The 442,683-nt window shown below is 72.2% G+C and carries 354 protein-coding genes and 12 pseudogenes (1 of these 366 running past the window's edge); 183 read left to right on the plus strand and 183 right to left on the minus strand.

Features of this window, described 5'->3' with window-relative positions; translation table 11 throughout:
• A protein-coding gene (locus OG823_RS32370; RefSeq protein ID WP_371483808.1) for a PRC-barrel domain-containing protein crosses the window boundary here: on the minus strand, nucleotides 1-217 show its 5' portion. 140 nt of this gene lie to the left of the window's left edge; the window shows 217 of its 357 coding nt (coding positions 1-217); its start codon is at nucleotides 215-217; the stop codon falls past the left edge of the window.
• Between the two features lie 304 nt (nucleotides 218-521).
• Between OG823_RS32370 and OG823_RS32375 the strand changes: the two genes are divergently transcribed.
• Nucleotides 522-1,208, plus strand: a complete 687-nt coding sequence (locus OG823_RS32375; RefSeq protein ID WP_371483809.1) for a pyridoxamine 5'-phosphate oxidase family protein — start codon at nucleotides 522-524, stop codon at nucleotides 1,206-1,208.
• A gap of 300 nt (nucleotides 1,209-1,508) precedes the next feature.
• Here OG823_RS32375 and OG823_RS32380 read toward each other — a convergent pair whose 3' ends face one another.
• Entirely contained in the window at nucleotides 1,509-2,672 is a 1,164-nt protein-coding gene (locus OG823_RS32380) for a lactonase family protein (RefSeq protein WP_371483810.1), read from the minus strand.
• Nucleotides 2,673-3,205: 533 nt separating this feature from the next.
• Nucleotides 3,206-4,477, minus strand: coding sequence for an FAD-binding protein (locus tag OG823_RS32385; RefSeq protein ID WP_371483812.1), 1,272 nt, complete (start codon nucleotides 4,475-4,477; stop codon nucleotides 3,206-3,208).
• 277 nt (nucleotides 4,478-4,754) lie between these two features.
• Between OG823_RS32385 and OG823_RS32390 the strand changes: the two genes are divergently transcribed.
• Nucleotides 4,755-5,075 carry a hypothetical protein gene (locus OG823_RS32390; RefSeq protein WP_371483813.1) on the plus strand — a complete coding sequence of 107 codons (321 nt, stop codon included), beginning with the start codon at nucleotides 4,755-4,757 and terminating at the stop codon, nucleotides 5,073-5,075.
• Nucleotides 5,076-5,214: 139 nt separating this feature from the next.
• Here OG823_RS32390 and OG823_RS32395 read toward each other — a convergent pair whose 3' ends face one another.
• Nucleotides 5,215-6,870, minus strand: a complete 1,656-nt coding sequence (locus OG823_RS32395) for a BBE domain-containing protein (RefSeq protein ID WP_371483814.1) — start codon at nucleotides 6,868-6,870, stop codon at nucleotides 5,215-5,217.
• Between the two features lie 254 nt (nucleotides 6,871-7,124).
• Here OG823_RS32395 and OG823_RS32400 point away from each other — a divergent pair, with 254 nt between their 5' ends.
• Together OG823_RS32400 and OG823_RS32405 are read left to right on the plus strand one after the other, a co-directional pair.
• On the plus strand, nucleotides 7,125-7,688 hold the full coding sequence (locus tag OG823_RS32400) for a hypothetical protein (RefSeq protein WP_371483815.1): 564 nt from the start codon (nucleotides 7,125-7,127) through the stop codon (nucleotides 7,686-7,688).
• Nucleotides 7,689-7,858: 170 nt separating this feature from the next.
• Nucleotides 7,859-8,320 (plus strand): DUF5990 family protein, encoded by a 462-nt coding sequence (locus tag OG823_RS32405; protein WP_371483816.1) that lies wholly within the window; start codon nucleotides 7,859-7,861, stop codon nucleotides 8,318-8,320.
• Nucleotides 8,321-8,380: 60 nt separating this feature from the next.
• Here OG823_RS32405 and OG823_RS32410 read toward each other — a convergent pair whose 3' ends face one another.
• Both OG823_RS32410 and OG823_RS32415 read right to left on the minus strand, forming a co-directional pair.
• Nucleotides 8,381-9,223 carry an AAA family ATPase gene (locus OG823_RS32410; RefSeq protein WP_371483817.1) on the minus strand — a complete coding sequence of 281 codons (843 nt, stop codon included), beginning with the start codon at nucleotides 9,221-9,223 and terminating at the stop codon, nucleotides 8,381-8,383.
• 302 nt (nucleotides 9,224-9,525) lie between these two features.
• Nucleotides 9,526-10,965, minus strand: a complete 1,440-nt coding sequence (locus tag OG823_RS32415) for a glycosyltransferase (RefSeq protein WP_371483819.1) — start codon at nucleotides 10,963-10,965, stop codon at nucleotides 9,526-9,528.
• A gap of 416 nt (nucleotides 10,966-11,381) precedes the next feature.
• On the opposite strand from OG823_RS32415, the gene OG823_RS32420 reads away from it, so the two are divergent.
• Together OG823_RS32420 and OG823_RS32425 are read left to right on the plus strand one after the other, a co-directional pair.
• A complete protein-coding gene (locus OG823_RS32420; protein WP_371483821.1) occupies nucleotides 11,382-13,571 on the plus strand; it encodes a glycosyltransferase in 2,190 nt (729 codons plus the stop codon).
• 192 nt (nucleotides 13,572-13,763) lie between these two features.
• Nucleotides 13,764-14,336, plus strand: a complete 573-nt coding sequence (locus tag OG823_RS32425) for an RNA polymerase sigma factor (protein WP_371483822.1) — start codon at nucleotides 13,764-13,766, stop codon at nucleotides 14,334-14,336.
• A gap of 112 nt (nucleotides 14,337-14,448) precedes the next feature.
• Here OG823_RS32425 and OG823_RS32430 read toward each other — a convergent pair whose 3' ends face one another.
• From OG823_RS32430 to OG823_RS32445, 4 genes are all read right to left on the minus strand, one after another.
• Complete coding sequence (locus OG823_RS32430; RefSeq protein ID WP_371483824.1) at nucleotides 14,449-15,606, minus strand: hypothetical protein; 1,158 nt, start codon at nucleotides 15,604-15,606, stop codon at nucleotides 14,449-14,451.
• Between the two features lie 14 nt (nucleotides 15,607-15,620).
• Nucleotides 15,621-16,223: a hypothetical protein gene (locus OG823_RS32435; RefSeq protein ID WP_371483825.1), complete on the minus strand. Its 603-nt coding sequence runs from the start codon at nucleotides 16,221-16,223 to the stop codon at nucleotides 15,621-15,623.
• A 688-nt stretch (nucleotides 16,224-16,911) separates the two neighbouring features.
• Nucleotides 16,912-17,769 carry an oxygenase MpaB family protein gene (locus OG823_RS32440; RefSeq protein ID WP_371483826.1) on the minus strand — a complete coding sequence of 286 codons (858 nt, stop codon included), beginning with the start codon at nucleotides 17,767-17,769 and terminating at the stop codon, nucleotides 16,912-16,914.
• 191 nt (nucleotides 17,770-17,960) lie between these two features.
• Nucleotides 17,961-18,392, minus strand: coding sequence for an SRPBCC family protein (locus OG823_RS32445; RefSeq protein ID WP_371483828.1), 432 nt, complete (start codon nucleotides 18,390-18,392; stop codon nucleotides 17,961-17,963).
• 201 nt (nucleotides 18,393-18,593) lie between these two features.
• Here OG823_RS32445 and OG823_RS32450 point away from each other — a divergent pair, with 201 nt between their 5' ends.
• Nucleotides 18,594-19,298: an SDR family NAD(P)-dependent oxidoreductase gene (locus OG823_RS32450; protein ID WP_371483829.1), complete on the plus strand. Its 705-nt coding sequence runs from the start codon at nucleotides 18,594-18,596 to the stop codon at nucleotides 19,296-19,298.
• Between the two features lie 141 nt (nucleotides 19,299-19,439).
• The gene (locus tag OG823_RS32455) at nucleotides 19,440-20,705 is read left to right on the plus strand and encodes an NAD(P)/FAD-dependent oxidoreductase (protein ID WP_371483831.1); all 1,266 of its coding nucleotides are present in this window, start codon (nucleotides 19,440-19,442) and stop codon (nucleotides 20,703-20,705) included.
• Nucleotides 20,706-20,841: 136 nt separating this feature from the next.
• On the opposite strand, the gene OG823_RS32460 is transcribed toward OG823_RS32455, so the two are convergent.
• Complete coding sequence (locus tag OG823_RS32460; RefSeq protein WP_371483833.1) at nucleotides 20,842-21,381, minus strand: DUF4383 domain-containing protein; 540 nt, start codon at nucleotides 21,379-21,381, stop codon at nucleotides 20,842-20,844.
• Nucleotides 21,382-21,900: 519 nt separating this feature from the next.
• On the opposite strand from OG823_RS32460, the gene OG823_RS32465 reads away from it, so the two are divergent.
• The 4 genes from OG823_RS32465 (at nucleotide 21,901) to OG823_RS32480 (ending at nucleotide 25,934) form a co-directional block, all read left to right on the plus strand.
• Nucleotides 21,901-22,257, plus strand: a complete 357-nt coding sequence (locus OG823_RS32465; protein ID WP_371483834.1) for a VOC family protein — start codon at nucleotides 21,901-21,903, stop codon at nucleotides 22,255-22,257.
• Between the two features lie 175 nt (nucleotides 22,258-22,432).
• Complete coding sequence (locus OG823_RS32470; RefSeq protein ID WP_371483835.1) at nucleotides 22,433-24,838, plus strand: ATP-binding cassette domain-containing protein; 2,406 nt, start codon at nucleotides 22,433-22,435, stop codon at nucleotides 24,836-24,838.
• A gap of 295 nt (nucleotides 24,839-25,133) precedes the next feature.
• Entirely contained in the window at nucleotides 25,134-25,484 is a 351-nt protein-coding gene (locus OG823_RS32475) for a helix-turn-helix transcriptional regulator (RefSeq protein WP_371484736.1), read from the plus strand.
• Nucleotides 25,485-25,517: 33 nt separating this feature from the next.
• Nucleotides 25,518-25,934, plus strand: coding sequence for a VOC family protein (locus OG823_RS32480; protein WP_371483836.1), 417 nt, complete (start codon nucleotides 25,518-25,520; stop codon nucleotides 25,932-25,934).
• Nucleotides 25,935-26,087: 153 nt separating this feature from the next.
• Here OG823_RS32480 and OG823_RS32485 read toward each other — a convergent pair whose 3' ends face one another.
• The gene (locus tag OG823_RS32485; protein ID WP_371483838.1) at nucleotides 26,088-27,245 is read right to left on the minus strand and encodes a MerR family transcriptional regulator; all 1,158 of its coding nucleotides are present in this window, start codon (nucleotides 27,243-27,245) and stop codon (nucleotides 26,088-26,090) included.
• 267 nt (nucleotides 27,246-27,512) lie between these two features.
• On the opposite strand from OG823_RS32485, the gene OG823_RS32490 reads away from it, so the two are divergent.
• The gene (locus OG823_RS32490) at nucleotides 27,513-28,736 is read left to right on the plus strand and encodes an aromatic acid exporter family protein (protein ID WP_371483839.1); all 1,224 of its coding nucleotides are present in this window, start codon (nucleotides 27,513-27,515) and stop codon (nucleotides 28,734-28,736) included.
• A gap of 106 nt (nucleotides 28,737-28,842) precedes the next feature.
• Here the strand turns inward: OG823_RS32490 and OG823_RS32495 are convergent, their stop codons facing one another.
• Nucleotides 28,843-29,475, minus strand: coding sequence for a TetR family transcriptional regulator (locus tag OG823_RS32495; protein ID WP_371483841.1), 633 nt, complete (start codon nucleotides 29,473-29,475; stop codon nucleotides 28,843-28,845).
• Nucleotides 29,472-30,950 carry an MFS transporter gene (locus OG823_RS32500; protein WP_371483842.1) on the minus strand — a complete coding sequence of 493 codons (1,479 nt, stop codon included), beginning with the start codon at nucleotides 30,948-30,950 and terminating at the stop codon, nucleotides 29,472-29,474. The genes OG823_RS32495 and OG823_RS32500 overlap by 4 nt, the downstream gene beginning before the upstream one ends.
• Before the next feature lie 687 nt (nucleotides 30,951-31,637).
• Here OG823_RS32500 and OG823_RS32505 point away from each other — a divergent pair.
• Entirely contained in the window at nucleotides 31,638-35,762 is a 4,125-nt protein-coding gene (locus OG823_RS32505; RefSeq protein WP_371483843.1) for a Pls/PosA family non-ribosomal peptide synthetase, read from the plus strand.
• 57 nt (nucleotides 35,763-35,819) lie between these two features.
• Nucleotides 35,820-37,169: a M1 family metallopeptidase gene (locus OG823_RS32510; protein ID WP_371483845.1), complete on the plus strand. Its 1,350-nt coding sequence runs from the start codon at nucleotides 35,820-35,822 to the stop codon at nucleotides 37,167-37,169.
• Nucleotides 37,170-37,205: 36 nt separating this feature from the next.
• Here OG823_RS32510 and OG823_RS32515 read toward each other — a convergent pair whose 3' ends face one another.
• A complete protein-coding gene (locus OG823_RS32515; protein ID WP_371483846.1) occupies nucleotides 37,206-39,290 on the minus strand; it encodes a bifunctional lysylphosphatidylglycerol flippase/synthetase MprF in 2,085 nt (694 codons plus the stop codon).
• A 207-nt stretch (nucleotides 39,291-39,497) separates the two neighbouring features.
• Complete coding sequence (locus OG823_RS32520; protein WP_371483848.1) at nucleotides 39,498-40,814, minus strand: PQQ-binding-like beta-propeller repeat protein; 1,317 nt, start codon at nucleotides 40,812-40,814, stop codon at nucleotides 39,498-39,500.
• Nucleotides 40,815-41,009: 195 nt separating this feature from the next.
• Here OG823_RS32520 and OG823_RS32525 point away from each other — a divergent pair, with 195 nt between their 5' ends.
• Nucleotides 41,010-41,519, plus strand: a complete 510-nt coding sequence (locus OG823_RS32525) for a DUF664 domain-containing protein (protein WP_371483849.1) — start codon at nucleotides 41,010-41,012, stop codon at nucleotides 41,517-41,519.
• Between the two features lie 198 nt (nucleotides 41,520-41,717).
• Nucleotides 41,718-43,139, plus strand: coding sequence for a pyridoxal-phosphate dependent enzyme (locus tag OG823_RS32530; RefSeq protein ID WP_371483851.1), 1,422 nt, complete (start codon nucleotides 41,718-41,720; stop codon nucleotides 43,137-43,139).
• A gap of 18 nt (nucleotides 43,140-43,157) precedes the next feature.
• On the opposite strand, the gene OG823_RS32535 is transcribed toward OG823_RS32530, so the two are convergent.
• A complete protein-coding gene (locus OG823_RS32535; protein WP_371483852.1) occupies nucleotides 43,158-43,682 on the minus strand; it encodes a MarR family winged helix-turn-helix transcriptional regulator in 525 nt (174 codons plus the stop codon).
• A gap of 118 nt (nucleotides 43,683-43,800) precedes the next feature.
• Here OG823_RS32535 and OG823_RS32540 point away from each other — a divergent pair, with 118 nt between their 5' ends.
• Nucleotides 43,801-44,211 carry an organic hydroperoxide resistance protein gene (locus tag OG823_RS32540; protein ID WP_371483854.1) on the plus strand — a complete coding sequence of 137 codons (411 nt, stop codon included), beginning with the start codon at nucleotides 43,801-43,803 and terminating at the stop codon, nucleotides 44,209-44,211.
• Nucleotides 44,212-44,306: 95 nt separating this feature from the next.
• Here OG823_RS32540 and OG823_RS32545 read toward each other — a convergent pair whose 3' ends face one another.
• Together OG823_RS32545 and OG823_RS32550 are read right to left on the minus strand one after the other, a co-directional pair.
• Entirely contained in the window at nucleotides 44,307-44,564 is a 258-nt protein-coding gene (locus OG823_RS32545) for a hypothetical protein (protein WP_371484764.1), read from the minus strand.
• Nucleotides 44,565-44,784: 220 nt separating this feature from the next.
• The gene (locus OG823_RS32550) at nucleotides 44,785-46,536 is read right to left on the minus strand and encodes a beta-galactosidase family protein (protein WP_371483856.1); all 1,752 of its coding nucleotides are present in this window, start codon (nucleotides 46,534-46,536) and stop codon (nucleotides 44,785-44,787) included.
• 857 nt (nucleotides 46,537-47,393) lie between these two features.
• Between OG823_RS32550 and galE the strand changes: the two genes are divergently transcribed.
• On the plus strand, nucleotides 47,394-48,386 hold the full coding sequence (gene galE, locus OG823_RS32555) for a UDP-glucose 4-epimerase GalE (RefSeq protein WP_371484737.1): 993 nt from the start codon (nucleotides 47,394-47,396) through the stop codon (nucleotides 48,384-48,386).
• A gap of 153 nt (nucleotides 48,387-48,539) precedes the next feature.
• On the opposite strand, the gene OG823_RS32560 is transcribed toward galE, so the two are convergent.
• Nucleotides 48,540-49,583, minus strand: a complete 1,044-nt coding sequence (locus tag OG823_RS32560) for a glycosyltransferase (protein ID WP_371483858.1) — start codon at nucleotides 49,581-49,583, stop codon at nucleotides 48,540-48,542.
• Nucleotides 49,584-50,125: 542 nt separating this feature from the next.
• Between OG823_RS32560 and OG823_RS32565 the strand changes: the two genes are divergently transcribed.
• Nucleotides 50,126-50,935, plus strand: coding sequence for a DeoR/GlpR family DNA-binding transcription regulator (locus tag OG823_RS32565; protein ID WP_371483860.1), 810 nt, complete (start codon nucleotides 50,126-50,128; stop codon nucleotides 50,933-50,935).
• 240 nt (nucleotides 50,936-51,175) lie between these two features.
• On the opposite strand, the gene OG823_RS32570 is transcribed toward OG823_RS32565, so the two are convergent.
• Complete coding sequence (locus OG823_RS32570) at nucleotides 51,176-51,811, minus strand: DedA family protein (protein WP_371483861.1); 636 nt, start codon at nucleotides 51,809-51,811, stop codon at nucleotides 51,176-51,178.
• A 387-nt stretch (nucleotides 51,812-52,198) separates the two neighbouring features.
• Here OG823_RS32570 and OG823_RS32575 point away from each other — a divergent pair, with 387 nt between their 5' ends.
• Nucleotides 52,199-52,645, plus strand: a complete 447-nt coding sequence (locus tag OG823_RS32575) for a nucleoside deaminase (protein WP_371483863.1) — start codon at nucleotides 52,199-52,201, stop codon at nucleotides 52,643-52,645.
• A 79-nt stretch (nucleotides 52,646-52,724) separates the two neighbouring features.
• Here OG823_RS32575 and OG823_RS32580 read toward each other — a convergent pair whose 3' ends face one another.
• Together OG823_RS32580 and OG823_RS32585 are read right to left on the minus strand one after the other, a co-directional pair.
• A complete protein-coding gene (locus OG823_RS32580) occupies nucleotides 52,725-53,120 on the minus strand; it encodes a nuclear transport factor 2 family protein (protein ID WP_371483864.1) in 396 nt (131 codons plus the stop codon).
• 214 nt (nucleotides 53,121-53,334) lie between these two features.
• On the minus strand, nucleotides 53,335-54,528 hold the full coding sequence (locus tag OG823_RS32585) for a DUF6777 domain-containing protein (RefSeq protein WP_371483866.1): 1,194 nt from the start codon (nucleotides 54,526-54,528) through the stop codon (nucleotides 53,335-53,337).
• A 587-nt stretch (nucleotides 54,529-55,115) separates the two neighbouring features.
• Between OG823_RS32585 and OG823_RS32590 the strand changes: the two genes are divergently transcribed.
• Complete coding sequence (locus OG823_RS32590) at nucleotides 55,116-56,705, plus strand: streptophobe family protein (protein WP_371483868.1); 1,590 nt, start codon at nucleotides 55,116-55,118, stop codon at nucleotides 56,703-56,705.
• Here the strand turns inward: OG823_RS32590 and OG823_RS32595 are convergent.
• The 5 genes from OG823_RS32595 to OG823_RS32615 form a co-directional block, all read right to left on the minus strand.
• Nucleotides 56,683-57,711 carry a serine/threonine-protein kinase gene (locus OG823_RS32595; RefSeq protein WP_371484738.1) on the minus strand — a complete coding sequence of 343 codons (1,029 nt, stop codon included), beginning with the start codon at nucleotides 57,709-57,711 and terminating at the stop codon, nucleotides 56,683-56,685. The genes OG823_RS32590 and OG823_RS32595 overlap by 23 nt on opposite strands.
• A 98-nt stretch (nucleotides 57,712-57,809) precedes the next feature.
• Nucleotides 57,810-58,436: a hypothetical protein gene (locus OG823_RS32600; RefSeq protein WP_371483870.1), complete on the minus strand. Its 627-nt coding sequence runs from the start codon at nucleotides 58,434-58,436 to the stop codon at nucleotides 57,810-57,812.
• Between the two features lie 56 nt (nucleotides 58,437-58,492).
• The gene (locus OG823_RS32605; RefSeq protein WP_371483872.1) at nucleotides 58,493-60,832 is read right to left on the minus strand and encodes an FHA domain-containing protein; all 2,340 of its coding nucleotides are present in this window, start codon (nucleotides 60,830-60,832) and stop codon (nucleotides 58,493-58,495) included.
• 95 nt (nucleotides 60,833-60,927) lie between these two features.
• Nucleotides 60,928-61,182, minus strand: coding sequence for a LapA family protein (locus OG823_RS32610; RefSeq protein ID WP_371483874.1), 255 nt, complete (start codon nucleotides 61,180-61,182; stop codon nucleotides 60,928-60,930).
• Nucleotides 61,183-61,235: 53 nt separating this feature from the next.
• Nucleotides 61,236-62,411: an alpha-hydroxy-acid oxidizing protein gene (locus OG823_RS32615; protein ID WP_371483876.1), complete on the minus strand. Its 1,176-nt coding sequence runs from the start codon at nucleotides 62,409-62,411 to the stop codon at nucleotides 61,236-61,238.
• Nucleotides 62,412-62,731: 320 nt separating this feature from the next.
• Between OG823_RS32615 and OG823_RS32620 the strand changes: the two genes are divergently transcribed.
• Nucleotides 62,732-63,280 (plus strand): DUF309 domain-containing protein, encoded by a 549-nt coding sequence (locus tag OG823_RS32620; protein WP_371483877.1) that lies wholly within the window; start codon nucleotides 62,732-62,734, stop codon nucleotides 63,278-63,280.
• Nucleotides 63,281-63,481: 201 nt separating this feature from the next.
• Here OG823_RS32620 and OG823_RS32625 read toward each other — a convergent pair whose 3' ends face one another.
• Both OG823_RS32625 and dhaM read right to left on the minus strand, forming a co-directional pair.
• The gene (locus OG823_RS32625) at nucleotides 63,482-63,814 is read right to left on the minus strand and encodes an HPr family phosphocarrier protein (RefSeq protein WP_371483878.1); all 333 of its coding nucleotides are present in this window, start codon (nucleotides 63,812-63,814) and stop codon (nucleotides 63,482-63,484) included.
• Complete coding sequence (gene dhaM, locus OG823_RS32630; RefSeq protein WP_371483879.1) at nucleotides 63,798-64,190, minus strand: dihydroxyacetone kinase phosphoryl donor subunit DhaM; 393 nt, start codon at nucleotides 64,188-64,190, stop codon at nucleotides 63,798-63,800. The genes OG823_RS32625 and dhaM overlap by 17 nt, the downstream gene beginning before the upstream one ends.
• Before the next feature lie 58 nt (nucleotides 64,191-64,248).
• Here dhaM and OG823_RS32635 point away from each other — a divergent pair, with 58 nt between their 5' ends.
• The 5 genes from OG823_RS32635 to OG823_RS32655 all read left to right on the plus strand — a co-directional run bounded on the left by OG823_RS32635 (nucleotide 64,249) and on the right by OG823_RS32655 (nucleotide 69,738).
• Nucleotides 64,249-65,028: an IclR family transcriptional regulator gene (locus tag OG823_RS32635; RefSeq protein WP_371483880.1), complete on the plus strand. Its 780-nt coding sequence runs from the start codon at nucleotides 64,249-64,251 to the stop codon at nucleotides 65,026-65,028.
• Between the two features lie 347 nt (nucleotides 65,029-65,375).
• The gene (locus OG823_RS32640; protein ID WP_371483881.1) at nucleotides 65,376-66,149 is read left to right on the plus strand and encodes an MIP/aquaporin family protein; all 774 of its coding nucleotides are present in this window, start codon (nucleotides 65,376-65,378) and stop codon (nucleotides 66,147-66,149) included.
• Between the two features lie 50 nt (nucleotides 66,150-66,199).
• Entirely contained in the window at nucleotides 66,200-67,144 is a 945-nt protein-coding gene (gene dhaK / locus OG823_RS32645) for a dihydroxyacetone kinase subunit DhaK (protein WP_371484739.1), read from the plus strand.
• A 279-nt stretch (nucleotides 67,145-67,423) separates the two neighbouring features.
• Nucleotides 67,424-68,050: a dihydroxyacetone kinase subunit DhaL gene (gene dhaL, locus OG823_RS32650; RefSeq protein ID WP_371483882.1), complete on the plus strand. Its 627-nt coding sequence runs from the start codon at nucleotides 67,424-67,426 to the stop codon at nucleotides 68,048-68,050.
• Nucleotides 68,047-69,738, plus strand: a complete 1,692-nt coding sequence (locus tag OG823_RS32655) for a putative PEP-binding protein (protein ID WP_371483883.1) — start codon at nucleotides 68,047-68,049, stop codon at nucleotides 69,736-69,738. Before dhaL ends, OG823_RS32655 begins: the two co-directional genes overlap by 4 nt.
• Before the next feature lie 141 nt (nucleotides 69,739-69,879).
• Here OG823_RS32655 and OG823_RS32660 read toward each other — a convergent pair whose 3' ends face one another.
• The gene (locus OG823_RS32660) at nucleotides 69,880-70,149 is read right to left on the minus strand and encodes a GlsB/YeaQ/YmgE family stress response membrane protein (protein ID WP_371483885.1); all 270 of its coding nucleotides are present in this window, start codon (nucleotides 70,147-70,149) and stop codon (nucleotides 69,880-69,882) included.
• A gap of 296 nt (nucleotides 70,150-70,445) precedes the next feature.
• Nucleotides 70,446-71,612, minus strand: a complete 1,167-nt coding sequence (locus tag OG823_RS32665; RefSeq protein ID WP_371483886.1) for an acyl-CoA dehydrogenase family protein — start codon at nucleotides 71,610-71,612, stop codon at nucleotides 70,446-70,448.
• Nucleotides 71,613-71,711: 99 nt separating this feature from the next.
• On the opposite strand from OG823_RS32665, the gene OG823_RS32670 reads away from it, so the two are divergent.
• The 9 genes from OG823_RS32670 (at nucleotide 71,712) to OG823_RS32710 (ending at nucleotide 91,040) form a co-directional block, all read left to right on the plus strand.
• A complete protein-coding gene (locus tag OG823_RS32670) occupies nucleotides 71,712-72,437 on the plus strand; it encodes a TetR family transcriptional regulator (protein WP_371483887.1) in 726 nt (241 codons plus the stop codon).
• Nucleotides 72,438-72,702: 265 nt separating this feature from the next.
• Entirely contained in the window at nucleotides 72,703-73,179 is a 477-nt protein-coding gene (locus OG823_RS32675) for a hypothetical protein (RefSeq protein WP_371483888.1), read from the plus strand.
• A gap of 424 nt (nucleotides 73,180-73,603) precedes the next feature.
• The gene (locus tag OG823_RS32680) at nucleotides 73,604-75,478 is read left to right on the plus strand and encodes a N,N-dimethylformamidase beta subunit family domain-containing protein (protein WP_371483889.1); all 1,875 of its coding nucleotides are present in this window, start codon (nucleotides 73,604-73,606) and stop codon (nucleotides 75,476-75,478) included.
• Nucleotides 75,459-76,943, plus strand: coding sequence for a condensation domain-containing protein (locus OG823_RS32685; protein WP_371483890.1), 1,485 nt, complete (start codon nucleotides 75,459-75,461; stop codon nucleotides 76,941-76,943). The genes OG823_RS32680 and OG823_RS32685 overlap by 20 nt, the downstream gene beginning before the upstream one ends.
• Before the next feature lie 97 nt (nucleotides 76,944-77,040).
• On the plus strand, nucleotides 77,041-78,564 hold the full coding sequence (locus OG823_RS32690; RefSeq protein WP_371483891.1) for a class I adenylate-forming enzyme family protein: 1,524 nt from the start codon (nucleotides 77,041-77,043) through the stop codon (nucleotides 78,562-78,564).
• A 279-nt stretch (nucleotides 78,565-78,843) separates the two neighbouring features.
• Nucleotides 78,844-81,933: an amino acid adenylation domain-containing protein gene (locus tag OG823_RS32695; protein WP_371483892.1), complete on the plus strand. Its 3,090-nt coding sequence runs from the start codon at nucleotides 78,844-78,846 to the stop codon at nucleotides 81,931-81,933.
• Nucleotides 81,930-82,268: an acyl carrier protein gene (locus OG823_RS32700; protein ID WP_371483893.1), complete on the plus strand. Its 339-nt coding sequence runs from the start codon at nucleotides 81,930-81,932 to the stop codon at nucleotides 82,266-82,268. Before OG823_RS32695 ends, OG823_RS32700 begins: the two co-directional genes overlap by 4 nt.
• Nucleotides 82,265-87,862 (plus strand): amino acid adenylation domain-containing protein, encoded by a 5,598-nt coding sequence (locus OG823_RS32705; RefSeq protein ID WP_371483894.1) that lies wholly within the window; start codon nucleotides 82,265-82,267, stop codon nucleotides 87,860-87,862. The genes OG823_RS32700 and OG823_RS32705 overlap by 4 nt, the downstream gene beginning before the upstream one ends.
• Complete coding sequence (locus OG823_RS32710) at nucleotides 87,849-91,040, plus strand: amino acid adenylation domain-containing protein (RefSeq protein ID WP_371483895.1); 3,192 nt, start codon at nucleotides 87,849-87,851, stop codon at nucleotides 91,038-91,040. The genes OG823_RS32705 and OG823_RS32710 overlap by 14 nt, the downstream gene beginning before the upstream one ends.
• 42 nt (nucleotides 91,041-91,082) lie before the next feature.
• Here the strand turns inward: OG823_RS32710 and OG823_RS32715 are convergent, their stop codons facing one another.
• Nucleotides 91,083-92,060, minus strand: coding sequence for a LysR family transcriptional regulator (locus tag OG823_RS32715; RefSeq protein WP_371483896.1), 978 nt, complete (start codon nucleotides 92,058-92,060; stop codon nucleotides 91,083-91,085).
• A gap of 220 nt (nucleotides 92,061-92,280) precedes the next feature.
• On the opposite strand from OG823_RS32715, the gene snpA reads away from it, so the two are divergent.
• Complete coding sequence (gene snpA, locus OG823_RS32720; RefSeq protein WP_371483897.1) at nucleotides 92,281-92,934, plus strand: snapalysin; 654 nt, start codon at nucleotides 92,281-92,283, stop codon at nucleotides 92,932-92,934.
• Between the two features lie 93 nt (nucleotides 92,935-93,027).
• Here the strand turns inward: snpA and OG823_RS32725 are convergent, their stop codons facing one another.
• The 7 genes from OG823_RS32725 to OG823_RS32755 all read right to left on the minus strand — a co-directional run bounded on the left by OG823_RS32725 (nucleotide 93,028) and on the right by OG823_RS32755 (nucleotide 100,590).
• Nucleotides 93,028-94,497: a PHB depolymerase family esterase gene (locus OG823_RS32725; protein ID WP_371483899.1), complete on the minus strand. Its 1,470-nt coding sequence runs from the start codon at nucleotides 94,495-94,497 to the stop codon at nucleotides 93,028-93,030.
• A gap of 335 nt (nucleotides 94,498-94,832) precedes the next feature.
• Nucleotides 94,833-95,756 carry an alpha/beta hydrolase gene (locus OG823_RS32730; protein WP_371483901.1) on the minus strand — a complete coding sequence of 308 codons (924 nt, stop codon included), beginning with the start codon at nucleotides 95,754-95,756 and terminating at the stop codon, nucleotides 94,833-94,835.
• Nucleotides 95,757-95,774: 18 nt separating this feature from the next.
• On the minus strand, nucleotides 95,775-96,908 hold the full coding sequence (locus OG823_RS32735; RefSeq protein WP_371483902.1) for a branched-chain amino acid ABC transporter permease: 1,134 nt from the start codon (nucleotides 96,906-96,908) through the stop codon (nucleotides 95,775-95,777).
• A complete protein-coding gene (locus OG823_RS32740; protein WP_371483904.1) occupies nucleotides 96,905-97,792 on the minus strand; it encodes a branched-chain amino acid ABC transporter permease in 888 nt (295 codons plus the stop codon). The genes OG823_RS32735 and OG823_RS32740 overlap by 4 nt, the downstream gene beginning before the upstream one ends.
• Nucleotides 97,792-98,544, minus strand: a complete 753-nt coding sequence (locus tag OG823_RS32745; RefSeq protein WP_371483906.1) for an ABC transporter ATP-binding protein — start codon at nucleotides 98,542-98,544, stop codon at nucleotides 97,792-97,794. Before OG823_RS32745 ends, OG823_RS32740 begins: the two co-directional genes overlap by 1 nt.
• Nucleotides 98,541-99,353: an ABC transporter ATP-binding protein gene (locus OG823_RS32750; protein WP_371483908.1), complete on the minus strand. Its 813-nt coding sequence runs from the start codon at nucleotides 99,351-99,353 to the stop codon at nucleotides 98,541-98,543. Before OG823_RS32750 ends, OG823_RS32745 begins: the two co-directional genes overlap by 4 nt.
• Nucleotides 99,354-99,357: 4 nt before the next feature.
• Nucleotides 99,358-100,590, minus strand: a complete 1,233-nt coding sequence (locus tag OG823_RS32755) for a substrate-binding domain-containing protein (protein ID WP_371483910.1) — start codon at nucleotides 100,588-100,590, stop codon at nucleotides 99,358-99,360.
• A 318-nt stretch (nucleotides 100,591-100,908) separates the two neighbouring features.
• On the opposite strand from OG823_RS32755, the gene OG823_RS32760 reads away from it, so the two are divergent.
• The 3 genes from OG823_RS32760 to OG823_RS32770 all read left to right on the plus strand — a co-directional run bounded on the left by OG823_RS32760 (nucleotide 100,909) and on the right by OG823_RS32770 (nucleotide 103,227).
• The gene (locus OG823_RS32760) at nucleotides 100,909-101,727 is read left to right on the plus strand and encodes a CoA transferase subunit A (protein ID WP_371483912.1); all 819 of its coding nucleotides are present in this window, start codon (nucleotides 100,909-100,911) and stop codon (nucleotides 101,725-101,727) included.
• A complete protein-coding gene (locus OG823_RS32765; RefSeq protein WP_371483914.1) occupies nucleotides 101,711-102,364 on the plus strand; it encodes a CoA transferase subunit B in 654 nt (217 codons plus the stop codon). Before OG823_RS32760 ends, OG823_RS32765 begins: the two co-directional genes overlap by 17 nt.
• Nucleotides 102,365-102,498: 134 nt before the next feature.
• Nucleotides 102,499-103,227 (plus strand): VIT family protein, encoded by a 729-nt coding sequence (locus OG823_RS32770; protein ID WP_371483915.1) that lies wholly within the window; start codon nucleotides 102,499-102,501, stop codon nucleotides 103,225-103,227.
• Nucleotides 103,228-103,342: 115 nt separating this feature from the next.
• Here OG823_RS32770 and OG823_RS32775 read toward each other — a convergent pair whose 3' ends face one another.
• The 4 genes from OG823_RS32775 to OG823_RS32790 all read right to left on the minus strand — a co-directional run bounded on the left by OG823_RS32775 (nucleotide 103,343) and on the right by OG823_RS32790 (nucleotide 109,787).
• Nucleotides 103,343-103,792: a DoxX family protein gene (locus OG823_RS32775; RefSeq protein ID WP_371483917.1), complete on the minus strand. Its 450-nt coding sequence runs from the start codon at nucleotides 103,790-103,792 to the stop codon at nucleotides 103,343-103,345.
• Between the two features lie 481 nt (nucleotides 103,793-104,273).
• Nucleotides 104,274-106,349, minus strand: a complete 2,076-nt coding sequence (locus OG823_RS32780; protein WP_371483918.1) for a galactosylceramidase — start codon at nucleotides 106,347-106,349, stop codon at nucleotides 104,274-104,276.
• Nucleotides 106,350-106,578: 229 nt separating this feature from the next.
• Nucleotides 106,579-108,267 carry a DUF885 domain-containing protein gene (locus OG823_RS32785; protein ID WP_371483919.1) on the minus strand — a complete coding sequence of 563 codons (1,689 nt, stop codon included), beginning with the start codon at nucleotides 108,265-108,267 and terminating at the stop codon, nucleotides 106,579-106,581.
• A 101-nt stretch (nucleotides 108,268-108,368) separates the two neighbouring features.
• Complete coding sequence (locus OG823_RS32790) at nucleotides 108,369-109,787, minus strand: amidohydrolase (RefSeq protein ID WP_371483921.1); 1,419 nt, start codon at nucleotides 109,785-109,787, stop codon at nucleotides 108,369-108,371.
• Between the two features lie 198 nt (nucleotides 109,788-109,985).
• Here OG823_RS32790 and OG823_RS32795 point away from each other — a divergent pair, with 198 nt between their 5' ends.
• A complete protein-coding gene (locus tag OG823_RS32795) occupies nucleotides 109,986-110,174 on the plus strand; it encodes a thiazolylpeptide-type bacteriocin (protein WP_371483923.1) in 189 nt (62 codons plus the stop codon).
• A 63-nt stretch (nucleotides 110,175-110,237) separates the two neighbouring features.
• Here the strand turns inward: OG823_RS32795 and OG823_RS32800 are convergent, their stop codons facing one another.
• The 10 genes from OG823_RS32800 to OG823_RS32845 are packed head-to-tail and all read right to left on the minus strand — an operon-like array spanning nucleotide 110,238 to nucleotide 126,354.
• Nucleotides 110,238-112,166 carry a TOMM precursor leader peptide-binding protein gene (locus tag OG823_RS32800; RefSeq protein WP_371483925.1) on the minus strand — a complete coding sequence of 643 codons (1,929 nt, stop codon included), beginning with the start codon at nucleotides 112,164-112,166 and terminating at the stop codon, nucleotides 110,238-110,240.
• Nucleotides 112,163-112,915, minus strand: coding sequence for an ABC transporter permease (locus OG823_RS32805; protein WP_371483926.1), 753 nt, complete (start codon nucleotides 112,913-112,915; stop codon nucleotides 112,163-112,165). Before OG823_RS32805 ends, OG823_RS32800 begins: the two co-directional genes overlap by 4 nt.
• Nucleotides 112,912-113,934 carry an ABC transporter ATP-binding protein gene (locus tag OG823_RS32810; RefSeq protein WP_371483927.1) on the minus strand — a complete coding sequence of 341 codons (1,023 nt, stop codon included), beginning with the start codon at nucleotides 113,932-113,934 and terminating at the stop codon, nucleotides 112,912-112,914. The genes OG823_RS32805 and OG823_RS32810 overlap by 4 nt, the downstream gene beginning before the upstream one ends.
• Before the next feature lie 44 nt (nucleotides 113,935-113,978).
• Entirely contained in the window at nucleotides 113,979-115,214 is a 1,236-nt protein-coding gene (locus OG823_RS32815) for a peptidase M50 (RefSeq protein WP_371483928.1), read from the minus strand.
• A complete protein-coding gene (locus OG823_RS32820) occupies nucleotides 115,211-116,281 on the minus strand; it encodes a lantibiotic dehydratase C-terminal domain-containing protein (RefSeq protein WP_371483929.1) in 1,071 nt (356 codons plus the stop codon). The genes OG823_RS32815 and OG823_RS32820 overlap by 4 nt, the downstream gene beginning before the upstream one ends.
• A complete protein-coding gene (locus OG823_RS32825) occupies nucleotides 116,274-119,111 on the minus strand; it encodes a lantibiotic dehydratase (protein ID WP_371483930.1) in 2,838 nt (945 codons plus the stop codon). The genes OG823_RS32820 and OG823_RS32825 overlap by 8 nt, the downstream gene beginning before the upstream one ends.
• A 34-nt stretch (nucleotides 119,112-119,145) precedes the next feature.
• A complete protein-coding gene (locus OG823_RS32830) occupies nucleotides 119,146-120,816 on the minus strand; it encodes a SagB family peptide dehydrogenase (RefSeq protein ID WP_371483932.1) in 1,671 nt (556 codons plus the stop codon).
• 48 nt (nucleotides 120,817-120,864) lie between these two features.
• On the minus strand, nucleotides 120,865-122,814 hold the full coding sequence (locus OG823_RS32835; protein ID WP_371484740.1) for a TOMM precursor leader peptide-binding protein: 1,950 nt from the start codon (nucleotides 122,812-122,814) through the stop codon (nucleotides 120,865-120,867).
• 1 nt (nucleotide 122,815) lies between these two features.
• On the minus strand, nucleotides 122,816-125,089 hold the full coding sequence (locus tag OG823_RS32840) for a TOMM precursor leader peptide-binding protein (RefSeq protein WP_371483934.1): 2,274 nt from the start codon (nucleotides 125,087-125,089) through the stop codon (nucleotides 122,816-122,818).
• A gap of 5 nt (nucleotides 125,090-125,094) precedes the next feature.
• Nucleotides 125,095-126,354, minus strand: coding sequence for a BTAD domain-containing putative transcriptional regulator (locus tag OG823_RS32845; protein ID WP_371483936.1), 1,260 nt, complete (start codon nucleotides 126,352-126,354; stop codon nucleotides 125,095-125,097).
• Nucleotides 126,355-126,764: 410 nt separating this feature from the next.
• On the opposite strand from OG823_RS32845, the gene OG823_RS32850 reads away from it, so the two are divergent.
• Entirely contained in the window at nucleotides 126,765-127,940 is a 1,176-nt protein-coding gene (locus OG823_RS32850) for an alpha/beta fold hydrolase (protein ID WP_371483937.1), read from the plus strand.
• Between the two features lie 856 nt (nucleotides 127,941-128,796).
• Here the strand turns inward: OG823_RS32850 and OG823_RS32855 are convergent.
• From OG823_RS32855 to OG823_RS32885, 7 genes are all read right to left on the minus strand, one after another.
• A complete protein-coding gene (locus OG823_RS32855; protein WP_371483939.1) occupies nucleotides 128,797-129,261 on the minus strand; it encodes a hypothetical protein in 465 nt (154 codons plus the stop codon).
• Nucleotides 129,262-129,545: 284 nt separating this feature from the next.
• The gene (locus OG823_RS32860; protein WP_371483941.1) at nucleotides 129,546-130,631 is read right to left on the minus strand and encodes a polysaccharide deacetylase family protein; all 1,086 of its coding nucleotides are present in this window, start codon (nucleotides 130,629-130,631) and stop codon (nucleotides 129,546-129,548) included.
• 290 nt (nucleotides 130,632-130,921) lie between these two features.
• Nucleotides 130,922-131,266: a hypothetical protein gene (locus OG823_RS32865; RefSeq protein WP_371483943.1), complete on the minus strand. Its 345-nt coding sequence runs from the start codon at nucleotides 131,264-131,266 to the stop codon at nucleotides 130,922-130,924.
• A 57-nt stretch (nucleotides 131,267-131,323) separates the two neighbouring features.
• A complete protein-coding gene (locus OG823_RS32870; protein ID WP_371483945.1) occupies nucleotides 131,324-131,698 on the minus strand; it encodes a hypothetical protein in 375 nt (124 codons plus the stop codon).
• Nucleotides 131,699-131,806: 108 nt separating this feature from the next.
• Nucleotides 131,807-132,121: a hypothetical protein gene (locus OG823_RS32875; protein ID WP_371483947.1), complete on the minus strand. Its 315-nt coding sequence runs from the start codon at nucleotides 132,119-132,121 to the stop codon at nucleotides 131,807-131,809.
• 155 nt (nucleotides 132,122-132,276) lie between these two features.
• Nucleotides 132,277-133,119, minus strand: coding sequence for a DUF1206 domain-containing protein (locus OG823_RS32880; RefSeq protein WP_371483949.1), 843 nt, complete (start codon nucleotides 133,117-133,119; stop codon nucleotides 132,277-132,279).
• A gap of 219 nt (nucleotides 133,120-133,338) precedes the next feature.
• Entirely contained in the window at nucleotides 133,339-134,343 is a 1,005-nt protein-coding gene (locus OG823_RS32885) for a YdcF family protein (protein WP_371483951.1), read from the minus strand.
• A gap of 351 nt (nucleotides 134,344-134,694) precedes the next feature.
• Between OG823_RS32885 and OG823_RS32890 the strand changes: the two genes are divergently transcribed.
• On the plus strand, nucleotides 134,695-135,756 hold the full coding sequence (locus OG823_RS32890) for a mechanosensitive ion channel family protein (protein WP_371483953.1): 1,062 nt from the start codon (nucleotides 134,695-134,697) through the stop codon (nucleotides 135,754-135,756).
• Between the two features lie 99 nt (nucleotides 135,757-135,855).
• On the opposite strand, the gene OG823_RS32895 is transcribed toward OG823_RS32890, so the two are convergent.
• Complete coding sequence (locus OG823_RS32895) at nucleotides 135,856-136,815, minus strand: alpha/beta hydrolase (RefSeq protein ID WP_371483955.1); 960 nt, start codon at nucleotides 136,813-136,815, stop codon at nucleotides 135,856-135,858.
• Nucleotides 136,816-136,938: 123 nt separating this feature from the next.
• Here OG823_RS32895 and OG823_RS32900 point away from each other — a divergent pair, with 123 nt between their 5' ends.
• The 8 genes from OG823_RS32900 to OG823_RS32935 all read left to right on the plus strand — a co-directional run bounded on the left by OG823_RS32900 (nucleotide 136,939) and on the right by OG823_RS32935 (nucleotide 143,829).
• Nucleotides 136,939-137,067 (plus strand): hypothetical protein, encoded by a 129-nt coding sequence (locus tag OG823_RS32900; RefSeq protein WP_371483957.1) that lies wholly within the window; start codon nucleotides 136,939-136,941, stop codon nucleotides 137,065-137,067.
• A gap of 65 nt (nucleotides 137,068-137,132) precedes the next feature.
• Nucleotides 137,133-137,927: a spermidine synthase gene (locus OG823_RS32905; protein WP_371484741.1), complete on the plus strand. Its 795-nt coding sequence runs from the start codon at nucleotides 137,133-137,135 to the stop codon at nucleotides 137,925-137,927.
• 198 nt (nucleotides 137,928-138,125) lie between these two features.
• Nucleotides 138,126-139,049, plus strand: coding sequence for a class I SAM-dependent methyltransferase (locus OG823_RS32910; RefSeq protein ID WP_371483959.1), 924 nt, complete (start codon nucleotides 138,126-138,128; stop codon nucleotides 139,047-139,049).
• 181 nt (nucleotides 139,050-139,230) lie between these two features.
• Nucleotides 139,231-139,953: a TetR/AcrR family transcriptional regulator gene (locus OG823_RS32915; RefSeq protein ID WP_371483961.1), complete on the plus strand. Its 723-nt coding sequence runs from the start codon at nucleotides 139,231-139,233 to the stop codon at nucleotides 139,951-139,953.
• 135 nt (nucleotides 139,954-140,088) lie between these two features.
• Nucleotides 140,089-141,237, plus strand: a complete 1,149-nt coding sequence (locus OG823_RS32920; protein ID WP_371483962.1) for an FAD-dependent oxidoreductase — start codon at nucleotides 140,089-140,091, stop codon at nucleotides 141,235-141,237.
• Nucleotides 141,238-141,504: 267 nt separating this feature from the next.
• Nucleotides 141,505-142,170 (plus strand): DedA family protein, encoded by a 666-nt coding sequence (locus tag OG823_RS32925; protein WP_371483963.1) that lies wholly within the window; start codon nucleotides 141,505-141,507, stop codon nucleotides 142,168-142,170.
• A gap of 70 nt (nucleotides 142,171-142,240) precedes the next feature.
• On the plus strand, nucleotides 142,241-142,909 hold the full coding sequence (locus OG823_RS32930; protein ID WP_371483964.1) for an O-methyltransferase: 669 nt from the start codon (nucleotides 142,241-142,243) through the stop codon (nucleotides 142,907-142,909).
• Nucleotides 142,910-142,929: 20 nt separating this feature from the next.
• Nucleotides 142,930-143,829, plus strand: a complete 900-nt coding sequence (locus OG823_RS32935; RefSeq protein WP_371483965.1) for a Gfo/Idh/MocA family protein — start codon at nucleotides 142,930-142,932, stop codon at nucleotides 143,827-143,829.
• 81 nt (nucleotides 143,830-143,910) lie between these two features.
• Here OG823_RS32935 and OG823_RS32940 read toward each other — a convergent pair whose 3' ends face one another.
• Entirely contained in the window at nucleotides 143,911-145,002 is a 1,092-nt protein-coding gene (locus tag OG823_RS32940) for a hypothetical protein (RefSeq protein ID WP_371483966.1), read from the minus strand.
• Between the two features lie 330 nt (nucleotides 145,003-145,332).
• Between OG823_RS32940 and OG823_RS32945 the strand changes: the two genes are divergently transcribed.
• The 4 genes from OG823_RS32945 to OG823_RS32960 are packed head-to-tail and all read left to right on the plus strand — an operon-like array spanning nucleotide 145,333 to nucleotide 149,945.
• Nucleotides 145,333-146,373, plus strand: coding sequence for a phosphotransferase family protein (locus OG823_RS32945; protein ID WP_371483968.1), 1,041 nt, complete (start codon nucleotides 145,333-145,335; stop codon nucleotides 146,371-146,373).
• A gap of 1 nt (nucleotide 146,374) precedes the next feature.
• A complete protein-coding gene (locus OG823_RS32950; protein WP_371483970.1) occupies nucleotides 146,375-147,598 on the plus strand; it encodes an acyl-CoA dehydrogenase family protein in 1,224 nt (407 codons plus the stop codon).
• Complete coding sequence (locus OG823_RS32955; RefSeq protein ID WP_371483971.1) at nucleotides 147,595-148,809, plus strand: acyl-CoA dehydrogenase family protein; 1,215 nt, start codon at nucleotides 147,595-147,597, stop codon at nucleotides 148,807-148,809. Before OG823_RS32950 ends, OG823_RS32955 begins: the two co-directional genes overlap by 4 nt.
• A complete protein-coding gene (locus OG823_RS32960) occupies nucleotides 148,806-149,945 on the plus strand; it encodes an acyl-CoA dehydrogenase family protein (protein ID WP_371483972.1) in 1,140 nt (379 codons plus the stop codon). The genes OG823_RS32955 and OG823_RS32960 overlap by 4 nt, the downstream gene beginning before the upstream one ends.
• A 136-nt stretch (nucleotides 149,946-150,081) precedes the next feature.
• Here the strand turns inward: OG823_RS32960 and OG823_RS32965 are convergent, their stop codons facing one another.
• Nucleotides 150,082-151,656 carry an APC family permease gene (locus OG823_RS32965; RefSeq protein ID WP_371483974.1) on the minus strand — a complete coding sequence of 525 codons (1,575 nt, stop codon included), beginning with the start codon at nucleotides 151,654-151,656 and terminating at the stop codon, nucleotides 150,082-150,084.
• A 343-nt stretch (nucleotides 151,657-151,999) separates the two neighbouring features.
• On the opposite strand from OG823_RS32965, the gene OG823_RS32970 reads away from it, so the two are divergent.
• The 3 genes from OG823_RS32970 to OG823_RS32980 all read left to right on the plus strand — a co-directional run bounded on the left by OG823_RS32970 (nucleotide 152,000) and on the right by OG823_RS32980 (nucleotide 155,322).
• Nucleotides 152,000-153,112 carry a sugar ABC transporter substrate-binding protein gene (locus OG823_RS32970; RefSeq protein ID WP_371483976.1) on the plus strand — a complete coding sequence of 371 codons (1,113 nt, stop codon included), beginning with the start codon at nucleotides 152,000-152,002 and terminating at the stop codon, nucleotides 153,110-153,112.
• 93 nt (nucleotides 153,113-153,205) lie between these two features.
• Nucleotides 153,206-153,985, plus strand: coding sequence for an ATP-binding cassette domain-containing protein (locus OG823_RS32975; RefSeq protein ID WP_371483978.1), 780 nt, complete (start codon nucleotides 153,206-153,208; stop codon nucleotides 153,983-153,985).
• Nucleotides 153,982-155,322 carry a sugar ABC transporter permease gene (locus OG823_RS32980; protein ID WP_371483979.1) on the plus strand — a complete coding sequence of 447 codons (1,341 nt, stop codon included), beginning with the start codon at nucleotides 153,982-153,984 and terminating at the stop codon, nucleotides 155,320-155,322. Before OG823_RS32975 ends, OG823_RS32980 begins: the two co-directional genes overlap by 4 nt.
• A gap of 96 nt (nucleotides 155,323-155,418) precedes the next feature.
• Here the strand turns inward: OG823_RS32980 and OG823_RS32985 are convergent, their stop codons facing one another.
• Genes OG823_RS32985 through OG823_RS32995 form a run of 3 tightly spaced genes read right to left on the minus strand, consistent with a single transcriptional unit; the run spans nucleotide 155,419 to nucleotide 158,035 of the window.
• Nucleotides 155,419-156,408 carry an NADPH:quinone oxidoreductase family protein gene (locus tag OG823_RS32985; protein ID WP_371483980.1) on the minus strand — a complete coding sequence of 330 codons (990 nt, stop codon included), beginning with the start codon at nucleotides 156,406-156,408 and terminating at the stop codon, nucleotides 155,419-155,421.
• A complete protein-coding gene (locus tag OG823_RS32990) occupies nucleotides 156,405-157,283 on the minus strand; it encodes an SDR family oxidoreductase (RefSeq protein WP_371483981.1) in 879 nt (292 codons plus the stop codon). The genes OG823_RS32985 and OG823_RS32990 overlap by 4 nt, the downstream gene beginning before the upstream one ends.
• The gene (locus OG823_RS32995; RefSeq protein WP_371483982.1) at nucleotides 157,280-158,035 is read right to left on the minus strand and encodes an SDR family oxidoreductase; all 756 of its coding nucleotides are present in this window, start codon (nucleotides 158,033-158,035) and stop codon (nucleotides 157,280-157,282) included. The genes OG823_RS32990 and OG823_RS32995 overlap by 4 nt, the downstream gene beginning before the upstream one ends.
• A gap of 178 nt (nucleotides 158,036-158,213) precedes the next feature.
• On the opposite strand from OG823_RS32995, the gene OG823_RS33000 reads away from it, so the two are divergent.
• Entirely contained in the window at nucleotides 158,214-158,843 is a 630-nt protein-coding gene (locus OG823_RS33000; protein ID WP_371483984.1) for a TetR/AcrR family transcriptional regulator, read from the plus strand.
• Nucleotides 158,844-158,950: 107 nt separating this feature from the next.
• On the opposite strand, the gene OG823_RS33005 is transcribed toward OG823_RS33000, so the two are convergent.
• On the minus strand, nucleotides 158,951-159,835 hold the full coding sequence (locus tag OG823_RS33005) for a lysozyme (protein ID WP_371483985.1): 885 nt from the start codon (nucleotides 159,833-159,835) through the stop codon (nucleotides 158,951-158,953).
• Nucleotides 159,836-160,114: 279 nt separating this feature from the next.
• Nucleotides 160,115-160,936 carry a lysozyme gene (locus OG823_RS33010; protein ID WP_371484742.1) on the minus strand — a complete coding sequence of 274 codons (822 nt, stop codon included), beginning with the start codon at nucleotides 160,934-160,936 and terminating at the stop codon, nucleotides 160,115-160,117.
• A 505-nt stretch (nucleotides 160,937-161,441) separates the two neighbouring features.
• Here OG823_RS33010 and OG823_RS33015 point away from each other — a divergent pair.
• Complete coding sequence (locus tag OG823_RS33015; RefSeq protein WP_371483988.1) at nucleotides 161,442-161,984, plus strand: GNAT family N-acetyltransferase; 543 nt, start codon at nucleotides 161,442-161,444, stop codon at nucleotides 161,982-161,984.
• A gap of 97 nt (nucleotides 161,985-162,081) precedes the next feature.
• On the opposite strand, the gene OG823_RS33020 is transcribed toward OG823_RS33015, so the two are convergent.
• Nucleotides 162,082-162,723: a hypothetical protein gene (locus OG823_RS33020; protein ID WP_371483990.1), complete on the minus strand. Its 642-nt coding sequence runs from the start codon at nucleotides 162,721-162,723 to the stop codon at nucleotides 162,082-162,084.
• A 301-nt stretch (nucleotides 162,724-163,024) separates the two neighbouring features.
• On the opposite strand from OG823_RS33020, the gene OG823_RS33025 reads away from it, so the two are divergent.
• Entirely contained in the window at nucleotides 163,025-163,402 is a 378-nt protein-coding gene (locus OG823_RS33025) for a YrdB family protein (protein ID WP_371483993.1), read from the plus strand.
• 472 nt (nucleotides 163,403-163,874) lie between these two features.
• Here the strand turns inward: OG823_RS33025 and OG823_RS33030 are convergent, their stop codons facing one another.
• The 3 genes from OG823_RS33030 to OG823_RS33040 all read right to left on the minus strand — a co-directional run bounded on the left by OG823_RS33030 (nucleotide 163,875) and on the right by OG823_RS33040 (nucleotide 167,887).
• Nucleotides 163,875-164,075 carry a hypothetical protein gene (locus OG823_RS33030; RefSeq protein WP_371483995.1) on the minus strand — a complete coding sequence of 67 codons (201 nt, stop codon included), beginning with the start codon at nucleotides 164,073-164,075 and terminating at the stop codon, nucleotides 163,875-163,877.
• Nucleotides 164,076-164,636: 561 nt separating this feature from the next.
• Nucleotides 164,637-166,250 (minus strand): MFS transporter, encoded by a 1,614-nt coding sequence (locus OG823_RS33035; RefSeq protein WP_371483997.1) that lies wholly within the window; start codon nucleotides 166,248-166,250, stop codon nucleotides 164,637-164,639.
• Between the two features lie 194 nt (nucleotides 166,251-166,444).
• Complete coding sequence (locus OG823_RS33040; RefSeq protein ID WP_371483999.1) at nucleotides 166,445-167,887, minus strand: cytochrome P450; 1,443 nt, start codon at nucleotides 167,885-167,887, stop codon at nucleotides 166,445-166,447.
• Between the two features lie 563 nt (nucleotides 167,888-168,450).
• On the opposite strand from OG823_RS33040, the gene OG823_RS33045 reads away from it, so the two are divergent.
• Nucleotides 168,451-168,735 (plus strand): hypothetical protein, encoded by a 285-nt coding sequence (locus OG823_RS33045; RefSeq protein ID WP_371484000.1) that lies wholly within the window; start codon nucleotides 168,451-168,453, stop codon nucleotides 168,733-168,735.
• 60 nt (nucleotides 168,736-168,795) lie between these two features.
• Here the strand turns inward: OG823_RS33045 and OG823_RS33050 are convergent, their stop codons facing one another.
• Complete coding sequence (locus tag OG823_RS33050) at nucleotides 168,796-169,656, minus strand: SDR family oxidoreductase (protein ID WP_371484001.1); 861 nt, start codon at nucleotides 169,654-169,656, stop codon at nucleotides 168,796-168,798.
• Nucleotides 169,657-170,028: 372 nt separating this feature from the next.
• Here OG823_RS33050 and OG823_RS33055 point away from each other — a divergent pair, with 372 nt between their 5' ends.
• Complete coding sequence (locus OG823_RS33055) at nucleotides 170,029-171,057, plus strand: LacI family DNA-binding transcriptional regulator (RefSeq protein ID WP_371484003.1); 1,029 nt, start codon at nucleotides 170,029-170,031, stop codon at nucleotides 171,055-171,057.
• Nucleotides 171,058-171,276: 219 nt separating this feature from the next.
• On the opposite strand, the gene OG823_RS33060 is transcribed toward OG823_RS33055, so the two are convergent.
• On the minus strand, nucleotides 171,277-172,734 hold the full coding sequence (locus tag OG823_RS33060) for an MFS transporter (RefSeq protein ID WP_371484005.1): 1,458 nt from the start codon (nucleotides 172,732-172,734) through the stop codon (nucleotides 171,277-171,279).
• A gap of 155 nt (nucleotides 172,735-172,889) precedes the next feature.
• Between OG823_RS33060 and OG823_RS33065 the strand changes: the two genes are divergently transcribed.
• Nucleotides 172,890-173,339 (plus strand): MarR family winged helix-turn-helix transcriptional regulator, encoded by a 450-nt coding sequence (locus OG823_RS33065; protein WP_371484006.1) that lies wholly within the window; start codon nucleotides 172,890-172,892, stop codon nucleotides 173,337-173,339.
• A 163-nt stretch (nucleotides 173,340-173,502) separates the two neighbouring features.
• Complete coding sequence (locus tag OG823_RS33070; RefSeq protein ID WP_371484007.1) at nucleotides 173,503-174,411, plus strand: aminoglycoside phosphotransferase family protein; 909 nt, start codon at nucleotides 173,503-173,505, stop codon at nucleotides 174,409-174,411.
• 665 nt (nucleotides 174,412-175,076) lie between these two features.
• On the opposite strand, the gene OG823_RS33075 is transcribed toward OG823_RS33070, so the two are convergent.
• Entirely contained in the window at nucleotides 175,077-175,301 is a 225-nt protein-coding gene (locus OG823_RS33075; protein WP_371484008.1) for a hypothetical protein, read from the minus strand.
• A 119-nt stretch (nucleotides 175,302-175,420) separates the two neighbouring features.
• Here OG823_RS33075 and OG823_RS33080 point away from each other — a divergent pair, with 119 nt between their 5' ends.
• Both OG823_RS33080 and OG823_RS33085 read left to right on the plus strand, forming a co-directional pair.
• The gene (locus tag OG823_RS33080; RefSeq protein WP_371484010.1) at nucleotides 175,421-175,834 is read left to right on the plus strand and encodes a hypothetical protein; all 414 of its coding nucleotides are present in this window, start codon (nucleotides 175,421-175,423) and stop codon (nucleotides 175,832-175,834) included.
• A 25-nt stretch (nucleotides 175,835-175,859) separates the two neighbouring features.
• On the plus strand, nucleotides 175,860-177,197 hold the full coding sequence (locus OG823_RS33085; RefSeq protein ID WP_371484011.1) for a toll/interleukin-1 receptor domain-containing protein: 1,338 nt from the start codon (nucleotides 175,860-175,862) through the stop codon (nucleotides 177,195-177,197).
• Between the two features lie 123 nt (nucleotides 177,198-177,320).
• On the opposite strand, the gene OG823_RS33090 is transcribed toward OG823_RS33085, so the two are convergent.
• The gene (locus OG823_RS33090; RefSeq protein ID WP_371484013.1) at nucleotides 177,321-177,584 is read right to left on the minus strand and encodes a hypothetical protein; all 264 of its coding nucleotides are present in this window, start codon (nucleotides 177,582-177,584) and stop codon (nucleotides 177,321-177,323) included.
• A 222-nt stretch (nucleotides 177,585-177,806) separates the two neighbouring features.
• Nucleotides 177,807-178,718, minus strand: coding sequence for an NAD(P)H-binding protein (locus OG823_RS33095; protein ID WP_371484015.1), 912 nt, complete (start codon nucleotides 178,716-178,718; stop codon nucleotides 177,807-177,809).
• 68 nt (nucleotides 178,719-178,786) lie between these two features.
• Here OG823_RS33095 and OG823_RS33100 point away from each other — a divergent pair, with 68 nt between their 5' ends.
• The gene (locus OG823_RS33100) at nucleotides 178,787-179,617 is read left to right on the plus strand and encodes a LysR family transcriptional regulator (protein WP_371484016.1); all 831 of its coding nucleotides are present in this window, start codon (nucleotides 178,787-178,789) and stop codon (nucleotides 179,615-179,617) included.
• A gap of 120 nt (nucleotides 179,618-179,737) precedes the next feature.
• Here OG823_RS33100 and OG823_RS33105 read toward each other — a convergent pair whose 3' ends face one another.
• A complete protein-coding gene (locus OG823_RS33105) occupies nucleotides 179,738-180,736 on the minus strand; it encodes a zinc-dependent alcohol dehydrogenase family protein (RefSeq protein WP_371484018.1) in 999 nt (332 codons plus the stop codon).
• Between the two features lie 501 nt (nucleotides 180,737-181,237).
• On the opposite strand from OG823_RS33105, the gene OG823_RS33110 reads away from it, so the two are divergent.
• Entirely contained in the window at nucleotides 181,238-183,124 is a 1,887-nt protein-coding gene (locus tag OG823_RS33110; protein ID WP_371484019.1) for an arabinofuranosidase catalytic domain-containing protein, read from the plus strand.
• Between the two features lie 109 nt (nucleotides 183,125-183,233).
• Here the strand turns inward: OG823_RS33110 and OG823_RS33115 are convergent, their stop codons facing one another.
• Nucleotides 183,234-183,557: a DUF2316 family protein gene (locus OG823_RS33115; RefSeq protein ID WP_371484021.1), complete on the minus strand. Its 324-nt coding sequence runs from the start codon at nucleotides 183,555-183,557 to the stop codon at nucleotides 183,234-183,236.
• Between the two features lie 124 nt (nucleotides 183,558-183,681).
• A complete protein-coding gene (locus OG823_RS33120) occupies nucleotides 183,682-184,617 on the minus strand; it encodes an aldo/keto reductase (RefSeq protein WP_371484022.1) in 936 nt (311 codons plus the stop codon).
• Nucleotides 184,618-184,949: 332 nt separating this feature from the next.
• Between OG823_RS33120 and OG823_RS33125 the strand changes: the two genes are divergently transcribed.
• The 4 genes from OG823_RS33125 (at nucleotide 184,950) to OG823_RS33140 (ending at nucleotide 188,492) form a co-directional block, all read left to right on the plus strand.
• Complete coding sequence (locus tag OG823_RS33125) at nucleotides 184,950-185,501, plus strand: TetR/AcrR family transcriptional regulator (RefSeq protein WP_371484743.1); 552 nt, start codon at nucleotides 184,950-184,952, stop codon at nucleotides 185,499-185,501.
• A 283-nt stretch (nucleotides 185,502-185,784) separates the two neighbouring features.
• Nucleotides 185,785-186,612, plus strand: a complete 828-nt coding sequence (locus OG823_RS33130) for an alpha/beta fold hydrolase (protein WP_371484024.1) — start codon at nucleotides 185,785-185,787, stop codon at nucleotides 186,610-186,612.
• Between the two features lie 172 nt (nucleotides 186,613-186,784).
• Nucleotides 186,785-187,624, plus strand: coding sequence for a hypothetical protein (locus OG823_RS33135; protein ID WP_371484026.1), 840 nt, complete (start codon nucleotides 186,785-186,787; stop codon nucleotides 187,622-187,624).
• Between the two features lie 181 nt (nucleotides 187,625-187,805).
• Complete coding sequence (locus OG823_RS33140) at nucleotides 187,806-188,492, plus strand: 1,4-alpha-glucan branching protein (RefSeq protein WP_371484027.1); 687 nt, start codon at nucleotides 187,806-187,808, stop codon at nucleotides 188,490-188,492.
• A 150-nt stretch (nucleotides 188,493-188,642) separates the two neighbouring features.
• Here the strand turns inward: OG823_RS33140 and OG823_RS33145 are convergent, their stop codons facing one another.
• The 3 genes from OG823_RS33145 to OG823_RS33155 all read right to left on the minus strand — a co-directional run bounded on the left by OG823_RS33145 (nucleotide 188,643) and on the right by OG823_RS33155 (nucleotide 191,472).
• Complete coding sequence (locus tag OG823_RS33145) at nucleotides 188,643-189,014, minus strand: fic family toxin-antitoxin system, toxin component (RefSeq protein ID WP_371484028.1); 372 nt, start codon at nucleotides 189,012-189,014, stop codon at nucleotides 188,643-188,645.
• Nucleotides 189,011-189,223: a hypothetical protein gene (locus tag OG823_RS33150; RefSeq protein WP_371484029.1), complete on the minus strand. Its 213-nt coding sequence runs from the start codon at nucleotides 189,221-189,223 to the stop codon at nucleotides 189,011-189,013. The genes OG823_RS33145 and OG823_RS33150 overlap by 4 nt, the downstream gene beginning before the upstream one ends.
• Nucleotides 189,224-189,462: 239 nt before the next feature.
• Nucleotides 189,463-191,472, minus strand: coding sequence for a ricin-type beta-trefoil lectin domain protein (locus tag OG823_RS33155; RefSeq protein ID WP_371484031.1), 2,010 nt, complete (start codon nucleotides 191,470-191,472; stop codon nucleotides 189,463-189,465).
• A 753-nt stretch (nucleotides 191,473-192,225) separates the two neighbouring features.
• Here OG823_RS33155 and OG823_RS33160 point away from each other — a divergent pair.
• A complete protein-coding gene (locus OG823_RS33160) occupies nucleotides 192,226-192,684 on the plus strand; it encodes a DoxX family protein (RefSeq protein WP_371484033.1) in 459 nt (152 codons plus the stop codon).
• Nucleotides 192,685-193,073: 389 nt separating this feature from the next.
• On the opposite strand, the gene OG823_RS33165 is transcribed toward OG823_RS33160, so the two are convergent.
• Nucleotides 193,074-193,400 carry a carboxymuconolactone decarboxylase family protein gene (locus tag OG823_RS33165; RefSeq protein ID WP_371484034.1) on the minus strand — a complete coding sequence of 109 codons (327 nt, stop codon included), beginning with the start codon at nucleotides 193,398-193,400 and terminating at the stop codon, nucleotides 193,074-193,076.
• A gap of 482 nt (nucleotides 193,401-193,882) precedes the next feature.
• Here OG823_RS33165 and OG823_RS33170 point away from each other — a divergent pair, with 482 nt between their 5' ends.
• The 6 genes from OG823_RS33170 to OG823_RS33195 all read left to right on the plus strand — a co-directional run bounded on the left by OG823_RS33170 (nucleotide 193,883) and on the right by OG823_RS33195 (nucleotide 201,059).
• A complete protein-coding gene (locus OG823_RS33170; RefSeq protein ID WP_371484035.1) occupies nucleotides 193,883-195,373 on the plus strand; it encodes an APC family permease in 1,491 nt (496 codons plus the stop codon).
• The gene (locus OG823_RS33175) at nucleotides 195,370-195,807 is read left to right on the plus strand and encodes a hypothetical protein (RefSeq protein WP_371484036.1); all 438 of its coding nucleotides are present in this window, start codon (nucleotides 195,370-195,372) and stop codon (nucleotides 195,805-195,807) included. The genes OG823_RS33170 and OG823_RS33175 overlap by 4 nt, the downstream gene beginning before the upstream one ends.
• Before the next feature lie 764 nt (nucleotides 195,808-196,571).
• The gene (locus OG823_RS33180) at nucleotides 196,572-197,684 is read left to right on the plus strand and encodes a PP2C family protein-serine/threonine phosphatase (protein ID WP_371484037.1); all 1,113 of its coding nucleotides are present in this window, start codon (nucleotides 196,572-196,574) and stop codon (nucleotides 197,682-197,684) included.
• 303 nt (nucleotides 197,685-197,987) lie between these two features.
• Entirely contained in the window at nucleotides 197,988-199,769 is a 1,782-nt protein-coding gene (locus OG823_RS33185; RefSeq protein ID WP_371484038.1) for a SulP family inorganic anion transporter, read from the plus strand.
• A 127-nt stretch (nucleotides 199,770-199,896) separates the two neighbouring features.
• Nucleotides 199,897-200,400 (plus strand): VOC family protein, encoded by a 504-nt coding sequence (locus tag OG823_RS33190; protein WP_371484039.1) that lies wholly within the window; start codon nucleotides 199,897-199,899, stop codon nucleotides 200,398-200,400.
• Nucleotides 200,401-200,705: 305 nt separating this feature from the next.
• A complete protein-coding gene (locus OG823_RS33195) occupies nucleotides 200,706-201,059 on the plus strand; it encodes a VOC family protein (protein WP_371484041.1) in 354 nt (117 codons plus the stop codon).
• A 238-nt stretch (nucleotides 201,060-201,297) separates the two neighbouring features.
• Here OG823_RS33195 and OG823_RS33200 read toward each other — a convergent pair whose 3' ends face one another.
• From OG823_RS33200 to OG823_RS33220, 5 genes are all read right to left on the minus strand, one after another.
• Nucleotides 201,298-202,083 carry an alpha/beta fold hydrolase gene (locus OG823_RS33200; protein ID WP_371484042.1) on the minus strand — a complete coding sequence of 262 codons (786 nt, stop codon included), beginning with the start codon at nucleotides 202,081-202,083 and terminating at the stop codon, nucleotides 201,298-201,300.
• Between the two features lie 184 nt (nucleotides 202,084-202,267).
• Nucleotides 202,268-204,826, minus strand: coding sequence for a carbohydrate binding domain-containing protein (locus tag OG823_RS33205; protein WP_371484044.1), 2,559 nt, complete (start codon nucleotides 204,824-204,826; stop codon nucleotides 202,268-202,270).
• 353 nt (nucleotides 204,827-205,179) lie between these two features.
• The gene (locus tag OG823_RS33210; RefSeq protein ID WP_371484045.1) at nucleotides 205,180-206,229 is read right to left on the minus strand and encodes a LacI family DNA-binding transcriptional regulator; all 1,050 of its coding nucleotides are present in this window, start codon (nucleotides 206,227-206,229) and stop codon (nucleotides 205,180-205,182) included.
• Nucleotides 206,226-208,808, minus strand: coding sequence for a glycoside hydrolase family 2 protein (locus tag OG823_RS33215; protein WP_371484046.1), 2,583 nt, complete (start codon nucleotides 208,806-208,808; stop codon nucleotides 206,226-206,228). The genes OG823_RS33210 and OG823_RS33215 overlap by 4 nt, the downstream gene beginning before the upstream one ends.
• A gap of 107 nt (nucleotides 208,809-208,915) precedes the next feature.
• A complete protein-coding gene (locus OG823_RS33220; protein WP_371484048.1) occupies nucleotides 208,916-210,226 on the minus strand; it encodes an ABC transporter substrate-binding protein in 1,311 nt (436 codons plus the stop codon).
• Nucleotides 210,227-210,891: 665 nt separating this feature from the next.
• On the opposite strand from OG823_RS33220, the gene OG823_RS33225 reads away from it, so the two are divergent.
• Entirely contained in the window at nucleotides 210,892-211,563 is a 672-nt protein-coding gene (locus tag OG823_RS33225; RefSeq protein ID WP_371484050.1) for an NADPH-dependent F420 reductase, read from the plus strand.
• 167 nt (nucleotides 211,564-211,730) lie between these two features.
• A complete protein-coding gene (locus OG823_RS33230) occupies nucleotides 211,731-211,901 on the plus strand; it encodes a hydrophobic protein (protein ID WP_371484051.1) in 171 nt (56 codons plus the stop codon).
• Between the two features lie 317 nt (nucleotides 211,902-212,218).
• Here OG823_RS33230 and OG823_RS33235 read toward each other — a convergent pair whose 3' ends face one another.
• Nucleotides 212,219-213,208 (minus strand): GlxA family transcriptional regulator, encoded by a 990-nt coding sequence (locus tag OG823_RS33235; RefSeq protein ID WP_371484053.1) that lies wholly within the window; start codon nucleotides 213,206-213,208, stop codon nucleotides 212,219-212,221.
• Nucleotides 213,209-213,279: 71 nt separating this feature from the next.
• On the opposite strand from OG823_RS33235, the gene OG823_RS33240 reads away from it, so the two are divergent.
• From OG823_RS33240 to OG823_RS33255, 4 genes are all read left to right on the plus strand, one after another.
• Complete coding sequence (locus OG823_RS33240; RefSeq protein ID WP_371484054.1) at nucleotides 213,280-214,734, plus strand: MFS transporter; 1,455 nt, start codon at nucleotides 213,280-213,282, stop codon at nucleotides 214,732-214,734.
• A 284-nt stretch (nucleotides 214,735-215,018) separates the two neighbouring features.
• Nucleotides 215,019-215,399, plus strand: a complete 381-nt coding sequence (locus OG823_RS33245) for an STAS domain-containing protein (protein WP_371484055.1) — start codon at nucleotides 215,019-215,021, stop codon at nucleotides 215,397-215,399.
• 222 nt (nucleotides 215,400-215,621) lie between these two features.
• Nucleotides 215,622-217,181, plus strand: coding sequence for a CHAD domain-containing protein (locus OG823_RS33250; RefSeq protein WP_371484056.1), 1,560 nt, complete (start codon nucleotides 215,622-215,624; stop codon nucleotides 217,179-217,181).
• A 207-nt stretch (nucleotides 217,182-217,388) separates the two neighbouring features.
• Nucleotides 217,389-217,952: a type 1 glutamine amidotransferase domain-containing protein gene (locus OG823_RS33255; RefSeq protein ID WP_371484744.1), complete on the plus strand. Its 564-nt coding sequence runs from the start codon at nucleotides 217,389-217,391 to the stop codon at nucleotides 217,950-217,952.
• Between the two features lie 143 nt (nucleotides 217,953-218,095).
• Here the strand turns inward: OG823_RS33255 and map are convergent, their stop codons facing one another.
• Entirely contained in the window at nucleotides 218,096-218,863 is a 768-nt protein-coding gene (gene map, locus OG823_RS33260; RefSeq protein ID WP_371484058.1) for a type I methionyl aminopeptidase, read from the minus strand.
• A 63-nt stretch (nucleotides 218,864-218,926) separates the two neighbouring features.
• Here map and OG823_RS33265 point away from each other — a divergent pair, with 63 nt between their 5' ends.
• A complete protein-coding gene (locus OG823_RS33265; RefSeq protein ID WP_371484059.1) occupies nucleotides 218,927-219,202 on the plus strand; it encodes a helix-turn-helix domain-containing protein in 276 nt (91 codons plus the stop codon).
• A gap of 18 nt (nucleotides 219,203-219,220) precedes the next feature.
• On the opposite strand, the gene OG823_RS33270 is transcribed toward OG823_RS33265, so the two are convergent.
• Nucleotides 219,221-219,400, minus strand: a complete 180-nt coding sequence (locus OG823_RS33270) for a hypothetical protein (protein WP_371484060.1) — start codon at nucleotides 219,398-219,400, stop codon at nucleotides 219,221-219,223.
• A gap of 365 nt (nucleotides 219,401-219,765) precedes the next feature.
• On the opposite strand from OG823_RS33270, the gene OG823_RS33275 reads away from it, so the two are divergent.
• Together OG823_RS33275 and OG823_RS33280 are read left to right on the plus strand one after the other, a co-directional pair.
• Nucleotides 219,766-220,524: a trans-aconitate 2-methyltransferase gene (locus OG823_RS33275; protein WP_371484062.1), complete on the plus strand. Its 759-nt coding sequence runs from the start codon at nucleotides 219,766-219,768 to the stop codon at nucleotides 220,522-220,524.
• Between the two features lie 255 nt (nucleotides 220,525-220,779).
• Nucleotides 220,780-221,994: a PP2C family protein-serine/threonine phosphatase gene (locus tag OG823_RS33280; RefSeq protein WP_371484064.1), complete on the plus strand. Its 1,215-nt coding sequence runs from the start codon at nucleotides 220,780-220,782 to the stop codon at nucleotides 221,992-221,994.
• Nucleotides 221,995-222,063: 69 nt separating this feature from the next.
• Here the strand turns inward: OG823_RS33280 and OG823_RS33285 are convergent, their stop codons facing one another.
• Complete coding sequence (locus OG823_RS33285) at nucleotides 222,064-222,780, minus strand: hypothetical protein (protein ID WP_371484065.1); 717 nt, start codon at nucleotides 222,778-222,780, stop codon at nucleotides 222,064-222,066.
• 300 nt (nucleotides 222,781-223,080) lie between these two features.
• On the minus strand, nucleotides 223,081-223,674 hold the full coding sequence (locus tag OG823_RS33290; RefSeq protein ID WP_371484066.1) for a hypothetical protein: 594 nt from the start codon (nucleotides 223,672-223,674) through the stop codon (nucleotides 223,081-223,083).
• A 253-nt stretch (nucleotides 223,675-223,927) separates the two neighbouring features.
• Between OG823_RS33290 and OG823_RS33295 the strand changes: the two genes are divergently transcribed.
• The 3 genes from OG823_RS33295 to OG823_RS33305 all read left to right on the plus strand — a co-directional run bounded on the left by OG823_RS33295 (nucleotide 223,928) and on the right by OG823_RS33305 (nucleotide 229,553).
• Nucleotides 223,928-225,004, plus strand: a complete 1,077-nt coding sequence (locus OG823_RS33295) for a helix-turn-helix transcriptional regulator (RefSeq protein ID WP_371484067.1) — start codon at nucleotides 223,928-223,930, stop codon at nucleotides 225,002-225,004.
• A 199-nt stretch (nucleotides 225,005-225,203) separates the two neighbouring features.
• On the plus strand, nucleotides 225,204-226,214 hold the full coding sequence (locus tag OG823_RS33300) for a DUF4190 domain-containing protein (RefSeq protein WP_371484068.1): 1,011 nt from the start codon (nucleotides 225,204-225,206) through the stop codon (nucleotides 226,212-226,214).
• Between the two features lie 522 nt (nucleotides 226,215-226,736).
• The gene (locus OG823_RS33305; protein ID WP_371484070.1) at nucleotides 226,737-229,553 is read left to right on the plus strand and encodes a PKD domain-containing protein; all 2,817 of its coding nucleotides are present in this window, start codon (nucleotides 226,737-226,739) and stop codon (nucleotides 229,551-229,553) included.
• Between the two features lie 291 nt (nucleotides 229,554-229,844).
• Here the strand turns inward: OG823_RS33305 and OG823_RS33310 are convergent, their stop codons facing one another.
• Nucleotides 229,845-230,750, minus strand: coding sequence for a hypothetical protein (locus OG823_RS33310; RefSeq protein WP_371484072.1), 906 nt, complete (start codon nucleotides 230,748-230,750; stop codon nucleotides 229,845-229,847).
• An 804-nt stretch (nucleotides 230,751-231,554) separates the two neighbouring features.
• Here OG823_RS33310 and OG823_RS33315 point away from each other — a divergent pair.
• The gene (locus tag OG823_RS33315) at nucleotides 231,555-232,514 is read left to right on the plus strand and encodes a hypothetical protein (RefSeq protein ID WP_371484074.1); all 960 of its coding nucleotides are present in this window, start codon (nucleotides 231,555-231,557) and stop codon (nucleotides 232,512-232,514) included.
• Nucleotides 232,515-233,087: 573 nt separating this feature from the next.
• On the opposite strand, the gene OG823_RS33320 is transcribed toward OG823_RS33315, so the two are convergent.
• The 3 genes from OG823_RS33320 to OG823_RS33330 form a co-directional block, all read right to left on the minus strand.
• Nucleotides 233,088-234,620, minus strand: coding sequence for a collagen-binding domain-containing protein (locus tag OG823_RS33320; protein WP_371484075.1), 1,533 nt, complete (start codon nucleotides 234,618-234,620; stop codon nucleotides 233,088-233,090).
• A gap of 581 nt (nucleotides 234,621-235,201) precedes the next feature.
• Nucleotides 235,202-236,266, minus strand: a complete 1,065-nt coding sequence (locus tag OG823_RS33325) for a DMT family transporter (protein WP_371484076.1) — start codon at nucleotides 236,264-236,266, stop codon at nucleotides 235,202-235,204.
• 398 nt (nucleotides 236,267-236,664) lie between these two features.
• Entirely contained in the window at nucleotides 236,665-237,201 is a 537-nt protein-coding gene (locus OG823_RS33330) for a hypothetical protein (protein WP_371484077.1), read from the minus strand.
• A gap of 319 nt (nucleotides 237,202-237,520) precedes the next feature.
• Between OG823_RS33330 and OG823_RS33335 the strand changes: the two genes are divergently transcribed.
• Complete coding sequence (locus OG823_RS33335) at nucleotides 237,521-238,435, plus strand: aminoglycoside phosphotransferase family protein (protein ID WP_371484078.1); 915 nt, start codon at nucleotides 237,521-237,523, stop codon at nucleotides 238,433-238,435.
• 332 nt (nucleotides 238,436-238,767) lie between these two features.
• Here OG823_RS33335 and OG823_RS33340 read toward each other — a convergent pair whose 3' ends face one another.
• From OG823_RS33340 to OG823_RS33360, 5 genes are all read right to left on the minus strand, one after another.
• Nucleotides 238,768-238,971, minus strand: a complete 204-nt coding sequence (locus OG823_RS33340) for a CsbD family protein (RefSeq protein ID WP_371484079.1) — start codon at nucleotides 238,969-238,971, stop codon at nucleotides 238,768-238,770.
• A 218-nt stretch (nucleotides 238,972-239,189) separates the two neighbouring features.
• Nucleotides 239,190-240,344 carry a lactonase family protein gene (locus OG823_RS33345; RefSeq protein ID WP_371484080.1) on the minus strand — a complete coding sequence of 385 codons (1,155 nt, stop codon included), beginning with the start codon at nucleotides 240,342-240,344 and terminating at the stop codon, nucleotides 239,190-239,192.
• 377 nt (nucleotides 240,345-240,721) lie between these two features.
• On the minus strand, nucleotides 240,722-241,144 hold the full coding sequence (locus tag OG823_RS33350; RefSeq protein ID WP_371484081.1) for a hypothetical protein: 423 nt from the start codon (nucleotides 241,142-241,144) through the stop codon (nucleotides 240,722-240,724).
• A gap of 174 nt (nucleotides 241,145-241,318) precedes the next feature.
• Nucleotides 241,319-243,772 carry a SpoIIE family protein phosphatase gene (locus tag OG823_RS33355; RefSeq protein WP_371484083.1) on the minus strand — a complete coding sequence of 818 codons (2,454 nt, stop codon included), beginning with the start codon at nucleotides 243,770-243,772 and terminating at the stop codon, nucleotides 241,319-241,321.
• A gap of 68 nt (nucleotides 243,773-243,840) precedes the next feature.
• A complete protein-coding gene (locus OG823_RS33360) occupies nucleotides 243,841-244,110 on the minus strand; it encodes a hypothetical protein (RefSeq protein WP_371484084.1) in 270 nt (89 codons plus the stop codon).
• A 331-nt stretch (nucleotides 244,111-244,441) separates the two neighbouring features.
• Here OG823_RS33360 and OG823_RS33365 point away from each other — a divergent pair, with 331 nt between their 5' ends.
• The 3 genes from OG823_RS33365 to dacB all read left to right on the plus strand — a co-directional run bounded on the left by OG823_RS33365 (nucleotide 244,442) and on the right by dacB (nucleotide 248,249).
• A complete protein-coding gene (locus OG823_RS33365; RefSeq protein WP_371484085.1) occupies nucleotides 244,442-245,533 on the plus strand; it encodes a vWA domain-containing protein in 1,092 nt (363 codons plus the stop codon).
• Nucleotides 245,534-245,892: 359 nt separating this feature from the next.
• Nucleotides 245,893-246,087, plus strand: coding sequence for a hypothetical protein (locus tag OG823_RS33370; protein ID WP_371484745.1), 195 nt, complete (start codon nucleotides 245,893-245,895; stop codon nucleotides 246,085-246,087).
• Nucleotides 246,088-246,647: 560 nt separating this feature from the next.
• Nucleotides 246,648-248,249: a D-alanyl-D-alanine carboxypeptidase/D-alanyl-D-alanine-endopeptidase gene (gene dacB / locus OG823_RS33375; RefSeq protein WP_371484086.1), complete on the plus strand. Its 1,602-nt coding sequence runs from the start codon at nucleotides 246,648-246,650 to the stop codon at nucleotides 248,247-248,249.
• A 304-nt stretch (nucleotides 248,250-248,553) separates the two neighbouring features.
• On the opposite strand, the gene OG823_RS33380 is transcribed toward dacB, so the two are convergent.
• Nucleotides 248,554-249,573: an aldo/keto reductase gene (locus OG823_RS33380; protein WP_371484088.1), complete on the minus strand. Its 1,020-nt coding sequence runs from the start codon at nucleotides 249,571-249,573 to the stop codon at nucleotides 248,554-248,556.
• A 255-nt stretch (nucleotides 249,574-249,828) separates the two neighbouring features.
• Here OG823_RS33380 and OG823_RS33385 point away from each other — a divergent pair, with 255 nt between their 5' ends.
• The 3 genes from OG823_RS33385 (at nucleotide 249,829) to OG823_RS33395 (ending at nucleotide 252,204) form a co-directional block, all read left to right on the plus strand.
• Nucleotides 249,829-250,422, plus strand: a complete 594-nt coding sequence (locus OG823_RS33385; RefSeq protein ID WP_371484090.1) for a TetR/AcrR family transcriptional regulator — start codon at nucleotides 249,829-249,831, stop codon at nucleotides 250,420-250,422.
• Between the two features lie 463 nt (nucleotides 250,423-250,885).
• Nucleotides 250,886-251,233: a PadR family transcriptional regulator gene (locus OG823_RS33390; RefSeq protein WP_371484091.1), complete on the plus strand. Its 348-nt coding sequence runs from the start codon at nucleotides 250,886-250,888 to the stop codon at nucleotides 251,231-251,233.
• Nucleotides 251,230-252,204: a hypothetical protein gene (locus OG823_RS33395; protein WP_371484093.1), complete on the plus strand. Its 975-nt coding sequence runs from the start codon at nucleotides 251,230-251,232 to the stop codon at nucleotides 252,202-252,204. Before OG823_RS33390 ends, OG823_RS33395 begins: the two co-directional genes overlap by 4 nt.
• Before the next feature lie 285 nt (nucleotides 252,205-252,489).
• Here OG823_RS33395 and OG823_RS33400 read toward each other — a convergent pair whose 3' ends face one another.
• Nucleotides 252,490-253,404 (minus strand): helix-turn-helix domain-containing protein, encoded by a 915-nt coding sequence (locus OG823_RS33400; RefSeq protein ID WP_371484095.1) that lies wholly within the window; start codon nucleotides 253,402-253,404, stop codon nucleotides 252,490-252,492.
• A gap of 284 nt (nucleotides 253,405-253,688) precedes the next feature.
• On the opposite strand from OG823_RS33400, the gene OG823_RS33405 reads away from it, so the two are divergent.
• The 3 genes from OG823_RS33405 to OG823_RS33415 all read left to right on the plus strand — a co-directional run bounded on the left by OG823_RS33405 (nucleotide 253,689) and on the right by OG823_RS33415 (nucleotide 256,149).
• Complete coding sequence (locus OG823_RS33405) at nucleotides 253,689-254,651, plus strand: SMP-30/gluconolactonase/LRE family protein (protein WP_371484097.1); 963 nt, start codon at nucleotides 253,689-253,691, stop codon at nucleotides 254,649-254,651.
• A gap of 60 nt (nucleotides 254,652-254,711) precedes the next feature.
• Nucleotides 254,712-255,257, plus strand: coding sequence for an SRPBCC family protein (locus tag OG823_RS33410; protein WP_371484099.1), 546 nt, complete (start codon nucleotides 254,712-254,714; stop codon nucleotides 255,255-255,257).
• A gap of 481 nt (nucleotides 255,258-255,738) precedes the next feature.
• Nucleotides 255,739-256,149, plus strand: a complete 411-nt coding sequence (locus OG823_RS33415; protein WP_371484100.1) for a VOC family protein — start codon at nucleotides 255,739-255,741, stop codon at nucleotides 256,147-256,149.
• 1,172 nt (nucleotides 256,150-257,321) lie between these two features.
• On the opposite strand, the gene OG823_RS33420 is transcribed toward OG823_RS33415, so the two are convergent.
• The gene (locus OG823_RS33420; RefSeq protein WP_371484101.1) at nucleotides 257,322-257,876 is read right to left on the minus strand and encodes a hypothetical protein; all 555 of its coding nucleotides are present in this window, start codon (nucleotides 257,874-257,876) and stop codon (nucleotides 257,322-257,324) included.
• 26 nt (nucleotides 257,877-257,902) lie between these two features.
• The gene (locus OG823_RS33425; RefSeq protein ID WP_371484103.1) at nucleotides 257,903-258,613 is read right to left on the minus strand and encodes a hypothetical protein; all 711 of its coding nucleotides are present in this window, start codon (nucleotides 258,611-258,613) and stop codon (nucleotides 257,903-257,905) included.
• 94 nt (nucleotides 258,614-258,707) lie between these two features.
• Between OG823_RS33425 and OG823_RS33430 the strand changes: the two genes are divergently transcribed.
• Nucleotides 258,708-259,682, plus strand: coding sequence for a GNAT family N-acetyltransferase (locus tag OG823_RS33430; RefSeq protein WP_371484104.1), 975 nt, complete (start codon nucleotides 258,708-258,710; stop codon nucleotides 259,680-259,682).
• A gap of 1,021 nt (nucleotides 259,683-260,703) precedes the next feature.
• Nucleotides 260,704-262,122, plus strand: a complete 1,419-nt coding sequence (gene rho, locus OG823_RS33435) for a transcription termination factor Rho (RefSeq protein WP_371484105.1) — start codon at nucleotides 260,704-260,706, stop codon at nucleotides 262,120-262,122.
• Nucleotides 262,123-262,252: 130 nt separating this feature from the next.
• Here rho and OG823_RS33440 read toward each other — a convergent pair.
• A pseudogene (locus tag OG823_RS33440) lies at nucleotides 262,253-262,362 on the minus strand (aminoglycoside phosphotransferase family protein); the annotation flags it as partial.
• Nucleotides 262,363-262,757: 395 nt separating this feature from the next.
• On the opposite strand from OG823_RS33440, the gene OG823_RS33445 reads away from it, so the two are divergent.
• The 4 genes from OG823_RS33445 (at nucleotide 262,758) to OG823_RS33460 (ending at nucleotide 267,786) form a co-directional block, all read left to right on the plus strand.
• Nucleotides 262,758-263,405: a dihydrofolate reductase family protein gene (locus OG823_RS33445; RefSeq protein ID WP_371484106.1), complete on the plus strand. Its 648-nt coding sequence runs from the start codon at nucleotides 262,758-262,760 to the stop codon at nucleotides 263,403-263,405.
• A 236-nt stretch (nucleotides 263,406-263,641) separates the two neighbouring features.
• Complete coding sequence (locus OG823_RS33450) at nucleotides 263,642-265,006, plus strand: glutamate decarboxylase (protein WP_371484107.1); 1,365 nt, start codon at nucleotides 263,642-263,644, stop codon at nucleotides 265,004-265,006.
• A gap of 340 nt (nucleotides 265,007-265,346) precedes the next feature.
• A complete protein-coding gene (locus OG823_RS33455) occupies nucleotides 265,347-267,170 on the plus strand; it encodes a glycoside hydrolase family 15 protein (protein WP_371484108.1) in 1,824 nt (607 codons plus the stop codon).
• 181 nt (nucleotides 267,171-267,351) lie between these two features.
• On the plus strand, nucleotides 267,352-267,786 hold the full coding sequence (locus OG823_RS33460; RefSeq protein WP_371484109.1) for a hypothetical protein: 435 nt from the start codon (nucleotides 267,352-267,354) through the stop codon (nucleotides 267,784-267,786).
• Nucleotides 267,787-267,837: 51 nt separating this feature from the next.
• Here OG823_RS33460 and OG823_RS33465 read toward each other — a convergent pair whose 3' ends face one another.
• A complete protein-coding gene (locus OG823_RS33465) occupies nucleotides 267,838-269,181 on the minus strand; it encodes a chloride channel protein (RefSeq protein WP_371484111.1) in 1,344 nt (447 codons plus the stop codon).
• Nucleotides 269,182-269,578: 397 nt separating this feature from the next.
• On the opposite strand from OG823_RS33465, the gene OG823_RS33470 reads away from it, so the two are divergent.
• Complete coding sequence (locus OG823_RS33470) at nucleotides 269,579-270,535, plus strand: cyclase family protein (RefSeq protein WP_371484112.1); 957 nt, start codon at nucleotides 269,579-269,581, stop codon at nucleotides 270,533-270,535.
• A 58-nt stretch (nucleotides 270,536-270,593) separates the two neighbouring features.
• Entirely contained in the window at nucleotides 270,594-272,174 is a 1,581-nt protein-coding gene (locus OG823_RS33475; protein WP_371484114.1) for a GMC oxidoreductase, read from the plus strand.
• A gap of 57 nt (nucleotides 272,175-272,231) precedes the next feature.
• Here the strand turns inward: OG823_RS33475 and OG823_RS33480 are convergent, their stop codons facing one another.
• The 4 genes and pseudogenes from OG823_RS33480 to OG823_RS33495 form a co-directional block, all read right to left on the minus strand.
• On the minus strand, nucleotides 272,232-273,251 hold the full coding sequence (locus OG823_RS33480) for a cytochrome d ubiquinol oxidase subunit II (RefSeq protein WP_371484115.1): 1,020 nt from the start codon (nucleotides 273,249-273,251) through the stop codon (nucleotides 272,232-272,234).
• Nucleotides 273,248-274,669 carry a cytochrome ubiquinol oxidase subunit I gene (locus tag OG823_RS33485; RefSeq protein WP_371484746.1) on the minus strand — a complete coding sequence of 474 codons (1,422 nt, stop codon included), beginning with the start codon at nucleotides 274,667-274,669 and terminating at the stop codon, nucleotides 273,248-273,250. Before OG823_RS33485 ends, OG823_RS33480 begins: the two co-directional genes overlap by 4 nt.
• Nucleotides 274,670-274,736: 67 nt before the next feature.
• Nucleotides 274,737-275,573, minus strand: coding sequence for an SDR family oxidoreductase (locus OG823_RS33490; protein ID WP_371484117.1), 837 nt, complete (start codon nucleotides 275,571-275,573; stop codon nucleotides 274,737-274,739).
• Nucleotides 275,574-275,728: 155 nt separating this feature from the next.
• Nucleotides 275,729-275,911: pseudogene (locus tag OG823_RS33495) on the minus strand (dihydrofolate reductase); the annotation flags it as partial.
• A gap of 335 nt (nucleotides 275,912-276,246) precedes the next feature.
• Between OG823_RS33495 and OG823_RS33500 the strand changes: the two are divergent.
• A complete protein-coding gene (locus OG823_RS33500) occupies nucleotides 276,247-276,651 on the plus strand; it encodes a gluconokinase (protein WP_371484119.1) in 405 nt (134 codons plus the stop codon).
• A gap of 32 nt (nucleotides 276,652-276,683) precedes the next feature.
• On the opposite strand, the gene OG823_RS33505 is transcribed toward OG823_RS33500, so the two are convergent.
• The 3 genes from OG823_RS33505 to OG823_RS33515 form a co-directional block, all read right to left on the minus strand.
• Nucleotides 276,684-277,997, minus strand: a complete 1,314-nt coding sequence (locus OG823_RS33505; protein WP_371484120.1) for a DUF2254 domain-containing protein — start codon at nucleotides 277,995-277,997, stop codon at nucleotides 276,684-276,686.
• On the minus strand, nucleotides 277,997-279,754 hold the full coding sequence (locus OG823_RS33510; protein WP_371484121.1) for a cation:proton antiporter: 1,758 nt from the start codon (nucleotides 279,752-279,754) through the stop codon (nucleotides 277,997-277,999). Before OG823_RS33510 ends, OG823_RS33505 begins: the two co-directional genes overlap by 1 nt.
• 239 nt (nucleotides 279,755-279,993) lie before the next feature.
• Nucleotides 279,994-280,947 (minus strand): LysR family transcriptional regulator, encoded by a 954-nt coding sequence (locus OG823_RS33515; protein ID WP_371484122.1) that lies wholly within the window; start codon nucleotides 280,945-280,947, stop codon nucleotides 279,994-279,996.
• 137 nt (nucleotides 280,948-281,084) lie between these two features.
• Between OG823_RS33515 and OG823_RS33520 the strand changes: the two genes are divergently transcribed.
• From OG823_RS33520 to OG823_RS33530, 3 genes are all read left to right on the plus strand, one after another.
• Complete coding sequence (locus OG823_RS33520) at nucleotides 281,085-281,903, plus strand: inositol monophosphatase (protein ID WP_371484123.1); 819 nt, start codon at nucleotides 281,085-281,087, stop codon at nucleotides 281,901-281,903.
• Nucleotides 281,904-281,944: 41 nt separating this feature from the next.
• Entirely contained in the window at nucleotides 281,945-282,541 is a 597-nt protein-coding gene (locus OG823_RS33525) for an NADPH-dependent F420 reductase (RefSeq protein ID WP_371484124.1), read from the plus strand.
• A gap of 276 nt (nucleotides 282,542-282,817) precedes the next feature.
• Complete coding sequence (locus OG823_RS33530) at nucleotides 282,818-283,288, plus strand: MSMEG_6728 family protein (protein ID WP_371484125.1); 471 nt, start codon at nucleotides 282,818-282,820, stop codon at nucleotides 283,286-283,288.
• A gap of 506 nt (nucleotides 283,289-283,794) precedes the next feature.
• Here the strand turns inward: OG823_RS33530 and OG823_RS33535 are convergent.
• Nucleotides 283,795-285,087, minus strand: coding sequence for a glycoside hydrolase family 6 protein (locus OG823_RS33535; protein WP_371484126.1), 1,293 nt, complete (start codon nucleotides 285,085-285,087; stop codon nucleotides 283,795-283,797).
• Between the two features lie 124 nt (nucleotides 285,088-285,211).
• Nucleotides 285,212-286,174 (minus strand): glycoside hydrolase family 6 protein, encoded by a 963-nt coding sequence (locus OG823_RS33540; RefSeq protein ID WP_371484127.1) that lies wholly within the window; start codon nucleotides 286,172-286,174, stop codon nucleotides 285,212-285,214.
• A gap of 394 nt (nucleotides 286,175-286,568) precedes the next feature.
• On the opposite strand from OG823_RS33540, the gene OG823_RS33545 reads away from it, so the two are divergent.
• The gene (locus OG823_RS33545) at nucleotides 286,569-287,603 is read left to right on the plus strand and encodes a LacI family DNA-binding transcriptional regulator (RefSeq protein WP_371484128.1); all 1,035 of its coding nucleotides are present in this window, start codon (nucleotides 286,569-286,571) and stop codon (nucleotides 287,601-287,603) included.
• A 364-nt stretch (nucleotides 287,604-287,967) separates the two neighbouring features.
• Here OG823_RS33545 and OG823_RS33550 read toward each other — a convergent pair whose 3' ends face one another.
• Complete coding sequence (locus OG823_RS33550) at nucleotides 287,968-288,708, minus strand: TetR/AcrR family transcriptional regulator (protein WP_371484130.1); 741 nt, start codon at nucleotides 288,706-288,708, stop codon at nucleotides 287,968-287,970.
• Nucleotides 288,709-288,865: 157 nt separating this feature from the next.
• Here OG823_RS33550 and OG823_RS33555 point away from each other — a divergent pair, with 157 nt between their 5' ends.
• Complete coding sequence (locus tag OG823_RS33555) at nucleotides 288,866-290,392, plus strand: FAD-dependent monooxygenase (RefSeq protein WP_371484132.1); 1,527 nt, start codon at nucleotides 288,866-288,868, stop codon at nucleotides 290,390-290,392.
• A 471-nt stretch (nucleotides 290,393-290,863) separates the two neighbouring features.
• On the opposite strand, the gene OG823_RS33560 is transcribed toward OG823_RS33555, so the two are convergent.
• The gene (locus OG823_RS33560) at nucleotides 290,864-291,259 is read right to left on the minus strand and encodes a transglycosylase SLT domain-containing protein (protein WP_371484133.1); all 396 of its coding nucleotides are present in this window, start codon (nucleotides 291,257-291,259) and stop codon (nucleotides 290,864-290,866) included.
• 916 nt (nucleotides 291,260-292,175) lie between these two features.
• Here OG823_RS33560 and OG823_RS33565 point away from each other — a divergent pair.
• A complete protein-coding gene (locus OG823_RS33565) occupies nucleotides 292,176-293,849 on the plus strand; it encodes an ISL3 family transposase (protein WP_371484134.1) in 1,674 nt (557 codons plus the stop codon).
• 184 nt (nucleotides 293,850-294,033) lie between these two features.
• Here the strand turns inward: OG823_RS33565 and OG823_RS33570 are convergent.
• From OG823_RS33570 to OG823_RS33600, 7 genes and pseudogenes are all read right to left on the minus strand, one after another.
• Nucleotides 294,034-295,191 (minus strand): annotated as a pseudogene (locus OG823_RS33570) (IS110 family transposase).
• Nucleotides 295,192-295,530: 339 nt separating this feature from the next.
• A complete protein-coding gene (locus tag OG823_RS33575) occupies nucleotides 295,531-296,796 on the minus strand; it encodes a cellulose-binding domain-containing protein (RefSeq protein ID WP_371484135.1) in 1,266 nt (421 codons plus the stop codon).
• A 68-nt stretch (nucleotides 296,797-296,864) separates the two neighbouring features.
• On the minus strand, nucleotides 296,865-298,010 hold the full coding sequence (locus OG823_RS33580) for a lytic polysaccharide monooxygenase (protein WP_371484136.1): 1,146 nt from the start codon (nucleotides 298,008-298,010) through the stop codon (nucleotides 296,865-296,867).
• A gap of 676 nt (nucleotides 298,011-298,686) precedes the next feature.
• Nucleotides 298,687-299,541: an NmrA family NAD(P)-binding protein gene (locus OG823_RS33585; protein ID WP_371484138.1), complete on the minus strand. Its 855-nt coding sequence runs from the start codon at nucleotides 299,539-299,541 to the stop codon at nucleotides 298,687-298,689.
• 170 nt (nucleotides 299,542-299,711) lie between these two features.
• Entirely contained in the window at nucleotides 299,712-300,185 is a 474-nt protein-coding gene (locus OG823_RS33590; protein ID WP_371484139.1) for a hypothetical protein, read from the minus strand.
• 142 nt (nucleotides 300,186-300,327) lie between these two features.
• Nucleotides 300,328-300,846 carry a MarR family winged helix-turn-helix transcriptional regulator gene (locus tag OG823_RS33595; protein WP_371484141.1) on the minus strand — a complete coding sequence of 173 codons (519 nt, stop codon included), beginning with the start codon at nucleotides 300,844-300,846 and terminating at the stop codon, nucleotides 300,328-300,330.
• A gap of 97 nt (nucleotides 300,847-300,943) precedes the next feature.
• Nucleotides 300,944-301,993: pseudogene (locus OG823_RS33600) on the minus strand (IS701 family transposase).
• Between the two features lie 290 nt (nucleotides 301,994-302,283).
• On the opposite strand from OG823_RS33600, the gene OG823_RS33605 reads away from it, so the two are divergent.
• The 3 genes and pseudogenes from OG823_RS33605 to OG823_RS33615 form a co-directional block, all read left to right on the plus strand.
• A complete protein-coding gene (locus tag OG823_RS33605) occupies nucleotides 302,284-302,709 on the plus strand; it encodes a MarR family winged helix-turn-helix transcriptional regulator (protein ID WP_371484143.1) in 426 nt (141 codons plus the stop codon).
• Between the two features lie 98 nt (nucleotides 302,710-302,807).
• Nucleotides 302,808-303,698 (plus strand): NmrA/HSCARG family protein, encoded by an 891-nt coding sequence (locus OG823_RS33610; protein WP_371484145.1) that lies wholly within the window; start codon nucleotides 302,808-302,810, stop codon nucleotides 303,696-303,698.
• A 487-nt stretch (nucleotides 303,699-304,185) separates the two neighbouring features.
• A pseudogene (locus tag OG823_RS33615) lies at nucleotides 304,186-304,392 on the plus strand (IS701 family transposase); the annotation flags it as partial.
• Nucleotides 304,393-304,951: 559 nt separating this feature from the next.
• Here the strand turns inward: OG823_RS33615 and OG823_RS33620 are convergent.
• Nucleotides 304,952-305,659 carry a hypothetical protein gene (locus tag OG823_RS33620; RefSeq protein ID WP_371484146.1) on the minus strand — a complete coding sequence of 236 codons (708 nt, stop codon included), beginning with the start codon at nucleotides 305,657-305,659 and terminating at the stop codon, nucleotides 304,952-304,954.
• 477 nt (nucleotides 305,660-306,136) lie between these two features.
• Nucleotides 306,137-306,544 carry a winged helix-turn-helix transcriptional regulator gene (locus tag OG823_RS33625; protein WP_371484147.1) on the minus strand — a complete coding sequence of 136 codons (408 nt, stop codon included), beginning with the start codon at nucleotides 306,542-306,544 and terminating at the stop codon, nucleotides 306,137-306,139.
• A gap of 98 nt (nucleotides 306,545-306,642) precedes the next feature.
• On the opposite strand from OG823_RS33625, the gene OG823_RS33630 reads away from it, so the two are divergent.
• The 7 genes from OG823_RS33630 (at nucleotide 306,643) to OG823_RS33660 (ending at nucleotide 316,321) form a co-directional block, all read left to right on the plus strand.
• Complete coding sequence (locus tag OG823_RS33630; protein WP_371484149.1) at nucleotides 306,643-307,515, plus strand: alpha/beta fold hydrolase; 873 nt, start codon at nucleotides 306,643-306,645, stop codon at nucleotides 307,513-307,515.
• A 448-nt stretch (nucleotides 307,516-307,963) separates the two neighbouring features.
• Nucleotides 307,964-308,761 (plus strand): maleylpyruvate isomerase family mycothiol-dependent enzyme, encoded by a 798-nt coding sequence (locus OG823_RS33635; RefSeq protein ID WP_371484150.1) that lies wholly within the window; start codon nucleotides 307,964-307,966, stop codon nucleotides 308,759-308,761.
• 1,103 nt (nucleotides 308,762-309,864) lie between these two features.
• A complete protein-coding gene (locus tag OG823_RS33640) occupies nucleotides 309,865-310,965 on the plus strand; it encodes a sugar ABC transporter substrate-binding protein (RefSeq protein ID WP_371484151.1) in 1,101 nt (366 codons plus the stop codon).
• Between the two features lie 79 nt (nucleotides 310,966-311,044).
• The gene (locus OG823_RS33645; RefSeq protein ID WP_371484152.1) at nucleotides 311,045-311,824 is read left to right on the plus strand and encodes an ATP-binding cassette domain-containing protein; all 780 of its coding nucleotides are present in this window, start codon (nucleotides 311,045-311,047) and stop codon (nucleotides 311,822-311,824) included.
• Entirely contained in the window at nucleotides 311,821-313,098 is a 1,278-nt protein-coding gene (locus tag OG823_RS33650) for a sugar ABC transporter permease (protein ID WP_371484153.1), read from the plus strand. The genes OG823_RS33645 and OG823_RS33650 overlap by 4 nt, the downstream gene beginning before the upstream one ends.
• A gap of 13 nt (nucleotides 313,099-313,111) precedes the next feature.
• On the plus strand, nucleotides 313,112-314,332 hold the full coding sequence (locus OG823_RS33655; protein WP_371484154.1) for an ROK family protein: 1,221 nt from the start codon (nucleotides 313,112-313,114) through the stop codon (nucleotides 314,330-314,332).
• 948 nt (nucleotides 314,333-315,280) lie between these two features.
• Nucleotides 315,281-316,321, plus strand: coding sequence for a glycoside hydrolase family 11 protein (locus tag OG823_RS33660; RefSeq protein ID WP_371484155.1), 1,041 nt, complete (start codon nucleotides 315,281-315,283; stop codon nucleotides 316,319-316,321).
• Nucleotides 316,322-316,548: 227 nt separating this feature from the next.
• Here OG823_RS33660 and OG823_RS33665 read toward each other — a convergent pair whose 3' ends face one another.
• The 4 genes from OG823_RS33665 to OG823_RS33680 form a co-directional block, all read right to left on the minus strand.
• Entirely contained in the window at nucleotides 316,549-319,446 is a 2,898-nt protein-coding gene (locus OG823_RS33665) for an MATE family efflux transporter (protein ID WP_371484157.1), read from the minus strand.
• Nucleotides 319,443-323,093: an SDR family NAD(P)-dependent oxidoreductase gene (locus OG823_RS33670; RefSeq protein ID WP_371484159.1), complete on the minus strand. Its 3,651-nt coding sequence runs from the start codon at nucleotides 323,091-323,093 to the stop codon at nucleotides 319,443-319,445. The genes OG823_RS33665 and OG823_RS33670 overlap by 4 nt, the downstream gene beginning before the upstream one ends.
• A gap of 31 nt (nucleotides 323,094-323,124) precedes the next feature.
• Nucleotides 323,125-323,970, minus strand: coding sequence for an ACP S-malonyltransferase (locus OG823_RS33675; RefSeq protein WP_371484160.1), 846 nt, complete (start codon nucleotides 323,968-323,970; stop codon nucleotides 323,125-323,127).
• A gap of 81 nt (nucleotides 323,971-324,051) precedes the next feature.
• Entirely contained in the window at nucleotides 324,052-325,026 is a 975-nt protein-coding gene (locus OG823_RS33680) for a hypothetical protein (RefSeq protein WP_371484162.1), read from the minus strand.
• Nucleotides 325,027-325,508: 482 nt separating this feature from the next.
• On the opposite strand from OG823_RS33680, the gene OG823_RS33685 reads away from it, so the two are divergent.
• From OG823_RS33685 to OG823_RS33700, 4 genes and pseudogenes are all read left to right on the plus strand, one after another.
• On the plus strand, nucleotides 325,509-326,537 hold the full coding sequence (locus tag OG823_RS33685; protein ID WP_371484163.1) for a hypothetical protein: 1,029 nt from the start codon (nucleotides 325,509-325,511) through the stop codon (nucleotides 326,535-326,537).
• A gap of 343 nt (nucleotides 326,538-326,880) precedes the next feature.
• Nucleotides 326,881-327,897: a LacI family DNA-binding transcriptional regulator gene (locus tag OG823_RS33690; protein WP_371484164.1), complete on the plus strand. Its 1,017-nt coding sequence runs from the start codon at nucleotides 326,881-326,883 to the stop codon at nucleotides 327,895-327,897.
• Between the two features lie 1,054 nt (nucleotides 327,898-328,951).
• Nucleotides 328,952-330,418: pseudogene (locus OG823_RS33695) on the plus strand (endo-1,4-beta-xylanase); the annotation flags it as partial.
• Nucleotides 330,419-330,714: 296 nt separating this feature from the next.
• Nucleotides 330,715-332,154, plus strand: coding sequence for a non-reducing end alpha-L-arabinofuranosidase family hydrolase (locus OG823_RS33700; RefSeq protein WP_371484166.1), 1,440 nt, complete (start codon nucleotides 330,715-330,717; stop codon nucleotides 332,152-332,154).
• Between the two features lie 415 nt (nucleotides 332,155-332,569).
• Here the strand turns inward: OG823_RS33700 and OG823_RS33705 are convergent, their stop codons facing one another.
• From OG823_RS33705 to OG823_RS33720, 4 genes and pseudogenes are all read right to left on the minus strand, one after another.
• Nucleotides 332,570-334,093, minus strand: coding sequence for a glycoside hydrolase family 43 protein (locus OG823_RS33705; RefSeq protein ID WP_371484167.1), 1,524 nt, complete (start codon nucleotides 334,091-334,093; stop codon nucleotides 332,570-332,572).
• Nucleotides 334,094-334,253: 160 nt separating this feature from the next.
• On the minus strand, nucleotides 334,254-335,753 hold the full coding sequence (locus OG823_RS33710) for an alpha-N-arabinofuranosidase (RefSeq protein ID WP_371484168.1): 1,500 nt from the start codon (nucleotides 335,751-335,753) through the stop codon (nucleotides 334,254-334,256).
• Between the two features lie 1,075 nt (nucleotides 335,754-336,828).
• Nucleotides 336,829-336,987: pseudogene (locus OG823_RS33715) on the minus strand (IS6 family transposase); the annotation flags it as partial.
• Between the two features lie 198 nt (nucleotides 336,988-337,185).
• On the minus strand, nucleotides 337,186-337,599 hold the full coding sequence (locus OG823_RS33720; protein ID WP_371484747.1) for a MarR family winged helix-turn-helix transcriptional regulator: 414 nt from the start codon (nucleotides 337,597-337,599) through the stop codon (nucleotides 337,186-337,188).
• 151 nt (nucleotides 337,600-337,750) lie between these two features.
• Between OG823_RS33720 and OG823_RS33725 the strand changes: the two genes are divergently transcribed.
• Nucleotides 337,751-338,782, plus strand: a complete 1,032-nt coding sequence (locus OG823_RS33725; RefSeq protein ID WP_371484170.1) for an aldo/keto reductase — start codon at nucleotides 337,751-337,753, stop codon at nucleotides 338,780-338,782.
• A 289-nt stretch (nucleotides 338,783-339,071) separates the two neighbouring features.
• Nucleotides 339,072-340,193: a Gfo/Idh/MocA family protein gene (locus OG823_RS33730; RefSeq protein WP_371484171.1), complete on the plus strand. Its 1,122-nt coding sequence runs from the start codon at nucleotides 339,072-339,074 to the stop codon at nucleotides 340,191-340,193.
• Nucleotides 340,194-340,706: 513 nt separating this feature from the next.
• On the opposite strand, the gene OG823_RS33735 is transcribed toward OG823_RS33730, so the two are convergent.
• Nucleotides 340,707-341,111: a hypothetical protein gene (locus OG823_RS33735; RefSeq protein ID WP_371484173.1), complete on the minus strand. Its 405-nt coding sequence runs from the start codon at nucleotides 341,109-341,111 to the stop codon at nucleotides 340,707-340,709.
• Nucleotides 341,112-341,830: 719 nt separating this feature from the next.
• Here OG823_RS33735 and OG823_RS33740 point away from each other — a divergent pair.
• The 12 genes and pseudogenes from OG823_RS33740 to OG823_RS33795 form a co-directional block, all read left to right on the plus strand.
• The gene (locus tag OG823_RS33740; protein WP_371484175.1) at nucleotides 341,831-342,331 is read left to right on the plus strand and encodes a BMP family ABC transporter substrate-binding protein; all 501 of its coding nucleotides are present in this window, start codon (nucleotides 341,831-341,833) and stop codon (nucleotides 342,329-342,331) included.
• Between the two features lie 167 nt (nucleotides 342,332-342,498).
• Nucleotides 342,499-343,170: a hypothetical protein gene (locus OG823_RS33745; protein ID WP_371484176.1), complete on the plus strand. Its 672-nt coding sequence runs from the start codon at nucleotides 342,499-342,501 to the stop codon at nucleotides 343,168-343,170.
• Nucleotides 343,171-344,093: 923 nt separating this feature from the next.
• Nucleotides 344,094-348,011, plus strand: a pseudogene (locus OG823_RS33750) (LamG-like jellyroll fold domain-containing protein); the annotation flags it as partial.
• Between the two features lie 478 nt (nucleotides 348,012-348,489).
• Nucleotides 348,490-349,059: pseudogene (locus OG823_RS33755) on the plus strand (LamG domain-containing protein); the annotation flags it as partial.
• A gap of 87 nt (nucleotides 349,060-349,146) precedes the next feature.
• On the plus strand, nucleotides 349,147-353,520 hold the full coding sequence (locus OG823_RS33760; RefSeq protein WP_371484748.1) for an RHS repeat-associated core domain-containing protein: 4,374 nt from the start codon (nucleotides 349,147-349,149) through the stop codon (nucleotides 353,518-353,520).
• A gap of 8 nt (nucleotides 353,521-353,528) precedes the next feature.
• Nucleotides 353,529-353,867: a hypothetical protein gene (locus OG823_RS33765; RefSeq protein WP_371484178.1), complete on the plus strand. Its 339-nt coding sequence runs from the start codon at nucleotides 353,529-353,531 to the stop codon at nucleotides 353,865-353,867.
• 392 nt (nucleotides 353,868-354,259) lie between these two features.
• A complete protein-coding gene (locus OG823_RS33770) occupies nucleotides 354,260-354,547 on the plus strand; it encodes a hypothetical protein (RefSeq protein WP_371484749.1) in 288 nt (95 codons plus the stop codon).
• Between the two features lie 791 nt (nucleotides 354,548-355,338).
• Nucleotides 355,339-355,506 carry a hypothetical protein gene (locus tag OG823_RS33775; protein WP_371484179.1) on the plus strand — a complete coding sequence of 56 codons (168 nt, stop codon included), beginning with the start codon at nucleotides 355,339-355,341 and terminating at the stop codon, nucleotides 355,504-355,506.
• Nucleotides 355,507-355,624: 118 nt separating this feature from the next.
• Entirely contained in the window at nucleotides 355,625-355,861 is a 237-nt protein-coding gene (locus OG823_RS33780) for a hypothetical protein (protein ID WP_371484180.1), read from the plus strand.
• Between the two features lie 234 nt (nucleotides 355,862-356,095).
• The gene (locus OG823_RS33785) at nucleotides 356,096-356,965 is read left to right on the plus strand and encodes an alpha/beta fold hydrolase (protein ID WP_371484182.1); all 870 of its coding nucleotides are present in this window, start codon (nucleotides 356,096-356,098) and stop codon (nucleotides 356,963-356,965) included.
• A 56-nt stretch (nucleotides 356,966-357,021) separates the two neighbouring features.
• Nucleotides 357,022-358,017, plus strand: coding sequence for a GlxA family transcriptional regulator (locus OG823_RS33790; RefSeq protein ID WP_371484183.1), 996 nt, complete (start codon nucleotides 357,022-357,024; stop codon nucleotides 358,015-358,017).
• A gap of 160 nt (nucleotides 358,018-358,177) precedes the next feature.
• Nucleotides 358,178-358,593 (plus strand): annotated as a pseudogene (locus tag OG823_RS33795) (IS6 family transposase); the annotation flags it as partial.
• 267 nt (nucleotides 358,594-358,860) lie between these two features.
• Here OG823_RS33795 and OG823_RS33800 read toward each other — a convergent pair.
• Nucleotides 358,861-359,451: a hypothetical protein gene (locus OG823_RS33800; protein WP_371484185.1), complete on the minus strand. Its 591-nt coding sequence runs from the start codon at nucleotides 359,449-359,451 to the stop codon at nucleotides 358,861-358,863.
• Between the two features lie 1,230 nt (nucleotides 359,452-360,681).
• Between OG823_RS33800 and OG823_RS33805 the strand changes: the two genes are divergently transcribed.
• From OG823_RS33805 to OG823_RS33820, 4 genes are all read left to right on the plus strand, one after another.
• The gene (locus OG823_RS33805; protein WP_371484186.1) at nucleotides 360,682-363,222 is read left to right on the plus strand and encodes a hypothetical protein; all 2,541 of its coding nucleotides are present in this window, start codon (nucleotides 360,682-360,684) and stop codon (nucleotides 363,220-363,222) included.
• 591 nt (nucleotides 363,223-363,813) lie between these two features.
• On the plus strand, nucleotides 363,814-364,491 hold the full coding sequence (locus OG823_RS33810; RefSeq protein WP_371484188.1) for a hypothetical protein: 678 nt from the start codon (nucleotides 363,814-363,816) through the stop codon (nucleotides 364,489-364,491).
• A gap of 191 nt (nucleotides 364,492-364,682) precedes the next feature.
• Nucleotides 364,683-365,225, plus strand: coding sequence for a DUF6368 family protein (locus tag OG823_RS33815; RefSeq protein ID WP_371484190.1), 543 nt, complete (start codon nucleotides 364,683-364,685; stop codon nucleotides 365,223-365,225).
• 191 nt (nucleotides 365,226-365,416) lie between these two features.
• Nucleotides 365,417-365,848: a hypothetical protein gene (locus OG823_RS33820; protein WP_371484192.1), complete on the plus strand. Its 432-nt coding sequence runs from the start codon at nucleotides 365,417-365,419 to the stop codon at nucleotides 365,846-365,848.
• Between the two features lie 425 nt (nucleotides 365,849-366,273).
• On the opposite strand, the gene OG823_RS33825 is transcribed toward OG823_RS33820, so the two are convergent.
• A complete protein-coding gene (locus tag OG823_RS33825; protein ID WP_371484194.1) occupies nucleotides 366,274-366,996 on the minus strand; it encodes an SDR family oxidoreductase in 723 nt (240 codons plus the stop codon).
• Between the two features lie 96 nt (nucleotides 366,997-367,092).
• Here OG823_RS33825 and OG823_RS33830 point away from each other — a divergent pair, with 96 nt between their 5' ends.
• Complete coding sequence (locus OG823_RS33830) at nucleotides 367,093-368,040, plus strand: AraC family transcriptional regulator (RefSeq protein WP_371484195.1); 948 nt, start codon at nucleotides 367,093-367,095, stop codon at nucleotides 368,038-368,040.
• A 45-nt stretch (nucleotides 368,041-368,085) separates the two neighbouring features.
• Here OG823_RS33830 and OG823_RS33835 read toward each other — a convergent pair whose 3' ends face one another.
• From OG823_RS33835 to OG823_RS33855, 5 genes and pseudogenes are all read right to left on the minus strand, one after another.
• Nucleotides 368,086-368,562 (minus strand): transposase family protein, encoded by a 477-nt coding sequence (locus OG823_RS33835; protein WP_371484196.1) that lies wholly within the window; start codon nucleotides 368,560-368,562, stop codon nucleotides 368,086-368,088.
• Nucleotides 368,531-369,652: an IS110 family transposase gene (locus tag OG823_RS33840; protein WP_371484750.1), complete on the minus strand. Its 1,122-nt coding sequence runs from the start codon at nucleotides 369,650-369,652 to the stop codon at nucleotides 368,531-368,533. The genes OG823_RS33835 and OG823_RS33840 overlap by 32 nt, the downstream gene beginning before the upstream one ends.
• A gap of 257 nt (nucleotides 369,653-369,909) precedes the next feature.
• Nucleotides 369,910-371,285 (minus strand): annotated as a pseudogene (locus OG823_RS33845) (IS1380 family transposase).
• A 195-nt stretch (nucleotides 371,286-371,480) separates the two neighbouring features.
• A complete protein-coding gene (locus tag OG823_RS33850) occupies nucleotides 371,481-371,960 on the minus strand; it encodes a hypothetical protein (protein ID WP_371484197.1) in 480 nt (159 codons plus the stop codon).
• A gap of 60 nt (nucleotides 371,961-372,020) precedes the next feature.
• A complete protein-coding gene (locus tag OG823_RS33855) occupies nucleotides 372,021-372,479 on the minus strand; it encodes a hypothetical protein (RefSeq protein ID WP_371484198.1) in 459 nt (152 codons plus the stop codon).
• A gap of 342 nt (nucleotides 372,480-372,821) precedes the next feature.
• On the opposite strand from OG823_RS33855, the gene OG823_RS33860 reads away from it, so the two are divergent.
• Nucleotides 372,822-373,157 carry a hypothetical protein gene (locus tag OG823_RS33860; protein ID WP_371484199.1) on the plus strand — a complete coding sequence of 112 codons (336 nt, stop codon included), beginning with the start codon at nucleotides 372,822-372,824 and terminating at the stop codon, nucleotides 373,155-373,157.
• Between the two features lie 102 nt (nucleotides 373,158-373,259).
• On the opposite strand, the gene OG823_RS33865 is transcribed toward OG823_RS33860, so the two are convergent.
• The 7 genes from OG823_RS33865 to OG823_RS33895 all read right to left on the minus strand — a co-directional run bounded on the left by OG823_RS33865 (nucleotide 373,260) and on the right by OG823_RS33895 (nucleotide 376,636).
• Nucleotides 373,260-373,415 carry a DUF6131 family protein gene (locus OG823_RS33865; RefSeq protein WP_371484200.1) on the minus strand — a complete coding sequence of 52 codons (156 nt, stop codon included), beginning with the start codon at nucleotides 373,413-373,415 and terminating at the stop codon, nucleotides 373,260-373,262.
• 274 nt (nucleotides 373,416-373,689) lie between these two features.
• A complete protein-coding gene (locus OG823_RS33870; RefSeq protein WP_371484202.1) occupies nucleotides 373,690-374,082 on the minus strand; it encodes a hypothetical protein in 393 nt (130 codons plus the stop codon).
• A gap of 119 nt (nucleotides 374,083-374,201) precedes the next feature.
• Nucleotides 374,202-374,804, minus strand: coding sequence for an alkaline shock response membrane anchor protein AmaP (locus OG823_RS33875; protein WP_371484204.1), 603 nt, complete (start codon nucleotides 374,802-374,804; stop codon nucleotides 374,202-374,204).
• A 56-nt stretch (nucleotides 374,805-374,860) separates the two neighbouring features.
• The gene (locus tag OG823_RS33880) at nucleotides 374,861-375,499 is read right to left on the minus strand and encodes a DUF6286 domain-containing protein (protein ID WP_371484206.1); all 639 of its coding nucleotides are present in this window, start codon (nucleotides 375,497-375,499) and stop codon (nucleotides 374,861-374,863) included.
• Between the two features lie 74 nt (nucleotides 375,500-375,573).
• The gene (locus tag OG823_RS33885) at nucleotides 375,574-375,912 is read right to left on the minus strand and encodes an Asp23/Gls24 family envelope stress response protein (RefSeq protein WP_371484207.1); all 339 of its coding nucleotides are present in this window, start codon (nucleotides 375,910-375,912) and stop codon (nucleotides 375,574-375,576) included.
• Complete coding sequence (locus OG823_RS33890; protein WP_371484209.1) at nucleotides 375,909-376,097, minus strand: hypothetical protein; 189 nt, start codon at nucleotides 376,095-376,097, stop codon at nucleotides 375,909-375,911. Before OG823_RS33890 ends, OG823_RS33885 begins: the two co-directional genes overlap by 4 nt.
• A gap of 68 nt (nucleotides 376,098-376,165) precedes the next feature.
• Nucleotides 376,166-376,636, minus strand: coding sequence for an Asp23/Gls24 family envelope stress response protein (locus OG823_RS33895; RefSeq protein ID WP_371484210.1), 471 nt, complete (start codon nucleotides 376,634-376,636; stop codon nucleotides 376,166-376,168).
• Nucleotides 376,637-376,802: 166 nt separating this feature from the next.
• Here OG823_RS33895 and OG823_RS33900 point away from each other — a divergent pair, with 166 nt between their 5' ends.
• The 4 genes from OG823_RS33900 (at nucleotide 376,803) to OG823_RS33915 (ending at nucleotide 379,011) form a co-directional block, all read left to right on the plus strand.
• The gene (locus OG823_RS33900) at nucleotides 376,803-377,492 is read left to right on the plus strand and encodes an RNA polymerase sigma factor (RefSeq protein WP_371484211.1); all 690 of its coding nucleotides are present in this window, start codon (nucleotides 376,803-376,805) and stop codon (nucleotides 377,490-377,492) included.
• Nucleotides 377,483-378,133, plus strand: coding sequence for a hypothetical protein (locus tag OG823_RS33905; protein ID WP_371484212.1), 651 nt, complete (start codon nucleotides 377,483-377,485; stop codon nucleotides 378,131-378,133). Before OG823_RS33900 ends, OG823_RS33905 begins: the two co-directional genes overlap by 10 nt.
• Nucleotides 378,130-378,498, plus strand: a complete 369-nt coding sequence (locus OG823_RS33910) for a hypothetical protein (RefSeq protein ID WP_371484214.1) — start codon at nucleotides 378,130-378,132, stop codon at nucleotides 378,496-378,498. The genes OG823_RS33905 and OG823_RS33910 overlap by 4 nt, the downstream gene beginning before the upstream one ends.
• A 168-nt stretch (nucleotides 378,499-378,666) precedes the next feature.
• The gene (locus tag OG823_RS33915) at nucleotides 378,667-379,011 is read left to right on the plus strand and encodes a hypothetical protein (RefSeq protein ID WP_371484216.1); all 345 of its coding nucleotides are present in this window, start codon (nucleotides 378,667-378,669) and stop codon (nucleotides 379,009-379,011) included.
• Nucleotides 379,012-379,051: 40 nt separating this feature from the next.
• Here the strand turns inward: OG823_RS33915 and OG823_RS33920 are convergent, their stop codons facing one another.
• Entirely contained in the window at nucleotides 379,052-379,321 is a 270-nt protein-coding gene (locus OG823_RS33920) for a hypothetical protein (protein ID WP_371484217.1), read from the minus strand.
• Nucleotides 379,322-379,449: 128 nt separating this feature from the next.
• A complete protein-coding gene (locus tag OG823_RS33925) occupies nucleotides 379,450-379,686 on the minus strand; it encodes a hypothetical protein (protein WP_371484219.1) in 237 nt (78 codons plus the stop codon).
• Nucleotides 379,687-380,698: 1,012 nt separating this feature from the next.
• Between OG823_RS33925 and OG823_RS33930 the strand changes: the two genes are divergently transcribed.
• Both OG823_RS33930 and OG823_RS33935 read left to right on the plus strand, forming a co-directional pair.
• Complete coding sequence (locus OG823_RS33930; RefSeq protein WP_371484221.1) at nucleotides 380,699-380,917, plus strand: hypothetical protein; 219 nt, start codon at nucleotides 380,699-380,701, stop codon at nucleotides 380,915-380,917.
• Nucleotides 380,918-381,156: 239 nt separating this feature from the next.
• Entirely contained in the window at nucleotides 381,157-381,291 is a 135-nt protein-coding gene (locus OG823_RS33935; RefSeq protein WP_371484223.1) for a hypothetical protein, read from the plus strand.
• Nucleotides 381,292-381,956: 665 nt separating this feature from the next.
• Here OG823_RS33935 and OG823_RS33940 read toward each other — a convergent pair.
• From OG823_RS33940 to OG823_RS33965, 6 genes are all read right to left on the minus strand, one after another.
• The gene (locus OG823_RS33940; RefSeq protein WP_371484225.1) at nucleotides 381,957-382,226 is read right to left on the minus strand and encodes a hypothetical protein; all 270 of its coding nucleotides are present in this window, start codon (nucleotides 382,224-382,226) and stop codon (nucleotides 381,957-381,959) included.
• A gap of 306 nt (nucleotides 382,227-382,532) precedes the next feature.
• Nucleotides 382,533-382,958 (minus strand): BrxA/BrxB family bacilliredoxin, encoded by a 426-nt coding sequence (locus tag OG823_RS33945; RefSeq protein ID WP_371484227.1) that lies wholly within the window; start codon nucleotides 382,956-382,958, stop codon nucleotides 382,533-382,535.
• A 296-nt stretch (nucleotides 382,959-383,254) separates the two neighbouring features.
• Nucleotides 383,255-383,752, minus strand: a complete 498-nt coding sequence (locus OG823_RS33950; protein WP_371484228.1) for a S8 family serine peptidase — start codon at nucleotides 383,750-383,752, stop codon at nucleotides 383,255-383,257.
• A 729-nt stretch (nucleotides 383,753-384,481) separates the two neighbouring features.
• Nucleotides 384,482-384,961 carry a ricin-type beta-trefoil lectin domain protein gene (locus tag OG823_RS33955; RefSeq protein ID WP_371484229.1) on the minus strand — a complete coding sequence of 160 codons (480 nt, stop codon included), beginning with the start codon at nucleotides 384,959-384,961 and terminating at the stop codon, nucleotides 384,482-384,484.
• Between the two features lie 834 nt (nucleotides 384,962-385,795).
• The gene (locus tag OG823_RS33960; RefSeq protein WP_371484231.1) at nucleotides 385,796-386,287 is read right to left on the minus strand and encodes a translationally-controlled tumor protein; all 492 of its coding nucleotides are present in this window, start codon (nucleotides 386,285-386,287) and stop codon (nucleotides 385,796-385,798) included.
• An 832-nt stretch (nucleotides 386,288-387,119) separates the two neighbouring features.
• Complete coding sequence (locus OG823_RS33965) at nucleotides 387,120-387,680, minus strand: SMI1/KNR4 family protein (RefSeq protein ID WP_371484233.1); 561 nt, start codon at nucleotides 387,678-387,680, stop codon at nucleotides 387,120-387,122.
• A 715-nt stretch (nucleotides 387,681-388,395) separates the two neighbouring features.
• Between OG823_RS33965 and OG823_RS33970 the strand changes: the two genes are divergently transcribed.
• Entirely contained in the window at nucleotides 388,396-389,718 is a 1,323-nt protein-coding gene (locus OG823_RS33970; RefSeq protein WP_371484235.1) for a M48 family metalloprotease, read from the plus strand.
• A 942-nt stretch (nucleotides 389,719-390,660) separates the two neighbouring features.
• On the opposite strand, the gene htpG is transcribed toward OG823_RS33970, so the two are convergent.
• The 5 genes from htpG to OG823_RS33995 form a co-directional block, all read right to left on the minus strand.
• Nucleotides 390,661-392,607, minus strand: a complete 1,947-nt coding sequence (gene htpG, locus OG823_RS33975) for a molecular chaperone HtpG (protein WP_371484236.1) — start codon at nucleotides 392,605-392,607, stop codon at nucleotides 390,661-390,663.
• A gap of 94 nt (nucleotides 392,608-392,701) precedes the next feature.
• Complete coding sequence (locus OG823_RS33980; protein ID WP_371484238.1) at nucleotides 392,702-393,163, minus strand: hypothetical protein; 462 nt, start codon at nucleotides 393,161-393,163, stop codon at nucleotides 392,702-392,704.
• 177 nt (nucleotides 393,164-393,340) lie between these two features.
• Nucleotides 393,341-394,027, minus strand: a complete 687-nt coding sequence (locus tag OG823_RS33985; RefSeq protein WP_371484239.1) for a type III effector protein — start codon at nucleotides 394,025-394,027, stop codon at nucleotides 393,341-393,343.
• A 933-nt stretch (nucleotides 394,028-394,960) separates the two neighbouring features.
• The gene (locus tag OG823_RS33990) at nucleotides 394,961-395,824 is read right to left on the minus strand and encodes a helix-turn-helix transcriptional regulator (protein WP_371484240.1); all 864 of its coding nucleotides are present in this window, start codon (nucleotides 395,822-395,824) and stop codon (nucleotides 394,961-394,963) included.
• Between the two features lie 10 nt (nucleotides 395,825-395,834).
• Entirely contained in the window at nucleotides 395,835-396,260 is a 426-nt protein-coding gene (locus OG823_RS33995; RefSeq protein WP_371484241.1) for a hypothetical protein, read from the minus strand.
• Nucleotides 396,261-396,418: 158 nt separating this feature from the next.
• Between OG823_RS33995 and OG823_RS34000 the strand changes: the two genes are divergently transcribed.
• Nucleotides 396,419-396,940 carry a hypothetical protein gene (locus OG823_RS34000; RefSeq protein WP_371484243.1) on the plus strand — a complete coding sequence of 174 codons (522 nt, stop codon included), beginning with the start codon at nucleotides 396,419-396,421 and terminating at the stop codon, nucleotides 396,938-396,940.
• 113 nt (nucleotides 396,941-397,053) lie between these two features.
• On the plus strand, nucleotides 397,054-397,938 hold the full coding sequence (locus OG823_RS34005) for an oxidoreductase (protein ID WP_371484245.1): 885 nt from the start codon (nucleotides 397,054-397,056) through the stop codon (nucleotides 397,936-397,938).
• 119 nt (nucleotides 397,939-398,057) lie between these two features.
• Here OG823_RS34005 and OG823_RS34010 read toward each other — a convergent pair whose 3' ends face one another.
• The 6 genes from OG823_RS34010 to OG823_RS34035 form a co-directional block, all read right to left on the minus strand.
• On the minus strand, nucleotides 398,058-398,264 hold the full coding sequence (locus tag OG823_RS34010; protein WP_371484247.1) for a hypothetical protein: 207 nt from the start codon (nucleotides 398,262-398,264) through the stop codon (nucleotides 398,058-398,060).
• Between the two features lie 480 nt (nucleotides 398,265-398,744).
• Nucleotides 398,745-399,725, minus strand: coding sequence for a TniQ family protein (locus OG823_RS34015; RefSeq protein WP_371476396.1), 981 nt, complete (start codon nucleotides 399,723-399,725; stop codon nucleotides 398,745-398,747).
• Between the two features lie 200 nt (nucleotides 399,726-399,925).
• The gene (locus tag OG823_RS34020) at nucleotides 399,926-401,119 is read right to left on the minus strand and encodes a TniB family NTP-binding protein (RefSeq protein ID WP_371476395.1); all 1,194 of its coding nucleotides are present in this window, start codon (nucleotides 401,117-401,119) and stop codon (nucleotides 399,926-399,928) included.
• Complete coding sequence (locus OG823_RS34025; RefSeq protein WP_371476393.1) at nucleotides 401,116-403,563, minus strand: transposase; 2,448 nt, start codon at nucleotides 403,561-403,563, stop codon at nucleotides 401,116-401,118. The genes OG823_RS34020 and OG823_RS34025 overlap by 4 nt, the downstream gene beginning before the upstream one ends.
• Nucleotides 403,560-404,360: a TnsA-like heteromeric transposase endonuclease subunit gene (locus OG823_RS34030; protein ID WP_371476392.1), complete on the minus strand. Its 801-nt coding sequence runs from the start codon at nucleotides 404,358-404,360 to the stop codon at nucleotides 403,560-403,562. Before OG823_RS34030 ends, OG823_RS34025 begins: the two co-directional genes overlap by 4 nt.
• Before the next feature lie 121 nt (nucleotides 404,361-404,481).
• On the minus strand, nucleotides 404,482-405,855 hold the full coding sequence (locus OG823_RS34035; RefSeq protein ID WP_371476390.1) for a DNA-binding protein: 1,374 nt from the start codon (nucleotides 405,853-405,855) through the stop codon (nucleotides 404,482-404,484).
• Nucleotides 405,856-406,069: 214 nt separating this feature from the next.
• On the opposite strand from OG823_RS34035, the gene OG823_RS34040 reads away from it, so the two are divergent.
• The 6 genes from OG823_RS34040 (at nucleotide 406,070) to OG823_RS34065 (ending at nucleotide 414,399) form a co-directional block, all read left to right on the plus strand.
• Nucleotides 406,070-408,583 (plus strand): helix-turn-helix transcriptional regulator, encoded by a 2,514-nt coding sequence (locus OG823_RS34040; RefSeq protein WP_371476389.1) that lies wholly within the window; start codon nucleotides 406,070-406,072, stop codon nucleotides 408,581-408,583.
• An 81-nt stretch (nucleotides 408,584-408,664) separates the two neighbouring features.
• On the plus strand, nucleotides 408,665-409,225 hold the full coding sequence (locus OG823_RS34045; protein WP_371476387.1) for an XRE family transcriptional regulator: 561 nt from the start codon (nucleotides 408,665-408,667) through the stop codon (nucleotides 409,223-409,225).
• A 124-nt stretch (nucleotides 409,226-409,349) separates the two neighbouring features.
• Entirely contained in the window at nucleotides 409,350-413,012 is a 3,663-nt protein-coding gene (locus tag OG823_RS34050) for a tetratricopeptide repeat protein (protein ID WP_371476385.1), read from the plus strand.
• 158 nt (nucleotides 413,013-413,170) lie between these two features.
• Entirely contained in the window at nucleotides 413,171-413,458 is a 288-nt protein-coding gene (locus OG823_RS34055; protein WP_371476383.1) for an RNA polymerase sigma factor, read from the plus strand.
• A gap of 5 nt (nucleotides 413,459-413,463) precedes the next feature.
• Nucleotides 413,464-414,177, plus strand: a complete 714-nt coding sequence (locus OG823_RS34060; protein ID WP_371476382.1) for a hypothetical protein — start codon at nucleotides 413,464-413,466, stop codon at nucleotides 414,175-414,177.
• A gap of 60 nt (nucleotides 414,178-414,237) precedes the next feature.
• Nucleotides 414,238-414,399 carry a hypothetical protein gene (locus tag OG823_RS34065; protein ID WP_371476380.1) on the plus strand — a complete coding sequence of 54 codons (162 nt, stop codon included), beginning with the start codon at nucleotides 414,238-414,240 and terminating at the stop codon, nucleotides 414,397-414,399.
• 433 nt (nucleotides 414,400-414,832) lie between these two features.
• Here the strand turns inward: OG823_RS34065 and OG823_RS34070 are convergent, their stop codons facing one another.
• A complete protein-coding gene (locus tag OG823_RS34070) occupies nucleotides 414,833-415,708 on the minus strand; it encodes a hypothetical protein (RefSeq protein ID WP_371476379.1) in 876 nt (291 codons plus the stop codon).
• Nucleotides 415,709-415,914: 206 nt separating this feature from the next.
• Nucleotides 415,915-416,649 carry a hypothetical protein gene (locus tag OG823_RS34075; RefSeq protein ID WP_371476377.1) on the minus strand — a complete coding sequence of 245 codons (735 nt, stop codon included), beginning with the start codon at nucleotides 416,647-416,649 and terminating at the stop codon, nucleotides 415,915-415,917.
• A 544-nt stretch (nucleotides 416,650-417,193) separates the two neighbouring features.
• Here OG823_RS34075 and OG823_RS34080 point away from each other — a divergent pair.
• Together OG823_RS34080 and OG823_RS34085 are read left to right on the plus strand one after the other, a co-directional pair.
• Nucleotides 417,194-418,084, plus strand: a complete 891-nt coding sequence (locus tag OG823_RS34080) for a PIN domain-containing protein (protein WP_371476375.1) — start codon at nucleotides 417,194-417,196, stop codon at nucleotides 418,082-418,084.
• Between the two features lie 784 nt (nucleotides 418,085-418,868).
• Nucleotides 418,869-420,566: a PAS domain S-box protein gene (locus OG823_RS34085; protein ID WP_371476373.1), complete on the plus strand. Its 1,698-nt coding sequence runs from the start codon at nucleotides 418,869-418,871 to the stop codon at nucleotides 420,564-420,566.
• Between the two features lie 47 nt (nucleotides 420,567-420,613).
• Here OG823_RS34085 and OG823_RS34090 read toward each other — a convergent pair whose 3' ends face one another.
• Nucleotides 420,614-421,441, minus strand: a complete 828-nt coding sequence (locus OG823_RS34090) for a hypothetical protein (protein WP_371476372.1) — start codon at nucleotides 421,439-421,441, stop codon at nucleotides 420,614-420,616.
• A gap of 84 nt (nucleotides 421,442-421,525) precedes the next feature.
• Complete coding sequence (locus OG823_RS34095; protein ID WP_371476371.1) at nucleotides 421,526-425,440, minus strand: HEAT repeat domain-containing protein; 3,915 nt, start codon at nucleotides 425,438-425,440, stop codon at nucleotides 421,526-421,528.
• Nucleotides 425,441-425,659: 219 nt separating this feature from the next.
• Between OG823_RS34095 and OG823_RS34100 the strand changes: the two genes are divergently transcribed.
• The gene (locus OG823_RS34100) at nucleotides 425,660-425,857 is read left to right on the plus strand and encodes a hypothetical protein (RefSeq protein ID WP_371476370.1); all 198 of its coding nucleotides are present in this window, start codon (nucleotides 425,660-425,662) and stop codon (nucleotides 425,855-425,857) included.
• An 89-nt stretch (nucleotides 425,858-425,946) separates the two neighbouring features.
• On the opposite strand, the gene OG823_RS34105 is transcribed toward OG823_RS34100, so the two are convergent.
• Nucleotides 425,947-426,357, minus strand: a complete 411-nt coding sequence (locus OG823_RS34105) for a helicase associated domain-containing protein (protein WP_371484251.1) — start codon at nucleotides 426,355-426,357, stop codon at nucleotides 425,947-425,949.
• A gap of 93 nt (nucleotides 426,358-426,450) precedes the next feature.
• Nucleotides 426,451-427,011: a helicase associated domain-containing protein gene (locus OG823_RS34110; protein ID WP_371476368.1), complete on the minus strand. Its 561-nt coding sequence runs from the start codon at nucleotides 427,009-427,011 to the stop codon at nucleotides 426,451-426,453.
• Between the two features lie 251 nt (nucleotides 427,012-427,262).
• Between OG823_RS34110 and OG823_RS34115 the strand changes: the two genes are divergently transcribed.
• From OG823_RS34115 to OG823_RS34145, 7 genes are all read left to right on the plus strand, one after another.
• A complete protein-coding gene (locus OG823_RS34115) occupies nucleotides 427,263-427,901 on the plus strand; it encodes an RNA polymerase sigma factor (RefSeq protein ID WP_371476367.1) in 639 nt (212 codons plus the stop codon).
• 151 nt (nucleotides 427,902-428,052) lie between these two features.
• Complete coding sequence (locus OG823_RS34120; protein WP_371476366.1) at nucleotides 428,053-428,304, plus strand: hypothetical protein; 252 nt, start codon at nucleotides 428,053-428,055, stop codon at nucleotides 428,302-428,304.
• 10 nt (nucleotides 428,305-428,314) lie between these two features.
• Nucleotides 428,315-428,527 carry a hypothetical protein gene (locus tag OG823_RS34125; protein ID WP_371476365.1) on the plus strand — a complete coding sequence of 71 codons (213 nt, stop codon included), beginning with the start codon at nucleotides 428,315-428,317 and terminating at the stop codon, nucleotides 428,525-428,527.
• 82 nt (nucleotides 428,528-428,609) lie between these two features.
• Entirely contained in the window at nucleotides 428,610-428,843 is a 234-nt protein-coding gene (locus OG823_RS34130) for a hypothetical protein (RefSeq protein ID WP_371476364.1), read from the plus strand.
• A gap of 763 nt (nucleotides 428,844-429,606) precedes the next feature.
• Nucleotides 429,607-430,839, plus strand: a complete 1,233-nt coding sequence (locus OG823_RS34135) for an IS110 family transposase (protein ID WP_371484250.1) — start codon at nucleotides 429,607-429,609, stop codon at nucleotides 430,837-430,839.
• A gap of 58 nt (nucleotides 430,840-430,897) precedes the next feature.
• Entirely contained in the window at nucleotides 430,898-431,530 is a 633-nt protein-coding gene (locus OG823_RS34140; RefSeq protein ID WP_371476363.1) for an SMI1/KNR4 family protein, read from the plus strand.
• 649 nt (nucleotides 431,531-432,179) lie between these two features.
• Nucleotides 432,180-433,028 carry a DUF4231 domain-containing protein gene (locus OG823_RS34145; protein ID WP_371476361.1) on the plus strand — a complete coding sequence of 283 codons (849 nt, stop codon included), beginning with the start codon at nucleotides 432,180-432,182 and terminating at the stop codon, nucleotides 433,026-433,028.
• Here the strand turns inward: OG823_RS34145 and OG823_RS34150 are convergent.
• A complete protein-coding gene (locus OG823_RS34150; RefSeq protein ID WP_371476360.1) occupies nucleotides 433,021-433,464 on the minus strand; it encodes a hypothetical protein in 444 nt (147 codons plus the stop codon). The two genes, OG823_RS34145 and OG823_RS34150, sit on opposite strands and share 8 nt — an antisense overlap.
• Before the next feature lie 11 nt (nucleotides 433,465-433,475).
• On the opposite strand from OG823_RS34150, the gene OG823_RS34155 reads away from it, so the two are divergent.
• Both OG823_RS34155 and OG823_RS34160 read left to right on the plus strand, forming a co-directional pair.
• Nucleotides 433,476-433,727, plus strand: a complete 252-nt coding sequence (locus OG823_RS34155; protein WP_371476358.1) for a hypothetical protein — start codon at nucleotides 433,476-433,478, stop codon at nucleotides 433,725-433,727.
• Nucleotides 433,728-434,322: 595 nt separating this feature from the next.
• Nucleotides 434,323-434,556 (plus strand): annotated as a pseudogene (locus tag OG823_RS34160) (STAS domain-containing protein); the annotation flags it as partial.
• Nucleotides 434,557-434,792: 236 nt separating this feature from the next.
• Here OG823_RS34160 and OG823_RS34165 read toward each other — a convergent pair.
• On the minus strand, nucleotides 434,793-435,122 hold the full coding sequence (locus OG823_RS34165; protein ID WP_371476357.1) for a hypothetical protein: 330 nt from the start codon (nucleotides 435,120-435,122) through the stop codon (nucleotides 434,793-434,795).
• Complete coding sequence (locus OG823_RS34170; RefSeq protein ID WP_371476355.1) at nucleotides 435,122-435,892, minus strand: RNA polymerase sigma factor; 771 nt, start codon at nucleotides 435,890-435,892, stop codon at nucleotides 435,122-435,124. The genes OG823_RS34165 and OG823_RS34170 overlap by 1 nt, the downstream gene beginning before the upstream one ends.
• Before the next feature lie 291 nt (nucleotides 435,893-436,183).
• Here OG823_RS34170 and OG823_RS34175 point away from each other — a divergent pair, with 291 nt between their 5' ends.
• Together OG823_RS34175 and OG823_RS34180 are read left to right on the plus strand one after the other, a co-directional pair.
• Entirely contained in the window at nucleotides 436,184-437,137 is a 954-nt protein-coding gene (locus OG823_RS34175) for a hypothetical protein (RefSeq protein WP_371476354.1), read from the plus strand.
• A 288-nt stretch (nucleotides 437,138-437,425) separates the two neighbouring features.
• Entirely contained in the window at nucleotides 437,426-438,427 is a 1,002-nt protein-coding gene (locus OG823_RS34180) for a DUF4238 domain-containing protein (protein WP_371476352.1), read from the plus strand.
• A 97-nt stretch (nucleotides 438,428-438,524) separates the two neighbouring features.
• On the opposite strand, the gene OG823_RS34185 is transcribed toward OG823_RS34180, so the two are convergent.
• Nucleotides 438,525-439,853 (minus strand): helix-turn-helix domain-containing protein, encoded by a 1,329-nt coding sequence (locus OG823_RS34185; protein ID WP_371476350.1) that lies wholly within the window; start codon nucleotides 439,851-439,853, stop codon nucleotides 438,525-438,527.
• Nucleotides 439,854-440,855: 1,002 nt separating this feature from the next.
• On the opposite strand from OG823_RS34185, the gene OG823_RS34190 reads away from it, so the two are divergent.
• Nucleotides 440,856-441,491, plus strand: coding sequence for a hypothetical protein (locus OG823_RS34190; RefSeq protein WP_371476349.1), 636 nt, complete (start codon nucleotides 440,856-440,858; stop codon nucleotides 441,489-441,491).
• 100 nt (nucleotides 441,492-441,591) lie between these two features.
• On the opposite strand, the gene OG823_RS34195 is transcribed toward OG823_RS34190, so the two are convergent.
• The coding region (locus OG823_RS34195; protein ID WP_371484248.1) for a helicase associated domain-containing protein at nucleotides 441,592-442,683 on the minus strand (1,092 nt) is incomplete at its 5' end.

The following is a 442,683-nucleotide window of genomic DNA, read 5'->3' on the forward strand; positions in this document are numbered from 1 at the left end:
CGTAGCCGACCTTCAGATAGCCGGGCCCGACGACCGCGTCCTCGATGGGGACGAAGACCAGGCGGTGGCGGGTGGGCAGGCCGATCTGGACCGTGGCCATGGCCGGCAGGTCGGTGACGGTGTCGACGTAGACGGCCTCCAACGTGCCGATCTTTCGCCCGCCGGTGTCGACGACGTCGTGGGTCCGCCACTCGCGGATATCGCCTACCTGGATCACCGTGACTCCCTTCACGCGGTTGGTCCCGCACTGCCGTCCGACCGGCGGCCCGCACTTCAGCTTGCCCCGGACAGGTCGCGCGCACCACCGGCGCGGCCGCTCCGAGCCGGGCGGCGGGGCCCAGCAGGTGCCGAAACCCCAGCCGGACGGCAGAGTCGAAAGAAGAGTCGAAAGGTGCCCGGTGTCAGCCGGGCGCACCCGGCGTCGCCGTTTCCCACGTGGAACCCGCCACCCCGGGGAACCCGCCCCACCCCGGGGAACCCGCCCCACCGCGGGGGACCCGACGAGAGGAGGCCGAGTCACCGTGCACGCATCCCCACCACCCGAGTCCGCCCGGCCGGCGCGGCAGCGGACCGATCCCGGCGTGGTCGCCGGGCGCGTCGCCGAGCGGCGGGCCCACCTCGGTCTGTCGGAGGCGGATCTGGCCGTACGGGCCGGTATGGCGCCGCCGTACCTGGAGCATCTGCTCGAAGCCGGTCCGGAGTTCGACCCGGGAGGCTACCTGCGGATCGCCGCAGCCCTGCGGACGACCTACCAGGACCTGCTCGAAGGGCGCAGCGACCTGCCGCCGGGGCAGAGCGGAGCGTCGCCGCGTCCCGTCCTGATCCATCTCAACGGTGCCGAGTGCTGGGACCTGCTCGGCAGTCACGGTGTCGGCCGGATCGCCCTTCCGGGCGAACCCGGGCCGGTGGTCCTCCCCGTCAACTACACGGTCGACGTGGAGACGGTCGTCTACCGGACGAACCCGCGTGGCGCCGCCGCGGTCGAGGCCGGTACCGGTCTCTCCTTCCAGGCCGACCGCATCGACGACCGCCTGAGCCAGGGGTGGAGCGTGCTCGTGGTCGGCACGGCCGAGCACATCGAGGACCCCGAGACCGTTCGGCTTCTCACCGAGGCGAAGGCCGCGGAGCCCTGGGCGGGCGGAAGCCGACCGCTGTGGATCCGGATCCGGCCGGAACGGGTCTCCGGCCGACGGATCGGAACCCTCTGAGGCCCGGTCCGTCCACCGCCCGGTCCGTCCACCGCCCGGTCCGTCCCACGCTCCGCGCCGACCCCCGGGCAGGGCGGTGCTCTCCCGTCCGGGGGGGGTGCCGTCCGGTCCGGGAAACGAGGGGAGGAAGGCCCCGGACCGCCGCAGGAGGGGGGTTCCGCGGCGGTTCCGGGCTGACGTGAATTCAACTCCTGTACCTGTCAGAGCGTCAAGATGGCGGAGAGCGCTTTCAATCGTCACCTCGTGAACACGGACCCGCTCGTCCACGCCCCGGATGCAGGATCCGAGGCCGCCTCCGTCTCAGAACGCGACGATGCCCTCGCCGCCGATCGCACCGGGTACGGTCTGCGAGCCGAGCACGGTGAGTGAGCCGGCATCGTCGACCCGGAACTCGTCGACGATGCCCTCGATCCCGGTCTGGACGTACAGGAACCGGCCGTCGGCGGAGGCCGCGCTGTCGACGGTGCCCGGGTGGGTGGGGGTGGTGCCGATCAGCACCGGCCGGCCCTGGCGGTCGAGCCGGAATCCGCTGAGGGTGGAGCTTCCGGCATTGGACGCGTACAGGAAGTCGCCCGTGGCCGTGACCCAGCAGGTGGCCGTCTGGCCGGTGGCCGCGGCGGTGGTCCGGGTGGCGGCGCCGTCCGCGCCGACCGTGAACGTCGCGAGTGCGTTCGGGCCGGCCTCGGTGACCTGGAGCCGCCGGTGGCCGCCCGTCACGAAGCCGAACGGCACGCCGCCGGGATCCGCGGTGACCACCGGTGCGCTCGCCGGGGCGCCCGAGGGGGCGATGCCGAACACCACCAGGCTGCTGCCGTTCGCCTTCGTGGTCACCACCAGCTGCGAGCCGTCGTCGGTGAACCCGACCTGCCCCGGCGTGTGGGTGAACTGCGGTGCGGCGTTCGGGTCCAGTCCCAGCCCGCGGTGCCAGTCCGCCATCCGGATCAGCCGGCCGTGGCCGAAGGCGTAGCCCTGGACGGAGGCGCCGTCCAGCGCGTTGAGGACGTAGACGAGGTCGTCGTGGACGGCGATGCTGACCGGGAACCGGCCACCGGATCCGATGACCTGGGACAGCTCCAGCCGGTCGCCGTCCACGGTGAAGACCGAGATGGTGTCGCTGCCGGCGTTGACGGCGAAGAGCCGCTGGTGCCGGGGATCGTACGTGAGCGACCCCTGCGAGGCGAGGTGGTCGGCGACCGATCCCTCCAGTACGCCGCCGAGCCCGCCGGTGTCGTAGCTTCCGTCCGGCGTCAGGGTGCCGTCCTCACCGCGCTGGTAGGCGGCGATCCGGTTTCCCGCCGGATTGTCGGTCTGCACGAAGACGGCGTGTCGGCCGCCGGTGCCCGACGGGTTGCCGTGGCCGTGGGTGTCCTCGGCCGCGAAGGAGGCCGGGGCGGCCGGGGCGAGGGCGGCGGTGGTGGCCAGGGCGGTCGCGACGGCGAGGCCGAGGCGGGTGGGAATGCGCACGGTGGATGCCTCCTGGGAGAACGGGGTTCGGTGCCGCGCCCGGATGGGCCCGCGTCCTTGGCCGAGGAGCGAGTTCGGAGGTGTCCGTCCGCCGGTTCCCGGCCGAACGCCGTGGCCGGACGTGTCCGGTCCGGCCGATCCGCGGGTCTGCCGAGTGCGGCCGAGCCGCCGTCGGCGGAGGGGTCCTTCGACGGTGTCGGGCCGGGTGGGCGGGGCATGGCGAAAGCACCGGCGTCACCGTGATCCGTCCGTGAGCGTCGCGTCGGGGCTCTCGACGGTGAAGGTATCGGACGATTCATCCGTTGTCCGGGAGGCGCCGCGCGGGGTGCCCGGGGCGTTCGCCCGCGCGCTTGTCCGGCGCCGGTCCGGCCCTGGACCGGCGGCCGGAGAGGGCCATCGCGTACGGCGCTCCCACGGGCGGTGTGTTCGGAGGTCGTACGGATGCCCCGGGACGGCGCCCGCCGTCCTCCCCGCCGGGAGCCACGGCGGGGAGGACGGCGGACGGGACGGTTCGGCGCGCGGCGGTGAGGCACTCAGCCCAGGTCGGGGAAGACCTCGCTCACGAAGGCGTTTCGCAGCTTCCCGGCCGGGTCGTGGTCCAGCATCAGCTGCCGGAAGTCGGCCGCGCGTTCGTACCGACCGGCCAGGGTGCCGGGGGCGAGGGTGGTCAGCTTTCCCCAGTGCGGGCGGGCGCCCAGCGGCACAAGGACCGCTTCGACGGCCTCGATGACGGGCAGTACGGCGGCGGCCTGCTCGATCCAGGTGAAGTGCAGGGCCACCGAGTCCTGCCGGTGGGCGGGGCTCAGCCAGAGGTCGTCCGCCGCGATCGTACGGATCTCCGCCGTCTGCAGCACGGGCGCGATCCGGTGCCCGAGCCGGCGCAGTGCCTCGAAGGCCTCGGCCGCGGCGGTGCGGGGCAGGATGAGCTCGGACTGCAGTTCGGCGCCGCTGCTGGGGGTGAAGTCCGGCCGGAAGTGCGGCAGCCGCTCGTGCCAGGGGCCGGGCACACCGAGCTGTTCGGTGCAGTGGGCCGGGGAGATGCCGGGGATCGGGTGCAGCGGCCGGTCGGCGCACCGCGCTCCCAGCCAGGTGCGGCCGAGGTGGCCCGGATCCTCCCGGTCGGTGCGCCTCTTGAGCCAGACCTGGTTGTCGTCCGACGCCCAGTCGGTGAAGACGCTCACACTGTAGGCCGCGCCGGAGATCTCCTCGAAGTTCTCGGTCAGCCGGTCCCCGGACAGGCCCGTGTAGACCCACTGCGCGACCTCGTAGGTCGGTTCGACGTCCAGCGTGACGTCCGTGACGATGCCCAGCGCACCGAGCGCCACGACGGCGCCGTCGAGCCGGTCCTGCGGATTCTCCCGCCGCAGTTCGGTCAGTCCGCCGTCCGGCCCGACCAGGCGCACGGCGGCCACCGCCGCCGCGAGGTTCTGCCGTCCGTTGCCCGAACCGTGGGTGGCCGTCGTGCAGGCTCCCGCCACCGAGATCTGCGGCAGTGACGCGAGATTGGCGAGGGCGTGCCCCCGGGCGTGCAGGTGCTCCGCGAGCTGGGCGTACCGCAGGCCCGCCGACACCGTGACGGTGGAGGACGCCGGGTCGACGTCGATCCGGCGCGGAAGGCCGTCCAGGCGGACCAGGTCGCCGTCGGTGTCGGCGATCCGGTTGAAGGAGTGGCCGGTGCCGAGCGCCCGGACGTGCTCCGCGTCTGCCACGATCCGCCGCAGCTCGTCCACCGAGGAGGGGCGGTGCTGCCGGGCGGCGCGGAAGGTGATGTTGCCGGCCCAGTTTCGGGGTGAGGTGGAGGCCATGACCTGTCTTCCTGTGCGGGTGCGGAACACCGGTAATTCTGTGCTGCGGGCGATGGTCGTGGCCAGCGGGTTCGGCCCGTGGTCCCGGTCGGTGCCCACCACCCGCCGCCCTGCTCGCGAGGCGCTCCCGTCGACGGAGGGAGGCGCCGGCCGCACCCCCGTGCGCAGGCACCCGGCCGACCGGTCCGAGGCCGTCCGGGGCATGGCCGGTTGTCAGTGCCGGAACCTAGAATGGGGACCATCAGCGAGTGCACATCACCGCACAGGGAGGTCGCCGATGTCCGACGCCGTACTCACCCCGAAGGCCCCGAGGAAACGCGCCGTGCAAGCCACCGCCGTCCCCGTCCGTCGTCCCCGCCGCACCGGTCCGCCGGCCGTACGGGCGCTGCCGGCCGGTCAGCCGCGCGCCTGGTACATCGACCACAACCGCCGCCTCAAGGCGATGCGGCTGGCGGTCGTCCTGCTCGACTCCGGCATCTACGGCCCGCAGCAGGCGAACAACCGTCGTATCCGCTCCCTGGCGTCCCGGATCGGGATCCACCGCCCGTCCGCCGCCACCTGCCGGATGGTCAGGTCCCTGCTGCACCCGGAGAACTGAGTCCGGTCCGTCCCCGCTCCACCGTTCTCGCACCTCGCTTTTCGCGCCTCTGTTCTCGCAGTTCTGTTCTCGTTCTGCCGTCTCCGTTCCGCCGACCCGTTCCGCCGTCGCAGCGTCCGACGGCGGAACGGGGAGGAGCTCAGCCCGGCAGGACGACCGACTGCTGGTGATGGAAGACGTTCTGCGGGTCCCAGATCCGCTTCGCCTGCTGAAGCCGGGCGTAGTTCTGCTTGTAGTAGAGCCGTGGGTACAGCGGCGCCGGGTCGGTGGCGATCCCGAGGTCCACGTCCGGGTAGTTGACGTACGCGCCGTCCGTACCGAGGTCGCGGGCCGCGTCGCTGATCTCCGGCACCCCACCGGTCTCCGCGTAGACGTCCTGGTAGAAGCCCCGGAGGAAGTCCAGATGGGCGTCGTCCTGGGCGGGCACCGTCCAGTACGTCTGGTACTGCAGCTTCATGAAGGAGTCCCGCTGCGGTACGGCCGTGGCACAGGGATCGACGGCGTTGACGCGACAGCCGTACGCGTCGATCTGGACCAGTGTCTGGGTCAGGTCCACCCCGGGCTCGTCCTTGGTCAGCCAGGTCCAGACGGCGTCGATGTTCCGGTCCGAGAACGGCTTGCGGTGGTACGCGGACTTGTACTTGCCGCGCTGGTTGGCCCCCGAGCCGTTGAGGGTCTGGGTCGCCTGGAGCCAGGGCATCCGGCGGCGACGGTCCGGGTAGGGCAGGAAGAGGCCGCCGGCCTCGGCGCTCTGGACGGTCGCGGGTGTGCCCAGGCCCGCCTCCATGGCGTCCAGGAACGCGTCCAGCGGGCCGGTGTCCTCACCGACCCACTGACTGAACAGGGCGATGTTGCCGTTGGTGTGGTGGGTGAGCTTGAGGATGCTGAACAGGCCCTGGTAGACCTGCTCGTCGGGGCCGCTGTGGGCGGCGAAGAACTCACCGAAGTTCTTCAGCAGGCGGGCGAAGTCGTCCGGCTTCTGCAGGATCGAGGCCCACGGCCAGGCGATGCTGCTCAGCCAGACCCGCGCCGGCGGCCGGGGCAGCGTCTCGGCGAAGTAGTACCGCAGGACGACGCCGAAGTTCCCGCCTCCGCCGCCGGTGTGGGCCCAGAACAGGTGCTCGGTGTCCGACCCGGCCGGATCCGAGCGGTGCGCACTGGTCACCTCGGTGCGGCCGTCCCTGACCGTGACCACGTCCACCTGCACCAGGTGGTCCACGGTCAGGCCGTCGCGCCGGTTGAGCACCCCGTAGCCGCCGCCGCAGATGTGGCCGCCCGCCCCGACCGAGTAGCAGGATCCGGCGGGCGGTGCCACGTCGTACTTGCGGAACAGCTCGGTGTACATGTCCCAGACGGTCGCGCCGGACTCCACGCAGTACGCGGTGCTGCCGTACTTGTCCCTGGTGCGGTACACGCCCTTCAGGAGGCTGAGATCCAGGATCGCGCCGCCGGTGTTCTCGACGAAGTCCTCGTAGCAGTGGCCGCCGCTGCGGACGGTGGGCCGCAGGCCCCGCCTCAGCGCCTCGCGGACGGCGGTGAGCGCAGCGGTGTCGCCGGTGACCAGCTGGATGTAGCTCGGCTCACTGGTCCAGCGCTGGTTGAACCCCTGGCTGAGCGTCTCGTAGCGCCCGTCACCGGGCAGGACCCGCAGATCCCCCGGATCGCGGGCGCCGGACGGCCCCTCGGCGTCGGTCGCGGCCCGGGCGGGGGTGGTGGGGAGGGTGCCGAGGGAGGCACCGGCGGCGACTGCGCCGGCGGCTCCCAGGAGCCCGCGTCGTGAAACCTCGTGAACCACGTCGACTCGCCTTCACCGGTGGAGAGATCGTGAACAGTAGGACAGGACGATCAACAGCTCGCAGCCTCGAAAGCTCATTCGCTGACGACCGTTCAATTCCTGTCACTTTATGGCGAATTGAGGCTATCGTCGGTCGCGCCGGGCATCGCCTCCGACACTCCGGGCGCCTCCGTGGCGCGACGGCAGGATGTCGCCTTGGTCACGATCGGGCGCCGCTGCCCCGCCCTCGTACGTGGGCGACCGAGGATGTCGGTATGAGACCTTTCAGGGGACCGGGCCCCGTCGCCGTCGCCGGCCTCGTGCTGCTCGTCGTGGGTGTGGCCGGTTGCGGAAGTGCCGTCACCGACCGGGCCGGCAACCGGACGGGCGTGACCCGGAGCCCGGCGCCGACCCCGGACGGAACCGAGTCGCCCGTGCCGTACTGCCCGGCGCCCGAGGCGGGCCCCGCGCCCTCGCCGTGCATCAGCTACAGCTGGGAGCAGCGGGTCGCGGAGAACAACGCGTACAAGCAGGAGATGCCGCTGTCCGACGCCGCCCGGGCGGAGGACCAGCCCCGGGTGCGGGCACTGGAGACCGCGCTGGAGACGTTGGTCGGCGGTCCCCTGGACGAGGCGGCGCTGAAGCGGGTGACCGCCGAGGCCACGGGTACCCAGCCCGGCTTCGTGCACGTCGACCTCGCACCGCAGCGCGACTACGCCCACGTCGTCGTCTCGGCGGGAGGCGGCTGCGTGAAGGGGACCATCGAGGGCGCGAAGGTCACCACCGAGGTCACCGGCTACATCGCCGACGGTGGCTGCGTCCCGGCCGTCGGCCACTGACCGGCGGGCCGGCGCGTACGTGCCGGCCCGTCCGGCCGCCCGCCCGTTCAGGTGCCCGTTGGCCCGGCCGTCCGTTCGTCGGCCTGCTCGCTGGGGCGGCGGCGGGCTGACACGCCACCGGTACCGACGATTCGCCGGACCTCCGACCGCCCATCGGGGACACTGAGGACGTGCAGATCCGGATCGAAGCCACCGACCTGCCGGGCCGCGACTGGACGGAGGCCCCCGGCCGCCCCGAGCACCGGGACGTACGGGTCGCCGTCCAGCGCCGCAACCACCCGGGGGACCTGCTGGACGCCCGGCCGGGCGACTCCCCGGCCGCCGCCTGGACCCTGCTCTGCGGGCCACCCCGGACGACGGCGACCGGGACGGACTTCACCGGCCCGTACATCCAGGGGTCTCCCGGTGGCCGGTTCGTCTACCTCTCCTGGTGCACACCGGACGCGGCGGGCGCGGTCACGGTGTTCCGGCGCGCGAAGCTGATGCTCGACGCCGTCGACCCGGCCACCGCCGAGGCCGCCGTGCGCTCCGGGCTGCTGGTCGCCCGCCTGCGCCTCACCGACGCCCGGGGCGGGCCGCTGTGCGCGGCCGTCCGGCCGCCGTTGATCGAGTGGTCCGCGCCGCCGTCCTGAACCGCCGGCCCTCGGCGCGGGGCCGCCCACCCCACCGCTCGCGCGGCCCGGGGCCCCCGCTCACGGCTCACGTGGCCCGGACGGCTCAGGCGGCCCGGAGTCGAACGCGGCGGCGGCGCGCTCGCGCGACACCCGGTCGAGCAGGGTCACCGAGGCCATCTCCGCCAGAACGGCGGGCAGGCGTGACGCCGCCGCTTCGGCTGCATCGGCCGTACCGGGCGCGCCTGTCGTACCGCTCGTACCGGGCGCGCCCGCCGTACCGGTCGTACCGGCCGTACCGGGCGCGACTGCCGCCACGGCGGCCGCCGCACCCGCCGTCGGCAGGGCGGCCAGCAACCTGTCGAGCCCGCGCCGGTGCCGGTCGAAGACGCGGCGCCGCGCCCACCGGCCGCGAGCCCGCTGGCCGGCCAGGGCCTGCTCCGCCCCGACGTCCAGCAGCACGAGGTGCACTTCACGTCCCTGCACGGCGCAACCACGGGCCAGCCACCGGCGCATCCACCGCCGGCTCCCGCAGTCGTGCACCAGCAGCGGCCCGCCCGCGCCGACCGCCGCCCGCAACCACCGGACGTGCTCCAGCCGCGCCCACGGCCGGTACACCGGGTAGGGCAACCAGTGCGGCATCAGGGCCTCGCACGCCAGGTGCACGGCGCGCGGATCGACCACCGGGACGTCCGCCGACCACCGGTGGAGCAGGGTGCTCTTGCCGCTGCCCGGCAGCCCGGAGACGATCACCACGGCGTCCGCCGGGTAGATCAGGAGCACCGGGGCGCCCCCGTGCGGTGCGGTCCACCCGCGCAGGTCCACCAGGCCGCGTGGCCGCAGTCCGGCGCGGGGTCGTCCCTCCCCGTCGTCCGGTACCGTCGTCCGCGCCGCCGGGCCGCCCGCCTCGTCCGTCGTACCCACCGCTGCTCCCCGCCCCGACCGAATGCCTCCCAGCCTCGCACGGGACGAACCCGCGGTTCACACCGGGAGGAGGGCGGATGGCCGGGAACCCACCAGGTGGCGGCGGTGCCGGTGGGCGCGGGCCCGGTCGACCCCGGCCCGGATCCGGCCCTCGTCGGGCATCGGCCTCCGACCGTCGGGACGGGTGCCCGATCGAGGACGGCGCGTGCACGTCGGGACGCGGGGGACGGCGGTCCACGCTGTTCCGTTCCGGTGGCCCCGGATGGGATGGGACGAGGGAGCGAGGGGAGTGGCAGCCCGGCTCAGTCGGGTGCGGTCGTCGCGCGGTCCATCACGGCGAGCAGGCGCTCCGCCGCCCACTCCGGACCGTGCGCCCGTACCTCGGCGGTCAGCCTGCTCAGCCCGGACGGTTCGGGCGGCCTGCTCAGCCCGGATGGTCCAGTCGGTTCGGTCGGTCCGGTCACCCCGAGGTCGGCCTCCGGCGGCCGCGCGAGCAGTGCGGCCACGGCGGCGCCGAGGGCCTGCGGCCGGAGGGTGTTTGGGTCCAGGCAGATTCCCGCACCGGCCAGTTCGGCGTCGTGCGCGACGGCGAACTGGTCACTGGAGAACGGCAGGAGCACGGCGGGAACCCCGGCTCGCAGGCACTCGGTGAAGGAGTTGTTCCCGCCGTGGTGCACCATCGCTCCGACATGGGGCAGCAGGGCCTGCTGCGGCACCGAAGCCGCGACCCGCACCCGGTCCGGGCCCGCTGCGCGGAGCGCCGGGGAGTCCCGCAGGGCGTCGACCCGGGCGCCCGCCGCCATGATCAGTGAGACGTCGCCCGCGTGCCGCAGAACGCCTTCGGCCACACCCCGCAGCACGTCGTCCCGTGCGGAGAGGAACGTGCCGAGCGCGACGAGCACGATCGGCCGCTCGCGGGCACCCAGTAGGCGCACCGCCTGCGCCCACTGCGGGTCCAGTCCGCCGTTCGGGCCGTCGGGCCGGGTGCAGTGCCCGGCGTAGAGCGCGGCCGGGCCGGCGGGTGGGGCCGGCAGCCACCTCAGCCTCGGGTAGTTGAAGACGACCGCGTGCGGCGAACAGAGCGCGAACGCCCTGCCCGGGACGGCCGCGCCGGGCGCGTGCTCGCCGACGAATCGGGTGAACAACCGGGTGAAGGCGAGGTCGTTGGCCTCGACGGTGGTGCGCAGTTCCGCGAGCCGGGCGGCCGACGGGCGCAGGGACTTCGGCCAGGCGTACGGCAGACCGAAGAACGCGTCGGGGGTGCTGGGCAGGTAGCTCGGATGGCCCGGGCAGAAGGTCGCGAACGGCAGGCCGAGACAGTGAAGGGCCAGCGTCACGGGGTAGCTCAGCTGGTCCACGAGGTACCAGTCGGGGCGCAGCCGGTCGTGCAGGTCGGCCAGGTCGGCCAGCACCCGCTCCGGATCGGCCAGCAGGTCGGCCCGGCGGTGCCGCGCCTGGGTGAGCAGGGCGGGCACGGCGCCCTCGCGGGTGGCGGCCAGGAACTCCGTCAGCCGGGCGGCCTCGGCGTGGTCCTGGACGGTGCGCTCGGCGATGCCGTGGTTGGCGTTGCGGGTCACGGTCAGCTCGGCGAAGCCCAGGCCCGCCTCGTGCGCCGGCCCGGCGAACGCCGGGGCGCACGCGAGATGCACCTCGGCGCCCGCCTCACGCAGGGCGGCGCCGAGCACGGTGAGCGGCTGCGCGTGCGAGCTGAACGGCGGGCTCACCACGACGACACGGGGCACGGGTCTCCTCCTCCTGGGCGCGGATCGAGCCTGCCGGGTCCGACCGGCGATGCCGGGCGGGACCGCTGCGCCGACCGGTCCGACCGGCCCGCTCCGGCTTCCTGACCTGTTCGGTGCGACCAGCGCTCCGGTTTGGTGCCGGACGACCGGGCCGGTCACCGGGCCGGGGCCCTTCGATCATGCCGCCGGATCGCGCGCCCGACCGGTGCAGTGCGCCCGACCGGTGCGGTGCGCCGGGCGGATCCGGCGCGCCCGGCCCACTTCGCGTGCCCGATCGAGTCCGCGCCGGATCGAATTCCCGCGGCGGATCGAATTCGCGCGGCGCCGACCGCATCCGTTCGTACGGGTGGCTCCGAAGGAGAAGTGGGCGCCGCGCATCCGTCGGCGCCCGCTCGACGACAGCCCGGAGGCTCGCCATGGAACCCGCCGTCGACCCGGGCGAAGCCGTCGACGACCGCCCGCCGTCGCCGCTCGCCGCCCGGTCAGGGGCGGAGGAGGACCCGCTGGTCCGGCTGCGGCAGACCTTCTGGTGCGGGCGGCCGGACCACCCGCGGCGCGATCGATCGGACCTCCCGGTGGACCCGGGCGGTGATCTGCTGACCCTGCTCGCCCGGGCCGAGTACGGCCCGGGCGGCCCCGGCCGGGCGGAGCTTCCGGCCGCCGACCGGTGGACGGCGGAGCTGCGGCGGGCCTGCCGGGAGGGGCGCCCACCGGCGCCGGCGCACCTGCTCGCGTGGCCGGCCCAGCCGGGCGCGGGCCGGGTGCCCGGGAGCGCCGAGCAGCAGACCGCCCTCGCCGAGGCCTGGGCGCTCGCCGTCGCGGGCCCGGGTCGCGGGCGCGGCACGGCGGCACTGCGAAGCCGTCTGCTGGCAGCCTCGCCCGCCGAGGCCGCGTTCCTGCTCGACCTGGCCGACGCGCACGGCCTGCGGCCACTGCGCCCGGCCGAGGCGGCGGTGTGGACGGCGGCCGGGCGGCCCGCCCGCCACGCGGCCTGGCGCTACCTGTCCGGCCTGCCCGGGGGTGAACGGCTGCTGCCCGCGCCCGGCCCGGCCGGGGTGGACCCGTACGAGCGGCTGCTGCTGGCCGCGGCCCGACGGCGGGCCGGGGCGGATGACGGCCCGGGATCCGCGTTCCGCACGGCGTTCCCGGTGCCGCGGGGAGCGGAGCGGCCCGGCCTGGTGGTCGCGCAGTCGATGCTGCTCGGCCGGCTGGACGCTCCGGGCCAGGGCCTGAGCGGCGGCCTGAGCGTGCTGCTCGGCGGCCTCGGCGACGCGCTCGCGTGCACGGACGGGGTGGCCCGGGTCCTGACCCTGGTGACGGCCGCCGGTCCCGAGCTCGCGACCGGCCTACCGCTGCTCGACCGCCGCACTCCGGACCACTGGGTGCTGCGGCTGCCCGTCGACGGGGACGAGCCGCCCGCGCCGCGGACCGTCGCAGCACACCGCGCCGCACTCGCCTGGTGGGCCGCACTGCTGCTGCGCGGGCTCGGGCGGCCGGTGGACGTGGTGCACGTCCGGTACGCCGACGACGGCTCGCTCGCCGTCGCCGAAGCGGCCGGGCGGATCGGCGCCCGGCTGGTGTTCACCGTCACGCCGGATCCGCACCGGACCGTCCGGGAGCGCTACGCCGGACTGGCGCCGCAACCGGATCCCGCGCTCGGACCGGCGCTCCGCGAGGACCTGCACCGGATCTTCGTCGCCGACCGCCTGGTCGAGCGGGCCGACACCGTGGTCGCCATCGCCGGTCGCGAGGGTGCGGCACCCGGGCTGGTCCGGCACTTCCCGCAGCTCGGGCCGGAACACCGCACCCGGCCGCCGGCCGCGCCGCCCGAGGGGATCGCGCCTCTGCGCCCCGAATCCGGTGACGGCCGCCGCCGTCGGGCCCTGCTCACCGGGCTCTTCGGCAGCGGGACGGGGCCGGGCGGCCCCGAGGTCCGGGAGGAGGGTCCGGTCCGCTGCCCGGACCGGTTGGACGGCGTCGACCGGGCGCTCCCGCTGATGCTCTGCGTGGGCCGGCTCCATCCCGTCAAGCAGCAGGACGTCCTGGTCGAGGCATGGCTGGAGGCAGGGTTGGACCGAAGCGGAACGCTGCTGCTGATCGGCGGCTCGGCGGAGAACCCGACCGCGGTGGAGCGTGAGATGCGGGCTCGGATCGAGAAACTCCTCGCCGGGCTCCCGCGGGCCCGGCGCCGAGTGGCGCTCCGGCCCGCGCTGGCCAACCGGGACGTCCGGCTGCTGGAGCACGCCCTGGCCGGGACGGCTCGGCCCGGCGGCGCCGTGTACGTGTGCCCGAGCGCCAAGGAGGAGTTCGGCATCGCGGTGCTGGAGGCGATGAGCGCGGGCCTTCCGGCGGCCGGTCCGCGGCGCGGCGGGGTGCCGCACTACCTGCGGCACGGCGAGAACGGTTTTCTGCTCGACACCACCTCGGCCGCGACTCTCGCGGCCGGTCTCCGGACCCTGTCGGCGGTGCCCCGGGAGGAGCTGGCGAGGCTCGCGGCGCGTGGCCGGGAGACCGTCCGCCGGGACTTCTCGGTCGCCGCCATGGCGACCGCCTTGGCCGCCGAGTACCGCGTTCGGGAGCCGTCCGTGCGGCCGGAGCGGGCCTGAGCGCCCGGAGCCACAGGAGCCATAGGAGCCGCAGGAGCGGCCGCAGCGGCCGGCGGACGAAGCGGTGCGCAATCGCTGCGAGTAGCCCTCCGGCGGTGACTCGGCCAGCGTGGCGGGTGGATCCCCGTGGCGGTCCCGGCACCGGCGTGCCGGCGCTCGCGCGCGGCCCCGACCCGTGAGAGGAGCACCGTCATGGCACCGGCGGCGACACCGCTGCTGTCCCTGGGGGTCAGGCCGGCCCGGGCCGCGGCGCCCTCGGCCGACGCCGAGTCGTTCCCCGACCTGCGGGCCTGCGAGCGCCTGGTCCGACAGGTCGCCCTGCGGTTGCTCGGGGACGCCGGCGAGGCCGAGGACGTCACCCAGCAGGTGCTTCTGGCCGTATGGCAGGGCCGGCACCGGTGGCGCGCCGACCGCGGCAGCACCGCGGCCTGGCTGAACGGCATCGCCCGGCACAAGGCGGCCGACGCCCTCGCGGCCAGGGCCCGGCGGCGCAGGCTGCTCGACCTGCTCGACGCGCGGGCCGTGCGGGCCGAGCGGCGCGACGAACCGGCCCTGGTCGTCGACCGGGTCCTGTTGGAGCGCGAACTGGCCGGACTCACCGCGCTCCAGGGCACGGTGATCCGACTCGTCTACTACGGCGACCTGACACACGATCAGGTGGCCGAGCGCACGGGGCTGCCGCTCGGCACCGTCAAGAGCCACCTCCGGCGCGGCCTGGAACAGCTCCGGCGGCGGATCGCCGAGCACCCCGCCGAGCGGGTGTGACGACCAGGGGTCGCCTGCTTCGTGTTGACCGGTGCACCGGACGGCTGCACGGCGCTGCGTGGCCGTGATGATGGCGTCGTGACGGGTCGTCCGGTGCGTGGGCCGCGTTCCGTCAGCCGGTGGTGTGCGGCGGGGTGTTGCCGCCCCCGGTCGGGCTGGGCGACGAGCTCGGCGCAGTGGTGGTCGCGCTCGCCGACGGGCTGGGCGACGCGACGGGGGCCGGGTCGAGCGAGACGGTCAGTCCGCAGGCAGTGCGCAGGTCCGTCGTCAGGTAGTTCTTGGCGGCGGTGGCCTGGGCCGCGGTGATCGTGGTGTCGCCGTTGTCGTAGGCGGCGAGGGTGGTCGCGTAGCTCGCGGCACTGCCGGTCGCCTTCGCCGCGACCTCCTGCAGCAGGCTGCCGAGTTCGGCCGTGGTCAGGACACTGCCGGCGGACTGGTCGAGCGGTGCGGCCAGCGAGCAGTAGGTGTCCTGCGGCGCGGTCGTTCCCACGACCGCGGCGCGGCGGGCCACCGGGTCCAGCGCGAAGTTCTGCTGGGCCAGCGGGTCGGGGGAGGTCCGGGTGAGCAGCGTGACCACGGAGGGGCCGCTCTGTCCGGCCACGTTGTCGAACACCGTGGCCGGGGCGGTGTCGGCGGACGCGTCGGCGCCGGAGTCGGCGTCGGTGGAGTTGGTGCCGGAGGCGGCGATCTGCTTGAGCGAGTCCGGGGTGACCAGGGTTCCCTCGTACTCGCCGTTTCCGACCGTGTTGTTGTCGTACGGCAGGCGCGCGCCGCCGCCGATGGGGGCCCAGTCGCCGTCGGCGAAGCGGGCGAGGGTGAGCAGGTAGGTGTGGCCGACCTCCAGCCGCGAGCCCTCGGTCGAGATCGGGGTCCGGACCGAGCCGGCGAAGGCCCAGCCGTCCACGGTGAGGGTCAGGCCGCTGGGCAGTGCGGGAGCCCCGCTGCGGTCCCAGAGGGTCTGTTGGACGGTCGCGGTGACCGTCCGGCTGACGTAGCCCTCCCCGGAGGCCTGCTCCTCGGCCGACGGTGTGTCGGCGGCCTCGGAGGTGACCGTCGCGATGACGGTGTGGTCACCGTAGGAGACCCAGTCCTGGGGGGTGTCGGAGGGGAGCCGCTCCTTGGCGTGGGCCAGGATGACCCGGGGGCCGGAGGCGGTGGAGGAGGCCGCGGGGGAGTGGTGGGAGCCCGGGCCGGCGCCGAGGGTCACGGCGACGGCCGTGCTCGCGGCGGTGACGGCGAGGGCGGCGGCGATGCGGCGGCGAGTGGTCATGTCCGTGGTCCCCATCAGTACGTCGCGTTGATTTCGGCCCTGTTGTTGGCACCGAGGTAGTAGGTGTCGATCTCGGTCATGCAGCCGACGATCGTGTTGTTCGGGCTCACCCGCGGGGAGGCGTCGTCGCCGTGGGTGAGGCCGACGGCGTGGCCGGTCTCGTGGCAGGCGTCGGACTTGTTGATGCCGTAGTCCTTGTTGAAGCGGATGTAGTGCTGGTCGCACTTGGTGCCGGTCACCGCGTCGTCGCACCAGGTCATGCCGATGTAGGCGTCCGACAGCGTGCCGGACTGGTAGATGATGTCGGTCTCCGACGAACCGGTGTAGACGCCCGAGGACTTGACGGAGACGGCCAGGTCGGTGGGGCTGTAGTACGAGCTGAGCGCCGACTTGACGGTGCTCTTCGCAGCGGCGCTGAGGGACCCCTGCATGTAGACCGTCAGGTCGGCATTGTCGGTCTGGCAGAAGTGGCCGTGGGAGAGGCTGCCGTCGTAGCAGGACGGGTGGTAGTTCCCGGTCGGGTACATGTTGTCGATGGACTGCGCCTGCGCCGCGATGGGCGCAAGCATGACAGCGGCCGCCGCGAAGGCGACCACTATCCGGTGCGAGCGAGGCAACGGACACTCCCTTGAGCGTGGATGAAGCTCCGCGGAGATTGAATGATCACCGCCAAGCAAAGCCTGGAGTACATCGAATGGGAGGTCAAGTCCCTTTTCTCGCACGACTTTTACCGATTCAGGGCAGGTTGGAAGGTATGGGCCTTTTCAGCCTCGGGCACGGTGACCCGCTCACCGGGCGCGTGCGGCGGATCCGGTGCGGAGGGACAGGCGACCACCGGGCTCCCCGGTGGAGGAGTGGAGGCGTCGGACACCTCGCCCGACCACCCGGGAGCCCGGTCCGTACTTTCTCGGTAGGGAGGCCGACGCAGGGCCGACGGCCGCCACGCCCCGGTAGTAGTGGAGGTTGGCGGCGGCGGCGCCCACGGCCGGACAGACCACGTTCAACCAGAACCCCGCGGACAACGCGCTCCACCGCACGTCCGGAAGGTCGGGTACGGCGAGCACGCCGAGAGCCACCGCGCCCGCGCAGATCGCGTACCGCATCGTGCACATCGGCCCCGTGCTGCTGCGCGAGGTCCTCGCCGACGCGGCCGGCCGCCGAATCGACGCCGTGCCGCCGTTCCCGCAGCCGGTACCCACCGATCGTGGATACCGCCACGGCCGGCACGCCGACCGAGGTCGTCCTCGGCGCCGAGCGGGTCGCCGAAGTCGTCCGCCGGTGACGGGGTCCAGCGGGACGGGCACGTCAGCCCGGCAGCACCGGCCACCGCTCCCGGGCCGCGACCAGGTGCGGCCCCTCGCGCCAGCCGCGCGGCAGCCTGAGCAGGACCGAGCGCAGCGCCCGCGCCTCCGCGGTGGCCGCCAGATCGGTCACGGACAGGCCCGGCAGCCCGTACATCCGGCGCGCCCAGGCGGGCAGCAGCGCGAAGGCGAGCCCGGCCACCCCGCACCAGGCCGGCCGCGCGGGTGTCGTCCATCGGGCCCAGGCCGGAAGCGGCGGGAGGAAGGCGAACCTGACCGCGTCCCGGGCGGCCGGGGTGACCAGCAGATCCGGGCGCACCCGGCGGAAGTAGGCCGCCAGCCCGGCCGACGTGTCAGGTACGGGGAAGTCCTCCGGGACACCGACCAGCCGGGCCACCGCGGCCTGTTCCCGGAGGTACGCGTCGGCCTCCGCATCCGACAGCCGCAGCCCGGAGCGCCGGGCCACCTCCAGGAACGAGTCGACCTCGCTGCAGTGCACCCACACCAGCAGTTCCGGGTCGTCGGCCCGGTACGCCCGGCCGGTCACCGGGTCGGTTCCGTGCACCCTGCCGTGCACCCGGCGGACCCGGTCCACCACCTGCCGGGCCTCCTCGCCCGTCCCGTACGTCACCGCGCCGATGAAGAAGGCCGTCCGGTACAGGCGCCCCCACGGGTCCTCGCGGAAGGCCGAGTGCTCGGCGACCCCGGCCATGGCCAGCGGGTGCAGGGCCTGGAGAAAGAGAGCCCGCAGGCCGGCCAGGGCCATCGCCGGGTCGCCGTGCACCCGCCAGGAGACCGACCGCGGGTCGAACAGGCCCCCGTCGGGGATCTCCGGCCGCCCGAATCCGGCGGGGTCGTCCATGACTGCCTCCCACGGTCGTGACGGCGCGAAGGCGCGCCGGGCCGGGGCCCGACCCCGGTCGCTCTCCAGCATCCCGCCGTCGGCTGCCGCACGGGGTGCGCAGCGCTCCCGCAGCGCTTGCTCGGTCGCCGTCTGCCGTCTGCCGTCTGCCGTCCGCCGTCCGTCGTCGAGCCGTCCGGTGGCTCCGGCGTTCAGCTCGCGCCGAGCACCGCGGGGAGGGTCCGCTCGACGCCGTCCGCGAGGCGCTCGAACTCGCCCTTCAGGAGGGGCGCGACCAGCCTGGCGACCCCCTTGAACCTCAGCCGGGCGTCGTACACGATCTCGGTGCGGTCGCCCCGGGCGCTCAGGGTGATGTCGTCGGTCGCCGTCACGGTGCGGTTCTCGCCGACGAAGGTCAGCCTGGCCGGCTCGTGGCGCACCAGGCGGTAGGAGAGCTCGGTGGTCCGTCCCCGGAACCGCGACACGTTGTGCCAGCGCGAGCCGACCCGGATCGGCCCCTCGTCCAGCCGGGTGCAGCTCTCGGTGCCGGGATCCCACTCCCGGGTGTTCCCGAAATCCGCGAGGTAGCCGAGCACCGCTTCCACCGGACGGTCCACCGTGAAGCTCCGCCGTACCGCGACCATGTCCGGCCGTCCTCTCGTCGTTCCACCACCACCGGGCGAGACCCGGCCCTACCAGGCCTTCGGCGCCGCCACCGCCCCGGATTGGTCCTGATCGGGCGGGTCACCCGATCAGGGTCCTCCGGACGGACCCCGCTCGACCCGGGGGTGCGTCCGCGCGCGTGGCTGCGGGCCACGACCTGCGGGAGCGGCTATCACTGAGCCATGGAGATCGCTGGACTGCGCCTGCTCGTGGTGGGCGCCACCGGAGTGATCGGCGGGGCGCTCACCGCGCTGGCCGCCGAGCGCGGCGCCCGGACGGCGGTGGCCGGTCGCGACCCCGCACGGCTGGCGGCCGTGGCGGCCGCCGTCGGCGCGGGCCCGGGACTGCGGTTCGACGCGTACGACCTGGACGGCTGCGCCGCCCTGGCGAGCCGTGCGGCGGCCGCCCTGGGCGGTCTCGACGCCGTGGTGACCGCCTTCGGCACGGTCGCCTTCGGCCGGGCCGAGGAGTGCTCCGACGCCGTGGACGAGCACCTGCTCACGGTGAACGCCCTCGCGCCCGTCGCCGTCCTGCGCGGCGCTCTCGCGGTACTGCCGCCCGGCGGCGCGCTGGCGGCCGTGACCGGAGCCGTGGTCAGCACGCCGACCGCCGGGATGGCCGGGTACGGAGCGTCCAAGGCCGCACTGGCGGCCTGGCTGGACGCCGTCCGGCTGGAGCAGCGACGGCACCGGATCACCGTGCTCGACGCGCGCCTTCCGCATCTGGACACCGGTTTCGCCGGCCGGGCGGTGGCGGGGCAGGCCCCGCGACTGCCCGCGGGGGCGGATCTCCCGGCCTACCTGGCCGCCCTGCTCGACGGCCTCCGCACGGGCGCTGCCCGGCTGGAGGCCGGCGCCCCCGGCGGCGGGCCGCTGCTCTCGCGGTGACCCGCGCGCCGCCGGTCTTCCAGCCGGCTTTCCCGCGGGTCTTCCCGCCGGCTTTCCCGCCGGTCTCCCCCCTCCTCGGCGACACGCGGGCTCCCCGGCGACACGCAGGCTTTCAGTACCCCTACAGGACAGGAGGGCCCGGTGCGGCCCCAGACAGACGTGGACGTCATCGTGGTCGGGGCCGGTCTCGCCGGCCTGGCCTGCGCACAGGATCTGACGGCGGAGGGCCTGCGGGTCCGGGTGCTGGAGGGCTCGGACGCGGTCGGTGGCCGGATGCGGACCGACCTGGTGCGGGGGTTCCGGCTCGACCGGGGGTTCCAGGTGTTCAACACCGCGTACCCCCAGGTACGGCGGCGGATCGACCTCCGGGCACTGCGGCTACGGCCGTTCACGCCGGGCTTCGTCCTGGCCGGGAAGCGCGGCCGGTTCCGCTTCGCCGACCCCACCCGCCGGCCGGACCTGGCGGCGGATCTGCTCCCCGGGCGGCTGGCTCCGGCCCGCGACATGATCGCCCTCGGCCTGCTGAGCGCACGTGACATGGTGCTGCCCGCCGCCGTACTGCGCCATGGCGCGGACGTCACGGCGGCCCGCGCGCTGGCGGCCGCCTTCTCCGCCGGGACGGTGGACTCGGTGCTGCGGCCGTTCCTGGCCGGAGTGTTCCTGGAGGACGACCTGGAGACGTCCAGCCGGATGTTCCACCTGGTCTGGCGCAGCATGCTGCGCGGGACGCTCTGCCTCCCGGCCGAGGGCATCGGGGCGGTGCCGGCCCAGTTGGCGGGGCGGCTGCCACCCGGCGCCGTGCGGTTGGAGACGCGGGTGGCGGACCTGACCGACGGGGGCGTCCGGCTGGCGGACGGAACGGAGCACGCCGCGCCGGTCGTCGTGGTCGCCACCGAGCCGGCCGAGGCGGGGCGCCTGCTGCCGGCCCTGGAGGTTCCGGCGACGCGGGCGGTGACCACGCTCTACCACGCGGCCCCGGCCAGTCCGCTGCGCGAGCCGACCCTGCTGGTGGACTCCGACCGGGTGCTGCTGAACAGCGTGGTGCTCTCGGAGGTCGTCCCGGGCTGCTCCGGTGACGGCCGGTCGCTGGTGTCGACCTCCGTCCTCGGGGCCGGGGCGGACGGCCCGGACGAGGCGGTGGTCCGGGGTCGGCTGGCCGAGTTGTACGAGACGGACACCGCCGACTGGGAGCACCTGGCCGACTACCGGATCCCTGCCGCGCTTCCCGCGATGCCGGCGCCGCACCCGCTCAGCCGGAGCACCAGGGCAGGCGTCGGCCGCTACGTCTGCGGCGACCACCGCGCCACCGGATCGGTCCAGGGGGCGCTGGCCTCGGGCGCCCGGGCAGCCCGTGAGGTGCTGACCGACTGGGACGCCAGGGTCCGGGCGGAAGCAGCCGCGCGGTAGCCGGGCCGGGCCGCCACGGTGGTCGTGGCGGCCCGGTCGGTCGGTCGTGGGTGGCGGTCGTGTCGGTCGGGTCGGTCGGGTGCGGGTGTGGATGCGGTCGGCTGCGGTCGAGTGCGGTCCCCTGCGGGCCGCCGGGTCAGAGGGAGGTCCGGCCGAGCCCCGTCCCGGCGGGCCGGGGCGTGATCGCCACCGGACGCCGCGCCTCGCTGGCGCCGGGCTGCGGGTGGCGGCGCTGCCAGTAGGGGTTGTCGTGCGGGAGCTTGCTGCTGACCCGGCCGTACATCCCGAAGGTCGCGATCACCAGGCCGGTCACGAAGCTGAAGACGACGTTCGACATGCCGAAGGCGAGGAAGTTGGCGCCGGAGTCCAGCAGCGCGAGGTTGACGAAGCCGCTGAGGACGAACAGGGTGCCGACCACGATGTTCACGGTCGAGGCCACGTTCCCGCCGATCACCGCGCCGGCGATCAGGACGACCGCGAAGACGATGGAGATCAGGCTCAGCAGTCCGTTGCTGGACAGCCCGGCGATCCGCTCGCCGTGGGTGCTGAAGTACGCGAGACCGTCGGTGAGGCCGAGACAGCCGAAGACCAGCAGGGCTGCGCCGCAGAGGCCCGCACCGACGCGGTAGACCCGGGCGAGCCGGTGGTCGACCGGGAGTTCGTCGCGAAAGTCCATGGCCGTGCTCCGTTCCGAAGGTCCGGCGGGCGTGTTCCCGCGCTCCGCCATCGTGTCCCGTGCCGTGCCGCGCCCCCACTCGCATCGCTCTCGCACCGTTCACCCGACTCGACCCGAGTCGACCCGAACGCGACCCGACCCGAACGCGACCCGACCCGAACGCGACCCGACCGACCCGCCGTCCACCGACAGGCTCTGCCGGTGGCGGTCCGGCCGACAGGTCTGCCTCCGGGTGCTCGCAGCCGTTCGGCTCGCCGCCGTCGGCTCGCCGCCGTCGGCTCGGTGCCGCCCGGACCGGTCAGGAATCGAGAAGCGCGGACCGGGGGCCGCCGCTAGCGTGAACGCCATGGACGAAGGCCGAAGCGGTCGGCGCCGAGATCGCCCTCCGGGCCTGTCGCGCCGTCGCCTTCCAGGCCCGCGTTCCGTCGTCGAACCGTCTTCGAACCGACGTCGAAGCGTCTCCGAACCGGACGATCACGCCCGGACGATCACGTCCGGACCACCACTTGAGGAGTGACCATGACCGACTCTGCCACCCAGGGAATCAAGACCGTCCTGCATCCCGTCTCCGACCTGGCGAAGGCCAAGGGGGTGTACGCCGCCCTGCTCGGCGTGGCGCCGCAGACCGACGAGTCCTACTACGTCGGTTTCGAGGCCGCCGGGCAGCAGATCGGGCTGGTACCGGCCGGCGGACCGCAGAGCCCGGCCGGGCCGGTGGCCTACTGGCACGTGCCGGACATCGAGGCGAAGCTGGCGGAGGTCGTCGCCGCGGGCGCCACCGTCCAGGAGCCCGCGCACGACGTGGGCGGCGGCCGCCTGGTGGCGACCGTGACGGACCTCGACGGCAACGTCCTCGGGCTGCTCCAGGACCAGTGAGCACCGCCCCGCCCGCGCGGCGGCCGGTCCGGCCCCGTGCCGCCGGCCGCCGGCCCTCGCTCGGCTGGGCCGGTGCAGAGGATCGGGAGGATCAGCGGGTCGAAGATGGTTGGATCGGGCCAGGCGATGCCGACGGAGACCGCGCACGCGGCTCCGTCCGACAGATGGAGACACGATGAGCAAGGCCCCGAGGACGGACACGCGGTCGCCTGCGCCGCACGTGGGTGACGGCCACGATCTGATCCGTGTGCACGGCGCCCGGGTGAACAACCTCAAGGACGTCAGCGTCGCGATTCCCAAGCGCCGCCTGACCGTGTTCACCGGTGTCTCCGGCTCGGGCAAGAGTTCGCTGGTGTTCAACACGATCGCCGCGGAGTCGCAGCGGCTGATCAACGAGACCTACAGCGCCTTCGTCCAGGGCTTCATGCCGGCGATGGCCCGGCCCGAGGTGGACGTCCTCGAAGGACTGACCACCGTGATCACCGTCGACCAGCAGCGGATGGGCGCCGACCCCCGTTCGACGGTCGGCACCGCCACCGACGCCAACGCGATGCTGCGCATCCTCTTCAGCCGGCTCGGCAAGCCGCACATCGGTCCGCCGGGCGCGTACGCCTTCAACGTCCCCTCGGTCCGGGCGAGCGGTGCGATCACCGTCGAGCGCGGCGCCAAGAAGGCGGTCAAGGCGACCTTCAGCCGCACCGGCGGCATGTGCACGCGCTGCGAGGGCCGGGGCGCCGTCTCCGACATCGACCTCACCCAGCTCTACGACGACTCCAAGTCGCTCGCCGAGGGTGCCTTCACCATCCCCGGCTGGAAGTCGGACAGCTTCTGGACGGTGCGGGTCTACGCGGAGTCGGGCCTCCTCGACCCGGACAAGCCGATCCGCGACTACAGCAAGAAGGAGATGCAGGACTTCCTGTACCGGGAGCCGACCAAGGTGAAGGTCGAGGGCGTCAACCTCACCTACGAGGGGCTGATCCCGAAGATCCAGAAGTCCTTCCTGTCCAAGGACAAGGAGGCGCTGCAGCCGCACATCCGGGCGTTCGTGGAGCGGGCGGTCACCTTCACCACCTGCCCGGAGTGCGAGGGCACCCGGCTCAGCGAGGGGGCCAGGGCGTCCAAGATCGGGCGGATCTCCATCGCGGACGCCTGCGCGATGGAGATCAGGGACCTCGCGGCCTGGGTCCGGGGCCTGGAGGAGCCGTCGGTGGCGCCGTTGCTCGCCTCGCTCCGGCAGAGCCTCGACTCCTTCGTGGAGATCGGCCTCGGCTACCTATCGCTGGACCGCGCCTCCGGCACCCTGTCGGGCGGCGAGGCGCAGCGGGTCAAGATGATCCGCCAGCTGGGATCGGCGCTCACCGACATCACCTACGTCTTCGACGAGCCCACCACGGGCCTGCACCCCCACGACATCCAGCGGATGAACGACCTGCTGCTGCAGCTGCGGGACAAGGGCAACACCGTGCTCGTCGTGGAGCACAAGCCGGAGACGATCGCGATCGCCGACCACGTCGTCGACCTCGGCCCCGGCGCCGGCACGGCCGGCGGCACCGTCTGCTTCGAGGGAACCGTCGAGGGACTGCGGGCCGGTGACACCGTCACCGGCCGGCACTTCGACGACCGGGCCAAGCTGAAGGAGACGGTACGCAGGCCCACCGGAACGCTGGAGATCCGCGGCGCGTCGACGCACAACCTGCGCGGCGTCGACGTCGACGTCCCGCTCGGGGTGCTCGTCGTGGTCACCGGCGTCGCCGGTTCCGGAAAGAGCTCGCTCGTACAGGGGTCGCTGGTCAGGGGCCCGGGGGTGGACGGCGCGGGGGTGGTGTCGGTCGACCAGAGCGCGATCCGCGGCTCGCGGCGCAGCAACCCGGCGACGTACACCGGACTGCTCGACCCGATCCGCAAGGCGTTCGCCAAGGCCAACGACGTGAAGCCGGCGCTGTTCAGCGCCAACTCCGAGGGCGCCTGCCCGACCTGCAACGGCGCCGGGGTCGTCTACACGGACCTGGCGATGATGGCCGGCGTCGCGACCGTCTGCGAGGAGTGCGAGGGCAAGCGCTTCGAGGCGTCGGTGCTGGAGTACCGCCTCGGCGGGCGCGACATCAGCGAGGTGCTCGCGATGTCGGTGGCCGAGGCCGAGGAGTTCTTCGGCACCGGAGAGGCGCACACGCCGGCGGCGCACCGCATCCTCCAACGGCTCGCCGACGTCGGGCTCGGCTACCTCACCATCGGCCAGCCGCTCACCACGCTGTCCGGCGGCGAGCGGCAGCGGCTCAAGCTGGCCACCCACCTGGCCGACAAGGGCGGTGTCTACGTCCTCGACGAGCCGACCACGGGCCTGCATCTCGCCGATGTCGAGCAGCTGCTCGGCCTGCTCGACCGGATCGTCGACTCCGGCAAGTCGGTCGTCGTCGTCGAGCACCACCAGGCGGTCATGGCGCACGCGGACTGGATCATCGACCTGGGCCCGGGCGCCGGCCACGACGGCGGCCGGATCGTCTTCGAGGGCACGCCCGGGGAGCTGGTCGGCCGCCGCTCCACGCTGACCGGCGAACACCTGGCGGCGTACGTCGGCGGCTGACCGGGCCCGAGCCCGGCGGACAGCAGGGGACGGCTTCGCGGGCCGCCGCGAGCCGCCCCCGGTGTCCGCCGCCGGCGGTCCCGTCCGTCTCGACCCGAGCCGTCCCGCCCGTCCGTGTCGACCCGTCCCGCTCGGCGGTGGCGGGGACGCGGCCGACGTGGGACGGGTGACGACAGGAGGAGCCGTGTTCCGCATCGTCGGCGCGCAGCGCGCGTCCCGGGAGCTGTGGGAAGCTGATCCGGTGAGACGGCAGAATCTTGACGACCTCGTCCGGCTGCGGCGGGCCCGCGACCGGATGGACCGCGAGTACGCGGAGCCACTCGACGTCCCGGCGCTGGCGCGGGACGCGCTGATGTCTCCGGGCCACTTCTCCCGCAGCTTCCGGGCCGCGTACGGCGACACCCCGTACAGCTATCTGATGACCCGCCGGATCGAGCGGGCCAAGGCGCTGCTGCGGCGGGGCGACCTCTCGGTGACCGAGGTCTGCTTCGCGGTCGGGTGCACCTCGCTCGGCTCGTTCAGTACGCGCTTCACCGAACTGGTCGGCGAGAGCCCCAGCTCCTACCGGGCCCGCGGCCACGAGGACGGCGCCGCCATCCCGGCCTGCATGGCCAAGATCCACACACGGCCCGTCAGGAAAGGGTGAGCGCGCGCTGCCGCTCGGCCGTAGCGTGGCTGCATGGACATCAGGCTCTCCCAGTGCTTCATCGCCGTCGACGACCACGACACGGCGATCGCCTTCTACCGAGACGTGCTCGGCCTGGAGGTACGCGACGACGTCGGATTCGAGGGGATGCGCTGGGTGACCGTCGGGTCGCCCTCGCAGCCGGACGTGAACATCGTCCTGGAGCCACCGGTCGCCGACCCGAACGCCTCGCCCGCCGACAAGCAGGCCATGGCGGAGCTGATGGCCAAGGGGCTGCTGCGGGGTGTCATCTTCGCCACGGACGACTGCGACGCCGCCTTCGAGCGGATCAGTGCCGCCGGCGCCGAGGTGTTGCAGGAGCCGATGGACCAGCCCTACGGCGTGCGCGACTGCGGGTTCCGCGACCCCTTCGGCAACCTGCTGCGCCTCACCCAGCCGCTCGCCGGGTGAGCGGCCGCCCGTCCGCCCGCAAGTGAGCCGCCGAGGCGCCCAGCCGAGCCGGGCGTCCCGGCACCGACCAGGACGGTCAGGCCGGTCAGGTGCCGACCAGGACGGCCAGGGCGTCCAGTGCCGACCGGACCGAGCAGGTGCCGACCAGGACGGTCAGGTGCCGAGCAGGCCGGTCAGGTGTTCCAGGGCGTCGGCGAGCCCGCGGGGGCGCAGGGTTCCGGCCGTCGTGGCGCCGCCGGCCCAGCCCGGCCCGGCCAGCAGCACCGCGGGGCGAGCGCGCGCCCCGTGCACGCCCCAGGCGGTGGCGGCCGCCTGCAGCGCGAGCCGGCGGTCCGCGGTGGCCGGGGCCTGGGACCAGAGCAGCACCGCCGAGGGTCCGGTCCGCCGGACGGCCGCGAGCAGGGCCTCGGCCGGCACCGCCGCACCGAACATCCGGAACGGCAGACCGCGTTCGGCGAGGCCGGCCGCCACCGCGTCCAGCGGCAGCGAGTGCAGCTCGGCCGGCATACCGGCCAGCAGGACGGGCGGGACCGGTCCGACCGGCGGGCAGTGGGCCGTGCGACGCAGGGTGGTCGAGACATGCCAGGAGAGCAGGTGCTCGACCTCCACGTACCGCTCGCCCTCACTGGCCCACTTGCGCCCGGCGGCCCGCAGCGCGGGCATCATCACCTCGTCCCAGGCCGTGATCAGCCCGAGCTCCCGGACCGCGTCCTGGAGGATCCGTTCGACGGCCCCGGCGTCCAGCCGGACGGCCGCCCGGGCCAGGCCACGGCACTCCGGGCGTACGGTGCCCAACGGGAGCGCCGCGCTGCCGCCCGATTCCCGTCCGCCCGGTTCCCGTCCGGTCGAGTCCTGTTCGCCGGGGGCGTGCCCGCTCGCCGGCCGCCCGGCTGATTCCTGCCCGGCCGGCCGCTCGCCCCCGGTGCCCTCGGCGAGTGCCGCGTCCGGCCCACCTTCACCCGGTGCCCGTGCCGCGCCGGCCGTCTCCGCCGCAGCCGTACCCGCCCTCGTGGACGTCGCGGACTCCGCCGTGGGCGTGGACCCGCGATCGGCCGCACCCAGCAGGGCCAGTCGGGCCGCCTCGGCGGGCGGCACGCCGCGCGCGGTGAGGCGGCACATCTCCGTCACCACCCGGACGTCCTGCGGGCGCCAGCGCCGGTGCCGACCGCTCTCGTGACCCACCGGTCCGATCCCGTAGCGGCGCTCCCAGGACCGGACGGTCGTGGGGGACACCCCGAGCAGCCGGGCGACGCCGCCGGTCGAGAGGCTCGCCTCCGCCAGCGCGGCCCGTGGGTCGGGGGGTCCGGTCACGGCACGACCCTACGACGTGGACCGGGCACCGCGCCCCCCGGCTCGCCCGGCCGCCACGGTGGCTCGCCCGGCGGCCCCTGCCGGTGCGGCCCCGGCCCGTCCGGGCACGCCCCGGCCCGTCCAGGCACGCCCCGGCCCGTCCGGCGCGGCCCCCTCGGCCCCTCGGCGCTGCTCGCCCGCGCCCGGTGCACGCCCCCTCTGCCGATCATCCGGGTTGGTGATCGGCAGAGGTACGTGTACCGGTGTCGAGCTGGGAAGAAGGGAGGCATGCCCCGTTCACGTGTTGCAGCGACCGAAGCGATGAAGCGTCGGCTCAGGGAGCCCACCGTCGTACTGACGGTGCGTGCGACGGTGGCGGCGACGCTCGCCTACGCCGTCGCCGTGCACCTGAGCAGCGAACCGGCTCCTCTCACCGCGCCGCTGACGGCCCTGCTGGTCGTCCAGGTCACCCTCTACTCGACCCTCACGACCAGCGTCCGCCGGGTCAACTCGGTGGTGGTCGGCGTGTTGATCGCGGTCGGCTTCAGCTCGGTGATGGGCCTGTCCTGGTGGAGTCTGGGCCTGATCATCCTGGCGTCCCTGACGATCGGCCACTTCGTGCGGGTCGACGAGTTCGTCAACGAGGTCGCGATCAGCGCCATGCTGGTCCTCGGGGTGACCAGGCTCGCCTCCCAGGCCTGGGACCGGGTGCTGGAAACCCTGATCGGGGCCGGGGTGGGCCTGCTGTTCAACCTGGTGTTCGCCCCGCCGGTCTGGGTGGACAGCGCGGGGGAGTCCATCGAGGACCTGGCCCGCCGGGCGCGCCGCCTGCTGCTGCACATCGCCGAGGAGCTGAGCGGCCCCGTCCCGGTCGAGCGCGCAGCCGCCCGCCTGCACGAGGCCCGCCGGCTGGACCAGGCCATCGCCGACGTGGACGCCGCCCTCCGCCAGGCCGAGGACAGCCTGCGTCTCAACCCGAGGATCAGCGAGGGCCTGCTCTCCCGGCTGGTGCTGCGGACCGGGCTGGACACCCTGGAGATCTGCGTGGTGGTCGTCCGGGTGCTCGCCCGTTCGCTCACCGATCTGGCCAAGCACCGTGACGACGGGCAGCCGCTCTTTCCACAGGACGTCTCGGTGGCCCTGGAGGAACTGCTCGCTCACATCGGCGGCGCCCTGGTGAGCTTCGCGGTGCTGGTGACGACGCAGGTCAGCAGCAACGCCGAGGAGGCGGAGGAGCGACTCGCGGCGGAACTCGCAGCGGCGCTGGCCAGCCGCGAGAACGTGGCCCAGATGCTGCTGCGCGGCGTCCAGGAGCACCCGGAGGCGTGGCAGCTCTACGGCTCCCTGCTGGCCGAGATCGACCGGATCCTGGACGAACTCGACCTGGAGCACCGCTCCCGGCGTCTGATGGAGGAGCTGGACCGTGCCTCGGTGGCGAACCGGGAACGGTTCACCAGGTTCAGCGGGCTGCGCCGGCTGGCCCGTGGCGAGCGCTTCCGGCGGGCCGCCTGAGCCGGGCCCGAGGGCCCGGCCCGCCAGGGCGGGGACCGGTGGCAGCGGAACGGCGGGCAGGTCTGGTGGCGGGCAGGCGTCGCGGGCAGTCGCACGCCGCCCCGGGTCAGCCCGCCGCCGGTCCCTCCGGCAGGCCCTGCAGTGCCGTCCCGAGGATGTCGCGGGTCAGTTCGAGGAGCTCGTCCGTGCCCACCGCCGCGAGCTCCTCGAAGGCGCCGCCGCTGCGTGCCAACACCACGCCCACGAACGCCGCCACCGCCAGTTCGGCCCGTAGCTGGGGGCGGTCCGCCCCGGCGGCGGCGAAGCGCTCGTACAGCGGCCCGACCAGCCGTCCGTGCAGCTGGGCCCTGGCGGCGTCCTGCACGGCCGGATCCTCGTTCGGCAGTACGGCGGCCCGGAAGACCGGACCGGGGCCGCGTCGGGCCAGCAACTTCAGCAGGCCGCGCAGACGCTCCGGGTCGAGCAGGTCCGCCGGGACACCGTCGCCCTGCTCGGCCGTCATCACCGCCAGGTAGAGCTGGGTCTTGCCGCCGAAGTAGCGGGCGATCAGCGCGGGGTCCACGCCGGCCCGCTCGCCGATCTCGCGGGTGGTGGTCCGGTCGAAGCCGCGCTCGGCGAACAGCTCGCCGGCGGCCTCCAGCAGCAGCTCCCGGCTGCGGGCCGCGTCCCGGCGTCGCGGCGGCGGCGCCGGGTCACCGGCTGCGGCCGACGAGCCGCCGGCCGGCGGACGAGCGCTCACCGGCCGGTCCGGTCGGCCCGGGGAGCTCCGGCGCCGGGCACGCTGCGCACGGGAACGTGCTCCTCGCCGGTCGCGGCGTCCGCGATGCTCTCGTCCACCAACAGCTCCTCGTCCACGTCCAGGGTGCTCCGCACGGCGGTGCGCCGCCTCGGCAGGACGATCGTAACCACCAGCGTGACCACCCACACCGCACAACCCAGCAGCGCGGCGGCGGTGTACCCGCTGTCGGAGGGCAGTCGCTGCCCGGCCGGGGTGTGGGCCTGCAGCACCGCGGCGCTGAGCGCGCTGCCGGTCGAGTAGCCGACGTAGCGCAGCACCTGGTTGAAGCTGATCGCGCTGCCGGTCTCGCTCTCCGGCACGGCACCGACGATCAGGCCGGGCATCACCGCGAAGGTGCAGCCGACACCGAGGCCGGCGACCGCCATCGCGAGGAACAGCTCCCAGAGGCTGCCCCGGGCGAACAGGAAGATCAGCATGGACACCATCGAGATGGCGCAGCCCACCGGCAGCACCGCCGCGGAGGAGGTCCGCCGGGCCAGTACCGGCACCACCCGGCTGGCCGCCACGCTGGCCACCGAGAACGGCAGCAGCACCAGGCCGGTGACCACGACGGAGGCGCCGAAGCCGTACCCGGTGCTGCTCGGCGTCTGCACGAAGCGGGTGACCATCGCCATCAGCAGGTACATCCCGACGCCGGCGATCAGCCCGGTCACGTTGGTGCTCAGCACCACCCGGTTGCGGACCAGTCGCAGGTCGACCAGCGGGTGGGCGGTGCGCAGCTGGTGGACGAACCACCAGACGAGCAGGACGACCGAGCCGACCGCCAGCCCGATCAACCTGGGCGAGCCCCAGCCCCAGGTGTCGCCCTCGCTGAGCACGAGCAGCAGGCCGGCGAGCACGACGCCCAGCAGGACGGCGCCGAGCACGTCCAGCGGCTGCGCCTTGCGGTGGCTGGTCGAGGGCAGGGCCAGGACGGCGGCCAGCAGGGCCAGGGCGCTGATCAGGGCGCCGAACCAGAACGCGGCGTGCACGCCCAGGGACTGGGTGATCAGACCGGTCAGCGGGTAGCCGAGACCGACCCCGGCCACCGTGGTGATCGACAGCATCGCGACGGTCGGACGCGAGCGCTCGGTCGGCAGGCTGTCGCGGGCGGTGGCGATGGTCAGCGGGGTCAGGCCCAGCCCGACTCCCTGGAGCGCCCGGCCCACCACCAGCAGCGGGAAGCCCAACGGCAGGGCCGCGAGCACACTGCCGAGCAGGACGACCGCGGTGGCACCGATGATCACCTGGCGCCGCCGGGGCCCGTCGCCGAGCCTGCCCATGGTGGGGGTCGCGACCGCGCCGACCAGCATGGTGATGGTCAGCGACCATTGCGCGTCCGAGAGCGAGACGTGGTTCACGGCGGCGATGGTCGGCACCAGGGGGGCGCCGAGGCTGCTGATGACGGCCACCACCATGCCGAGGTAGACGAGCACCGGAACGAGGATCCGCTCCTGTCGTGCCGCCCGTGCCGGCGACGGCGCTTCCGGCCCCGCCGCCCGCGTTGTCGAGATCCCCACGGGGGTACCCACCTTTGTCATCACATGATGTCTTCGTTCGATGTCTTCATATGATGACATGGCTCGGGTGGCCGCAGAAGAGGGCCTCATCGGAACCGGATGCCGGAGTCGGAGCCGGAGTGGAGCCGGATGCCGGGGCCGGATGCCGCGCGGAGGGCTTCTCGTCGGCGGACGAGGGATCCCTTGCCGACGGGATGGGCGGGCGCCGGCCGGCCACGGAGGGTCACGCCGTGACGGGCGTGGCGACCTCCGACCGGCCCTGGGGGCCCGTTCGGCCGCTCCGGGGAGTGACGCGCCGGTCGGGAATGTGGCGTGGGTCACAGTCGGAAATTGCCACTGACGGATCGTCAGAACGACTGACGGATCGTCACATCACCTGCGCAGTGGCCTCGATGTGTACTGATGGATCGTCAGATCCGATCGTCTGCCGATCAGTTGAGTCCGGCGTCGATCCACCGAACTGATCACGACCGGGGCTACTATCGGTGTGGTTGCCCGGTTCCGCTTCGGAACAGGGCGCCCGGCCGGGCTCACTCCGCAGTCCTCGACAGGCCTGGCACCGGCCCTCGGGCCGGGACGAGGAACGAGGAGCGAACCGCTTTCATGACGCAGAGCCTTACACCGCACAGCCCCACTCCGGAGAGTCTGGCACGCACGGCCCTCACGGTGTCGGAGCTCGTACCGGCGAGCCCCACGTCGTCGGCCGGGCCGACGACGGCCGCCCCGCTCGTCGACTCGCCACGTCCTGTCGCCGACCGGCCGCTCGCCGCCCCGCTCGTCGACTCGCCACGTCCCGTCGCCGACCCGCCGATCGCCGACCCGCCGCCGCCCGTGGTCGACCGGCCGCTCCCGGCCACGCCGCCGCCCGCCGACCCGACGCCGTCCCGGCAGCCGCCCGGCGCCCCGCGCGCGCTGTTCCCCGGCCGGGCCGCCCCCGAGCCGCGCACCCTGGTCGACATCCTGGACGCCACCGTCCGCACCCACCCGAACGAGGCCGCCCTCGACGACGGCCGCACCGCGCTGACCTACCGCGCGCTGGCCGCCGAGGTCGAGTCGCTGCGCCGTCGCCTGGCCGCGGCCGGGATCGGGATCGGGGACCGGGTGGGCGTCCGGGTCCCGTCCGGCACCAACGACCTGTACGTCTGCATCCTCGCGGTCCTCGCCGCCGGCGCCGCCTACGTCCCGGTGGACGCGGAGGACCCGGACGAGCGCGCGGCGCTGGTCTTCGGCGAGGCCGAGGTGGCCGCCGTCCTCGGCGCGGAGCGCTCGCTCACCCCCACCCCGGGCAACACGCCCTCGGTGCCGGGGCGCCCCGGCACCGGCGAGGACGCCTGGATCATCTTCACCTCCGGCTCCACCGGTAAGCCCAAGGGCGTCGCCGTCACCCACCGCAACGCCGCCGCCTTCGTGGACGCCGAAGCCGCGCTCTTCCTCCAGGAGGAGCCGATCGGCCCCGGCGACCGCGTGATGGCCGGCCTCTCGGTCGCCTTCGACGCCTCCTGCGAGGAGATGTGGCTCGCCTGGCGCCACGGCGCCTGCCTGGTCCCCGTGCCCCGCTCGCAGGTGCGCAGCGGCGCGGACCTCGGCCCGTGGCTGGCCGAGCAGGAGATCACCGTGGTCTCCACCGTGCCCACCCTGGCCGCCCTGTGGCCCGCCGAGGCACTGAACGAGGTCCGGCTGCTGATCTTCGGTGGTGAGGCCTGCCCGCCCGAGCTGGTGCAGCGGCTGGTCACCGAGGGCCGCGAGGTCTGGAACACCTACGGCCCCACCGAGGCCACCGTCGTCGCCTGCGCCTCGCTGATGACCGGCGAGGGCCCGGTCAGGATCGGCCTGCCGCTGGACGGCTGGGAGCTGGCCGTGGTGGACGAGGCCGGCGCGCCCGTCCCGATGGGCGCCACCGGGCAGCTCGTGATCGGCGGTGTCGGCCTGGCCCGCTACCTCGACGCCGGGAAGGACGCCGAGAAGTACGCGCCGCTGGCCTCGCTCGGTTGGGAGCGCGCCTACCGCAGCGGCGACCTCGTGCAGGCCGAGCCCGAGGGCCTGCTCTTCCTCGGCCGGGCCGACGAGCAGATCAAGCTCGGCGGCCGGCGGATCGAACTCGGCGAGGTGGACGCGGCGCTGCAGGCGCTGCCCGGCGTCGCCGGCGCGGCCGCCGCCGTCCGCACCGCCCGGGGCGGCAACCAGCTGCTGGTCGGCTACCTGGTCGTCCAGGACGGCTGGGACCACGCCGCCGCCGTCGAGCGGCTGCGCGCCGAGCTGCCCGCCGCCCTGGTGCCACTGCTCGCCCCGGTCGAGTCGCTGCCGACCCGCACCTCCGGCAAGGTCGACCGGGCCGCGCTGCCCTGGCCGCTGCCCGAGCTGGAGAACGCCGGCCCCACCGTGCAGCTCTACGGCACCGAGGCCTGGCTGGCCGAGCAGTGGAGCGAAATCCTCGGCGTGCCCGTCTCCGGCGCCCAGGACGACTTCTTCGCCATCGGCGGATCCAGTCTCGCCGCCGCCCGCCTCACCACCCTGCTGCGCACCCGCTACCCGGCCGCCGCCGTCCTGGACATCTACCAGCAGCCCGTGCTGCGCAAGCTCGCCCGCCACCTGGAGCGCTCCGCGCAGGGGGACGGCAGCACCCGGGTGGTGGCGCCCGTCCCGGCCAGGGCCAAGATCCTCCAGCTTCTCCTGCTGGTTCCGCTGTTCACGCTGGTCGGCCTGCGCTGGACGACCGCCCTGCTGGCGTTCGGCAACGTGCTGGCCCTGGTCGGCGGCTACCCGTGGGCACCGACCGCCTCCTGGTGGCTGGTCGGCGCCGGAGCGCTGCTGCTGTTCAGCCCGCCCGGCCGGCTGGCGATCGCGGCCGGCGGCGCCCGGCTGCTGCTGCGCGGCCTGCGCCCGGGCAGCTACCCGCGCGGCGGCGGCGTCCACCTGCGGCTCTGGACCGCCGAGCGGCTGGCCGAGCTGAGCGGGGCCACCGCACTGTCCGGCGCCTGGCTGGTCCGCTACGCCCGCGCCCTGGGAGCCAGGGTCGCCCCGGAGGCCGACCTGCACTCGCTGCCGCCGGTCACCGGCATGCTCAAGCTCGGCCGGGGCTGCGCGGTGGAGGCCGAGGTGGACCTCTGCGGCTACTGGCTGGACGGCGACCGGCTGGAGATCGGCCAGGTCAAGGTCGGCTCGAACGCGGTGGTCGGCACCCGCAGCACGCTCTTCCCCGGGGCCAGGGTCGGCAAGCGGGCCGAGGTGGCGCCCGGCTCCGGGGTCACCGGCCAGGTGCCGACCGGCCAGCGCTGGGCGGGCGCCCCCGCCGTGAAGCTCGGCAAGGCCGACCGGAACTGGCCCAAGGCGCGTCCGCCGCGCCGGGCCGGCTGGGCCGCGCTGTACGGCGTCAGCGGCCTGGGGCTCAGCCTGCTGCCGGTGGTGTCGGGGCTCGCGGCCCTGGCCGTCGTCAGTGCCTTCGTCGACCCCGGGGCCGGCCTCGGCGCCGCCCTGCGCGGTGCGCTGCTCGCCGTCGTCCCCGCCACCCTCGCCTTCGGCCTGACGTACGCGGTGCTGCTGGTGGCCGCCGTCCGGCTGCTCAGCCTCGGTCTGCACCCCGGCCACCACCCGCTGCACGGCCGGGTCGGCTGGCAGGCCTGGACGGTCAGCCAGTTGATGGACCTCGCCCGCGAGACGCTCTTCCCGCTGTACGCCGGCCTGATCACCCCGTTCTGGCTGCGCGCGCTGGGGATGAAGGTCGGCGTCGGCGCCGAGGTCTCCACCGTGCTGGCGCTGCCCAGTCTGACCACCGTCGGGGACGGCGCCTTCCTCGCCGACGACACCCTGATCGCCCCGTACGAACTGGGCGGCGGCTGGCTGCGGCTCGGCGAGGCCGAGATCGGCGAGCGGGCCTTCCTCGGCAACTCCGGCATGACCGCGCTGGGCCGCGCCGTCCCCGACCGGGGCCTGGTCGGCGTGCTGTCCGCCACCCCGAAGAAGGCCAAGAAGGGCAGCTCGTACCTCGGCATGCCGCCGATGCGGCTGCCGCGCTCGGCCGACGCCGGCGACCAGAGCCTCACCTACGATCCGCCGGCCCGGCTGCTCTGGGCCCGGGGCCTGGTCGAGGTCTGCCGGCTGCTGCCGGTGCTGGCCTCCGCCGCGCTCGGCGTGCTCACCCTGGCCGTGCTGGCCCGGCTCGCCGAGGGCTCGGTGACGCTCGCCGCGCTGCTGTCCGGGCTGGTGCTGCTCACCGCCGGTACCCTCGCCTGCCTGGTCTCCATCGCCGCGAAGTGGCTGCTGGTCGGCCGGTTCCGCGCGGTGGAGCACCCGCTGTGGAGCGGCTTCGTCTGGCGCAACGAGCTGGCCGACACCTTCACCGAGGTGCTGGCCGTGCCCTGGCTGATCGGCGCGGTGCCGGGCACGCCGGTGCTGAACCTCTGGCTGCGCGGCCTGGGCGCCACCATCGGCAGGGGCGTCTGGTGCGAGAGCTACTGGCTCCCCGAGGCGGACCTGGTCACTCTCGGTGACGCGGTGACGGTGAACCGGGGCTGCGTCGTGCAGACCCACCTCTTCCACGACCGGATCATGCGCATGGATACTGTGGTCCTCCACGAGGGCGCCACGCTCGGCCCTGGTGGGATCGTCCTGCCCGGCAGCACCGTCGGTGCCCGCAGCACGCTCGGCCCGGCCTCCCTGGTGATGCGGGCCGAATCCGTGCCGCCGGACACCCGCTGGCTGGGCAACCCGATCGAGGCCTGGCAGTCCTAGCCCGTCCTCCGCACACAGGCACGTGTACTTCGCAGATCGCAGGGAGCGTACGAACCGGTGAGTCCCAAGCAGCAGACGGTCCCCGGCGCGGACGCCTACTTCCCGGACCACGGCGACACCCGCTACCGGGTGCACCGCTACGAACTGGCCCTGGACTACCGGCCCGGCCCCAACCGCCTCGGCGGCACCGCGCGGCTCAGCGCGGTGGCGGGCGCCGAACCGCTGCGCGAGTTCGCCCTGGACCTCGCCGAGTTCCGGATCGGCCGCGTCCTGCTGGACGGGCGGGCGGCGCAGTACACGCACCGGGCCGGCAAACTGCGGGTGCGCCCCGCCAAGCCGCTCGCCGCCGGCGCCGCCTTCACCGTCGAGGTGCAGTACACCGGCAACCCCAAGCCGGTCCGCAGCCAGTGGGGCGGCCTCGGCTGGGAGGAGCTGACCGACGGCGCGCTGGTCGCCAGCCAGCCCGTCGGGGCGCCCTCCTGGTACCCGTGCAACGACCGCCCCGCCGACAAGGCGACCTACCTGGTGTCGATCACCACCCCCTCGCCCTACACGGTGGTGGTCGGCGGCCGGCTGCTCACCCGGACCACCCGCGCCAGCAGCACCACCTGGGTGTACGAGCAGGCCGCGCCCACCTCCAGCTACCTGGTGACCGTCTCGATCGGCCAGTACCAGGCGCTGCGGGTGACCGACCCCGACGAGGCCACCACCCCGCACCGCCCGGTGCCGCAGGCCGCCTACCTGCCCGTCCGGCTGCTGCCCGCGTTCACCGTGGACTTCGGCCGCCAGCCGCAGATGATGCACCTCTTCGAGGAGGTGTTCGGCCCCTACCCCTTCGGGGAGTACGCGGTGGTGGTCGCCGACGAGGAGCTCGACGTCCCGGTCGAGGCCCAGGGCGTCGCGACCTTCGGCACCAACCACGTGGACGGTATACGCGGCTCGGAGCGCCTGATCGCCCACGAGCTGGCCCACCAGTGGTTCGGCAACAGCGTCACCGTCGCCGACTGGCGGCACATCTGGCTCAACGAGGGCTTCGCCAAGTACGCGGAGTGGCTCTGGGCCGAACGCTCCGGCGGCCGCACCGCGGCCGAGCACGCGGCCGCCGCGTACGCGACGCTCACCCGGCTGCCGCAGGACATGCGCCTCGCCGACCCCGGCCGCAAGCTCATGTTCGACGACCGCCTGTACGAGCGCGGCGGCCTGACCGTGCACGCCCTGCGCTGCGCCCTCGGCGAGGACGCGTTCTTCCGGATGGTCAAGGACTGGACCGTGATCCACCGGCACGGGGTCGTCAGCACCGCCGACTTCGTCGCCCACGCCGGGCACTACGCGCCCGCCCCGCTGGACGGCCTCTTCGACGCCTGGCTGTGGCAGGGCGCGTTGCCGCCGCTGCCGGTCGCCCGCTGACCCGTCCGCGGCCGCGGGGGCCGTTCGCGCCCCCGGTCAGTGGCCGGACGACGGCACCACGAGCCTGGTGAAGTCCCGCAGGCCGGCCTGCGGCATGTAGGCCCGGGTCAGTGCCACGCCGATCCGGGGGAGGTCGGCCGGATCCCGGTAGATCAGGTGCATGGGCTCGTGGACGGGCTGGAACTTCGCCTTGAACGAGTGCAGGGAGCGGAAGCCGTAGTACGGCTCCAGGGCGGCGCCGAGCTGGTCCAGGAACCGCTCCAGGGTGCTGTCCGCCGTCGTCGCGCCGCGGGCCAGCGGCGCGCCCGACAGTGAGAGGAAGGTCGCGCCGTCGTCCCGGACGGCCAGGCAGGTGGACGCGATGAGGAACTCCACCACCGGCCGGAACGATCCCTGCTTGCGCCGGCGCATCACGTCGAGGGTCCACCCGGTGGGGGTGCCGCCCTCCCCGTAGACGGGCATCCAGGAGGTGACGCCGTGCACCTCGCCGCCGGAGTCGGTCGCCAGGCCCACCCGGACGTGCCGGTCGAGCGCCTCGTCGACCCCGCCGAGGGTGAAGCCCATCTCGGGCAGCCCCATGTCGCTCACCCACTCCTCGGAGATGGCGCGTACCTGCGACAGCACCTCGGAGGGCTCGTCGGCCAGCGTGGTCAGCCGGTACGCCATGCCTTCCTTCTTGGCCCGGTTGAGCGCGGTGCGCACGTCCTGCCAGGACTTGCCGCGGAACTCCAGCCCCTCCAGCGGGATGATCGTGTCCTCCGCCACCTGGACGTGCTGCCACCCCATCGCCCCGGCGTCCGTCGCGGTCCGCTCGGACGCCGAGAAGAGGCAGGGCACCAGACCGGAGGCGTCGCACATGCCGGCGAACTCCGTCAGCGCGGTCGCCCGGTCGGGCTCCCGTCCGACCGGGTCGCCCAGCGCGACCGCGACCCGCGCATGGGTGCGGTACGCCACGTAGGCCCGACCGTCGGCGGCCGCCAGGTAGGAGTTGTCCCGCCAGGTGGTCATCCAGGAGAGGTTGCTGCCGCCGTAGCGCCGCAGCAGGTCGCCGGCCTGCTCGCGGTCGAGGGCCCCGCCCGGGGCGGTCCGGCGCCGCCGCCGGCGCGAGGGGGTGCGGAAGGCGTCCCGCGCGGCGATCAGCAGCACCAGTTCCATGGTCCAGATGACCGCCTGCGGCATCAGCACCGGCAGCCCGGTGACCTCCACGTCGGCGTCGGAGACGAGCGAGATCACCAGCACCACGGCGACCAGCAGGCCCACCAGGACGTTCAGGACGGCGAAGGCGACGGTCCAGCGCCAGGCCACCCGGCTTCCCCGGCGCAGCCCGTTCACCAGCAACGCCATGACGGCCAGGCTCAGGATCAGGCCGACGGGCGAGTCCGCGAGTCCGTGGGTGTCGCCCAGCGGGCCGTAGCCCGGCGCGAGCCAGACCACGATCTGGGTCACCGCCAGGACCACCAGGCCGGTCACCGCGCCGAGCCGCCACTCGCGCCGGCTCGGCCTGCCGGTGCCGGCGGCCAGCTCGCCGGCCAGCCGCCGTCCGACGGCCAGGCCCAGTACCACCGCGAGGAAGTGCTCGACGTCGCTCAGCGTGCCCGAGTAGAGCAGCCAGATCACCGCGAAGGCGAGCAGCGCGGCCCGTAGCCGGCTGCGCCAGGGCGAGCGCAGGGCGGCGGACGCCGCCGCCCCGGCCGCCAGCGCTCCGGCCGAGAAACCGGTGTCCAGGTCGTGCGAGAGGTTGTACGCCCAGTCCCAGCCGGACTGCCGCAGTGCCAGCAGCAGGAGCGCGGCCCCCAGCGTGGCGGCCAGTTGCCCGGCGCAGCAGACCAGGGCGGCCCGCCCGGTGCCGAGGTGCCACTCCGTCCAGCCCACCAGCAGGACCAGCCCGAGGACGATCAGCGCGTACTGCCAGGGCTCGGCCGCGAAGAACGCGCCGGTGACGAACGTCCACAGGCGTCCGGAGGTGAGCGACGGCGTGCCGTAGGCGACCTGGGGATACCAGGACCTGTCCTGGGCCGCGCTCCACAGCGTGCCGGTGCCGAGCCCGACCAGCAGCACCGCGGCGACGACGCCGCAGGTGAAAGGCAGTCGGGCCGCCGTCGGCGCGGCCCGTGTGCGCATCGCGCGGATGGTCGGCCGTAATCCGCGGGGCTGTTCGCCCTCGCTCCCTGACGTCGGCTTCGACCGCGTGCCGTCGGCGCTCTTCATCGCTGTTGCCACCCGCCTCCGGCGCGCTCCCCGAGCCGGTCGGTCCGGCCCACGGGCCTCCCTCACCATCGTTGCCGCTGGCCCCGGGTTGCGCGAATCCTCGGCCGCGCCGGGAGCGGGTCAGTCGACCGGCAGGGCGTGCAGGACGCTGTCGTGCCCGGCGAACACCCGCACGCCGTCGGTGTCCAGCTGCCAGAACCCCGTCCCCGTCCCCGGGTCCGTCCCCGCGTCCGCGTCCCGGAGGATCCAGCGGATCGCGCCGGTGTCGGCGTCCAGGGCGCAGACCCCGCCCGCCCGGGGGCCCGGGACGACGAGGGTACGGCCGACCAGGACCGGCCGGGCCCGGTTGTCCAGCCGGAACGGCAGGGCGCGGGCCCACAGCAGGGCGCCGTCGGCGGGGGAGTGCCGGCTCACCAGCCCGTTGTCACGGGGTACGAAGAGCGCGCCGGCGGTGGCCAGCGGCCGGAGGCAGCGCCAGTCGTCACCGCGCTCGGGGGCGAGGGCCCAGCTGTCGGCGCCGTCCGTCAGCCGCAGGGCGCGCAGGCCGCCGCCCCGTGCGGCGGTGTAGACGTGCAGGGCGTCCGTCTCGATCCGGCCGAGCGCCAGGTCGGCGGGTACGAGCCACAGGGGCGTGCCGGTCGCGGCATCGAGCGCCAGCAGCTCGTCGCGCTCGCTGCGGGCCAGCAGCCGCCCGCCCGGGGCCGTCCGGACCTCCACGAGGCCGCCGCCGCTCTCGGTGCCCGGCCGTGACCAGAGCGGCGTTGCGGACTCGGCCGGGAGCGCGAAGAGCAGCGGATCCCGGGTGCCGTCGCCGAAGGTCCGGCCGAACAGCACCCCGCCCTCGTAGCAGTCGAGGACCGGCGCGTCGTCCGGCCCGCCGAGCTGTGGCGCGGGCGCGGTCCGCCGGTCCGCCGCGGCGTCCGACAGGTGGTGGGCGGTGAGATACCCGTCCGCGCTGTCGAAGATCCGGTCGGCGCAGACCAGCAGTCGCCCGGCGGCGGAGCGGGCCCGGGCGGGCGGCAGGTCGATCCGGCGGCGCTCCGCCCCGGTGGCCGGATCCAGCACCCGCACCTGGGACGCGGTGACGAACAGCGGCGCCACCGGGGCACCGCCCCGGTACGGGGCCTGGAGCGCCGGGCCCCGTACCGTCCACAGCGGCTTCGGCGCGGGGCCGCCCGGGGCCGGGCCCGTCGGCCGGCCGGGAGCCGTTTCGCCGGTCGCCGGGCGGCGGCCGGGGGCCAGGAGCCAGCAGGCGCCGCCGGCCAGCAGCACCGCGCCGCCGCGGAGCAGCCGGCGCCGGGCCGGCCCGCCCGGCCCCGGCGGGGGGCCGCCGTCGATCCGCTCGGTGGCGGCGGGGGAGGCCGCCGCCGGCTCGTCGAGACGGATGGCGCCGGCCCGGCCGGTCGTCCGGTCCTGCGGTGTCTCCGGCGGGCCCATGCCGACCACCCCCTCGTCCTCGCCCCGGTGATGCCGCGCGGAGGATAGCCCAGAGCCGGGGTCCGGCCGCCGGGGCGGCCAACGGGCGGACGTACTGACATGCACCGGCCCGTCGTCCGGGGCAGGGCCCCGGCGCCGGGCACAATCGGTCAGGCGGCCCGGCCGGGTGGCCGCCACGCTGCGGAAGGGTTCCCCATGAAGGCCACGGAGCTACTGCTGGACGGGTTCGGCCGGGTCAGGGAGGTCGTCCACGAGGCGGTCGACGGCCTGACGGCCGAGGAGCTGACGGCGCGTCCCGACGCCGGGGCCAACACCGTCGCCTGGCTGGTCTGGCACCTGACACGGATCCAGGACGACCACGTGGCCGAGGTCGCCGGCACCGAGCAGGTCTGGATCTCCCAGGGCTGGACCGACCGGTTCGCCCTCCCGTTCCCCGCCGGTGACACCGGCTACGGACACGACGCCGACGACGTGGCGGCCGTGGTCGTGGAGTCCGCGCGCCTGCTGACCGACTACCACGAAGCCGTCCACGCGCACACCGTCCACTATCTGGGGAAGCTCGCCGCCGCCGATCTCGACCGCGTGGTGGACGAACGCTGGACGCCGCCCGTCACGCTGGGCGCGCGGCTGGTCAGCGTACTGTCGGACGACCTCCAGCACGCGGGCCAGGCGGCCTTCGTCCGGGGGGTGCTGCGGCGCCGGTAGGCCCGCCGGCCCCGCCCCGGCGCCCCGCGCCGCCCCGCCACCCACGGCCGCAAGCCCCGGCCGCTGCCGACGGCCGGTGTGCGCGGTGGCCCGCCGGGGCAGGCATCCGGGAGGCGGGCCGCCCCGGTCCGTGCCGAATCCACCGTCGCACCGCCGTGCCGTTCGCCGGTGTGACGCTCCGCCGGGAGGAAAGCCGTCATGAGGGTCCACGAGTCGGTCGCGGACGCGATCGGGGGGACGCCGCTCTTCCGGCTCGCCCGCCTCGGCGCCGGCACGGCCGCCCGGGTGTACGCCAAGGCGGAGTTCCTGAACATCGGCGGGAGCGTGAAGGACCGCGCCGCGCTGGCGATGGTGCTGGCGGCCGAGCGGGACGGGCAGCTGCGGCCCGGTGGGACGATCATCGAGGCGACCTCGGGCAACACCGGGATCGGGCTCGCGGTCGTCGGCCGCGCGCGCGGCTACCGGGTGATCGCCGGAGTGTCGGACCGGGCCGCCGCGGAGAAGTCCGACATCCTGCGGGCCTACGGCGCGGAGGTGGTCCTGGCGCCGACGGCGGTGGCCAAGGAGCACCCCGAGCACCTCTTCAACGTGGTGCGGCGGCTGGTGGAGGAGATCCCCGGCGCCTGGCTGGCGGATCAGTACGACAATCCTGCCAATCCGGGGGCACACGTGGGAACCACCGGACCGGAGATCTGGGAGCAGACCGGGGGCCGGGTGACCCACTTCGTGGCGGGGATCGGCACCGGCGGCACCATCAGCGGAACCGGCCGCTTCCTCAAGGAGGTGTCCGGCGGCGCCGTCACGGTCGTCGGCGCCGACCCCGAGAGCTCGGTCTACGGCGGCGGCGACGGCAGCCCGTACTTCGTCGAGAGCATCGGCCACTTCGTCCATCCGCAGACGCTGGACGACAACTGGCCGAAGTCCTACCACCGCGAGGTGGTGGACCGGTTCGAGCGGATCCCGGACCGCGAGTCCCTGCTGACCACCCGTCGGCTGGCCCGTGAGGAGGGGCTGCTCGCCGGTCCCTCCTCCGGCACCGCGGTGGCGGCGGCCCTGCGGGTGGCGCGCGGCCTCGGACCGGAGGACGTCGTCGTGGTGCTGCTCCCCGACTCCGGGCGGTCCTATCTCTCCAAGGTGTTCAGCGACGACTGGATGCGCGGCTGGGGCTTCCTGGAGGAGCCGCGCACCCCGCAGGACACCGAGCCGACCGTGCGGTCCGTCCTGGAGCCCGCCGCGGACGCGGGCGGGTGGCCGGGGCGTCTGGTCGCCGTGGAGTCGGACGCCTCGCTGGCCGGCGCACTCGCCACCCTGCGGACGGCCCCCGGCGGCGTCGCCCCGGTGGTGCTGGCCCGCCCGGACCGGCCGTACGGGTTCAGCGGGGCCGAGGTGCTCGGGTCGCTGTCGCTGGCCGAGGTCGAGCGGGCGATCGCGGCGGGCCTGGCCCGGCCCGGTGATCCGGTCGACGGCCTGATCGGCGCGGCGCTGCCGACGGTGGGCGTCGGGCAGCCGCTCTCGGCCGCGCGCGAGGTGCTGGGCCGGGAGCACGACGCGGCGGTGGTGCTGCTCGACGGACGGGCGGTCGCGCTCGTCCACCGCGCGGAACTGGCGGAGTCCGGCTGACGGCCGAGGGCCGAGGGCTCAGGCGGTCGGCCCGGCGTCGAGCGGCCCGGCTTCGAGGGGCCCGGCTTCGAGGGGCCCGGAGTCCAGCGGGGCGGCGTCCAGCGCGGTGGTGACCCGGGCCAGCAGGGACTGCAGCGCGGTGGCCTCCGCCAGCGAGAGGTCACTGGCCTCGATGATCCGCTGCGGTACGCAGACGGCCCGCTCGCGCAGCGCCGTTCCGGCCCCGGTCAGGGCGACGGTGACCGAGCGCTCGTCCTCGGCGCTGCGCGACCGGCGGACGTGGCCGGCGGCTTCCAGGCGCTTGAGGAGGGGGGAGAGGGTGCCGGAGTCGAGCCGCAGGTGCTCGCCGATCTGCTTGACGGGCAGCTCCCCGTGCTCCCAGAGCACCAGCATCACGAGGTACTGCGGGTAGGTCAGCCCGAGGTCCTTGAGCAGCACGCGGTAGACGCCGCCGAAGGCGCGCGAGGCGGCGTGCAGGGAGAAGCAGATCTGGTGGTCGAGCTTGAGCAGCTCGCCGTCGGGCACCTGGGACAGCTCGGTCATGCGTCCAGGATAGCCCGGCCGCCCACGGTTCAGTTGTGCGCAACTGAATTGCGTGCTCTACTTGTGAGCGGAGCGCGAGCCGATACCCGGCCCGCCGATGTGAGAAGGGACCGGTCAGATGGACGCGCTGTACACCGCCGTCGCCACCGCCAACGGACGCGAGGGCCGCACGGTCAGCTCCGACGGCCGGCTGGACCTCGCACTGGCGATGCCGCCGGCGCTGGGGGGCAACGGCCAGGGCACCAACCCCGAGCAGCTCTTCGCCGCGGGCTACGCCGCCTGTTTCGCCTCCGCGCTCGGCGTGGTCGCCCGCCAGGCCCGGGCCGACGTCAGCGAGGTGTCGGTCACCGCCGAGGTCTCCCTCGGCAAGGACGACGGCGGCTTCGCCCTTTCCGTGGTGCTCCGCGTCGAGCTGCCGGACAGCCTCGCCGGCGAGAGCGGTGAGCTGCTGGTGAAGCAGGCCCACGAGGTCTGCCCCTACTCCAGGGCCACCCGCGGCAACATCCCGGTCGAGCTCGTCGTCGAGTAGCCGGCCCCCGCACGCGAACGGCGCAGGCACCCGGCCACGGAGCGGCCCGGGTGCCTGCGCCGTCCGTGCGTGGTCCCCCTGCGCCACACGTCCGTTCAGAGCACCTCGGCGCGGACCTCGCCGCCGGAGACCGCGAGGCGTGGCGAGGGCATCCGGAAGACCCGGCAATCGAGCGAGGCGATCCGCCGTACGACCGTGCAGGCCGTGTCCGAGGACGTCGCCGACCACCAGCGCGACCGGGCCCCGGGCGGCGGGATCACGTCGAATCGGTCGCCGCCCGCTCCCGCCTGCGCGGGCAGGTAGCGGTGCCGGGTTCGGGCGGTGGCGGGTCCGCCGGTCCGGCGGCGCCGCATCTGCGAATTGTCCAATTCCGAAGAATGCCCGAATATGGGCGCATATTCTTATCTATCCTGTTTTGTACCGCACCGGCAAGGAACTCTCCGGCGTCGGGCCGTGGTCGCCGCGGTCGGACGCCACCCGTCGTCCTCCCCCGGTGCGCGGGAACTCCCTTGGACGGCAAGGCCGGAGGGCCGCGGTACCGACGGTACCGCGGCCCTCCGGAGGCGGGGCCCGCTACTCCTCGGTGGGCCCCAGATCGGGGGTCTCGCGCAGCTCGACGGTGAGCGCTCGGTGGGCGGCGTGCAGTTCCAGCACGGTGATCTCGTTCGACCCCGGGCGCAGGACGGGGCCGGGCACGTACAGCGAGCGCTGGGGACCACGCGACCAGTGGCGGCCGAGGTGGAAGCCGTTGACCCAGACGTTCCCCTTCGTCCAGCCCGGGAGGTGGAGGAAGGTGTCGGCCGGCTCCTCGATCCGCACGCTCCCGCGGTGGAAGACCGGACCGACCGTCGCGCCGGCCGTCTCGGCGAAGGAGAGCCCGTCGAGCGAGACCAGCGGCAGCGGGCGGTTGCTCCAGCCGGTCAGCTCGACCCCGTCCAGCAGGACCCGGCCCAGCAGCCCCTTGCGGTCGTGGATGCCGGGGCCGTAGTTGACCCGGCCCTGGTTCTCCACCAGCAGGCTCAGCACCGCGCCGTCCTTCGGCGCGGTGAACGCGATCGCCCGCTCGTGGTTCTCCCGCTCCAGGACACCGACGGGCAGGCCGTCCACGAAGACCTGGGCCCGGTCGCGGACCCCGTCCAGCTCCAGCAGGACCGGCCCCGCGACCGGCAGCCGGGCCTCGTAGAGGATGAACCCGAAGTCCTGCCCGAGCTGCTCCATGGTGAGCGGCCGCTCGGACAGCACGGTGGCGGAGAGAGCCGCCAGGTTCTCGAACAGCGGTGCGCAGGCGGTCAGTCGGACGGTGCCGGCGCCGCTCGTCGGTGCCCGCGCGGGCACCGGTTCCGCCGGGACGGGGGCGTACTTGGCGATGACCTGACGGAACGCCTCGTACTTCTCGGTGGGGTCGCCGGCCTCGTCGAGCGGGGAGTCGTAGTCGTAGGAGCCGACGGTGGGCCGGTAGGTGTGCTTGTCGTTGGCGCCGTTGGTGAAGCCGAAGCTGGTGCCGCCGTGGAACATGTACAGGTTGACGGAGGCGCCGGTCGCCAGCAGGGTGTCGAGCTCCTCGGCGGCCTGGGCGGGATCGCGGACCACGTGGTGGCCGCCCCAGCGGTCGAACCAGCCGATCCAGAACTCGCTGCACATCAACGGGCCGGTGGGCCGGTGGGCGCGCAGGGTGGCGAGGCCCTGCTCGGAGCGGCTGCCGAAGTTGGCCGTGGCCAGGAAGCCGGGGAGGGAGCCGCGGGCCAGGTCGGCGGGCTGGTCGCAGGTGAAGAGCGGCACGTCCACGCCGCAGGCGCGCAGCAACCGCGCGAGATGGGCGAGGTGTGCGGTGTCGTCGTCGTACGCGCCGAACTCGTTCTCCACCTGGACGGCCAGGATCGGGCCGCCCCGGGTGGACAGGTGGCGGCGCAGCGGTGGCAGCAGTCGGCCGAAGAAGTCGTCCACCGCGGCGAGGTAGCGCGGATCCTGACTGCGCAGCAGGATGTCCGGGTCGGCGAGCAGCCACGAGGGCAGGCCGCCGCCCTCCCACTCCGCGCAGATGTACGGGCCGGGGCGCAGCAGGACGTGCAGCCCTTCGGCGGCGGCGAGGTCGAGGAAGGCCGGCAGGTCCAGCCCGCCGTCCATCCGGAACTCGTCGGGGCGCGGCTGGTGGAGGTTCCAGAGGACATAGGTCTCGACGGTGTTCAGGCCCATCGGGCGTGCCTTGCGCAGCCGGTCGGCCCAGAGTGCCGGATGTACGCGGAAGTAGTGCAGGCCGCCGGAGATGATCCGGAAGGGCTCGTCGTCGAGGCGGAAGCCCTCGTCGGTGATCTGCAGAACGGGCATGGTGGTGCTGCTCCTGGCTGGAGAGGGGAGATCCGCCCGTTCGACGTCGGCCTGCGTCGGACGTCTCAATGTTTCATCGAGCTTGAATCTGTTCGTTCATGGGTGATCTTCGGTGTCGAGCACGGATCCCGCCCGCAGAGCCCGTGCCGGTACCAGCGCCACCGGAGTGCACCGGTCGACATACGGAGGCCGTCGTGGCCGAGCGTTGGCGGGACCGCTGGGCGTCGCCGGTGCTCCCCGTGCTCGGCGCCGGCGGGGTGTGACGCCGGCCTTCGCCTGCCGTTCCCCACGGGACGGCTCTCCTGGGGGGTGGGGTTGGAGGCCCGGGGCCCGGGGTCCGGGGTGTCGGGGTGTCGGGGTGGGACCCGTGGTGTTCGCGGAGGCGCGTGCCGACCGTCGACCTGGTGGCGACAGAAACAGACGTATCCGCACAGATGTTGACGCGCCAATGCTCGCCATGCTGCACTGACATCGCCATGGCAGCGCAATCATGAGGCTTTCGTGGATTTTGGGGTGTTCGTCCCCCGATGGTCGTCGGCCCGGTCGCCCGGGATCGGTGGCCCGAAGCCCCCTACGCACGCGGCCGACGTCCTCCGCGGGGACGCGGCAACCCCGGCCGATCGGCGACCGGACCTCGATGCCCACCCGTGCGCTCCCCGGGCCGTCCTGGGTGAACCGGCGGACCGGCTGCCGGCCGGCGCCGTCCCGGACGACCTTCGGGGAGATCGACAGAAGGCGCCACGTTCGATCGGTAGGGGGTGCCAGGGCTGATGTCTGGGGCCAGTGAGTGTTGTATTATGAGTAATCGCGTTTAATATTGTGCGTTATGTCTCCGGACTGTGCCTGCGGGAGGTCGCATCGTGAGTAAGTACCTGGTCACCGGTGGTGCCGGTTATGTGGGCAGTGTGGTGAGTGCCCATCTGCTGGAGGCGGGCCACGAGGTGGTGGTTCTGGACGATCTTTCGACGGGTTTCCGTGCGGGTGTGCCGGCGGGTGCGGTGTTCGTGCAGGGGCGGATCCAGGATGCGGGGGAGGTGTTGGACGGGTCCTTCGACGGGGTGTTGCATTTCGCGGCGTCGTCGCAGGTGGGTGAGTCGGTGCAGGATCCGGAGAAGTACTGGCGCAACAACGTGGCGGGTTCGCTGGAGTTGGTCGCGGCGATGCGTGGGGCGGGTGTGCGCAGGTTGGTGTTCTCCTCGACGGCGGCGGTGTACGGGGAGCCGGAGGTGGTGCCGATCGGTGAGGGTGCGCGGACGTCGCCGACGAACACCTATGGTGCGACGAAGTTGGCGGTGGACCACCTGATCACGAGTGAGGCGGTGGCGCACGGTCTGGCGGCGGTGAGTCTTCGCTACTTCAACGTGGCGGGTGCGTATGCGTCGGTGTCGGGTGCGGTGTACGGGGAGCGGCATGATCCGGAGTCGCATCTGATTCCGTTGGTGTTCCAGGCGGCGTTGGGTCAGCGGGAGCACATCGCGGTGTACGGGGACGACTATCCGACGCCGGACGGTACGTGTGTGCGTGACTACATCCATGTGGCGGATCTGGCGCAGGCCCATCTGCTGGCGTTGGAGGTGGCGCGGGCGGGTGAGCACCTGATCTGCAATCTGGGCAACGGGAGTGGTTTCTCGGTTCGGGAGGTGATCGACGCGGTGCGGCGGGTGACGGGTCGGGAGATCCCGGTGGTGACGGCGGGGCGTCGGGCGGGGGATCCGGCGGTTCTGGTCGCGTCGGCGGAGCGGGCCCACCGGGAGCTGGGGTGGACTCCGCGTCGTCCCGATCTGGACGCGATCGTCTCCGACGCCTGGGAGTTCGCTCTGGCGCGTGCCGCGGCCACCGCCACCGCCTGACCCGGGGCACCACCGCCTGACCCGGGGCACCACCGCGCGTGATCCGCAAGCTCCGCACCACCCGTTCCGACCTCGCCGGCAGGGCCGGGCGCGGGGCGGACCCCAACTGACCGCGCCCCTGCGGCTCCTCCGCCGGTCGCGGCTCCGGCGCTCCTACCGCTCGGCACCCGTCGTTCCCGCACCCGCGGTCCGGCCCGGCTCCTCGGCACCCGGCGCTTCGTGCGCCTCCTCGGCGCGCAGTGCCGCGCGCAGCTCCCCCGTCCGGCCCGAGGCGAGGAGCCCCAGGTGCAGGCGGTCCCGCTCCGGGAGCCCGGCGAGCACCTCGGGGGCGACCCCGGCGAGGAATTCGCGGCCGAGCTCCAGGGCGGCGGACAGATCCCGCTCGCCGTGCCGGTGCAGCGCCGTCATGGCGACGCGCAGGTCGCCCAGGCACATGTCCCGCGCGTAGGCGCTCGTCAGGACGGGTGCGAGCCGCCGGACGATCTCGCCGGTCTCCACCGTCATCCGCATCCTGGCCTCCAGGTTGGCGGGCTCGTGCAGGCGCTGCGTGATGGAGGGTTCGCCGCGGTCGCGGACGCGCCAGAAGTAGACGACCTCGTCCAGCACGTCGACCGCCTCGGCCAGGATGTAGGCCGCGACCATCACCGGCGCGTCCTCGTACTGCGGCAGCGAGAAGGTGAAGGCGTGGCGGTCCCAGAAGGAGCGGCGGAACACCTTGTTCCAGACCATCCGGTCGATGATCAGGGCGTGGTCGCGCGTGATGTGGGTCCTCGTCCTCGGGACGGAGAACACGTCGGCGTAGCGCGGGTGGCGCACGACCCCGGCGGCGGTCAGTCTGCGGACGTCGCCGGCGGCGAAGTCGGAGCCCGAGCGCTCCAGACTGTCCACGAGCGAGCGGTAGGCGGTGACCGCGACCACGTCGTCCGCGTCGGCGAAGGCCAGGTACGCGCCACCGGCCACCGCGGCGCCGGTGTTGCGGGCCGGGCTCGGACCCTGCCGGGGCCGTACGAGCACCGAGAACCGGGCGTCCCGGTCGGCCCAGGCGTGGGCCAGCAGGAGACTGCCGTCCGTCGAGCCGTCGTCGACCAGGATGAACTCGGCGTCCTTGAGGTCCTGCCGGGCGAGCGAGGCCAGACAGTCGTCGAAGTACGGCGCCACGTTGTGGAAGGGCACGACCACACTGAGCACAGGAGGCATCGGGGAAGGTTCAGTCCTTCGGTCGGGGTGGAGGAACGCCGGTCTCGGTGGCCCGCCGGTCCGGGCGGCCGGTCCCGCCGGCGCGGCCGGTCCGGCACAGAGCGGTCACGGCGTCCGACGCCAGGTCAGCTCATCATGCGGGACGGAGGCGAGTCAACAGAATCAAACAAACAGCTGTCGATGGTTGTGCGCATGTGTGAATTCCTGGTAGGAATCAACCCTGCTCCCGCTGACGGACGGAGGCCGGACGGGTCGATCACCATGGCGGGAGGGCCGCCCCGCGCGGGGCGGCGACGAGCGCGTCCGGTACCGGGCGAACCCCCTCTGTTCGGCCGTCGACTTGGGCGATCCATCGATTCCGGCGCTCACCGCGCACGGTGCCCGACGGCAACCGCGCAGCCGGCCGCGCTCCCGACAGGGTCGCCCGCAGCGGATTTCGATGATCGACTTGTGACCAACCGGGTGTCCGTTTCTGGTCGATTCAGCGGTAGCCTGCGTGAAGGCGCGGGACATCGAGGCCCGCCGGGCCGTGAGGGGGTCTTGTGGCTGATCAAGTGATGCTGGCCCAGCAGCGCCAGGCGCTGATCCTGGAGTCGGTGCGCCGCCGTGGCGCGGTGCGGGTCGCCGAGCTGGTGGACCAGCTCGGGGTGTCGGACATGACCGTTCGCCGGGATCTGGACGTCCTGGCCCGTCAGGGCGCCGTGCAGAAGGTGCACGGCGGCGCGGTGGCGGTCGGCGGATCCAGCACGGACGAACCCGGCTTCGAGGCCAAGTCCTCACTCGAGGAAGCCGCCAAGGCCGCCATCGCGGACGCCGCCGCCGCGCTCGTGGAGCCCGGCAACGTGGTGGCCGTCTCGGCCGGGACCACGACCTTCGCGGTCGCCGCCAGGCTGCTGAAGGTGCCGCAACTCACCATCGTCACCAACTCGCTCGCCGTGGCGGACCTGGTCTGGGCGGCCGGCTGCCAGGCGGGGGCGAGCACCCCCGCGCTCCTGCTGACCGGCGGGTCGCCGACCCGCTCGGCCGCACTGGTCGGGACCCTGGCGGAACAGTCGATCCGCTCCCTCCACGTGGACCTGCTGATCCTCGGGGCGCACGGAGTGTCGGAGACGGCGGGCCTGACCACCCCCAACCTGGCCGAGGCGCAGACCAATCGCGCGATGATCGCCTCCGCCCGGCGAACCGTGGTGGTCGCGGACCACACCAAGTGGGGGGTCATCGGCCTGAGCAGCTTCGCGGAGCTCGGCGAGATCGACTGCTTCATCACCGACGACACCTTGCCGCCGGAGGCCCGCGGCGTGCTCTCCGAGGCGGTCGGCGAACTCCGCGTGGTCCCCACCACGCGGGGCTGACGCCTCCGGCGGTCGGCCGGGCCGGGGGCCGGGGGCCGGGGGCCGGGGGCCGGTGCCCGGCGCGCTCGCGCGGGTCCTGAGCTCGCGCGGGTCCCGAGCTCGCGCGGGCCCGGTGCTCGCGCGGGCCCGGTGCTCGCGCGGGCCCGGTGCTCGCGCGGGTCCGGTGCCCGTCGGGGCCGGGGCTTTCGGCGGCGGTACGGGTGGTCGGTGCTCCGGGTGGTGCGGGTGGCCGTCGAACCTTCACCCGGCGCGGGAGTTCCGGCGCCGGCCGAACAGCAACGGGAGGACGGAGAGCACCACGACCACCCCCACCAGCAGCCAGAGGTAGTGGTCGATCCCCGGGACGGCCGCCCCCAGCCAGTACCCGGCCAGCACCAGACTCTGCGACCAGAGCAGGCCACCGACGACCTGCCAGACGGTGAAGGTCCGGGTGGGCACGTCCAGCATGCCCGCCAGCGGGCTGAGAACCGTCCGGACCATGGGGATGAAACGGCCCAGCACGATCGTCTTGCGGTAGCCGTAGCGGCGCAGCAACTCCTCCCCTCGGGTCGCCGCCGCTTTCAGGCGGGCGCTGCGGCTGCGGGCCAGCGCCGTGCGACCCCCGTGCCGCCCCAGCAGGAAGCCGAGCTGGGCCCCGGCCACCGCCCCCACGGCGGCACAGACCATCACCTGCCAGAGCGACAGGTGGGGCCCGGGTCGGCCACCGGTGGCGCAGAGCACCCCGGCGGGGAGCAGCAGGGTGTCGCCGGGGAGGAAAAACCCCACGACCAGCAGCCCCGACTCGGCGAAGACGACCACCAGCACGGCCAGTGCGCCGAAGGCGCCGAGCAGTGAGGACCCGCTCGTCGGGTCGACGGCGAGCAGCGGCCCGGTCATCGGGGCCCGGCCGAAGCCGTCGGAGGCTCCGGGTGTCGTCCTGCCCGAGAAGTGGCCACGTCTTGAACCGTACTCGTGCGGCGGCTCCCGGACCCGCTCGTGGCCCGGACATCGTCCGTCCTGGGCCTTCCGCGCTCCGCCGTCGGATGCCCGGGGGTGCGTGCGGGTGCGTGCGGGTGCGTGCGGGGAGCCGGGGCACTGGGCGGAGCACGACGCACGGTGGGCGGAGCACGACGCTCCGCACCACCCGGCCGGCGCCGTCGATCACCCCGGCGGTGCCGACGGCGGCGGCCGGCCCGGCGGACGTGAGGGACGGGGCGCCTGCGCGCCGCGGGCGGTCCGTCCGGGCGGGTTGCGCCGGTCCTGCGGCCTCGGGAGAGTGGTGGGATGACGCAGAGTGAGAGCGAGATGCTGGCCGTGGCGTTGGCCGAAGCGCGCCTCGGCCTGGCGGAGGGCGGTATCCCGATCGGTGCCGCACTCTTCGGTCCGGCCGGCGAGTTGCTCGGCCGGGGCCGCAACCGCCGCGTGCAGGACGGCGATCCGTCGACGCACGCCGAGACGGCGGCCTTCCGGGCGGCGGGCCGACTGCGCGGCTACGGGCGCACCACCATGGTGACGACGCTCTCGCCCTGTTGGTACTGCAGCGGCCTGGTGCGGCAGTTCGGCATCGGCCGGGTCGTGGTGGGGGAGGCGCGGACCTTCCACGGCGGGCACGACTGGCTCGCCGCGAACGGCGTGGCCGTCTCCGTCCTGGACGACGCCGAGTGCGCCGCGCTCATGCGTGACTTCATCGCCGCCCGGCCCGAACTCTGGTACGAGGACATCGGCGAGTAGCCGCCCCCGGCCGAGCCGCGCCCTGCGCGGGCCGGTGCCGCAAGGCCGGGTGGCGGAGGGTTCGTTCCCGCGGAGCCGGTCAGGCCCAGAAGGCGTCGGCGGCGTCCAGATCCTCCAGGCACTCGTCCAGATCGGTGATCTTGTCCCCCACGATCCGGAACATGATGCCGCCCATCGCCTCCAGCGTCCGGCCCTCCCGCGCGGCGGTGGCACGGTGCACCGACATCACATGGCCCCGGCCGTCGGCGAACAGGTGTTGCAGCTCCACGCGGAACGAACCGGCCGAGCGGGCCCCGAGCTGCTGGTAGTAGCCGAGGACGGCTTCGATCCCCTTGTGGTCACCGGCCAGCGGGTGGCCGCCCGGAACATGGTGCGTGGCGTCCTTCGCGATGAGCGTGGAGAGCATCTCCATGTCCGCCCGGGAGAAGGCGTCGTATCCCCTGCGGACAAGCGCGGCATGCGGATGCTCGGCCATGAGGAATCATCCCTTTCGCAGTGGTTCGTCCAGGTCTCCAGCTTGTCACCGCCGCCGCCGCGGGACCAGGGGCGAGCGCCGCAGGCTCCGCGCCGACGCCGATCGCACCGCTTCGCGCCGCCGCTGCGCAGCACCGCGCCCGCGCTCCCCCGGGAGGGCGTCGGGGCGCCGTCGGGGCGGGGGAGCGCGGGCGCGGTGGCGGCCGGTACGGCGGTCAGGCCTCCGGCGGGGAGGCCGGGAGCGGCGGCGACGCCGACTGCGTGAGCGAGGTCGCCGAGGGGGAGGACAGCTCCGATTCGGAGGCCGCCGACGACGTGGGGCCACCGGATCCGGTGGCCGAGTTCGCCGCGGACGGTGAGGTGGTCGACGGTGCCGACGACTGGGCCGGCGGGGACGACGTGGGCTTCGAGGGCTCCGACGGAGCACCGGACGCGGTCGTCGGCCCGGCCGAGCCGGTGGACCCGGGCGAACCCGAGGCCGTCGGCGCCCCGGTCGACGAGGAGGAGGCCGACGCACCGGGCGAGCCGGAGCCGGACGGAGATCCCGACGAGGATGCGGAGGAGGAGGCCGACGCGGACGCGGACGCGGATCCCGAGGAGGAGGACGAACCCGCCGAGGGTGACGACACGACACCCGGCGTGAACGGGTTGGCGGGCGCCGGTACCGGCTTGTCGGCGGTGGTCGGATGCCCGGTCTCCCGCGCGAAGTACGTGCCGGTGCCGAGGTTCACCAGCACGAGCGCGGTGACGGGCGCGGGTGCGGGCGTCACCACGACCAGCGCCGACGGCTGGAAGGACGTCCAGGCTGTCCCGGTGTAGGTCACCGCGGTGGTGGCCAGCACCGGCGGCTGGAGCGGGTTGCCGCAGGCGCAGCGCACCCGGGGCACACCCTGGGAGTCCACCAGGACGGCGGTGCCTGCCTGAAGGACGGCCTGGTAGCCGACGGCCGTGCCGTTCTTGTAGCTGTTGTTGGTCACCCGGGTGTCCGCGCGCAGCACCACCGGGGTCAGGGACCGCTGGTACGAGGGGATGTTCGACTGGGCGATCCCCTGGACCGAGGCCCAGGCCCGGCCCTTGTCGCCGGTCGAGGTCGCTCCCACCAGCCGGTCGACGTCACAGCTGGGCCGTTGCATCGTCCCCGCGTAGAGGCCGGCCGTCGAACCGTGCACGCTGCGCACGGTCGCTCCGCCGGAGGAGGTGGTCGCCGTGCGGGTCGCGGTGGCCGCCGTCGTGGTCGTCTGTGCGGCGGTGGGCGGGTGTGAGCCCGCTGGCGCCGAGGCGGGGGAGGAGGCCGCAGGCTCCGTGGTGGCGACCGACTCGGTGAACGGCGCGTCGCCCGAGTCCGAGGGGCTCTGCAGCGCGACCTCCTTGGCCACCGGGGCGGTGTCGGAGCCGCTCTGGTGGGTCACGATCAGCAGACCGGCGACCAACGCCAGGACGGCGGTCGCGGCGATCGGTGCGACCCGCCGCCAGTTACGCCACCAGGGGGTGGGCGGCCCTCCGGCCGGGCCGCCCGACGGAGGGCCGGGCGGTGTCGGGGGCGGGCCCGAACCCGGGCCGGACCCGGCACCGGCCCCCGAACCGAATCCTGGTCCCGACCCGGGGCCGGAGCCGGGTCCTGAGCCGGCGCCGCTGCCCGGGGAGGAGCCCGGAGAGGAGCCCGAGAGAGGGCCCGAGGGTGGTCCGGACGGGGGGCCGGCGGGCGGTGGGGTACTCATCGGGTCTCCATTCCGGCGGCAGTCGGTGAGCGCGCTGCCGGCAGGCGAGTACGGTGCACTCCTTTCTGCACCCGATCATCACCGCTCGCAACAGCGGAACGACCCACCGTCACTCCTCTGGTCGACTGCGGCCGGTCGGCGGCACCCGGGCGCGGTGGCGGGTGACCTGGGTGAGGGTGGGGGCAGGCGTCCGGCCGGGCCCGTGAGGCCGTCCGCGAGGCCGTCCGAGGAGCACCACCCGATCTGCCGCCCGAGCACGCCGCACACCAGGAGCCCGAATGCCCGACCAGCCCACGGGTGACGCGGTGCCGCCGGCCGGACCGCCATCCGGCCGCCCGCCCGGCTCGCCCGGTCCCGCCGATCCGCCCGGTCCGCCCGGTCCCGCCGACCCACCGGGCTCGGCCCACCCACCGGGCCCGTCCGGTCCGTCCGGTCCGTCCGGTCCGTCCGGCCCGTCCGGCCCGTCCGGCCGGGCCGGAGCGGGCGCCCGGCCGGGCGCCCCCGGCCTCCTGCGCGGCTGGCTGGACGCCTTCGCGGCGGTGGCCGCCGCGCTCGTCGTGATGGCGGCCCTGGCGGCCCTCGGCCTCTGGCAGGCCCAGGCCGGATCGTTGCCGGCGGGCTCGTTCCCCTCGGTGCTCGCCGCGCTCCTGGTGCTCGCGGTCGGCGGTTCGGTGCATCTCGACGGCGGGGCCGGCGCCTTCGCGCAGGTGGACGCGGGCATCACGGTGATGCCGCTCTCGGTCGGCCTGGCCGGCGCCCTCGTCCTGGTCGAGGTGTTCCTGCGCCAGCTGCGCTTCCGGGCGGTGGCGACCGGAGGTGAGCTGCTCGGCCGGATCGCCCGGGTGGCGGTGCTGTGGCTGGCGGCGCTCGCCCTGATCGCCGCGGGCGCCCGGCACAGTTTCGCCGTTCCGCTCGGCAGCGACCTGCTGGGCACCATCGGCGGGGCCCTCGGGCTCCACCCCGAGGTGGGGTTCCACGCCGACTTCGCCACCACGCTGGGCCTGGGGCTGGTGTGGCTGCTGGTGGTGCTGGCGGCGGCCTTCGCCGTCTCCCGGCGAGCACCGCTGCCACCCGCGCTGCTGCCGTTCCAGCAGGCCGTCCGGCCGGTGGCGTTCGCGATGCTGCTGATTCTGCTCGCCTACGTGGTCATCGGCGTACCGGTCGGCCTGGTCACGGCGGTGACCGGCTCGAACGCGGGACAGACCCTGGCCGTCGTCCTGCTCGCGCTGCCCAACCTGGCCTGGCTCGCGTTCGGTCTGGGGCTCGGCGCCCGGTGGCACGGGCACCTCACCGGTGCGATCGGCCTGCCGATGCCCCCGGCGCTCGCCTCGGTGCTGAGGACCCCCGACGGCGCGGAGACCACCGTCAGCCTGGGAACGCTCTCCGCCCAGAACGGGCTGGTCCGGCTGCTGCCGGTGGTGGCCGGCGTCCTGCTCCTGCTCGCCGGCTTTCTGGCGGCCCGGCGCTCCCCGGCGGGCGTCCGGGTCTGGCGGCACGCCGTCCGGATGGCCCTCGCGCTGGCGGTCACCATGCTGCTGGTGGGGCTGCTCTCGCGGGTTTCCGCGAACTACGGCCTGTCGGTGCTCGGCGTCGAGCCGGGGCAGGGCGCCCTCGGCGACCTGCTCGGCAGCGTCCTCGGCGGTACCGGCGCGAGCCCGGCCGGTCTGGGCGGCGGATCCCTGGAGCTGCGCCCGGATCTCCCACTGGCGGTGATGCTGGGGGCGGGCTGGGGCTTCGTCGCGGGCGGGCTCGGTGCGCTGCTGGCGGCGCGCGTCCGGCGGCGCGGCGAGACGGCAGGCGGGGCGGCGGGCGGGGCACCGGGCGGGGCACCGGCTAGGCCGGGCGCTACCGGTCGGCCCCCGGGGTGACGACCGGGAGCGCCCAGGGCGGTGGTGCGGGCACGGCGGCCGGCTCCGGAATGCCCGGCGCCGCGAGGGAGGACACCACCCGTGCGCCGGCGGCGGGCGGTGCGGCCGCGGGCTCGGAGACCACCTGGGTCGGCGGCCCGACCGTGGGCAGCGGGCCCGGCGCGCGGTGGGCGCCGGCGGTGGCGTCGCGCAGGGCGGCGGTGAACAGCAGGCAACTCTCGTAGCGGTCCGCGGGGGCCTTGGCGAGCGCCCGGGCCAGCACGGCGTCCACGGCCGGCGTCAGGTCGGGCCGGCGCGAGGTCACGGTCGGCGGCGGCTCGTTGAGGTGGGCCCAGAGCAGCGCGAGGTCGTCCTCCCGGCGGAACGGCGGCGTGCCCGCCAGCATCTCGAAGACCACGCAGCCGAGCCCGTACTGGTCGCAGCGGCCGTCGACCGGCCGCCCGGAGATCTGCTCCGGGGCGGCGTAGTCGAGGGTGCCGACGATCTGCCCGACCGTGGTGAGGCCGCTGAGCGAGAGCGACTTCTTGGTGAGGCCGAAGTCCGCCAGGTAGAGGTGCTCCGGGTGCTCGCTGTCCGTCCCGGCCGCGACCAGGATGTTGCCGGGCTTGACGTCCCGGTGGACGAGGTCGTGCTCGTGCGCCGCGTCCAGCGCGGAGGCGATCTGGCCGGCGAGGCGCACGGTCTGGTCGGCCGGCAGCGGGGCGTCGTGGTTGATCAGGGCCCGGAGGTCGCGGCCGGGGACGAAGCGCATCGCGAGGTAGAGGATGCCGTCCGCCTCACCGGCCTCGAACACCGGGACGATGTGCGGGTGGTCGATCGCGGCGGCGGCCTGCGACTCGTGGATGAAGCGCCGCCGGAAGACCTCGTTGCGGGCCAGCTCGGGCGCCAGCAGTTTGACCGCGACGGTCCGCCCCAGCCGCAGGTCCTGGGCGCGGTAGACCACCGCCATACCGCCGCGTCCGGCCTCCTGCTCCAGCCGGTACCCGGCGATCCTGCGCCCGACCATCCCGGACGGCAGGCCGGTCGGCGGCTCCTGCCGGGCCTGGGACTGGGCCTGGGCCTGGGACTGGGGCTCCGGGTCCGGGGTCGGGGCCGGGCCCGGGCTCACGGTTCACCCGCCCGGGTGGGCTCGTAACCGGCCGGCCGGACAGCCCCGGGCGCGCGGCCGGGAGCGGGTGCCGGTGCCTCGGGCGTGGCCGGCGCGGCCGGGGGTGCGGACTCGGGCACGAGGTCGGGCACGGGGTCGACGGGGCGGTCGGTGGTGACGTACGTCTGGAGTTGCAGCCCGTCGCAGTAGCACCACCGGTCGTGCGCCGGGTCGAAGACCCAGAGTGCGTCGCCGTCGACGACCAGGCCCAGCCGCAGCCCCTGGCAGAGCCGGCGGAAGGTCTCCAGGTCGCTCCGGCCGGTGGCGAGGTCCTCCAGCAGTTCCCGGTGCCGGCCGAGCACCCGTTCGGCCTCGGCGAGCAGCGGACGGGGGTCGGCCGCGCGGCCGGGCGGCAGGCCGGCTGCCGGGGGGTCGTCCGGGAGGCTGATCAGCAGGCGTCCGTCCACCCACGCCGACCAGCCGTTGGAGCAGACGATCCGGCCCCAGTCGCCCTCCCGGTCCAGCAGCTGGACGGGGAGCAGCGGGTCCAGCCGGGCCGAGGGGTGCGACGGGTCCGGCGCCGTCCAGGTGGGCATGCCGTCCTGCGCGGCCACGTGGGTGGGCCGGAACGCGAAGTCGTTCATGTACCGGTCCTATCCAGCGGTGGGCCGGGCCGCCACTCGGGCGCCGGGCCGGCCCGCTACGCCCGCATGATCGCGGGCTCGTGCCGGCGGAGCAGCAGCGAGACGGCGATGCCCAGGGCCAGCGAGATCGCCAGCAGCATCCCCATGCAGAGCAGCCAGCCGGACTGGGTGTGGTGGAACAGCGGGTCGGCGGTGAGGGTGGTCGGCAGGATGTGGTGGAGGTCGATGGTCGCGGCCATCGCGCCGAGTCCCCAGCGGGAGGGCACCAGCCAGCCGAACTGCTCCAGGCCGGGGACCCCGTGCAGCTTGAGCATGGCCCCGCTGAAGACGATCTGGATCACCGACAGCAGCACCAGCATCGGCATGGTGGCCTCCTCCCGGCTGACCAGGGCGGAGATCAGCAGGCCGAGCATCATCGCGGTGAACGACAGCAGTGCGACCGCCAGCGTGATCTCGACCAGCGGAGGCAGGAACACCCCGCTGCCCTCGGCGACGTCGAGGTCGACGCCGACCAGACCGACCATGGTCAGGACGACGGCCTGGATCACCGTGATCAGGCCGAGCACCACCACCTTGGAGGCCAGATAGGCGGAGCGGGAGAGCCCCACCACCCGTTCTCGGCGGTAGATGGCCGTTTCCTTGATCACTTCACGGACCGCGTTGGCGGAGCCGGTGAGCACACCTCCGATGCAGAGGGTCAGCAGGCAGTTCAGCGCGTTGTCCGGGGTCAGCATCGTTCCCGCCATCGCCCGGCACATGGCTCCCACGATGAAGGGCAGCGCCACCATGATGACCAGGAACATCCGGTCGGCCCCGAGCACGGCGAAGTAGCGGCGCACCAGCGTGCTCAGCTGGGAGCCCCAGCTCTGCGGCTTGCTCGGCCCCGCGGTGCCCGGTAACGGCGCGGCCGGCGTGACGGGCCGTTCGACGCCGGGAGCCACGAAGCGGCCGTAGCGGGAGGACTCCCGGAACCGGCTCGCCCAGGCCCGCTCGTCGTCGTTCTCGAAGGCCTCGAAGGCCTGCGGCCATTCGGTGAAGCCGAAGAAGGCCAGCGCCTCGTCGGGCGGACCGAAGTACGCGGTGCGCCCGCCCGGTGCGAGCACCAGCAGGCGGTCGCAGACATCCAGGCTGAGGACGCTGTGGGTGACCACCACCACCGTGCGGCCGTCGTCGGCCAGGCCGCGCAGCATCTGCATCACCGACCGGTCCATACCCGGGTCCAGACCGGAGGTCGGCTCGTCGAGGAAGAGCAGCGAGGGCTTGGTGAGCAGCTCCAGTGCCACGCTGACCCGCTTGCGCTGGCCGCCGGAGAGGCTGGAGATGACCTGGTCGGCGCGCTTGTCCAGACCGAGTTCGTGGATCACCTCGGTGACCCGCGCCTCGCGTTCGGCCTTGGCGGTGTCTCCGGGGAAGCGCAGCTCGGCGGCGTAGCCCAGGGCCCGGCGCACGGTCAACTGGGTGTGCAGGATGTCGTCCTGCGGGACGAGGCCGATCCGGCGGCGCAGCTCGGCGTAGTCACGGTAGAGGTCGCGGCCGTCGTAGAGGACGGTGCCCTCGTCGGCCGGCCGAAGGCCGGTGAGGGCGTTGAGCAGGGTGGACTTGCCAGCGCCGCTGGGCCCGGCGACCGCGAGCAGGGTGCGCTCGCCGACCGGGAAACTGACGTCGTCCAGCAGGACCCGCTGGTCGTGGCCGACCCGGACGGTCAGCCCCTGGACGTTCAGCGAGATCTCGCCGGTGTCGGAGTACTGGACGAGTTCGCCGCCCTGGAGGCAGAACGCCGAGTGCCCGACGCCGATGATGTCCGCGGGGCCGACGGTGGCCGAGACGACCGCACGGCCGTTGAGGTACGTCCCGTTGTGGCTGGCCAGGTCGGCGATCTCGTACGCGCCGCCGGGCAGCGCGCGCAGTTCGGCGTGGTGGCGCGAGACCACCAGATCGTCGAGGACGATGTCGTTGTCGTCGGCGCGGCCGATCCGGATCGTCCGGGCCGGCAGCGGCCGGACGCTGGTCGGCTGCCGGAAGACGGCCGACTCCTGCGGCGCCACCAGGGAGGGGCGCTCCTGGGCGGCCGGCGCGGGCAGCCCGGTGAGGGTCGCGGTCGGCCCGTCCGTGGCGCTGCCGAAACGCAGCCGGCTGCCGGGGCCGACGCCCCACTGCTGGATCCGGTGGCCCTCGGCGAAGGTGCCGTTGGTGCTGTCGCTGTCCTCCACCAGCCAGTGCCCGTCGTCGGTGCGCAGGACGGCGTGGTGCCAGGAGACCCGCGGGTCGTCCAGGACGATCTCGCTGGTCGGATCCCGTCCCACGTGGTAGTCCCGGCTCGGGGCGATCAGCAGTGAACCGGTATCGGTGGACAGGACCAGAGGCGGCGCAGCGGGTGCGCCGACGCGCTCTCCCATACTCGGAGTCTAGGCCCACCTGCCGGTCCGGTGCCGCTCGGAGGGCGGGGCGCCGCTCGGTGTGCGGCGCCCCGGGGATCGGCCGCCCGGCGGCGTCAGCGTTTGGCGCGGCGCCGTGCGCCGAGCCAGCCGATGGCGACCCCGACGAGCAGGGTCACGCTCAGGACCAGCCAGAGCGGCAGGGTCACGGTCGGGACCCAGAGCCGGACCGAGACGTCGCCGGTGTTGGCCGCGATGAACCAGATCGCGGCGATCGCGAGGATCACCAGCCCGATCGTCCTGAACCGCACGGCTCGGCCCTTGACCGTGACGGTCGACGGAGAGTGCGGGGGAGTGGAGTTCTGTGCCATGGCCACCAGTATGGTGCTGTTTGTCCTGAATCGCGGCCGGTACCGATGGGCCCTCAGCCGATCCCGCCGGGCGCCCTGCGCAGCGCGGACGACAGGTCGGCGAGGGCCGGGTAGCCGTTGACCGCCATGATCAGATCGGCCTCGGCCAGCAGCGACCGCAGTACGTGCACCACGCCCGCGCTGCCGCCGAGCGCCAGCCCGTACGCGTACGGGCGCCCCACCCCGACCGCCGTGGCGCCGAGCGCCAGGGCCTTGAGGACGTCCGCCCCGCTGCGTACGCCGGAGTCGAACAGGACCGGCAGCCCGTCCGCGGCCGCCACGACGTCGGGGAGCAGGTCGAGTGCGGCGAGTCCGCCGTTGGCCTGCCGGCCGCCGTGGTTGGAGCAGTAGACGCCGTCGATTCCGGCGTCCCTGGCCCGGCGGACGTCCTCCGGGTGGCAGATCCCCTTGAGCAGCAGCGGCAGGGTGGTGAGCGAGCGAAGCCAGGGCAGGTCCGCCCAGCCGAGGGGGTTTCCGAACACGCCCGAGAAGTGCGCGACCGCGCCCTGGGGGTCGTCCTCGGGGCTCTTGGCGAGCCGGGAGCGGAAGACCGGGTCGGAGGTGTAGTTCGCCAGGCAGTGGCCGCGCAGCTGCGGGAAGTTGGCGGTGGCCAGGTCCCGTGGGCGCCAGCCGGTGGTCCAGGTGTCCAGGGTCACCACGACGGCGCGGAAGCCGGCCGCCTCGGCCCGCTCCACCAGGCTGGAGGCCAGCTCCCGGTCGGTCGGCGTGTAGAGCTGGAAGAAGCCCGGGGTGTCGCCGAACTCGGCCGCGACCTCCTCCATCGGATCCGCGCTGAGGGTGGAGGCGATCATCGGGACGCCGGTCCTGGCGGCGGCCCGGGCCGTCGCCAGATCACCGTGGCCGTCCTGGGCGCAGAGGCCGAGCACGCCGACCGGTGCCATGAACAGCGGAGAGGGCAGGCTGAGCCCGAACAGATCGACGGTCAGATCCCGCTGCCGGGCGCCGACCAGCATCCGGGGCACCAGGCCCCAGCGCTCGAACGCGCTCACGTTGGCCCGCTGGGTGTGCTCGTCCCCGGCCCCGCCCGCGACGTAGGACCACACCGACGGGGGCAGCGCCGCCTCGGCGCCCGCGGCCAGGCCGGCGAAGGTCATCGGGTGGTCGGGGAGGACGCCCTGCAGTCCGTCGAGGTAGATCTCGTACTGGTAGTCACCGAACTGCGGGGCCATGGCGGGGCCTTCCTGGTACGTGGCCGGGTGGTCGGGTCGCGCGGTGGTCGGGGCCGGCCGGTGGCTGGGTCGCGCGGTGGTTCGGGCCGGCGGCCGGCGCTTCGGACGGCTGGACGGCTGGACGCTGGACGGGTGGCGGACGGCGGCTCGGTCGGTGGCTCGGGTGAGGGCGGCGCCGTCGCGGTGGGCGCGGGCCGCCGAGGCGCCGTCCTCCCGCCGGGCACTCTCGCGGTGACCCCCGCACCATCCTGGTCCGCTTCGACGGGCGCCGCCATGCCCTGGGCGTCCGGTCGTGCGGAGGTCCGGTGGACAATCGGGGCATGACTGATTCGGTGCACGAGGGCGGGGACGGTCCGGACGCGCGGGGCGGGCGGGCCGACGGCCCGCCGTCAGCACGGCGCCGGGACCGCGACGGGCAGGGCCGGGCCCGTAACGCCCGCCCGCGCGACGGGTTGGGACGGCCGCTGCCGTACGGGGCGCCGGGCGTGACCAGGCAGGAGGAGGGGGTGGTCCGTTCGGCGCAGGAGACCCTCGCCGAGGCCCAGCGTCTCCTGGACGCGGGCCGGCCGTTCCACGCGCACGAGGTCTTCGAGGACCGCTGGAAGTCGGCGCCCGAACCGGAGCGGGAACTCTGGCGCGGGCTGGCCCAGTTCGCGGTCGGCCTCACCCATGCCGCGCGGGGGAACACGACCGGCTCACGGGCGCTGCTGTCGCGGGCGGCCGCCGCCCTCGCACCGTTCGCGCAGACGCCGCCCTACGGGATCGACGTCTCGGTGCTCGCGGAGTGGGCGGCGGAGCGGGCCGCTCGGCCGGACGGACCGGCGGCGCGCGCCGTACCCCGACTGCGGGGTGGGGCGACGGCGCTCTGACGGACGGCGCTCCGACGGGGCGGGCCGTCTCCCCGGGGCCCCGAACGCCTGCCCGGCGGCCTGCTCCGGTGGCCGCACCGCTCGGCCTCCAGGGGTACGCGGACGCCGCGGTGCGCCGGGTGGGCGCGCGGGTCACGCGTCCCGGCGGCGGTCGCCGCCGCCCGGGGCGGCGTCACCGGTGCGTTCTCGGGAGCGTTGCGGTCACTCGGCCTCGGCGAGCACCCGGGCCAGCGCCGTGACCGCCTCGGCCGCGTCCTCACCCTCGGCGCGGACGGTGACGCTGGTGCCCTTGGTGGCGCCCAGGCCCATCACGGCGAGGATGCCGGTGGGGCTGACCGACCTCCCCGCGTACTCCACCCGGACGCTGCTCCGGAAGGTGGCGGCGGCCCGGGCCAGCGCACCGGCCGGACGCGCGTGCAGGTTGGCCGGCAGCAGGACGGTCGCCTCGGCGACGCCGGGCGCCGGGGAGGCGGCGTGGCCGCCCGCGTCGGGAGCGGGCGAGGCTGCGGAGGCGGTCTCAGAACTTGCGGACATCGCGGGCCTCCTCGGCAGCGGTGACGACGGCCCGCAGGTCCGCCCCGAACGAGGCGGTCACCGCGGCTGCGACCGCGCCCTCGACGAAGGGGGCGTCGACGAGGACGACATCGGATCGGGGGTGGTCCTCCAGGACCGTACGGACTGTCAGCACCGAACTGCCGAGATCCGCCAGGACGAGTACGCCCGCGCCGCGGTCCGCCGCGCCGACCGCGCCCAGGACGAGGTCGTAACTGGTGCCGATCCGGCCGTCGTCGGTGCCGCCGGCGGCGATCACGGGGACGGCGTCGGACCCGATCTGGGCGAGGAGATCGCGCAGCCCGGCAGCCATTCCAGCGCTGTGGGACACGAGTACGATGCCGACAGTTTGACTCATGGGCCGAATGCTAGATTTTGGAACAGCGTTCCGCAATACCGAAAGCAGGTAAAGCGTCATGGTGCAGTCGGTCCATCGCGCGGTACGTGTTCTGCGGGAGCTCTCGACGGCCGGTCCCCGGCTCGGGGTGACCGACCTGGCCGAGCGGATCGGCATCGCCAAGCCGACCGCGCACGCCCTGCTGCGGACCCTGGAGGCCGAGGGGCTGGTGCGCCAGGACCGGGAGACCGGCAAGTACCTGCTCGGCCCCGGCCTGCTCCAGCTCGGCAACTCCTACCTGGACACCCAGGAGCTCCGGACCAGATCGGTGACCTGGGCCGACGCGCTCGCCACCGGCACCGGCGAGGCCGTCTGGGTGACGGTGCTCGCGGGCGACCACGTCCTGGTGATCCACCATGCCTTCCGGCCCGAGGGCGCGGTGCAGATCCTGGAGGTGGGCGCCAGCATCCCGTGGCACACCTGTGCACTGGGGAAGGCGGTGGTCGCGTTCCTGCCCTCCCCGCAGCGGGCCGCCCTGCTGGCGGGCGGGCTGGTCCGGCTGACCGGGCGTACGGTGACCGATCCGGCCGCGCTGGCCGGGCAGTTGGAGGACGTCCGGGGGATCGGTTACGCACTGGAGGAGCAGGAGGCGGCGCTCGGTGACGCGGGCGTCGCCTCGCCGGTCTTCGACCGCTCGGGGGAGGTGGTCGGGGCGATCGGCGTGGTGGGCCCGGTCGAGCGGGTGCTGGCGAGCGCGGCGGTGCGCCAGGCCCATGCGGTGGCCGTCCGTGAGGTCGCCCGGAACCTCTCCCGCGAACTCGGTGCGGCCCGTGGGGCGCCCTGGCAGGCCGGGGCCTGACGGACCGCGGGCCGACGGGGCAGGTACCGGTCGGCTGCCCCGGGGGCGGGACCCGCGGTCGGGCGAAGTGGCCGGGACCCGCGGTCGGGCGAAGTGGTCGGGTGAAGTGGTCGCAGTGAGTGGTCGGGGGCCGGCCGCGGGCGGTTGCCGGGCCGGTCGGCGCGGCGTGGCGGTTGCAGAGCGTACGTAACCCTTGACAGAGCAGGGACACGGGCTTAGGTTCCGAACACGTTTCAGGTATGACGAACAGTTTTCCCAACTGATCCATCGTCAACTCCCGCTCCCCTTCCGCCCCGTCCACGCCGAGGAGGTGAACGCACTGCGTCCCGGCGGCCGCAGGCGTACCCATGACAGAGAACTCCTACCTCCAGAAGCTGTTCGCCGAACTGCTCGGCACGGCAACCCTGGTGTTCATCGGGGTGGGATCCGTCCCTGCCACGCTGATCGTCGGTGGTGACGCACCGTTCACCATGGCCCAGTTGGGCATGATCTCGCTGGCCTTCGCGCTCGCCGTGGTCGCCCTCGTCTACTCGATAGGCCACATCTCGGGCTGCCAGATCAACCCGGCCGTCACTCTCGGGCTCGCCGCCACCGGCCGGATGCCCTGGCGAGACGTGCCCGGCTATCTGGCCGCGCAGGTGGCCGGCGCCGTCCTCGGCGCGTACGCGATCATCGCGGTGCTCGGGCACAAGGCGGTGGACGTCGGTCTCGGGGTCGCCGCCTTCGGTGCGCACGTCGGCTCCGGCCAGGGCTTCGCGGCCGAGGCGATCGGGACCTTCCTGCTGGTGTTCGTGGTCTTCGGCGCGATCGACGCGCGCGCACCGGGCGGCTTCGCCGGGATCGCCATCGGGTTCGCGGTGTTCGCCGTGATCATCCCGGTCGCCCCGGCCACCGGCGCGTCCATCAACCCGGCCCGCACCATCGGCCCGATGCTCGTCGCCGAACTGAGCGGCGGCACGGTGCACTGGGGACAGCTCCCGGTGTACCTGATCGCGGAGGTGGCCGGCGGAGTCCTGGCGGGCCTCGCCTACACCGTCCTCAACCGCCGACCGGCGAAGGCGTCCTCGCAGAACCCCGCCGCGACCGCGGCCGCCGCCGACCTCGAAGGAGCGCTGTCGTGAAGAAGTTCCTCAACACCCCGGAGTCCGTCCTCGCGGACGCCCTCGCCGGGATGGCGGCCGCGCACCCGCAGCTCGACGTGGACGTGTCCGCCAAGGTGATCCGCCGCGCCGCCGCGACCCGGGCCGGGAAGGTCGCGCTGCTGTCCGGCGGCGGCTCGGGCCACGAGCCCCTGCACGGGGGATTCGTCGGCACCGGGATGCTGGACGCCGCCTGTCCCGGCGAGATCTTCACCTCCCCGGTGCCGGACCAGATGGTCGCGGCCGCGGCAGCCGTCGACCAGGGTGCCGGCGTGGTGTTCGTGGTGAAGAACTACACCGGGGACGTGCTCAACTTCCGGATGGCCGCCGAACTGGCCGCCGACGAGGGCATCGAGGTGCGGACCGTCCTGGTCGACGACGACGTGGCCGTCCAGGACTCCACCTGGACGGCGGGCCGGCGCGGCACCGGGGCCACCGTGTTCGTCGAGAAGATCGCCGGCGCACTGGCCGAACAGGGCGCCGATCTGGCCGAGGTCGCCGAGGTCGGGCGTCGCGTCAACGAGCTGTCCCGCTCCTTCGCGGTCGCCCTCACCGCCTGCACCACCCCGGCCAACGGCAAGCCCGGCTTCGACCTCCCCGAGGACGAGATCGAGGTCGGCGTCGGCATCCACGGCGAGCCGGGCCGACGCCGGGAGAAGCTCGGTACCGCCCGCGAGATCGTGGCCGGAGCGCTGGAGGCGATCCTCGCCGAACCGGTGCTCACCGACACCGACCAGGTCATCATCATGGTCAACGGCCTCGGCGGGACCCCGTTGATCGAGCTGTACGTCCTGTTCAACGAGGTGGTCGCGCAGCTGGCCGACCGCGGCATCGCGGTCGCCCGCAACCTGGTCGGGAACTACGTCACCAGCCTGGACATGGCGGGCGCGTCCATCACGGTCTGCCGCGCGGACGCCCGGCTGCTCTCCCTCTGGGACGCACCCGTCAACACCCCCGCCCTGCGCTGGGGCATCTGAGACCGGGTGTGCCCGGCGGGCGCCCCACAGCCGGCCGGGCACATCCTTCCCGCCGAGTCCGCGCGTTCGCTCGACAGCTCGACAGCTCGACAGCTCGACAGCTCCACGGCTCCACGGCTCGTCCGTTCCGTGTCCGCTGGCCACGGTGGCCGCCTTGGCACTGTGCCTGCGGAACAGGGCCCACAGCGGAGAGACTTGCGGCGTCGGTGGCCCGCTCCACCGACGCCGGTGACGCCGATCCCCGCGTCGCCCCGCCGAACCACCATGAAGGAGAACCCGATGGACATCGCCCTCGCGAAGGACTGGATACAGGCCATCGCCGCCGCGATGGACACCCACAAGGACCGGCTCACCCAGCTGGATTCGGCGATCGGCGACGCCGACCACGGCGCCAACATGAACCGCGGCTTCTCGGCCGCACTCGCCGCGCAGGAGTCCTTCGAGGAGGACGAGGTCGGCCGGCTGCTGGTCAAGATCGGTACCACCCTGATCTCCAGCGTCGGCGGCGCCTCCGGCCCGCTGTACGGCACCGCGTTCCGCGCCGCCGGCCGGGCCCTGACCACCGCCGAGCCGGATCCCGCCGAGTTCCTCGCCGCGCTGCGCACCGGGCTCGACGCCGTCCAGTCCCTCGGCGCGGCCGCGCCCGGTGACAAGACCCTGGTGGACGCCTTCCTCCCCGCACTGGACGCCTTCGAGGACGCGCTGCGCACCGGTGGCGACCTCGCCGACGCCTGCGCCCGGGCCGCCCGCGCCGCCGAGGAGGGCGCGCGCGCGACCATCCCGCTGCAGGCCCGCAAGGGCCGCGCGTCCTACCTCGGCCCGCGCAGCATCGGCCACCAGGACCCGGGCGCCACCTCCACCGCGTTGATCTTCGGCGCCCTCGCCACGGCGGCGGCCGCCCGATGACACGTCAGTCCTTCACCGGCCGGGCCGCCGCCGCCGGGGTCGCGCTGGGCCTGCTGCACCGGCCGGATCGCCCGCCGACCGTCCCGCGGCCCCGCCGCCCCGGCACCGGACCGGCCGCCGAGGTGGAGGACGCCTTCGACGCGGTGGCCAAACACCTCGCGGTGCTCTCCGACTCGCTGCGCAGCGGCGGCAGGACCGAGCAGGCCGACATCATGGAGGTCAACAGCTACCTCGCCCAGGACCCGGACCTGCGTGCCTCGGCCGCCCGCCGGGTGGCCGAGGGCGCGGCGCCGGCCGTCGCCGTCCAGGACGCCGTCAGCCAGTACGCGGACCTGATCGGGGCGCTGGACGACCCGGCCCTCGCCGAGCGCGCCACCGACATCCGGCAGGTCGGCCGCCGGGCGCTCGCCTGGCTGCAAGGGGCCGATCTCGCGGCCCCCGCCGGGCCGCTCGTCCTGCTGGCCCACGAGATCGGCGCCGCCGACCTGCTCGAACCCGGCACCGAGGTGGTCGCCGCGGTCTCGGTCACCGGCGGCCCCAACTCGCACGCGGCCATCGTCGCCCGGTCGCTCGGCATCCCGCTGCTGCTCGGGCTCGACCCGGCCGTGCTGGAGCTGTCCGACGGCGCCGAGGCGGTGGTCGACGCGGCCGGCCCGCACATCACCGTCCACCCCGCCCCCGCCGAGCGGGCGCTCGCCCTCGCCGCGATGGACGCCGCCCGCAGCCGCCGGGTCGCCCTGGCGGCGGAGCGCCACCTGCCCTGCGAGACACTCGACCGGTACAGCGTGATCCTGCGCGCCAACATCGCCACCGCCGAGGACGCGGCTTCGGCGGTGCGGGCGGGGGCCGACGGCGTCGGCCTGATGCGTACCGAACTCCCCTTCCTGGAAGCGCGGTCCTGGCCCACCGAGGCCGAGCACGCGGCCGCTCTCACGCCCGCGCTGCGCCTGCTCGCCGGTCGGCCGGTCACCGTACGGACCCTCGACTTCGCGGACGACAAACTGCCGCCGTTCCTCACCGCGCGCGCCGACGGATCGGGCGTGGGGCGGATCGGGCGGGGGTTGCCGCTGATGCTGGCCAGGCCGGACGCCTTCGCGGCCCAGTTCCGCGCCGTGCTGATCGCGGGCGCCGGCACCGATCTGCGGATCATGATCCCGATGGTGGCCACCGTGCGGGAGCTGCGGGCCTGCCGGGAGCTCCTGCACGCGGCGGCGGAGGATCTCGGCGTCCCCGCTCCGCCGATCGGTGCCATGATCGAACTCCCGGAGGCGGTGGCGATCGCCGACGAGCTGGCCCGGGAGGCGGCGTTCCTCTCCATCGGCAGCAACGACCTGACCGGGCAGATCCTGCGCCTGGACCGCCGCGATCCGGCTGCCACCCCGGCGCTCACCGCGCACCCCGAGGTGCTGCGGGCCGTCGCGCAGGTCGTCGAGGCCGCGCACCGCCACCGCCGCCAGGTCTCGGTCTGCGGCGACGCCGCCGCGCACCCCCTGGTCATGCCGCTGCTGGTCGGTCTCGGCTGCGACATCCTCTCCGCCGCGCCGGCCGTCCTGGACGAGATCAGGGCACGGATCCGCCGCCTCGACTCCGAGACCTGCGCGATGGCGGCCCGTGAGGCCCTCGCCGCGGGGACGGTCGAGGAGGTCTGGCAGATCGTCGAGGAGCGCTGCTCCCCGTCACTGCCGTAGGCCCACGACCGCGCCTGCCGCACCGACCGCGCCGGCGGCGGAGCCGCAGGCGCGGTCGTACGGGCGCGTTCACGGTGGGGTGCCGGCCCACGCGCGGGCCGGCACCCCACCCGGGGGACGTGCGCGCCCCCGGTGGGACGGTCAGCGGGTCGCCTTTCGGCGTCCCCAGGCCGGGGCCACCAGGGCGACCAGCAGGACGGCGAACCCGATCTGGAGGATGTGACGCGTCCAGTCGATGCCCGAGGTGTGGGCCACGCCCAGCCAGCCGGCGACGGCGTTGCCGAGCAGGGCGCCGGCTGCGCCGAGCAGCATCGTCAACCACCACGGGATGGACTGGGGGCCACGCAGGATCAGCTTGGCGATGAGGCCGAGGATGAATCCGATCAACAGAATCCAGAGCAGTTGGAACACGATTGCCCTCCGGTCCGTCCGCCGCACCGCCGTGGGGTCCGCCGACCGGCGGACGCCGGTGCGCTGGCTTCCGCGCACGGCCGGTCGGCAACGACCGCGGCGGCACCGCCGGTCGGCGGCGTGATCACCAGCATCGCCCGTCCGGACGGATTCGGCACGTTCGCGCGGCGCCGCGCCCGGCAGGCCCCTCCTCGGTGCGGGCCCGCCGGGACCGTCCGTGCCAGGGCTCGCCCCGGCGGTTCACCTCCGACCACCCTGCTCGCTTCGTGGTGTGTCGGTGCCGGTGCCGGGTGGGTCTAGGGGAGGTTGCGGGCCATGACGATGCGCTGGATCTGGTTGGTGCCCTCGTAGATCTGGGTGATCTTGGCGTCGCGCATCATCCGCTCCAGGGGGTAGTCGCGGGTGTAGCCGTAGCCGCCGAGGAGCTGGACGGCGTCGGTGGCGATCTCCATCGCGGCGTCGGAGGCGAAGCACTTGGCGGCGGCGCCGAAGAAGGTGAGGGACTCCTCGCCGCCTCCGCCGGAGCTGCGCTGGGAGCGGGCGGCGGCGGCGTAGGTCAGCTGGCGTGCCGCCTCCAGCTTCATCGCCATGTCGGCGAGCATGAACTGCACGCCCTGGAACTCGCCGATCGGCTTGCCGAACTGCTTGCGCTCCTTGACGTAGCCGGCGGCGTAGTCCAGCGCGCCCTGGGCGATGCCCAGGGCCTGCGCGGCGATGGTCACCCGGGTGTGGTCGAGGGTCTTCATCGCGGTGGCGAAGCCGGTGCCCTCCTCGCCGATCATCCGGTCGGCGGGAATGCGGACGTTGTCGAAGTAGACCTCCCGGGTCGGGGAGCCCTTGATGCCGAGCTTCTTCTCCGGCGCGCCGAAGGACACGCCCTCGTCGCCCTTCTCCACCACGAACGCCGAGATGCCGCGCGAGCGCTTCTCCGGATCGGTGACGGCCATCACCGTGTAGAACTCGGAGACGCCGGCGTTGGTGATCCACCGCTTGACGCCGTTGAGGACCCAGAAGTCACCGTCGCGCACCGCACGGGTCTTCATCCCGGCGGCGTCCGAACCCGCGTCCGGCTCGGACAGGCAGTAGGAGAACATCCCCTCCCCACGGGCCAGCGCACCCAGGTACCTGCGCTTGAGCTCCTCCGAACCGGACAACTGCACCGGCAGCGAGCCGAGCTTGTTGACCGCCGGGATCAACGAGGACGACGCGCACACCCGCGCGACCTCCTCGATCACGATGACCGTCGCCAGCGCGTCCGCACCCGCACCGCCGTACTCCTCCGGCACGTGCACCGCGTGCAGGTCACTCCCCCGCAACGCCTCCAACGCCTCGTCCGGGAACCGGCCCTGCTCGTCCACGTCCGCCGCGAACGGCGCGATCTTCGCCTCGGCCAGCGAGCGCACCGCCTCCCGGAGCATCTCGTGCTCCTCGGTGGTCCGGAAGAGGTCGAAGTCCTGGTTCATCGCATGGCTCCTCAGAGAATGGCACTCAGTACCCTCGATTATGCACATTCAGTGCCGTTCGGCCCAGAAATCGCGGGTACTGAGTGCTACCGTCCCTGCATGAGCGAGGCGCAGAAGCAGCAGCAGGCCCCGGCGGTCGCCACCGCCCGGCCGACGATGAGGGACGCGTTGGTCGAGGCGGCCTTCCGGCTCTTCATGGAGCGCGGGTTCGAGCAGACCACCGTCGACGACATCGTCGCGCTGGCCGGGGTCGGGCGCCGCTCCTTCTTCCGGCACTTCCCCTCCAAGGAGGACGTGGTCTTCCCCGACCACGAGGGCAGCCTCGCGGCGATGACCGCGCAGCTGCGCGAGGCGGACGACGACGGAGACCCGGTGGAGCAGGCCTGCGCCGGCGCCCGGCTGGTGCTGCAGGCCTATGCCGCCAACCCCGCCTTCTCGGTGCAGCGCTACCTGCTCACCCGCAAGGTCCCGAACCTGCGCGCCTACGAGCTCTCGGTGGTCTGGCGCTACGAGCGGGCGATCGCGGACCACCTGCGGGCCCGCTACGCGGCCCGGGGCGACGGCGCCCTGCGCGCCGACGTGATCGCCGCCGCGGTGGTGGCCGCGCACAACCACGCGCTGCGGGTCTGGCTCCGCTCCGGCGGCGAGGGCGACGTGGAGGAGTCGGTCGACCGGGCGCTCGACTTCGTGATCGACACCTACAGCGAGCAGCGCCGCCCGGGGCCCGCGGAGGCGGCCGACGAGGAGGTGGTCGTCGTGATCGCCAAGCGCGGCGCGCCGATGTGGCGGGTGGTGCAGGGGGTGGAGTCGGCGCTGGAGGGGTGACGGACGGCGGCGCCGGGCGGGTGGCGGCGGCGTGGGTCCGGGCCCCCGACAGAAGAGGGAACTCAGTGCCTTTACGTATGGGCACTGAGTGCCATATGGTCGCCGGGAAGACGTCATGAGCGCGGGTCGGGCGGGCGGCTCCACCGAGGGCCGGCGGAGGCCGAGCGCGTCCGTGCAGGGAGCGAGGGCACGGACGGCGGGCCGGTGCAGGACCGGACCTCCCCGAGGCGCTCGATCCTGTTCTCCTCACCCCCAGGGAGCCACCATGGAACTCGTCATCGCCGCCCCCGAGAGCTCGGCGCCGGTCGGCGGCCCGGTCCTCACCGAGCCGCAGCCGTCCGCCGGCGTCGTCGAACTGCGGTACCGGCTCTGCCGGTGGTGCCACGCGGCGACCGTGCCGACCGGCCTGCTGTGCCGGGTCTGCGGCTCCGCCGACCTCGCCGAACAGCGCAGCAACGGCAACGGTAACGTGCAGCGACTTCTGCCGCCCGCCCAGCGCGGCCACCAGCGCCTGATGCCGTACGTCGTCACCCTCGACGAGGGTTTCGCCGTGCGGGCCGCGGTGGTGGGCGGACTGCCCGGAGCCGTCACGCCCGGCACCCGCGTCCAGCTGGCCACCGCGCCCGGCGCGGGCAGGATGCTCACCTTCAAGATCGCCACCGAGCAGGTCTACGTCCACCTCCGTACCCCCGACCCGGCGGCCGGGCGATTCGCGATGCGCTCGGACATGTGGGAGGTCTGAGCCGGGGCCCCGGTGCCCGGCCGGCCCGCCGGTCCGGCGCGGCGGACCGCGCCCGGGGGTAGCCCTCGCGGGGGCGTGGAGCCGGGCCGCTCCGGCCTCCGCCCGCCCTGCCGTCCGCCGCCTCGTCCACCCCCCGACCTGTGCGCCGGCCGCCCTCCCCGCCGCTCCTGCCGGTCGCAGCCGCCCGTCGGCGGGTGGCTCCGGAGCCTTGACGCGATCAATGGTCTATGCCAATCTCCGTGCAGGTCCGGAGCGCGGGACGGGATCCGGACCGGCGAGCCACGTCCTGACGAACCGTCAGTGGAAGGTCGCTCCACGGGGGAAGGATGGGCACGAGGTGACCCTGGCGGCTTTTGCGGCGGCGACGTCCTGTGCCCAGGGTGGCACGCTGAGATTCACGGTGACCGGGCAGGGGCCCGGACGGGTGAGCGTCGAGGACGCCGTGGACGGTCGTCCGGTCCACCAGGAGGACGTCACCCCCGGGTCGTGGGAGCTCGCGATCCCGAACCACTGGCGCAGCTCGCTCTACCGCGCGGTGTTCTCCCCGGGGGAGGGCGAGCGCGGTGAGGTCTGGTTCGTGGTCCGTCCGGGTGAGTCCGCGCCGCGTTCGGCGGTCCTGCTCTCCGTCCCGTTCGCCACCTGGCAGGCGTACAACCGCGCTGGTGTCCCCGGCGAGGGCCTGTACTGGACGGAGGATCCGGATCGCGCCACGCGGGTCAGCTTCGACCGGCCCGGGGGCGGCCCGCCCCCCGAGCGCTGGGAGGACGGCCTGATGCGCTGGCTCCGCGCGCACGGCCCGGATGTCGACTACTGCTCCAACCTGGATCTCCACCTGGATCCGCGGGTGCTCCTGCAGTACCGCTTGCTCGTCGTGAACGGCCATGACGAGTACTGGAGTTGGGAGATGCGCGACCGGGTGGAGGGGTTCGTGAGAGCGGGCGGCAACCTGGCCGTGTTCGGTGCCAACACCGCCTGGTGGCAGATGCGGCTGGAGGACGGCGGGCGGACCATGGTCTGCCATCGGGACGCCGCCACCGACCCGGTGACCCGGCTCGCGCCGGAGCGGGCCACCGTGGAGTGGTCCAGCGCCCCCGTGAACCGGCCGGAGAACGCGCTGACCGGCCTGAGCTTTCGCCAGGGGGCCGGCTGCTGGGGCCCGGGGATGTCCGAGATGTACCGCGAGTCGTACACCGCCGCGTTCGCCGGCCACTGGGTGTTCGAGGGCACCGGGCTCGCCGACGGCGACAGCTTCGCCCGGGGAGCGCTCGGCTACGAGACCGACGCCGCCGATCTGGACTTCGCCGAGGGCGTGCCGGCCGCCACCGGGCGCGACGGCACCCCCGCCTCGTTCGCCGTGCTGGCCACCGCCGATCTGCGGCACTGGGACGCGTACGGGCAGGGCGGCTGGGCGGTGATGGGCGTCTTCGACTCCGGCGCCGGTACGGTGTTCAACGCCGGTACGGTCAACTGGGGCGCCGCGCTGGCCGATCCGGTGGTCGAGCGGATCACCCGCAACGTGCTGGACAGACTCTCCGCCCCGCCCCGGGGGGACCGCTGGACGGTGCTCGGCAGCGCGCCCGGAGCCACCGCACTGGCGGGAGCCGGAGCCTGGCTGTTCGCGGCGCTGCCGGACGGGTCGCTCGGGGTCCGGGCCGCCGGCCCGCAGAACCTTCCCTTCCGGCCGGTCGGGCCCGCCGACGGCCTGCTCGCACTGGCGGCCCCCCGCGAGGCGGTGGTCGGCGGCCCGTTCGCGCTGTACGCGGCGGACCGGTCCGGACGGCTGCTGATCCGCCCGGCCCGCCCGGAGAAGGCCGACTGGACGCGGATCGACCGCTGCCCGCCCGGGACGTTCGCGCTCGCGCTCTGCGACGGGCGGCTCTTCGCCCTGGACGGGCGGGGCGCCCTGTGGACCGCGCCCCAGGGCGCCCCGGCGGACGGCGCCGCCCGCGACTGGACCGAGCTCCACGCACCGTCCGGGCTGCGGACCCTGACCGCCGTCAACGGCCGGCTCTACGCGTCGGACGCGCGGGGCGCACTGCTGCACCGTCGTCCGGACCGGTGGGACGGGTGGCACCGGCTCGGCCCGGCGGACGGCAGCGTGCTGCTGGCCGGACAGGCCGGACGGCTGGTGGGTCTCGGCGCGGACGGCCTGCTGCGCTCGCGCGGCGTACTGCCGGAGACGAGCACCGCCACGGAACGGGCCGGCAGTCCGGCCCGGAGCACGCTGACGGAACAGCTGAGTCGTCCGGCCGGGCCGGACGGAGTGAGGAGAGCGGGGCATGGCGCAGCCAGTGGCTGACGGACGGGTCCGCCGGGTGCCGGTGGAGTTCCACGCGGGGCGCCCGGACGGGGGGTCGGCGCCGGCGAGCGCCCCGCTGACCTGGGGCCAGCGGGCCATCTGGTCGGCGATCGAGCGGACCAGACCGGGGGACCGGTACTTCAACTTCTCCCGGACGCTGACGCTGCCGCGCCGCTACGACCTCGACCAGGTGCTGGCGGCGATCCGGTTCGTCCTGGAGCGCCACGAGTCGCTGCGGACCAGGCTGGTGGCAGGCGGGGGCGACCCGCGGTCGGCGGCCGGCGGGGCGCCGCGGGCGACGTCGGCCGGGGGTGAACCGCGACAGCTGGTGAGCCACGACGGGGTGGTCGAGGTCGAGGTGGTGGAGGTCCCGGCCGGCGACCGTGAGGCGGGGGCCCGGGTGGCCGACCGCCTGACGGCCCTGGGCTTCGACTACGAGCGGGAGTGGCCGGTGCGGATCGCCGTCCTGGTCCGCGACGGCGTCCCGGTCGAACTGGCGCTGGGATTCTGCCATCTGGCCGCCGACTACGAGGGCACCGGGTTCCTGCTGCGCGACCTGCGGGCCGCACTGGCCGGCCGTACCGCCGCCCTCCCGCCGGCCCCGACACCGTCGGAGCTGGCGCTCCACCAGGAGTCACCCGAAGGGCGCCGGTTCGCCGAGGCAGCCGCTGCCCACTGGGCCCGGTCGTACGCCGCGATCCCGGTCTCGATGTTCACCGAGCAGCTCTTCGCGCCGGCCGAACCACGCTACCAGCGGATGGAGTTGATCTCACCGGCGGTGGCGGCCGCGCTGCCGTCGGTGGCCGCGCGCCTGGCGGTCGGCAGTTCGACGGTGTTGCTGGCGGCGGCCGGCGTGGTGCTGCGCGCCCACACCGGGCACGACACCTGCGCGCTGCTGGCGATCGCCGGCAACCGGATCGCCCCAAGGACGCGCGAGATCGTCTCCACGATGTCCCTGGAGGCGCTGGTGGTGATGCCGTTCGCGGGAGTGACGGGCTTCGACGAGGCGGTCCGCGTCACCGGTCGGGCGGCGATGGCCGGCTACCGGTTCGGCCTGTACGACGAACGCGACCGGGACGACGTGGTGGCCGCCGAGAGCGCCCGGCGGGGGGAGCCGGTGCACCCGTACGCCTGCGTCAACGACCTGCGCGGTGCCGGGCAGGGCCGGGGTTCGGAACGTCCGGCGGAGGGCGTGCGGCCGGCGGAACTGCTGGACGCCGCCGAGCTGGTGGAGCTGTCGCCGCTGGAGCAGCTGAGCTGTCGCTTCTGCCTGCACTTCGCCGACGCCCCGGGTGGGCTGTCCGTCCGGCTGACCGCGGACACCGGCTTTCTGCCGCTGCCCGCGATGGCCGGATTCCTGCGGCAGGTGGAGCGGCTGGTGGTCGACGCGTACGAGGGCGACGTCGCACTGGACACCCTGGGTGAGGGTACCTGGGAACATCCTGGAAGATCCTTGACCCTCTGAGATGGTCTATGCCAATCTCTCACCAGGTCTGGACCAGTTGTCTCGCGTCGAGGTGACCGGGTCGGCCGGATGATCGACGGGGAGAGTGTCAAGTTCCATGCGCAGCAACAGATCCGACGAACCTGAAAGAGCCGCCGGTCGGCCGGTCGGCCGGACCGTGCACGAGCTGCTGGAGATCAGATCACAGCTCCAGCCGGAGCGGGTGGCGATCGCCACCGACGACGGCCGGGCCCTCACCTTCGCCGAGTGGCACACCGGCGCGCGGGTGCTGGCCGGCGCCCTGGTCCGCCGAGGCATCGGGCGCGGTGATCGGGTGGCGCTGCGCTTCGGGTTGCGGGACTGGCCGGAATTCGCGCGCTGCTACTGCGCGGTGACCATGGCGGGAGCGGTCGCGGTACCGGTCTCCGACCGCCGGCCCGCCGAGGCCCTCCGGTATCTGCTCGACCACTGCGGGGCGGCCGCTCTGCTGACGGCCCCGGGCGGCGACACCCCGGACGGCCCCTGGTGGACGGCCGGCCCCGAGGAGCTGGCGGCCGAAGGCGCCGGTGAGCAGGCCGAGTTGCCCGTGGTGCGCGCCGAGGATCCGGCCCAGCTGCTCTACACCTCCGGAACCACCGGCCGGCCCAAGGGGGTTCTGGCCACTCACGGGAACGTCACCCACGGCACCCGGCCCACCGCCCGGCATCGTCCGCTGGCCCACTCGGAGCAGTTCGTCCACTCCTTCGCGGTCGGTACCAACGCCGGGCAGACCATGCTGGTCAACGCGCTCGACGCGCACCCGGGAGCGCTGGTCCTGAGCCACTTCACCCCGGGCCGGTTCGCCCGGCTGATCGAACAGCGCTCGGTGGGCAGTGTGTTCGTGGTGCCGGCGATGGCCGCCGAACTGCTGCACGCCAAGGTCCAGACCCGCTTCGACCTCTCCTCGGTCCGCCTGCTCGGTTCGACGGCCGCCGCCCTGCCGCCCAGCGTGGCGACCGCGCTCACCGAGGCATTTCCCAACGCCACCGTGGTCAACTACTACACCTCCACCGAGGCCGCGCCCGCGCAGACCGCGATGATCTACGATCCGGGCCGCCCGACCGCCCTCGGCCGCGCCGCCCGCGGATCGGTCATGGTGGCCGGTCCCGACGGACAGCCACTGCCGGCCGGCGAGTCCGGTGACGTCCACCTCCGGTCGCCCGGCGCCCAGCGCTCCTACTACCGCGACGCGGAGGCCGGCGCCGCCGTCTTCCGCACCGGCTGGGTCCGGATGGGCGACGTCGGCTATCTCGACCCGGAGGGCTACCTGCACCTGGTCGACCGCGAGTCGGACGTCATCAAATCCGGCGCCCACAAGGTCTCCACGCTCCAGGTCGAGGCGGCCGCGCTGGAGCATCCGGCCGTCGCCGAGGTGGCCGTGGTCGGGCTCCCGCACCCGGTGCTCGGGATGAGTGTCGGCGCCGTCGTCGTCCCGGTCGAGGGCGTGCCCTTCGACCCCGCGGCCCTGCGCGCCTTTCTCGGGCAACGACTGGCCGCCCACGAGATCCCTGCCCGGATCGCCACCGCCGGGCGGCTGCCGCGCAACGAGGGCGGCAAGCCGCTAAAGGGCGCCGTCCGCGACCTGCTGACCGTCCGGGCCTGACCGACCGGCCGAGCCGTCGTCGCGGACGGCCCCGCCCGCTCCGGCCGCCCGCACCGTCCGTGCCCCGTCACCTTCCTCCGTACCGCCGTCACCGTTTCCGTACCCGCGTCACCGCCCGTGCCCCGTCACCGCCCGTACCGCCGCCACCGGCCTCCCGACCCGCTGCCGCGTTCGCACGCGACCGGGGGCCGGCCCGGCGCGTGCGCCGGGACGCCGGGGCCCGACGCGGCGCCGGGATCCCACGAAGCCCCCTCCCCCCGAGCCCGAAGTGAGCAGTCGATGCCCGACCAGATTCCGGAACGGACCGCCACCCCCGCCAGCCCGGCCCAACAGGGCGTCTGGCTGACCGAGCGGCTGGCCGCGGCCGGCGCGAGCTACCACATGCCGGTGCGGATCAGCTTCGAACGTGTCGACCCGGCCGCCCTGTGCGCGGCCTGCGACGCCCTGGCGGCCCGGCACCCCGCGCTCGCTTCGGTCTTCGCCGAGCAGGACGGCGAGCTCGTCCTCCTGCCGTGTACGGAGCCCCTCGCCCTCACCGAGGTCGACGCCCGGACGGCCGGGGCCGAGGCGCTGGCCGAGCTGATCGCCGAGGAGAGCGCCCGGCCGTTCTCGCTGGACACCGGACCGCTCGCCCGCTTCACGCTGTACCACGGTGCCGACGGCCGGGCCGAGTTGCTGGTGGTCGTCCATCACGCGGTCTTCGACGGGATGTCCAAGGACGTCCTGGTCGCCGACCTCGCGGCCGGCTACAACGCGTCGGCCGCCGGCCGCCCGCTGCCCGGCCCCCGTACCGGCCCCGGCCCGGCCGCGCCCGGCCCCGACGCACAGTCGCTGCGACAGGCCGCCGAGTGGTTCGGCCCGCGCTGGTCCGACCCGTCGCAGGTGGTGCTGCCCGGCGCGCCGCGCGCCCGGCGCGAGGCCGGTCCCGGCGAGCAGGTCACCCGGCGGATCGACCCCGCCGCCCTGGCCGCGGCCGCCGGCGCGGCCGGTGTGACCGGCTTCGAGTTCCTGCTCACCGCCGTCCACACGCTGCTGCGGCGGTACGGCAACACGGACACCCCGATCGGGCTCTCGATGTCCACCCGGACGCCCGAACTCGCCGGTGAGATCGGCTGCTTCGTCACCGAGCTGCCGCACCACGCACCCGAGCCGGCCGAGCGGACCGGCTTCGCCGCCCACGCCAGGGCCGTCCGCGAGAGCCTGCGCGCGCTGTACAGATTCCGGAGCGTGCCGTTCGGTACGGCCGTGGGCGGCCTGAGCCCCCGGGTGGGACTGACCCCCGTCACCCTCGGCTACCGCAGGCGGGCCGCCGAGCCGCGGTTCAACGGCACCGGTTCGCAGGTGGACTGGATGGTCTTCAACCGGAGTGCCCGCAGTACCCTGCACGTCCAGGTCGTCGACGCCGAGGACGGCTGCACGGTCGGCCTCCAGTACGACCCGGCGGTGATCGCCCCCGAGGCGGCCCGCCGGATCTCCGCCCACCTGGACACCCTGCTCGCCGCCGCGATCGCCGATCCGCACGCCGAGGTGGACGAGCTGCCCCTGCTGGACGCCGACGAGTACCGGCTGGTCACCGAGACCTGGAACGCCACCGCGAGCGACTACCCGTCCGAGCGCACCGTGCTCGACCTCGTCGACGCGCAGGCCGCCCTTGCTCCCGGCGCGGTGGCCGTCACGGCCGCCGACCGCAGCCTCAGCCACCGCGAGCTGCGGGACCGCTCCGCGGCGCTGGCCGCCCGGCTGGCCGCCCGGGGCATCGGCAGTGGCGATCTGGTCGCGCTGCACCTGAACCGGACGACCGACCTCGTGGTCGCCCTGCTGGCGGTCCTGCGCACCGGCGCGGGCTACCTCCCGCTCGACCCCGGCTACCCGCAGGACCGCCTGGCCTTCGTGCTGGCCGACTCCGGCGCCAAGCTGCTGCTGGCCGACGACGAGCCCGGCGCCGAGGTGGCCGCGGCCGCGCCCGCCGTCCTGCGGCTCGACGCCCCCGCCACCGGCCCCGCCGCCGCGTACGCGCCGGGCACCGCACCGGCGGCCCTACCGGCGCCCGAGGACCGTGCGTATGTGCTCTACACCTCCGGGTCCACCGGTCGGCCGAAGGGTGTGGAGGTCGGGCACCGGGCGCTGGTGAACCTGCTGAGTTCCTTCGCCGAGCGGTTCGGTTCGGGGCCGGGGGACGTGTGGCTGGGGCTGACCTCGCTGTCCTTCGACATCTCGGCGCTGGAGATCTTCCTGCCGCTGATCACCGGTGGTCGCCTGGTGCTGGCCCCGGAGGGCCTGGCCACCGACGGCCCCGGACTGCTCGACCTGATCCGCACCGAGAACGTCACGCACGTCCAGGCCACCCCCTCCGGCTGGCGGGTGCTGCTGGCCGCCGAACCGGGCGCCCTCGGCGTGGTCGCACTGGTCGGCGGCGAGGCCCTACCGCTGCCGCTCGCCCGTGAACTGCGCGGCTGCGTCGCCCGGTTGTCCAACGTGTACGGGCCGACCGAGACCACCGTCTGGTCCACCTGCGCCGAGATCCCCGCCGATCCGGCCGCCGTCACCATCGGGCGGCCGATCGCCAACACCCGGGCCTACGTGCTCGACGGGCTGCGCCGCCCGCTGCCGGTCGGCGTGCCCGGGGAGCTGTACCTGGGGGGCGACGGCGTGGCGGACGGCTATCTGGGCCGGCCCGAGTTGACCGCCGAGCGGTTCGTGCGGGATCCGTTCGGTCCGGCGGGGGGACGGTTGTACCGGACGGGGGACCTGGCGGCCTGGACGGCCGACGGTGAGCTGGACTTCCTGGGGCGGATCGACAACCAGGTGAAGATCCGCGGCCACCGGATCGAACTCGGCGAGATCGAGGCCCGGTTGCTGGAGCACCCGGCCGTCGCCGAGGCCGCCGTCGCGGTCGACCGGGACGCGGCGGGTGAGCCCCGCCTGGTCGGCTACCTGGTGACGGCACCGGGCACCACCGAGCCGGCCGGCCCGGAGCTGCGCGCCCACCTGCTGCGGAGCCTGCCGGGTGCCATGGTGCCCCAGGTGTACGTCCCGGTCGCGGCGATGCCGCTGACCCCGAACGGCAAGCTGGACCGCCGCGCCCTCCCCGAGCCCCCGCAGACCGCCGCGGATGACGCCGCCGAGGGCCCCGCCGACCGGAGCGGGGACCCGGTGATGGGCGCTCTGCGGGAGATCTGGTCCGAGGTGCTCGGCGTGTCCGACATCGACGACGACGAGGATCTCTTCGACCTCGGGGCGCACTCGCTGACGATCATCCAGATCAGTGCGCGTATCCGGAAGTCGTTCGACGTGGACCTCGACTTCGACGTGTTCTTCGACTTCCCGACCGTGGCCGGCATCGCCGCGGCCGTCAAGGAGCAGCTGTGACCGACCACGACACCGCCGGGCCGGCCGCCGCCGACCCGCGCACCACCATCGCCGAGCTGCGCGGTGCCCTCGCCGAGCTGTCCGCCGAGGCCTGCGACGGCGAGCTGTCCGCCGCCGAGCTGCTGGCCGTCGCCGACTCCCCGTTCTTCGCCGTCGGAGTCGGCTCACTGGCCCAACTGCGTTTGCTGGACGCGGTGGAGAGCCGCTACGGCGTCTTCTTCGACCTGGGCGGCCCGACCGGGTTCCCGGAGAGCCTGGACGCCCTCGTCCGGTACCTCGCCGGCGAACTCGGCCTCGACGAAACGTCCGTGACCACTGCGGGAGAGACCGTATGAGCGAGACCCGGGCCGGCGCCGCCGCCCTCTCCGACGCCAGGCGCGCCCTGCTGGCCCAGCGGTTGCGTGGCTCCGCCGCCCCGGCCCAGGTGGTCGGGCGCCGTCCGGCGGGTACGGTGCCGCCGTTGTCCAGCGGGCAGGAGCGGCTCTGGTTCATGGAGCAGTTCGCGCCCGGGAGTACGGCCTACGCGCTCGCGCCCGCGCGGCGGTTGCGCGGCCCGCTGGACCGCTCCGCACTGGACGCCGCGCTGAGCGCGCTGTACGCCCGGCACGAGTCGCTGCGGATGGCCTTCCCCACCACCGAGGACGGCACCGCAGAGGTCACGATCGCCGAACCCGGCCCGCTCACCGCCCGGTACACCGACCTGGCGGCCCTGCCGGACGCCGAGGAACGGGCCGCCGAGCTGATCGGAGCCGCGGTGGCCGTGCCGTTCGACCTCGGCGCCGGCCCGCTGATCCGCGCCCTGCTGGTGCGGATCGGCGTGGACGACCACGTGCTCGCCCTGGTGATGCACCACATCGTCTGCGACGGCTGGTCGGTGGACCTGCTCCAGCGCGAGCTGGACGCCCTGTACGCCGAGTACGCCGACGGGGTACCGGCCGGACTGGCCGAACCGCAGGTGCAGTTCGGCGACTACGCGCTGTGGCAGCGCACCCGCCTGGAGGACGGTTCGCTGACCGCCGGACGCGACTACTGGCGTCACGAGCTGGCGGGCGTACCGGCGCTGGAGCTGCCCACCGACCGGCCGCGTCCGCCCGTGCTGACCTTCGAGGGCGCCGCGCACTCCTTCCGCTGGGGCCGGGAGCTCGCCGAGCGGCTCACCGAGGTCTCCCGCACGTACGGCGCGTCCACCTACATGACCGTGATGGCGGCGTTCCAGGTGCTGTTGGCCCGGCACAGCGGTCAGTCGGACTTCGCGGTCGGCTCGCCGGTGGCGGGTCGTCTGCATCGTGAACTCGAAGGTGTCGTCGGTGCGTTCGTGAACATGCTGCCGGTGCGGGCCCGTCTCGATGACGATCCGTCGTTCGGGCGGCTGGTGAGCCGGGTGCGTGAGCACACCCTGGACGCCTACTCCCACCAGGAGGTGCCGTTCGAGCAGATCGTCGCCGACCTCGACATCGATCGCGACGTCAGCCGGTCCGCGGTGTTCCAGGCCACCTTCGCCTTCCAGAACTACGGCGAACGGGGCGTGGGTACCACCCCCGACACGCTGAACCCCGAGATCTTCGGATATCGCGGCACCACCTCCCACTTCGATCTCGCGCTCTATCTCAGCGAACAGGAGGACGGCCTGTCAGGGCTGTTCACCTACCGTACGGATCTGTTCGACGCGGCGACGGTGGAGCGGTTCGCGGAGCGTTTCGAGTTGTTGGTGGTGGCGGCGTTGGCGGATCCGGATGTGCCGGTGTCGCGGTTGCCGTTGTTGGGTGCGGGTGAGTTGGCGTGTGTGGTGGGGGAGTGGGCGGTGGGGCCGGAGTTGCCGGTGGGTGGGCCGGTGACGTTGACGGGGTTGATCGCGCGCAGTGTGGAGCGGTGTCCGGATGAGCCGGCGTTGGTGTTCGAGGATCGGGTGGTGAGTTACCGGGAGTTGGGTGCGGGGGCGGATCGGTTGGCGTTGCGGTTGCGTGCTCTGGGGGTGGGGCGTGATGACCGGGTGGCGGTGTGTCTGGAGCAGTCGCCGGAGTTGGCGGTGGCGTTGGTGGGGGTGTTGAGGGCGGGGGGTTGTTATCTGCCGTTGGATCCGGAGGCGCCGTCGTCGCGGTTGGACGCGTTGGTGGCGGATGCGGGTGCGGTGGTGTTGGTGACGGATTCGTTGTTGGGGGTGCGGTTCCCGGGGTTCGCGGGGGCGCGGGTGTTGGTGGACGTGGATGCGGAGGTGAATGCGGACGTTGGCGGTGACGTCGGTGTTGGTGTGGGTGGGGCGTTGGGGGAGGTGTCGGGGCCGGGGGATCTGGCGTATGTGATTTATACGTCGGGTTCGACGGGTGTGCCGAAGGGGGTGGCGGTTCAGCATCGGGAGGTGGTGAATTATCTGGTGGGGGTGGGTGAGCGGTTGGGGGTGGTGCCGGGGTCGAGTTTCGGGTTGTTGCAGTCGTTGTCGTTCGATTTCAGTATCACGATGTTGTATCTGGCGTTGGGTTCGGGTGGGCGGGTGCATCTGTTGCCGCGGCGGATTGCGGGGGTGGAGTTGGCGGAGCGGATTGAGGCGTTGGGTGTTGATTATCTGAAGATGACGCCGTCGCATTTGGCGGCGTTGGGTGCTGATGTTTCGGTGGAGCGGTTGTTGCCGCGTCGGGCGTTGGTGCTGGGTGGTGAGGCGAGTGCGTTCGGGTGGGCGCGGGAGTTGGCGGCGTCGGGTCGGTGTGCGGTGTTCAACCACTACGGGCCGACGGAGGCGACGGTGGGGGTGACGGTGTTCGAGGTGACGGCGCCGGGTCCGTCGTCCTCGGGTTCGTCCTCGGGTTCGCCGTCGGGTTCGCCGTCGGGTTCGTCGTCGGGTGTGGTGTCGGGTTCGTCGTCGGGTGTGGTGTCGGTGGGGAGTACGCCGATCGGGCGGCCGTTGGCGGGGGCGCGGTGTTATGTGCTGGATGGGCATCGTCGTCCGGTGCCGCCGGGTGTGGTGGGGGAGTTGTATGTGGGTGGGGAGCGGTTGGCGCGGGGGTATCTGGGGCGGGGGGATCTGACGGCGGAGCGGTTTGTGGAGGATCCGTTCGGGGGTGTGGGTGCGCGGTTGTATCGGACGGGGGATCTGGCTCGGTGGCGGGGGGATGGTGAGCTGGAGTTCCTGGGTCGGGGTGATCATCAGATCAAGGTGCGTGGGTATCGGGTGGAGCCGGGGGAGATCGAGGCGGCGTTGACGGCGTTGCCGGGGGTGTCCCAGGCGGTGGTGGTGGCGCGGGGTGAGGGTGTCAGGCAGATGTTGGTGGCGTATCTGGAGTGTCCGGGGGGTGGGGTCGGGGCGGCGGGGGAGCTGCGGGCGGCGTTGGTGAGGGTGTTGCCGGATTACATGGTTCCGGCGCGGTATGTGGTGCTGGAGCGGTTCCCGTTGCAGGCGCACGGCAAGGTGGACCGCAAGGCGCTGCCCGCTCCGGAGGAGGGGCCGGTGGCCGGTTACCAGCCGCCGGCCACTGCGGAGGAGGAGTTGATCGCCGCGATGTGGGCCGATCTGCTCGATCGTCCGCGGGTCGGTGCGTCGGACGACTTCTTCGAGCTCGGCGGGCATTCGTTGCTGGCCACCCAGGTGGTCGCGCGGATGCGTCGGGCGTATCCCGACCTCCCGACCCCGATCGGGGTGATGGATCTCTTCCAGCACTCCACCGTCCGGGCGCTCGCCGCGTTGGTGGCCTCGCCGGACGCCGACCGGGGACCGCGCAAGCTGCTGCACCGCCTCACCCCGCAGCGGGAGGTCACCGCGAGCATCGTCTGTGCGCCCTACGGCGGCGGCAGCGCGCTCATCTACAAGCCGCTCGCCGACGCCCTGCCCGAGGACTGGGCGCTGCACTCGATCGCCGTCCCCGGCCACGAACTCGGCGAGCAGGCGCGCCCGTTCGACGAGATCGCGGCCGACTGCGCGCAGGAGATCCTGGACGACGTGCAGGGCAAGGTGGTGCTCTACGGCCACTGCGGTCTGGGCGTCATGCTCACCGTCGAGATCGCCCGCCGGCTGGAGGCCGCCGGGCGCGAGGTCGAGGCCGTCCACCTCGGCGGCATCTTCCCGTTCGCCCGCCCGAAGGGCCGGGGCGCCGCGCTGGCCGAGCGCTGGTCACGGGTCGCGGAGCGGCTGCGCAGCGACCAGGGCATGGTCAACGCCCTGACGGCGGCCGGTATGGACGTCGACGAGGTGGATCCCGAACAGCTTCGCCTGATCGTCGCCAACCGGCGCTCCGGCACCCGCGAGGCCGAACGGTACTTCAGCGAGCTCTTCGACAGCGAGGGCGGCGACCTCCGAGCGCCCGTCTACTCGGTGGTCGGGGACCGCGACCCGGCGACCGAGTTCTACCAGGAGCGGTTCCGCGAGTGGCACCGGATCACCGGCACCACCGGCGTGGTCGTCCTCGACGAGGCCGGGCACTTCTACCTCAAGTACCGGGCCGAGGAGTTGGCCCGGATCCTCACCACCGTGCACCGCTCGGTCGCGGACGGCACCGAGGACCGCCACCGGCGCACCGAGGACTCCACCTGGTGGCTGGAGGACGTCTCCCGCTCGGCCGGAGCGGCGCGGCAGGAGGCGACCGGAGCCGTCCGCCCCAGCATGGGCAGGTTCCTCACCGTCGCCTCCGGCCAGCAGATCTCCATCATCGGCTCGGCCCTCACCGAGTTCGCCCTGCCGATCTGGATCCTCCTGCGCACCGGCTCCCTCGCACAGTTCGGTCTGATGGCCGCGTTCGGGCTGGTGCCCGGGATCCTGGTGGCGCCACTGGCCGGCGCCGTGGTCGACCGCGGCGACCGCCGCCGCATCATGCTCCTCAGCGACCTGGCCGCCGGAGCCACCCAGGCGCTCACCCTGGCTCTGGCCCTCACCGGCACACTCCAGGTCTGGCACGTCTACATCCTGATCTCCGTGCTCTCACTGGCACTGACCTTCCAGCGCTTCGCCTGGGGCTCCGCGGTTCCGCAGCTGGTGCCCAAGCGCTACCTCGGCCGGGCCAACGGGGTGGTCCAGATGGCCTTCGGCTTCGCCCAGTTCCTGGTGCCGCTGTTCGCCGTCAAGCTGCTGGACGTCGTGGGCCTCAGCGGCATTCTGGCCTTCGACGTGGCCAGCTACGTCTTCGCGGTGGCCGTGGTGGCGCTGGTCCGCTTTCCCGGGGCGATGGCGTGGAGGCGCCGCGAGTCGGTGGGCGCCGAGATCCGGGCCGGGTTCCGCAGCTCGCTCGGCAGCCGGCACTTCCGCGCGATGCTGGTCTTCTTCGCGGTGCTCAACATCTTCCTCTCCCCGCTGTTCCTGCTCACCACGCCGCTGGTGCTCTCCTTCGGCACGCTCTCGGCCACCGGCTGGGTCGCCACCGGCGGTGGCGCGGGCGCCGTTCTCGGCGGTGTCACCCTGCTGGTCTGGGGCGGTCCCCGTCGCCGGCGGCTGCGCGGGGTGATGCTGGCCACCCTGGGCCTGGCGGCGGCGGCCTCGGTCACCGGCCTGCACGCCTCCCTCCCGGTGGTCGCCCTCGGGGCCTTCGGCATGGCCTTCGGGCTCGCCCTGGTGAACGGCGTCTACGCGACCATCATCCAGACCAAGGTCCCGCAGCGCTTCCACGGCCGGGTGATCGCCGTCAACACCATGGTCGCCTGGTCGACCCTGCCGCTCGGCTTCGCGGTGGTCGCGCCGTTCGGACCGAAACTCCTCCAGCCGCTGATGGACGAGCACGGCGCGCTCGCCTCCACCCTCGGCCGGGTGATCGGCACCGGCGAGGGACGCGGCATCGGCCTGCTCTACCTGCTCTTCGGCCTCGCCATGGCCCTGCTCGCGCTGGTCTGCCTGCGCGTGCCGGTACTGGCCCGGTTCGACCGGGACGTCCCCGACGCGCCGTCGGACGACCTGGTCGGCCTGGAGACCCTGCAAGCCCGTACCAGCACCGAGGTGTCCCGTGACCAGCCCTGACGCGCCCGCCGAGGCGCCCGTCCGCAGGTATCCGCTGACGGCCGAGCAGCGCCGGCTCTGGTTCCTCCAGATGCTCCGGCCGCAGGACGCCGGCTACAACATGTACCTGGCCCAGCGCTGGCGCGGACCGCTCTCCCTGCCCGCGCTGACCGCCGCGCTCGGCCGGCTGACCGCCCGCCACGAGGTGCTGCGTACCCGCTTCACACCGGCCGAGGACGAACCGGTCCAGCTGGTCGGGCCGGCGGTCGGGCCGGTCGTGGAGCTCGTCGACCTGACGGGCGGGGCGGAGGTCACCGAGGAGCTGATCACCGAGGTGGCCGGTCGACGCGCCAACGCGCCGTTCGACCTGGCCACCGGCCCCCTGCTGCGACCCACCGTCTACCGGCTGGGCCCGGACGACCAGGTCTTCACCCTGGTCATGCACCACATCATCTCGGACGGCTGGTCCGCCAAGCTGATGTGGGAGGAACTGCTCACCTGCTACCGGGCCGAACTCGACGGCCGGGAGCCGGAACTCGCGGAAGTCCGGATCCAGTTCGGCGACTACGCGGTGGCCGAGCGGGAGCGGCTGGCCGGGCCGGACGGTCAGGCGGCGTTCGACCACTGGTCCGAGAAACTGGCGGGGCTCCCGCCGCTGCTGCTGCCCACCGACCGACCCCGGCCCGAACACCTTCCCCACGATGCCGAGTTCGAGGTGGTCCGGCTGGACCACGACCTGACCGCCGGGATCGAACGGCTCGCCCGCGAGCAGCGCTGCACCACCTTCATGGTGCTGCTCGCCGCGTATCAGGTCCTGCTGTCGCGCTGGTCGGGCCAGGACGACTTCGCGATCGGCACCCCGGTGGCCGGCCGCAACGAGGTCGAACACGAGAGCATGCTCGGGTACTTCAGCAAGACCGCGCTCGTGCGGGCCGATCTGAGCGGCGACCCGGACTTCCGGACGGTGCTGCGCCGGGTACGCTCCGCCACCATGGGTGCGCTCGGCCACCAGGACGTGCCGCTGGAGCGGCTGATGGCCGCCCTGGGGATCGCCCGGGAGCGCAACCGGCCCCCGGTGTTCCAGACCCTCTTCGTGCTGCAGACCCAGAACGAGCTGGGTTCCACGACTGCCCGGGCCCCCGAGGGGGTGGTACTGGAGCCCGTCGACGCCGGATTCGCCCAGGCCAAGTTCGACGTCCTGCTGGACGTCTGGCGGGACGGCGACGGCATGCTCGCCTCCTTCTGCTTCAACCGCGCACTCTTCGACCGGCCCACCGTCGAGGCGGTCGGCGGGCGGTTCCGCGACCTGCTCGCGCGGGTGGTCGCCGATCCGCTGCAACCGGTGCACGGGGAGGGGCTCCTCGCCCCCGGGGAGCGGGCGCGCCTGCTGTCCCTCGGCACCGGACCGGCGCTGCCCGAGCACCTGCCCACCGCACTGGAGCGGTTCACCGCCGCGGCGGCGGCCCGGCCGCACGCGGTGGCACTGGAGTTCGACGGCGACACTCTCACCTACGCCGAACTCGACCGGCGCTCCTCGCTGCTCGGTGAGCGGCTCGGCGAGCGGGCCGGCGAGGTGGTCGCGGTCCGCATCGAGCCGTCCTTCGAGATGGTCACGGCCCTGCTGGCGATCTGGAAGGCGGGCGCGGGCTACCTGCCGCTGGACGCCGCGCACCCGGTGGAGCGGCTTCGGCACATGCTCCGCGACAGCGCGGCGACGCTGCTGCTGACCACCGAGGCGGACGGCTCCCTGGAGATCCCGACCCTGCTGGTGCCGCGCGGCCGGCCGGCCGGCACGCCGACCGGGCCGTCCGCGGCCGTGACCCGTGACGCGCCGGCCTACCTGCTCTACACCTCCGGCTCCACCGGCGTGCCCAAGGGCGTGCTGGTGGACCACGCGGCGCTGGCGGCGCGGGTGCACTGGATGGCCGGCGACGGCTACCGGCTGCGACCGGAGGACCGGGTGGTGCAGTTCGCCTCGATCGGGTTCGACACCCACGCGGAGGAGCTCTGGCCCGCGCTGGGGGCGGGTGCGCGCTGCGTGCTGCTGCCCGGCGGCGGCCGGATGCTGCCGGACTTCCTGCGGACCGCCCGCGCCGAGGGGATCACCGTCCTCGACCTGCCGACCGCCTACTGGCACGAACTGGTCGACCTCGGCGACGAGGTGGTGTGGCCCGCCGCGCTGCGGCTGGTCGTGCTGGGCGGCTCCGAGGCACGGGCGCAGGCGGTGGCTGCCTGGCGGCGCCGCCACGGTGACCGGGTCCGCCTGGTGAACACCTACGGGCCCACCGAGGCCACCGTGATCGCCACCAGCTGCGATCTGGGGGCCGGGGACGAGGAGGGGCGGCCACCGCTGGGCCGTCCGCTGCCGGGTGTGCGGGCGTACGTCCTGGACGCCGCACGGCGCCTGCTCGACTCCGGTGCGGAGGGTGAACTCGCGCTCGGCGGGGCCGGGTTGGCGCAGGGGTACCGGGGCCGGCCGGAGTTGACGCAGGAGCGGTTCGTCCCGGATCCCTTCGCGGCCCCGGGGGAGCGGATGTACCTCACCGGCGACCGGGTCCGCCGGCGCACCGACGGGCAGCTGGAGTTCCTCGGCCGGACCGACGACCAGGTGAAGATCCGCGGGTACCGGATCGAACCGGCCGAGATCGAGGCCGCCCTGACCGGCCACCCGGCCGTCGCCCGGGCCGCGGTGGTGGTCGCGGAGGGCAGCCGGCTGCTCGCGTACGCGATCGCCCGGCCGGGTGCCACCACGGATCCGGTGGCGCTGCGCGACCACCTCACGGGCCTCCTGCCGCCCTACATGGTCCCGTCCGGCATCGCCCTGGTCGACGCGCTGCCGCTGACCCCCAACGGCAAGCTCGACCTGGCCGCGCTGCCGCGGATCGACCCGGCCGCCGCCGTGGCAAGGGAGTACCTGGCCCCCCGGTCGGACGCCGAGTCGCTGATCGCGGACATCTGGCAGGAGGTCCTCGGGATCGACAGGGCCGGCGTGCTCGACGACTTCTTCGACCTGGGCGGGGACTCCCTGCTGGTCACCAGGGTGGTGGCCCGGATCCGGGCCACCGTGGGGCTGGAGGTCCAGGTCCGCGACGCCTTCGACAGCCCCACCCTCGCAGCACTCGCCGAGCGGGTGGAGGAACTGCTGATCGCCGAGATCGAGCAGTTGAGCGACGGCGAGGTGCAGAGCCTGCTGGAGTGAGACGGGCGCCGCCGGTCGGCCGGGCGGGAGTCGTCCGCCCGCTCAGCCGGCCGCCGGCCCGACGAGGTGGGGCAGCGAGCGGTTGTGCTGGAGCAGCCACGCGAGGTAGGCCGGGGTGATCCGGGCGAGGTCGATGTAGGCGGCCCGCAGGTCGGTGTAGAGCGCGTCCAGGGCGGCGGGGTTCAGGGCGCGGGGACGCCAGGCGAGCAGGAGCCGCACCGCCAGCGGGTCGCCGTGCACGGGGCGTACCACCGTGCCGGGGCCGGGGGAGGAGGTGGGCTGGCACGGCCGGACGGCCTCGCCGGAGGCGACCAGTTCGGCGGCGGTCGTGTTGTCGCGGATCTGCAGCACCCGGGGATCGAGCCCGGCCTCGGTGAACACCCGGCGCATGGCCGCGTACTCGTGGTCCGCGGTCGGGTCGACCATCCAGGTGTCGCCCGCGAGGTCGGCGAGGTGCACCACGGGCAGCGCGGCCGCCGGATGTCCGGCGGAGAGGGCGACGAACTGCGGCTCGCGGGCGATCAGTACGCGGTGCTCGGCACCGTCCGGCACGGGCAGCGGGAAGCCCTCGCTCTCGTGGACCAGGGCGACGTCCAGCTGGTCGGCGGCGATCATGCGCAGCAGGGCGATGGCGGAGATGTCGATGTGGATCGTGGTGTCCGTCTCGGGGAGCCGCTCGTGCACCCGGCGCAGCCAGTCGGCGACGGCGCGGCTGCCGACGCTGCCGATCCGGAGCCGGCGGCGGTCCGCGCCGGCCGCCTCCCGCCGGGAGGCGGTGACCAGGGCGGCCAGCTCGGTGATGATGGGCCGGGCCCGGGAGAGCACCGAGTGACCGAGTGCGGTGGGGCGGCTGCCGGTCTGCTCACGAGTGAACAACGGCCCGCCGACGGCCAGTTCGATGCGGCGCAGCTGGGTGGTGAGGGACGGTTGGGTCATGCCGAGCCGCAGGGCGGCCTTCCGCACACTGCCTGTGTCCGCGATCGCGCACAGGACCCGGAGGTGTCTCACGTCGAGCTCCACCTGCGGAGCATAGCCAGAAGGCAATGAAATGCCAAGAACATGTCAAATCTTGCCCGGGTCGGCCGCCGCCGCCCCGGAGGATTGGGCCGGGCTATCGCCGGTTGGCATCATCCGCTCGGCCGTCCGGCTGAACGAAGCTCACTGCACCTGCAGTTGATCCGACGTTCCGGAGCGGTCGACCCCACGGTCCGCCCCGGGACCGCCGAACGGAGTCCCCCACATGAACCGTTCCCTGCTCACGCTGTCGCTCGCCGCCGGGCTCGCCCTGACCGGCGCCCTGGCCGCGGTGCCCGCGACCGCCGCGACGTCCGTCGCCGCGCCCGGGCAGCACTACACCGCCTCCGCGGGCGCCGGGACGGCCGCGGAGGCGGCCGGCAACAAGGCGTTCTACGAGGCCGTCATGAAGTCCGCGCGGGCCAAGCAGGCGGCCACGCCGTTCCTGCTGACCGTCACCGTCGTCTACGACGCCGGCAGCGCGCCGACGTTCCGCAACCAGATAGCGAGCGCCGCGCAGATCTGGAACAGCTCCGAGCGCAACGTCCAGCTCCGGTCCGGCACCAACGCCGACTTCCGGTACTACGAGGGCAACGACTCGCGCGGCTCGTACGCGAGCACGGACGGCCACGGCAGCGGCTACGTCTTCCTGGACTACGCGCAGAACCAGCAGTACAGCTCGCTGCGGGTGGTGGCGCACGAGACCGGCCACGTGCTCGGTCTGCCGGACCACTACTCGGGCCCGTGCAGCGAGTTGATGTCCGGCGGCGGACCGGGCACCTCCTGCACCAACCCGTACCCGAACGCGACCGAGAAGAGCCGGGTCGACTCGCTCTGGCGCAACGGCCTGGCCGCCGCGACGGCCGAATCGGCCCGCTGAGCCGCCCGTCCGCTCCCGGTCACCGTCCGTACGGCCGCGGCCCGGTCACCGTCCCGTCCGGACGGTGACCGGGCCGCGGCCTCGGGCGCGGGATCAGCAGCCGCCGTCGGCGATGACGTAGTAGCCGGGCGAGGTCTGCTTGAGGGTGTGGGTGACGAAGGTGTTCCACAGGCCCATGGTCTGCCCGGAGCCGTTGGCGTAGGCGGTGCCGCCGCTCTGGTGGGCCCGTCCGGCCGTCACCTGGGCGTAGTTGCTGGCGGTGTAGCACTGCGGGACGTACCCGGTGGTGGTGGCCGTGACGGCGGCCGAGGCGGCGCCGGCGCTCCCGGCGGAGTCGACCGCGACCACCGTGTAGCCGTACGCGGTGGCGGTGGCGAGCCCGCTGTCGGTGTAGCCGGTGGCGGTGGTCGAACCGGCCCTGCTGCCGTTGCGGTAGACGTCGTAGGAGGCCGCGCCGGTGACGGCGCTCCAGGAGAGCGAGACGGTGGTGTCCGTGGTGCCTGTGACGCCCAGGCCGGTCGGGGCGGGCAGGCCGGTGCCACCGCCGGTGCCGCCGCCGGCCGGTGCGTCCAGGCCCCAGAACCTCGCGGTGTAGTAGCTGGAGCAGATGGAGCTCAGGAAGTACGCCCCGGCGCTACCGCACTGGTCGGTGCCCGAGCCCGCGTTGACGGCGAGGCCGTGGCCCATGCCGGAGATCGAGTAGAGCTCGACGGCGGGCCTGCCGGCGCTGTCGTCGTAGACCGACAGGGTGGTGCCGCCGGTCAGGTTCTGGGTGCTGGAGGCGCTCTGGCCGATGCCCCAGACGTTGGTCCACTGGTCGCGCAGCTCGGTGCCGTTCACCGGGTAGACGGTGTAGTCGGCGCTGCCCTGCCAGATCGCGACCCGCGGCCACGGACCGGTGTAACCGGGGTTCGAGCTCCGGACCTTGTCGCCCCACTGGGCCGGGGTGAGGTTCTGGTTGTTCTGCTGGCAGCCGGAGGCGGCGGTCAGCGTGGTGGCGCACTGGGCGGGCAACCCGGAGTCGACCGCGCCGCCGGCGAAGACGTCCGGGTAGTCGGCGAGCAGGTTCGCGGTCATGCCACCGCCGGCGGAGAGGCCGGTGACGAAGACCCGGTGGGCGTCCGAACCGTAGCCGGCCTCCGCGGTGTTCACCATCTGGATCACCGAGGCGGCCTCGCCCTTGCCCCGGGTGTCCTTGCCGGCGTCGAACCAGCTGAAGCAGGAGGAGCTGTTGTTGGCGGAGTTGGTCTGGGGGAAGACCACGGCGAAGCCCCACAGGTCGGCGTACTTCTGCCAGCCCGAGTGCGTGAAGTAGTCGCTCGCGCTCTGCGTGCAGCCGTGCATCGCGACCACCAGCGGAGCCCCGGCGGGCAGGCCGGTCGGCGTGTAGGCGTACATCGCCAGGTTGCCGGGGTTCGAGCCGAAGCCCGTGACCTGCTGGAGGGTGGCTTCCGCCGCGGCCGGTGCGGTGGAGGCCGCGGTGCCGAGACCGGCGGCGGTCAGGCCGAGTGCCGCGGTCAGGGCGAGGCGTCCGAGGACTCTTCGGAGAGTGGAGAGGTGCACGGGAACTCCTTGGGCGGGGTGGGGGGGAGGGAGGCGGCGGTCGCGGTGCCCGCGGGGACCGCCTCGGCGGCGGGACACGGCGGTGGGGGCCGCCACGCGGTGGTGATGACGGGACGGTACGGCCGGGCGGATCCCGGCGGACATGTACCGGGGGCACACACCGGCTCCGGGGCGATGGGAGGAGACCCCATTGCCCGCCGAGCGCCCGGGCCGGAGGGTGGGCTCCCCCGCGCGCCCCCACCCGGCACGCCCCCGCCCGGCCCGCCGAGTGGGGGCGCGCCGGCACGGCGGCGGAGCGCCGTGGCCCGGCGCGCGCCGGGCCACGGGAGCCGTGCTCACACCGCGGAGGTGACCAGCCCCGCCGCGGCCAGCAGGTGCCGGGCGACCACGCGGGCGCCGTCGTCCCCGACCAGGATCGAGTAGTGGTTGCTGCCCTCCACCCGGTGGGCCCGGACGCGGCGTCGGTCGAGGCCGGCGGCGGTCAGCCGCGTCTCGTCGTAGAGGCCCTGCGGCTCGTCCATCAAGCCCCGCTCGGCCCAGAGGAGTTCGGTCGGAACGGGCAGCTCGTGGACGGCCCGCAGCACCGCCTCGGCGAACAGGCCGACGCCGTCCACCCGGACGGCGTCGAGCAGGCAGGAGGAGCGCATCGCGGGCTCCTCACCCACCAGGTCACGCTGGACGTAGTCGTCGACCCAGGGCGCCCAGGCGGGGCCGATCGCGGGGTGGGCGCGCCAGAAGTCGCGATAGGCGTCGCGGTCGGCGAAGGTCATCGAGAGGCGTTCCATGGCGGGGCCGATGACGGCGGTGATCAGCTCGTCGGGCGTCGCGGCGGCCGGGGCGGGAAAGCCCACGCCGCCGTCCACCAGCAGCAGGGAGGTGAACGGCCCCGGGTGGCGGACGGCGGTCAGCGCCGCCACGAAGGCGCCCATCGAGTGGCCGGTGAGCACCGCGTCGCGCAGCCCCAGCGCGTGCGCGAGGCTCGCCACGTCGTCGGCGTGGGCGGGGATGCCGTACGGCCCGGGCAGGCCGTTGCTGGCGGCCCGGCCGCGCAGGTCCGGGGCGATCAGGGTGACCCGGCCGGCCAGGTGGTGGGCCACCCGGGCCCAGGAGAGGGCGTTGGCGGTGATGCCGTGCAGGGCGAGCACCACGGGTGCGCCCGCCGCGGCGGCGGGCCATCGCAGGGCGGTCAGCCCGCCGCCGGGGACGGGAACACGCAGTTCCTCGTAGGCGGTGGCGGGATCGGCTTCGGCGGTCGTCATGGGAGGGTCTTCCTTCCGTCAGAGCTTGGCGGTCGATCGGCGGGGCGCGGTGGCGCGGCGCGAACGCTCCCGGGCGGCCCGCAGCCGCCCGGGCAGCCGGACCACGCCGCCCGGCAGCAGGTGGACCACCAGGACGAACAGTGTGCCGAGCAGGAAGAGCGGTTGCGAGAGGGGCACCCGCAGGACGGCGGGCAGCCCGGCCACCGCGTCCGAACCGGCCAGGTCGCCCAGGCGGTGGTCCGCCCAGGTGTACAGGACGCCGCCGACCAGCGGCCCCCAGCGCGTCCCGGAGCCGCCGAGCACCACCATCACCAGCAGCGAGAGGGTGAAGTCCGAGGTGGTGGTCTGCGGGGTGGCCCCGCCGGTGAGCAGCAGGTGGACGATGCCGCCGAGCGCCGCCAGCGCGCCGGCCAGCACGAACGCGACCAGCTTGAACCCGTACGGGCGAAGCCCCAGCACCTCCACCCGGCGCTCGTTCTCCCGGATGCCCTCCCAGACCCGGCCGGTCGGCGAGCGGACGGCCCAGTGGACGACGGCGAGGGTGAGCACCAGGTAGGCCAGCGCGATCCAGTACAGGTCGGCGGTGTGTCCGATCCCCACCAGCCAGGCCGGCAGCCGCTCGGCCGGGGCGGCGCGGCCCTCCTCGCCGCCGGTGAAGCCGCCGGGATCGCGTTCGACCAGGATCGAACCGGCCTGCGCGAACGCCAGTGTCACCATGGAGAAGCCGATACCGCTCATCCGCAGGCTGACCGAGCCGAGCAGGGCCGCCAGCAGGACGCCGACGAGCAGGCCGAGGACGGCGCAGAGCGCGAACGGCAGGCCGGCCTCCAGCATGATCGTGTTGGTGGCGTAGGCGCCGGTGGCGAAGTAGAGCGCGTGGCCGAAGGAGAGCAGCCCGGTGCGTCCGAGCAGCAGGTCGTAGCCGGTGGCGAGCGCCCCGAACAGCAGGCACAGGGCGAGCAGTTGGAGGCTCCCCGGACTACCCAGCGGGCCGTCCAGCAGGCCGGGCAGCGGCAGTGAGCTGTAGGGAGCCGTGACCAGCGCCGCCAGCAGGACGGCGGGCCACCAGCGGGCGTGGCGGCGAAGGGGCCCGGGGACGGCGGCCGGCGGTGCGGCCGCCGGGCGCGCCTCGGTGGATGCGGTGGTGGTCACGCGAGCCTCCCGGTGAGTCCGCGCGGCCGCAGGAGCAGCAGGGCGGCGAGCAGCACGACGACGGCGAGGTCGCCGAGCCCGGCGGTGGTGTAGTAGTTGGCGAACTGCTGGACGAGACCCACGCCGACCGAGGCCGCGGCGGCGCCGGTGACCGAGCCCATGCCGCCCATCACGACCACCACGAAGGCGAAGATGAGCAGCGAGGTGCCCTGGCCCGGGTCCACCGAGCCGAAGTACAGGCCGCCGAGCGCCCCGCCGAGCGCGGCGGCGGCGCCGCCGATGGCGAAGACCAGGGTGAAGGCCCTGCGCACGTCGATGCCGAGCGCGGTGACCATGGGCCGGTCCTCCACACCCGCCCGGACCACCAGCCCGTGCCGGGTGCGGCCGAGGAAGAGCCGCAGCGCGGCCAGCACCACCAGGGCGGCGGCGATCAGCACCAGCCGGTTGACCGGCACCTGGGCGCCGAGCAGTCCGAACGTCCCGCCCAGCGCGGCCGGTCCGGGAAAGGGCCGCGCGTCCGCGCCCCAGATCGCGGAGAGCAGCGCCGGGACGGCCAGGCCGACACCCACGGTGGCGAGCACCTGTTCGCGCGGGCGCTCGTAGAGCGGGCGGATGACGGCGAGTTCGAGCAGGACGGCGGCCAGCGTGCCGACGGCCGTACCGAAGGCGACCGCCAGCACGAAGCCGAACCCGCCGGGGCCGGCGCCCGGCAGGTGCCCGGAGGCAGCCCACCAGGTGCCGTACGCGCCGGTCGAGAGCAGCGCGCCGTGCGCGAAGTTGAGCACGTCCATCAGGCCGAAGATCAGGGACAGGCCGGAGGCGACCAGGAAGTACAGCGCTCCCAGCCCCAGCCCGGTGAGGGTGAGCAGGACGACGGTCGACATCAGCGTTCCCTGTCGCAGTGGGCGGGCGGGGCCGGGGCCGGATCGTGGCGGCCGACCCCGAGCAGCCGGCGGGTCGCCTCGGCGTCGGTCAGCAGTTCGTCGGCCGGGCCCTGGTGGGCGGTACGGCCGTCGGCGAGCACGACGCAGTGCTCGGCGAGGCGCCGGACCATGGCGAGGTTCTGCTCCACCAGCAGGACGGGCACCGCTTCGGCCGCCCGCTCCAGCACCCGGGCGACCTCGGTGACGACCCTGGGCGCCAGGCCCTTGGTGGGCTCGTCCGCGATGATCAGGCGGTTGCCGTTCAGCAGCGTGCGGGAGATCGCCACCATCTGCTGCTGCCCGCCGGAGAGGGTGCCGGCGGCCTGGCGAGCGCGCTGCTTCAGCTCCGGGAACAGCTCGTGCACCAGCGCGTACGCGGGCTCGCCCGCCCCCGGCCGTTCGGCCAGGCGCAGGTTCTCGGCGACGCTCAGCCCGGCGAACACACCCCGGTCCTCGGGGGCGTAGCCGATGCCCCGGCGGACCAGCGCGTGGGTCGCCAGCCGTACTGTCTCCTCGCCGCCGAACAGCACGCTGCCGGTACGCGGGACGAGGCCGAGGACGCCGCGCACGGTGGTGGTCTTGCCGGCGCCGTTGCGCCCGAGCAGGGCGGTCACGCCGGCTGCGGCGACGTCCAGGTCGACGCCGTGCAGGATGTGCCGTCCGCCGATGACGACCCGCAGATCCCTGATCCGCAGGAGTGCTCCCGCGGTCACAGTTCCTCCCCGAGGTAGGCCTGCTGGACGGTCGCGTCGGCCATCACCGCGTGCGGGGTGTCCAGCGCCAGCAGGGTGCCGTGGTGCATCACCGCGAGCCGGTCGGCCAGACCCAGCAGGACGTCCATGTGGTGTTCGACCATCAGGACGGTGCGGCCCTCGTCGCGGTGCAGCGAGCGGATCAGCGCGGTGAGCGCCGGCACCTCCTCGGCGCTCACACCGGCCATCGGCTCGTCCAGGAGCATCAGGCGCGGCTCGCCGACCAGCAGGACGGCGAGTTCGAGTTTGCGCTTCTCGCCGTGCGACAGCTCCTGCGCGGCGGCGTCGGCGCGATCCGCCAGTCCGGTGCGCTCCAGGACCTCGGCGACCCGGCCGGTGTGGGCGGCGGCCCGTCGCCAGATCCGGTACGAGCCGCCACCGGCGGCCTGCGCCGCCAGCCGGACGTGGTCGGCCACCGACATGGCGGGCCAGAGGCTGGAGGTCTGGAAGGTCCGGCCGAGGCCGCGCCGGGCACGGGCGTGCGGGGCCAGCCCGGTGATGTCCGCGCCGTCCAGCCGGACACTGCCCCGGGAGACCGGGTTGAGGCCGCTGATCAGGTTGAACAGGGAGGTCTTGCCGGCGCCGTTGGGACCGATGAAGGCGAGGAACTCGCCCTCGTGGACGTCGAAGGAGACGCCGTCGAGGATGGTGACGCCGCCGACGCCCCAGCCGAGTCCGCGCAGGCTGAGCACGGGCGTCGGGACGGGCGTCGGGACGGGTGGCGGGGCGGTCGCCGCCGCCGCGGGCCCGGCGGTGTTCGGGGAGTTCATCGCTTCAGCCCGCGATCGTCTTCAGCGGGGGAGTCGACGCCGACATCGGCAGCGCGTGCAGCAGCACCGGCCCGGCGCTCGCACCCTCGCCGGTCAGCTTGGCCGTGAACATCGGCTGGAGCAGCGCGTGGTCCTCGGCGCGGACCTGCTCCTCCCCCTTGGGGCCCTGGAAGCGCCAGTCCTCCAGCGCCTTGACCATCCTGGCGGTGTCGGTGGGGCTGCCGGCCTCGATGGCGTGGACGATCATCTGCGCGGCGGTGAAGCCGTCCGGGCTGAACAGGTCCGGCGTGCCGCCGGCCTTGGTGACGCCGTCCAGCATCGCGGTCTCGACCGGCGTGCTGCCCGCCGCCCCGGGGAAGTAGTGCGCCAGGAAGGAGATCTTGGCGGCGGCCGGGCCGAAGACCGGGTACGAGGCCGTGCCCGCGAGGCCGGTCACGACCTGGGTGGAGTCCAGCACGCCCTGCTGGTCGAGCGCCGTCCACAGGGCCGGCGCGGTGGCCCCGGCCCAGGCGACGAAGACCAGGTCGGCCCCGCCGGACCGCACCTGCTGCGCGAACGGAGTCAGGTCGGTGGCGCTGGGAGGAGCCAGCACGGAGCCGACCGTCGCACCCTGCGCCTCCAGCACCGACTTCACGGCGGCCACGTTGGCCTGCCCGAACGCCGAGTTCTGCGCCAGTACGGTGACCTTCTTGCCCTTGGCGTCGACCAGCATCGTCCCGGCCGTGAGGATGTCCTGGTAGGACTGCCGCCCGGAGCGGAACGTGTACTTGTTGATGCCGGTCAACGCGTCGGTGGCGGCCGCGCCGCTGATGAACAGCAGCTGGTTCTGCGCGGCCAGCGGTGCCACCTGGAGCGCCACGCCCGAGTCGGTGCTCCCGGCGAGGATCTTGTAGCCCTTGCCCGCGAGGTCCTTCGCTGCGGCGACGGCCTTCGCCGGATCCCCGGCGTCGTCCTGCTCGGCCACCTCGACCGCGTGCCCGGCCACCTTGCCGGTGCCCTTGGTGGCGTAGGCGAGCCCGGCGGTGAAGCCCTCCATGTACTGCTTGCCGTACGCGGCGAGCGGGCCGCTGCGCGAGTACACCAGGCCGACCTTGACCGGCGCGCCGTCCTTGGCGCCGGCGGCCTCGGAGCCGGCCGTGCCGGCGGCGGCGCAGCCCGTCAGGAGGGCGCCGGCGGTGATCAGGGTGAGCGCCTGGAGGGGTCTGCCGCTGACGAGGTGTGTGCTGCGCATACGCATGGTTCGGCTCCCGGGGGGTGTCGCGCCGTCCGCCGCCGCCCGGGGTCCGGGGCCCCTGTCGAAGGCCCCCGAGGGTTGACGCTCCGGGTGGCGGCGGAGTCCTGGTGGGTGGTTGGTGAGAGGTTAGGAGCGCGGTGCGGGCCCGGACATGTGGGCGGCAGCAACAGCGTCGGACCGGGCCGTGTGGGCGGCGCACATGGCCCGGCCCGGGCCCCGCCCGCGACAGTGAGGGAGCCTGAGCACCCCGCCCGGCGTGAACCCACCGCCGGCCCGGGGCAGCCGACAGGCCCTCACGCAACCAAGCTGGAAGGCACGGACATGGACAAGGTGACGACCCCGGCCCGGGCGGTGGCGGACATCCCCGACGGGGCGGTGGTGGCGGTCGGCGGCTTCGGCCTCTGCGGCATCCCCTCGACCCTGATCGGCGCGCTGGCCGAGGCCGGCGCGGGCGGACTACGGGTGGTCTCCAACAACTGCGGGGTCGACGACTGGGGGCTCGGCCTGCTGCTGCGGGCCGGCCGGATCGCCCGGATGACCTCCTCGTACGTCGGGGAGAACAAGGAGTTCGCCCGCCAGTACCTGAGCGGTGAGCTGGAGGTGGAGCTCACCCCGCAGGGCACCCTCGCCGAACGGCTGCGCGCGGGCGGCTCGGGCATCCCGGCGTTCTACACCCCGGCCGGCGTCGGCACCCAGGTCGAGGAGGGCGGGCTGCCCTGGCGCCACGGCGCCGACGGATCGGTGACCCTCGCCTCGCCGCCCAAGGAGGTCCGGGAGTTCGGCGGCCGCCGCTACCTGCTGGAGGAGGCCATCACCGCCGACTTCGCGCTGGTGCGGGCAGCGGTCGCCGACCGGCACGGGAACTGCGTCTTCCACGCCGCCGCCCGCAACTTCAACCCGCTGTGCGCGACGGCCGGGCGGATCACCCTGGTGGAGGCCGAACGGATCGTGGAGCCCGGCGAACTCCCGCCGGACGCCGTGCACCTGCCGGGCGTCCACGTCGACCGCGTCGTCGCCGCCGATCCGTCCGACAAGCGCGTCGAGCGCCGCACCGTCCGCCCCGGGAGCACCGCCCGCCCCGGGGCCACCGCCCGCCCGGCGTCCGCCCGTCAGGAGACCCGCCATGCCGCTCGACCGTGACCAGCTCGCCGCCCGCGCCGCCCGGGAACTGCGCGACGGACAGTACGTCAACCTGGGCATCGGCCTGCCCACCCTGATCCCCAACCACATCCCGCCCGGCGTGCACGTCGTGCTGCACTCCGAGAACGGCATCCTCGGGGTGGGCCCCTATCCGCCCGAGGGGGAGGAGCACCCCGATCTGATCAACGCCGGCAAGGAGACCGTCACCACCGCGCCCGGCGCCTCCTACTTCGACTCGGCCTTCTCCTTCGGCATGATCCGCTCCGGGCGGATCGACGTCTCGGTGCTCGGCGGGATGCAGGTCTCCGCCGGCGGGGACCTGGCCAACTGGATGGTCCCCGGGAAGATGGTCAAGGGCATGGGCGGCGCGATGGACCTGGTCCACGGCGCCCGCCGGCTGATCGTCGTGATGGAGCACACCGCGCGCGACGGCTCGCCCAAGATCGTGCCGGCGCTGACGCTCCCCGCCACCGGCCGGGGCGTGGTCCACCGCATCGTCACCGACCTCGCTGTCATCGACGTCACCCCCGAGGGCCTTCGGCTGGTCGAGATCGCCCCCGGCGGCACCGTGGACGAGGTCCGCTCCGCCACCGGAGCCGACCTGGACGTCTCCGCCTGCGCGGCCGCCCCGGTGTGACGTGACGCGGCCGGCCGGGCTGTGTCGGTGGTACCGCAACGGCCCGGCGGCCGCGACGATGGTCCCTGTCACCGCCCGTGGACACGTCCTGGCCCCGGAGGGCCCGGCCGGCCCGGCAGCGAGGGGAGCAGGGCATGGCACAGCCGGAGAACGACCTCGGGGCCGGGCAGCACGAACCGCACGGCGGCGCACTCGGCCCCCGGCTCAACTGGCTGCGGGCCGCGGTACTGGGCGCCAACGACGGCCTGGTCTCCACCGCCGGTCTGGTGATGGGCGTGGCCGGCGCGACGACATCGCGCAGCGCGCTGCTCACCGCCGGCCTCGCCGGACTGCTGGCCGGCTCGCTGTCGATGGCTGTGGGCGAGTACGTGTCGGTCAGCAGCCAGCGCGACTCCGAACGGGCCGCGCTGCGCCTCGAACAACGCGAGCTGGCCGAGGAGCCGGAGGCGGAACTCGCCGAGCTGGCCGGTCTCTACGAGGCGAAGGGCCTGCCGCCGGAGCTGGCCAGGGAGGTCGCCGAGCGGCTCACCGAGCACGATCCGCTGGCCGCCCACGCGGACGCGGAACTCAAGATCGACCCGGACGAGCTGACCAGCGCCTGGCAGGCCGCCTTCGCGAGCTTCGCCTCCTTCACGGTCGGCGCGCTTTTCCCGCTGCTGGCCGTGCTGCTGCTGCCGACCGACGCGCGCGCACCGGGCACCGCCGCCACCGTGCTGTGCGTGCTGCTGCTCACCGGCTTCCTGAGCGCGCGCCTGGGCGGCGCGCCGCCGGGGCGCGCGGTGCTGCGCAACGTCATCGGCGGCGGACTGGCGATGGCGGTGACCTACGGGGTGGGCGAGCTGCTGGGCGCCGCCGGGGTGTGAGGGGCCCGGCGGGCGGCGCGCGGAACCTCGCGCCGCCCCGGCGTACGTGCTGCGCGGCGCCTCCCACCGCGCTGCTCGCCGCGCCGCCCGCAGGCCGCCGCCGGACCGGGAGCGGTCAGGCCGCCCGGTTCGCCACCGCCGGGCGCCTTCTCGCGTCGGGGCGGCGCAGCAGCAGGTCCAGGGCCAGGCTCCCGGGGCCGGTCACCGCGATCGCCAGGAAGACCCAGCAGAACAGCACGGAGAGCTCGCCCCCGTTCTGGATGGGCCACAGGGCCTTCTCCTGGTGAACGCTGAAGTACGCGTAGGCCATCGAGCCGGAGCAGAGCAGCGCGGCGGGCCGGGTGCCCAGGCCGAGCAGCACCAGCAGGCCGCCGGCCAGCTGAATCAGGGCGGCCCACCAGCCGGGCCACTGACCGGTCGGAAGGGTGGCGCCGTGCGCGCCGCCCAGGACGCCGAACAGCGAGGCCGCGCCGTGGCAGGTGAACAGCAGGGCGGTGACGATCCGCAGCAGGGCCAGGGTGTGCGGCCTGGCGGGTTCGACGAACGCGCGGGGGTCGAATGACATGGTGGGGCTCCTCGGTCGGCGGCCGGCGCCGTCGGCGCGGCCGGGTGCGGGATCGGGCTCGCCAGGCGCCGGCCCCACTCCGGCACCGCTGAGGGAAAGGCACGCCCACTGCGCCGCACCGGGGCCGCACGATCCCGGTAACGCGGCCCGGCCTCCACGCCGCGCGGTTGACGGGCGCGCGACGTGCAGTGGCGACCTGCCGCCGTCCGTACGGTGCGGCGAGGACGGCCCGCACAGCCCGGATGACGTGGCGGTGACAATTCTGGCGCATCGTCAGAGGTCTTGTCATCACCGGAACATCGGCCGCGCTGGTTCCCCTCAGCATCTCCACGTCCTCCTGCCCTGCCCGGCTCCGCCCGGCGTCCTCCGACGGGTCCCCCACCTGCTCCGTCCGGCCCGGAACAGGCCGGCCCTGCTCCGTCCGGCCCGGAACAGGCCGGTGGGCCGGCCGGATCCCGGTCGGGAGCTGGTCGGGTGCTGGTCAGGCCCCGGCCACGGACAGGTTGTCGAACTGGGCGGGGTGGTACCCGTCGGTTCCCAGGCCGGCCCTCCCCGAGCCGTACGCCGTGTCGGTCGCGCCGCCGATCACCGCGTCGTCCAGCGTGGCGGTGATCTGCGGCCCCCGGAGGGTGAGGCCGATCCGGTGCCAGCCGGAGGTTCCGGGCGCCGCCGCGCGACCGGCCGCCAGCGTGCTGACGACGCCCTGGTCGGTGGTGCGCAGGATCGACCAGGCGCCGGTGTCGGCGATCCGCAGGCGGTAGCCGGCCTGGTTGCCCTGGGGACGCCCCTGCGGGCCCGCGCGGCCCAGCAGTTCGACCGCGCCGGCCTGCGGGAGCATCGCGTCCACCCGGACGGTGTAGTCCGTCCAGTCCCCGTCGCCGAGCAGTGCGAACGGTGTGCTGTCCTGCTGCCAGAGGATCGGTGTGCGGGGTGTGGCCTGCCGTACGCAGATCCCGCCGCGCCCGGCCGTGCAGGGGGCGGTCTCGAAGGACCCCTGCATGTCGGCCAGGTAGCGGGCCTCGCGCCCGGGGGCGTAGTCCTCGAAGTCGTCGGCGTAGGGCAGTGCGAGGCCGTGGCCGGCGGGGCCGACGGCCGTGCCCCTGGCCTCGGCGCTCTCGTTGGTGAGGGTGTAGGCGTAGCCGGGCCGCAGGGTGAGCGAGAAGGCGCCGCCGCCCGGGGCCGGATCGGCCTGCCGGATCATCCAGCGTCCGGCGTCCGGGGCGTTCAGGTCGCTCGCCCAGACCTGCACCGCCGTGGTGGACAGGCCGCCGCGCGGCCGCACGGAGAGGGTGCGGGCGGTGGAGGCGGTGGTGGTCTCGACGACGGTCGTCCAGTGCGCCGAGTCGGGGGAGCGCAGGGTGACGTAGCTCCCGGCGGTGCGGTCGCCGCCGAGGTAGCCGCAGGCGGAGTCGAGGTAGCGCCAGCCGGGCCGCGTGAACCGGGTGGTGTGGGCGGTGGCCCACAGGGCCCGTCCGACGGTGTAGGCGCCGGACCACGGCTGGTTCGCCAGCAGGAGGCCGACGGTGTCGTAGGGCAGCCCCTGGTAGGCGGCGGCGACCACGGGCCAGTTGATGTACGCGGTCATCCGGCCGTCGATGTAGTCCCGGTTGGTCGCCCGTACCAGGGAGGCGCCGTCCTGGAGGTCGTGCGAACCGTTCTCGCTGGCCCAGAGCGGCTTGCCGCCGGCCACGGCGGCCGGGGTGGAGGGGCAGCTGGTCTGGTCGGAGAGCCAGCCGCAGGGGTAGTGCGCCCCGATGACGTCGACCGCGTCGGCGAACGCGGGATCCTCGGCCATCGCGTCGGCGACGTCCCAGCCGTCGTCGGCGCCGACGACCCGGGTGGGCAGGCCCTCGGCGGCCAGGGCGGCGTGCAGCTCGCGGTACCAGGCGCGGTCGAAGCCGCGTTCGTTCCAGCCGCCGAGGTAGTCGATGGTCAGACCGTGGTCGTCACGGGCGTGCCGGATCCAGCGGAGGTAGTAGTCGATCATGTCGGAGGACCAGAAGCGGCCGCCGCCGATCCAGCCGGGGGCGCCCCAGGCGAGCGCGTACAGCCCGATCGCGGGGTTGCGGGCCCTGGCCTGCTCCATCAGCCACCACTCGTAGCCGCGGTCGTAGCCGGTGTCGTCCGGGGTGTGCTCGGCACTCGGCTCCGCGCCGTCGGTCGAGTTGGTGTCGCCCCCGACCTCGACCTTCAGGATCTGCAGGCTCGCGCCGTACCCCGGCTTGAAGAGGTAGTCCAGGATCTCGCTCCGCTGCGGTTCGGGGTAGTCGTACAGCAGGCGGGAGTTGCCGCCGCCGCCGCTGGCGGCGCCGATGCCGTCGTACGTCCGTCCGGCCGACGCCCCGTCGAGGACGACCTCGGTCACCGGGGCGGCAGCCGCTCCCGCCGCCTCCGGGGACACCGGCCGCTCTCCCCGCCCCTCTCCCGGTCCGGCCGTCGCGCGGGCCGGACCGGACGAGGCGACGGGGCCGAGCGTGCCGCCGAGGGCCAGCAGCAGGGCGAGGACCAGCGCATGCGGCCGGGTGGTCGGTCGGCGGTCCGCTGCCGAGCGGTTCATGAGGGCTCCAGGTGCGGGTGCGGCGGGGGTCGCCGCACGTGCCTGGACCCAGCGTCGGCACGGTCGTGTCCGTCCGCCACCGCAGCTCCGCCCGACGGCGGACCGCCCGCGACGGCGGACCGCCCGCGGGGTGGTGCGCCGTCGGGCGGAGCCGGACCGCTCTGCTCGCGGGGGCCGGCCGGGCCGGCGGGGCCACCCCGGTGGCGGCCGCCGGCCGCGACGAGGCCGGCTACAACGAGGCGAGGTTGTCCGCCAGGTCGTCCAGGCCGAGCGAGCCCTGGGAGAGCGCGGCCATGTGCCAGGCCTTGAGGTCGAACCCGGCGCCGTGCCGCCGGCGGGCGGCCTCGCGCCCCTGGAGCCAGGCGCGTTCGCCGAGCTTGTAGCCGATGGCCTGGCCGGGCCAGCCGAGGTAGCGGTCGATCTCGCTCGTGCGCACCTCGGGCGGGGAGCCGTTGAAGGCGGCCATGAACTCCGTCGCCAGCTCGGGTGTCCAGCGCTCGCCGGGGTGGAACCCGGAGTCGGCGGGGACGGCCAGGCGCAGGTGCATGCCGATGTCGATGATCACCCGGATGGTGCGCAGCATCTGTTCGTCCAGGAAGCCGAGCCGGTGCGCGGGTTCGGCGAAGAAGCCCAGGTCGTCCATCAGGCGCTCGGAGTACAGCGCCCAGCCCTCCAGGTTGGCGCTCACCTTGCCCAGGGTGACCTGGTAGCGGCTGAGCCGGTCGGCGCAGGCGACCCACTGGGCGAGCTGCAGGTGGTGGCCGGGGACACCCTCGTGGTACCAGGTGCTGACCAGCTGCCAGGTCGGGAAGGACTCCCGGCCCAGGGTGGGCAGGTGGGTGCGGCCGGGGCGGCTGAAGTCCAGGCTCGGCGCGGTGTAGTAGGCGGCGGCGGAGCTTCCCTCGGGCGCGAGCCGTGACTCCACCCGGCGGATCGGGCCGGCGATGTCGAAGTGCTTGCCGTCGAGGGCCTCGATCGCGTCGTCCATGAGCCGTTGGAGCCAGTCGCGGATCCCCTCCGCCCCCTTGACCGCGTGCCCTTCCTCCTCCAGGTGCCGCATCGCCCCGACGGGCGTGGCGCCGGGCAGCACGCGCCTGGCCTCCACCGCCATCTCGTCCCTGAGCCGGTGGAACTCGCCCCAGGCCCAGGCGTAGGCCTCGTCCACGTCGAGGTCGGCCCCGGTGCCGAACCGGACGGCGCGCAGGTAGCGCTCGCGGCCCACGGCGTCCGGGGTGCCGGCGGCGGCGGGGGCGTAGGTCTCCCGCAGCCAGTCGCGGAACCCGGCCACGGCGGCGGTGGCCCGCAGCGCGGCGGCGTCCAGTTCGGGGCGCAGGCGCTCCGGGCCGTCGGCGGCGAACCCGGTGAACCAGCCGGGCCGGCCGGTGGCCTCCCCCGTCCACGCGGTCAGCTGGTCGATCACCGCCGCGACCTGGCGCGGCGCCGAGAGCAGGCCCCGGGAGAGGCCCTCGCCGAGGGTGGCCCGGTAGCCGTCCAGCGCGCCGGGCACGTTGCGCAGCCGTCCGGCCACCGCCGCCCAGTCCTCGTCGCTCTCGGTGGCCATCAGGGTGAGGATGTCCCGCACCTGGTGGACGGGCCCCGCGATGTTGCGCAGCCGGCGGTGGTCGTCGCCCGCGTCGTACGCGGCGAGCGCGGCGGTGAGGCGTTCGCGCAGCAGCCGGGCACAGGCCCGGTCGGCCGGGTCCGCCCAGGCGGAGCCGGGTGCTTCGAGCGCGTCGAGAGCGGCGAGCGTGTCGCGGTCCAGGCCGGCGAGGGCCGCGGAGCCCTCGGGGGAGAGGTCGGGCTGCCGCTGGTCCTCCGGGTGCAGGCCCAGTCGGGTCGAGGTCATCGGATCGAGGGCCACGAGCCGGTCGACGTGGTCGTCCGCGATGCGGCGCGGGGTGATCGGGAGGTCTGCCATCCGGACATCCTGACGCATCGTCCGTGGACCCGTGGTGCCTTTTCCGGCGATCACCGCATGCCCATGCCAGGAAGGCCGCCCGTGACCGACCGCGCCGCCGCTCACCCGGCGGGCGCCGGTCCCGCCGGCCGGTCCAGCTGGGAGGTGGCCGCCGACACCAGCGCGGTGATGCCCGTACGCAGCGTCAGGCCGACGTGCGGACGGAACTCCGGGGAGTGGTTGGGAGGCAGCGCGGCCAGTTTCTCGGCCGCGCTCGCCCCGGGTGCGGCCGACCACTGCCGCGGGCCGACCACGCCCAGCATCCAGTAGGCCGTCCGGATCCCCGCCACCCCGTGCAGCGCCCGCCCGGCCTCGCCGAACAGCGGGAAGTCCTCGGTGGCCATGGCGGGCGGCCAGCCGGTCACCCGCTGCGCGCCGAAGGCGGCCCGGTGGGCGGCGGCCACCTCCGCCGTCAGCCCGGCGTCCGGCAGGTTGACCCCGGAGCGGGAGGTGATCCGGACGGTCGGCTCGCGCGGGCACCGGGAGGCGTCGGACTCCGCCCGGGCGATCCGGTGCACGGCGGCGACCACCCGCTCCAGCACGTGGTCGGCGAAGGCCCGGACGGTCACCCCCAGCGTCGCGCTGTCCGGCACGACGTTCGCCGAGCCGCCCGCCCGCAGTGAGCCGACGGTGAGCACCACCTGCTCGGCGGGGCTCGTCTCCTGCGGGACGACGCCCTGCAGGCGCAGCACCAGGGCGGCGGCGGCCAGCACCGGATCGACCGCCAGGTGCGGGGCGGAGGCGTGCCCGCCCCTCCCGTGGATCACCACCTCCAGGGTGACGCTGCCGGCCGTCACCGGACCCGTGCCGTGCGCCACCATGCCGGCCGGCAGCGGGGCGGTGTGCTGCGCGAGCACCACCGAGGGCGGCGCGCACCGCCGGTAGAGGCCGTCGGCCAGCATCGCCCGCGCGCCCCGCAGCGTCTCCTCCGCGGGCTGGCCGACCACCACCACGGTGCCCCGCCACTGCCCGGCCGCGCGCGCCAGGGCGCTCGCGGCCCCCGCCGCGCAGGCCAGGTGGACGTCATGGCCGCAGGCGTGCATGACCGGGACCACTGTTCCGTCCGCCGCTCTGGCCCGGGCCGTGCTGGCGTACGGCAGGCCGGTGCGCTCCTCGACCGGCAGGGCGTCGAGTTCGGCCCGCACCAGCACCACCGGGCCGGGGCCGTTCTCCAGCACGCCGACCACGCCGTGGCCGCCGATCCCGGCCTGGACTTGGTATCCGGCCGCGCCGAGCCGGGCCGCGAAGCGGGCCGCGGTGCGCTCCTCCTGGCCGGACAGCTCGGGGTTGCGGTGCAGGTCGAGGTAGAACTCGGCCGCGGCGGCGAGATCGGGGTCGGCCGTCCCGCTCGCGCCCGCCACCGGCGGGACGGCCGGCGGAGCGGTGCTTCCGGGTGTGGCGCTGGGCCCGGGTGCGGCGCTGGGCCCGCGTGCGGCGGTGGGCGGCCCGGGTGCGGCGGGTGTCGCGGGCGTGGCGGTCATCGGGGCTCCGTTCCGGCAGAGGAGGCTCGCCGACCTGCGGTGTCAGCGAGGTGACAGTGGACGGCAGGCAGGTCTGCCAGTGCGGGGGCGTACCAATGTCCCTGTGGCGGGGGGCGGTTCGGTGAACCGGGCCCCGTCGCCGTCGCCCGGTCCGGTCGCCAGTGGGCGGACCGTCCCCACCGTCCTGAAGGAGTTCCCATGGCTGCCAACGGCATCGCGGACACCAACCTCGCCTCCCTCGCGCAGGAGATCCTGAACCTGGAGTCGGAGACCTTCGAGATCAGCGACTACTCGGACGCCAGTGAGGTCATGCTCGGCTCGTCCACCAGCTGCTCCAGCACCAGCACCTGCTCCAGCACCACCAGCACCACCAGCTGCACCGCCTGACCTTCCGCCCGTCCCGTCAGCCCCCTCCCCGAGGGGGCTGACGGCGTTGGCGGGCAGCGCCGTTCAGGGGAACGGGTGCGGCACCCGGCGCAGTTCCGTCTCACCGAGGTCGGTGGAGCGCAGCCCGGCGCGCCGCTGCGCCGTCCGCAGCCGGGGCATCCCCAGGGCGCGCTGACGCGACCAGCCGAAGTCGATCGGCAGCAGTCCGGGGACGATGGTGCAGACCGTACTGAGGCCGAGCCGCCGCTGCTCCGGCGAGGTCTGGTCCACCACGATCACGTCGAAACCGGCCCCGGCCAGTTCGTCGCGGCAGAACAGGACGTCGTCCAGCAGATCCCGCGAGCGCGGCCGGGCCTTCGACCAGGTGGCGTAGACCTCCTCGAACGGCCGCAGCGCGGCCGGCTCCAGATAGCTCTCCGCGTACCGGGCCATCTGCGGGAGGCCGAACAGCGCGGCGTGGTCGGGCAGCCGCCGGACCAGCCCGAAGTCCTCCGCCATGGCGGCCAGTTCGGCCGGACGCTCGCGCACCTGGCCGGGCAGGTGCGGCAGGTAGGTGAGGATCTCCGAGACGGCCGACTCCACCGCCTGCTCCGGGCCGAAGGCCGCGCCGGCCGCGAAGGCCAGCGTCCCGGGAGCGCCGTCGCGGCGCACCGCCAGGCCGGTCACGACCGGGACGGCCAGATCGATCCGGTTGTCGAACACGTGCACGTCGTACCCCTGCAGGGCCGCCCGGTCGACCATGGCCCGCAGGTCGGCGCCGGGGCAGGAGGCGAGGTCGATCTCGGTCAGCGGGGCCCGGCCGTACCAGCCGAGCAGGAAGGAATCGCGCTCGATCAGCTCCAGCAGGCCGAACAGGATCGCCTCCTCCAGGCAGCTCCCGATCGCGCAGCCGTTGGAGCACTCGAAGACGAAGCTGTCCGAGGCCAGGCCCGCACTGTAGTAGCAGAGCCGCGCGGGAACGAGCACCGCCCGCTCGTCGCGCAGCGACCAGCCCCGCACCCAGGGGATCGGCCGGTCCGGATCGAAGGGGCTGAGCATCGGGTCGTCCCGGTAGGTCTGCGGTGCGTAGAGGCCGCACTCGCGCGGATCCAGCGCGCCCCCGGCCAGGTTCCGGTACGAGTCCAGCACCGGCTCGGCGATGTGCCGCCGGTGCGTGCCCGCGTACCGCTCCAGACCCTCCAGGAAGGCCAGATCCCGGCTGGCGCGGAACGAGTTGGCCTGCCCGCTCCAGGTCACGTCGGTGAGACCGGCGTAGCCGCGCATGAAGACGCTGCCCGCGACCGGCGCGGTGGTCGGCGAGCCGACGTCCGACCAGGTGCCGGCGCCGAGCACGCCGCAGACCGGGTTCGCCAGCGCGGCGGCGGGCAGCTCGTAGGAGGCGGCCGGGCGCAGCCGGTAGCCGTCCGGGCCGCTCTTGGCGCGGGAGCGCAGGGGCAGCACCGGGCCCTCGCCGGGCCGCTCGGCCGAGGCCGTCGCGCAGGCCGGGCAGAGCGGTTCGGCGAGCAGCGGCACGGTGTGCGCCTGGAGGGTCTCCAGATCCAGCCGGGTGACCCGGGGCAGCGCCGCCGCCGGGCGCTCCTCGTCCACGGCCAGCAGGTACAGCGCCCAGACCGCGTCCAGCGTGTGGTCGGGCAGCACCGGCCAGCCGGCGTCCAGCGCCGTGGTCTCCAGACCGGTCTCCAGCGCCTCGCGTTCGGTCCGGCTGCGCAGCCGCTGCCAGCGCATGGCCAGGCACGTCCCGCAGGCCGGTGCGGCGTCCGGCGCGCCGCCCCACGGGCCGATCAGGACGGCCTGCGCGCTGAGGTGGACGCCGGCGCCGGCCCGCTGCCGGGCCCGCCCGGGCGGCTCGGGCGCGCCGCCCAGCAGGTCGGCTCCGCCGAGGGCGGCGACCGCCGGAGCGGGCAGGCCGGCGGCGTCCGCACGGGCCGCGAGGGCGCTTTCGAGCGCGGCCCGGGCCGGCTCCAGCGGCGGGGCGGCGAGAGTGGTGGTCATGTCCGGTTGCTCCAACGGAAGGTCCGGGCGGCCAGCGCCCCGAACAGGGCGGCGAACACGGCGAGTCCGAGGCAGGCGATGGCGGGCCCGCCGACCCCGCCCCGACCGGCGAGGGCGTCGGTGATCCCGTCGACGAAGTAGCGCAGCGGCAGGGCCCGGGAGAGGGTGCGGAGCCAGCCGGGCATCAGGTCGATGGGGTAGAACGCCCCCGACAGGAAGGCCATCGGCACCATCACGCAGTTGGCGATCGCGGCCACCGCCTCCGGGGTGTTCGCCAGAGCGCCGACCACCAGCCCGATGGCGGCGAAGGCGGTGACGCCGAACAGCAGCACCGGCAGCGCCAGCGGCCAGGACGAGGAGAGGTGCAGGCCGAACACGGGCAGCAGGGCCACGCCGGTGAACAGCAGGGCCTGGACCAGGCCGGTGCCCAGCGCCACCGCGTAGCGCGAGGCGAGCACCGAGGGCAGCGGGGTGGGCGTACGCCAGACGAGCCGCAAGAGGTCGTCGCGGCGCCAGTGCATCAGGGTGAAGGCCACCCCGAACAGCGCCGCGTTGCCGATGCCCCAGGCGAGCACCCCGGGCGCGGTGTAGTCGATGAACGGCAGACCGCCGTCCACCGACTGCCCGCGGAAGATCAGGCCGAACACGACGAGGAACAGCAGCGGGAACGCGAAGGTGAAGAAGACCGAGGTGCGGTCCCGGACGTAGGCCAGGTAGGTGGCCCTGGTCATGGCGGTGTAGGCGCTCACGGGCGGTGCTCCACTCCGGGTGTCGGGCCGAGGTCTGCGGTGGCGGCGGAGCCGGGTGTGCCGGGGGCCGGTGTGCCGGAGCCGGGGGCGGCGGGGGCGGCGCTGCTCACGGCGCCGGTCAGGCTGAGGTAGGCGTCCTCCAGGGTGGCCGTGCGGGTCCGGATCGCGTCCATGCCGACCACCGACCCGAGCCCCACCAGTACCCGGTTGGCGACCCTGGTCTCGATCACCAGCTCCCCGCCCTCGACGGTGACCCGGTCGACGCCCTCGACGCCCCGGGCCCGCGCCACCGAGAGCCGGTCCGAGGGGACGAACAGCCGCGCCGGCGCGGCGAGCGACCTGACCAGGCCGGCGGGGGTGTCCAGGGCCAGCACCGAGCCGCGCGCCACGATGGCCACCCGGTCGCAGAGCGCCTCCGCCTCCTCCAGGTGATGGGTGGTGCACACGATCGTCCGCCCCTCGCCGCGCAGCGAGCGCAGCAGCTCCCAGAGCGAGCGCCGGGCCTGCGGATCCAGTGCCGCGGTCGGCTCGTCGAGGAAGATCAGGTCGGGCTGGTGGATCAGCGCGGTGGCCAGCGCCAGCCGCTGACGCTGCCCGCCGGACAGGTCGTCGACCCGGCTGCGCCCCTTGGCCGACAGGTCGACCAGCTCCAGCGCGCGCCCGGCCGCCGCGCGGTCCAGACCGTACAGCGCGGCGACCGTCCGCAGGTGCTCCAGCGCGGTCAACCGGGTGAAGAACGCCGAGGACTGGGTCTGGACGCCGAGCCGCCGCAGCAGCGCGGTGTTGCGCGGCCAGGGGCTCTCGCCGAGCACGGCCACCGTCCCGGTGTCGGGGCGGCGTAGCCCCACCACGATCTCCACCAGGGTGGTCTTGCCCGCGCCGTTGGGCCCGAGGATGCCGAAGAACTCGCCGCGTTCCACCGACAGCGACACCCCGTCGAGCGCCACCACCTCCCCGTACCGCTTGGTGACGCCGTCGAGCGCCACCGCCGGGCCGGTCGTCGTTCCAGCTGTGCTCATCCTGTGCTCTCCGTTGCTGGTCATGGGGCTGTACGGGGCGCCGGTCACGAGGCCCGGCCCCGATTCGTGCGGCGGACGGCCCGGGCGAGCAGGCCCAGCGCCCACAGCAGCAGCGCGGCGCCGGCCACCAGTGCGGGGGCGTAGCCGGCCGCCCCCGCGGCGCTCGCGGGCAGCAGCCGGCGGCAGAGCGGTCCGGTGAGGGCGAGCGCCGTACCCGCCAGCACGGCGCAGCCGAGCGCGTAGCCGCCGTACGCCAGCCGCAGCCGCACGGGGTAGGCCCCGAGCGCGCCCGCCGCCCCGCGCCGGACGGCGGACCGGACCACCAGGGCGGCGAAGGCCCGGCTGTCGGTGGCCAGTTGGACCGTCCCCAGGGCGTACCCGAGGATCTTGTAGCCGTCCAGCGGCGGCAGCGGCAGCAGGTTGGCGAGCGCCATGGCCGCGCCGAACAGCAGCAGGCCGCCGAGGAACGGCCTGGCCTGGGCCCGCTCGGGCAGCAGCGCCCAGGCGGGGTAGAACGGCAGCAGGAAGACCAGGTTCATCAGCACACCCGCGCCCGCCGTGGCGATCTGCTGGCGCCGACGGGCGAAGAACCGGACGTCCTCGACCTCGCAGTAGAGGTAGGTCATCATCAGCCGCCAGCGCAGCCCGATCTCCGTGGTCCGCCCGCCGAACGCCCGCCCCGCCAGGCCGTGCGCCACCTCGTGCAGCGCGAGACTGACCCAGAGCACCGCACCCACGGCGGCCAACGCGACCGGCTCGGCCATCAGTTCGGCGCTGTCGTGGACGAGCGCCCCCAGCCGCGCCGCGATCGCGCCGAGCAGCGCGAGGACCAGGGCCAGCAGGGGCACCAGGACACCGGGCCGGCGCGCGAAGCCGGTCGCCCGGTGCAGGCGCTCCAGCAGGGCCGGCGCGTCCGCGACCATCCGGACGCTGCCGCTCAGCAGGGTGGAGCGCGGCCCCGGCACCGGCACGGCCGCCGGGGCCGGCCCACTGTCGGCCAGCAGGCCCCGGCGGTACAGCAGTTGGAGCATCTGCTGCCACTGCTCGGGGCCGAGCCGGACCCGGAACCGCCGCGCGTACTGTTCGCCGATCTCCTCCAGCGAGCGGCTGCCGTCGAGCCGCTCGATGATGAACCGCTCCTTCGCACCGATCTCCAGGCGCCTGCCGCTCGCCGGGTCGAGCAGGAGGTGCAGGGTGGCGGTGCCGCGCACCAGGGCGCGGCTGGTCCGCACCCCGGGCCTGACCCGCGGTCTCAGCGCCGGCAGGTCGTGCCCGCTCACGGGGCCGCCACCGGTCGCGGTCCGCGCAGCGCCCGGGCGAGCACGTAGGAGAGGTACGCCTCGTCCCGGACGGTCACCGACAGCCGGTTGTTGGTCATGTGCAGATAGGGCGAGAGCAGCATCGGCAGCGACTGCGCGGGGTCGTCGACCGGCAGGTCGCGGGTGCCGTCCCAGGAGCGGAACACCAGGTCGCCGCGCCGGGTCAGATCGAGCACCCGCTCACGCAGTTCGAGACCGTGCTCGGCCCAGCCCCGCAGGACGCTGGGCAGCCGCTCCGGCGCGCCGTCGGCGAGCGCCTCCCGGATCACCCGGAAGCGCTGCGGCAGGCTGGCGTCCATGGTGCCGTACGCGCGGTCGTAGCCGTCCCGCGCGGTGTAGTTGGTGCCCTGGAAGGCACCGTTCCAGAAGTCGTGGTAACGGTCGAGGAAGTCCAGCAGCGCGTCCTCCTCGCGCAGGAAGCAGCCGGACATCGTCATCATCAGCTGGGCGGACAGCCCCAGCACGACGGTCCGCAGATGCACGTTCATCGTGCGCGCGGCCTCGATCACCAGATCGCTGGAGCGCTGGAAGTGCCACTCCGCCAGCGCCACCCCGGCCGGGCCGCCGTACTTGCCGTACTCGGGCTCGTACGGCTCCGCGCTGAAGGAGTTGTTCGGGCGCAGCCGCATCCGCCCCTCGGCGTCGAGCAGGCGCGCACGCTGCTCCTCGCGCTCCTCCCCGTGGTACTCCAGCTCGAAGAGCGTGTTGTAGAGCTCGGCGAGGAAGCCGCCCTTGACCTCGTAGAGCGCCGGGCGTTCCCGCAGGAAGCGGCCGATCGCCTGCTCGGCGCGCTCGCGCACCGTCGCGCTCGCCCCGGCGTGGGAGGGGCGCAGGCGCAGTCGTAGGTGCGGGCCCTCCAGCCAGTAGTTGATGAAGAAGTGGCCGGCCAGCAGGCCCTCCCGGGTGAGGGAGTCGACCAGTGGACGCACGCAGGTCAGCAGCAGCGGCCGGGGGCTGGCCGCGTAGAAGACGTGGAAGGCCAGCCAGTCGCCCGGGGCGGGGTGCGGCTGGGGGGCGGGGTCAGTCACGGCGCGGTTCTCCCTGCTGCTCGGGAGCGGCGGCGGCCGCTCGGGGGACGCTCTCCACGGCGAGTTCGGCGACGTGCCGGCCCTCCGGGGAGCGGACGTGCAGGGCGTCCTCGCCCGGCAGCATCTCCTCCAGGACCACCACGGCCGCCCGGCCCGCGAGCAGTCCGTCCAGGGCCATCAGCGACAGCGGGCTGTCGAAGTCCACGTACTGGGGCTTGGAGGCCCCGAACCAGCCGCCCACCTCGTCGGCCCGCGGCAGCGGACGGATCCGCGCGAACACCCGGTCGGGCAGGTCGTGCCGGCGCCGCCAGCGTTGCCACTGGAGGTAGCGCTCGGCGTCGTCCGCGCCCGGCCGCGGCACGGGCGTGGCCCCGGGCTCGACCGTCCAGGCGCGCCGGTGCAGGACGAGGCTGCCGTGGCGCAGCCGGGGCCGGTGGCTGACACCCCCGCTCGCCGGAGCGGCCGGCACCCCGCGCCAGACCTCCGGCGTCACCCGGGAGGTGGGGGAGAACAGCAGCAGCGTGCGGGGGATCTCGGGAAGCACCATCGGCACGAGGTAGCCGAGGTAGAGCGGCACCACCTCCCGGCCCAGCCGGCGTGAGCGCAGCAGCAGGCGGTCCTGCGCGATGTCGTGCTCCACGTAGAGGTCGTCCAGCTGGATCCGGGCCGCGTCCGCGGCGGTGCTGGTCTCGCCGGGGCAGACGATCTCGTGGTCGGTCAGCCGGCTGTGGAGGTTGAGGTTGGTGGTGGCGGCTCCGGCCGTGACCTCGGCGAACACCGCGCCGGGCGGGCAGAGTTCGCGCAGGGCCGCACGCAGTTCGGCCGGCAGGTCCGGGGCGGTGGCGCCCTCGCCCCGGTCCGGCGCGGTGGCGTCCACTCCGGCGGCGTCCTCGCCCCGGTCCACTTCGGTGGCGTCCACTCCGGCGGCGTCCTGGTCGGGCTCGAAGCAGTGCGTGAAGCGGGTGAAGGGGAAACAGAGGCCGCCGTAGGAGTTGTTCAGCACCACCAGCGGATCGCCGGCCCGTCTGGCCAGTTGCAGGAAGTGGCTGTACGGCTCGAATCCCCGCCCGAGCGGCGCCAGTTCGGCGGCGACGGCGGCCACCGCGGCCTCGTCGAGTTCGAGCTCGACGGCCGCGCCCGACCGCCCCTGCCAGAGCGTGTTCATCCGGCGGGCGAGCTCGGCCCGGGCCCGGTCCAGCGCGGTGATCTCCGGCATGCCCAGCCAGTTCTCCTCCACGGGGTGGGCGTTGTCCGCTCCGGCGGCCGGCTTCTGCGAGGTGAACTGGAGGTACTGGTTGAAGATGTCCTCGTGGAAGTCGTGCACCAGCTTCAGCAGATCCTCGCAGCGGCCGCCCCGGCCGTGGCGGACCAGGAAGAAGCCCTTCAGGGTCAGGCGCTGGGCCAGTGCCACGTCGAAGACGGGCAGGATCCGGGTCAGCGAGGCCAGCGGATCGGCCGCGACCCGGGCCCATTCGGCCGCGTCCGCCTCGGCGGGCGGTCCGGCGACGTCCTCGTAGAGCAGCGTCTGCGGCAACAGGGGCGCCTCGGCGCCCAGTTCGGCGTGCACGGCGAGCAGGTCCGCGCGCAGACCGGCCAGCAGGGCCCGCCGTCCAGCCGGCCCGGCCGCCGGGTAGCGGGCGATCCGGCCGGCGGGGCCGTCGAGCCGGTCGGCGATCCGCCCGGCCCAGGGGCGCTCCAGTCGGCGCAACGCGTCCTGGAAGGCGCGCAGCGGATCGCGGCTGTGCACATCGGTCGCCAGGCCCGGGAGCTGCAGGATGCCGAGGGCGAGCAGTGCGGTCAGGTAGTGGTCGGCCTCCGCCGCCGAGGCGCCGGTCGCCGTCCGCAGCTCGGCCGCGAGCTCGCCGTGCCGGATCGGCGGGCGGGTCCGCAGGATGTCCAGGACTCGCTCCAGGACACCGCTGAGGCGCAGGAAGAACAACCGGTCCTGGGCGGCGTCGAAGCTCACCGAGGCACTGTCGTCTCCGGCGGTCACCGAGCGCCGCACGAAGCGGACCCGCTCCTCGTCCAGGACCCAGCCGGAGGCGAGCGCGACCGGGAGGTCGCGGCGCCGCGCCGGGTCGGCGCCGATCAGCTCGGCGAGCCGGCTGAGGACGACCACGTTCAGCCGCGGGTGGCCGCTCGTCCCGCCGTCGAGCGCCAGCTCCTCCCCGGGGTCGGCCGAGGGCCGGAAGGTGCCGGGGGCGATCGTGGTCAGGGTGCTGAACGGACTGGTCTTGCACGCGGTGCGGTACAGGTACGCCAGCAGCGACCGCTCCATCTTGCGGCCGCGCTTGTCCGGGGCGGCCGAGGGAGCGGCGATGAAGCGGTCGAGCTTGCTCTCCAGGGTGGGCGAGGCGAGCAGCAGGCCGAGCCGTAACGGGTCCAGACCGGCCAGACGGCGCAACTCGGCCCTGCTGCCGGCGAGTTCCCGGGTGAAGATCGCGTCGCCGGCCACCTGGAGACCGGCGAGGCGCCGTCGGGCCTCCAGCCAGTGGGTGAGCAGCTCCCCGGTGGAGCCGCCCAGCTCTGCCGCGAGATCCAGCGCGGCGGCGGTGTCCCCGGGCAGCCGGTTGTTGAAGACCAGTCGGCGCAGCGCGAGCAGCTCCCGCCGCCGCGTGTCGGGGGCCGCGCCCACCAGCGCGCCCAGCGGCTCGCTCAGCCGGGCTCCGAGAGCCGTCAGCCGCTCCTCCTCGGCCAGCAGGTCGTCCGCCCAGCGGCGGGTGTCGGGAGCGCGCAGCGCCTGCACGCTCTCGATCGGCAGCCCGGCGGCCCTCAGCATGAAGCGGGGGCTGAGCACGCCCTCCGCGCGGTGGTCGGTCCGGTCGGTCATCCGTGTCTCCTCGCTCACCCCCGGCTCCGCCGGCTCAGGCGATCGGGTGGCTGAAGTCGGCCGGCTGGGGCCGCTCGTGGCCGATCATCATGATCAGCAGTGGTGTCTCGCCCGGCCCGTCGAGCCCCAGCTCCTCCGCGTAGGAGACGCAGTCGAAGCCGAGCGCCACGCCGCAGGCGAGGTCGAGTGCGGCGGCGGCCGTGTAGAGCGCCTGCGAGATCGAGCCGACCGTGGCGTTGACGAGCCGCAGACCACGGTCGCCGACGGCGTCCAGCACGGCCCGGGTGGGCGCCGCCACCGTGATCACGGCGCCCGCCTGTTCCAGGTTGTAGTTGGAGAGGAAGTAGTTGCGCTGCAGGAACTCGCCCTGCGGCCCGCCCTTGAGCAGCCGCAGCGCTCCCGCCGCGGCGTGGTAGGAGTACGCGCCGGCCGGCACTCCGACCACGTGGTTGACGAACGCGTAGAGCCTGGCCGGCGACGACCCGTCGGGACTGCGCAGGTCGGCGGCCAGATCCGCACCCGCCGCGGCCGCGGCCAGGGCGGCGGACAACTCCTCGGCGGCCATCGGCCTGGTGGCCGTGAAGCGGCCGAAACTGCTGCGCCGGCTCCGCAGCGCCTCCCGCACGCCCAGCGCGAGCGGCCGCGGCGCAGGCAGCGGGCGGGGCTCGCCGACCGCGGGCGGCGCCGCCGCCGTCAGCGCTCCGGCCAGCACGGCGCCGGCCGGCCTGGCGGTCGCGCCCTCCAGGGTCGCCGCGTGGATCCGCTCCACCGTGTCGAAGCCGATCACCCGCCGGGAGCGCTCCTGGTCCCCGAGCCGGACCCGCGCCCCGGCGGCGGAGGGCCGCGACCGAGCCCCGGCGGCGTCCGGCGGCCCCGGGGCTCCAGGGTGCGGCGACGGAGCGCCGGAGGCCGTGCGCCGGTCGGGGGAGCCGGAGGCCGCCGGGGCGCCCCAGCGCAGCGGGACCACCGCGAAGACGCCCTCCTCCCGCGCCGAGAGGCCCAGCAGGCGGCCGAGCCGGTCCTCGTCGAACCAGAACGCGGCGCCGACGTGCAGGCCCCTGGCGCGCGCCCAGATGCGCCAGGTCTGCAGCAGCGCGCCGATGTCCATCGTGACGACGTGGTAGGAGAAGCTGTTGTACTTGAAGGCGTTCTGCCAGAACTTCACGCCGAGCACCAGGAACTGGTCGGTGTCCGAGCCGTCCGTCGGATCGCCCAGCGCGGCGCGGACCTCGCCCGACACGTCGCCGGCCAGCAGCCGCTGCATCGAGTGGTGCGGCGTCGAGTAGTGGTAGACACCGGGGGTCAGCGGCCCGCTCGGGCCGGCCACCCAGTGCACGCCGATCGGGTAGAGCCCGCCGCCCGAGGCGGTGCCGCGCGACCAGTTGGCATGCGGGTACAGGGGCAGCGTGCCGAGGTCGGAGTTGGCCTGGACGGCGAGCCGGCGGCCGGTCAGGCCGTAGGAGTCCTGCAGCATCCCGCCCAGCAGCGGCAGCGTGAACGCTCCGTCGCCCACCTCGCCGAACAGCCCCTTCTGTACGGTGGCGGTCGCGAGGGCGGCGCTGTCGGGCAGCGGGAAGTGCTCCGCCCCCGGGTGGAACTTGCCCTTGCGCGGCCGGTCGGCCCAGTCGGGGACGAAGTCCGCCGGCTCCATGGGCACGCGGCCCCGCCGCATCACCGCGTCCGCGTACGCGTGGGCGTAGCTCATGGTCGGTCGGTCCTCTCGGGTCGGCAGCCGGAAGAAGCTGAGGAAACGTCAGGGAAACGGGTGCGGTGCGGGATTGAGGTCGTCGTCCCGGAGATCACGGTCGCGCAGGCCGGCCAGTCGGGCCGCGGTGCGCAGCCGGGGCATGGTCAGCGCGCGCTGGCGGCGGTGGCCGAAGTCGATCGGCAGCAGGCCCGGCACCAGCACACCGGCGGTGTGGAAACCGAGGTCGCGCTGCTCCGGCATGGTCTGGTCGACCACCACCACGTCGAAACCGGCGGCGGTGACCGCCCCGACGCAGGCGAGCAGGTCCTCCCGGAGGTCGGTGCCCGGCCGGATCGCGCCCGCGCCGCGCAGCGTGTCGAGCCCGACGGGCCCGGTGCGGCGCGGTGCCAGCAGGAAGTCCGCGTACGGGGCCATCTCGGGCAGGCCGTACAGCAGCGGGTGGTCGTGCAGCACCCGCACCCGGTCGAAGTCCTCGGCCATCGCCCGCAGCCGCCGCTCGTCGCGGGCCGTGCGCCGGCGCAGGTTGACCGCGTCGGTGGCGATCTCGCAGAGCCCGGCCCAGAGCGCGGCCTCGGGATCGAGGCTCGCCCCCGCGCCGAAGCAGAGCCGGCCCAGGCCGCCGTCGACCCGCTCCGCCACGGCGGTCACCACCGGGACGGGGAAGGAGACGCGGGTGTCGAAGAACCGGGCGCGGTAGCCGTACATCGCCAGGCGGTCGACCAGCGCGCGGATCTCGGGCCGCTCGGCGCGGGAGGCGTCGAGTTCGGGGAGCTCCAGCCTGCCGTACCAGGCCAGTAGGAAGGCATCGCGCTCGACGGCCTCCATCAGCCCGAAGTAGACCGCCTCCTCCAGGCAGCCGCCGGAGGCGCAGCCGTTGGAGCTCTCCTGGACGAACCGGTTCTCCAGCCCGCCCGGCGCGTGGTAGTAGCTGAGGATCTCCGGTACCAGGACGGGGCGGCGGTCGCGCAGCGAGTAGCCCCAGACCCAGGGCACCGGACGGTCGGGGGCGAACGGCCTGACGCCGGGCTCGGCCCGGTGGAACTCCTCGGAGTAGAGGCCGCAGACCCGCGGATCGACGGCCAGGTCGCCGAGTTCGTCGAGGCTGGCGACCACCGTGGTGCGCCGGCCCCGGGCCCGCATCCCGGCGAAGCGCTCCAGCCCCTCCAGCAGCCCGACCCGGGTGCTGGCCCGGTAGCTGCCGGTGTGCCCGCCCCAGAAGCACTCCCGCAGGTAGTCCCCCGAGCGCATGGTGAAGCAGCCGACCGTGGAGGAGGTGGAGGCCGAGACCAGGTCCGGGACCACCGAGGGGCCGAGCATCCCCGCGATCGGGTTGACGAAGGCCTGCAGCGGGAGCTCGTACGCGTCCACCCCGCGCAGCCGGAAGACGTCCGGCGCCGACTTCGGCCTGCTCGCCAGTTCGAGACGGGCGCCCTCGGCGGTGTCCTCGGGACGCCGGTCGCACACCGGGCACTCGGCGTCGGGCACCAACGGGAAGCTGCTGACGTGCAACGTCTCCAGATCGAGCAGGTCGACCCGCGGGAACCGCCCGGCGCCGTCGGCCGCTCCGTCCGGCAGGCCCGCGCGCTCCTGCCGGGCGGCGGCGAGCGCGGCCAGGGCGTCGGTGACGAACGGCACGGCCCACGGCGGCGCCCCGGCGGCGGCGGTGGCGCCGCCGAGCTCCAGTGCCTCCCGCAGCGGGCCCGAGCGGACGGCCTGCCAGCGCCGGGCCAGGCAGCGCGGGCAGGGTGATTCGCCCTGCCGCGCCGGACCGACCACCGCATGGTGTCCGTAGAGGTGGACCGGCACGGCGCGGTGGTCCTCCTCGGCCCCGGTGACGGCGAGTTCGTCCCGGGCCCCGAGGACGGAGACCCGCAGCACCGGTCCCGGCGGGTGGTGTTCCAGGGCCTGGGCCAGGCCGGCGGTCAGGGCTTCGCAGTGCTCGGCCCAGGGCCCCGTGAACCCGGTGAGGACGGACGGCGCCGGGCGGGGCGGCAGCTCAGTTCGCACGGGTCGCCGCCGGGACGGTGAGCAGCACTCGGGCCACCTCGATCCGGCCCGCCCGAAGGTCGGACGCACCGCCGGGAGCGAGCAGTGCGTCCCGTCCCAGCGCGCGGAGCCCTGCCAGCAGCCCGGGCCAGTGCGCGCCGGGCGCCGGGTCCAGCGGCGCACCGTCGCCGACCGGCAGGGCGCTCGGCTCCAGACCCCGGATCAGCGGGTCGCCCGGGTCGGCCGGCCGGCCGTCGGCGGCGTCCCGGCCGAGCTGCACCGGGCCGAGCAGGTCACGGACGGCCTCCAGCACGGCGTGCCGCAGCCGCAGCCCGCTGCCGACCGCCCAGACGGGCAGGCCGGTCCGGGGATCGGTGGCGCGGGCGAGCACCACCGGCGCCAGACCGTGCGAGCCGGCCCCGAGTTCGAGGAGTTCGAGGTCCAGACCGAGATTGGCCGCCGAGCGGGCGAGGAAGACGAGTTCGGCGTCGTCCGGGAGACCGGCGAGACCGGCGAGACCGGCGAGAGCGACCCGGGCGGCGGGGGCGCCGCGCAGCGCCTGCCGCAGCGCATCGTGGGCCAGGGCGGAGAGCAGCGCCCTGGCCGCGGCCGCGCCCGGGGAGTCACCCGCACCGGTACCGGCCGAGGTGGCCTCGAACATCCGGCCGTGGTTGTCGGCGCCGAAGGTGCGCAACGCGCCTGCCGGTACCAGGACTTCGGTGCCGTCCAGGAGTGAGGCGGCCCGGCCCCAGGCGGCGACGTCGGCGACGCCGGCTCCCGTACCGGCGCCGGTGGCCAGCGAGGCGGGGGCGACCAGCGGCCGCCGCTCCTGCGGCGAGCGCGCCTCGGCGGGGCCGACCAGCCCGGTGAGCGGGACGACGTGCTCGGCGTAGACCTCGGCGGCCCGGTACAGCGCCCGCAGGCGGGCCCCCGCGACGTGGTGCACGTCGAAGGCCGAGATCTCCCGTCGCGCTCCGGGGCCCAGCGCCAGGCCCACCGTGCCGACCTTGAGCGGCGTCTGGTTCCAGGTGTCGTCGGCGTAGGAGCTGAACACACCGGCGTTCGGGCGGACCAGCACGTCCCGGGTGTCGAGTTCGGCCAGCGCCGCCTGGGCGGCGGCCTCCTCGGCCGCGCCGTCCGCGGGCTGCCCGCCCTCCCCGGGCACCGTGAGGTCGGCGATCAGGTCGGGGAGCAGGCCGGCGCTCAGCACGGCCTCCGCGTCGCCGCAGCGCGGACAGCGCGGGTGCGGGAGCAGGGGTTCGGCGACGACGTCCAGCGAGTCGAGGTCCTGGACGATGATCCGGCCGTCGGTCTCGGGGGCGAGGGCCCCGGTGGTGAGCCGGAAGACCTCGTAGCCGAGCAGATTGCCGAGCATCGCGGCCAGCGGGCGGCCGATCCGGGGTGCGGCCGGCCCGGTCGGGGCGAGCGGGGCCAGCGAACTCCACAGCTCGGCGGCCGCGCCGGCCTCGGCGACGGCGCCCAGCCGCAGCGCCGCGCAGACCCAGCACCCGGTCGTCCCGGCCGACATCAGCGGGCCGATCACGGCGCGTTCGCCCAGCGTCCAGGCCGGGATCAGCCGCTTGCCGTCGGGTAGGCCGGCCTCCAGCAGCCGCACGGTCCGGCGGGAGCCGGCCGAGCCGCCGGTGACCAGCACCAGGTCGTACCCGTCGAGGTCGGCCCAGTCGGCGCCGGCCGGACCGCGGTCCTCCAGCCGGGTGACGGTCACCGGGCAGCCGGCCTCGCCGAGCGCCTTCACCTCCTGTTCGACCTCGTCGAAGCCGTTGCCGGGCCGGTCCACACCCGCGCTGACCCCGACCGAGGCGCAGCCGTTGCGCACCAGGGCGAGCACGCACCAGCGGGCGAGCAGGTCGTCGCCGAGCACGGCCACCCGGGTGTCCCGGAACGCCTGGAACCGGCGCTCCGCGTCGCCCGTGTAGTGGTCGACGTAACCGATCTGCGCGGCGAACCGGGCGGCGACCTCCGGTGCCACCACCCCGCTCGGCTCCGGCTCGGCGGCCCGGGCGAATCCGCGGCCGTACAGCGCCCGGACGAGCTCGACGACCATCCGGCGCTGGGTGTCGCCCAGCCCCTCGCAGATCTCGGCCACGCTGTGGCGGCCGTTGAGGTGGGGGACGATCAGTGAGGCGAAGCGGTACGCCTCCTTGGTGGTGAGGTTGAACCCGCCGTGGGCGTTGTGGAACAGCACACCGGTCGGGGTCCGGCTGAACAGCACGTCCCGGCGGATCCGTGGACGGGTGTCGGCTATCTCGTCGTACGCGGCCATGTACCTCACACCTCGGTCGGACGCAGGGGAGCGGCTGGTTGCCGCGGGGATTCGAGCAGTTCCGGGCAGCCCCGGCGGCGTTCCGCCGGGCGTTCCGCGCGGCGGTCGGGGCGGTGGTCGGCGCGGTGCTCCTGGCCGTGGTCGGCGCGAGGGTCCGGCTGGGGATCGGCGGCCCGGCCCGGGGGAGCGGGCGACCGGCTGCCGGCGGCGGCGCGGGTGAAGGTGCGGAGCAGGTCGTGCACCCGGTACCGGCCGTGCGGGGCCTCCTCCAGCAGCCCCGCCTGCACCAGCGTGGCCAGCACCAGCTCTCCGGTGGCCGGCCCCCCGGGGTCGCGGTGGGCGCCCTGGCCCTGCGGGGTGTCGTCGGTGACGGGATCCGCCGACCGCCCCGGGAGCTCGGCGAGCGTCGCCGCGCGGAGCGGCCCGGGGGAGAGCGGGCGGCCGGAGGGGACCACGGCGGCGCGGCGCGCCGTGGGCCCCGGGGCGCCCGGCCACGGCTCGCCGCGCAGGATGACGAGCTCCAGCCGCTGCAGGGCCGGGCCCGGGTCGACCCCGAGCTCCGCCAGCAGGTGGTCCTTGACGCGGCGGCACTCGGCGAGTGCCTCCCCGCGCCGCCCGGAGCGGTGCAGGGCCTCCACGAGCTGCTCGGAGAACCGCTCGTGCAGCGGATGCGCGTGGGCGACCGGCCGCAGGTCGGCCAGGGCCTCACGACATCGCCCGAGGGCGAGTTCGATGTCGAAGACGCGTTCGGTGCTGCGCAGCCACTCCTCGGTCAGGCCGGGGACGTCGTCCCGGTGCAGCGCGTCCGAGTGGACGTTGGTCAGCAGCGGGAGCTGCCACAGCGCCAGTGCGGAACGGAGCAGCGCCAGTTCGGTGCCCAGGTCGCCCGCCGCACCCGCCCGCCCGACCAGCGAACGGAACCGCAGCAGGTCGAGGGTCTGCGGATCGGCGGCCATCCGGTAGCCGCCGGGGACCGCCTCGATGGTGTTGCCGGCGATGCCGTACTTGCCGAAGAGCCTGCGCAGTCGCAGCACGCAGGTCTGCAGGGCCGCCTTCGCCGTCGCCGGCGTCTCCTCGCCCCAGATGACCCGCTGCAGCGACTCGACGGAGACCACGGTGTTCGGCCGGACCAGCAGGGCGGCCAGCAGGGCGGCCGGTTTTGACGGCTGGAGCACCGCGACCTCGTGACTGTCGGCGATGGCCAGCAGCCCGAGCACGGTGAACCGGGCCGGAGCCCGCTCCGCGATGATCTCGCTCTCGCCCACGTTCCCTCCCCCACGTTGCGTGTGCGCTGCAGAGAACCGCCTCGGCCAGGTGTCCGGGCCGGGGCGGCGGGCGGGTACGGCGGCACCGGTTTGAATGATCGGCGTCAACGTTCCCGGTGGCAGAACGTACGGGCTGACGGTTGCTCAAGTCAACAATCTGTCTAGGCATTTGAGCGAACGTTGAGCTAAGGATCGGGTGCCCCGGCCGGGGCCGTCGCCCGTGCTCCCGAGCGTGCGCGTCGACTGCGCCGGAGTGCGCCGGGGAGCTCCCTCGGAGCCGGAGAAGCGCCCCGTTCCGCGCCCCCGCCCGGGCCCTCGCCGGGCCTGCCGCCGGCCGGCGTGCGACCCGGGCCGTACCTGCGCAGGATGGGAGGGCGATCGGGTGTCCAGTACCGGGACGGAGGGTCGGGATGCGGCCGGACACGAGAACCGCCGGCGCGCTGCTGGCGCTGCTCAGCCGCGACCGGGCGGGACTGGCCGCCGCCCTGCCGCTCCTCGCGGCGGGCTGCTGGTGCGCCGCGGCGGGACCGGCGTGGGCGGTGCCGGTCGGCGTCGTGCTGATCGCCGCGGGGCTGCTGTTGGGCGCCGGATCCGTGCGCCACCAGCGGGTGGTGGCCCGGCTGACCGCGGCACATCCGCCGCCGGGCCGCCTGGTGGACGTCGGCGGGTACCGGCTGCACGTGCTGGCCGAGGGCGGCCGCGACGCGCCGGCGCGACGTCCCGCCGTGGTCTGGATGCCGGGCGGTCACGCGCCCGGCGTGGAGTTCCGGCACCTGCACGAGGCGGTACGCGGCGAGACCCGCTCGATCCTGGTGGACCGGGCCGGCAGCGGCTGGAGCGACATCGGGCCGTTCCCCCGTACGACGGCGCTGGAGGCCGAGGAGCTGGTCGCCGCCCTGGCCGGGGCGGCGGAGCCGGGGCCGTTCGTCCTGGTCGGGCACTCGCTCGGCGGGCTGCTGATGGCCAACGTGGCCAGGCGCCGGCCCGACCTGGTCGCCGCGCTGGTCCTGCTGGACCCGACGCCTCCCGATGTGATCGTCTACGGCCCGCCGAACCCGGCGCTGGACCGGTCCTTCCACCGGGACCTGCGCGACGCGCTGCGGCGGGTGTTCGGGCTGTACCGCGCACCGGGGGGCGACCAGGGCGACCCGGGCGCCCCGGCGGGGCAGGACGGCGAGCTGCGCGCCGGCATGTGCCGGGCGCGGTTCGGGTGTGCGGCCGCCTCGATCTTCCAGGAGCTGACCCCGGCCGGGATGGCGGCCGCCGGCTGGCGGACCGTCGTCTACGACGGTGACCTGGGCGACCTGCCTCTGATCCTGGTCACACCCGGTGACCTCACCGGGGGCGAGATGGTGCTGGACACGGCCGACGACCGGGTGACGGCGGAGCGGATGCGCCGCTTCTACCGGGGCACCCGGGAGCGGTTCCTGGCCGCCTCGACCGCCTCCCGCAGGATCCTCACGCCGGCCGGGACCAGCCACAACTTCCCGCACGAGGCGCCGGGCGCGGTGGCCGAGGCGGTGCTTGCGGTGGTGGCCGAGGCCGAGCGGAGAGCGGTCGAGAACCATCGCGGTGCTGCATCCTAGCGAACTCGTCGGATGGCCGTCGGATTGCAGACGAACAAATAAAGCAGATTCACTCGGCCAGGTGGGCCGAGCACTCCAACGAATGAAGGTCCCCGGCCTTCTTGGTTCAGGTGACAGAGAGTCAGTTGGTCTTCCTCTCGGTACCCGGTGGGTTTCCTGGGTCATAGGGCCTGGCGGTCCGGGGTTCCCCGGGTGCCGTGCCGCCGAAGGTCTTCGGGCAAGCCGTGGAACCTCCGCCGCCTCTCCTGTCCGAGGGGCGGTATCGGCGCGGTCCGGTATGGCCCGCTCTTCTGTCGGCCGACACCGTGCGTACACATGGCGAAGGCTGCGGAACTCCTCGAAGCCGCACTCCGGGAATCAGCAGGAATCACCGGGAATCACCATGGCCCGGGCCAATCCCGGCACCGGGCGAGTTCTCATTCCTCGTGACGCCACCGTGAATTCCCAGGAGACGGGCCGCGGTGTCCGGCGGGCCGTTTCGGCGGTCCTGGCGAGGGTCGCCGGAGCGTTGCGCGGCGATTCAACAGAAAGCCGGTCGGCCGGCAGGAGGAAGGTCGGCCCGGGCCGGCGTCCGACGCGGCCGTGGGGGATGGCGTCCACCTCACGCCGGAGAGGCCCCCCGTCCACCTGTCGATGCTCAACCTCAAACCCGCGCAGGCGCCACGCGCGGGAGCCCTGCGGGGGACCGTGCGAGGGACCGCCGTCCGGGCGCCGCCGGGGAAGGCGCCGGCCCGGGAACGACGCCGCCGGGGAAGGAGCCGGCCCGGGAACGATGGGGAGCGGCCGGGCCGGGGAGCGGCACGGCGGGGCCCACGGGATGTCACCGTGGGTCCCGCCGAGGCCGATGGACGTTGTGTCAGGCGGCGCAGAGCACGTCGGCGCCGGGGAGGTCCTGGATGGTGGACTCGGTCAGCGTCCCGCTCTCATATTCGTAGTACAGGTACGTGTAGAGGTCGATCCGGACGCCACAGGCCGAGTCGGCGGCTACCTGGTAGCTGAGCGTCACCGTGGTACTGGCCCCGGGCGCGACGGGCGCGGTGTAGCCGACGGTGTTGCTGCTGAGCGCGAAGCTCAGCCCCGGGACCTGAGTGGTCTGCCAGGTCGGCTGCACGGACTGGTAGATGAACTGCACGGGCGTGTCGTGCACGTTGGTGAAGGTCAGGCTGAGCGAGACGGTGCCGCCCGGCGTGACGGTCGAGGAACTCGCGCTGACGGAGAGCGCCGGGGAGTCCGCGTGGGCCGGCGGGGCGAGGAACACCAGGCCGAGGACGAGGGACAGGAGCGCGGACAGGCCGAAGCGCCGCAGAGTTGTAGTGGGCATGACTCCGGAGCCTAGGTCGCCCGTCGGCCGGCCGGGCCGGTCCTCCCGCCAGGAGCCGACAGATGACGGATCGTGGACTGACGGCCGTGTACGTATCGTTGGTCGGAAAATGCGCCTCGCCAGGTTTGGCGGGGCCCCTGCGCAGGTCGGAGTGAGTGTGCTGCCGGTGCCGGTGCCGGTGCCTGCACCGGCGACGCGTACGGGTGTCCGGGTCCGGCGACCGCCCGCAGGGGTGCGCCGGGTGCGGTCGCGTACGGCGGAGGTGTGCTCCCGGCCCGGGCGGGTCAGCCCGTCGGGAAGTCGAAGGTGTAGCCCTGCTGGACCAGCCACGGGAGCAGTTGGCCCAGGGCGGCCACACTCTGGGACCGGTCGCCGCCGCCGTCGTGCATCAGGATGACGCCGCCGGGCCGCAGCTCCTGCTGCGCCGTGGCGACGATGGCGGCGGCGCCCGGGCGGGACCAGTCCCTGGTGTCCACCGTCCAGCCGAGCGGGCGCATGCCGTCCTGGCGGGCGATGGCGCGGTTGTCGGGGCTGAAGTCGCCGCCGGGGGCGCGGAACCAGTCGACCCGGGTGCCCGGTCCGCCGGCCTTGACGATCATGTCCTTGGCGGTGTCTATCTCGAAGGTCTGACGATCGTGGGGCAGCGTCCGCATCGGCTGCGGGTGGTCCACCGTGTGGTCGCAGAGCCGGTGACCGGCCGCGACGATCCGCTTCACCAGGGCCGGGTGGGCGGTGGCCTGCGGGCCGATCTCGCAGAAGGTCGCCTTCGCGTGGTACTGCGCGAGCAGGTCGAGGATCTGCCCGGTCGCGGGACCGGGGCCGTCGTCGAAGGTGAGCGCCACGCTCCGGCCACCGTCGACGGTCCCGCGGACGATCGAGGAGCCGGCGGCGTCCGGAGCGGACGTCGCGGCTCCGGACACGGCCGCGGTCGTCGGCGCCGCCCCGGCGGGGAGGGCCGGCGTTCCGGGGCCGGCCGGTGTGCTCGCCACCGCGGCCGGCGCGGTGGGCCCTGGACCCGACGGCGCGACGGAGCCGCCGGCCGGGACGTCGGCGGAGCCGGTGCCCGCGCCGACGCCGCTGCTCGCGGCGCCGGCTGCGGTGCTCGGGCCGTTCGAGGCGCCCGCCGGACCGTTCGCCGTACCTGGCGTCGTCCCGGCGGCGCCGTCCGGGCTCGCGGCCGGGCTCGGGCTGCTGCTCGGCGCTGATCGCACGCTGTCACCGCCGACGGCCGCCCGCTCCTGCGAGACCGCTCCCCGCGAAGGGCCGCACGCGCAGGCCAGGGCCAGCGAGAGGACGGCCGCGGAGCCCGCGACGGCGCGCCGGACCACAGGGCGGCGGAACACCGGGCGGGTGGTGCCGTGGACGGGCATGGCAGCGGCCTCCTTGGCTGGGCGGCAGCCGCTCGGAGCGAGTCGGCCGCTCCTACGACCATGGTCGGACCCGGGAGATATCCGAAGCGTTCGCCGCCTCTTGAGAGAATCGTCACGGCCCCCTCGCGGCGGCCCCGGTGGGGGGCCGAGGGTGCACTCCGTGCACACCCCGTGGCCGTGGCCGGGCACCGGCCGCCCTGCCCATCCACCGGCGCTCCCGCGCCCGGCCGCCCGGGCCCGCCGGCTCCGGCCGGCCGGGCGCGGGAGCGCCGGCCACCGTGCGGCCCGGGTCAGTGCTGGTCCCGCTCGTGGCCCAGCGCGGCGCGCAGGCGGGCACGGGTGGCAGCCGCCGCCTCCCGGGTGACGGGGTCGTCACTGGCGACGGCGTCGTCCAGGAAAGCGTCGGCTGCCGCCAGCACGGCGGCCGGCAGCGTGACCTCGCGAAGTCCGAGCAGTTGGGTCGCGGCTCGCTGTCCCGAGCTGGCCGCCCGGTCCGGGTGGCGGTCCGGGTGGCGGTCCGGGTGGCGGTCCGGGTGGCGGGCCGGGGCCGTGGGGCCGGAGGAGCCCGCCCGGCCGTTGGTACTGGTCATCCGGTCGTTCTCCAGCGGTCGGCGGGGTTCATTGATCAGGGTCATGCCCGGTGAACCGTGGGCTGCCCCTGTCGGTTACGCGCTGACTGCGCCCTGCTGCTCTCAGGATGCCCGGCGGCCCCGCCCCGCAGGGTCCGGCGGGGCGGCGGCCGGAGTGATCGGCGCCGGACCATACCGGCGGGGCCGACCGCCGAGGGGCGTGTCGACGGCCGTGATCGCCGTGGCGGCCGTACCGGCCTCCGGGAGCGCGCCCAGGGGGTTCTCCGTCGGCTGCCCGGCCGCCAGGTGCGCGGTGTGGATCCAGCGGGCGAGGGCGTGCACGAAGTCCGGGCCGAGGGCGGCGGCCTGCTGGAGCTGGTCGAGGTCGCCCGGCCGGACCGGTACACCCGCTGCCGAGAGTGCGGTCAGCAGGGGATGCACCAGCGCCCGGTCGACGCGGGCCGCCGGCAGCCGGCCGGGATGCGCAGGGGTCGTCACCTGTTGCCCAACCGCGAGGCGCCCGCCCGGTCACGCCCGGCGAACCGGATTCCGCCGATGGGCCCAAACACCGACGGCCCCGGGCTCACCCGGGGCCGTCGGACGTCGCTAGCCCACATCGATGGCGGTCACGGTCGGCATCCCGACGGGTGCGTCCTCCTCGTCGTAGCCGGCCGCGTCCAGCGCCGACCGGGCGGCCGAGACCGCCGCGTCCTGGGCCGCCGTGCGGTCGTCGCCCTCCACCTCCAGGCGCAGGACGAAGGTCGAGGCGTCCTCGTCGACCGTGAGGACGTCGAGCTCCTCGGGCACGGAGCCCACCTCCTCGGGGTCGGCGCCCTGCAGGGCGGTCAGCAGGCGCGTCCTTGCGTCGGACTGCAGCGGACGCTTGAACGTTCCCGGGATGGTCAGCACGAATCTGCTCATACCTGCCGTGTAACCGCCGCCGGTACCGGCAAACCTCCCGGTCACCCGCTTGGGCCTGCAGCCGGGGCCGTGCCACCGGTCCGCCGGCCGCGCCGCCGTGAGCCGGTCGCCGAGCCGAGCCGATTCGACACGGCCCGGCGCGGCTCGGCTCGGCTCTAGAGCTTGCGCCAGCGCGCGGAGGCGAAGGAGAAGCACCCGAAGAGCACCAGGCCGACGGCCACCAGCACCAGGAGCCAGGGCCCGGCCGGGGTCCGCGCGAAGCTGCGCAGGGTGGCGTCCATGCCCTTGGCCTGGTGGGGGTCGAACCGTATCGCCGCCGTCACCAGGAACGCCCCGGCGCCGGTCAGCAGCACGCCGCGGGCGAGGTTGCCGCCCAGGCCGAGCGCGGTGACGACCTGGACCATCCTGCTGCTCATCCCGGCGGTCTCCAGTTTGCGAAGGAAGCGCCGCTGGAGAGCGCGGACCGCGATGCCGACCCCCACGCCGCTGATCGCCACGCCGACGACGGCGACCAGCACGCGGCCACCGGGCAGACCGAGCGCGGAGGCCGTCCAGTCCTGCGGATCGGCCTGTGAACCGGACCCGCTGCCGGCCGCGAAGGCGGCGGTGCCCCAGCAGACCGAGGCGTAGAAGACCGCGCGCGCCGCACTCAGGAGGCGGCTGCCCGTCTTGCGTTCACCGTTCTCACCGAACACCGCGAGCGAGGCCCGCCAGAGGGTCATGGCGGCGAAGCCGGCGGCCAGCGCCCAGAGCATGGCCCGGCCGAAGGGCTGGGCGGCCACCTGCTGCAGGGCGCCCTGCCGGTCGGCCGGTGCGCTCTCCGTGCCGAAGGCGATCCGGATCGCCAGGGCCCCGACGAGGACGTACACGACGCCGCGGGCGGTGAAGCCCGCGCGTCCCATCGCCCGCAGGGCGCCGCGCGGCGCCGGGGACGGGCCACCGGCCTTGTCCCGGCCGATCCGGCCTGCTGTCGCGTGCTGTGCGTGTGACGAGCTCAACTGTCCTCCCGGGCGCTGTGGACGCTCGGTTCACGTCCTCGGCACGCCGTCTGCCCGAGCGACCGGCGGTCACGCATCACCGGCCGTCAGGCATCGCCGGCGGTCGGGCATCACGGGGGGCGATCGTCGTCAGCGATCAGGCGTCGTCGGCGGTCGGCCGTCCGGGGAAGGCCGTCCGGGGAAGGCCGTCCGTGCCGCCCGCGCCCGGCGGGGCCGGGATCAGGCCGTCCAGCCGGCCGTCAGACCGAACACGACCAGAAGCGCGCCGATGGTGAGGTTGGTCGCCTTGTAGGAGACCAGGATCGCGGCGAACTCGCGCAGCGTCGCGCTCGGCCAGTAGTAGGCCGCGGTGGGAGCGCCCAGCACCTGTCCGGGCACACCGGCCCGACGGGCCGTCACGGCGGCCCGGAAGACGTGGAAGTTGTTGGTCACCACGACACACCGGTAGCCGGGCGTGTCGCGCTCCATCAGCTCCCGGCAGAACAGCAGGTTCTCGTCGGTGTTCCGCGACCGGTCCTCCTGCCGGACGTGTTCCGGCGGCACGCCGCGCTCCAGCAGGTACTCGGCCATCGCCTGCGACTCCGGAACCCTCTCGTCCGAGCCCTTGCCGCCGGAGGTGAGCAGCACCGGCGGCCGGCCCCGGGCGGCCTGGGCGCGGTGGAGGCCGAGGGCGCGGTCGAGCCGGCTCGCGAGAAGCGGGGGCACCCGGTGGCCGTCGACCAGCCCCGCCCCGAGCACCACGACGAAGTCGACGTCCCGGCGCACCCGCAGACGGCCGTAGACGAAGGCGTAGCCGAGGAAGCACAGGAGGAGGAAGGACACGTAGCCGGCCACCAGCAGGGTGGTGCCGGCGACGGCGCGCAGGGCGCGTGAGTCGAAGTGGACGGCCGCGAGCAGGAGGGCGACGAGTACGAAGATCGCCAGGCCCGCGGCGAGCGAGAGCAGGTTCGCCGGTTTCCGGCCCTCCTGACGGATCATCGTCACGCCGTTGGCGACCAGCAGGGCGGCGAACACCCCGATGCCGATCGCGGTGGCGACGGGCGCCACCGTCGTCACGACGTGGAGGAAGGCGTCCGGCAGCCGGTCGAGTTCCCCCAGCAGGCCGATGGCCAGGAACGCCACCGCCAGCCCGAGCAGGACGGCGTTGCTGAACCGGCGGCGTTCACGCCGTACCCCGAGGCCGAAGAGGACGAAGAACGCGGCGGCCAGGACGAAGGCGGGCATGCGCCCGATCCTACGTGGGTGATCGTCTCGCCCCCGGCCGCGCGAGGTCGCCCGGGCGTCCGGTGCCCCGGGGCGGGACGGCCGCTTCGGGTGTCCGGCCACCGGCGCCGGCCGGCCGCTTCGGGGCGACGATGACTGACGGCCCGGCCCGGGGGCAGACGCGGTCGGAGGCCGGAACAGGTCGGACCGGCCGTGTGTCAGGTCCGGGCGCGGGCGGGCGCTCCCGGCGCCGTTCGAGTGGACGCCGGACGCCGGCCCGCTCCGGACGGCCCGGAGCGGGCCGCCCGCGCCCGACCGGGAACCCCGGCGCCGGGAGCGCGCCCGGGCACCCGAGGGAAGGAGCACGTCATCGTGGGTCTCGGCAGCATCGTCCGCATGCTCGCCATCACCGCAGGGGCGGCCGGCGCCGCGTTCGTCCTCAACCGGGCGGCGGAGTCCGTGGCGCGCCGGTTGTCCGGCAGACGTCCCGGCAGTCCCGTTCTGGCGCTGCTGCGGACCTGCCGCCGGCCGCTGCAGCTGGCCATCGGCGCCACGCTGCTGCTGCTCGGCGAGCCGTGGGCGGCCCTTCCGCTGCGCATGCGCGGGGGAGTGCGGCACCTGCTGCTGCTCTGCACGATCTTCGGCGGTGCGTGGCTGGCGGCCCGGCTGGTGGCGCTGGTGATCGACACCAGCCTGCTGCTGTCGGCGCGCCGACAGGATCTCGGCCGGGCGCGCCGGGCGCGCACCCAGGCCGGGATGCTGCGCAGGATCTGCCAGGCGGCGATCGCGGTGATCGCGCTGGGCGCGATGCTGATGACGTTTCCGGCGGTCCGATCGCTCGGTACCAGCCTGCTGGCGTCGGCCGGTCTGGTCGGCGTGGTGGCGGGCGTGGCCGCCCAGAGCACCCTGGGCAACCTGTTCGCCGGCGTGCAGATGGCCTTCGGCGACATGGTCCGGATAGGGGACACGGTGGTGGTCGCCGGCGAGTGGGGGACGGTGGAGGAGATCACCCTCACCTACGTGGTGGTCGCGACCTGGGACCAACGGCGGATCGTGATGCCGGTCTCCTACTTCGCCGGCCGGCCGTTCGAGAACTGGTCGCGCAACGACACCAGGATCACCGGCACCGCCACGCTGCACGTCGACCACAGCACACCGGTGGAGGAACTGCGCCGGGAGTTCGACACGCTGCTCGCCAAGACGGAACTCTGGGACGGCGAGGGCAAGGCGCTCCAGGTCGTGGACACCACGCCCACCACGATGGTGGTGCGTGCCCTGATGACCGCGCGCGATGCCGGGGACGCCTTCGAGCTGCGCTGCCTCGTCCGTGAGCGGCTGATCGCCTACCTGCGCGAGGAACACCCCCAGGCGCTGCCCCGACTCGCCGTCACCCGGGCCCCGGGCGGTGAGACCCCGGAGTCGATGGCCTCGTGACCCGGGCCCGGGGCGGTGAACCCGACCCGCCGCCCGGGGCGGTGAACCCCGCCCGGCACCGGGGCGGTGAACCCCGCCGCCCCGGGCCCGGGCAGGGAGCTAGCCGACCGGCACCGTGACGTACGCGCCGAGCCAGCGGTCGAGTTCCGCGAAGACCTGGGTACGGGCGGTGTCCCCGGACAGGACGAGATCGTGCATGCCGCCCTCGATCCGGACGGTGGTGACGTGGCGCCCGAGGCGGGGGGCGAGCGCGGCGATGTCGTCGGCGCGCAGAATGGCGTCCGTGCGCAGCAGAGCCGGATCCCACGCGCTGGTGACGGTGGAGGCGGTGGAGGCCATCAGCAGGACCGGGCAGTCCACCCGCAGACCGCGGCGCACCTGGCGCTGGCCCCGCTGGACCGCGGCCAGCCACCCGGCGTACAGCGGGAACCCCTCGGCGGGCTTGAGGGTGAGGTCGAAGTCCCAGCTTCCCCGGTGGTCGCGGTGCAGGCTGTGCACGTAGTGCGGGTTCAGCGGCGCCGGAAGCTTGCGCAGGGCGGCGAGGCGTCCGAGTGCGTCGAGGGCGGGTGCGCCCAGAACGCGTACGGCGGCGCCGGCCGGCATCGAGAGGAAGGGGCTGTTGAGGAAGAGCCCGTCCACCAGGCCGTGTCCCGCCCGCCGTGACGCCCACAGCGCGGCCACCAGGCCGCCGGTGGAGTGGCCGTTCAGCAGCAGCTGCCGGTGGCCGTCCTCCTCGCGGATGATCCGGACGGCCTGGTCGATCTCCTCGTCGTAGGCGGCGAGGTCGCGGACGAAGTTCGGGGACTGGTGGGATCGCAGCGACCGGCCGTACTTGCGCAGGTCCAGCGCGTAGAAGGAGAAGCCGGCCCGGGTGAAGTGATCGGCGAGATGGGTCTGGAAGAAGTAGTCGGTGTAGCCGTGCAGATACAGCACGGCGCGTTGGGATCCGGGAACCGTGCGCCTGACCAGGGTCGCGCTGACCGCCCCCTCCTCGTCGGGTGTCAGGGGCAGCTCGGCCGCCTCGTACGGGGCACCCAGGATGTCTTCTCGGAACTCCATGTCTGGCACACCAATCTCCGCTCCGGCCTGCCGCCGCAGGCTCCACCGCCTCGGTCGCACCGACCTTACCGGTCGGTAGGCCGGGATGTGGGTGTGACGCCCCCGGGGCCCTATGCTGCCGTCATGCCGACCTACGCCCCCGCAGCGCCCCGCCGGGTGATCCCCCGCCCGTCCACCGGGCCGGTCGGGCCGCTCGCGGGGAACGTGCGGCCGGTCGGGCCGCTCGCGGGGAACGTACGGGTGACGGCGTGAGCGGGGAGGACCTCGACGGGCCGGTACCGGTCCAGCGCGAGGTCGAGCTCGGCCTCGCCAGGCTGATGCCGGACCTCGACCAGGACGGCGGCTGGCTGCTCACCCTCGACGGCACCCTGCAGTCCTACGTCGACCTCACCGACCCCACCCACCTGGAGTTCGAGTACACCCGTCGGCTCGGGCACCTGATCGACGCGCTCGCCCCGGCCGGGCAGTCGCTGGAGGCGCTTCACCTCGGGGGCGGCGCCCTCACCGTGCCCCGCTACCTGGCCGCCACCCGGCCCGGGTCGCGTCAGCGGGTGGCCGAGATCGACGGTCCGCTGCTGGCGCTGGTGGAGGAGCGACTGCCCTGGCGGGCCCCGGGCGTCGACATCACCGCCACGGTCGCGGACGCCCGCGAGGCGCTGGCCGCCGCACCGGCCGCCGCCGCGGACCTGGTGGTCGCGGACGTCTTCCACGGTTCGCGCACGCCCGCCCACCTGACCTCGGTCGAGTTCCTGCGGCACGCGGCCGCGGCACTGCGCCCCGGCGGCTGCTACGCCGCCAACCTCGCCGACGGGCCGCCGCTGGCCTTCGCCCGGGCCCAGGCCGCGACCCTGCGTGCGGTGTTCCCGCAGACCTGCCTGGTGGCCGAGCCCTCGGTGCTGCGCGGCCGCCGGTACGGGAACATCCTGCTGATCGGCTCGGACCGGCCGCTGCCCGTGCGGGAGCTCAGCCGACGGCTGGCCGGGGATCCCTTTCCGGCGCGGCTCTGCGAGGGCGAGGAGCTGACGAAGCTGGTCCGGCGCGCCGAACCGGTGACGGACGCCGGTGCCCAGCCCTCGCCGCCCCCGCCGGCCGGGGCGTTCAGCGTCGGCTGACGGACCTCGGACGTCCGAGGTCCGACGTCCGACGTTTGAGGTCGGAGGTCCGACGTCCGACGTTCGTCACCCCACGGCCTGACGCCCGACGAGCCTTCGGAGTCCCGGGCCCGGCCGACCCGGCGGGCCTGCCCGGAGGTCCCCGGGCCCGGTGCCAGAATCGGCAGGTCCAGCCACGACCTCCCGAGGAGCGCGACCATGACCGCCGACAGTCCGTCAGCGTCCCACCAGGCCCCGCCCGCGAACCAGCCGCCCGCGAACCGCCCGCCCGCGACCGGCGCGGCCCGGATCGGGGTCGAGCTGGAGGCGGTGCCCGAGACCGCCCTGTGGACCCTCTACCACCGCGCCGTCGAGGCCCGCCGCCCCGACACCGTGCTGCCGGACCCGAAGGCGGTCGAGCTGGTCGACCGGCTCGACCACCCCTTCGCCGAGCGCTTCGGGGGCGGTGGTGGTCTGCTGGCCCAACTCCAGGCCCTACGGGTGGCGAGCTTCGACCGTGAGGTGGCCGACTTCCTGGCCCGCCACCCGCGCGGCACCGTGGTCTGCCTCGGCGAGGGCCTGGAGACCCAGTACTGGCGGGTCGACAACGGCCGGGCCCACTGGCTCTCGGTGGACCTGCCCGAGTCGATCGCCCTGCGTGAGCGGCTGCTCCCCCCGGAGGCCCGGCAGCGGCTACTGGCCTGCTCGGTCACCGACCCCAGCTGGACGGCCGAGGTGGACCGCTCCCAGGGCGTCCTGATCACCGCGCAGGGCCTGCTGATGTACCTGCACCCGACGCAGGTGCGTGACCTGCTCGCCATCTGTGCGGAGAACTTCCCCGGCGCGACGATGGTCCTCGACGCGGTGCCGCGCTGGTTCAGCTCGCTCGCCCGGCGGGGCAAACTGCGCGACCACGGCTACCAGGCGCCGCCGATGCCCTTCGGCATGGACGCCGACGAACGGCACAAGCTGGCCGGCGCCCACCCGGCCATCGTCGAGGTCCGCGACGTCTATCCGGCCGGCGGTCGCGGCCTGCTGGGTGTGCTGCTCCCGGCCGGGGCCTGGCTGCCGGTGGTCTCGGCGAAGCGGCCCTCGGTGGTGGCGCTGCGCTTCGCGGACCGCAAGGAGTCCTCGACAGGCTGAGCCGCCCGGGACCGCTGCCGGACCGAGCCGCCCGGGACGTTCGCCGGGCCGCTGGCTCTGTACGTCCGCCGGGCCGGTGGCTCTGTACGTCCGCCGGGCCGCCGGGCGCCGCGAACACGTTTGCAACGAACGCGTTCGCTACGTACTTGTTCTTTACGAACATGTTCGTTACTGTCGAGGTATGACAGCACACGCCAACGCCCGGCCGAGTCGCCGGGAGCGGCCGGCCAAGCCGGCCCTGAGCCGGGCGGGCATCATCGCCACGGCGGTCGCCCTGATGCGCGCCGAAGGTCTGGAGAAGGTCACCATGCGCCGGCTGGCGCAGGAGCTGGACACCGGTCCGGCCTCGCTCTACGTCTACGTCCGCAACACCGCCGAGCTGCACGCGGCCGTCCTCGACGAGCTGCTCGGCTCGGTCGACCTCGGCGCGGCCGGGGGCGACGGTGACTGGGGGGACCGCCTGGCGGGGATCCTCACCTCCTACACGAAGGTGCTGTTCGAGCACCCGGCGCTGGCCCGGTCCGCCCTGGTGGCGCGGCCGTCCGGTGAGCGCTACCTGAACCTGGTGGAGGCCCTGCTGGCCCTGCTGGAGGAAGGCGGTGTACCGGGCCTGCGGGCCGCCTGGGCGCTGGACCTGCTGCTCCAGTACGCGACCGCCACCGCGGCCGAACAGGCCACCCGGCAGGGCGCGCCCGACGCCCAGGACGAGCAGGACGCACTCGTCGCGGCCCTGCGCGGTGCCTCCGGCGACACCCACCCGCACATCGCGGCGCTCGCCACCGAGCTGGTGTCCGGCTCCGGTGACGAGCGGCTCGCCTGGGGCTTTCGCGTCCTGATCAACGGAACGCTGCACACCCCCGGCCCCGGGCCCGACATCGCCTCCGCGCCGAAGCACCCGGCGTGACCCCACCGGATCATCCGCGCCGAAGCACCCGGCGTGACCCCACCGATCATCCGCGCCGAAGCACCCGGCGTGACCCCACCGATCATCCGCGCCGAAGCACCCGGCGTGACCCCACCGAACCGAGGAGTACCCGAGATGACCACACACCAGCCCATCACCATCGTCGGCGGCGGCCTCGGCGGCCTCGTCCTGGCCCGCGTGCTGCACCGTCACGGCATCGAGGCGGTCGTCCACGACCTCGACTCCTCGCCCGCAGCCAGGGGCCAGGGCGGCATGCTGGACATGCACGAGGAGTCCGGCCAGGCCGCGCTGCGGGCCGCAGGTCTCTTCGATCGCTTCCGGGAGATCGTCCACCCCGGCGGGGAGGCGATGCGGATCATGGGCAAGGACGCCGTCCTGCGGCACGAGGACGACGGCCGGGCCGGGCACCGCCCCGAGGTGAACCGGAGCGACCTGCGGCGCATCCTGCTGGACGGACTGCCCGAGAAGGCCGTCCGCTGGGGCACGAAGGTCGCCGGTGCCACCGCCCTGGGCGACGGCCGCCACCGGGTGGACCTGGCCGACGGCGGCACCTTCACCACCGACCTGCTGGTCGGAGCCGACGGTGCCTGGTCCAAGGTGCGCCCGCTGGTCTCCACTGCCACACCGGCTTACTGCGGCCTCTCCTTCGTCGAGTTCGACCTGGTCGACGCGGACCGCCGCCACCCGGACAGCGCCGCGCTGGTCGGCGGCGGCATGATGTTCGCGCTCGCCGAGGAGAAGGGCTTCCTGGCCCACCGGGAGACGGACGGACGCCTGCACGTCTACGCCGCCCTGCGCACCCCCGCGGACTGGGCAGGGCCCGGCGGGTTCGGCCCCGCCGACACCGCCGCGGTCAAGGCGGCGCTGCTGGAGCGGTTCGCGGGCTGGGACGACCGGTTGCTGGCACTCGTCCGGGACGCCGACGGCGTGCCGGTCGCACGGCCGATCCACGCCCTGCCGGTCGGGCACCGCTGGGACCGCACGCCGGGTGTGACGCTGCTCGGAGACTCGGCCCACCTGATGTCCCCGTTCGCCGGGGAGGGCGCGAACCTCGCGATGATCGACGGTGCCGACCTCGCGGCGGCGATCGTGGCCCACCCGGGCGACGTCGAAGGTGCGCTGGCCGCGTACGAGGAGCTTCTTTTCCCGCGCGCCGAGGCGGCTGCGGCCGAATCCGCGGCCAACCTCGATCTGCTGTTCCGTACCGACGCCCCGCAGGGCCTGCTCGACCTGATGGCGGGGCACCAGCGCCAGGCGATCTGACCGGCGCCGGGGCAGGGCCCGACCGGCCCGGCCCCGAGCCGCTCCGGGAGCGGGCAGCCGCGGGAGGCCCGGAGGGCGCTTCCCGGCCGGTCAAACCGGCACCAAGAGATCACCGAGGAGCCGGAAAGCCGGTGCCCGGTGTCCCGGCCCCCGGCCTCGCGTCCGGCGCGCCGGGCCGCGCGGGTTAGGCTGCCCTTTCGGGGACAGGCCCCGCCGCAATCGGATACGGCGAGATCGCCGTCTCGTTCTGCCACGGAGGTACCGGCCTTGCACATCGACGCCTGGATCGAGAGCGTCCCGCCGGGTTGGGTGTACGCCCTGGTCGCGCTGATCATCGGTCTGGAGAGCCTGGGCATCCCGCTGCCGGGCGAGATCGCCCTCGTCTCGGCGGCGCTGCTCGCCTCGCGCGGTGTGGTCAACCCCTGGTGGATCGCGGCCTGCGCCATCGGGGGCGCCATCCTCGGCGACTCGATCGGCTACTCGATCGGCCGCAAGGGCGGGAAGCCGTTGTTCGAGAAGCTCGGCCGGCGCTTCCCGAAGCACTTCGGCCCGGAGCACCTGGAGAGCGCCGAGCGCTCGTTCCGCCGGTGGGGCATGTGGGCGGTGTTCTTCGGCCGGTTCATCGCGCTGCTGCGGATCTTCGCCGGGCCGCTGGCGGGCGCGCTGCGGATGCCGTACTGGAAGTTCCTGATCGCGAACGTGGTCGGCGCGGTGGTCTGGGCCGGCGGCACCACGCTGCTGGTCTACCACGTCGGCAAGGTCGTCGAGCAGTGGCTGAAGGGCTTCTCCTGGGTGGGCCTGGTGCTCGCCGCGCTCGGTGGGGCGTTCTCCGCCTGGCTGCTCAAGCGCCGGGCCGCGAAGGCCCGTGCCGAGGCACCGGACACCGAGCCGCAGGAGCAGCCCGTGGCAGCCGCGGGGACCGTGGCGGACTGACGCTCCGCCAGCCCCGCCGGGTAGCATCGGCGGGGTATCCGGTCAGCGCGACGCCGTACGTGGAGGTCCTGTGAGCCAGCAGCAGTGGGACGCGGTCGACAGCTACTTCTCCGAGAAACTGGTCGGCGACGATCCGGTGCTGGCGGCCGCCCAGGCCGCCGCCGACGCGGCCGGTCTGCCACAGATCGCGGTCGCCCCCAACCAGGGCAAGCTGCTCCACCTGCTGGCCCTCACCCAGGGGGCCCGCCGGATCCTGGAGGTCGGCACCCTGGGCGGGTACAGCGCGATCTGGCTGGCCAGGGCGCTGCCCGCGGACGGCACGATGATCACGCTGGAGATCGACCCGGCGCACGCCGAGGTGGCCCGCGCCAACCTCCTGCGGGCAGGTCTGGACAAGGTGGTCGAGGTCCGGCTCGGCCGGGCCGCCGACTCCCTCGTGGAGCTGGAGCGGGCCGGCGTCGAGCCGTTCGACCTGGTCTTCATCGACGCCGACAAGGCCGGAAACCCGGACTACTTCGCGAGTGCGGTGCGGCTGACCGGGCCGGGCTCGCTGATCATCGTCGACAACGTGGTGCGCGGAGGCTCCGTCGTGGACGCCGACAGCACCGATCCGAGCGTGGTCGGCACCCGCCGCCTGCACGACGTGATCGCCGCCGAGCCGAAGGTCTCGGCGACCTCCGTCCAGACCGTCGGGACGAAGGGTTACGACGGATTCACACTGGCCCGCGTCCAGGGCTGAACCACCAGAGGAGCAAGACGTTGCGGATCGCACTGCTGGGCACCGGGCCATGGGCGGAGCGGGTGCACGCCCCCGTGCTCGCGGAACACCCCGGGATCGACTTCGCCGGGGTGTGGGGCCGGCGGCCCGAGGCCGCCGCCGCCCTGGCCGGGGCTCACGGGGTGCCCGCGTACGAGGACCTGGACCGGCTGTTCGCCGACGTGGACGCGGTCTCCATCGCGCTGCCCCCGGCCGTCCAGCCGGATCTGGCGGTGCGCGCCGCCGAGGCCGGGTGCCACCTCCTGCTGGACAAGCCGGTCGCGCTCACGGTGCCGGACGCCCGCCGGCTGGCGGAGGCGACGGCGCGCAACCACGTCGCCTCGGTGGTCTTCTTCACCGTCCGCTTCGGCGGCGAACAGGCGCTCTGGCTGGAGAAGCAGGCGGCGGTCGGCGGCTGGTTCACCGCCCGCTCCGACTGGCTCGGTTCGGTGTTCGCCCCGGGCAGCGAGAGCCCGTACGCGGCCTCGCCCTGGCGGCAGGAGAAGGGCGCGCTCTGGGACGTCGGCCCGCACGCCCTGTCCGTCCTGCTACCGGTGCTCGGGGACGCGCTGGAGGTGACGGCCGCCGCCGGGCCCAGGGACACCGTGCACCTGGTGCTCCGGCACACCGGTGGCGCGTCCAGCACACTCGCGCTCAGTCTGACGGCCCCGGTGGAGGCCGGCGGCACCAGCATGGAACTGCGTGGTACGGCGGGTGTGGCGCACCTGCCGGAGCGCGGGGAAGGTCCGGTCCGGGCCCTGCACGGCGCGCTGGACGCTCTGCGCGAGTCGGCGAGGACGGGCGAGTCGCACCCCTGCGACGCGGCCTTCGGACTGCGGGTGGTGGAGATCCTCGCGGGTGCCGAGCGCTCGCTCGCGGACGGCGGCCCGGCCGGGCTCTGACCCCACCGCCCTGTCGGCCGCGGCGGGCCAGGCGCGCATCGGCCCGGCCCTGCGCCGCCCGGCCCGCCGCGGCCGGGCCGGTCAGCGCTGCGCCTGCGGCCTGCGGTCGGCGGGCCGGCTCGGCGGGACGGTCGCGGCCGTGAAGTCGCGGGGACCGGTCCAGAGCGCCGGGACGGCGTCGCCGCGCCGGGCCAGCTCGTACCCGAGGGCCTCGTAGTTGATCCGCCAGCCGCGGAAGTGCGGCCAGGCCTCGGCGGCGGCCCGCTCGTGGGCGAAGCCCGCGGCGCCGAGCATGGCCAGCGCCGCGTCGAACTCGGTGAAGGTGAGCCGGATCTGACTGTCCGGATCGGGATCCGGGTCGAAGTCGATCCGCAGCGAGCGCGCGATGTCGCGCAGCGCCGTGAAGCCGGCCCGCAGCACCAGACGGGCCTCCGGTGGGGCGGAGCGCGGACTGACGGCCAGGTGCAGCGCGGCGGCGTCCATCACGGCGATCAGGCCCACCACCCAGTTGCGGTTCGGCTGGGGGGAGCGGAAGGAGAGCAGCACCGGGTAGTTGGAGTGGCTCTCGCCGATGTCGGCGGCCAGCCGCTCCCAGTCCCGGTACAGCTGCGGGAGGGCGGTCTCGGTGTCCACCAGCGACTGCCGGGCCAGCAGCTCGGGCCCCCAGGCCGGCTCCCCGGCCCGGGACTGCAGCAGCGTCACCTCGACCTCGCGACGGTTGTACGCGGCGTACAGGGTCGGCAGGTAGGCGATCTGCAGCGCGATCACCAGCGGGCCGCTGGCGGCGGCGAGGAAGTCCAGCGCCGACAGGTGCAGGCGGTCGCCGCTGGCGAAGCCGAGGGTGAAGAGGCTGGAGCCCGCCTCGCGGAACGACACCGTCCAGGCCAGCTGGGAGCTGCCGTGCATCAGCAGCGTGTAGGAGAGCAGCATGCTGCCGAGCCAGACCCCGAGCATGCCGACCAGCACCAGCGGCGCGAGCCAGGTCTGCGCCCGGTCCTGTGCGCGGTACGTTCCGAACGGCACCGCGCCCGCCCGCAGGGCCGCGCGCAGCACCGCCCAGAGCCGGTAGACCAGCGCCGAGTACAGGCCGCGCGGCACCACCAGGGTGCGCAGGATGCTGGCGACGGTGAGCAGCAGGAGCAGCAGGCCGGCCAGCGTGTAGATCAACCTCATGGCGACATTGTGCTGGTCCGTCCGCGCCCGCGCGGCGACGGCCCACGAACCGCGCGGGCGCGGGCGCCGTCCGGCGGTACGGCGCCCGCGTCCCCGCCCGCGCGGCGCACGGATCGGGGCGGGGGCGTTGACAGCGCGCCCTCTTCGGCTGAATGCTAAGCAAGCGCTTAGTCAGCGTGGATTCGCAGTGCCGGCGGGCACCCCGGTATCCGTACCCGCGCCGCCGTACCCGCGCCGCCGTACCCGAGCCGCCGCACGTGAACCGCCGCACCCGCACAGCCGTACCCGCGCCGCCGCACCGACCGCCGTATGGAAGCCTGGAGTGAGCCCATGTCCGACACCTCTGCCGACCCGCCGGGCCTGAACCTCGCGCGCCTGCGCGAGCACCTGGAGCGCGCCATGCCGGGCACTGTCCGGGGCCCGTTGCGTGCCGAGCGGATCGAGGGCGGCCGCTCGAACCTCACGTACGTCCTCTCCGACGACCACGCGCGCTGGGTGCTGCGCCGCCCCCCGCTCGGCCATGTGCTCGCCACCGCGCACGACATGGGGCGCGAGTACCGCGTGATGACGGCCCTGCGCTCCACGGCCGTGCCCGTCCCGCAGACCCTGCTGCTGGTCGAGGACGCCGAGGTGCTGGGGGCCGGCTGGTACCTGATGGAGTACGTGCCCGGAGTCGCGCACCGTGACGCCGCCGCGCTGACCGCGCTCGGGCCGGAGCGGGTCCGCGCCCTGGGCCTGAGCCTGGTGGACACGCTGGTCCGGCTGCACGCCATCGACCCGGCCGACGTCGGTCTGGCCGACTTCGGACGCCCGGACGGCTTCCTGGCCCGCCAGCTGCGCCGCTGGAGCACCCAGTTCGCCGCCTCCCGGAGCCGGGAGCTGGCCGGCATCGACGAGCTGCACACGCTGCTCACCGAGCGGCTCCCGCACTCCCCGGCGCCCACCGTGGTGCACGGCGACTACCGCCTCGACAACGTCCTGGTCGACAGTTCGCCCGACGGCGGGGACCGGATCGCCGCCGTGCTGGACTGGGAGATGTCCACGCTCGGGGATCCGCTCACCGACCTCGGCCTGCTCGTGATGTACACCGAGACGGCCGGTGCGGGCGGCGGGATCATCCCCGCCGCCACCACCGCGCCGGGCTACCCGGGCGCCCGCGAGCTCGCGGCCCGCTACGCCGAACGCTCCGGGCGGGACATCGCCACGCTCGGCTGGTACGTCGCCTTCGCCTCGTTCAAGCTGGCCGTGGTCGCCGAGGGGATCCACTACCGCTACCAGCAGGGAAAGACCCTGGGCGCAGGCTTCGAACGCGCCGGTGAGATGGGCCCGATCCTGGTCGACCACGGCCTCGCGGCCTTCAAGGAGCACTGACATGGACTTCTCGTACGACGCCCGCACCCTGGAACTGCGCGAGCGGCTGCTCGCCTTCATGGACGAGCACGTGTACCCCGCCGAAGCCGTCCTGGAGGCCCAGCTCGCCGATCCGGCGCGTGAACACTGGGAGATCCCCCCGGTGGTCGCGGAGCTCCAGGCCGAGGCACGCCGGCAGGGCCTGTGGAACCTCTTCCTGCCCGGCGAGGGCGGAGCCGGTCTGACCAACCTCCAGTACGCGCCGCTCGCCGAGATCACCGGCCGGAGCCCGCAGTTGGCACCCGCCGCGCTCAACTGCGCCGCGCCCGACACCGGGAACATGGAGCTGCTCGCCCAGTTCGCCGACGCCGACCAGCGCAAACGCTGGCTGGAGCCGCTGCTGAACGCGGACATCCGCTCGGCGTTCGCGATGACCGAGCCGGAGGTCGCCTCCTCCGACGCCGCCAACATCGCCACCCGGATCGAGCGCGACGGCGACCACTACGTGGTCAACGGCCGCAAGTGGTACATCACCGGCGCGATGAACCCGGCCTGCAAGATCTTCATCGTGATGGGCAAGACCGACCCGACCGCCGAGAAGCACCGGCAGCAGAGCATGATCCTGGTGCCGCGCGACACCCCGGGCGTCACCGTCCGGCGCGGCATGCGGGTCTTCGGCTACGACGACGCCGACCACGGCGGGCACGCCGAGATCCTCTTCGAGGACGTCCGCGTCCCGGCGGCCAACCTGATCGGCGAGGAGGGCTCCGGCTTCGCGATCGCCCAGGCCCGGCTCGGCCCCGGCCGGATCCACCACTGCATGCGCGCGATCGGCATCGCCGAGCGCGCCCTGGAGCTGATGTGCCGCCGGACGCTGGAGCGCGCCGCCTTCGGCCGCCCGCTGGCCGAGCAGGGCGTCGTGCAGGACTGGATCGCCGAGGCCCGGGTGCGGATCGAGCAGACCCGCCTGCTGGTGCTCAAGACCGCGTGGCTGATGGACACCGTGGGCAACCGGGGCGCGCACACCGAGATCCAGGCCATCAAGATCGCCACCCCGCTCACCGTCGAGTGGATCCTCGACAAGGCCGTCCAGGCGCACGGCGCGGCCGGGGTCAGCCAGGACACCCCGCTCGCCCAGCTCTGGGCCGGCAACCGCACGCTGCGGCTGGCGGACGGACCCGACGAGGTGCACAAGCGCTCGCTCGCCCGGCGCGAGCTGGCCCGGTACCGCGAGGTGGCCCGATGACCACCGCCGAGGAACTGCGCACCCGTACCGCGGATCTGCTGGCCGCCCACGATCCGGCGGCCACCGAGCCGCTGGAGTTCCTGCGGGCCCGCTTCGACGCCGGCCTCGCCTGGGTGCACTTCCCGCCCGGCCTCGGCGGCCTCGGCGCCCCACGCGCGCTGCAGGCCGTGGTGGACGCGGAGCTCGCGGCGGCGGGCGCACCCGACAACGACCCCCGCCGGATCGGCATCGGTCTCGGCATGGCCGCGCCGACCGTCCTGCGTTTCGGCACCGAGGAGCAGAAGCAGCGCTTCCTGCGCCCGCTCTGGACGGGCGAGGAGGTCTGGTGCCAGCTGTTCAGCGAGCCCGGAGCCGGCTCCGACCTGGCCGCGCTGGCCACCCGGGCCGTCCACGAGGCCGGCGACGCGGAGGGAGGCGGGGACGGGCCGGGCGGCCACTGGACCGTGGACGGGCAGAAGGTGTGGACCTCCAGTGCCCACCTGGCCCGCTGGGCCATCCTGCTCGCCCGCACCGACCCGGACGTCCCCAAGCACCAGGGCATCAGCTACTTCGTCTGCGACATGACCGACCCCGGCGTGGACGTGCGCCCACTGCGCCAGCTGACCGGCGAGGCCGAGTTCAACGAGGTCTTCCTGACGGGCGTACGGATCCCGGACGCGCACCGGCTCGGCGCGGTGGGCGAGGGCTGGAAGATCGCCCAGACCACCCTCAACAACGAACGGGTCGCGATCGGCGGCCATCGCACTCCCCGGGAGGGCGGCCTGATCGGGCTGCTCGCCGACGTCTGGCGCGAGCAGCCGGGTGCCCGGACCCACGAGCTGCACCAGCGGCTGCTGCAGGGCTGGACCGACGCCGAGGTGCTGCGGCTGACCGCCGAGCGGCTGCGCCAGCAGCTGGCGGTCGGCCAGCCCGGCCCCGAGGGCGCGGCCGCCAAGCTTGCCTTCGCCCGGCTCGCCCAACAACTGACCGGCTTGGAGGTGGAGTTGCTCGCCGAGGAGGGGCTCGGTTACGGCGACTGGACGATGTCCCGCCCGGAGCTGGTGGACTTCACCGGCCGCGACGCGGGCTATCGCTACCTGCGCGCCAAGGGCAACTCGATCGAGGGCGGCAGCTCCGAGATCCTGCGCAACATCATCGCCGAGCGCGTTCTCGGCCTGCCCGCCGAGTCGCGCTCGGACAAGGACGTGCCGTGGAAGGAGTCGGCCCGATGACCGAACTCGACCTGCTGTACTCGGAGGTGGAGGAGGACCTGCGCTCCGCCGTCCGGGCCGTGCTCGCCGACCGGTGTCCGCCGCAGGCCGTCCTCGCCCGCTGTGAAGGGCCGGAGCCCTACGACACGGGCCTGTGGCGGGTGCTGGCCGAGGAGGTCGGTGTCGCCGGGCTCCCGGTGCCCGAGGCACTCGGCGGGGCCGGGGCCTCCCTGCGGGAGAGCGCCGTGGTGCTGGAGGAGCTGGGCCGGGCCTGCGCGCCCACCGCCTTCCTCGGCAGCGCCGTCCTCGCCACCACCGTCCTGCTGGCCGCCGACGCCTCGGCGGAACTCACCGCCCTCGCCGCGGGGGAGCGCACCGCCACCCTGGTGGTGGCGCTCCCGACAGCGCCCGAAGCGCCCTTTCCCCTGGGCGTACGGGCCACCGGCACAGGGGAGTTGACCGGCACCGTGGCCTGGGTGGCGGACACGCCGGCGGTCGGACTGCTGATCGTCCCCGCCGACGGCCCGGCCGGCCCCGGCCTCTACGCGGTCGAGGCCGCCGAGGCGACGCTCACGCCGCGCGGTTCGCTGGATCTCACCCGGCCGCTCGCGGACGTCTGCCTCACGGGCGCCCCGGGCCGGCTGCTGATCGGTCCCGACCGCGCCGAGGCCGTGCTCCGCCAGGCACTGCTCACCGGCGCCGCCCTGCTCTGCTCCGAGCAGCTCGGCCTGGCCGAGTGGTGTCTGGCCACCACCGTGGCGTACCTGCGGGAGCGCCGGCAGTTCGGCCGGGTGGTCGGCTCCTTCCAGGCTCTCAAGCACCGCCTGGCCGATCTCTGGCTGGACATCGCCGGTGCCCGTGCGGCGGCCCGGGCCGCGGCCGACGCGCTGGCCTCGGGTGCGTCGGACGCCGCGATCCTGGTGGCCGTCGCCGCCTCGCACTGCTCGGACACCGCCGTCCGCGCGGCGGAGGAGGCCGTGCAACTGCACGGCGGGATCGGGATGACCTGGGAGCATCCCGTGCACCTCTACCTCAAGCGGGCCAAGGCCGATCAGCTGGCCCTCGGCACCCCCGGCCGCCACCGCGCGGCGCTGGCCGCGCTGGTCGACCTGCCCGCCCCGGGGGCGGTGGCGACGCCCCGGGTGCCGCACGTGTGAGGGCGGCGGGCCCCCGCCGGACGGCGGCGGGGGCGGTCGGCGCCCGGGGGCATCACCACCGGCCCCTTCCCCGCACGACGGCGTCGGGCCGGGAGGGTACCGGCCGGGGGGGCCGGGACGGCGGGGCCGGTGACGGTCAGGACGGTGGCGCGTCGGCCGGGTCGGCGGCGTGCACGGGGACGTCCGGGTGCCGGAACCAGGAGCCCTGCACGGCCCACTGGACGAGCATCAGCACGGCGCCGATCAGCAGCGCCCCGACACCGATCACGGTCACCCCGCCGGTCTGCCCGAACACCGGCAGGTCGATCGAGGTGCTGCCGTAGTCCGGCTGCGCGTAGACGTCGAAGGCCGCGTAACAGAAGAAGTACAGCAGCATCAGCCCGCCCAGCAGCGGGAAGAGGCCCTTGAAGACGAAGTCCTTGGCACTTCGGGTCAGCACTCTGCGGTAGTACCAGACGCAGGCGAAGCCGGTGAGACCGTAGTAGAACGCGATGCCCAGGCCGACCGAGGCGATCGAGTCGGCCAGCACGTTGTCACTGATCAGCGTCAGCAGGACGTAGAAGGCGATGGAGGCGATGCCCATACCGATCGTCGACCAGGTCGGCGTGCGGTGCTTGGCGTGCACCCGGGCGAACTGGCTGGGGATGGCCCGGTGCGCGGCCATCGAGAACGAGGTACGGGCCGTCGGCAGGATCGTGGTCTGGGTGGAGGCCGCGGAGGAGGTCAGCACCATGAAGATCAGCAGTTTGGTGAGGAACCAGCCCAGGCCCTGGTCGCCGAAGACCGCGCCGCCCAGACCGGACAGCACGTCACCCGCGTTGTCCGGGTTCCCCAGCCCGATGCCGTCCGCGCCGACACCGGCGAAGGCCTGCGCGGAGGTCGACACCAGCGCGTAGATCACCAGCAGCAGCACGGTGGAGATCACGGCGGCGCGCCCGGGCGTGCGGTGGCTGTCCGCGGTCTCCTCGTTCACCGAGACGGCGGTGTCCCAGCCCCAGTAGATGAAGACGGCGGCCAGGATGCCCGCCGTCAGGGCACTGGTGGTGGGGACGTTGAACGGGTTGAACCACGAGCCGGAGATCTTGATCGCGGTGGCCGGCGGGTGCGAGCCGTAGACCTTCACCAGAGCCGTGATCGAGAAGATCGCCAGCATCACGATCTCGACGCCGAGCAGCCAGCGCTGCAGTGCGGCGGAGATCTCGATGCCGACGTAGCAGATCGCGGTCATCACGATGATCCAGGCCACCCCGGCCAGGGTCGTCCAGGTGGTGTTGGAGGCCAGTGAGTCCAGCCCGAGCAGCTGGAACCCGTACACGCCGGCGATCTGGGCCAGATTGGCCATCACGATGATGTCGGCGACGATGATGCCCCAGCCGCCCATCCAGCCCGTCCGGGGGCCGAAGGCGCGGGCGGCCCAGGTGAAGGTGGTGCCGCAGTCGGGGTCGGAGGCGTTGAGCTCCTTGTAGGCGTACGCGATCAGCAGCATCGGCACGAAGCCGAGGATGGTGATGATCGGCGCCTGCAGGCCCACACCGGCCACGATGATTCCGAGTGTGGCGGCCAGGCTGTAGGCCGGTGCGGTGGAGGCAAGTCCGATCGCCACCGAGGACACGAGGCCGAGCGCACCGCCCTTGAGCCCCTTCTCGCCCGCACCGGAGCCGGTGACGAGCGGTGCTGCGGGCGGCCCGGGACGACCGGCTGGAGCGGACACTTGTCCCCACCTTCTTCTTCCTGCGTCGGGCGGAGTCCGTCCGGAGCGCCCTGGCGGCCGGCGACTCGCGCGACCGGGGCCGCGCCGTCCGTCGCCACTGCGTCCGGAGGCGGTCCGGTCGGGGCGTGGTGACCCCGGGCGGACCGGCGTCTCACATCTTCCCCCCGCGGACCGAACGCTGCCAGAGGGAGGCCGCCCCACGGGGCAACCGGGCGCCGCAGGCCCCGCACGTCACCCGGTCGGACCTGCTCGGCACGCATTCGGCCGTTCCGGATAGCAGGGTCGCTCCGGCGGTCGGAGACTCGGAGCCCGGGGGGTGTTCTCGACTCTGAGAGGCGTTCCAGTGAAGTCAGCTCCTTCCCGCATCGTCGTGGCCGCCACCGCGGTCACTCTCGCGTTCGCCCTCGCCTCGTGCGGAAGCGCGAAGCAGTCCACGGGATCGTCCTCGTCGGGCGGTGCCTCCGGCAGCGCCGGCGGGACGATCAAGATCGGGCTGCTCCTGCCCGAGACCAAGACCACCCGCTACGAGCAGTTCGACAAGCCGTTGATCGAGCAGAAGATCAAGGCCATCGCCCCGAACGCCCAGATCGACTACTACAACGCCAACCAGGACGCCACCACGCAGCAGACCCAGGTGGACACCGCGCTGACCAAGGGCAACCAGGTGCTGATCCTGGACGCGGTCGACGCCAAGTCGATCCAGTCCTCGGTGCAGAAGGCCCACGACGCGGGCGTCAAGGTGGTCGCGTACGACCGGCTGGCGCAGGGCCCGGTGGACGCCTACGTCTCCTTCGACAACCACAAGGTCGGCGAGCTGCAGGGCAAGGCCCTGGTCGACGCCGTCGGCGACAAGGCCTCGGCCGGCAAGATCATCATGATCAACGGCTCGCCGACCGACCCGAACGCCGCCGAGTTCAAGGCCGGCGCGCACAGCGCGATGGACGGCAAGCTCACCATCGGCAAGGAGTACGACACCCCGAACTGGGACCCGAACAACGCCAACCAGGAGGCCGCCGCCGCGATCACCGCGCTCGGCGCCCAGAACGTGGTCGGCGTCTACTCCGCCAACGACGGCATGGCGGCCGGTATCGCGACCGCACTCAAGGCCGCCAACCTCTCCGTCCCGCTGACCGGACAGGACGCCCAGCTCGACGCGGTGCAGCGGATCCTCGTCAACACCCAGACGATGTCGATCTACAAGCCGTACAAGCCGGAGGCCGAGGCGGCCGCGATCATGGCCGTCTCGCTCGCCCAGGGCAAGGGAGTGCCGAGCGCCTCCGCGACGGCGACGTCCACCAGCGGCAGCGGCCACACGGTGCCCTCGGTCCTGATCACCCCGGTCGTCCTGGTCAAGGACAACATCAAGAGCACCGTCGTCGCCGACGGCCTCTACACCGTCGCGCAGATCTGCACCCCGGACTACGCCGCGGCCTGCACGGCGGTCGGCCTGTCCTGACCGGCGCGCCCGGCCTGCGAGGGCCGGGCAGGAACCGCTCGCCGGTCGTGACGGTCGCCGCAATAGCCTCGGTGAACAAGGGAGTTGATAGTAGTGGCAGCTGAGCCCGTACTCGCGCTGCGCGGGGTCTCCAAACGGTTCGGCGCCGTGCAGGCGCTCACCGACGTCGAGCTGGAGGTGCGCCCGGGCGAGGTGGTCGCCCTGGTGGGGGACAACGGCGCGGGCAAGTCCACCCTGGTCAAGACGATCGCCGGGGTGAACCAGCCGGACGGCGGCGTCATCGAGTGGGAGGGCAGGCAGGTGGCCATCCACCGGCCGCAGGAGGCCCAGAGCCTCGGCATCGCGACCGTCTACCAGGACCTCGCCCTCTGCGACAACCTCGACGTGGTCGGCAACCTGTTCCTCGGCCGCGAGATGCGGCACTTCACCATCCTCGACGAGGTCGGCATGGAGAAGCGCTCCCGCGAGCTGCTGAGCACGCTGTCGATCCGCATCCCCAGCGTGCGGATCCCGATCGCCTCGCTCTCCGGTGGCCAGCGCCAGACCGTCGCGATCGCCCGTGCGCTGGTCGGCGACCCGAAGGTGGTCATCCTCGACGAGCCCACCGCGGCCCTCGGCGTCGAGCAGACCGCGCAGGTCCTCGACCTGGTCGAGCGGCTGCGCGACCGGGGGCTCGGCGTCATCCTGATCAGTCACAACATGGCCGACGTGATGGCCGTCGCGGACCGCGTCGCCGTGCTGCGCCTCGGCCGCAACAACGGCTTCTTCGACCGGCGCTACACCAACAAGGAAGAGATCATCTCCGCCATCACCGGCGCCACGGACAATGCCGTGACCCGCCGTCAGGCGCGCGGCACGGAGGGTCAAGAGTGAGCAGCGACAACACCCCCAACCCGGGCGACGACGGCGGTTTCCACCGCACTCCGCTGCCCGAGGACAACATGCCCAAGGGCGGGGTCAACGCGGACGTGCCGGTGGCGGCCGACGCGACCCCCGCGGTCGACCCCCGCCTGATCGTCCGGGAGGGGGGCGTGGCGGGCTACCTGGGCGAGTTCAGACGCCGGGTGGGCAGCGGCGAGCTCGGCTCGCTCCCCGTCGTACTGGCCCTGATCATCATCTGGGCCGTGTTCGGCAGTCTGAACAGCACGTTCCTCTCGGCGCAGAACCTCTCCAACCTCTCCCAGCAGATCGTCGGAACCGGCATGATCGCCATCGGCGTCGTGTTCGTCCTGCTGCTCGGCGAGATCGACCTCTCGGTCGGCTCGGTCAGCGGACTCTGCGCCGCCATCTTCGCGGTCATGAACGTCACCCACGGCGTCAACCAGTGGGTCGCCCTGCTGTCGGCCCTCGCGGGCGGCGCGATCGTCGGCCTGATCCAGGGCCTGTTCTTCGCCAAGGTGGGCGTGCCCGCGTTCGTCGTCACCCTGGCCGGCAACCTGGCCTGGAACGGCCTGATGCTGCAGATCCTCGGATCCTCCGGCACCGTGAACCTCTCCGGCAAGGACATCGTCTCCCGGCTCTACACCACGATCTACAGCCAGACGGCCGCGGCCTACGTGGTCGCGGTGGCCGGCGTCCTGCTCTTCCTGGCCTCCAACCTGATCGACGCCAGACGCCGAAAGGCGGCCGGTGTGCCGTTCCGTCCGCCGGCCGACATCGCGCTGCGCACGGTCGCGCTGGCCGTCGTCGGCTTCGTGGTGGCCTACACGCTCAACCAGTACAAGGGCCTGCCGCTGGCGCTGCTGATCTTCCTGATCTTCATCGTGGTGCTGGACTTCGTGCTGCGCCGGACCACCTACGGACGGCAGATCTTCGCGCTCGGCGGCAACATCGAGGGCGCCCGCCGAGCCGGTATCAACGTGTCGTGGATCCGGATCTCGGTCTTCATGATCTGCTCCACCATGGCGGCCGTCGGCGGTCTCTTCCTGGCGGCCCAGATCCAGTCGGCCAGCCAGACCTCCGGCGGCGGAAACCTGCTGATGAACTGCATCGCCGCCGCCGTGATCGGCGGTACCAGCCTGTTCGGCGGGCGCGGTTCGACCTGGTCCGCCCTGCTCGGTGCGCTGGTGATCGGCTCGATCCAGTCGGGCATGAACATCATGGGTGTCAGCAACGCCATCCAGTTCATGATCACCGGCGCGGTGCTGCTCGCCGCCGTCGTGGTCGACTCGCTCTCCCGCCGCACCCAGAAGGCGGCCGGCCGCGCCTGACCCCGCCGGGGACAGGCGTTCGCGACGGCCTCGCGGGACAGCCACTCGGGGCCGGCGGTGACCACCGCCGGCCCCGAGGCACGCCACCGGCCGGGCTCAGTCGCCGAGCACGACCACCCGGCCGGTGCTGCGGCCGTCCGCCACCAGCTGCACCCCGGCCGCGGCCTCGGCCAGCGGCAGCCGGGCGCTCACCAGGGGACGGACGACGCCCTGTTCGGCGAGCTTGCCCAGCTCCTCGTGGGCTGCCCGGACGGCCCCCGGGTCACGGGTGTTGTAGAGGCCCCAGTGCAGCCCGAGGATCGAGTAGTTCTTCACCAGCGCGTGGTTGAGCGCGGGGGCGGGGATCGTCCCGGCGGCGAAGCCGACCACCACGATCCGGCCCTCGAAGGCGATGCACTTGGTCGAACCCGTGTAGGCGTCACCGCCGACCGGGTCGAAGACGACGTCGGCGCCGCGCCCGCCGGTGGCCGCCTTGACCGCGGCGACGAAGTCCTCCGCCGTCCGGTCGACCACCAGATCGGCGCCCAGCTCGCGGGCCACCGCGGCCTTGTCGGCGCCGCCGACGACGCCGATCACCGTCGCACCGGCCGCCTTGCCGAGCTGGACGGCCGCGCTGCCCACCCCGCCGGCGGCCGCGTGCACCAGCAGCGTCTCGCCCGGCCGCAGGGCGGCCCGGCGGTGCAGGGCGAACCAGGCCGTCTGGTAACCGATGTGCAGGGCGGCCGCCTCGGCGTCGTCCAGCGCGTCCGGAGCGCGGAACGTCGCCGCGGCGTCCAGCAGGGCGTACTCGGCGAAGGCCCCGCCGGGCAGCACGGGGTTGCCGATCACCCGGTCGCCGCCCGAGTGGAGCCTCACGCCCTCGCCCAGCGCCTCGACCACACCGCAGAGTTCGACGCCGGGCGTGAACGGCAGCGGAGGGCGGACCTGGTAGTGGCCGCGCACCATCAGCGCGTCCGGGAAGTTCACCGAGGCGGCGCGGACCCGGACCAGCACCTGGCCCGGTCCCGGTTCGGGCCGCTCCAGCCCCTCGCGCAGCCGCATCACCTCGCGCGGCTCGCCCAGCTCCTCGACCTGCCAGGCCCTCATAGCGCCCCGCCCTTCTCCAGTCCGCGCTGCAGCTTGTTCATGCCGGCTATCCAGCGGTCCGGGTCGGTGGCCCGGACGGCGTAGTAGTCGGCGACCTCGGGGTGCGGAAGGATCAGGAACCGCTCCTCGCGCAGCCCGGTGAGCACCGCCTCGGCGACATCCTCGGCCTCGATGGCGGTCGGGGCGAGCAGCATCTCGCCCATCGCGCCGCTGGAGGTGAGCATGTCGGTGCGCACCCCCTGCGGGCAGACCGCGTGCACCCGCAGGCCGCGGTGCCGGTAGGTGGCCGAGAGCCACTCGGCGAAGGCGAGCGCGCCGTGCTTGGAGACGGCGTACGGGGCGGAGCCGAGGCTGGTGAGCAGCCCGGCCGCGGAGACGGTGGCGACGAAGCGCCCGCCGCCGCGCTCCAGCCAGCGCGGGAGCAGCAGGTCGGCGGCCCGGACGTGGGCCAGCACGTTGACCTCCCAGGCCAGCGCCCAGGCGGCGGCCGGCGCGTCGGAGCCGCCGGCCGGAGCCACCCCGGCGTTGGCGCACCAGACGTCGATCTCGCCCAGCGCGTCGCGGGCCCGCCCGACCAGCGCGGCCAGGCCCTCCACGCCCGCCGCGTCACCTGGCACCGCCGTACCGCCGCACTGCTCGGCGACGGCCTTCGCGGCGTCGGCGTCCAGGTCGTTGACCACCACACGGGCGCCCGCCTCGGCGAACGCGCGGGCCAGGGCCGCGCCGATGCCCCGGCCCGCGCCGGTGACGACGACGCCCTGTCCGGCTACACCCTGTCCGGCTACACCCTGTCCGGCGACGCCCTGTCCGAGGGGGGCCCGTCCTTCGGGGCCGGGGCCGGGGCCGGGGCGGTCGGCGCCGTCGCCGGGGCTCACAGGCCGCCGCCGAGGGTCACGCCGCCGTCGACCACCAGCGTCTGCCCGGTGATCCAGGCCGCGTCGGGGGAGAGCAGGAAGGCCACCGCGCCCGCGATGTCCTCCGGAACGCCGAGCCGGCCGAGCGGGTACGCGGCGGCGACCTTCTCCTCGCGGCCCTCGTACAGCGCCTCCGCGAACTTCGTCTTGACCACGGCGGGGGCGACGGCGTTGACCCGGATGCCGGGGCCGAGGTCGGCTGCCAGCTCCATGGTCAGCCGGATCAGCGCGGCCTTGCTCACGCCGTACATGCCGATTCCCTCGGACGCCCGGATGCCGGCGATCGAGGCGATGTTGACCACCGAGCCGCCGTGCTCGCCCATCCACGCGGCGTGCGCGCGGCGGGTCCAGGCCAGCGGGGCGAGGACGTTCACCGCGAGGATCTTCGCGGCGACGGCGTCGTCGGTGGTGAGCACCGGGCCGTAGGCCGGGTTGATGCCGGTGTTGTTGACCAGGTGGTCGAGCCGGCCGAACGCCTCGACGGTTCGGCTCACCGCCTCCTCCTGGTGGGCGGCGTCGTCCGCCTTGCCCGCCACCCCGATGGCGACCTCGGGGCCGCCCAGCTCCCGGACGGCGTCGGCCAGCGCGTCGGCGCCCCGGGCGGTGACGCAGACCTTGGCACCACGGGCGACGAGCTCCCGTGCGATGCCGAGTCCGATGCCGCGGCTGGCTCCGGTGACGACGGCCACCTGGCCCTTGAACGAGTGCACCACTGAGGGTCCTTTCGCGTCCGGCGGGCCGGGGGAGTACGGCGTCCGCCGGCTCGTGCGTTCGAGCAGACTGTGTGACTAAGCGCTTGCTTAGCATGCTGTCGGTGCGAGACGCTGTCAACAGCCCTGGTGACGTCCGGGCGCCCGGACGCCCGTACGACCCCTCTGCGAGGATGGCGCCATGACCAGCACGCCGATCGCCGACCTCTGGACCACGCTGCCCGGCGGTGCCAACGCCCGCCCCGAGGCCGCGTACCGGCTGCTGGAGGCCGCCGTGGAGGCGTTCGCCGAACGGGGTTTCCACGCCACCACGACCCGTGACATCGCCACCGCCGCCGGGATGAGCCCGGCCGCGCTCTACATCCACTATCCGTCCAAGGCGGCTCTGCTCGCCGAGATCAGCCGGGCCGGCCACGCCGCGGCCCTGGCCCGGGTCCGGATGGCCGCGGCCACCGAGGGCGATCCGGTCGTCCGGATGCGGCGGCTGGCCGAGGACTTCACCCGCTGGCACGCCCAGGCCAGTACGGTCGGCCGGGTGGTCAACTACGAGCTGCACGCTCTGCCGGCGGAGGACTACGCGGTGGTCGCGGGCCTGCGGCTGGACATCGAGCGGACGGTGAGCGAGGTCATCACCGAGGGGCTGGCGGCCGGGCTCTTCGAGGTCGCCGAGGTGAAGACGGCCGCGCGCGCCGTGACCTCCCTGGGGATCGACGTGTCGCGCTGGTACACCGAACGCAGCAGCGAGACGCCGCAGGAACTGGGCCGTCGCTACGGCGAGTTGGTACTGCGGATGCTGGGCGCGCGGATCTGAGCGCGACGGCGGCACGGCGGGGTCGGACACTCCTCCCGCCGTGCCGTCGTGCCGGGCCGTCCCGACCTCGTCGCCGGTGCGACGGCCGGCCGCGCCCGCAGGGCCGGTCAGCCCTTGGCGAGCGCCTGGAGGCGGTCGTAGGCGCCGTTGAAGTAGTTCTGGTCACCCGGCAGGGTGCCGGAGTCGGCGTACTGCCAGATGGTCTGGTAGCTCCAGCCCGCCGGCAGGGTGCCGACGGCACTCGCGTAGCGGGCTATCCAGAGCGGGTTGGTGGCGCCGAAGCCCGAGTTGTTGCCGGTGCAGGTGGTCCACCAGTCGGTGGTGGTGTAGATGGTCGGGTAACGGCCGGTCTTCGTGTGCACGGTGTTGCTGAAGTCCCGTATCCAGGCGACCATCGCCGACTGGCTCAGGCCGTAGCAGCTCGCGCCGTAGGGGTTGTACTCGATGTCCAGCGCGGGCGGCAGGGTCTTTCCGTCCGCCGACCAGCCGCCGCCGTGGCCGACGAACCAGTTCGCCTGGGCGGCGCCGCTCGACGAGTTCGGCAGTGCGAAGTGATAGGCGCCCCTGATCAGGCCGGCGCCGTAGGAGCCGTTGTACTGCTGGGAGAAGCTCGGGTTGGTGTACGTGGTGCCCTCGGTCGCCTTGACGTACGCGAACCTGGCGCCGTTCGCCGCGGCCGAGCTCCAGTTCACGCTGCCCTGGTAGCTGGAGACGTCCATTCCCTTGGTCTGGGTGGCCAGTGACTGGACGGTGGCCGTGGAGGATCTTCCTTCGTGGGCGGCCACGGTCGACCCCGCGAAGTCCAGCTCGGGGTGGAGGACGGGAGCGGGCCGGGCCGCCTGCGCCGGGGCGGCCGCACCGGCGAGCAGGGCGGTGGCCGCGAGGGCGGCGGCGGCCAGGCGCGACAGCCGGCGGACGGGGGTGGCAGTCGCGGCCGGGAGGGCCGTGGACGGGATGCTGACGGTGCGGGCGGAGCGGGAAGTGCTGTGCATGAACACTCCTCTGGTCCTGGGCATGGTCGTGTGCGGACCGCGCGGTTTTCGCGTGATCCGCACACGAGAGTAGCCATGTCCCCGCCAGGATGGCGGGGTATTGGTGAACCAGAGGGACCGATCGTCACTTCCGTTCGTGCCCAAGGGAGTTGTCCGAGACGGCGCGCGGTCTACGCGGGTGGTCTACGCGGGTGGTCTACGGGCGTAGGCCGTCGTCCCGTCCGCCACCCCGGCGGCCGCCCGCCGAAGCCCCGGCCCACCGGATCGCGGCGGCCCCGCTCACCCGTTGGCGATCGCCTGCACGCGGTCGTAGGCGCCGTTGAAGTAGTCCTGGTCACCCGGCAGGGAACCCGAGTCCGCGTACTGCCAGATGGTCTGGAAGCCCCAGCCCGCCGGCAGGGCTCCGACCGCGCTCGCGTAGCGGGCCACCCAGAGCGGGTTGGTGGCGCCGAAGCCGGAGTCGTTACCGGTGCAGCTGCTCCACCAGGCGGTGGTGGTGTAGATCATCGGGTAGCGGCCGGTCCGGCTGTGCACGGTGTCGCTGAACTCCCTGATCCAGCCGACCATCGCGGACTGGCTCAGGCCGTAGCAGCTCGCGCCGTAGGGGTTGTACTCGATGTCCAGCGCGGGTGGCAGGGTCAGCCCGTCCGGGGTCCAGCCGCCGCCGTGATCGACGAACCAGTTCGCCTGGGCCGCGCCGCCGGAGGTGTTCGGCAGGGCGAAATGGTACGCACCGCGGATCACTCCCGCCGCGAAGGATCCGCCGCTCTGCCCGTAGAAGTACGGGTTGGTGTAGGTGGTTCCCTCGGTGGCCTTGAGGTAGGCGAACCGGGCGCCGTTGGAGATCGCGGCGCCCCAGTCGACATTGCCCTGGAAGCCGGAGACGTCCATCCCCTGGGTCTGGGTGGCACGCGAGCGCGGGCCGGCCAGACCGTGCCGCCCCTCGTGGACGGCGACCGTCGAGCCCGCGTAGTCCAGCTCGGGGTGGAGCACGATCGGCAGCGGCCGGGTGTTCTGCGCGTACGCCGGGACGGCGGCGGCTCCGGTCAGCAGGGCGGAGGCCGTCAGCGCGGCGGCGGCCGGGCGGGCTAAGCGCCGCAGACCACCGGGACGGGTGCGGGCGGAACGGGTGCTGCCGGGCGAGGTGCGGACGGGCGAGGTGCGGACGGGAGAGGTGACGGCGGGCCGGTCGGCGGTGGGAGGGCCGGCGGCCTGGTGGGCGGCGTCCGGACGGGCTGTACGGGGTGGTCTGCTGGGCACGGGCAACTCCTCGGTACGGGGCGCGCGGGATCGGCGCGGCCGCTCGGAAGGGGCTGGACAGGTACCCGTCGGCGGTCGGCGGTACCCACCGACCCACCTGAACGGCTGGGATGTACGCCCGCCCGGCGCAGTGGCCCCCGGGGCGGCGACGGCCGCGGCGAGCGGGCGCGGCGGGGCGGGCCCGGCTGCGGCGACGGCTGCGGCGAAGGGGTCGGTCGGGCCGCTCGGCCGGGGGCGAACATCCAGGTCACAAGCCCTGCATCCGATGCGCGTCCGGGCCTGTGGCACCATGCCGGGAGGCCGGTGCCCGTGCCGGCCGCTGCGTACGACGAGAGGACCGAGCACCGTGGCGCCCGAGCAGTCCGAGGACCGAACCACCTTCCGCGCGGCCACCACGGCCGACGTGCCGGCCCTGGTCGAGCTGGTCGAGTCCGCCTACCGGGGCGAGGCCAGCCGGGCCGGATGGACCACCGAGGCCGATCTGCTCGACGGTCGGCGCACCGACGCGGACGGCGTGGCCGAGGTCATCGCCCGGACCGACGGCCTGCTGCTGGTGGCCGAACTGGCCGGTGAGATCCTCGCCTGCTGCCAACTGGAACACCGTGGCGATCGCGCGTACTTCGGGATGTTCTCGGTCCGCCCGGGCCGGCAGGGCGGCGGGATCGGCCGGACGGTGCTCGCGGAGGCCGAACGCCTCGCCCGGGAGGAGTGGGGCGTCGGGGCGCTGGAGATGACGGTGATCGAGCAGCGGACCGAGCTGATCGAGTGGTACGAGCGCCGCGGCTTCAGCCGGACCGGCATCTACTCGCCGTTCCCCTACGGTGACGAGCGCTTCGGCATCCCGCGCCGCCCCGACCTGCGCTTCGAGACGCTCACCAAGACGCTCTGAGCCGTCGGCCCGCCCGCGGAGCCCGCTCCCCCCGGCGCCGCCTCTGCCGTCCGTCCGCGGCGGCGCCGGTACGGCCCGTCCGTACTGCCGCCCGCGCTCAGCCCCCGTAGAGGCCGCGGCACAGCCCGGCCTGCGCCGAGCCGGCCGACCACCGGCCCAGCTGCTCCGCCTGTGCGCAGAGCGCGGCGGCCCCCGGCGCCGCGCCCCCTCCGGCGGGCGCCCGGCCGGGGGCCTGTCCGGCCGGGGGCACGGGTGCCGGGGCCGGTTTGGGGGCCGGCCTCCGCGGAGCGGGCCGGTGCTCCGTCCGCCCGGTGTCCTCGTCGGCGTCCTCGGCAGCCGGAGCGGCGGTGGGCGGTTCGGCCTCCGGCTCGGCGGTCGCGGCGGGTGCCGGCGGCGGAGCGGGAGCCGTCGGGGAGGCCGGCACTGACGTACTCAGCCAGGGCGGCGGCGGAACCGGGGGCAGGCCGGACGCGGCGGGCAGAGGCACCGGCCCGGGCGCGCTGCCCGCCGGGGCGCCGTCGCCGCCCGGTGCGCACATCGCCAGCACGGCGGCCGTCACGACCAGCACGCCGCCCCCGGAGAGCGCCGCCGCCCAGCGCCGCCGCCGGCCCGCCGCCCGTGGCGCGGCCGCGATCGCGGGCCCGGGGGCCTCGGTGGGCCACGGCTGGGGCCGCGCCCACCCGGCCCGCTGGTCCGTCGGGTCCTCCTGCTCGCGCCCGTCCTGCCACTGCTCGCTCATCGCCTCACCCTCCGTTCGGGCCACGCGGCCCGTCGCGGTGTCCAACGAGCGCGGAGCGCCCGGGACATGACCGGCAGCGGGGCGGCCGGGCCGGCGCGGGTCAGGACGACCGTGGCGGGGGATCCGGTCCGCCCCGCCGACGCGCCGTCACGGAGCGGAGACCGGACGTGCACGGCGCACAGGCCCTCGCCGTCGGCTGTTGCGTGGGAGGTGGCGCACTGTCACACTCCGCGTGGCGTGCCGCCGGTGCGCTTCGGCAGTCTTCTGCAGTCGTCTGCAGTCGGAGAACGGGGACAGCACCATGAGGATCGTCAGACCCGGGCCCGTGTCGGGCCGTACCTGGACGCCGGTCAGCGCGGTCAACGGAGGTCTGGCGTTCGCGCTGGAACTCGGGTTGCTGGCGGCGCTGTGCTACTGGGGAGCGCGGACCGGTGGCAGCACGGCCGTCAGGGTGCTGCTCGCGGTCGGTGCCCCGGCCGCCGCGGCGATCGTCTGGGGCCTCTTCCTCGCCGCCGGCGGTCCGAAGTTCCCGCTGCCGCTGGCGGCCGAGATCCTGCTGAAACTGGTGGTCCTCGGCACCGGGGCGCTCGCCCTGTACACAACCGGGCACCCGCTCCTCGGCCTGGCCTTCGGCGGGCTCGCGCTGCTCAGCGTCGTGGTGGAGTACACCGCCTTCTGATCCTCGGCGCCGTCCGGTTCTCCGCGCCTTTCGATCCTCGGCGCGCCTCGGGCGGCCGGAGAGCATCCGGAGGGCCGCCGGCTCGTCCGGCGGGCCGCGGCGGCCCCCGGGCGGTGGCGTCCGCCGTCCGAGCGGTGCTGCGCCGGCCGTGGGCCCCGATGCGGCCCCTCCCCGCCCGTCCCGGGGTCGGGAGAGGCCGCCCGCCCAGACCCTCTCACCCCCGGCCCCCCGGTGCCGAACGGCGACCGATCCGTGGACACCTGTCGGGCCCGGCACGGGAGGAACCTCGACGACCTGCCCGGACCGGAGGGTCGGGGAGCACCTCGGGCTCCGACGGCGCGGGGGCGATACGGGTCGCGGCCGGGCGCCCCGACCCCGGGGGCCGGGCGCCCCGACCCCGGGTGGCGCCCTGACCACGTGGGGGCGCGTGCGGTGAGCCGTGGGCGGGGGAGGGCGGCCCGGCCGAGTCTGCTCAGGGCAGCAGCTTCTCCATGGCGATGGTTCCCTCGGCGGCCAGCTTGCGCTCCGCCCAGGCGAGGGTCTCCGGGGTGAGGTCACGCCCCGAGGCCAGCACGAGGTCCTCGGCCGTGACCTCGCCCTCGGCGCCGGTGTGCAGAAGTGCGTCGGGCGTGATGCCCTCGTAGGGCGGATTCGAGCCGGACTGAGTGTTCATGGCGCCTCCAGGGTTGGCCGTCAGCGGCCGAGTGCGTCGGCGAGCTGGTAGTTGTACAGCGTGGAACGGTTCTCGATGTCCCGGGCCTGCGGGCTTTCGCGTCTGCGGTTCGTCGCGTCCGCGGTTCGCCGCGGAGCCCGTCCCGGGGCGGTGCCCGGTGGGGTGCTGCGGGTGTGCTGCCCACCGTGCCACCGGAGAGGACCTCGCGCGCGCGGAGCGACCGTCGGTGGTCCCGGACCGGCCGCGGCGGCCGACCCCGCTTCGCGCCGTCCTCGCCCGCGACTGCATCGGATCCCGTCTCTCGGGCTGCAGTCGTGTGGCAAGGCGACCTCCTCGTTCTGCTAGTACGACCCTAGGGGCGCCCCGGCCCGGGCGCAGCCCGGCCGCGCCCGGGCGGCGGTCGCCCACGGTCCCCACGGGCACGGCCGTACGCGGGTGGGCCGGCGCCGACGGGTGCGCGATCGGCTCCGCCGGCTGCCGTGAGCCGTTCGAGGGCCGCGCTGTCGTGAGCCGTCCGAGGGCCGCCGGTGGCGCGCCGAGGCGGATACCCGGGCGCCCCGGTCAGGAGGTCTTCGACCTCGGCTGCGTCGCCGGGATCCGCTGAGTGAAGAAGAGCGAGAGCAGGGCCACGAGGGCGAGGACGGCGAGAGCGGCCCGCAGTCCGTCGAGCCTGGCCTCGGCGTTGTCGTCGAGCACCGTCTGCGCCGTCTCCGGCGCGACCCCGTTGTCGGTGAGGGCGGATTCGAGCTGGGCGTCCGAGAGGAAGGGAACTCCGCCGGCGAGCTCGACGCTCGCCCGGCTCTTGACCTCGGTCGGGATCGCCGGATTCTGGTCGACGGCGGCCAGGAAGGACGTGCTCAGCGCGGCGATCAGAATCGAGCCGGCCAGCGCCGTCCCGATCGAGGCGCCCAGGTTGGTGACGGTGTTCTGGACCCCGCCGACCTCCGCGCTCTCCTCGTCCGGCACCGCCGACACGGTCACGGACCCCAGCTGGGAGGCGAGCGCTCCCATGCCGAGACCGATCAGCAGAAGCGGGACGGTGACGATCTCGGCGCCCGCGTCCGAGTCCAGGGCGGCCAGCAGGACGATCGCGCCGAGCAGCATCGAGAAGATGCCGAGGCGGACCACCCTGCGGGGTGAGACGTCCGGCCACAGCCGGGGGATCCCGATGGCCGCCGCGAGCAGGGTCAGGGAGAGCGGCAGGATCCGGGCACCCGTCGTGAGCGCCGACAGGCCCAGGGCCACCGACAGGTAGAGCGGGACGACGAAGAAGACGCCCATCTGGACGAGGTACTGGAAGAAGAACATCGTCAGACCGCCGGTGAGCTGACGGTTCCTGAGCAGAGCGGGAGCGACCAGCGGCGCCCTGCCCCGCCGGACCATGCGCTCCTCCCAGCGGAAGAAGAGCCAGATCAGCAACATGCCGGCCAGCATGAGCCAGACGACCAGGGAGATCCCCAGCCAGGACGGTGCACCCGGCTTGGGCTGGAACCACCCCCATGCCCCGGAGCGCAGCACCCCGAGCACGAAAACGCCGATACCCAGCGCGGAGAGGACGGCGCCGGCCACGTCGATGGGCTGGGCGGCTTCGGCGGGCGCGTCCGCCACCTTGCGCGCGAGGACGAGGATGACCAGCACCAGGACGACCTCGCCGGCGAAGACCCAGCGCCAGGAGAAGTACGTCGTGGCCAGACCACCGATGAGTGGCCCGAGCGCGATGGCCACGGCGCCGGCGGCGGTGACGAGACCGTAGGCGGCCGGCCGCTTCTCGACGCCGAAGTTGCTCGCCACCAGGGACACGATGGCGGGCAGGATGAGTGCGGCCCCGACCCCCTCCAGGAACGACCACCCGATCAGCAGCACCGTGAGGTTGGGGGAGAGCGCGGTGGTCAGGGAGCCGGCGCCGTAGATGACGCAACCGATCATGAACGCACGCCGTCGGCCGATGAGCGCGCCCGTCTTGCCGCCGACGATCATGAGCATCGCCATCACCAGGGTGTACGCCGTGATCGCGCCCTGTAGCCCGGTCACCGTCGTGCCGAGATCGTCGGCCACCGTCGCGATCGACACGTTCATGACCGAGCTGTCCAGGGTCATCAGGAACTGCCCCGAGGCCAGCGTCAGCAGGACGGTCCGGGCTGCCCCCGCCCGGCCCGTCGCGGCGTTGGCTGTCATGCGGCCACAGTGTCACGGCCCCGGCGAGATGCTCATCGGCTCGCCCGGGGGTTACGCCGGTCGGGTGGCGGACGCCCCGCCGCGCGGTCACGGGGGTGCGGCACGGGCGGGGCGGCAGCACCGACGAGTCCTCGCGGCGCCCGGCGCCTCGCTCACCGCCGGGTTCGCCGGTGTCCAGGCCGAGGCGCCGGCCGTCAGCGCCGGAAGCCCCCGGTCAGGATGCTCCACCAGCTGCGCCGCTGCGGGGGGACGGCGGCCGGCCTGGCGGGCTCGCCGGCCCCGACCGTCCGGACGGCGGGGGTCGCGGGCGCGGTCGCGCGGGTGGCTCCTTCGGTGACCGTCGGCGCCCCGTCCGGCGTGGCCCGCGGGGCGAAGTGCACCGGCAGCTCGACCAGGTGCCGGGAGATCCACGCGGAGGTCCAGGTCAGCTCCTCCTCCGCGATGGCCAGCTGGAGGTCGGGCAGGCGGGTCAGCAGGATGTCGATGCCGGTCTCCGCGATCGCCCGGCCGATGTCCTGGCCGGGGCACTCGTGCGGGCCACCGCCGAACGCGAGGTGGGAGCGGTTGCCGTAGAGCGGTTTCGACAGGTCGGGGCGGACCGCCGGGTCCACGTTGCCGGCCGCGAGGCCGAGCAGGAGCATGTCCCCGGCCTTGATCTGCCGCCCGCCGAGTTCGGTGTCGCCGGTCGCCCAGCGGCCCGCGACCAACGACATCGGCACGGAGTCCCAGAGCACCTGGTCCAGGGCGTCGGGCAGGGTCATGTGGCCGCCGGAGAGGTGGGCCCGGAACCGCCGGTCGGTGAGGACGAGCTTGAGGGTGTCCGCGATCAGGTTCACGGTGGTCTCGTTGGCCGCGAGCAGCACCACCCGCAGGTGCTCCAGCACCTCGTCGTCGGTGAGCCCCGCGCCGTGCTGCATCAGCCAGGACACCAGGTCGGCGCCGGGGGCCACCCGCTTGCGCTCCATCATCCGGCGCAGGGTCGCCACGACGTACTCGTTGCTCGCGACGGCCGTCTCGGTGCCCTTCATCAGGTCCCGGGCGGCGTCGACCAGCCGGGGCCCGTACTCCTCCGGCATGCCGACCACCTGGGTCATCACCAGCATCGGAAGGTGCTCGGCGAACTGGGACACCAGCTCGGCCCGGCCACCGGGCCCGAAGTCCTGGATCAGCTGGTCCGCGAAGCGGGTGACGTAGCGTCTGATGCCGCGCCGGTCGAAGCGGTTCAGGCTGTCGGTGACCGCACCCCGGAGCCGCTTGTGCTCCTCGCCGTCCGCGAACACGCAGAGCGGCTGCCAGGCGATCACCGGCATCAGCGGCGAGTCGGGGGTGACCAGGTTCTGTTGGAACGCCGTCCAGCGGCGGGAGTCCCGGGAGAACCGGGAGGGCGTGCGCATCGCGGTGAGGTTCGCCGAGTGGCCGAGGACCAGCCAGGCCGGCAGGTCGCCGTGCAGCAGGACGGGCGCCACCTCGCCGTGCTCGGCGCGCAGCGTCTCGTACAGGCCGCTCGGGTCGGCCTCGGCCTCCGGTCCGTAGAGCCGCCGGAGGCCACCGGGGCCGACTCCGCCGACGTGGTTCGCGTGGGCGGGGCAGCCGGGCGGCGGGCTGAGCGGGGCTTCGTCAGGGAACGCGGTGGTCAAGGTGTCTCCGGGGTCGTGATGCGGCGGCTGCCGTGGGAGGAAGGCGTCGTGGGTGGTCGGGCCGGGCGGTCGGTGCGGTCGGCGTGCGACGAACGGCAGCTCGGCGTCTGGACGGGGAGGGCACGGGCCCGAGCCGGGCCTCCCGGGCCGACCGGGGCCGGGTCGCCGGGCCACCGGGCCACCGGCGGCGGTCGGGCCGGGCTCTCGCTGCGCCGGCCCGGTGGTGCTGGCAGCAGCTTTGCCCCCTCCCGGGCCCGGCGCGCCACGGTCCGGGACCGGTTCGCTCGTGCGAGGGGTCTCTCCGGCATAACTCCGCGCGCCACGAAGCACCCGTGGTACGGCGGGAGGCACGTCACAGCGGCGGCGCACCCGGCGTGTACGCCGGGGCACGCCCGCGGGCACCGGCCTGCGGCGGCCCGGGCCTGCGGCGGCCCGGGCCCTCGGCGATTCGGGCCCTCGGCGATTCGGGTGGGTCGGGATCGTTCGAATGCCCACGTGACCGCCCGTCGCTCCCTACGCTGTGCACGACAGGAATCCGCAGGTCGACGGGAGAAGCGCAGCTGATGGGCATGAGTGGGGAGCTGGACATCCGCCGGGCCGGTCTGACGATCGCCGAGGCGGTGGAGGAACTGGACCGAGCCGGCCTGGGGCGTCTCGACGCGGCCGCCCTCGACGCCCAGTTCCAGGCCCGGGAGGCCCTTCTCGACCATGTCCGCGGCATCTGGGAGGCGCTCAAGGCCGACGGTGAGAACCCGGCGGCGCGCCCGGAGTACCAGCCGCTGGCGGCGCTCCTGGACATCCTCACCTCGTTGGGCGAGCACGCCGCGGTCACCGCCGCCGAACGGTGACGACCCCGGCGGCGGCCACGGCCGGCCCCCGGGTGCCCGGCCCGGCCGCCCGGCCGGGCGTCAGTAGGCCGAGCCGCCCCGGGCCAGGAGGTCGGCGAGGGAGGTCGCGGGGCGCCCGGTGAGGCGGGGGACGGCGTCGGTGACACCGTCGAGTTCGCCGGCGGCGATCGCGGTGTAGGTCGAGACCCACGCGTCGAGCTGCCAGTCGGGCGCGCCGTAGGACGAGCGGGACCGGTAGGCCTCCTCGACCGTCTCGGGCTCGTAGCCGACGGTACGGCCGGTGGCCCGGGTGAGGATGTCGGCCATGTCGGCGAGGCTGAGCGCCTGCGGTCCGGTGAGGTCGTAGCGGGCGCCCGCGTGTTCGTCGGCACGGGTGAGGACGGCGACCGCGGCGGCCGCGATGTCGTCCTGGGCGACCACCGCGGCGCGCCCGGTGCCGCCGGGGCCGCGGATCATCCCGTCGTCGCCGACGAGGGCGGGCATGAAGTCCGCGTAGAGGTTGTCCCGCAGGACGGTGTGGGCCAGACCGCTGGACCGGATGTGCTGTTCGGTGTGCCAGTGGTCGCGCGCCAGCGTGAAGGTCGCGTCGGGCGCGGCGCCGAAGAAGGAGATGTACACGAGGTGGACGACGCCGGCCTCGACAAGGGAGTCGATGAAGGCGCGGTGCTGCTGGAGGCGGTCCGGCGCTTCGGAGGCGGAGACCATCAGGACCCGGTCGATTCCGCGCAGCCCGTCCACGACGGCGTCGTGGTCGCCGTAGGCGCCGGCGACCACCGCGGCGCCGGGCAGCCGGGGCGCCCGCTCGGGGGTGCGGGCCAGCAGGGTCTGGGGGATGCCCGCGTCGGCGAGGAGGCGGGCGATCCGCCCGCCCAGGCGGCCGGAGGCTCCGGTGACGGCGTAGGTGGCGTCGGTGGGTGCCATCGGGTGGTCTCCTGTCTGGGGGGATCTCGGGACGACCGAGGATCTCGGGGAGGTCGGTGGGACCGCGGACGACCGGGGAGGTCGGCCCGCACGGGAGGTCGGGACGCGGGTCGGGGCGGGAGACGACCGGGTGTCAGGCGGGTGTGCGGTGTGCGGGCAGGTGGCCGTCCGGCCGGTCGGGGCGCCCCTGTCGATGCTTACCAGGCGGCCCCGGCGGCGGGTACGGGCGACGCGCCCGATCCGCCCACCGGGTGGCGTCCGGGGCCGGCTGCCGGCGGCCCGGACCGTTGCTCCGCGGCCGGCGCCCGCGCTGCGCATCCGGACCGGCGGCACCGTTGATTCCTCTCCCCCGCCTGGCCGTATGCTCCCAGCATGACGACCAGCAGACACGGCACCAGGCCCACCATGAAGGACGTGGCCGCCTCGGCGGGGGTCGGCCTGAAGACGGTTTCCCGCGTCGTCAACGGCGAGAGCGGTGTCACGCAGGCCATGGCCGAGCGGGTCCGGACGGCCATCGCCGAACTCGGCTTCCGCCGCAACGACAGCGCGCGCCTGCTGCGTACCGGCCACACGGCGAGCATCGCGCTGCTGCTGGAGGACATCGGCGACCCGTTCTCCTCCGCCCTGTCCCGCGCCGTCGAGGGCGTGGCGGCGGACGAGGGCTGCCTGCTGTTCACCGGCTCCAGTGCCGAGGACCCGGCGCGGGAACAGGAGCTGGCCCTGGCCTTCTGCGCCCGCCGCGTCGACGGCCTGCTGATCGTTCCGGCCGGCGCCGACCACGGCTACCTGCTGCCCGAGATCGCCTCCGGCACTCCTGTGGTGTTCCTCGACCGGCCCGCCCCCGGGATCGAGGCCGACGCGATCCTCAGCGAGAACGTCGGTGGCGCCCGCGAGGGTGTGGCCCACCTGATCCGGCACGGGCACCGCCGGATCGGCTTCGTCGGCGACCTGCCGCACATCTACACCAGCGCCGAGCGGTTGCGCGGCTATCGGGAGGCGATGGCCGCGGCGGATCTGCCGGTGGACGAGCGGTGGATCGCCACCGGTTCCACCGACCAGGCCCGCGTCGCGGACGCCGTCAGCCGCCTGACCGGCGGACCGGAGCCCGTCACCGCGTTGTTCACCGCGAACAACCGGGTCACGCTGGCGGCTCTGCACCATCTGGCCCGGCTCGGTGCCCGGCCCGCCCTGGTCGGGTTCGACGACCTGGAACTGGCCGACCTGCTCGACCCCGGTCTCACCGTCGTCGCCCAGGATCCGGCGGCCCTCGGCAGGACGGCGGCCAAGGTGCTGTTCGACCGGCTCAGCGGGGACACCGCCCCGGCGCACCGGATCGAGATTCCCACCCGCTTGATCATCCGGGGATCCGGCGAGAGCGCGCCGCCCCCCGCCGCCGGCTGACCTCGCCGCGGTGCTGCCGGTCGGGGGGAGGCGGGCGCTGCCGGGCGGCGGTCCGGGAGCTCGTCCGACGCGCGGCACCGGGCCACCGGACGGGGCCATTCCCCCGTCCGGTGACCCGGTGCGTCGGTGCGTCGCCACCCGCACCGGTGACCTGGTGCGCCTGCGGCGCGCGCGGGGAGTCGTCCCGGCGGCCCGGTGCCCGGAGGCGTCCTCGGGCGGTCAGCTCTCGACTACGGCCGCCTCACGTGCGGTGGCGGGCGCGACCGGCTCGTCGTCCGTCGCTTCGCTCTGCAGGGCGGGGATGACGGCCGCGACGGCCGCGGCGACCAGGGCCACGCCGAGCCCGATGAGCAGGCCGGTGCGGAAACCGCTCTCGGAGGCGAAGGTGTGGCCGCCCACGGTGGTGTTCATCTGGGACAGCACGGTGCCGATCACCGCGGCGCCGATGGACGTACCGAGGGCGCGCATCAGCGTGTTGAAGCCGTTGGCGGCCGCGGTCTCGGCCAGCGGGGTGGAGCTCATGATCAGCGCGGGCATCGCGCCGTAGGCGAGGCCCACACCGCTGTTGATCACCATGGTGACCAGCATGAGCCCCCAGGCCGAGCCGAGCAGTGCCTGCGACAGGCCGTAGCCGGCGGCGATCACCAGCACGCCGCTGATGAGGGTGACCTTCGGGCCGCGCGCGTTGGTGAGCTTCCCGCCGAGCGGGGAGACGATCATCATCATGATGCCGCCGGGCGCCAGCCAGAGGCCGGCGGCGAGCATCGACTGTCCCAACCCGTAGCCGGTGGCCTCGGGGAACTGCAGCAGCTGGGGAACGATCAGCATGCTGGCGTACATGCCGAAGCCGACGAAGACCGAGGCGATGTTGGTGAACAGGACCCGGGGGCGGGCGGTGGTGCGCAGGTCGACCAGCGGGTCCTTGGCGCGGAGCTCCCACAGGCCCCAGGCGGCCAGTACGACCACGGCGCCGGTGAACAGCCCGATGGTCGTCGCGGAGGCCCAGCCCCACTCGGCGCCCTTGGAGACCGCCAGCAGCAGGCTGACCAGGCCGACGCCGAGGCCGAGCGCACCGGCCAGGTCGAAGCGCTGGCCCCTGGCGCTGCCGGGCACGTCCGGGATCAGGAACCAGATCAGCGCGGAGACCGCCAGTGCCAGCACGGCGGAGCCCCAGAACAGCACCCGCCAGTCGGCGTACTGGGCGACCGCCGCGGCGATCGGCAGGCCGAGGCCGCCGCCGATGCCCATGGAGGCGCTGACCAGGGCGATCGACGAGCTGAGCTGCTCCCTCGGCACCACGTCACGCAGCAGGGCGATACCGAGCGGCACCATGCCCATGCCCATGCCCTGCAGACCCCGCCCGATGATCATCGGAACGACGGAGGAGGCGAGCGCGCAGACCACCGAACCGGCGGCCAGCGGCACCGAGCACACCAGCAGCATCCGGCGCTTGCCCAGCATGTCGCCCAGCCGCCCGGAGACCGGCACGCACACGGCCGAGACGAGCAGGGTCGCGGTGATGACCCAGGCGGCGTTCGAGGCCGTGGTGTTCAGAATCTGCGGCAGCTCCGCGATGAGCGGGGTGACCATGGTCTGCATGATCGCGGCCACCGTGCCGGCGAAGGCCAGGGTGGCGACGACACCGCCGGCGGCTGCTGATCGTGGTGAGGCGTCCATCGGAGAACTCCTGAGCTGTCTGTCGGACAAGGAGATGCAGCATACATGGTCTATGCATCATGCATACAGAATGTATGCCGCATAATGGCGTGAGAGGATCCGATGGAGCGGGCCGGCAGACGACCCGCGGACAGCGGGTCAGGAGGCACGCGGACATGGTCAGACCCACGCACGAGGTCGAGTACGAGCAGATGCTCCTCAGCCGCCACGGCCTTCAGGGCGGCGGCCGCCGCAAGGACAGCCTGCTGGAGCGAAGCGCCTACATCCTGCTCAGCCGCATCCGCGTCCAGGGACCGATGTCGATCGGCGAGCTCAGCGACGCCTTCGACCTGGACACCTCCACGCTGAACCGGCAGACCGGCGCCGCGATGCGGGCCGGGCTCGTGGAGCGCATCCCCGACCCCGAGGGCGGGATGGCCAGAAAGTTCCGGATCACCGCCGAGGGCGTCCGGATACTGGACGAGGAGCGGGCCGGCATGATCGACAGCCTCGACCGGGTGATGGCCGACTGGACGGACGAGGACATCGCCGTCTTCGCCTCCTGCCTCCGGCGCTTCAACGCCGACATCGAACGCCTGGGCGGCCGCCCCTGGCCGCGCCCCTGAGCGGTGCGGACGCCGTCCCGCCGGGCCCTTCCCGGTGGGCACGGGCGGCGCGGTCGCGACCCGGGCCGGTCGTCCGGTCGTGCGGCCGCCCGGCCGGCCCTGCGGGACGGAGACGCGCGAAAGTCCGTTGCCCGGGGCGGAACGGCCGGGCGAGGATCGGGAGATGATCCCGAATCCGCCCGACGGTCGCGCCGGTATCGACGCCGCCCTGGTGAAACGACTCGTCTCGGCCCAGTTCCCGCAGTGGAGCGAACTGCCCGTCACCCCGGTGGAGGTGGACGGCTGGGACAACCGCACCTACCGGCTCGGTGACGGGATGACGGCCCGTCTGCCCACCGCCGCCGGCTACGTTCCGGCGGTCGCCAAGGAGAACGACTGGCTTCCCCGGCTGGCCCCGGCCCTGCCGGTGGCGGTGCCGCGGATCCTGGGCCGGGGCGTCCCGGGCGAGGGGTACCCCTATCCCTGGTCCGTCCGCGGTTGGCTGCCGGGGGAGACGGCCGCGTCGGCCGGCATTCCCGACATGCCGCGGTTCGCCGCCTCGGTGGCCGGGTTCCTTCTCGCGCTCCAGCGCTGCGATGCCACCGGCGGCCCGCTCGCCGGCCCGCACAGCTGGTACCGGGGAGCGTCGCCGGCCCACTACGACGAGGAGACCAGGGACTGCCTGTCCGCGCTGGAAGGCCGCGTGGACACCGCCCGGGCCCGGGCGGTCTGGGAGGCCGCGCTCCGCGCGCCGTGGCGGGGTGCGCCGGTGTGGTTCCACGGCGACGTCGCGGTCGGCAACCTGCTGGTGCGGTCCGGGGAGTTGACGGCCGTGATCGACTTCGGCACCTCCGGCGTCGGAGACCCCGCCTGCGATCTGGTGATCGCGTGGGGGTTCTTCTCGGGCGCGGGCCGGGCGGCCTTCCGGGAGGCGGTCGGCCAGGACGACGCCACCTGGGCCCGGGCCCGGGGCTGGGCGCTGTGGAAGTCCCTGCTGGTGCTCAGCCGGGCTGTCGACTCGGATCCCGACCTGGCGGCCCTCAACCGGCACGTACTGGAGGAAGTACTCGCCGACCACGAGGAGTTCGGCTGACCGGCCACCCGGCCACCCGGTGGCCGTCGCGGCCGTCGGGTACACCGTGCGACCGGAGCACCGGCGGCGCAGCGGCGCCCCGGGCAGTCCGCCGCGGACCGGGCGGAAGGGATCGGTTCGCTACCCAACTACCCTGCCGTTCATGCATGCTGTGCAGTGATGCGGCGCGCGGGAGGCCGGTCGGGCGACAGGCTCGGACCGGGCGGCGCGGTGCGCGCGCAGGTGCGGTGAGACCTGGTGACGAGTGGGCGGGCCGGCGTGGGGGAGATGGCTGTGATGACAGGGCGGAACGCCGGTGGGGCGGCGGCCGCGGGGCCGGGCGGAGCCGGACGCAGACCGGTCGTGGCGGTGGTGGGAAGTGCACCGCGCGGCGCGGCCGGGCCGGGCGGCGAGGTGGACGGGGACGATCCGGCGGCCCGCGCCGCCGAGGAGATCGGAGCCGCACTCGCCTCGGCCGGCTGCGATCTGATGGTGTATTCGAGCTCGCCGCGGTTCCTGGAGCACCGGGTGGTCACCGGATTTCTCGCAGCGGCGCCGGTCCGGGCCGGATCCGTCCAGGTCCGGCCGCCGTTCGACGATCCCCATCTGGACTTCGCCGAGATGCTCCGCCACCGGGAGGCCTTCGACGTCCGGTACGAGCCGGGGGCCGACTGGGAGGTCACGTTCTACCGCTCGTTGAGCGAGATCCAGGGCGTGATCCTGATCGGCGGCGGCCGGACGACCCTGGTGACCGCCATGGTCGGGCTGGCCTTCGGGATCCCGCTGGCCCCGCCGGCCGCGTTCGGCGGGCATGCGCGCAAGGCCTGGGAGACCCTCGGCAGGGTCCGCAGCCAGGCGACCGAGGAGGAGATCTCCGCTCTCGGCGCCGGGTGGCAGCCGGGAGCCGGCACGGCGGTGGTGGAGATCCTGCTGAGCCAGCACCGGCGCCGACTCGCCCAGGAGCACCAAGCGCGAGCGCGACCGGCGGGCGGACGGCCGCTCGGCGAGGCTGCGCCTGCTGGTCGGCACGGTGCTGCTGCTGGCCGGACTGGCGACCGTCCCGCTGACCTACGCGGCCTCCGCGAGCGCACCGCTGAACATCACCGCACTGATCCTCGGCTCGCTGCTGGCCGCCACCTCCGGGGCCATCACCAGGACGTCGGTGGACAGCAACCTGGAGTGGGGCCGGGCGGCCGCCCTCGGTACGGCCGCCGGGGCGGTGGCGTTCCTCCTCTTCGTGTCGGCGCAGCTGGCGACGTCGCCGGACATCCTGGCCGGCCCGGGGGCCAGAAGGCTGCTGTTCTTCGTGCTGTCGGTCGGCTTCATCGCCGGCTTCACCTCGGACGCGGTGTACGCCCGCCTGCGCCAGCAGGACGCGCTGACCATGTCCGGGCTGCCGGCGGCGCCGCCGGCAGCGCCCGAGCGGGGGCCGGATGTCTCCTGACCCGTCGCCCGGCAGGCGGCCCACCGTGTTCCTGAGCCACCGGTACCGGTCGGTCGACGTCAACCTGTTCTTCTGGCGGATCATCAGCGACGTCCAGCAGGTCGCGTTCCGGGTCGACGAGGGGCGACTGTTCACCAGCGCGACCCGGTTGGAGCGGCTGATCAGGGACGCCGACGGCTTCGTCGGGGTCTATCCGCTGCCGGGTGATCCGCAGGAGCCCTGGGATCTCGCCGCGCTGCGGCACGAAGCGCGCTACTTCCTGTTGGAACTGGGCATCGCGGTGCGCGGCCGGGGCCCCGCCATCGTGTTCTGCGACCACCGCTACGGCCCGGTGCTGCGCTCCCCTCCGGACGTCATGGTGATCGAGTACGACCCGCAGGAGATCGCGGACGCGGAGGACTCGGCGCTCGTGGCCAGGGTGCGCCGGGCCTACCGGGCCTTCGTCGACCGGTTGCGGTCCACCATGGCGATCCGGCAGAGCGCCCGGGCGCACGACAGCCGGACGGTGGGGATGCTGATGCCGCCCGAGTGCAGGGCGGAGAGCGGTGCGGTGTTGGAGCGGGCCCTGAACGACGGGGCCTGGGAGCCGATCCCCCTGCCCTGGCCGCCCCGGCTGGATCTGGAGCTGATGACGCGGCTGCGGAGGCTGGACTGGGTGGTCATGGCGCTCGACCACCCGGCGGTGCAGGTCGCGGCCGGCTTCGTGCTGGGGCACGGCGTTCCCCTGCTTCCGTTCCGCCACGGCCTCGCCGCGGCGCAGTCGCAGTCGATGGAGGAGGGCCTGTTCGGCGTCTCGGAGGTCGGCCACCGAAAGGCGCTGCTCCGCTGGGAGACGCAGGACGGCCTGGAGCCGTTGTTCAGGACCCACCTGAAGGTGATCGGCCAGCCGCCGCGCTACGTCAGCGACGACCGCCAGGCGGTCGAGTACTTCGCGTCCGCCGGACTCCGCAAGGAGCAGGTGTTCCTGAGCTACGCACGCGAGGACAGCGCCGTGGCGGCCGAGTTCAGCGCCCTGCTGAACACGTCCTTCCAGAAGGTGTTCGACTACCGCACGAAGGGGGCGATCAGAGCCGGCGAGAACTGGATGACCGAGCTGTCCGACGGCCTCTCGGCGAGCGCCGTCGGTGTTCTGCTGCTGTCACCCGACTACTGGGAGAGCAAGTGGTGCCGGATGGAGGCCGACCGCCTCTACCGGGCGTCGGTGGAGGGCACCGCGCGGGTCGTTCCGGTGGCCCTGCAGCGGATGCGGATCCCTGAACCGTGGGACTCCGTCCAGTACCGGGCGCTCTACCAGACCACGGCGGCGGAGATCGTGGCGGAACTGGTCCGCGAGCTCGCGGGCCCGGAGCCGGGGCAGGACTGACGGCCGCACTCCGGAGGGGCCGGCCGCCGCCCGTCCCGGCCGCTCCGACCCCGGCCGCTCCGACCCCGGCTGCTCCGACCCCGGTGGGCACGCGTCCGGGTGTGCCCACCGGGGTCAGGGCGGTCAGCGGCCGACGGAGTCGTCGACGCGGACGGCGGTGGCTCTGCCGGGGGTGATGGCCCACCGGCCGTCGTGGCCCCTGGCGGAGGGGTGGTGGCGCCGGGTGATCCCTCCGGCGGTACGGCGCACCCAGGCGGTGTCGTCGTCACGGCTGCCGAGCGCGCCGGGGCCGGTCTCCCACGTCGTGCTCGGGCGGTGGCCGGTCACGTCGCGGACCGTGCCGGCGGCCGGCCCGCGAGAGGCGGCGGTCTTGTGCAGGGGACACATGCGGTGCTCCTGACGGATGTGCGGGGGAGCGGACGCGCACTGTCGCCCGTCCGCTCCTGGTCTGTCGCGAGCCTGCCGCAGGGCGCCAATCGATCACCAACGATCCGCCAACGCCGGGGGATCGAGGCGGAGCTCAGACCTCGCAGTACGGGTCGGCCCCCACCGCGTCCGTGCTTCGCAGCCGCCGCGTCCCTGCCGCGTCCGCGCGGGCTCTCCGCAGCGTCACCGCTCCGTCGTCCGGCCGAGCACCGCCGGTGCGAGCACCTCCTCGCACCACTGGCGGAAGCTCGTCGGGCTCGCGGTCTCCCGGGTACGCCGCACGCCCTCGTCCAGGCCCGCCTCCTTGGCCCGCATCATGTCGACCATGCCCTCCGCGAAGGCGTCGCCGCTGCCGTACCCGACCAGCGTCGCGCGGAGGTCGTCGAGCGACTGCCGCTGGTAACGCACGGGTGTGCCCAGCACCTCGGAGACGACGCGCGCCAGGTCGTCCGGCGAGAGGTCCTCCGGGCCGAGGACCGGCACGCTGCCGACGCCCGTCCAGGAGCGGTCGAGGAGCAGCCCGGCGGCCGCCGCGGCGATGTCCCGGGTGGCTGCCGTCGGCGCCTTCCGGTCGGCGGCGACGGTGTCGGTGAACACCCCCGCGTCGCGGATCGACGGCACCTGCCTCAGCAGGTTGTCCATGAAGGACGGGTTCGCGAGCGCCCGGTAGGCCACGCCCGTGCTCGCGACGAGGTCGTCCATGGCCAGAGAGGCGGTCACGAGCCCGGCGCGATCCGCGAGGGCCGTGCCCCGGCCGAGCGCCGAGACACCGACCACGTGCCCGACACCGTGGGTGGTGAACGCCCGGGCGGCGGCCCGGGTGAATCCGCGGTACGCGGATTCGAGGCTCGGTGCCCGCGGGTCGGGCGGCACGATCCACAGAACGGCGTTCGCGCCGGCGAACGCCTGGTCGACCACGTCGGCGTCGCGGTGGGAGCCGGCCACGACCTCGACCTGTTCGCGGACCGGGCCGGGGAGCCGATCCGGGTCGCGCACGATGACGCGGAGTTTCTGCCCGTGAGAGGGAGCGCCGTCGAGGAGGGCTCCGAGTACCTGGCTGCCGATGTCGCCCGTGGGCGTCGTGATGACGATCATGGGTCAAGCCTGCGGCGCTCCGGCGCGGGCGTCCAATACCTCTTGACGCCGATTGATACCCTGGGGGCATGGATCTCGACCTGCGCAAGCTGCGGTACTTCGCCGCGCTCGCCGAGCACCGGCACTTCGGCCGGGCCGCCGAGCAGCTCTACATCGCGCAGCCCGTCCTGAGCCGGCAGATCCGCGCGCTCGAACAGGAGTTGGGGTGCACGCTGCTGCTCCGCACGACCCGCAGCGTGCAGCTCACGCCCGCCGGCGAGTCGCTCCGGGAGGAGGCGCGCGCGGTCTTCGCCACCGTGGACGCGGCTGTCCGACGTGTCAACGAGGTGGCCCGGGGCGTCGAGAGACTCGTCGTGGCGTTCGCGCCGGGGTTGCACGTGTCGCCCGCGGTCCGCGCGTTCGCCGCCGTCCGGCCGGAGGTCGGCATCGAGCTGTTCCGCCTGAACTGGTGGGAGCAGGACGCGCCACTGAGGGACGGTCGGGCCGATCTCGGATACCTGCGTCGCCCGTTCGACGAGACCGGGCTGCGTGCCGTGCCGGTCGGCGCGGAGCCGAGGGTCGTCTGCCTGCCCACCACCCACCGGCTGGCCGGGCGCCGGGAGCTGGTCCTGGCGGATCTCGACGGTGAGCTCGTGCTGGACGCACAGTCGCGGCGGACCTCCTCCGTCGAGGAGAAGTTCGAACTCATCGCCGTGGGACACGGGATCGCCATGGTGCCCCTGAGCGTGGCGCTCTCGTACTCCCGCCCCGACCTCGTCCACCACACGCTGGCGGACGCCGAGCCGGTCGAGAGCTGCGTGGTCGTGGCGGAGGACTGCAGCGAGCCCCGGGTGCTCGACTTCCTGGCGGTGGCGTTGCGGACGCTGGGCGAGGTGCCCGACGTGGGTCGTGGAGAGTGACGGGCGGGCCGGTGGAGTGGACCGGTGGGGTGGACCGGTGGGGTGGACCGGTGGGGTGGACCGGTGGGGTGGCCGGACGTCCGGCCGGCCCACCGGCCCGGCGGCAGGTGAAGGGGACGCTCAGGCGTCCACGGTGACGACGATCTTGCCCACCTTGGTACCCGTGTCCATGTAGCGGTGCGCCTCGACGATCTCGTCCAGACCGAAGAGACGGTCCACCACGGGCCGCAGGGCGCCGCTGCGCAGCCCGGAGGAGACGAACGCCTCGGCCCGGCGCAGCCGGTGCGGATCGGTGGTCGTCTCGTGGACGGTGTAGGTGCGCATGTTCAGTGCGGGCATGCCGAGCTCGAACCCCGGGTAGGGCGTCACCTCGCCGCTCGCGGCTCCGTACACGAAGAGCGTGCCGCCGGGGGCGACCACCTTGCCCAGGCTCACCACGCCGGGGCCCGCGACGGCGTCGAAGACGAACTCGGCGCCCCGCCCCCGGGTCAGGTCGAGCACGCGTTCGACGAGATCCTCCTCGTCCGTGACGATCACGTCGGCCGCGCCCGCCCGGAGCAGCGCCTCCCGCTTGGCCGCGCTACGGGTGGTGGCGATGGGTACGGCCCCGACGCGGCGCGCGATCTGGATCGCGGCCAGGCCCACGCTGCTGGAGGCGGCGGTCAGCACGACCGTGTCCCCGGGGCGCATCCCGCCGGTCTCCACCAACGCGCCGTAGGCCGTCAGATACGGCATCCACACCGCCGCGCCCTCGATCGCGTCCAGCCCGTCGGGGCGGTGCAGCACGGCGCCGACCGGAACGATCGCGCTCTCGGCGTAGACGCCGTAGTCGTTCATCGAGAACGCGGGCACCACGCTGATCGGCCGGCCGACATCGAAGCCCCGTACCCCCGCGCCGACGGCCTCGACCACCCCGGAGGCCTCGGCGCCGAGCCGGGCGGGGAACTCCTTGACCGGTTCGATGTAGTTGCCGTCGCGGAACAGCGCCTCCGCGCGGTTGAGCCCGATCGCGTGCACCCGGATCAGCAGCTCCCCGGGGCCGGGGCCGCCGACCTCCACGTCCTCCAGCCGCAGCACCTCGGGCCCGCCGTGTTCATGGAACAGCACCGTCTTGGCCATCACACATCCCCCTACCGACCGGTGACGGCGACGCGAAGGGCGCATCGCCGTCGATCAGCCAAGCCAAAAGGACAGTGACTGTCAAACCGGGTGTTTCATCATATTTCTATGGGGTCAGATCCCGACTCCCGCGCGGACGCAGTGCACCGGGCGGTCGCGGAGAAGTTCATCGCCTTCCGGCCTCTGCCCGCTCGCAGGTGGCCTCCGCCCGCTCGCAGGTGGCTTCCGTCGGCCGCCGGCCGTCCACCCGATCGTCCGCCCGAGCGCTCCAGCCGGCCTGCCGCCGCGCGGTCCTGTCGGTCCGTCCGCTGAGTGGTCATCAGTCACTACTACAGAAACGCACAAATCTGGACCTCTCTACAAGGTTGTAAAGAAATAAAAGCAACAAATATTGACACCCTCGATGGCCGGGCGTAACTTCCGGTTCAGCTGCCTGGCCACACGAACTTGGCCGCTCTACAGGCAAGTTGTAGCTCCATACCACCACCAGAGGAGCACGTCATGCGCAAGAACTGGTACACCGTCGGGGGATCTGCCCCCGGCTTCGGCGCGGCGCGCCGGTACCGCAGGGCTCTGCTGTCCGCCGTGGCGACCTTCGGGCTCGTCCTGGGCGCCCTGATCGGGATGCCGGGCGTCTCGCAGGCCGCCGGCTCACTTCCGTGCGACATCTACGCCGGGGCCGGGACACCGTGCGTCGCCGCGCACAGCACGGTGCGCGCCGTCTTCTCCGCCTACAACGGGCCGCTCTACCAGGTCACCCGCGTCTCCGACGGCGCCACCTCGGACATCGGACTGCTGGCCCAGGGCGGTTACGCCAACGCCGGCCAGCAGGACACCTTCTGCGCCGGCACCACCTGTCGCATCAACAAGATCTACGACCAGACCTCCCGGCACAACGACCTCTACCCCGGGCCGGCGGGCACCGCCGGGATGGGCGCGGACCGGGGCGCGGACGCGAGTGAGCTCTCGGTGACGGCCGGCGGGCACAAGGTCTACGGCATCTGGATCTCCCCGGGGGTCGGCTACCGGTCCCACGGCGCGGCGTCCGGCGTCGCGGTGAACGGCCAGGCCGAGGGCGCGTACATGGTCGCCAGCGGCACCCACGTCGGCGCTGACTGCTGCTTCGACTACGGCAACGCGGAGAGCACGGCGGCCGACACCGGCAACGGCCACATGGACGCCGTGAGCATCGCGACCACGTGCTACTTCGCCCCGTGCACCGGCTCCGGCCCCTGGGTGGAGGCCGACCTGGAGAACGGCATGTTCCAGGGCAACAACGGCTCGAACACCGCGAACACGGGCAACAACAGCCCGTACGTCACCGCCGTCCTGAAGAACAACGGGCAGACCACCTACGCGCTGAAGGGCGGCAACTCGCAGACCGGCGCGCTGTCGACCTGGTGGAACGGCTCCCTGCCGACCCGGGGCGGCTACCTGCCGATGCACCAGGAGGGCGGCATCATCCTGGGCACCGGTGGTGACAACAGCAACTGGAACATGGGCACCTTCTTCGAGGGCGTGATGGTCTCCGGCTACCCGACCGACGCCGCCGAGAACGCCGTCCAGGCGAACATCGTCGCGGTGGGGTACTCCGGCCAGACGAACGTCCCCAACGGGCCCCAGGGCACGATCGGCGGACCGGGCGGCAAGTGCGCCGACGTCACGGCGAACGACACCGGTACCAACGGCTCGGCCGTGGTCCTCTGGGACTGCCAGTCCTACGCCGAGGACCAGCACTGGACGCACAACGCCGACGGGTCGTTGGGCACGATCGGCCGGTGCCTGGACATCGTCGGCAACGGGACGGCCAACGGCGCGCAGGTCGAGCTGTGGGACTGCAACGGCATCGGCGGGCAGAAGTGGGTGCAGCAGGCGGACGGCTCGCTGCGCAACCCGCAGTCCGGCCGCTGCCTCGACGCTCCCAACGGGGCGACCGGCAACGGCACCCGTCTGCAGATCTGGGACTGCAACGGCGCCGCCGCGCAGAAGTTCTCCGTGAACGGCGGCAGCCCGATCGGTGCGCCGGGCGCCAAGTGCGTGGATGTCGCCGCCGACGACAGCGGCGCCAACGCCTCGGCGGTCCAGCTGTGGGACTGCCAGTCCTACGCCCTGGACCAGCACTGGACGCACAACGCCGACACCTCGCTGAGCACGATCGGCCGGTGCCTGGACATCGTCGGCAACGGCACGGCCAACGGCGCGCAGGTCGAGCTGTGGGACTGCAACGGCATCGGCGGGCAGAAGTGGGTGCAGCAGGCGGACGGCTCGCTGCGCAACCCGCAGTCCGGCCGCTGCCTCGACGCTCCCAACGGGGCGACCGGCAACGGCACCCGCTTGCAGATCTGGGACTGCAACGGCACCGCCTCCCAGAAGTTCGCACTGAGCTGACACCGGGGGCTGGCGCGACGCACCGCCCACGAGGGCCCGGACACCGCGCGTGCGGTGTCCGGGCCCTCGCCGTGACGGAGGTCGGGCCGGGCACCGGCCCGACCGGGGATCAGCGGAGCGTACGGGAGCCGAAGTCGTGCCGCGGGGCCTCACGCAGCCGGAACCACCTACGGGCGAGCAACCGCGCCGGCTCGGTCAGCACGGTGGCGGGGGCGGGCGAACGACCGGCGTCCTGTGCGGCCCGGACGAGGTAGTCGTGCAGCTGCCACACGTCGACCGGATCGGCGCCGGGGGAGACGTCGAGGGTGAAGAGCAACCGCTGCGCCGTGAAGCCCAGATCGGCGGCGGCCTCCTGCGGCGTCAGCCCTGACAGGGCCAGGTCGGCCTTCAGCTCCCGGCTCGTTCGGCGGCGTTCGGTGTCGTTCAGCGTCACGGTGACCTCGTTCCGTGTCGGTGTTCCGCCGGCACCGTTCCGGCATTCCTGGGCGGTGGCGGTGGCGGTGGTTGCGGTTGCGGTTGCGTGGGGCCGGCGCCGGCGCCGGGATCCGGGTGCGGCCTCAGCCGATGGTCGCCCGACGAGTGGGTACGGCGTCGAGTGCGTCGAGCGTCGCGTCGTCGAGCGTGACCGTGCCCGCGGCGACGTTCGCCTCCAGGTGTTCGATGCTCGTCGTCCCGGGAATGAGGAGCGTGTTCGGAGCGTGTCGGAGCAGCCAGGCCAGGCCGACCTGGGCCGGCGTGCGGCCCAGCGCCTGTGCCGCGGCCCGGACCGCCGGCTCGTCGGTCACCTTCGGCAGCCCGGGGATCGCGCTGCCGAGCGGGAAGTACGGCACCCAGGCGATCTCCTCGGCGAGACAGAGCCGGAGCATGTCCTCGTCCTCGCGGGCCACGAGGCTGTAGGCGTTCTGCACACAGGCGATGCCAGCCGGGAGGGCGCGGCGCAGGCCGTCGAGAGTGACGCTGCTCAGGCCGATCGCGCCGATCTTGCCCTCGTCGCGCATCGCGATCATCACCGCGAGCTGGTCGTCGAAGTCCACGTCCTGGTCGCCGGAGGCCCGCAGTCCCGGGCCGGTGTCCAGCCGCCGCAGGTTCACGACCGGGACCTGGTCGAGGCCGAGGGCGCGGAGGTTGTCCTCGACGCCCGCCCGCAGCTGTTCGGGCCGCTGCGCGGGACGGAACGGGTGCGGGCCGCCGGGGTCGGGTTCGGCGCCGACCTTGCTCACGAGGAGGACGCCGTCCTCGGGGCGCAGCGCCTCGCGGAGGAGGTCGTTGACGAGGCCGGAGCCGTAGAACTGGGCCGTGTCGATGTGGTCGACACCCAGCTCGACCGCACGGCGGAGCAGCGCCACGGCCGCGCCGCGGTCGCCGTGCAGGCGGGCGAGCTGCATCGCGCCGTAGCCGACGCGGGAGACGGTGTGGGCACCGAGCAGGCCGGGGCCCCCGGCGCGGGGGGCGCCCGTGGCCGTGGCGTCGGGCGAGGGGTTTGCGGAGGGCATCACGACGCGCCTGCCTTATGAGAGAATGAGGAAAGCGGAGGAGCCTCCGCTAATTCGACTTTAGCACTACCGGAGGTACCTCCGCTTTGAGTCTTCCGGACCAGGCGCCCGCCGACGCTCCCGCCGACACGCCCGTGCGCGCCAGAACCACCGCCTCCGCCGACGCGGCCGTGCGCGCCAGAACCACCGCCTCCGCCGACGCGGCCGCTCCCGCCGGCCCGCCCGATTCCTCCGACGGGACCGCCTCCGCTGACGGCACCTCCGACGCGGCCGCTCCCGCCGGCGCACCGGCCGGCGCCGAGGTCGGGACGCCCGTGCGTGCCCCGCGCCCCATGCGGGCGGACGCGCGGCGCAACCGCGACCACCTCGTGGCCGTCGCCGCAGCCGCCTTCGCCGCGGCCGACGACTCCGTCCCGCTGGAGAACATCGCCCGCGAGGCCAAGGTCGGCATCGGCACGCTCTACCGTCACTTCCCGACCCGGGAGGCACTCGTCGAGGCCGTCTACGCCGCCGAGCTGGACGAGGTGACCACGAGCGCCGCCGGGCTGCTCCGGGAGTCCCCGCCCGAGGAGGCGCTCCGCGCCTGGCTGGACCGCTACGCGCGGTTCGCCGCGACGAAGCACGGGATGATCGACACCCTCCGCGCCGGCTGGGCCTCCGGGCGGATCACGCCACCCACCCGGGAGCGGATCACCGCCGAGATCGGGACGATCCTCGCGGCCGGAGCGCGAGCGGGCTCGCTGCGTGCTGACGTCGACCGCGAGGACGTCACGGCGATGCTGCTCGGAGTCGTCCTGTCGACGGCGACCGGCAGCAGCGCCGGGCAGACCGAACGACTGCTCGACCTCGTCGTCGACGCCCTGCTGCCCCGGACGGACGGGTAGCCCCGGCAGCTCGTCAGGCGCGGGACCCGCCGGGGGACGGTGACGGGCGCGGCCCAGGGCGTGGGACGGGCGCGGCGCGGCACGGGCGTCCGTCGCTCCCGAGATGCGGGTTCCGTCCGCGTACCGGTCAATGGGATCAGATGCCGCTGACGGCTGTGCGCGTCCACGGTGCGCCGCGCGCTCTCGCGTACGCGCGGCTCCCCGTGCGCCTCGTCCCCCGGCCCGGACGGGTCACGTGGGCGCGCGGTTCGTCCGGGCGGCCGGAGCTTCGAGGAGAGCCATCGTGCCCTACTGCACAACGCGTGACGGCGTGGAGATCTTCTACAAGGACTGGGGCAGCGGACGGCCCGTGGTGTTCATCCACGGGTGGCCGCTCAACGGTGACGCCTGGCAGGACCAGCTCAAGGCGGTGGCGGACGCCGGCTTCCGCGGGATCGCCCACGACCGGCGCGGTCACGGTCGCTCCACCCCGGTCTGGGACGGCTACGACTTCGACACCTTCGCCGACGACCTCGACGACCTGATCACCGGTCTCGACCTGCGCGACGTGACCCTGGTGGCGCACTCGATGGGCGGTGGCGAGCTCGCCCGCTACGTCGGGCGTCACGGCACCGGGCGGATCAGGTCCGCAGTCCTGCTGTCCGCGATCCCACCGCTGATGCTGCAGGGCCCGGACAATCCCGAGGGCGTTCCGCGGAGCGTGTTCGAGGACATCAAGGCCGGCATCCTCACGGAGCGCTCCCAGTTCTGGAAGGACACCGCGGTCGGGTTCTTCTCCGCCGACCGGGAGGGCAGCAGGGCCACCCAGGGAAACAAGGACGCCTTCTGGTACATGGCCATGGCCGAGACCCTCCAGGGCGGTGTCGCCTGTGTCGACGCCTTCGCGTTCACCGACTTCCACCAGGACCTGGCGAGGTTCGACATCCCGACCCTGATCGTCCACGGCGACGACGACCAGGTCGTGCCGATCGACGCGACCGGTCGCAAGTCCGCCCGGATCATCCCCGACGCCACACTCAAGGTCTACGAGGGCGGCTCCCACGGCATCGCCCTGGTTCCCGGGGACAAGGAGAGGTTCAACCAGGACCTGCTCGAATTCCTCAAGGGCTGATCCGGTGCACCACGGCCGATCGTCCGCCGAGGAGTCGACCGGCCGAAGCCGGACGGGCAGTGGCACACCCGCCGCCGGGCTTCGGCCGGCTCGGCCCGGGTTCACCCGCATGCCTTCCGATGACACGCCTACGGCCCCGCTCCTGCGCGGGCGGCGAGGCTAGGCTCGTCCCGTGGTTCCACCGGAGGAGCGCGCCGAGGGCGCCGGCCCGTTCACGACACGGCTCACCTGGCGCCTGGCCGAGGGCGGCTCGGCGATCTGGGAGTCGCGCAGGGCCCGTAAGCGCGGGGCGCTGCGGATCCGCACGGAGGCAGGGGCGGAGGGACCGTCACGCAGCGCGGCCGAGGTGGTGCTGCGTCGCCTGCGGGTCCTCAACGCGGTGGCCGCCGTCGCGTTCACCATCGGCGGCGCGCTGTTCGCGCTGGGCGCGGCCACCGCCGAGGTCGGGTCGGCTGGAGGGACCGCGATCGCGTCGATCTACTTCGCGGGCGGCCTGTTCTTCAACGCCGGCGGCTACGCCTCACTGCTCCAGTCGGTCAACGCTCCGCGCCGGTCCCGTGTGACGGACTCGCTGGTCACGGGAGGCTGGCGTTGGTGGAGCTACGAGCCGGGGCGGATCGACTGGCTGAGCACCTTCGTCCTGTTCGTGGGGACGCTCGTGTTCGGCGTCAACCTGGCGGACTCGTTCCTCACGGGACTCTCGGCCCAGCAGGTGGACCGGTTGATCTGGGCCCCCGACCTGGTCGGGTGCGTGCTGTTCCTGATCTCCGGTCATCTCGCCCTCGTCGAGGTCTGCCACGGCCGCCCGTGCTGGCGCTCGCGCGGGCTCGACTGGTGGATCGTCGCGGTCAACCAGCTCGGCTCGGTGCTCTTCCTGGTGTCGGCGCTGGCCGCCTTCACCCGTCCGGAGACCGGCAGTCTGGTCAACGTCGGCATCGCCAACTGGGGGACCTTCGCCGGCGCGGTGTGCTTCTCGGCCGGCGGCGTCCTGCAGTGGTTCGAACGGCCTTAGCGCCCGCACGGTCACCCGTCGCGCGCGGGCGGTCAGGTGCACCGCGGTCCGTCGCCGCACCGTGGGAGGAGAAGGTGCCCGCCCGCTCTCGCCGGCCGTTGACCGGTCTCGCCGGAGTCCGATCGAAGCCGCCCGATAGGTTGGGCCTGCTGATCACTGTCGAGGCGCAAGGAGTCATGGCATGGCTGTCGTCCACCGGACAACGATGAACCCCACGAAGGTGGAGCTGCTGTCGGTTTGGCTCCCGACCCAGCCCTGGTACCGGGGCGGCGCCCGGGCGGCCACGCTCGCCAAGGCGGGCGGATTCCGTCTCGACGATCCCGCGGGGCAGGTGGGGATCGAGTTCATGGTGGCCACGGACATGTCGGCAACCGACCGCGGGGTCAGCTACCTCCTGCCGCTCACCTACCGCGACGCGCCGCTCGACGATGCCGGACAAGCCCTCGTCGGTACCTCCGAACACGGGGTGCTCGGCCGGCGGTGGATCTACGACGGCGCCCACGATCCCGTGCTCGTCGCCCAACTCCTCGCCCTGATGACCGGCGAGGCCGAGCCCCAGGCCCAGAGCGAGAGCGACAGCGCCGACGCCTCGGTCGAGGGACACTTCGCCGGTGCCGCCCGGGTGGCCATGGCCGGCCTCGTCGCCGTGGCCAACAGCCCGCACGGCACCGACATCCTCATCGGCACCGGGCCCGCCCCCACCGCGGCGCGGTTGACCATCCACCTCAACCGCGTCCTGTGCCCCACCCTGGACGAACCGGCCGTACCGGCCCCGCGGCCGCTGGGGCACGTCAGCGCTCCCTGGCTGCTGCCGGACGGCACGTCCGCACGCGGCGTGTTCGCCGTCGCCGACAACGCACCCTCCTGATCCAGCCGCCCGGACGCCGCTCGGCGCCGACCGGGGAATCCCCCGGCCGGCCACACCCGGGGGCGTTCCCGCTCGCGGACACCACGGCGAGGATCGCCCGCTCCGGACGGCGAGGTTCGCCGGCTCCGGTTGTTCAGGCCGGCCAGGTCATCAGGCCAGCCAGGTCTTCAGGACGGCGATGACGTCGGCGGCGGTGGCGCCGGGGCGGCGCAGTTCGGCGGCGAGGGCGCCGACGCGGTCCTGGTCGAGTTCGGCGGGCACACCACTGGCCTGGAGGTAGCCGTGGGCGACGGCGACCGCGACGCGCAGGTTGGAGCGCTCCAGCCACGGCAGTCGGCCCAGGGTGTGGACGAGCGCGGCGGCCCGGGCCAGCGGGCCGTCGTAGACGTCCCGGCCGGCGACGACCGCGCGGTGGCGCTCGACGGCGGCGATCGCCACCCCGTAGTCCACCGGGGCCGGGTCGCCCTGGCCCGCCCGCTCGGCCACATCCAGGATCCAGGCCAGATCCACGTGCAGGATCACGCCGCGTCCTCGATCGCGTCCAGCAGGTCACCGTACACGTCCAGCACCTGCTGGGCGCCGGCCAGGAAGTCGGCTCTGACCTTGGCGTTGTCGTCGCGGATCAGTTGCGCGACATAGTCGTTGACCGGCACGCGGCGGGTCTCGGCCGCGTGCTTGGCCATCTCGGCGACGTTCTCGTCCATCCGCAGGTTCACCTGTGTCTTCGCCACAGGATCGAAGCTACCACCTGATAGCACCCCGGGGGAGTCCGGGCGGGCGGCGATGTCGTTCGCCGCTCGCCCGCTCGCCCGCTCGCCCGCTCGCCCGCTCGCCCGCTCGCCCGCCTGCCCGCTCGCCCGGGCGGGCCCGTCCGCGACTCCCGGACCGACGCGCGCGGAGTGCCCTCGGTGCCGGTCGACCGGCACCCGGTCGGCGGTGTGCCCCCCGGTGCCGGTCGGCCGTCATTCGGTCAGGGGATCGCCCAGTGCTGGTTGGACCCGATGTTGCAGGTCCACAGGTCGAGCCTGGTGCCGTTCGTGGCGGTGTAGTTGGGGTCGTCGAGGCACTTGCCGGAGGCCGGGTTCACCAGGGTGCCGTTGATGACGGTCCACTGCTGGTTGCCGCCGCCGTGGCACGTCCACAGCTGCACCAGGGCGCCGTCGGTCGTGGCGGCGCCGTTGACGTCGAGGCACGACCCGTTGGCCCGGACGGTCCCGTCCGACTGCCTGGTCCAGTTCTGGGCGGCGGTGTTGTTGCAGTCCCACAACTGGACGGCCGTGCCGTCGGCGGAGGCGTTGCCGTTGAGGTCGACGCACTTGCCGCTGTTCACGGCGGACAGGATGGTCCCGGTGCCCTGGACGGACTGGCCGCCGGTCAGGGTGATGTCCACGGTGTGCGTCCCGGTCAGGGTGGCGGGTATCGAGGTGCCGGCGGTGGCCGCGCCGTCGAGCTTGAAGGCGGTGACGGTGTTGCCGGACCCGTGCAGCGAGATGTTGAGCTTCGCGCCCCGGTAGGCGACGCCGGACAGGGTGGCGTCCCCCCAGCCTGCGGGCAGGGTCGGCTGGAAGGTGATGCCGCCGGAGGTGAACGTCATCCCGAACAGCCCGTCGTGGATCATCCGCAGGTAGGCGGTGGCGGACCAGGTCTGGTCCGGGGCGGCGCCCCAGTGGCCGCCGGTCTGCCAGCCGCCGTCCACCACGCCGGTCTGGGCGTTGTAGATCTCGGCGAACTGGTTGCTGGAGACGGCGAGTCCGGCCAGGGTCTGGACCTCGTTGGCGAAACGGGCCTGGTTGCCGGTGCGCGCGGCCGCGTCGGCCCAGTACCCCTGGATCATCGGCCAGACCACGTTGTTGTGGCGACCGGGCTTGGCGTCGCTGTAGCGGGGGTAGTTCGGGTAGGTGTCGGCGATGCCGTACGGCTGGATATGGGCGTTCTGCATGATCGACTGAGCCTGGCTGCTGCCGGCGATGCCGAACAGGACGGCGAACGAGAGGCCGGTGCCCTCCTCGGTCTGGTCCAGTTGGCCGGCCATGCTGTCGTTGCCGTGGACGAAGTAGCCGTACAGGCCCTTGCCCGGGATCCAGAAGTACTGGTTGATCTTGTTCTTCAGTGCGTCGGCCGCCGAGTTCAGCGTGGAGACCTCACCCGAGGGCTTACCGAGCGCAGCGGCCATCTGGGCCGCGCTGCGGTAGGCGGAGTAGTACAGCTCGTTGGTGCTCAGCGTCATCATCGTGCTGGTCGCTGAGTAGTCGCCGACGAAGCCGCCGTGGCTCTCGGTGCTGTCCGCCGGCGGGGCGGGGTAGCCGGCGATGCCGTCGTTGAAGAAGGACGGCCCCTGGAACAGCCCGTACGTCGCGTTGTAGGCCTGCCCCTTCCGCGAGTTGAGAGTGTTCGTCGCGACCTGGTAGGCGTTGGTCAGGAAGCTCTGGTCGCCGGTGACCAGGTAGTGGTTCCAGGCCCCGGTCATCCAGACGACCTGGTCCCACAGCTGGTTGTCCTGTTGGACGATCAGCTGCCCGTTCGACTGCTTGACCACGGCCGACCAGAGTGTGTTCGCGGCCGCCTTCGGCTCCACCAGGCTGGCCGCGTTCCACGAGTTGACGGCCGCGTCCCTGGTCCACGGCTGGTTGTAGCCGCCGCCCGCGCGGATGAACGTCTGCGGTGAACCGGTCATCAGGCCGGAGGAGTTGTACACCGCGGGGTCGTAGGTGACCGTGTTCGTGTCGAGCAGGTTGGCCAGGGCCTTGGTGTACGCCGCGCCGAGCTTCGCCTGGGTGGTGGAGTTGGCGAAGCTCAGGGCCGGCCGGTCCGCGCCGGCGGCCACCGCCGAACCGGTCGAGGGCAGCACACCGGACATGGCGGCGGCGGCCAGCGCCAGGGCGCTCAGCGCGGCCGTCCGCCTGGGTCGCCGCGCCCGGGCGACGGATGGTTCGGCGTCGCCGCCTCCCCGACCGCGTAGTGCGCGCCTGATGTCGATCATCGCCTGCCTCCAAGGGGGTTGGTCACGTGTGCCCCGGGCGCGGTCCGCCGGGAGCGGTTCGGTGCTCCCTCCCGGCCCGCCCGGCCCGGGAGGACAGCAGCGTCCACTGCCGGTCGGTGCCGTCGCCGCGGTCCACGGGTGCAGCGGCGTGCCGCCGGCGCCTCGGCCGTCGGCGGCGTCCGGGCACCTGCCGGATCGCGTTCGTCGTTGCGGCTCCCGAACTGAACGGACGGGCTGTCACCGAACCGGTGGGGGCTCGCACGGGGTAAGCAAAGATGAGCTTGGCAACGTTGTCAACGGAACGGACCGAATCGGCCGTCGGACTTCAGGACTTGTTACCTCGGACCGCTTCCCGAATCACCGTCGGCGACGTCCGGCCCGGATGATGAGGGCGAACAGGGTTGCTCGCAGCGGGGGTTGAGCACGGCCTCTGACCCCGTGCGGCGATGTCGTGAAGCCCGAACCACCCCGAACCCGCTGAAAACGAGACCCTGCGGCCTTCGCCATCTTCAGATCCCGACCGCGGCGCCGATTCCGATTCCGATCCGGTCCGCGATCCGGTCGCGGCCCGGCGCCCGGCAGTGCCCGCGGCCGGGGCCGCCGGGTCAGGTGCGGCGCCCGGCCGTGCATGCCTCACCCCGGCGCATCGGTGGCCTGTTGCGACGGCGTGAAGACTCGGTGTGCGGGGTTGCGTGAACCCTATAAGCCAGGCAAGCCTTACCTGACTGTCCGTGGCCCGTCAGGAGCGCGTCAATGCCACTCGTTCCCAGCGAAGCGGTCGCGACCGCACGGCCGTACGTCCTGGGCGCCTTCCGGGTCGTCATCGGCCTGCTGTTCGTATGCCACGGAGCCGCCTCACTGTTCGGCGTCCTCGGCGGAGCGAACGGCGGGGGCACCGTGGCCACACTGAGCTGGCCCGGCTGGTACGCCGCGGCCGTCCAACTGGTCGCCGGCGGACTGGTCCTGGTCGGACTGGGCACCAGGACGGCCGCGCTGCCGGCCTCCGGCTCGATGGCCTACGCGTACTTCTCGGTCCACCAGGAGCACGCCCTGTGGCCGCTGCAGAACGGCGGCGAGGCGTCGGTCCTGTACTGCTGGACCTTCCTGCTGATCGCGGTCACCGGCCCCGGCGGCCTGGCCCTGGACGGTCTGCGGGCCCGCCGCGGCCGGCCCGCGCCCGCCGGTGCCGAGCAACCGTCCGCCGCACTCTGAGCACGCCCGGCGGCAGGCCCGGCGCTACGTGGGGGGCCGTCCTCCGTCAGGGGCCCGCTCCCACCCCGCGCGCGGAACCCGGCAGCCCCCCGGGCCGCCCCAGCAGCTGCCGGTGCCAGGGCAGTTCGCGCCACCCGGTGGGGGAGCCGACAGGGCGCCGTGGCCGCCGGGCCCGCCTGATCGTCGACGCCGGCCGGCCCGGGCGCGGACCGCCGCCCGGCGGCTGCGCCGCTTCGCCCCGGAGGGGACGGGGCCGCCCGGCGCGGTGCTCACCGTTCTCCTCATCCGCGGCCCTTTCCCCGGGTCGCCCCCGGGGGCTCCGACGCCGGAGCCCGCCGGTTGTGGGGCGACCGGGGAAGGGCCGGGCCCGCACCCTCCGGGGGTGGCGACTACGCGGCGCCCCCGGCCTCCGCCGCGGCGACCGCGATGGTGATGCCCAGTGCCTCGGTGAGGTGGCCGGCCGCCGACATCACGCGGGCGGTCCCCACGATCGGTGCGACGGCGACCAGGAGGTCCTGGAGCTGCTCGCCGGTCACGCCCGACTGCATGGCCGGGTCGAGGTGGGCGAGGTAGGAGATCGTGGGTGCGTCCATGGCGACGAGCGCGGCGATCCTGGTGAGGATCATCATGTCCGGCGCCATGCCACATCGTTCGACCGAGTCGATCGTCATGGCGGCGAGGGTGTCGAGTACCGGGGTTTCGGACGTCGTTGTCATGATCGGCTGTCCTCCGAGTGAGGTGCGAACGACCGGCCGGGCGAGGCGAAGTCCGTTGGACGCCCGGGCCGCTTGCCTCCGAGACTAGGGTCCCGGTCCTGTTCCCGCATCGCGTGACGGCGGCGGCCCGGAGCCCGCCCCGAGCCTGACCGGAGCCCGCCCCGAGCCTGACCGGAGGCCCGACCGGAGCCTGACCGGAGGCCCGACCGGAGCCCGCCCCGAGGCCGACCGGAGCCCGCCCCGAGCCCGGACGCCGTCACCCCGGCGCCGGGCCTGCGAAACTGACGTCACCGAGGTCGGCCACCGCGCGATCCTTCGGCCACCGCGCGATCCGCAGCCGCCGGGCGGGTTCTCACGGCGGCGGTGAGGCGGCGCCCGGTGCGCTCGGATGGCCCAATCGGGTGTGCGACGGGTAGCGGTCTGTGATGAGCATGGGCTCGTGGCGTCCTCGTTCTGAGTCGCCTTCAGCGAGGAGGGACCAGATGAGTGCTGGAGATCTGCCGGCGGACGATGCCGGACGCCAGGGGAGAGCGAAGGCGGCGAGCGCGGTCCGCGCGGTGGCGGGGCCCCAGAAGATCAGCTGGTTGACGCTGGCGTTCATGACGACCAGCTCCGTGGCGAGCCTGCGGGCGTCGCCGACGATGGCCGTGTACGGCCTGGCCTGCGTCTTCCTCTACCTGGTGCCCGCCGTGGTGTTCCTGCTGCCCACCGCGCTGGTGTCGGCGGAGCTGGCCTCCGGATGGAGCGGCGGCGTCTACAACTGGGTCGCGCAGGGTCTGTCGAAGCCGGCGGCCTTCCTGGCCGTCTGGTGCCAGTTCGCCATGACGATCTTCTACTACCCCAGTCTGCTGGCCTTCGTGGCCAGCACGATCTCCTACGTGATCAACCCGGAGCTGGCCAGTAACGGCGTCTACACCGCGATCGTCATCGTGGTCCTCTACTGGACCGGCGTGTGGGTGTCCTCGCGCGGCACGAACGCCGTCGCGGGGCTGGCCTCCGGCGGGCTGATCATCGGAACGCTGATCCCCGGCGTGCTGCTGGTCCTCCTCGGGTTCGTCTTCCTCGGCCAGGGCAACGCATCCGCCGCCCCGATGAACTCCTCGCACATCTTCCCCGAGTGGACCGGCATCGCGAGCCTGGTGCTGATCGTGAACAACTTCCTGAGCTACTCCGGCATGGAGATGAACGCGGTTCACGTCAACAAGCTGCGCAACCCCGCCAAGGAGTTCCCGAGGTCGATGTTCCTGGCCATGGGCATGGTGCTGCTGATCTTCATCCTGCCGGCCCTGGCCATCAGCTGGGTCATCCCGGCGGACCAACTCAGCCTCACGGCGGGCGTCATGCAGGCCTTCGACGCCTTCTTCCAGTACTTCCACATCGGCTGGCTCGTCCCGATCGTCGCGTTCGCGCTGTGCGCCGCCTCGCTCGGCGGCATGCTCACCTGGCTGGCCGGACCCTCCAAGGGCCTGCTGCTGATCTCCCGCCAGGAGGGCTACCTGCCCCCGTACCTGCAGAAGCTCAACAAGCACGGCATCCAGCAGAACATCCTGGTCACCCAGGGCCTGCTCACCACGGTCATCGCCCTGCTGTACGCGCTGATCCCGAACGTCTCCAGCGTGTACTGGATCTTCTCGGTCATCACCACCCAGGTGTACCTGATCATGTACCTGCTGATGTTCCTGGCCGCCATCCAGCTGCGCCGCAAGCAGCCCGACCACCCGCGCGGCTACCGCGCCCCGCTGCTCACCACGCTGTGCGTGGTCGGCTTCGTCGCCTCGGCCCTGGCCATGGTGATCGGCTTCATCCCCTCCTCGCAGTTCGGCGGCGGGAGCGGCTGGGCCTACGTCGGTATCGTGGGCGGCGGCCTCGTGCTGCTCGGCGTGATCATCCCGTTCGGCTTCCTGAAGGCGCGCAAACCCAGCTGGCGGCAGCCCGACGCCGACGCCGCCGCGGTGGACGGAGGGCCGGCATGAGCGCCACCCGCATGTGGTCACAGCACCGATGGATCTACATCGGTGCGATCGTGGTACTGGTCGCCATGATGATCATCGGACTGTTCACGTACACCCAGCAGAAGGCCACCAACGAGGCCCACCGCAAGGCGGACCGACTGAACCAGGCCCTGGTCGCCAAGGGCTTCGCCTCGCGCAACACCGGCAACATCGCCGACACCCTGGGCACCGACGGCGGCGTGGTCTGCACCGACCCGAACTCGGCACTGAGGCGGGGCCTGTGGCTCGTCCAGATCGCCAACGGTGCGGGCGGCCCGGGGATGCGTCCGGTGATCGCGGACCAGCGGATCCTGGAGGCCGGCGCCGAGGTGGTCAAGGTCTACTGCCCGGAGAAGCTGGACGACTACCAGAAGAAGATCGGCAACCTGAAGACCTCGGACACCGTCAACAACTGACGGGCCGCCCCGGGGCGCGGGGCCGTCGGACGGGCGACAGCCGCCTGTCCGTCGGCCCCGCGCCCCGGCTTCGGCGTGTGCGCCCCGTTCGGGTACGGCGAGGGCCGGTACGGGTACGGATCAGCGGCCGGTGGACCACCCCGTGTCGCAGGAGACGGGATATCTCGGATAATCGGTACCTGTCCAGGAGCCTGCGGAGCCGCGTACTACCGGACAATCGGGGCTGCCGCACCGCCCGGTTGGAGTCGGTGGCGGCCTGCTCGGCCGGCCCGGGCTGCGTGTTCTCGGGTATGGGTCTCCCTTTCGGACGGCGTGCGGGGCGGAGGCGTGACCGTCCGGGCGTCACCGCCACTCTCCGCGCAGCACGGCGGCCGGAGGGCCGGGTGTACTCCATCGGGAGGACAGCGGGTGGATCCGGAGCACACCCGACCCCCGTCGTCGCCCGGTGGCGTCGCACGCGGCGCAGCCCGCGCCCGCTCGCGCGCCCGCTGCGCGACGGGGGCTCCCGGTGGTCGCCCGTCCACCGGGAGTCCACCCGGCGACCGGCTCTCCCGCACCCGGCCGGAGGTCCCGGCACGACGGGACCTCCGGCCGCCGTCCGGGCGGTGCGATTGGGTAAAGTGGAGGCAAAGACGAGAGCGCCGCCAGCACCGCCGTGATCCGGCCCTACGCCCGCCGCGCCCCACATCCGGGCTCGAACGACGCCACCACGGCGACGGGTCCGCTGGTTCGCGCCGGTGCTCCAGGTGCGGAAGGAGGACATCGTGAAGAGGCAGGACCGGCTCACGGGCAGCTTCTACCGGTGGCTGCCGGCCGCGGCGATGCTCGCGGTCGCCCTGACGGATCACGTGACCTGGCAGAACACCAGCCTGCTACCGCTTTTCGCGGTCGGCCCGGCCCTCGCCGCGGGCGCCGGGCCCAGGCGACGCGTCGCCTCCGCCACCGCCGCCGCCATCGTCCTGTGCGTGGTGACCGCCGCCTCCCACAGTCGGCTCGAGTCCACCCGCTTCGCGGTGGCGCTCACCGCCGTCGTCGTCGTCGCGATCGCCTCCTGGTACGTGGCGACGCTGCGACTGCGCACCGAGAAGGAACTCACGGACGTCAGAGCCGTCGCGGACACGGTGCAACAGGTGCTGCTCGGCCCGGTTCCCGCCCGGACGGGCAGCGGCAGACTCGCGGTGTCGTACACCTCGGCAGCCGAGGCGGCCCGGATCGGCGGAGACCTCTACGAGGCCGTGCCGCTCCCGGGGGGCTCGGTGCGGATCATCGTCGCCGACGTCCAGGGCAAGGGCCTCCCGGCCGTCCGCACCACCGCGGTGGTCCTCGCCGCCTTCCGGGAGGCCGCCCCCTACGCCGAGCGGTTGGACGAGGTGGGCCGGCGCATCGAGCGGGCCCTGGCCAGGCGCACCGAGAGCGACCGCTTCGTGACCGCCGTCCTGGCCGAGATCGCGGAGGACGGATCCGTCGACCTCCTCAACTACGGGCACCCCGCTCCACTGGTGCGCCGCGCCGACGGCCTGCTGGAATCCGTCGAGCCGCAGTGTCCGGGGCCGCCCCTGGGCCTCGGCAGCCTGACGGACGCCGGCCCGGGCCGGGACCTGATCACGCTGGCGCCCGGAGACCGGATCCTCTTCCACACCGACGGCCTGACCGAGGCACGCGACCCCTCCGGCGAGTTCTACCCGGTCCTGGCCCGCGCCGGTGCACCGCTGTCCGAGCCCGACCCGGACGAAGCCCTCGCTCGCCTTCGCGAGGACGTCGCCCGCCACACCCGGGCCCCGCTCACCGACGACTCCGCGTTCCTCCTGTTCCAGCACACCTCACCCCTCGGGGCCGCTCTGCCCCCGGCCGACCCGCACGCGGATCGCGCGACCTGACGCCGCGTCGTCGCCCGCTCCGCCGGTCACGCGTTCGGACGCGCCGGGCGTGCGTGCCGGGCTCCGCCGAGGCCGAATGGGTGGATGCGCGCGTTTCCGCGCGGCCGTCGGCCTGCGGGGAGGACTGCCGGAGATGACAGCGACTCCCCGTTCAGGAGCACGGCGCAGGCTTCGCAGCGGGGGCGACACCTCGGCGCGCGGTCCCGACGAGGGCGACACCTCGGCGCGCGGTCCCGGCGGGAGCGGCGCGAAGGCACCGCGGCCGGCCGAGCCGGTGATCGCCCCGGCCGTCGTGCGCCCCGCATGAGTCGGCGTGACGCCGAGGGCGGTGGCTCCGAGGGCCGTGACGCCGAGGGCCGTGCCTCCAGGGACGGCGCCTCCGAGAGTCGCGACGCCAGGGACGGCGACGACGGCGACGACGGCGCTCCGACGCTCGTCGGGCGGGCGCTGAAGCAGACCCGCCGCCTGGCTGCCCGGCTCGGCCGGCCGAAGCCCGCCGACGTCACCTCGGGGATGGTCACCGGCCTGTTCTCCATCCCCGAGGGCATGGCCTACGCGGCGATCGCCGGCTTCAACCCCGTCTCCGGCCTGTTCGCGGGTGTCGTTCCGCCGATCCTCGGCTCGCTCACCGCACCCACCGTGCTCATGGTGACCACGCTCACCAGCGCCATCGCCCTCACCGGGCAGAGCGTTCTCGCCGACGCGGGCCTGGACCCGCACGACCCGGGCAACATCGCCACGCTGACCGTGCTGGTCGGAGTGATCATGCTGCTCCTGGGCGTCCTGCGGCTGGGCGTCGTGCTCAGCTTCGTCTCCAACGCCGTCATGGTCGGCTTCTCCACCGGCATCGCGCTCCAGATCATCACCGGTGTCCTCCAGGACGCCACCGGCTACGAGCCTCGCGGTCACAACAAGCTCGCCCAGCTCGCGGACTGGCTGACCCACATCGGCAGTTGGCAGCTCACCCCGACGCTCGTCGCGACGGCCACCGTCGTCGTATGGGCGCTCGCCCGCCGGGTGAAGCGTCTGGAGCCGGTGGCGTTGCTGATCGCCATGGTCGTGATCAGCGTGTTCGTCGCCGTGGCCGGCAGCGACGTCGAACTGGTCCGCGACATCGCCGACATCCCCGCCGCGCTGCCACACTTCACCGCCCCTTCGTGGGCGGCCGCACCCCACCTGGCCGCCGGCGCCTGCTCGGTCGCCCTGGTGGCCCTCGCACAGGCGGCCGGCATCGCCCCCTCCGTGCCCAACCCCGACGGAAGCCGCTCCAGCGTCAACGGCGACTTCCTCTCCCAGGGCGCGGCCAACCTCGGCGGCGGACTCTTCCAGGCGCTGCCCAGCGGCGGCTCACTCTCCCGCACCGGCGTCTTCCTGGCCCTGGTCGTGCTTCTGCTGGGATCCCTCGCCGAGCGCATCCCGATGCCGGTGATCGGCGCCCTGATTCTCGTCGTCGGCGGGGAACTCGTCTGGGGAAAGCAGGCCGACATCCTTCTCGTGCTGCGTACCTCGAAGCTCTCCACCGCCGCGATGGCGGGCACGTTCCTCGCCACCACCCAGCTGCCACTCCAGCGGGCGATCGTGATCGGCGCGGTGCTCTCCCTTCTCCTCTACTGCGTCCAGGCCGCCCGCACCGCCCACTTCACCGCCCTGGTCCGCGACGACGCCGGCCGCTGGACGCCGGAGCCCGTCCCCGAACGGCTGGCGGCCGACCACGTCACCGTGCTGGAGTACGAGGGCACCAGCTTCTTCGCCGAGCTGCCCACCCTGCGAACCCGGCTGCCCGATCCCGTCGGTGCCCGCAACGCCGTACTCGTCCTGGTGGTGCGCACCGCGCCGGACATCCCCTCCTCCGCCATCCTCAAGGCCCTGCGCCACTACACCGACACCCTTCAGCGCGAAGGCGGACGGCTCGTCCTGGCTGGCGTCCATCCCGCCATCGCCGAGATGCTGGAACGGACCGGCCTCACCGAACGGCTCGGTCGGGACGCCCTGATCCTCGCCGAAGGTCCCGTCCTCGGCCCGCTCGACAGGGCACAGGCCGAGGCCGAACGGTGGATCGCCACAAGACGCCGGGGCGCCCCCTGAGACCACCGGGCAGCGCGGCGGAGCAGGCGGGCGGACGGGCTGCGGAGCGGGCGGACGCGTGGTCACCGTGCGTGCGTGGGTCCCGGCGCCTACTGTCGTCGGGAGAGCCGAAGAGCGGGAGGACAGCATGCCCGAACAGAAGATCACCACCTTCCTGTGGTTCGACCACCAGGCCGAGGAGGCGGCACGGTTCTACATCTCGTTGTTCCCGGACTCCCGGATCCTCTCGGTGCAGCGTTACGGCGAGGTGGGCCCCGGCGAGGCGGGCTCGGTGATGACGGTGGCGTTCGAACTCGCCGGCCAGCAGCACCTGGCGCTCAACGGCGGCCCGCTGTTCCCGTTCACCGAGGCGATCTCGCTCCAGGTCAACTGCGACGACCAGGCGGAGGTCGACCGGCTGTGGGCCGCTCTCACCGAGGGCGGCGGACAGGAGAGCGACTGCGGTTGGCTCAAGGACCGGTACGGGCTGTCCTGGCAGATCACCCCCCGACGGTTGATGGAACTGCTCGGCGACCCGGATCCGATCGGCGCTCAGCGGGTGATGCGGGCGATGCTGCAGATGAGGAAGATCGACATCCAGGCGCTGGAGGACGCCTACGCGGACGGCGGCGAGACCGCCCCGGCCTCGTAGGCGCGGATCACCGGCTGGAGCCGGGATCTCAGAGTCGGGAGGCCGTGCGTCGAACAGGAGCGGTCGGCGGAGCCGTGGGCCGGTGCCCCGGCCGTTCTCGACCGGGCCTTCAGCGGGCCGGGGGCCGGGTGGCCTCCGGCCCGTTGCGGGTGACCCGGGGGATGCTCGGACGTGTGGGTCGGCGGGGCCGCCACGGCGGCGATCGGCCTCTGCCTCGACCCGGTCGACCGGCTCCGCTCACCGGATTTCGCCGCGCTCGGGGCGAGGCGTGGGACGGGCGGGTCCGGCCCTGGCAGGATGGCGGCATGGAACGTGTGCTGGGAGTCGGCGGATACTTCGTGCGAGCCGCCGATCCGGTGGCTCTGGGCAGTTGGTATCGCGAGTGCCTCGGTCTGGACGCCGATGAGAACGGCCTGTGGCGTCAGGAAGCCGGGGTGACGGTGTTCGCGGCCTTCGAGGCCGACACCGAGTACTTCGGCTCCCGCGCCCAGCAGACGATGCTGAACTTCCGGGTCCGCGACCTGGAGGCGATGCTCGCGCAACTGCGCGCCGGCGGAGCGGACGTGGCCGAGGAGACCCAGGACATGGAGGGTGTCGGCCGATTCGGCTGGGTCACCGATCCGGAGGGCAATCGGATCGAGCTGTGGCAGCCCAGCTGACACGGCCTCACTCAGGCAGTGACGTGCTGTCCACCTGTGGTTCGAAGCAGCTCGCGGCGGCGTCCCGGCAGCGTTGCGGAGGCGGGATCGCGGTCCTCACCTCCCACGCCTCCCTCACCTCCCACGCCTCTTACGTCTCTTACGCCTCCCAGGACCTCGGGGTGGACACCGGCGGGTGGGTGGCCCGGAGTACACCTCCGTCCGCCGAGACATCCGGACGGTGGACGTCGACGAGCCGTCACGTCTCGTCGGACCGCGCGGGTGTGGTCTGTGCGGGCGTGCGCTTCGCCGGTGCGGTCCGGGCGGGCGCGGGCTTCGCCGGGGAGGCGGGCTTCGGGAGGATCCATCCCTCCAGCGAGGCGGTGAAGCCCTCCGGGTCGTCGCGATGGATGGTGTGACCCGCGCCGGGAACCACCCGGACGGTGTAACCGCGTGCGCGCAACAGGGCGGCGTCGGCCGAGCCGATCCGCCTGCTGGGGTCGGCGAGTTGGACGAGCGAGGCGCGGCCGGGCGCCGGCGGCAGGCCGGGGCATGCGAGCAGCGCGTCGGCGGAGCGCGGGTCCCACTTGGCGAGCGCGTCGAGTTCGTCATCGAGGTCCGCCTGCGTCCAGCGTGGGTGCAGCACGCGCAGGTCGGCGCGGCTGGCGTGCTTGGCGGCGCGTAGGGCGGGCAGATCACGCGGCAGGTCGACCCAGGCGGGGTCGCTGTAGACGGCGCGGGCGGGCGCCAGACGGTCGGCGGCGAGCAGCAGGGCCAGGGCGCCGAGGGAGTGCCCGAGTGCGAGGTCGGCGCCCCGGGGCAGGGTGTCCACGAGGTCCTGGGCGAGCTCTTCGGGACGGTGGCCCTGCCGCCCGGTGGCGGCGGGTGCGGCGCCGTGGCCCCGTAGGTCGACCGCGATCACCCGGTGGCCTCGGGCGGCCAGTTCGGGGCCGATCCGGCGCCACGTCCGGTGGTCGGCCATCAGGCCGTGGACCAGCAGGACCGTGTGGTGCCCGTGGCCCCAGGTTCGGACGGGAAGGATCATGGCGGTGGCTCCTGACGGCCGGGGTGGCACTCCGGTGGCGGGCGCTGCCGGCGGTGTCGGCGATGCCGGCGATGCGACGCCGGTCGGATCCCGGGTGGACGGGGTGGACGGGGCCGGTGGCCGGGAGCCGCGAGGGCGTCCGGCCACCGGCGGTGGAGGTGAGCGGGGAGGGGGAGGAGTCCGCCTAGCGGGCGGCGGTGATGCTGTCGATCCAGGCGGTGCCGGTGGCGGCCGTCCCGTTGAAGTAGAAGGACAACTGGCTGATCCGGCTGGTGTCGAGGGCGCCGGGGGAGGCCCAGCCCGGGTTCTTGAACGAGCTGAGCGGCAGCGTGATCCGGCCGCCGTCGGTGGCGGAGAGCGGGACGGTGGTCTCCCAGTAGACGCCGTTGGCGACGAACTGCACGGTCAGTGCCTGGTCGGCGCTGCCGTCGGAGCGCGCCCACAGGGTCAGGTGGTCGGCGCCGCCCCAGTCCTGTGCGGAGGGGAAGGAGCGGATGATGCCGGCGTAGCCGGGCGCGCCGTGGTCGTAGGCCGCGCGCAGGCTGTGCCCCGGGCCGTCGGCGTGGGCGGCGTCCAGGCTGGTGGTGACCGCTCCGCCGCCGGTGTTGCGGGGGTAGGCGGAGGTGAGGGCGGCGTCGGAGGCGTACCCCTCGAAGTCCTCGACGGTGAGGTCGGCGGTGGTGAAGGCGGCCGGCGCGCCGTCGGCGATGGTGGACCCGGCGCCGTTCACGGCGGTGACGCGGTAGTGGTAGTCGGTGTTCGGCTGGAGGTTGACCGGCGGGGTCCAGGTGGTGGTGCGCAGTCCGTCGGCCTGGATGACGGGGTCGCTCAGGTCGGCGTTCTTGGAGACGGTGAGGTCGTAGTAGGCGGCGTTCGGGGCGGCGGTCCAGCTGAACGCGGTGTGGGTGTCGATGGCGGTGGCGCCGCCGGTGGGGGTCTGCTGGAACGCACCGGGGGCGGCGGTGGCCGGGGAGGCGGTCGCCGCCGTCCAGGAGGCCCGGGTGAGCGGTGCCGGGTGCCGGTCGGCCTGCCAGCGCAGGCGCACGTGGGCGGCGCCCCGCAGATCGTCCAGGGCCAGCACGGTGTGGTCACCCTGGCGTTGGAGGGCCGGGGCGGCGTCGGTCCACGTACTGCCGTCGGCCGAGACCTGTACGGTCGGCAGGGTCGCCCGGTCGGTGGTGGCGAAGTCGGCACGGAAGCCGGCGAGGCCGGGACGGCTCCAGGTGATCTGGCCGGCCGCCCTCGGGGCCGGGGCCACCCGGACGTCGGCGCCGTCGGGGGTGACGGTCAGGCCGTCACTGTGGTCGGAGTTCAGGGCGAAGGTCTGCAACGGGTCGGCGACGGCGTCCTGCGCGGCGCCGGCGCCGAGGGCGGCGGAGGTGGCGATCGGGCGCCCGGCGCGGTCGAGGGCCACCACCCGGTACCAGGCCGAGCCGGCAGGGGTGGTGGTGTCGGTCCAGGGGGCGTCGTTGTCGGACAGCGTCGCCGGGCCGACCGGGCCGACCGGGCCGACCGGGCCGAAGGGGCCGTCGGGGCCCTGGGTGGAGCGCTCGACACGGTAGCCGTCCGCGCCGGCGGAGCCCCGCCAGGCGATCTGGTTGATACCGCTGTTCTTGGTGACCGCGGTGACCAGGGGAGGGGTGACGGGGACGGCGGGGCGGTTCGGGTCGCCGTCGACGGTCCGCGCGAACGCCGACTCGGCGAGCACGGTGGCGTGCATGGCCGCGGTGTCACCCGGGTAGTGCAGGGTGAATCCGTCGTCGTGCTGGACGTAGCCGTGGTCGTCGGCGTGGCCGAACAGCGACCAGGACAGGGCACCGGTGACGTTAGGGTCGTCGGCGAGGGCGAGCGCGTCGGCCGCGGTGACACTGGTGGTGCCGTGTTCGCCCGCGAGGTACACCTTGCCCCTGGCCGTCACGGTGCGGGCGTCCGCCGACTCGGTCGCGGCGCTGCTCGGGTAGTAGTGCACGTCGACGATGTCGACCTGGGACGAGCCGAGGGCGCTGGGGTCCACGCCCTGCTGGCGTCCCGCGGAGACGAGCTGACGGGGCGCGAGGCGGTGCAGGTGCGCGCCGATGTCGTCGGTCCAGGCGGGCGTCATGTCGTTGAGTTCGTTGCCCAGCGACCAGGACATGATGGTCGGGTCGTCCTTGTAGGCCAGCCCCGTGTAGGGGTTGACGTGGTTCAGGACGTGGCTGATGTAGTCCTTGTACGCGGCGATCGCCCGGGGGTCGGTGTAGAAGGCCTTCGGATCCGCGAGGCCGAGCCACTCGGTGATGTCCGTGTGGCCGCCGGAGTAGTAGGTCCACTGGTCGGTGAGCGGCACGACCAGGCGCAGACCGAGCGCGCGGGAGCGGGCGACGGCGTAGTCGATCGGGGCGAACGCCTGCTCGTTGTACCGGCCGAGGGCCGGTTGGATGCACTCGGCGCAGCCCAGCGATGTGCCCAGCGTGTGGGACCGGACCACGGTGGCGTTCATGGCACGGACGGTCCTGAGCGCGTCGTCGATGCGGAAGTACGTCGGGTGGGCGACACCGCCGACGTTCTCGTCGAGCCCGAGCCAGTAGAGGTTGGTGCCGCCGAAGCGGAAGGGCTTGCCCTGCAGGGTCAGATGGGCGCCGTCGCGGGTGACGAACGCGTCGGCGGCGGCCTGCGGCGGGCGGGCACCGGCCGGGGCGGCGGACAGGGCGACGGCGAGGCAGGCCGCGACGGCGGTGGCGGCGCGGCGGGCGGCTCTGGGCATGGAGTGCCTCTCGGGGAGCGGTGGCGGGGAGGGGCCCTCGGCGGCGGACACGGCCCGGGCGGGCACGCCGAGGGTGGGTGTGCCGAGGGTGGGTGTGCCGAGGGTGGGGTGGGGCTGACGGAGGTCACGGCCGGGGCAGGGCGCGCCGGGACTGGGCGCGCCCTCGGTCGGACGGAGACGGACGGAGACGGACGGAGTCGCACGGAGTCGCCGGGACCGGCGACCGGTGGGCCGTGGCCGGTCGGGGAGCGGAGCGGGCCGCGGTCCGGCAGCCACAGGTGCCTGGTCGACCGGCAGGTGGATGACCACGCGGACGACCAGGCGGACCGGTGGACCGGCGGACGCCGAGGGCGTCAGACGGCGGCGCGTCCGCTGCTGCCCCGGGGCACCAGGACGAGCCGGGGGGCCTGGCCCGATGCGGGGGTCTCGCGGTTGATGACGGCGAACAGGCGCCGGGCCGCCTCGGCACCGAAGCCGAAGACGTCGTGGCTCATCGCCGACAGGGTGGGATGGGTGAGCTGGCAGAGCTGGGAGTCGTCCCAGGCGACCAGGCTCAGGTCGGCCGGGACGGAGAGTCCCATCTCGCTGGCGACGGACAGGCCGGCGACGGCCATGATGTCGTTGTCGTAGATGATCGCCGTGGGCGGACGGGGGGAGGTCAGCAGGGTGCGGGTGGCGCGCGCGCCCTGTTCGCCGGAGTAGTCGGTGGGAATGGAGCGGGCCTCCTCCAGGCCGAGCTCGCGGGTGATCGCCTCCAGCGCGGCGGTGCGGATGATGGTGTGCCCGAGGGCGGCGTTGCCGCCGACCCGGCAGATCCGTCGGTGGCCGAGGAAGGCGAGATAGCGCACCGCCTCCTCCACCGCCGCCGCGTCGTCGGTCCACACGGAGGCGAACCGCCCGGTCAGATGCGGGTGCCCGACGGCGACGGCCGGCAGGCCGATCCGCTCCAGCGCGGGGATGCGCGGGTCGGCGTCCGTCAGGTCGACGATGATCGATCCGCTGATCCGGCGGCTCTGCCACCACTCGGTCTGGATCTCGATCTCCCGGTCGGTGTCGCGCACGAGGTGGAGGAGAAGGGAGCAGGACTGCTCCTCCAGCACGCTCTTCACACCGGAGATGAATTCCATGTAGTACGGTTCCAGGCCCAGTTGGCGGGCCGGTCGGGCGATGACCAGACCGATGGTGTCCGTCCGGCGGCCGTTGCCGGAGAGCGCCTTGGCCGCCTGGCTGGGCTGCCAGCCGAGTTCGGCGGCCGCGGCCAGGATCCGGGCCCGGGTGGCGTCCGAGACGCCCGGCCGGTTGTTGGCCGCCAGCGACACCGCCCCAATGGAGACTCCGGCGCGCGCCGCGACGTCCTTGATGGTGGCGCGGCGCGGCGCCGGACCACCGGGAGCGGTGGTCATGCGCGCCGGCCCCGGGAGCGCGGCGAGTTGACGCAGCGCAGCGCGGCGGTGAGGTCGGCCGTCGGCCCGGCGTCCGGCCAGTCCCGTACACGCAGGACGGTGCTCTCGCCCGGCAGCAGGGTGGTGAGGCCCTGGTCGGTGCGCGCGTCGGGGTGCAGGCGGTCGGCCTGGAGGAGGAGGTCGCGCAGCAGCGTGCGGGCGGTGACGGTGATGTCGGCTCCGCCTCGGCTCGGGGTGACGGTGATGTCCATGGCGCCTTCAGGATAGGCGAAGTCGGCGTCGCCGACGGCGAAGTGCCAGGCACGCAGACCGTCCGCCTCGGCCGTCCACAGCTCCTTGCCGGGATCGCCCGCGCCGGCGACCGCGGCGGGCACCTCGACCAGGGCGACCGCCCGGGCCTCGGCGTCGAACGCGAGCTCGGCGGCGGCGAGAACCGCGCCGTCGGCCGAGACCCGCCGGACGGTGAGACCACCGCGCCACCGCTGCGCACCCTGGTTGACGACCGCCAGGACGAGGCGTCCCTCGCGCTGCTGGAAGGTCAGCAGCCGGTCCGCGTAGAGGCGGCGCAGCTCGTGGTAGAGCGGCTTGGGGCGGGCGTCGCCGTCGATGGCGGCCCAGGAGGTGACGGGCCAGCAGTCGTTGAGCTGCCACAGCACCGTGCCGGCGCAGCGCGGCCAGTGCGAGCGCCAGTGCTCGACGCCGGTCGCGACGGCGCGGGCCTGGTTCACCTGGGTGAGGTAGTGCCACTCGTCGAAGTCGGCGGGGGCGGTGAAGTGGTGGGCGAGGCCGCGGTCCAGCTTGCCGTTGCCGTCCTCGGCCTTCTGGTGGTGCAGCATGCCGGGAGAGTCGGGGGCGAGGGCCTCGTCGGGGAGCGCCCGGAGCAGCGTGGCGTGGGTGGGCGGTGCCTGCCAGCCGAACTCGGCGACGAACCGGGGGACGCTGGAGAGGTAGTCGCCGTGGTCCTGGCGGTTCCACACCTCCCAGGAGTGCGAGGTTCCGTGGTCGGGGTGGTTGGGAGTGTGGTCCCAGGAGCCGGACCAGGGGCTGCCCGCCCAGTAGGGTCGGGTCGGGTCGGTCTGCGCGACGACGCGCGGCAGCAGCCCGAGGTAGTAGCCCTCGCCCCAGGAGTCACCGGCCAGGTCGGACTCCCAGCCCCACTCGGCGAAGCCCCAGAGGTTCTCGTTGTTGCCGTTCCACAGCACCAGGGAGGGGTGCGGCATGAGGCGGGCGACGTTCTCGCGGGCCTCGGCCTCGACCTCGCCGCGCAGCGGCTGCTCCTCGGGGTAGGCGGCGCAGGCGAACAGGAAGTCCTGCCAGACGAGCAGACCGAGCTCGTCGCACACGTCGTAGAAGGCGTGGTCCTCGTAGATGCCGCCGCCCCAGACCCGGACGAGGTCGACGTTGGCGTCGGCGGCCTGCTGGAGCCGCTCGCGGTAGCGGGCCGGGGTGACACGGGTGGGGAAGACGTCGTCGGGGATCCAGTTGACGCCGCGGGCGAAGATCCGGATCCCGTTGACGACGAGGGTGAACCCGCTGCCGTGCTCGTCGGCCGCGGTGTCCAACTCGACCGTACGGAAGCCGATCCGCCTGCTCCAGCTGTCCAGTTCGATCCCGTGCTCGTCGGTGAGCCGCAGCAGGCAGTCGTACAGCGGCTGGGCCCCGTAGCCACGCGGCCACCACACCTGTGCGTCCGGCACCCGCAGGGTGACCAGGGCGGAGTCCTCGCCCGCCGCGACGGTGACCTGGTGCCGGCTCCCGCCGATCTCGGCGGTGAGGGTCAGCTCGCGCAGTGCGCCGGCCGTCGTGCGCTCCAACGCGACCCGCAGTTCGACCTGACCGGTCGCCGGCGGCTCGGCCGGCTGCTGTTCGGCCGGCCGCTGCTCGGCCGTCTGCTGTTCGGTCCTCTCCGGGTCGGTCGTCTCCCGGTCGGTCGTCTTCCGGTCGGTCGTCTTCCGGACCGTGACGAGCGGGCGGACCTCGGCCAGCCGGGCGGTCGACCACTGCTCGATCCGGGCCTGGCGCCAGATGCCGGCGGTCACCAGGGTCGGCCCCCAGTCCCATCCGAAACCGCAGGCCATCTTGCGGATGTGGTTCGTCGGCTCCGGGTACGAGTTGGGTCGCTCACCCAGCAGAGCGCGGACGGCCTCGGCCTCGACGTAGGCCGAGGTGAACCGCACCGAGAGCGGCGTTCGGTCGGCGTCGAGCAGTTCGGTGACCTCGAAGCGGTAGCTGCGGTGCATGTTGCGGGTCGCCCCGAGCCGTCGGCCCCCGAGGGTGATCTCGGCGACCGTGTCGAGGCCCTCGAAGACCAGGTCGGCACGTTCGTACGCGCCGTCCCGCGCCGGTACCGCGGTGTCGTACGTCCAGTCGGCGCGCCCGACCCAGGCGACCTCCGTCTCGTTGAGCCCCAGGTAGGGGTCCGGGATCAGGCCGGCGGCCAGCAGGTCCGTGTGCACGCAGCCGGGCACCTGCGCGGGCACGGCCGTGTGCAGCAGGCTCGCCGGGGCCTGGGCGGGCGTGTGCCGGGACGGATCCAGCCGCAGCGTCCAGCCGTCGGTGAGCGGCGTGCGGACAGTCATGCGTTTCTCCTTGGTGCGGGTCGGGCCGGTGGGCCCGCGAGAGGGTCGGCGGTCGCTCGGTGAGCCGCCCGGCAAAAAGGGCGGCCGGGCAAGACCGGCGGCCGAGGTCAGCCGGCGGAGTTCAGCGCTTCGGACCACTTCTTGTCGAGGTCGGCGAAGAAGCTGTCCATGTCACCGCCGGCCGCGCCGCGCGCCACGTCGACCAGGTGCTGGCGGTAGTCCTGCGAGGTGATGCCGATCTCCGAAGCCTTGTCGATCTTGGCGACCTGCACGGCCGCGGCCTGGGCCTCGGGGATGAACTTGACGCCCTTGTCCTGGAACGGCTGCACGGTGGTGGGAAGCGCGGTGCCCTTGACGGAGGAGATCGAGCCCTCGGCGGCGGCATTGCCCGACTTGGTGATGAACCAGTTGAGCCAGGCGCTCGCGGCCTCCTTGTGCTGGGAGTGCACGTTCACGGCGTACTGGTAGTCGGGTCGCAGGACGGAGCAGAAGTGGCCGTCGACCTGTGCGGGAAAGGGCATGAACGCGATGTCGGCGGGATCCTGCCCGGCTGTCCTGGCCGCGGCCTGCATCTGCGACACCGCCCAGGAGCCGAGCCACATCGAGGCGACCTTGCCCGTACCGAGCAGGGCTTTGGAGTTCTCCCAGTTGGTGGTCGTGGGGTCCGGTTCGGAAAGCTTGTCGTGGACGACGGTGTAGAGGAGCTTGTCCGCGCTGTAGAGGTCCTTGCCGGCGGACCACGGCGCTGCGGTGGTCGCCAGCGCGTCGTGCGCGCCCGGGTCGCACGACGGCGAGCCCATGGCGTTGGTCCAGTTCGTCAGCGGCCAGCCGTCGTGGTAGTTCGTGTAGTACGGCGTGGCCCCGGTCCTGTCCTTGATCGCCTGGAGGTCGGCGACGAACTGCTCGGGTGTGGTCGGCCAGTCGGTGACACCGGCCTTCGCCCAGAGCGCCTTGTTGTACACGAAGCCGTTCGCCACGCCGAAGTTGGCGATGCCGTAGACCTTGTCGCCGACAGTGGCGTGGTCGGTGTAGTCGAACTTCGCGGAGAGGTCGGCGGCGGAGCCCAACGGGGCGAAGAAGGTCGGGTACTGGCCGACCGACAGCGAGTTGGGGATCAGCAGCACGTCGCCGTAGTTCTCGGTGGTCATGCGGATCTTGGTCTCGCCCTCGTAGTCGGTGAGGCCCTCGAAGCTCACCTTGACGTCGGGGTAGGTCTTGTTGAACTCGGCCGCGTACTTCTTCAGGGTCCCGTCGGAGACCAGGTCCGTGCGGTTGGTCAGCACCGTGATGTCGCCGGAGACCTTCGCCGGGTCGCCCGAGGCGATCGCGGCCGACCCTCCGCCGCCCCCACTGCTACCGCTACAGGCAGTGAGCACCGTCATCGTCGCTGCGGCGACGGCTAGCCATCCTCTTCGCATATCCGCTTGCTCCTTGTGCTGATCGGTCATTGATCACGAGAGCGGCTCCGCTCGGGCTCAGAACGAGCGGTGGCCGATGAGCGCTTAACCTAGACGTCATATAGAAGGCTTGTCCATAGACCGGTCAAGGTTGTTATTCAGGGGATGTTCAAGCTTTTGCGGCCTGATTTACTAAAACAAAACTAAAACGGAAGCCGGAGGGTGGATCCGTTCGTCCGGCTGTGAGGGGCCGCCGGATCCCGCTCGCCCGGTGGTTTCGCGCCGATGGCCGGCCGGCTCCCCCGACCGGGCCCGCCGAGACGAGTGGGCTGCAGTCCGCAGAATTGTCACTCTGCGTAGTTCGAGGCGAGGGCGGTTCCGACCGGTCGGTGCTCCCGGCGACCCCCGTTCCCCGGTGGCCCGCGCTGCGGGCGTGCCACCGCGAGCGGTGGCGCGGTGCGTCGGCCGGAGCTCTCGTGGTCTGTCGCGGATCGGCCGGGCCGGCGCGGACGGATGCGGAAAGGTGCGGACGAAGACGGAACGGGGCGGCGCGGTACGGCTGGGCCCCGCGCGGTGTGTCCCTCTTTCGGGTGGAATCCGTGGCCCCGGCGGCCCGGAGCGGAATGTCCTGCCGCCCGGCGGGGTTCGGGCCCACGAGGACAAGTTTCCGCACCCTTGGAGAGCTCATGAAGATCGGCATCATCGGCGCCGGCAACATCGGCGGCAACCTGACCCGTCGTCTCACCGCCCTGGGCCACGACGTGTCCGTGGCCAACTCCCGTGGCCCCGAGACCCTGAAGGCCCTCGCCGAGGAGACCGGCGCCACCCCCGTCGAGGCGGCCGAGGCGGCCAGGGGCGCGGCCGTCGTGGTGGTCACCGTCCCCCTGCTGAAGGTGCCCGACCTGCCCGCCGGCCTCCTCGACGGAGCCGCCGAGGGCTTCGCCGTGATCGACACCAACAACTACTACCCGCAGGAGCGCGACGGCCGGATCGCCGCCATCGAGGACGGCGGGCTGACCGAGAGCCGATGGGTCGAGGGGCACCTCGGCCACCCGGTGATCAAGGCCTTCAACGGCACCTACGCCCAGGACCTGCTGGACAAGGCCCTCCCCGCCGGCGACCCCGACCGGATCGCCCTTCCGGTGGCGGGCGACGAGGAGGTGGCGAAGAGGACCGTCCGCGCCCTCATCGACGAACTCGGCTTCGACTCGGTGGACGCGGGCGGCCTGGACGACTCCTGGCGCCAGCAGCCCGGCACCCCGGTCTACGGCCTGCGTGCCGGCGTCGAGGCGGTCACCAAGGCGCTGGCCGAGACCTCCCCGGAACGCCCCGAGGAATTCCGCGGCCAGAGCCGGTGATGGCGGGAGGCCGGCCCCGGGCGTGGGGCGGGGCCCCGCGCCCGGGCCCCACCTCGCTCACCCGCCGGTCACCGTCGGTCGGACGTCACGATGAGTGTCCGGTGCGATAGGAGTATCTGGTCCGGACCAGGGCAGTCGGTTGTTCGACACTGACTGTGGAGGTCGCAATGGTTCCCCTTCTTCTCGTCCTGCTGCTGGCGTTGCTCCTGTTCGGAGCTGGCTTCGCCGTGAAGATCCTCTGGTGGGTGGCCGTCGTCGTCCTGGTGGTCTGGCTGGTCGGCTTCCTCGCCCGTGGCACCCACTCCTCCGGCAGCCGCCACCGCTGGTACCGCTGGTAGGCGGCGGCGCCGGGGAGACACCCGAGTGGGGCTCGCGCGCGTGCGCGGGCCCCACTCGGGTGTGCTCGCTGAGGCCCGCAGCACCCCGGAACGCGGGCCCTCTGCCCCGGCGGCCGGGTGCGCTCGACACCTGGCCGTCATCCGCCGTGCCGACGGGGCCGTAGAGGAGCTCAACACCGGCGGTACCCTGCGAAGCCCGCTGCTGCTGCTGCCGCCCGCCCGCGACCGGCCGGCGGAGACCGGTGCGCCCGCCGGGACCGGGGCACGTGCTCGGCCGCCCCGAACTCGCGACACCGGTGGTGCCGCTCAGCGCCGGCCTACCCGGCCTCGGCCGAGCGGAAGGCGCGCCGGTAGGCGGCGGGCGTGGTGCGCAGGGCCTCGTGGAAGCGCCGGCGAAGGTTGACGGCGGAGGAGAGACCGACCCGGCGTGCGATCGTCTCCACGGGCAGGTCGGTCTCCTCCAACAGCGCCCGGGTGGCGGCGATCCGCCGGTCCAGCAGCCAGCGGCCGGGGCTGATGCCCAACTGCTCGGTGAAGCGCCGGGTCAGCGTGCGGGCCGAGACCTGGGAGCGGAGCGCCATCTCGGCGACGCTGACCGGTTGATCCAACCGCCCGGCCAACCACTCCAGCAGCGGGGCCAGCGAGTCGGCGACCGGGCCGGCGGTGGGCAGCTCGGCGTACTGCAGCTGGCAGCCCTCGCGGTGCGGCGGCATCACCATCTGCCGGGCGATCCGCATCGCGTACGCGGCGCCCTGATCGGCGCTCACCAGGTGGAGGCAGAGGTCCGCGCCGGCCGCCGATCCGGCGCTGGTGGCGACGTCGCCGTGGTCGACGTAGAGCACCGCGGGGTCGACCCGGACCAGTGGGAACCGGGCGGCCAGCTCGGTGGCGCGAGTCCAGTGGGTGGCGGCCCGCCGGCCGTCCAGCAGTCCGGCGGCGGCGAGCACGAAGGCACCCGAGCAGAGGCCGACGATCCGCGCGCCGCGTTCGTGGGCGCGGCGGACCGCCGCGACCACCGCCGGCGCCACCTCGCTGCCGGCCGGCTGCTGCCAGCCGGGGACCAGCACGGTCTCCGCGCGCTCCAACGCGTCCAGGCCCGCCGTGACCAGCACGTCGTAGCCGACCTGGGTGCGCACCGGACCGGGGAGCTCGGTGCAGACCTCGAACGCGTAGCGGGCCGGGACCGCCGGGCCGTGGTCGCCGAACACCTCGGTCGCGCAGGCCAGCAGGAAGGTCGACTGCGGGGGCTGCAAGAGGGCCACGACCCGGTGCGGCGCCGTGGCCGCAGGCAGCGAACGAAGCGTCATGGCGGGAAAGTACCCCATCGTGTCGTTCGGGACACTGGAGTGACCGATTGGTACAGACCACTATCTCTGCTGTGACCACCACGCGGCCGCAGAGCCAGACCCAGAGCCAGACCCAGAGTCCGCCCCCGTCCCCCTCCCCGCCCCCGCCCCCCTCCCCGACCCAGGCCCGGACCGGGAGGTGGATCCGGATCCGGACAGCGCGGGCCGACCCGCCGACCGCCAGGTCGCCCGCCCGGCCCCCGTTGTGGGACCGACGGTTCACGCTCTACTTCACCGCCCGTACGGTCTCGCTGGTCGGCGACGCGATGATGCCGGTGGCCGCGGCGCTCGCGGTCGGCGCGTTGTACGGGATCTCCGGGGTCGGCTTCGTCCTCGGCGTCTGGACCGGGACCTTCGTCGTCCTGGTCCTGTTCGGCGGGGTGTTCGCCGACCGGATCGGCGCGCGGCGGATGATGATCGGCGCGGACCTCGCCCGGGTGTTCACCCAGGGCGTGCTGGCCGCCGCCTTCTTCGCCGGGCCACCGCCGTTCTGGCTGCTGGTGACCATGGCGGCACTGGCCGGATCGGCCGCCGCGATGTTCCAGCCGGGGGTGAACGGGATGATCCCGTTGGTCGCCCGCGAGCCGCAGCGCGCCAACGCCACGCTCAAGGTGGCCGACGCGCTGGCCCAACTGCTCGGTCCGGCCCTGGCGGGGCTGCTGATCACGTTGACCGGCGCCGGCACCGTGTACGCGATCGACGGCGCCACCTTCCTGCTCAGCGCGTTGTGCCTGGCGTTCATCCGGATCACCCCGGCCGACGCGCCCACGGCCGCCCCCGCCGCCCCCGCCGCCGCCGCCGACGCCGACGGCGACCGCGCCGACCGCACCGGCGGTTCACTCCGTCGCGACCTGCGCCAGGGCTGGCAGGAGTTCCGTGCACGCACCTGGATGTGGGCGGTGATCCTGATCTGGATGGGCTACGGCGTGCTGCTCTTCGGCCCGCTGATACCGCTCAGCTCGGTGCTGGTCGGTGCCCGGCTCGGCCCGAACGCCTACGGCCTGGCGGTCTCCTTCCTCGGCGTCGGAACGGTGCTCGGCGGCCTGTTGGCGCTGCGCCTGCGCCCGGCCCGGCCGTTGGCCGCCGGCGCGGTGGCGATGGCGCTCTACACCGTGCTGCCGCTCTGCGTGGCACTGGGCGCCGGCCTGCCGGTGCTCCTGGCCGGCCACGTACTCGGCGGCGGTGCCTGGGCCTTCTGGTCGGTCATGTGGGCGACCAGCGTGCAGACCCACACCCCGCCCGCGGTGCTCAACCGCGTCACCGCCTACGAGCTGGCCGGTTCGGTGTCCGGGATCGCGCTCGGCCAGATGGTGGCGGGGCCGGCCACCGCGCTGGCCTCCCCAGACCGGCTGCTGCTGGTGTCGGCGGGGGCCTGCCTCGCGGGCTGCGTGGCACTGTTCGCGATCCCGGCGATTCGCACGCTGCGCCGCGCCGCTCCCACGGACGGCGCGACGCCGGGGGCACCGGGCGATCCGGACGGAGCGTGAGCGGCCCGGCGATCCCCGGGGATCTCCGTCCCCCGCTCGCCCCGGGACGCCGCAGCCGCTCCTGACGGGGCCGGACGGATCGGGCGGATCGGGGTGGGGCGAGGCGGGCGGATCGGCCAGGGCGGGCCGGGCGGGCCGGGCGGGCCGGGTGGGGGTGGCGGGTGGTCAGCGTCTGGCGCGAATGCGGACGCCGAGGGTACGGCGCTCTCCATGGGGGTGTGCTGAGCGCGGCCGCCCCCCTACGCTTGCGAGGTCACCCGCTCGGCAGGCAGGAAGGTTCGCTCATGACCGAACCCGCAGACCCGTCCTCCCCCCTCACCATCACCGCCCGCGAGAGCACACAGGGCCCCGTCGTCGCACCCGTCGGCGCGATCGACTTCGACAACGCCCCCCACCTGCGCATCGCGCTCCACGAAGTCCTCGACCGCATTCCCGCCCCACGGGTGGCTGTGCTGGACCTGTCCCAGGTCACCTTCTGCGACTCCAGCGCCCTCAACGCCATGCTCCTCGCCCACCGACAGGCCCAGCGAACCGGCACCCAGCTGCGCCTGGCCTCGCCGGGCGGGATCGTGGCGAGGATGCTGGAACTGACCGGTGCCGACCAGGTGTTCCCCGTCGACCGGCGACCCCCGCTCGACGCCGAACCGGACAGCAGGGTCGCCTGAGAGAGCGGCGTCACCGGGGCCGCCGTCGGTTTCTCGCCCGGGGCGGCGGGTGCAGGTGCCCGGGCGGTTCTCCCGACGTTGCCGGTTGCAGGTTGCTCTTCGCCGGTAGCTCTCCGCCGGTTGCTTGTCGCAGCCTGCTGCGCCGGTGCTTCCGCGACCGGCCGGCCGCAGTCCGACGCCGCGGACGCGATTGGTTCGCTCCTGCCCGGGTAGCCGCCGACCATGGGGACTGTTCACGAGGAAACCGAGCGCAAGTACGACGGCGTGCCCGGCCGCCCGTTGGTGGCGGCGGGACTTCCGGACGTCATCGACGTCGCGGCGGGGAAGGCGGAGAACCTGGACGCGGTCTACTACGACACCGCGGACCTGCGCCTCCTCCGGTCAGGACTCACCCTGCGTCGCCGTACCGGCGGGCACGACCCGGGCTGGCACCTCAAGATCCCGCGTGGTGACGGACACCGCAGCGAGTACGGCCTGCCGTTGGAGGCGGGGGAGGAGGAGAGTCCTCCCCGGGAGTTCGTCGTCCGCACCCGTGGCATCGCGCGGGGGATGGGGCTGCACCCGGTGGCGCGCCTGCACACCCGCCGTGAACGGGTGGTCCTGATGGATCCGGACGGCCGGCAACTGGCGGAACTCGCGCGCGACGAGGTGTGCGGGCAGGTCATCGACGCCGCGCGCACCGGGCGCCGCCGACCGGGTGGCGCGCCGGGCCCGAGCGGATCGGTCACCGACGTGACCGAGGTGATCGCCTGGACCGAGACCGAGGTGGAACTCATCAAGGGCCCGCGCGAGCTCCTCGACGCCGTGGACGAGGCACTGCGTGACCAAGGGCTCCAGCCCGCTGTGACCTCCTCCAAACTGGAACGGGTGCTCTCCGACCGCCTGCCGCCGCGTCCGCGACAGACCGAAGCCGCGGCCGGGTCCGTCGGCGAGGCGCTGACGGCCTACCTGCGGGCGCAGACGGCGCAGATCCGCGAACTGGACCCGGCCGTCCGCCTCGACGAACCCGACGCGGTGCATCGGATGCGGGTCGCCGTCCGCCGGCTGCGGAGCGCGCTCACCGCACACCGCCGCCTGCTCGCAGCGTCGACGGTGGATCATCTGTCGGAGGAACTGCGCTGGCTCGGCCACGTCCTGGGAGAGGCCCGCGACGCCGAGGTGTTGGGCCTCCATCTCAGCGACCAGGCCGCGACCCTGCCCCCCGCGGCGCATCCCGGCCAGGTGGTCTCGCGCGTCCGCGCATGGTTCGGTGACCGCTACGCCGAGGCCCACCGCGCGGCCGTCCGAAGCATGGACAGTCGTCGCTACTACGCCGTCCTGGACGCCCTCGGCGAACTCGCCGCGGCGCCGCCGCTGCGTGGCCGGGCCGGCCACGGCCGGGCAGAGGTCCGCCGCGCACTGCGGCGGGAGAAGCGGCGAACCGGGCGGCGGCTCGACCGCGCCCTGGACATGGCGCCGGGGCCCGGGCGCGACCGCGCGCTCCACCGCGCCCGCAAGGCCGCCAAGCGAGCCCGGTACACGGCGGAGAGCGTGGCGCCCCCGACCGGGTCCGGAGCCCGCCGCTACGGCAAGCGGATGAAGAAGATCCAGCAGGCGCTCGGAGCGCATCAGGACGGTGTGGTCGCCGAGCAGGCCGTGCTGGCGCTGGCCGCGGCGGCCACGGGCGACGGAGGCGGCACGGACGTGGCGTTCGGGTACGGCGTGCTCTACGCGATGCAGCGGCAGGGCGCGCAGGAGCAGCTCGACACGGCGCGGCGCCAGTGGGATCGCCTGGACCACTGATGCCCGGAACCCGGTTCTGAGCCTGATCTGAGCCGGATCTGAGCCGGTTCGGAGTCGGCTCGGAGCCGGTTCTGAGCCGCGCCGGAGCCCGATACCGGACCGCGCGACCCGCTCGGCCGTTCCGATGTTTCGCCCGTCGACGAACGGCAAGGCGAGCCAGGACAGCATCATCGTCGTCGCCGAAACGGAGTGATCATCGTGGTCTCCCTGCAGGGCAAGTCCGTCGCCTTCCTGGTCGCCCCCGAAGGGGTGGAGCAGGTCGAGCTGACGGAGCCGTGGAACGCGGTGCGGGAGGCGGGAGGCACCGCCGTACTCGTGTCCACCCGAGAAGGGCTCGTCCAGGCGTTCAACCACCTGGACGCCGGGGACACCTTCCCCGTCGACGCGGCGCTGGACGGCAGCGTGGAGGGGGCCGCCGCCACCGCCGCCGGATTCGACGCCCTGGTGCTGCCGGGTGGCGTGGCCAACCCCGACCAGTTGCGGACGGATCCGGCGGCGGTGGCGTTCGTCGGGGCGTTCTTCGCGACCGGCAAGCCCGTGGCGGCGATCTGTCATGCCCCGTGGACCCTCATCGAGGCTGATGTCGTTCGCGGTCGCACCGTGACCTCATGGCCGAGTCTGCGGACCGACCTGGAGAACGCGGGAGCCCACTGGACCGACCAGCGGGTCGAGGTGTGCTCGGCCGGCCCGGCCGTCCTCGTCACCAGCCGCAAGCCCGACGATCTGCCCGCCTTCAACGAGGCGCTGGTCGAGCAGTTCGCCAAGGCCTGAGCCGACCACCGTCGGGGACGGGGCGTCGGGGACGGGGCGTCGCACCCGGGGTGGGACGCCCCGTTCGGCGGGTCGGCCGATCTCGGCCGACCCGATTCGCCGGTGCGCGGGTGAGTCGGTGAACGGTCAGGGCCGGTGAACGGTCAGGGCAGGGTGAGGATGCGGGGGCCGTCCTCGGTGATGGCGACGGTGTGTTCGATGTGGGCGGCTCGGCTGCCGTCGGTCGTGCGCAGCGTCCATCCGTCCGGGTCGGTGCGGTACTCGTCGCGTCCGCCGGCCATGAGCATGGGTTCGATCGCGAGGGCGAGGCCGTGGCGCAGGGAGAAGCCTCGGCCGGGCCGTCCCCGGTTGGGGATGTGGGGGTCCTCGTGCATCCGGCGGCCGATGCCGTGGCCGCCGAAGTCGGCCGGCATGCCGTAGCCGCCCTCGCGTGCGACCGTGCCGATGGCGTGGGAGATGTCTCCGACGCGGTGGCCGACGACGGCGGCCGCGATGCCGGCGTCGAGGGCCTGCTGGGTGGCGGCGATGAGCTCCAGGTCGGCGGGGCGGGCGGTGCCGACGGTGAAGCTGATCGCGGCGTCACCCGTCCAGCCGTCGAGTTCGGCCCCGCAGTCGATGCTGACCAGGTCACCGTCGGCCAGGCGGTGGTCGTCGGGGATCCCGTGCACCACGGCGTCGTTGACGGAGGCACAGATCACGGCGGGGAACGGGACGGGGGCGAAGGCCGGCCGGTAACCCAGGAACGGTGACCGTGCTCCGGCCGCGGTCAGAACGCCGCGGGCGGCTTCGTCCAACTCGCGCAGGCGGACTCCCACGGCCGCCGCTTCGCGGGCGGCTGCGAGCGCGTGGGCCACGACGCGTCCGGCCTCCCGCATCATGTCCAGTGCCGTGTCGGTCTTGATCTCCACCATGTCGTCGTGACTCCTCGCGATGCGATGCAATCCAATACTTATACCGGTATTAGTATCACGGGTATGGTGAGAGTTCCTCTGAGTCCGTACGAACGGCAGCGCGGAGAGCGCTTCGGGGCCCTGCTCCGTCGGGCCCGCGGTGACCGCAGCATGGTGGACGTGGCAGCGGCGGCCGGAGTGTCCGCGGAAACGCTCCGGAAGATCGAGACCGGCCGGGCCCCGACACCGGCCTTCTTCACCGTGGCGGCCCTGGCCCATGCACTGGGCCTGTCACTGGACGACCTGGCCGGTGCCTTCGCCGAGGATGCCGTCGGCGGTGACCAGGCCATGTCGGCGTGAGCGTCGGGAGTGCGGTGCTCAGGCAGCCCGCTGCGCCGCGAGCGGCTCGTCGGCCCCCGGCCGGTCGTCTACCACCAGCCGCAGGTGCGGCTGCTGCCGCGGCTCCCGGGGCTGAGCGAACACACGCTCCTCGAAGCGGGACAGCAGGATCACCGCGGCGAGCAGCAGCGGAGGTATCAGCAGGGCGAGCACGATCATGAGTGGTCTCCTGGTACGAGGGTCGTGTGCCGGGGCGCCTGCCCGCACTTCTCACTCCGATGCGTCGGAGAGCAGGCCCGGATGGGGTCGATCGGGCACGAGGCTTCCCCGCCGACCCGATCCTCCATCCACCGGGAGCAGGTACGTCCGACGGTGTCGGCAGCAGTGTCCGGCGGCGACAGGACCGTGCCCGAACGGGACTGCCGCGCGCCCGCGCCGGCGCTGCGCCCGCGCCCGCGCACTGCGCCCGGGCCCCCAGCCGCGCCCCGCGCCTTCACTCGCGCCCTCGCCCGGGCCGCCGACCGACCCCGGGCAACTACCCGGGGTGCCCGCTTGCCCGGCGGCGGAGAGGGTAGGGGCAGCCCATGAGCGCCGACGAGACCGCCAGGTCCACCGGGCCGGCCGAGTACGCGGTGTCGGCCGAGTTCTACGACCTCCTGCAGGCCGAGGACGACCGCCGCCGAGCAGAGGGACGATTCGCCGAAGCCGCCCGAAAGGCGCGGGTGGGCGTCATCGACGCCGGGGCCGGAACCGGCATCGTGACCGAGGTCCTGGTGGGCGCCGCCGCAACCCCCGTCCACGCGGTCGAACCCTCGGCGGCGATGCGTATCGCGCTCTTCGCCCGTCTCGCGCGGCTCGGCGCGGACCAGCGGGCCCGCATCACCGTCCACCCGGAGACCTTCGGCGCCTGTGGCCTGCAGGAGGCAGCCGACCTGGCGGTCGCCTCGAACGTGGTCGCCTGCCTGGAGCCGGCCGCGCGCAGGGCGCTGTGGCCGGTGCTCCTCACCGCGCTCGTCCCCGGGGGCCTGCTGCTTTTCGACCCTCCTCCGCCGGAGGTCCCCGCGATGACGGAGAGCCGGCCGCTGCCGCCGGTTCGTCTCGGACCCGACCTGTACCGCGTCCGGCGCACGTGCACGCCCGATCGCGGGGTGATCACCGTGCGTTTCGACTACCAGGTCGAGCGCGACGGCCGGTTGCTGCGCGGGGAGCGGGAGAGCTTCCGAATGTGGCCGGCCGCTCCCGGCGACATCGAGGGGGAGCTCACCGCCACCGGCTTCGAGATGGTCCGGGCGCCGCGGGCGGATCTGGTCGCGGCCCGGCGGCCCGATCGGCGTCCGGCGTAGTCGGCGACTCGTCCGGGATCCGGCCGAGCGTCGCGGGTGAACACCCCGGTACGCCCGGGTGGCCGGGCCGGTACGCGTGGTACACCCGGGACGTGCCGGCGGCGCGTGTCCGGTGTCGGTCCGGTCTGTCCGGTGTCGGTCCGGTCGGTCCGGCGGCCGACCGTGGCGGCCGGCCGTAGGGCCGCCGGAGTGAACCTCGCCCTGCTCCCGCGCCCCGCGCACCGCAGGCGCTCGCCCATGAGGTGGGCTGGTGCCATGACATCCGACCCCATCCAGCTCAACCTCGGCGAAGAGCTCCTGGAGGAGTTCCTCACCCGCAGGCGCACGTTCGACCCGGCGGATGTTCCGGCGATGGCCAACCGCTACACCGAGAGCCTGGGCATCGGAAGCAGCACCGTCTACCTGGCCGACATCCAGCAGAACCTGCTCTTCCCGATCTCCGGCGGCCCCGCGGTTCCGATCGAGGGGACGCTGGCGGGATGGGCGTTCCGGACCTCCTCGCTGAGGGTCGCCGAGAGTTCCGGCGGAGGGCTGGCGGCGTGGTTCCCGCTGATCGACGGGGCGGAGCGACTCGGGGTCCTGCTCCTGGAGGCGTCCGCGCTGGATCGCCCCGCGTTGCGGCGCTGCCGGATGCTGGCGGGGCTGCTCGCCATGGTGATCACCTCCAAGCGGGACACCAGCGACAGCTACTCCCGGACCACCCGGGTCGACACCATGTCGCTGCCGGCCGAGATGCTGCGTGCCTTCCTTCCCCCGAGGACCGTCAGCACCGACCAGGTGGTGTCCACCGCCGTCCTGGAACCGGCCTACAACCTGGGTGGCGACGCCTTCGACCACTCCTTGGCCGCTGGGGTCCTGCACGCGGCGGTGCTCGACGCCATGGGGCACGACCTGGCCTCCGGCCTCGCGGCCGCCGTGGCGCTCGCCGCCTGCCGCAACGCCCGGCGCAACGGCGCCGACCTCCCGGATCTCGTCAGCAGTATCGACGACGCGCTCATCGAGTGGATCCCGGACCGCTTCGCCACCGGCGTCTTTCTCCGGCTCGACCTGGCCACCGGCACCCTGCACTGGTCCAACTGCGGCCACCCGGCGCCACTGCTCATCCGTGACCAGGAGGTGGTGACCGACGCGCTGTCGTCCGCTCCCGAACCGCCCCTCGGCCTCTCCGGACTGATGGAGGGCACCCGCAGCACCAACACCGCCTCCCTGCACCCGGGGGACCGGGTCCTGCTCTACACCGACGGCATCATCGAGGCGAAGGGCGCGCACAACGAGCTGTTCGGCCTGGAGCGGTTCGCCGACTTCGTGATCCGGGCGACCGCCGCCGGCGAGATGGCCCCCGAAGCCCTGCGACGCCTGATCCACGCTCTCCTCGGGGACCAGGGCAGCACACTCACGGACGACGCCACCATCATGATGATCGAATGGCAGCCCCCGTTCCCGCGGAACGCGGACGGCAGCCCGGCGTAGGCGCGCGGCGGCTGCCGGGAGCACCCGTCCGGGCGGCGGCCGGAGTGGCCCGGCGGGCCGGCGCCCGGTTCAGTGCAGCACGCTGACCGCGCGGGCGATGACGAGCAGGGAGGTCAGCAGCGCGGCGATGCTCTCCACGCTCATCAGGAGCTTGGCCCGGGTGGAGAGCGGCATGGTGTCGGTGGGACTGAACGCGGTGGAGTTGGTCACCGAGACGTAGAGGTAGTCCGGGAGGGTGGGTACCCAGTCGGACGAGCCGCTGGCGCCGTCCGCGACCTCCTGGACGGCGTCGTCGTTCTCGTCCTGCGAGAAGCGGAAGTCCGCGAGCGGGAGTTCGGCCCGGGGGGCCTGGGTGCGGGCCACGGGGCCACCGCGGTCGAGTTCCCAGTAGGCGAGGCCGAAGACGATGATGTTGGTCAGCCATACCTGGAGGGCGGCGACCAGCAGCTGCCCGCCGTCCTTGACCTCGGAGGACACCAGGGCGTGGATGAGGATGCCGAGCGAGGTCAGGTTGCTGAGCCCGATCAGCAGGACGAGGGACAACGACAGTACGCGCGAGATCCGCGTCTGGCGGGTGAGCCGCTTCGGGTTGACGGCCACCAGCGGTACGAGCAGAAGCAGTTCCAGTGCCGGGAGGACGTAGCGCGGCGCCACCAGCAGCTGTTGGGGGAGCGCCACGTACAGCAGGATCGCCGTCAGGGTGGCCAGCACCCCGGGCAGCCGCGCCTCCCCGCGCCGTTCGTGCCTGGGGTGCCGGAACCGCGACTCCTCACGACTGCGCGCCATGACCACTCCCTCTCGCCAGGGGAACGCGCCACGGTGGGTATTCCCGTACACCGTCTTGTCGCTGAAGCGCCTCCTCACACCCGCCGCGGGCCGGTGACTTCGGAGTGTGGCGACCACGGTTCGTCGCCGTCGGCCGTGCTTCGCCGGGTCCTGGGGTCGGCGTCGGCGGTCGTGCTTCGCCACGTCCTCGGGTCGGCGTCGGCGTCGGCGGCGGACTCGGCATGAGGACGGTGGGCGGAGGTGCTGTTCCCGGCTTCCGTCCGGGTCGACGAGGTAGCGCCGGGGGCTCGCTCGGCCGGGTCAGGAAGCGCCCTCCGTGGCGCCGCGGAACCGCGCCCAACTCCAGGCCCCCGCGGCTGCCAGCAGAGCCGCTCCCAGGGCGTAGAGCGGGAGCCAGAGCGTGGTGGTGGCCGCGAGGCAGTCCTCGACGGCCTGGTGGCCGGCCTCATGCTGGGCGTAGGCCAGGGCGTCGCCGTCCTGACCGGCGAGGGAGCCGAGGGCGGCCTGCGTGTGCAGGATCTCGTAGTTGCCCGCCTGCGCGCAGTTCTCACGGGTGCCCGGCATGGGGAAGAGCCAGCTCCAGCGTTGCATGGCCGGTGCGAGAGCCAGGGCCACGCACAGGCCCACGACCAGGGAGTAGGCCGTCAGGCTCCAGCCGTAGCCGGTCGGTCGGGCTCCCGGTGTCCGGGCCGGTACCCGGCCGAAGGAGAGCACCACGGTGAGGAGCGTGAGGCCGAGGTACGTGGAGAACCACTGCCACGAGCCCTGGGCGAAGGAGAACGCCAGCACCACGCCGAGCGCGGTCCCCAGGACCCCGGCGTCCCCGGCCGCCCGCGCGCCGGTTCCGCCGACGGCCGCGTGGGCCCCGGCGCTTCCCGAGCTGGGTGCGCTCACGTGCTCCCTCCCGCCTGTCGCCCGGGGAGCAGTCTCCCGCGACCACCCGCGGCCGGCCGGGGCACCACACCGACGCGCCCCGGGCCCCACCCGCTCGGTCCAACTTCGGGACGACCCACAGGGGGCGTCCCGGAGTTGGTGACGGGCCGTCCGGGAAGCCGATCGGACGGCGGGAGCCGTCGATCCGCCGGCGTTGAGGGGCCAGGACGGATAGTGGACAGAAACCGCCCGGTATCCGCGCTAGGCTCCGGCCATGTCTCGACCCACCGGACGCGTGCTGACCCTGCTGGAGCTGTTGCAGTCAGGCGGCATCCGGACGGTCGCCGAACTCGCCGACCGGCTCGGCGTCGACGGGCGGACCGTCCGCCGGTATGTGGAACAGTTGCTGGACCTCGACATTCCGGTGCAGGCGGTGCGGGGCCGGTACGGGGGGTACCGGCTGTCGCCCGGGTACCGGCTGCCACCGCTCATGCTCAGCGACGACGAGGCGCTCGCCGTCCTGCTCGGCCTGGCCGCCGGCCGCCGGGCGGGGCTGATGACGGCGGCGGACGCGGCGAGCGAGACCGCGGCGGCCAAGATTCGCCGGGTGCTGCCCGAACGCCTGGCCCGCAGGCTCGACACGGTCCTGGAGTCCCTCGCCTTCACCACGCCGGCGGGGGAATCCGCCGCACCGGACGCCGAGGTCCTGCTCACCGTCGCCGACGCGGTACGCCATCGACGGCCGATCACGATCAGATACACCGACCGCGCCGGAGAGCGCACCGAGCGCTCGCTGCACGCGTACGGGATCGTCGCCCACGCGGGTCGGTGGTACGTCACCGGCAGGGACCAGGGGATCGGTGAGGACCGGACCTTCCGGCTGGACCGCATCGCCGACGCGAGGCCCCTGCCCGGCTCGTTCGAGCCCCCCGCCGGGCTCGATCCGGCCCGGCGCGTGCTCGCGGGGTTCGCCGCCGCCCCGTACCGACACGAGGTGACCCTGCGGATCCACGGGACGGTCGATCGGATCCGGTCCCGCCTTCCGGCCGGCGTCGCGACCGTGGAAGAGCTCGGGCAGCCGGAGGAGCCGGTGCCGTCAACACAGCCTGTGGAGCCGGAGGAGCCGGTATCGCCGACGCAGCCTGTGGAGCCGGTGCCGCCCGCTGACCCGGCCGCTGATCGAGCGGCCGAACGCTGGCTGCGGGTCGAGCTCCGGGTGGAGGACCTCGACTGGCTGCCGGCGGTACTCGCCTCACTCGACCGGCCGTTCGTCATCGAGCGGCCCGCCGAACTGCGCGACCTCGTCGCGGCGCTCGCCGACCGCCTCATGTCCTGCGCCCGCCAGGTCTGACGGCGGCGGACCACTGTCACCGGGCCGCGGGGCCGACCCCGCCCCGCGCCGTCCCGTGCCCGGGGGCGGCCCGCCCCGGTGGGTGCTTCGCGGAAATCGGTTCGCTGCCGCCCGAAGATCAGGAGAGACTTCGGGGTCGAGGCTTAACGGCCGCTCACCCTCTCAACCTGCTCGAATCAACCTGCTCGAAGGATTTTGTATGACCATTCCTGCCCCGCCCGACAGCCCGCAGGCCGCCGGTGAGCCGGCCGACGTCAACCCGTGGGCGCCGCCGGGCTCGGGGCAGAGTGAGGGCCGGGGCGAGGTACTGGGGCACGGAGGGGCCCCCGCCCCGCTCCCCGGCGGAGGCCCGGGCGTGCCGTACTGGCCGCAGTATCCGATGCCGATGCCGATGCCGCAGCCCCGCAACGGCCTGGGCATCGCGGCCCTGGTGCTCGGGATCGTCGGCGCCGTCCTCGGCCTGACCGTCATCCTGTTCTGGCTGTCCTGGCTTCCGGCGCTGCTCGCCGTGATCCTCGGGGCCATCGGGCTGGCGCAGGTGCGCAAGGGCCGGGCGACCAACCGGGCGATGGCACTCGCGGGCGTGATCCTGGGCGTCACGGGCCTGCTGGTCTCGGCCGGTGCCGGTGTGTTCGTCGTCGCGCAGGTGCACGCGGTCAACGAGGGGCGACGGGCAGCGGAGGCCGCCGCCCGCGCCCGCACCGAGGCCGCCGAGGAGCGGGCGGCGAAGGAGAAGGAGCGGATCGAAACCGAGATCCGGAAGACCGAGGCGGAGCGGGAGGCCAGAGCTGCGGACGAGCGGGCCCGGCGCCTGTCGTTCGGCCAGTCCTACACGTACGAGGACGGGTTGAAGGTGACGGTGGCCAAGCCCGAGCCGTACGTTCCGGACGAAACCGTCTTCGAGGCCCCCGAGAACGCGACGATCCGCCAGCTCAGGATCACCGTCGTCAACACCGGGTCGGCAGACATCTCACTCTCCGGCTCGGGGATGCTCTTCGTCCGGGACGCCGACGAGAAGCTCGTCTTCATGCTGATCGACGGAAGCGGACGGCTCAAGATCCTCGACGGCTCTCTCCGCCCCGGCCAGGAGGCCACCGGCCTCTCCGCGTACGCCCTGCCGAACAGCGCGGCCGCCCGGTTCACCGTCCAGTTCGCCCACGGGTCCGGCCTGGAGCGCAAGGACGTCATCTGGAGCGGTCCTCCCAGCTGACCGAGGTCTCTCCCTCCGTTCCGTACCGGGAACGGGCGCGATCGCGGAGAGGGACACACGAGCCTCCGACGCGTCCGATGTGTCCGCCCGGTGCACGGCCGGTGAGCCGGCTCCGACCTTCTACGGCCGTCTTCCGGCGGACGCCCTGAGGGTGGACGGCGATCGCCGTATCCTCGACCTCCTACTCGTCCGGAGGTCATACCTCGCGCCGGCGGCCAGGGCGCGGCCACCCTTGCCGACGCCCTCTTCCGCGCCGAGCGCGTCCCGCACTGCCTGCACGGGTTCACGGGTTCTGACCACGCGCTCGCCGGCCCAACGGGCAGCCCGCGAGCGGCTGCTGCCGTCGCAGGTCGGCGCGGGACGCGGATCCCGTCGAGGGCCTGCGGCTCAGGCGGACAGCGGGTGGCGCATGATCCTTGGACGGGGATAATGCGACAGCGCGGGCCTGCACTCGGCGCGCTCTCGGGGCGCGAGTGGTCAGTCGGCGGGTGGACCGTTTCCTCGACCTAGGAGCACACTTCAGTGCGTTTGCACAGACTGGCAGGACTGACCACGGTCGCGGTGATAGCAGGGGTGGTGCTTCCGGTGCCGGCGACGGCTGCTGCCCCGGGCGCCCTGCTCGTGGACGGCACCGCCAAGGAGATCTGCTCCGACCAGGGGACCGGGACTCCGGACAGGCCCTACTGCACGCTCGCCGCAGCCGCGGCGGTGGCTCAGCCGGGGCAGACGGTCGAGGTTCGGAGTCTCGCCATGGCGGAGACTCTGCAACCGATCCGGTCGGGGACGGCAGATCAGCCCATCCGCTTCGTGGCGGTCAACTCGGGTAACGACAACTGGTCACGCCCGGCCATCTCCGCCGTGACCATCGCGGGCCTGCACGACGTGACGGTGGCCGGCTTCGCGATCAACGGTGCGGCGGTCACCGTCAGCAGGTCGAGTGATGTGCTTGTGGACAACAACTTCGTCAACACCGGGTCCGGAATCGTCGTTGACGGGGGAAGCACGCGGGTGACGGTCAGTCGGAACCAGCTCCCGTCCTCCCAGCTCACCGTTCGGGGCGGTGCGACCGGAACCGTCGTCACCGGCAACGCGGCTCTCAACGCGGGTGCGCCGGCGCTTCGGGTGATCGATGCCCCCGGAACCGTCGTCACCGGGAACACCCTGGTGACCGACTGCTTCACAGAGCTGCAGATGGAGGGGGACTCCGGCGGCGCGGTGATCGCGAACAACGTCATCGCCGCACGGCAGACGCCCTACGACCTCCAGTACTGTGCCCCGTCCGACCGGTCCGCCGAGGTCGCGATCGACGCCTCCTCCACGATCGGCACCCGGCTGGACTACAACCTGGTACACCCCGCGCCGGGAGCGCCGGCCTATCGGTGGGCGGGCCAGAGCTACCCGACCGCCGCGCTCCTCGGCACCGCCACGGGACAGGGGCAGCACGACCTGACGGCTGATCCGCACTTCAAGGACGTCGAGCACCTGGACTACTCACTGGGAACGGGATCGCCGGCCATCGACTCCGCCGACTCCACGGCGGTCGGCGCGAGCGCGGCCGACGTCCTCGGCGGCGCCCGTGTCGATGACCCGCTGGTCGCCGACACCGGGAACGGCCCCGGCCACTACGACCGCGGCGCGTTCGAGACCCAGGGCGTTTCCGCAGTCGATCTGCAGCTGGACCACCAGCAGGCCCCGTACTCCCAGCAGATCACCGCATCGGCGAAGGCCGCCGACGACTGGGGCACCACCCTGGCGTACTCCGTGGACTTCGGTGACGGGACCGCCCCGGGCACGGCGGCCACCTCCTCCCACACCTACTCCGTCGAGGGCGAATACACCGTCACCGTGACGGTCAGCAATCCCCAGGGAGGCAGGGCCTCCACCCGCAAACCCGTCTCGATCCGCCGACCCGGCCCGGCAGTCGCGGTGTTCACCAGTGCGCCGGAGCTGCCGACACCGGACAACACCGCCCCGGGGTTCATGGCGCTGCAGTACGCGTTCGACCTGAAGCCCTACATGGCCGCCAACCCGTGGCCGATCGTGGCCGCCGCCTTCGACTACGGAGACGGGTCCGGCTCGTGGCAGGTTCCTGCGGGCAGCACCGCCACCACCCACACCTACGCCGCGCCCGGCGACTACGGGGTTCGGCTCACCGTCACCGACAGCATCGGCCGGACCGCCAGCACCGTGCAGTCGACCCACGTCGCCTACGCGCCCGGCGGCTACGTTCCGGTCACACCCACCCGTGCGCTGGACACCAGGACGATCGGCCCTTCCCCCGGCGCGGGAAAGGTCGGCCCGGGCGGCGAGGTCGTTTTCGACTCGGCGCCCTGGGGAGTGACGGTTCCGCACTCGGCGACAGCCGTGGTCCTGAACATCACCGCCACCGAGCCGGACCAGGACAGCCACCTCACCGTCTATCCGCACGGCGCCCCTCGGCCGAGCACCTCCAACGTCAACTTCACAGCAGGGCAGACCGTTCCCAACCTGGTGACGGTGCCCAAGGGCGCCGACTGGAAGATCGCCGTCTACAACCACAGCGGCTCGACCCATGTCATCGCCGACGTCTACGGCTACTACATGCCGGGCCAAGGGGCGCTCTTCAACCCGGTCACCCCCGACCGACTGCTCGACACGCGCAACGGCACCGGCGCGCCGAAGGCCGCCGTCGGTCCGGGCGCCGAGGTCAGGGTGAAGATCGCCGGTGACCACGGCGTGCCCTCCGATGCCGTGGCCGCCGTCCTCAACGTGACCGCCACCGAACCGGACTCCTCCGGCCACGTCATCGTCTACGCCGGCGGCACCACACGCCCGAGCACCTCGAACCTGAACTTCACCCCGGGGCAGACCGTGCCGAACCAGGTCATCGTCCCGGTCGGCTCGGACGGCACGGTCGCGCTCTTCAACTCCGCCGGCCACACGCAGTTGATCGCCGACATCACCGGCTACTACCGCGCCGGTCAGGGCAGCCGATTCACCCCGGTGAGCCCGTCCCGACTGCTCGACACCCGCATCGGCACCGGCGCGCCGATCGGCCCGATCGGAGCCGGAGCGTACCGAGCCGTCACCGTCGCGGGCACCCCGGTCGTACCCGCCGGCTCCAGCGCAGCAGTACTCAACGTGACCGTCACCGGCCCCGTCGACTCCGGCCATCTCACCGCGTATGCCGACGGCACCGCTCGCCCGGACACCTCCAACCTCAACTACACGTCCGGACAGACCGTCGCCAACCACACCCAGGTCCCCGTCGGAGTCAACGGCCGCGTCGACCTCTGGGCGTCCTGGGGCAACCCCCAGGTCGTGGCCGATCTGTTCGGCTACTTCGGCCCGGCCTCCTGACACTCCAGCAGGGGTGCGAGTGGCTCGGGCACCCGGGCCCGCCACTCGCACCACCGAAGGCGCCGTCAACGGACGGACGGCACGGGTGGTAAGACTTCTCACGGTCACAGCGTGCCCCGCCCGGCCCAGTCCCAGCGGTTCGTTGACGCCACCGCCCCCTGAAGGCCCACCAGTTCACCGCACTCGCCGATGAGACCTCTGACCCGCACCCGAGCCGAGCCACCCACCAAGGCCGGCTGACCGCTGCAGGACCCGACGGTGACGGTCCTCCGCCTTCAACGCGGCGGACCGTCAAGCGCTGTTCCAGGGGACATCCGGCGTGAGCATCTCGTGGATGCAGCGCCGCAGTCCGCTGGTGGAGTCGACCGGTGGGAGCCATGGCACCCGCTGAAGGAGGTCGCTGTGCTGGTCGGTACCGGGATCGGTGAGCAGGGCGCGGAGTTCGTCGGGGACGGGGTCGTCGACCAGGCACAGCCAGGCGAGGCCGGCGCCGATGCGGATCGCGGGTGGTCGGCCGGGATCCGACCACAGGTCCCGGGCCCATGCCAGAGCGTGTTCATCCTGGTGTTCACGGGCGAGTTGGGCGATCCCCAGGATCAGGCTCACCTGGACCACCGGATCATCTTCCGCCGCCAGCCTGCTGTGCAGAGCTGATGAGACGCGTGAAATCTCGCTGGTCGCCGCCGCCAGGACGAAGGCGGTCGCGGAGCGGACTTCGGGATCGGGGTCGGGGAAAAGAGGGAACAGGAGGTGCAGGTCGCCCGTGACGGCGTCGCGGGCGGCCTGAATCGTCCAGTCCACCGGGCACTCTGTGGTGCCCTCGATCTCCAATGGATCTTCAGCGACTGCGAGAAGGCCTTCTCGTGATCCGTCCCCGTGGTGTTGGCAACGTCCGATCTCGGCGACCAGGCGAAGGGTTTCCGCGCGGACTCCGGCGGATCCGCCAGCCGCGATCCGGAGCAGGAACGGCACCGCCAGTGCTCCCACCGCGATCGTGCTGCCCTGGTGGTGAAGATCTGTCCGCAGCTGCCACAAAGCCCCGTCGGCGGCTTCGGCCTCTCCGGAGGCGAGCGTCGCAAGGAGACCGGGAACCTCCTCGCCCGGGCCGTAGAAGTGCGGAAATCGGTGCCAAGGTATCTCGTCGTACCTGAACCCGTCCTTGACCTCTCGTGGGATCGCGCTCACGACCGTACGCATGTCGCATTCCGTGCCTGCCCACGGCTCGGGCCACCTGGACCAACGCTCATCGTCCATAGCCTGGCCACCAGACATCAGAGCCGTCCTCCGCTCGCCGAACACGCGGTCCGCGAGCACTCTCGGCAACGACCGGGGGTCGATGCCGCACGCGCGAACCCAGGGTCTGCCGTCCCGTCGATCGACACCACCCGAACCCTCGACAGCTGTCACCGGTCGGCGCGAACCCGAGGAGTCTAACTACTGATGATCAAGAGCGCAGTCCTTTCACTGCACCTGCTCACCTCTACGTCCCGTCGTCGTTCGCGCGGACAGGCACGGTTCGACGGCGGTCGGTGTAGGCGGGCAGCGGTCGAGAAACGCAACGCCCGGTGACTCGTGCACGGGTGGAGGGCGGCGCAGCGCCGGCTCGGCGTGCACCGCTTCGATCAGGGGGCGGGCGCGTCGGGAGCGGGGTGGGGCTCAGCCGAAGTCGGGGATGGGGTGGTCCGGGGCGAGGGCGGCGGCGATTCGCTGGGCGGATCGGCGCGAGCCACGGCACGACCGTGCTCGATCTCGACGAGCAGGCCGTCCCCGAGCAGCCGCGGGTCGCCCTGACCGTGGGGCGGGCGGCCACTGCGCGGTGGCGCGCTGGCGCGCGCCGGTGCGTTGCGGCGCACGCGGGGCACCGGCGCGCCGTGAAGTGCCTGACGCATCGCCAGACCCCTTGTCGGGTCGGGCTCGGCTCACCTACGGTGCGACCGGGGAGAACGACCGAACCGGGGCGGGGGGAGGCCCTTGTCCCGGTTGAACTGGGGGGAGAGCACCATGGCCGACACGGGTACCAACGGGATCGACGGTACACTGGGCCGGATCGAGCGGCGGCTGACCGGTCGCGCTCGGACGATGATCGAACAGCGGGCGCAGCAGCCCCAGGGTGTGCAGCCGCCGCCACCCACCGACGCCGAGGCGCTGGACATCCTCAAGTCCAGGCTCGAGATCGCCCGCCACGCGCTCAACGAGGTGCGCGACGACTACCTGATCTCCAACGACGACCCGACCAGGCACCAGGCTCTGCTGACCGAGTACGTCCGCGAGCTGACCACCCGGGTGGCCGAGGCCGAGGCCGTCGGCGGCCTGGTGGCGCAGCTGCGCACCGGGCTCCAGCAGTGGTCCAACAAGGCGGGCCTGGAATCCAGCACCCTGGTCGCCGCGTTGGTGGAGCACCTGGTGAAGCGCGAGCGGCAGCGCCGGGAGGACGCGGTCGCCGCCGCACAGGCGCTGGCGGACCGCCAGGCGGCGGCCCGGCTGCCGCGGGTGCGCAACGACACGGAGATCCTTCAGGAGGCGATCCGCCGCAAGTGCGGCGAGGCCGGGCCGGCGTACGACCCGGGTGCGCGGCGGCTGCCCGGGGACGTGAAGTCGGTCCTGGTGGTGGGCGGCGCCGAGTACCACGGGGCGAACGGCCACAGTGGTCAGCTGTCGCCGGTCACCCTCGCACTGATCCCGCAGCTGGTCGACCGGTTGGAGCACTGGACCGAGACCGGCTGCGCCGAGGTCGCGGCGCTCAACCGCTTCCTGGTCTCGGCCAACTACACGTCCGCTGCGGCTGCCCTGACCGCGATCGACCAGAACGTGCTCAGGGGCGCGCTGATCGGGACCGTGTGCCTGTACGACCGCAGCGCCGACAACCCCGGGAGCTGGCACGTGCGCACCCCCTGCGAGCAGTGCCAGCAGTGGTTGAAGCGGGCCGGGATCATCGCGTACACCAAGGGCGCGCGGAGCTGACCGACTGGTGGGGCGGGGCGAACCGGCTCGAAGCGGTCCGGCGCGACCGGCTGCCCGCCCCCACCCTCTCGCTGCCCGCCCCACCCTCTCGCCGCCCGCCCCGGACGCGACCTCGCCACCATGATCGCCGACCTGGCCTGCGATGGACCGCCGGAGCGGTCCATGCTCCCCCTGCACCGGTACCGGCAGCCGCAGCCGTACCTCGCCGGGATCCTGGCCTCGACGCGGCCGGCGGTCCCCCGGGATCCGGGGCGGAACAAGGCCGGTCCGTCGAGCGTTCGGCGTGCGGGTCGGAGTCGGGGCGTGCAGGAGGGGCGGTCGACATGCGGGCCTGGTTTCCGCAGGCAAGAATTCCTTTCATGATCGTCGACTGCGCCGTCTACCTGGACGGGCTGCGCACCGGAAGGAGTGACCCGCGCCCCGGGCACCACGAGCACGACCACCGCCGAGGACCTTCCTGCCGGGCCGCGCGCGAGGGCCTCGCCTGCCCGTCCGTGGCCGGCGAGCGTTTCGCCGCCGGGGCGGAACCGGCGGAGCCGAGACGGGAGCGTCGTCGGACGGACGCGCGTCGGATCAGCTGTGGCGGCCGCTGCGCCGCTTGAGGAAGGCACCCAAGGTGGTCAGGAAAAGAGCTGCCCCGGTCGTCAGCCAGACGGCGAGCGGTGTTCCGGTGCCGGGAAGGCCGCCCGGGTGGGGCGGTGATACGTGGTCCGAGGGACCGCCCGGATGGGAGGGCGACGGTCCGCCGCTCCCCGAGGGAGAGGATGAGGCGCTGTGCGACGGCGACGGGCTCGGATGCGGCGACGGCTCGGGGGCGGTGCTCCGCGTCGGGCTCGGGGTCGGGCTCGGTGACGGTGAGGGGCTCGGGCTCGGGCTGGGCGACGGCGACGGCGACGGGCTCGGGCTGGGCGACGGCGACGGGCTCGGGCTGGGCGATGGCGACGGGTCGGGGGCGGGGCTCTGGGAGCGGGTGGGCGAAGGCGAGGGGCTGGGCGAAGGCGACGTGCAGGAGATCTCTCCGGTGAACGGGAAGTAGTGGATCTCTCCGGCGTTCACCGCCCCACCCGTCGCGCCGTCGAGCGGTCCGGCCACGAGGGACTTGGCGACGATGGTGCCTTCGAGGTTCGCGGGGTCGATGTCCGTGAGATCGGCGAAGGGGGCGTAGACGGTGCCCTCGACGCTGTCACCCGTCGCCACGGTGATCGTGGCGGCGTCGGGGAAGTCCCAGAGCATGTAGGGGGCCTGGGGGCCGGAGACGCCCGGGAGGTTCGGGACGTCCCACAGGAAGATGCCGGAGGTGGCCGTCGTGTCGACGACGACCAGCAGGGGAGTGGTTGCGTCGGGCTGGTTGGTGAAGCTGAACTCGCTCACGCGGTTCAGGTCGGCGCCGGTGATGTGAAGGACGTTGGTGACGCCCTTGGTGAGGGTGATGTACGCCTGGGTGCCGTCCGGCAGGTCCTGCTGGGAGGGCAGTGGGTTACCGGCGGCGTCGCGCAGGATCACCGTGTTGGGGCACTGGCTCATCTGCGTGGCGCGTGAGCGGAGATCGGGGAACAGGGCGGTCACGTCGAAGCCGGACGGGCCGGTGACCGAGGCCGGTTCCTGGCCGGTGGTCAGCTCGATGCGGGGGACGGAGTTGTAGGCGGCGCCCGTGGCCACGACCTGGGAGTTGACGTCGGCGTTGTTGGAGTCCTTGTCGAGGACGGAGACGCCCGTGGCGTCGCCGACCTTCAGGTAGCCCTGGCTGAGCACCTTGAGTACGCCGGTCGGTGAACTGCCCGCGAGGTCGGCACGGCCGTTGACGAGCAGCGCGGTGGGTCGCCCGTCCCCGGGGGCGGTGTAGCTGCCGGGAGTGTGGAGTGCGACGTTGTATCCGGGGCCGAAGGCGAGGTTGCCGCCGATCGCGACCGATCCCTCGGACTCGGTGCTGCCGAGCACAGCGTCCTGTTCGGTCAGGACGCCGAAGCCGTTGGAGCCGAGCAGGGGATTCACGGTCAGGGCCCGGTGGCCGGTGCCGGCGCTCGCGCCGCCGGTGGTGGCGAGCGGTACCGCTGCGGCAAGGCATGCGCAGGAGAGCGCCGCGAGTGCCTGGATCCTAGAGGTCATAGGTATCTCTATGGTTCAACCCGGACATGCGAAGCATGAGACACGCTACGCCCGGGCACCGGTGCCGCCCTGTTGGCTCACGACGGACTGGGCCATCGGTGCGAGGCGGCGCAGCCGGCCCGATCCGGCGGTGGGGCGGCCCGATCCGGCGGCGCTGGTCTGGCGGGGCCGGCGGTGGGGCCCGCAGGCCGACGTCCGGCGCCCGGCGTCCGGCGGTGACGGTCGCGCGGTGACGCTGTTCAGGGCCTGCAGAGACCGTGCTCCCAGGCCCAGGCGGCGATGCCGACCCGGTGCGCCGTGCGTCGAGGATCCTGAGATAGGCCCCGCTCGCCGCCGCGCCGGTCGCCGTCAACGACCAGAAGACGCAGCCGCCGACGATGCTCCGGACCGACTCCGGGGACCAGGTGCGCAGGACCCAGAGGGTGACGGCGAGGTGGGCCGGTGTCCCGGCCGCGATCGCTCGGGGGAGCGGGGCGTGGCGCACGGTCGGCACGATCAGTGCCAGCAGCACCAGCGACTCCAGGGTGCCGAAGGTGCCCGGTGCGGCCCCGGCCAGCAGGCGGGGTGCGCCGCGGTCACCGTCAGCGATGCCCGCCGTCGAGTGCTTCGGCTTCCTGGTCCCCGCCCATGCGGCCGGCCCGCCTTCGCGGTCGTCGGCCGAGCCTTCGGGCCGGAGCGGACGGGCTCTCCCGGCGTCCCCGCCGAGCGGTGCCGAGGGGGGCGGCGAGCACGAACAGGCCCGCGGCGAGCACGGCGAGCCCGCCCCAGGATGCTGCCGGAAGGCGCTCGCCCAGGACGGCGCCCCCCAGGGCCGCGGCGACGGCCGGCTCGGCGAGGGTCAGCGACGTGGCCACCGAGGCGGGAGTGCGGCGCAGCCCGTGTCCGAAGAGCCGGTAGGCCAGGTAGACGGTGAACAGGGCCAGGTACACCGCCACGGCCGCACCCCGGGTGGTGGCGAGCCAGTGCGTGTCGACGGACAGCACGATCGGCAGGACGATCACCCCGGCCGCGCCGAACAGCACGCCCATCACCGCGTCGGACGGGTGCCCGCCGGTGATGAGCCGGGCGCCGACCATCGAGTAGGCGGCGTACGACAAGCCGGCGCCCGCGGCGAGCGCGACGCCTGCCAGGTCCACCGGCGCGGCGGCACCCGCGGTGAACGCGGGGCCCAGCACCAACAGCACGCAGCCCGCCACCGCGAGTGTCGTCGCGCCCGACCAGCGGGCGGTCGGGCGGCCCCGGCCGGTCATCCAGGCCAGCAGCCCGGCGAAGACGGGCGCGCTGCCGAGCGCGATCACGGTGGCCACCGCCACACCGGTGCGGGCCACTGCCGGGTAGAAGGTGAGCGGGTACGCGGCCACCGCCGCCACCCCCAGGGCGAGCCGCCACCGGTCAGGGCGCGTGCAGGCGGCGGGCAGGGAGCGGGCACCGCGGGAGGTGAGGACCAGCAGGATGCCGCCGAGAGTGAGTCCGGCGCAACCGACTGCTGCCGCAGGGGCATCGGCAGGCGCCAGGGAGGCGGCGGTCCCGGTCGTTCCCCAGAGCACCGCCGAGGCGAGGATCGGCAGGGAGCCACTACGTGGCCCGGACTGTGAGGCACGCGGGCGGCCGGTCGCGGCCGGGCGTGCGGGAGTCGGAGAGGACATGCGGTTCGGCACGGTCGTGATCTTCCGTCGTTCGAGAGCGTCTGGGACTCGATCCGAAACGGGCGCACGACACATGCCCCTGGCGACCTCGCGGGTCGGCCGGGGCCCCGAGCTCAAGCCATCGGTGTCCGCGCCCGGTCAGGCGCGGAGCGGTGGCAGAACGACGTGCCAGTAGGTGGTCATGCCGCGATCGTACCTGCCCGGAAGGCGTCGACGGGGGCCAGAACGGGCGGCGCGGGGCCCAGCCGTCCGTCCGAGCGGCGCTCCGTCGCCAGGGCGCGCGGAGGAAGGCAGTCGGACGACGATGACCGGACGTCGGACGTCGGACGTCGGACGTCGGACGTCGGACGTCGGACGAGGCGCAATCCGGCGGGCAGCGCCGCGCGACTCTCGGCGGATCAGTCGGTGGAAGGCCCGTCAGGAGCTCCCTGGATTCGCCCCGGGCGCATGCCGGCTTTGAGATCACCCATCACCGCCCGGGCCACCTGCTCGACGGGATCCTTCTCGGCGAACCCGTAGTCGACGGCCCCCTCCCGGTCTCCCACGGCGGCGAAGAGCCACCGCGGACCGTACTTCGTCGCCCCGAGCCACACCTCGAAATCCTCCCCGGCATGGACGAACCGGACAGACTCGGCGTCGCCCACCGTGACGATCCGTCCGTCCAACCGGTAGGCGAGCTCCTGCAGAGGAGTGCGCTCCTGGTCCTGCGCGGCTTCGAGCCGCACGGCGAGCACCGAGGACAGCGGCCCGGTGACGACCGAGCCCTCACCCGTGGTGAGCCGAAAACCCGGCTGGCGCCCGATGTCGGCGGAACTGCCGTCCGTCGCACCGGCGAAGGCGAACGGACCGACCCTGAACGTGCCGGACTTCGCCTCGTGCCAGCCGTCGGTGAGCAGGACGGCCGCCACCTCGTTCGCGTTCACGTGCAAGCTCATACTGGCCCTCTTCCCGGTGACGCGGACCGGCCTGTCGACCGGCACCTGCTGCTCCACGAGGTGCAGTACCCCGTGCTGGCACCCTAGGGCCCCGAGCCGGTTCGGTCCGCCCGGCGGCCCGGGAGTCGGGATCGGATTCGCGCACCACCGACGGAGCCGCCTCCAAAACCGACGGTCCCGGGCCGTGGGGGAGGCCGCAGAGCCCCCGCGAGGCACACCGCGGGCTCGCGGCGCTGCGCCCGGGCGGTGAGGAAGCCGCGCGGCGGGCTTCGTCGGCCGTCGGGCCATGGGAGGGCCGGCGACGCTATCGTTGATCCGCATGACCCACACGGACATCGAGGTCACGGCGGAGCTGGTCCGGGACCTGTTGCGCGACCAGCACCCCGACCTGGCCGATCACCCGCTGAGGTTCGGCGCGCGTGGCTGGGACAGCCAGATGTGGCGGCTCGGCGACGACCTCGCCGTCCGGTTGCCCTGGGCGACGCGGTCCGCGGACGCGCTGCTGCGCAAGGAACACGCCTGGCTGCCCGCGCTCGCCGCGCGCCTTCCGCTGCCGGTCCCCGTTCCGCAGCGCCTGGGCGAGCCCTCCGAGCGGTTTCCGCGACCCTGGATCGTCACCACCTGGGTACCGGGTACGCCTGCCGACCACGTCCCCGTCGCACGGGCCGGGGAGGCAGCCGACGCCCTGGCCGGGTTCCTGACGGCTCTTCACCTGCCGGCGCCCGCCGACGCGCCGGCCGGTCGTGGCCGCGGGGGGCCGCTGGACGAAGTCGCCGAGGCGTTCGCCGAGCAGCTCGCCTCGGCCGCCGAGCTGGGGCTGGTCCAGGCCCCGGACGCCGTCCGCGCGGTCTGGGAGGACGCCCTGGCCGCGCCCGAGTGGTCGGGCCCGCCCGTGTGGCTGCACGGCGACCTGCATCCGGCCAACGTCCTCACCGCGGACGGCACCTTCTGCGGCGTGATCGATTTCGGCGACCTCTGTGCGGGCGATCCGGCCTGCGACCTCGCGGCCCCCTGGGTGCTGCTGCCGGACGGCGCCGCCGACCGCTTCCATGACGCCTACCGGCCGGCCGCGGACGCCGCGACCCTGCGCCGCGCCCGCGGCTGGGCGGTGCTGCGCGCCGTCGCCGGGATCCTCATCGCAGACGCCGGGGTTCACGGCCGTCCCGGTGGCAAGCCCACCTGGGGCCCACCCGCCCACGCCGCACTACGACGCCTCCTCGCAACGGCCCGCTGAACGACCGGGCCGCGCCCGCGGGCCTTCCCTGCTCTCCACAGGGCCTGCTCTCCGCCCGGCGAGGGGGCCGGCGATCGTCCAGGAGACGGGGGAGGGGAGCCCTGGGCGGCACGGTCCGGGCCGTGGTCGTCCCGCCCGGCGTCCCGGATTCGCTTGCGGGTGGCGCGCCCCGGGCCGGACCCTCATATCGCGTCAGGATCTGCCATCGCGTCAGGATCTGCGCCCCGCGGCGCGACGGCTCACCGGCGAGAGCGGACAGGAGCGGTGGCGTCACACTCGGCCGCCGCTCCCGCCGGTGAGCCGTCAGCGGGCTCTCGTCGATCAGCCCGGGGCTAGCGGTTGCCGGCGGCCTTGTCCTTGACGGCGCCGACGGCGTTGCCGACGGCGTCCTTCGCCTGGTCGGCCGCCTGGCGGGCCTTCGCGTCGACCTGGTCGGTACGGCCGTCGGCCCTGAGCTTGTCGTTGCCGGTCAGCTCGCCGGTCTTCTCCTTGACGTTGCCCTGGACCTGCTTGGCCTTGTCGGTCAGCTTGCTCACGATGTCCATCTCCTCAACGGTTCGGCATCCGGCGCAGAGTTGCCGGGCGCTCCCGTCGAGCCTCACCCGGCGGTGGGCCGCCCGCATCCCGGGTGCGGCCACCGGGGGGAGGCGGCGGGGGCGAGGCGGCGCGGCGCGACGTCGGGCGGTGGGAGTCGGCCGGCCCGTACGGCGGCCCGCGCACCGGCTGTGCGAGCCGCCGTACGGCTGCCCGACGGTCAGAACGCGACGATGCCTTCGCCGCCGACGGCGCCGGGGACGTTGTGGGAGCCGAGGGCGGTGAGCGAACCGTCGGCGTTGACCTCGAACTCGTCGAGGACGCCGTTGATGCCGGTCTGGACGTAGAGGAATCGGCCGTCGGCGGAGGCCGCGGAGTCGACGGTGCCCGGGTCGGTGGTCGTGTTCCCGAGGGCTGTCAGAGTGCCGTCGTGGCCGGCCCGGAAGGCGCTGACCGAGGCGCTGCCGGTGTTCGAGACGTACAGGAAGTCGCCGACGGCGGTGATCCAGCAGGTCGCGATCTGGCCGGTGGCAGCGGCGGCGCTCTGCGTCACCGTGCCGTCGTCGTGGACGCGGACGGTGGCGACCGCGCTGGGTCCGGCCTGGGTGAGGAAGAGACCGTGCTCGCCCCGGGTGACGAAGCTGAAGGGCACCGCACCGCTCTGGACGGTGACGACCGGGTCCTGGGCCGGGGCACCGGAGCGGTCCAGGTCGAAGACGTCGATGCTGTTGCCGTTGGCCTTGGTGGTGACGACCAGCTTGGAGCCGTCGCCGGTGAAACCGACCTGACCCGGGGTGTTCACGAACTGGGGGGTGGCGTTCGGGTCCAGGCCCAGGCACCGGTTCCAGTCGGCGTGCTGGGCAAGGCGCCCGTGGTCGACGGTGAAGCCCTGGACTGATCCGCCGTCCAGCGCGTTGAGGACGTAGACGACGTCGTCGTGGACGGCGACGCTGACGGGGAACCGCCCGCCCGAGGGGAGCACCTGGCGGCGCTCCAGGCGGTCGCCGTCGACGGCGAAGACGGTGACGGTGTCACTGCCGGCGTTGACGGCGTACAGGAGCGCGTGCCGGGCGTCGTAGGTCAGTGATCCCTGCGAGGCGAGATGGTCGGTGACCGCGCCGTCCAGCGCACCGCCGAGTCCGCCGGTGTCGTACGTGGCGGCCTGGGTCAGGTGTCCGTCCTCGGCACGGTGGTAGGCGATGACCTGGTTGCCCGCCGTGTTGTCCGTCTGGACGAACACGGCGTGCCGGCCGCCCCGGAGGCGATCGCGTTCCTGGGCGGCGCCTGCCTGGGAGACGGCGAAGGACGGGGCGGACACGGCCACGGCCGCGAGGGTGGTGGCGACGGCGACACCGAGACGGGTGAGCTTGCGCACGGGGAACTCCTCCTGGGGATCCTGGCTGTTCGTCCTGAGCGGATGCGCCGGGCCCCGGGCCGGACTGCTTCGAGCGGCCGGGCGTCACACCCTGGCGGGCATCGCACCGATGCTCACGCCACGAACCATATGTGACGTTATGTCCGATGAATCGAAGGCCGCCGCGTGGCGTCGGACGTTCCGGCCGGGCGCGCGCGTCGCGGTCGGGCGGGGAGCCCCGGCGGAGGCCGATGGGCCGGGGTGCCGGGCCGGGGCGCCGGCCCGTCCCGGTGCGCGATCGCGATCTGCCGCCGGAGTCGCCACGGCCCTCGACGGGCCCCTCCCCGGACCGCAGCCGGAGGCGTTCGCGCCCGCCGACCGGCGTACCTCCGACCCGCTCACAGTCCGGGGAACATGTAGTCGGCGCTGATCAGGCCGTCCGCGGCGAGAACCAGTACCTCCCGCCCCCCGCCCACGACCCGGCCCTGCGCGAGGTCCACCATCTCCCAGCTGAAGTGAACCGTGTCGTGCAGCCGGGCCGCGTCCTCGCCGACCCGGAACGTGAAGGCCCCGCCCGCCACGAACTTCTCGTAGCTGCGCAGTACTCGTGTCTCGATCGCGTCGTACCCCGTGGCCTCGAGCGTCGTGTGGTCGAACCCGAGCTCCGCGGCGAGCTCCCGCATCTGCTGCGGGGGCCGCAGCACATGCGAGCCGTCCACCGCCCACAGCGCCTCGACCTGTGACCGGCGTGCCTGCGCATCCGGCTCCGTCCAGAGCGAGATGTACCGACCTGCCAGAGCCTGCTCATCAATGGTGATCAACTGTCCCCCAAAGCAACCGAAGGTGAGACACCAGCGTCCGCTCTCTCCGTCGAGCAGCCAATTCCCGGGCGGGAATACGCCACGCCTCCGATGCGGCCGGGCGCGGCGGCAGCGCGGGCCCCCCTGCGGGTTCCTCCCCGGTCCTCCACGGGTCGGCGACGCGGGCGGTGGGGCTCACGGCAGGTTCTGCTCGGTCCAGATGGTCTTGCCGTGGGCGCTGTAGCGGCTTCCCCACCGGTTGGTGAGCTGCGCGACGAGGAACAGGCCGCGGCCGCCCTCGTCGGTGTTCAGGGCCCTGCGCAGGCGGGGCTGGGTGTTGCTGGAGTCGGACACCTCGCACACCAGGACGTGGTCGCGGACCAGGAGCAGCCCGATGGGACCACCGGCGTAGCGGATGGCGTTGGTGACGAGTTCGCTGACGACGAGCTCGGTGGCGAACATCTGTTCTTCGAGTCCCCATGCCTGCAGTTGGGCGTTGGCGTCGGCGCGGGCCGTGTGTACCGCGGTGACGTCGGCGGGGTACTCCCACCGCCGGATGTTCTCGTCCGGGACGGCCTGGGTTCGGGCGATCAGGAGGGTGACGTCGTCGTCGGGGTGGCCGTCGAAGCCGGGGCGGCGGTCGACGAGCTCGGTGCCGATGTCGGCGAGGGACCGCTCCGGCCGGCTCGCCTCGGTCAGGTGGGTCAGGAGGTCGGACATGCCGTGGGTGGGGTCGTGGCCGGTCAGGCCGTCGGTGTACAGGGCGAGGGTGCTGCCCGGGGGCAGGGCGCCGCTCCACACCTCGAAGGGGTGCTCGCCCACGCCCAGCGGCGGCCCCGGAGTGAGAGGAATGTGACAGGCGGTGCCGCCGGGCAGCAGAAGGGCGGGCGGCGGGTGCCCCGCGCTGGCCATGTGGCAGTGCCCGGTGACGGGGTCGTAGACGACGAACAGGCACGTCGCGCCGACGGTGTCGGGATACTCGGACTCCGCGGCCATGCGCCGGACCAGGTCGTCCAGGCGGGTGAGTAGTTCGTCGGGCGGCAGATCGAGGTCGGCGAGGGTCTGCACCGCGGTGCGCAGGCGCGCCATGGTGGCGGTGGCCGGCAGACCGTGGCCGATCACGTCGCCCACGACGAGCGCCGTACGCAGGGAGGACAGGGCGATGGTGTCGAACCAGTCACCGCCGGCGCTCACGCTGCCGCCGGCGGGCAGGTAGGTGCCGGCGGTTTCGCAGGCCGCGCTCCGGGTGGCGGCGGGCGGCAGGAGGCTGCGCTGCAGGGCCACGACGAGGCTGTGTTCACGGGTGTAGCGGTGGGCGTTGTCCAGCACCACTGCGGCGCGGTCGCACAGGTCCTGGACGAGTCCGAGGTCGTCCTCGTCGAAGGGGGCCGGGTTGTCGGTACGCCACAGCTGGAGGGAGCCGAACAGGCGGCTGCGATGGTACAGAGGGCAGACGACGGCCGTACGCATGCCCTGCGGCATGAGCTGGGCGATGAGCCGGGGGTCGTGGGAGAGCAGCGCACGACCGGAGGCCGGGTCCAGGACGAAGGCTCCACCGACCGAGACGGCGGCCATCTGGGGGTGCTCCTCGACGATCGGGACCGTCTCGCCGGCCTGGGTCATCGCGGTGGGCCAGGGTCCGCTCGCGGACTTCACGGCCACCCTGCGCGGGCGCGAGGCACGCATACCGGGATACCCCAGGGGCGGGTCGCGCCCCTGCAGCACGTCGTCCGGGAAGTCGACGCACCCCAGATCTCCCAGCGCGGGCACGACCAGATCGACGAGCTCGCGGGCCGCCGTGACCACGTCGAGGGAGCTGCCGATCTCGAAGGCCCGCCGGTAGGACTCGACCAGACGGCGGCTGCGAAGGTCCCAGGCGCCCTCGACCACCATGACGGCCACACCCACCGTGGTCCCCGGCCGGTCGCTGATGCGGAACCCCGCGAGCGAGTGCGTACGGCCCGTTTCGGAGACGCCGAGACGGTAGTTCCGGCCGGCCATGGACCGGCCGCTGTCGACCACCCGGGCAAGCTCCTGCCCGATCCTCTCCCCGCCGCCCGGCCCGACCAGATCCAGGAACCAGTCGCTGCCCGCGTCCGCGGGCCGAAGCGCCCGGAATGCCTCGTTGCTGCGCACCAACCGCAGATGTACGTCGAACTCGGCGACCGCGATCCGGTCCTGGGTGAACAGGGCCCGGGCGATGTCCCCGCTCCGGTCCTCGCCCTGGTCCCGGCCCTGGTCCCGGTGCTCGTCGTCCCGGTGCTCGTCCCGGTCCCCGCCGTCGTCGGCAGGCGCGGACACGGACACGGACACGGGCGCGGAAGCGGACGGGGAGGGAGCCCCGGAGACGGCGAGGACGAGTGAGCTTCCCACTCTGCTGCCACCGACCACGGCGATCCACGCATCGACCGTCCCCCGGTCCCGGCCGCTCAGCCGCACCGGGCGCCACCCCGTGTCCGCGCCCCCCGTTCCGGCCGAGCGCACCAGCAGGCGGCGGGCCGGCGTTCCGAGCACCTCCCCGGCCTCCCAGCCCAGCAGATCCTCGGCCGCGGCCGACCACCACTCGATCAGGCCCTCGGCGCCCACCAGAGCCGCGGCCACCCGCCCCGCGTCGGGCAGCTCCGAAGGCCGGTCGGCGGACGGCGGCACGAATCCTCCCTGCGGTCGGCGAGCGGGAGCCCGGGGCACGGGGCTCCCACCAGCAGGATGCTCCCCGCTCAGCCGCCCGGCATCCCGAAGGCTCCCGCCGCGCACGCGGGCCGGAGGGCGACGGTCGCCGTGCTCGCGCAGGACGAGCCGCCGCGCAGGAAGAGCGCAGGCGGGCGGAGCGCGACGACGTCGTCGCGCAGGGTGAGCAGACGACGGGTGACCGGCTGCGGCTGCTCGACCTGGACACCGCCGTCTTCCGGTTCGGCCCGGCTGACGGGCAGGCCCCCGTCTGCGCCGAGTCCGGCGGGGGTCGCAGGAACGCCCGGACTGGAAGGCACCCGAGGGTTGGCACTCGACGGACTTGCCGGAGTTGGCCTGCGGGGGTTGATCCGCAGGCCCGTCGGCCGGGCCGGGGGGAGTGCTCACATCGGATTCGGCGTGCCCGTGCACGCCACACACGTGTGCCGGCGGAGAAATCAAAGAGGAATATCTTCGGGACGAGGTGTCCTGATGTCCGTCAATATCCGAACGCTTTCGCTGAACGAGCGGTCGGATCCATGGAACCCCAGGTCAGAGCCGACTGTCAGTGTCTGCCCCTAGTGTGAGAACAACGCTGGAGGGGGCGCCGGGAAGGCGCCGGAAGAGGCGTTGGAAAGAATGGGGAAAACCATGTCTGCAAAGAGGATCAACCACAAGGTCAACCACGTCTCACTCGTGGTCGACAAGTCCGGGTCGATGCGCCAGCACGAGTCACAGCTTGTCCGCGTGGTGGACGAATTCGTGAAGGGCCTTCAGGAGGAGTCCGATCGGCTCGGACACGAGACCCGCATCAGCCTCTACGCCTTCGACCACGAGGTGCAGAACCTCGTCTGGGACATGGACGTCAAGCACCTGCCGTCCCTGCAGGGCCTGTACAAGGTCGACACCGGTGCGACAGCACTGATCGAGGCGGCCGTGAAGTCCATCGACGACCTCAAGAACATCTGGGAGGGCTACGGCGAGCACTCCTTCCTCCAGGTCGTCGTCACCGACGGCGCGGAAAACGCCTCCGGCTGCTCGGAGACCGGCCAGATGCACACCCGGATGGCCGGCGGCCGGGGTAGCGCCCTCCTGCGCACATGGATGGACCGCATCCAGAGCGCCATGGACGGCCTGCCCGACCACTGGACGTCGGCGATCCTGGTCCCGAACTCCCTGGCCAAGCGCACCGCCCAGGAGTACGGCTTCCCCGCGGGCAACATCGCGATCTGGGACGCGGACTCCAGCAAGGGTGTCGAGGAGGCCATCGGTACCGTCAAGACGGCCGCCACCAGCTTCCTGCGGGGCCGTGAACAGGGCGTGCGCGGCACCAGGAACCTGTTCACCATGGGCCAGGACCTGAGTACCGCCGAGGTGAAGGCCAACCTCGACGCCCTGGGCGCCGGCAGGTACATCTTGCTCCCGGTCGACCAGCAGGGGCCGATTCGCGACTTCGTCACCAGCGCCGGCCACCCGTACAAGACCGGCTGCGCCTTCTACGAGCTGTCCAAGCGTGAGAAGATCCAGGGCAACAAGCAGCTCGCGGTGGCCGAGAAGGACCCGGCCACCGGCCGGATGACGGGCAAGGTGTTCTCCGGCCCGGCGGCCCGTCAGCTCCTCGGCCTGCCCCAGTCGGAGGCCACCGTCAAGCCGGGCGAGAACCCCTCGTACACCGTGTTCATCCAGTCGACCTCCGTCAACCGGAAGCTCGTGCCGGGCACCAAGCTGCTCGTCCTCCTCTAGCCGGGAACCGAGAGCCGGTCACGGATTCGATGGACAGTGAGAGCAAACGCAGCAGCTCCCACCACGTGCCGGCGGCAAGGACACCGGCACCGGCACCGGCATCGACGACAACGTCACGGTCGCGACTCACGCGATGTCAGTCACGTCCGCGCCGGGACGACTTGCCGGCCAAACCCTAATGGATCCCCTTCCCGTGGGGCAGGCTGCCGCAGCTCGGTGCTCCGGGTCACTCCGGGGAGCAGGCGGCGCCACCGCCACGGTGCCTCGGGTGAGCGACCGGTGTGACACTTCGATGAGACGGGACAGTTGTCCCTCGGCATGAGATCTTGGCCGTTCGAATCAATGAGGAGGTGGAGAACGTGGTTGCTCTGGTGCTGCTCGGTCTCCTGGCGTTCGCCGTCGGTGGGTGCGTCTGTGTGGTGTGGGCCGAGCGGGGCGGGCCCCGGTGGGTGCGCGCCGTGGCGGGTGTGACGCTCGTGGCGGGTGAGCTGGTGCGCGCCTCCGGGAGGAGCCGGCGCCGGAGCCTGAAGCGGGGCGGCGGCGACGGTGACTAGGGACTGAACCGGGCGGTAGAAGTCACCTGGCAGGCAGTCAAGATCGCTTGTGTGGAGGACACTGCCGTCGCAGGACAGTCTGACTGCCCCGTCGCCGAAGGCCGGGGACGCTGACGCTGACGCTGGCGGCCAGGACGTCGGTGACGTCGCCGCCCGGACGCGCGCGCCTTCGCGCTGCCCCTGCCCGAGGCGGCCCAAGGCGGCCTCCACCACCTCACCGGCGCCGATGCCGTGAGGGCCCGGCCGCGAACAGTGATCGCCGTCGTCTCCTCGTACCGCGGGCAGTGCGCCCCGCGGGGACGGAGGGCCCGGGGGCCCGGCAGCGGAATCGGCGTGTTGCAGGGTGATGACGGTGAGCTCCGGACCACCGGGGAAGGCAGGGCAGGGTGCCGGCCGTCGTCGGATGCCGATCGCCCGATCGGATGACTTTCGCACCACACGCCGTCAGCTCGGCACCGGATGACCGGAAACCGGCGGTGCGGCTTCCTACGATGCGGCCGAGAGCGCCCGGTGCGCACCGTGCGTGCGACGGGCTCCGACTCCAGAAACGGCGGAACCGCATGAGACCGACGATCCCCGGCAGGCTGCGTGCCTGGGCCGCTGCGGCAGCGACACTCCTGGCGGTGGCCGGCTCGGGCGCCGGTGCGCCCGCGGCGGCGGCGAACGGGGACGACCTCGGGCCCGCCATCGAAGCGATCATGCACAAGCCCGAGTACGAGCACGCGCAGTGGGGTCTGCTGGAGATCGACACGACGACCGGTGAGACGATCCACTCCCGCTTCGCGGACCAGTTCTTCGTCCCCGGCTCGACCACCAAGCTGGTGACCATCTCCTCCGCCTGGCACACCCTGGGCCCCGACCGCCGCTTCACCACTCCCGTGATCGCCACCGGTACCCGCGACGGCACGACCCTGAACGGGAACCTGGCACTGGTCGCCCAGGGCGACCTGACGATGGGCGGGCGCACCAAGCCCGACGGCTCGGTGGACTACACGAACATCGACCACACCGAGGCCAGTCTGCCCGGTGCAACCCTCACCCCCGAGGACCCGCTCGCGGGGCTGGACCAGATCGCCCAGCAGGTGCACGACGCGGGCATCAGCCGGGTGGACGGCGACGTCATCGTCGACCCCCGGCTCTTCACGCTCCCGGCGCTGGACCCGCAGCCCACTCCGCTGATCATCAACGACAACCTCATCGACCTGCTGACCACCCCCACCGCTCCCGGTCAGCCCGCCCAGCTGACCTGGCGCCCGCAGGTCGCCCCCTACCAGGTCACCTCGACCGTCCAGACGGTGCCGGCCGGCGGCCCGACGGACGTCCAGGTCTCCGCCTCCCCGGACGGCACCCGGATCACCCTGTCCGGCACGATCGCCGCCGACGCGCAGCCCCTGCTGAGGGTGTCCGGGATCCAGGATCCGAACAGTTTCGGTCGCACCGCGCTGATCGAGGCGCTCGCCCGCGCCGGTGTCGCCGTCACCGCCGACGCGACCGGCCCCAACCCGCAGGGTGCGCTGCCCGCCTCCTACGGCGACGACCCGCAGGTGGCCGCGTACGTCTCACCGCCGTACAGCCAGTACGCCAAGTTGATCCTGAAGGTCAGCCACAACCTCGGCGCCAACCTGGCGCTGTGCAACATGGCCGTGCTGCAGGGCAGCAAGAACTGCTTCGACGCCTTCCCGATCGAGCACGACTTCCTCGCCAACGTCGCGCACATCGACCCGACCCAGTTCCAGATCGCCGACGGGCGCGGCGGTGTACCGTCCGACCGGGCCACCCCGATGGGCCTGGACCAGATCCTCGGCTACTGGCTGGGCACCCCCGACGCGGACGCCTTCCGACTCTCCCTGCCGATCCTGGGGGTCGACGGCAGCAACGGGATCGACTGCACCACCGACTGCCCGGCCAAGGGCAAGGTCTTCGCCAAACCCGGCACCATCCTCGGCGAGGACCTGCTCAACCAACGGCTCGAGGTCGGCGCCCAGGAGGAGGCCGGCTACCTGCAGACCGACGACGGCTGCCTGCACCTCTTCTACATCGGCGTCAACAGTGGCTCCAGCGCCGACCTGACGAGTTTCCTCAGCATCTTCAACGACGTCAACCAGATCTCCGCACTGCTGCAGGAGCAGGCATCCCGGCACTCTCACCGCACCAGGAGGTAGTTCCGAACGGAGGGCCGAAGCGGGTGCCGAACCGGACGTGGGCCACCACCACGTCCGGTCTCCCACCCCGGCCCGGCTCCCACCCCCGCCACCGCCGGGGCCCGGCCGGAGAACTCCCGGCCGGGCCCCGGCGGTGGCGGCTGTTCCGCCCGGCGCCCGGACGCGGTCTCTGCCTGCTACTTGGCCATCTTTTGAAGGCGTCCCGTCGGGCCTTTCGGGCGTCTCTCCTCCGGCGGTGTTGCGCCGGTGGAGGATGGGGACGCGGATCGTCCCGGCGATCAGCTCGGAGGCCGCCACCGGGGGATCAGCGGCGCCGCAGGGACGGGTCCAGCAGTGCGGGCGGGGTGTCGTTCTTCTCGTGTGCGGCCAGGTCCGTGCCGGGAGGGACGATCGCGTCGATCGCGTCGAGTACGTCGGCGGAGAGGGTGGTGTCCGTGGCGGCGAGCTGCGCGTGCAGGTGCTCCAGCGTGCGGGGGCCGATGAGCGCGCCGGTCACGCCGGGGTGCGCGGTCACGAAGCCGAGCGCGAGCTGGATCATCGTCAGGCCGGCCTCGTCGGCGACCTTGGCCAGTTGCTCGACGGCGTCGAGCCTCGCCCGGTTGGAGGGGATGGTGGTGTCGAAGCGCTGCGGCATGAACGTGGAGCGGCTGGTGGCGATCTCACCGCCCTCGCGGATCGCGCCCGACAGCCAGCCCGAGGCCAGCGGACTCCATGCCAGTACACCGAGCCCGTACTGCTCGGTCACGGGCAGCACGTGGGTCTCGATGCCGCGCTGCAGGATCGAGTAACTGGGCTGTTCGGTGACGTAGCGGCTCAGGTGGTGCTCACGGGCGGCCCACTGGGCCTGCACGATGCGGTAGGCCGGAAAGGTCGAGCTGCCGAAGTGGCGGATTTTTCCGGCGCGCTGCAGGTCGGTCAGCGCCGACAGGGTCTCCTCGTCGCTGGTGTTCGGATCCCACCGGTGGATCTGGTAGAGGTCGACGTGGTCGACGCCGAGCCGACGCAGGCTGTCCTCCAGTGCGGTGACCAGCCAGCGGCGCGAGCTGCCCCGGCGATGACGTTCGTCGCCCATCGGCATGGTCGCCTTCGTGGCCAGCACGATGTCGTCGCGGCGGCCCGCGAGGGCCCTGCCGACCATCTCCTCCGACTCGCCGCCGCTGTAGACGTCGGCGGTGTCGATCAGGTTGATCCCCCGCTCCAGGGCGGTGTCGACGATGGCGGTGACCTCGTCCTGGGAGGTTCGCCCGATCCTTCCGAAGTTCATCGCGCCGAGCGCGAGAGTACTGACCTGCACACCGGTGCGGCCCAAGGTGCGGTACTGCATGATCGTGTCTCCTCATGGCGGGTGAAGCCTGGCGCGGTGCCCGACCTGCGGCATGGCTTCGTTGACAGGCTTGGAGCCTGGCTTGCTGCATGGCTTGGTTGCCGGGCCTGGTGCCTGGTTTGGTCGCCTGGCCTGGTGCCTGGATTGGTTGCCGGGCCCCTGCTCTGGCATCATGAGCAAAACGGAACCTCGTTCCGGAACGACGATACGGAACCTTGTTCCGCTTTTCAAGCGGCGAGTCGGAGGAGTGGTGTGGTGAAGGACGGCGACGAGGGTGCGGGACAGGCCGCCACGCCCAGGCGAAAGGACGCCCGGCGCAACCAGGAGGCCCTGCTCGACGCGGCCGCCGCGGTCTTCGTCACGTCGGGTGTGGAAGCGCCGGTACGCGACATCGCGGCCAGGGCCGGCGTCGGAGTGGGCACGATCTACCGCCACTTCCCGGCGCGAGCGGACCTCATCATCGGCGTCTACCGGCACCAGGTGGACTCCTGTGCCGAGGCCGGCCCCGCCCTGTTGGCGGCCGGCCCTTCTCCGCACTCCGCACTCCGGGAGTGGATCAACCTCTTCGCCGATTTCCTGGTCACCAAACACGGACTCGCCGCCGTGCTGCAGGCCGACAACTCCGGCTTCGAGGCACTGCACGCCTACTTCGTCGACCGCCTCGTACCCGTGTGCGCCGAACTGCTCGAGGCCGCGACAGCCGCCGGTGAGATCCGCCCCGACATCGACGCCTACCAGCTCATGCGCGGCGTCGGCAACCTCTGCGTCGGTGCGGACAGCGATGCCCGCTACGATGCACGCCGCATGGTCGAACTCCTTGTCGCGGGGTTGCGCCGAACAGAGCACTGACCTCGGCGACCATGGGCGCGCGGCCGTGCTGAATCGGGCGGCTCAGGTGACTCACGCGGCTGACCACCACTCCTGATCAGCGTCCCGGCGACGCCACTCTCGACTTCCTGCGTGTTGCCTTCGGGCCGGAGCGGCGCGAGCCCGCGCTCGGCCGTGAAGCAGCTGCGGCCGGTGCGGCCGGTGCGGCACCGGCACTCGGGCAACGAGTGGTGGGCCTGAATCGGCGGGACAGGCCGCTGCTTCCCGGAGTGCCGAGCATCTGGTGCCTGTTGTCGCGAGCGGGCGTCGGTGGAAGACATTCCCGTCCCCGCCCCCGCCCCTGCCCCTGCCCCTGCCCCGTCCCGTCCCTGCCCCGTCCCCGCCCCGTTCCCGCCCCGTCCTCCGACGCCGGTCCTGGCCTTGCCGACCGCCGGCCTATCGTCCGACCATCGACATATTGCGACGGTGGTCCTATGCTCAGGACATGACCAACCGTCAATTACAGGAGCCGACACGGCTCGTGCTCACCGCGCTGGCCGACGCCCCCCGGCACGGTTACGCGATCATCCAAGAGGTACTCGCCATCTCCGACGGCCACAGTCGCCTGAGCACCGGCACCCTCTACACCGCACTCGACCGGCTGCTCCAGCAGGGCCTGGTCAGGATCGAGAGCGAGCAGGTGGTCAGCGGACGGCTGCGCCGCACGTTCGCCCTGACCGACCAGGGGCAGGACGTGCTGGCGCAGGAGGCCAAACGCCTGCGCGCCGCCGCCGCCGAGGCCGAACGCCGCCTGAAGGCCTCCCGCCTGCGAACGAACGGGGCGACCGCATGAGCGACTCCACGAGCGGCCACGACACCCCGCAGGCGGGCCGCCTGTTGATCGGCCTCTACCCCGCCCGCTACCGGGCCGCCCACGGTGAGGACATCCAGGCCACCTTCGCCGAGGCCGTCGAAGGCCGACCACGACACGCGGTACTCCGGGAGTGCCGTGACCTCGCCACCCACGCCCTGCGCCTGCGGCTGAGGATCGGCCCCACCGACGCGCCCGGCCGCCTGCTCGCCGGAGCGGCGCCGGTGGCACTCGCCCTCGCGGCCGGCTGCGCCCTGTCCTACCTGCTGCCCCAGCTGCACGAGCTGGTTCACCGGATCCGGTACCCGTACCCCAACCTCGGTCTCGGTTACGCCGTCCTGAACGCGGTCCTCGCGGTGGCCTCCACCATGCCCTGGCTGCTCGCCCTCGCGTTCGCCGTGTCGGGCCGGTGGCAGGCCGCCCGGGCCACGGGCGCGGCGGCGGTCCTCCTCGGAGCCGGTGCGCTGGCCCTGCTCGCGCCGGCCTCGTACGTCAGGGGGGAGATCGCGTGGATGACGCTGGTCGGGCTCCTGGCGCTGCTCGCACCGGCCGGCCTCGTGGACGTCGCGCAGCGGGGCCGATGGGAGATGGCCGCACTCGCTCTCGCGGTCGCGCTCCCCATGATCGCGGTCGGTCGCTACGGGGCCCAGTACCTTCCGATGCCCATGGAGGGTCTGCTGCCGATCTGGCTCAGCACGGTGACGGCGCCGGTCCTGGCCGTCCGGCTGTCCGGCGGGCGGTCCGACCGGCTCCGGGAACTGGGCGTCGGGCTCGGGGTGCTGCCCTGGCTGATGCCCATCGTGATCGCCGCCCTCTACGGGGCGGTGCCCCTGCCCACCGTGCTCCGATACACGGGAGCCTGCCTCGCGCCGCTCGGCGGGGCCGCCGCGGTGGCCGGAGCGGTCCAGCTCGCCCGCCGCGCCCGGACCGCCGACCCGTCGGACCCCGTCTGACGCCCGATCCGGGTCGGGCGGTCCCCGACGTTCCTCCGGGTTCCGTACGGCTGATCCTGTGACCGTCACATCATCGGATCACGCTGCCCACCTTCGGCCCCGACGTCCAGCGGCAGGGCCGGCCGGTCCACCGGCCGTCGCACTCCAGCCACCACGCCCTGGCCGCGCCGCACGCCCGCCGCCAGGTGACCGGCTGGACCGGGAACCACCACGGGTCGGTCTCCTCCGGCCGCCGGCGCAGATCCGCCCATAGGGCTGTGGCTGCCCGTCGGTCCGCGGTGGTGCTCACACCTCCCGGGCGACGACTGCCTCCCGTGACGGTCCCGCCGCGGCGCCGGCGCCGGTGGCGGTGGCGGTGGCCCGGGCGAGGAGCTCCAGGGCGGCGTGGGAGGCCGATCCGGGGACGGTGGTCATCATCACCAGGGCCTGCTCGGGTTCGGACGCCCCGGTCAGTGTCTGCTGCCTGACCGTCAGCGCGCCGACCAACGGGTGCCGCAACTCGTACTCGGCGGTGTCGCAGGCCCGTACCCGGTGATCCGCCCACAGGCCTGCGAACTCTGGGCTCCGGGTCGTCAGTTCGCCGATGAGCGAGGTGAGTCGGGTGTCCTCGGGATGCCGCCCCGCGACCAGTCGAAGGTTGCCGACCACGGCCCGCGCCTTCGCCGGCCAGTCGGCGTACAGCTCACGGGTGTGGGCGTCCAGGAAGACCAGCCGCGCCATGTTCGGGCGATCCGCCGGGTGCTCGGGGCCGGTCGGATCCACATGCCCGGCCAGCAGCGCGTGTCCGAGCGTGTTCCAGGCCAGCACGTCGCTGCGCCGTCCGGTCACCACGACGGGTACCTCGTGCAGGTTCCGCACCAGGTCGCCGACGGCCGGGGCGAGCCGCTCGGCGGGGGAGCGGCGGACGGCGCCGCGGTGGCGGCAGGCGGTCGCCAGGTCGCGCAGGTGGTGACGCTCCGTCTCGTCCAGGCGCAGGGCGCGGGCGATGGCGTCGAGCACCTCGGCGGAGGCGTGGCAGGAGACGCCCTGTTCCAGGCGGGTGTAGTAGGACGAGCTGACGCCCGCCAGGAGCGCCAGCTCCTCGCGCCGTAGCCCCGGAACCCGCCGGCGATCGCCATAGGTCGCCAGGCCGACGTCCTGGGGCTGCAGTTGGGAACGGCGTGCCTGAAGGAAGGCGCCGAGTCGCCCGTGATCGTCCATGGCCCCGAGTATCCCCTGCCGGTGGCGGGCGCAGCCTGCCCCTGCCGGGGATAGGCAGAGCCGGGGCTGGCTGCCCTGTGACGGCCGGACCCAGAGTGGGGTCTCGACCGGCCCGGGCCGCTCGGCCCTCGGGCAGGACGGACCATGCCGTTCCTCCCGGCCACGGTGTCGGCGGCGTCAGTACCGGCGGGGCCCCCGAGGCCGCCGGCGACGCCGGACCGTGGTGCCGACGGCGATGCCGGACCGGCACCGCACCATCCCCGTTCACGACGCAAGGAAGAAACGTGTCAAAGAAGTTCGCACGGAACATGCTGGTCGCCGCCGTCGCGGTGGCCTCCCTCGCGGTCGGCTCGCCCGTCTCGGCGACGGCTGCCACCACACCGCTGTCACACGCTCGCATCGCCCAGCACTTCGACGTGGCCGACGGCCGGATGCCGGAGAACATCGTCGCGGAGCCGAACGGCACCATCGACCTGGCCTACTCCGCCGCCCGCGAGATCGCCCAGGTCACCCGTACCGGAGCGGTCCGGGTGCTGGCGACGCTGCCCATGCCGTCCGACGACGGCGTGAACACCCCGGCCCTCGGCTTCCCCCTGGTCACCGGCCTGGTCAGGGACACACACGGCACGCTGTACTTCCTGTACGCCACCGGCACCGCCGACCTCACCGGCGTCTGGCGGCTCACTCCCGGCGGCGCCCCGCAGCGGATCGCCGCACTGCCGGCCGACGGCCTGCCCAACGGCCTGGCCCTGGACGCCGGCGTGCTCTACGTCACCGACTCCGTTCGCGGTGTCATCTGGCGCGTACCGGCCCGCGGCGGAGAGGCGGCGCTCTGGGCGGGCGGCCCGGAGCTGGCCTCGACGGGCTTCCTCGGCGCCAACGGCCTGAAGGTGCACAACGGCGCGCTGTGGGCGTCCAACATGGACAAGGGCACCGTGGTCCGGATCCCGCTGAGGGAGAACGGCACGGCTGGTCCCGCCGAGATCAGGGCCGAGCACCTGCCAGGAATCGACGACTTCGCCTTCGTCGGCCGCGGCGACCGGATCCTCGCCGCCCTCGACCAGTCGAACCAGGTCGCGCTGGTGGAGCCCGACGGGACCCACACCATCGTGCTCAGCGCCCAGGACGGCCTGCAGAATCCGACGGCCCTCGCCGTACGCGGCGACACCGTGTACGTGACCTCGGCCGCCTACCTCACCCACCAGGACCCCAACCTGCTCACCGCGCGCATCCAGTCGCGCGGCTGACGACCCGCCACCACACCGGGGCCCGGCGACCGCCGGGCCCCGCTCAGCCAGGGAGATCCTGTGAGCATCACGACCCCCGACCACGACACCCCCGACCCCGGCACCCTCGCCCCCGACACTCTCGACGCCGACACCTTCGGACGCCTGGACCCTGCGGACTTCCGCTTCACCCGGAAGGCGTGGATCGCGGCCGACCCGTCCCGGGTCTACGACCTGGTCAGCGACGTGTCGATGATCGGCACCTGGAGTCCGAGCGCGAGCACCGCGAGCTACGAGGACGGCGCCGGCCCCCGGGCCGGTGCCTGGTTCAGCGGCCGCAACCGGCGAGGCGACCGCGAGTGGACCAGCCGCTCGCAGGTGGTACGGGCCGAACCCGGCGAGGAGTTCGCCTTCGTCGTGGACGGACTCGTCCGCTGGCGGTGGACCCTCCGCGCGCTCGGCACCGGCACCGTGGTGGAGCAGTCCTGGCAACTCCTGCGCCTGGAACCGGTGCTGGGCACGACCCGGGCAGACCTGGAGGCACTGCTCGCGCACATGGCGGACAGCGTGGAGCGCACGCTGGTCTCCCTCGGTCGCTGGGTCGCCGAGGACGGCGGCAACGGCTGACCTGCGAGGTGCACCCCGGGCGGGGCCCCGGTCCGTAGCGGCCCCGCCCGCCCCCACCGGGACGTCGAGGTCGACGACCCCACCCCCGCACGACCACCCGGAAGAGGCCGAGGTACCTCACCCGTAGGCTGTACGAGGCACGGGACGCCGGAGCCACGCGGGCTGAGCAGGAGCGGATCCTCGCCGAGGGCCTGCGCGAGCACAACCTCACGGGCAGCGGGCAGCGGGCAGCGGGCGCCGGGAACGGGGAACGGGCACCGTGCCGGCCACCGCGAAGTTGACTCGGACGACGCCGTCCGGCTGGACGTGGAGCTGTGGGGCCTGCTCGGCGTCCGCGTGGTCGCCACAGCAGATGGTGCTCGGGCAGTGAGGACGTCGGTCGGCGCCTGAGCGATCGCGTCGACGGCCGGGATGTCAGTCCCGTGTGTGAGTATCTGCGCGACCGAAGTCATCGTCCTCGTCGTGGAAGGAAACACCGCCCATGGTTGTCTGGCCCGGAGGCATCCAAGCCGTCACCCTGTTCGTGGAGGACCTCGTGAAGGCGAAGGAGTTCTATCGGGAGGTGTTCGAGCTCCCGGTCCACTTCGAGAACGAGAACTCGGCCGTCTTCCGGTTCGGCGGGACCATGATCAACCTGTTGGCGGTCGCCTCCGCCCCCGCGCTCGTGGCTCCCGCCCCCGTCGCCTCCCCGGACCAGGGCGTGCGCACGCAGTTCACCCTGGAGGTCACGGACGTGGACCAGGTGTGCCGGCGTCTGGCCGAGCGAGGTGTCGGCCTGCTCAACGGACCCGTGGACCGGCCATGGGGACTTCGCACGGCGAGCTTCCGCGATCCGGGCGGCCACATCTGGGAGATCGCCGCGCCCAGCGCGCCGGGCCGGGCCGACGGGTAGGACTGTCGGTGGGACGAAACTCGGGTTTCGGGAGACTCGGCGATCCTGGGAACCGAGGCCTGGGGCGCTTTTGACGCTGGCCTGACGGACGGTCACCGTCCGCTCAGGGGCGGGAAGCCGGGTACGCGGCAGCGTGCTCGCTGCGGATGTATTGCCCTCCACTCCCTCCGGCGGCATGCTCGAATGCACACCGGATTCGACACCAGGGGGCCCAGGTGGACGACATCGACCGCCGAAACCGGCGAGGCGGAATCGGCTGCCTCCTCCTCGCCATCCTCATCGCTGCCGCCGTCATCGCCTTCCTCATATGGGCCTGGAACCATCCTGGGGAGGGAAACACGCCCAGCTACTGGCACTAGGCGCGCTTCAGAAGGCGATCAAGACCACTCCTGCGATCGCCACGATGGTCGAACTGAACTGCCACCCCTCACGCTTCCCCAATTGCTCGCAAAACAGATGAAGTTCACCTCAATCCGAAGATGAGATCGAAAGATCGTCGGCGCCCTCCGGCCGGCGCTGGTATGAATGCGCCATGGCGGGAGAACTGTGGACGTCGGCGATCTCACTGGTCGGCGTTGCTCTGGGTGGTGGATTGGCGTCGCTGACACAGCGGGCAGGGCAGTGTTCAGCGGACCGAGTCGAGGAACGTCGGCAGGCCTCGGCCAGAGCGGAAGCACGCTGAGCCGAACAACTCCAGACCCTTATACAGTTCATCGGGTACGCACAGGATGCGGAGAAGCTCGCCTACGCCCGCCCGGTGGATTGGGCCGCAGGCGATGAGTGGCACGCCGAGGCCCAGGCCGCCATGGCTGGGCTCTCTGGGTCGCCGAGAGGAGCATCCTGCTGCTTTGCGCCACCGTGGTCCACATTCCCGCGACCGCCTACGCGCGCGCCTTGAACCACGCCGCGTGGCGGGAACTCGCCGAGACCACGGTGACGGACCATCTTGAACAGCACAAGGCTGCCTTCCTCGCCTCGGCACGCGACAGTTTGACCTGAAGCTTCCCGGACGTCAGGGCCACTCGTTGATCGTGGCGACGGTGACAGTGGCCTCGTAGCGGACGGCGGGTTTGTCGTAGCGGGTCCCGGCAGCCCGGTGCCTTTTGAGACGACTGAGCCCGCACTCGACAACAGAGCTTTCGCAACAGGCCCCAGGTCCGGCTGCCTGCCGCTCAGGGAGCGTCCGGCGACGTGTCGATGGATGCTGCGAAGGCCGCGAGGGTAGTGAAGTCGGCGTTCCGCAGACCGATCCGCGGATTGACGTGATGGAGCAAGGCGGGTGCGTGGTGGTTGGCAGCCACGTGTGCATGATCCGCGTGGCCCTGTTCGTCGTCCACCCAAGCGAACGGTCGGCCGTTGGCGTACTCCACCAACGGCTCGGACTTCCAATGAACGCCATCAGGGCGCTCGTTGAGCAGGGCGCTACCGAAGTCGACGAACGGCAGTTCCGGCAGACCGAGCACAGGTCCGATCCATTTGTTCGCGTCACTCATCCAGGTTGTGGCCCAGCAGATCTCGTAGCCGAGAGCCAGCAGCGCACGCCCGTGGTCTGGGTTGAGCCATACCCGGAGTGGCCGCACATGGGTCCGTAGTCTCCCGGGCTCCCCAGCTGCCCCGGTCTCCTGTGGGACTCGGAGGGTGGTGTAGCCCTCGGGGCGCTTCTCGGGCTTTGCCGCATACGGATTCAGGGGTCCGTCGACATCCAGGAACAGCAACGGCCGACTCATGGCACCCCCGAATGTGCGCTCCCGATCTACTGCGTCGCCGAAGCATACCCGTCTTCATATATCACTGGCGCGTCCGGCGATCCGGGTGAATCGGGGTTCCCGCGATCGACCGCCGGGGCGGTGCGGGCTGTGGCGGAGTCCATCTGGGCGAGCTTGTCCTCGGCGCCGGCGAGGCCGGCTTCGAGGCCTTCGACCTCGCCGAGCCAGCCTTCCCGCTCGGCTTCGGCGATGCAGTCGATGGGGTTGTCGCGGATCTGGACGAGCCTGGGACGCTCTGTTCCGTGGAGCAGGGGCAGAAGCCCCTGTCGCTGCTGATCACCGCCGGCCACTGGTACGACAGCCCGCGGTTCCAGGCCGTCCTTGAACGCATCCGCGTCCCCCGTGCGGGGCCGGGACTGCCTCGGACCAACCTGGGTGATCCCGGCCGACAAGGGCCGCCAAGGGCCTTGCTGGCGGAGAGCCCGAGCAGCTGTGCGCCGAGTTGGGGCGTGCATCCGGTCCGCCAGGCCCGGTGCAACACCTGTGATCCCGCCTCCACGTCCACCGAGCGCAAGCTGCTGCGGATGCGCCAATGGACCGAGGCGATCTTCGACATCCTCAAGGGTCAGCTGACGCTCGAACAGCACGGCGCCCGCACCCACGGCGGCGTCTCCGCCCGAATCGGAGCGACTGCCGGGCATGGTCGCCGCGATCTGGCACCACACCAGAACCGGCGCCACCAGCAAACGATCACTCATCGCCCATGGCCACTGACCAGCCCGAGCATCGGACTCCATCACCGGGCCTTAAATCGGAATGACAGCTCCCGCCAGGCTCCATAAGGTTGCGATCATGACTGTCGAATCGCAGAACCTCAGTTGGCGCCCGATGACCGTGTCCGACGGCGCGGCGATGGCCGACCTCCTGAACGCGATCGACGCCGAGGACCACGTCTGGGGGCAGTACACCGCGGAGGACGCGGCCGAGGAGCTGGACTCGCCGGTCGACGACCTCCCGACGTCCACTCTGGCGGTGTTCGACGGCGCGACGATGCTCGGCTTCTCGGCGGTCCATTACAAGCCGATGGCCGAGATCGTCCACCGGGTGCAGGCGGCCGGCGCCGTCCGTCCCACCCATCGTCGCCAGGGGCTCGGGATGAAGCTCCTCCGCCACGGGCTGGCGACCGCCGAGGCGCTGCACGAACTGCATCACCCCACGCTCCAGCTGGTCGTCGAATCCGTCTACGGCGAGCATGTTCACGGGGCCGTCGCCCTGTACCGTGCGGCAGGCATGACGGCGACGAAGTGGGGCCGACACATGAGGCATCCGCTCGGCACCGCCATTCAGGACGCCCCTGTCCCCGACGGCCTGCGGATCGAGGGCTACACGGCCGAGACCGACGAGGAGTTCCGTACGGTCCGCAACGAGGCCGTCCAGAAGGACGTGGGTAGGTCGCAGCTCAGCGCCGAGGAGTGGAAGGTCTGGGCCGTGAACGCGAGCTTCCGGCCCGAGCTGAGCTTCCTGCTCCGTGACGTCGGGACCGGGACGGCGGCCGGGATCCTCCTGGTGGTCTCGTGGGAGGCGGAGACGGCTGCGCACGGCATCCGTGACGCGTACTTCAGGGTCATCGCCACGCGGCCCGCGTACAAGGAGCGCGGCGTGGCCGAAGCCCTGATCTCACACACGCTTCGGGCCGCGCAGGACCAGGGTTACGGACGGGCCAGCATCAGGGTCGACGCCGATGGTTCGAGCACGGAGTCCGGAATTTACGAGAGTGCCGGGTTCGTCACCCAGGACACCCAGGTCCACTACTGCATCGAACTCTGAGGCACCCCACCCACAGCCCACTGACCCGCACCGACGTGCGCGTCGGTGGGCTGATCGCGCCGGCGCTCGTCGACGTGGTCGGACACGGCGCCGCCCTGAACGGTCGGCGTCGTCCGGTCGGCGTCCCGGCCCGCCGGGGCATGGTGGAAGGGGGCCGCCTCCGGGTCGAGCTCCAGGCGCCCGTCCTGCAGCCGAGACCGGCGGACCGCAGTGCTGTGGACGGCCGTGCCGGGGGAGGTGATGGCCCGGCCGCGTCCCGGATGATGCCGGGGATCTCGGGCATCGTCGGGCCGTGTGTGCGGTTGCTCATCAAAGGGGCCGGCGAAGGCGGCAGCGGCGGGTCGTCAGTAGTGCCGGGCCGGTGCAGCTCCCGGACCGCGCGCGCTGTGCTGGTGGAGCCGGTACGAAACCTCCGGGTCGCTCGGTCCCGCGTTCATCCTCGGGGCCCCGCTGTGCTGTGACAGCGTAGGTGACTGGCATCTGTTTGCGCGCTCTGCAAGGGGGCGCTATAGTATCGAGTTGTCCGACACGTGAGTTCGCCTGAACATTCGGCGAGCCCGGCACTCCGCAGCCATCCGGCTACAACGGCGGAGCCCGCGCCAGGTCCTCGGAGGCCTGACGGGCACGGACAGGTTGTCGACTGAGAGCCGTCGATCCCGTCCCTGCTGCACACCCGTGACATCGCCCGAGAAGTCGGCCCGTCGCAGCTCTCGCGGGCGTGCACGGTCGCATCCGGCTTGTCGGATCAGCCGCTCAGGCAGGAACGGCAGTGATCCCACCGCGAACCGATCGCGTTGAGTGGGGTCACCCGTTACCAGCCACCTGGTGACGGCAGTCGCGGCCCCAAGGCCACGGGCCTGAGCACCATCGTGCCTCGCGCGGCCCATCAGCGCTGCCCCCGGACGCCGAGAGCACACCGGCCGGGGCATCCCGCCCTTCACGTCGCGCTGTCGCGACCGATACAGCAGCGTCCACTCGGCGCCGCTTCACCTCAATCCCTCGTCAACCGGAGAACCTTCTCGTGAGTACAGCAACCGAACCCTCACCCACATCCTGGACCACCGCGTCCGAGCCGCATGCGACAGGCGTCGAGCTGGACAGCCTGCTGAAGCCCGACCTCCAGCAACTCGCCCTCACCCTCGGCGTCCCAGGCTCCGTCCGGCTACGCAAGGGCGAGCTCGTCGAGGCGATCACCGCCACGCGCTCCGCCGGCCTTCCGACGTCCGATCAACGGCCCATGACCACTGCCGGCGACGGCACTCGACCTGCCCCGCCGGCGCAGCGGACCGGTAGCCGGTCGCAGGCGCCCGCCGTTGCGGACGGCGACCTCGTGCCGGTCGCCGGTGTTCTGGACATCCGCGACGGCCACGCCGTTCTGCGTACCTCCGGCTACCTTCCCGGCCGCACCGACCAGCACGTGTCCACCGCCCAGGTCCGGGCCCTCGACCTGCGGCCCGGTGACGTACTGACCGGTTCCACCCACGTCGGCGCCGACCGCCGGCCGTCCCTGGCCGGTATCGACACGGTCAACGGCCGCGCTGCGGACGGGCCGCGACACCGGCCCCGGTTCACCGAACTGACGCCGTTGTACCCGCAGGAGCGCCTGCACCTGGAAACGGACCCGAAGCAGCTGACCGGCCGAGTCATCGACCTCGTCGCGCCGATCGGTAAAGGCCAGCGCGGCCTGCTCGTCGCCCCGCCGAAGACCGGCAAGACGATGATCATGCAAGCGATCGCGGCAGCGGTCACCCGCAACCACCCCGAGGCCCACCTGATGGTCGTCCTGGTCGACGAGCGCCCCGAGGAGGTCACCGACATGCAGCGCTCCGTGAAGGGCGAGGTCATCGCCTCCACCTTCGACCGGCCCGCCCGCGACCACATCGCCATCGCCGAACTCGCCATCGAGCGCGCCAAGCGCCTTGTCGAACTCGGCCACGACGTCGTCGTCCTGCTCGACTCGATCACCCGGCTCGCCCGCGCCTACAACACCGCAGCCCCCGTCACCGGCCGCACCCTCACCGGTGGCCTCGACTCCGCCGCGATCCACCATCCGAAGAAGCTCTTCGGTGCGGCGCGCAACATCGAGAACGGCGGCTCACTGACCATCGTGGCCACCGCCCTGGTCGACACCGGCTCCCGCATGGACGACCTGGTCTTCGAGGAGTTCAAGAGCACCGGGAACATGGAACTGCGGCTGGACCGCCGCCTCGCGGACAAGCGGATCTTCCCAGCCGTCGACATCCGCGCCTCCGGCACACGCCGCGAGGAACTCCTCCTCGGCCCCGCCCGCACCTCCGCCACCTGGACCCTGCGCCGGGTCCTCAGCGGCCTGGACTCCCAGCCGGCCACCGAGCTGCTCCTGGAGCGGCTGAAGCGAACCAGCACCAACTCCGACCTCCTCCGCCAGGTGACTGCCGGCTCCCCGGCCCACCCGAAGTGATCGGTGCGGGGCCGCATGCTGACCGGACCAGCCAGGAGCGCCTGCATCACACCGCGGCCGTCGACCACGAAGTGTCGTTCGGCGCCGGCGCAGCGGAGGCCGGTTCGGCAGGCAGCAGGCAGCAGGCCGCAGCCAACCGGGGCAGGACGTCACAGGGCAACAGGCGCAGAGTGAGCTTGTTCGAGTCAAGAGGAACGATCGCGTCGTCCACTGGTAGGCCAGTGATGGGGCGGTCGACATGGCCGCGGCCACCGCACGCGGGATCTCTGACGCCTGTATCGTCGCCTGGCCCCTCTCCCTTGAGCGCTGCCGTGACTTCCCGAGCGGTGCAACCCACGCACCGTACCAAGCTGTCGGGGACCTCTCCTGGCGACGGCGGTCCACTGCAGGACAGGAGCTCGCTGCCCCAGCGCCTCGCCTTCACGGTCCGGATGACGGCCGGCCAGTACGTCTGCCCCTTCGGGTCGGAGAAGGATTCCGCCGGTGCCCGTCGTGGGTTCATCCCGCGCTCGGACGGCACTGAGGAGCGACAGACCATCCCGTCGAGCGAATGCACGATGCGGCGATGAGCTTTCCCGGCCCGGCCGGTCTACCGTTCGTCAAGTGATCAGGAAGCGCGAAGCAGGAGGACGGACATGAGTCAGTTGCTGCGGGTCCACAACTTCACCGTTTCGAGCGACGGGTTCGGTGCCGGCGAGGGTCAGACTCTCGAAAGGCCGTTCGGCCATGCCGACCCGGGGAAGATGTTCGCCTGGGCCATGGCCACCGACCACCCACCCATCAAACGCTCCGAACGGGGTGGCAGCCGAGGTCTGGACGACTACATGACGCGGGACTACGCCCGCAATGTCGGTGCCGAGATCATGGGCCGAAACAAGTTCGGGCCGCAGCGCGGGCCCTGGCAGGACCACGAGTGGCAGGGGTGGTGGGGCGAGGAACCTCCCTTCCACACGCCGGTGTTCGTCATGACGCACCACAAGCGCCCGTCGTTCACGCTCTCCGACACCACCTTCCACTTCGTCGACGGCGAACCGGCCGAGGTGCTCGCCCGGGCGAAGGAGGCGGCACAGGGGCAGGACGTCCGGCTCGGCGGTGGGGCCACGATCATTCGGCAGTTCATCGAGGCCGACCTCGTCGACACCCTGCATGTGGCGGTCCTGCCGACGAAGCTCGGCTCCGGGGCCCGGCTGTGGACGTCCCCGGATGAGCTGCTCGACCGCTTCCACCAGGACGTCGTGCCCAGCACGAGCGGTGTGACACACCGCCTGTTCTGGCGGAAGTGAGGCCGGACCAGCCGACCGGCGCGCTGGGCCCGGGCGAGTGCGGTGCGGGTACTGGTCGAGCCGTGGGCGTTCGCCCTTCACGACACCATGCGGGCCTGACGCCCGCTCCGGAGCGCCCACAGTGCGGTCGCCAGGTCACACGTCACCCGGGAAGGATAGGCCGTTCGGGTGCCTTTCGAGTCCGGTGTACGAGTCCTGCGCATGGCTCCCGACCGGGCGGTGGTTGAGTCACCGGCATGACCAAGAGTGACATCGCGGCCCTGTTCGGCAACCGCTTCCTGACCGTGCCCGCTCCCTCGGAGACCTTTCCCGAGGAGGGCATGACCGCGACGGACGCCATGCGCCTGGTGGATGAGGACCTCGTCATGGAGGGCGACCCGCAGCGCAACCTCGCCACGTTCGTCACCACGTGGATGGAGCCGGAGGCGCAGCGGATCATCGCGGAGAACCTCCATCGGAACTTCATCGATCACGCGGAGTACCCCATCTCCGCCGAGATCGAGCAGCGCTGCGTGCGGATGCTCGCCGATCTCTTCCACGCGCCGGGCAGGACCACCGGGTGCCGGACTCAGGGCTCGTCCGAGGCGATCATGCTCGGCGCGCTGTCGCTGAAGTGGAAGTGGCGGGAGCGCCGCAAGGCGGCCAACCTGTCGGCGGAGCGGCCCAATCTGGTCTTCGGCGGTGACGTCCATGTCGTGTGGGAGAAGTTCTGCCGCTACTTCGACGTCGAGCCTCGGATCGTGCCGCTCGCCGAGGACAAGTACACGATCGGCCCGGAGGACGTGGAGCCCCACCTCGACGAGAACACGATCGGCGTCGTCGCCGTCCTCGGCACCACGTTCACGGGCCACATGGACGACGTCGTCGGGATCGACAAGCTCCTGCGGGAGATCCGTAAGAAGCGGGACCTGGACATTCCGATCCACGTCGACGCCGCCAGCGGCGGCTTCGTGTGGCCCTTCCTCTACCCGGACTCGAAGTGGGACTTCCGGCTGGAGCAGGTCCGGTCGATCAACGTCTCGGGGCACAAGTACGGCCTGGTCTACCCCGGCATCGGCTGGCTGGTCTTCCGCGAGGAGTCCGACCTGGCCGAGGATCTCGTGTTCTACGAGAACTACCTGGGCAAGACCGATGCGACGTTCACGCTGAACTTCTCCACCGGCGCGTCCATGGTGCTCGCGCAGTACTACAACTTCGTGCGACTGGGTCGTGAGGGCTACACCTACGTCATGGAGACGATGCAGACCAACGCCCGCGCGCTGGCGGCCAACCTGCGTGACAGCGGCCGCTTCGAGGTGATCGGCAGCGATCTGGAGCAGCTGCCGCTGGTCGCCTTCCGCCTTGCCGGCAAGCATGACTACGACGAGTCCGACATCGCCTGGCAGCTCTCGGCCGAGCGCGGTTGGATGGTTCCGGCGTACACGCTGCCGCCCAACGCGGAGCGGGTGAAGATCCTGCGGGCCCTGGTCAAGGAGACCCTGAGCCGCGACCAGATCGACCGCCTGACGCAGGACATCGCCGATGCGTGTGCCACCCTGGACCGCAAGGGGGCGGCCCACGACATCGAGCGGGCCCAGGTCGAGCGCGGCACCGGTTACTGACAGCCGCAGCCCTCGACTGCCGCCCGTACCTGACCCGGGCAGTTCCTCACCCTGCACGACCTGGCTCAAGCCGCCCCCAGGGAGACTTGATCGGGTATGCCGCGAACGGCGGTCAGCGGCCGAGTGACGGTCCGGCGATCGGGTCGGGGAGTGGCGAGCGGGTCGGGGAGTGGCGATCGGGTCAGGTCCCGATGCGGGCGTGGCTCCAGCCGGCGGCAGACAGTGGCAGCCCGCTGCGGGGGCTGCTTGATCCGCCGCCCGTTCGGCGAGTTGACCGCATTTCATCACCATACGTGGCGGATGATGGGCACACCGTAGCCATTTCGGGGATTGGATGCTCATGGACCGCTACCCTCCGATCGCCGACCACGGACTCGTGGGTGACCTGCAGACCGCGGCCCTGGTGTCGTCCCAGGGTGTCGTCAACTGGTTCTGCTCGCCGAGATTCGACTCGCCGAGCGTCTTCGCCTCGCTGCTCGACCACGACCGCGGTGGGCACTTCCGGTTGGCGCCGGAGCACTCGGACGTGTCGTGCAAGCAGCTCTACTACCCGGACACCGGGGTACTGGTCACCAGGTTCATGTCGCCGGACGGGGTCGGCGAGGTCGTCGACTGGATGCCGGCCAACACGAGCCGGACCCCGACCGACCGCCACAGCCTGATGCGGGTGATCCGGGCCGTGCGCGGCACCGTGCGTTTCGTCCTGGAGTGCCGGCCGCGGTTCGACTACGCCCGCGCCGAACACGAGCTGGAGATGAAATCCCAGGAGGCCGTCTTCCGCGCACCCGGGATCACCGGCCATCTGCAGGCCAGCTTCCCGCTGGAGCGGGACGGGCAGGACGTGCGGGGCTCGGTCGTCCTCACCAGGGGCCAGTCGGCCGCAGCCGTGTTCACCACGTGTGCCGCAGACGGTGCGGTGCCCCCTCCGCTCGTCGTGGAGGACGTCACCGCGAGGCTGTGGCATGAGGTGGACTTCTGGCAGAAGTGGCTGCACAGCTCCCACTACCGGGGGCGGTGGGCCGAGATGGTGAACCGCTCCGCCATCACGATCAAGCTGCTCACCTACCACCCCTCCGGGGCGCCGGTCGCCGCCGCCACCATGGGCCTGCCCGAGCAGGTCGGGGGCGAGCGCAACTGGGACTACCGGTACTCCTGGGTGAGGGACGGCTCGCTCTCCGTGCGGGCCCTGCTCGACCTCGGCTTCGCCGAGGAGGCGTCGGCGTTCACCAAGTGGCTGGGCGACCGGATGCGCGACCGAGCCGACCTGCCCGGCGAGCGTCTCCAGATCATGTACCGGGTCGACGGTGAACCGCATCTGACCGAGGAGATCCTCGACCACCTGGAGGGCTACCGGGGATCGCGTCCGGTGCGGGCCGGCAACGCCGCCGCCGATCAGCTGCAGCTCGACATCTACGGTGAGGCCCTCTACGCCATGGCCGAGGGGATGGACGTCGGCGTGGAGCTCGGCTACCACGGCTGGAAGGGGCTCGCGCGGACCCTGGACTGGCTGTCCGACAACTGGGACCGCCCCGACGAGGGCATCTGGGAGACGCGCGGAGGCCGCAACGACTTCACCTACAGCCGGGTGATGTGCTGGGTCGCCTTCGACCGGGGCATGCGGATGGCGATCGAGCTCAGCCGGCCCGCCGACATCCCGCGTTGGCGGGCCGCCCGCGACGCCATCCTGGAGCAGGTGATGGACAAGGGCTGGAGCCAGTCCGAGCAGGCCCTGGTGCAGCACTACGGCGGCGACGTGCTGGACGCCTCGCTGCTGCTGATCCCACGTGTGGGATTCCTCGCCGCCAAGAGCCCGGGCTGGCTCTCCACCCTGGACGCGATGGAGCGCAAGCTCGTCTCGGACAGCCTCGTCTACCGCTACGACCCGGCCGCCTCCCCGGACGGCCTCCGCGGCTCGGAGGGCACCTTCAGCCTCTGCACCTACCTCTACGTCGACGCCCTGGCCCGGGCCGGGCGGGTCCGCCCTGCCCGCTACACCTTCGAGAAGATGCACACCTACGCCAACCACGTCGGCCTGTTCGCCGAGGAGATCGGTCCGAGCGGTGAACAACTCGGCAACTTCCCACAGGCGTTCACGCACCTGTCGCTCATCATGGCGGCCTCGACCCTGGACGAGGCGATCGACAGGCAGCGCGCCCGGGACTGAGCCGGCGCCGGGGCTCAGCCGTGGCAGAGTCACGGCTGAGGCCCGGCCGGCTCCGCGCCGCACCGCGCCGGCGCGTGTGCGGTTCGGGCGCCGCCGCCCGCGGTTCGAAGGGGTCAGGTGAGTGACACCAACAGCTCACGCTGTCTTGCACGCCGGTGGGCGAGCGGCCTCTGATGGATCCATGCAGCCATCGCCCCCGACTTCGAACACCAATATTCCACCGCTGGAGCGTTCGCACTGGGTTGCCTTCGCCGGAATCCTCCTGATGCTGAGCGGTCTGTTCGACATCATCAACGGGTTCGTCGCGATCCTGGACCACGGCTACTACGAGACCACCGCCAACCACGGCAACCGCTTACTGATCCTCAATTACACGGCCTGGGGGTGGATCTGGGTCGCGGTGGGGATCGCGCAGGTGCTGGCCAGTCTGGGTGTGCTGCTGGGGGTCAGGGCAGCACGGATCACCGGCATCACGCTGGCCTCCTTGTGCCTGGTGGGTCAGATGATGTTCCTCTCGGCCTTCCCCTACTGGTCGCTGTTCACCATGCTGATGTCCGTCCTGGTGATCTACGGACTGCTGGCCGAACCGCGTCACGCCCAGGGCATGCGGGTGTGACCGACGCGCCCGGCGGCCGGCGCGGGGGGTCCCCGGTCCCGAGTTCCCGGCTCACGGGGACGCCGGGGTCGGGGCCTCCACCGCTGCGGGGGCCGGGGTGAGTCGGAGCGTGAGGACGTAGGAGACCGCCACGGCGACGATCACGAGCGGCATCACGGTGAGGCCCTCCAGGCCCAGCAGCAGGGTGGCCAGCAGGACGGCGGTCATCGGCAGTTTCAGCATGGCGACGCACATCGCGCCGACGCCCATCGCGAAGCCGGACGTCACGTCGAGCCCGGGGAGGTGCGCGAGGGCCAGGCCGCCCGCCGCTCCCACGAACATCGAGGGGAAGACGGGGCCGCCGCGGAAAGCGCTGAGCGAGAGGCTGTAGGCGAGCGCCTTGCAGCTGACGAGTACCGCCAGTGTGGCGGCCGTGTAGCCGGACTGACCGGCCAGCAGTGGGCCGAGCGCGCTCTGGCCCGAGTACAGCACGTCGGACGCCGCCTTGCCCGTCCCCTCGGCGTACACCAGCGCGGCCACCCCCACGAGTACGCCGGCCAGGACGGTGGCCACCACGCGCCGTCGCTCGATCCGGGGCTGCAGGAAGAGGGCCGAGCGGTGGATTCCCGTTCCCAGGAGGGCCGAGGCCACCCCGATGGCGAGTGCCCAGCCGAATCCGGCGAGGTCGGGGCGGTCGGCGTGCGGCACCTGGTGGAGGACGAGCGAGTACGTGCCCAGGCCGGTCCAGGACCCGAGGCCGGTGAAGATCAGTGCGCCGACGCCGGCCGCGAGCAGGCCGGGCACCAGCACGATGCCCATCGTCGCGCCACCGAGGCCGGCCGCCTCCATCAGGAGGAACGCGCCGAGCAGCGGGGAGCCGAGCAGTGTGCTGACCGCCGCGAAGCTGCCCGCGGCCCCCAGTACGGCACTTGCGTTCGGCCGGATGTCACGCTTCGCCGCACGGACGGCGAACACCGCCAGGCCGCCGCCGAGCGCGATGAGCGGTGCCTCGGGGCCGAGCACCACGCCTCCCGCGAGGGACGCCACCGCCGCGAGCGCGACGCCGGGCAGTTCGGCCCCCGACGGCGCCTTGTTCGTGACCAGGCCCTCGGCCGGCTTGTGTCCGCCCGACCCCGGCAGGTGGCGGATGGTCAGGGCCACCAGCAGTCCGGTCACGGCGAGCAGCGGGATCGGCCACCAGGACGGCGTCCCGTGGAAGCCGAGGCCCTTGGGAAGGTCGGTGTAGGTCAGTGACTGCAGTTCGGAGACGAGCGCGAGGAAGCCGAACGCCGCTGCCGAGATCGGGACACCGAGCAGCGCGGTGATCACCAGCAGCACCGCGTAGCCGCGGGTGCGGACCAGCGCGAACGGATCCGGCGGCGTGGCGGCGGTCGGTCCGACGGGCGTGGTCTGCATGCTCAGCGTCTCCTCGGTACCGGAAGGCGATCGGACGAACGTCGGTCGACAAGCCTCCAACCGTGCTATCACGGCCTGGCACGGCGCATCGCGACTCCGGTCCGCGCCGGTCCGGCACATCATCGAACGTCATTCCAACGGCCTAGTGACGACCAGGGCGACACGGACGGCAGCGCACGGACGCGCCGCCGGGGAGCCGGACATCCCGCCGGCCGGGGCCGCTTCCGCCGGCTCCGGGGTGACGGAGCCGCCGGCCGGCGCGGCGGGCGCTTGTGCCGGTCCTGGCCGATAGTGGACGCAGTGCCGCCCCGTCTCGGAGAAGCCGTCATGGTGGCGCGCACCCCGCCGGAACTCCTCGACCGGCGACGCGACCGACACGGCCCCAGGAGCGGTGTTCATGGGAGCAGCAGAGAACAGGCCGGACGACGGGCGCCCACCGCGCCCACGCCAGAGCCGTGCCGAGTTCACGGCGCTCTACCGGCGGCTCGCGCAGCCGACCACCAGCGGCTCCCACAGCGCTGTGGCCGCCCGCACACCGGGGCTGGTCCGGGCGGCGGCGGGCGAGGTCAGACTCGGCCGGACGGTGACGATGGCCGCACCGATCGAGACCCGGGCCGCCCCCGACAACCCGCAGCCCGCCGGCCACCGGCTCACCAGCCCGCCCGAGCCCGAAGCCGGGGGAGGCGGGCTGCACTTCGCCACCGACCGGTTCAGCATGAACGTGCACGGCGACGCGGACAGTCACCTCGACGCCCTGTGCCACGTCGTCTACGACGGCACCCTGCACGGGGGCGTCCCAGCGAGCACCGTGACCGCGGAGGGTGCCACCGCCCTGTCCGTCGACCTCGTGCGGAACGGCATCGTCGGCCGCGGCGTACTCCTCGACATCCCTCGGCTGCGAGGCGTGCCGTGGCTGGAGCCGGGCGACCACGTCACCGCCGAAGACCTCCGGGCCGCCGAGGCCGCCCAGCGCGTGCGGGTCGGCGTGGGGGACATCCTCCTCGTGCGCGTCGGCCACCGCCGCCGGCGCATCGAAACAGGGCCCTGGGACGCCGCCCGAGCCCGGGCCGGCCTGCACCCCGAGGCGGTGGAATTCCTCGCCGAGCGCCAAGTGGCCGTGCTGGGCAGCGACGGCAACAACGACACGGCCCCCAGCCCCACCGAGGGCGTGGACTTCCCCGTGCACGTCCTGGGCATCCACGCCCTCGGACTGCACTTCATGGACTACCTGCAGTTCGAGGACCTGGTGCCGCTCTGCGAGGAGGCACACCGCTGGTCGTTCCTCTGCGTCGTCGCGCCCCTGCGGCTCCCCGCGGCCACCGGTTCCCCCGTCAATCCCATCGCCATCCTCTGACCGGTGGGCCGGCAGTTGCCGGCCCACCCCGCACCCACCCACGATCCGAGGCGACCCCGTGGCAGGAACCGAACACTACGACGTCATCGTCATCGGCACCGGAGCGGGCGGCGGCACCCTCGCCCACCGCCTCGCGCCGACCGGCAAACGCATTCTCATCCTGGAACGCGGCGGATACCTCCCCCGCGAGCGGGACAACTGGGAGTCCACCGCCGTCTTCGTCAAGGGCAAGTACCGGGCCCCGGAGTTCTGGTTCGACAAACACGGCGACCGGTTCCCGCCGGAGGTCAACTACTACGTCGGCGGGAACACCAAGTTCTACGGCGCCGCGCTCTTCCGCCTGCGGCCCGAGGACTTCGGCGAGATCCGCCACCACGGCGGCCTCTCCCCGGCCTGGCCGATCCGCTACGAGGACCTGGAGCCCTACTACACCCAGGCCGAACACCTCTACCTCGTGCACGGCCAGCACGGCGAGGACCCCGGCGAGGGGCCGGTCAGCGCCCAGTACAGGTACCCGCCGGTGCGGCACGAACCGCGTATCCAGCAACTCAGCGACGACCTGGAGAAGCAGGGACTGCACCCGTTCCACCTGCCGATCGGCGTCAACCTCACCCAGGACGCCACCGGCGGCGCGGCCCACGGGAGCGTGTGCATCCGCTGCAACCGGGTCGACGGGTTCCCGTGCCTGGTGCAGGGCAAGGCCGACGCCCAGGTCATCTGCGTCGACCCGGCGCTGGAGCACGACAACGTCACGATGGTCACCGGGGCGAACGTCCGGCGGCTGGAGACGGATGCCGGCGGTCGCACGGTGACCGAGGTGGTCGCGGAGCTGGCGGACGGTTCCACGGCCCGTTTCCGGGGCGACATCGTGGTGGTGGCCTGTGGCGCGGTCAACTCCGCCGCACTACTTCTGCGTTCGGCGAGCGACCGGCATCCGGACGGGCTGGCCAACAGCTCCGGCGTGGTCGGCCGCCACTACATGCGGCACAACAACCTCGCGCTGATGGCGGTCTCCAAGGAGCCGAACGACACGCAGTTCCAGAAGACCCTGGCACTGAACGACTGGTACCTGGGCGCCGACGACTGGGAATTCCCGCTCGGCGGCATCCAGATGCTCGGCAAGTCCGACTCCGACCAGATCAAGGGCGAAGCACCCCGTTGGGCCGGACTCGCCTCACCCGACATGCCGTTCGAGGTGCTGGCCCACCACGCGGTGGACTTCTGGCTGTGCGGTGAGGACCTCCCGCACCCCGACAACCGCGTCACCCTCGACGGTGACGGCGACATCCACCTCGCCCTGGACGAGAAGAACAACACCGAAGGGCTGAAGCGCCTGCAGCACAAGCTCCAGAAGATGCTCGGGCAGCTGGGCATGCACCCCCACCACCTGCTGCCGCACAGCCTCTACCTGCACAAGGGGATGCCGATCGGCGCCACCGCGCACCAGGCCGGCACCGTCCGCTTCGGAACCGACCCGCAGACCTCCGCGCTCGACGTCGACTGCAAGGCCCACGACCTCGACAACCTGTACGTCGTGGACACCAGCTTCTTCCCGAGCATCGGCGCGGTGAACCCGTCCCTGACCGCCATCGCCAACGCGATGCGGGTCGGCGACCGCATCGCGGAGCGCCTTCGCTGAGCCCACCCGCCGGGCGTCCCGCTGACCGTGCCGTCGAAGGCGGCACGCTCAGCGGTGTCAGCTCGCGACGTCGTCGTCGGTCAGCGGCTCCAGGACGCCTCGCGTGTCGAGCCGGTAGAGCACGGTCACGGCCGGCCCGATCAGCACGAGCGCGACGAGCGACACGATGAGCATCCACCGCAGGGTGCCGCTCGCACCGACGGCCTGCTGGACGGTCAGTGAGGTGGGCACCAGGTAGGGCCGCTGGGCGACGCCCCAGGCGGCGACCGCCAGGGCGACGGCTGCCACCGCGCTGTACCGGGCCCAGCCCAGGGCGGGCCCGCCGACCAGGACGACGGTGACTGCTCCGGCCGCCACCGACAGCAGGACGAGGAGCAGCCCCCAGCCGTGGGTGAGGCCGTGGTGCACGTACGTGGCGTCGTCGGTGGTCACGGTCAGGCCGATCGCGCCGACGACCACCAGCGCCGCGACGGCGATCCGGGCGCGCAGCCGGAAGTAGCCGACAAGGGCGTGGGCGCCGAAGCGGCGGGCGTCCGCGGTGAGGAAGACGGCGCCGAGGACGGCCGTCGCGCAGACGGCGAGCAGCCCCGCAGTCACGGAGGTGGTGTTCGCCCAGGCGTCGGCGGAGGCGGTGGTGCCGGGGGAGACCCGGCCGGAGGCGACGCTGCCGATGACGGTGCCGAGGAAGAACGGGGTGAGCAGGGAGGCGACGGCGAAGACGGCGCCGTAGACGCGTCGTGCGGCGAGCCGGCGGGTGGGCTTGCGCAGGGCGAACCCGGCGCCGCGCAGCACCATGCCCACGGCGGCGAGCGCCAACGGCAGCCACAGCGCGGTGAACACGGTCTGGAAGAACTCCGGGAAGCCGGTCCACATGAGCACCAGGACGAAGACCAGCCAGACGTTGTTGACCTCCCAGACGGGGGCCATGGCGTGGTCGATCAGCCACCGCGGGCGCCTGCCGCGCTCGGCGCCGCCGGCCAGCAGGTCCCAGAAGCCGGCGCCGTAGTCGACGCCGCCGCCACAGGCGTAGGCGACGATCGCCAGCAGCAGGACCCAGGACAGGATGTCGGCCGTCACCCGGTGCCTCCAGGAGTGTGCCCGGGGCCGGGGTCGGCAGGCGGCGGGTGCGCCCCGGCAGCGGCGAGTTCGGGGCGCGGTCCGTAGGGGGTGTCGCTCTCCGGACTCTCCGCGGCGGCGGCGGGGCCGGCCTGGGCCAGGCGCCAGCGGGTACCCATCTTGAGCAGCACGGTGAGGAACGCCCCGAAGACGAGGACGTAGACCACCACGACGACGGCGAACATCGTCCACAGGGAGGCCGCGCGGGTCGGTGTCACCGCCTCCGAGACCCGCATGTTCTGGTAGACGATCCACGGCTGGCGTCCCACCTCGGTGGTGATCCAGCCGCACTCGACGCAGAGCACGCTGGCGACGCCGGCGAGGGCGGCGCAGCGGAAGAACCAGCGGGACTTCGGCAGGTCGCGGCGGCGCCACCAGCACCAGGCGTACCAGAGGGCGAGCAGAATGAGGACGCTGCCGATGGTCGCCATGATGTCGAAGGCCCAGTGCACGATGGTGGCCTGGGTCGCGGTGGGGCGGTCGTCGGCGGCCACCGCGTTGAGGCCGGTGACCTGCGTGTCCGGTTTGAACCCGGCGAGGATGGAGTCGAGTTGGGGGATCTTCAGGCCGCCCTTCACGCTGCCGTCCTCCTGCAGGCGGCCGAACAGGTACTCGGGGACGTGGGTGTCGGTGTCCCAGACGAGTTCGGCGGCGGCGAACTTGATCGGCTGCTTGTGGAAGACCTGCCGGGCGATGTTGTCGCCGAGGAAGAACTGGACGGGTGTGAGGATCGCCGCGACGGTGAACGGGACGGTGAAGCCGAGGCGGTGGTAGCGGTCGCGGCGCCCGCGCAGCCAGCCGACCGCGTAGACCCCGGCGACGACGTACCCGGCGGTGAGGAACATCGCGACGGTGAAGTGCCAGTACTCCGGCCCGAACATCGGGGTGAAGACCGCCTGCCGGACGTCGACGTTCACCGGGTTGCCGTCGGCGTCGAGAGTGAAGCCCTGCGGGGTGTTCATCCACGAGTTCGCGGCGATGATGCCGAACGCGCCCAGCAGGGCGGCGAGCGGCAGCGGCACCGCGAGCCAGAAGTGCGTCCACGGTTTCAGCCGGCGCCAGCCGTAGAGGTAGATCGCGATGAGGACGGCCTCCAGGAAGAAGGCCCACGCCTCGACGCCGAAACCCAGGCCGAAGACGTCGCCCCACCGGCCCATCATGCCGGGCCACAGCAGGCCGAACTCGAAGGACAGCACGGTGCCGGTGACGACACCGACGGCGAACTGCACGGCCATCACGGCGGACCAGCGCCGGGCCAGCAACATGGCGGTCGGGTCGCCCTTGCGCAGCCCCCGGTGGTGCATCACCAGCGTGATGAACGGCAGCGCCACCCCGAACGGCACCAGCATGATGTGGGTGGCCAGGGTGAACGCCATCATCTCGCGGGCGGGCAGGAGCTGCGCCGGAGCGCCGGCGAGGAGCTGTGTCGCGGTGTCCACCTGCGGGTCAGCCTCCGGTCGCGAAGCCGGGAAAGAGCGTCATGCCGCCGTCGACGTAGATCGTGGTGCCGACCACGTAGTCCATGAGGTCGGAGGCGAGCACGGTCACGGCGTGGGCGATGTCGTCGGGGTCGCCGACCCGGCGGTAGGGGATCAGCTTGAGCAGGTCGGCCTCGGCCTCGGGGGTCTCCCAGGCGTCGCGGTTGATCGGGGTGCGGATGGCGCCGGGCGCGACCGCGTTGACCCTGATGCCCTTGGGGGCGAGCTCCTGCGCGAGGGTTTGCATCATCATGAGGACGCCGCCCTTGGACGCCGCGTAGTTGGCGTGGCCGGACCAGGGGATGATCTGGTGGACGGAGCTCATGCAGACGATCTTCCCGGCCGCGCGGGACACCTCGGGGACGACGCCCCGGCGCACGAACTCCTTCGCGGCCTCGCGCGCGCACAGGAACTGCCCGGTGAGGTTGACCTCCAGGACCTTGTTCCACTGGGCGAGCGTCATCTCGGTGCTGGCGGCGTCGCGCTGCAGACCGGCGTTCGCCACCAGGACGTCGATCGTGCCGAACTCCGCGACCATGTGCGAGACCATGGCGACGACCTGCTCCTCGTCGGCGACGTCCGCCTCGTGCGCGTACGCCCGCACACCGAACGACCTGATCTCCTCGACCACCTCCTCCGCCGCCTCGCGGCCGAAGACGTAGTTGACGACGACGTCGGCGCCGGCCCGGCCCAGTGCGATCGCGGTGGCCTTGCCGATACCCGAGTTGGCGCCGGTGACCAGCGCCTTCTGGCCGCGTAGCAGGGATGGTAGGTCGAGCCGCCGCGCGTCCGAGGCCGAGGCCATGGTCGTCTCCCGTCGTAGGTTCCCGTTTCGTAACCGCAGGCACCGTGCCCGGGTGCGTCGCGTGCCCCGGGAGAGGCTCGCCGCGCCTTCGGCCATCCGGCGCAGCGATGTCCCTCGGACGGCGTGCCGCCCGGTCGCCGACGCCGGACGCGGCCTCAGCCGGCAGGCCCGGTGACGACGTTGGCCAGGGGTTCACCCGCGAGGAAGCGCTCCAGCCGGCTGCGGATCAGGCGCGACGCGCGCGGCAGGAACGCGGAGCCGTGCCCGCCCACGTGCGGGCTGATCAGGGTACGGGGGGCGCGCCAGAGCGGATGGCCGGCGGGCGGTTCTGGAGGCGTAGCGCCCCGGCCGTCCCAGACGACTGCCATCAGGTCGGCCGTACCCACCTGCTCGGGCGGGTACGGAAGGAGGAGGGCCGATGACCCGGCGGGTACGGCGGACGGGTGGCTCATGGGCCGATCCCAGCAGTTGCAGGGCGCTGCCGCGATTCTCCGGGCCGGCCGTCCCGTCCGGCCTCCCCCCTTCGGCGGCCCCGGCGGCCTGCCTCTGGGCCGTCCGGGTGCACCGGTCCGCGCGCGCGGCGGCGGATGAACCGGATCCGCCCGCCGGTGCGGGAAGGTGTCGCGGGGGCCGTCCCCCGGGGGAGGACCGGGGGAGGACCGGGAGGAGCGGGATGGGGACAGCGGTGTCGGCACCGACGGTGGTGGTGGTGATGGGTGTCGCCGCCTCCGGCAAGAGCACCCTGGGGCGCCTGCTTGCGCGCCGCCGGGGAGTTCCGTTCGCGGAGGGCGACGACCTTCACCCGGCCGAGAACATCGCCAGAATGTCGGCCGGAGAGGAACTCGACGACGAGGACCGCGCGCCCTGGCTCCGTGCTCTCACGGCCCGGATTCGCAGGATCGACCGGCGGGCCGGTCACTTCATGCCGGCCGCCCTCCTCGGCTCCCAGTACGACGCGCTGGAGCCGTTGCGGGTCGGCGAGCCGGGGCTGACGGTCGATGCCGTCTCCGGCCCCGAGGTGATCGTGGAGGTGGCCCAGGCCGCTCTCGTGGACTTCGAGGTTCGGGGGCGACGCTGAGCGCTGCCCGGTGGCCGGGCGCGGCAGATGCGCTATGGACCGGGCTCGTCGGACGCCGGGGCCTCGGGGGCTGCTCGCCCGGGACGTCGTCCCCCGATGCCCTGGGGGTCGGCCGTGCGGGCAAGGGTGCGGCGGGGGGCATCGCCGAAGCCCCGTTCGACTGCGTCGTCGAGGAGGACGAGTTCGGCGCGCAGTGCGGGCCCGTAGGAGTCCGGCAGTGCCGCGAGGAGGCCCTGGAGGAGGGCCCGCAGGCGTCGGCAGACCTGGACGGAGGTCGTGCCGTAGTCGCGGATCTCGGTGAGGGCGAGTTCCAGGTACTCCTCCCAGGAGCGGCCGGGGAGCACGAGGCGGGGTCGCCCGTGGTCGTCGGCGAGGACGTAGTGGTCGCGGAGTCCGATGCGACCGACGGTGTGCAGGAACGTCTCGATGTGGTTCAGGACCTGGACGGCGGTGGTGGGGTCGTTGACGGCGGGGGAGAGGGCGCGGATGGCGATGTCGACGAGGATGCGCAGGGCGAAGGCCGGGTCCTGTTCGATGGTCCGCTCCGCGCCGAGGGCGAGCAGGCCGGCCACCCGGTGCGGGTCGGGCATGTCGGTACCGCCGTGGACCTCGACGACGGCGGCGCCGGGCGGCACGAAGTCCCCGACGGAGGCGGCGAGGACGAGGACGCAGTCGTGCCGCGTCGCGAGCGCGAGCATGCCGGGTGCGTCGAACGCCTGGACGACACCGCCGCGTTCCGCCCGTACCAGGGTCACCGGGCCGTCCGTCGGTGGCGTCCCGCCGGGTGCCGCGGTGCTCCGGACGTGTGCCGCCGCGTGGTCGAGGACCTGTTCGCCCTGGCGTCCGACGATGTCGGCGATGGCGACGGGGCGCAGGTTGTGGGTGAAGCGGTTGAGGTAGATCAGCAGGAGCAGGAGGCTCACGGAGACGGCGACACCGGCCAGGGTCACGCCGAGGTTGGGCACCGAGTCGGTCTCGATGGTCCGCAGCAGCGTGTACGCGAACGCGAAGGTGCCGGTGAAGGTGGCCAGTACGGCCTTCTGCAGCCGGTCGCGGTACCAGAGCCGCATGTAGCGCGGGGAGAGCGTGCCGGTGGCCTGCTGGATGACCAGGACGCCGATGGTGACGACGAATCCGAGCAGCGCGATCATCGAACCGACCACCGAGCTGAGGACGGTGCTCGCGGTCGACGCGGAGTAGTCCCAGCTCTTCGGCAGCCACGACGCCCCGTCCACGGCCGTCGCCGCCTCGGCGAGGGCGACGCCGAGGGCGAGCCCGAACAGCGGGACGATCCACAGGCTGGCCTTGGCGTACTGCCGCAGCCGGAACCGGGCGGCCCAGGACATCACGCGGGGCCCAGCAGGACGGCGGTGTCGCTCGGCATCGGGGTGATCGCCCTCGTCTCGGTGACCGGGTCCAGGCGGCCGTCGGGGCGGACGACGAAGAGGACGTCGTGGCCCGGCGGGACGGGTACGGTGCCGGGTTGCAGCAGGAAGCGGGCGCCCCGTCGGTAGCGTGCCGCCAAGAGGTGCCGGACGAGTGGCCGGCCGAAGAGGATGTCGCCCCCGGTGTAGGGGGCGACCACGCCGTGGCTGTCCTGGGGCGGTCCCACCCGGTAGACGGGCCCCTGGACGTTGTCCTTGACGACGACGGAGGCGAGGGCGTTGAAGTCGTCGTCGTCGGTGAGCAGGAACACCGCGGTGACGCCCTCCAGGCGGGCCCGGGGGTTGGTAGCGGTCGCGAGCATCTCCCCGTGGGCGAGTTCGATGCCGGCAGCGGTGATCCGCTCGCGTTCCTCGTCGAGCCCGGCCCACATCAGTACGTCGAGTCCCGCGGCCTCCAGCGCCTTGCCGAGGCCGATCACCCACGGGTCGCCGCCGACGAGCAGCGGCCGGGTCCGGCTCGGCCGGACGACTTCGAGCCGGCGGGCCACGGGTGCGGCGGTCAGTGCGTAGAGCAGGACCGTTCCCACGATGACGAGGAAGGTGATCGGGAGGATCTCGGAGGCGCCGGGCAGTCCCTTCTCCACGAGGGTGGCGGCGAAGGCGGACGCGGTCGACGCGGCGACGATGCCCCGTGGCGCCATCCACCCGATGAAGCCGCGTTCGCCCGCCGTCAGGTCGGAGCCCCGGGCCGAGGCGAACGCGACGAGCGGCCGGACGATCAGGACGAGGACGGCGATGAGAACGAGGGAGGGGACGAGCACGGGCGTCACGGAGGCGGGGGTGACGGCGGAGGAGATGGAGATGAACAGAAGGCCGATGATCAGCTGGACGAGTGTCTCCAGGAAGGGCCGGCGGGCCGGCATGTCCAGGCCGGGCAGGTTGGTGACGGCGAGTCCGGTGACGATGGCGGCGATGAGGCCGGTGTCGTCGCGGGCGATGTCACAGCCCGCGGAGACGAGGATCACCGTCGCCAGCTGGGCGAGGGTGCCGAGGGTCTCGCCGAGCCGCAGCTTGCGCAGTGCCAGCCAGAGGAGGGCGGTGCCGACGGCGCCGCCCGCGACACCGACGCCCATGCTGATCAGGAACTGGCCGATCTGGTAGCCCCGGCCGATGTCGATCCGGCCGGTCGTCGCGATGGCGTGGAAGACGATGGCACCGAGGATGCCGCCGATCGGGTCGGTGAGCGTTCCCTCCCAGATGAGGATGCGTCGCAGCCTGTCGGTCGGCCGCACGTATTCGAGCAGGGGGCCGACGACGGTGGGGCCGGACACGACCAGGATCACGGCGATCATCGCGGCCACCCGCAGGGGGATGTCGAACAGGGCCGGGCCGATGGCGGAGACGGCGAAGAAGGTGATCAGGATGCCGATGACCAGCAGCTTGAGCACGATCGCGCGGGTGCGGCCGGTCAGGTTGCGCAGGTTCAGTCCGAGGCCGGCGTCGTAGAGGATCACCGCGACGGACAGGGAGACCAGCGCGGGGAAGTCCGGTCCGATGAGCCGTCCGGGGTGGATGACGTCGGTCAGGGCGCCCGCGGTGAAGCCGACCGGCAGGAGGATGATCAGGGCGGGGACACGCAGCTTGTTCGCCAGGATCTGCGAGCCGGTGGCGAGAGCAACGGTCAGGGCGATACCCAGGAGGATGTCCTCACCGGTCATGGAGTCGTCCTCCCTCTGACGTTGTGCGCCCGTGGGATTCAACCGCGTGGACGGTCCCCGTGCTCGCCGATCGCGGTCGGACACGGCTTCCATCACCCGATCGGCCCTGCGGAAGTTCCTCCCGCCGACACAACGATGCGCACAGCGTCTCCGTGAGGTTCAGATCCCGGCGTCCTGACCGCGAGTTCAGGCAGGTCGGACGGGCCGTCGCCGGGCCGAGTGCGAAGGCTCCGCGTGCGTCAAAGTGGCCGCGTGGATGTGCGGGTGGAGCGGCCGGACGGCGCGGGCGATGAGGCGCCGGACATGGTCAGCGTGGTGCGCGCCAGCCCGCGCAGCCAGGCGTGGGCGTGGTCGGTTTCGTAGCGCTGATGCCACGACAGGTACACGGATGCCGAGGGCAGTTCGAGTGGCAGGGGGAGCACGACCATGCCGAGGTCGGTGACCGCGGAGCGCGTGGTGGCTTCGGGGACGCTGACCAGGAGATCGGAACTGCGCGCGAACTCCAGCGCGGCCGCTTCGGTGGGGGCGGTCGCGACCACGCGGCGGCTGAGGCCGAGCCGAGCGAGGGCGTCATCGAGGGCATTGCTGACGTTTCCACGTCGAGAGACGGTGACGTGTTCGGCGGCGGCGTACTGCTGCGCGGTGACGGTTGTGACGCGGGTGAGGGGATGCCCCTGCCTCACGGCGATGACCAGGCGGGTCTCGCCCACGTTCTCGGCACGGATGTCAGGTGCGCTCGGACGGTTGGCGTTCGCCTCCAGGTCGACCTCGCCGCGCCGCAAGCCGGGGGTGTCGGTGCTCGATTCCGCGACGAAGCGCAATCGCACGCCCGGTGCCTGCCCGCGCACTGCCGCGAGCAGTGCGGGGCCGCTCAGGGCGACCAGAGAATCGTGCCAGCGGAGTGTGAAGGTGCGCTCCAGCGTCGCCAGATCGAGTTCACGGCTCGGTGCCAGCACGCCCTGGACCTGGTGCAGAAGCTCGTGCACCTGCCCCCGGACGGCGATCGCATACGGCGTCGGTGTCATCGTCCGGCCTGTGCGCACCAGGATCTGATCCCCGGTCGTGTGCCGGATCCGGCCGAGGCTCCGGCTCATCGCGGGGGCGGTGACATGAAGGCGCGCGGCCGCACCGGCCACGCTGCCCTCCTCCAGCAGGGCGTCGAGCGCGGTGAGCAGATTCAGATCCAATTGCATGTGAGTAACTCTAAGCGTTCCTGACATGCATTTGAAGTTAATGAAGGGGCTGCCTATCTTCGAGACGAGAGCGCACGACGGAACGCACCAGGTCCGCCCGACCGGCCTCATCCCCCTCCTCAGACAGGAGCACCGCCATGTCCGAATCGCTTCAGACCACCGACCTCGCCGCCTCCGACGCCGACCTGCTCACCCGGACCGCGATCGCCTTGCGCGCGGCCGGCTCCGCGCTGCGCGAGCGCTACGGTGACGTGGTCCGCCACCGGACCCGCGAAGAGCTGATGCGCGCGCTCGCCGCCAACGACGACGCCGTCCTCGACATCCTGCGCCCCCGCCTCACGCACCTGCGCCCGCAGGCCGGCTGGGTGGAGGACGAGCTCGACGGCGGGGCACTGCCGCCCGGAGAATGGTGGGTCGTGGATCCGGCCGAGGGCAACGTCAACCACCTGCACGCCCTGCCGGAATGGGCGGTTACCGCCACCCTCGTGCGCGACAACCGGCCGGTCCTCACCGCGGTCCACCTTCCGTTGACCGGCGAGACCTACACCGCGCTCACCGGCGCGGGCGCCCATCTCGACGGCCGGCCGCTGCACGTCTCCCCGACCACGGACCTCGGCCTGAGCATCGTGGCCACCAGCCAGGCCCGGCCCGACGAGGACGAGAAGGTCGTGCGACGCGTCGGATCCGCGATCACCGCGATGCTCCTCGACGCGCTCGTCGTGCGCACCGCCGTGCCCGCGACCCTGCACCTGGTGAACGTGGCCGCCGGCCGGATCGACGGCTTCTGGCAGTTCGCCGGCGCCCGCGCGGACCTGCTTCCCGGGGTGCTGCTCGTCACCGAGGCGGGCGGACGGATCTCCGACGCGGAGGGCCGCCCCTGGACACCGCAGAGCGAAAGCTTCCTCGCGACCGCGCCCGGCGTCCACGCCGAGGCCCTCGCCACGCTCGCGCGCTGACCGCACATCACGACTCACCCGTACGGAAGGACCACCTCCTCATGACCACGATCGCAGTTCTCGGAAACGGCCGCGTCGGCGGCAACCTGGCCACAGCCCTCACTCGGGCAGGACATCAGGTGACGGTGGCGGACCGCTCGCCCGGAGCCGCCTCCCGCGCTGCCCGGACAGCCGAGGTCGTCATCAACGCCACCCCGGGCGCCGGCTCGCTGGAGCGGCTCGTCGCCCTGCGCGAGGAGCTACAGGGCAAGATCCTCCTCGATGTCTCCAACGCCACCGTCGACGGACCGGACGGACTACCCGCCGACCTGCTCTACCCCGGCTCGAGCCTCGCCGAGCAACTCCAGGAAGCACTGACCGAAACGCACGTCGTCAAGGCACTCAACACCATGCTCTTCCCAGTGATGACCGCACCGGCCATACTCACCCAGGCGCCGGACGCCTTCCTCTCCGGCGAGAACCCGCAGGCCAAGCAGACCGTCCGCGAACTGCTCACCGACCTCGGCTGGCGCACGGAGTGGATCACCGACCTCGGCGGGATCCAGACCGCCCGCGCCACGGAGGCCGCGATCCTGTTCGTGCCGCACGTGATTCGGTCCAGCGGATTCACGCCCTTCGCGATCTCGATCGCCCGCTGACAGCGGCCAGTTGGACGGGCGAGAGCCCGGGACGCGCGTCTCGCGGGTACCAGCCGGCGAAGTCCTCGTCACACCACAGCCCGTGCTCCGGAACCGGCCGTGCGCGGGCGCCACCCGCACCTCGTTCCGCGGGGCAGGGATCGGCGGGTGCGCCCCTGCCGTCGCCCCTGCCGTCGCCCCTGCCGTCGCCCCTGCCGTCGCCCCCGCCGTCGCCCCCGCCGCGGGCGATGCCCGGGGCCGCGCGCGGAGCCCGGGTCGGACGGGCACCATGGGCGTGTGCAGACCTTCCTGCCTTTTGCGGATTTCACCGCGTCCGCCGCGGCGCTCGACCAGCGGCGGCTCGGGAAGCAGCGGGTGGAGGCCCTCCAGGTGCTGCGGGGGCTCATCGTCCCCGGCTACGGGTGGCGCCACCACCCGGCGGTGCGCATGTGGACGGGGTACGAGGAGGCGCTCGTGCGCTACGGGCTGGAGATCTGCGGGGTCTGGACCGCTGAGGGTCGCCGGGACTCCTGCGCGGTCTCTCTCGCCGAGGGCCTGCGCTCCTGCGGGCAGGGGCCTGCGCGGTCGCAGAAGGAGTTGGCTCGCGCGGGAGAGATCCCGCCGTGGCTGGGGACGGACGCCTTCCACCGCAGCCACCAGTCCTCACTCGTCCGTAAGGACCCGGGCTTCTACCGGTCCCGTTTTCCGGGCGTGCCCGACGACCTGCCCTACGTCTGGCCCGCTTCGGACCGCGGTCGGCACGCCTGACCCGCGAGCGACGGCGGCGCCCGAGCGTCGCGTCATGGGCGGAGACCGCGGCCGGGCCGCCCCCGGTGACCTCCCGGTACGGCCCGGCCGGACGGCTCGGAACCGAAGGCGGACCCCGACCGTGCCCGCGGCGCTCCGGGCCCCACCCGGCCGGACGAACCGGAGTAGCACCGCCAGGCATGGTCGGGGCCCGGGGTCGGTCCCCACCTGGGCGAGTGGGTCAGGCACAGCACCGCCTGGCCGACTCGCCCGGGCGAGGGCCGACCTCCCGTGCCCCGGCCGGATCGATCCGGTGTTCTCCCACCGGATACCCCGGAGCACCCCCGGCCCCTCTCCGAGAGCGGACCCCCTGCACCCGGACCCCCTGCACCCGGATCTCCCCTACCTGGACCCCTGCACCCGGATCTCCTCCACCGAGAAGGTCGCTCCGGGAAGGTCGTACCCGGAGCGGGGCGCGGACCGGCAGGTGCCGGTGATCCGCTCCGGTCCCTCTCCGGGGCGGGCGGTCAGCGCAGGTTGAGATTGAAGGTCAGCGCCGGGACGGCGTTCCGGACGAGGGACGCCGCCTGGTCGGCCCACCAGGCGCCGGCGGCGGGGTCCACGACGCCGTACTCGGGGTCGACGGTGCCGCCGGGGATGCTGCGGTTGCACTGGCCGTCGGACTGGCCCACGGTCTTGACCCAGAGGAAGGCGTCCACCAGCGGGACGCCGGTGTCGGCGGTGGGTCGGGCGCCGATGCCGCGGTCGGGTGCGTTGCACCAGGTCTGCGGGTCGCCCGTGTACTTGCCCGGGGGCGGGGTCCACGCGCCGCGGCCGTTGCGGCTGGTGTCGACGACGAAGTGGGTGAGCTGGTCGGTGGGCGGGGTGCCGGCGTTCTGCTGGAACCAGTCGTCGGTCCAGTGCCAGGTGGTCGCGTCGTCCGGGTCCACCGCATGACCCGGCTGTCCGTCGTTCGGGGCGTTCGGGGAGTAGTACTGGCCGGCGCACCAGTCGGCGTGACCGTTGGCCCAGGCCGGCCCCTTGGTGGCGAACCAGAGGCAGTCGGAGACCCAGGTGCCGTAGTGGGTGTTCAGGTCGGTGGCCAGGTTGTTGGAGACGTTGAGCGAGAACCCCTGGGTGCGGGCCACGCCGGCCTGGATCAGACGCTGGGCGATGTCGCCGACGCTCCTCCAGTGGCTGTTGCCCGCGTCCAGGTAGACGGAGGTGCCCGGCTGTCCTTCGAGGGCGTCGATTGCGGCGTTGAGGTCGCCGATGCGGCCGGAGGTGAGGGCGCCGGTGGGATCGGAGTCGGGGCCGCAGTCGGAGGGCAGGTTCGCGAGGCCGTCCGGTTCCAGCACGACGACGGCCTTGCCGTTGCCGATGCCCTGCGCGAAGGCCTTGATCCACGCCTGGTACTCGGCGTCGGACTGCGCTCCGCCGGCGGAGTACAGCGAGCAGTCGCGCAGCGGGATGTTGTAGGCGACGAGCGAGGGGACGGTGCCGGTACGCCGGGCGTCCCGCATCAGCTTCTCCACCTTGCTCCTGACCTCGGCGGGGGTGCCGCCGGTGAACCAGGTGGCCTCCGGCCAGCTCGCCAGCTTCGCCATCGTCGCGGCGCCGGCCAGGTCGTGGTTCTTCAGGTCGGTGACGGCCTGGTGGGCGGCGTCGCTGTCGGGGTCGACGTGGAAGCGGGTCCCGGCGGGCAGGGTGTGGTCGGCGGCCGTCGGCGGTGCGGGTGCGGCCGTGGCGGGGGCGGCGAGGCCGAGTACCAGCGCGACGGCGGCGGCGGGGAGCACGGTTCTGGGCAGGCGGTGTGTCATCAGGTTCCTCGGGCTTCGGGGTGCGGTCGAAGGTAGTGGCGGGAGGCCCGGCGCGCCGGGTACGGGTCGTGGCGCGCCGGGCCGGGCTGTGCGGGTGGCTGCGGCCTTCAGCCGTGGGAGGGGCTCAGTAGCCGTAGATCATCTTGTAGGCGACCTCGGGGAGGAACTGGCCCGCGGCCGAGCCCGCTCCGACGCCGCAGTTGCCGTCGGACTCGCCCGGAGCCTTGATCCACAGCAGCATCTCGGCGCCACCGCCGAGCTGGGTGGGAGTGCCGGTCTTCCGGCCTGCGGGGTTGCACCAGGTGCCGTTCGAGCCGTTGCCGTTGCGGCTGGTGTCGACGGTGAAGGGCTTGGTGTAGCCGTAGGAGGACTTGAGGGTCGAGTTGACCGAACCGGCGTAGGCGGTGTTCTCGGCGGTGGTGTAGAAGTTGGAGACGTTCAGGGAGAAGCCGTGGGTGCGGCTGAGGCCGGCGGCGTTCAGGTGCTGGGCCATCGTGGACGAGCTGATCCAGCCGGGGTTTCCGGCGTCGAGGTAGACCCAGGTGTTCGGGGCCTTGTTGTTGAACTGGGTGATGGCGTTGTTGAGCAGGGCGTTGCGGCTGGAGATCTGGGCGGACGTCATGCAGCTCTGGTCGCCGAGCGCGTCGGGTTCGAGGACGACGACGGCGGGACGGCTGCCGATGCCGCTCGCGAAGGCCGCGATCCAGGTGTCGTAGGCGGCGGCGGATCCCGCGCCGCCGGCGGACTGGCCGCCGCAGATGTCGCGGTCCGGGATGTTGTAGGCGACCAGGACGGGCAGCTTGCCCGCGGCCTGGGCCGCGCCCACGTAGGCGCCGGTGGCGGTGCCGATGGTGCCGCTCCAGTTGCCGAACCAACGGGCCATCGGCTTGGCCGCGATGGAGGCGCTGATGGCGGCGGCGCGTCCGTCGCCGGGGTTGGCGGCGGCCCACGCGGCAGCGCTGCTGCCGGGGTCCACGTAGAAGCCGTTGGTGCTGGACACGGGATCCGCGTGCGCGGCGGTGGGGGCCGCGAGCGCGAGCGGAAGGGCGAGCAGGATCGCTGCGGTCAGACGGGTGGGCCTGCGCATGGTGGGGCCTCTTCTCGGGTGGGGGATCGCCGTGCCGCCGCGTTGGGGGCGGCGGGCGCGACGTCGGGCGGGACGCGGTGGTGGTGGCCCGGAGCGTCGGGGGCAGTCGGCGGACCGGCCGCAAGGACCGGCCGCTGAGTGCGTCCAGCGCCCAGGTGGGACGCCCGGGAATGCCTCTTGTGGAAGCGCTTCCGGTTGGATTCGAGCGAACATCCGCCGCGGGGCAATCGTGAAGCCGCCTTCCAGCCCGTGTCAAGACGCCGACGGCGCTTGCTCTTCACGAGGAGGGCTGATCCTTGTACTGTCCAGATATGGAAGCGCTTCCGGTTCGGTTCGGCCGGATTCCCACCGGGGCGCTACCCTCCTGAAGGTACCGAGACCGGAGTGAACTGCCGTGACAGACGAATCGACGCGCCGACGGCCCACCCTGGACGAGGTGGCCGAGCGGGCGGGTGTCTCCCGGACCGCGGCGTCGCGGGTGCTCAACAACGCACCCCACGTCAGCCGCGACAAACGGGAGGCCGTCCAACGCGCGATCAGGGAGATGGGCTACGTGCCCAACCCCACCGCCCGGGCACTCGCGACGCAACAGGCCGGCGCGGTGGCCCTCATCGTGGCGGGCGACGATCCCGCGGTCTTCGCCGACCCGTTCTTCGGCCAGGTCGTCGCCGGCGCCACCACGGTACTGGAGGAGACCGACCTCCACCTGGTGCTCTGCCTGGCCACCTCCGCCCGGGGACAGCAGCGTGTGCGCCAACTGCTGCACACCCGCGCCGTCGACGGCGTCATGCTGATGGCCCTGCGCGAGGACGACCCGCTGACGAGGCTCGCTCAGGACGCGGGCATCCCCGCGGTCTTCGGCGGACGACCGCTGGGGCAGGACGTCCCCTCCTTCGTGGACGTGGACAACGCCGGAGGCGCCCGGACCGCCACCGAGCATCTGATCTCACTCGGCCGCACCCGCATCACGATGATCGCCGGCCCACTGGACACGCACGTCGGCCGGGATCGCCACCGCGGCTACCGCGAGGCCCTCACCCTGGCCGGGCTCGCCCCCCACGGTGAGGAACCCGGCGACTTCACCGAACTCAGCGGGATCAGCGCCATGGACGCACTCCTGGCCCGGCACCCGGACACCGACGCCGTCTTCGCCGCCAACGACAACATGGCGGCCGGCGCACTGAGAGCGCTGCGCCGCGCCGGCCGCGCCGTTCCTCGCGACGTCGCAGTCGTCGGCTTCGACGACCTGCCGGTCGCCGAGGTGTCCGATCCGCCGCTCACGACGATCCACCAGCCCATCCAGGCCCTCGGCCGGGAGATGACACGGATGCTCCTCGCCCTCGTCGCCGGCCGGGACCCGAGTTCGCTGATCCTGCCGACCCGGCTGGTCCAGCGCGAATCCACCGTGCAGACCGGCGGCCAGGGCTGATCCCGACCTCCGACGGCGGCACGACCCGGCGAGGCGGGCACCCCCCCGCCCGGGCGAGGTCCCGGTCGGGAGCGCCCGCCGTCCTGACGGGGCGAGCGCCACCGCCCGTCGGCCCGCCCGTCGTTGCCGCCCACGATCGCCACCCGAGGGTCTCGCAGCCGACGGCCGGCGCCGAATCCTCGCGCATGGGCGGGGGATCGAGCCGTCGCGGCGGCTCCGGGAGCGGCGGTGCGCACGCCGAGCGGCACAGCGGCGATGGTGAGTACGAGGCCCGTGCGGCGATGTGGACCTGCTGCGCAGCGTGGTGGTGGTGTTCACCGCCTGCGCCACCGTCGGTCGGCGAGCTTGCTTCGGCCGGACGCAGTCAGGCGGGGCGGCTGAGGGCGGTGATGCCGGCGAGGATGAGGTCGATGCCCGTGAGGAACTGTTCCCGGTCGTCGTGCCGGCGCATCTGGTCGCTGATGTCATGGAGGAACGGATAGTCGTCCGGGTCGAGGCTCTGCCACGCCCTGGAGGCGGAGTCGAGGAACTCGGCGCGCTCTGCATCTGCCTGTGGAGCCGTGCCTTCGCGGGAGGCACCGGGGGGCTGGGCGTTCTGGCTGGTGGCACCGAGGATGTAGTGGACCAGCGTCGAGGTCGTGGCGAACCATGTGCGTCGCGGAATGCCCAGGGTGCGCACGTGCCGGCCGATGCTCTCGAAGACCCGTGGTGTCACGGCTCCCCAGGGGTTGCGGGTGATCTGCACGGCGAGCTGGGTCGCGAGCCAGGGGTGATCGGCGACGGCGTCGTACAGGCCGAGGGCGGCGGCGCGGATCTCGGCCCCGCCGGTACCGGCGGCCCCGGGAGCCGCCGCGGGTTCCTGCGGGGCGGGGAAGGCGGGAAGGGCGGCGGCGACGACGCTCCCGGTCGCGGCCTGCAGCAGATCGCCCATGGTGCCCACGTGGTGGTAGATGGCCCCGGACCCGGTGGACAGGCGCTCGGACAGTGCGCGGACCGTCAGGGCCTCCTCCCCGGCCGTGTCCAGCAACCCGACCGCCGCCTCGATGATGCGCTCGCGCGACAGCACCTGCCTGCGCCTTCGTGACTGGGGTGCCTGTGTGCTCATGCCCTCATCCTGCCAGGCTTGGTGCGCTGCTCCAATATGGAGTACCGTTCCAATATTGGAGCAGTGCTCCAAGCCCCCAGCTCCGGGTCTCACGGAGCGGGTCCTGGCTCGACGAGCCCGGCCAGGCCGGGAGCCCGCGAATTGGAGGAGAGTCCACATGCACGACGTGGTGATCGTGGGGGCAGGGCCGGTGGGCCTGTTCCTCGCCGGCGAACTCGCCCTCGCGAACTGCTCGGTCCTGGTGCTGGAGAAGGACCCGCAGGCAGCCTCACCGTTCAAGGCGCTCCCGCTGGGGATGCGTGGCCTGAACGCCGGGTCCGTCGAGACGTTCTACCGCCGCGGGATGCTCCCCCGACTCCTGGACGCCTCGCGCGCCGACCCGCGGCAGGTCGGCGCGCACCCCGACGCGCACGAGCCGCCCGCGCCCCGCGACGTGAGCCACTTCGCGGGCATACGCCTGGACGCCGCCGACATCGACACCGGCGCCCTCCCGTCCCGGCTGCCCGGCCCGGCGATGGAGGGGATCATGACCAGCCTCGAAGCGGTCACCGGCGTCCTTCAGGAGCGGGCGACCGCGCTCGGCGCACGGATCGTGCGCGGCGCCCCGCTGGAAGCCGTCACCCAGGACGACGGCGACGGCGTCCTGGCACGGGCCGGCGGACACGACTACCGGGCGCGCTGGCTCGTGGGCTGCGACGGCGGGCGCAGCACGGTGCGCCGGCTGGCCGGCTTCGACTTCGTCGGCACCGAGCCCCTGTTCACCGGCTACGTCGCCCGCGTCACCTTCGACGACCCGGGCAAGCTGGAGCCGGGCTTCAACCTGACAGCGACCGGCATGTACCTGCGCACGCCCTTCGAAGGGCACCTGGGCATGATGGACTTCGACGGCGGCGCCTTCGACCGCTCCCAACCGCTGACCCGCGAGCACCTCCAGACGGTCCTGCGCCGCATCTCCGGCACCGACGTGACGCTGAAGGAGGTCCACCTCGCCTCCAGCTTCACCGACCGCGCCATGCAGACCAGCACCTACCGCAACGGCCGCCTCCTGCTCGCCGGCGACGCCGCCCACATCCACTCCCCGCTCGGTGGCCAGGGACTCAACCTCGCGATCGGCGACGCCATGAACCTCGGCTGGAAGCTCGCCGCCACTCTCCACGGCACCGCCCCCCACGGCCTGCTCGACACCTACACCACCGAACGCCACCCCGTCGGCGCCGCCATTCTCGACTGGTCACGCGCACAGGTCGCCACGATGAAGCCCGGCCCCAACGCTCCGGCCCTTCAACAGCTGGCCCACGACCTGCTGCGCACCATCGACGGCACCACCTACGTCCATCGCCGAACCTCCGGGCTCGCCCAGTACTACGATCTGGGCAGCGACCAGCCGGCCGTCGGCTTCACCGCTCCGGACTTCCGCTTCGGCGACAGCAGCCACCTGGGCGACCTGCTGCGCCAAGGGCAGGGCGTCGCCCTCGACTTCACCGTCGACCAGCGCCTGCGGGAAACCGCGGCCCGCTGGAAGGACCGCATCCGCTACGTCCCCGGCCCGGTCGCCGACGACCTCGGATTCGGCGCTCTGCTGATCCGGCCCGACGGCGTCGTCGCCTGGGCCGAGGGGCACGCCCCCGGCCCGGAGACGTTCCAGAACGCCGTCACCCGCTGGTTCGGCGAACCCATCGCCTGACCGGGTGCGCGCGCCGCAGCGACCGGCGCCTCGGCGCGCCGTCCTACCCCGGGCTGACACCTGGGACTTGTGACGATCCCGGATCCCTCGTACGACCGGGAGATCACGTGATCTCCGATGACCACCCCACCCAGGCCGAGACGAACAAGGATGTGGTCCGCCGCTTCTACGAAGCCGCCCTGCGTTGTTGATCATGTTCGACGGACTTCACGACATCGACTGGTCGCAGATGCGTCGTTCCTACTCACCGCGGAGGAGGTGCGTCTGCCGCTGTGCACGCTTGCCTCCTCCGGCAAGGACCGCACGTCTGGATTCACCGCTGGTCGAGGGCCACGACTGACGGCCTGGTGGTACGGGTCGAGGCGGCCCGGCACGGGGTGGTGTGCCGGGCCGCCTCGTGCGCCCTTGGGTTCCCTGTCCGGCGCCTGGGGCGCTGGGGGTGTGGTCCTGGCCGGTGGGGTGGGGTGGTTTTTAGTACCAGTGGTGGGTCTGCCAGAAGGTCCAGGCGGCGTTGGGGCTGCCGTAGCGGGAGTCCATGTAGCCGAGGGCCCACTTGATCTGGGTGCTGGGGTTGGTCTTCCAGTCGGCGCCGGCGGAGGCCATCTTGGAGCCGGGGAGGGCTTGGGCGAGGCCGTAGGCGCCGGAGGAGGCGTTGGTGGCGTGGATGTTCCAGCCGGATTCGTGGGTGATGATCTGGTTGAAGGAGGCGAGTTGGCCGGCGGGGACGATCTGGGCGGCGAGGGTCTGGGGGGAGGCGGTGGCGGCGTTGGCGGTGGCGGGGAGCAGGCCGGCGCCGAGTGCGGTGAGGCCGGCGGCTCCGGCGAGAACGGCGGCGGAGGTGCGCATACGAAGCTTGAAAGCGGGCATGAAGAAGAAGACCTCAATCGGGTTGGGCCGCGTCCCGTCCGTTGGTGACCGTGAGCCGGACAGGGGCTCGAAGGGTCTCGGGCGGGATGCGGCGGTAAGCCTGCGCCTGGCGGACAGGGCCGGCGCGGCCATCGACTCCGCAATTGTTAACGCGACGCGACGCCCCGGCCAAGACCCCCCACTACGACGACGGCGCGTAGCAGCAGCCGCGGACCGGGCCCCGACGGCCGGCGCACCGGGCGGTCCTCCAGTACTCGTCGCCGCCGGGGGAGCGCCGTCGACCTGCGACAACAGTGGACTGCGCCGGTCGGGAACGCCGACGGGGACGCGGCGCGGGTCTCGTCGGTGACGGCTCCTACCGAGCGTCGTAGTGCCCTTCGGTCTGTGAGGACCCTCACCGCGCCGCACCCGCCCATGTCACCCGAAGCGTTCACCGCTTGAACCCGCAGTGAGCCGATCGCCCCCTCGTGACCACCCAGGGGTAACCGCCCAGCCCGTCTTCGAAACGACCCGGTCGGTCGGGGGAACACCCCGACGCCGTAATCGCATGGCGGGCCGAGGACGCCCGGGAGATCGATGCGCACCGGCGGCAGGATGCCGGGCGCGAGGGTGGCACCCGCTGGGGAGGGCAAGCACAGGAAGAGTGGCAGCCGGATCCCGGCGGAGCCGTTCGCCATCGCAGGGTCCCGGACCGCACGCGCGTCCGGGACCTGAGTGCCGGGCACCCGCCGACGACCAGGACGGCACCAGCCCGCCGGGGGGGTGCCTCTATGTCCTTCGTCAAGGACGTGGTGCCGGATTTGGTGTTGTTTGGGGTGGTCATGCGGCGAGGGCGACGGCTGGGGTTCGGGACTCGTAGAGGGTGCCGTCGCGGAGCATGGCGAACAGGACGCTGATTGTCGGCGGCGGTTGAACCGTGGTTCTGGATCACTTTCCGTGCCAGGGCCACGGAGGGTCACCGAAGCCGCGATCATTAACCCTCGTGACCGACGCGCTCCTCCAAGACCTCTGGTTCCACCGAGCCGACGACGTCGTGCTCAACACCATCGCCATCCGAGACGAGCTGGTGACCGTCCAGGCCGCCGCAACGACCGGCCGGGCCGAGTGCCCGGCCTGTGGAACCACCTCGACGCGAGTCCACAGCCGGTACGTACGCCGTCTGGACGATACGGCGGCGGGCCAGCGGCGTGTGGTCATCGAGTTACAGGTCCGACGGTTCCGGTGCTGCCAACAAGCCTGCCCGCAGGCGACGTTCGCCGAGCAGGTGCCCGGTCTGACTTTCCGTCACGGGCGGGGGAGCCAGGGCCTGCAGACCGCTCTCCAGCACGTGGCCCTCATGCTCGCGGGCCGTGCCGGCGCCCGGCTGGCGGACGTGCTCGCTGCTCCGGTGAGCCGGTCGACGCTGCTGCGGCTGATACGAGCCCTGCCCGAGACCGCGCCGACGACGCCACGCGTTCTGGGCGTTGACGAGTTCGCACTGCGCAAGGGGCACGTCTACGCGACGATCCTGGTCGACATCGAGACCCGCCGCCCCGTCGACCTGCTACCCGACCGCACCGTCGAGACCGTCTCCCGCTGGCTGGCCGCCCACCCCGGCGTCCAGGTGATCTGCCGCGACCGCTCCGCCGCCTACGCCGAAGCCGGACGACTCGGCGCCCCCGGCGCGATCCACGTGGCAGACAGGTGGCACATCTGGAAGAACCTCGCCGAAGCCGTCGAGAAGACCGTCGTCCACCACCGGGCACTGCTGTACGAACCACCCGCGACAGCCGCCGATCACCCGGCACTGTCGGCAGACGGCCCGCTGCCCGAGCCGACCGAAGCCGGTCCTCGCCGCACCGGGCGCCTGTCCGATCGCGTCCGCGAACAGCACGCGGCCGTCCACGCGCTCATGAAGACCGGAGTGGCGCTGCGCGAGATCGCGCGCCGCCTGGATCTGGCCCGCAACACCGTCCGCCGCCTGGCCCACGCGACGGACCCCGACGAACTGCTGGTCGGCAAGTGGACGGGCCGCACCAGCATCCTCGATCCCTACAAGCCCTACATTCACCAGCGGTGGACCCAGGGCTGCACCGTCGCCCGCCGCCTGTTCGAAGAACTCCGGGAACGCGGCTATCCCGGCGGTGAGCAAGTCGTCAAGGCCTACGTGCGCAAGCTGCGGGAGGCCTTCCCGCGCGCCGATCCGCCCCGCAGGAAGCCCTCGACCAGGGACGTGACCAGCTGGATCACCCGCCACCCCGACAGCCTCGACGAAGACCAGACCCAGGGGCTCAAGGAGGTCCTGGCACGGTGCCCTGCTCTGGACCGCACCGCCCAGCACGTCCGGGCGTTCGCCGAGTTGATGAACAACCGCCACGGACGCCAGCTCACGGACTGGATCGCACACGTGCAGGCCGACTCGATCCCGGCCCTGCACACCTTCACGGCCGGCCTGGGCCAGGACCTCGACGCCGTCATCGCCGGTTTGAGCCTGCCTTACAGCTCCGGCGCCGTCGAAGGCCACAACAACAAGATCAAGATGCTGAAGCGCCAGATGTTCGGCCGCGCCAACTTCGACCTCCTACGCAAACGCGTCCTCCACGCCGCATGATGCCGGTCGTTGCGGCGGCCTGGACGGTCACCAGCTCGTCTCGGATGGCGATGGTGTTGAGCACGACGTCGTCGGCTCGGTGGAACCAGAGGTCTTGGAGGAGCGCGTCGGTCACGAGGGTTCATGATCGCGGCTTCGGTGACCCTCCGTGGCCCTGGCACGGAAAGTGATCCAGAACCAGTTTTCACCCGTCGCCGAGACTGATGCGTTGGCGGGCGAGGCGGAGGAGGGCCTGGGTGTGGGTTTTGCCGCGGGCTCGTTGCTTGTCGTAGTAGGTGCGGGAGGCGGGGTCGGCGTTCATGCAGGCGAAGGCTGAGAGGAACATGGCGCGTTTGAGCTGCCGGTTTCCTCCTCGGGGTGCGTGTTCTCCGTGGATCGAGGTGCCTGACGACTTCGTGGTGGGGGCGAGGCCGGCGTAGGAGGCGAGGTGGGCGGCGGTGGGGAAGCTGGTGCCGTCGCCGACGGTGACCAGCAGGACGGCGGCGGTCCTGACGCCGACGCCGGGCATCGAGGTCAGGACCGGGTGAAGAGGGTGGGCCTCCAGTAGGGTGTTGATCTGGGCTTCCAGGGCCCGGCGCTGTTCCTGGACGGCCGCGAGTGAGCGGGCCAGGGAGGGCACGACGATGTCGAGGGTGCCGGTGCCCGGGACGACGACGGTCTGCTCGTCCAACGCGTCGAAGACGTCGTTGATCAGCCGCTGGGCCATGCGCGGGGCCTTGGGCCGGATGAGTTCGATGAGTCTGCGGCGGCCGGCTCTGCGCAGGGCGGCCGGCGAGCCGTGGCGTTCAAGAAGCCAGGTGACGGCCTGGTGGTCGAGGCGGGGGCCAAGGACGCGCTCCAGGCTGGGGTGGAACTGGGTGAGCAGGCCGCGTATCCGGTTGGAGGTGCGGGTGGCCTAGGCGGCGAGGTCCTGGTCGAAGCCGGTCAGGACGGTGAGTTCGGCGGTGATCTCGTCGGTGAGTTCCAGCGAACGCAGGGTGTGCGGCAGGGTGCGGCCGGCGTCCGCGATCACGGCGGCGTCCTTGGCGTCGGTCTTGGCCTCGCCGGGGTAGAGGTCGGCGATCCGGCGCATGGCGAGGCCGGGCAGGTAGGCGACTTTGCAGCCCGCGTCTCGCGCGACGGTCAGTGGCAGGGCGCCGATCGAGGCGGGCTGGTCCACGATCACCAGGACGGTGCCGAACTTCGCGGTCAGCTTGTCGAAAACGGCTCGCAGCTTCGGCTCGCTGTTGGGCAGCTGCTTGTCGAAGACCTTCTTCCCGGCCGGGGTGAGCCCATGACCGTGATGAGTACTCTTGCCGACGTCCAGGCCGAGGAACACGCCCACGTCTTCCGTATCGAACATCGCGCCCCTCCAGGCGAGTTGAACCGGCTGGCCTCGGCGTGGGTGTCGTGCGCGCGCATCCACGTTATGCAGACCTGCCGCCCGCGGACTGTCCGGCGTTGCGCCGGACCGGACGGTGGCCGGACCTCTCATCAGCGTCTCCGACGGCACCTCCCGGGCCCGGTGACACCACCCCCCAGGTCATCTGTTCGACAGGAGGACACAGTCATGCCGGGCCCGGAGGCCAGCGGCCCTCTTGCAGGACCGCGAAAAACATAACGGGGGGGGCGAAGCCCACCGGTCGACGAGAGCGGACACCCCGGAGCACGCGGGCGCAGTCCCAGCCGTGGCGACGGCCGTTCAGCAGGCGAGCGGAGAGGAGCCCAGGGCCACGTCGTCGTACCAGAGCGTGTCGGCGCCGTTGCCGTAGGCCTCCCAGCCGAGGTCCAGGGTGATCGGCCGCGGAGCGGTGGTGCGGCTGAGCCACTGCTGGTCGACGTCCGCGGTGGGGACGCCATCGTCGTGCAGGCCGGGCACCTGCTGATCGTTCAACCAGGTGTCCATGGACTGCTTGGTGGTGTCCACGGCGAAGCGGATGCAGACCCACTGGTTCACCGGCAACGGCACGCTCTGCGCGACACCGGTCGGGCTCTGCGCGGGCAGCGTGGCGTCGTCGGACTCGCGGTTCCACTGAAGGGCGCCGTTCTGGCCGCCCAGACGCAGGTGCTTGTTGCCGTTGTCGGCGTCCTCCATGGTGACCATGGCGATGTGATCGGTCGGCAGCGCGGTGGTGTGGCGCGCCCAGTACCGGACGTAGACCACGGGGCCGACGGAGGAGATGTCCTTGGTGGTGGCCGCGAACACGTGGTTGCAGTAGCCGGCCTGGCCGTTGATCCGCAGTGAGCGGCTGCCGCTGTGGGCGGCCGAGGTGTCGACGGTCACGGTGCCGCTGCCCGAGCAGTCGGGGGCGGCGACGGTCCAGTCACCGGTCAGGCTGCTGCCGCTCTGATCCTCGAAGCCCGAGCAGACCACGGCCCCGGAGCAACCGGCGCCTCCGCCGGCGGTTGCGGTGGCGGTGGGCGTGGGGGGCGGGGTGGGCGGGGACGTCGTGGTGGTGGGGGTAGGAGTGGGGGTGGGGGTAGGAGTGGGGGTGCTGCTCATGGTGGGCGTCGGGGGCGTGGTGCCCGAACCGGTCTGGCAGGAGGCGCCGTTGAAGGCGAAGTCGGTGGGGGTCAGGTCGCCGCCCGACCAGGTGCCCTGCAGCCCGAAGGCCACCGAGCCGCCACTGGCGACGGCCCCGTTGTAGCTCAGGCTGCTCGCAGTGACGGTAGTGCCGCTCTGGCTCACCTGCGCATTCCAGGCCGAGGTCACCTGCCGGCCGGCGGCGAACGTCCAGGTCAGCTTCCAACCACTCACCGCCGCACCAGAGTTGGTTACCGATACCTGCGTGGTGAAGCCGCCGGTCCATTCGTTGTTCGTCCATGAAACCTGGCAGGCCGCGCTACCCGCGCCCCAGGCCGAGCGTTGGCCGAACCCGGCCAACAGCCCGAGGACCACCACGAGCACGGCGAACACCGCCCCCCGGCCGCGCCGGCCGCCGTGCGCTCTCGCTTCGCTTCGCACCATGCCGAACCTCCTACATCCTCTGTGTGTGCCTGTGGGTCGTGCGGGGGCCCCGGGCCGGGGCGCGGGGGTCACGAGGTGGTGCAGGAGATGGAACCGGTCGGGAAGCTGTTGCCGGTGGAGTTGGCGGTGAAGCCGAAGGTGGTGCTGGAGTTCGCGGCGATGGTGCCGTTGTAGGCCGCGTTCTTCACCGTCACGTTGCTGCCGGAGGTGGTCAGCGTTCCGTTCCACAGGCTGGTGATCGTGGTGCCGGTGCCCGTCTGCCACGTCAGTGTCCAGGAGTTGACCGGCGAGGAGTTGTGGTTCATCACCTCGACCGATGCCTGGAAGCCGCCGCTCCAGGAGCTGACGAGGTTGTACGTCGCCATGCAGCCGCTGCTCGGCATCGTGCTGGTGGGCGTCGCCGTCGGAGTGGAGGAGGGCGTTGCGGTCGGGGAGGAGGTCGGCGTCGCCGTCGGGGAGGACGAGGAGGTCGGCGTCGCCGTCGGGGAGGACGAGGAGGTCGGCAGGTGGATGCCGGTCACCTGGCCGTTGCCGCCGTCGAAGACGAGGTCGGAGCAGGAGAAGAAGTTCTCCGGGCTGTCGGAGCGCACCCACTGGATGAACATCTCGGCGGCGCCGTCACGGCCCGACGGGAGGGTCATGTTCCAGTGGTAGTGACCGCCGTCGGTCCCGGGGGTGCCCACCTGCGGCGGATTGGAGACGGTGGTGAGAAGGCTCAGGTCGGCCCAGGCCAGCGGGGTCGTGGGGGACCAGCCCTGTTTGGTCAGGTAGATCCGGAACTCACCCGGGTGCGCGGCCCAGTTGGAGTAGTCGACCTCGATCGTGGCACCGGAGGTGAGGTGCGTCTTGGGCCAGTCGTCACGGGCGGCGTTGTAGGCGGAGAAATCGTACGGGGACTTGTTTCCGGCGCTGCACAGGGTGCCGTCCGGGACGTAGCCCTGGCCGCGACCGTTCGCGTTGGAGTCCAGCACGGCGAACCAGTTGTAGAGCGGGGTCGTGCCGCTCTGTGCAACGGCGGCCTGGCAGGCCGGATTGGTCGGCGTCAGCGACCCGGAGCCGGTGAGCCCGTCCTCGTAGCACAGGTATGTGCGCGAGCCCGGCACGATCGCCACGCCGTGTGCGTGCGCCGGAGTCAAGCCCAGTAGCAGCGCGCAGATCGTTGCGGCCGCGGTTGCGATGGCCGCGACGATCGAGGAGGTCTTGCGTCGTGACATGAAACTCTCACCACCTTGGTGGATGGGGCCTGTCCGTGCCGTCCCGGCCGGGCAGGCCGTCTGAATGAAGATCATGCTCATGCCAGCATTGGTTCTTGGGAGCGCTCCCACCGTCCAAAGTAACCGGCCGTCAAGTGCCTGTAAACGGGCTTGCCTCGAGGGATCGGATGGATCAAGTCGTTGAAAACAAAGGAAGTTGGGAAATTCTTGATCTTGTTGATCTTGTTGAGTGCTGGTTCGAGTGTGGCGCCCCGGTCGGGTGATCCTGGCTCGGGCCGCCGTGAGGACAGGGGGCCGAGACGCTGGCGTGCGGCGTCGCGGACCTCTGGGGCGAGGGGCATTGCTTCAGGTGCGGAGGCCGGCGCGAGGGGAGTGGGCGGTCGGCGTCCATGCGTGGGCCCGCCCCTTCGGACGGGCCTTGACTTCAGAAGTTCAGGAGAGATCCCCGCGAGCACGGGGCCGACGCCCGTACAGGGCCACTGTTGACGTGCTTCCGTTCGGGTCGGCGCGAGGGGATGGTGTCGGCGGGGGACAGGACCCGCACCTCAACCTGACGTGACGCGATCCTCTTCGTCGGCCTCGAAATGCAGCCGCAGGTGCGCCGCGCTGATGGCCGCGGCCATGCCACGGCCATCAGCGTCGGCATGACAACCGACTCGCTGGGAGTGTCACATTGCTACCGGCGGAAGCGGGCGTGGTGCTCGTGCAGGAAGGCGTCGAGGGTGCGGGGCGGGCGGCCGAGTACGTCGATGACGGTTCTGGTGGGGGTTTCGGCTCGGGTGATGGAGAGTTGTTGGATCTCCGTCACGTGGTCGGCGAGCCAGGTGGGCATGTGCGCGTCGTGGATGAGGTTGTCGCGCAGTTCGCCCGCGGTGAGGTTGACGTAGTTGATCTGATTGCCCGTCAGAGTGGTCAATCGTGAGGCGAGGGTGGGGTAGGAGACGGCTTCGCGGCCGGTCAGGGTGTAGGTGCCTCCGGCGATGTCGGGCCTGGTGAGGGCGGCGGCGGCGACGTCGCCGATGTCGCGGCAGTCGATGTAGTTGCAGGGCGCGTCGCCCATCGTGCCGAGGATGACGCCCTGGGCGATGGTGGGGGCCAGGCGCAGGAGGTTCTGCATGAATGCGTAGGGGCGCAGGACGGTGTGGGTGAGGCCGCTGGCGCGCAGGTGTTCCTCGACGGTGTGGTGTCCGCGGGACACGGCGACCGGGGAGTCGGGTTCGGCGGCGGGCGCGGAGATCTTGACGATGTGTCCGACGCCGGCCTGGGCGGCGATGTCGATGACACGGGTTTCGAGTTCGACCTGTGCGGGACTGTTGGCCATGGCGAGGAAGAGCTGGCTGGTGTCCTTGAAGGCGGCGTGCAGGGAGTGGGGGTCGGTGGCGTCGGCGTACTGAACCTCGACGGGCGGATGGTGTGCGCCGGTGATGCCGGGGATCGGCCTGTGCGGGGTGCGGGTCAGTGCGCGGACGGGTATGCCGAGTGTGAGGAGGCTGTGGAGCAGGGCGTTGCCGGTTGCTCCGGTCGCTCCCATGACAACGATCATCGTGTACTCATTCCTTGGCGACTTGCCGGCGGCGTCTGCCGGGGCGGGCTCGGTCGGTCTCGGTCTCGGTCTCGGTCTCGGTCTCGGGCTGGGTCTCGGGCTGGGGCTCGGGCTGGGGCTGGGGCTCGTGGGGCGGGCGGGCTCGGTGTCGGGGCGGGCTATGCCGGGGATGCCGTGGTGGTGCTGCGCCAGCGCAGGGTGACGATGGTGGTGGCGAGGGCTGTCGAGACGGGCAGGTCGATGCGTAGGCGCTCCAGCCACGGGCTGGCGGGGATCGGAGTGTGGGCGGGTAGCCATTGGGCGGTGAACCATCCCAGCAGTGCCGCCACGCCGGCGGCGGTGATGACGAGTGCGGCGGTCAGGGCGACGCGCGGCGTGGTGGTGGTCCACCGTCGGGGCTGCCCGCCGTGCCGCAGCCAGGTGCCGACCAGGAACGCCACCACGGCGGAGGTGCCGGCGATGGAGGAGCAGGCGGCCACGGCCAGGTCTCGCTGACCGGTGACGACTCCGGCGGTACCGGCCATCAGTGCGGGGGCGGCGTAGGCGGTCAGCACCTCGCGCCACAGCGTGAACGGCCGGGACGGCCGGGAACCCGCCCGGTCTCGGCTGGTTGTGTCCTTTGGTGCGGGCATGCTGGCCTCTTTCTCGTTCGCGACGGACGCGAGTGCGGGGCGGGGTGGCAGGTCTACTCCGCCAATATAATTAGGGAGCTAACTATTAGCTCGTAAAAAGGGCCCTGCCCGGAGGGCGGGGCCGAACCGGCTGAGAGCCGGGTCAGTCAGCGGCCAGGGCCGCACTGCCGCGCACGACGCGGGCGAGCAGATCCAGGAACACCGCGCGCTCCTCGACGGAGAGCCCGCCCACCATCGCCTCAAGCTGACCGAAATGCTCGGGTGCCATGTCGCGCAGGAGCTGCGCCCCGCGCGCGGTCAGGACGGCCACCGTGCCCCGGCCGTCCTCCGTGGACGGGCGGCGGGCGATCAGACCCTCGCGCTCAAGGCCGTCCAGCAGGCCGGTGACGGTGGCCCTGGAGACATCGAGGTCGGCGGCAAGGCGCGAGGGGGATTTCTCCCCGCCGTGGTCTTCGAGGTCGGCGAGCAGGCGGTAGCGGCCCGTTGACAGGCCGAACCGGGCAAAGTGCGCCTCGGCCGCCCGGCCGACCCTCGCGCCCGCCGAGATCAGCCGCACCGCGACCAGGATCGCCTGCGGATCGACCGCCAGGCCGTAGTGCTCGACCTGCCGCCTGGCCTGGTCCAGGGTGGGTGCCTCGCCATCGATGTCGCCCCTCGTCATATAACTAATATGGCGGCTAATCACTTGGCCTGTCAAGGCGGATTCGCGGCACTTCACCGGCGAGCTCGCGTAGTACTCCAGCTGTAGATCGTGATCTTCATGGTTGTTGGGAGAGTTGTCGCTGGTAGTGGCTGGTGCGCGAGCGTGCTTGGTGTAGGCGGCGCCATGCGGACCAGCGCAGGCGGTGGGCGAAGTCGCGGGCGGGCGCGAGCAGAGCTGCGAACAGTCGTTGGATCTCGTTGCGGGTCAGCGGGCTGAGCTCGGGTTCGTGGTGGTCGTGGCCCGTTCGATGGCGGCGGTGACGGCCCGGAACGCGTGCGCGAGCATGGCCAGGGTGAGCAGCCACCGATGCCCCGGGGTGTCGGGCGGGCTGGTGATCTCGACCTGGGCCCGGTCGTAGAAGCGGTGGCCCTTGGCCCCGGGGCCTGCCGAGAGCTGCTGCCAGGCGTTCTTCGGCAGGCCGTGGGCCAGGACGCCGGCCGGGAAGGCGCCCGCGTGGGTGGGGACAGGCCGTTTGCGTGAGACGGCCAGGACATAGCCGATCTGACGTCGCTCCAGGTCGGCGCTCAGGTGCGGGTCGCCGCCGTAGACCTCGTCGCGGGTGACCCAGGCGGCCCGGACGCCGGCGTCGGGGGCGTGTCCGATCATCTCGGTGGCCAGGGGCGGGCTTGGTCGCGAACATCAGGTCGTCGGGGATGCCGGCCGCGCGGCACCGCTCGGGTTCCTGGGTCCAGGAGCGCGGGATGTAGAGGCGGCGGTCGATCGCGGCGTGCCCGGCCGCACTCGTGTAGACGAGGTGAACGGCTATCCGGGAGTTCTCGATCCGGCCGGCGGTGCCGGTGTACTGGCGTTGGACCCCGACGCTCGACGAGCCCTTCTTCAGGTCCCTAGTCTCGTCCACGACCAGCACGGCGTCCTCGTCACCGAGGTGATCGACTACGAACTCGCGTATGTCGTCACGCACTTGGTCGGCATCCCAGCGGGCCCGGCTGAGCAGGTGCTGCATACCGGCCGGACTGGCGTCACCGGTGTGCTCGGCGATCGTCCAGCAGTTCTTTCTCGGCAGGTCCGCGAGCAGCCCCAGCACGAGTCCGCGCGCCCGGCGACGCGGTTCCACCCGGGCGAACCGGCCCGCCACCCGCGCCATCAGGCCCTCGAATACCGACTGCCACCGGGCAGGGTCTGCGCTGTGGCCCACGGCCACCGGCTGATCTTCGTTTGTCGACACAACTCACGATGATCAACGGTGGCCGTCTTCGTCCGCGGACCGCCTCCACCAGCAAGATCAAGATCTACAGCTGGGGCACTTGAGTCGATCAAAGTGGTTGGGGTGCGAGTGCCAGGCCGGGCTCGCGGAGGTGTGCATCTCCTGGTGGGTGGCGCAGTCCGCCGGCCCGCGGCCAGTAGGCTGTTCGCCATCGGACCGGGGAGGTCAGCGTGGACTATGGCGACAAGCTCTTCTGGCTCTCGGTGGTGATTCAACGCAAGTACGCGCAGATCTGCGCCGAGTTCGACCTGACCCCCTCGCAGGCCACGCTGCTCTGCGCAGTCAGGGACGAGCCGCGGCAGATGGCTGACCTCGCCGCGTCGTTGGGCATGACCAAGAATGCATTGAGCCAGCTGGTCGATCGCACCGCGCGGCGCGAGTTGGTCGGCCGGGAAAGCTCGGCTCGGGACCGACGGGTCGTCATGCTCGGTGTGACGCCCACGGGGAAGGTGCTCGCCGAGGCCGTTTACGCCGAGGTCGCCAAGCGCCTGCCCGAGATCGCGAGGAACCTCGACGCTGACGACCGGCGCGACTTCGAGCGCGTGGCCACCGCCATCGTGGACACCTCGGACCTCTCTTCGCCCGCCTCGAACTGACCCATCGCACCGTGAGGTCTCGCCACACCCACACCTTGACGAAGTTCATGCCGTGAACTAATTTCGTTCACGGCGTGAACTAGTGAAAGGTGGCAGTGATGAGCACTCAGAAGACCGGCACGATCGCAGTCTTCGGCGCGACGGGGCAGCAGGGCGGGGCGGTGGTCGACGCGCTGCTGGACCACAAGGCGCGGGTGCGGGCTCTGGTCCGCGACCCGCAGTCCGACCGGGCGCAGGCGCTGGCCGCCCGCGGCGTCGAGCTGGCGGCCGTCCGGACCGACGACCCGGCGTCGCTGGCCGCCGCGCTGGCGGCGGTCGAGGGGTTCTACTTCATGACCCCGGAGGCGAACAGCCTCGAAGAGGTCGAGGCGGAGATCCGCATCGGTACCGCGCTGGTCGACGCGGCGGCCGAGGCGGGCGTCCCGCACGTCGTGTTCAACTCGGTCTTCGGAGCGGACCGGGAGCGGGGTGTGCCGCACCACGACTCGAAGCACGCGATCGAGGAGTACATGAGGAAGTCCGGCATCAGGGCGTCGATGGTTCGCGCGACCGCCTTCATGGAGAACTTCGCGAGCGTGCTGGCACCGAGCCTGGAGCATGGGGAGATCGTGCTGAGGATGCCGCTGCCGGAGGACGTGGCCCTGAAGATGATCTCGATCAGGGACATCGGCCGGGTCGCCGCCGCGCTCCTGCTCGACACCGCCCAGGCGCCTGGCGGAGCCGTCGAGCTCGTCGGTGACGAGCTGACGGGCCCCCAGATCGCAGCGGCGTTCGGCGCCCGCGCCGGGCTCCCGGCACGGTACGAGGCCCTCCCGTTGAGCGTGCTTCCCACCGACCTCGACAGGGTGATGTTCCGCGAGTTCGCGAAGGCGGCGGAACACCCTGCGGACCTCGCGGTGGTGCGCTCGATCGAGCCGGCCGCCCTGGACCTGGTCGAGTGGATCCGGGCCACCGGCTGGACCGCGCCCACGAACGTGGCTGGTTCCTGAGCCTCCGGCCGCGATGAACGCCCGCGATCGTGCCCACGCTCTCGGCACTCCAAGCACGGCAACGCATCCGCCAACGGTTGAAGTAGTCACGAAGCGCTCGGGGCGTGCCCGAAGCCGACACCGGCACACCGGTTGTCGAGAGGTCGCCAGTCGACGGCGAGGTAAAGATCCACGTCGAGGAGGCCCCGGGCCGCCAACCAAAAGACCTCACCGACTACGCCCGCGAGGCCGCCGCGCCGGCGTCCGGGCCCGTATAGCGGATGGCCGGAACAGGCTTGACCGTGCCGGCCATCCGCAATGGTGCTCGGCGCGTCTCTGGCCGCCGCTGAGGCATTGTTTCCGTCTGACCAGAGGCAGATCGACTTCATTGACATATGGTCGTCTGCCTCATGTCTCACCGAATCTGATCCACCGCAGTTCAGCGCCGCTCAGCATGGATCAGATTCAGTGAGAGCTCACGCTGGGCCACCGGCGACGAGGTCTACGGGGGGGACCCTCACCTGAGTGCCGAGCTGGAGAGGCGTCGGATCTCGCCCCGCTGACGTGCAGCGAGATCCGACGCCTCTTCGCGGCATTCACCACCCCGCCGCCCCGCAGCCTCGCGCACCGACTCCGCTGGTCGGACTGGCGCCGGCGACACCAAGCCCGCGCCCGCACCAGCCACTACCGGCGACAGGCTGCCCAACAACCCTGATCACGATCTACAGCTGGAGTAGTAGCCGGGTGTCACCGAGAGCCACGGAGCGTCACCGGAAGCGCGATCATGAACGGTCGTGACCGGTGTTGTGACGGCTCGGGGACAGTCAGAGCAATCGAGTGTCCCCTTGGAAGCCGCCCCAAGGCAGAATGAGCGTATGGCGACCTGAAGAGCACCGACCGGACGGAAGTCCTGGCGCAAGAGGGGGAGCGGCTGGTCCGTCCGCGACGGTGACCGCTGGACCTGCGTTGTGTGCCACGGGGTCCGGGGTTTCAGGGGTTGGGCTTGCGCCGGACCGCGACGGGAGCTGCTCGAAGTGCGGCCCGACCACGGAACGCTGCCCGCCTACGCGCGCGAGAGGCGGGCCCTGCCATCGACTGGTCCGCCGCCGGGACCCTCGCCCCAGCCTCGTGCCGGCCACGCGCGGCAGCAGGTTGAGCAGTTCGGCGGTGCCGGTGAGAGCGAGTATCCGGGCCGGGGCAGGCGGCGGATTCCACGGGGCGTTGCCACAGGCGGTCGGGGGTCGGCCTACCTGGCGTCGGAGCGGCGGAGGCGGTCAGCCCTTGAGTGCCGTCGCAAGGAGGGTGCCGAGCTGCTTCTCCGCGGCGATCTCCTGGCCGGCGTCGGCCGCGCCGACGCTGCCCCGGTCCACGACCACCTCCAGGACGTAGTAGCGCAGGCCCGCCAGGAACGCCAGGTGCGGGGCACCGCCGTCACTCTTCCTCGCCGCGATGAGCGCCTGGTCGCCGATGCCGGGGGCCCGCGTGGTGGCGAGATCCGGGGAGCCGATGGAGTACGCGAACTGCACGGCCGTCAGCTCCTTGAGCGAGGCGTAGGAGAGCCGCGAACCCCAGGTGCATCCCCAGACCTCACTGCCGTCCTGCGCCGGGTCCTGATGCGTGCCCACGAAGCGGTCACCCGTTCCCACGGCGGCGGCGACCTGGGCGGCCGTCAGCATGGTGCAGGCGTCGGCGGGTCTGGCGCCGTAGGCCGTGGGCGCCGTGGCGGTCACCGTCGGTGTGGCGGGCGGCTCCGCGGTCGGGGACTGCGCGGTCGGCGACTCGGGGGTGGGCGAGGCGGCGGCCGCACTCGGGGAGGGGCTCGCCGTGGCCGCCGCGGTGATGGTGGACGGCGGGGCAGCCCGCTTCGGCGAAGCGTCCGAGGAGCATCCGCCGACCGTCGCGGCGGCCAGCACCGTGACGGCCGCGACGGGGAGCAGACCGCGCCGCCGGCGCCCAGGGGGCGGGGAGAAGTCGGACGGCATGATGGGCCTCCTGCGCATTCTGCTGCGGCGAACGGACTGTCATACGGCACTCACACACCGCGATGAGCGGGAGCGTACCGGCCGGGCCGCCGCCGCACGGGCCAAAGAGGGAAACCGGCCCAAGTGGAGGACCGCGGTCCTCTCGTGTCCGAGTGAGGGCGCGGGTACGGACCGGGCCTTCACGGCGGAAAGGGCTCCGCGGCGGCCGTCTCCATCGCCGGCTGGGCCGCACTCAGGTTGAGCACGCGCGCCTCGCCGTTGACCACGTTGCGGAGCACGTAGGTGCCGACCAGGGCCGCGCCGAGCTGTGGGAGTGACGCTCCCGGATGGTGTAGCTGCCCACCAGCAGATGACTGCGGTCCAGGCCATGGCCCTGGCGATCAACGCGGCCCGCACGAACCTGCCCCCGGTGGTCCCGAGGTGACACCGGGTGGGTGAAAGCGCTGCGGCACCCAACGCCTGCACGGGGAGACGGCGTCAGTCGTTGGCCGGGTGCTCCCCGTTGAGCTCATTGGCGCGGTCGATCTCGGCCATGTGTTCCTCGGCCCAGTTGCGGATCATGGCCAGGGGAGCTTCCAGCGACAGGCCCAGCTCGGTGAGCCGGTAGTGCACACGGGGCGGCACCGTGGGCTCCACCCTCCGGCTGACCAGCCCGTCGCGGGTCAGCCCTTGGAGAGTCACCGACAGCATCTTCTGCGAGATGCCCGCCATCCGACGCTGCAGTTCCGCGAAGCGCACTTCGCCCGGGAACGCCTCCGCCAGCACCTTGACGGCCATCGACGTCCATTTCGTGCCGATCCGATCGAGCAGACGCCGGGTCGGGCACTGCGGGGAGAAGAGATCACCGCGTGCGCGCTCCGGCGCACGCGGTGCAGGGGAGGTCACTCGAAGCTCACCACCTGTGGCGAAGGTGCGGTCTTGGCCTCCCCACCGTAGTTACCTAACGTTTGGTTGTCACCATTGGTAACCAAGAAGAGGTCATCGTGTCTCTCGTGCCGCGCCACACCGTTCCTCACCAGGGGCCCGAAATAGAGCTGCGCCGCGTTACGGCCAACGGCGTCGAACTCAACGTGGCGATCACCGGGGAGGGTCCCGCTGTCCTGCTGCTGCACGGCTTCCCGCACACCTGGCGGCTGTGGACCGATGTCCTGGGTCCACTGGCCGAACGGCATCGGGTGATCGCCCCGGACCTGCGCGGCCTCGGCGCCAGCACGCGACCGGCGGACGGGTACGACGCCGGGACCCTCGCCGCCGACGCCGAAGCCCTCCTGAATGCTCTCGGTGAGACCTCCGCAGCCGTGATCGGCATCGATGCAGGCACCCCGCCGGCCTTCCTCCTGGCCATGCGCCGCCCCGACCTCGTGCGACGCCTGGTGGTCATGGAATCGCTCCTCGGAAGGCTCCCGGGCGCCGAAGGCTTCCTCGCGGGCGGAGCGCCGTGGTGGTTCGGCTTCCACTCGGTACCCGGCCTCGCGGAGACCGTACTGACGGGCCACGAAGCGCAGTACATCGACTGGTTCCTCGACTCCGGCACCCTCGGGCAGGGGCTCCGCCCCGAAATCCGTGACGCCTTCGTCAGCGCCTACACCGGCAGGGCGGCCCTGCACTGCGCCTTCTCGTACTACCGCGCACTGCCCACAAGCGCTCGCCAGGTCCAGGACGCCGCCGACTCCCGTCGGCTCACCGTGCCCACCATGGCCATCGGGGCCCACCCCGTGGGGAGGGCGCTCGAACAGCAGCTACGGCCCCTGGCCGACGACCTGGTCGGTCACATCATCGAGGACTGTGGGCACATCATCCCGCTCCACCGCCCCGAGCCACTTCTGTGCCTCCTCAAGCCGTTCCTCACGGCTTGATCTACTGGTGAGCTCGTGCATCGGAGGAATCCGCAGAATTGTGTGATCGGTGGGCAGTTGGATGTCGTTGACCTTCCGCTGCTTCCACGGACTCGGCCGGGACGGTCGCGTCTGTCATCAGGTGTCACTTCCTGCTCCTGGGACTCGGAGGGCGGCACTGAGTCCCGCACCGCCCGCGCTGCCCGCCGACCGGTGGCGGTGCTCGTCCGACGGGCCCGTACGAGGTATCCGCGTGGGTGGACGTCACGTCGCCGAGGTGCCCGGGCGCGCGGTGGGACGAGAGCAGCCACAGGCACGACGCCGGGCACACCGCCACCACCAGCGTCCCCGCAGCAGTGCGCGGCTCGTCACCCGAGCGGTGGGAGGCGAGGACAACGTCCGCCATGGCCAACCCCCGGCCTGTGAAAATCGCTGTCCGATCACCGGAGCACGGTGATAGACATCCGGCGTGGAAAAGAATCCTGAGTTCCCTGACCTGCTGCGATTGATCGATGAACGGTCGACCGCCTTCCGCGCCGCGGTCGCCGCCGCGCCCGGTCTCGACGAACAGGTGCCGACCTGCCCCGGGTGGACGCTGTTCGATCTGGTGAAGCACCTGGGTGGGGGAGACCGTTTCTGGGCCGCCATCGTCGGCGCGGGGCCTGCCGACGCTCCCCCGGCCGAGGCCACCGCTGCGCGCGCCGCTCTGGAGGTGCCGCGGGAGCGTGAGGCCCTGCTGGCCTGGCTGGCCGCGTCGACGCAGCTTCTGCTGAGCGCCCTGCGCGAGGCAGGATCGGACGCCGGCTGCTGGGCGTGGTGGAGTGCCCTGCAGACGCCGCGGACCTCCGGTGGAGTCGCCCGGCATCGGGCCCAGGAGAGCGCGGTGCACACGTATGACGCCCAACTCACCGGGGGCGCCCCGCAGCCGCTGCCGGTCGAGGTGGCACTCGACGGTGTGGAGGAGTTCCTGTTCACCGTCTGCGCAACGCAGAGTGCCTGGCCGCACAAGCCCACGGCCTTCGGCTTCCACGCCGCCGAGGGCCGCTCCTGGCGCCTCACGGTCGACGGCGACGGCGCACGCTCCACCCGCGTCCCCGCGTTCACTGCCGCGACCGGCGAGGACGCGGACACAGCCGGCGCCTCCATCCATGGCACGGCCAGTGAGCTGGTCCTCTACTTGTACGACCGTATCCAGGCCGACTCCTTGCACGTAGACGGAGACGCAGGGCTGTTCGACCTGCTCCGCGCCTGGGAGCCGGAGGAGTAGGGCGTAGCAGGGGAGGTTGGCCGGCCCTCGAGTCGGTAGCACACGACTCTTCGCCAGGTTCGTCAGTCGCGGTACCGGGCTCGAACCCGCGAGGCGGCCTCGGGGCGTCACCGAGCCGACCGTCCACCCGTCAGGGCTTGTCCCGGACAGCCGTCCCGCCCTGACGCCTACCGGGACGGCTCCTGAGCGGACTCCAGGCACTCGGGCCCTGGCGCGGCAGGCCGGAGGTCAGGACCGCGAGTCCCGCGCCCGCTGACGGGTCCGTCGCCGGCCAGCCTCGGGACGGCCGGCGTGAGGACGGACCCGGCTGCCATCGCGGCCGTCACCGCCCTGGCCGGCGCCTGCGACCTGCTCCTGGTCCGCCCGCCCGCCCGGATGTCGGAGCGGCTCGCCGCCCGCCTGCAGACCCATCTGCGACCGCACCGTCACCATGGTCCTCGCCCACGGTGGCCACTGGCCCGGCGCCCAACTCCGCCTGGACGTCACCGCCTCCCGTCGTCGCCGGAGTCGAGGGTGGCCGGGAATGCGGAGCCGCATCTCCGCGCAGGAGAGGTTCACCTTCCCGGGGCCGACCATGAAGGTCGAAACGCTCCTGGAAGACGGCTACTTGTGCCTCCGTCGTGACCGTTCCGGCAGAGGGATCACCCCGTCGAGGAACCGGACCGGATTTCCGTGGTGCGGTGGGCCGTTGCCTCGCGTCGACGATTGTTGACGCTGACGACAAAAGTCGTCAAGGGGATGGACGGGATCCGTTCCTACTTCCGTGTGGCGCAGGGCGAGTGTTGCCGTGCCCGAGACGGTGGCCCGGGAGCTTCGGCCCGGCTCTGACGCGAAGACAGTTTTCTTTGGAGTGCCGTCCTGGCGCGCGTCGGACGGTAGCCGCCCCGGGCGTCGACCGGCTTCGGATCGGTCGGGGGTGCGGGGAGATCCGATCGTTACGACGAATTGTCCACCGGAGGGCTGGCGTGCTCCTGCCACAGCCCGTAAGTTGCCGCTCACAACTTTCATCGCCCTCCGCTCCGTGCCCACCTCAACGGCGCCCTCCCCCTCTCCGCGTCCCTCCCTCCGCTACCGGACGGGGCGCATCCGAAAGGACCCTGTCCATGCGCAACAAGAGACTCCTCGCCGCTGCCTCCGTAACCGTGACCCTCCTGACAGCAGTGACCGCCTGCGCGAGCTCTTCGCCGAGCGCCACCGACGGCGCTGCCGGCGCCAAGAAGCCGAAGATCGGCGTGATCCTCCCGGACAGCAAGTCCTCCGTCCGCTGGGAGACCGCCGACCGGCCATACCTGGCCGCGGCCTTCAAGGCGGCCGGCGTGGACTACGACATCCAGAACGCCGAGGGCGACAAGCAGGCGTTCCAGACGATCGCCGACCAGATGATCACCAGCGGCGTGGACGTGCTGGTCATCGTGAACCTCGACAGCGGCACCGGCAAGGCAGTCCTCGACAAGGCCAAGGCGCAGGGCGTGGCCACCATCGACTACGACCGGCTCACCCTGGGAGGCTCCGCCCAGTACTACGTCAGTTTCGACAACACCGAGGTCGGCAAGCTGCAGGGGCAGGGTCTGGCGCAGTGCCTGAGCGACGTGGGCGCCAAGACGCCCGTCGTCGCCGAGCTCAACGGCTCACCGACGGACAACAACGCCACGCTCTTCGCCAACGGCTACAACAGCGTTCTTGACCCCAAGTACGCCTCGGGCGAGTACGCCAAGGGCCCCAATCAGCCGGTGCCCGACTGGGACAACGCCCAGGCCGGGATCATCTTCGAGCAGATGTTCACCAGCCAGCCGAACATCGCCGGGGTGCTCGCGGCCAACGACGGCCTGGCCAACGCGGCCATCGCCGTTCTGCGCAAGAACCACCGCAACGGGCAGGTCCCCATCACCGGTCAGGACGCCACCGTGCAGGGCCTGCAGAACATCCTCGCCGGCGACCAGTGCATGACCGTCTACAAGGCCGTGAAGAAGGAGGCCGACGCGGCGGCCGCGATGGCGATCGACCTCGCCCACGGCAAGAAGGGCCAGGCCGCCGCCACCGCCCACGACCCGGTCGGCAACCGCGATGTCCCCGCCGCGCTCCTGACGCCGGTGGCCGTCTTCAAGAAGAACATCCAGGACGTCGTCAACGACGGCTTCGTTTCCAAGACCGACCTGTGCACCGGTAGTTACGCGGCGCTGTGTGCCGATGCCGGCATCAAGTAAGCCGACACCCGGCCGCACTGCGGGCCCCGACCTCACAGCAGACGGGCCCGCGCACGCCCGACCTTCAGGAGTCCTTCCCATGACACAGCCACCGATCCTGGAACTACGCGGGATCGACAAGAGCTTCGGTCCGGTCCAAGTCCTGCACGACGTCGCCCTGAGCGCACACGCGGGCGAGGTCACCGCCCTCGTCGGCGACAACGGCGCCGGCAAGTCGACCCTCGTCAAGTGCATCGGCGGGATCCACGCCATCGACGGCGGGGACTACCTGTTCGAAGGCCGCCCCGTCCAGGTGCACAGCCCGCGCGACGCCGCCACCCTCGGGGTGGAGATCGTCTACCAGGACCTCGCACTCTGCGACAACCTCGACATCGTCCAGAACATGTTCCTCGGACGTGAGATACGCCGTGGCATGGTGCTCGACGACTCGACCATGGAGGAGATGGCCGCGGCAACGCTCAAGGGCCTGTCGGTGCGCACGGTCAAGTCCCTTCGCCAGAAGGTCTCCAGCCTCTCCGGCGGCCAGCGCCAGACCGTCGCCATCGCCAAAGCCGTGCTGTGGAACAGCAAGCTCGTCATCCTCGACGAGCCCACCGCCGCCCTCGGCGTCGCCCAGACCGCACAGGTCCTCGAACTGGTGCGACGACTCGCCGACAACGGCCTGGGCGTCGTCCTGATCTCGCACAACATGAACGACGTCTTCGCGGTCTCCGACCGAATAGCCACGCTCTACCTGGGGCGCATGGCCGCCCAGGTCAGGACCTCGGACGTGACCCACGCCCAAGTCGTCGAACTCATCACCTCGGGCCGCAGCGGTGATCTGGGCTTCACCACCACCTCCAAGGGAGCCGCCGCATGAGCGCCGCCGTCGCATCCCAGAAGCCGGACCAGCCCAACCGGTCCACCCGCGCCGCGGACGCGTCCCCACCCGCCCCCACGCTGAGAGACATCACCCGCAGCTACCTGGCACGACTGCGCGGAGGCGAACTCGGCGCCCTGCCCGCCGTCGGCGGCCTGGTCGTCCTGTGCGTCTTCTTCGCCGTCCTGCGACCCGTCTTCCTGTCCGACCTGAACTTCGCCAACCTCCTCACCCAGAGCGCCGGCAGCATCGCCATCGCCATGGGCCTGGTCTTCGTCCTGCTCCTCGGCGAAATCGACCTGTCAGCCGGATACGCCAGCGGCGTCTGCGCCGCCGTCCTGGCGATCCTGCTGACCAACCACGGCTGGCCCTGGTACGCGGCGGTGGCCGCCGCCATGCTCACCGGCGCAGCCATCGGACTGCTCATCGGCACCCTCGTCTCCAAAGTCGGCATCCCCTCCTTCGTCGTGACCCTGGCCGCGTTCCTCGGGTTCCAGGGCATCGTGCTCATCCTGCTCAAGGAAGGCACCAACATCTCCGTCCAGGACCCGACCGTCCTGGCCATCGCCAACGACAACCTGAGCCCCGCACTCGGCTGGGCACTGCTGGCCGGCTGCGTCCTCGCGTCCGCCGCCCTCCAACTGCGCCGCAGCCGCGACCGACGCAACCGAGACCTGCCCGGCATCCCCGCCGCCCTCCTGACCGTGCGAATCGCCGCGATCACCGCCGTCGGTGGGACAGCCGTGTACTTCCTCAACGAGGAACGCAGCCGCAACATCGTCGTCGCCTCCCTCAAGGGCGTCCCGATCGTCGTGCCCGTCATCGGAGCCCTCGTCCTGCTGGGAACGTTCACCCTGCAGCGGACCGGCTTCGGCCTGCACGTCTACGCCGTGGGCGGCAGTGCGGAAGCAGCCCGCCGCGCCGGAATCAACGTCTCCTTCATCCGTATCACCGCCTTCGTGGTCTGCTCCTGCCTGGCAGCCGTCGGCGGCATCATCGCCGCTTCCCGGGGGAACTCCGTGGACCCCAACACCGGAGGCAGCAACGTCCTGCTCCTCGCCGTCGGCAGCGCCGTCATCGGCGGCACCAGCCTCTTCGGCGGCCGCGGCCGCGTCGTGGACGCCGTCCTGGGCGGCCTGGTCGTCGCCGTCATCCAGAACGGCATGGGCCTCATGGGCTACACCTCCGGGGTCAAGTACGCTGTCACGGGCTCGGTTCTGCTGGTGGCCGCCGGCGTGGACGCCCTGTCCCGCCGCCGCTCCGTCCAACGATGAGGTTCGCGCCCCGATGAAGGCTGGCCCCTCCCAAGAAGAGATCCGCCAGCACAACCTCGGCGCCCTGCTACGCCACGTCCACCTCGGCGGACCCACTTCACGAGCCGACCTGGCAACCAGGATGGGGCTCAACCGCAGCACCATCCTGGCCCTGGTCAATGACCTGACCGCGGCCGGCCTGGTCCACGAGGAACTGCCCAGAGTGACCGGCCGCGCCGGGCGCCCGTCCCTCGTGGTCCGGCCCGAGCCCACCCGCGCGCACGTACTCGCCCTGGACATCGGCGTGGAGCGGCTGACCGCCGCCCTGCTCGGCCTGGGTGGCGTATTCCTGGACCGGCGCGAGTGCGCCTGGCCCTCGGACCGTCCGCAGGACCCCACCGAGGTGGCCGACATCCTGGCCGAGTACGCCCGGCAGATGCTGACCGCTGCTCCTGCCGGCAGTTCCTGCGTCGGGGTCGCGGTGGCAGTGCGCGGCATCGTACGCCACCCCGACGGATTGGTCAGCCACACCCCCAACATGGGCTGGAAAGACGTCGACTTCTCCGCCGAACTCGCCGCAAGGCTCTGCCTGGAAACCCCCGTCCTCGTCGCCAACGAGGCCAATCTCGGCGCTCTCGCCGAACACCGACGGGGTGCCGGCCGCAGCAGCCAGAACCTCATCTATCTGCACGGCGAGATCGGCATCGGCGCCGGCATCGTCATCGACGGCGAACTCCTGCGCGGCCGGCGCGGATACGCCGGCGAGATCGGCCACACCACGGTCAACCCCTATCAGGGCCGGCCGTGCGGCTGCGGAGCCTACGGGTGCCTGGAAGCCGAAGCGGGCGAGCGCGCCCTGCTGGAAGCCGCAGGCCGCGACAGCCGCATCACCGGAACCGACGCCGTACGAGCAGTGGTCACCGCCGCCGACCGGGGCGACGTCACCGCTCGCGCGGCACTGCACCGGGTCGGAGACTGGCTCGGCATCGGCGTCGCCAACCTCGTCAACCTCTTCAACCCGGATCTGATCGTCTTTGGCGGCACCCTCCGGGACGTCTTCCTCGGGTCCGCCGCCCAAGTGCGCAGCCGCGTGAACACCAGCGCCCTCGCCGCATCCCGGACAGACCTGCGTCTGCGTGTCAGCGAACTCGGTAACGACACCGTCCTGATCGGAGCCGCCGAACTCGCCTTCTCCGAACTGCTGTCACGACCGCTGGAGACTCTGAGCCGTGGACTCGTTCCGCCGCCCAGCTGACCCGCAGCGGCAGATTTCAGCTCCGGACGGCCGCTGCGCCCTCGGTGTCGCCGGCTGGACGCCGGCACTGCGCCGTGCGTCCACTGACGGTGGGCGGTATGCCCCTGTCTTCGGTGGTCGGGTTCCGCGCCGGGTGGGGAGGGTGGGATGTTCGGCGGTGGCGGCCGCGGCCGGCGGTGCCGTGCTGGACGCTTGCGGCGGTGACCAGCACTGCCGGCAGCCGGCCGATCGTGTCGGTGACGATGCCCCGACTGCGTTCTACGGCGGGAGGTGGCGTCGGGAGCGCCGGTGCGGTCGACGTGGACACCCCCCGAACCGGAACATTCTCCCGAGCACTCACTCGACCTGACAACGCCGCCCCCTGGCCTCCGTCAGGGGGCGAGCGACGTTCCCGGCTGGCATCGACAATGATCGGCTCATGGCTCGAAACTTTCGAAGTGGATGATCTTTCCTGATCGCCATTCTTTCGAGCCTTCACCAGCTGAGACCTTCTCGAAGTTACCCGATTAGGCGGGCAGGTCTCCCCAATTGCCTGTGAGCAGGCGATACTTTCAATCGCGGGATCCTTCGCCGCTCGCGAAGTTTTCGCAAATTTGTCGAAAGTATTGACAGTCCGAAAGGTGCGGGCCAGCATCGTCGCCATCGGCAGGCCCCACGGCGGCCGATCCAGGTCGGCCATCACGACTTGGTCCCCAGGTGTTCTCCGGCCGCCGACCCTGCGGCGTCCGGCCGCCCGCCGCGTTGTACGACGCCCGCGTTGCACGACACCCGCGTTGTACGACGCCCGCACGCGCCGGCCACCACCTCGGCCGCGGCGCCGTGCCGGGTCACGTCATGACGCACCCTTCTGTCCGCCCCCACCGAAGAGGAAGCACGCACGTGAAGCTCATCCGCCCCATCCGAGGCAACCGCCTCTCACGGCTCGTCAGCAAGGCGAGCATCCTTGCCGTGGCCTTCGCAGCCGTGCTCGTCATCCCCACCGTCGCGAACGCCGACACGACCATCTCGTCGAACGGCACCGGCACCAACAACGGGTACTTCTACTCGTTCTGGAGCCAGAACAGTGGCCAGGCCTCCATGACCCTGGGCGCCGGCGGCCAGTACAGCACGACGTGGACCAACGTCAACAACTTCGTCGCCGGCAAGGGCTGGAACCCGGGCACGACCGACGCCGTGACCTACTCGGGTTCGTGGAACTGCAACGGCAACTGCTACCTGTCGCTGTACGGCTGGACCACCAACCCGCTCATCGAGTACTACATCGTCGACAACTACGGCAACTACAACCCGAGTTCGGGCGCCACCAAGCTGGGCACGGTCGCCAGCGACGGCAGTACGTACGACCTGTACTCGACGCAGCGCACCAACGCCCCGTCCATCGAGGGCGACAGCTCGAACTTCACGCAGTTCTGGGCGATCCGCCAGTCGAAGCGCACCGGTGGCACCATCACGGTGTCCAACTTCTTCACCGCATGGGCGAAGGCGGGCCTGAACCTCGGCACCCCGAACTACGAGATCCTGGCAACCGAGGGCTACGGCAGCAGCGGTAGCTCCAACATCACGGTCAGCCACGGGGCCAGCACCACCACCAGCCCGTCGCCCACCCCGACCGGCACGCCCACCAGCAGCCCGTCGCCCAGCCCGACCACCACCACCAGCCCGTCGCCCACCCCGACCGGCACCGGTACCGGCTGCACCGCGACCTTCACCAATTCGTCCGACTGGGGCTCCGGCTTCACCGGCGCGGTGACCGTCAAGAACAACGGGTCCGCCGCCACCAACAGCTGGAAGGTCACCCTGACCTACACCGGAAACCAGACGGTCACCAACCTCTGGAACGGCACCTACGCCCAGTCCGGCAAGGTCATCACGGTGAACAACACCGCCTACAACGGCGCCATCGCGGCGGGTGGCACCACCAGCCTCGGCTTCAACGCCAACTACAGCGGCACCAACACCGCTCCGACCCTCGCCTGCACCGCGAGCTGATCGGACGCCACCAGGCGCCGGGCTGCCCGCCCCTCCTTCAGACGGCGGGCAGCCCGGCGGGGCCGCGGCCGTCGGGGAAGCGGGAACCTGCTCACCGGAACGAGGACGGACGGACAACGCGAGCCTCGCCACCGGATCGACCTGAACCACGGCCACGAACCCGCCCACCGATCACCCTGCCCAGCCGGAGATCACCGAGATCACCGAGATCACCGACAGAGTCAAGCTCAGTCGAAGTGTTTGAGCAGTGGCCACAGGTGCTCCCACGTGTATTGCTGCCCGGTGCACACCAGGATCGGCAGGCCCTGCTCGATGTTGGCGATGTCCTGACCGTTGTCGATGTGCCCGGCGACGACGCAACTGCGCCAGTACGGCTGAAGGGCCTGCGGGCTGTAGCCGACGGCGATGGTGGTGCCGGACACGCCGGTGGGCCGGCCGAAGCGGCTGTACCCGTTCTGGTCGGCGTAGACGGTGGGCAGACCGAGAGCGGGGCCGTAGTGGGCCAGGGCCCCGGCCTCGCCGTAGTTGACGGCGAGCAGGGTGGCACCGGGATATCGGCGCTCCACCGCGGCTACGTCCTGGGCGAGTTGGGGCCAACCGATGGAGTCGGCGTTGAAGGGGTTCACCGCGGTCAGGTGCCGGTAGACGGACACCGGCAGCAGCGGCGGCCCCACTGCCAGGGTGACGGCGGCGGCGGCCGCGGCGAACACGGCGAACCATCGCCGTCCGGCCGGCCGGCGTTCCGCCAGCCGGACGGCCCCGGCGCCGAGCAGCAGCGGGTACCAGCCCATGGGGTAGTAGAAGTTGCCGCCGGCGACGACCACGATCACGAGGCTCACCACGTAGGCGACGGGCAGCAGCCGGTAGCGGGTGTCCCTCCAGGTGAGTCTCCAACCCATCACCCACAGCCAGGTGAGCAGTGTGGCCGCCTCCACCTGCATGGGGAGGGCGGTGAACCGCTTGGTCCAGGTGGACAGGTGGCCGGCCATCGTGAACTGCGGCCAGCCGTGCTGCGCCTGCCAGATGAGGTCCGGCGAGGCGATGGCGAGCGCCAGCAGCACGGACAGCCAGACGGCGCGGTCGCGCAGCAGCCGGGCGTTGCCGGTGAGCGGGGCGGCGACCAGCAGTGACAGCGCCAGTATCACGATGTTGTTGTTGTTGAGCATCCCGAGGCCCAGCGTGGCGCCGAAGCCGTACCACAGGCGGCGGTCGCCGGTCCGCAGGATCCGTAGCAGCAGCCAGATCGCCACGGACCAGAAGAAGACGCTGGTGGTGGCGGTGGTGAACAGGTGTCCCTCGACGAGCACGAGCACGGAGGCCGAGACGGCGATCGCGGCGATCTGCTGGGCGCTGTGCGAGCGCCTCTCGTCTCTCCCGGCGAGTTCCCTGGCGCACAGGACCGACATCAACGCGGTGGCGACCGCGAACAGCATCGGTGCGATGCGCACGACCTGCACCGAGTCGCCGCCGAACCAGGTCTCGGCGCGGACGATCAGTGGCACCAGGGGCGGCTGGTCGTCGTAGCCGGCAGCGAGATGGCGGCTTGCGGCGAGCCAGTACAGCTCGTCGCGGAAGTAGCCGTAGCGGCCGGCGGTGGCCAGCAGGACGGCGCAGGCGCACAGCAGCGGCGCCAGCACCCGTTTCCAGGGGATCCCGGGCAGTGCCGGCGTCCCGGCCGGCCTGCGGCGCAGGTGGCGGCGGACGGCGATCGCGGTGTACAGCGCGCCGACGATCCAGCCGAGGTCGACGGCCCACATCACGCCGTCGGCGCCGTGCCGCACCCGCAGCAGGTACGACAGCGGCAGGCGGACGGCGATGAACGACACGATCGTGCACACCAGTGGCACGACGGTACGGCCGATGCCGTTGAGCGCGCCGTGTATGACGGCCATGACGGCGTAGAGGACGAAGCAGGGGTAGGTGATGAGGATGTAGACCTCCACCAGATGCCGGGTGACGGGATCGGTGGTGGCGGCTGCGGCGAGGGCGGGGCGCAGGACGATCACGGCGAGGCTGACGGCGAGCGCCAGCGCGAGCGTGAAGGGCAGCGTCCGGCGGACGGCGTGGCGGACCCGGTCCGGTCTGCCGGCGCCGAGGTTCTGGGCGACGAAGACGGTGAGCGCGCCGGACAGGTCGAGGAACGCGGTGGCGGCGAAGAACTCCAGGCGGCCGACGACGGTGACCGCCGCGAGCAGTGACGCGCCGAGGGGGGCGACGATCCGGATGAGCGCCACGATGCCGAGCGCGATGAGCAGTTGCTGGGTGGCGCCGGGAAGGCCGAGGCGCAGGGCGGCGGCGGCCTCGGTACGCGCACCCTTCCAGCCGTGGGAGCGACGCGGCGCCAGGTCGCGTCTGCGGCGCAGGAGGGCCAGCCCGGCGGCGGCGGTGCCGGTGGCGGCGGTGACCGTGGCGAGGGCAGCGCCGACCACGCCCAGGTGGAGCACCACGACGTAGAGCCAGGCGAGGAGGATGTTGGCGAGGCTGCTGCCGATCATGAGCCGCATCTGGGCGCGGGAGTCGCCGAGGCCGCGCAGCAGGGCACAGACGGCGGAGACCGCGAAGACGGACGGGAAACCGTAGCTGAGCGTCGACAGGAGCACCTGGGCGTCGTGGAGGACCTCGCCGCGTGCGCCGGTGAGCCGCAGCAGGGTGTCGCCGGCCGTGCGGGCGACGAGGAAGCACAGCGCAGCCCATACCGCGGTGGCAAGTGCCAGGGCGGCGGCGACGGTGGCGGGGCCCCGTCGGGAGCGTTCCCCGGTGAAGCGCGCGAGGCGGATGGCGAAGCCGGTGGTCAGGCCGAGGAAGACGCCGTCCGCGAGGAAGTACAGCGGCTGGACGACGCCGGCGGCCGCGAGGGCGTCGACGCCGACCCAGTGGCCGAGGACGGCGCCGTCGGCGAGGAGGTAGGTCTGCTGGAGGAGATTGGACAGGGTGAGGGGCACGGCGAAGCGGAGTACGGACCGCAGGACGGGGCCGCGGGTCAGGTCCGGGTAGCCCCGGTCGGGGTGCTCGGCCGCCATGGCGTCGGCGGGCGGGGCCCCCACGGCGGGGGCCCCGCTCCCGGCGCGGGCGGCGCCCGGGGACGCGGTGTCCCCGGGCGGCCCGGTACGGATCGTCCCGCTCATACCAGGTGACCGTCGGCGGCGTGCCGGCGCTCGTCGGCGATCTTGGCCTGGGCGGCGACCGTGCGGTCCACGAGGAGGTCGCTGCTCTGCATCTCGATGCCCAGCACCGAGGCGACGGTGGCCACCAGCGACATCCCGGTTATCGAGTCGATGCCGAGGTCGAAGAGGTCGGCATCGACGTCGATGCTGGTGAAGCCGAAGACGTGGGCCCAGCAGCGACCGATCGTCATCTCGGTGTCGGTGTACTTGCCGTCGAGGCGGCCGGTGAGTTCGACCGGCAACTCCTCGATCTCCTTGCGCACCCGTCCGGCGCTCCGTTCGCGGCGCGAGGCACGGCGGCGCGAAGCCTCCTGGAGTTTGGCGGCCATCAGCGGTTCGAGTGCTATGTGGTAACCGGGCAGGGCGTCGGCGTAGTCGCCCTCGTAGTGCAGTTCGCCGCCGAACACCCGGGCCCGGTCCGAGCGCAGGCCGGCGTCCGCGATCGAGAGGCCGAGCGCGGTGGGCAGCGCCTTGAAGGTGGTGTCGACGTTGGCGTGGCTCCGGACGGCCATGCCGATCTCCTTCCACGAAACCCAGTCGAAGGTGATGACGTGGCAGTCGGGATCGGTCTCGGACTCCGCCAGGGTGTCCAGGAACTGGTTGGCGGAGGCGTAGTCGGCCTGCCCGATGGCGGGGAACACGGCCGCCACGGAGGAGAAGTGGACGATGAAGTCGGGCCGGTCGTCGCGGGTCAGCAGGTCAAGGACGAACGCGCCGTGGATCTTGGGGCGGATCACCGCTTCGAAGTCCTCCTGGGAGCGCTGCGTGATGACCTCCCCTCCGGGGATGCCGGCCGCGTGGACGATGCCGTCGATGCGGCCGAAGCGCTCCCGGACGGTGGCGACGGCCGTCCCCAGGGCCTCGGGGTCGCCGGCGTCGGCGGCGAGGACCAGGACCTCCGCCCCCAGATCGCGCAGCTCCCGCAGGGCGAGCCGCAGCCGGGCCTCGGGCGAGCCGTCGTCGCCGGCCGTGTCCGGGCCGATGCCGCAGGCGCCGGAGCGGCTGAGCAGTACGAGGTTGATGCCGGGTCGGCGGGCCGCGAACTCGCGGCACAGGGCGAGGCCCAGCCCGGCGGTGCCGCCGGTGACCAGGTAGGTGCCGCCGGGCTTGAGGTAGTCGCCGCGGTCGGCGATGTCGGTACTCGGCAGTTCGGCGAACGTCTCGCGCAGGCGGATGCCGTCGCGCAGCGCGACGACGGAGGTCTCGGAGCCGAGGATCTCGTCGAGGACCGCGCGGGCGGGCGTGGCGTCGTCGGTGTCGACGACGGAGACGGTGATGTAGGGGTACTCGCGGCTCACGCTCTTGGCCATGCCCGTCAGCGTGGAGTTCTCGACGACGACGCCGGGCTCCGCGCGGCGGGAGGCCAGGGCGGTGCGGGTGAGGACGGCCAGGTGGAGCTGGGCGCCTTCGGTGATCAGGGCCTTGGAGAGACGGAACAGGCTGTAGAGGTTCTTGTCCAGGCGGGAGTCGAGGGTGGCGATGTCCCGGGCCGGTTCGGCCTCGAAGCCGAGGGCGTGCACGAGGTGGGTCACGCCCTCGTCCACGGCCCGAACCGCCAGGTCCTCCCAGAAGGCGTCGGCGCTCGCCCCGCCGGCCGGGTCCTCGGGCACGCGTACGATCTGCTCGTCCGTCAGTCCGCCTTCACGGAGGACTGCTTCGGCGGCGGTGGAGCCGTCGACCAGGGCGAGCACCCGGGCCTCGGGGTCGGCGGCGGGGGCGGGTTCGTTCGCGGGCCGGAAGACGATCTGGTGGGTCGCGGGGCCCTCGGACCCGGGTGCGCCGAGCGCGAGGGACTCCCGCCAGTTCTCGGGGAAGTCGATCCAGGCGCGGCGTTCGTCGAACTGGTAGGGCGGAAGGTCGACCAGGCGCGGGGTCGAACCGGCGCCGCGGCGGGCGTCGGCTTCGAGGTCGGCCCCGGCGGCCCAGGCGGCGGCCCGGGCTGCGAGTTCCGGATCGGCCGCTTCGGCGAGGCCGGGCGCCCAGAACGCCCAGTCCGGGTGGCTGGAGTGGAACGGCGCGGCGTCCGTGAGCCGGTTCGCGGCCAGCGCCTCCAGGCGCGAGCGCAGGTCGCCGAGGTCGGAGACGACGAGGGCGAGCCGGTGGCGATGGGCGGCGCGGGAGCGGTGGACGGTGGCGCACAGCTCCGCAAGGGCGACTCCGTCGAACAGACCGCGCTCGAACCAGTCCGTGTAGGCGCGGACCAGCAGCCGCAGCGACTCCTCGCTGTGCGCGCTGAGGGTGAACAGCTGCGGCGCGGCTGCGGGTTCGCCGATGGTGGCGGGCGCCGGGGCCGGCGCGGCGTACTCCTCCAGCACCACATGGCAGTTGGTGCCGCCGAGCCCGAACGCGCTGACGCCGCACCGCAGCGGGCCGTCCTCGCTGCTCCACGGTTCGGCGCTGGTGGGGACGCGGACGGGCGAGTCGTCGAAGTCGATCCGGGAGTTGGGCTGCTCGAAGCCCGCCAGCGGCGGCAGCCGGCGGTTGCGCAGGATCAGCGCCGCCTTGATGAGGCCCATGACGCCGGAACCCTCGAAGAGGTGCCCGATGTTGGCCTTGACGGTGCCCACCGCGCAGAACCGGCTGTCGCCGGTGTGCGGGGCGAACGCCTGCCGCAGGCCCTCGATCTCGATGGGATCCCCCAACGTCGTCGCGGTGCCGTGCAGTTCGATGTAGCCGATGCTGCGCGGGTCGACACCGGCGTTCGCCCAGGCCGTGTTGAGGAGGTCCGCCTGCGAGGCGGAGTCGGGCGTCGTCACCCCGCCGGCGACGCCGTCGTGATTGACGGCGCTGCCCTTGATGACGGCGTACACCCGGTCGCCGTCGGCCAGGGCGCGGTCGAGGCGCTTGAGGACGACGGCGCCCGAGCCCTCGCCGTAGCCGGTCCCGTCGGCGCGCTCGTCCAGGGTACGGGTGTGGCCGTCGGACGACTCGATGCCGATTCGGGTGTCCGGGTGGTCGATCGGCGCGCTGACGATGCGCGCCCCGGCGACGACCGCGGTGTCGCAGTCGCCCAACAGCAGGGCGTTCTTGGCCTGGTGGACGGCCACGAGCGAGGCGGAGCAGGCGCTGTCCACCACCATGCTGGGACCACGCAGGTCCAGCAGGTGCGAGAGGCGGTTGGCCATCATGGTGGGCACGTTCCCGGTGAGCGCCGGCTGGATCAACGACCGGTCGATCTTGGACAGGTACTCCAGGTAGGCCGAGCCCGGGTTGACGGCGAAGCCGACGAAGACGCCGGTACGGCTGCCGCGCAGCCGAGAGGCCTGGTAACCCGCGTCCTCGAAGGCCAGGTACATGGCGCGGATGGCGTGCCGCAGGTGCGGTTCGGTGGTCGCGGCCTGTTTCGGGGTCATCCCGAAGAACTCGGCGTCGAAGTACTCCGGGTGTTCCAGGTAGGCACCGTCGCGGTAGGCGATGTCGGAGTCCGCGGGGGAGCGGACGGTCGTGCCGAAGACGTAGTGCAGGTAGTTTTCGATGCTCCGGGCGCGGTGCTCGGGGAAGCGGCCGGTGAGGTTCCTCCCCTCGGCGACGAGGTCCCAGAACCCGTGGATGTCCCGTGCTCCGGGTACCTCCACCGAGATGCCGACGATAGCGATGTCCGAGCTCAAGGTCTTCTCCTTCGGGGCGGGCGCAGCGCGGTCAGGCGATCGCGGGCAGCAGGGAGGTGAGCGTGGTGCCGTTGGCCTCGTCGAACCGGGTGACGCCGGTGGCCCGCAGCGAGCGCACGGTGCGCACCCACTCCACGGGGGCGGTGATCTGTGCGGTGAGCAGCGCGGCGGCGCGGGCCGGCTCGAAGGCAGACGCCGTGACGCCGGAGAACACCGGAACGGCGGGAGGCCCGAAGGCCTGGCCGCTCAGGGCGGCCATGAACGCCCGCGCCGCGGGCGCCATCAACGGGGTGTGGAAGGGGCCGCTGACCGGCAGCGGGACCACTGCCCGGGCGCCCGCGGACCGCAGCACACCGGCGGCGTCGGCCATCTCGTCCCGGCCGCCGGCGACGACGGTCTGCCGGTCGGAGTTCCGGTTGGCCACGTAGACGTTCCGCACCCGCGCTTCCAGCAGCGCCGACGCCACGTCGTCGGCGCTTATCCCCGCCACAGCCGACATCCCCCCTCCGTGAACCGAGGCCATGGCCTCCGCCCGTGCCCGCACCAGGCGCAGGGCCTCGACCAGGGAGAGGCAGCCGGCAGCCACCAGAGCGTTGTACTCGCCCAGGCTGTGGCCGGCGTAGCAGGCGATGGGCTCGGCCTCATCGCCCTCCTCCGCCTGGCGCCGCCGTGCGTCGAGGGCGTTGACGAGGAAGACGGCGGGCTGCGCGTATCGGGTGTCGCCCAGCCGCCCCTCGGGGTCGTGCAGGCACAGCTCCCGGATCGAGTAGCCGAGCACCGCGTCGGCCGCCTCGACCTCCTCCGGGAACAGGTCGAACACATCGGCGCCCATACCGCGGCGTTGGACGCCCTGGCCGGGGAAAACGAGGCAGCGCACGGCGTGCCCCCCTATCTGTGGTGTGAAGGTCTCGCGCGCGGGGCGGTGCTCCGCTCGCGACGTCGTTCGGTGCCGTGGCGGTCAGATCGAGGTGAACCGCGCGGCCGATCCGCTCTCACGCAGCCGCGACCGCGTCAGCGCGGCCGCGGAGACGCCGGGGCCGATGTCGAGGACCACGTCCGGAGCCAGCTCCGCCATGGCGGCGTCGACGACGACCGGCCAGTCGAAGGAGCGGCACATCTGCTGCGCGGCCACCTCGTACAGGACGTGGGGCGAGAACTGCAGGTTGGCGGGCGTGCCGGTGCCGTAGACCGGCATGGTCAGGCCGTCGCCCTTGACGGGCTGCCAGTTGTGGTCGACGTCCCGGCCGATCAGCGCCATGGCGGACGCCAGCACCGCGCTGTGGAAGGGGGCGGTGGCGCTCAGGTAGGTCCAGCGGGCACCGGGCCGTTCGAAGAGTTCGTCCTCGGCGAGCCGGAGCCGCATCAGCGCTTCGGTACCGCCGGTGAGGACGTGGAAGGTGGGCGAGTTGACGAGGCCGATCTCCACCCGGCCGCCCGGACCGCTGCCGCTGCGTCGGATCGCCTCGTCGAGCGCCGGGCGCCGCGGGCCCACGACGGCGGCCATCGTCCCGGGGACGCCGGCCCCCGGCCCGAGTGCGGCGTGCCGGCGCAGCAGTTCCCCGTCCGGCCGCGGTGCCGCGGGAATGACCTGGTGGCAGCGCAACAGCGCCACGGTGACCTGGGCGATCGAGCGTGCGGCGGCCGCCGTGTACTCGCGGCGGCCCTCGACGGGCAGGGCCGAGAAGACGGCGGCGTAGCTGCCCAGGCTGTGCCCGACCGCTCCCACCGGGCGCAGGCCGCCCGACCGGGTCGCCCGGGCCAGCGGATTTCCCGGCCCCGGCTGGAGGACGCACAACTGGTAGATGTGCAGCAGCACGCCCTCGGCCACCGAGCCGCGCGCCGCCGCGGGCAGCGGCCGGTCGCCGCAGTCGGCGAGCCACTCGCGTATCGGTAACCCGCCGGGCAGGAAACGGGCGCATTCCTCGCGTCCCACGATCTCGAAGGCCGTTTCGACGCCCGTGAAAGCCGATGCGAAGAAACGAGAATTCTGCTGTTGTCGGAACAGTTCGCGGAGCCTGCTGATCAGCGGGCCTTCGGGATCACCCAGCCCGCCGAAATGAAGTAACGCCCGCACAGGTTGTCCTCACCCGTAGTAGGAGGCGTGCCGCCCGGAGTGAAATTCGCAGCACCGGCTCGCCGGACCGCCGTGAATCCTGCCCGTGACGAGCTGAAGCCGTGATCGGTTACTCGGGAAACAATATGCAGCCGCGCTTGATTGCCGGTCAAAGCCCGATGAAACTTACATTCGCGCCGGCGCTGCCGGGTCGAGTGGCGCCCGCGGAACACCTGGTGCTCCTTGACGGTGCCCCCCGCTGACGCAAGGATCTCCTTGTAGCCGCCTGTCTACGTCCGCCATTGTTGTCGGGCGCTGGAATGGAGGATCGCCCCGACCAGTACGTGAGGGAAGGAACCACGGTGGCGCTCACCGACCGGATGATCCGGATGCCGGATATCGACCGCATCCGCACTCAGGACCCGAACAACCACCTCCATTGCCGGAGGGCGCAACTCCTGGCCTACGTCGCGGGCAGCACCTCGTGGTCCGACCTTCTGATGTACCGGGCGCTCGGCTCTACCGCGGCCGTCTACCGCCACTGCCACCTGCGTGGAAAGGACCGCTGGGCGTTCGAGACGCCCTACGTGACCGAGGGCGATCTGCGACTGCTCGGGTTCGAACTGCTCTCGGCCGGTACGGTGGACATCGACCGCTTCCGATCCGGCCTGCCCGAGTTCCTCGCCTCGGGGCATCCGGTGTTCTTCTACGCGCCCCGGCACCACTTCCCCCACTGGGTGGAGTTCATGCGCCGGGTCGGCACCGTTGCGGAGGACCACCGACTGCTGCATTCGTTCCTCGTGTGCGGGGCGAGCAGCACCGAGGTGCTGCTGCTCGACAACACCTCCGACGACCACGAATACTTCCCGCTGACGGTGGGGTGGGACGTGCTGCGCGAGGGGTACGCCCGGGAGCCGGAGCGCTGGTTCGTCGACTGCTCCACCGCGGTGCTCAGGTCGGTCCCCGACCTGGACGGATTCGAGTCCGCGTACCGCGGGTTCCTGGCCCGGTTCCGCGACGGGTTCCAGATCTACGACCTCATCGGTGAGAGCCTGGTCGCCGAGCGCGCGTCGGCCGACGCCGTGTACCGTGCGCCCGGCGTCAACAGCATCGCCCTGCTGGCGGGTTCGCGCACCCTGTTCAGCCGGTTCCTGGCACTCACCCGGCACGGCGAGCAGGTCCGCGCCGCGTACGCGGGCGTCGCGCGGCTGGCCACCGTGCTCTCGGAGCAGATCAACGCCTTCCACGCCGGGACGCCTACGCTGTCGGCGGACCGGATTCGCAGCGGTCTGGCCGAGTTGAGGCAGCGCGAGCAGCGGGCGGCGGCGCTGCTGACGGACGAGGCGGCCCGGCTGCCGCGGATCCTGCCGAGCGACGTCGACAGCCGGTGACCACGTGTCGGCCGCGACTGCGGGTGGGCCGTGGTCGAGGAGCCGGTGGTCGGCGAGCAGCGCGTAGCGGGCCACGACGATCGCGCGGACCCGCCGGACCCTGGTGTGAGGGTGCGTCAGACACTGGGATCATGGATGGGGCGACTGCCGCGTCGAAGCTCTGACACGACCGCCCGACACACGTACCGAGCGACGATCAGTGACACCCGAAACCGCCGCCCCCACCGAGTCACGATCCGACAAGCTCCGGTCCGACCCTGCCCGGCCATACCCGGCGTCCCCGCTCGTTCCCGCTCGTTCCCGTCTCCGGACACCGGGTGTCCGGTACCTCGTGGAGAAGTCCGTGCCCGCACCCGCCGACACCGTCGCAAGCCCACCCACCCTCGCTGACGTGGCCCTGCTCGCCGGCGTTTCGACGGCCACCGCGTCCCGGGTCCTCACCGGCTCGGCCCGGGTGAGCGAGGAGACGAATCGCCGTGTCCAGGAGGCCATCTCAAAGCTCGGATACGTACGCCGCCGAGCGCCCTGGACGCACCGGCCGCACGGCGGATCCATCGCCGCGATCATCACCGAGTCCAACGAGCGGTTCTTCTCGGACCCGTTCTTCGCCCGCCTGCTCCACGGCGCGTCGCGGATCCTCGCCCCCGTCGGCTACCAGCTGGCATTCGTCGCGGTGCGGGATCAGAGCGAGTACGCGGCGGCGGCCCGTTTCGTGAACCGCGGAGTCGACGGGGTCATGCTGGTCTCCTCCCACGGCTCGGATCCGTTGATGCCTCTGCTGGACACGGCGAGGGTGCCCACCGTGCTGTGCGGCCGGCCGCTGGCGGAACACGGTGCCCCGTACGTGGACACCGACAACTACGGCGGTGCGCAGGCCGCCGTGCACCACCTGCTCGCGGCAGGCCGCCAGCGCATCGGGACCATAGCCGGGCCGCGCGACATGGCTGCGAGCCAGGACCGGCTCCGGGGTTTCACCGAGGCCCTGGCGGCCACCGGCCTGGAGCCCGTCGTCGACCTCGGGGACTTCTCCCTCGAGTCCGGCGAACACGCCATGACCCGGCTGCTCAGGCGCCGCCCCGACCTCGACGCCGTCTTCGTCGCCTCCGACCTGATGGCGGCCGGGGCCTTACGCTCACTGCGTCGGGCGGGACGTCGCGTGCCCGACGATGTCGCGGTCATCGGCTTCGACGACGATCCGGTGGCCCAGTACACCCACCCCCCGCTCAGTACGATCCGGCAGCCGGTGGAGGAGCAGGGCTCGACGATGGCCCGTCACATCCTCGCGCTGATCGAGAACAAGACGAAACCGGACCCCAGGACCCTGCTGCCCACCACCCTCATATGTCGCGAATCGGCCTGAACCGGCTCGCCACGTGGTCGGTGAATGCAACGCGGGCTTGTGTGCCACGTTCGCAGGACTGCGAGCCGGCGGCGCAGTACGGGGATTCCCGGGTCCTGCTGGTGCGCACTGACCCCCACCAGCTCCGCCCGCTCTCAAGGTCGATCATTTCGAGAGTTCCTTCCCTGGTTCACCGGTAACGATCCGCACAGGATTGAACGCGTTCAGCTCATCTATGACGGGTCATCGCCACAGGTCGGCGGCAGCTCGACGGTGTCCACGACATCCGGATCTCCGTGCCCGGTGCTGGAGGCGGCGGGTGATCCGGGCCAGGGCACGGGCGGGGTGCTGGAGGCGGCGGTGGCCGGCGTGACGGCCGCGGTCACGGTGGCGGGCGGGCTGGTGCGGGACCTGCCGGGGGCCTGTCGGGCGCCCCTGCGGTTCGAAACTTTCGATGACTTGATGTCTCAGGTTGCGACCTGCGGCGCCGAGGGGTTGCAGTCGATTGGCCAAGTTCTTGGGTCTGCCTCGGCTGCCAGGCGTCTGGCCAGGGAATATTCAGGTAAGGGGCATTGGGGGAGGAGCGATACTTTCACTGCTCTGGTCGAAAGTATTGACAGCCTGTCGGGTGCAGGCCAACACTGGCGCCGTCGACAAGTCAATGTGCCCTACTTCGACACCCAGGCCCTCGTCGCCACTCCAACGGCGCGGGCGACAACTGGGGCATGACCATCGCGAAGAACGGCAGCACCACCTGGCGGGCGGTCTCCTGCCTGTGAGCTGACTCAGTGTCGGCTCACGGGCAGGGTGCGCGGCCGCCGTGAATTGTTAACGCTAACAGACAGTTCCGCCAGCCATTCGGATCCCTTCCGTCGGCCGAACCCCACAAGGGTACGGGCGGCACGTCATCCGGCGGAACAGCTCCTGAGCGGGCCCAGGCACCACGGGCACCACCGGCTCCGCCCGGCAGGAGCGGCCCGGCCGATCACGCGCCGGCACAACCGTCGGGACGAGGTGCCTGGTCCCGACCGGTGCGCAGGCATACCCCCCCCACACGCAAGGAGAACGATCCGTCATGCCATGGCTCAACAAGCAGCCCCGTCTCCGCAAGGTCCTGACGGCGGCGGTATGCGTAGTCGTCAGCTCGGTCACAGCCGCTACCGCGAGCCCTGCGGCCCACGCTGCCGGGGCAACCACCCTGGGGGCGGCAGCAGCCGGCAGCGGCCGCTACTTCGGCACGGCAGTACCCGCGGGCAAGCTCGGCGACTCGACGTACGCGGGCATCCTGGACCGGGAGTTCACCATGGTGACCCCGGAGAACGAGATGAAGTGGGACACCGTCGAACCCTCCCGGGGGTCGTTCAACTTCGCCCCCGGCGACTCGATCGTCAGCCACGCCTCCGCACACGGTCAGCGCATGCGCGGCCACACGCTGGTCTGGCACTCCCAACTGCCCAGCTGGGTCAGCTCCATCACCGACGCCAACACCCTGCGCAGTGTGATGAACAACCACATCACCCAGGAGATGGCGCACTACAAGGGCAAGATCTACGCCTGGGACGTGGTCAACGAGGCCTTCGCCGACGGCGGCAGCGGCCAGCACCGCAGCTCCGTGTTCCAGAACGTGCTGGGCAACGGCTTCATCGAGGAGGCCTTCCGCACCGCCAGGAACACCGACCCCTCGGCCAAGCTCTGCTACAACGACTACAACATCGAAAACTGGTCCGACGCCAAGACCCAGGGCGTCTACAACATGGTCAAGGACTTCAAGTCCCGCGGCGTGCCCATCGACTGCGTCGGCCTCCAGAGCCACTTCGGCGCCGGCGGCCCGCCCGCCAACTTCCAGACCACCCTGTCGAGCTTCGCCGCGCTCGGCGTCGACGTCCAGATCACCGAACTCGACATCGCCCAGGCCTCCACCACCGCCTACGCCAACACCGTCCAGGCCTGCCTCAACGTCGCCCGCTGCACGGGCATCACGGTGTGGGGCATCCGCGACAGCGATTCGTGGCGCACCGGTGAGAACCCGCTTCTGTTCGACAACAGCGGCAACAAGAAGCCCGCCTACAGCGCGGCGCTCACCGCCCTGGGCGGCAGCGCCGGCACACCGGGCGGGGGCATCACCTCCGGCGCGCTCTACACGCTCTCCGACGTGGCCGCCGGACGCGTTCTCGACGAGCCCGCGGGACAGAACGGCAACGGCACCCAGCTCCAGGTGTGGGACGCAAGCGGTGCCTCCAACCAGCAGTGGCGGGCCGGCCAGAACAGCGACGGCTCCTACACCCTGACCAACGTCGCCAGCGGCCGGGCACTGGACGAGCCGGGCAACCAGACCGGCAACGGGACCCGTATGCAGGTCTGGGACTCCAACGGCGGCGCCAACCAGCACTGGCGGGCCGGCCAGAACAGCGACGGCTCCTACACCCTGACCAACGTCGCCAGCGGCCGGGCACTGGAGATCCCCGGCGGTCAGACCGCCAACGGCACTCCCGTCCAGATCTGGGACTCCAACGGCGACGCCAACCAGCACTGGAACTTCAGGTGAGCTGAGCCGCGGAGGCACGTACCTCCGCCGGATCCCCTCGCCCCGTCGGGAAACCGCCGCGCGCCACCGCGTGGGTGCGATCCACCCGGTACCGCAGCGCGGCTTGACGAAGCTCCGGGACATCAGGCAACGCGCGGTTCAGCACCCGTACGACACCTTGACGTCCCCTGGGCCGGGGGAGGATTCCCGCCCCGGCCCAGGGGTGCCCCTGCATGCGCGCGCTCACGGCGGCACGCGCGTGTGAGCGATAACAAAGCCGTGTGACAGCTCTATCCGTTCACAAGGAGGTACCCATGCGCAGTCGAAGTTCCAGCCGCAGGAGGTTGTCCGCGGCGTTCGCCGCCGCGGTTGCGATCGTGGCGGCGTTGGCGGCGATGCTCGTCGCCGGCCCGGCCCAGGCGGCCACCAGCTCTGCCGTGCGCGGTGTGGGTTCCGGCCGGTGTCTCGACGTGGTGAACGCCGGCCAGAGCGACGGCGCGCAGTTGCAGATCTACGACTGCTCGGGCGGGGCCAACCAGCTGTGGACGGCGACGTCCGCCGCCCAGCTGACCGTCTACGGCAACAAGTGCCTCGACGTCCCGAACCACGCCACCACGGCAGGTACCCGGGTGCAGATCTGGGCCTGCAGCGGCGCCGCGAACCAGCAGTGGCGGGTGAACTCCGACGGCACGATCGTCGGAGTCGAGTCCGGGCTGTGCCTGGACGTCACGGGCACCGGCACGGCCAACGGCACGGCCGTGGAGCTCTGGACCTGCAACGGCCGCAGCAACCAGCAGTGGACCGGCCTGACCGGGACCACACCGACGACGCCCCCGCCGACCGGCGGCACCTGCACCCTCCCGTCGACCTACCGGTGGTCGTCCACCGGCGCGCTGGCGCAGCCGGCCAACGGTTGGGCCTCGCTGAAGGACTTCACGGACGTGGTCTACAACGGCAAGCACCTGGTCTACGCGTCGAACGTGAACGGGTCGTCGTACGGTTCGATGGCGTTCAGCCCCTTCACCAACTGGTCGGACATGGCGTCGGCCGGCCAGAGCGGGATGAGCCAGGCCGCCGTGGCCCCCACGCTGTTCTACTTCGCGCCCAAGAACATCTGGGTGCTGGCGTACCAGTGGGGCGCGTGGCCCTTCATCTACCGCACCTCCAGTGACCCCACCAACCCCAACGGCTGGTCCTCGCCGCAGCCGCTGTTCACCGGCAGCATCCCCAACTCCGGCACCGGCCCGATCGACCAGACCCTGATCGCCGACGGCCAGAACATGTACCTGTTCTTCGCCGGTGACAACGGCAGCATCTACCGGGCGAGCATGCCGATCGGGAACTTCCCGGGCAGCTTCGGCTCGTCGTACACGACGGTCATGAGCGACTCGACGAACAACCTGTTCGAGGCACCGCAGGTCTACAAGGTCCAGGGTCAGAACCAGTACCTCATGATCGTCGAGGCCCAGGGTGCGAACGGGCGCTACTTCCGCTCGTTCACGGCCTCCAACCTGAGCGGTTCGTGGACCCCGCAGGCCGGCAGCGAGAGCAACCCCTTCGCGGGCAAGGCCAACAGCGGTGCCACCTGGACCAACGACATCAGCCACGGCGACCTGGTCCGCAACAACCCCGACCAGACCATGACCATCGACCCCTGCAACCTGCAGTTCCTCTACCAGGGCAAGTCCCCCACCGCGACCGGCCCCTACGACCAACTGCCCTACCGGCCGGGCCTCCTCACCCTGCAACACTGACCCGCCCGATCCACGGTGAACGAGACCAGGTACGGCCTGCCGGCGGGCAGACGATCGGCTCACGGCACGGGCGGCCCCACCTCCTGACCGCCGCTCACCGCAGTGAGGAACCCCAGCCGCACGTCGGCTGGGGTTCCTCGCTCTGTACGGTCAGGCTGTACAGACCCCCACCACCAGCGTGGGTCACCAGGACCTCCGAGACGGGTGAAGACGGCGAACTCCACTACGCCCGGAGGTCCCTCCATGATCAAGTACGGGCGAGCCCGGAGCCGGCTCCGCAGACCGCTTGATCACACGCTCGCGGACTCCACGAAACCCGGGGCAGCCCACCTCGGCCGCCGGCCACGCTCCAGGTCACGGCCCCGCCACGAACCCCGGGGGAGAGCCGGCGCCCGGGCCGGCGCCGGACCGGCCGTCAGGCGGAGGGCGCCGGCGCGTAGTCGAACCAGTCGAATGCGACAGTGCCGTCGGTCGCGTACATGCCGATGACGCGTCCGGTGAAGCCGGTCGCGACCTCGGTGGAGAGGTAACGCCCCTCCAGTTCGGCGAGCGGCCGCGCCCCCGGTGCACCGGGATCGCCGAGCCAGAAGGCGATGGTGTCGGGGCCGAGGGGCTCGACACCGGCGCATTCGGGGGACGGGGACACGATGTCGGTGGTCCGGACCGTCACGCTGAGGGCGAGCGGGCCCGAGGGCACCGAGCGGCGGGCCACGGTCTGGCACAGCGGGCCGATGCGGGCAACGACCCGCACTTCTCCCTCGCCGGCCTCCAGGTCGTAGTGGTGCGCCTCGTCCATGCGCACGCTCAGGCCACCCCGTCCCGTGCCCGGGTCGAGCAGCGCGGCGACCCGGCAGTCGTGGTGCTGCTGGCGGCGGCCGACGAAGGTGTGGCCGGGGCGGTCGAGGGTGGGACCGGTGGCGGTGAGGGTGAGCCAGCCGGCGCGCTCGGTCAGCGACCAGGAGCCGTCGGGACGGGCGTAGGGCGAGATCCAGTGCGGGGCGAGCACGGGGGCGTCGAAGTCGTCGCGAGCGGGTAGCGCCGGGAAGGGATGCCAGGCGCCGACGGGCGCGGGGTGGCGCTCGAGCACGGGTGCCACGACGGGCCAGCCCGCTTCGTCCCATTCCACGGGGGTGAGGAAGGTTTCGCGGCCGAGCACCTGGAAGTTGGGCGTGTAGCCGCGGGGACGGGTGCCGAGCAGCACCAGCCACCAGGTGCCGTCGGGCGCCGTGACGAGGTCGCCGTGGCCGGCGCTCTGGACTGGCCGGTCGGTGCCGCTGTGGGACAGTACGGGGTTGCCGGGTGCGCCTTCCCAGGGGCCGCGCGGCGAGCGGGCGCGGGCGATGGACACGGCGTGGCCGCGTTCGGTGCCGCCCTCGGCGATCAGCAGGTACCACCAGCCGCCGATGCGGTACAGGTGCGGGGCCTCGGGCCACTTGAGGCCGGTACCGGACCAGGTGGGGAAGGGCCCCTCCAGGACCTCGCCCTTGACCGGGTCGATCCGGGCGATGTGGATGCCGGGGAGGGTGACGGCACACCAGCAGGTGCCGTCCTCCTCCCACGCCAGGTCAGGGTCGATCCCAGGGAGGTCGATCCACACCGGGTCCGACCAGGGGCCCTCGGGTCGTTCGGCGGTCACGATGTAGTTGCCGCCGCTGCTGACATTGGTGTTGATCACCCAGAAGAGGCCGTCGTGGTGGCGGATGGTCGGGGCGTAGAGGCCGCGGGAGGCCATCCTGTCGGGCAGCGGCAGCGGCAGTTGTTCGGGGCGGTCGACCACGTTGCCGATCTGCCGCCAGTGCACGAGGTCCTTGCTGTGGAAGATCGGCAGCCCGGGGAAGTACTCGAAGCTGGAGCACACCAGGTAGTAGTCGTCACCGACTCGGCACACGCTGGGGTCCGGGTGGAACCCGCTGATCACAGGATTGTCGTACGTCCGCACAGTGCGTGGTCCCTTCGGAATGCCGGCACGCGCCGGCGTTGACGGTGTTGTGATCTGGCAGGTCGCACGGGTGGCGGGTGGTCAGGGCCACCGGCCGGTGCGGGGGAGCCGGGTGCCGCGCGGGCTCCGTGACGGCGCCGGAGCTGTCTCGCGTCGTCGCTCAGCGGAGGGCGATCGCCGTCCACGACACCGGCGGCAGCTCGATGGTGAGCACGCCGTCGGCGAGCGTCGCGCTCGCGTTCGCGGAGGGAGTCACCCGGTGCTGGTCCGCGAGCGTGTTCTTCGCGTACACATCCGAGTCGGCGAGTGTGAGCGCCTCGACGACCCGCGACGAGGCGAGGCTGCGCACGTCGATCGTGACCTGTGCGGCCTCCTCCAGGCCGCGGTTGACGAGGAAGACCGCGGCCCGGTCCTCGTCGACGGTGGCCACGGCGTCGACGACGGATGCCTCGCCGTGGCGCGCCGTCTTGTACGTCGGCGCGTCGATCACGGGCCGGATCACCTCGCCGGAAGCGAGCCGGCTCGTGATCGAGAACGGGTAGAAGGTCGTCTGCCGCCAGGCCGGGCCGCCGGGCTCGGTCATGATGGGCGCGATCACGTTGACGAGTTGCGCCAGCGATGCGGAGGTGACGCGGTCGCTGCGCTTGAGGAGCGTCATGAGCAGGTTGCCGACGACGACGGCGTCCGCCACCGTGTACGTGTCCTCGAGTTGCCTAGGGGCGGAGCGCCACTCGGCGTTGACCTCCTCGGACTCCTGGTGCTCCTTGAGGTACCAGACGTTCCACTCGTCGAAGGAGACGTTGATCTTCTTGTTCGAGCGCTTCTTGTACCCCACGTGGTCGGCGGTCGCGACGACGGTGTCGATGAAGTAGTCCATGTCGATCGCCGAGGCGAGGAAGGAGCCGAGGTCGCGGTCGTACTCCTGGTAGTACGCGTGGCACGAGACGTAGTCGACGTGGTCGTAGCTGTGTTCGAGCACGGTGCGCTCCCAGTCGCCGAACGTCGGCATACCGGACCCGGAGGAGCCGCAGACGACGAGTTCGAGGTCTTTGTCGGCCATCTTCATCGCGGCGGCGGTGCGGGCGGCGATCTTGCCGTAGTCGTCAGCCGTCATGAACCCGGTCTGCCACGGTCCGTCCATCTCGTTGCCGAGGCACCACATGCGCACGTTGTGCGGGTCCGGCGTGCCGTTGGCGATGCGCAGGTCGGACAGTGCCGTGCCGGACGGGTGGTTGGCGTACTCGAGTAGGTCCAGGGCGGGCAGGATGCCCCGCGTGGCGACGTTGACCGCCAGCATCAGCTCGGAGTCGGTGAGCTTGAGCCATCGCGCGAACTCGTCGAGGCCGACCTCGTTCGACTCGAGCGAGTGCCAGGCGAGGTCGCGGCGCACCGGGCGCGTCGCGCGCGGGCCGACCGAGTCCTCCCAGCGGAAGCCGGAGACGAAGTTCCCGCCCGGGTAGCGGATGGTCGTACTGCCGAGCTCCCTGACGAGTTCGACGACGTCCATGCGGAACCCGTCGTCGTTCGCGCTCGGGTGTTGCGGCTCGTAGAGCCCGGTGTACACGCAGCGGCCGAGGTGTTCGACGAAGGAGCCGAAAGTGCGGCGTCGGACAGGGGCGATGACGGCTTTTCTGTCGAGCTCGATGTGGGCGCGGGGCAACTCAGTGGTCCTCGTTCGTGAGTAGTGGTTCCGGCCGGCCGGTCGGAGGCGCCGGTGGACGTTCCGTCCGGTCGGGACCGGTTTTTGTCGGGGTTCCAGGCCCGATGCGAGATCGCTCGCTCAGCCCGGGGCGGGTCTCGCGGTGGGCACGTGGGCGCCCGGGCTGACGCCTATGGTGTCGCGGCCCGGCGAAACCTTTCGAAACACCGGTTGCGCGCGGCGTTCTCGGACAACCGCGAACCCCGCCCCGGATGCCCGGGGCGGATCCTGGCGATGAACCCGAGGATGCCGACCGTCACCACACCGGGGCATGACAGTGGGTTCACCACGCGGAAGAAGACTCCGAGTCGGCTCGCACCGTCGATCGCGGCGGCCTCCTCGATCTCGGTCGGAACAGCCCTGATCAGGGATATCCCGAAGACCCAGCCGCGCCGGCCCATCGCCGTCCGACCCACGCGCTGTACGCGGCAGCCACTGCTGATGCCGCGCGCGGACCCGGCCGCGCGGCGGCAGACACAGCCGCGCCACACCAGGTCGCCCGAGCCGCCGTGCCACGCACATGCGGCAACCCGGACCCGTGCCCGGCACCGCTCCCGGTTTGCGCAGTCCCACGGCCTTCCCGTCCTGACCGCGGTCGGCGCCGGTCGCCTGCTGCTCCCAGGCAGGCAACGCGCGACACAGATGCGCCTGGGGAACGCCACTGAGCGCACAGACGAGTGCGCGCACATCCGCATCCAGCAGTACCTTACCGGCCCTGCGCACCGCAGTGAGGTTCGGGCGCCGGTTGAACTCCACCAGGCACCCCAGCACCGCACTTGGACCGGTGACCAGGCCCACTCTTTCACCCAGGCGCGGCCGTGCCGATCAGCTCGCTCCACGTCGACACTGGCCCGCGGGGGAAAGGAGGCTGCCGCGCCCTGATGCTGCCATGGTGCTCTTCCCGTCTGTGCGCAGTTGTGGTGAAGGCCGCCCGCCGCGGCCGAGGTTCGTCCCCCGCCCGTGTGGACGGACCGTCCGCTCCGTGGGGTGCACGCCGTCGCCGCGAATCCCGCGCCGGGCGCCGGCGGCTGCGCCCCCGGCGTCGTCGCATCCGCCCGGACCGGGGGCGTACCGGCCGCCGGTCAGCTACGTGCACGTGTCGAGCATGACTGTTCTCGGCGCGGTTGTTCAAACCGCTGTGGGCACGGTGCTCGACCGACGGCAGGGCCTCGCGCGGGGCGGCTCCGTAGGAGCGGTGACCCCGGTACGACGGCGACACGGACGACACCATCAACCGCCTCCCGACACGAACGACCGCAAGTCATCCCACGGTCACCGCCAACGTGACAGTGCCCGTCGGCTCGCTCACCCTCGCCGGTCAGCGTGCCGGCCAGTTTCCCGAAGGCCCCTTCATCGAGCACGGCAGCGGCTCGTCGGCCTCGGGTTCCGGCGGCTACAGCCGGCGGAAGACGGAACTCAGTGTTGCGATCTCCTGTGCGGAGAGCTTGTCGGTGAAGTGGCGGCGTACCGCGGCGTCCAGGCCGGGGTGCACGGTGGTGATGACCTGGCGTCCGGTGTCGGTGAGGGTGACGGTGACACCATCGGCACGTTCACGGGTGACGAGTTGGCGCTTGCCCATACGGGTGACCTGGTGGGAGATGCGGGTGCGGTCCCAGCCGAGCGACGCGGCGAGCTCGCTCTGGCGCAGGGAGCCTCCCGCCTTGCTCAGGTTGACGAGGATCGTCAGGTCCGGCTCGGACAGGCCCGCCGCCTCGGCGGCGTCCGCGATCACACGGGTTCGGACGATCTCGTGGGCGCGCTTGAAGACGGACCAGAGGTCGACGGGATCAGGTGCGGCCTCGCCCATGGGCTCGTCCGGATTGTGAGCCTCGGCGTTTGGTGTTGACATATCAACCTGCTCGTTCCTAGTGTTGAGATGTCAACAGTAACAAGTGGCTGCCGCGTCGCCGGCCTTGTCGGCCGCGCCCACCTCTTCCACCCCACCCTGCGAAGGATCCATGCGAACCCGAACCCTTGGAACCGGTGGCCCACAGGTCGCTCCTCTCGCGCTGGGCTGCGCCGGTATGTCCGATCAGACCGCCCCCGCCGACGAGGCTGCCGCCATCGCCACGATCCACGCGGCTCTCGCCGGCGGCGTCACTCTCCTCGACACCGCCGACTTCTACGGCATGGGCCACAACGAGGACCTCATTCGCCGGGCACTGCGCGACGGCGATCGCGAAAAGGCGCTTTTGAGCGTGAAGTTCGGAGCTCTGCGCAGTCCTGACGGAGCCTTCGTCGGCATCGAGGGCCGTCCCGCCCACGTGAAGAACGCGCTCGCCTACTCGCTGCGTCGCCTCGGCACCGACCATGTCGACATCTACCGTCCCTCGCGCCTCGACCCCGACACCCCGATCGAGGACACGATCGGCGCCATATCCGAGCTGGCCCAGGCCGGATACGTACGCCACATCGGGCTGTCCGAAGTAGGGCCGCAGACCATCCGCCGCGCCCACGCGGTGCACCCGATCCGCGATGTACAGATCGAATACTCCTTGTTCAGCCGTGATCCCGAGACCAACGGAATCCTGGACACCTGCCGCGAGCTGGGGATCGGCGTCACCGCTTACGGGGTCCTCGCCCACGGCCTGCTCTCCGGCACGTACCAACAACCCGCCGGAGGCGACCCGCGCGCCCACTGGCTGCCCCGCTTTCACCCCGACAACCTCGCCACGAACCTCACCGTTGCCGACCGGCTGATGCCGCTCGCCGAGGCGCGCGGCATCAGCGTCGCTCAACTCGCCACTGCCTGGGTCATCGCCCAGAGCCGCGAGCGCGGCACCATCGTGGCCATTCTGGGCGCCCGCCGACCGCACCGCGTCGAGGAGGCCCTGGCCGCGGCCGACGTCACCCTGACCGACGCGGACCTTCGCGCGATCGACGAGGCCATCCCGACCGACGCGGTGGCCGGAACCCGGTACGCCGCACCCCTCATGGCTCTGCTGGACAGCGAGCGCGGCCCGACGCCATCTGAAAGTACGGGGAACTGACTGCCGACGGCGGGGAGACTTCGCGGCTTCCACCGTCACGGTCGTTCGTCGGCATGCTCGGTGAACCGAGCCACGAGTACGGCGACACCCACAGCATCACCGTGTCCTGCACGCCCATCGGCGGCAGCACCCGCTGACTCCGCACCTAGCGGGCGTCCTACGCCGGCGGCAGCACGACACATCGCCCTGCCTCGCGGGACGGGGCCCTCCGGTTGGTCACGCCCTTCTCCGATCCATTGCCACTGCGAGTGGCGTCGGTGTCATCTACACAAAGAACAGGCTGCGAATCATGAACACATCTGAGTCACTGCTTGCCGAGCTGGCCCGGTCCGAGAAGCCGATCGGAGTTGGGATCATCGGACTCGGAGCGCACGGGAGCTGGGCCGAGCGCTCGCACCTGCCTGCGCTGCGCGCCGTCCCGGGGTACGAGCTGAGGGCCCTGAGCACGAGTTCGAAACAGTCGGCGGAGCGCTCCGGACAGAAGCACGGTGTGTCCCGCACCTTCGGCACGGCGGCCGAACTGGCTGCCTGTGACGAGGTGGACCTCGTGGTCGTGGCGGTGAAGGTGCCGCACCACCGGGAACTGGTGCAGACGGCGCTGAGCGCCGGCAAGAGCGTGCTGTGCGAGTGGCCGCTGGGCAACGGGCTCGCGGAGGCCGAGGACATGGCGCAGCGAGCGCGCGGCCACGCTGCGCCGACCGTCGTCGGACTCCAGGCACGGTCGCACCCGGCCCTCGCCTACGCACGCCATCTCGTGACCGAGGGCTACCTGGGGGAAGTACTGTCCACGACGGTCGTTGGCTCCGGCGGTGCCTGGGGCGCCACCGTAGGCCCCGGCGACCACTACGTGCTCGACGCCGCCAACGGCGCGACACTGCTGACCATTCCCTTCAGCCATACCCTCGACGGACTCGCGTCCGTCCTGGGAGAGCCCGAGGAACTGCGGATCCAACTGGCCTCGCGACGTACGTCGGCCGTGGACACCGAGAGCGGACAGCCTGTGCCCATGACCGCCGCGGACCAGCTGGTGGCCTCGGGACGGCTGCCCGGCGGCGCGGTAGCCACCTTCCACTACCGCGGAGGCATGTCCCGAGGAACCAACTTCCGCTGGGAGATCAACGGTACCGAGGGCGACCTCGTCCTCACCGCCCCGATCGGCCATCCCCAGCTCAGCCCGCTCACCATCGAAGGCGGCCGCGGAACGTCCCCCGGACTCGCTCCCCTGACGGTGCCGGAATCGTACGTCCGCGTTCCGCACCTGGACCCACGCGCCGACGCGCCGGTCTACGCAGTTGCTCATGCCTACCAGCAGTTCCTGGACGACCTGCGCGAGGGCACGTCAGGCGTACCCGATTTCGCGCACGGCGCCGCCCGGCACCGCGGCATCGAATCCGCCATGACGACAGTCTGACCAGACGTACGGGTCTCGGCGAACATACCAACGGCCCGCCACACGAAGCCGAAGCAATGCGCAGGGGGCGGACTTGATCGAAGTCCGCCACCCAGAACCGCGAAACACGGCCCCAGGAGGCCGGTAGGGCTGCCCGGTCCCGGTCGGCGTCCTGGGCATCGCCGACCGGATCCGCCCGGACGCCGGCGCTACCGTCGCCGCCCCGAGGTGTACGTCGGCGTGGGCGAGGGCGGCAACGTGTCCTGCGAAGGGGCGTTGGCGCGCACCCGCGAACCGGGGGAGGAGTGGGGGAGCGGGGCGGGCGGCCCACCGGGCGACCCGAGATGTGAAGCCGAGGAGACGAGGGTGGCCACACAACCGAGAACCTGCAAGGTGTCGACGGTCAACCTCTCGGGGCTGGAGGTCGAGGTCGTAGCAGGTGGCTGGTCTGCGGATCTGCTGTGGCCGTGACCTCCGGTCAGGTGCCGGTTGTGTCGGCGCCGGACCGGAGGTGGGCCTGTGGGTGGTGCAGGGTCAGTGGTTCTTGCCGAGGCACAGGACGAAGCTGTCGCCGCCGGACTGCTCGACGTAGGCGGCCTCGACGCCTTCGACGGCGTCGCACTGCTTGTCGTCGGAGCCGGTGACGACCTTGAGGACCTTGAACTCGGCGGTGCCTTCGGTGCACTTGACGATGCTGACCTTGGGCTTGCTGTCGGTGCCGGCGTTGTGGACGCAGTCACCGGCCACTGCGAGGGAGGGGTCGTCCTGGACGAAGTAGCCGAAGACGACGATGCCGACGACGAGGGCGGCGACCACGCCGAGCACGCGCAGGAGGATCTTGGAGGTGCCGCGCTTCTTCGCGGGTGCGGGCTCGGGGGTGGGGAGGAACTCCGGCGGTGCGGGGTGGGTCGGGTTCTGGGGGGCCTGCGGGGTCGTCAACGTGGTTCCTTGATCGCTTTTCAATCGTTTCCGGGGACGGCCGAGAGTATGAGTCGGCGGGGCCCCTCAGAAGTCCGGGCGGCCGATAGTTGTCGTTTCGTGTTCGAAAACCGGCGCAAAACGGGGCAACGAACCGACATCCTCCGTATCGAAACCGGAGGTTGTCGCAGGTCAGGGGGCGGCCCTACGACCAGCGGCGCTCGCGTCTCGGTCTCCCGGCACGTGAAGGATCACCGATGAACCACAAGAGCGCCCAGCACTGCATGGCCGTGGCCGTGGCCGCGTTCGAGGCGGGAGAGCGGGTCGAAGTGGTCGAGGTCGTGCAGGTGGGCCGGGTGCCGGCCGGGCGTCAGTTGGCCGCCTCGGCCGGCCAAGGCGATCGCCGCCGCACTGCGCGGCGCTCCGGAGGTGTCCGAAGCCTGACCTCGGTTGCCCTCGCCTTCGGGCGCGGGCCACGGGGTCGGATGGGTTGCCCCGCCGCCGGAGGGGCGGTCGGCCCGGGCGACTCTCGAACGATGGTTTCACCCGTACGGCCGGGACCGCAGGGCGCCACCCTCGTCCCGCCGGTGTGAAGCTCTCCCTGCAGGGCTCTGATGTGGGGAGACCGGGCGGAACGGGGTGCCAGATCGACCCCCGCGGCGGAGGGCGTCCCCGGCGGCGGCCTATGCTCGCGGCTCCAGGGAGCCGGCGGGGTGTCGGTCCGGTCGTGAGGAGCTGGCATGAATCGTCGTCGGGTGTGGTGGGCTGCCGGGACCGGTGTGGTGGTGCCGGCCGCGGTGGCGGTTCTGGCGGTCGTGCTTCCCGGGCACGAGCCGGAGCGGTTGCCGGTGCGGGCGCGTGAGTACACCGACACGCGGGTGTGCCTGTTGACCGACGGGCAGGGGGTGAGTGGCGCGGCGGCGGCGCCGGTGTGGGCGGGGATGCAGGACGCGTCGGCCGTGACGCACGCCCAGGTGGCCTCGCTCCCCGTGCTCGGGCCCGCGACGGTGGCGAACGCGCAGCCGTATGTGAACACCCTGGTGCAGCAGAAGTGCACGACGGTGCTGGCCGGCGACGAGGTTCAGGGGCAGGCGCTGCGTGCGGTGGCCGCGGCCAATCCGAAGGTCCGGTTCGTCGTGGTCGGGCAGGGCTCCGCGGCGGCGAATCTGACGGTGGTGCAGCCGTCCTCAGACGTCCGCAGCGCGGTGGCGAAGATCGTGGGGGATGCGGGCAAGGACTGACCAAGTCGGGCAAGTCGCCTTTACGTATACCTTATCCATGCAGGTCGCAGCTGATTTTGCAAACCCTTCACAACTGCAGGTAAAGACTCCGCCTCACCCCTTGTCGACTTGTCAGTAACCCGATGAGATGCGCGGGTCCTCCCGCTGATCTTGAGTGGGGTTGCGTCATGCCCGCTCGTCCTGCTCGCCCCTCCCGCCGCCGGCGTGCACTTCGCCGACGCCTCACCAGGGCGCTGGCGCTGCTCACGGTCACGGTCCTGGCGCTGTTCCTGACGACCGAGCAGGCGATGGCGCAGGGCGCCACCCTGCCGCCGCTCTCCCTCGCGCCGCTTCGGGAGTTCGTGGCGTGGGCCGCCGGCGACGCCCCGTCGTGGGGCGATGTTCCGAAGCAGTCGTCGGGGTCGGCGGCCGGTCGGGGCCACGTCGTCCCGGCGGACCGGACCCGCGCCGGTGGCGGCGCGGGCGGCAAGGCGGGCAAGGGCAAGGGCGAACTGGCCGAGGCCAAGCCCGTCGTACCCGCGGCCAAGCCCGGTCCCAGCGGCGGTACGAAGGGCTTCGACGCGACGACGAGCAAGCGCAACGCGGCGAAGTCGAACGCGACCACCGACTACTTCGACAACGCCGACGGCTCGTTCAGCCGAAAGGTCTCCCAGGGGAGGACCAACTTCCAGGATCCTGCGGGAGCCTGGCAGAAGATCGACACCACGGTCGGCAAGGGCGGCGACGGGCGTTGGCACGAGAGCGCCAACAACCTCACCGTCGACTTCGCAGCCCAGGCCTCCGACGGGGCGCTGGCCTCCTTCGGGTCGACGCTGCGCACCAGCTCTCCTACGCGCTGAAGGGCGCTTCACCCGTTCAGGGCACGACCTCGGGCTCGACGGTGACGTACGCGTCGGTCCTGCCCGAGACGGACCTGACGGTGGCGCCGATCACCTCCGGGGTGAAGGAGTCGGTGGTTCTGCACTCGGCGAGTGCCGGCAACTCGTGGGTGTTCCCACTCGACCTCAAGGGGCTGACCGCCAAGCTCAACGCCTCGGGCGGCGTGGACCTGCTGGACGAGACCGGGAAGGCGGCCGAAACCATCCCGCCGGCCTACGCCTTCGATTCCAAGATCGCACCGGTGTCGGGCGAGCGCGGCACCACTCACGCGGTCACGTACGAACTGGTCGTCGACGCGGGCAAGCCCGCCCTGAAGATGACCCTGGACGCCGGGTGGCTGCACGACAACGCCCGGGTCTTCCCCGTCACGGTCGACCCGTCGATCTGGGACCGTGTCAACACCACCTACGCCGAGTCCGGCTCGGACATCCCGCAGGTCGACCATTCGATGGAGCAGACCCTCAAGGTCGGTTCCTACGACTCCGGGACACACTCCGCCAACGCCTTCGAGCAGGACTGGTACCACACCTTCGACGGCTCCGGCGTCACTCTGGTCTCCGCCAACCTGCACCTGTACGACATCTGGGCCTCGACCTGCACCCCCGAGGCCTTCTCCGTCTCCCAGGTGACGCAGCCGTGGACGCCCAGCACCATCACCAACTACCCCGGGCCCGGGATCTACGGCACCCCCGTCGGCACCCTCACTCCGAGCGTCCCGCACGCCTGCACCAACAACTCTGGCAGTTCCACTGGCGGTGACTGGGTGGTGGTGCCGCTGAACAAGGCCATGATCCAGGCCGTGGCCGACGGATCGAGCCCCGACTTCGGTCTGGCCATCACCGCGCCGACCAATGACGGGCTGCACTGGAAGCAGTTCGGTTCGATGGCCAACCCGAATGTCGAGCCGTACATCGTCTACGACTACACCGGCAATGTGGCTCCCCAGGTGGAGGCGACCTTCCCGCAGAACGGCGGGGCCACCGACACGCTGACGCCCGAGCTGCAGGCCTTCGCCGACGACGCCCAGGTCTCCAGCAGCTCCCTGAAGTACGACTTCCAGGTCTACGACAGTGCCAACACCCAGGTCGTGGACTCGGGCCTGGTTGCCGGCGGAGACTGGAGCGTGCCGGCCGGAAAGCTGCAGTGGGGGCAGACCTACTACTGGACGGTGCAGGCCCACAACGGGACGCAGTACTCACCCGCCGCGCCGTACTCCGCGCTCAGTGTGCAGGTGCCGCAGCCGTCGATCACCTCCTCGCTGTCGCAGAACGGCGACGCCCGCGGGTTCGACCCGGCGACCGGCAACTTCACCAAGTCGGTCACCGACGCGCAGGTCAGCGGGGCGGGCCCTGCCCTGGAGGTGGTCCGCGACTACAATTCCCGCGACTTCCGCACCACCGGGTCCTTCGGTACCGGCTGGTCGAGTGTCCTGGACGCCCGTGCCACCGAACGCAAGGACGCCTCCGGGAACCTGACCGGCGTCATCGTCACCTACCCGGACGGCTCCCAGGTCGGCTTCGGCCGTAACACCGACGGTACGTTCTCCCCGCCGTCGGGTCGCTTCGCCACCCTGCGCACCGTCAGCGGCGGCTACACGCTGACGGACAAGAACGCCACCACCTACACCTTCACCCAGGCATTGGCGGCCGGTGCGTACGGCATCTACACGATCTCGGACGCCAACGCGCGGACCATCTACTTCTACTGGACCGCAGGGCAGGTCACCGGTATCGCTTCGGCGGTCTCCAACCGCTCGCTGCACTTCGACTGGTCCACCCCGCCGGGCGCCGCCAACGCCCACGTGGTGCACGCCTACACCGACCCGGTGCAGGGCAGCGACTGGAGCACCGCGCTGAACTGGAACTACACCTACACCGGTGACCAGTTGGCGAAGGTCTGCTCACCCGCCGACACCACCACCTGCAGCCAGTACAGCTACACCGCCGGCTCGCAGTTCCAGACGCAGGTGCTGGACGCCGGGGCGTCCTCGCTGTGGCCCTTCTCCGAGGCAGCCGGTGCGAGCACCGCGGCGAGCGCGGTGAACACCAACGAGGGAGCCGACAAGGCAACCTACAGCAACGTGACGCTCGGGCAGGCGGGCCCGCTGGCCGCGAGCACCGCCACCGCTGCGGCCTTCAACGGCACCTCCTCGTACGTGGAGATACCCAAGAGCCTGGCCAGCAGCGCGGGCCAGTACACCGTGTCGATGTGGTTCAAAACCACCGCGACCGTTCCCGGCGTCCTGTTCTCCTACTCCACCCTGCCGCTGAGCAGCGGGACCAGCGCCTCCCAGTACACACCGTCGATCTACCTGGACGCACACGGCCGGATCAACGCGGAGTTCTGGAATACGAGCGGGGTCGCGCCGATCGTGTCGGGAGCGGTCAACGACGGCAACTGGCATCAGGTGGTGCTCGCCGGCGCCGGCTCCACCCAGAGCCTGTACCTCGACGGCAGCTCGGTCGGCTCCCGCAGCGGCATGATCTCCCGTAGCGGCGGCTACACCAGCGCCCTGCAGGGTCACACCTACATCGGCGCCGGCTTCCTCGGTGGTGTATGGCCGGACCAGCCGCACTACTCCAGCACCGTCAACACCGGTTACGCGACCTACTTCAACGGCACCATCGCCCAGGCCGCAGCGTTCCCCAAGGGGCTCACGGCCTCCCAGGTACTTGCGCAGTACACCGCCGGCAAGCAGGCGGGCAGCCTCCTGACCGGTATCACCCGCCCCTCGGGCAAGCAGTTCGCCACCGTCGCCTACGACACGAACGCGGCCCAGGTGACCCAGGTCACCGATGAGAACGGCGGCGTCTGGCAGATCGGCAAGCCGCAGGTCACCGGCTCGAGTCAGGTTTACCGCTCCGCTGTGATGGGTGCGGCGCCGGCCGGCTACTGGCGCCTCGGCGACACAGCCGGCGCGGCCACGGCCTACGACGAGGTCAAGTACGGCCTCGGCAGCTACAACACCGTGACGCTCGGCTCCGCCGGACCGTTCTCCGACACCACCGCGGCGAAATTCAACGGCACCTCGTCCTTCGTCCAGCTAGCGCCGACGGACACCGTCGGCACCGGGCCGAACTCGGTGGAGATGTGGTTCGACATGCCCGCGGGCAACACGGCCGGCGGTGTCCTGTTCGACTACGCGGGATCCTCGCTGACCGGCGGCTCCCCGCGCGGCTCCAGCTGGGTGCCCGCCCTGTACGTCGGCACCGACGGCAAACTCCACGGAAAGTTCTGGGACCAGTACACGACCGCCTGGCAGATCGTCACACCCAAGACCGTCAACGACGGCAAGTGGCACCACGTGGTGCTGGCAGCCTCCGCGACGTCGCAGTCGATGTACCTGGACGGAGCCCTGACCGGCACCACGCTGGGCACCCGCACCGCCTCGCAGTCCGACTACGTCTACATCGGCGCGGGGGAGAGCTCCAGCTGGCCCAACGCCCCGTCCAACGAACTCGGCTACTTCCCTGGAGCCATCGCCGATGTGTCCTTCTACCGCTCCGAGCTGACCGCCGCCGACGCCGGGGCGCACTTCCAGGCCGCCCAGAACTCCACCGGCCTCACCCCGCTGGAGACGGTGCAGGTCACCGAACCCAGCGGCAAGACCCTCATCCACCAGTACGACCCCACTTCGGGCGGCCGCAAGGTCGCCGAGGTCGACGGCGAAGGCAACAAGACCACCTACGGCTACGACACCGGCGGGTTCCTTCACACGACCACGGACGCCAACGGTGACGTGACGGTGACCGGCCACGACGTGCGCGGTAACACCGTCTCCACCACGACCTGCCAGAACCAGGCCGCCGGCACCTGCTCCACCAAGTACTACACGTACTGGCCCGACGACACCACGGCGAAGTTGACAACCGCCGACCCGCGCAACGACGTCCTGCTGACCGTCCGCGACGCCCGCTCCACCTCGGCGACGGACAACACCTACCTGACGACGTACGGCTACGACGCGGCCGGCAACCGCATTAGCACCACCGGACCGCCTGTCGCCGGTTTCCCGGCCGGCCGGACCACCGGCACCACCTTCAGTGACGGCAGCACCACCTACCTCGCCGCCGACACCAGCATCGTGCCGGCCGGCCTGCCGGTGAGGACCACCTCGCCGGGCGGAGCAGCCAACACCGTCGCCTACCTGCACAACGGCGATGTGGCCTCCACCACGGACGTGGCGGGCCTCAAGACCACCTACACCTATGACGGCCAGGGCCGCGCACTCAGCAAGACCGTCATTTCGGACACCTACCCGGCCGGCCTCACGACCACCTTCAGCTACGACCGGATGAGCCAGGTCGTTCAGGAGACCAACCCGCCGATCACCGACCGCGTCACGGGCGCGGTACACACCTCCGTGGCCAGCACCGTCTTCGACGCCGACGGCAACGTCACCTCCCAGACGGTCGCCGACACCACCGGCGGCGACGCCCCGCGTACCCAGAGCACCACCTACAACCAGTACGACCAGGTCGCCAGCCGCACCGACGCCAACGGCAACGCCGGGGCGAGCAACGGTGCCGTCACCCGCTTCACCTACGACAGCAGTGGCAATCCGCTCCAGGAGACCAACCCGGCCGGCGTCGTGACCGCCTACGCGTACGACACCAGCGGCAAGCTGCTGACCCAGAGCGTGCTGAACTACACCGGCGACCCGACCAACCCCACCGCGCCGACCACCCTCGTGGAGTCATCCCGCGCCTACGACCCGGCCGGCCGCCTGGCCTCGGTCACCGACGCGATGGGCAACTCCACCGCCTACACCTACACCGACGACGGCCTCACCGCGACCGTCACCAAGACGGACTCCACCGGCTCGAACCACTTCGTCCTGCAGTCCAACCTGTACGACGCGGCCGGCAACCTCACCCAGCGCACCTCGGCCAACGGTGCCACCGTGACGCAGTACCAGGTGGACGCCGCCTCCCGCACCACCGCCACCACGGTCGACCCCCGCCGGTGTCAACCGCACCACCAGCATCGCGTACACCCCCGACGACCTCGTCGCCACCAGCAACGAGCACGACGGCAGTGGCTACGACCGCACCACCTCGGCGACCTACGACAGCGGCGGCCGGCCCGTGACCCAGACGCTGTACGGGGACGCCTCCGGTCATCCCAGTGCCTGGTGGCAGCTGGACCAGACATCCGGCTCCACCGTCACCGATACCTCCGGCACCGGCAACACCGCCTCCGCGACGGGCACGGTGACCTGGTCCGACAGCGCGGCCAACTTCAACGGCAACAGCTGGCTGTCCACCAACGGACCTGTGGTGAACACGGCCTCCTCCTACACCGTCTCCGCCTGGGCCAACCTCGCCGACACCTCCACCGACCACACGCTCGTGGCCCAGGGCGGCACCAACACCGAGGCGTTCTTCCTGCAGTACTCCAAGGCGTTCAACAGCTGGGCCTTCGTCGCGCCGAGCGCGGACGCCACCTCGGGAGTGACCTACGCATCGGCCGCCGCCACCGCCCCGGCCAGCGCCGGCACCTGGACCCACCTGGTCGGCGTCTACGACGGCTCCGACGGATCCATGACGCTCTACGTCAACGGTCAGCAGGCCGGCACCGCCACGAACTCCAGCCCGTGGAACGCCACCGGCCCGCTGAGCCTCGGCAACGCCACCCTCACCGGCGGGGGCCGCCTCTGGGGGACCACCCACACCGGGGCGATAGGCAATGTGCAGGTCTACCAGCGGGCCCTGAACCCCACCGAGGCCACGGCCCTCTACTCCGCCGGCCGAACCGGCGGCACGGCCGGCTCCTCGAACCAGCAGACCAGCAGCTACACCTACGACCAGCGCGGACTGGCCACCTCCCGGACCGACGCCAACGGCAACACCACCAACTACCTCTACGACGAGGCCGGAAACCGCACCATCAGCTCCGCCCCGACCGTCGCGGTGGAGAGCTCCGGCGGCACCGCCGTGCCGACCCACCCGACGACGACCAGCGGCTTCAACACCTTCGGCGAGGAGACCGAGGAACTCGACCCGAACGGCAACGAGGTCATCCACACCTACGACGCCAACGGCGAGGAGACCTCCACCACCGACCCCTCCTACACCCCACCCGGCTCCAGCACCCCGATCACCGCCACCACCACACAGACCTACGACGCCCTCGGCGACGTCATCACCGCCACCCGCCCCGACGGCAAAGCCGGCAGTTACCTCTTCGACCAGCGCGGGCACCTGGCCCAGGAAACAACACCGGACGGCAGGAAGAGCCACTACAGCTACGACGCGAACGGCGAGAAGGTCGCCGTCACCGACGCCTCCGGTGCCACCCGCCAGGCCACCTACGACTTCCTCGGCCGGCAGCTCACCTCCACCACCCTGGAGCGGTACCCCACCGCGCAGACCCTCACCAGCACCTCCTCGTACGCGGTCACCACCGGAAACCCCTACGGCGCCTTCCTCTCCTCCCAGACCTCCGCCGAGGGACGCACCAGCACCTCCGCCTACAACCGCGTCGGGGACGTCACCTCCACCACCGACCCGGCCGGCAACACCACCAGCTTCACCTACGACTTCCTGGGCAACCCTCAGAAGACCACCGCCCCTGACGGCACCTCGACCAAGGTCACCTACAACGCGCAGGGCCTGCCTCTGTCCAGCACGCCCTACACCAAGGGACCCTTCCCCTTTCCCCTGGCCCAGACGTCACAGACATACGACGGCGTCGGCAACGTGCTCTCGACCACCGACGCGCGCGGCAGCACCTCCACCTTCACCTACGACGCCACCGGCATGGTGACCAACGAGGTCCAACCCGTCTCGGCGACCGCCTCCATCACCACCTCCTTCGGCTACGACGCCACCGGGCATCGCACCCGCTTCACCGACGGCCGCGGCAACTTCTGGAAGTACACCTACAACTCCTGGGGCAAGCAGGAGAGCATCGTCGCCCCGGCCACCAGCACCTACGGCTCTGCCACCGACCGCACCACGACCTACCTCTACGACCAGCTCGGGCAGCTCACCCAGGTGAACCAGCCCGGCGGCGTCGTGAACACCGTGGCGTACGACACGTCGGGCAACCTCGCCTCACAGTCGGGCAGCGGGGCCGAGGTCGCCACCGCCACCCGCACCTTCACCTACGACCCGCTCGGCCAGGTCCTCACCGCCCAGACCCAGGCGGCAGGCACCACCGGCCAGAGCGGCTACCAGAGCGCGACCAGCGAAAACTTCGGCTACGACGACCGCGGCGACCTCCTCACCGCCACCGGATCCGCCGGATCCAGCTCCTTCGGCTACGGCAAGGACGGCCTGCTCACCTCCCGCACCGACGCCGCCGGCACCACCTCCTACACCTACGACAACGCCGGCCGCCTCGCCACCCTCGCCGATCCCGCCACCGGCAACACCCTCACCTACACCTACAACACGCTCTCCCAGCCCGCCACGATCAACTACGGCGCGAGCGGGCAGAACAGAGCCTTCACCTACGACAACCGACACCGCCTGGCAACCGACACACTCACCGCCGGCTCCTCCACCCTCGCATCACTCAGCTACGGCTACGACACCAACGGCAACCTCACCTCCAAGACCACCACCGGCGTCACCGGAGCGGCCGCCAACACCTACACCTACGACCTCGCCAACCGCCTCACCTCGTGGAACAACGGGAGCACCAACACCGCGTACTCCTACGACGCGTCCGGCAACCGCATCCAGGTCGGCTCCAACGTCTACACCTACGACGAACGCGACCAGCTGACCTCCGACGGCCAGCACACCTACCGCTACTCCGCCCGCGGCACCATGACCGAGGACCGCATCGGCGGCGCGCCGTCCGTCTACGCCTCCGACGCCTACGGCCAGCAGATCCTCGCCGGCCAGGAAACGTACAACCTCGACGCCTCCGGCCGGATGATCACCGCGAACAACCAGGTCACCGGAACCCGCACCTTCCAGTACACCGGTGGCTCCAACCAGCTCGCCTCCGACGGCTCCTACACCTACACCTGGGATCCCGGCTCCAAACTGATCGGCACCAACACCACCGGCGGCTCCACCGCCACCGCCCGCTCCGTGATGACCGACCAGCACGACGACATCATCGGCCAGTTCGCCACCGGCTCCGCCGCCCTCACCGGCTCCCAGACCTACGACCCGCTCGGCAACCGCACCGCGACCGCCGGAGTGATCGGAGACCTCGGCTTCCAGTCCGGCTGGACCGACGGGGCCACCAGCAAGGTCAACATGGGCTCCCGCTGGTACAACCCCGGCAACGGACAGTTCCTCAACAAGGACACCGTCTCCCTCAACCCCGTCCCCACCTCCGTCTCCGCCAACCCCTTCGCCTACGTCAACGACAACCCCCTGGCAGGAACCGACCCCACCGGCCACTGCTCCTGGTACGACGTGGTCTGCGGCGTCTCGCACGCGGCCGCCGCCGTCTCCTCCTCCGTCTCCTCCGCCTGGGACAGCGCCACCTCCTACGTCAGCGAAGCCGCGGAGTGGGCCGAACAGCGCGCCGCCGAGGCCTACCGCTACGCCGCCCAGGTCGCCGCCCAGGTCGTCCAGGTCGTGCAACGCACCGTCGCCACCGTCGTCCAGACAGTCGTCGACGTCGGACGGCGCGTCTACAAGACGGCCAAACGCGTATACCGCAACTCCGTACGCACAGTCAGGCGCGTGGTCCGCGCCGCAGTCCACACCGTCCGCACGGCGTACCACGCAACGGTAAAGGCGGCGAAACACGTCGCGCATGTGGTCGGTCACGCAGTGGTGCACGCCGCGAAGGCCACCGGCCACGCGGTCGCCAAGGCCGCCGTCGCCACCGCCCAGTACGCCAAGCACCACGCTGCCGCGATCACGTCCTTCGTCGTCTCCACCGCCGTATTCATGGGCTGCGAGGCGCTGACGGCGGGCGTCGGGACGATCGGCTGCTCGGCACTCTCGGGCGCCGCCGGATCGCTGGTCGAGCAGGGCTTCAAGTGCGCGGAGGGCGGCGGCAAAGCCTGCTCCGCCGGTGCGTTCGGGGGAGCCGCCCTCTCCGGCGGCATCGCCGGCGCGGTCGGCGGCGGCCTCGGCGTCCTCGGCGGAAAGCTCCTCGGCAAGGTCGGCCCCAAGGCCATGGACGCCGTCGGCGGCCTCTTCGGCAAGGGCGCCACCGAGGCCGGCGAAACTGCCGCCTCCGACGCCACCGCCACTGCCGGCCGCAAGGTCGCGGGCGAGGAAGCCACCAGTACGGTCGACAACGCCGCCGCCAAGGGCTGCAAAACCGGGATACCGCACAGCTTCACCGCCAACACACCCGTCCTGATGGCCGACAGCACCACCAAGCCCATCGGCCAGATCAAGACCGGCGACGAGATCACCAACGCCGTCCCCGGCCAGGACGGCACCCAGACCCACACCGTCACCGACGTCATCGTCACCACCACCGACCACGACTTCGTCGACCTCACCATCGCCCCCATCGTTACCAGCCCGACCGCCACTACCGATGCCGAGGTCGCCGCGCAGCCCAAGACCGCCGGCCGCTGGACCAAGCCCCTCCTCGGCCTGGCGGCAGGTCTGGCAGCCCTCACCCTCTGGGCTGCCACCCCACCCCAGCAGGCCCAGGCAGCAGAAACGCCCCCAACCGCCTCTGTTGTCCAGACCCAGATCACATCAGGTGTCGAGACCCACGGCTCGGCCCTCACCACCACCTACCACCACCCCTTCTACGACCAGACCCAGCACGCCTTCGTCGACGCCCAGGACCTCAAGCCCGGCGATGTCCTCCAGACCCCTGACGGCACCGCCGCCGTTGCCACTGTGCGGCTGTACCACGCCGATGCCACGACTTATGACCTCACCATCGGCGACCTCCACACCTACTATGTCCAGGCGGGGGATACACCGGTCCTCGTCCACAACTGTGGCGAGTTGTCAGACGGCGTCCGAGAGCATGTGATCGACGGGGTCGTCAACTCGAAAAACAGATTTGCTGGGTGGCACCTACACCCAGATCAGACTGGCGGTGCCCCCGCAGGGAGATTCATCAAGGGTGACCTGATCGAAAATGCGGATGGCACGGCCTCTGTCAACGGAACAGTGGGTGCTGTTATGGAGAACGGGCAGACCGTCGAGAAGGTTGCGAGTGCTGGTCACACATTCTTCCCCGCAAGCTGGGACGCCGACAAGGTAATGAAGGCGGGCGCCTGGCTGTTTGAGAACGGCTCGAAGAAGCGCGGTGGAACCGTCGTGAGCGGGACATTTGACGGAGTGAAGATGACCGGCTTTCTTGAAAAGATCGGCGCGGGTGAATACACCCCATCCACTTTCTTCCCCGTCGGCAGATAGAAGCAATTATGGACCCGAAACTCTGGATGTTCGATCTCAATGATGAAATGTGGGTGATCCTACCGACCGCTGCACTACCTGAAGGTCTGACGTCTGCATTGGAGACGCTTGTCATTCCGTTCGGATCGAGATCATGGTCGGTGCGGAAATACCTTGAAGAATGGGCTTCCGCAATCGAGAACAGAAGGCCGGGATTTTCACTCGGAACCGCTTCGGCGGGCGTCGACCTACTGCCGAGTGGGGATGTGAATATCGTCGACATGTACGGCCAATTCGACGATGGCTCCATGGCCTTTGAGGATTTCAGGAAAATACTGGAGGGACTCGCCACCGCTATGGACGGATAGCTGCCGCGACGAGGTCATGGACCGTGTCAGCTTGTCGACGACGTTACGATCGAGGTAAATCCGTGAGTAAATTCGATAGCGGAGCGCGGAAACGTGTGACGTCAGATTGGGCCAGCGAGTTCAACGGATTCGACATCTGGCGCCCGCTGCGGCTTCTCCGTCGGATTGGTCCGGTCCTGTTGGTGAGCAGACATGTGAAGGATCGCTCGGAACTGGCCGCGCTCGTAGAGGATTTCGGCTGGACTTCGTGTGGGCCATGTGGTGGTCTCTGTGGCTGGCCGGCATGTGAGACTGAAACGCTCAATTGCGTACGACGGAGTCCGTTTCAGCAGACGCTCGCCAGCGAGCTGCGCCGAAGGAATGGAGAGAAGCCGAAGGCTTGGTATTTGCAGGTGACGCACCACCGCGACGTGCACAGTGAGCCGAATGAGTATCTTAGCGAAATAAGCGCTGATGGATACGAGTTCCGCAAAGTGGCGTACTATGACGATGGTCGCATAGAATGGGCCGACACGAATGGAGGCAGAGGCAAGCTCACGTTGAGAACTGAGAAGGTCCCTCCTTTTAGTATGCTTCGCGCGCACGAGGAATTTTACGTCGAGGAGGTCACCCTAGAGCTGTTCGAACAGCGATGGGCGGAGGCTATTGCAAATTCTCACCGGCCGTTCCTCTTGGGGTAGATAGGCGTCGCCTCGACCTCGTTTCTCACCGTCCTGCGGAGCGTGCGCCGGCCTCTTTGTTCACGGCGGTGGCCGGTTGATCATGTATCCGTGATGTCGCGTTGATCACTGCTCGGGGCCTCGTCCGGGCGGGCGCGTGCGTCGGCTGTCGCGCCGGTGGCGCCGGGTGCCGTGCCCGTTCCCCGCCCAGCCGCCGTCACCGTGGATCCGGGCGCCCGGCCCGCCGACCGATCGCCCCGGGGTGAAACAGCCACCGGGCAAGGTGCCGCCCGAACCGTCGAAGCCCTCGACGGGCGTTGTCCCCCAGGGAGAAACTCGGCCACCGCCCCTGCCCGGCCGGCCCCGCCCTCCCCTAGCCTTCACGGTCCCTCACCCCGACGACACCGAGCTGCAGCCCGAGGCGGTGCTGCGCGCCACCTCCGACCCGGTGCGCCGCTTCAGCCCACCCGACCGCAATCACTACCTCGCCTTGAAGTTCCCCCTTTGATCTGGACTGCTTCCTCCGGGACTCAACCGTCCCAGTATCAAGCTGTCCAGATCAAAGGGGGAACTTCACCACCCTCCTCGACGCCCTCCGCACCTGACCGACCGTCCCGCACCGCCGCTGAACCGCCCGCCGAGGAACACGACCGAAGGGGATCCACCATGGACGACGACGGGCACGACGAGCGGTTCCTGCTCGCGCTCTACCGGCACGCCGACGGCGGCGGGCTGATGACGCCGGCCAGCCAGGTGAGCGCCCCCTGCTGCGCCGCACTGCGGAGACCTTCCTGTGGGCGGGGTGCGGGGAGGTGCGACTGGACCTGGAGACCACCGCCCGGCTGTACGACTGCCTGGTGCGGTACGCCGCCGACCTCGACGCCTCCTTCGCCCACGCCGATGCGCACGGGCAGCCGGGCCCGGGGCCGGTGAAGGCCCGCGCGCGGGCGGACGACTCGCGCAGTACCTGGCAGAGGTGACCAGCGCCTACCTCGCTGCCGGGTAGCCCTCTCCGGTGCCGGCTGGCGGCTGACCACCCCCGCGCCGCCGTCCCGGGCCCGTACCGGCCGGGACGGACCCGCCTCCCGAAGGACGCGAGTGACCACCACCCACACCACCCGGCAGCCGCCGAAGATCTCCTGGTACGCGCAGTGGGAATGCAGCTGCGGCGACGGCGGGGACGAGCTGTTCGAGGACGGCACCATGGTCGACGCCGACCACGACTGCGACGATGAGCACGGCGGCGAGATCAGCTGGGAGGGCCGCGCCGAGTGCACCTGCGGCTGGTCCCTGGAGACCCAGTTCGACGACGGCGACTGCGCCACCGACCAGTAGTACCACCACCCACGGGGCGGACCGAGGCACGGGCCGCCCCGCCCCGAGTTCGTGAAGGAGAGACGCGCATGCGCGGCCCCGGAGCCTCCGGCGGTGCCGTTCCGGTCAGTCTCTGACCAAAACGGCCTGCTGTCTGACCGTCCCTGCCCTGTGCTCCCTGCAGTGGGCTGCGGGGTCTTGAATCGTTGTGCCGCGGGTGTCGCGGCGGTGGGTGGTCGGTGGAAGGTGTGGCACGTGACGGAGTTCGTGGCATTCGAGGGCGGGCACATCGCCTGCGACGTGGTCGGCGAGGGCCCGCTGGTGGTGCTTTCGCACGGCATGGGGACATGGCGCCAGGACTTCCGGCATCTGGTGCCCTTGCTGGTCGGCGCGGGGTACCGGGTGGTGAACGCGGACATGCGGGGGCACGGGGAGTCCAGTACCGGCTGGGCTTCGGTGACGGGGAAGCGTGCCATCAGCCGGGCCGACGTCGCCGGTGATCTGCTCGGGGTCATCCGGTACTTCGGCGGGCCCGCGACGATCGTCGGGCACTCCATGTCCGGCGGCGCCGCCACCATCGCCGCGGCTCTGGCCCCGGAACTGGTGACCGCGATCGTGGAGATCAACCCGTTCACCAGGGTCTCGAAGGTGGATGTGGGAGCGCTGCTCACCGTCCGGCGCTACCGCCGGGGCGGCTTTCGGCTGATCGGGACACAGCTGCTGAAGTCCCGTGGAATGTGGCGTAGTTACCTCGATGTCGCGTATCCCGGCAAGCCCGACGACTACGGACGGCAGATCGACGACCTCATGACGGCACTGCGGCGGCCCGGGCGGTGGGAGGAGTTCATGAAGACCGGCCGGACCACTCCGGCCGACGCCGAGGCGCGGTTGGCGGAGGTGGAGTGCCCGGCTCTGGTGATCATGGGCGCCCAGGACCCGGACTTCCCCGACCCGGTGGCTGAGGGCGAGGCGATCGTCGCGGCCATGCCCGCGGGGCTGGGGCGGGTCGCCGTGATCGAGGACGGCGGGCACTACCCGCACGCGCAGTCCAGCGGCAGGGTCGCCGAACTGGTCATCGGCTTCCTGCGGGAGCACGCCGGCGACGCCGGCGGGCGCACCGGGTGACCGGTGGCGGCCGTAGGTGGATTACAACGGCCCGTGCTCGCGGCGATGATGGTGGCATGGTCTCACCCCGCACCGTCGTTTTCGTGGTGTACGACGGTATTCAGCTGACTGAACTGGCCGGTCCGATGGACGTCTTCAACGCGGCGAACACCGTGTTGGGAAGCACGGCCTACCGGCTGGTGACGGCAGCTCCGCGGGCGGGGGCAGTCACCGCCGACGGCGGGTTGAGGATCCACGTCGAGCACTCGCTTCGGGAAGCCGCCCTCGGCGAACCGGACATCGACACGATGATCGTGATCGGCGGCTTCGGGGCCTTCGACCTGCCGACGTCGCAGGAGGTGGTCCGGGAGCTCCCTGTGCTCGCCGGGGTTTCGCAGCGCGTCGCCGCGGTGTGCTCCGGCTCGATGCTGCTGGCCGCGGCCGGGCTGCTCGACGGGTACCGCGCGACGACGCACTGGGGTGCGACCCGGCAGCTTGCCGAGCGCTACCCGCGGGTGCGGGTCGAACCGGACCGGATCTACGTGCACGACCGCAATCGGTGGACCTCGGCAGGAGTGACCGCCAGCATCGATCTCGCGCTGGCCCTCGTCGAGTACGACCATGGAGCCGAACTGGCGCAGTCCATCGCCCGCAGGTTCGTCGTCTTCACCCGAAGGCCCGGCGGCCAGACCCAGTTCAGCGCCCAGCTGCGCGCCCAGAACGCACGGACCCCGGCCATCCGGTCCGTCCAGGACTGGCTGCCCGACCACCTCGACCAGGACCTGAGCGTGGCTGCCCTGGCGTGCCGGGCGGGAATGAGCGAGCGGAACTTCGCCCGCGCCTTCCGAGCCGAAACCGGCAGCACCCCGGCAGACCTCGTCGAGAGCCTCCGCCTCGAAGCGGCCTGCCGCCTACTCGAGACGACAGTCCTGACCATCGGCGCCATCGCCAGGACGGTCGGGTACAGACACGGCGAGACCCTCCACCGCGTCTTCTCCCGCCGTCTGGCCACCACCCCGGACCGCTACCGCCGGAACTTCCCGATGTCCGCGCACCATGTGGCGGTCGAGTGAGCCGGTCGGCGCGCATCGTGATCCAGTAGTCCCCGGGGTGCTTCTCTCTCCAAGGGCACTGTCACGTTGGCTGATCGGCATGGAATGATCTTCGGGTTGATCATGCCCGGGAGGGTCTTGCCTTGGAGGCGCGTCGTCGTACAGGGGTCGCCGATAGCCGGTGGAGGTCATCTCGTACTGCGTGGGGCTGTACTTCAGGTTTCCGCTCAGCTTCCGCGCGGTGGAGGAGCTGATGCTCGAGCGCGGTGTGGTCCTCTCCTACGAGACGGTCCGCCGTTGGTGCCTGGGGTTCGGGCAGACCTACGCGAACGACCTGCGCCGCCGACGGCCCCGGACCGGCGACAAGCGGCACCTCGACGAGGTCTTCATCAAGGTCAACGGCGAGCAGAAATACCTGTGGCGCGCGGTCGACCAGAACGGCGAGGTCCTGGACATCCTGGTGACCGGCCGCCGCGACAAGGCCGCGGCCATCCGTTTCTTGCGCCGGCTCCTCAAGGAGAGACCGCGGTGCCGCCGGTGGTGGTCACCGACAGGCTCCGCTCCTACGCAGCCGCCCTTCGCGAGGCCCTGCCGGCTCCGGCAAGACCCTCATCGCCGCCTGCTGCCGCGTCGCCGTGAAGGGTTCGGCGCTGGCGTTCGTGCCCACGATCGAACTGCTGGAGCAGACCGCGGAGTCCTTGGTCGCCCGCCGCTCGCCGGGGCCCCGCACAGATCGTCGTTGTCGACCGTCGGCCCGGGTGTTGTCAGCCGCAGGAACGGGTTGCTGCTTCCCGACGTCGGCGCCGCGCAGAGAAGCGGTGCATTAGCGCTGCGACTGGGGGATCGTCCGTAGGCAACCTAGTGTCATTGTCCGGCGGCGCTTGCGACGAGGGCCGGGGACGGCATCCGAACTGCGTGTGCCGTTCGCCTCCGAAGGGGCGGGTCGGGCAGTGGTCGGTGGCTCAGGCAGGACGTAAGGAGGCACATCGTGGTGAGGGTAGCCGGTGGCGACATGGTGGCGGCAAGTGATCCCGGATGCGCGACATGCCACGGAACGAGGCGCTCGTCGGCCGGTGCACCGTGCGGGCCGTGCGGCGTGCGACTGCCGCTGAGGCTGATCAGGTGGCTCGACGTCGGCGAGGATGCGTGGCGGCAAGTGCGTCCGGCACGTCCCTGACAGCGCCACGGCCGTTTCCAGCGGTGTTGCGCCCCCGCGCGATGGTGGGCCGTTCCCGTGCGTCCTGCTGTCCCGAGCTGGATGAGGGGATTCACGTCGACCTGGGGCGAGGGTTGGGGCGTGAGGGCGAGAGGCCCCAGCAGCAGGGTGACCTGCTTGCCGTCCACGAGCAGTTGCAGGTCGGCGACGTCGGGGCGGGGGCCTTCCACGACCACCGTCACCCGGACACCGTCGTCGGTGCCCTCGACCGTCAGGTCTGTGATCTTCGCTTCGCTCATTGCCGTTCGGTCCTCGGTGGCGGCCAGCCCTCTCGATGGGGGACGGGCCGGGGCTGTGTTGGGACGTTTGGTCAACGATCCGCGCCCGCCACGGGCACGCCCGGCCCGACGGAGGCCAGGCCGGGCGTGGAGGTGCGGGCCAAGGTGGCCACCCGCCGGCCGGTGAACCGCCGCCTTCGTGTGGCCCGCGGTCCCGCCGGCCGGCTTCCCGGTGCTTCAGTAGGCGACCACGACGCAGCCGTGCCGTCCACCGTTGCCGCCGGCCTTCAGGTCGCCGCCCTTGCCGCCGTCACCGGCCCCGGTGGGGCAGCACCAGCTCGGCGGCCAGGCCCTCGCCGACGCCCACCACGGCCTGCGTGCCGCCGGCCGGGGGTGTGCTCGATGTCGGCCCACACCGTGCTGCCGGGCCCGGCGGAGCCGTAGAGGACGGTCCATTCGGCGTACCGATCGCAGTTGTCGCCGATCCCCACTTTGTGGTCGTCCGTCAACCCCATGCAGCCGCGCGGGGCCGAGTTCGGCACGGAGACGTTCATCGTTACGTTGGGCCCTTGCTGTACCTGCCAGTTCGCCGAGGTGTAGCCGAGGTGTACGTGCTGTCCGTGCAGTACCCCAGTGACACTGTGCCGACAGGTCCGTGCAGCTCGGGCCAGACCAGGCACCTGCCGTCCGTGAGGGCCGCGAACCGGTAGACCCCGTCGATGAGCGGGGCGGCGTGGGCGGGCTGCGCGAGCGCCGAAGTGGCCGCGATGGCGTCGGCCATGAGGGCGATGACTCGTGAACGCATGCGACGGACTCCCCGAACAGACGTGGTCGAACCGATAACACGGCACTGACACAGTTGGCACACAATCCGCTGTAGACGGCGACGGCACCGATCCTGGAACACCGGCCCGCCCGGGTAGCAGTCGGCGGTCGCCGCTGTCACTCGCCTGGCTGAGTGACGTCACCCGACGGTGGTGGCGGCGCGGGCAGCGGGCGTCGTACGCCAGCGGCCCAAGGGCGGGCGGCTATCGAAGTAATGTTCGAGGACGATCGGCCTTGGGGATCGGTGCGGACGGTCGGAGGGAAAGATATCGAGTCATATTCGTTCATGATGTGACCAATATGCAAAAGTAGGTCCGGCCCATACTTACCGCACCTTTACCCTGATCGACGGACCGGCCTGACGACCTGTCAGTCCGACTGCCGATCAGAGGTGGAGAACCAGTGCTGAGAAGCCCGCGTCCGCCCATGCCGATCACCGCCCGAAGCCGCCGCACCGGCCGCCGTCCGCTTGGCGCCGCCACGGCCGTCGTCGTCACCTCCGCGCTCCTGCTGCTGGGCCTGGGGGGCGTCGCCCCCGAGGCCGGCGCCAGCCCGGCCGACACCGCCGTCGGGGCGTCCGCGCTGGTGAAGACCGTGCAGAACGCCACCCACCCGGGCGCCGCCATCGCCGAGCACGGCGACGCCCTGAACTGGGCCGTCACCTACCGCGGCGGCACCTCCGGCGGTGCCGCCGCGCCCGCCGTCGTCACCGACCCGATCGCGGGCGCGGGCAACTCCCAGACGTACGTGCCCGGTTCGCTGAAGGTCCCGCCCGGGTGGACGCCGTCCTGGTCGACCGACGGCAGCACGTTCGGCGCCACCGACACCGGCACCGCGACCACCGCCGTCCGAGCCGAGAACCCGGTGCTGCGCGGCGTCGGCACCGGCGTCTCCCCGCTGCTGCTCGCCCCCGTCCAGCCGACCGCGCAGTCCACCGGCGGCGACGGGTACACCCCGATCCTGCACCGGACGGCGTCCGGCGAGATCCAGTCCTGGAACATCTACCACCACGCCGCGAGTACCGCCCCGCAGGTGGTCTGCCTCAGCCTGACGGTCGGTCAGCCCTGCACCGGCGGCCCCTGGCCGCGCCCGCTGAACGCCGCCGTCGGCCCGCTCGGCAGCGGCGCCACCGGTGACATCGGCAGTCCGCTCACCCCGCAGTACGTGTTCGACCCCGCGCACCCGAACCAGGTGCTGTACCCCGCCGTCACCGCCGCCGCGGTCGGCGTGGGCTGCCTGGACCTCGACGCGCAGGCGAACTGCGGCTTCACCGCCCTCACGCCCACCGGCGGCTCGCCCAGCAGCGTCAACAACCTCGCGGGCCTGGTGCGTTCCGGCGACAACCTGTACGGCGTCGCCAGCAACGGCCGGGTGCTCTGCCTGGCGCTCGCCACCCGCACCCCGTGCGCCGACCAACCGTACGCGCCCGTCGCCCCCGGCAACCGTGACCTGCCGAGCACGCCCACCGCGCTCTATTTCGGCGCGCTCACCGCGGTCGGCGACAAGGTCTTCGTCTCCAGCTCGCCGCAGGCCGGCACCTCCACCGTCCCCGGGCCGCCCGCGCTCGGCTGCTTCGACACCGCCGCCCGCACCACCTGTGCGGGCTGGGACACCCAGCACCCCGCCGGGCCGAACGCCAACTACTACACCTACAACGCCTACACCGCGTACGACACCGCCGGGCACCCCGACGGCGTCTGCACCAGCACCGTCGGCGGCGCCAACGTCCTGACCACCTGCTACGGCCTGGACGGCTCCGTGCACGCCGCGCCGAGCAGCCTCGGCGCGCTGGCCGGCAACGTGCTGACCTTCAACCCCGAGACCGTCACCACCGATACCGGCACCCGCAGCTACTTCCCGATCTGGGGCGGCGGCGTGGCCGGCGCGACCGTCTGCCACGACTGGGCCACCGGCGGCCCCTGCGCGGGCTTCCCGCTCCCGGCCGGGCACCCGAGCGCCCACGGCGGCGACACCCGCGACTACGGCTACAGCTACGACTCCACGACCCGTTGCCTGATCGGCCTCGGCGACGCCGGCGTGCTGTTCTCGCTCGACCCGACGACCGGCGCCAGCCCCTGCGTGCACAGCGGCGCCTCGGTCACCCTCGAACCCGGCGACTTCTACTGCGACGGCGCGACCGGCCACGTCCAGGGCTACGACAAGGTCCGGCTGACCGACATCGACCTCTCGCACATCACCCTGTCGGCGTCCCGGGTCCTGGTCACCGACCCCGACGGCACGCCCGTCGCGACCCCGGCGCTCGGCGCGGACGGCACGGTCGACCTGTCCGGCATCTCCGTCATCGCGCACCCGGCCCTCACCGTCACCGCGCAGCTGGTGCTGACCACCTCCACGGACTTCACCAACGGCAACCACCCCTCCCTGGTCGTCGAGTACCGGGGTGACGGGCCGCAGGTCTGCTTCCGCACCACCGTCGCGGCCGCCTGCACCGCCACCGCCGTCACCAACACCGCGAACGGTAGCGACGCGAACGGCGCGCTCACCTCCAACACCGTCACCACCGCGGTCGCGCCCGGCACCGGCTGCCAGCCCCGGGTCACCGTGGAGAAGGAGATCTGCGGTTCCGCCAACTCCCACGACTGTCTGCCCGGAGGCCCCGGGCCCTGGGCCAAGACCAGCCCCGTGGGCCTGCTGGGCCTGCTCGGCACTGCGCACTGGCGGATCACCGTCAGCAACGCCGGACCGGTCGACGCCGCGTCCGTCACCGTCAACGACGCCAGCACGCCCGCCTGCCGGCAGGCCGCCGGCACCTTCGCCCTCGCGGCCGGCACCAGCCGCGCCGTCTACTGCGACTCCCTGCTGCTGGCGCTCCCGCTGAAGAACACCGCCTCCGCGAGCTTCGTCGCCGCGAACGCGCCCGCCGGCACCACCCCCACCACCACCGCCCCGTCCGCGGCGGTGGCCTGCTCCCTGCTCTGCATCCTGGCGGTGCCCGGCAAGGACTGACCCCGCCCCGATCGGTACGCACGACGCCCCGCCCCCGAACAGGTGGATTCAACAACTCGTCCCAACGCGGCGGGGGTTGGGATCGTCTTCAGGCGGCTCGAAAAAGCGCTTGGCTGGGGTGTCCCAGCCAAGCGTCTTCCTGGCCTGGAGTTGAGTAGACGTTAGAGGGCGGTACGTCCACTTCTGGATCATCTGGTGCCGCCCGTTCGTGGGTGCGGAGTTGTTCGGGCTGACCTGCGTGTCGTGTGCATGATGGCGGCGGGGCATGGAACGGATGCCGTACTCAGCGGATTTGTCCGACTCCACCAACACCATGGGCGTACGGAACCCGAGCGGGCACTACGTCCCTGAGAAGTGGTCGGCCCTCCCGCACCCCGGTTGTCCCGCACCCTGACCAGCCAGAACATCCCACCGAGGCCACCAACCCGGAGCAACCTCTGAAGCAACCTCCGGGTCCGTCCACGGCGAAGTGTGGCTTTGCACGTCAGTTGGCCAACTGTGCGGGCCAAGTGGCCAGGTTTTGCAGCGTTGTCGGTCAGCAGGCACGTAGCCCCGTCGTGACCGCTTGGGATCTCTGGCAAGATCATCCGAATGAGATTTTTCCGCGTTCACCTTTCCGCGCGCAAGGACGGCGCCCTGCTTGCAGGGCCGCTTACGGGTTCGCCGGTCGAGGGGACCGACGACGCCGCGGCCGTCGGACCCGAGATCGACCTCGATGACGATGGGCAGGCCACTCCCGAGTCGTTGGCGGCTGTCCGGGCAGCCGCCGAGCGCGGTCTCCCGGTGGCGATGGCCAACTACGGGACGGCGTTGCACTCAGCGGGTGACCAGACCGGGGCGCTGCACTGGTACACCAAGGCCTGGGAAGCCGGGAATGTGATCGCCGGCTTCAACCTCGGCGCGCTGCACCAGACGGCAGGCAACCCCCACCAGGCGCGGCTCATCTGGGAGCAGGCCGCTACCCTCGGCGACGTCGATGCCATGCTCGGCCTGGTCAGGCTGGCCTTCGAGCGGGACGACCGGCTGACGATCGAGCGCTGGACCCGCCGCATATATGCCCAGGACCTGGCCTTTCCGATCACCGCGGTCGGAGTCGCCTTCGGCGCACGCGGCTACACCTCGGAGGCCCTGCGCGCCTTCACCATCGCCGGAGACCTGGGCGACGCGTACGCCATGGAGTACCGGGCGGAGATCCTTGCAGACCGCGGCGAGCACGAACAGGCCGCCACCCTCCGGGCCCGCGCGGCTGGGGCCGAACGCATGTACTGACCCGCACATCACCCTCCGGCGCGCCGGGGTCTCGCTGACGGTCCGGCAGTTCTCGGATCGTCGGGCTGGAAGACCCGCGGCCATGATCACCGATCGTCGTCCGCTGTACCGCCCGCTCTCTGAACCACCGCGCGACGCGCCCGTCCAGGCCGACGACCGGGCCCGGCTGCTCGGCTGGCTAGGCTTCCGCCATGGCTGGTCCAGTGTTGGTGATTGAGTTGGCCGAGGCGCTTCCGGCCGCAGTCGTTCAGCGACTCCGCGGCTTCCTGGCGGGCTGTGCAGCAGGGCTCGACGAGAAGCGTCCTGGCTACTACGACATGCACGTGCGAGCTGACCAGCTCGGAATCCCGGTTCCTGGTGGCGTTGACGGACGGCGCCCGTTCCTGGTCTGTGCCATGGGGCCCGGGATCGGGGACGAGGAGACTTTCGAAGGCGAGCACGCGGACGGCCCCGATCTCGAACCCCTCATCGGCTTCAGCCCGACCCACGCAGTAGACGTCATCGCCGGATGCAACAGACCGATCGATCATCTCACCACGGCCCTGCTGACGGCTGCCATCATGGACGTGGTCGGCGGCGTTGCCAACGCTGAGCTACTGGATGAGCAGGTTGCAATCGTGGACGGACTTCCGGGTGTGCTCGCGATGACGGACGGCCCGGGGCCGATCGCGTGCGGCGCGGCGACATTCTTGCGTGCATGGGCTGCTCAACCGGGCTTCAGACTTCTCAAATAGTCGGCGGCGAGCCCATGTGTCACGGCACTCGTGTCGGAGCCGTTCGGCAAGACCGTCCGCGCCGACCTGCGCGCCCGCCGAGGGCAGCAGGAAGAGAAAGCTCAGGCCCGGCCGGACTTCCCCTCCCCGGGCGGGCCGCACCCGCCCGGCCGGCCCCTCGTTGATCGCTGGTGAGCATGTTGCGGTTGGCCGTGGCCCAGAGCACGGTGCCGGAGGACCCGGCGGACGTCGACCAGCTGCGTGCGGCAGGACGGGAGATCCGGGCGCTGATGCGGGAGGCCGCCGAGGCGGGGGCGCGGTTGGTGCTAGTTCCCCGAGGGCGCGCTCGTCTACCCGGGCAAGCACGTGGTCGCCGAGCGGCCGGACGGGTCCATGAGGTCGGCCGACTGGAGCCGCGCCGGTGGGCTGTCCTGCGGGAGGAAGCGGTCGCCGTCGCCGCCCTGGCCGGTGAGCTCGCCCTGTGGACGGTGTTCGGCTCCCTCCACCCGCTCACCGCACCGAACCGGCCCCACAACGACCTCTACGTCGTCTCCGACCAGGGCCGCCTGGTCGCCCGGTACGACAAGCGGTTCCTGTCGAACACCGAGCTGTCCTACCTCTACACCCGGGCACCAACCCGCTGACCTTCGACATCGACGGCATCCGCTTCGGCGCCGCCCTTTGCACGCGGGTGTGCCCTCACCAAGCCCAACGCCCGTGCCATCGGCCGGGCCGCCACCCAGCTGTGCCCCGGCACTCGATGAGTCCAGCCGAAGGGCCGAGGCGTGCCGCGGTCTGGGCCCGCACCGGACCTGGGCGGGACGTCGCGGGTGCGTCGACAACACTGAAGCTTCGCCATCTTCGAACGTGCTGGTCAGCGGGGCTGGCGTGACGGGCTGCTGGCGTACTCGTGCTGGTGGTGGGCGGCAGTCTGGCGTGTAGATCGTTGGCAGGGGGGTCTTTGCGGGGCTCTGTCCCTGTCCGTGTGGCTCCTATTCTCCGGCAGAACATGCCGGGGGTGGCGCCCGAGGCTGTCGGACCGGGCTTGTCGGTCCGACAGCAGCCGATGTCAGGCCAGTGCGGCTCCGCCGTCGAGGGTGAGCACCGTGCCGGTCGCATAGCCGTTGCTCAGGAGGTAGAGGTAGGCCGCCGCAGCCTCCTCGGGGCTGCCGACGCGCTGCACGGGAAGGCCGCTGCCTTGCGCTTGGAGGAAGGCCTCCGGCTCGGGCACGGTGCTGTCCCAAAGCTCGGTGCGGATCGCGCCGAGGCGGACCGCGTTGACCCGCAGCGGGGCGAGTTCCAGGGCCAGGGCCAGCGTCAGACCCTCGACGGCCGCTGTGATGCTTGCACCGAGCGAGGCTCCGGGGACGGGCCGGGTGGCGAAGGCGCCGGAGGTGAAGGTGATCGAGCCGCCGGGACGGAGCTTCGGCGTCGCGTACTTCGCGGCGAGCAGGGCGCCCCAGAAGCGGCGCTCGAAGAACGCTCGGGACCCCTCGGCGGTGAGGTCGGCGAGCGGCTTCAGCAGCAGGGACTCGCCCGCCGTGTAGACGAGGTGGTCGAACTCACCGATCCGGTCGAAGAAGGCGGCGAGCGCGGCATCGTCGGCGACGTCCAGCAGGATGCCTTCGGCCGGGCCGCCGAGCTTCTTCACCGCCAGGTCGACCCGGCCCTGGCTGCTGGAGGCGACGACCACGTTCGAGCCCTGAGTCGCCGCGGCCTGCGCAACGGCGAATCCGATGCCGGAGGTACCACCTATGACGACGATGCGCTGGGTGAATGCTGTGTTGTTCATGACGAGGACGCTACGTGTCACAACCGAGACAACGAATGGCCTTGGGTCTCGATTCACTGTCCGATCGTCTCGATCGCAGCACGGTACGGTGAGTTCATGGACATACTCAGCGACACGCTCGCGGCCCTGCGCACCGGGCGTCCGTCTGTTGTCCGTACCGACGCGCAGGCGCCGTGGGGTGTGCGCTTCCAGCCCATCGCAGGAGCCGGATTCCACGTCGTCGTCGAAGGACACTGCATTCTCCTGCCGGTCACCGGTGATCCGATCGCCCTGGGCCCCGGCGACGTCGTGTTCCTGCGGCGCGGCACCGATCACGCCATCTGTGACGCGGTCACCAGCGAGCTCGTCGCCTTCGAACCCAACCGCGTCGACACCTCCTCGCCGCTCGGGTGTTTCACCGTTGAAGGCGACGGCGCTCGCAGCGTGCTGGTGTGCGGGACCTACCACCTCGACATCGACCGGCCGCATCCGCTGCTCGGCGACCTCCCGGAGGTCATCCACCTCCCGGCCAGCCCCGGTCGCCGTCCGGCGCTGCGCTCGGCGGTCGACCAGCTCTGCGCCGAGATCCACCAGCCGCAGCCGGGTTCGGACTCCGTGGTCACGGCGCTCGTCGATCTGCTGCTTCTCTACATCCTGCGGTCCTGGTACGCCGAGTTGCCCAGGGAGCAGACGCAGGGCTGGGCCTCGGCGCTGAACGACCCGTTGATCGCCCCGGCGCTGAAGGCGATCCATGACGACCCGGCGTATCCGTGGACCGTCGAATCGCTGGGGAGCCGGGCCGGGCTGTCGCGTGCCGCGTTCGCCCGGCGGTTCACCACGGTGGTCGGCGAGCCGCCGCTCAGCTACCTGACGACATGGCGGATGGCCATCGCGGCGCGGATGCTGCGCGAGACGGTCGACTCGCTGAGCGCCGTGGCCGAGAACGCCGGCTACACCTCGGAATTCGCGTTCGCGAAGGCCTTCAAGCGGCACTTCGGCGCCCCGCCCGGGGCATACCGGCGGGAGCGGCGGACGGCGTCGGCTTCGCTGTCGGTGCCGGTTTGATTCTTGGGCGGGAGTCTGGGTTCTTGATCGTTCGTCAGCGTGTCGTCAGCGGTTGACTTCGAGGTTGGTCAGGACGAGCAGGGCGCGCAGGAGGGCGGTGGCGCGGGCAGGGTCGGTGCGGAGCTTGGTGAGGGTCCGCCAGGCCTTCAGGTTCGCGAAGGCGTGTTCGACCGGGGCGCGGGCGGCGGCCAGGATCTGGTTGGCCTGCTTGTGGCCGGCAGTGAGCTTGCGGGCCCGGGTGGCCTTGTAGCCGGTGACGATGACCTGGTCGTCGGGGTTCTTTGGCTTGTCGACGCCGATGAAGCCGAGGTCGGCGAGCGCGCCGAGGCCTGCTGCCTTGAGGTGTTCGACGATCTTGTCGCGGCGGGCGGCGGTGGCGTCGTGGGTGCGGCCGGGGCGGGCGGCGGAGATCCAGACCAGCTTGCCTCGTTCGTCGGTCAGGGCGAGGAAGTGCAGGCCGTGACGGTGGTGCTTGATGCCCCTATGTTCGTCAAGCCGCAGTCGTGAGGGTTGATGGATCATCAGGGCACTCGTGGCTCATGATCATATCGGCGCGTATCAGCGCGTAGACCTCGCGGGCCACGTAGCGCTTCAGGCAGCGCATTATCTCGCGCTTTCCTCGCCCCTCAGCGGTGCGTCGTTCCAGGTAGGTGCGGGTGCGCTCGTCCTGGCGCATGCGGGTGACCACGATGCGGTGCAGCGCGGCGTTGGCCTGTCGGTCCCCTCCCCGGTTGAGTCGACGGCGCCGGGTCTTTCCCGAGGACTTCTCGACAGGGCTGGCACCGCACAGTGCGGCGAAGGATGCCTCGCTACTCAGTCGCTCAGGGTTGTCGCCGGCGGTGATCAGCAGGGCCGCAGCGCTGTCCGGGCCGATCCCGAACTGCTCCAGCAGGCTCGGCGCGCTGGCCTGGACCGCTGCGGTCATGCGCCGCCCGAGCTCGGTGACCTCCTGTCGAAGCCGCAAGACGCGTTGTGCGAGCAGTCGAAGTGTGAAGACTGCCGTGTCAGCTGCCGGGTTGCCGTCGCAGGGGTCGGTCAGCTCCGCGCAACGGCGGACGAGTACCGCCGTCGAGAGCGGTTCCAGAGCCTCGCGCAGGGCGGATGGGGCGTTGATCAGTACAGCCTTGAGCTGGTTGAGCGCCTGGGTTCGGGCCTTGACCGCGGAGTTCTTCGCCAACCGGAGCATGCGCAGCACCTCCACCTGCCCGTCGCCGCTCTTCGGCAACGCCCGTGCGGTGCCCGACAGCGCGGCCCGGGCGGCGGACTCGGCGTCGACGGCGTCGGTCTTGCCGCGGCGACGCCGGGCGGATCGGTCTGGCTGGTTGACCTCCACCACCGGCACCTGCTGGGTCGCGAGGTAGCGGGCGAGGCCAGCACCATAGGATCCGGTGCACTCCACCCCGGCTCGCAGCACGGTTCCGAACTGACATGTCCAGTTGAAAAGTTGGCGGTAGCCGGTCCCGGTGGCCGGGAACTCCCCGGTGTCCAGCAGCCCGCCCAGGTGGTCCAGGACGGCGGCGACATGCACGTCCTTGTGGGTGTCGACACCGAGCACCACCGAACGCGGCGAGGCGGCCTCGGCGGCTTGGACGGTACGGAATGCGGCGGGCATGCTGAGGGTGGTCACGGTGCTCCTGTTCGACGACGCAGTGCCGATGGCCAGCGTCGGTCGGTGGAGCGGTCAGGACTGTGACGGTGCCTTCTAGCCTCGATTTTTCATGACGGTCCGTTGGCGTGGTCGGCGGGCCGTTTCGGCTTGTGTGGGTAGTGGTGGGTAGGCCGAGGGCCCGACTGTCGCGTCGGGTGCGCGTCGGATTCCACGGTTCCGGAGGTGTTCGGCTGCTCGTCGGGGTGGGTCGTTGTCGCTGGTCAGCCAGGGTTCGGTAGTGCTTGCAGCCTGCTGAACGCGGTAGTGATCACGTCGGTCCAGGGCCAGTGGTTGGCCAGGCGGAGGATGCGGCGGCGGCCGGTGGTGACCAGGCGGGCGGCGGCGGAGAACAGTCGCAGCCGCATGCGCTTGGGTTCCCATCTGCGGGTTCGGCCGGTGAGGGCGAGCGTGGGCATCCAGGCGAGGAGGTCCAGGGCGAGTTGGACGATCTCCAGCCAGAGCTGATTTTGGGCGGTGTGGTGCAGGGGGAGATTGCGCAGGCCGGTGTCGCGGGCGGCGCGGATGCGGTCCTCGGCGCGGGCGCGCTGGCGGTGCCGCAGTTCCAGGGCTGCGATCGCGGTTCCGGGGGTGTTGGTGGCGAAGCAGGTCAGGCGCATCCCGTCGGCGTCGGTGAACCTCAACTGGGCTCCGGGGTGCGGTCGTTCCTTGCGGACGATCAGCCGTATTCCCTTCGGCCAGCCGTTGAGGACGTCGCCCGCGAGTTCGGCGACCCAGGCGCCGTCGCGGACCTGGCCGTCGGGTTCGACCGCGGGCGTCCAGGCCGGGGCCGGGACATGGAGCACGGCCTGGTGGACCGCGTCGGTGATCGTCATCCCGACCGAGTAGGACAGCCACCGGCCGCGTGTGGTCAGCCAGTTCAGGAAGTCGTGGGTGCCTCCTGCGGAGTCGGTGCGGATCAGGGTGCGGCGTCCACGCCGGTGGCGCTTGGGAAGTTGGGCCAGGGCGAGCTGGGTGGTGGTGATGTGGTCGGCGGCGGTGTTGCTGCCGGCGTTGCCCGGCCGCAGCAGTGCGGCCACCGGTTCCCGGAACCACCCGCTCCGTGGTCGACGAACGCGACCAGCGGGTGGTGTCCGAAGGTCCGCTTCCAGGTCGCGGTCGCGTCCTGCTTCTCGGAGTGCGCCAGCACCAGCACTCCGTCGATGTCCACGATCACCTGCCCTCCGGCGTCGGGGGCATCGGCCCCGGCAAGCTTCCAGACCCGTTCGCGGACCTCGGCCCTGGCCCGGCGGATCGCGGTCAGCGCGTGGGGCCCGGCCGCGGCCAGGGTCTCCACCAGGCGCGAGACGGTGGGGTCGGAGGCCACCAGCCCGAACACCTGCGGTTCGGCACGCAGCACGGCCACGTCCGACAGGCAGTCCCCGCCCAGCGCCATCGCCAGGGCCAGGTCCAGCAGCACCTTGCCCGGGTCGTGCACCGCACGCTGTTTGCGCCACGGCGCCAGCGCCGCCGATATCGCTGTGTCCAACCCGGTCTTGCGCACGGTCTCCACCAGCAGCACCCCGCCGGCCTGCGAGACCACCGCACCGCCGTCGCCCTGGACGCGGACGCGCGGGTAGGACCCGATAAGCTTCTTCACCTGGAGAGTGCTTCTTTCCTTGCAGCGGACAGGACCCTAGACAAGTCCCATCGTTGCAGGTCAGAAGCACTCTCCGTTTATTTGATCAAGGTTTGGACGAGCCGCTCATGAAAGCGCGAGGCTAGGCCAAGGCCCCTATCGGGACACGCTCCGCCGGCCGGTGCCGGTACGCGCCGCTCCGGCCGTGCCGACAGATCAAACACAAGGCACAAGCAGCCAGCCAGAGTACGAGTCAGGCGCGGCCGGAGCGACACGACCATCATCACAGCCGGAGTAGTTGGGGCGGTTGGCCTTCCCGGTACGACGCTGGGTGGGGATCAGGGTGCCGTCGATGAGCACGACCTCCCCGCCCTGCGCGGCTATCTGGCGAAGTGCCCGGTCCAGGCGTGGGGCCCGTGCGGCGAGCAGGTCGAGCATCTCGTCGCGCCATCGCCGCAGGGTGGACTCGGGGACCCCGTTGCCGTGGGCCAGGTTCAGCAGGCGCTGATCGTGTCGCAGCATCGCCAGCACGAGCACCGCGATGCGGCCCGGCGGCAGTGACCGAAACGGCGAGCGAATCGCTTTCAGGTGCGATCGCAGCAGGTCGGCGAGGTAGGTGATGGTGCTCGTGGACAGATTCAGGTGGCACTGGTAGACAAGGGAGACGCCCTCGGCGGGCTCGTTGATTTTCGTCACACAAACTCAACGACCGCCGGAGGCCATCAAGTTACGCCCCGTGGTCCACGGCCTGGCCGGTCACAGGCGTGTGGTGAACCTGCCGTCGGGCAGTTTGCGTAGCCATCCGCGCGCGGCGAGCTTGGACAGCTTCCCCCGCAGCGGCTCCAGTTTGCCCCGCGCTGTCACCTCCAGCCCCAGCTCCTGGCCGACCTGCCTGGTCGACACCGGCCCGCCCGTGTCCTGCACCACGGCCATGATCCGCTGGTAGTCCGGCGGCAGCGCGTCCTGGGCCATGCCGGGCCCGCGATGCGGAATCAGCAGCACCGCACGGCCCGCGACCTGCGCTTCAGCCGGCACGGCCGCAGTCGCGTCCGCGGCGGCGAACTGCTCGGCAATCCTCGCGATCACCCTCTCGGCGACCGCGAGTTCCTCCTGCTCGGCCCGCACCTGATCGAGCTGTTTGACCAACTGTTCCTCCAACTCGTTCAGCTCGGCTCGGCGCACGACGATCTTCCTCAGCACATCGGGATCCACCATGAGCCGGAGCGTAGGAGTCACACCGACAGCGACAGAGCGGAATCGGCAAAGACCTCACCGCCAGACGATCTACACGCCAGACTCCCGCCCACCACCAGCATGAGTACCCCTACAGCCCGCCACACCAGCCCTCTGACCAGCACGTTCGAAGATGGCGAAGCCTCACTGTCGCGGGTTGATCGGGTGGTGCGACGCAAGACGCCAGCGTTTCGACACACCGCGCGGCCGCCGCCGTCGCTGATACCGCCGAGCGCCTCGCCGATATCCCAGGGACACCGCCGCCCAGATCGCCGACGCCCACCGGCCCACCTTCGCAAGCAGACGAAGACGAAGGGCAGCCCGATGGCCGTCGGCATCGTGGCCTTCGGCGCGGGCCTGCTGGCAGCCGCCCTACTGTCCGCCAGCGAGGTTGAGCAACAGGGCGTTGCGAAGTTGCGCGAGCACGGGCACCTGCTGGAGCCCGGCAAGCAGGCCGCCTTCGAGGCCGCGCAGGACGTCCGCGACGAACTTCGCGAGCCGGCCGCCGACACGGTCCAGGCCGTGAAGGCCTCCGCGCAGGGCGCCACGGTTGCCGCCGGGGCGGGTGATCCGGTGCTGCTCGGACCGTCAGTCGGCACATCGGTGTCCGCTTGGCGGCAAGCGTATTGGGACCGGTCTCGGGGTTGGACGGCTTCCTGAGCCGGGATTTCCTGGGGGTCTGGGGGCGGGCCCTCTGCTTGGTGCGCCGGCCCGGCGCCGGCGGTGGGTTGCCGGAGTCGGGCCGGGTGGGCGTGGGTTGTCTCACCAGTAGTGGGTCCGACCGCCGACCGCGTGGCCGAGGGCTCCCATCACCCAGAGGACGACTCCGACGGCGACGAGAATGATGCCGATGGTCCACAGGAAATTGATGCCGGCGACGAGGCCGATGATGAGGAGGATGACTCCGAGGACGACCATGTGCGTGTCTCCTTACGCGGTCCCCCCGGTGCTGGTGCGTCGGTTCGGGGTGGGAGCATGTCGCCCTCGGTGGGGGTTGTCCCGACTCGGGGCGGGGGCCTCGATCCTGGCCGCACGCTTTGTGGCTGGTGGGCTGGTGGGCTGGTGGGCTGGTGGGCTGGTGGTGGGTCCGTGGGGCCTCGGGTGAGGCACTGGGCTCGGGCGTCGACCGTGCCGGTGCGCCTGTCGGGCGCCTTGGCCGCGCGGTCGGCGAGGGGGCGGGGCGGGTGACGGGTCAGTGTGCGGAGGTGGGGCCGGAGGGTTCCTGGGGGTCGACGCCGGTGTGGGCGCTCGCGGTGCGGCTGCCGCTGGGTCGTTGGGAGGGGCCTTGAGGGCCGGTGTCGGAGGTGTGCTTGTCAGGGTGCTTCCTGGCGGTGTCCTCGGCGCGCCGGCCGGTGCTTTCGACGGTGTCGCCCGGCACGTCCTGCTCCTCCTGCTTGGACACGGTCCGGCCGGGGCCGGGTTCAGGGGCGTAGGTGTCGGGGTGGAAGGAGCGGTGGGCGCTGTCGTTGTCATGCTGCTCTTCGGCGTCGATGTCGGGCGACCAGCCGTGTTGGTCGGCGCCGGCGAAGCGGCTGGCCTCGCCGTCCTCCATCGATGCGTGGGTCTTGTGGTGCGCCTTCTTCATGGGTGTCTCCGGATGTGATCGGTATCAGCCGAGGGAGGTGGTGGCGCGGAGCGGGTGACGGCGGGTCAGGTCCAGCGGGCGACGTGCAAAAGAGAGCGGTGGCCCTGCCGAGCGGTGGGTCAGTCGGCACGGTGGGGGCGGTGGGGAGCGACGCGTAGGACGGCCCGGGTGGAGAGGTCGTGGCGGCCGGTGGCGCGGCGGACACGAAGCAGGGGCCCGTCGTGCAGGGTTTCGCTCACGGCGCGGGGGGAGGTGTGCGGGTCGAGGGTGAGAGTGATGTGGGCGCGGGGGCTGCCCGCGGACCCGGTGAGGTGTGCATCCGCGTCCTTCACGCCGGGCAGGCGGGAGCAGTCCTCCGCCAGGGCTTGGGCCAGGGCGTGGTCGTTGAGCCGCACTCCGGCTACGGGCGGGGAGCCGACCGGCAGGCCGCCGGGGTGTCGATGGCGCAGCTGTGCGTAGAGCCACCACAGGGCCAGCACGAGCACGACGCCCAGGGCGGCGATGACTGCCGGCCACCACCAGTCCTCGCCCGTCCATCGGGTGCGTTGGGCGTCGGTGAGCAGGACGTCGCCCGGTGTGGTGTACGGCCGGCCGTCGGGCGGCGTGATGTCCAGGCGTCGGTAGAGGTCGAGGCCGCCGGTGAGGACGAGCAGGCCGGTGCCCAGCAGGGCCAGGCCGGCCAGTGCCAGCAGCGTCCGGTTGAGTGCGGAGCGGGTCTTCATCGTCTTCGCCTCCTGTCGGGTGCGCCGGTGGTCGGGGGGTGGGGGGGAGGGCCGGATCAGGTCGATCGGGGGCGGACCCGCACGGTGAGCCGGGGGCTGTTGGCGAGGCCGAGGTCGCCGATCTGCTGTTCAAGGGTGTCCGTCAGCTCTTTCTCGACGGTTTCGGGGTCACGGAATCGGATCCGTGTGCGTGCGGTGACGTGGCGTCGGTGTACTCGGATCCGGGCCTCGGAGACGCCGGGTGTTCGCAGGGCTGCGTCGCGCAGCAGCAGGGCTGCGCCGCCGCGGTCGAGCATGACGTCGGCGTCGGCGTCGGGGTCTGTGTCTGGCCCGGCCAGGGGGAGCAGGCGGCGGTGGCCGGGTGTGAACGCGATGACGAGCAGCCACAGTCCCAGTGCCGCGGATAGGGCGGCGCCGGTGAGGATCCACGGGTCGTTCAGCGGGCGGGTGGCGAGCTCGTGGGTGAGGGACTTGCGCCAGGCGCTTGCGGTGTGTCCGGTCCGTACCCGTACGGTGTCGAAGAGCAGCGCGCCGCAGGCCGCCGACAGGACGAGAGCGACGATCGCGGCCGGGATCCGTCGCCGTGACCACCAGCGTGACGGCGTTCGGAGCGGGCCGGAAGCCTTGTCGGAGCGGGTGCGGGTGGTGGGTGTTTCGGTGTTCGCGGCGGCTGGTTGCTGCTGGTGCTGTGTCATCGCGCCTTCACCTCATGGGCGGGCGGTCGGGTGATGGGGGTGTCCTCCGGTGGTCGGTGGAGACGTCGCCGGAGTCAGTGGACGCGTCCGCGTTCCGCGTTGCCGGCTTCCAGGTGCCGGATGTCCAGGGTCACTTCGGTGATGCGCAGGCCGGTGAGGTGGCCGACCTGGTCCGCGACCGCGCGCTGGATGTCGCGGCACGCGGGGGCGAGGTCGAGCGGATAGGGCAGTGAGAGGTCCAGGTGCAGGCGGGCCGTGCCCGGGTGCACGGATGCGGAGACCCGGGGGACGGTATTCGCGCCGGTCCGTTCGGCGAGGACTTGGCGGCCTGTTCGGGTGGCGATGCGGGTGACGACGTGTGGGGGGACGATGGTTGCGCCGCGCTCCCGCGGGGGCACCGGGCCGGTGTTCACCTGCGTCGCTCCCCGCTACGGGGGTGCAGGAGACCGTCCACGCTCAGGTCGCCCTCCAGGAGACGGCCGACCACGAGGCCGACCACCCCGAGGACCAGTACCAGGAGGAAGGCCCAGAAGCCGCCGAAATAGCCGGCGAAACCCAGGGCCATGCCGGCCAGCAGGCCCACTGCGGCTGTGCTCATTCCACTCACCTGTCCTTGGCTCGATCTCTGTGGCGCGGCGGTCGCTCCGCCGCCGGTGCGTGTCCGCTCTAGGCGACCCGGGTGCCGCCGTCGTCGTCCTCGTCGGGGAGGTGGACGTCGTCGACGGCGATGTTCACCTCGACGACCTCCAGACCGGTCATGCGCTCCACCGCGGAGATGACGCTCTCGCGGATGTCTCCGGCGACCTCGGTGATCGCGACGCCGTACTCGACGACGATGTCGAGGTCCACGGCCGCCTGGCGTTCGCCGACCTCGACCTTGACGCCGCGCCCGGCGCTCGGGCGTCCGCCCGGTACGCGGTCGCGGACCGCGCCGATCGTGCGCGACATCCCGGCACCCAGGGCGTGGACGCCGGGGACCTCCCGGGCGGCCATGCCCGCGATCTTCTCCACCACGCCGTCGGCGATGGTGGTCCGTCCGCGTTCCGTCGGCGGGCGGTCCGCCGCGCGGTCCGGCGGGCGGCTGAGGCTCTCGGCCGCGCGCGTGGTGCCGGTGGCGCTGGAGGTGGTGTCCGTCATGGCGAGCTCCTCGATCGGACCGGGCGGGCGTCGTCGGTGGGGTGCCCGTCAAAGGATTGGACGGGGATCGGCGGAGAACCTCACACCAATCACATGTGATGCGCGTCACAAACGAGCGGAGGAGGATGGATCGTATGCGAAGACCACCGGCGCCCCGGCGCCCGTCATGACCGCCGCCGAGACCGCCCGTCCCCCGGTCGCATCCTCCGAGGACGAGCAGGCCCGTGGACCTCGTCCGGCCTCCTGCGCCCGGTACACGGCGGTGGCGCCTGGCCTGCCCGTCCGGTCCACCTCGCGGCAGGAGAGCGTCGCCGAGCAGGAGGACCGTCTGCTGGCGATCCGCGCCGGCGAGGGGGACGACGACGCGTTCGCGACCCTCGTCGAGCGCCACGTCGACGGCCTCCTCGCGCTCGCCGGCCATCTCATGGGCAACCGCCACGACGCCGAGGACTCGGTCCAGGAGGCCTTCCTCAGTGCCTGGCGCAGGCTGCCGCAGTTCCGGGGCGACGCCGCCTTCCGGACCTGGATGTACCGCATCGTCACCAACCGCTGCTTCAGTGTCCTGCGCAGCCGTCCGCCGCCGGCAGCCCCACTCGACGCCGGGCCCGAACCCGCCCAGACCGCTGGCTCGGCCCAGCCCGAACGCGCCGCCGAGGCCCACGCCGCCGCCGACGCGCTCGTCTCCGCGCTCGGCCGCCTCGACGAAGGCCAGCGGGTCTGCTGGGTCCTGCGCGAACTCCAGGGTCTGCACTACAACGAAATCGCGCAGATCACCGGCAGCAGCGAACAGAGCGTGCGCGGACGCCTCTATCGCGCGCGACGCACCCTGGCGCAGGAGTTGTCCCCATGGCGATAGACCCACCCGCCGCCGAACGCGGGGAGCCCCGCGGCACCTCGCAAGGCGCCGAACACCTCGGCCCCGACCGCGAACAGATCCTCGCCTGTGGGCGCCCCCTCGCCGAGGTCTGGCAGCAAGCACACGCCGACAGCACACCTGACGCCCATACCGCCCGGTGCCCGTACTGCCAGCAGGCCCTGCAGAGTCTGGCCGCCCTGGAACAGGCCGCCGCCGCCCTGCGAACCACCGAGCAGCCCAGCAGCCACCACCTGACCGGGAACATCATGCGAGCCGTCCGCGCCGAGATGCACCTGGGCCGGATCCTGCCCCTCGACGACCCCACCCTCGAACTGCGGATCACCGAGAACAGCGCCACCAAGCTGCTGCGACAGGCCGCCGACCGCGTCCCCGGAGCCCAGGCCGTCAGCTGCCGGCTGACGCCCGTGGACGGCGGTACCGCCATCCACGCGAGCATGACTCTGGCAGCCGATCCCCACCGGCCCTTGCCCCCGCTGGCCGAGCGCGTGCGGACATCGGTCCTGGAGGCCGCCGACCGGCAGGTGGGCCTTCGCGTGGTGGCCGTCGACATCCACATCGCGGAGCTCCTGCCCCCGGCCGGCGACCGAGCCGGCCCGCCGCAGGAAGGAACGCCCCGATGACGACGGCCCAGGCGCGCGAGATCCGGCGGGCCTGCGCCGAAGCTGCTCTCGCCCACCCCGGGGTCGCCGCGCTCCAGCCCACCCTCGCAGACCGGCTCACCGCTGCCGTGTCACCACGCTCCGCCGCGGGTCCCCCCGCAGCGGTGCGGGTCGAACGCCCGCCCACCGGCGCAGGCTGGCACGTCGAGGTCCGCTGCATCCTTCACCCCGGCCGACGAAGCCTGGACGTGGCCCGCCAGGTCCGCGAGAACATCCACGCCACCCTTACCGCCGCCGGCCTCCTCGACCCCGTCGAGCCGCTCACCGTCCAGGTCACCATCACCGCGGTCCTCCGCCACGATCCTGGCGCGTCGGCACGCGCCTAGAAGCCTCTCGGATGCCGTTGCCGCCCCCCGTGTGTCCGCCGGCCTCTGGGTCCGGAGCTGGTACACGGTACCCACTGCCCGACCCACGGCCAGGGCGGGGGAGATTTTCCTGTGGGGGCCCAGGGAGCTCCACCTCATGAGGGGAGGTGCCGCGGTTACGGTGGGTGCGTGTCCAGGGAGCGTTCGGCCGGGGGACGGGTCGGTGTGGGGGCGGCGGCTGAGGTCGAGGCGGCGATCGCCCGGCTGTCGGCGAGCGCGCAGCCGGTTCCTGCGCCCCTTCGGGGGGCCTTTGCCGCCTACGAGTGGGCGGCGGGCCGGCGGCCGGTCGCGCCGGTCAGCGGGGCGCAGTCGCTGGACCGGGTGCCGACCGTTGCCCAGCTCGCCGGCGAGGAGCGGGCCGCCTTGCGGCGGGTGCACGATCGGGCAGGCGCCGGCGTGGTGGAGCGGGACTTCGCCCTCGGGGTGGTCCGGGCACTGGTCTGGCTCCTCGGATACACCGGCGACCAGCCCTGAGCCGGCCCTCGGGCAGGCCCCCACCTGCGGGGCGGCCCGGCTACCCGGGCAGGACCGGGTTACCGCACTGCTCCAGGATCTCCAGGACCTCCACCAGGTCAATGTCCTCGTTCTCCACCGCAGGTCCATGCGCCCGGCCGTGCCGGAACTCGCCATGGGGGTGGAAGGCGACGGCGAGGATCCAGCCGGGGCGCGTCAGCCGGACCAGCCCGTTCGGCTGCCGCCCGACGCGCCACCCGTACAGGCCCGCCGTCGCCACCAGGTAATGCGCATCATGACTCGACGGCGAGGCGGTCTCCGTATCGACCATGAAACCGATGCTCCCCGCCACCCCCACACCCCGCCACCCGGGACAACCACCCCACCGGGGGGTGCTGTACGCAGTGCTTACGGGCAGGGGCCCTGTTTCCGTTTCCGAGGGAGTCGCGGCCGCGCCGGCTACGGGGGCGCCGGTGGCCGATGGTTGTCGTGGCGGGGCGGGGGGTTGAGGGCGTGGCGCAGAGCGGGCAGGTCTGTGAGGGCGGCTTGTTCGGCGAAGCGGGCGAGCAGCCGGCGCAGGACGTGTTCGTCGCGGTCGTGGACGGCTTCGGTGAGCGCGGCCAGCAGTGACGCCAGGGTGCGCGGGGGATGCGGGGCGGGTGCGCACACTCCTGTTGCCGGCTGCTGCCCTTCCACCTGTCGGTCCTCCCGTTCGTCGGTGTCGCCGTGCCGGCCCGTCGCTGTTCGGCCGAAGACTACCTTCCCATCGAACAGCGAAAAATCTGTACTGGCGGGAGTAGACATAGCTCGGTGTCGTGGTTAGTGTTTCTCTCGTAGCAAGCAGTCGAGCGGTACCCGACAGACACGAACTGGCGGGCAGCAGGACAGAAGTTCGCAGGTCGGCACGGTGGTGGGGTTCTGAAGCCAGAGCGGTTGCAGGACGGCGACGGGACCGGCGGCCGGGCCGGGCGGCCCGCAGTGATTAGGGGCCGCCACCCAGCGGTACCGCGGCAGGTGCAGTACCGCGGCAGGTCGAAGTCGAGGTTGGCAGTACCGGCAGTCGCAGGAAGCGGTATCCCGGTGAAGGCGCCAGGGCTGCGGGCGCGCGTGCCGGGAGGTCCGGGCAGTGGGGTTCCAAGCCAGGGAAAGTGCAGGACGGGCGACGGGGCTGGCTGCCGGACACGGTGACCCTTCGAGGCCGCCAGAGCAGTACCAGGCAGTTCGCAGTTCAGCAGTACCGAGCAGTTAGCAGTACGCGGGCAAGTACCCACAGAGGATGAACGGAGGGGACAGAGCGCCATCAGGATCGCCCGGCCCGTGAGGCAGGTTCGTCCGGGCGGACACCGCAGACCCCCCAGCTATGAAGGACGGTGGTTTCCGGTCACGCGTACGCGATCCCCGCACGCCCCCGCCCCCGGGGCAGTGCGGAACTGAAAAGGGCCGGCCCCGAGGCCGGCAGATGGTGATGTATCCCTTCGGGGCCCCGGAGCCGCCACGGCGCCGGGGCCCCTCCACGCGTCCCCGACCCCACACAGAAGAGGTGCAGTGACCACGACCACCATCCGGCCCCACACCCCGGCCCCAACACCTTCGACGACGACTACCCCGCCTACACGATGGGCCGGGCCGCCGAGATGACCGGCACCACATCACGTAAAGGCGGAAAATCAGAGGGCCAAGGGGGGCGGGCCTGGTAGACCTTCGGCCGATGGGCACCAAGGAACGCGAACGCAAGGTGCACCAGCCGCTACGGCGTGCCGGTCTGGAGGTCATACCCAATGCCGTACCGGAGGGCATGATGCCCTCCGTCCTTGGATGGGGCGCCGAAGATGTGATCGACGGCTTCTCCCATCGGTACGACACCCCGCACCTTGTCGAGCGGCTCAATGCGGACTGGTACGGCCTTACTGACTCATCAGGTCGATGAACGGCGCGAGTTCCTCGTGCAGCTTCCACAGGGCACCCGATCGCACCGCGCCGCCGCACAGCACCTGAACGGCTACCACGCACCGGCGATCTGGACTCGCGTCCGGCTCCTGGAACGCTGGGACATCATGGGCCGAGGTGCTGCATCGGCGTTCCTCGGCATGGACTCAGGCCACCCGGGCTTCGGCATGATGGCCCTGGACGGCAGTGTGTATGTCTGTGCTTCGACAGGCGAAACAGATGGCCCACAGCATCACCCGCAACGCCGGCCGCAGCCCCCACCGGCCCACCGCGCAACAGGCCAGCGCCGCGAGCGAACCCATCGCCACGACCGCCCAGCCCAGCGCGGAGGGCCCCGGGGCGCCGCCCAGGTAGAGCAGCGGCGTCCCGCTCAGCGCGCATGCCAGGCCGAAGCCGGCGTACACCACCGCCCAGAGCAACGTGGCCGGGGCCCACCCAGTACGGCCACCGCTGCCACCACGGGCGCCCAGGCGCCTTCGTCGTCCCCGTCGCACCGGTCATGCATCGACCCTCGCATCGACTGCGGCTGCGCGACATCAACCTCCAGAACGATCCGATCTCACCCTGTCGGACGAGTGGCCTCTACGACCCACGCCAGCATCGCCGGCGTGGCGTCACAACTGGCCATAGGTGGGGACTCGGACCGGCTGTGCTGTTGTGTGGTGTGCGACCTGGGCGGATACCCGCTTCTCCCTCTGTGGTGTGGGCGCGACAGGGTGCGCGACAACCCCGGGCGGGGCCTTCGTCCAGCCGAACGTCCCCCGGCCGTCCGGCCGCCGGGCTGGGGATCAGATAGCGGTGAAGACGGCGGCGACGACGAGAACGGCTGCGGCGCGGCCGTGCGGGAGGCACAGCGCGATGCCGGGGTCCCGCCCCCACCGCTGTCGTTCCCCTCACCCAGCAGGACATCGCCGAAGAACTCCAATCCTGCCCTCCGTCGTCAGCTGCAGCATGACCCTGCTCGTCGAGCGCCGGACACACACCCCACCCCGACGCACAACGGTCGGCCACCCCACCGCTCACCGGGCGCCCTCGGCGGGGCAGCACTCGGCCAGCAGCTCCAGCAGGTCCGCGGCCACCAGGTCTCGCTCGTCCGCCCGGATCCACGTGTAGAGGGCGGTGCGCCGCTCGATGTCGGCCCGCTGCAGGACGTACCCGTCGACCCGGCCGCCCGCCCCGGGGCGCGTGCGCACCACCTGCATGGGCCGGCCCTCCTGCTCGACCAGAACCTCGACGTCCTCGACGTCCGGGCAGTCCCGGAACTGACACACCCACTGCTGTACACCCATGCCGGCCATTCTTCCGCCCCGCCCAGGCGCAGGACACACCTCCGGCCGGTGGGTGCTCCGCCCCGACACCGGGCGCGGCGCCCACCGGACTGCCGCTCCCGGACGGAGCACAGAGGCCAGGGAGGGCGGACGGGCGCGGACTCCTGATGCTGCTCCTGGCCGGTGGGGCGTCGGAGGGGTCACGGCGCCTGCGGCGGGCCTCACCTGGGCCTGGCGGCCGGGCACGTCCGTCCCGGCCCCGCATGCTTCCGGCCCAGGGGCTGTCCGGGCTTCCCGGGCCGGAGGCGTGTGCGGGGTGGAGCTGCGCTACTGGCCGTATTCGTCGAAGACGGCGGTGAGGTCGTGGGCGAGGATCTGGGCGTTGCGGCCTTCGATGCGGTGACGGGGGACGAAGTAGACGAGCTCGCCGTCCTTGAAGAGGGCGATGGAGGGCTGGGAGGGCGGGATGTCCGCGAAGTGGGAGCGCATCCGGGCGGTCGCTTCGAGGTCCTGCTCGGCGAACACGCTGAGCAGCCGGTCGGGGCGCTTGGAGCCGCCCTCCAGGGCCTGGCGGATGCCGGGGCGGGCGATGCCGGCCGAGCAGCCGTCCACGAAGTTGAAGACGACCAGCGTCATGCCGCTCTTGGCCTCCTCCATCGCCCGGTCGACGTCTTCGGCGCTCAGCAGCTCGGTGAAGCCGGCCCCGGTCAGCTCATCGCGCATCGGCTTGATCAGCAGCGGTGAGTACGGCATCAGCAGTCCTTACGTAGAGGTACGGATTCGCAACTCAGAGTAGTAGAGCAGGGGTCCTCGCGCCCGCCGCGCCCGGCCGACCACCGCCGTGGGTTGGGGGTGTGGCCCTGCGGCCCGGGCCGGGTGGTGTGGCGGGTGAGCCGCGCCCCGCCCGCAGACACCCGCCACCCGCCGGCCTCGCCGAGGTGGCCGGGTGGCGGGGTGGGGCTGTCGGGGCGGGGGGTACGCAGGTTCGGCCCCGGAGGGGACCTTTCCCTCCGGGGCCGACGTCTGAGGTGGGCCTGAGTGACCTGCTGTCAGCGGGGCGGGTCGATGAAGAGCAGCTCGTTCGGAGTCGCCTGGGGGATGTCGTTGAGGGTCAATGCCTTCTCGGCGGCGCCCAGGGTGCAGGCGTCCTCGTCGTCGTTGCCGGCCGGGTCGACGACGAGCAGCCCGGAGGCGACGGCCGCGTTGACGGCAAAGCGCAGAGGGGTGCTCGTGCTGACGACGCCGAGAAGGGCAACCGATGGCCGCCCGGACTGCCGTGCGCTCTGCGCCGCCCAGTCGATGCCGGCCACGACGTTGCCCGCCTTCACCGTGCCGCCGCAGGAGGCCACCTTGACCGCGATCAGGTGCGCCTTCCTCGCCACCCCGTACGTGGTTCCGGCGACGGTGCCGGCCATGTGCGATCCGCTGCCGTTGCAGTCCTCGTTCCTGCCGTCGCCGCTCAGGTTGCCCCCCAGTGGGCCCGGCCGCCGAAGTCCTCGTGCGTGGTGTTGATGCCGCTGTCCACCACGTAGACGTCGACCCCTCACCGGCGCCCGGGTCGTAGATGTACTTGTTGAACGTGCTGAAGCTCAGGTGCGCCGTGTGGGAGATACGGGCCAGTCCCCAGGGCGCCCCCGCTCCACATCCGCCATGGCCGGCTCGACACACACACCCAGGACCAGCCCCAGCGTCCCGACCACCACTCCTGCTGTTCTCCACGCCTGCCGCACCACAACGACCACCTTCCGCCAACGGTGTACGGGGCCCCGCACAAGCGAAGAACGAGACGGCTGTCCCGGAGTAACCGTCAGCACGCGTACTTGCAGGAAGACGCGGTGGGGACAGCCACGGGGACGGCCAGGCTGGTGACTTCGGTCATCGCCTCCGGAGAGCCCCGTTGGACCGCTGTCCGGACAGGCGATCTGGAACCCGCCCGAGCCGGTGCCAGGACGTCCACGGGGCGGATACCCGCCCTGGGGGCCCGTGGGTTGAAGATCCTGTGGTCGTGGATGTCGGTGCGGGGTTGCCGGTCCGCACCGATGGTCGTGGCCGGGCGGTACGGGTATGGGTTTCGTGCATGGGCTGGCAGCTGGCCGACGCTGGGTAGCGGGACCTCCGGCAGGACAGCGCTCCCCTCCCCTCCCCGTTTCCGGGCCGGTCGGGTTCAGGACCTGCGGCACGGGAGGGGAGGGGAGGGGAGGGGAGCGCCGGGTTGTTGGGGGCGCCGTGCCCGGGGCTGTTGTGGTGTGGCCCGGGCACGGCAGTGGGGGAGGGGGTCAGGCGAGTGCGAGGCTGATCTGGTCGTTGAAGATCACCCAGTGCTGGCCCGGGTCCTTGGCGTCGCACGGCTTGACCGAGATGTCCGGCTTGCTCCAGGTGTTGGCGAGGCAGTAGGCCGGGGCGAAGGTGAGAGAGATCTGCTGGCCCGTCACGGTCCAGTACTGGCCCTGGTCCTTGGGGTCGCACGGCTTGGTGGAGACGTCCGGGACGTTCCAGGTGTTGGCGAGGCAGTAGGCGCGCGCGTTGGTGAGGGAGATCTGCTGGCCCGAGAGGGTCCAGTGCTGGCCGCGGTCGGCGCTGTCGCACGGCTTGACGGAGTCCTTGGGGGTGTCCCAGGTGTTGGCCAGGCAGTAGAGGGCGGGTGTGCGCGGGGACGGGGCAGTGGTGTCCGCGGCCCCCGCCCCGGTGGCCGGCAGGAAGGAGGCCGTGAGGGTCAGTGCGGCGACGGTGAGCGTCTTGCGGAGTGCGATGGCCATGGGGGCGGAATCCGTCCTTGCTGTGGGCGTGCATCTCGTGTGCACGGCCGTGAGGTGCCTTCGGGCTCGGGCCCGAGCGCTAGGCAAGTGTTAGCACCGATCGTTTGCCTGCCAACAGTTCAGTGCGGCACGTTCACTCGGATGGGTGGCCAAGGGTGATGATCCGACCGGGGGAGCAGGGGGACCAGGAAGCAGGCGCCCCTCCGCGCCGGCCGGGAGCCCCAACGGCGCGAGCGCCTCGCCGAGCTGCGCACCGCGCGCGCCATCGCCATCGTCGCGGTGCGCCACCATCCGACGACGGTGCGGGCGCCGGCGGAGGGCTGCTGGGCCGCGACCGACGAGGCGCTGTTCCAAGCTGCCGAGGCAATGCCGGAGCCGGCGGCCGCGGGGTAGGGCGGCGGCTTCCCGGCCGCATCGCCCCGGGGCCGGCCGGGTGTCAGTCCCGGCGGTGCGACGCAGTCGTAGGCTGGGAGGTCACCCGGTCGGAGCTGAGGGTGGTGGTGGCTGGCCCGGCTGGGGCCTGCTGGGGTCCGGCCCCTCCGCTGTGGGGCTGGCCTGGCCTGGCGGCCCAGGTTGACTACCCGGTGGGGAGTTCGTGCCGGGTAGTCAACCTGGGCCGCCCGTCCCGCTCGTCCCGGTGCCCGCCGCCGCCGCTGCCTGCCCTGGCTGAGCGGGTCGGCGGACTACTGGACGGGGAGTTCGCGCCGGTGTGCCTGGACTCCGTGGTTGGCCAGGCAGGGCAGGCTGGTTGGCCAGAGCGAGTGGCCCGTCAGTGGGGGCCGGCCTCGCCCGCCGAACGGTGCGTCGGGGGCGAGGCGGCGGTACGGCGAGGCGTCAGCGGACCTCTGCCTGCAGCCCCTGCCGGAAGTAGTAGAGGAACGGGGTCTTGCCGTCCTCGCCGGTCTTCATGAGGACGGTCATGGCTTCGGGGTCCGTGCTTGCACCGGTGAAGAACCGGTAGCTGTCGAGGTCGGCCAGCACCGTCTTGGCCCACTCCTGGGCCTGCTGGTCCCAGGAGGCCCGCTTGTCCGCGGGCAGGCTCGCCGCCACCCTCTTCAGGTAGGCCTTGATGTGGTTGAGGTAGCTCTTCTTGTCGTACATCGTCTCGACCAGGCCGTGCGCGTCGACGACGTTGAGCACCGTGACGGTGTCCGACTCGGCCTCGCCGGCGTCCTCCCCCTCGTCCACGCCACCGAAGTCCGCAGTACCGATGGCGGAACGGGTGACGTGCTTGCCCTCGACCACGTAGCAGACGCCGTCCTCCTTGATCGGGAACGAGTCGGACAGCAGGTCGTCACCGTTGAAAACGTCCTTGTACACCTTCATGGGTATCTCCATCTCTTGGGAACGCCGACGGCTCACCCTATCCAATGTGCAATCAGTCGATTACTTAATGTTATCGGCCTGGCTGTGCTGGAGGCTGGCCAACTACCCTGTCCCGTTTGGCCAACGAGGCCTTCCCGTGGCCATCAAGCGAGTCCCGGGCCCCGCCCCCGGGCTTTGGTGGGTGCTGTCGTGGGGGTTGTCGTGCTGGGGGTGTTGTCGCGTCAGGTGACGTGAGCGCCAGGGCCGGATTCCCCTTGCCTGGCCGGTCCGCGACAGGCCCGGCGACAGGCCCGGCGACAGGGGGCCGCGGTGCCTCCCGGGCGGCCCGGCTGCTCCCTGCCCGCCAGCGGCTGGCCCCGGCCCCCGTGCCCCGGACGATATCCCGCGAATTGTCGGTAGAGAGCCATCGCCCCCCGTCCGCGACACCCCCGCCGGCCCCGTCGTCGAAGCCGCCGGCTCCCGGTCCCGCTCCTTGACCGTCCACGGGCGCGGGGTGGCCGTCATGAACAACCGCCGGTCACAGGGGATGCGGGTGTTGTCCAGGATCGCCGCCCACGGCTTCCCAGCCTGACCAGAGACCCGGTGGGCCTCGTCCGTTTTACCGGTCTGTGAGTTGATCGCCACCACGCTGGCCCGGATACGCGCCCACCGGCACCCCCTGGTCGCCTGAACACCGCCCCGACCCGGCCCGAACCACCCGCACCAGCCCTGGAAAGCCGCCCAGCCGGCACGACAGCCGGGCCACATGCCTGCCCACGCACGCCGGACACGCGCCGACGGCCAGCGCAGAGATCAACTGACTGGGCCTCCGGTCACTACCTGCGAATTCGGGTCAGAACCGTCCGTTCCAGTCGCCGTCCTGCTTCCACAGAGGCGCACCTTTGACACGGGTCAACAGGATGTCCGCCAGGTGGTAGGAGCCCGTAACGACATCCGCAAGGAGCTCCGTGGCCGTGACGTCGACGACATCCCATCTGAGGTCGTCCTGGATCCAGACCACCACAGGCCAGGCGTCGGGATCCGTGCCGACCGTGTGCCAGAAGCAGTAATCGCCCTTGGTGTTGTTCGCCCATGCGAGAAGGCCGCCGGGAGCGGGATGGATCTCGAACGGGATCTCCTCCTCCCTGTCCTCGTAGGCGAGCAGGATGTCCTCCTCGGCAAACCGGTTCGCCCGCACGAACTTCTCGAAGCCATGCGGATCGAACTGGGCTGACGGAACCCACACCAGGAGGTCATTGCAGATCCTGACGGAACCGTACCGATCGACGAAGGCGCGGTAGTCCTGCGGCAGTACCACCCCGGTCTCAGCGGCACAGCGGTCCCACGGAGGCGGAGCGACCGCCCTCTCGGGTTCACCGAGAATGTCTTGGATGCGTTGCAACGGTCTACTCATGACCGCTCCTCACGGGTTTCCGTCCCACAGGTCCACGCGTTGCTTCTTGTCGTCCTTCGCATGGTTCCACACGAACGTGTGCTCGCTCATCCCCAAGGCTCCGTTGTCGTAGGTTCCGACGGCCGACATCCACACGCCGACGGGTATGACGTCGGTCGGCTTCGCACAGACGGGATCGCCGGGGACAGACCTGCCGCGTGGGCAAGCTCCTCCTGACTCATCCCGGCCCGTCGCCGGTACTTCCGTACGTTGTCCACAAGTTCCATCGTCATCTGCTCACCACCTCCAGCGCCACGGTACGCCGGGTGGGCGAACCGACCGGGCGCTCTGGGCAGATACCCACCCGAGACGGTGACCCACCGCCACGCGCAGCGCCGGGCACGCGGTTGACTGGAACGGCGGCACCGGAGCCTGCGGCAGGCTGCGGGCTTGAGCGGGACGGGTCCCTCGCCGGTGGTGGGCAGGGTGTAGGCGATGAAGCTGTGGTGGGTGAGCTCCAGTATCACCTCCGCCCGCGCGCAAAGTCGGCCCTGAACGCGCCGCGATCCGGGTCCCCCTCGTCGGGTCACCGGGTCCGCAGGCGTGGGGCAACGGGTTGGGAACGCCACGCCTGCGGACCTGGTCACCCACGCCTGCGGACCCGGCCGCTCATGCCTGCTGACCTGGTGCCTCACGCCGTGGCTGCGCCCCGCCGGCCGTCTGGCATGATCACCAGATGATCGCCCCCGACATCGCCCCACCGCGCGCCTGCCCGCACTGCGCTGCCCCGCTGGAAACCGACGAACGCTTCCCGACCTGGTGCCCGGCCTGCGAGTGGGGCCTGCTCCCGGCACCGGAGGCCGAGGCGCACCGGACCCCCGATGACCGGGCCCACGCCGAGCGCGGTGCGCGGCGGGAGGAGGCCCGCAGGCGCGCCGTCCGGGTCCGGGTCGAGTCGTTGTACGAGGCGACAGCGGACGGGAGTGCGCCGACACGGGACAGGACGTGGCTCGCGGCCGCCGCCATCGCCGGGCTGGTGCACCTGGTCACCTTTGGCCTGCTCGCGGGATCGGTCCTGCTGCTCTGCGGCGGGGCGTGGCCGATGCGCATCCTCGGTGCGGTGGGCCTGGTTGTGACCTACGGCCTGCGACCCAGGCTCGGCCGGGTCGTCCGGGACGAAACGATCCTGCGCCGCTGCGACGCCCCCGCGCTCTACGCCCTGGCCGACCGTGTCAGCTCGGCGGTGGGGGCCCGGCCGGTCGACCACATCCGGGTGACCGACGAGTTCAACGCCTCGTTCGGCCGATACGGGCTGCGCCGGCGCAGCGTGCTGGTGCTCGGCCTGCCGCTCTGGGTGTCGCTCGGCCCGCAGGAGCGGGTGGCGCTTCTGGGCCACGAGTTCGGACACGACGTCAACGGCGACCATCGCCGGGGCCTCTGGCTGCACTCGGCGGTGACCGCTCTGGTGGAGTGGCACCACCTCACCCGCCCGGACGGGGACGGGGGGAGCGGCGCCGGATTCACGATCGGCACTGTTAACGTGCTCGTCGGCATGGTGCACGGGCTGGTCCATCGCGTCGTCCGAGCCCTGCTCGTCCTCCTGGACCGCCTTACCGTCCGTTCCGGGCAGGGCGCCGAGTACCGGGCCGACGCACTCGCTGCCAAGGTCGGCTCGGCCGCCGCCGTCCGAGGTCTGCTGGAGGTGCTCCTCCACCCGCAGAGTGCGGAGACGGTCCTGCTGCGCTTCCGGAGCATGCCCAGGCAGGGCCGGGGTGCACGGTCGGCCAGCCGGAGGGAGGACGTGGACCTCTGGGCCCGGATCACCGCACAGATCGCCGACGTGCCGCCACTCGAACGCGAGCGCAGGCTTCGCCTCTCCGCTCGGGAGTTCGAGGCGGTGGACGCCACGCACCCGCCGACCCACCTGCGGCTCCGACTGCTCGGCACCCGGCCGGCCGGTGAACCCACCGTAGTCCTCACCGACCAGGAGGCGGCGGCGATAGAGAACGAGCTCGCGCCGGCCCGGGCACGGGTGGTCGCCGCGCTGATGGCGGGCTGAGCGAGGCTCATCGCCGAGTATCGCGTCCGGGAGGGCACCGGGGGAGGGGGGAGGCCGCCGGTCGGGGCGGCGGCGGGCTCGACCAGGTCGGCCGCGTCCTGCCGGCAGGCGACCCGGGACGGCCGACGCCGTGGACGAGGCAGTTGAGGCCCGTCGACGAGGCAACCCCCGCCGCATAGGCAGATGCCTCCACCGCCATGCTCCAGTGCACGGGGTGTCACCGATGCCGGCAGCGGCATCCGCATCAGCTGGGAGAGCACGGTGGACCGCGAGAGCGCGACGTTGAGGATGCGTAGCATCCGGGCCCCGCCCCGGCCCGCCCGCACGACGCCGACGGCCTCGACCAGGCGCTGCAGCAGCGGGGTCCGCCGCTGGTAGCGCACGGTCAGTCCCGGTACCACAAGGAAGTCCTCGACGAAGTCGAGGTGCACCTGGTCCTGGACAACTACGCCACTCACAAGACGCCGGCCATCAAGACGTGTCGACGGCCCGCCCGCACAGCCGACCCACCTGCATCTCCACCGGGCGAAGATCCTTCAGGGCGACTTCGCGCTGCCCCACACCGGCGGCATGTACCGCATCGCCATCGAAGACATCAGCAACTGGACCATCGGCGATCTCAGTTCTTGCGGTCGGGGTACTGGTACTCGCTTCTGTCTCCTTGGCCGGTCGGGTGGCCGTCGGGGTGGCCGGGGTCCGTTTCTGGCTGCCGAAGCGGCTGATGGCGGGTGGTGTCGCAGGGGCGTGGGCGCCGAACCGGCCGCTGCACAGGCGTTTCGGCCAGGCCACGGTCGGCTCCGGCGGGACGCCCGGTTCGATGCGACTCGTGTGCAGCGCCCCAGGCCCTTCCCCGCGGCGTGCGCCGGGCGGGGAGGCCGAGCGAGGTGCGGGGTGCGGCCGGCCGGGCTCGTTGCCGTACGGCGGGCCGCACCCCGGCGGTGGTTACAGGGCGCGGGTGAGGCGCTCGGTCAGCAGGCGCGTGAAGCGGGCCGGGTCGGGCAGGTCGCCGCCTTCGGCGAGCAGGGCGCTGCCGTGGACGAGTTCGGCGATTTCGGCGAGTGCCGCGTTGTCGGCTCCTGTCTGGTGGGCCTGGTGCAGGGCAGCGATGAGGGGGTGGGTGGGGTTGAGTTCGAGGATGCGCTTGACCTGGGGGAGCTCCTGGCCCATGGCCCGGTACATCTTCTCCAGGGTGGGCGTCAGGTCGTGGGCGTCGCCGACCAGACACGCCGCAGAGGTGGTCAGGCGGGTGGAGAGTCGGACCTGCTTGACGTGCTCGGTCAGCGTGGTCTGGAGCCAGGCGAGGAGGGCGGCGAAGTCCTCCTCACGCTGGGCCTTGTCCGCCTTCGCCTCGTCACCGCCGTCCCCGTCGGCGGCGGTGTCGAGGTCGACCTGGCCCTTGGCGATGGACTGGAAGCGGTGACCGTCGAAGGCGGGGATCTGGTCGGTCCAGACCTCGTCGACGGGGTCGGTGAGGATCAGGACCTCGTAGCCCTTGGCGGTGAAGGCCTCCATGTGAGGGGAGTTCTCCACCATCGCCCGGTTCTCGCCGGTCAGGTAGTAGATGGTGTCCTGGCCGTCCTTCATCCGCTCCACGTACTCGCGCAGCGTGGTCGGCTTCTCCGCATCATTGGTCGAGGCGGCGCTGACCAGTTCCAACAACGCGTCTGTGTTGTCACGGTCCTCGATCAGGCCCTCCTTGAGGACCCGGCCGAACTGCTCCCACACCGTCGCGTAGGTCTCGCTGTTCTTGGTTCGCATGTCCTTGAGAGCGCCGAGGACCTTCTTGACGAGGCGCCGGCGTACGGCGGTGATCTGGTGGTCGTGCTGCAGGATCTCGCGGGAGACGTTCAGCGACAGGTCGTGGGCGTCCACCACGCCCTTGACGAACCGCAGGTAGTTCGGCATCAGCGCGTCACAGTCGTCCATGATGAACACCCGCTTGACGTACAACTGCACGCCTCGCCTGGTGTCCCGGGAGAACAGGTCGAACGGGGCATGGGCGGGGATGAACAGCAGCGCCTCGTACTCGAAGGTCCCCTCGGCGCGCATGTGGATCGTCTCGGCCGGGTCCTGCCAGTCATGGCTGATCTGCTGGTAGAACTCGCTGTACTCGGCCTCGCTCACCTCGCTGCGAGGACGGGCCCACAGCGCCTTCATCGAGTTCAGCGTCTCCGGCTCGCCCGCAGCCTCCCCGTCGGCGCCGGCCTCGGCACCGCCCTCGGTGGTGGCACTGACGGGCTCGGTGGCCATCCTGATGGGCCAGCGAATGAAGTCCGAATACTGCTTGACGATCTGCCGGATCTTCCACTGGGCCAGGTAGTCGCCCAGGCCGTCCTCGCTGTCCTCGGCCTTGAGGTGCAGGGTGACCGAGGTGCCGACCGGCAGACCGTCGATCTCCGTGATGGTGTAGCTGCCCTCGCCGTCGGACTCCCACACTGTGCCTTGCTCGGTGCCCGCCCGCCGGGTGTGGAGGGTGACCTTGTCGGCAACCATGAACGCCGAGTAGAAGCCGACGCCGAACTGCCCGATCAGGTGCTGCGCCGCGTCCGCGTCCTTCGCCTCCTTGATCTTCGCCAGCAGGCCGGCGGTGCCGGACTTGGCGATGGTGCCGATCAGGTCGACGACGTCGTCGCGGGTCATGCCGATGCCGTTGTCCCGCACGGTCAGGGTGCGGGCGCCCCTGTCGACCTCCAGAATGATGTGCGGGTCGGAGGTCTCAAGGGTGGAGTCGGTGAGGGATTCCAGGCGGAGCTTGTCGAGGGCGTCGGATGCGTTGGAGATCAGCTCGCGCAGGAAGATGTCCTTGTTCGAGTAGATCGAGTGGATCACCAGCTGCAGCAGCTGACGGGTCTCCGCCTGGAACTCCAGCGTCTGGGTCGGACTTGCCACGGGAGGCGTCTCCTTCGAGTGGTGGAACGGGGGTTCGGATGGGGTCGAGCCGCCGGGGTCGGCCGGTGTGCTGTGTGGCCGGCCCCGGGGGTGTTCAGATGTGGCTGAGGGGCTGGTAGGGCTGCTCGGGGCGGGTGTGGCCGGGACCGGCGGTACCGTAGCAGGACAGGAAGAGCTTCCAGCCGTCGCGGCACTCCAGTGTCGCGCCGTAACGGACCGCGGGCGGGTCCGAGCGCGTGCTGTACCGGTCGGCGCGCACGATCCCGCCATCCGGGTTGTCGGCCGCGGCGGCGGCGACCAGGGCCTGCTCGACGAGGGCCACTGCAACCGAGGAGCCCGTCAGGTCCGGCACCTCCACGCCCTCGGCGCCGTCGCCGGTGGTGACGGTGGGGGCGGGGCCGCTGGCGCCGGTGATGGTCCACCACACCTGTCCGCCGCCCTCCAGGGTCACGGTCAGTTCGTAGGGGCTGTCGTCGTCACGCCTGCTGGCACCGGTGATGCCCGGTGTGCCCGGGGAACGCTCGATGAGCAGTTGCTGGAGGTCGGCTGGAGTCATGGGAGTCGGCTGGGGTCGGGGACGGGCAGGGCCGTCACGGTTCGGAAGATACGGGCGGTCTGCACGCCGAGGGCCGTCAGGACGTCAACTCGCGCCCCGCATAACCGGGCAGACGCTCGGCGGTAGCCGGTCCACCGTGTGCGGGTCGCGGACCGGCAGGGGCGCGACCCGGGGTGGTCACGGGCCTGCCGGGGATGTGCGGCGCTGCCGGTCGCTGTCGGCGCGCAGTTGGTCGGCGCGGGCGGTGAGCTGATCGAGGCGGCCGGCGATCGCCGGGTGGTCCGCCTCCAGCAGGGGCCGGGTCTCGGCGAGCGGGGCGAGCAGGCGGGCCGGGTCGTGGTGGCCGAGCGCGTCCAGGAGTCGATCTATGGCGGGGGCCGCTTGGGCGCTGAGGCCGTCCAGGGCACCGATCTGGCCGGCGAGGCGGCGCAGGTCGGCGGCGTTGTCGCGGGCCCAGGTGGTCACCGCCCGGTCTGCGGCGCGCTGGTCGCGCGTGGCCTGGACGCGCTGCTCGCCGGTGCTGCCCGCCTCGGTGCCGGCGTCCCTGTTGGGACGCAGGCGCAGGTAGCGGCGTTCGGCGGCCTGTCGGCTTTGGACGCCCAGCGGTTCGGCGAGGTCGGCCCATGTGGCGCCGGCATCGCGGGCGGTCTCGATCAGGCCGGTCTCCCAGTCGGCGAGTTCCTCGCGAAGGTGGCGCAGCGTCAAGAGTGCGGAAAGGGCCTGTCGCAGATCGCTCTGGCCCGCGTCGTCCGGAGGTGCGTGGCGGGCGGTGCGGGCGGCGGCGTCCATCACGCCCAGCGCGAAGGTGGCGGCCAGGAACGAGGCCGGCCCAACCCCGGCCGTGCCGGTGTCCTGGATGTCCATGTCGTCACTCTTTCGCTGACTGGGTGTTTGTCGTCGTATGGATGACATGTTACAGCAGTTCGTGTCGCGCCGCACGGGTGCGAACCACCCGACGACCCTCTGGACCGGAGGTGTCCGACGACGTCCGTGCACACTGAGCGCGCATTGCGAGGGCGATGTGGTAGGGCCAGGACCGCGTCGGCGGGATGCAGGTTCGGTGCTTTCGGGGCGCGGCAGGCGATCCGGTCGACTTCGACCCTGCCCAAGATGAAGGCCCTTTGCCGTTACGGAAGTTCACCCGCGCGTTCACTCGCGCGAGGCCACCACCATCCCCGCCCTGACCGGAGCGAACAGGCTCCCCGGGTGTCGCAACTGCGCGGCCCTCGGCCACTGCCCGCTTGAGGTGGTGCCGCACCCGCTCAACATCGCGGGCACTTGGCTCCAGGCCCAGCCACCCCACCACCTGCCCGCACCGCACCGCCCCGCGCGCCCCGGCCAGCACCACCAGGACCTCCTCGGTGAGCTCCGCCGCCTGGCGAACCGCCTCACGCCGCGACGCCCCCCGAGCGCGGGGGCGCGATCACCACCGGCCGGGCCGGGTCCGCAACCACCGCAGCGGGCAGCGCCGGTAACTCACCGACCACCTGGAACGCCGTCGCGACCTGCGTCAGCTCCTCCTCACACAGCAGCAGGAGCCCCTGTTCTTCGAGTTCGTCCAGTTCCGCGCGCCGCGCGGCGTGCGCCGCGCGGCGTGCGCCGCGCGGCGATCCGTTCCACGATCTTGGACTCCACCATGCGCGGATCGTAGGCCTCAACGGGCCCGCGCCGCCTGGGAACCAGCGAAACCCACCCAGGCCCGCGCCGCCAGACGATCGGGCCACAGATCCCGCCCGCGACCAGCATGCACGCGAGCAGCACCGAGCAGGCCGCCCCCCGGCCCGCCACAGGCGACAGTCAGTCAGCGGCCTGCGGTGGGCCGGTCTGGAAGCGCTGCGCACCTATCACGCCGAGCAGTTGCAGCTTCTGATGGCTCTCGGTACCGGGTGGGGCCGTGTAGACCAGCAGGGACTGCGACTGGGCCGGGTCCAGCAGGACCTGGCAGTACAGCTCCATCGGGCCCAGCTCCGGGTGGATCAGCCGCTTGCGCTGCTCGGTCAGGCGCAGCCCGACCTCGTGGGCGTTCCAGCAGGCTGCGAACTCGGCGCTGCGCTCCAGCAGCGCGTTGGCGAGGTCGGCCGCGCGTGAGCCTGCGCTCTCGCGGGTGACCGCCTCGCGCAGCTGCGAGGTGAAGGTGCGGCCGAGCAGCTCGTGGTCCTGCGGCGGGTAGAGGAGCCGTGTGGCCGGGTCGGTGTACCAGCGGTAGACGATGCTGCGCGCCCGGCCGGTGAAGTGCGTCTCGTCGCCGACCAGCGCGACCGCGAGCCGGGTCTGCACCAGGGTCTCCCCGAGCCCGGACATGACCTGGGCCGGGGTGTCGTCCAGCCGGTCCAGGATCCGCATCATGCCCGGGCTGACGTGGTCGCCCCGCATCGCCCGCAGCGGGGTGCTGTGGCCCGCCAACAAGAACAGGTGGTCCCGCTCGTCACTGGTCAGATGCAGGCCGCGGGCGATCATGGCCAGCATCTGCTCGGACGGCTGGGGCCCGCGCTGCCGTTCCAGCCGACTGTAGTAGTCAGTGGACATGTCCGCGAGCGCCGCCACCTCCTCGCGGCGCAGGCCGGCGGTGCGCCGGCGCGACCCGCGCGGTAGGCCCACGTCCTCGGGTTGCAGCATCTCGCGGCGCTTGCGCAGGAAGTCCGCCAGTCCGGCCCTGTCCATCAGCGTCTCCTCATCCCAGGGCCGAGAACCACTCGACGACCGTGTGTGCGTACAGCTCGGGCTGGTACAGGTGCATCATGTGCGGCATGTCCGGGAAGGACCGGTAGGTGAACCCCTGACCCGCGGCGGTGACGCTCTCCTCGACTCGCCGGACCTGGAGGTAGGAGAGCGCGCCGACCGCCACGCCGGTCTTCTCGTCGTACCAATGGACGTGATGCGTGAACAGCACCGGCACCTTGACGTTCTCCAGCATCGTCACATGGTCGCAGGCCGCACTCGCCCGGCCGGTCACGAAGGACCGCGCCCACTGCGGATCGTATTCCCTGATGTTCTGCGGCGGACCACCGGAGAAGGGGACCCCGTCGATGGGCGGAGCCATCACCATCAGGGCCTGCGGCATCCAGGCGGGCAGCTCGGCGAAGACCGCCTTCTGCATGCCCGACCAGTCCCCGATACCACTGGTCGCCGAGCCCCTTGCTCCACAGCTGCAACGCCGGGCCCATGTTCTGGCGGATGGGAAGCCCGCAGGAGGTGCTCTCCTCCGACGCGAACAGCGGTGCATCCTCCCAGAGAGACGCCAGGATCTGGCCGGGCTTGGCGAACGCCGACAGCCAGGCCGCGATGACGCCGCCGGACGAGTTCCCGGCGACGACGATCGGCCGCCCGATGACGAGGTCGATGAACCGGACCAGGTCGTTGCCGAAGTTGTCCAGGGTGTACCGGCCCGGAGTCCACGTTAGAACGCCCCTGGCCGCGCAGGTCCACCGCGTAGACCTGGAAGTGCTCCGCGAGCGGCGGCATCGCCCGCTCGTAACCCCACCACGACTCGGACTGGCTCGGGATCAGCAGCAGCGCGGGCCGGCGAGGACCGCCGACGACGCTGTAGTTCATCCGCACCTCGCCGAGGTCGGCGGTGTGCTCGCCGAAGGCGTGCGGCACGAAGATCTCGAAGCGCTCCTCGGCCTCAAGGTATTGCATCACCGGTCACCTCTCCGGCCGGACGGCTCGGCACGCAATCTGCGCGATCCACAGGGGCCATCCGCCTCGGCCAGGCTCACACGCGGCGAAACACCCATCAAGGAACCGGCTATCCACGGCTCGGCGATCCATGGATAGGCGGTTCCTTGTTACGCCGGGGGATTTCGGGTGCAGTGGTGGCGACGGCCGCAGATGCGGCCGATCCGACAGTCGCGTCAGCTTCGGGCGCGCCCGGACCGACAGGAAATGGCATGACGAAATGGACCGCCGCAGAACTCCCCGATCTGGCCGGGCGCACGGCCGTGGTCACCGGTGCGTCGGGAGGCATCGGCCTGATCACGGCCCGCGAACTGGCCGCGGCGGGTGCGCGCGTGGTGCTCGCGGTGCGCGACACCGGCAAGGGTGCGAAGGTCGCCCGCACCATGGCCGGCGAAACGCAGGTGCGGCAGCTGGACGTGTCGAGCCTGGACTCGGTGCGGGCGTTCGCCGACGCGTGGACCGGTGACATCGACATCCTGGTCAACAACGCCGGAATCATGCAGGTCCCGCTGGCCTACACCGCCGACGGCTTCGAGTCCCAGGCGGCGACCAACTACCTCGGCCCGTTCGCCCTCACGAACCTGCTGCTGCCGCACATCACCGACCGCGTCGTCACGGTCTCCTCCCAACTGCACCGCCGCGGGCACGTGCGCACCGACGACCTGAACTGGAAGACGCGTAGGTACAACGCGACCGGCGCGTACTGCGACTCCAAGCTCGACGTGACCGTCTTCGCGATCGAACTGGACCGCCGGCTGGCCGCATCGGGCAGTCGGGTCCGCTCGCTGCTGGCACATCCCGGCATCGCGGCCACGAACCTGACCTCCCACGTCGGCGGCTTCCCCGGGGTCATGAACCGGACCATGCGGTTCATGACCAACGACGCCGAGATCGGCGCACTGTCGACCCTCTACGCTGCCGTCGAGGACATCCCTGGGGGCTCCTACGTCGGCCCGAGCGGCGTCGGCGGCATCAAGGGCTTCCCCGCGGTGGGCAAGCCCTCCCGCGCGGCTCTGGACCCGGAGACCGCCCGCGCGCTGTGGACCGCCACCGCCGCGCTCACCAGCACCGGAACCCAACTGGCCGTCACCAACTGAGCGTCTCCCGCCACCCGCCGCCACCAGTCAGCAGAGACCGTCGCGAGGATCCGCTGGTAGTCCGGCGGCAGCGTGTCCACGTCCATGCCGGGCCCGCGGTGCGGGACCAGCAGCACCGCCTACCCCGCGACCTGCACCGCCACCGGGGATGCCGCGTCCCGTTCCGCGGCGCGTTGCTCGACCATGCGCTCCCAGACCCGCTCGTCGACGGCAAGCTCGCTCCGCTCGGCCCGCACCTGATCAAACTGCTCGACCAGCTGGTCTTCCAGTTCGTCCAGTTCCGCGCGTCGCGCGGCGATCCGATCCGCCATCTCGGACGCCACCATGAACCAGATGGTAAGCGGCACGAGGAAGGTGGAGCGGAGGAATCAGAGAACCCGCCCCCCGGCCCCGCCCCGTCAGACGATCAACACCACAGGCTCCCGGCCGTCACCAGCACGAGCACGGCCAACCAACGTCACGTCAGACCCACTGACCAGCACGTTCGAAGACGGCGAAGCTTCCGTATGGAGGCACGCCCCCGGGCTGCGCCCCGGCCCCGAAAGCCGACCCTCCCTGTGACGTGTCGCCATATTGGTTGTGGGTCGTGGCTGTGATGTGGGGTGTTGTGGTTGGAGTGGGGACATGGTCAGGGTGTGACGGGGCGTTGCCTCACGGTTCCTTGATTGTTTCTGTTGGGTGTGACTGTTGTCCGGGGTTCTGGTCTGCGGGTATCGGTGACATCTCGGGAATCGGTGGTTGTCTGAGGTGTTCCGGGGCTGGTCGCTGGTCTACCGGTAGCCCGTTAGGTGCCGGGGTGCCGGGCTTCAGCTGGTGCGGGTGTGGTGGATCCAGGTCCACAGGAGGTCGCCGGGTGGGGGTGCGAGGCGTTCCAGGTGGAGTTGGTGGGCGGTGTGGCGTAGGAACGCGGTGATGGCGGGGTGGGCTTGGGGTGCGGGTCCTTGTCGTGGCTGCTTGGGCAGGTGGGTGGTGGCGAGTGTGCGGGCGAGGGTGATGGTTTCGGGGTAGGTGACGAGCTCGCGCGCGTACAGGGCCCAGGACATGGTGGCCGGTGTGGCGTGGGGGTTGGTGTCGGCGAGGTGGTGGAGCCGGCGTTGCCAGCGGGTGGCGAGGTGGGTCTGCTGGTCGTACCAGCGGGTGGTGATGGCGCCGGCCCAGCTGAGCGCTGGAGCGGCGCCCGGGTGACGGGTCAGGCGCTGGTGGTGGCGCTGAGCCTGGTGGAGTTCGGGCAGCGCGGCGGTGGTCAGGCTGGTGTCGTCATCCAGGCTCCAGTGGTGGTGGCGCGGGCACAGCGCCTGGTGCGGGGGCGGGTGGACGTGGGCCCGGTCGGTGGCTCCCCGGGTGTGGCGCAGGGTGCAGGCCGGGCATGCCCGCACGGGCTGTTCGCCGCTCTCCCGTGGCTGCCAGGCGGCAGTGGCAACCGCGCCGGGATCTGACGTCTCGTGAGGCATGATGCCGCCTTCGGGGGAGCGGGGCGGTGCCGCGGGATCGCGGGCCAGGTTCGGTAGGGCCCGGGAGAGGTCGCCGGGCCGGGTGCGGGCGAGGGTGGCCAGGCGCTGCCGGGCCTCGGCGTCGAGGTGGAGCTCCGCGGTGGCGGTACCTCCGCCAGCGGTGTGGGCGCGGGTGGTGGTGATGCCGAGGGCGTCCAGGAGGTCGGCGGTGGTGCTCTGGTAGGCGTGGGCGAGACGGTTCAGGTAGGAGGCGGTGGCCTCATGCGGTATCGGCCTCACCCGCAGCGCCCCGGCCGCCGGCACGTGGAACCCGCTGCTCGGCCCCGACACGAACACCGGGCCTTCTCCCGATTGGGAGGCTGTCTCTGCCGGTCGGGAGTCCGCGGCCGCGGCGGGTTCACGAACTCCAAGCGTTCCTGGCCGGGGGTCTGCGGCTGCGGTGCGGTCGGGGCGTGCGGGCGCGGCCTCACAGGCCAGGAGCTCCGTGCCTGGCCAAGGCGGTGTGCCGGCGATGGCGCCGGTCGTGCGACGGACGCTCATGAGGCCGTGCGGGCGGGCCGACCGGCGCCGGGTGCCTTGCGGCCGGGGGAACGGGGCCGGTAGTGCTCTTCGGCGAGGTGGTCCAGGGCGATGGCATCCAGAGCGGAGCGGGTGATCTTCTCGCTTCCGTCGAGGATGGCGGTGATCGCAGCGCGCCGCAGGAGACGGGAGAGGCTGCCGATGCGGCCCGCGGTGCGCTGGTGGAGGTAGGGGGCCAGGCGCACGAGGCTTCCGGCGCGGTGGCGCTGCAGGTCGAGGGCGTTCTCCATCGCGGCGACGGTCTCACGGAACGGCCGGGTGACCACCACGCCACCGCTGCTCGCGCTCCCCGTACCGCTTCCACCACCCGCGTTGGCCCTGCTGCTCCCAATGCTCTCGCTGCTGTTCCCTTCACCGCTCCCGGTGCTGCCGCTCCCGTTAGCGCTCTGGCTGCTCCTGGCGGTGTTGGTGCGTGTGGTGGCGGGCAGGGGGTCGCAGTCGATCAGACCGGCGCGTCCGGCGAGTTGGGCACCGGCGGTGCCGGTGAACAGCGCAGTGGTGGTGACGTCGATGCCCGCGTACACGAACGTCGCCGAGATCCGCTCGGTCAAGTCCTTGAGGAAGTCGGCTGCCTCGGCCCCGGTGCTGGTGCGCGGGTTGAGGCGGTGGATCTCATCGATCAGCACCAGCCGCACGCCGACGGTGTTGTAGGTGTGGCACACGGACGCGGCGATCTGGGCCTGGGTCATGCGGGCGGAGACGGGGATGCCGAGGTAGCGGGCGAACTCCAGCGCGAGGGCTTTGGCGGTGGCCCCGGGCGGCACCAGCAGGTAGGCGACGGGGACCTGGGCCGCCCCAGGGCCGCCTCGGGCCTGCTCGGCCAGGTGGCAGGTGCGGCCGACCTCCAGCAGCGTGGTGGTCTTGCCCGTGGTGGGCGGGCCGGTGACGATCAGCGAGGGCCTGGCGGTGGCCCGCTGGTGGCGCCCCAGCGCCATCAGGGTCCGCACCTCCAGCAGCGTCTTGACGACGGCGGGGGTGCGAACCGTCACGAAGCGGGAGTGGTAGGCCAGGCGCTGCTCCGCGGTGCGCGGCGCATCCCCGGGCCCGGGCGGCACCGGGGGCGGGTCGTCGGCGAAGCGGCGGAACAGCTCCCACGTGGTGGGGGACGCGTCCTGTCCCGGATCCGGGTCGTGAGCGGGATCGTGGGTCACCACAATTCGGCCTCCTTACGGGCGTCGTACAGGGCGAAGGCGGCCCCTGCTTCCTCTTCGGGCCAGGCGCCCTGGCCGTCCAGGTCCTCGCCGTCGTCCTCGTCGGCGCTCATATCGTCCAGGCTGTCCTCGCCCGGCCAACCAGCCCCTGTGGCCTCGCTGCCGGCTTCGCGTGAGCTCTGCGAGGGCACGGTGTGCGGCTGCGCGGGGCCGGCCTGCGCCTCGGTGGGCAGCTTCGGGGCCTGGCCGACGTTGCCGGGCCGACCGGGTTCCGCATGTGCCGACCCTGCAGACCCAGCGTCGGGAGCGGACCGCTGGACCAGGTCGGCGTCGCCGTGCTGCGCGCCGGTGCCCGGGTGTGGCGGCCCGGCGAGCTCGTCACCGGCGGCGGGCCGCCGGATCTGGCCCGGTTCGTCGTGCTGTCCGCCGGGACCAGCGGCCCCGCCGCCGTCGGCGGTCGGCCGGGGGTGAACCTGGCCCTGGGCCATGCCTTGGCCCGGGCCGGGGGTCAGGTCGTGGGGGAGCGAGGTGGGGGCTTGGCGGGCGGTGAGGTGCCGTTCGCGGGCGCTGGCCTGGCCGGTACGGACCTTGAACAGGAGGTCGTCGAGGGCCTGGGCGAGGTCGGCTTCGTGCTGCTCGCGGCTGCCTCGGCGCTCCACGACTGTCTTCAGATGCTGCCACAGGTCGTCGGCCAACGGCTGGTCGATGTACTCGGCGTGGATCCATGGCACGGCGGTGAACTGCCCGTCGGGCAGGCGGACCCAGACCTGGCGCTGGTCGTGCGGGTTGTGGTGGACCTCCCAGCGGCCCCGCTGCGCGGCGATGCCGGAGGGCTGGCCGCGGTGCGGGTTGAGGGCGTGGTGGTCGTAGGTGCGGTGGTCGATGCGGATCCCGCGCTCGGTGATCGGCTTCCAGCACACCGGCAGCAGCTCGACGTAGTCGGCCCTGCTCAGCGGGAGGGGGAGGTGGCCGCAGATGCCGAGCAGCGCGCCCCACATCTCGTTGGGGGACAGCGCGACGGCGGGCATCGACGGGTGGCGCAGTCCCTCGTGGGGCCGGTTCTGCCACTCGGTGGTGATCCACTGGTCCAGGAGGTCCTGCAGCTGCGCCACGGTCCACAGGGCTTCGGTCTCTGCGCGGGGTCCGCGCCGGACGGGGTTGGAGCCGGTGTGGCCGGCGACGTGCTGGCAGAACAGGCTGTTGATGGAGCCGAACGTGCGCTCCACTGGCCCCTTGGCGGCCGGCTGGCGCGGGGGAGCGGGCTGCACGCTGATGCCCAGGGTTTCGGCGGCGGCCAGGAACGCCTCGGAGACGAATACCCGTCCGCGGTCGACGACCACCGTCTCGGGTACGGCCACCGGCCGGGCGGCCATACCCCGCAGACGGTCGTCGGCGTCCACCAGCAGGTCGTACGGGACCGGTGCCCGCGACATCTCCAGGACCTGCGGCCAGGTGGGCCGTACGGGGTGCGGGGTGGCCATCTCGGCCAGCAGCAGGGCTGCGTCCACCGCCTTGGTGGCGGCCGGGCGCAGAACGGTTGCCAGGATCGAGCGGGACGCGACATCCAGGGCGATCGTCAGTTCCGGGCGGCCGGTGGTGCCGTTGTCGAACACCGCGAAGATGTCGAGGCGGGTGGTGTCGAGCATGACCTGCTCGCCGGGCCGCAGCACCCGGGTCGGACGGTAGGGGCGGGCCGGCTTACTGGCGGTGCGGGCCGGGCTCCCGGGCCGCTCGGCGGGGTCGGCCAGGACGGCCGCCAGGCGGTAGAACGTCGCCTGAGCGGGAACCTTGACGACGCCAGGGCCGTGACGCTCCTCCAGCACCTGCGCGGTCAGTTGCCGCAGGCCCTTGACGGTGCCCTTGGACCTGCCGCGCTGGCGCCGCATCGCCTCCAGGACCGCCACCACCACCCGCTCGTCCGTGCGCCCGGTGGGACTGTGGGTGCGGGTGGTGCGGTGGTCGACCAGACCCCACAGACCCTGCTTGCGGTACTCCAGGCGCATACGCTGCACGGTCGTGCGCGCGACACTGCCGAAGCCCAGCGCGGTCAGCTCCTGCGCCTTGGCCAGCTCGCGCTGGGCCAGGGTGCGGGTGGCCGGATCGTACTCCGCCCGCGGCGCCCGCCCGCCGTCTGCCGCCGCGTCCGGCAGCCCCGTCTCCACTTCGCGGATGTGCCGCTGCCAGGCCAGGGCCCGCTCTTGCTCACGCAGCGGCACCGTTGCGAACATCCCCCACTGCGGCACCGGCGCCGCCGCGGCAGCGCCGGCCAGCGCGAAGTCGCCGGCCGCGAACAGGTAGGCCGCCAGCAGCGTCACCGCCGTCCCCTGCTCATCGAGCAACCGCACCTGTTGCCCCTGCAATCCGACGACCTGCCAGGTCCGGCCCTCGAAGACCACGTGAACGCCCACCGCCAGCACCGGCCGGTTTCCCGCAGCGCGGCTCACCGCCCCGCCCCCGCGCCCTCACCCGCGACGGGCCCAGCCCAGGCCAGCCCCGGGCTGACGAGCACTCCGCCGTGCAGGGGACGATCCAGCGGCGCCCGCAACCGGCGGGCCCACAGCGCGTGATAGACCACCGGCAGCACCACCAACGGATTGCCCACCGCCCGCACCCCCTCCACCAACGGCCGCGGATCAGCGAACGCCTCCATCACCGCCGCCTCCACCTCCAGCGCGCCGCGAAAACGCGGATGCCGGTATCCGGCCAGCCACCGCACGTTGCCCACCACCACCGGATCCGGCGCCCGCAGCCGCCGGTACACCCATCCGACCCGCGCACACGCCTCACTCACCGCCGCGGCCGCCCGCTGCGCCGCAACCCCGCCCGCACCAGGAGTGCCCGGGCAGTCGGCCAGCAACCCCGTCCCGTCCGCGTACCGTGCGAACAACTGCGGTACCCACGACCGCACCACACCCCGCTCCTGCGCATCGCGCCACAGCACCCGCACAGGGCGCCCGGCCATGGCGACCACGTGCGGGTCGCGGTCCAGCAGCATCAACTGCACGACCATGGCCGCGGACCCTTGTGCCACATGTCTTCCGGTGGTGGCCGACCACCACCACCCCGGCCCCCACCGCTTGCCCGGAATGACCGGGAACGCCGACACCGGCCCCAACTCCTCGAACAGCACCCGCGCCGCAGCCCGCTCCCACCGCTCCTGCTCAAGACCCCCAGCAACGGCGAAAACCGCCTCGAAGCCCTCCTCGGGCACATCCGGTACAGCCACGCTCATGTCCGCCATGGCGGCCAGTCAAGTACGTGAGAATCCAGCAGATAGGCCGATACAGCCACCAGGGCACCCGTCCGAGCGACGTCCGCACAGAAGCGGCCCACAGAGCCCCACCGCCGTGCTAACGGCGTCGTCACCCGTACTGCTCCTCGAGGTCGTCGCGGTGGTCGTCGATGTCCTGTCGGAGGTCCTCTGCGGGGATGTGCGTCCAGGTGCTGAGCTGGGCGAGGGGGATGCCCGCGCTCTGCGCCGCGCTGGCGATGCCGATGCCGGCCTTGGTCAGGGTGCCGATGGCCCTGTCGAGAGTGTCCAGCAGCTGTTGGGTGGTTGCGGCGAGTGGTGCGGTGTCGTCGAGGTCCAGCTGCGCCAGGAGGCCGGTGGCGTCGCGGAGCCCGTCCTTGATCCAGGTGCGTTCAGGGCGGGGGACGGCGGCACGCCAGCTGATGGTGCCCTCGGCCCGCTGGGTTAGCTTCCGCAGCTGCGCCGCCACGGAGACCGGTTGGTCCTCGCGTTTGACCCACCACGGGTCCAGGAACCGCTCACCGCTCTGGCCGGCGCCACGGCGCCGGCGCACGAGTGCTCCCCACCAGGCGGTGAGCGCGCTGCTGTCGGGGACCGCGCCGACCTCGCCCAGCCACGGGCGCCCGAGCCTGCGGCCGAGCTCCCGGCACAGCGCCCCGTCGGGCGGGAAGGGACGGATCCGCTCGCCGCCGCTGTCGGTCCACACCAGCTCCGCCGCCACCGGGTCCACCAGCGCCCCGGCGACCGCGACGACCTCGGGGAACGTCGCCGCCTCCCGGGCCACCGCCCGCCACCACCAGAACTCGGGCCCCGCATCCCCGCCGGCCAGGAGGTGCAGCCGGGCCGGCCAGATCCGCTCCTGCTCCCACCCCAACGCGAGATCCCACCACTGGCACACCACCGCCCGCGCCACCGCGAACACCGCCGCCGCCTCCACCCCGCCACGCTGCGCCCGGCGGACCACTCCCACCCATTGCCGCTGCGCCTCGGCGATCTCCGGCAGGCCGCGCACATCCAGAAACTCCAGGCCGTGGTCGGCGTCCGCGTCCAGCAGCCACCGGCCGTGCCGCGCGCACACCCGCTCCCAGCGGGGCGCGTACCGCACCACCCGCACTGGCGCCCCGGTCCGCCGCGCCGCGCACGACCGGCATCCGAACGCCGCCGGCCCCACCGCCGCGCCGGCCACCCGCCACACCGCCCGCGGGCCGCCCCCGCCCTCCTGCTCGGCCAGCTTCTCGTCGCCCAGCCCCCATGACGGCAGCGCCCGCCCCAACACCTCCTCCGACACCCCGCACAACCCGGCCAGCGCTCGCCGCCCGGCCGCGTCCAGCAGCACCTCGGCATCCGCCCGCTGCGCACCGCTCTCATGCCGAGGGCGCTGGCCCTTCCACTGCCAGGTCGTCAGCAGGGCCCCTTCGTCGAGGCCGTAGCGGGCAGCGACCCGGTCAAGAAGCGAGAAGGTCGTCTCCCCAGCGAGAGGAGACACACGGAAGATCCCGGAAACCATGACCCCTAGCCTCTCGAAGAGCCGCAAGTCCTGAAGGCAGTTCCTTCCTCTTTCTCTTCTCGCGTCCTGGTGACCAGACCTCTCCCGTCAGCGGGCAGTCCGTGCCGTGCTGCTTCCGATCGGGTGGCGCGACTCAAATGTGCGATTCAAAGTTACTTTCACGCTAGGGTGGGGATGGAAGGGGAGGTGCTGCATGAGTGACGACCTGTTTGCGGCGATCGACGCGCTGCTGGAGCGGCCCAGGCCAGCGGACGACCTGCCGGTGCCCGCCGAGCGGGAGCGCCTGCGCAAGGCCGCCGAGTACACCCAGGAGGACCTGGCGAAGGCGCTGAAGACCCGCCGGGAGACGATCGTGCGATGGGAGGCCGGGACGACCGACCCGCGCCCGCCCAAACGCGAGGTCTACATCGCCTTCCTGGCGACGCTGGCGCTCCAGCACGGCACGGTGGAGCCCACCGAGTGGCTGCACCGCGCCCAGGCCGCCGGCCTCGTGCGAGCCGCCCGCAAAGCCGCGCCCCTTCCGGATACGGCCGAGGCCCCGGCACCGGCCGACACTACGCGGGAGACACCGGCTCCGGTAGCCGTTGCCGCTCCGGCAGCGCCGGTGTCGAAGACGGCCACCGCCCCGGTGTCCGAGCCGCCGGCCCCCACAGCGCAGCTGGTGATGCTGGACCAGAACCCGGACGGCTCGCTGCTGATGGCCGCGCCCGCGCCGTGCGTACAGTGCGGGCAGCCGTCGGTCTACCGTGCGCAGGGCCATCCGATGCACCTGGGCGGGTTCTGCCGCCCCGCCGCCGCCCCTGCCGCCATGCAGCCCGCGCCTGTCGCCGTGCCCGCGGCCCCGGCGGCAGCCCCTGCCGCCGCCGTGGGGGCGCCGGTGGCCGCTCCCCGCCGTACCGCCCCTGCGACCGGCCCGGCCGCTGCGCCCCGCCGTACCGCGTCGTCGCGTCCGGTCGTTTCGTCGCGGGCGCGTAAGGCTCCGGCGAAGACGGCTGCGGCGGCTGAGGGTCCGTCGGACTGGGAGGCGGCTGCGGCGGCGCGGTTCCCGGCAGGTCCGCTCGCGGTGCTCGACGTTGCCCCGGACGGCAAGTCGTTCGTCGCCTACCTCGCCGACGGCACCCAGGCACCCACCGCTCCGGCCGGCCGTACCTTGGCGGCGGTGGTGGAGTGGGCGCTGGAGCAGAGGTTCGGCTCGCCGCGGCTGCACCGGCACGGAAAGGACGGCGACGCCCTCGTCGTCCTCACCGACGCCGCCCTCGCGGAGCTCGGCCTGCCCCCGCTCGGGCGGGACGAGAAGACTGAGTTCGTCCAGCGTCTCGGCCGGCTGCCGAAGACCCACAAGGCCGTCAAGCAGATCGAGAAGGCCGGCTGGCTGCTCACCCAGCGAGGCCTCGGCCCGTGGGCGCGGATCTACCGCACCCCGGAGGACGGCCGCCGCCAGTGCGTGCAGTTGTCCATCCCGGCCTGGGGCGCCCTCGCCTCCGGCGGCTGGACCATCCCCGACGACCTCGGCGCCGCCGACCTGGCCCGCCTGCTCGGCACCTACGCCATCCGGGTCCTCACCCCGCGCGGCTCCACCGCCGTGAGCGGCCTGGAACTGGTCACCGCGCTGCGCCCGCCGACCCGCGCGGTGCGCACCGACACGGGTTGGACGTCAGGCCGGGTGGAGGGCTCCCGCCCGAAGGACGGGTTCGATCCGGCGCCGCCGGAGGTCCCGGACGTCCACCCGCTCGCCCAGGACCGCGAGGAGGGCGGCGAGCTGGTCACCGAGGCGTGGGACTGGCACCGCGAGCCGACCGACGCGGAGAAGGCCGCGCCGTTCGCGGTCGGCCTCGACGTCAACATGGCCTTCCTCGCCGCGGCCGGACGCCTGGTCCTGCCACTGTCGGGGCCGGTCCACGAGCTGAACCCGGCCTTCGACCCCAAGACACCCGGCTCCTGGCTGGTGGACCTGTCCGGCGTAGAGACGAACCCGCTGCTCCCCTCGCCGTTCACCGCCGACGGCTCCCGCCCGACCGGGCCGGCTTGGTACTCCACGGCGAAGGTCGCCTACGCGATGGAGCTCGGCGCCAAGGTCCAGCCCACCGAAGGGTGGCTGCGCCACGAGAGCGGCCCCTACCTCGACCCGTGGCACAAGCGCCTGCGCCAGGCCTACGTCGACACCATGGCCGCCCTCGGCGTCCCGCTCACCCTCGCCGACACCGACCCGCTCGCCTTCCTCGACGCCATGGCCGCCATCAAGCAGGGTGACCCGGCCGAGGTCGCGGTACTGACCGCCATCAAGCAGACCGCCAAGGGCACCATCGGCAAAATGCGCGAACGCCCCCGCGGCCACGGCTACAAGCCCGGCGAGCGCTGGGCCGCCCTCGACCGACCGACCTGGGACCCGCTCATGCGCGCCCTCGTCATCGACACCGCCACCGTCAACCTCCACCGCAAACTCCGCAAAATGGCCGCCGACACCGGCCTCCACACCCTCGCCGTCCTCTCCGACTGCGCCGTCTTCGCCGCCCCCGGCCCCAGCGCCCTCGACATCCTCACCCGCCCCGACCACACCCTCACCACCTCGCTGCGCCTGGGTGTCAGCCCGGGGATGGTCAAGTTCGAGGGCAGCAGGCCGATGAGCGAGATCACCGAGCTGATCGCCGACCAGGCCAACCCGGCCCGGCACATCAAGACCGGCGGCATCGTCTCCGCCGACGAGTAGCCGCACACCGGCCCGCCGGTACCCGTCCGCCCGTACCCAAGCGAAAGCCGCGCCCTGGGGGCGTCAGGAAGGAGCAGTCTGATGGGGGAGATCGACGAGGGCCTGGAGCGCGCGGAGCGCACCCGCCCGATCCCGGTGCACCTGAGCACCCGGGTGAAGTTCCTGTGGGAGAAGGTCGCCAAGGAGGACACCAAGGCCCTGGCCAAGGCCGCCGGCATCTCGGTGCGCACCGCCCAGCGCTGGGCCCGGGCGCTGAAGGAGGGCGAGCAGCCCGTGATGACCAAGGCCAACGAGAAGAAGGTGGAGCAGGTCGTCTGCGCGAAGTGGCAGCCCAAGGTCCGCCGGCGGGTACGCCGCGACGCGGAGAAGAACGGCTTCATGCTCCACATCAGCGGCACCTTCGGCTACAGCGCGGCCGGCGGCTCCACCGACGACCCCCGCTCCCGCACGATCACCCAGAAGATGCCCGGCGACATCGCCAAGAAGCTGTACGCGGCCCGCGACGCCGGAGCGACCCAGGCCCAGCAGGAGCGGATCCTCGCCGAAGGCCTGCGCGAGCACTACTTCAAGGACAACGGCCACCGCGCCCGGGGACTGGACGTCGAGCTGAACGACATCGCCTGGCTGGACGTCGAACTGTAGACCCCCGGCCGCCAGCTACAGGTGACGGCTGCGGTTGTCTCAGGCTGGGCAGCTCGTACCGTGACCGGCGTGGTTGTCGGTGGGTGCTCGTAGGCTGGGTGTCTTGTTGTGAGTGGAGGGTTCTGTGACTTCGCAGCCGCGCCGTACCTACAGCAACGCGACGGTCGCCGGGTTGATGACGCTGGCAGGCGGCGCGTGTTACTGGCCTGATTGCGGTGAGCCGATCCTTCGCATGGTGGGTGGGGAGCCGATGCTCAACCTGGAGATCGCCCACATCCGTGCGCTCGAGAAGGGCGGCTGCCGCTTCGATCCGTCTCGGACAGTCAGGGAACGCAACAGCTTCGTCAACCTGCTCCTGATGTGTAAGCCGCACCACAAGACGATTGACGGTCCTCGGAGTGCCGAGTACCCGGTGGAACTGCTGGAGAAGTGGAAGCACGACCGGGAGGCCGAAGGACTGGGTGCGCTGGCAGGCCTGCGGGAGGTTACTGAGGCGAGCCTGCAGGCGATGTTCACGGACGTTCGCGACGACCTCCTCACCCGAATGGATCACGCTGCTGCCACCGGCACCGCGATCCTTGCCCGGCTGGATGTACGAACGGACTTCCCGACGGGCTTGTCGACCTTGAGCCCCCGCGCGCGGCAGAGTGCGCAGGATTTGGTGGGCGCATGGCCTGCGATCGAGCAGGCAGTGGGGCTTCTGCACAGCAACCGGGAGAACCGTAGGGCGCTTCTGCGGCAGTGGGCCAGCAGCCTGCCGGGCTGGGCGGAGCAGGCACCTGCAGACGCTTTCGGCTGGCTGGGCCAGCTCGCCTCGGACTACGACGCCCACCAGGCGGCGGCCGTGTTTTTCCGGCGGTGCATCGACGATGGCGGATTTCCACGGGACCAGTGGGTCGTGCTGGTTGCGCAGCAGTACATGGCGGACGGAGAAGACCAGGAGGCTCGGGCGTTCCTGGCCGCCAACACCGACCCCGGATCCCCGCCGCTCCTTGCCACGACTGCGCTCTGCGACTCTGACTGGAACGCGGCCTTGAGCCACATCGCGTCATGGCAACCCGATACCGAGACCACCCGCGTACTGAAAGCCGCGGTGGAAGCGACCGCCCTCACAAACACGGGGCAGGACGATGCGGCCCTGGCTTGCCTGCGTGCCGCGGATCCGAACGGCACCTTGTCTGGGGTCCAGCTGACGATCGCCCAGATACTTCTGGGGCGCGCAGACCGCAGACGCGGCGACCAGTGGCTGACGGAGGTTCGGGAGGCTTTTTCGCTCGCGATCAAGGCGCGCGACAGCCGGCGCTCGTGGTTCGGCGACAGCGTGGAGCCCATCGTGGTCGCCGTGCAGGCAGCACAGGCGTGCGGTGACATCGCCACCGCATGGGATCTGATGCAGGAACAGCCCGAGGGTCAGGCCACCGCTCGTGAGGCGCGCGATGTCCGCCTGCTTGAGTACAGGGCTTTGCTGGCAGCGCTCACCGGACGGACGGACGAAGCCAGGCACCTCCAGGGCCAGATCGACAGCCCGTACGTCAAAGCGCAGATCACAGCGCTCACCCTGGAGCGGGAGAGCGGCGACCAGGTGCAGGTTCCGCAGCTCCAGGCTGCCTGGCAGGCTGTATGGGACACGGCTACCACTGAGCAGGGGCAGCTTCACGCCGCGATGGGCTTGGCCGAGTGCGGAGTGGAGCCTGCCGGCCTTCACGACCTCGAAGCGGCCCACCTTGAGCGGGTCGCCGAAATCCGGCTCATCGCCCGGGCGTCGAGGTCCAGCGCCACCGGTGACCTCACCGTCCTTCGCGCCAACGTCACCAAGAGCCCAATCTTCGTGATTCTGCTGGCGCAGCACTACCAGGTCACCGGTGAGCGGGAACAGCGGGCACGTACCCTGCGCTCGGGCGCCCAGCACTGGCGGGACGCCTCCCTGATGGCCATGGCGGCCAAGGCATACCGGCAGGCCGATAGGCCGGGGATGACAAGGGACTGCGCGCGGGACGCGCTGGAGCTGGGCGGCCCCGATTGGCCTTCCCAGAGCAAGAGCGAGATGTACGCGCTCCTGGTCGAGGCGGAGTTCGCAGAAGGCAACCCCGATCGAGCCGCTGCCGCGGCGCGCAGCATGCTCGCACTCAACCCGCATGACCACGACGCCCTGTGGGCACTGGCCCGCTGCCACGTGGCCCGCGGCATGACCGAGGACGCCTGGAACGTACTGGTCGATCAAGGAACGCCCATCGAGCCCCGCACCGAACACGAGGCCCTGCTGTGGGTTGCCCTGGGGGTGAGGTACTCCGACGACGCGAACTTCGTAGGCCAGGCTCTGACGTTGATGCGGCGTTGGCCCGATGACGAGGAGCTTCTCGGCGGCTTCATCACGACACTGCACGCGAGCGCGGCCGGCACCCAGGAGCGCTGGAGCGAGGAGGACGGCGAGCAACTGAGGGAAGCCACCGAGCGCTACCTGGAACGCTTCCCTGGCAGCTCCCAGTTCCGGGCCGTGCAACTGGGCCCTGACAGTGATCCACTGGCCAACCTTGCCGACGATCTGAGGCAGGCATTCGAGAACACCCGAGAGGTCCGGGACAAGGTTGCCAGCGGCGACCTTCCTCTGGGCATCCTGACGTGGGTGGTGGGCCGCACCTACACTGAGGTCAGTCTGCGCCGTGCCGCTGGCTTCGTGTATGCCCGCGACGCCATGGCCGATGCCGCAGGTGCCGAAGCAGTCACTGCGGCCCAGAGCGTACGTGCCGTCATCGATCCGACTGTCGCGCACACTCTGGCGCTGCTGGACCCTCGGCTGGCCGAGATCCTGATCGGATTCCCCGATGGAGTCGTCACCACCGATCAGCTGTTCCAGGACGCGCTGCAGGCGAAGGAGTCACTGGCCCTGCAGTCAGACCTCACGATCGTCTGGGATGCCGAAGGTCAGCATCCGGGCGTTCGTTCCGAGGATGAGGGCGAGCTGGAGTGGTACCGCTCCACTGCAGGCCGCGTGCTCGAGATCCTCAGGTCGACTGCCAGGGTTCCGCATCCGGAACTGCGAAGCTTCCCGCTCCCCGCACACCGCAGAGGGCAGTGGCTCACCGCACTCGACCACGCGAAGGAACACGGGCTGGTCCTGTGGACCGACGACCGAGTGCTGCGCTCCCTTGCACACTCCAGCGAGGTCCCTACGTTCGGAACCCTTGACCTCCTCAACGCGGCGACAGTATCAGGCCAGCTCAGCACCGACGAGGTCCTGCTCGCCAAGGCAGAACTCCTGCGCCACTACTACGCCGACATCGACTTCTCCCATGACCTCTACACCGCAGCCGCCCTCGCGGACGGCTGGCGCGCGAAGGCCGTCGCGGAAGCGCTGTCCCGCCCACAGGCATGGACCGAGCCGCAACCGGTGGCCTCGTTCGTTCTCGGCTGCATCACCCACATCAGTGAGCAATACCCGCAGGACATTGCCCAATGGCTGGCCAAGGCATCCAACGGCCTGGCGAAGGCGTCGGCACCTGGGGCTGTCAACCAGAACCTCAAGGTGCTGGCCTGGCACACCCTGACGCAGCCATGGGTCACCGCTTCTTCGCTTCCGTTCGCCCTTGCTGGGCTCCGCCACGGGATCGCCGCTCGCGATGACGTGGGGACGCCGCTGGAAGACGCGCTCACCCAGTTCTACGCTGCGCTGGTCGCCGAACTGGGCCACAAGCTGGCGGCCAGTTGGCTCATGAGGCTATTCGACCTCGCTCCCGACACTGAGAAGACCATCGCCGCCCGTGTTGTGCTGACACACCAAGGAAGCTGAAGGGCCTCGCGAGCTCAAGGTGAGGTTCCGTCAGCTCTGGGTCGGCCTCGACGCCGACCGCTGACAGCAGGTCCTGCTGGTCCTCCTCCAGGCCAGGCCAGCCGGCCCGCTGCGCGGAGCACCGACTCCTGATCGAGCGGATCCTGTTCTCCGAACTGGTGCACCGGCAGGCGCAGCCTCTGATCACTGGTATCGACGCCGGCACCACCGACCTTGAGGTCGGCGTCTCCGTCGCGGCCGCGGTCCTGGAGCTGTCCGGCGCCAAGTTCGACGTCATCATCCTGCGCTACCTCAACCGCTCCAGCGTCGAGCGCACCGCCCGAGCGATGGGCATCGACGAGAACACCGTCCGTTCCCTCGCCTCCCAGGCCAAGGCGAAGATTCGAGCCCGGCTCGCCCCGCGCCGCCTGCTGCACCTCGACACCGCCAAGGACGACCAGGAGTGATCTCGATGACCTACGACCTCGACCGCCTGCTGGCGGGCGCCGGCCCCGCTCCCGAAGCCCGACCCTGCTATGACCTCGAAGCCGGGCGCCGGTACGTCGCCGAGAAGCAGGCCGCCCGTCGGGCGGCCCCCGCCGCCGCGTCGCCCAGCCCGGGCGCGTCCGGGCCCGCCGCGCCGGTCCTGCCGCCGCTGGGCCCCCTGCTCGACGATGCGGCCCGCGACCTGAAGGCCCTGGCCAAGCTCGTCATCAACGAGCCCGGCGCCGACACGTTGGTGAATGCCCTGGTGACACGCTGGGAGCCACGCGGCGGCCTGGTCTTCGGCTGCCTGCTCGACCTCGCGGGCCTGCCCTTCGAAGCCCAGTGGTGGTGGCAGTTCGCCGCCGGCGACGGAGACCTCACCGCCGCCTACTGCCTCTACCTCCACCACATCCGCGCCGGCGAGCTGCGCGAGGCCGAGCACTGGTTCCTCCAGGCCGCCCGCTTGGAGGAGGGCGCCACGGCACCCCTGCAGCCGTCGCTGCCCGACGTTCCCGAATACCCGCGTCTGGCTTCCCGCCTAGCTCCACCGATCCGGGACACCGCCAGCCTGCCGTCGCCGGACCACGCGCTGCGCGTGGCCATCGACGGCCTGCCCGGCGGTACCGACGAGATGTGCGGGCCGTTCAGCCTGCCCACCGACGACATCGCCCATCAGCTGCACGAACTCGCCGCCCACTGACCCGGCCGGGCCCGCGCGTGGGTTGCGCGGGCCCGGCCCGAATCCGACCAGGAGAACTCCATGCCCGTACGTGACCCCGCGACCTTCGCCCTGGCCACCACGGTCACCGGCTACCTCGGGACCATCACCGCCATCGCGATCACCGCCATCGCCGCGCCCACTCCCGCGCGCCGGATGGAGGCCCGCACCCTGCTCGCCATCCTTCTCAGCCGCCGGTCCTGACCTGTCAGGACCGGCGGCTGAGCGCTGCAGCCCATCCTCGTGGCCCGGGCCGTTCCAGGTCGCCCGGGTGCGGCACCATCGAGACTCCAGCCGGCTCCGGCTCCGGCTCACCGCCGAGCTCAACCCTGGCGCCATGTAGAGGTGCCGCCGTCGGTCGTAGACACCGAGGCGCCGGCCACCATCTGGTGGCCGGCGCCCTTATTTGTGCCGACTGCGGTCGTTGCGGTTCCCGTGGCTCTCGACTCAGAGCGCCTTGAGCGCCTCCTCGGAAGGGCAGCCAGGACGAAGGCGTCGATGTCGCTGTCGAGGGGAAGGCCCTGCCTGCCGCTTTCGTCCCGTCCTGCTCCTGCGGGTGACGGCCGGGGGGGCCTCGTTGCTCCGCGACGGCTTCTGAGGCTTCCGCGTGTTCGGTGGCTGGCTGGTAGGCGGCTCCTCAACGAAGTTGACGGCTCCGCTGCTCGTGCAGTTTCAACGCCGTGATGATGCTCAGGCAGGCCAGCGACGTTCCGAGCTGGAGGTGGTAGACCGACCCGGTCAGCCTGACATGTGACACCCCGTCGTACTCTGCCTGGATCTCCTTGCCGAGGATGCTGAGGGAGCCCGTGAAGTCGCCATGGGCCAAGGCGCTGCACGTCTTCCACACGTACTCCAGGAGCTTGCCCATATCGACGGTGCGGTCGCTGTCCGTCGGTTGGGGCAGGCTGGCACCGGCTTCGCGGACCACCTCTGCGTAGGTGGGCCACTTCAGGGCCTTCTGCGGCGTGTCCTTGGGGCCGGTCGAGGTCCAGCCCGCTGCGAGGAGCAACCTGACGAGCTGGTCCTTCTGCTCATCCTCGGTCCGCTGGAAAAGGGAGTCCGGGTCGACGCTCCTGTACGCGGCGATGGAGCTTGTGAGTACTGCCGCGGTGGCCCGGTTCTGCTTGTGGTCGTCGGCCTGCAGTGCCAGGCGTCGCCTTACCCGCTCCAGACGCTGAGCAGGGGCCAACAACCAGATCGCCCGGGCGCTGTTCTCCAGGGCACCTCGTACCAGCGTGGCACCGGCGTGGATCGGCAAGGTCACCGATATCCGGTCGGGCTCTTCCCGGGCCACCAGCGCCGACCGTAGGCACTGCAGATGGTCGAGCGCCACCTGCAGAGCATGCTGCACGCTGTGGGAGAGGTGGTACGGGGAGGCCTTCGCGTCATCCCCGGCCAGCGAACTCCCTACTCCGACCGGCCACACCTCGTCACGGAGCGGCACGCAGTTCTTCAATACGTTGTCGATGTTCTGCAGAAGAACTCTCAGCAGTTCAAGCTCGTCCGGGCTCATGACCAGAACTTAGGTGCTGCGCCTCGGACTAGTCGATGCATTTCGCTCATGCCGCTAGCAGTGCGTCAACCAGCTGGCTGCGTACGTGAGAAGCGAGAGCGAATATCGCCCACTCCGGAGAGCAGTAGATGATCACTGGGCGGTGAGATGTCGGTGACTCACAAGAGCACCGTGGGCCTTCCTCGCGAACCGAGTGTGGCCGTCGCTCAGACGTGGCAGTGCACGTTGACCAGGAGTGTGTCGCCGTGCAGCGCCGCCAGGTAGCTGTTGACGTGGTCGTAGCCCGGTGCCAGATCCGGCTCGTGCGGGCAGGCGCCGCTGTGGCAGGCGCCGTGCACACCCGGGTCGCCGTCTTCGTACCACCAGCCCTCCAAGGTGAGGACATTGCGTCGGCGCAGAGCGTAGGGCGCGCTGCGGGCGATGAACTCCTCGCGGGAAGTGCCTCCCACCTTCGCGACCGGGTCCTGTAGGAAGAGGAACGCCGATGAGAAGCGCTCCGTTGGCACCGTCTTCAGGTAGTCGGTGAACGCCCGCACGAGGGGCTGGGCGATGTAGTCGGCATGGGCCTGCTGGGACGAGTAGGTCATCGCCTCGGCGAAATGGCGGGCGAGGTAGGAGCCCAGGGGGCGGGGTGGCGGCAGTTCTGCCGCGAGTTGGTGCCACCGGTGCCACACCGCGTCGGCCAGCTCGCACGCCGCCTCGGGCGAGGCGGAGAAGTCGAGGAGTTCGCGAGGCCCGCCCGCGCACCAGCCGAAGTCGTTGGGGACCGGCACGTGCCCGGTCAGCCACCGGTTCGGGAGCTCGTGGAGCAGCCTGGCATCCCGTTCATGACCCGGAAGGACGTTGTACCCGCCGGCGTGCACCGTGCCACCCGTGATGCGCCAGGAGTCCCAGATATCCAGGTCGTCGCCGCGCGTGTAGTCGATCTCGAAGGGGGCCATCGCCTCCGTGACCGCCGCTTCCACTCGGCCGGCCTCTCGTGCAGGCAGACACACCGTGATACTCATTTTGGCCATGGCGGCATCAGATCACTCCTCCTGCGCCGTCAACCAGCGGATTTGTCTGAACTACCGGCAGGCCGAGTAGTCCCTCACACTGCTCTCCCGGTCGGTCGTTCGCCCGCGCTTCCCGCGGGGCTCATCCGGCCAGCGGCGGCGCCGACGGCATCGGCTCGCAACTGTGAGGAGGCCCGTCAGAGCATCGCGGTGGCCGAGCTGGACGCCGAGGATTAGGCCGAGGTGGTCTGGGTGGACGTCGTCCGAGCGGCCGGCCTCCACCTGTACCCGGCCATCGGCCCCGCCCTGGCCACCCTCAACAACCCGACCGCCGACTCGGTGCTGCTGGAGCCGATGACGGACGACTCGTACGGCTGGCGCTTACTCTGCCCGTGCCTGGGGTTGGCACCCCGTACGGGCGGCCTCTCGGCGAACAGCTCGTTTGGTGCCAGCCGTTCCGGAGGCTCTGGATGGGAGGCAGAATCCTGGAATGCGACTCAATCCAGGCATCTCCTTGCAGTACGCCGAGGACGCCATCCGCAACGCCGTCGCCGTGTGGGAAACCGCCTGCGGCGCGCAGGACTACTTCCGGGCCTTCACCGACGCTGTCGAGAAGACCTTCCCGACGCTGGAGTGCGCCTTCGCCGTACCGGACCTGGCCGCTGGCCTGCGCTCCCCGGCGTACTGGCACCTCCTCCAACTCGGCAGCCCCCAGACGGTCATCGCCGCCTGCGGCTTCCCGCTGCCCTCCGCCCCGGAGCGCGTGCAGGCGGAGTACGCCGCCCGGAACAAAGCCCTGTCCGCCGAGATCGAGCGCCAGCACCAGACCATGAAGCACGCCCTCGCCGAGCTGACTGGGTTGAAGGAACTCGCCCAGCGCCCGGGCCTGCCCGTCGTCTACGACACCAACATGCTCAACCACTGGGCACAGCCCGGGGACGTGCGCTGGCGCCAGGTCCTCAAGAGCGAGGGGGTGGAGGCGAAGCTGGTGCGGCTGGTGGTCCCGCTGAAAGTGATCGACGAACTGGACCGGCAGAAGTACGGCGACGGTGCCCTCGCAAAGAAGGCCGCCACCGCGATTCGCTACCTAGAAAACGCCCTCCGCGGCGCCGCGCCCGGCACCCCGGTCGACCTCCGCCCCGGCGAAGCCACCCTGGAAGTGTGGAACGACAGCGACCACCGTGACACCGACGCCGACCTCGCCATCCTGCGCTGCGCCGCCGACATCGCCGCTCTCCACCCCCAGACCGGCGTCCGCGTCCTGACCGACGACACCGGCATGCGCCTGCGCGCCCACCACCTCGGACTCGCCACGCTGCGCCTGCCGGAGGCGTACCGCAAGAAGGGCACCGCGATGGACACGGTCGGCGAGCAGACCTGAGCGTCGAGCAGCAGCCTCCGCACCCCTTCGGCCCGGTGCCGCCGCAGCCCCCGGCCGACCGGCCGCCCGCGCCTGTCCGGCGCGCGGCCGGGCACTGCACTGGGATCTTGACGGCGTCGACGTCAACCGCCCGTGGACGGGCCGGCCAGGAAGCGCCGGTTCAGTGCCAGGTCACCTGGATGTGCTCGGCCAGGAAACGCAGCGTCTCGACCAGGACGCCGGAGCCGACTCCGGCGAGGATGGCTCCGCTCATTCGGTCCGGCTTCCGCCAGGCCGGCACCCCAACCCGAACCGTCGGCTGCGCCCGCCGATCCGGCTGTTCCCGGCACTCGACGCCGTCCCACCCCGCCGCGCCCGTCATCTCGCTGCGCGGCCTCAACTCGTCCACGAAATCTCTCTTTCGTCTCGTACACCGTCATGGACAGGTGGACCGACAGAAGCCGAACCGGACACAACAAGCCGCCCAGACCATCTCCTGACAGCCCATGGCGCCGCACGGTAGCCAGCCCATGGCGCCGATCAAGTCCTTCCCTGACGCAGATTTCCCGCGTCTTCGCCCAGCCGGCCAGCCGGACGAGAGCCCCGCCCCTGCACCCTCCATCGCGCCGGTCAACCGCTGCCGACCTGGCTCTTTGAACAGCCCGCCCCAGCTGAACGGACACGAAAGTCCCTTCCTCTGCGGCGGTTTGAACCTGTCCCCTACGCTTCCGTCAGGCCCAGTCGTTGCGCTAGCTGCAACCGTTGCCAATCACCGGCAACACCGAAGACCTGACGAGGAGACGCAGTGCTGGAAAAGCGGACCGGGCAACCACCCGAACGCCACGAACCCGAAGTCGAGGCCCTCACCGGCTTCCTCAACCAGCTTTTCATCGCCCTCGCCATCTCCATCACCCGCTACGCCGCCCGCGTCCGGCGCGACAAGGGCACGATCTCCCGCTACCTCAACGGACACCGCATCGCACCCCGGCCCTTCATCGACGAGCTCCTGAAGGAACTCGCAGACCTCACCGGCAACCCCGTCACCGACGACGTCCGCGCCCAGGCATACGAGCTACGCCTTCAGGCGTTGCAGGTCCGCAACCCCGCCCGGTACGAACTCGAACAGCTCAGGGACCTCCTCGGTGCTGCCGAACGCGAACTCAAACTCGCAGATGTCCGTGAACGCGCCCTGCTCCAAGCGCTCAAAGGAGCGGAGGATCAGACCCGTGAGGCGGAACAGCGCTACCGCCAGCTGGAGAGTGACTGGGCCCTTGCCCACTACGCCTCCAGCTCCGCCGAACTGGATGTCTATGTCCAGACCGACGGAGCGCACGGGCTCGGGGATGAGATCCGCGGCCTCAAGGCCGAACTGGAGGCACTTCGGATCGAGCTGTCCCGCGCCCAGGCACTCAAGCACGATGCGGAGGAGAAGTGCCTGCGGCTGGAAGCCCGCCTCCTGGCTGCGGAAGCCACCCTGCAGACGGAGCGCACCTACACGCGTAAGAGCGCATCCGCGGAACTGGAACGAGCTCAAGCCGAGGCCCAACCGGACCCCCAGGTACTGCAACGCGCCATCGCTGATCTCAACGCGGCGAGCAGCCTGGCCGGCACGCTGCAGGCGACCGTCGAGGGGGCCGTGCACGTGCTCGAGTTCGACGTGGCCGTGGTGCACCTGGTGCGGCCCGCCGACGGCGATCTGGTGGTGGCCGCCATCTGGGAGCTCGAGGACAGCGGCGAGAACGGCCCGGCGGTGCTGCTCGGCCAGGTCGGCGCCCGGGAGTCCTGGGACCGCATGCTGAACGTCAGCGACCACTGGGGCACCCTGCGCTTCCTACCCCATGACCGGGCCGGGGCGATCGACACCGACGTCCCGACCTGGACGGGCGACGGACCGCTTCCCGTCTTCACCAATGACTGGCACCCGCACGACTTCCTCTTCGCCCCCATGTACAGCGCCAGCGGCGACCTGCTCGGCGTGCTCTCCGTCGACCAGCCGCACAGCGGCAAACACCCCGGTACCCACACCCGCACCGCACTCGAATCCTTCGCCCTGCAGTCGTCCATCGCCATCGGCAACGCCCGGCTACGGGCTGAGATGCAGCGCGCGCTGGCCCGGCTGGAGAAGGAGCAGCAGTCGCTGCGGGCCAGCGAGGAGGGCTTCCGGCAGGCTTTCGAGTACGCGCCGAGCGGCATGGCGATCACCGAGCTGCACGGTGGCGGGAACGGCCAGCTGACCCGCGTCAACGACGCGCTCTGCCGCCTGCTCGGCCGGCCGCGGGCCCTCCTGCGGCAGCAGAGCTTCGCCGACCTCGTCCACCCCGAGGACCTCGCCCTGCTGCAACGCACGAGCGCCGAGGCCGGCATGGCCGAAGTCCGGCTCTCCCGCCGCGACGGCAGCTACCAGCAAGTCCGCTTGCGCCACTCCATCGTCAGGGACGCAGCCAAGGGGCCAGCCTTCCTGATGACCGTCGTAGAGGATCTCCACCACTACAGCCAGAGGTAGCTCTTGGCAGCTGATGAGGCGGCATTGGGGCCCTTCCTCAGCGCCGGTCACCCCTTGGATGCACTGGTGCCGAAGCCGCCGCCCTCGAGCTGAACAGGCGTGATTGCCGCCGCAGGTCGGTCTGGCACCACTCCACGCCGGACCGGCCTGCCTTCATCCCCAGGCCTTCTTCGGCCGACCCGGCACCGGAACGCCGCCGGCCGACCCCGCAGCATCACGGGATCGGCTAGCAGGACCCAATGGAATGCTATAACCGGCTCACCGGTGCCGGGCGTCAGCTTCGCCCGCCGGGCCCGAGTGTTGTTGAGCCAGAGGCCCAGCGCGACGACCACTCTGGCCTCCATCTCCCCGCTCCCGTCCGGTCGCTCCACGGCCTCCAGCACCTCCTTGTGCGCCCGGGGCACCCGGACATGGCCCTCACGCCCGACGCACGCCGCCAGCGCCATCAGGCCCTGCTCGAACCGGTCCATCCGGGACACCTTCGGCTTCGCCTCGGCCGCCTCCTTCGCGGCCACCAGCTCGGGGTCGGCCTCGACGCCGATCGCCGTCAGCAGGTCCCACTGGTCCTCCTCCAGGCCAGGCCACCCGGCCCGCTGCGCGAGCACCCACCGACCGAACTGCTCACCCTCGAACACCGTCGACTCCGGCAGGGCGGTCCAATCGACCCGCCCATCGCACTCCAGCCACCACGACCGGGCGACCGCGAAGCTGCGCTGCCAGGTGATCGGCCACACCGGGCACCACCACAGGTCGATCTCCTTCAACGCCCGGCGCCGCTCCGCCGCCAGCGCCCCCGGCTCCCCAGCCGGCACCTGCGCCGCCGCCCGCAGCCCCGAGAGCCAGGTGCCGATGGCGTAGCCACTGACCGGGCCCACGTCGGCACCCCGATGCTGCCCCGTGGCCCGGACGTGCGCGTTGAGACCGGCGAACCACCGAACAGCCGAAGTCCCCTGACAGCCCTACTTCCGAGAGCCCCCCGAGCGGGGCTGGTACTCCAACAGCCCCAAGGCTTCCTTGGCTGTCCGGCTCACATCCTCATCGTCGTGCTGCTCCATGGCTCGGATGAGAGGGAGGGTGTCGGGTTCGTTAGGCCACAGCAGCGCGAGCAGCTTGATCACGTACACCCTGATGTCGGCCGGCTGGTCGCTCGCGGTGTGCTCGCGCACAACGGGCCACGCCACACCCGGGAACCTGGCCGCAAGGACGTGCAGGGCGGTGGTGCGGACGTTCGGTTCGGTGTCGGTGGTGGCGGCGAGGACGGCCTGCTGGGTGTCTTCGTGCTCCGGCCAGTGCCATCCGAGGACGTGCAGGGCGGTGGTGCGGACGTTCGGTTCGGTGTCGGTGGTGGCGGCGAGGACGGTCTGCTGGGTGTCTTCGTGCTCTGGCCAGTGCTCCCCGAGGACGTGCAGGGCGGTGGTGCGGACGTTCGGTTCGGTGTCGGTGGTGGCGGCGAGGACGGCCCGGTGGGTGTCTTCGTGCTCTGGCCAGTGCTCCCCGAGGACGTGCAGGGCGGTGGTGCGGACGTTCGGTTCGGTGTCGGTGGTGGCGGCGAGGACGGTCTGCTGGGTGTCTTCGTGCTCTGGCCAGTGCTCCCCGAGGACGTGCAGGGCGGTGGTGCGGACGTTCGGTTCGGTGTCGGTGGTGGCGGCGAGGACGGCCCGGTGGGTGTCTTCGTGCTCTGGCCAGTGCTCCCCGAGGACGTGCAGGGCGGTGGTGCGGACGTTCGGTTCGGTGTCGGTGGTGGCGGCGAGGACGGTCTGCTGGGTGTCTTCGTGCTCCGGCCAGTACCGCCCGAGGACGTCCAGGGCGGTGGTGCGGACGTTCGGTTCGGTGTCGGTGGTGGCGGCGAGGACGGCCCGGTGGGTGTCTTCGCGCTCCGGCCAGTGCTCCCCGAGGACGTCCAGGGCGGTGGTGCGGACGTTCGGTTCGGTGTCGGTGGTGGCGGCGAGGACGCTCTGGTAGGTGTTCTCATGGTCCGGCCACCGCTCCCCGAGGACGTCCAGGGCGGTGGTGCGGACGTTCGGTTCGGTGTCGGTGGTGGCGGCGAGGACGGCCCGGTGGGCGTCTTCGTGCTCCGGCCAGTACCGCCCGAGGACGTCCAGGGCGTTGGCGCGGATGCCCGGTTGGGTGTCGGTGGTGGCGGCGAGGACGGCCTGCTGGGTGTCTTCGTGCTCCGGCCAGTGCTCCCCGAGGACGTGCAGGGCGGTGGTGCGGACGTTCGGTTCGGTGTCGGTGGTGGCGGCGAGGACGGTCTGCTGGGTGTCTTCGTGCTCTGGCCAGTGCCGTCCGAGGACGTGCAGGGCGTTGGCGCGGACGTTCGGTTGGGTGTCGGTGGTGGCGGCGAGGACGGCCCGGTGGGTGTCTTCGTGCTCTGGCCAGTGCCGTCCGAGGACGTGCAGGGCGTTGGCGCGGACGTTCGGTTCGGTGTCGGTGGTGGCGGCGAGAACGCTCTGGTAGGTGTTCTCATGGTCCGGCCACCGCTCCCCGAGGACCCGCAGCGCGTCGCCGCGGAGAAACGGATCCCAGGGGGTACGTGCCTGGTGTGCTGTTTCGTCCAGGTCGCGGCTCAGGGCCGCAGCGACGTCGCTGCTCTGAATCGCAGTGCCCCGCTGATAGCTGGCGTAGTACCAGCGCAGGTAGCGGTCCCGGCCGCTCCAGAAACGGTCGAAGGTGCCGAGAGCGGGCAGGGCCTCCTCGATGAAGAGGTACACGGACTGGCGCATGGTGGTGGTGAGGGTGTCGATGACGGCGTCGCTCTGCGCGGCCACGGACAGGTGCCGGTCCTTGGCACCCGGGGCGGGGGAGGCACCGATCTCCTTGACCTCGGCCAGGACGCGGATGGCCAGCACCAGCATCGGCACCGACGCATCCCTGGGCTCCCGATGGCGTCGGTGCTGTTGGAGGAGGTGCGCGATGAAGGCCGCCACGTCACGCTGCTTTAGGTTGCCGGCCGTGAGCAGCAGGACCTCGTGCCACGCCGGGTCCTCGGCGTGGCCGGCCAGGAGACCGACCGTCTCGTCGCGTGTCCAGTCCTCCTCGAAGGCGCGGTCCAGGAGGTCGGTGGCGGCGAGGTATTCGAGGAACGTGCGGTGGACGAACCCGTAGATGCCACCGCCGTAGTGCGCGAGCAGGAAGTTGCGGGTGCGCAGCCGTTCGACGACGTGGCGGGCGGCTATGTCGGCGGCGGTGCGGGAGATGTTCTGTTCGGTGAGGTAGGTGCTGATGATGGCGGTCAGTTCGCTGTGCTGGATGAACGTGCCGGCGGGTCGGCCAGCTCCTTCCTGCATGCGGCGGGCGATGCGCTGCAGCACTTTCAGGCGCCGGTCGACGTTGAGCCACTCCAGGGCCTGGGCGGCCTCCCCGGTGACGGACGAGTGCGGGTCGAGGAACTTGGCGTCCTTGTCCCACTGCTCGATGAGGACCTCCACCGCGTGGGCGTAGACCTCACGGCGCTCACGGGGGATGGTCTTGCCGAGCCCCATCGACGCAAGGACGGTCAGCAGCAACGGGTTGCCGGCCAGCTCCGCCACCGCCCGCACCCCCCGCACCGCCCCCAGCAGACGCTGGGTGAGCTGCGAGGAGAGGGAGGGGTTCTCCGGATGCGCTGCGGTGTACCAGCGGCGGATGAACTGCTCGACCTGCCCGCGGTCCAGGTCCTGGAGCATCACCTGGGCGAACCCGGCCGCGGTGAACTCACCCGCCCGGTAGCCGTACTCCCGCGACGTCACCACCACCCGCACGTCCGGGTGGGCCGCGGCGAACGCGGTGATCCGCCGCGCGGTCTCCGCCCGCACGGCCGGGTCGAACACCTCGTCCAGGCCGTCGAAGAACACCACGGCCCGCCCCCGCGCGAGCAGACCCTCCAGGAGCGGCCGCGTCAGGCACATCCGGTCCTGCTGGTCCACCTGCTCCAGGAAGTCCTCGATCGTCCGCTCACGCCACCGCGCCTGCGCGTACTGGCGCAGCTCCACCACCACCGGCACCAACCCGGCAAGCCCGCCCAGCTCGCCCGGCAGCTCCTCCAACGCCCCCGCCAACGCCAACGCCACGTACTTCGCCAGCGTCGACTTCCCCGCACCTGGATCACCCAGCACCACCACCCGCCGACCCCCCTCACCCGCCAGCACCTCCAACACCGGCCGCGCGGGCTGCGCGTGGTAATCCTTCCGCAGGGTGCGGGCCGCTTCGGCCGCCATCCCCGGCGGCAGATCCGCCTCCGCCAGCTCGTTCGCCGCCATCAGCAACCGGCGCACCTCACCCGGAACCTGCGCCACATGCGGACGGCACAACTGCGCCATGAACACCTGCCGCACCTCGATCACCGGCTGCTCACCGGCGCTGCTTGAGGATCCGAGGACGTCGAGGTTCAGCCGCCGGTGGACCTCCTGCACCCGCCGCAGGTAAGCCTCCACGGCCGCCGCCCACTCGGCGGCGCGCACCTGGTCCTGCGCGGCGCCATCGCCCGCGCCGATTGCCCGGGCAGCCTCACGCTCTGCCCGGGCCCCGTCCAGCAGCCGCACCCACCGGGCCCGCTCCGCGCGCAGCCACCTCTCCTCCACCCGGCCATCGGCCGACAGCGACGGCGCCCCGGCCCAGGACGACCACACCGCCACCACCGCCAGCAGCACCTCAGCATCCTGCGGCACCCGCGCCCCGCCCGCACGGCCGGCCGGAGGCACCCATGAGCTGATCCGCTTCCCGGCGAACGTCTCCGTCCCGGCCCGCCCGGTACGCCGTACAGCCTTCTCCAGCTCCAGCTGCCCGTACAACTCCTGCCGGGCCTTGCGAGCCCGCTCCGCCCGCTCCTTCAACTCCAGCAGGCCCAGGTACAGCGCCTGCCGCTTCGGCCCCGACTCCAGCTCGTTGTCCGGCATCGCCCGGCCGCCCTGCCTCTCACCCACCCCGCGTGCGCCCGCCCCGCCCGCGGCAGGCCCGGCGGGCACCCGTGACCCACCACCGCTGACCAGCAGCGTAGCGCCCATCACGCCCGCCCCGCCCGCAACTTGGGACACCCCATACCCCTCGATGTCACATTCGAACCCGACGCCGGGCCCGGCATCCCCACACCAGTGACCACCGAGAGGACACCCACCATGAAGCACAACCTCACCCGCACGCCCGGACCAGCCGCCCCGCCCACCGCATCCAACACGGCAACGACCACCCCGCCTGCCCCCGCCAACGCCTCAATGCTCCGTGAGGCCGGGCGCACCGCCCTGCTGGCCCTGGCAACCCGCGCACCCGCCCCGATCCTGGTCGCCGTCATTGACTGGTGGCTGAAGACCCACTGAAGCCCGGCCCTGATGGGCATGGCCGCCTCGCACCGCGAGCCGACCACACCCATCAGGGGCCAGCCGACACCACCTGCCCGCTCTGCCCGCTATGCCCACTCCACGCCATGCTCGGCGACCTGCGCGAGCTGGCCCTGCGTCAGCTTCGCCCGGCGGGCTTTCTGGTTGTTGAGCCACGCGCCGAGCGCCACGTGCTGCACCACGACCTGGTCCTCGCCGCCGGGGCCGGCCTCCACGCTCTCCAGCACCTCCTTGTGCGCCCGGGGCACTCGCGCATGGCCTTCCCGCTCGACGAACTGGGCGAGCGCGGCCAGGCCCTGAGCGAACCGGTCCGTGCGGGACAGCGCCGGCTTCGCCTCGGCGGCGGCCTTGGCGGCCACCAGCTCGGGGTCGGCCTCGATGCCGATCGCGGACAGCAGGTCCCGCTGGTCCTCCTCCAGACCGGGCCAGCCGGCCCGCTGCGCGAGGACCCACCGGCCGAGCTGCTCACCCTCGAACACGGTCTCCAAGGGCAGGGCGGTCCAGTCGACCTGGCCGTCGGACTCCAGCCACCACGACCTGGCGACCGCGTAGGCGCGCTGCCAGGTGATCGGCTAGGCCGGGCACCACCACGGGTCGATCTCCTCCAACTGCCGCCGCCACTCCGGGTCCAGAGCCCCCTGCTCCTCGGCCGGCACCTGCGCGGCGGCCCGCAGCTCGGACAGCCACGTGCCGATCGCGTACCCGCCGATCGAGGCCCGCGCCGGCGCCGCCAGAGAGCCGCCGTGGTCCTTCGCCCACACCCGCGCCCAGTCCAGCCCGGCCTCGAACCGGGCATCGGAGACGGACCAGATCATCCCGAGCGCGTCCAGCATCGCCACCCGGTATGACGCCAACTCACCGTCCGCATTCTCACTGCGCCGGTCCGACAACCACTTCCCGAGCGGATAATTCCCGGATTCCCCGACAAGCGCCGAATAAGGAACATCAAGGCCGCCGGTCTCCTCGAACCACCGCCTCGCATGACCAATCCCCTCACGCCACAGCTGCGTCTCACCGACCAGCACCCGGGCGACGAACTTCCCCAGCTGCTCTCCCTCGAACTCGGGCTCCAGCGGAAGGGCGGGCCAGTCGACCCGGCCGTCGCACTCCAGCCACCACGCCCTGGCGGCCACGTACGCGCGCTGCCAGGCGGACCGCCAGGTGGTCTTCCCTCGCGCGGCGGTCGCTGGTCTTGTACCACGTCAACAGGCTTTCGAAAGAGGCGACATGCCGATTGAGCGGTCGTGGTGTACCTCACAAGCTGCGAGCTCAGTGAGAGGCCCCCCTTCGCCTCTATCCACCCGAGGCGGGAACCGGCGGCAGGCGGATCGGCCGAACGCCCCGACTCGTACAACCCTTCACTACACCGAGAGGTAAAACCTCGATGATCGAGCGCGTTGCCGAGGAAACCGGCCCCACGGAGGCCGGATCCGGCCTGGAACACGGGCCGGCCACGGACACCGGCGAGCACATCGGCAAGATCTACTCCAGCATCCCCGAACAGGGAAGCATCACGGTCACCGATGAACACATTGCCACGATCTACACCCTCCTGCCGCGCTACCTGCGCGGCAAGGGGGCAACCAGGGAACAGTCCGAGGACGGCACCCAGCACGCCCTCGAGAGGGTACTCACCCGCGCCCAGCGCCCCCCGGCACTTCGTGACCCGGTCGCCTACGCCTACCGCGTCGGCCAGAACTGGCTGTTCACGCAGTGGAACAAAAAGGAGATGGCCAGCGATGAGATCGGCGAGCGGCCCGGCCTGTGGTTCGAGCCGGACACCGACCTCGACCGCTCGCTCCAGTGCGGCCACTTCGTCAACGAGGCCCTCAAGGCCTGCGACACATACCTGAGTCGGCGCCAGAGCGAGGTGTTCCACCTCCTCTTCGAGGCCAAGCTCACGCCCGAGCAGGCAGCAGAGGTCATGGGCCTCTCCCTGGCAACGGTGCAGTCGCACCTCTACCGCGGCACGCACGCACTCGCCCGTAACCGTTCGGAACTGTGGGACCGCCTCCTCCCGTAGGAACCCCACCCCTCGGGGGGTGCGGCGCGCCCGCCCGTTCCGTACCCCCACCCGTCCTGTAGAGCCCGACTAGGAAGCACGGCGCATCCGCCGGCACCGTGCCCCCAGGTCGGGACCCTAGAGCAGGGTCTCGCCACGAAGGAGATCTCATATGCACGACCAGATCAACGGGGCAACCTCCCTGGAGGACGCCCCCGCCCTCACCAAGGAGGAAGAGATGTTCCTCCGAGGACTCGGCCGCATCCTGACGGACAATGCGTCCGCGGCCGTGGAACAGACCATGAACAGCCCGCACTGGCAGGACACGATCGCGCGGATCCGCGCCAGCGTCCCGGCCAACGCCTCCGACGGCAACCCCGCCGTCCGGACCACCACAGCGGCGAACCCCGCCGCCACCCGCTAGGGGCAGAACCATGCCAACCAAATCGATGCTGCCGGCTGCCGCCGTCGTCCTCGGCGCCGTGCTCTCCTGCCTGGGGATGACGACGACGAATACCCCCATCACCCTGATCATGGTGGTCGCGATCTCCACCATCATCGGCAGCAGCGGACGGACTCAGCCCACCCCGTGGACAGTAGACAACCGGGGCCCGAGGCGAATTCACGCACCCTGCGCCGTGGCCTAACCACGCCACGCCCGAAGGCCTGCCGCCCCGCCTTGCCCGGCGGGGCGGCAGGCCCGGCAAACCATGAACACCGGAGAAGAACATGACCAGCACTCCCGACCAGCCGACCTTCAACGTCAGCGCCGGCCCCCAGGCGAACATCACCATCATTGCCCCCCCAGACCCACCACGGCAGTACCGCCAACGCCGCCCACGGCACCCCCGCCAGTACCCCGGCGCCGCCCCCTACTGGCACAGGACCGACGTCATCTGGAGCGCCGCCGCCGCCATCGCCGCTATCGCCAGCGCCATCATCGCGTGGCTCGCCCTGAAGTAGCCCGGCACCAGCCCAGCGCACCCACGGCCACAGGACCACTCTCGACACCTCCAACTGCGCAGCCGGCGGCGGTGAACTCCTCCCGCCGACACCAGCTCTGACGGCGGTCGAGGCATGCTCCCCGTAGGCGGCCACTTACCGCGCAATTTATGGCCACGGGTTTCCCCGCGTACGGCCAAATTTCTCCCCGCTCGCCCCGAGTAGTCCCGCTCGGCGACGCTGGAGCGGGTGAAGAACAGCAGGGAGATCATGGAGATCCTTGAGGCATACGACCTAATTCCTTATTAGCGGGCCAGAGCGGTTGCCACGACCGTGGCCCGCTGGGGTGGTCGTGAGATGGTCGGAGAGACGCCTGCATACGACCCGGCCACCGAGGCCTTCTGTGAGATCGGTGCCGCCCTGGCCCCCGCACGACCATCGCCACAAGGCCGCCCGCCAGCGGCCGGGGCATCGAGCGTACGCATGTCTCTGACCTGGCGTTCGATGCCCTAGTACAGATCTGCGGCGCTTGGTGCCCCGGACCGCCGGCGGGCGGCTGTGATCATTCGTTGGTGATGTTGGCGGTGCGAGCCCGTTCTACGGTGACCTCTCGAAAGGCCCGAGCCTTGAGCTCCGGCACAGATCGAGGCCCGTGGAGCGAGCTGGTGCCACGCAACAACTAGTGCGATGTCGGCCCGAGACGAGGCCTGGAATTAGGGAGCTGAGTGGCCCCACACGTGCTCGCGGATCAGTGCCCGAGCATGCCCTGACCAGGGAGAACAGCATGATCTACTGCGGGATCGACTGGGCCGAACGGACCCACGACGTCGCCCTCGTTGACGACAGCGGCCAGCTGCTGGCCAAGCGCCGCATCACCGACGACGCGACCGGCTACCAGCTCCTGCTCGACCTCCTCGCCGAACACGGCGACACAGCCGAGGAGCCGATCCCGGTCGCCATCGAGACCGGCCGCGGCCTCCTGGTCGCCATCCTGCGCACCGGCCACCGGAAGGTGTTCGCGATCAATCCGATGGCCGCCGCCCGCTACCGCGACCGCCACGGCGTCTCCCGCAAGAAGTCCGACCCCGGCGACGCCCTGGTCCTGGCGAACATCCTGCGCACCGACATGCCCATGCACCGCCCGCTCCCCGCCGACACCGACCTCGCCCGCGCCATCGCGGTGCTGGCCCGAGCCCAGCAGGACGCCACCTGGAACCGCCAGCAGATCTCCAACCAGCTCCGCTCCCTGCTCCGCGAGTACTACCCCGCCGCCCTCGACGCCTTCGGCCCCTGGCAGAACGGCCTCTGCCGCCCCGAGGCCCGCCAACTCCTCAAACTCGCCCCCACCCCGGCCCGCGCGGCACGGCTGACCCGCAGCCAAATCGCCGCTGCCCTCAGACGCGCCGGACGCAGCCGCAAGCTCGACACCGAGACCGACCGCCTGCGCGAGGTCTTTCGCGCCGAGTACGCCCACCAGCCGCAGCTCGTCGAGGACGCCCTCGGCAAGCAGATGCTCGCCCTCCTGCAGCAGCTCGACGCCACCTGCCAGGCCGCCGAGGGACTCGCCCAAGCCGTCGAGGAGCTCTTCCCCCAGCATCCCGACGCGGAGATCCTGCTGTCCTTCCCGGGCCTGGGCACCCAGCTGGCCGCCCGCGTCCTGGCCGAGGTCGGCGACGACCGCACCCGCTTCGCCGACGCCCGCGGCCTCAAGGCCTACGCCGGAGCAGCACCCGTCACCCGCGCCTCCGGCAAGAAGAGCCACATCGGCCGGCGCATCGTCAAGAACGACCGCCTCAACCACGTCGGCTACCTCTGGGCGTTCTCCGCCCTCACCGCCTCACCCGGAGCCGGCGCCCACTACCGCGCCCGCCGCGGACACGGAGACTGGCACGCCGCCGCCCAACGCCACCTCTTCAACCGCCTGCTCGGACAGCTCCACCACTGCCTCCAGCACCACGAACGGTTCGACGAGAACACCGCCTTTCCCGCACCCGTTCTCACCGCAGTCGCGGCTTGACCAGTTGCTTCGCTCACAGCTTCGGCCGGTGACACCCCCGTGAGGCAGACTGCCCGCCATGACAACCGCTGATCACGACATCCCGACCTCCTGGAGCCGCATCGACACCTGGCTCACCGCGCACACCCGACGAGGCCCGGCGAGACCAGCGCCGGATGCCGCCCGCCTGGACGCGTTCGAGGCTGACCTCGGCCTGCCCCTGCCCGCCGACCTTCGGGCCTGGTGGCTGCTGCCCGGTGTCAGCGCGAGCTACTGGATTCCGGAGGCGTTCGCCCCGGTCTCGCTGGACGAGGCCCTGGAGACCCATGGGATCTGGCTACTGGTCGCCGAGCAGGAAGGCGAGTCGTTCGACGAGAACGGCCAGCCCGAGACGCGCTACCTGCGTGAGTTCATGCCGATCGCGTTGAGCCCCGGTGGCGACGGGCTGGTCGTCGACATGCGACCCGGCGACACCCACGGCGCGGTACTCCTCTGGGACCACGAGACCTGGATGCTGGACGTCCCCCAGTGGGCCTCGGTCACCTCGATGCTCCAAGACATCGCCAACGCGCTGGAGACCGGCACGCCCGCGCTGCTGAGCCACGCAGCCCTCGGCGGCTCCCAGGAATCCCGCACTGCCACAGTCGATGATGCACTTGATCTCACCTGGCAACCCGCCAACCCTGGCCGACGATCAACCCGCTCCGCTTGACTCTTAATCGCGTGCGATGTCTCACAGGCAGTTACCGTTCCGCGGCCGAGCTGGCCGGGTGCGACCACCACACGGTGGCGGCCGAGCTGCTCGCCCTCGAACACCGTGTCCAGCGGCAGCTGTTTTGCCCAGTCGACCACGCCGTTGCAGGCCAGCCACCACTGCCGGGCGGTGGCGTAGGCGCGCTGCCAGGTGATCGGCCACACCGGGCACCACCACGGGTCGATCTCCTCCAACGCCCGCCGCCGCTCCGCCGCCAGCGCCCCCGGCTCTCCGGCCGGCACCTGGGCCGCGGCCCGCAGCTCCGAGAGCCACGTCCCGATCGCGTACCCGCCCACCGACGCCCGCGCCGGCGCCGCCCACCCGTCCACACGAGGACGCCACCACCCGATCGGTCGCCCCCCGGTAGTCGCCGGTCCGGGCCCCGGATCCACGACAGCAGCGGCTGGCCCAGCGCCGCCACGCTTCCGCCTGCCAGCCGGCCGGAGCCAGTCACGGCAGCGCGCCCCTCCAACGCGTCCTGCACCGTGCCCGAAGCTACGGGATCAGCCACCGGGATTCGCCTGCTACACAGGCATGCTCGATGCCATAATCCGTGGATCACGAGGTGATCGGTTAACCGATTCCCGAGCGCGTTCCGGGGGGAACTGTGTCGGACGAAGAGCTCCGAGCCGGATCGTCCCAGCCGGTAGAACTCGATCAGCTTCTCCTGCTCAAAGAAGAGATCCGTACCGGCGAGGAGATGCTGCGGATCCGACGGTTCATCAACCTCGCCTTCTGGACGACCGGGGGCATCGGTATCCTCGCGGGCACCGTCGCGCTCTGCCTGGCCATCGCGCTGGCCGGACGCGTCAGCTGGCCGGTGCTGGCACGTCTGGACGGGATCTGTGCAGTGCTGGCCACGGCCGGCGGAGTTTTGAACTGGCGTGTGCGGACTCGGGTCAGGCGTACGGCATTTTCCAGCCGATCAGTGCTGGAAGGCCGCCAGGAACGGGGTCGCGAGGCCCTGCGTCACTTCACCGCGAGCACCTATCCGGAGCTGGAGGTCCGTCATCGCTACTACCGCCAGGATGTCTTCGAGTTCATCAGGCAGTATCAGGCGGAGAGCCTCAAATACCGACGGACCCACAACTGGCTCCAAAGCGTGATCATCATCGGTTCGTTGCTGACCACTACGATCGCCGCCCTCGCCGACGCGCTGCCGGCACACCGGTGGACCACAGTGGCCGTAAGCCTTCTGGTCGGCTTGGCAGCCAGCTTCACCGGATACTTCAAGTTCCGCGAACGCTCCTTCTACCTGCAGCAGACCGCAGACGCCATTGAACAGGAACTCAACGCCGCCACGTTTCGTGTCGGCGACTACGCCGGCCTCGCCAGCGAGGCCGAATCCCTCGCCAGGCTTACCGATCGTGTCGAGGCAATTCGCGGCGAGCAGCGACGTCGCCAACAGCAGCTCGACCAACCCACCGAGAATCACGAGGCAGCAACGGTCAGGTGATCAGCGGTTCGCCGTTCTGCGGGCTGATCGCCCGGTGCGGATCGGCTAGCAGCGCCTGGACGACGACCTCGGCGTTCCACCGGGCGGCGACCACACTCGCCGCCCGTCCGCCCTTCCACCAAAGCCGCTGGCCCTCCCCGCCGGTCCAGCCGACCGACCAGGCCGACCACGCGGGCGGCCGCGCCCCGGCCCACAGCACCCGGCCCACGTACGGCTCCGGCTCCGTCCTGGCCCACACCAGCACCTCGCTACCGGGAACGCGGGCGCTGCTGCAGGCGTGATCGGCGCCGGCGCTCTGCCACAGCAGGGGAGTGGGCACCGCGGGCAGGACAGACAACTGCGCGATCTGCGCAACCAGGGCGGCGACCTCCCACACCCACGCCAGCACCACAGCACCGCGCTGCGCCGCTGGCCAGTCGCAGGGAGCGTCCAGCACAGGACATCGACTTGGTCGCCGATGCGGTCCTCCTCCAGCCGGCGCTCCAGGTCGAACTCGCCCATCGACCGGACGTGGAACGGGCGCGGGTCGGCGCTCTCCTCCACCAACTCCAACGCCAGCGACACCACGTCGTGGTTGATCGCCAGCGCACACCCCACCTCTTGCAGTGCTCCGGCTCCAGCTCCTCCAGCAGCGCCTGCAACTGCCCGGCCAGCGCCAAGGTCTGCGGCCTCAGCTCGGGAAGGGTGACGTTCTCGTAGGCGGGGTAGCCCCACACGCGGGCGAGCGTCCACAACTCCATCAGCTCACCGACCTCGCCCACCCCGTCCGGCCGCTCCGCCAGGCCCACCGCCCGCGCGACCACCGCAACGGCGGCCGCACTGTCCGCGGCGCCGGGACGCCCTGAGAACCGGCGCAGCGCCGCCGCCCGCCCCTTCACCGGTCCCAGAATCACGCCGGCATTGCCGAACGTGCCCACCACGGCCCCACCTCTTCCTCCGCACCGTCCCGACCCGATGCTGACAGAACCCCGCACCCGGCCGGAAACGCTCCGCCAGGATGCCGGAGATCACCGTCCCGCCCCGCTGCGCCCGCGACACGCCATCGCCCGCCCATCTGCACCCGCAGTGGTGAACAGCCTCCTCCAGGCCCGGTGGGCGGCCGTCGGGCCGCGCCGTACGGTGGTCCTGTCCCCCGACTGGTGGCGAAAGAGAACGCGTTGAGCGACACCACCGGGCCGGCCTTCACCGCGGTCGTCCGCGACACCCCCGACGGCTCGGTCCTCGAGCTCGCCGGCGAACTCGACCTCGACAACGTGTCGCGCCTGGGGGCCGCGCTGCACCGCGCCTCGCCCCCAGCCCGGCCCCGCCGACACTGGTCATCGACCTCGCAGACGTCACCTTCTGCGACTCCACCGGACTCAACGCCCTGCTCCAAGCCCGGATCGACGCCCGGCGCCGGAACACCGTCCTCCACCTGGCCCGCCCGACCCGCATCGCGGCCAGGACGCTGGAGATCACCGGCGCCGACCACGTCTTCCCCGTCGACCAGGACGTCCCCGCCCCCGCGCCGCGCACCCCCGCCGACTGATCACCCACAGTGTCCGTAACTGCCGCCGGACCACCGATGTCCAGGAGTGAATCACGCCCGGCCCGGGGCCGGACCGGCGCACAATCGTGCCCCGCTCCGGCCCCGCGCAGGGCAACGACCTCCCGGCTAGGACGGAGCCGCTAGGCCCACTCCATGCCGTGCTCGGCGAGCTGCGCGAGCTGCCCCGGGCAAGTCATGCCGACACGGGATGTGCATGTGAGAGCCGCCGCGAAAGCTCATTCCTCCGTTCGTTCGACCGGTTCGCTGTGCCTCGGCGCAGGCAGTGGTGGTGGCTCTGCCCTGCCCTGCTCCAACCTCTTCAGACGAAGCTCCTCCTTGGCTTTACGTCGGGCTTCCTTGGCTTCCCAGCGGCGCGTGCCATGGACGCGGCGGTCCTTCCACCAAGCCAGGCGATCCTTTGAGTCCTGGGGGAAGACAGCCTGCAGGGCGAACACCGCCAGCAGCGTGGCCACCACCCCGACCACCATCAGCCACGGTGAACCCGTCACCGTGCTCAAGACCGGCCCGACGAGCACCGTGGCGATTCCTGCTCCAGGACGCGCCATCAGTTGACACCCCGCACCGCAGATCCGGCGCCGGCCGAGGCCAGATACTCGGTCGGGACGTCCAGCACCCCGATGCGGACCAGCCGGGTCACCTTTGTGCGCAGCCGGTTCAGCTGGGCTCCGACGGCGGCCGCGCTCCTGTTGCCCAGAACCTTCCCGATCTCCTTGTGAGTCAGGTCCTGGGTGTAGATGAGCCCACAGATGCTCTTCTGAACCAGCGTTGCCTCGGCCAACACCTCACGGACCACCGCACGCAAGATCACGGCCTCCAGTCCACTCTGGTCCGCCGAATCATGGATCCGCTCCAGGTGTCGGGCGGATGCAGCTTCGCTCTTCAGCCGCTTACGTCGCCAGCTCCTCAGCACGTTGGGGAAACCGGACGACAGGCACGCTCCCATGAAGTACGTCCGAAGGCTCGCACCCTTGGCGGGATCCCAAGCATTCAGACCCAGGGCTTCCTCCCCGAACCACCACGCGTCCACCGCGATGACGGTCTCTAGAGCGAGCTGGTCGCGCAGGTCCCGGTCCCGCTCCAGCATCTTGAGCTCGTTGGCCCAGATTCCCGCGCGGCTGCTGGCCGCAATGGATCCATTCCGCATCATCCCCGTCAGAGCCCTGACTGCGTACGTCCAGAGCTGCTCCCGAGCCAGTTCGAACCGGACACCGGAGTAGCCGTCGGCTTCCAGCTGCTGGACCAACTCTGCATCACCGCCGAGACCCTGTACGAGCTCTCGCTGCGGTGCCTCACCAGCAATGATCATGTGTGTCATTTAGGGCAAACCTAACCTCGTACTAGATGGTCCTACCGTGCGTTGCTACGTCGGGAATTAAGTCGGACCCTACGAAGTGAGCAAATTTTGTTCGGAAAAAGATGGAGAGCGCTCTGACCTGCGGAAATTCGGTAGCTGGTAACGAGACCCAACTTTGACTCGGAAGGCCCTCCACGTGGGGTCGCCCCCGGCGACGACGCGGGCCACGCGTCGTTCTGCTGCGTGCGCACCGATCGGCGCGGGCGACCCAAGGGGTGGGCTGTCAGCCTCGCCGGCGGTACGGTGCGGGGCATGACTGAGCAGTGGACGTCCGCCTTGTCGTTCTCGACCTTCTCGCCGCTCAACCCCGACGGCTCGCTCCCGGAACCCACCGATCCCCGTGAAGACGTTGCTGAGGTCGCGAGGGCCTGGCAGCAGCGCAGCGCACGGGGCAGCCAGGTGGGGTTCAGTTCCTTCGACGGCCTGCGCGCGGCAGGTGCGGCGGATCCCGTCGACGCCGTGAACCGCGTGGTCGAGCTACATGGCCTGATGGGCAGCATCGGGGAGCAGCTGGCGCTGGCGTACGCGGCAGAGCAGGACGCCCAGCGCTGGTTGGCCCGCCCGATTGTGGGAGACGCCAATGATCCGTTGCGGCTTCGGACGGGTCAGGAGCATCATCGGATGGCTGCCCGCGGGCTGTGCGAGGCCAGCGCGCACTTCTCTCTCGCAGCCGCCCACGCTCTGGCCAACACGGTGCTCCGGGTGCTGCTCCTCGATGCGGTGGCAGCGGATGTGATCAACAGCTCGCCGTTCGGCAAGAAGGGCAATGGCTTCCCACCGGGAGAAGACCAGAACAAGCAGGCGTGGCTCACCTTCGCCCCGCCAGGCAAGTTCTGGTCCGAGACGCTGGTAGCGGCAGCCGCCCCGGCCGCGCAGATGACCGCCCTCGTGGAGCGCCTGACTCATCTCCAGGCCGACCCGCGCTTCGACGCCCTGGACCAGCGCCGTGGCGGGTACTACCACCGCCACCGTCCTCAGTCCATCACCCACGCCTCGCCCCGCAAGGGGATCGCTTCCTCGACGGGCGACGTGGTGAGCATCGACCTTGTCGGGGCTGGCGACCACGCCGTGAACGACGACGCGGTGAACGACGAGAAGCAGTTGCACCGCGTCGTCGCCGATGCACTCACCATGTTGACCGACACTATGAGGGAGATGGACCCGCTGATCGCTGACGCTGCTCGTTCCTGCCATGTCGAGTGGTGAAGCACCAGATCATCCACCCAGGGACACGTGGCGAAGGTCTTGCGTATGCCAGCGCCGAGAACCGGACCCAGTGCTCTGGGCCGACGTCCTGCGCGCAGCGGTCCTCCCGCTGTACCCGGCCGTCGGCCCTGCCCTGGCCGCCCTCAACGACGCGGCCGCCGGCACCGTCCTGTTGGAGCCGATGACGGATACTCCTGGCACTGATCGGTGCCTCAGAAAACCGGCTTGCATGCGGTGGACCGGGAAAATCCGTCGTAGTGCGAGGGTGGACCGCCTACGCTGGGCGGCGTGTCTGCACCGAAACTTCACCACTATGTGCCGCAGAGCTACCTAGCACGATTCGGACAAGGCGTCATGGTCAGGGTGAAGCGCCGGTGCCCGCCGAAGGCGCACCTCGCCAACGTCAAGAACATCGCGGCCGAGACCGGCTTCTACACCATCACCGACGAGAACGGCGCGCCCTCCACGGTCATCGAGGACGAGCTCAGCCGTCTGGAAGGGCAGGGCATCGACGTCCTGCGCCGAATAGACGAGACGGGAATGCCTCCGGTTATCGGTACCGACGACCGCGAGTTGCTCTGCCTGTACCTGGCTGTGCAGATGGCCCGGACTCCACGGAAGCGCACAGGCCCGCTCTTTGGGCGCAACGTCACTGCCTATGCGAGTGGGCGGGAGATCGACCTCGCGCTGATCACCGAGTACCTCACACGCAAGCATCTCGGTCACCCGCCTCGGCCCGCCGAAGCTCAAGGAGCCTGGGACTACTACCACGGGATGCGAGCGATGAACGCGGGCAACGACCCCACGCACGATGAGGCGGTCGTGGATACGCTCAGCTCTGTTGAGGTGTGCGTTCCGCACTTCCGTGCTCGGCACTGGCGGCTCGAGACCAGCCGCAAGCCGATCTTCCTCACCTCCGACGCACCCCTCGTACTCTGGCGCCCGGAAACTCCGAGCGACGCCTACCGCGGGTTCGGCCTGGAAGGCGCTCATGAAATCAGGTTCCCGGTCAGCCCCACCGCCCAGTTGGTGCTCGTTCCCGGCCGCCCTGGAGCGTCCACAGAGGAAGTCAAGCTCAACCGAGTAATCAGCTGCAACCAGGACCTCGCAGACAGCTGCGAACAGGTCGTTGTCGGACACCCAGACCGTCACGCCGCGCTCGATAGAGTCCAGCTGAGCAAACGCGGACCCACCTTGCGCTTCAACACGGCCCCCGGCATCCAGAAGAACCCAGACGGCACGGAAGCACCGATGGGCGACATCCTGCACATGTACACGACCCGCCGCTGAGACGACAACAAGCAGGGCCTCCAGCACATGATGGAGGCCCTGCGTCCCTAGCAGGATCTAGGGGGTCCGTCTCGGAGCTGCTGGCGGGCCGTCCGTACTACGCCTCTGCCCCGGCTGCCGAAGCTCGGTAGCGCTCCACCAGAGCTTCCATGCCGGCCAGCCCGGCGTCCAGGCCGAGTTGCCGGAGCCAGTCGTGGACCTGCTCCTGCCGTTCCTGTTCGACGCGCAGGTCGAGCGCCGGATTGGCCCGGAAGGTGCCCCCGCTCGATCTGCCGCTGCCCGGGATCTGTTGCAGCCCTTCGGGATCTAGGAGGTCCGCGACCGCACCATCTGCGACGAGGTGGAGTTCGCGGGGTTGGGCCACCAGGGCGGTGTCGATGTCCGCGAGGCGGGCCAGCTCCGTGGTCACGGAGTCGTCGACGAAGATCTTCAAAATGCCGTCCAACAGGTCCGCCAGATCCGGGACCGGGTACTGGTACGCCCACTGCAGATGCCCGAGGTTCTCGGCGTACCGTCGGATCCGGGCCAGGATGTCGATGGAAACGGTAGCCACCGACGCGGTGGCGGTAGGGCCGTAGACCTCGGGGAGCTGGACTGTCACGACTGCCTCGAGCGGGTGCTTCACCGGGCTGTCGGAGTTCGCCTGCCACACCAGCCGTGCGGTACGCGCCCGGTTGTGTCCCAGCTGGCGGAAGCCGGTGTAGCTGTTGAAGGCACCATGCCCCACATTCAGTAGCACGTGGGGCAGAGGCGAGCCGTTCAGCGCATTCGCGAGGGCGGTGACGGACCGTTCCGACAGCGGCCGCCAAGTGCCAGCCTCTCCCATCGGGAGGTTGACGCCGGTGCGTAGCACGAAGTCCTCCGTGGCATTGCCCTCGGTGTCGGTGTCCAGTCGCGGGTTCATCAGGTGCTGCCCCAGGGCGTGCGCCCCGCCGGCCGGCTCTTCGCGGACCAGTTGCAGCAGCCGGGCCCGGTCCGCGGTGGAGTTCTGTCCGCTCAACCGGATCGGCGCCTTGAGGTCGATCAGCACCGGGCGTGGGGCGACGGTGTGGTCTACCCGGACCACCACCACGCTGTTCCCGGAGCCGTCGTTCAGCGGGACCGGGATGAAGGTCGGCTCCCACGGTGGGTCGAGTCTCGAATGGCAGGCAGAAGCGATCTTGTCGATGGTGTCTTGGGCGTCGACGCCGACGACGCGCTCGGCGCCGTCCTCGACTTTGTCGAGCACACCGACCAGGATCAGGCCGCCGTAGGAGTTCGCCATCGCCGCGATGGTCTTCACCAAGCTGGAGGAGAACTCGCGCTTGAACTCCAGCGTCAGGCTCTCCACCTGCTCCGGCCGTCCGGCGAAGGCGCGGATGCGCTCGATCGTCAGGTCCGTCGCCGCCGCGGCGAACAAGGAGGTAGTCATCTGCACATACTTCACCAAAAGCCGCGCGAGCACACCGAGTTACCGACATGCGCTGGCCCGCTCCTGACCACAGGCTGCGCAGATTCCCACAGGTGACAGGCCCAGCGTGTGACCGCTGCCCCCGGCCGGCCGCAGCCGGTGCCGACCCCACTCGGGGCTGGCACCTCTCGGCGAAGCGCTCCTTGCAGTAGCGGGCCAAGGAGCCGCTGCGGAGCATGCCCCGCAAGAGCCGCATCGCCTCCCTGCACAGGTCGTCCACCAGCTGGTCGTAGCCGGGGCCCCGGAACTCCTTCCGCCGCAGCTCCTCCACGCGGACCGCGTCGTTGCGGATCCGCTGGGCCCTCGGGTCGGGCAACCAGGCATCGATGTGATCGTCCATCGTTTCAAGCATAAAAAGTCCCCGATCTGGACCTCGGCGAGGCCCTTGGTGGAGCGCGCGCCCGACGTTAGTTGGAGAACGCTTGTTGAATCTGCTCCTCCGTGTGCACTTGCCTCTCGCGATCGGGCACCGTGAAGGTCAGTTTTTTGAAGATTTTTTGGGCTAAAAAGGAGACGAAGTTGGTGAGACCCGAGAACAACGACGAAGGCTGCCACCGAGCTACCTCGGTGGCAGCCTCCCAACTTCCCCCTCATGCTCCACTGCCCGAGCATCAGGCCGTGCTCGGCGAGAGCCGCGATCTACGCCTCGCTGAGCTCGGCCTGATGCTAAGGCTGGTTGTTGACCCAGCTGCCCAGCTTCACCTCAACCTGCTCGACCTGGTCGACGCCCTCGGAGCCGGCCACCACCGACGCCGAGGACCGATCCACCACGTGCGGCATCGAGTCCGGGAAACCGCACTGGCACTCCTGAGCTGCGCCCGTCAAAGGCGCGGCGCTGTCGTTGCGTCGGGCAGTTCGTCCTGTCACCAGCCCAGCACGCGCGTAGGGTGGAAACCGCTGGCCGGTAGCCGCCGCAGTTGCCGGGGTCGATCGCGCGCAGCCAGGGGCGCCGCAGCCGGCCGAGAGGAACGAATGATCATGGGCATACTGTTTCGCCTACTCGCCCCGAAACCGGTCAAGAAGATCCGGCACGCTGCGCACCCGGTACGCAATGCCAAGCGTGCCGTCACGCCGAAGCCAATTCGGCAGGTCCGACGCGCAGCGCACCCGATCGGCATGGTGGAACGAGGCGTAGAAAACAGCGTCGTGCGGGCCGTACGCGGCAGCGGGAGGACAGCTCCCCGCAGGGCCGGTAGTGGCGGAGCGGTCTACTACGGCACGTGCGGCATCCATCACCGGCGCCCGGACACAGCCGCCAACTGCAAGGATTGCGCGGCGGTCGATGCGGAGCTGGCCGTCCGGGCTGTTGAGGCGGAAGCCGCCCGTGCCGAGGCCGCCCGCATCGAAGCTGAGATCGCCCGAGAGGCAGCCCATGCCGAGGCCACCCGGGAAGCAGCAGCCGAGGCCGCTCGCGTCCGACGCGAGGCCATCCTGGCCGACCACAAGCGAGCCGCCGAAACCAATCGGCAGCAACGAGAGGCAGCCAAGCGGGCTGCACCGGCTGCCGACCCGAACGAGGCCCGCCGCGCGGCCAAGATCGCCGCCGAACTGGCCTTTGAGCAAGCTGAGTTGAGATTCCGGCAGGCAGCCGACCCCGTCGACAGGACCCACTAGGTGACAGGTGTTGCTCCTCTGAGCATCCCCACGCGATTGCTGGCCCGACTCGCCGCAGGGGCGAGCCCGGACCAACCCACCAGCCTGGCCGTGCGGCCCGCTACGCCCACTCCACGCCGTGCTCGGCGAGCTGGGCGAGCTGGCCCGGGGTGAGCTTCGCCCGGCGGGCCTTCTGGTTGTTGAGCCAGGTGCCGAGCGCCACGTGCTGCACCACGACCCGGTCCTCCCCGTTAGGGCCGGCCTCCGCAGTCTCCAGCGGCTGCTTGTGTGGGCGCGGAACCCGCGGGTGGCCGTGCTGCTCGACGAAGGCTGCCAGCGCGGCCACACCCTGAGCGAACCGGTCCGTGCGGGACACCGTCGGCTTCGCCTCTGCGGCTACCAGCTCGGGGTCCTCCTCGATGCCGATCGCGGCCAGGAGGTCCTTCTGATCCTCCTCCAGACCAGGGAAGCCAGCGCGCTGCGCCTGCACCCACCGGCCGAGCTGCTCACCCTCGAACACTGTGGACTCCGGCAGCTGCGCCCAGTCGACCTGGCCGTCGGACTCCAGCCACCACTGTCGGGCGGTGGCGTAGGCGCGCTGCCAGGTGATCGGCCAGGCCGGGCACCACCACGGGTCGATTTTCTCCAGCGCCCGGCGACGCTCCGGCGACAGGGCGCCCTGCTCGCCCGCTGGCACCTGTGCCGCGGCCCGCAGTTCAGACAGCCATGTGCCGATCGCGTATCCGCCGACGGAGGCCCGCGCCGGCGCCGCCAGAGAGCCGCCGTGGTCCTTCGCCCAGACCTGCGCCCAGTCCAGGCCGGCTTCGAAGCGGGCGTCGGAGACGGACCAGATCATCCCGAACCCGTCGAGCTGCGTCACCCGCCATGACGCCAGCTCACCCGCCGCTTTCTCCACCCGCCGGTCAGACAGCCATTTACCCAAGGGGAAGTTCTGGTTTTCTCCGACCAATGCCGAATAGGGCACGTCGAGCCCGCCGGTTTCTTTGAACCAGTGCCGTACGTGGCCGATCGCCTCACGCCACAGCTGCGTCTCGCTCGTCAGCACCCGCGAGGCGATGAACAACGCCAGGACGTCATCACCCGGGTCGTTCTCGAACCGCACCGGCAACGTGAACGCCCCCGCCCCGCCAGTACCCCCACCACCGCCCTCGCCTGGGGCGAAGGCCGCCTCGGCGCTGCGCCCCGTGGTCCG

Source organism: Kitasatospora sp. NBC_00315, from assembly GCF_041435095.1.
Lineage (GTDB): Bacteria > Actinomycetota > Actinomycetes > Streptomycetales > Streptomycetaceae > Kitasatospora.

Excerpts from the sequence above, each read along its gene's own strand:
- OG823_RS32675 (WP_371483888.1), top strand. The coding sequence starts at position 72,703 with ATGGAACTCGTCATCGCCGCCCCCGAGAGCTCGGCGCCGGTCGGCGGC.
- OG823_RS33310 (WP_371484072.1), bottom strand. The coding sequence starts at position 230,750 with ATGCGTACGGTCGTGAGCGCGATCCCACGAGAGGTCAAGGACGGGTTC.
- OG823_RS33030 (WP_371483995.1), bottom strand. The coding sequence starts at position 164,075 with ATGAACACTCAGTCCGGCTCGAATCCGCCCTACGAGGGCATCACGCCC.
- OG823_RS33265 (WP_371484059.1), top strand. The coding sequence starts at position 218,927 with ATGGTGAGAGTTCCTCTGAGTCCGTACGAACGGCAGCGCGGAGAGCGC.
- OG823_RS32580 (WP_371483864.1), bottom strand. The coding sequence starts at position 53,120 with ATGGCCGAGCATCCGCATGCCGCGCTTGTCCGCAGGGGATACGACGCC.
- OG823_RS33595 (WP_371484141.1), bottom strand. The coding sequence starts at position 300,846 with ATGACGAGGGGCGACATCGATGGCGAGGCACCCACCCTGGACCAGGCC.
- OG823_RS33910 (WP_371484214.1), top strand. The coding sequence starts at position 378,130 with ATGACGACGGCCCAGGCGCGCGAGATCCGGCGGGCCTGCGCCGAAGCT.
- OG823_RS33100 (WP_371484016.1), top strand. The coding sequence starts at position 178,787 with ATGGATCTCGACCTGCGCAAGCTGCGGTACTTCGCCGCGCTCGCCGAG.
- OG823_RS33640 (WP_371484151.1), top strand. The coding sequence starts at position 309,865 with ATGCGCAACAAGAGACTCCTCGCCGCTGCCTCCGTAACCGTGACCCTC.
- OG823_RS33400 (WP_371484095.1), bottom strand. The coding sequence starts at position 253,404 with ATGGACGATCACGGGCGACTCGGCGCCTTCCTTCAGGCACGCCGTTCC.
- OG823_RS32450 (WP_371483829.1), top strand. The coding sequence starts at position 18,594 with ATGGAGATCGCTGGACTGCGCCTGCTCGTGGTGGGCGCCACCGGAGTG.
- dacB (WP_371484086.1), top strand. The coding sequence starts at position 246,648 with ATGAGACCGACGATCCCCGGCAGGCTGCGTGCCTGGGCCGCTGCGGCA.
- OG823_RS34175 (WP_371476354.1), top strand. The coding sequence starts at position 436,184 with ATGACTGAGCAGTGGACGTCCGCCTTGTCGTTCTCGACCTTCTCGCCG.
- OG823_RS32640 (WP_371483881.1), top strand. The coding sequence starts at position 65,376 with ATGACAGAGAACTCCTACCTCCAGAAGCTGTTCGCCGAACTGCTCGGC.
- OG823_RS33210 (WP_371484045.1), bottom strand. The coding sequence starts at position 206,229 with ATGACCACCGCTCCCGGTGGTCCGGCGCCGCGCCGCGCCACCATCAAG.
- OG823_RS33450 (WP_371484107.1), top strand. The coding sequence starts at position 263,642 with ATGACCAAGAGTGACATCGCGGCCCTGTTCGGCAACCGCTTCCTGACC.
- OG823_RS32440 (WP_371483826.1), bottom strand. The coding sequence starts at position 17,769 with ATGGACGACCCCGCCGGATTCGGGCGGCCGGAGATCCCCGACGGGGGC.
- OG823_RS33415 (WP_371484100.1), top strand. The coding sequence starts at position 255,739 with ATGGTTGTCTGGCCCGGAGGCATCCAAGCCGTCACCCTGTTCGTGGAG.
- OG823_RS33550 (WP_371484130.1), bottom strand. The coding sequence starts at position 288,708 with ATGAGCACACAGGCACCCCAGTCACGAAGGCGCAGGCAGGTGCTGTCG.
- OG823_RS32945 (WP_371483968.1), top strand. The coding sequence starts at position 145,333 with ATGTCCGACACCTCTGCCGACCCGCCGGGCCTGAACCTCGCGCGCCTG.
- OG823_RS33740 (WP_371484175.1), top strand. The coding sequence starts at position 341,831 with ATGAATCGTCGTCGGGTGTGGTGGGCTGCCGGGACCGGTGTGGTGGTG.
- OG823_RS33505 (WP_371484120.1), bottom strand. The coding sequence starts at position 277,997 with ATGTCCTGGGCCGCCCGGTTCCGGCTGCGGCAGTACGCCAAGGCCAGC.
- OG823_RS33215 (WP_371484046.1), bottom strand. The coding sequence starts at position 208,808 with ATGACTGTCCGCACGCCGCTCACCGACGGCTGGACGCTGCGGCTGGAT.
- OG823_RS33095 (WP_371484015.1), bottom strand. The coding sequence starts at position 178,718 with ATGATCGTCATCACGACGCCCACGGGCGACATCGGCAGCCAGGTACTC.
- OG823_RS33610 (WP_371484145.1), top strand. The coding sequence starts at position 302,808 with ATGAGCACTCAGAAGACCGGCACGATCGCAGTCTTCGGCGCGACGGGG.
- OG823_RS33620 (WP_371484146.1), bottom strand. The coding sequence starts at position 305,659 with ATGCCGTCCGACTTCTCCCCGCCCCCTGGGCGCCGGCGGCGCGGTCTG.
- OG823_RS34190 (WP_371476349.1), top strand. The coding sequence starts at position 440,856 with ATGGGCATACTGTTTCGCCTACTCGCCCCGAAACCGGTCAAGAAGATC.
- OG823_RS33275 (WP_371484062.1), top strand. The coding sequence starts at position 219,766 with ATGAGCGCCGACGAGACCGCCAGGTCCACCGGGCCGGCCGAGTACGCG.
- OG823_RS34120 (WP_371476366.1), top strand. The coding sequence starts at position 428,053 with ATGCACGACCAGATCAACGGGGCAACCTCCCTGGAGGACGCCCCCGCC.
- OG823_RS33585 (WP_371484138.1), bottom strand. The coding sequence starts at position 299,541 with ATGGGAGCGACCGGAGCAACCGGCAACGCCCTGCTCCACAGCCTCCTC.
- OG823_RS32560 (WP_371483858.1), bottom strand. The coding sequence starts at position 49,583 with ATGCCTCCTGTGCTCAGTGTGGTCGTGCCCTTCCACAACGTGGCGCCG.
- OG823_RS34130 (WP_371476364.1), top strand. The coding sequence starts at position 428,610 with ATGACCAGCACTCCCGACCAGCCGACCTTCAACGTCAGCGCCGGCCCC.
- OG823_RS33700 (WP_371484166.1), top strand. The coding sequence starts at position 330,715 with ATGCGCAGTCGAAGTTCCAGCCGCAGGAGGTTGTCCGCGGCGTTCGCC.
- OG823_RS33955 (WP_371484229.1), bottom strand. The coding sequence starts at position 384,961 with ATGGCCATCGCACTCCGCAAGACGCTCACCGTCGCCGCACTGACCCTC.
- OG823_RS33365 (WP_371484085.1), top strand. The coding sequence starts at position 244,442 with ATGTCTGCAAAGAGGATCAACCACAAGGTCAACCACGTCTCACTCGTG.
- OG823_RS33110 (WP_371484019.1), top strand. The coding sequence starts at position 181,238 with ATGCGCAAGAACTGGTACACCGTCGGGGGATCTGCCCCCGGCTTCGGC.
- OG823_RS33465 (WP_371484111.1), bottom strand. The coding sequence starts at position 269,181 with ATGCAGACCACGCCCGTCGGACCGACCGCCGCCACGCCGCCGGATCCG.
- OG823_RS33725 (WP_371484170.1), top strand. The coding sequence starts at position 337,751 with ATGCGAACCCGAACCCTTGGAACCGGTGGCCCACAGGTCGCTCCTCTC.
- OG823_RS33555 (WP_371484132.1), top strand. The coding sequence starts at position 288,866 with ATGCACGACGTGGTGATCGTGGGGGCAGGGCCGGTGGGCCTGTTCCTC.
- OG823_RS33930 (WP_371484221.1), top strand. The coding sequence starts at position 380,699 with ATGGGCACCAAGGAACGCGAACGCAAGGTGCACCAGCCGCTACGGCGT.
- OG823_RS34115 (WP_371476367.1), top strand. The coding sequence starts at position 427,263 with ATGATCGAGCGCGTTGCCGAGGAAACCGGCCCCACGGAGGCCGGATCC.
- OG823_RS32840 (WP_371483934.1), bottom strand. The coding sequence starts at position 125,089 with ATGGCCGCGTACGACGAGATAGCCGACACCCGTCCACGGATCCGCCGG.
- OG823_RS33720 (WP_371484747.1), bottom strand. The coding sequence starts at position 337,599 with ATGGGCGAGGCCGCACCTGATCCCGTCGACCTCTGGTCCGTCTTCAAG.
- OG823_RS33230 (WP_371484051.1), top strand. The coding sequence starts at position 211,731 with ATGGTTCCCCTTCTTCTCGTCCTGCTGCTGGCGTTGCTCCTGTTCGGA.
- OG823_RS34040 (WP_371476389.1), top strand. The coding sequence starts at position 406,070 with ATGAGTGACGACCTGTTTGCGGCGATCGACGCGCTGCTGGAGCGGCCC.
- OG823_RS33335 (WP_371484078.1), top strand. The coding sequence starts at position 237,521 with ATGACCCACACGGACATCGAGGTCACGGCGGAGCTGGTCCGGGACCTG.
- OG823_RS33220 (WP_371484048.1), bottom strand. The coding sequence starts at position 210,226 with ATGCGAAGAGGATGGCTAGCCGTCGCCGCAGCGACGATGACGGTGCTC.
- OG823_RS33840 (WP_371484750.1), bottom strand. The coding sequence starts at position 369,652 with ATGCCCGCCGCATTCCGTACCGTCCAAGCCGCCGAGGCCGCCTCGCCG.
- OG823_RS32705 (WP_371483894.1), top strand. The coding sequence starts at position 82,265 with ATGAGCGAGACCCGGGCCGGCGCCGCCGCCCTCTCCGACGCCAGGCGC.
- OG823_RS32955 (WP_371483971.1), top strand. The coding sequence starts at position 147,595 with ATGACCACCGCCGAGGAACTGCGCACCCGTACCGCGGATCTGCTGGCC.
- OG823_RS33165 (WP_371484034.1), bottom strand. The coding sequence starts at position 193,400 with ATGACAACGACGTCCGAAACCCCGGTACTCGACACCCTCGCCGCCATG.
- OG823_RS34140 (WP_371476363.1), top strand. The coding sequence starts at position 430,898 with ATGACAACCGCTGATCACGACATCCCGACCTCCTGGAGCCGCATCGAC.
- OG823_RS34030 (WP_371476392.1), bottom strand. The coding sequence starts at position 404,360 with ATGGCGGACATGAGCGTGGCTGTACCGGATGTGCCCGAGGAGGGCTTC.
- OG823_RS33835 (WP_371484196.1), bottom strand. The coding sequence starts at position 368,562 with ATGATCCATCAACCCTCACGACTGCGGCTTGACGAACATAGGGGCATC.
- OG823_RS32400 (WP_371483815.1), top strand. The coding sequence starts at position 7,125 with ATGAGACCTTTCAGGGGACCGGGCCCCGTCGCCGTCGCCGGCCTCGTG.
- OG823_RS32785 (WP_371483919.1), bottom strand. The coding sequence starts at position 108,267 with ATGGCAGACCTCCCGATCACCCCGCGCCGCATCGCGGACGACCACGTC.
- OG823_RS33205 (WP_371484044.1), bottom strand. The coding sequence starts at position 204,826 with ATGCCCAGAGCCGCCCGCCGCGCCGCCACCGCCGTCGCGGCCTGCCTC.
- OG823_RS33060 (WP_371484005.1), bottom strand. The coding sequence starts at position 172,734 with ATGGACGCCTCACCACGATCAGCAGCCGCCGGCGGTGTCGTCGCCACC.
- OG823_RS33995 (WP_371484241.1), bottom strand. The coding sequence starts at position 396,260 with ATGCAGAAGGCGGTCTTCGCCGAGCTGCCCGCCTGGATGCCGCAGGCC.
- OG823_RS32900 (WP_371483957.1), top strand. The coding sequence starts at position 136,939 with ATGCCGACCTACGCCCCCGCAGCGCCCCGCCGGGTGATCCCCCGCCCG.
- OG823_RS32520 (WP_371483848.1), bottom strand. The coding sequence starts at position 40,814 with ATGGGCCCGCCGGAGACACCGCAGGACCGGACGACCGGCCGGGCCGGC.
- OG823_RS32525 (WP_371483849.1), top strand. The coding sequence starts at position 41,010 with ATGAAGGCCACGGAGCTACTGCTGGACGGGTTCGGCCGGGTCAGGGAG.
- OG823_RS33905 (WP_371484212.1), top strand. The coding sequence starts at position 377,483 with ATGGCGATAGACCCACCCGCCGCCGAACGCGGGGAGCCCCGCGGCACC.
- OG823_RS32950 (WP_371483970.1), top strand. The coding sequence starts at position 146,375 with ATGGACTTCTCGTACGACGCCCGCACCCTGGAACTGCGCGAGCGGCTG.
- OG823_RS34065 (WP_371476380.1), top strand. The coding sequence starts at position 414,238 with ATGCCCGTACGTGACCCCGCGACCTTCGCCCTGGCCACCACGGTCACC.
- OG823_RS33935 (WP_371484223.1), top strand. The coding sequence starts at position 381,157 with ATGGCCCACAGCATCACCCGCAACGCCGGCCGCAGCCCCCACCGGCCC.
- OG823_RS33800 (WP_371484185.1), bottom strand. The coding sequence starts at position 359,451 with ATGAGCGAAGCGAAGATCACAGACCTGACGGTCGAGGGCACCGACGAC.
- OG823_RS33320 (WP_371484075.1), bottom strand. The coding sequence starts at position 234,620 with ATGACCTCTAGGATCCAGGCACTCGCGGCGCTCTCCTGCGCATGCCTT.
- OG823_RS32730 (WP_371483901.1), bottom strand. The coding sequence starts at position 95,756 with ATGACGACCGCCGAAGCCGATCCCGCCACCGCCTACGAGGAACTGCGT.
- OG823_RS32800 (WP_371483925.1), bottom strand. The coding sequence starts at position 112,166 with ATGACCACCACTCTCGCCGCCCCGCCGCTGGAGCCGGCCCGGGCCGCG.
- OG823_RS32550 (WP_371483856.1), bottom strand. The coding sequence starts at position 46,536 with ATGCCCGTTCTGCAGATCACCGACGAGGGCTTCCGCCTCGACGACGAG.
- OG823_RS32770 (WP_371483915.1), top strand. The coding sequence starts at position 102,499 with ATGGCACAGCCGGAGAACGACCTCGGGGCCGGGCAGCACGAACCGCAC.
- OG823_RS32385 (WP_371483812.1), bottom strand. The coding sequence starts at position 4,477 with ATGGCCTCCACCTCACCCCGAAACTGGGCCGGCAACATCACCTTCCGC.
- OG823_RS32445 (WP_371483828.1), bottom strand. The coding sequence starts at position 18,392 with ATGGTCGCGGTACGGCGGAGCTTCACGGTGGACCGTCCGGTGGAAGCG.
- OG823_RS33155 (WP_371484031.1), bottom strand. The coding sequence starts at position 191,472 with ATGATCGACATCAGGCGCGCACTACGCGGTCGGGGAGGCGGCGACGCC.
- OG823_RS32875 (WP_371483947.1), bottom strand. The coding sequence starts at position 132,121 with ATGAGCAGATTCGTGCTGACCATCCCGGGAACGTTCAAGCGTCCGCTG.
- OG823_RS32465 (WP_371483834.1), top strand. The coding sequence starts at position 21,901 with ATGACCGACTCTGCCACCCAGGGAATCAAGACCGTCCTGCATCCCGTC.
- OG823_RS33875 (WP_371484204.1), bottom strand. The coding sequence starts at position 374,804 with ATGAAGACCCGCTCCGCACTCAACCGGACGCTGCTGGCACTGGCCGGC.
- OG823_RS33300 (WP_371484068.1), top strand. The coding sequence starts at position 225,204 with ATGACCATTCCTGCCCCGCCCGACAGCCCGCAGGCCGCCGGTGAGCCG.
- OG823_RS33390 (WP_371484091.1), top strand. The coding sequence starts at position 250,886 with ATGACCAACCGTCAATTACAGGAGCCGACACGGCTCGTGCTCACCGCG.
- OG823_RS33105 (WP_371484018.1), bottom strand. The coding sequence starts at position 180,736 with ATGGCCAAGACGGTGCTGTTCCATGAACACGGCGGGCCCGAGGTGCTG.
- OG823_RS32620 (WP_371483877.1), top strand. The coding sequence starts at position 62,732 with ATGACTGATTCGGTGCACGAGGGCGGGGACGGTCCGGACGCGCGGGGC.
- OG823_RS32915 (WP_371483961.1), top strand. The coding sequence starts at position 139,231 with ATGACAGCACACGCCAACGCCCGGCCGAGTCGCCGGGAGCGGCCGGCC.
- OG823_RS32765 (WP_371483914.1), top strand. The coding sequence starts at position 101,711 with ATGCCGCTCGACCGTGACCAGCTCGCCGCCCGCGCCGCCCGGGAACTG.
- OG823_RS33515 (WP_371484122.1), bottom strand. The coding sequence starts at position 280,947 with ATGCAATTGGATCTGAATCTGCTCACCGCGCTCGACGCCCTGCTGGAG.
- OG823_RS33810 (WP_371484188.1), top strand. The coding sequence starts at position 363,814 with ATGAGATTTTTCCGCGTTCACCTTTCCGCGCGCAAGGACGGCGCCCTG.
- OG823_RS33980 (WP_371484238.1), bottom strand. The coding sequence starts at position 393,163 with ATGACTCCAGCCGACCTCCAGCAACTGCTCATCGAGCGTTCCCCGGGC.
- OG823_RS34125 (WP_371476365.1), top strand. The coding sequence starts at position 428,315 with ATGCCAACCAAATCGATGCTGCCGGCTGCCGCCGTCGTCCTCGGCGCC.
- OG823_RS33035 (WP_371483997.1), bottom strand. The coding sequence starts at position 166,250 with ATGACAGCCAACGCCGCGACGGGCCGGGCGGGGGCAGCCCGGACCGTC.
- OG823_RS32860 (WP_371483941.1), bottom strand. The coding sequence starts at position 130,631 with ATGCCCGTCCACGGCACCACCCGCCCGGTGTTCCGCCGCCCTGTGGTC.
- OG823_RS33985 (WP_371484239.1), bottom strand. The coding sequence starts at position 394,027 with ATGGACATCCAGGACACCGGCACGGCCGGGGTTGGGCCGGCCTCGTTC.
- OG823_RS33445 (WP_371484106.1), top strand. The coding sequence starts at position 262,758 with ATGAGTCAGTTGCTGCGGGTCCACAACTTCACCGTTTCGAGCGACGGG.
- OG823_RS32605 (WP_371483872.1), bottom strand. The coding sequence starts at position 60,832 with ATGGGAGAGCGCGTCGGCGCACCCGCTGCGCCGCCTCTGGTCCTGTCC.
- dhaL (WP_371483882.1), top strand. The coding sequence starts at position 67,424 with ATGGACATCGCCCTCGCGAAGGACTGGATACAGGCCATCGCCGCCGCG.
- OG823_RS33815 (WP_371484190.1), top strand. The coding sequence starts at position 364,683 with ATGGCTGGTCCAGTGTTGGTGATTGAGTTGGCCGAGGCGCTTCCGGCC.
- OG823_RS32830 (WP_371483932.1), bottom strand. The coding sequence starts at position 120,816 with ATGAGCTACGCCCACGCGTACGCGGACGCGGTGATGCGGCGGGGCCGC.
- OG823_RS33200 (WP_371484042.1), bottom strand. The coding sequence starts at position 202,083 with ATGATCCTTCCCGTCCGAACCTGGGGCCACGGGCACCACACGGTCCTG.
- OG823_RS32775 (WP_371483917.1), bottom strand. The coding sequence starts at position 103,792 with ATGTCATTCGACCCCCGCGCGTTCGTCGAACCCGCCAGGCCGCACACC.
- dhaK (WP_371484739.1), top strand. The coding sequence starts at position 66,200 with ATGGCGGCCGCGCACCCGCAGCTCGACGTGGACGTGTCCGCCAAGGTG.
- OG823_RS32420 (WP_371483821.1), top strand. The coding sequence starts at position 11,382 with ATGGAACCCGCCGTCGACCCGGGCGAAGCCGTCGACGACCGCCCGCCG.
- OG823_RS34045 (WP_371476387.1), top strand. The coding sequence starts at position 408,665 with ATGGGGGAGATCGACGAGGGCCTGGAGCGCGCGGAGCGCACCCGCCCG.
- OG823_RS33945 (WP_371484227.1), bottom strand. The coding sequence starts at position 382,958 with ATGCCGTACTCACCGCTGCTGATCAAGCCGATGCGCGATGAGCTGACC.
- OG823_RS33540 (WP_371484127.1), bottom strand. The coding sequence starts at position 286,174 with ATGCGCAGGCCCACCCGTCTGACCGCAGCGATCCTGCTCGCCCTTCCG.
- OG823_RS32940 (WP_371483966.1), bottom strand. The coding sequence starts at position 145,002 with ATGAGGTTGATCTACACGCTGGCCGGCCTGCTGCTCCTGCTGCTCACC.
- OG823_RS32855 (WP_371483939.1), bottom strand. The coding sequence starts at position 129,261 with ATGCCCACTACAACTCTGCGGCGCTTCGGCCTGTCCGCGCTCCTGTCC.
- OG823_RS32810 (WP_371483927.1), bottom strand. The coding sequence starts at position 113,934 with ATGAGCACAGCTGGAACGACGACCGGCCCGGCGGTGGCGCTCGACGGC.
- OG823_RS32595 (WP_371484738.1), bottom strand. The coding sequence starts at position 57,711 with ATGGTCGGGCGCAGGATCGCCGGGTACCGGCTGGAGCAGGAGGCCGGA.
- OG823_RS32795 (WP_371483923.1), top strand. The coding sequence starts at position 109,986 with ATGGCTGCCAACGGCATCGCGGACACCAACCTCGCCTCCCTCGCGCAG.
- OG823_RS32905 (WP_371484741.1), top strand. The coding sequence starts at position 137,133 with ATGCCGGACCTCGACCAGGACGGCGGCTGGCTGCTCACCCTCGACGGC.
- OG823_RS32910 (WP_371483959.1), top strand. The coding sequence starts at position 138,126 with ATGACCGCCGACAGTCCGTCAGCGTCCCACCAGGCCCCGCCCGCGAAC.
- OG823_RS33990 (WP_371484240.1), bottom strand. The coding sequence starts at position 395,824 with ATGGACAGGGCCGGACTGGCGGACTTCCTGCGCAAGCGCCGCGAGATG.
- OG823_RS33285 (WP_371484065.1), bottom strand. The coding sequence starts at position 222,780 with ATGGCGCGCAGTCGTGAGGAGTCGCGGTTCCGGCACCCCAGGCACGAA.
- map (WP_371484058.1), bottom strand. The coding sequence starts at position 218,863 with ATGGTGGAGATCAAGACCGACACGGCACTGGACATGATGCGGGAGGCC.
- OG823_RS32960 (WP_371483972.1), top strand. The coding sequence starts at position 148,806 with ATGACCGAACTCGACCTGCTGTACTCGGAGGTGGAGGAGGACCTGCGC.
- OG823_RS33235 (WP_371484053.1), bottom strand. The coding sequence starts at position 213,208 with ATGACGCTTCGTTCGCTGCCTGCGGCCACGGCGCCGCACCGGGTCGTG.
- OG823_RS32885 (WP_371483951.1), bottom strand. The coding sequence starts at position 134,343 with ATGCCCGCCTTCGTCCTGGCCGCCGCGTTCTTCGTCCTCTTCGGCCTC.
- OG823_RS32755 (WP_371483910.1), bottom strand. The coding sequence starts at position 100,590 with ATGCGTATGCGCAGCACACACCTCGTCAGCGGCAGACCCCTCCAGGCG.
- OG823_RS33245 (WP_371484055.1), top strand. The coding sequence starts at position 215,019 with ATGACCGAACCCGCAGACCCGTCCTCCCCCCTCACCATCACCGCCCGC.
- OG823_RS33470 (WP_371484112.1), top strand. The coding sequence starts at position 269,579 with ATGGGAGCAGCAGAGAACAGGCCGGACGACGGGCGCCCACCGCGCCCA.
- OG823_RS33120 (WP_371484022.1), bottom strand. The coding sequence starts at position 184,617 with ATGCCCTCCGCAAACCCCTCGCCCGACGCCACGGCCACGGGCGCCCCC.
- OG823_RS33330 (WP_371484077.1), bottom strand. The coding sequence starts at position 237,201 with ATGAGCTTGCACGTGAACGCGAACGAGGTGGCGGCCGTCCTGCTCACC.
- OG823_RS34010 (WP_371484247.1), bottom strand. The coding sequence starts at position 398,264 with ATGGTGGCGTCCGAGATGGCGGATCGGATCGCCGCGCGACGCGCGGAA.
- OG823_RS33250 (WP_371484056.1), top strand. The coding sequence starts at position 215,622 with ATGGGGACTGTTCACGAGGAAACCGAGCGCAAGTACGACGGCGTGCCC.
- OG823_RS33490 (WP_371484117.1), bottom strand. The coding sequence starts at position 275,573 with ATGGCCTCGGCCTCGGACGCGCGGCGGCTCGACCTACCATCCCTGCTA.
- OG823_RS33190 (WP_371484039.1), top strand. The coding sequence starts at position 199,897 with ATGCCCGAACAGAAGATCACCACCTTCCTGTGGTTCGACCACCAGGCC.
- OG823_RS33825 (WP_371484194.1), bottom strand. The coding sequence starts at position 366,996 with ATGAACAACACAGCATTCACCCAGCGCATCGTCGTCATAGGTGGTACC.
- OG823_RS32460 (WP_371483833.1), bottom strand. The coding sequence starts at position 21,381 with ATGGACTTTCGCGACGAACTCCCGGTCGACCACCGGCTCGCCCGGGTC.
- OG823_RS32635 (WP_371483880.1), top strand. The coding sequence starts at position 64,249 with ATGGTGCAGTCGGTCCATCGCGCGGTACGTGTTCTGCGGGAGCTCTCG.
- OG823_RS32610 (WP_371483874.1), bottom strand. The coding sequence starts at position 61,182 with ATGGCACAGAACTCCACTCCCCCGCACTCTCCGTCGACCGTCACGGTC.
- OG823_RS32430 (WP_371483824.1), bottom strand. The coding sequence starts at position 15,606 with ATGACCACTCGCCGCCGCATCGCCGCCGCCCTCGCCGTCACCGCCGCG.
- OG823_RS33185 (WP_371484038.1), top strand. The coding sequence starts at position 197,988 with ATGAGTCGGCGTGACGCCGAGGGCGGTGGCTCCGAGGGCCGTGACGCC.
- OG823_RS32480 (WP_371483836.1), top strand. The coding sequence starts at position 25,518 with ATGGACATCAGGCTCTCCCAGTGCTTCATCGCCGTCGACGACCACGAC.
- OG823_RS33665 (WP_371484157.1), bottom strand. The coding sequence starts at position 319,446 with ATGAGCGGGACGATCCGTACCGGGCCGCCCGGGGACACCGCGTCCCCG.
- OG823_RS33520 (WP_371484123.1), top strand. The coding sequence starts at position 281,085 with ATGTCCGAATCGCTTCAGACCACCGACCTCGCCGCCTCCGACGCCGAC.
- OG823_RS33000 (WP_371483984.1), top strand. The coding sequence starts at position 158,214 with ATGACCAGCACGCCGATCGCCGACCTCTGGACCACGCTGCCCGGCGGT.
- OG823_RS33065 (WP_371484006.1), top strand. The coding sequence starts at position 172,890 with ATGGTCAGACCCACGCACGAGGTCGAGTACGAGCAGATGCTCCTCAGC.
- OG823_RS34135 (WP_371484250.1), top strand. The coding sequence starts at position 429,607 with ATGATCTACTGCGGGATCGACTGGGCCGAACGGACCCACGACGTCGCC.
- OG823_RS32490 (WP_371483839.1), top strand. The coding sequence starts at position 27,513 with ATGCCCCGTTCACGTGTTGCAGCGACCGAAGCGATGAAGCGTCGGCTC.
- OG823_RS33650 (WP_371484153.1), top strand. The coding sequence starts at position 311,821 with ATGAGCGCCGCCGTCGCATCCCAGAAGCCGGACCAGCCCAACCGGTCC.
- OG823_RS32425 (WP_371483822.1), top strand. The coding sequence starts at position 13,764 with ATGGCACCGGCGGCGACACCGCTGCTGTCCCTGGGGGTCAGGCCGGCC.
- dhaM (WP_371483879.1), bottom strand. The coding sequence starts at position 64,190 with ATGAGTCAAACTGTCGGCATCGTACTCGTGTCCCACAGCGCTGGAATG.
- OG823_RS32780 (WP_371483918.1), bottom strand. The coding sequence starts at position 106,349 with ATGAACCGCTCGGCAGCGGACCGCCGACCGACCACCCGGCCGCATGCG.
- OG823_RS32505 (WP_371483843.1), top strand. The coding sequence starts at position 31,638 with ATGACGCAGAGCCTTACACCGCACAGCCCCACTCCGGAGAGTCTGGCA.
- OG823_RS32850 (WP_371483937.1), top strand. The coding sequence starts at position 126,765 with ATGCGGCCGGACACGAGAACCGCCGGCGCGCTGCTGGCGCTGCTCAGC.
- OG823_RS32920 (WP_371483962.1), top strand. The coding sequence starts at position 140,089 with ATGACCACACACCAGCCCATCACCATCGTCGGCGGCGGCCTCGGCGGC.
- OG823_RS32540 (WP_371483854.1), top strand. The coding sequence starts at position 43,801 with ATGGACGCGCTGTACACCGCCGTCGCCACCGCCAACGGACGCGAGGGC.
- OG823_RS33500 (WP_371484119.1), top strand. The coding sequence starts at position 276,247 with ATGGGGACAGCGGTGTCGGCACCGACGGTGGTGGTGGTGATGGGTGTC.
- OG823_RS34005 (WP_371484245.1), top strand. The coding sequence starts at position 397,054 with ATGACGAAATGGACCGCCGCAGAACTCCCCGATCTGGCCGGGCGCACG.
- OG823_RS33315 (WP_371484074.1), top strand. The coding sequence starts at position 231,555 with ATGGCCGACACGGGTACCAACGGGATCGACGGTACACTGGGCCGGATC.
- OG823_RS32760 (WP_371483912.1), top strand. The coding sequence starts at position 100,909 with ATGGACAAGGTGACGACCCCGGCCCGGGCGGTGGCGGACATCCCCGAC.
- OG823_RS33020 (WP_371483990.1), bottom strand. The coding sequence starts at position 162,723 with ATGAGCGAGCAGTGGCAGGACGGGCGCGAGCAGGAGGACCCGACGGAC.
- OG823_RS33730 (WP_371484171.1), top strand. The coding sequence starts at position 339,072 with ATGAACACATCTGAGTCACTGCTTGCCGAGCTGGCCCGGTCCGAGAAG.
- OG823_RS32615 (WP_371483876.1), bottom strand. The coding sequence starts at position 62,411 with ATGGCCCCGCAGTTCGGTGACTACCAGTACGAGATCTACCTCGACGGA.
- OG823_RS33425 (WP_371484103.1), bottom strand. The coding sequence starts at position 258,613 with ATGAGTGATCGTTTGCTGGTGGCGCCGGTTCTGGTGTGGTGCCAGATC.
- OG823_RS33655 (WP_371484154.1), top strand. The coding sequence starts at position 313,112 with ATGAAGGCTGGCCCCTCCCAAGAAGAGATCCGCCAGCACAACCTCGGC.
- OG823_RS33535 (WP_371484126.1), bottom strand. The coding sequence starts at position 285,087 with ATGACACACCGCCTGCCCAGAACCGTGCTCCCCGCCGCCGCCGTCGCG.
- OG823_RS33960 (WP_371484231.1), bottom strand. The coding sequence starts at position 386,287 with ATGAAGGTGTACAAGGACGTTTTCAACGGTGACGACCTGCTGTCCGAC.
- OG823_RS32740 (WP_371483904.1), bottom strand. The coding sequence starts at position 97,792 with ATGTCGACCGTCGTCCTGCTCACCCTCACCGGGCTGGGGCTGGGAGCG.
- OG823_RS33195 (WP_371484041.1), top strand. The coding sequence starts at position 200,706 with ATGGAACGTGTGCTGGGAGTCGGCGGATACTTCGTGCGAGCCGCCGAT.
- OG823_RS32530 (WP_371483851.1), top strand. The coding sequence starts at position 41,718 with ATGAGGGTCCACGAGTCGGTCGCGGACGCGATCGGGGGGACGCCGCTC.
- OG823_RS33510 (WP_371484121.1), bottom strand. The coding sequence starts at position 279,754 with ATGACCGGTGAGGACATCCTCCTGGGTATCGCCCTGACCGTTGCTCTC.
- OG823_RS32695 (WP_371483892.1), top strand. The coding sequence starts at position 78,844 with ATGCCCGACCAGATTCCGGAACGGACCGCCACCCCCGCCAGCCCGGCC.
- OG823_RS34070 (WP_371476379.1), bottom strand. The coding sequence starts at position 415,708 with ATGAGCCCGGACGAGCTTGAACTGCTGAGAGTTCTTCTGCAGAACATC.
- OG823_RS34080 (WP_371476375.1), top strand. The coding sequence starts at position 417,194 with ATGCGACTCAATCCAGGCATCTCCTTGCAGTACGCCGAGGACGCCATC.
- OG823_RS33895 (WP_371484210.1), bottom strand. The coding sequence starts at position 376,636 with ATGACGGACACCACCTCCAGCGCCACCGGCACCACGCGCGCGGCCGAG.
- OG823_RS33045 (WP_371484000.1), top strand. The coding sequence starts at position 168,451 with ATGGGCATGAGTGGGGAGCTGGACATCCGCCGGGCCGGTCTGACGATC.
- snpA (WP_371483897.1), top strand. The coding sequence starts at position 92,281 with ATGAACCGTTCCCTGCTCACGCTGTCGCTCGCCGCCGGGCTCGCCCTG.
- OG823_RS34075 (WP_371476377.1), bottom strand. The coding sequence starts at position 416,649 with ATGGCCCCCTTCGAGATCGACTACACGCGCGGCGACGACCTGGATATC.
- OG823_RS32865 (WP_371483943.1), bottom strand. The coding sequence starts at position 131,266 with ATGACCCTGATCAATGAACCCCGCCGACCGCTGGAGAACGACCGGATG.
- OG823_RS33175 (WP_371484036.1), top strand. The coding sequence starts at position 195,370 with ATGAGCGCCACCCGCATGTGGTCACAGCACCGATGGATCTACATCGGT.
- OG823_RS33855 (WP_371484198.1), bottom strand. The coding sequence starts at position 372,479 with ATGGTGGATCCCGATGTGCTGAGGAAGATCGTCGTGCGCCGAGCCGAG.
- OG823_RS34060 (WP_371476382.1), top strand. The coding sequence starts at position 413,464 with ATGACCTACGACCTCGACCGCCTGCTGGCGGGCGCCGGCCCCGCTCCC.
- OG823_RS33420 (WP_371484101.1), bottom strand. The coding sequence starts at position 257,876 with ATGAGTCGGCCGTTGCTGTTCCTGGATGTCGACGGACCCCTGAATCCG.
- OG823_RS33870 (WP_371484202.1), bottom strand. The coding sequence starts at position 374,082 with ATGAAGAAGGCGCACCACAAGACCCACGCATCGATGGAGGACGGCGAG.
- OG823_RS33860 (WP_371484199.1), top strand. The coding sequence starts at position 372,822 with ATGGCCGTCGGCATCGTGGCCTTCGGCGCGGGCCTGCTGGCAGCCGCC.
- OG823_RS33865 (WP_371484200.1), bottom strand. The coding sequence starts at position 373,415 with ATGGTCGTCCTCGGAGTCATCCTCCTCATCATCGGCCTCGTCGCCGGC.
- OG823_RS33325 (WP_371484076.1), bottom strand. The coding sequence starts at position 236,266 with ATGTCCTCTCCGACTCCCGCACGCCCGGCCGCGACCGGCCGCCCGCGT.
- OG823_RS33125 (WP_371484743.1), top strand. The coding sequence starts at position 184,950 with ATGCGGGCGGACGCGCGGCGCAACCGCGACCACCTCGTGGCCGTCGCC.
- OG823_RS33140 (WP_371484027.1), top strand. The coding sequence starts at position 187,806 with ATGGCTGTCGTCCACCGGACAACGATGAACCCCACGAAGGTGGAGCTG.
- OG823_RS33380 (WP_371484088.1), bottom strand. The coding sequence starts at position 249,573 with ATGCAGTACCGCACCTTGGGCCGCACCGGTGTGCAGGTCAGTACTCTC.
- OG823_RS33790 (WP_371484183.1), top strand. The coding sequence starts at position 357,022 with ATGGTCTCACCCCGCACCGTCGTTTTCGTGGTGTACGACGGTATTCAG.
- OG823_RS33455 (WP_371484108.1), top strand. The coding sequence starts at position 265,347 with ATGGACCGCTACCCTCCGATCGCCGACCACGGACTCGTGGGTGACCTG.
- OG823_RS33880 (WP_371484206.1), bottom strand. The coding sequence starts at position 375,499 with ATGACACAGCACCAGCAGCAACCAGCCGCCGCGAACACCGAAACACCC.
- OG823_RS33920 (WP_371484217.1), bottom strand. The coding sequence starts at position 379,321 with ATGGTCGATACGGAGACCGCCTCGCCGTCGAGTCATGATGCGCATTAC.
- OG823_RS33965 (WP_371484233.1), bottom strand. The coding sequence starts at position 387,680 with ATGAGTAGACCGTTGCAACGCATCCAAGACATTCTCGGTGAACCCGAG.
- OG823_RS34100 (WP_371476370.1), top strand. The coding sequence starts at position 425,660 with ATGAAGCACAACCTCACCCGCACGCCCGGACCAGCCGCCCCGCCCACC.
- OG823_RS33745 (WP_371484176.1), top strand. The coding sequence starts at position 342,499 with ATGCCCGCTCGTCCTGCTCGCCCCTCCCGCCGCCGGCGTGCACTTCGC.
- OG823_RS32790 (WP_371483921.1), bottom strand. The coding sequence starts at position 109,787 with ATGACCGCCACGCCCGCGACACCCGCCGCACCCGGGCCGCCCACCGCC.
- OG823_RS33395 (WP_371484093.1), top strand. The coding sequence starts at position 251,230 with ATGAGCGACTCCACGAGCGGCCACGACACCCCGCAGGCGGGCCGCCTG.
- OG823_RS33070 (WP_371484007.1), top strand. The coding sequence starts at position 173,503 with ATGATCCCGAATCCGCCCGACGGTCGCGCCGGTATCGACGCCGCCCTG.
- OG823_RS33160 (WP_371484033.1), top strand. The coding sequence starts at position 192,226 with ATGCCACTCGTTCCCAGCGAAGCGGTCGCGACCGCACGGCCGTACGTC.
- OG823_RS33645 (WP_371484152.1), top strand. The coding sequence starts at position 311,045 with ATGACACAGCCACCGATCCTGGAACTACGCGGGATCGACAAGAGCTTC.
- OG823_RS33525 (WP_371484124.1), top strand. The coding sequence starts at position 281,945 with ATGACCACGATCGCAGTTCTCGGAAACGGCCGCGTCGGCGGCAACCTG.
- OG823_RS33900 (WP_371484211.1), top strand. The coding sequence starts at position 376,803 with ATGACCGCCGCCGAGACCGCCCGTCCCCCGGTCGCATCCTCCGAGGAC.
- OG823_RS33280 (WP_371484064.1), top strand. The coding sequence starts at position 220,780 with ATGACATCCGACCCCATCCAGCTCAACCTCGGCGAAGAGCTCCTGGAG.
- OG823_RS32625 (WP_371483878.1), bottom strand. The coding sequence starts at position 63,814 with ATGTCCGCAAGTTCTGAGACCGCCTCCGCAGCCTCGCCCGCTCCCGAC.
- OG823_RS32545 (WP_371484764.1), bottom strand. The coding sequence starts at position 44,564 with ATGCGGCGCCGCCGGACCGGCGGACCCGCCACCGCCCGAACCCGGCAC.
- OG823_RS34170 (WP_371476355.1), bottom strand. The coding sequence starts at position 435,892 with ATGACACACATGATCATTGCTGGTGAGGCACCGCAGCGAGAGCTCGTA.
- OG823_RS33765 (WP_371484178.1), top strand. The coding sequence starts at position 353,529 with ATGGACCCGAAACTCTGGATGTTCGATCTCAATGATGAAATGTGGGTG.
- OG823_RS33590 (WP_371484139.1), bottom strand. The coding sequence starts at position 300,185 with ATGCCCGCACCAAAGGACACAACCAGCCGAGACCGGGCGGGTTCCCGG.
- OG823_RS32985 (WP_371483980.1), bottom strand. The coding sequence starts at position 156,408 with ATGAGGGCCTGGCAGGTCGAGGAGCTGGGCGAGCCGCGCGAGGTGATG.
- OG823_RS33830 (WP_371484195.1), top strand. The coding sequence starts at position 367,093 with ATGGACATACTCAGCGACACGCTCGCGGCCCTGCGCACCGGGCGTCCG.
- OG823_RS33940 (WP_371484225.1), bottom strand. The coding sequence starts at position 382,226 with ATGGGTGTACAGCAGTGGGTGTGTCAGTTCCGGGACTGCCCGGACGTC.
- OG823_RS33580 (WP_371484136.1), bottom strand. The coding sequence starts at position 298,010 with ATGTCACGACGCAAGACCTCCTCGATCGTCGCGGCCATCGCAACCGCG.
- OG823_RS33295 (WP_371484067.1), top strand. The coding sequence starts at position 223,928 with ATGTCTCGACCCACCGGACGCGTGCTGACCCTGCTGGAGCTGTTGCAG.
- OG823_RS33890 (WP_371484209.1), bottom strand. The coding sequence starts at position 376,097 with ATGAGCACAGCCGCAGTGGGCCTGCTGGCCGGCATGGCCCTGGGTTTC.
- OG823_RS33270 (WP_371484060.1), bottom strand. The coding sequence starts at position 219,400 with ATGATCGTGCTCGCCCTGCTGATACCTCCGCTGCTGCTCGCCGCGGTG.
- OG823_RS33430 (WP_371484104.1), top strand. The coding sequence starts at position 258,708 with ATGACTGTCGAATCGCAGAACCTCAGTTGGCGCCCGATGACCGTGTCC.
- OG823_RS32390 (WP_371483813.1), top strand. The coding sequence starts at position 4,755 with ATGTCCGACGCCGTACTCACCCCGAAGGCCCCGAGGAAACGCGCCGTG.
- OG823_RS32825 (WP_371483930.1), bottom strand. The coding sequence starts at position 119,111 with ATGACCGACCGGACCGACCACCGCGCGGAGGGCGTGCTCAGCCCCCGC.
- OG823_RS33225 (WP_371484050.1), top strand. The coding sequence starts at position 210,892 with ATGAAGATCGGCATCATCGGCGCCGGCAACATCGGCGGCAACCTGACC.
- OG823_RS33575 (WP_371484135.1), bottom strand. The coding sequence starts at position 296,796 with ATGGTGCGAAGCGAAGCGAGAGCGCACGGCGGCCGGCGCGGCCGGGGG.
- OG823_RS32570 (WP_371483861.1), bottom strand. The coding sequence starts at position 51,811 with ATGACCGGGCCGCTGCTCGCCGTCGACCCGACGAGCGGGTCCTCACTG.
- OG823_RS32575 (WP_371483863.1), top strand. The coding sequence starts at position 52,199 with ATGACGCAGAGTGAGAGCGAGATGCTGGCCGTGGCGTTGGCCGAAGCG.
- OG823_RS34165 (WP_371476357.1), bottom strand. The coding sequence starts at position 435,122 with ATGGCGCGTCCTGGAGCAGGAATCGCCACGGTGCTCGTCGGGCCGGTC.
- OG823_RS32600 (WP_371483870.1), bottom strand. The coding sequence starts at position 58,436 with ATGAACGACTTCGCGTTCCGGCCCACCCACGTGGCCGCGCAGGACGGC.
- OG823_RS32685 (WP_371483890.1), top strand. The coding sequence starts at position 75,459 with ATGGCGCAGCCAGTGGCTGACGGACGGGTCCGCCGGGTGCCGGTGGAG.
- OG823_RS32515 (WP_371483846.1), bottom strand. The coding sequence starts at position 39,290 with ATGCGCACACGGGCCGCGCCGACGGCGGCCCGACTGCCTTTCACCTGC.
- OG823_RS34095 (WP_371476371.1), bottom strand. The coding sequence starts at position 425,440 with ATGCCGGACAACGAGCTGGAGTCGGGGCCGAAGCGGCAGGCGCTGTAC.
- OG823_RS33055 (WP_371484003.1), top strand. The coding sequence starts at position 170,029 with ATGACGACCAGCAGACACGGCACCAGGCCCACCATGAAGGACGTGGCC.
- OG823_RS32665 (WP_371483886.1), bottom strand. The coding sequence starts at position 71,612 with ATGAACCAGGACTTCGACCTCTTCCGGACCACCGAGGAGCACGAGATG.
- OG823_RS33805 (WP_371484186.1), top strand. The coding sequence starts at position 360,682 with ATGCCGATCACCGCCCGAAGCCGCCGCACCGGCCGCCGTCCGCTTGGC.
- OG823_RS33090 (WP_371484013.1), bottom strand. The coding sequence starts at position 177,584 with ATGTGTCCCCTGCACAAGACCGCCGCCTCTCGCGGGCCGGCCGCCGGC.
- OG823_RS33050 (WP_371484001.1), bottom strand. The coding sequence starts at position 169,656 with ATGGCACCCACCGACGCCACCTACGCCGTCACCGGAGCCTCCGGCCGC.
- OG823_RS32895 (WP_371483955.1), bottom strand. The coding sequence starts at position 136,815 with ATGGAGTTCCGAGAAGACATCCTGGGTGCCCCGTACGAGGCGGCCGAG.
- OG823_RS32590 (WP_371483868.1), top strand. The coding sequence starts at position 55,116 with ATGCCCGACCAGCCCACGGGTGACGCGGTGCCGCCGGCCGGACCGCCA.
- OG823_RS33485 (WP_371484746.1), bottom strand. The coding sequence starts at position 274,669 with ATGATGGCGTTCACCCTGGCCACCCACATCATGCTGGTGCCGTTCGGG.
- OG823_RS32670 (WP_371483887.1), top strand. The coding sequence starts at position 71,712 with ATGAGCGAGGCGCAGAAGCAGCAGCAGGCCCCGGCGGTCGCCACCGCC.
- OG823_RS33005 (WP_371483985.1), bottom strand. The coding sequence starts at position 159,835 with ATGCACAGCACTTCCCGCTCCGCCCGCACCGTCAGCATCCCGTCCACG.
- OG823_RS32750 (WP_371483908.1), bottom strand. The coding sequence starts at position 99,353 with ATGAACTCCCCGAACACCGCCGGGCCCGCGGCGGCGGCGACCGCCCCG.
- OG823_RS32535 (WP_371483852.1), bottom strand. The coding sequence starts at position 43,682 with ATGACCGAGCTGTCCCAGGTGCCCGACGGCGAGCTGCTCAAGCTCGAC.
- OG823_RS33970 (WP_371484235.1), top strand. The coding sequence starts at position 388,396 with ATGATCGCCCCCGACATCGCCCCACCGCGCGCCTGCCCGCACTGCGCT.
- OG823_RS33560 (WP_371484133.1), bottom strand. The coding sequence starts at position 291,259 with ATGCCCGCTTTCAAGCTTCGTATGCGCACCTCCGCCGCCGTTCTCGCC.
- OG823_RS33460 (WP_371484109.1), top strand. The coding sequence starts at position 267,352 with ATGCAGCCATCGCCCCCGACTTCGAACACCAATATTCCACCGCTGGAG.
- OG823_RS32690 (WP_371483891.1), top strand. The coding sequence starts at position 77,041 with ATGCGCAGCAACAGATCCGACGAACCTGAAAGAGCCGCCGGTCGGCCG.
- OG823_RS32655 (WP_371483883.1), top strand. The coding sequence starts at position 68,047 with ATGACACGTCAGTCCTTCACCGGCCGGGCCGCCGCCGCCGGGGTCGCG.
- OG823_RS33025 (WP_371483993.1), top strand. The coding sequence starts at position 163,025 with ATGAGGATCGTCAGACCCGGGCCCGTGTCGGGCCGTACCTGGACGCCG.
- OG823_RS32475 (WP_371484736.1), top strand. The coding sequence starts at position 25,134 with ATGGACCGCGAGTACGCGGAGCCACTCGACGTCCCGGCGCTGGCGCGG.
- OG823_RS33170 (WP_371484035.1), top strand. The coding sequence starts at position 193,883 with ATGAGTGCTGGAGATCTGCCGGCGGACGATGCCGGACGCCAGGGGAGA.
- OG823_RS32470 (WP_371483835.1), top strand. The coding sequence starts at position 22,433 with ATGAGCAAGGCCCCGAGGACGGACACGCGGTCGCCTGCGCCGCACGTG.